This window comes from Helicobacter pylori (genome assembly GCA_008032955.1).
In the GTDB taxonomy this organism is placed as follows: domain Bacteria; phylum Campylobacterota; class Campylobacteria; order Campylobacterales; family Helicobacteraceae; genus Helicobacter; species Helicobacter pylori_DC.
In genome coordinates, this window is sequence record CP032046.1 from 115,344 (window position 1) to 576,716 (window position 461,373).

A 461,373-nucleotide genomic window follows, 5' to 3' on the forward strand; every position below is an offset into this window, starting at 1 on the left:
ATTGCGCCGCTCTTTTAAAACTTTGCTCCATCAAAAAAAGGCGCATTTAGAGCATTTAGCGGCTTCTTTGAAACGATTGAGTTTTGAAAACAAGCACCATTTAAACGCTTTAAAACTAGAGAAACTAACAATCGCTTTAGACAATAAAACCCTAGAATTTTTACGCTTTAAAAAAACGCTTTTAGAAAAAATCTCTATTCAAGCATTAACAAGCCCTTTTTTACAAACTAAAACAGAGCGCTTAAACAGGCTAGAAAACGCCCTCAAACTCGCTTACGCAAATTTGAAATTGCCCCAATTCGGGGCGTTTGTGAGTAAGAATGATCAAGCGATAGAATTAGAGGCATTAAAAATGGGCGATAAAATTGAATTAAACAATGAAAAAGCCAGAGCGAGCGCTGAAATTTTGAGCGTGGATAGGGTGTAGGGGTTTGAAAATCACTATCAAGACTTATGACTTTAAGCGATTAGTGCGGTTAGTGAATATTGGTGTTTGTTTTTAAAAAAATTTGCTTCTTAAAACTTTGTTTTATCGTTTTAGACTTATTCTATGGCAAAACTCTTAAGAGGATAGAGGGTATTTTGAAATAACTCTTCTCTTTAATCCCTTATATAGAGCCAAAGGGATTTTAAAACACCAGCCATTATAAAAAAGTTTTGTATTATAATTTGATGGATTTCTATGGATTAAGGTGTTTGGATTGAGTTTAGCCGATATTAATTTTAGAGCGTTTTAAAGATTTTATGAGAGAATACCCTGAGCCTTACAAGTTTTTGCAGGTTTTTTACGCGCAAGAAAAAGAACGCTTTTTAAACCATAAAATGAACGATTATATGAAGCAAAATAAAAGCAAGGAAGAGGCTAGTATTTTGGTCAGACAAGGCTTTGTCAGCGCGGTTGGAAGGGCGTTAGAAAAAATCATAGAACTTTTATTAAAAGATTTTTGTATTAAAAACAATGTCAAAATGACGAATGATAAAATCTTAAGGGCTAAGCGCATTAATGGCGAGCTGGATAAAGTCAAACGGGCTTTATTGGTGCATTTTGGAGAATATAGCGTTTTGCCAGATATTATTCTTTATCAAACCAACAAGGACAATATCAAAATTCTAGCGATTTTATCGGTAAAAAATTCGTTTAGAGAGCGTTTCACAGAAACGCCTTACTGGAAATTAAAACTTTTACAATCGCCCATAACTTCTCACATTAAAGTTTTCATGATAACACCGGATAACGATGATGAAATCAGTTTTAAAGGCAAGCCTAAAAAAGCTAGGATCGTCATGGAGCATGAATTAGATGGCCTTTATTTAGCCAAAAGCCATTTTGATCAAAGCCCTAAAATTAAGGGCATAGAGAATTTGTTAGAAGATTTAAAAAGGCTTTTATGAAACCTTATTTCAGTTTGGAAAAATTGGATTTATACCATGGTGATGCGAGCGTTTTAGAGACTTTTGAAAAAGGTTTTTATGATTTGTGCGTTACTTCACCGCCCTATAATTTGAGCATTGAATATCAGGGGAGCAATGATTTTAGGGCTTATGATGATTATTTGAGTTGGTGCAAAAATTGGCTTAAAAATTGTTATTTTTGGGTTAAGGAACAGGCGAGATTGTGCTTGAATGTCCCTTTAGATACAAATAAACATGGCAAGCAAAGTTTAGGGGCTGATATTATTATAGTGGCTAAAGAATGCGGTTGGAAATACCAAAATACGATCATTTGGAATGAAAGCAATATTTCAAGACGCACCGCTTGGGGGAGTTGGCTGCAAGCTAGCGCGCCCTATGCGATCGCTCCTGTGGAGTTGATCGTCGTTTTTTATAAAAACGAATACAAACGAAAAAAACAAACTTCTACGATGAGTAGAGAGGAATTTTTGCTCTACACGAACGGGCTTTGGAATTTTAGCGGCGAATCCAAAAAGCGCTTAAAGCACCCAGCCCCATTCCCAAGGGAATTACCCAGGCGTTGCATCCAATTGTTTTCTTTTTTGGAAGACACGATTTTTGATCCTTTTAGCGGATCTGGCACGACTATTTTAGAAGCCAACGCTTTAGGGCGTTTTAGCGTGGGTTTAGAGATTGAAAAAGAATATTGCGAGTTGTCTAAAAAGCGTATTTTGGAGAGTTTGTCGTTAGTGTGAGCGTTTTAAAAACCTTTGAGGGTTAAAATAGTGTAAAATAGTAAAGATTTTAAAACTCAAAAAGGATTGATAATGAATTTATTTGAAAAAATGACTGACCAATTGCATGAGACTTTAGACAGCGCGCTCGCTTTAGCCTTACACCATAAAAACGCTGAAGTAACGCCCTTGCACATGCTTTTTGCCATGCTCAATAACTCCCAAGGCATTCTCATTCAAGCCTTACAAAAAATGCCTGTGGATATTCAAGCTTTAAAACTTAGCGTTCAAAGCGAGTTGCATAAGTTCGCTAAAGTTTCACAAATCAATAAGCAAAATATCCAATTAAACCAAGCTCTAATCCAAAGTTTAGAAAACGCTCAAGGCTTGATGGCTAAAAGGGGCGATTCTTTCATCGCTACCGATGTGTATCTTTTGGCGAATATGAGCCTTTTTGAAAGCGTTTTAAAACCTTATTTAGACACTAAGGAATTGCAAAAAACTTTAGAATCTTTAAGAAAAGGTGCGACTATTCAAGGTAAAAACGATGATTCTAATTTGGAAAGTTTGGAAAAATTTGGCATTGATTTGACGCAAAAAGCCCTAGAAAATAAGCTGGATCCCGTGATCGGGAGGGATGAAGAAATCATTCGCATGATGCAAATTTTGATAAGAAAAACAAAAAATAACCCTATTTTATTGGGTGAGCCTGGAGTGGGGAAAACAGCTGTTGTGGAAGGGTTAGCCCAACGCATTGTGAATAAGGAAGTGCCTAAAACGCTTTTAAACAAACGAGTCGTCGCTTTAGATTTAAGCTTGTTGGTGGCTGGGGCGAAATACAGAGGCGAGTTTGAAGAGCGCTTGAAAAAGGTGATTGAAGAAGTTAAAAAAAGCGCGAATGTGATTTTATTCATTGATGAAATCCACACGATTGTAGGGGCTGGGGCTAGTGAGGGGGGCATGGATGCGGCTAATATTTTAAAACCCGCGCTCGCTAGGGGAGAATTGCACACGATTGGAGCGACCACTCTAAAAGAATACCGCAAGTATTTTGAAAAAGACATGGCGCTACAAAGGCGTTTCCAACCCATTTTACTCAATGAGCCTAGCATCAATGAAGCTTTACAGATTTTAAGGGGGTTGAAAGAAACTTTAGAAACGCACCATAATATCACCATCAATGACTCCGCGCTCATAGCGAGCGCTAAACTCTCTAGCCGTTATATCACCGATAGGTTTTTACCCGATAAAGCGATTGATTTGATTGATGAGGGGGCGGCTCAATTAAAAATGCAAATGGAATCAGAGCCGGCCAAACTCTCTAGCGTTAAGCGCTCCATTCAAAGACTGGAAATGGAAAAACAAGCCCTTGAAATGGAAAAAAAAGAAAGCAATCACAAACGCATGCAAGAAATCCTTAAAGGATTGAGCGATCTGAAAGAAGAAAAAATCCAATTAGAAGCGCAATTTGAAAACGAAAAAGAAGTGTTTAAAGAAATTTCACGCTTGAAAATGGAAATGGAAAGCTTGAAAAAAGAGGCTGAGAGGTTTAAGCGCAATGGGGATTACCAGCAAGCGGGTGAAATTGAATATTCTAAAATCCCTGAAAACAAAAAGAAAGAAGAAGAATTGCAGCACAAATGGGAAGCGATGCAACAAAACGGGGCGTTGTTGCAAAACGCTTTAACCGAAAACAACATCGCTGAGATCGTGAGCCAATGGACGCATATCCCAGTCCAAAAAATGCTCCAAAGCGAAAAAAATAGGGTTTTAAACATTGAAAGCGAATTGCAAAAAAGAGTGGTGGGGCAAGAAAAAGCAATTAAAGCGATCGCTAAAGCGATTAAAAGGAATAAGGCCGGGCTTAGCGATAGCAATAAACCTATAGGGAGTTTCCTCTTTTTAGGGCCAACAGGCGTGGGTAAAACCGAGAGCGCTAAAGCCTTGGCGCAATTCTTATTTGATAGCGATAAAAATCTTATAAGAATTGACATGAGCGAATACATGGAAAAGCACGCCATCAGCCGTCTTATTGGGGCTGCTCCTGGGTATGTGGGCTATGAAGAAGGCGGGCAATTGACCGAAGCGGTGCGCAGAAAGCCTTATAGCGTGGTGCTGTTAGATGAAGTGGAAAAAGCCCATCCGGATGTGTTTAACCTCTTGTTGCAGGTTTTAGATGAAGGGCATTTAACCGATAGTAAGGGCGTGAGGGTGGATTTCAAAAACACGATTTTGATTTTAACCAGCAATGTGGCTAGCGGCGCGCTTTTAGAAGAGGATTTGAGCGAAGCCGATAAACAAAAGGCGATTAAAGAGAGCTTGAGGCAATTTTTCAAGCCGGAATTTTTAAACCGCTTAGATGAAATCATCTCCTTTAACGCCCTAGATAGCCATGCTATCATTAATATCGTGGGGATACTCTTTGAAAACATTCAAAAAAAAGCGCTTGAAAGAGGCATTAATATAACCCTAGACGAAGAGGCAAAAGAATTGATCGCCGAAGCGGGATTTGACAGATTCTATGGCGCTAGACCCCTAAAGCGCGCGCTCTATGAAATGGTAGAAGACAAGCTCGCTGAACTCATTTTAGAGGATAAAATTAAAGAGAATGACAGCGTGGCGTTTGTGGTAGAAAATAACGAAATTGTGCCTAAGATTAAGTGAAGTTTGGTTATCCTAAAAAAATAAGAAATGGTTATTTTGAAAAAAGGATTGAATGATGTTTGATAACACGCTTGTTAATCTCTTTGACACAGCGCCTCTTTTAACTTCGCTTTTAGCCGGGATTTTAACTTTTTTAAGCCCTTGCGTGTTGCCTTTAATCCCGGCGTATATGTCTTATATTTCTCAAATTTCTTTAGAGGATATTAAAGATGGTAAGGCTAAAAGGGTTTCGGTTTTTTTAAAATCCTTGATGTTTGTGGTGGGGTTTTCGCTCGTGTTTTTGGGCGTGGGCATGTCTATGGCCAAGCTCATCCATAGCTTTTCGTTTGCCTGGGTGAATTATATCGCTGGGGGGATTGTGATCCTTTTTGGTTTGCATTTTTTAGGCGTGTTTCGTTTTTCATTTTTGTATAAAACCCAAAGCGTTGGTTTAGCGAGCAAATCTAATAGCATGCAGCGCTTTTACCCCTTTCTTTTGGGCATGAGTTTCGCTTTAGGCTGGACGCCATGCATCGGACCGATATTCACTTCTATTGTGATCATGAGCGCGAGTAAGGACGCTTATGGTCTAATCCTTATGGTGGTGTTTGTAATGGGCTTGGCGATCCCTTTTTTATTGGTGGCTTTAATGCTAGAAAGAGCACTTTTATTTTTGAAATCCTTAAAGAAATACAACCGCGCAATTGAAATCGTTTCAGGGTTGGTGCTTATTTTAATGGGAATATTGATCATGACAAATTCTTTAGAAAGCTTGACTAACTTTTTACAAAATTAGGAGAGTTTGATGCTGTTAAAAAACGCTTCGTTTTATGATGATGAAGTTTTAAAAAGAGCGGATATCCGCTTAAAAGATTCTCTCATTATAGAGATTGAAGAAAACTTAAGCCCTACCAAAAATGAAGAAGTGATTGAGTGCAGGGATTTATTCGTGCTGCCAAGCTTCATTGATTTGAGCGTTACTGGTTTGGAGGGTTATGAAAATTTAAAACAGAAGGCTTTTAAAGGGGGGGTAGGGTTACTCAATGTTTTCAATGGCGATCAAAGCGGCATTAAAAATATTATGGCAATTAAAAACAACCAACTAGCCGACATCGCTACGCTTAAAAATAAAGGAGGGGAAATTTTAATCGCGCCATCTGACGCTTTTTTAGAACTCATCAGCCATTATGCTAAATCTTACAACTTACCCCTTTTAGTCTCTTTAGAAAATTCTTTTGAAGCCCTAAATAGTGGGGAATTAGCCTATGAATTGGGGCAGAATTTTGTAGACAATGCGTTTGAAAACACGCACTTGGTGCGTTTCATGGAAGTTTCTAGAGCGTTACAAATCCCCATGCTTTTAGATAAAGTGAATAGTATCACCACGCTCAAACTCATCAAAGCCTTTAATGATTTAGGAGCGAAATTACAAGCCCAAACGCCCTTAAGCCATTTAATCTTAGATGAGAGCGTGTATGAAGATTATGAGCCACGATTTAAAATCGCCCCTCCTTTAAGGGATAAGGAAGGTCAAAACGCCCTAAAAGAAGCCCTAAAAAATAACGAAATCGCCATGCTCACAAGCCTTCATGTTTTTAAAAATTCTAACGCACAGCTTTTTGAAGAAAGCGCGTTTGGGTGTGAGAGCATAGAGGACGCTTTTAGCGTGGCTTATACTTTTTTAGTTCAAAAAAAGGTTATCAGCTTCCAACAGCTCATTAAAGTCATGGCAATCAATCAAGCGAGGTTTTTAAAACTCAATGCAGGCGAGATTAAAGAAAACCAATTAGCCAATTTGATGATCGTGGATTTAAACGCTCAAACAGGAGTGAGTAATCAAAATTCGCCCTTTTATGGTTTGGAATTGTATGGCGAAGTGCAAAGAATGATCTTAAAAGGGCAAACCACATTTATTAAGGAGAATGCATGCAAATCATAGGAGCGTCTTTAGTTTTTTTATGCAATGAAAAGTGCGAAGTGTTAGAAGATTATGGCGTGGTCTTTGATGAAAAGATTGTTGAAATAGGCGATTATCAAAGTTTAACGCTTAAATACCCCCACTTAAAGGCACAGTTTTTTGAAAATTCCGTTCTGTTGCCCGCTTTTATCAACGCACACACCCATTTTGAATTTTCCAACAACAAGGCGAGTTTTAATTACGGGAGTTTTTCTAGTTGGTTAGGGAGCGTGTTAAACAATGGGGGGGCGATTTTAGAAAATTGCCAAGGGGCTATTCAAAACGCTATCAGCACGCAATTAAAAAGCGGGGTGGGGAGCGTGGGAGCGATTTCTAACCACTTGATAGAAGTTGATTTATTAAAAGAAAGCCCCTTGAGTGCTGTCGTGTTTTTAGAGTTTTTAGGGAGCAGCTATTCTTTAGAAAAATTAAAAGCGTTTGAGGCGAAATTTAAAGAGCTAAAAGATTTGGAAGATGCAAAGCTTAAAGCGGCTCTCGCTGTGCATGCTCCTTATTCGGTCCAAAAAGACATGGCTTTGAGCGTTATCCAATTGGCCAAAGATTCACAAAGCCTGCTTTCTACGCATTTTTTAGAATCGTTTGAAGAGTTAGAATGGGTAGAAAATTCTAAAGGGTGGTTTGAAAATTTTTACCAGCATTTTTTAAAAGAGTCTCATTTTAAATCGCTCTATAAGGGCGCGAACGATTACATTGACATGTTTGAAGACACGCACACTTTATTTGTGCATAACCAGTTCGCTTCTTTAGAAGCGTTAAAAAGGATTAAATCTCAAGTCAAAAACGCTTTTTTAATCACATGCCCCTTTTCTAACCGCTTGTTGAGTGGGAAAGCGTTGGATTTAAAGAGAGCTAAAGAAGCTGGTTTGAGCGTGAGCGTGGCCACTGATGGCTTGAGCTCCAACGTTTCTTTGAGTCTTTTAGACGAATTGAGGGCGTTTTTGCTCACCCATAACATGCCGTTATTAGAATTAGCTAAGATCGCTCTTTTAGGGGCGACTAGGCATGGGGCTAAAGCTTTAGCCTTAAATAATGGCGAGATAGAAGCTAATAAGAGAGCGGATTTGAGCGTGTTTGGTTTTAATGAAAAATTCATTAAAGAGCAAGCGATCTTGCAATTTTTATTGCATGCTAAAGAAGTGGAGCGCTTGTTTTTAGGGGGGAAAAGGGTGATCTAATTTGTTTTAAAGACAGAATGCGTTAAAATGGGAAATCCAAATCAATTAAGGAAAGAGTCAATGAAATTAGTTTTAGCCAAGAATACAAGAAAATCAGACGCTAAGAGCGTGGAATTAGAGGATTTGTATCACAAATTCAGTGAAGACAAGCGTTCTATTTTCTATTTTGCCCCCACAAACGCCCATAAAGACATGCTCAAAGCGGTGGATTTTTTCAAAGAAAAAGGCCATACGGCTTATTTAGATGAGGTGAGGGTCAGCACTGATGAAAAAGATTTTCTTTATGAATTGCACATTATTTAAAGGCTTGTATTGAAAGTTTATATTGAAACCATGGGTTGTGCCATGAATTCTAGGGATAGCGAGCATCTACTAAGCGAACTATCCAAACTAGACTATAAAGAGACCAATGACCCTAAAATAGCGGATTTGATTTTAATCAACACTTGCAGCGTGCGCGAAAAACCTGAACGGAAATTGTTTTCAGAAATCGGGCAATTCGCTAAAATCAAAAAACCCAACGCCAAAATCGGGGTTTGCGGGTGCACCGCAAGCCACATGGGAGCGGATATTTTGAAAAAAGCCCCAAGCGTGAGCTTTGTGTTAGGGGCTAGGAATGTGTCTAAAATCTCTCAAGTGATCCATAAAGAAAAAGCGGTTGAAGTGGCGATTGATTATGATGAAAGCGCGTATGCGTTTGAATTTTTTGAAAAAAAGGCTCAAATTAGATCGTTACTAAACATCTCTATAGGTTGCGATAAAAAATGCGCTTATTGCATTGTCCCGCACACTAGGGGGAAAGAAATTTCTATCCCTATGGATTTGATTTTAAGAGAAGCTGAGAAATTGGCGAATAACGGCACTAAAGAGCTCATGCTTTTAGGGCAGAATGTGAATAATTACGGCGTTCGTTTCAGCAGCGAGCATGTGAAAGTGGATTTTAGCGATTTGTTGGATAAATTGAGCGAAATTCCAGGCATTGAAAGGATACGATTCACTTCGCCTCACCCTTTGCACATGAATGATGTATTTTTAGAACGCTTTGCCAAAAACCCTAAAGTGTGCAAGAGTATCCACATGCCCTTACAGAGTGGATCTAGTGCGGTGTTAAAGATGATGCGAAGGGGTTATAGTAAAGAGTGGTTTTTAAATCGGGTGGAGAGATTAAAGGCTTTAGTGCCTGAAGTGGGTATCAGCACGGATATTATCGTAGGCTTCCCTAATGAGAGCGATAAGGATTTTGAAGACACGATGGAGGTTCTAGAAAAAGTGCGCTTTGACACGCTCTATAGTTTCATTTATTCCCCACGCCCTTTCACTGAGGCGGGAGCTTGGAAGGAGAGAGTGCCGTTAGAAGTTTCATCTTCAAGGTTGGAGAGGTTGCAAAACAGGCACAAAGAAATTTTAGAAGAAAAAGCCAAGCTAGAAGTGGGTAAAACGCATGTGGTGTTGGTGGAAAATAGGCGTGAAGCTGATGGGCAAATTGCGGGTTTTGAGGGGTGCAGCGATACGGGGAAATTCATTGAAGTAGCGTGTAAAGAAAAAAGAAACCCGGGCGAGCTTGTAAAAGTGGAGATTATTTCTCATTCCAAAGGGCGCTTGATAGCGGCCATTAAAGGCAACTAATAAAAATAACCAATGAAGAGCGGGTTTAAAGGCGAGAATTGAGCTTAAAATTTTTCAGGAAAAATATCGTTTTAAAGGTTGTCCCTCGTTTGGCGTTTGGAGTCCTTTGGTTGTTGCATAAAACTTGTAAAAACCGCTATTTTTTAGCTCAAAATTTAAAAGAAAAACCCTTTATTGTAAGCTGTTGGCATGGGGAGCTTGGCATGATCGGGTTTGCGTATTTAAGGCTTGAAAAACCTTCTGTTTATGTGATCGCAAGCCAGCATTTTGACGGCTCTATTGCGGCGGGTTTGTTTGAAAGCTTTGGTTTTAAAAACATTAGAGGTTCTAGCAAAAAAGGAGGGGTTAAGGTTTTGATAGAGGGGCTTAAACGCTTGAAAGAAGGTTGCGATGTCGCTATCACTCCTGATGGCCCCAAAGGCCCACGGCACAGCATAGCGGATGGGGTGATCGCTTTAGCTCAAAAATCAGGCGTGGGGATTAGCGTTTGTCGGGTGGTTTGTAAAAACGCATGGCGGTTGAACACTTGGGATCAATTTGAAATCCCTAAGCCTTTTAGCGAAGTGCATTATTACATGCTAGAATCTGTAATCATCCCTAAAGAATGGGAACTTTCAAGGGCTAAAGAATATTTAAAGACGCGCATGGATTCTGTTGGATTTGAAGAATCTCAAAGGGGTTTGGGTGCTTAAAGGGTTAAAAAAAGCGTTTAAAGAGAGGTTTTGCTCTCAAGTGTATATCTCTTTTAATGTGGATCACAATCTTTTATCCGCTCAAATTTTAAGGGTTAAAAACCACCGCATTAAAGAGAAATTTTTTAAAACTTTTGAGACTAAAGTGGAGACTAAAAATGGTGAAGTCCCTATTCAAGCCTTAAAAATCGCCAGAACTTATAGCCAAAAATACCCCTACACTTATTTCAGCGCGATGAGTAAGGCTAAAGAGGTTTTATGCGAAAAGCAGGCGTTTGAACAAATCAAACAAGAAAATCAAGATTATCATGCTTGCGAAGTCAATCAAAAGTATTGCGTTTATGTGGAATCTAAGGATTTTTTAAAGGATTTTAAGCGTTTTAAAATCCAGGATGTGGATTTTTTGTTTTCGCCTTTTAGCCTTATTTATGATTTTGTGCGTGATAATTTAGAAAATAAGCCGTTGTTGTATTTGCTTTTGGAGCGTTCAAGATTTTATTTTTTGATTGCGGATAAAAAAGAGATTTTTTTAGCCAAATCCGTGTTTTTAGAAGAACAACCTGAAGAGTTTATAGAGAGCAAGGAAGAGGATTCTATGGAAATGGATAATGAGGCTGTGAATTTGTTTTTGAGTGAAATCCAAGAAGATATTGACAGCCTTGAAGAAGCGATAGGCCTAGACAGCAGTAAGGATAGTAAAGAAAAGAATGAGGACGCTTATAGTTTGATTGAAGGCATGACGAATATCCCCTTAATTGCAGATGTTTTGCAAGAGGGATTGCGCAGCGTCTATCATTCTAGAGAGATAGACTTTGTAGAAAAGGTGGTTGTTTTAGACAGTTGTCAAATCCACCACAAAGCGTTAATGCATTTGCAAGAAACTTTGATGATAGAAGTGGATAGGCTTGATTTTTCTTTAGTGGAGCGCTTGAACATTTTAGCGCGCATGGAGAATGAAAAGCATGCGTTTTAGTTACATTGAGCCAAGAGCGAAATACCTTATCAGCAAGCTTTCTAAAATTTGGGTTTTTTACATTTTTTTATCTTTTGTGGTAATAGGGGGGTTAGTGTGGTTTATGCATAACGCTATTAAAAGCACTCAAGACAACGCGTCTAGTTTGATGATCCAAGAAAGGCTCTACCGCCATGAAATCAGCCGCTTACAGGTTAAGACTGATGAAACCTTAAAACTCATTAAAGAAGCCAAAAAGCGTTTGAATTACAACGATGATATACGAGATGTTTTGCAAGGGCTTTTAAATATTGTGCCGGATTCCATCACTATTAATAGCATTGAAATAGACCAGCAAAGCGTGGTGGTTAGCGGTAAAACCCCTTCTAAAGAAGCCTTTTATTTTTTGTTTCAAAACAAACTAAACCCCATGTTTGATTATTCTAGGGCGGAATTTTTCCCTTTAAGCGATGGGTGGTTTAATTTTGTCTCCACTAACTTTTCTAATTCCTTACTGATAAAAAACCCGGAGTCTATTAAATGAAACCATTGCATTTTTCACACCTGGACAGAGAGCAATCAGGCGATGTGGGGTTTATCATTAAAAACCTCGTTTTTTTAGGGGTTTTTTCCTTATTGGGTTGGTTGAACACCGAGTATTTTCTATGGCCTAGCATGCTGGAATTAAAAAAAATCCTTTTAGAAGAAAATCGTAAAAAAAGCGTTTTAGAATACGCACAAAGGCATTTTGAAACAGCCCTAGCAAACTATCGCAATCAAAAAGAAACCAGCGAATCTTTGTTAAAGATTTTTAATGATGAAGAGTCCAGGCGGATTTTAGAAAAGATTTTAAAAAAATGTTTTGATGCCTATAAAATCAAACCCTTGCTCTCTCAAAACCCCCTTCAAAAAACCCAATTTTTTATCATGGCCAGAGCGAGCGAATTGGAAAAGACCTATCTTTTTTTCACCCTAATCAACAAGTATTTACCGAGCGCTCAAAGCCAATTGCCCTTAAAAATTTCAAAAGATGATGAAGGGTTGTTGGTGCAATTTAGCGTGAGTATTGATCTCCAATAGGATAGGGGTAGTTTAATGCAAGATTTTGATTTCAGTTTTAATCCTAAGGCATGCGAGGGTTGTGGGGCAAAGTGTTGCGTGGGAGAAAGCGGGTATATTTTTTTGAATATCCAAGAAATGCAACAAATTAGCGCTTTTTTAAAATTAGAATTAGAAGAATTCAGTCAAAAATACGTTAAAAAGGTGGGGTATAAGTTCTCTTTACTAGAAAAAGACGCTAAAGAGTTGGGTTTGGCGTGCGTGTTTTTGGATTTGGAGACGAAAAAATGCCAGATTTATAGCGTGCGCCCTAAGCAATGCCAAACTTTTCCTTTTTGGGAGAGCGTGAAAACTTTCTCTAAAGAGCAAAAAGAAGCTTTTTGTCAAAGCTGTCCGGGCATCACACAAAAAACCAAAGAAACTAAAGTGCGCTAAAATTCACTTTAGTTACACAAAAAAGGAAATAAAATAATGAATATTCAAACAAAGAAAAGATTTTTAGCAAATATATTGTTTTTTAGTCTGTTTTCTTGCCTTAAGGCTGAAACCCTTTCAGAAGATCATCAAATCCTGTTGAGTTCAGACGCTTTCCATAGAGGGGATTTTGCAGCCGCTCAAAAAGGGTATATGAATCTTTACAAGCAAACCAATAAAGTGGTGTATGCTAAAGAAGCGGCCATTTCAGCGGCGAGTTTAGGGGACATTAAAACCGCTATGCATTTAGCCATGCTCTATCAAAAAATCACCAATAATCGTAACGATGTTTCTATCAATAAGATTTTAGTGGATGGCTATGCGCAAATGGGGCAGATTGATAAGGCGATTGAACTATTACACAAAATCCGTAAAGAAGAAAAGACCATAGCCACAGACAATGTGTTAGGGACTTTGTATTTGACTCAAAAGCGTTTGGATAAGGCTTTCCCGTTGTTGAATAAGTTTTATAACCAAGTGCATGATGAAGACAGCCTAGAAAAACTCATTACAATCTATTTTTTGCAAAACCGCAAAAAAGAAGGCTTGGATTTGTTGCAATCTCATATAGACAGGTATGGTTGCTCAGAGCAATTGTGCCAAAAAGCGCTCAACACCTTCACGCAATTTAACGAGCTTGATTTGGCTAAAACGACTTTCGCTCGTTTGTATGAAAAAAACCCTATTGTTCAAAACGCCCAATTTTACATAGGGGTATTAATCTTGTTAAAAGAGTTTGATAAGGCCCAGCAAATCGCAGAATTATTCCCCTTTGACAGGCGTTTGTTGCTAGACTTATACACCGCGCAAAAAAAATTCGATCAAGCTTCCAAACAGGCTTCTTTAATCTATCAAGAAAGAAAAGACCCTAAATTCTTAGGCTTAGAGGCGATTTATCATTATGAAAGCTTGAGCGCGAATAAGAAAAAACTCACCAAAGAAGAGATGTTGCCCATTATTCAAAAATTAGAGCAAGCCACCAAAGAGCGCCAAGCTTGGCTTGCTAAAACTAAAGATAAAGAAGACGCGCAAGACGCTTTCTTTTATAATTTTTTAGGGTATTCCTTAATAGATTATGACTTAGATATTAAAAGGGGCATGGATTTTGTGAGGAAAGCCTTAGCCTTAGATTCTGGATCAGTGCTTTATTTGGATTCTTTAGCATGGGGTTATTACAAATTAGGGAATTGTTTGGAGGCTAAAAAAATCTTTTCTAGCATCGCTAAAGAGTTTATTCAAGCCGAACCCGAATTAAAAGAACACAATAAGATCATTCAAGAATGCAAGAAATAGGGATTTTAGAAAATTTACAAAAAAGCTTAGCCTTAAAAGAGGGCATGCTCTCTTATGAAATGCTGGGTAAAAGCCTATCGTATAACCCTTACTTGCCTAGAGTCATTCCTCAAACTAAAGATTGTGTTTTTGTAACCCCTGATGAGGTTTTAGAAAAGATTTTGAAAGAAAACACCCGCACCGATTGCGTCATTGTCAATTTCAAAGGATTATACGAAATAGGCGTGCCAAGCGTGTTTGATTTAGAAGTTTTAGGGTTATTGCGCCGCCATGCGAGTTCTTTGATTGTCCATCAGGATCTTTTCATCAGCCACTACCAGCTTTTAGAATCGCTTGTTCAAGGCTCTGATGGGGTCATTTTAGATGAAGAGCTTTTAAAAGAAGATCTAAAAGGCATGGTAGAATTTTCTTGGCGTTTGGGCTTAGGCGTGTTTGTAGAAACCCACAAGCCAGATTACACCCATTTAAAAGATTTAGGGGTTTTAGGCGTGCTAGAAAAAGTCCCCCATTCTTATAATCAAAAAAAAATAGTCTTTTTAGATTGAATTTTAAGCTAATTTAGAGTAAAAATCGTATTCAAACTTTTTAAAAGGAGTTAGTCATGTCATTATTGGTGAATGATGAATGCATTGCATGCGATGCTTGCAGAGAAGAATGCCCTAGTGAGGCGATTGAAGAGGGCGATCCCATTTATAATATTGATCCAGATCGATGCACGGAGTGTTACGGGTATGATGATGAGCCTCGTTGCGTGAGCGTATGCCCTGTAGATGCGATTTTACCGGATCCTAACAACGCAGAGAGCAAAGAGGAATTGAAATACAAATACGAAATCTTAAAAGAGCAAGACTAAAGGCTAGCAATGGCTAAAATCACAACCGTGATTGATATAGGCTCTAATTCAGTGCGTTTGGCTGTCTTTAAAAAGACGAGCCAGTTTGGGTTTTACTTGCTTTTTGAGACCAAGTCTAAGGTTAGGATTTCAGAGGGCTGTTATGCGTTTAATGGAATCTTACAAGAAATCCCCATGCAAAGAGCCGTTAAAGCCTTGAGCGAATTTAAAGAAATCGCCCTCAAATACAAAAGCAAAAAAATCCTGTGCGTGGCGACCTCAGCGGTGCGCGATGCCCCTAATCGGTTAGAGTTTGTAGCGAGGGTGAAAAAGGCTTGCGGTTTGCAAATCAAAATCATTGATGGGCAAAAAGAAGCGCTCTATGGCGGGATCGCATGCGCGAATTTGTTGCATAAAAATTCAGGGATCACGATAGACATTGGAGGGGGTAGCACCGAGTGCGCGTTGATTGAAAAAGGCAAGATTAAAGATCTCATCTCGCTTGATGTTGGCACGATCCGCATTAAAGAAATGTTTTTAGACAAAGACTTAGAGGTCAAACTGGCTAAAGCCTTTATCCAAAAAGAGGTCTCTAAACTGCCCTTTAAGCATAAAAACGCCTTTGGGGTGGGGGGGACGATTAGGGCGTTGAGTAAGGTGCTGATGAAACGCTTTTGTTACCCTATTGATTCTTTGCATGGCTATGAAATAGATGCACATAAAAATTTAGCGTTCATTGAAAAGATTGTTACGCTCAAAGAAGATCAATTACGGCTTTTAGGGGTGAATGAAGAGCGTTTGGATAGCATTAGGAGCGGGGCGTTGATTTTATCAGTCGTTTTGGAGCATTTAAAAACTTCTTTAATGATCACTAGTGGGGTAGGGGTGAGAGAAGGCGTGTTTTTGAGCGATTTATTACGAAACCATTACCATAAATTCCCCCCCAATATCAACCCTTCTCTCATCTCTTTAAAAGATCGCTTTTTGCCCCATGAAAAACACAGCCAAAAGGTCAAAAAAGAATGCGTGAAATTGTTTGAAGCCTTATCGCCTTTGCATAAAATAGATGAAAAATACCTTTTCCATTTAAAGATTGCGGGGGAATTAGCAAGCATGGGTAAGATTTTAAGCGTCTATTTGGCCCACAAGCACAGCGCGTATTTTATTTTAAACGCTTTGAGTTATGGCTTTAGCCACCAAGATAGAGCGATCATTTGCTTATTGGCGCAATTCAGCCATAAAAAAATCCCTAAAGACAATGCTATCGCCCACATGAGCGCGATGATGCCAAGCCTTTTAACCTTACAATGGCTGAGTTTCATCCTTTCTTTAGCCGAAAATTTGTGCCTGACAGACAGCCATCATCTAAAATACACGCTAGAAAAAAACAAGCTTGTGATCCATTCTAATGGTGCGCTTTACTTGGCTAAAGAGATGCTCCCTAAACTCGTTAAGCCCATTCCTTTGATGATAGAGTTTGCTTGAAAATAGCGATTGTCAGGCTTTCAGCGCTTGGGGATATTATCGTGAGCGCGGTGTTTTTAACGCTGATTAAAGAGCGTTTTACTAACGCTCAAATAGAATGGTTCGTGGATGAAAGATTTGGCGCGATTTTAGAGCATTCCCCTTATATTGATAAATTACACCCCATCGCTTTAAAAAGCACTCTTACGACCTTTAACCCTTTGAAGATTTTCAAACTTTTTAAATCTTTAAGGGCTTATGAATACGATATAGTCATTGACATGCAAGGCTTGATCAAATCCGCTCTCATCACTCAAATGTTAAAAGCCCCTAAAAAAGTCGGCTTTGATTGCACTTCGGCTAGAGAGGGTTTGAGCGCGTTTTTTTACTCGCAAAAAGTTTCTATCGCTTATAATGAGCCTGTTTTAAAGCGCAATTTCACGCTCCTTTCTCATGCCCTAAACTTGCCCCAAAAAGAAATTTCAGAAGAAATTTCAGAGGGCTTAAGCTCTCGATCTAAAGTGTTTTCTTACCAAGATTCTCCAAAAGTTGATGCACTAAATTTGAATAAAAACAAGCTAAAAATCCTTTTTGTTTTAGAAACTTCTAAAATCAATAAAACCTACCCCATAGAGCGTTTTAAAGAGCTGGCTTTGATGCTAGAAAATTTTCAAATTTGCTTGCTATGGCATGCTGATGAAGATAAAGCCACTGCACTTTATGGCGCTTTAAAAAACCAATGCGATGTGTTATTGCTCCCCAAACTCACTTTAAACGAGGTTAAGGCGTTGCTCTTTAAAATGGATTTGATCATTGGGGGCGATACGGGTATTACGCATTTAGCATGGGCGTTGCAAAAACCCAGCATCACCCTTTATGGCAACACGCCCATGGAGCGTTTTAAATTAGAAAGCCCGATCAATGTTTCGCTCACCGGTAATTCAAACGCCAACTACCATAAAAAGGATTTTTCTATCCAAAACATAGAGCCTAAAAAAATTAAAGAATGCGTTTTAAACATTTTAAAGGAAAAAGAATGACTTATAAAGAACGACTCATACACGAAAAAATATTAAAACAAGGCGACAAGGGTTTTAAAACAGAACTGCGCATTTTGAGTATTTTTATCGTGGAATCTTTAGTGAATATTTTGGGGTTTATTTTAGCCAAAATGCCTCATTTGTGGTTTTTAAGGTGCATCAAAGCTGTGGCGTGGCTCATGAAAACTTTTGATAGGCGCCGTTATTTTGACGCTAAAGCCAATTTGGATTTTGTGTTTGGGGATTCTAAAAGCGAAGAAGAGAAAAAAAGGATTATTAAAAAGGGTTATGAAAATTTTGCTTTCATTATTTTAGAAACCATTAGAGTGATCTTTATCCCTAAAGATGAATACGACGCTCGCTTCACGCTCATCAATGAAGAAAATGTGTGGAAGTCTTTAAACAAGGAAGGCCAAGCGATCACTTTATGCATGCATTTTGGCTATTGGGAAGCGGTAGGCACGACTTTAGCGCAATATTATAAGGACTATGGTAGGGGGTGTTTGGGGCGTTTGACTAAATTCGCTCCTATCAATCACATGATCATGAGCAGGCGAGAGGCGTTTGGGGTGCGTTTTGTCAATAAAGTGGGAGCGATGAAAGAACTCATTAAAATGTATAATCAAGGCAATGGCCTTGTGGGGATTTTAGTGGATCAAAATGTTGCGCCTAAAGATGGGGTGGTGGTGAAATTCTTCAATAAAGACGCTACGCACACCACGATCGCTTCTATTTTATCGCGCCGTTACAATATAGACATTCAGCCGGTATTCATTGATTTTAATGACGATTATTCGCATTACACAGCGACCTATTACCCGAGTATGCGCTCTAAAATCACCGATAATGCTGAGAACGATGTTTTAGAATGCACGCAAGCCCAAGCGAGTTTGTGCGAAGAAGTGATTAAAAAGCATCCGGAAAGTTATTTTTGGTTCCATAGGCGTTTTAAAAGCACCCACCCTGAGATTTATCAAAGATAGGGTTTTGTTTTAAGTAAAAATTAAAAACTAAAGCCTTATTTTAAGAAAAACTCATTCAATGAGAGCGGGAGTGGTATTTCTCCAAAAACTCTTTTTTAAAACTCAAAAACCGCTTTTCTAAAATGGCGTTTCTGGCGTTTTTAACCAGCTCTAAATAAAAATGCAAATTGTGCAAACTGGCCAAACGAGCGTAAGTGAGTTCTTTAGCCCTAAACAAATGGTGCAAATAGGCTTTAGAATAGCGTTTGCAAGTATAACATGCGCAATTTTCTTCAATAGGGGTATCATCCAATTTATAGGGCGCGTTTTTGATAGAAATCTTGCCAAAATGCGTGAAAAGGGTGGCGTTTCTGGCGTTTCTGGTGGGCATCACGCAATCAAACATATCCACCCCTAAACCGATAGCGTCTAAAATGTTTTCAGGCGTGCCTACGCCCATTAAGTAGCGAGGCTTGTCTTTGGGGAGCAAGGGGGCGGTGTGCGCGATGGTTTCTAGCATTTCATCTGCGCTTTCCCCCACCGCTAAACCGCCTATAGCATAGCCATCAAAACCCTCATGCGTTAATCCCACGCTAAGGCTGCGCATTTTCAAATGCGTCCCACCTTGGATAATGGCAAAAAGGTTGTTGTTGGGGCGGTTTTTTTGCTTGTGGTATTCTAGGCTAAGATTCGCCCATCTAGCGCTTCTTTTAATGGATTCTTCAAGGCGCTTTAAGGGAGCGGGCAAGCCCACTAAATCGTCTAAAACCATCATAATATCGCTATTTAAAGAATATTGAATGTCCAAAACTTTAGCGGGCGTGAATAAATGCTTGCTCCCATCAATATGGGATTTAAAAACAATCCCGTCTTCTTGCAATTTGACATTATCGCTCAAACTAAAGGCTTGAAACCCTCCACTATCGGTTAAAAAACTCCCATGAAATTGAGCGAAACGATGCAAGCCCCCTAATTGTTCAACCACTTTCTCACCCGGCCTTAAATACATGTGATAGGTGTTGGCTAGAATGAGTTTAGCACCTAAAATTTCTTGCATATCCATAGCGTCTAAAGATTTGATACAGCCTTGCGTGCCTACAGGCATAAAAATGGGTGTCTCTACTTGAGAGTGGGCTAAATTTAAAAGACCAGCTCGCGCGTGTTTGTCAGTCGCTTGGAGTTGAAAATCCATCGTTTAAGCCTTAATCTTGGATATAATGGCGTAATCATTTTTTAGGAAGTTTGGAATTGAAAAAAATCGCCCTTATTTTAGATGGCATTGTAGCAAAAAATTTTTTAGACTTGGTGCTAAGGCATTATTCTAATCATAATTTTTATATAGTGGTTGTCAAAAATGAGAGCCTTATCCCTAAAAACTACCCGAGCACTTTCGCTTTTTATTGTTTTGATGCGACTTCTAGTTTCAGGCTTTTGCAAGTGTTAAACGATGAGGTGAGCGATGCGTTTTTAATCATACAAGATTTTAAAGAACAGCGCATCATTCATAAAATCATTCAGACCCATTTCAAACGCATGCGCGTGGTTTTGAGCGTGAAAAAAGATGGTGAAAAAACTTTAGAAAATAATGAAGAAAATAAAGATGAAAAGCTTATTTTGATTGATGAATTTGAAGTTTTAGCCAATAAATTCATTTCTCGTTTGCCTAATATCCCTAGCACCCCTAGAGAGTTTGGGTTAGGCAAGGGCGAGATCATGGAGATTGATGTGCCTTTTGGGAGCATTTTTGCTTACAGGCATATTGGCTCTATCAGGCAAAAAGAATATAGGATTGTGGGGCTTTATCGCAACGATGTTTTGTTGCTTTCCACTAAATCTTTGGTTATCCAGCCGCGAGACATTCTTTTAGTGGCGGGCAATCCGGAAATTTTAAACGCGGTGTATCATCAAGTCAAAAGCAATGTGGGGCAGTTCCCAGCCCCCTTTGGTAAGAGCATTTATTTATACATTGATATGCGTTTGCAGAACAGAAAAGCGATGATGCGCGATGTGTATCAAGCCTTGTTTTTGCACAAACATTTAAAGAGCTACAAGCTCTACATTCAGGTTTTACACCCCACTAGCCCTAAGTTTTACCATAAATTTTTAGCGCTAGAAACCGAAAGCATTGAAGTGAATTTTGATTTTTACGGGAAAAGTTTTATCCAAAAACTCCATGAAGACCACCAAAAAAAAATGGGCCTAATCGTGGTAGGCAGAGAGCTTTTTTTGTCTAAAAAACACCGAAAGGCCTTGCATAAAACAGCCACCCCGGTTTATAAAACCAACACTTCCGGTTTGTCTAAAACCTCTCAAAGCGTGGTGGTTTTGAATGAAAGCTTGGATATTAATGAGGACATGTCTTCAGTGATCTTTGATGTGTCTATGCAAATGGATTTGGGCTTGTTGCTTTATGATTTTGACCCTAACAAGCGCTATAAAAACGAGATTGTCAATCATTATGAAAATTTAGCCAACACGCTCAACCGCAAGATTGAGATTTTCCAAACCGATATTAAAAATCCTATCATGTATCTCAATTCTTTAAGAAATCCCATTTTGCATTTCATGCCTTTTGAAGAGTGCATCACGCACACGCGCTTTTGGTGGTTTTTATCCACTAAAGTGGAAAAATTAGCGTTTTTAAACGATGATAACCCTCAAATTTTTATCCCTGTAGCGGAGTGAAAGAATGCAAGAAATTGTAATCCCTTTAAAAGAAAAAAGCTATAAAGTGTTTTTGGGGGAACTGCCTGAAATAAAATTGAAACAAAAAGCCCTCATCATTAGCGATAGCATCGTGGCCGGGTTGCATTTGCCCTATTTATTAGAACGCTTGAAAGCCTTAGAAGTCAGAGTGTGCGTGATAGAGTCCGGAGAAAAATACAAGAATTTTCATTCATTAGAGTGCATCTTAAACAACGCCTTTGAAATGCAATTAAACCGCCATTCTTTAATGATAGCCCTTGGTGGGGGAGTGATAAGCGATATGGTGGGGTTTGCGAGCAGTATTTATTTCAGGGGGATTGATTTTATTAATATCCCTACGACTTTACTCGCTCAAGTGGATGCGAGCGTGGGAGGGAAAACAGGGATTAATACGCCTTATGGTAAGAACTTAATCGGATCGTTCCACCAGCCTAAAGCGGTTTATATTGATTTAGCTTTTTTAAAAACCCTTGAAAAAAGGGAATTTCAAGCAGGGGTTGCTGAAATCATTAAAATGGCGGTGTGTTTTGATAAAAACTTGGTAGAAATATTAGAAACAAAGGATTTGAAAGATTGTTTAGAAGAGGTGGTTTTTCAAAGCGTCAGTATCAAAGCTCAAGTCGTTGTTCAAGATGAAAAAGAGCGAAACATCAGGGCTGGGTTGAACTATGGGCATACCTTTGGGCATGCGATAGAAAACGAGACCAATTACGAGCGATTTTTGCATGGCGAAGCGATCGCTATTGGCATGCGCATGGCTAATGATTTAGCCCTTTCTTTAGGCATGCTCACTTTAAAAGAATACGAACGCATAGAAAATTTATTGAAAAAATTTGATTTGATATTCCATTACAAAATCACCGATATTCAAAAATTTTACGAACGCTTGTTTTTAGACAAAAAAAGCGAAAATAAGACAATCAAATTCATTCTGCCTAAAGGCATTGGAGCGTTTGAGGTTGCCTCTCATATCCCTAAAGAAGCGATCATAAAGGTGTTAGAAAAATGGCATTAAGGGTATTATTATTCTTTTGTTTTTTGTTTTTACAAGCAGAAGATAAAAGCCAAGAGCTATTGTCCATACAAAAACAAATGGCTTTGGTGGATAAAAAACTCGCCAAAGACGATAACGTGTGGTTGAAAAAATTTGAAAACTACAAGATCTACAACCAAATTTATACCGAAAAAGAGAGCGTGAGGCAGGAATTAAGGCGCTTAAAAAATAAAAAAAGCAAGGATTTATTAAAGATTAGCACCTTAGAGCATACCCTAAAGGCTTTAGAGTCCCAACAAAAAATGTTTGAAAGCTACGGGGTCAATCCTTTTAAGGACTTGATAGAGCGCCCCAATATCCCCAATATCCCTAATATCGCTAACCCTATTGCGATCATTGATGGCATTTCTTTCATTAAAAGCATGCGTTTAAAGCATGAAAGTCTCAAAAGCAATCAGACTGCTTTAGAAGAAGTTTTAAAGCTTTTAGATCAAAAACACCAGCTTTTAAATCAGTGGCACGCTTTGGATAAAAGCGCGAAACTAAGCGATGAGATTTATCAAACTCAAGCCAAACGCTTAGAATTGCAAGGGGCTCAAAACATTCTAAAAACCACGATCGGGATTTTCCAAAAAGACAGCGATGAAGCCGTTAGTATTGTCAAATCTCAAGTTAAAAACCAGCTTTTTAAACTGATTTATGTGTTTTTAGCGGCCCTTTTGAGCGTGGTGTTTGCGTGGATTTTAAAAATCATTTCCAGTAAATACATTGAAAATAATGAGCGCGTCTATACCGTGAATAAAGCCATTAACTTCGTGAATGTGAGCGTGATCATTTTAATTTTTCTTTTTTCTTATTTGGAAAACGTTACTTACTTGGTAACGGTTTTAGGCTTTGCGAGCGCGGGTTTAGCGATTGCGATGAAAGATTTGTTCATGAGCTTGCTCGGGTGGTTTATCATTTTAATTGGGGGGAGCGTGCATGTGGGCGATAGGGTTCGTATCGCTAAGGGGACGGATATTTTTATTGGCGATGTGTTGGATATTTCTATGTTGCACATTACGATTTTAGAAGACGTAACCTTTACCACTTACACGAATAACAGGAGAGCGGGCCGAATTATCTTTGTGCCTAACAATTATATTTTCACCACCATGTTCGCCAATTACAGCCATTTTGGGATGAAAACGGTTTGGGATGGGGTGGATTTTTGCGTTACATTTGATTCTGATTTTAAAAAAGCTTCTAAAATTGCGCTCAACATCGCTACAGAATTGTCTAAAGAATACACGGATATCACCTATAAACAGCTCAATAAAATGCGCGACCGGTATTCTTTAAGGAGTTTGAGCGTGAAACCACGATGCTTTTTGATGCCTGAAAGTAACGGGATAAAAATCTCGGTGTGGTATCAAACCAATTCGTATGCGACCATGTCTTTAAGGAGCAAGATTGTGGCTGAAATCGTTGAAGCTTTTTTGAAAGAAGAAAATATCCATATCGCTTATACGACCAGCAAGCTGCTTAAAGTGGATGCTGATGCTCTAGGCGATGGCTTTGGGAATAAAAGGGAACAAAAATGAAAAAAGTCTATTTCAAAACTTTTGGGTGCAGGACGAATCTTTTTGACACGCAAGTGATGGGCGAGAATTTAAAGGATTTTAGCGCGATTTTAGAAGAACAAGAAGCCGATATTATTGTGATCAATTCTTGCACCGTGACTAATGGGGCTGATAGTGCGGTAAGGAGTTACGCTAAAAAAATGGCGCGATTGAATAAAGAAGTGCTATTTACTGGCTGTGGGGTGAAAACTCAAGGCAAAGAGCTTTTTGAAAAAGGGTTTTTAAAGGGTGTTTTTGGGCATGACAATAAAGAAAAGATTAACGCGCTTTTACAAGAAAAAAAGCGTTTTTTCATAGATGACAATTTAGAAAACAAGCACTTAGACACCACGATGGTGAGCGAGTTTGTGGGCAAGACTAGGGCGTTTATTAAGATTCAAGAAGGCTGTGATTTTGATTGCAATTATTGCATTATCCCAAGCGTGAGAGGGAGGGCTAGGAGCTTTGAAGAAAGGAAAATTTTAGAGCAAGTGGGTCTTTTATGCTCTAAAGGCGTTCAAGAAGTGGTTTTAACCGGCACTAACGTGGGGAGCTATGGGAAAGATAAAGAAAGCAATATTGCAAGGTTGATTAAAAAATTAAGCCAGATTACCGGATTAAAACGCATAAGGATTGGGAGCTTAGAGCCTAATCAAATCAACGATGAATTTTTAGAGCTTTTAGGAGAGGATTTTTTAGAAAAACATTTGCATATCGCTTTACAGCACAGCCATGATTTCATGCTAGAGAGAATGAACCGAAGAAACCGCACTAAAAGCGATAGGGAATTATTAGAAACAATCGCTTCTAAGAATTTTGCTATTGGCACGGATTTTATTGTAGGGCATCCGGGCGAGAGCGGAAGCGTTTTTGAAAAAGCGTTTAAAAATTTAGAAAGCTTGCCTTTAACGCACATCCACCCTTTTATTTACAGCAAACGAAAAGACACCCCCTCTAGCTTGATGCATGATAGCGTGAGTTTGGAAGATTCTAAAAAGCGTTTGAATGCGATTAAAGATTTGATTTTTCATAAAAATAAGGCGTTCAGGCAATTGCAACTCAAACTCAACACGCCCCTAAAAGCCTTAGTGGAAGTGCAAAAAGACGGCGAATTTAAAGCCCTAGATCAATTCTTCAACCCCATTAAAATCAAAAGCGATAAGCCTTTAAGGGCTAGTTTTTTAGAAATCAAAGAGTATGAAATTAAGGATAGGGAAAATCATGCCGTTTTCTAAATTTTTAGAAAACCTCACCGCTCCCTTTAAACGCATCAAAAACCGCTCGCTTGTTTTGGCGTTAGGGTTTTTGATCCTTACTTTTTGCTTGCTTCTTTTTTTAATCTTAAGCGATGTTTCTAGGCTCATATCGGGTAAGGACTTTTTTTATGTGATCCAGTCTCACCCTAAACAAACTCTAATTGAAGATGAAAATTATTTTTATGCTAACAAGGGTCTTTATAAAACCAACAAAGAAGCTTTTTTAAGGGTTTATAAAATCCCAGAAAGCATGCCCGTAGAAAAACGAGAAAATTTAAACAAGGTTTCTAAAATCTTTTTGGCGTTGCTTTTTTTCATTTCTAGCATGCTTTTTGGGATCTTTTGGCGTTTGCCCAAACGACTGGACACTAAAATGAGTTTAGAAAGTGCGACTAAAAACGAATTAGAAAATGCATTCCAACGATACGATGCGCTAGGGGTGCGTTTTGAAGATATTGCAGGAGTGGATGAAGTCAAAGAAGAATTATTAGAAGTGATAGATTATTTAAAAAACCCTAAAAAATACCAGGATTTAGGGATTTTCCTCCCTAAAGGCGTTTTATTAGTGGGGCCTCCTGGAGTGGGCAAAACCATGATCGCTAAAGCCTTAGCGAGTGAAGCCAGAGTGCCGTTTTTTTATGAAAGCGGGAGCGCGTTTTCTCAAATTTATGTGGGGGCTGGGGCTAAAAAAGTGCATGAACTTTTCATGCACGCTAAAAGGCATGCCCCTTCTATTATTTTTATTGATGAAATTGACGCTTTGGGTAAGGCTAGGGGAGGGCATAGGAGCGATGAAAGAGAGGCCACGCTCAATCAGCTTTTAACCGAAATGGATGGGTTTTTGCAAAACGATGAGGTGGTGGTGATAGGAGCGACTAACCAAATGGAAGTGATGGATGAAGCGCTATTAAGGAGCAAACGATTTGATCGGCGCATTTTCATTTCTTTACCGGATTTACTAGAAAGGCAGAGCATTTTAGAAAAGCTGTTAGAAAACAAAAAGCATGTGCTCAATTACCTTAAGATCGCTAAAATTTGCGTGGGTTTTAGCGGGGCGATGTTAGCGACTTTAATCAATGAAAGCGCTCTAAACGCCCTAAAACACCAACGAAACGAAATCACTGAGAGCGACATTTTAGAAGTGAAAGACAAGATCGCTTACGGCAAGAAAAAGCCCCAAACCTTAGACGAAAACCAAAAGGAATTAGTCGCTTTGTATCAAAGCGCGAAAGCCTTGAGCGCGTATTGGCTAGAAATTGAATTTGATAAAGCACCAATATTAGGGGAATTTATCGCCTTTAATGAGAATAAAATCCATAGCGAAAGCGAGATTAAAAATTATATTAAAGTGTATTTGAGCGGGACGATTATTTTAGAGCTGCTTTATAAGGAGCGTTATAGTCTGTCTAAACAAGACTTGCAAAAAGCGAAATTTTTGAACGAATTTATGGCCAGTGAGCTTCTTTTAGCCCCTACAAAAGAGTCTTTAAGCGTTCTTTATGAAGAGCAACTGGAGTTTTTAAAGCCGCAAATTGCAGCTTGCAAGCGATTAAGCGCTCTACTATTAGAGCAAGAATATTTAGAACATTCCAATTTGTATGATTTATTGAACGGGTGAAAATGCGTTTTTTTAGTGGTTTTGGGTTTGTTAATGAAAGCGTTTTGTTTGAAGAGTGGCTTTTAAAAGGGGCTTATGATATCTCAGGCTTTTCTATGGGGGCGATTAAGGCGATAGAATACGCTTATAGTGAAGTCTTACAACAGCGGCGCATCAATTCTTTGTTATTGTTTTCGCCTTGCATGTTAGCGCATAAGAGTTTGGCGTTCAAACGCTTGCAACTTTCTTCGTTTCAAAAAGATCCGCAAAGCTACATGGACAACTTTTATCAGGAAGTGGGATTGAGCGCTCAATTGGAGCGTTTTAAAAAAATGGGTTCTTTAGAAGAATTGGAATTTTTATTGGATTACAAGTATAGTGATTCTATAATTAGACTTTTATTAGAAAAAGGCGTGAAGATTGAAGTGTTTATCGGTTTAAAAGACAGGATCACTGACATTCAAGCCCTTTTAGAATTTTTTATGCCTTTAGTTCAAGTGTGGCAGTTTAAGGATTGTAACCATTTGTTGCAAAAATCTTAAAAAAGGTGGAAGATGAAAAAATTTGGTTTAGGGGTGTATTTGCTTCTTTTAGGTATTTTGGGTGGCTCTTTGATCATTCTAGGAGCGATAGTTGCACCCATTGTTTTCAAAGCTTCAAGCATTTTACCCGAATTGAATCTGACTCCCTTTGAGAGCGGGAAACTCATGGCGCAAATCTTTGTGCGTTTCAATTATGTTTTGGGCGCGATCGGTTTTGTGGTGTTACTTTATGAAATCGTTTCGTTTATTTATTATAAAAGATCGTTAGTGTATTTGATCCTTGGCGTGGCGATAGGGGCGTTGTGTTTTCTCTTTGTTTTTTATTACACGCCTTATATTTTAAACGCTCAAAAAATAGGCGAAGTTGCGCTTCAAAGCACTGAATTTGCCCGCTCGCACGCTCAAAGCGAATGGCTGTTTAAGGAATTGTTTGTGCTGGTGTGCGCTTTGTTTTTTTGGCGTTTGCTTGGAAAAAATGCGCTTTGATGTAAAGGGGAGGATTTTTAGTTACTATTTAGGAAATGAGAGGGTAGCATTTAATGAAAAAGTTTAAAAAGAAACCAAAAAGTATCAAACGATCGCATCAAAATCAAAAAACAATCTTAAAGCGTCCTTTATGGCTTATGCCTTTACTGATTGGCGGGTTTGCTAGTGGGGTGTATGCTGATGGAACGGATATTTTGGGGTTTAGTTGGGGGGAAAAAAGCCAAAAGGTATGCGTGCATCATCCATGGTATGCTCTATGGAGTTGCGACAAATGGGAGGAAAAAACACAACAATACACAGGAAACCAACTCATCACAAAAACTTGGGCAGGGGGTAATGCGGCTAACTACTACCACTCTCAAAACAACCAAGACATCACAGCCAATTTAAAAAATGATAACGGCACTTATTTTTTAAGCGGTCTGTATAACTACACCGGAGGGGAATATAATGGGGGGAATTTAAATATTGAATTAGGCAGTAACGCTACCTTTAATCTAGGTGCGAGTAGTGGGAATAGCTTCACTTCTTGGTATCCTAATGGGCATACTAATATTACTTTTAGCGCTGGGACTATCAATGTGAATAACAGCGTAGAAGTGGGCAATCGTGTGGGATCGGGAGCTGGCACGCACACGGGAATAGCCACTTTAAAATTGAACGCTAATAAGGTCAATATCAATTCCAATATCAGCGCGTTTAAGACTTCGCAAGTGAATATAGGCAACGCTAACAGCGTTATTGCCATCGGTTCGGTTTCTTTAAGTGGGAATACTTGCAGTTCTTTAGCCAGTGTGGGCGTAGGGGCTAATTGCTCTAATTCAGGGCCTAGCTATTCTTTTAAAGGGACGACAAACGCTACTAACACGACTTTTAGCAACGCAAACGGCAGTTTCACTTTTGAAGAGAACGCCACTTTTAGCGGGGCGAAATGGAATGGGGGGGTATTCACTTTCAATAAAGAGTTTAACGCTACCAATAACACCGCTTTTAATAGCGGTAGTTTCACTTTTAAAGATACAAGCTCTTTTAATAACGCTTCGTTTAGTAACGCCACATACACTTTTGACAATCAAGCCACCTTTCAAAACAGCTCCTTTAATGGGGGGACTTTTACTTTTAACAACCAAACTAATCCAACTAACAGAGCTCAGCACCCCCAAATTCAAAACAGCTCTTTTAGTGGTGGCGCTATTACTCTTAAGGGCTTTGTGGATTTCCAGCAAGCTTTTAACAATTCAAACCACCAACTAACAATCCAAAACGCTTCCTTTAATAACGCCACTTTTAACAATACTGGTAAAATCACTATAGAAAAAGATGCGAGTTTTAATAACACGACATTCAACACTTCTGTTAATACAAACAACATGATCATTAGTGGTGGTGTTACTTTAAGCGGTAAAAATGACTTGAACAATGGCTCAACCCTTGATTTTGGGAGTTCTAAAATCACTCTCACTCAAGGGACGACTTTTAACCTTACAAGTTTAGGCAGTGAGAAGAGCGTAACGATTTTAAATTCTAGCGGTGGGATCACTTATAATCATCTTTTAAACCATGCAATCAACGGCCTGACAAACGCCCTAAAAACGAATGAAAGCCCTTCAAAGCCGCAAAGTTTCGCTCAAGGTTTGTGGGATATGATCACTTACAATGGGGTTACCGGACAGCTTTTGAGCGAAAACGCTGCAACACCTAAACCCGCTGACTCTTCGCCCTCTGCACCCACTAAAGACTCCCCACAAGTCTATCAAGTGGGCTACAAAATAGGGGATACTATCTACAAACTGCAAGAAACTTTTAGCCATGATTCTATTATTATCCAGGCTTTAGAGAGCGGGACTTACACGCCACCCCCTGTCATTAACGGCTCCAAATTTGACTTATCCGCTTCAAATTATATTAATGCTGACATGCCTTGGTATGATCATAAATATTACATCCCCAAATCTCAAAACTTTACAGAGAGCGGGACTTATTACTTGCCGAGCGTTCAAATATGGGGGAGCTACACCAACTCGTTTAAACAAACCTTTAGTGCTAGTGGTAGTAATCTGGTGATCGGGTATAACGCAACATGGACTGATCATAATGTTTCTTCTAGCGGCACGGTGTCTTTTGGGGACACTTCAGGGAGCGCTCTTAATGGGCATTGCGGGCCTTGGCCCTATTACCAATGCACAGGCACGACTAACGGCACTTATAGCGCTTATCATGTCTATATCACAGCGAATCTGCGTTCTGGCAATCGTATAGGCACCGGTGGGGCAGCCAATCTGGTCTTTAATGGGGTAGATAGTATCAATATCGCTAACGCTACCATCACGCAACATAACGCCGGGATTTATTCAAGCTCTATGACTTTTTCCACGCAAAACATGGACAATTCGCAGAATTTGAGTGGCCTAAACGCTAACGGCACGCTTTTGGTGTATGGCACAACTTTCACTAACCAAGCCAAAGATGGGAAATTCATTTTCAATGTAGGGCAAGCGGTTTTTGAAAACACCAACTTTAATGGAGGGAGTTACCAATTCAGCGGTGATAGCTTGAATTTTTCAAATAACAACCAGTTCAATAGCGGTTCGTTTGAAATTAGCGCAAAAAACGCTTCGTTTAATAACGCTAACTTTAACAACAGCGCTTCTTTTAATTTCAATAATTCTAACGCAACCACTTCGTTTATGGGGGATTTCACTAACGCTAATTCAAATTTGCAAATCGCCGGGAACGCTGTTTTTGGGAACTCTACTAATGGCTCTCAAAATACCGCTAATTTCAATAATACCGGCTCTGTTAATATTTCCGGGAATGCAACCTTTGATAATGTGGTATTTAACAGCCCCACAAACACGAGCGTGAAAGGGCAAGTTACTTTAAATAACATCACTTTAAAAAACCTGAACGCTCCTTTGTCTTTTGGCGATGGAACGATTGCTTTTAGCGCTCATTCGGTGATTAATATTGGTGAAGCTATCACTAATGGCAACCCTATCACCCTTGTAAGCTCTTCTAAAGAAATTGAATACAACAACGCTTTCAGTAAAAATCTATGGCAGCTCATCAACTACCAAGGGCATGGGGCAAGCAGTGAAAAGCTCGTTTCTAGCGTGGGTAATGGCGTCTATGATGTGGTGTATTCTTTCAATAACCAAACCTACAATTTCCAAGAGATTTTTTCACAAAACAGCATTTCTATCCGGCGTTTGGGTGTTGGCATGGTGTTTGATTATGTGGATATGGAAAAATCGGATCATTTGTATTATCAAAACGCTCTCGGTTTTATGACCTACATGCCTAATAGCTATAACAATAATTTAGGGAATTTAAACAACACCATTTATTATTACGACAACAGCATTGATTTTTATGCGAGTGGGAAAACTCTATTCACTAAAGCGGAATTTTCTCAAACGTTCACCGGGCAAAACAGCGCGATCGTTTTTGGGGCTAAAAATATATGGACGAACGCAAGCGATGCGCCGCAATCTAGTGTGATCATTCGCTTTGGGGACAATAAGGGGGCAGGGAGCAATGATGCGAGCGGGCATTGCTGGAACTTGCAATGCATAGGCTTTATCACAGGGCATTATGAAGCGCAAAAGATTTACATCACCGGCAGCATTGAAAGCGGGAATCGCATTTCTAGCGGTGGGGGCGCGAGCCTTAATTTTAACGGGCTTCAAGGCATTCTTTTAACGAACGCGACTCTGTATAACCGCGCCGCTGGGACGCAAAGCTCTTCTATGAATTTTGTTTCTAACAGTGCGAACATTCAAGCCCAAAACTCCTATTTTATAGACGATACCGCGCAAAATAAAGGCAACCCTAATTTTAGTTTCAACGCTTTGAATCTGGATTTTTCTAACAGCTCTTTTAGAGGCTATGTGGGGACAACGCAATCTGTTTTTCAATTCAATGCCGTTAATGCGATCAGTTTCACTAACAGCTCTAATTTAAGCTCTGGTTTGTATCAAATGCAAGCTAAAAGCGTGTTGTTTGACAATTCCAATTTAAGCGTTTCAGTGGGGACAAGCAGCATTAAAGCCAATGCGATCAATCTTTCTCAAAACGCCTCAATCAATGCGAGCAACCATTCAACCTTAGAACTTTCTGGCGATTTGAATTTGAACGACACCAGTTCGCTCAACCTCAACCAAAGCACTATCAATGTGTCTAACAACGCCACGATCAACGATTATGCGAGCTTGATTGCGAGTAATGGCTCTCACCTTAATTTTAATGGGGCGGTTAATTTCAATTCAGCGAATATTACTACGAGTTTGAATAATTCCTCTATCGTGTTTAAGGGAGCGAGCTCTTTAGGAGGGCAGTTTAATTTAAGCAATAACTCTTCTTTAGATTTTCAAGGCTCTAGCGCTATCACCTCTAACACGGCGTTTAATTTCTATGATAACGCTTTTTCTCAAAGCCCTATCGCTTTCCATCAAGCCCTTGACATTAAAGCGCCCTTGAGTTTGGGAGGCAACCTCTTAAACCCTAACAACAGCAGCGTGCTGAATTTGAAAAACAGCCAGCTTGTTTTTAGCGATCAAGGGAGCTTGAATATCGCTAACATTGATTTACTAAGCGATCTGAACGATAATAAAAATCGTGTGTATAACATCATTCAAGCGGACATGAATAATAATTGGTATGAGCGTATCAGCTTCTTTGGCATGCGCATCAATGACGGGATTTATGATGCTAAAAACCAAACTTATAGTTTCACTAACCCTCTCAATAACGCCCTAAAAATCACCGAGAGCTTTAAAAATAACCAACTGAGCGTTACGCTCTCTCAAATCCCAGGCATTAAAAACGCGCTCTATAACATTGGCTCTGAAATCTTTAACTACCAAAAAGTTTATAACAACGCTAATGGCGTGTATTCTTATAGCGATGACGCAGAAGGCGTGTTTTATCTCACTAGCAGCGTGAAAGGCTATTACAACCCCAACCAATCCTATCAAGCCAGCGGCAGTAATAACACCACGAAAAATAACAATATAACCTCTGAGTCTTCTGTCATTTCGCAAACCTATAACGCGCAAGGCAACCCTATCAGCGCGTTACATGTCTATAACAAGGGCTATAATTTCAACAATATCAAGGCGTTAGGGCAAATGGCGCTCAAACTCTACCCTGAAATCAAAAAGATATTAGGGAATGATTTTTCGCTTTCAAGTTTGAGCGATTTAAAAGGCGATGCGCTAAACCAGCTTACCAAGCTCATCACGCCTAGCGATTGGAAAAACATTAACGAGTTGATTGATAACGCAAACAATTCGGTGGTGCAAAATTTCAATAACGGCACTTTGATTGTAGGAGCGACTAAAATAGGGCAAACAGACACCAATAGTGCGGTGGTTTTTGGGGGCTTGGGCTATCAAAAGCCTTGCGATTACACCGACATTGTGTGCCAAAAATTTAGAGGCACTTATTTGGGGCAGCTTTTGGAGTCCAGCTCGGCTGATTTGGGCTATATTGACACGACTTTTAACGCTAAAGAAATTTATCTTACCGGCACTTTAGGGAGCGGAAACGCATGGGGGACTGGGGGGAGCGCGAGCGTAACTTTTAACAGCCAAACTTCGCTCATTCTCAACCAAGCCAATATCGTAAGCTCGCAAACCGATGGGATTTTTAGCATGCTAGGCCAAGAGGGCATCAATAAGGTTTTCAATCAAGCCGGGCTCGCTAATATTTTGGGCGAAGTGGCGATGCAATCCATTAACAAAGCCGGGGGATTAGGGAATTTGATAGTAAATACGCTAGGGAGTGATAGCGTGATCGGGGGGTATTTAACGCCTGAGCAAAAAAATCAAACCCTAAGCCAGCTTTTAGGGCAGAATAATTTTGATAACCTCATGAACGATAGCGGTTTGAACACGGCGATTAAGGATTTGATCAGACAAAAATTAGGCTTTTGGACCGGGTTAGTGGGGGGATTAGCCGGACTAGGGGGCATTGATTTGCAAAACCCTGAAAAGCTTATAGGGAGCATGTCCATCAATGATTTATTGAGTAAAAAAGGGTTATTCAATCAGATCACTAGCTTTATTTCCGCTAACGATATAGGGCAAGTCATAAGCGTGATGCTGCAAGATATTGTCAAACCGAGCAATGCTTTACAAAACGATATAGTCGCTTTAGGCAAACAAATGATTGGCGAATTTTTAGGGCAAGACACGCTCAATTCTTTAGAAAGCCTGTTGCAAAACCAGCAGATTAAAAGCGTTTTAGACAAAGTCCTAGCGGCTAAAGGTTTAGGGTCTATTTATGAACAAGGCTTGGGGGATTTGATACCTAGTCTTGGTAAAAAAGGGCTTTTCGCTCCTTATGGCTTGAGTCAAGTGTGGCAAAAAGGGGATTTTAGTTTCAACGCGCAAGGCAATGTTTTTGTGCAAAATTCCACTTTCTCTAACGCTAATGGAGGCACGCTCTCTTTTAACGCAGGGAATTCGCTCATTTTTGCCGGCAACAATCATATCGCTTTCACTAACCATTTTGGAACGCTTCAATTATTGTCTAATCAAGTTTCTAACATTAATATCACTACGCTTGATGCCAGCAACGGCCTTAAGATTAATGCCGGTAGTAACAATATTTCTGTGTCTCAAGGCGATCTGTTTATCAACGCTAGTTGCACGCAACAAAGCACTCCAACGACAGCTAGCGCTGCAAACCCTTGTGCATTTAACGCCCAAAGCGCGAATGGCGCTTCTTCTAATAGTGCATCAAATAACGCGCCAATCGCCTTGAATAATAACGATGAGAGCTTGATGGTTACGGCGAATGATTTCAATTTTTCAGGCAATATTTACGCTAACGGGGTGGTTGATTTTTCAAAAATTAAAGGTTCTGCAAACGTTAAAAACCTGTATCTTTACAATAACGCTCAATTCCAAGCCAACAACCTCACGATTTCCAACCAAGCGGTGTTAGAGAACAACGCTAGCTTTGTAACGAATAACTTAAACATTCAAGGGGCGTTTAACAACAACGCCACGCAAAAAATAGAGGTGCTTCAAAATTTAGTGATCGCTTCAAACGCTTCTTTAGGCACTGGGATTTATGGGTTAGAAGTAGGGGGGGCGTTGAATAATTTGGGAACGATCCATTTTAATTTAGAAAACATTCAAACGCCTGTAAATCCGCTCATTCAAGCAGAGGGGATCATTAATCTCAACACCACCCAAACGCCTTTTATCAATGTCAATAACAGCATGGCCAATAACACGACTTACACCTTATTGAAAAGTAGGCGTTACATTGATTACAATATCAACCCTAACAGCTTGCAATCGTATTTGAAGCTCTATACCTTAATCAATATCAACGGAAACCACATAGAGGAAAAAAATGGCGTATTGACTTATTTGGGCCAACGGGTTTTATTACAAGATAAGGGGTTATTATTAAGCGTAGCGTTGCCTAACTCAAATAATGCCTCTCAAAACAACATTTTAAGCCTTTCTGTTCTTTATGACCAGATTAAAATGTCTTATGGCGATAGGATCATGGACTTTACCCCCCCTACTTTACAAGATTACATTGTGGGCATTCAAGGGCAAAGCGCGCTCAATCAAATTGAAGCGATAGGGGGGAATAACGCTATCAAGTGGCTTTCAACATTGATGATGGACACTAAAGAAAACCCGCTTTTTGCACCGATTTATTTAAAAAACCACTCTTTGAATGAAATCTTAGGCGTAACAAAAGATCTTCAAAACACCGCAAGCTTGATTTCTAACCCTAATTTTAGGGATAACGCTACCAACCTTTTAGAATTGGCGAGTTACACCCAACAAACCAGCCGTTTAACGAAACTCTCTGATTTTAGGGCTAGAGAGGGAGAGTCTGATTTTTCTGAGCGCTTATTAGAGCTTAAAAACAAGCGTTTCAGCGATCCTAACCCTGGAGAGGTTTTTGTCAAATACTCTCAACTTAGCAAACACCCCAATAACCTTTGGGTTCAAGGGGTGGGGGGAGCGAGCTTTATTTCTGGGGGCAATGGCACGCTTTATGGCTTGAATGCGGGCTATGACAGGTTGGTTAAAAACATGATCCTTGGGGGTTATGTGGCTTATGGGTATAGCGGTTTTAACGGGAACATCATGCATTCTTTGGCCAATAATGTGGATGTGGGGATGTATGCGAGGGCTTTTTTAAAAAGAAACGAATTCACTTTGAGCGCGAATGAAACTTATGGGGGCAATGCAAATAATATCAATTCTTCTAATCCCTTGCTTTCTGTGTTGAACCAACGCTACAACTACAACACCTGGACAACGAGCGTGAATGGGAATTACGGTTATGATTTCATGTTCAAACAAAAAAGCGTGGTGCTAAAACCTCAAGTGGGCTTGAGCTATCATTTCATAGGCTTGAGCGGGATGAAAGGCAAAATGCAAAATCCAGCCTACCAACAATTCGTCATGCATTCAAACCCTTCTAACGAATCGGTTTTAACGCTCAACATGGGGCTAGAGAGCCGTAAATATTTTGGCAAAAATTCCTATTATTTTGTAACGGCGAGGTTGGGCAGGGATCTTTTGATCAAATCTAAAGGCGGCAATATGGTGCGTTTTGTGGGCGAAAACACTTTATTGTACCGCAAGGGGGAAATTTTTAACACTTTTGCGAGCGTGATCACAGGGGGCGAAATGCATTTGTGGCGTTTGATGTATGTGAATGCGGGGGTGGGGCTTAAAATGGGCTTGCAATACCAAGATCTTAATATCACTGGGAATGTGGGCATGCGAGTGGCGTTTTAGCTTTTTTGCTATAATGCTTCGTTCAAATTTTATGGTTAGGTTTTTCCATGTTTAATTATGAAGAGCTGTTTCAAACTTATAAAACCCCTTTTTACCTCTATGATTTTGACAAGATCAAACAGGCTTTTTTGAATTATAAAGAAGCGTTTAGGGGGCGTAAATCTTTGATTTGCTACGCTTTAAAGGCGAATTCTAATTTGAGTATCCTCTCCTTATTGGCAAATTTAGGGAGTGGGGCAGATTGCGTTTCCATAGGCGAGATACAAAGGGCTTTAAAAGCCGGGATCAAGCCTTATAAAATCGTGTTTAGCGGGGTGGGTAAGAGCGCATTTGAAATAGAGCAAGCCCTAAAACTCAACATTTTATTTTTGAATGTGGAAAGTTTTATGGAATTAAAAACGATTGAAACAATCGCTCAATCTTTAGGGATAAAGGCTAGGATTTCCATTAGAATCAACCCTAACATTGACGCTAAAACGCACCCCTATATTTCTACCGGTTTGAAAGAAAATAAGTTCGGCGTAGGAGAAAAAGAAGCTTTAGAAATGTTTCTTTGGGCTAAAAAAAGCGCGTTTTTAGAGCCTGTCAGCGTGCATTTTCATATCGGATCGCAGCTCTTAGATTTAGAGCCGATTATAGAAGCGAGCCAAAAGGTGGCTAAAATCGCTAAATCTTTGATCGCGCTAGGGATTGATTTGCGCTTTTTTGATGTGGGTGGAGGCATTGGTGTGAGCTATGAAAATGAAGAAACGATTAAGCTTTATGATTATGCGCAAGGGATTTTAAACGCGCTTCAAGGCTTGGATTTGACCATTATTTGTGAGCCGGGTCGATCCATCGTGGCTGAGAGTGGGGAATTGATCACGCAGGTTTTGTATGAAAAAAAGGCTCAAAACAAGCGCTTTGTGGTTGTGGATGCGGGCATGAATGATTTTTTACGCCCCAGTTTGTATCATGCTAAACATGTCATAAGGGTCATAACGCCCTCTAATGGGCGTGAGATCTCGCCTTGCGATGTGGTAGGGCCTGTGTGTGAGAGCAGCGACACTTTTTTAAAAGATGTCCATTTGCCAGAATTAGAGCCAGGCGATAAAATAGCGATTGAGAAGGTTGGGGCTTATGGCTCTAGCATGGCCAGTCAATACAATTCGCGCCCCAAACTTTTAGAATTAGCCCTAGAAGATCACAAAATCAGAGTGATAAGAAAAAGAGAGGCTTTAGAAGATTTATGGCGGCTAGAAGAAGAAGGCTTAAAAGGGGTTTGATTAGATGCAAAAGAATTTGGATAGTCTTTTAGAAAATTTAAGGGCTGAAATTGATGCGTTGGATAATGAATTGAGCGATCTTTTAGACAAACGCTTAGAAATCGCTTTAAAAATCGCTCTCATCAAACAAGAAAGCCCCATTTATTGCCCTAAAAGAGAGCAAGAAATTTTAAAACGACTCAGCCAAAGGGATTTCAAGCATTTGAATGGAGAAATTCTTACGGGTTTTTATACAGAGGTTTTTAAGATTTCTAGAAAATTTCAAGAAAACGCCCTCAAAGAATTAAAAAAATAAAAGAGAGTTGTTATGTTTGAAAAAATTACCCTAGCGCATAAGGACTTGTTTTCAAGGTTTTTAAGCGCTCAAAAAATCGTTTTATCAGATGTGAGTTTTACGAATTGCTTTTTATGGCAGCACGCAAGGCTCATTCAAGTGGCTGTGATTAGGGATTGTTTGGTGATTCAAACCACTTATGAAAATCAAAAACCCTTTTATTTCTATCCTATCGGTAAGAGGCCGCATGAATGCGTAAAAGAGCTTTTGAAATTAGAAAAAAATTTAAGATTCCACTCCCTGACTTTAGAGCAAAAAGACGATTTGAAAGACAATTTTGTAGGGGTGTTTGATTTTACTTACAACAGAGACAGGAGCGATTACGTTTATTCTATTGAAGAATTGATTGCGCTCAAAGGGAAAAAATACCATAAGAAAAAAAACCACTTAAACCAGTTTCTAACCAATTGCGCGAATTTTGTTTATGAAAAAATTTCTCCTCAAAATAAAAAGGAAGTTTTAGAAGCTTCCAAAGAGTGGTTTTTAGAAAGCCAGACTGATGATATAGGGTTAATCAATGAAAATAAGGGCATTCAAAGCGTGTTAGAAAATTATGAAAGCTTGGATGTGAAAGGGGGGCTTATTAGGGTTAATGGAGAAATAGTCTCGTTTAGTTTTGGAGAAGTCTTAAACGAAGAGAGTGCACTCATCCACATTGAAAAAGCCCGCGCAGATATTGCAGGTGCGTATCAAATCATCAACCAGCAATTGCTTTTGAATGAATTTAGCCATTTGACTTACGCTAACAGAGAAGAAGATCTGGGATTAGAGGGCTTAAGAAGGTCTAAAATGAGCTATAATCCGGTGTTTTTGATAGACAAATACGAAGCGGTTGCTAGAAATTAAATGATTTTTGGGGATTTTAAATATCAAAAAAGCGTTAAAAAACTCACCGCCACCAATCTTAATGAGCTTAAAAACGCCCTGGATTTTATCTCTCAAAATAGGGGGAAGGGGTATTTTGTGGGGTATCTTTTGTATGAAGCGCGTTTAGCGTTTTTAGATGAAAATTTTCAAAGCCAAACCCCTTTTTTGTATTTTGAACAATTTTTAGAAAGAAAAAAATATTCTTTAGAGCCTTTAAAAGAGCATGCGTTTTACCCTAAAATCCACAGCCCTTTAGATCAAAAAACTTATTTCAAGCAGTTTAAGGCCGTTAAAGAGCATCTCAAAAACGGCGATACCTATCAAGTGAATTTGACAATGGATTTATTGTTAAACACTAAAGCCAAACCAAAGCGCGTTTTTAAGGAAGTGGTACACAACCAAAACACGCCTTTTAAGGCTTTGATAGAAAATGAGTTTGGGAGCGTTTTAAGCTTTTCGCCGGAATTGTTTTTTGAATTAGAGTTTTTGGACACAGCGATTAAGATTATTGCAAAACCCATGAAAGGCACGATCGCTCGCTCAAATAACCCCTTAATAGATGAAAAAAACCGATTGTTTTTGCAAAATGATGACAAAAACAGAAGTGAAAATGTGATGATTGTGGATTTATTGCGTAACGATTTGAGCCGCTTGGCCTTAAAAAATAGCGTGAAAGTCAATCAATTGTTTGAAATCATCAGCTTGCCGAGCGTGCATCAAATGATAAGCGAGATTGAAGCTCAATTGCCCCTAAAAACCAGTTTGTTTGAAATTTTTAAGGCGTTGTTCCCTTGCGGCTCGGTGACCGGATGCCCTAAAATCAAAACCATGCAAATCATTGAAGAATTAGAAAAACGCCCTAGGGGGGTGTATTGCGGGGCGATAGGCATGGTTGAAGGAAAAAAAGCCCTTTTTAGCGTGCCTATCCGCACTTTAGAAAAAAGAGCATGCGAAGATTTTTTGCATTTGGGGGTAGGGAGTGGGGTAACTTATCAAAGTAAAGCGCTAAAAGAATATGAAGAGAGCTTTTTAAAAAGCTTTTTTGTGATGCCTAAAATAGAATTTGAGATTATAGAGACGATGAAAATTATCAAAAGGGATCAAAAATTAGAGATTAACAATAAAAACGCCCATAAAGAACGCCTTATTAGTAGCGCTCAATATTTTAACTTTAAATACGATGACAATCTTTTAGACTTTGAATTGGAAAAAGAAGGGGTTTTAAGGGTTTTACTCAACAAAAAAGGCAAGCTCATTAAAGAATACAGAACCTTAGAGCCTTTAAAAAGCCTAGAAATCCGTTTGAGTGAAGCCCCCATTGATAAACACAATGATTTTTTATACCATAAGACCACTTACGCCCCTTTTTATCAAAAGGCTCGAGCGCTCATTAAAAAAGGCGTTATGTTTGATGAAATCTTTTATAACCAGGATTTGGAACTCACTGAGGGCGCTAGGAGCAACCTTATTTTAGAAATCCATAATAAGCTTTTAACCCCTTATTTCAGTGCAGGAGCGTTAAACGGGACGGGTGTTGTGGGGTTGTTAAAAAAGGGTCTTGTTGAGCATGCCCCTTTAAAATTACACGATTTGCAAAGAGCGGCTAAAATTTATTGCATTAATGCTTTATATGGCTTAGTGGAAGTGAAAATCAAATAACTATAAAAATAGAGTAACTAAAACCTCATTTTCAGAAATAGGTTACCCAATGGAGTAAAAAAGTTAAAACTCGCCCACAATAATCATAATGATTAAAGTTTTCATATTCATTATAAATCCGTTTACACAATTATTTTATAAATTCAACAGAGGGTTTTTAGGAACTCTCATCAAAAAAAAAATAAGGAACATAACATGAGACATGGAGATATTAGTAGCAGCCCCGATACTGTGGGCGTAGCGGTAGTCAATTATAAGATGCCTAGACTCCACACTAAAGAACAGGTGTTAGAAAATTGTCGCAATATCGCTAAGGTGATTGGTGGGGTCAAACAAGGTTTGCCCGGATTGGATCTGATTATTTTCCCTGAATACAGCACGCATGGGATCATGTATGACAGACAAGAAATGTTTGACACCGCTGCGAGCGTTCCTGGAGAAGAAACTGCAATCCTTGCTGAGGCTTGTAAGAAAAACAAGGTTTGGGGAGTGTTCTCTTTGACTGGTGAAAAACACGAGCAGGCTAAAAAGAATCCTTATAACACTTTGATTCTTGTCAATGATAAGGGTGAGATCGTGCAAAAATACCGCAAAATCTTGCCTTGGTGCCCTATTGAATGCTGGTATCCTGGGGATAAAACCTATGTGGTTGATGGGCCTAAGGGCTTGAAAGTTTCTTTGATCATTTGCGATGATGGGAACTACCCTGAAATTTGGCGCGATTGCGCGATGCGTGGGGCAGAACTCATTGTGCGCTGTCAAGGTTACATGTATCCGGCTAAAGAGCAACAAATTGCGATAGTGAAAGCTATGGCGTGGGCTAATCAATGCTATGTAGCGGTAGCGAATGCGACCGGTTTTGATGGGGTGTATTCCTATTTCGGGCATTCCAGCATTATTGGTTTTGATGGGCATACTTTGGGCGAATGCGGGGAAGAAGAAAATGGCCTTCAATACGCTCAACTTTCTGTGCAACAAATCCGTGATGCGAGGAAATACGACCAAAGCCAAAACCAACTCTTCAAACTCTTGCACAGAGGTTATAGTGGGGTTTTTGCTAGTGGCGATGGGGATAAGGGTGTGGCGGAATGCCCTTTTGAGTTCTATAAAACTTGGGTTAATGACCCCAAAAAAGCTCAAGAAAATGTAGAAAAAATCACTCGCCCAAGCGTGGGTGTGGCCGCTTGTCCTGTGGGCGATTTGCCCACGAAATAAGGGGCGAAAGGAGGGGGGCTTCATAGAAGCTTAAAGCATTTTTAATATCTCTTTTTAGAACGCTTAAAAACCACCAAAAGACTATAAATACTTCGTTAAAGACAGATTATTGATTTTGTTCGTGGAAGCCAGAACGGCGTTATAGTTGTTAGTGAGATTGGAAAACTTGTTATAAGTTTCTGCCATATCCGTGCCGGTCGTTTCCCCACGAATACTTTGAACTTGCGTTTTTAAAACTTCATTACGCCTGATAATGTTTTCAAACGCCTTACCATGAGCGCCGTTTTTAGCGATCATTTTTTCTATGTGATCGCTCAAGTGGTCTATAAGGGTGATGCCGTTTTGAATGCCTAAATTACGCATGTCGCTAGAATAAGTATCCCCTAAAGCGTCCGGGCGATAAATCCCTTTTCTTACAGAAGTGATGATATTTTCTAATTGATCAAAAAAATTCACGCTGGGTTTGTCAATAATGAGAGCGTTATTAGCGTTTAATTTAAGGCTTGGTTTGTCGCTGTGCAAGGCGTTTTGAGAAAAATCATTCGCGTCTTTATCAAAAAGCATGAACTGCATTTTGGTGTTTGAGTGCATGTTATCTTGGATGATGACTTTTCCCTCTTCATTCAAATTGACAGAAAGGTTGTCTTTAGCTTGTTTTAACAATCCAATAAAGCGCTCCTTGCTTTCTTTTGAAGTGGGGTTATCGCTGATTTGTTGGTAGATTGCAGGGTCAGTGTTGCTGTAATTGAGCGCGATACTCATCGCATCCATGAGCTGCCTGTAAGTTACTTCATTGGGTTTAGACGCTTGAATATCAGCGGTTGTGGGGTCATAAAGCGGGATTTTAACGCCATTAGGCAAACTCAAAAAAGCCCCATTAGGATCCAAGATCATTTGCGCTTCTAAAAACGAACCATTCACATCGTTTAATTTCATGTTAAAAACGCTATTTTCTAAACTCCCCCTAGAGACTTCACTCAGTTTAGTAGAGCCATTAGCCGCGCCATTTTGAGCGGTTTGAGCGACATTGCTTTCTAATTTGGCTCCTTCTTTATTGAAGTAGGTTTTTTGGTATTCGCTCGCGTTATTAGTGGGGATACTGGCCACTTCTAACCCTTTTTGATCCAGGGTGCTTAAGGCAAAAGAAATAGGCGATTCTTTAGAAGAATTGTCAATGATCCTCAAACGCCCGTTCGTTTCAATTTCCACATCCACTTCATTATTGAAGCGTTCTTTGATCGCGTCTTTCAAATCTTTAATCGTAGAGTTTTTCACATCTAAAAGAATGGGAATATCCAAAGTAATAGGGAGGTTTGGGATTTTAATAGCGCTTGAATTGTCCAAACGGCTAGCGTTGATTTTTAAAGTTTCCACCTTATCGCCAAAAATCTCGCTCAATTTGGTGTTTTTGTTGGCTAAAACATTGTCTTTAGTCACAAACACGCTAGGGATTTCAAGCACCTTGGGGTTATACATGTTAGGCACCGCTTTAACTTGGCTCAAACTCCTATCCGTTACAAACGCGCTTTTGACATATTCAGTAACCCTTTTGCCGCTCGAACGCAAGGCGTCTAAATCATCAAAATCCCCATCGCTAGAAATCAAATGAAAATCCAAATTTTCACTGCCGGGGGTTAGGTTTTTGATCTCAATTTGCCCCCAATTGTTCAAACTCACATCCACGACTTTATTTTGCGAAGTGTTCCCGTAAGCATGACCGATTTTATCCAATAAATCGCTCACTTTAGTCGCGCTTTCTTGATTTTGATAGGCTTTAGAGAGCGCGAATTTTTCTTTAAAACTAGAGCCATCAGGCCTAACGCCCTGCAAATAAAAAAACTCTTTAGGGTCATTAGTGGGGTCTTTGTCGTTATCGCCGATGAGTTCTCGCAAGGTATCGCTAGGTTTAATGAAAACTTCTTCAGGCAATGAAGAATGCTCTAAAGCGTCCATCACATCAGGGTGGAGCTTGTTTTGATTGAGTAATTTAATGTTGGTGGTAATGAGTTTGTGTTTGTCTTTATCGGTGCCTAAAAACAAATCTTGCCCGCTGATATTATAAGGCACAAGGTTATCAGAGCTAATAAGCGCGTTTAAATCTTCGCCATTGCCATGGTATTTCCCATTACTATCAATGGGGGGTCTATCCACCTTACTGCCCCCAAATAAAAATTCCCCCCCTATGGAGGTGTTAGCAACATTTATCATATGCTCTTTTAAGCGTTCTAAATCGTTAGCGATAGCGGCGCGAGAAGTTTCTGAATGCACATCGTTAGCGGATTGGATGAGTTTGGTTTTAAACGCCTCCATCGTTTTAGAAAATTCTTGCAAGGCTTTGTCGGTATTGAGCGTTGAAGTGTAAGCGTTTTGAGCCACATCAATGCCTTGATCTAAGGTGTTTTCTTCGTATTGGAATTTTAAATTCTGGTTGTTAATGTCGCTGTTTTGATAACCATAACGGATTTTTAGCCCTGAAGCGATCTGCGTGTTAGCGTCGTTGATTTTATTTTGTAAAGCGTTTTGATAATTATTCATTTGGTTGTATTTTGAGCCAAAGGTAACGCGCATGATCAAATCCTTATTGGTTTTTTTAATAAACAAGCTAAAAGTATTCCAAAACAAGTTAATAATGATCATGAATGGTTTGAGTGGGGCAATGTGGAGGAATAATGGCGGGTTAAATGGGGTGTTTTTGAGTAAAAAAATTCGTTTAATATGAATTTAATCTAAATTTAAAGTTAAATTTTAGCAAATACTCACTATAATAAGCGTTTATTTTAAAAAGAGCGTTCAATTTTTAAGGAAATAGAAATGTCATACGCAATATTCAAGCATGGCGGTAAGCAATATAAAGTCGTTGAAGGCGATATTGTTTTACTGGATAAAATGAATAAAGAGCCTAGGGCTTTAGTGGAATTAGTGGAAGTGTTAGCCGTATCCAAAGAGGGCAAGCTCTCTTGTGGGAAACCATTTGTGAATGGGGCTAAAATTGAAGCGGAAGTGATCAATGAAGGGCGCGGCAAAAAAGTCATCACTTTCAAAAAACGCCGCCGAAAAGACAGCAAAACCAAGCGTGGTTTTAGAAGAGATTTCACTCGCGTGAGAATCACTAAAATTGTAGCATAAAGGAGTATTAAACAATGGCACACAAGAAAGGTCAAGGGAGCACGCAGAATAACAGAGATTCTGCAGGAAGACGCTTAGGCGTGAAAAAATTTGGCTCAGAATTTGTGAGAGCAGGGAATATTATCGTGCGCCAAAGAGGCACTAAAATCCATCCCGGTAGTAATGTAGGCATGGGGAAAGACCATACCTTATATGCGCTCATAGATGGCGTTGTGAAGTTTGAGCATAAAGACAGAAGCCGCAAAAAGGTTTCTGTAATTAGTGGGAATTTTGGGGAGTAGGGTAACCTTTAAAGGTTAATTAAACCTTTGGGTGTTTGTTAAACGCCTATAAACACCATAAAATATTTATAATTTAGATCTCTATCCTTTATAGAATTTTGTTGTGGAGACTGGCTTATGAATAATGTTTTTGTTAAGGGTTTGTTTTTTTTTCTTTTATTGTTTGGGTCTTTTTTGAAAGCTTCAGAAAGCCCAAACGCCACTCTTAATCCATCTAAAGAAAATATTTCTGTTGAAGAGCAAAAGCGTTTTGGAGGCGTTTTAGTTTTTGCTAGAGGTGCTGATGGCTCAAGCATGGATCCGGCCTTAGTGACTGATGGCGAAAGCTATGTGGCAACGGGCAATATTTATGACACGCTCGTGCAATTCAAATACGGCACGACAGAAATTGAACCCGCCTTAGCGACAAGTTGGGAAATATCCCCAGATGGTCTTGTATATACCTTTCATTTACGCAAAGGGGTTTATTTCCACCAGACGAAGTATTGGAATAAAAAAGTGGAGTTTAGCGCTAAAGACGTGCTGTTTTCGTTTGAGCGCCAAATGGATAAGGCTAAACGATACTATAGCCCAGGGGCTAAAAGCTATAAGTATTGGGAAGGCATGGGCATGTCTCATATTATTAAGAGCATTGAAGCTTTAGATGACTATACCATTAGATTCACGCTTAATGGGCCAGAAGCCCCGTTTTTAGCCAATTTGGGCATGGACTTTTTGAGCATTTTGAGTAAGGATTACGCTGATTATTTAGAACAAAATAATAAAAAAGACGAGTTGGCTAAAAAGCCTGTTGGGACAGGGCCTTTCAAATTCTTTTTATGGAATAAAGATGAAAAAATCATCCTTTTAAAAAATCAAGATTATTGGGGGCCTAAAGCTTATTTAGACAAAGTGGTGGTGCGCACCATTCCTAATTCTTCCACTCGCGCCTTGGCGTTAAGAACTGGCGAAATCATGCTCATGACTGGGCCTAATCTCAATGAAGTGGAGCAATTGGAAAAAGTCCCTAATATCGTGGTGGATAGAAGCCCTGGGTTAATTGCCAATTGGCTTTCATTGAACACGCAAAAAAAGTATTTTAATAACCCTTTGGTGCGTTTGGCTATCAATCATGCCATCAATGTTGATGATTACATCAAGGTGATTTATGAAGGTTTTGCTCAAAAAATGGTCAATCCCTTCCCGCCCACCATATGGGGTTATAACTATAATATCAAACCCTACGAATACGATTTGAAAAAGGCTAAAGAGTTACTGAAAGAAGCGGGCTATCCTAACGGCTTTAAAACCACTATTTTTACCACTTCCACTCGTAACCCAAAGGGAGCGGTATTCATACAAGCGAGCCTGGCTAAAATTGGCATTGATGTGAAAATTGAAGTGTATGAGTGGGGGGCTTATTTGAAAAGAACGGGCTTAGGCGAACATGAAATGGCGTTTGCAGGCTGGATGGCAGACATTGCGGATCCGGATAATTTCTTATACACCTTATGGAGCAAGCAAGCCGCTTCAGCCATACCCACTCAAAATGGTTCCTTTTATAAGAGCGACGCCTTTTCCGATCTGCTCATAAAGGCTAAACGGGTTTCGGATCAAAAGGAGAGGGAAGCCCTTTATTTAAAGGCACAAGAAATTATCCATAAAGATGCGCCCTATGTGCCTTTAGCTTATCCTTATTCAGTGGTGCCGCATTTGTCTAAAGTCAAAGGCTATAAAACGACCGGAGTGAGCGTGAATCGCTTCTTTAAGGTGTATTTAGAAAAATGAAAGGGGTTGTATGCTGAGTTTTATCATCAAGCGTATTTTGTGGGCGATCCCCACGCTGTTTGGAGTGAGCATTATCGTGTTTATGATGGTGCATTTAGTGCCAGGAGATCCGGCGTTAGTGATTTTAGGCGAAAAGGCCAATCAAGCCGCTATTGACGCTTTAAGGGAGCAATTTGGCTTGAATAAGCCCTTGATAGAGCAGTATTTTTCTTTATCAATAATGTGTTGCATGGCAATTTTGGCACTTCTATCATGACCGGTGAGCCTGTGATGCATGAGTTTTGGCAACGCTTCCCAGCTACGGTGGAATTGGCTTTAATCGCTTTGTTTATGGCTCTTGTTTTGGGTATTAGCGTTGGCGTGTTAGCTGCGATCAAACGCTATAGCGTGTTTGATTATTCTAGCATGACTTTCGCTTTAGCCGGGATTTCTATGCCGGTGTTTTGGCTAGGGCTTATGCTGATTTATATCTTTAGCGTGCAATTGGGGTGGTTGCCTGTTTTTGGGCGTTTGAGCGATGTGTATTATTTAGATGGCCCCACAGGTCTTTATTTGATAGACAGCCTGATTGCAAGGGATTATGGGGCGTTTGTGGATACGATCAAGCACTTGATTTTGCCTAGCATTGTGTTAGCCACGGTTTCTACCGCTGTTATTGCCAGAATGACTCGCGCGAGCATGGCAGAAGTGTCTAAAGAAGATTATGTGCGCACCGCTAAAGCTAAGGGGTGCAGCTCCTTTAGGGTGATTTTTGTGCACACTTTGCGTAACGCTTTAATCCCTGTAACGACTATCGCAGGCTTGATGTTGGCCGGGCTTTTAGGGGGGAGCATGATAACTGAAACGGTTTTCTCATGGCCTGGGATTGGTAAGTGGATCGTTAATGCGCTCAACCAGCGCGATTTCCCGATTATCCAGTCCATGTCTTTGATTATTGCCATGATGTATATTGGGGCTAATCTCTTGGTGGATATTTTATACGCTTTTATTGATCCTAGAATAAGGTTGTCATAATGGAGTCTTTTAGAGAGTTTATCCAACAATTCAAAAAAAATAAGGCGGCAGTGGTTGGGGCATGGATTGTGCTTTTATTGGTAATTTGCGCTGTTTTTGCGCCCCTTTTAGCCCCGCATGATCCTTATGTGCAAAACGCACAAGATCGCCTTTTAAAGCCTATATGGGAGCATGGGGGGAATGCTAAATACCTTTTAGGCACCGATGATTTGGGGCGCGATATTTTGAGTCGCTTGATCTATGGGGCCAGGATTTCTTTAACCATAGGGATTGTTTCTATGGGGATTGCGGTCTTTTTTGGCACGATACTAGGGCTAATAGCGGGGTATTTTGGAGGGAAAACAGATGCAATTATCATGCGTATCATGGACATCATGTTCGCTTTGCCCTCCATTTTATTGATCGTCATTGTGGTCGCGGTGTTAGGGCCTTCACTCACTAACGCCATGCTCGCTATTGGGTTTGTGGGGATTCCTGGGTTTGCACGATTGGTGCGCAGTTCTGTGCTAGGCGAAAAAGAAAAAGAATACGTGATCGCTTCTAAAATCAATGGCTCTTCGCACCTTCGTTTGATGTGTAAGGTGATTTTCCCTAATTGCATTATCCCTTTGATCGTGCAAACGACAATGGGTTTTGCTTCCACGGTTTTAGAAGCGGCCGCACTGAGCTTTTTAGGTCTTGGGGCCCAACCTCCCAAACCTGAATGGGGAGCGATGCTGATGAACTCCATGCAGTATATCGCTACCGCTCCTTGGATGCTCGTTTTCCCTGGGGTGATGATTTTTTTAACGGTCATGAGTTTTAATCTGGTAGGCGATGGCATCATGGATGCTTTAGATCCTAAACGCGCCTCTTAAAAGGAGCTTGCATGATTTTAGAAGTTAAAAATTTAAAAACTTATTTTTTTACCGATAAGGGCGTGAATAAAGCGGTGGATGGCGTGAGTTTTGGCTTGAAAAAGTCTCAAACGCTCTGCATTGTAGGGGAGAGTGGGAGCGGGAAGAGCATCACTTCGCTTTCTATTTTAGGGTTGATTGAAAAACCCGGGAAAATTGTAGGGGGGAGCATTCAATTTTTAGGGCAGGATTTGTTGCAACTCAAAGAAAAGCAAATGCAAAAAGAAATCAGAGGCAAGAAAATTGGCATGATCTTTCAAGAGCCTATGACAAGCCTGAACCCTTCCTACACGGTGGGGTTTCAAATCAATGAAGTGCTAAAAATCCACCACCCAAGCCTTAATAAAAAAGAACGCTTAGAAAGGGTGGTCTATGAATTAGAGCGTGTGGGCATTCCCCATGCAGGGGATAAATACCATGAATACCCTTTCAATCTCAGCGGAGGGCAGCGCCAAAGGGTGATGATCGCTATGGCTATGGTGTGTGAGCCTGAAATCTTGATCGCTGATGAGCCTACGACGGCGTTAGATGTAACCATTCAAGCGCAAATTTTAGAATTGATGAAAGAATTGCAACAAAAAAAAGGCACTTCTATTTTGTTTATCACCCATGATTTAGGCGTGGTGGCACAAATCGCTGATGAAGTGGTGGTGATGTATAAAGGGCATGTGGTGGAGCAAGCGAGCGCCAAAGAGCTTTTTGCTGATCCAAGACACCCTTATACCAAAGCTCTTTTAAGCGCGATCCCTAAACCGGGCAAAGAATACCGCAAAAAACGCTTAGAAACCGTGGATGAAAATGTAGATTATTTGAGTTTTCCAAAGGAGTTACGATGAAGCTCTTAGAAATTAAAGAATTGAAAAAATCCTATGCGATAGACAGGGGGTTATTCAAGCCTAAAAGAGTGATCCATGCGCTCAATGGGATCAGTTTTGAAGTGGAACAAAATGAAGTTTTAAGCATCGTGGGGGAGAGCGGTTGCGGGAAAAGCACGACAGCAAAAATTTTAGCCGGGATTGAAAGGCAAGATAGCGGGGCGATTTATTTCAATGGCAAGCGCCATTTGCATTTTAGCAAACAGGATTGGTTTGATTACCGCAAAAAGGTGCAAATGATTTTTCAAGATCCTTATTCTAGCCTAAACCCTCGGTGGAAAGTGGGCGAAATTATCGCTGAACCCTTGCTGTTAAATTCTCACTTTTCAAAAAAAGAAATCAAAACAAAAGTGCTAGAGATCATGCAGAAAGTGGGCTTGAAATTAGAATGGATCGATCGTTACCCCCACCAATTTTCAGGCGGTCAAAGGCAACGAATCGGCATTGCTAGGGCGCTCATTTTGCATCCTAGCGTGGTGATTTGCGATGAGCCTGTGTCTGCGCTAGATGTGTCCATTCAAGCGCAAGTGTTGAATTTGCTCTTGGATTTGCAAAAAGAAATGGGGCTGACTTATATTTTTATCAGCCATGATTTAGGGGTGGTGGAGCATATTAGCGATAAAATCATCGTAATGAATCAGGGGCAAATCGTAGAAACGGGGGATGTGGATAGCGTGATAAGCGCTCCAAAGCACCCTTATACGCAGAAATTACTCAATGCGGTGCCGCATTTGGAAAAATCCATGCAAAGATTTTCCAAATAAAAGAAAGGGTATTTAAGCTGTGTTTGTAGATAGCGTGGAAATCATTATCGCTTCGGGTAAGGGGGGGCCTGGAATGGTGAGTTTTAGGCGAGAAAAATTTGTCATTAAAGGAGGCCCTGATGGAGGCGATGGAGGCGATGGAGGCGATGTGTATTTTGAAGTGGATAACAATACCGACACTTTAGCGAATTTTAGAGGCACCAAACACCACAAGGCTAAAAACGGGGCTCCAGGAGGCACACGAAATTGCGCAGGCAAAAAGGGCGAAGACAAGATCATTGTTGTGCCGCCAGGAACGCAAGTTTTTGTAGGTGATGAGTTGTGGCTTGATTTGGTGGAACCTAAAGAAAGGGTGTTAGCCTTAAAAGGAGGCAAGGGGGGGTTAGGGAATGCGCATTTTAAAAGCGCGACTAAACAGCAACCCACTTACGCGCAAAAAGGCTTGGAGGGGGTTGAAAAATGCGTGCGTTTGGAATTAAAGCTCATCGCTGATATAGGGTTAGTGGGCTTCCCTAATGCGGGTAAATCCACGCTCATTTCCACCATCTCTAACGCTAGGCCTAAAATCGCTAACTATGAATTTACGACTTTAGTGCCTAACTTAGGGGTTGTGAGCGTGGATGAAAAAAGCGGATTTTTAATGGCGGATATTCCTGGCATTATTGAAGGGGCTAGCGAGGGAAAAGGCTTAGGGATTAGCTTTTTAAAGCACATTGAACGCACCAAAGTTTTAGCCTTTGTTTTAGACGCTTCCAGGCTGGATTTGGGCATTAAAGAGCAATACCAACGCTTGAGATTGGAGTTAGAGAAATTTTCACCCACTCTGGCCAACAAGCCTTTTGGGGTGTTGCTCAATAAATGCGATGTTGTAGAAAACATTGATGAGATGACTAAGAATTTTTGCGCCTTTTTAAATTTAGAAGCGCAAAAATTAGAGGCGTTTGATTTAGAGCCGTATTTAGGGTTTTTACACCCCCATTTAACCAGCGATTTTGAAAATAACCCTAATGAAAAATCAGCGCTCTTTGTCTTACCCCTTTCAGCGGTTAGCGCTCTTAATACGCATGCACTTAAATTTGTGTTGTTGGAAGCGTTACAATGAAGCCCTGTTGTATTTGAAAATAGTTTAATCAAGCCAGATACACTCCACTAAATTATAGCGTGTGGGGTGGGATTATAGAGGGTGTTTCATAAGATGTGCAAAGACACACGCATAGTATAATGGCGTGAAATTTCTGTTGTTAAAAGCGTTGCCATAAAACGCTATTTTTTAATCAATTCAAGCAAAGGCGAGAGATGAAAAGATTTGTTTTATTCTTGTTGTTCATATGTGTTTGCGTTTGCGTTCAAGCTTACGCTGAGCAAGATTACTTTTTTAGGGATTTTAAATCTAGAGATTTGCCTAAAAAACTCCATCTTGATAAAAAGCTCTCCCAAACAATACAGCCATGCGCGCAACTTAACGCATCAAAACACTACACTTCTACCGGGGTTAGAGAGCCTGATAAATGCACAAAGAGTTTTAAAAAATCCGCTGTCATGTCCTATGACTTAGCGCTAGGTTATTTAGTGAGCCAAAATGAACCATACGGCTTAAAAGCTATAGAAATTTTAAACGCTTGGGCTAAAGAGCTTCAAAGCGTGGATACTTATCAGAGCGAGGATGATATCAATTTTTACATGCCTTATATGAACATGGCTTATTGGTTTGTCAAAAAGGCATTTCCTAGCCCAGAATACGAAGATTTCGTTAAGCAGATGCGCCAGTATTCTCAATCAGCTCTTAACACTAACCATGGGGCGTGGGGCATTCTTTTTGATGTGAGTTCTGCGCTAGCGCTAGATGATCATGCCCTTTTGCACAATAGTGCTAATCGGTGGCAGGATTGGATATTTAAAGCCATAGATGAGAGTGGGGTTATTGCTAGCGCGATCACTAGGAGCGATACGAGCGATTATCATGGCGGCCCTACAAAGGGCATTAAGGGGATAGCTTATACCAATTTCGCGCTTCTTGCGCTAACTATATCAGGCGAATTGCTTTTTGAGAACGGGTATGATTTGTGGGGCAGTGGAGCCGGGCAAAGGCTCTCTGTAGCGTATAACAAAGCCGCAACATGGATTTTAAACCCTGAAACTTTCCCTTATTTCCAGCCTAACCTCATTGGGGTGCATAACAACGCCTATTTCATTATTTTAGCCAAGCATTATTCCAGTCCTAGTGCGGATGAGTTGTTAAAACAAGGCGATTTGCATGAAGATGGTTTCAGGTTGAAACTCCGATCGCCATGAATTGTTCTGTATTCAAGATCATAGCGTAGAGGTTGTTCCCTTTTCTTAAGTCATGCGCTTCAATAAAAATATTTTTTTTACTGATTCAGAAAGTTTGGTTCAGTCAGCATTATTTACAAAAAGAGTTTAAAATAAACGCAATTGTATCTCTAGGCTGTATTTAGAGTGCAAATGATTATCAAAATGAATCGTTTTAGTTGTAAGCGTGCTTGTTTACACTAAAATAATAAGCGTTATTGATAAGACCACATTAAAGGATAATGAATGAAAAAAATGGTTTTGGTATCGGTTTTACTAGCAGGGTTTTTGCAAGCGGTGAATTTGGATTTATCTTCGGCTAAGCTAACATGGACAGCCTTTAAAACTAAGGCTAAAACGCCAGTAAATGGGAGTTTTGAAAGCATTACTTATAAACTGGGTAAATCTCAAGATAGTTTGAAAACCCTTTTAGAAGGGGCGAATGCGAGCATGGATAGCTTGAAAGTCAATTTAGGCGATGAATTGAAAAATAAAAATGTTAAAGAAGCTTTTTTCGCTCTTTTTAAAAACACTAACATCAAAGTAACTTTTAGGAATGTGATAGAAGGCGATCATGCAGGTTCTCTCACGGCTTATGTGAGGATGAATGAAAAGCTGGTGAAAGTGCCTATGCAATACACGATTGCTGAGGATAAGCTCGTGGTTAAAGGGGTTTTGGATTTATTGAATTTTGGCTTGAAAAACGAATTAGCGAGCTTGGCCAAACGATGCGAGAGTTTTCATGAGGGCTTGACTTGGTCGCAAGTGGAAATCCAATTTGAAAGCATGATTAAGGGATAATGTAAAATCATGGAGTTGTTGCACAGCATTAATGATTTTAATGAAGCTAAGCAGGTGATCGCTGGGGGGGTCAATTCGCCTGTGAGAGCGTTTAAGAGCGTTAAAGGCACTCCGCCCTTTATCTTAAAAGGTAAAGGGGCGTATCTTTATGATGTGGATAACAATCATTATATAGATTTTGTGCAAAGTTGGGGGCCTTTGATTTTTGGGCATGCTGATGAAGAAATTGAAGAAAATATTATTAATGTATTAAAAAAAGGCACTTCTTTTGGTGCTCCCACAGAGTTAGAAACCACTTTAGCTAAGGAAATCATTTCTTGTTATGAAGGCTTAGATAAGGTGCGTTTAGTGAGTAGCGGCACGGAAGCGACCATGAGTGCAATACGACTCGCTAGAGCTTATAGCCAAAAAGACGATTTGATCAAGTTTGAAGGGTGCTATCATGGGCATAGCGACTCTTTATTGGTGAAAGCGGGTAGCGGGTGTGCTACTTTTGGATCGCCTTCTTCTTTAGGCGTGCCGAACGATTTTAGCAAACACACTTTAGTGGCTCGTTATAACGATTTAAACTCCACAGAAGAATGCTTTAAAAAAGGCGATGTGGGTTGTGTTATCATTGAACCCATTGCCGGGAATATGGGGTTAGTGCCGGCTCAAAAAGAGTTTTTATTGGGCTTAAAGGCTTTGTGTGAAAAATACCAAGCGGTGCTGATTTTAGATGAAGTGATGAGCGGGTTTAGAGCGAGTTTGAGCGGTTCGCAAGAATTTTATGGCGTGGTGCCGGATTTGGTAACCTTTGGTAAGGTGATAGGCGCTGGGCTTCCTTTGGCGTGTTTTGGGGGGCGTGCGGAAATCATGGACTTGCTCTCACCCATTGGAGGCGTGTATCAAGCAGGCACATTGAGCGGTAACCCCCTAGCGGTGTGCGCGGGGTTGAGTGCGCTTTATAAAATCAAAAGAGACAAAACCCTTTATACCCGCTTAAACGCTTTAGCTATTCGTTTGACTCAAGGTTTACAAAAGAGTGCTCAAAGTTATAACATCGCTTTACAGACACTCAACATAGGGAGCATGTTTGGCTTTTTCTTTAACAAAAATGCGGTGCATGATTTTGATGACGCTTTAAAAAGCGATACCGAAATGTTTGCGAAATTCCACCAAAAAATGCTCTTTAAGGGCGTGTATTTGGCGTGTTCAAGCTTTGAAACCGGCTTTATTTGCGAGCCTATGACTGAAGAGATGATTGATTTGGTGGTTGCAAAGGCCGATGAAAGTTTTGATGAAATCATAAAAGGTGTGTGAATTTTTTGAAAAAGCCAAAGTATTATAAATTCATAGAGGGGGCGAATTATTTGAGCTTGGGGCTTTCTATGGTGGTAGCGATCCTTATGGGCGTGGCTATAGGCTATGGGCTTAAAAAACTCACTCACATTTCGTGGCTTTTTTGGCTTGGGGTTATTTGGGGCGTGTTAGCGAGCTTTCTCAATGTCTATAAAGCTTATAAAAACATGCAAAAAGACTATGAAGAACTAGCCAAAGACCCTAAATACACACAAAATAAAACAAAATAAATCCAATCAAATCCCATGTGCCAAATCCAATGCTTGCTTGTTTTACTTTTTATCAATATAGTTAGTGCTACCATCGTTTATTTTTTCCAAGCGTTTCAAGGGGTTTTGAATTTTGAAGGGGGGTTTTTAGGGTTTTTTATTGTGGCGTTGTCTTCGTATTACGGCGTTAAAAAGCGTTTGGATTTAAGGAAACAAAATGGAGAAAAAGAAGAAAAGCAAAAATTCCAAAAATTCGCTCTGGGCTTGGAAATGTCTTTTAATGTGTGGCGTTTAGGGGGGTATGGGGTTTTACTAGGCATTTTAGGAGCGCTTTTATTTTCGCATCTTTTTAACGGATTGTCGTTTCTTATCGGCGTGTTTGTAAGCTCGCTCTCTAGCGCGTTATTACGATTCTTAAACAATAATGGTAAGTTTTGACACAAACGCATAAGGATTTTAACCCCTTTAACCCTCTTTTAATTTTCAATCCTATACAATAAAAAGAAAAATGGGAGTGGATTTTGAAAACAAAAAATTCCGCCAAAAGAATCCTAAAAACCGCCGTGATTCAAATGCAATCCAAACCTTACGCCTTAAATGAAAACCTGCAATTAGCGCTCAACCTAGCCAAAGAAGCCCACGACAAAGGCGCGAATCTCATTGTTTTACCGGAATTGTTTGATAGCGGTTATTTCGTGAATGATAAAGACGCGGATTTTGGGTTGGATTTTAAAGCGATAGAGCATAGCGAGCTAAAAAGCGAGACTTTGAGAGCGTTAAGCGATTTTGCGAAATCTAGCGATACGCATATTGTGGCATGCAGCATTGAAAGAACGAATAAAAAACTCTACGATAGTGCTTATATCATTCCACCAAAGGTCGGGATCGTTGGCAAGCATCGTAAAATCTATTTGTGGGGCGATGAAAAATCGCGCTTCAAAAGGGGCAAAAAATACGAGGTTTTTACGCTGGATTTTGGGGATTTTAGCGCGAAAGTGGGTTTGCAAATTTGCTATGAAATCGGCTTTGGCGTGGGTGCGAATTTGCTTGCGTTACAAGGAGCAGAGGTTTTAATCTATCCTAGCGCGTTTGGCAAAGCCAGGGCTTATAATTGGGATTTATTGAGCAAGGCTAGAGCGTTAGAAAATGGCTGTTTTGTGTGCGCGTGCAATCATAGTGGGGAAGAAACTAACGCTCAATTAAAACAAACGCTAGAGTTTGCCGGCGATTCAAGAATCATCGCACCCAATGGGAAAATCATCGCGCAAGCCACCAAGCTTAATGAAGTCATTTTCGCTGAAATGGATTTAAACGAAGTGGCGTTGCAACGCCAAAAAATCCCTTATTTACAAGATTTTGACACCAAACTCACCAAAAAGGGGTTTGGAAAATTCACTTAAAAAGGAGCGATTATGGCAAAAGAAATTTTAGTGGCTTATGGTGTGGATATTGATGCGGTGGCTGGTTGGTTAGGGAGCTATGGTGGGGAGGATTCGCCTGATGATATTTCGCGCGGACTTTTTGCTGGGGAAGTGGGGATCCCACGGCTTTTGAAATTGTTTAAAAAATACCATCTCCCGGCGACTTGGTTTGCGCCGGGACATTCTATTGAAACTTTCCCTGAACAAATGAAAATGATCGTGGATGCAGGGCATGAAGTGGGTGCACATGGGTATTCGCATGAAAACCCTATCGCTATGACGGCCAAGCAAGAAGAAGATGTTTTGTTAAAAAGCGTTGAATTGATTAAAGATCTCATCGGCAAAGCCCCCACAGGCTATGTGGCGCCGTGGTGGGAGTTTTCTAATATCACTAATGAATTGCTTTTAAAACACGGCTTCAAATACGACCACTCGCTCATGCACAATGATTTTACGCCCTATTATGTGCGCGTGGGGGATAGTTGGAGCAAGATTGATTATAGTTTGGAAGCTAAGGATTGGATGAAGCCTTTAATCCGTGGGGTGGAAACCGATCTGGTGGAAATCCCTGCGAACTGGTATTTGGACGATTTACCGCCGATGATGTTCATCAAAAAGTCCCCCAATAGTTTTGGTTTTGTAAGCCCGCATGATATAGGGCAAATGTGGATCGATCAATTTGATTGGGTTTATCGTGAGATGGATTATGCGGTGTTTAGCATGACAATCCACCCTGATGTGAGCGCCCGTCCGCAAGTGTTGCTCATGCATGAAAAAATCATTGAGCATATCAACAAGCATAAGGGCGTGCGTTGGGTAACATTCAATGAAATCGCTGATGATTTCTTAAAACGAAACCCTAGAAAAAAATAGCGATTGAGATTGTGTATAAGTTGGTGTGAATTTAATGGGATTCATACCAACTGCTACAAATAAACTTTCAATTCATTTTCCATTAGTTTGATTGTTTTATTCAGATTCTCTTCTTCTAAAGGTTTGAAATTTTTGTGTATGGGTTGGTTTATGTCTCTTTCGCCTTTGAGTAAGGTTACTATATTTAGATTCACGCTTTCAAAGTAGCTCATTATAGAATGCGTGGATTTTGATCCCAATAGGGTTTTTGGCAAAGCTGAATAATCCCCTCCTAATTGACTTTCTAGCTGAAATAAATAACAAGATATATTTGGATATAAAGTCTTAAGGAGATGAAAATCCACTAATATTCGCTTTAGCATGGCGTTTTCTGTATAAGCTTTACATTCTATCCCCATAACCAATTGATTATCCACAAATACATGTTTATCAACGCTCAATCCGTAATAATAATCTTTCTTATGCTCTAATATGTATTCCTTTACTTGTTGGTTGGCTATATTTTCTATGTAGCTGTCTTTGATAGGAATCTTTATTTTATTAGAATTTATTTCAAGTCTATCGGCTTTAGCACCAATATTTTGCCACGCTATTTTTACAATCTCTTCGCTGATATCTTCTAGTAATTTGCCTTTAGAACTTCTTATAACTCCGCCATATGCCCTGCTATCTTGCCTGTGAGCATCTTTATCAATATCTTTAATCACGCTATTATAAAGTTCTATAATATCTTTTATAGAAACCACATTAAGCCTCCGCATTAAAGAGATTTGTTGCCTCTTTTAATCTCTCTTTTGCCACTTCACAATACTTTTCGCTAATGTCTATGCCTATGAATCTACGCCCTAATTGTTTGGCGACTTTTGTAGTTGTCCCTGCACCATTAAATGGGTCTAATACAATATCATTTTGATAGGAAAATAGTTTTAAACACCGCTTCACTAATTCTTCTGGGAACATTGCATCATGCCCGTATTGTTTCATGTTGCGTTCTGGGGCAAAGTTCCACTTGCCATAAACCCACTTTTTAAACTCATCATCGGTTATGTCAATGCTGTCTTTATCGCCCTCTTTTTTAAGGCTATTTTTGCAAAAAATTTCAATAAACTCCCATGAATATTTTAAATATGGTGCAGCAGGACTTTTCCAGCTTCCCCAAGTGCAGTATTTGCAGTTGTAGTTATTTTTTCCCATAAAATCTCGCCTTTCCAAATAAGCCCTTCATCAATGAAAAATTTGCTGATAAAATGGTGCGTAGGGATATAATCGCTAAACATAGGCTGGATATTGACAATGATTCGCCCTCCACTTTTTAATACACGAATACACTCTTTAAAAATGGCAAAAAGCGTGTTGAAATACTCTTGCCAAAGATTTGCATCCTTTGTTGCATTGTAATTGATGCCAAAGTTGTAAGGTGGGGAAGTTAGCACTATATCTATGCAATTATTTGGGAGCTTTTTTAGAAACTCCAAACTATCGGCACAATAGATTTGATTAAGGTGGTTTTGGATTTCATTCGTCTCTTTGCTAAAATCTTTTTTGTAAGACTCATAAGCCAATCTTGCTTTTGCGTTTTGCTTTTTGTTGGCGACTTTTTTAGCTTTGTTGAAGCTCTTAAATACGATTTTGCCATTTTGACTAGAAAATGAGCGAATTTTATACAACTCCTCTAATGTCTTTTGAACCAGCGTATTTTGTGTAGTAGATTCAAGCATTTTTAAATCCACAATGTCAAAATTAAGCGTGATATTTGAAGGATTGACAATCGATTCAATACCGCAAGATTGTAACAATGAAAGCGCATCTGTTATTTCATCTGGTGCGTAAATATTTTCTAGCGTAAGAGTTCTATAATCCTGCATTAAATTTCCTATAATAAACAATTAAACAACACTAGATTTATTCTTGTTTTTTTCAGTAAAATTGTAGCATGATTTAGGTTTAAAAGGTTGAAAGATGTGCGTTTTATGCGGGGAGCTTATCAGTTCTTTTCATTGGACCGATGGGACCGATGAAAATTATGGGGGCGATGAAAATTTGAGAGAGCCAAATGCGGTTATTAGTGCGAATGAAAACGCCAGGGAACGCAAAAGAGCGCGGCTCAAGCGAGTGGGATTGCTCAATCAAATTCTAGCGTTTTATGGGCTAAAAATTGGTGATTGGCAAGGCACGAAATTTGTGCTGTGCGATAAAAAAGGGCAGAGCGTGATCGTGAATGATTTAGGCGATTTGTGGGATAAGGCACAAAATTTAGCCAAAAAAAAGATGGACGCGCTAGATTCTAATCTACTAGCGTTTTTAAATCAAAACCCACACGCCACTCGCTGATGCCCAAAATCCCTATCACGCTCATCGCAGGTTTTTTAGGCAGCGGTAAAACGAGTTTTTTAAGCGAATATTTAAACCAAACAGATCACCAAGGCGTTGCCCTTATTATCAATGAAATCGGGCAAGCCGCTTTGGATCAGCGCATCTTAAGCGTTCAATATTGCGGTGAAAAAATGCTCTATCTTAACGCAGGGTGCGTGTGTTGCAACAAACGCATGGATTTAGTGGAGTCTCTAAAAGCCACGCTCAATAACTATGAATGGCGCGGCGAAATTCTAAAGTGCGTCATCATTGAAACCACCGGTTTAGCCAACCCAGCACCGATTTTATGGACGATTTTGAGCGACACTTTTTTAGGGGCGCATTTTGAAATTCAAAGCGTGGTGGTTTGCGTGGATGTTTTGAATGCTAAAACGCATTTAACCAACAACGAAGCTAAAGAGCAAATCGTTTTTGCTGATAGCGTTTTATTGACCAAAACGGATTTGCAAAACGACAGCAGGGCTTTAATCAAATTAAAAGAGCGGATACAAGCCCTTAACCCTAGCGCAGAAATTTTTGACAAGAAAAATATAGATTACGAAAGCTTTTTTTTACGCAACAATAGGGCGCGAAATTTTATGCCAAGAATGCCAAAAGATTCACACTCGCAAGGTTTTGAAACTTTAAGCATTAATTTTGAAGGCGCGATGGAATGGAGCGCGTTTGGGATTTGGCTGAGTTTGTTATTGCATCAATACGGCACACAGATTTTACGCATCAAGGGGATTATTGACATTGGAAGCGGCTTTTTGGTGAGTATTAATGGTGTGATGCATGTCATTTACCCGCCTAAGCATATTTTAAAGGATCAAAACGGCTCTAACCTCGTTTTTATCATGCGCCATTTAGAGCGTGAAAAAATCTTAAATTCCTTAAAGGGTTTTAAGGATTTTCTCGGCATCAAGGGTTTTGAAACCCCATAATTTTTCTATTTATTGGTAGCTGTTTGCATTTTAATGGGGAAAAGAACGATGAAGCTTAAAACCAAACACACCCCACAAATAACAAAAATCAAAACATAGCCCAAATCCCCTAAAAAGATCGTAAAAAGATACGAGAAAAGCGCTTGGAAAATGCCAAAAGAAAACACCACCCACGAAGACGCTTGAGCGAAATGCTTTGCGCCTGCAATTTTTAAAGCCATCATGCTGAATAAATTGATATTGGCGGTTGTGGCCGCTCCCATTATAAAGATGCTTAAATTGAGTAAAGAGATTTGGTGGAAAAAAATAGGCAAAAAGCATGCGATAGATTTTAAAATAAGGATAAAGATGTTGGCGTTTTTAGCCCCTAGTTTTTGAGCCATGGGACCACTGATTAAAGAGCCAAGCGTAGCACCAAAGCCAAAAAACGCCCATGAAGTTCCAGCGATAGTGGGGGAGATATTTAAATGACGGATCAAATAATCCACCCAAAAAAGCGTGTGCGGTAAAAAACCAATCGCATTGAGCGCGCAAGAAATGAGCAATAACCACAAATGAAAGGGGATTTTAAACGCGCTTTCTTCTTTTTTAACGGATTTTTTCCTTAAAGAACGGGTTTTTAACCCCACTAAGGAAAGGATAAAGGCTATCAAACAACTGCCCCCTAAAAAAATCCATGCCCATTTGATATTATAAGAGCTGATCCAAGGCAGAACAAACCCGCTAAAAACAGATCCAATGCCTACAGCGCTAAAAATAAGCCCTCCCACTAAGGCTTTTTTATGTTCTTTGACATAGGGCAAAGAGAGAGGAGCGACTAAAATCATTAACGCGCTGCTGGCCACACCGGCGATAAAACGCCAGATCCAAAGCCAAAAGAAAGGGATACTATCAAAATAACAGACTAAAAAACTCAAAGCGATCAAGCCAAAACTGATTTTAGCGATGCTTTCTAATGACATTAACGGGCTTAAAAATTGGATTAAAAAACTCCCAAAAACATAGCCCATTAGCACCGCAATACCCAGTTGGAAGCTTTGGTGTGGGGTTAAACTCCCTGATAAAATGAGTAGGGGGATTAAAACCACATAGCCAAAACGAGCCAAGCCGTTAGACACAAAAACCCCTAAAAAGCAAACAAACACGCGCATTTTAATCCTTAACAAAGTTATAAAAAAACAAGATCTTATATTATATTGAAACTTGTTAATTGATAGTGCATAATGGGAGCGAGATGAGAATAAATTTAAGGAGCGTTCATGCTATTTAGTGAGCGTGCGTATTATTAAAGAGGCCTCACGATTGAATAAAAAAGAGTTGGTTATTAGTGTTATAGAGCTTGTGTCTAAAGTGCTTCATAAAAACAAGGCTTCTACTAGAATAAGGCTTCTTTGCGGTGGTTTTCATTGCTGAAACAGACGCTAATAACTATGGGCTAGGCTTGAGGAGAGCATCACTGAATAGCATAAAAGCGTTTTTTTGTCATTTGGAGAAAATTTTGTCATTTTTTTGATTTTGATGCTTTTTGTTTGGTGTTAGCCCATAAAAAGGCTTTTAGCATTTTTTAAGGTTAAATAGTAAAGAGCTTGATTTTGCCATAACCTCTTTAAAAAGCGGTCTTTTGGGGCGTTTGCCCCTTATTAGTGAGAAAGTTTATTTCTTGTGAGCGAAATTGTGTGGGTTGCCTTTATCCCCAACATAAGCGATTTTGTCGCCTAAAATGTCATAAGCCTGACCAAAGCCTTTCACAAAACGCCCTTCTTTGAAATCCAATGCGATCAAATGGAAATCTTGCATGGTGCGAATGGTTTTAATGCCCCCAGCGCCACCGGTTTTTTCAATGAAAGAATCAAACGCTTTGTCAAACTCCGCCCCTCTTTCAATAAAACGAGCGTTGGTTTTATAACGCAAGCGTTTTCTCAAAATAGCTGATTTAGCCTTGCTTTCGTCTTCTAAAAACATCACTTCCACATTGTTGGGGTTGTGTTTAAGGCCGGCAAAATGTTCAGCCACTTCGCTCACATAAATGTAGTATTGTTTGCCATCTGTCATTAAAGGCGCATAAGAGCATACCACATGCCCATTAGGGTGTAAGGTCGCTAAACAAACAGAATCAAAGCCTTCTTTAAAGGCTTTAACTTCTTCTCCCACGCCTTTTAAATCATGGGTTTTTTCTACGCTTTGACACAATTCAATGATAGCGTTTTTATAGTCTTTGGGGTCTTTGACTTCGTGGTTAAATTCAATCCTTAAGGTTTGATTGTTGTTATAACCAATCACAACGCCTTGAGAATCCACGCTTTTAAAGGCGACATTTTCAGCGTGATGGACTTGCCCGAATTTTTTCAACAAACCCTTCATGTCTTCTACATGGTGAGCGTTCATGTGTTCTATAATACGATTAAGCAAAATATTCTCCTTAATTTCAAAAAATAAGAGGAATGTTATAACAAAAAATTAAATATTAGCTTAATCTTTAGCGGAAATTTTGGTTTTTATCTCTATGCCTAAAAGTTTGAAAGCGTTGCTCAAACTCAAGCTCACCATTAAACAAATTTTTAAAAGCTCTTTAGCTTTAGGGGTGTTTAAAATCTTGCCAGCGTTATAGAAGCGGTGGAATTCTGAGGCGAGGGTTTTTGTGTATTCGCACATTTTTTGCAAGCCGTATTCTTCAAAAGAAGATTCAATCGCTTTAGGCAAGCTTAAAGCGCTAAAAAGCAGGTATTTTTCTTCAGCGTTTAAATTTTTTAAAGGGGTTTGTAAGATTTCTTCTTTAGAAAAGGGGGATTTTTCTAGCATGGTGTGGATGCGCGAATTAGCGTAATGGATATAGTAAATAGGGTTTGAGCTGTCCTGCTTTTTTAAAGTATTGACATCAAATTCTAAATGGGTGTCAAGCCGTTTGCTCAAAAAAATAAACCTCAAAGCGTCCTTACCCACATCATCAACCACATCTTTAATCAAAATAAAATTACCCGCTCTTTTACTCATCTTGTAAGGCTCGTTATCTTTGAGCAAGCGCACCATTTGAGCGAGCAAGACTTCAAGCTTGTTGGAATCATAGCCCAAAAACTCAAGGCTGGCTTTCACTCTAGCGATATAGCCGTGGTGGTCTGCCCCCCAAATGTTGATATATTTGGTGTAATTTTGTTGGAATTTTTCATCATGATAGACAATATCGCCGGCTAAATAAGTGTAGCTCTTATCTTCTTTAATCAGCACCCGATCGCTTTCATCTTGGTATAGGGAGGATTTGAGCCAGATTTTAGAATCCTTTTCATAAAGGGCGTTCGCTTTTTCTAATCGCTCAAACACCGCATCTTTATGTTTAAAAACTTCTTTTTCGCTCGCATAGGAATCAAAATGAATGCCTAAAGCGTCTAAATTATCTTTAATTTCTAAAAGCATTAAATCTTTAGCGTAGCCACTTAAAACTTCAATGATAGTCTCTTCGTTTTCTTTAAAAAGGCTTGGCTCTAAATCGTTACTCGCCTTTTTGGCGATTTCAATGATGTATTCGCCTTTGTAAAAGACTTCCGGATAAGTTACGCTTTCTTTTAAAACATGCTCTCTGTAAGCGAGCCATACCGAAAGCCCTAACAAGCGGATTTGAGAACCCATGTCATTAACATAATATTCGCACAAAACTTCATGCCCTAAAAAGCGAGCGATTTTAGCCAAACTATCGCCAAAAACCGCCCCTCTAGCATGCCCTATGTGTAAAGGCCCTGTGGGGTTAGCGCTCACAAATTCTAAAAAGATTTTTTGAGAATGTTCGCTTTTAACTTGAGAGCCAAATTGTTCTTTCAATTCCAAAGCCCTTTGGGTGAAACGCTCCAAAAGATCTAAAGAAAGCGTGAAATTAATATAGCCCTTACAAGCCACTACGCTGTCAAAAAACCCTTGAGTTTTTTTGTGCGTGCTGATTTTAAGGGCTAACTCTTCAGCGATAACTAAGGGCGATTTTTTAAAAACTTTGGCGAGATTGAAAGCAATGGGCGTAGCGTAATGCCCATGCTCTCTGTCTTTAGGGTATTCAATAATGACTTCAGTCTCTAAAATCTCTTCTAAAACGCCCTTAATGAGAGTGTGCATGTTCAACTTTCTTGTTTGCTTTTAATCTCGCTACTCTCATGCACTTTGGTTTGCATTGCTTGAGCGTCTAGGGTTTTTGGCTCGTTTTTAGCCTCTTCTTCATCGTCTTTCACGGCTTTTTTGAAATTCTTAATCCCACTGCCTAAACCCTTAGCCAACTCTGGGATCTTTTTAGCCCCAAACAACAACACAATCACTAATAAAACAATGACCCAATGCCATATACTTGTGAATCCGCCCATATTTTACTCCTTAATCTATTGGTTGGTTTTTATTTGAATTATAGCTTTTTTAAAAAATAATTGATAGGTTTTATAAGGATTCGTTTTTCCAGGCCTTGCATATTTTTTCAAAATTAAACGCTTTTAAGCGATAGACTAAAGTTTTTGCGATGCTTAAGATGATTTCTTTGGATTTTTCTAAATCTTCATTGATGATGAGGTAATCAAAGCTTTCCAAGCACTGCATTTCCTTATAAGCGTTGATCAAGCGTTTTTCTATCGTCTCTTTAGAATCCGTTCCCCTTAAAAGCAAGCGCTCTTTTAAAATCTCTTGGTTTTTGGTGCTAATAAAGACTGAGCATGCGTTAGGGTAATGCTTTTTAAGGATCTCATGCCCTTGCACATCAATATCAAAAATAACGATTTTGCCCTCTTTTAAGGCTTTTTCTACAGGGATTTTAGAAGTGCCATAGTAGTGGTTATGCACGATCGCCCATTCTAAAAACTGCCCTTTTTCTATGCCTTGTTTGAATTCTTCTTCGCTGACAAAATTGTAATGCAAGCCATCAACTTCGCCCTCTCTAGGTTTCCTCGTGGTGGTGGAAAGGGAAAAATGGGTTTTTGGGATTTTTTCTTGCAAATACTTTGTAAGGGTGCTTTTACCCGCTCCGCTAGGGCCTGAAAGGATGAGCAAATTAAAATCGTTATGCATTAGGTTTTTTATCCTCTAAAGTGATTTTAATGCTTAAGGTCTTGTTTTCTAAAAGGCTTTTTAAGGACTCTTGATTCAGGCTTTTTAATAAGTCCTGCAAATTCAAGCGCAATTCTAGGGGGCTGGAAGTTTTATCGCTTTCTTCTTTTTCTTGCGGGGTTTCTGTGGCGTTTTCATTCTTGGAGATTTCTGTGGCGTTCTTTTTAGGGGTTTCTGTGGCGTTCTCATTATTAGGGGTTTTTGCAACGGCTTCATTCAAAAAGGGCAATTCTTCCCCCATCGCTTTAGCCATCACCGGCTCAGGAATGTCTTCAATGCTTTCGTAATGGTCTTCTTGGGGTTTTTCATCTTGGGTTTGTGGGGTTTCTTTTTCTTGGGTTTCTTCTTGTGGGGTTTCTTTTTCTTGCGCTTGGAGGATTTCTACATCTTGTGGTGTTTCTGCGATTTCTTGTTTTTCTTTTTCTTGTGGGGTTTCTTTTTCTTGGGTTTCTTCTTGTGGGGTTTCTTTTTCTTGCGCTTGGAGGATTTCTACATCTTGTGGTGTTTCTGCGATTTCTTGTTTTTCTTTTTCTTGTGGGGTTTCTTTTTCTTGCGCTTGGAGGATTTCTACATCTTGTGGTGTTTCTGCGATTTCTTGTTTTTCTTTTTCTTGTGGGGTTTCTTTTTCTTGCACTTGGGTTTTTTCGGTAACAACTTCTTGGATTTTTTGCGTTTCTTCTTTATTCTCTTGGCCGTTAGAGTTTTCTTGGATTTCTTTGACTAATTCTTGCATGGCTTCTAATTCTTGCACGCTTGGGGAATCTTGTGTTTCTTCTTGTTTTTCCTCCTTATTTTCTTGTGTTTCTTCTTTGATTGGCTCTTGTTCTTGCGTTTCTTCTTTGGGGGTTTCTACTTGTTCTTGCGTTTCTAATTCTTTAGAAACTTCTTCATCTTTGGGGGTTTCAACGCTCCCTTGCGTTTCATCATCTTGGGGCTTTTCTTTATCTTGGGGGTTTTCTGCAACTTCTTGTTCTTCTTTTTCTTTAATTTCTTCTTGCATTTCTTTAACTTCTTCTTTTTTAACCTCTTCTTGCGTTTCTTCTTTAAGAGTTTCTACTTCTTGGGCGTTTAAAGTGGGGAGTAGTTGCTCTTCATTGTTAGGCTCTTCTTTGGTTAGGGCCTCTAAATCGCCTAAACTTTCTAACTCGTCCCAATTGGTTTCTAAAACTTCTTGAGTTGGGTCTAAATTCTGGCTAGGCTCTAGCTCGCTTGCGTTAGAACCAAGCTTTTTTTGAAGGACTTTTAACATTTCGGTGGGTAAAAAGGTTTTTTGATTTTCATCTCAAAGCCTTCTAAAAAGGGCTGCGTTTCATTGCCCTTTTTATACATGCACACGCTGTTTTTATTTTGAGAGATGGTTTCTTTTAATTCTAGCCAATCTATTTGGTCTAGTTTTTCCAAACATTCATCATCGGCTATCAAAAGCCATTCCTGATTTTCTTTAAGGCGTGCGGACAGCTCTTGATAGTGGTTAAAATTTTCTATAGATAATTCTAATTTCTTAGAGACACTCTCAAGCAGTTTTGTGATCATGGGGTTTTGGTTGAATAGAATCATTTTCATTTTAGGGACTCCTTATTTTATTAAGAAACGCTTCTTTAAGCCTATCCATTTTTATCGCTTTTTTTAAATCTTTTATTATAATCAAAAATCCACTTGGTTGGTTGTTTTTATCATAGAGTGTAATTTAGAATAAGGATCATTTGATGTTCAACAAATTTAAAAAAATCGTTGGCGTGGGTGTGTTAGTGAGCTGTTTAGGGGTTTTGCAAGCTAAAAGCAGTCTCTTTGTCTTACCTTATGAGCAAAGAGACGCTCTCAATTCTTTAATTTCTGGGATTAGCAGCGCTAGAGAGAGCGTGAAAATCGCTATTTATAGTTTCACGCACAGAGATATTGCAAGAGCGATTAAAAGCGTAGCGAGTAGGGGGATTAAGGTGCAAATCATTTATGATTATGAAAGCAATCACAATAACAAGCAATCCACTATTGGCTATTTAGACAAATACCCTAACACGAAAGTGTGCTTATTAAAAGGGCTTAAGGCTAAAAACGGGAATTATTACGGCATCATGCACCAAAAAGTGGCGATCATTGATGATAAAATCGTGTTTTTAGGCTCAGCGAATTGGAGCAAAAACGCTTTTGAAAACAATTATGAAGTGCTTCTAAAAACCGATGACACAGAGACGATCCTCAAAGCCAAGAGTTATTATCAAAAGATGCTAGAAGGTTGCGTTGGGTTTTAAAAGCCCTTTAGAAGTGGTAATTATACCCCACATAAAAGGCAAAAACCCTACGCATTTGAACCCTAAGTGCGTCGGTGGTGTAGTATTTGTTGTTAAGAGTGGGGAATTTAAACCCGATTTCAAATTCATGTTCATCTACGAATAAAGCTTTGAAACCAAAGTTAAAGAGGAATTGAAAAGAGGTGTTATCAACCCTACTACTATTAGTGATGCCTAATAATTCCTGCCCTTTATTGCCAATATACCAACTATTCCCAGCAATCGCAATCCCCCCAAAAACGCCAATATCCACGCCAATATCATCTTGATAAAAACTCCCTTGGAAGAAATTCCATATCGCATCCACGCCCACGCCATAAGTGATCATGTTGTTGCCCCCATAATAGCCTTTAGGGTATCTCATGCCATAGCCTTGCCAATCTAAAAAAGCAAAATAGCGCAAACCTAAGACTTTATCTGGATGGAAAAAGTGGTTATAGCCCATGACTAAGCCAATCCCATTAGAACCCATGTTAGTGAGTTTTTTAACGCTATTAATGCTAGTCATTACATTGGTGTAACCGGTTTGATAGCTAGTAACTTCTCTAACTTCGTGAATATCAGTCATTAAATTGATAGAACCTGTTTGGTAATTGAATCCCATATACAAATTTTTCGTCCAAGAAGGTGCAGCGCTTTCTTCATCAGCCCCTAAAGCATGTGCTAACAAGCTTGCGCTAACCAACATTTTTAATAAGGTCCTCAAGATTTATACTCCTAGCGTTAAAGTTGGGTTTTTAATTTTTTGTTATCAGCTCTAAATTTTACAACAACTTACTCAAAATTAAGCATTTATTCTTTATAAGAGAGTATAATTCAAGGCTTAAAATAACTCAAAAGTAAGGCTAGTGGATGAAAAAAGCGCTTTATTTAGGGGCTGTTGTGTTTGGCGTTATATTCAGCATGGCATCAGCCAATGAGCCAAAAATTGATTTTAACCCTCCTAATTATGTAGAAGAAACCCCCTCTAAAGAATTTATCCCTGAATTGAACAAGTTAGGGAGTTTGTTTGGGCAGGGTGAGCGCCCCTTATTTGCGGACAGGAGGGCGATGAAGCCTAACGATTTGATCACAATCATTGTCTCTGAAAAAGCGAGCGCGAATTATTCTAGCTCTAAAGATTATAAAAGCGCTTCAGGGGGTAATTCCACGCCCCCAAGACTCACTTATAACGGGCTAGATGAAAGAAAGAAAAAAGAAGCACAGTATTTAGACGATAAGAATAATTACAATTTCACCAAATCTAGCAATAACACGAATTTTAAAGGCGGTGGCTCGCAAAAAAAGAGCGAAGATTTAGAGATCGTGTTGAGCGCTCGCATCATTAAGGTGCTAGAAAACGGGAATTATTTCATCTATGGGAATAAGGAAGTGCTAGTGGATGGGGAAAAGCAAATCCTTAAGGTGAGCGGGGTGATCCGCCCTTATGATATTGAAAGGAATAACACTATCCAATCCAAGTTTTTGGCTGACGCTAAGATTGAATACACGAATTTAGGGCATTTGAGCGATTCCAATAAAAAGAAATTCGCCGCTGATGCGATGGAAACCCAAATGCCTTATTAATAAAGAGCGTTTGAAAGCCTAGCATGAGAGCGATCGCTATTGTTTTAGCCAGAAGTTCCAGTAAAAGGATTAAGAATAAAAATATTATTGATTTTTTCAATAAACCCATGCTCGCTTACCCCATTGAAACAGCGCTAAATTCCAAGCTCTTTGAAAAGGTGTTTATCTCTAGCGATAGCATGGAGTATGTGAGTTTGGCTAAAAATTATGGGGCGAGTTTTTTGAATTTACGCCCTAAAAATTTAGCGGATGACAGAGCCACGACTTTAGAGGTGATGGCCTACCACATGAAAGAATTAGAGTTAAAAGATGAAGATATTGCGTGTTGTTTGTATGGCGCTTCAGTATTTTTACAAGAAAAGCATTTAAAAAACGCTTTTGAAACTTTAAAACAAAATCAAAATGTGGATTATGTTTTCACATGCTCTCCCTTTAGCGCTTCGCCCTATCGTTCTTTTAGCCTTGAAAACGGCGTTCAAATGGCTTTTAAAGAGCATTTAAACACGCGCACGCAAGATTTAAAAACGCTCTATCATGACGCAGGGTTGCTTTATATGGGGAAGGCTCAAGCCTTTAAAGAAATGCGGCCTATTTTTAGCCCAAATTCCATCGCTTTAGAATTATCGCCCCTAGAAGTCCAAGATATTGACACTTTAGAAGATTTAGAATTAGCCAAGCTCAAATACAGCCGTTTGAAAAACGCATGCTAGTAAAAATTTTGTGCGATTCGTTTTTAACAAGCGGTTTAGGGCATGTGAGGCGTTGTGAAAAAATCCTTTCTTTTATAGAAAAATTAGGGGTTGAAGCGAGCCTTTATTTACACAAGCAAAACGATATAGGTGCTTTTTTAGAGGGCGTTGGCAATGATGATTTTTTGATTGCAGACAGCTATTGTTTAAATTCAAAGGATTTTTACCTTTTAAAAGAAAAAGCTAAAAGCCTTATGGTGATAGAAGATGAAGAGCATGTTAAGGGGTTTTACCCTAAAAACACCAAGATCATGAATTTCACGCTGAACGCCTTAAAACACTACCATCATTTATCAAAAGATTATCAGTATTATTTGGGGGTGGGGTTTTACCCTGTTGATGCTCGTTTTATTTATGAGCGCCCTATCAATACAGAAAACAAAGAAGTGCTAATCACTCTAGGGGGGAGCGAGCAAAAAACGCTCAAAGAGATAGTCAAAATTTTAGAAAATAAGAATGTGAATTTGCATATCATTTCATCTTATACGCCCAAAAATCCTCCCAAAAACACGCATTATTACAGCCCTTTAAACCCTTTAGAGTTCAGTTCTTTGATGAAATCTTGCGCTTGCGCTATTGGCGCTGCGGGTCAAACCCTCTATGAATTGGCCCTTTCTCAAACGCCCTCTCTTATCCTTCCCATTGCCTCTAATCAAATCCTTCAAAGCAAAGAATTTGAAAGCTTGGGCATTTTCAAGCAAACGAGCTTAAAAACTCTAGCTAAAGATTTTGAAAAATTACAAATTCAAAAAAATCAAGCCTGGGCAAAAAACCTGGCCTTTGGGAGTGAACTAGAGGGCGCATTAAGGGAGTTTTTAGAAATTTGAAGAAAAATTATTCTTATGGAAATATCCAAGCGATTGATTTTACTAATTTAAACGATGGAGAAAAGCTGTTGGTTTTAGAATTTCGTAACCACCCAAACACTGCCTTATGGATGTATAGCGCTAATATTTCTTTAAAAACGCATTTGCAATTCATAGAAGATCTCAAAAATTCGCCTAGCCACCGCTATTTTTTGTTTAAAGAAGAGGGCGTTTATTTAGGGGTTGGCTCTATCACTAAAATCAATTTTTTTCATAAGCATGGGTATTTGGGGATTTATAAAAACCCTTTTTTGAAAAATGGGGGAGAAACGATTTTAAAAGCTTTAGAATGCATCGCTTTTGAAGAGTTCCAATTGCATTCTTTGCACTTAGAAGTGATGGAAAACAATTTTAAAGCGATCGCTTTTTATGAAAAAAACCATTATGAGTTAGAGGGGCGTTTGAAAGGCTTTATTTCTAAAGATAAGGAGTTTATAGACGTTCTTTTGTATTACAAGGATAAGAAAAAATATAATGGTCAATCTTCTCTAAAACTTTAGGGCAAATTTCTAATCTTAAATCCAATACGCTTAAAGGCAATTTGCAATCTTGTAATTTGACGAGATCTTTTGAAGTAACCAATAAGGAAGTGGCGTTATTTTGATAAAACTCTTTTTCTAAAAGCTCCAAATCAAAAGGGGCATGGTCTCTAAAATACATTTTTTTAACCACTTCTTTGGGTAAAAACGCATCAAGTCTACTGGGATTAGCGATAGCCGTTACTAAAAGCATGCGTTTGGTGGGGTGAGAAATAGAGGTGATTCTTTTATAATCCTTATCCTCTGTAACGACTAAATGGGCTTCTTTATAGCTTTTGATGCTTTCTCTATACAACCCGCTTGGCAAACAAAAGGGGTAGTAGGGGGGACTTTAGGCTTTAAAAGCGCATTGAATTGGTTGAAATTAAACCTAAAACCATCGTCTAAAAACACGATTTTTGCCCCTAATTCAAGGGCTTTTAAAACGCCTAGCTCTCTTTTTTCGCTCACAATCACGCTCGCTTGTTTTAAATTTAAGGCTAAAAGATAGGCTTCATCGCCCGCTGTTTTTTGAGAAACTAAAATGTTTCCCTTAACGCTCACCACCACTAAGCCTTTAGAATCCCGTTGATACCCCCTAGAGACAATAGCCACTTCTTGGTATCTTGGAGCGATTTCTAAAATAAAGGGCGTTTTACCGCTTCCTCCGGCGATGAGGTTGCCTATACTGATAAGGGGGATTTTAAAATCATGTTTTTTAGCGGTTTTTCGTTTAAGGGTGGCGATGCCTTGATAGATTAAAGAAAAAGGATAGAGCGCGAAAATCAACCCCTTTTGCAGGAGAGTTGGGTCATAAAAATAGCACTCTAAAAAGGGTTTATCGCTTTTCATTCAGGGTTAAATCGTTTAGCGATAGTGGGTAATTCCAATTTAAAAGCGTTTTTTTGGATACGGCTTATGATGCTTTTTACTAAAATTTCATCATAGCCTAATTGGGTGAGCGTTTCTAAATGGATGGGCTTTGTTTGGAATAACGCTTCAATATCCTTCAATAAAGGATCGATCACGCTATAAGGATAGCCCAAATCCTTTTCATCGCTTTGCCCTACAAATAAATCCGCACTAGGGGGCTTGTTTAAAATCTTTTTAGGGATATTTAAATGGAGAGCTAGTTCATAAACTTCGGTTTTAAATAATTCCCCAATCGGGTTAATCGCGCACGCCAAATCCCCAAATAAAGTGCCATAGCCTAACATTCTTTCACTTTTATTGCTCGTGCCAATGACTAAAGAATCGCTTTTTAAAGAATAATCGTATAAAAAAGCCATGCGCAACCTTGCACAAAAATTCCCCTTTCTAGTAAGGCTTGCGTCTTTAAAATGAGAGCCAAAGATGGCATCATAGGGAGCGATAGAATATTCTGTATAAGGGATAGAAAACGTTTCGCACAAATCTAGGGCGTCTGTTTTACTTTCTGGCATAGAGACTGAAGAGGGCATTAAAAGGGCATGAGCGTTTTCTTTAAAAACCTTTTGGCACAGCACCCCAACGACCGTGCTATCTAGCCCCCCGCTCAGCCCGTAAACGACTTTTTTAAAGCCGCGTTTTTGAACTTCTTTTTCTAAAAAATCGCATAAATAGACGATGAGTTTTTGGTAATCTTTTTGCATGCCTTAAATTATAATAGAAAAAACGCACCGCTTAAGTGAAAAATTAGCTTTTCTTGCTATAATTATCGTTTCACTCCTTTAAAAGTGCTCGTAGCTCAGCTGAATAGAGCAACAGGTTGCGGTCCTGTAGGTCGGGGGTTTGAATCCCTCCGAGCACACCATTTCTTAATATTCTGTATGTTTTTAAACATTATCGCTCCCATTATGGTAAAATAAATACTTGCTTAAACACGCTAGGAGATTTGATTTTGGCATTACCCATTTATTATGATAAAGACATTGATTTAGGCGTTATCCAATCCTTACAAGTGGGCATTATTGGCTATGGCGCTCAAGGAGAAGCCCAAGCGCTCAATTTGAGGGACTCTAAAGTAAAGGCGCGTATTGGCTTGTATCAAGGGAGTTTGAGCGTTTCAAAAGCAAAAAAAGAGGGTTTTGAGGTGCTAGGAGTCAAGGAATTAGTCCAACAATCGGATGTGATCATGGCGTTACTTCCGGATGAATTGCATAAAGAAGTGTTAGAAAAAGAAGTGATCCCTTTTTTAAAAGAGGGGCAGATTGTGGGCTTTGCTCATGGTTTTAGCGTGCATTTCAATCAAGTTGTTCTTCCAAAAGGCGTGGGCGCAATTTTAGTCGCGCCAAAAGGGCCCGGGAGCGCTTTAAGAGAAGAATACCTTAAAAATAGGGGCTTATACCATTTAATCGCCATAGAGCAAGAAAGCTCAAAAAATAACGCTAAAGCGGTGGCTTTAAGCTATGCTAAAGCGATGGGTGGGGGGAGAATGGGGGTTTTAGAAACGAGCTTTAAAGAAGAATGCGAGAGCGATTTATTCGGCGAGCAAGCGGTTTTGTGCGGAGGGTTAGAAGCGATTGTGAGAATGGGGTTTGAAACTTTACTCAAGGCAGGATACCCTGAAGAATTAGCCTATTTTGAATGCGTGCATGAAGTGAAATTAGTGGCGGATTTATTGCATTATAAGGGGGTAGAGGGCTTAAGGAAGCACATTTCTAACACCGCTGAATTTGGGGCGATTAAAAATAGAGAGCCTATGGGAAAGCTGTTAGAAAAACGCATGCAAAAAATCTTAAAAAAGATTCAAAACGGCTCATTCGCTAAAGATTTTTTACTAGAAAAGAGCTTGAATTACCCCAGGTTAAACACAGAGAGGAAAGCCCTTAAAGAGACTAAAATAGAACAAATTGGGGAAATTTTATGCGCCCCATTCAACCATAAAAAATAAATCATTAAATTAAAAGGAATAAATATGGCAATAGTAGTTACTATCACTTCAGGTAAGGGGGCGTGGGTAAAAGCACCACCACGGCTAATTTGGCGATTGGCTTGGCTGAAAGCGGTAAAAAAGTCGTAGCGGTTGATTTTGACATAGGCCTTAGGAACTTGGATATGATTTTAGGCTTAGAAAATCGTATTGTTTATGATGTGGTGGATGTGATGGAAAAAAATTGCAACCTTTCGCAGGCTTTAATCACGGATAAAAAGACGAAAAACCTTTCTTTTTTAGCGGCCTCACAAAGCAAGGATAAAAATATTTTAGATAAGGAAAAAGTAGCGATTTTAATCAACGCTTTAAGGGCGGATTTTGACTATATTTTGATTGACTCACCGGCTGGGATTGAAAGCGGTTTTGAGCATGCGATTTTGCATGCGGACATGGCGTTAGTGGTGGTAACGCCGGAAGTGAGTTCCTTAAGGGATAGCGACAGAGTGATTGGCATTATTGACGCGAAGTCTAATCGGGCCAAAAGGGGCGAAGAAGTGCATAAGCATTTGATAATCAATCGCTTAAAACCTGAATTAGTGGCAAATGGCGAGATGATTCCCATAGAAGAAGTGCTTAAGATCTTGTGCTTGCCTTTAATTGGGATCATTCCTGAAGACAGCCATATCATTTCAGCGACCAACAAGGGCGAGCCGGTGATTCGCACGGACTGCGAGAGCGCGAAGGCTTACCAACGCATCACCAGACGGATTTTAGGTGAAGAAGTGGAATACGTGGAATTTAAGGCTAAAAGAGGCTTTTTTGGGGCTTTAAAAGGGATATTTTCATGAGTTTGTTTGATTTTTTTAAAAACAAAGGGAGCGCGGCTACCGCAACAGACCGATTGAAATTGATTCTAGCCAAAGAGCGCACCTTAAATTTACCCTACATGGAAGAGATGCGTAAAGAAATCATTGCCGTCATTCAAAAATACACTAAATCTTCAGACATCCATTTCAAAACCCTTGACAGCAACCAGAGCGTGGAAACGATTGAAGTGGAAATTATATTGCCTAAATAGTTTAAAATGAAAAGCCACTTCCAATACAGCGCGCTAGAGAACATCCCTAAAGCCTTTGACATTCTCAAAGACCCTCCTAAAAAGCTCTATTGTGTGGGCGATACCAAGCTTTTGGATACGCCTTTAAAAGTGGCGATCATAGGCACAAGAAGACCCACCCCTTATAGCAAGCAACACACCATCACTCTGGCCAGAGAGCTTGCTAAAAATGGTGCGGTTATTGTGAGCGGGGGAGCGTTAGGCGTGGATATTATCGCTCAAGAAAACGCCTTGCCAAAAACGATCATGCTTTCGCCTTGCAGTTTGGATTTCATCTATCCTACGAACAATCATAAAGTGATCCAAGAAATCGCGCAAAACGGCTTGATTTTAAGCGAATATGAAAAAGACTTCATGCCCATTAAAGGCTCTTTTTTAGCGAGAAACCGCCTGGTGATCGCTTTAAGCGATGCGGTCATTATCCCCCAAGCGGATTTACAAAGCGGCTCTATGAGCAGCGCGAGATTAGCCCAGAAATACCAAAAACCCTTGTTTGTTTTACCCCAACGCTTGAATGAGAGCGATGGCACTAATGAGCTTTTAGAAAAAGGGCAGGCTCAAGGGATATTTAATATTCAAAATTTTATAAACACCCTTTTAAAAGATTACCATTTAAAAGAAATGCCTGGAATGAAAGATGAATTTTTAGAATATTGCGCGAAAAACCCTAGCTATGAAGAAGCGTATCTCAAATTTGGGGATAAGCTTTTAGAATACGAGCTGTTAGGTAAGATCAAGCGCATCAATCATCTCGTGGTGTTAGCATGATTTTAGCGTGCGATGTGGGGTTAAAACGCATTGGCATCGCTATGCTTTTAAACGGCGTTATCTTGCCTTTAGAAGCGATTTTACGCCACAACAGAAATCAGGCCTCTAGGGATTTGAGCGATTTGTTGAGAGAAAAAAACATTCAAGTGCTAGTGGTGGGCAAGCCCAATGAAAGCTATGCGGATACGAACGCACGCATTGAGCATTTCATCAAGCTTGTAGATTTTAAGGGCGAAATCGTTTTTATTAATGAAGATAATTCTAGCATAGAAGCTTATGACAATTTGGAGCATTTGGGTAGGAAAAATAAGCGGCTCGCTATCAAAGACGGCCGGCTAGACTCTTTGAGCGCTTGTAAGATTTTAGAGCGCTATTGCCAGCAGGTTTTAAAAAATCATTAGATCTGATTGTAATTTGATTATAATAAAGTCTAAATTTTTTAATAAAGAGAGAAGCGTCATGCTAGAAAATTTCAAAAAAGCCATTTTTAGGGCTTTGTGCTTGGGTTGTGTGTTGATTGGGGGGGGGTTAATGGCAGAGCCAACCCCTAAAGAGCTTGTTGATTTGGGCGTAAAGAGTATTGAAGCGAAAGATTACATTCAAGCTAAAAAATATTTTGAAAAAGCATGCGATTTGAAATATGGTGGGGGTGTGGTGCTTTAGGGGATCTATATGATGATGGAAAAGGCGTAGAAAAAAACTTAACAAAAGCCGCTTATCTTTATTCTAAAGCATGCGATTTAAAAGAGGGTTTGGGATGTTTTAATTTAGGGGCGTTATATTATAATGGAAAAGGCGTAGAAAAAGACTTAATAAAAGCCGCTTATTTTTATTCTAAAGCATGCGAGTTAAAAGAGAGTTTTGGGTGTGGTGCTTTAGCGGTGCTTTATATTAATGGTCAAGGGGTGGAAAAAAACTTAACAAAAGCCGATCAATATATCTCTAAAGCCTGCAAATTAGGAGATCAAGAAGCATGCGAGGCGCTCAAAGAAAAATAAGGGACAAAAAGCATGCGATAGCCTCACCTAGAAACTATCCCGCAAAAGCCCTATTTTAGGGGGTTAAGAGCATCGCCAAAATGCCACCTATTCTTTTAAGAAGGCATTTTACTAGAGAGTTTTAATCTTTTTTTGGTATCCTTTTAGGGGTCATTAGTCTTAAAAACTCTTTAAAAACGGATAACCATGAAAATTATGCATCAAGTCAAGGATTTTTTAGATTTTTGCAAACAAACGATCCACAAAAATTCTAATGAAGCGTTTCAAAAAACCAAACGAGCGCTTTTTAAAGAAAAATCTCAAAAAATCAGGGAGCAAGCGGTTAAAATCGTGGAAAAACGCTTGGCAAAAGAGGGCATGCAATTGAGCGATTTTAATGAAGAAGAATTAAAAATCATGTTTGAAGCCGAAGAAAAAAGGTTGTTAGAGCAAATCCACGCTAAAGAATTGAAAGAAAAACAAGAAAAAACCACCAAGCATTTTAAAGAAGTTTGGGAAAAGGGCGACAATGAACAAGAAAAATAGCGTAATTTCTGGTTTAATGAATTTTTTTAGCGAAAAGAATGAACGCTGGCTGTTAGCCCACAGGCACACGAGGGGGTTTGTGATAGTGGCGTGGCTTTTTAGGTTTAAAAGCATTGCGTTTTCTATTTTGATCACTCTGTTGGTTATTTTAGTGGATATTTGGGTGTATAGCGATGTGCGCCAGTTTTTATTGGACACTTCTAGCTCTTTTATTTGGCTTTTAATCGCTTTACTAATCAAGTGGGGCGTGATCATTATAAGCGTGCGTAAATGCTACCAATTCAGCCAAAAAATGTTTGCGTTAATCCAAAGAAAAAGGCAAATCAGAGAGAATTTAAAAAACCGCTCCACTCGCAAAGACACTAAAAATTTTGAAAAACTCTCCAACATCGCTGAAGAAATCATTTCAAAAAAACAAGAAGAGTCCCACCACAAAGAAGATTCTAATGATGAAAACCATAAAGACAAGCTTTCTAGTATTACCGAAGAAATGATTCTTAAAAAACAAGAGGAATTGAAAGCTAGAAAGGATAAGGGGGATTAAAAAAAGCGTATAGGAAACCTTAATCAAAAAAAACTCCCCAAAAAATAATCAATAAAAGTAATTAGGGGATAATCAATAAAAAAAGGGTCAATCTTTTAAAAACGGCATGAAGCGTTCGGGTATTTGAGAAGCGATTTGATAGATCGCCCCTTTAAATTCAAACTCTAAACTAGAGGCATGGAGCATGAGTAATGGGGCGTGATTTTCGCGCTTTAATTGAAGGTATCCTCTCGCTTCTTCATCGGCCACCCCATAAAGCCCCTCGCCCACGATCCTGTGATTTATACTGCTTAAATGCAAGCGGATCTGGTGCGTGCGCCCGGTGAGCGGGGTGATTTTGAGTAAGCTTATATCCAAAAAAGGGTTATAGCTTAAAGGCTCAACAAGCGTGATTGAAGGCTTACCCAAGGGAGAAATTTGAGATCGAATGCGCAAATCTTTTTGAATGTTTTCTGGCGTTAGAATGGGCTTATTTATGATGATACTTTTATCCACCAACCCATGCGCTAGCGCCAAATAAGTTTTTTTCACTTTTTTTTGCATAAAAAGCGCTTTTAAATCCTTAGTGCTTTGTAAAGTCTTGCCCGCTAAAACCAACCCGCTCGTTTCATAGTCCAGTCTATGGGCTGGGTGGGCGTTTTTGCTCAAATGCGATTGGATGCAATCTAATAAGCTTTCATGGTAAAAATAGCCTTTAGGGTGGGTATAGACTTGATGGGGTTTGTCAAACACGCCAAAATCCTTAGTCTCAAAAACAAGCTTTTCTTGTTTTTCATTAGGCTTGAAATAAATCAAGCGAACGACCCCTTGAATGATTTGAGATTTACGCACGGCTTGTTGGTTTTGTTTTAGGCGTTGTTTGTCAAGGTGCCGTTGGGCTTCTTTTAGAGAGCATTTTAAAACATCGCGCACCAAAAACAAGGCTTTGGTGGGTTTTAAAATTTCAAATTCTTCTTCAACAAAAGGCACTATAATAAACTTTTAACAAACATTTTAGGCTCATTAGAACACTCATCTAATTCCACGCTAAAAAGCACGCTCACCTTTTCGCCCGCTTTCAAAAACCGCTCAGCGTTAAAATAAATAGCCTCTTTGACGCATTCTTTATCCTTAAAACGCAAAACCTGGTGGCTTTCTTTAATGATTCTTTCTTCTATGACTTCTAAATTTTTTGCTTGAAATAAAGGCTCAGGGTTTTCTTGCCCATAAGGTTCGCCCGTTTCTATAATCTCTAAAAGCTCTCTGTCAATGTCTTTTAAATTGATCGTTAAAGGGGGTTCTTTTTCATAAAAGGGTAAGACTTTAAAATCAAAATTTTCTAAAGTTTCAAAGAGTGAGACGATATTGTTTTTTCCAACGCTCAACCCGCAAGCTTGCGCATGCCCCCCATAGCCAAGCAACAAAGAAGAAACCCCATTCAAAGCGTCAATCAAGTCAATATTTGGAGAGCTGCGAGCGCTCCCTTTATACACCCCTTCTTTAAAAGTGAAAACCAGGCTTGGCTTTTGGGTGGCTTCCACTAATTTTGAAGCCACGATCCCAAGCACGCCTTCATGCCAATTATCCTTAAAAGCGATGATGATTTTTTCTCCAACCATCGCATGCTTAAAGGCTTCTTCAAAAACCTGCTGTTGGATCATTTTGCGCTTCGTATTGCATGCTTTCAAGCGTTCATACAAAGAATAGCCATCTTGAAAATTATTCGCGCTTAAAAAATCTAAAGCCATTTTAGCGTCTTGCATGCGCCCTGCGGAGTTGATTAAAGGGGCGATATTAAAAGAAATATCGCTCGCTTTTAAAGAGCGTTTTCTAAAAACTTCTCTTTGGCGCAAAAACCCCATCGCCCCTAAGGATTCTTTTTGCAAAAAATACAAGGCTTTAGAAACTAAAAAGCGGTTAAAAAAAGTCAAAGGCATCATGTCAGCGATAGTTGCCACGCCCACTAAACACAACAACTCGCTAGAATGGCTTTTTTCTTTTCCTAAAAGTTGGTGGATTCCATAGCACAAATAAAACGCCACTAACGCCCCGCACACTTCCTTTTGGATAAAATCACAATCCGGTTGCTTGGGGTTGATTACCGCATAAGCGTCTGGAATTTTATCATGGTGTAAGCAATGGTGATCGGTGATGATTAGGGTGTAGTTTTTTTCCTTGCAAAATCGTGCGGCCTCAAAGGCGCTGATCCCGTTATCCACCGTGATGATTAAAGGGGCGTGGTGTTTTTCTAAAAATTTTTTAGAAATCCCATAGCCATCCATGAAGCGATTAGGGATTGCAACGCGAACATGTCTATAATTTAAACTTTTAAAGAATTTTGCCATGATAGCAGAGCTAATCACGCCGTCAGCGTCATAATCGCCCACCACTAAAATTTCTGTGTTTGCGCGCATGGCTTCTATGATTTTGAGTGCGGCTTTTTTCAAGTCTTTAAACAAAAGGGGCTAGGAAACCCTTTTTCATTATAGGCGATAGAAGCCACTCGCTCTTTGATTTGAGCTTTAAGCTTTTGTTTCATTCTTTTAGATTAGGATTTATGAAGAGCGCTCTTAATGAAATCCAAAATAATAGGGTTAGGGCTTTGCAACCTGGAGGTGAATTCCGGGTGGAATTGCACCCCCACAAAGAAAGGGTGATCTTCTAACTCAATCGCTTCAATCAAATGATTCGCTCCAAAACCCACCACTTTCAAGCCCTTATTTTCCCACTCTTGGCGGTATTTGGGGTTGATTTCATAACGATGGCGGTGTCTTTCTTTAATATTGGGTTTTTTATAGGCTTTTTCTAGCAAGCTGTTAGGCATGATTTCGCATTCGTATTCGCCTAATCGCATGGTGCCACCCAATGGCGAATTATAGGTGCGCACCTGTTTTTGGTGGTTTTGATCCATAAAATCTTCAATCAAATACACCACAGGGTATTCGCAGCGTTGGTTAAACTCCGTAGAGTTAGCCCCTTTTAAGCCTAAAACATTGCGGCAAAATTCCACGATCGCTAATTGCATGCCCAAACAAATCCCTAAAAAGGGGAGTTTTTCTAACCTAGCCCTTTGAATGGCGCAAATTTTGCCCTCAATCCCCCTTTCTCCAAAGCCCCCCGGCACTAAAATCGCATCAACGCCCTCTAAATCAGTCTTTTCATTAAAATTCTCGCTATCCAGCCATTCAATATTGACTTGCGTATCCAGATGCGCCCCCGCATGGATTAGGGCTTCAATCAAGGATTTATAAGATTCTTTTAAGCTTAAATACTTGCCCACAAAACCAATTTTGACTTTGTGTTTAGGAGCGATAATCTTTTCTACTAAAGTGTTCCAAGCCGCCATTTTGGGGTGTAGTTTATTCAAATTAAAGCGTCTGGCAATGGGGGTCAAAATGCCTTCTTGCAAGAAAAGAATGGGGCATGCGTAAATGCTTTTAGTGTCTGTGGCCACAATCACGCTGTCTTGCTCCACATCGCAACTCAAAGCGATCTTTTTTTTCAATTCTTTATCCAAAGGCTTAGGCGATCGCGCCAAAATGATTTGAGGGGTTACGCCAAGACGCCGTAATTCTTGGACGGAATGCTGCGTGGGTTTGGTTTTTAATTCGTTAGTGGTTTGGATATAGGGGATCAGGGTTACATGCACATTGATGACTTTTTCATTCCCCAATTCCAATTTAAGCTGGCGGATCGCTTCCAAATAAAACATGCCCTCCATATCGCCCACGGTTCCGCCCACTTCCACGATTAAAAAATCCAACCCCTTAGCCGCGCTTTTAATGCGCCTTTTGATTTCATCGGTTACATGGGGGACGATTTGAATGGTTTTGCCTAAATACTCCCCTTTCCTTTCGTTTTCTATTACGCTTGAAAAAATCTGCCCGGTAGTGAAATTATTCAACCTTGTTAAATTCCTGTTCAAAAAGCGTTCATAATGCCCGATGTCTAAATCCGTTTCAGCGCCATCGCTAGTTACAAACACTTCCCCATGCTCTAAAGGACTCATGGTGCCTGGATCAATATTAATATAAGGATCAATCTTCAAAATAGAAACCTGGTAATTGCAATGCTGTAAAAGCGTAGCGATTGAAGAAGATGAAATCCCTTTCCCTAGAGAGCTTAACACGCCCCCTGTAACGAATATAAATTTGGCTCTATCCATTATGTCGTGTTCCTTTGATTTTTACTCCTTACATTGTAGTCTAAAAAGGGTTAAAAAGCTTTAAAAGAGGGCAAAAATTAAAGCGATTTCAAAAAAAAAAAAAAACAATTTCAGTTTCTTATTAGCTAGGTTTGATTAAAATGAAAAGCTTTTATGTGTTTAAACTTCATTGTCTTAAAACTTTTAAGAGCAATTTTAAAATTCGTTGGCGTATAATATAAGTTTTGAATTAACTACTAGAAGGGTTTTAAATAATGGCTGAAAATTCTTTCAAAAATGTTTCTACACAACCCAAAGCATTTTTTTTATTACCAGTTAAAACCCTGTTTCTTTTAGGAGGTGTTTTTAGCGCGTTTTTTATTATGATTGCTGGTTTAGTCCTTTTTGGTTACACCAACTCAATGGATAATGCCATTTTTAGCTTGATGCGTTCAAATTCTTCTAGCCCCATTTTAGATCAAGCACTCCGACGCGTTGTTTTTTTAGGCTCTTCTCAATTCGTGTTGCCTTTGAGCTTGTTAGTGGGGGTGTTTTTAAGCCTTTATCGTAGGAATTTAGCGCTTGGGGTGTGGTTTGTGCTAAGCGTGATCTTATTTGAAGCCCTTTTAGAATCTTTAAAACACCTTTTGGCACACTCCATTCAATGGCTTTCGCACAGCGCTAATTTCCCTAGCGCTATTGCGCTTTCTTTAACGCTATTTTATGGGTTGCTTGTTTTATTAATACCCCATTTGATCGCGCATCAAATATTTCAAAACATTCTTTCTTATAGTTTGCTTGGTTTGATTTTTTTAATAGGCTTAGCGCTGATTGTTTTAGGGGTGTCTTTTAGCAGTGTTTTAGGAGGGTTTTGTTTAGGGGCGTTAGGGGCTTGTTTTTCCATAGGGATTTATTTGAGCGTGTTCCAAAAGATCTAAGCGAACGGCTTAAAAGAATGAAAATTTTATCAAGGTTTTAATATTGGATTTAAAGGTATTATTGCAACGGATTGTTGATTTTTTCATCAAGCTCAATAAAAAGCAAAAAATCGCCCTGATTGCAGCCGGGGTTTTAATCACCGCCTTGCTTGTGTTTTTATTGCTCTACCCCTTTAAAGAAAAAGACTACGCGCAAGGGGGTTATGGGGTTTTATTTGAAAGATTGGACTCTAGCGATAACGCTTTAATCTTACAGCACCTTCAACAAAACCAAATCCCTTATAAAATCTTAAAAGACGACACCATTCTCATCCCTAAAGATAAAGTGTATGAAGAAAGGATTACGCTGGCTTCTCAAGGGATCCCTAAAACGAGTAAAGTGGGCTTTGAAATCTTTGACACTAAAGACTTTGGGGCGACTGATTTTGATCAAAATATCAAACTCATTCGCGCCATTGAGGGCGAATTGTCGCGCACGATTGAAAGTTTAAACCCCATTTTGAAAGCCAATGTGCATATTGCAATCCCTAAAGACAGCGTGTTTGTGGCTAAAGAAGTCCCTCCTAGCGCTTCGGTGATGCTCAAACTCAAGCCTGACATGAAGCTTTCACCCACTCAAATTTTAGGGATTAAAAATTTAATCGCTGCAGCTGTGCCTAAACTCACGATAGAAAACGTGAAAATCGTGAATGAAAATGGCGAATCAATAGGCGAGGGCGATATACTAGAAAACTCCAAAGAATTAGCCCTAGAACAATTGCATTACAAACAAAATTTTGAAAACATTTTAGAAAATAAGATTGTCAATATCTTAGCCCCTATTGTGGGGGGTAAAAACAAGGTGGTCGCAAGGGTCAATGCGGAGTTTGATTTCAGCCAAAAGAAAAGCACTAAAGAGACTTTTGATCCCAATAATGTTGTAAGGAGCGAGCAAAATTTAGAAGAAAAAAAAGAAGGTGCTTCTAAAAAACAAGTCGGTGGCGTGCCTGGGGTTGTGAGCAATATCGGGCCCGTGCAAGGATTGAAAGACAATAAAGAGCCAGAAAAATACGAAAAGTCTCAAAACACGACCAATTATGAAGTGGGTAAAACCATTAGCGAGATTAAGGGCGAGTTTGGCACTTTAGTGCGTTTGAATGCGGCGGTTGTGGTGGATGGCAAGTATAAAATCGCGCTTAAAGATGGGGCAAACGCTTTAGAATATGAGCCTTTGAGCGATGAATCGCTTCAAAAAATCAACGCTCTAGTGAAACAAGCCATTGGCTATAATCAAAATAGAGGCGATGATGTGGCGGTGAGCAATTTTGAGTTTAACCCTATGGCACCCATGCTTGATAACGCTACTTTGAGCGAAAAAATCATGCACAAAACTCAAAAAATCTTAGGCTCATTCACGCCTTTAATCAAGTATATTTTAGTGTTTATAGTGCTATTTATTTTCTATAAAAAAGTGATTGTGCCTTTCAGCGAACGCATGCTGGAAGTAGTGCCTGATGAAGATAAGGAAGTGAAATCCATGTTTGAAGAGATGGATGAAGAAGAAGATGAATTGAACAAACTCGGCGATTTGAGGAAAAAAGTAGAAGATCAATTAGGGCTTAATGCAACCTTTAGCGAAGAAGAAGTAAGATACGAAATCATTTTAGAAAAGATTAGAGGGACCCTTAAAGAGCGCCCTGATGAAATCGCCACGCTCTTTAAACTCCTAATCAAAGATGAAATCTCTTCAGACAGCGCGAAAGGTTAAAAAAGGTTAAAAATGGCAACCAAGCTTACCCCCAAACAAAAGGCTCAATTAGACGAACTTTCCATGAGTGAAAAAATCGCCATTTTACTCATTCAAGTGGGCGAAGACACCACAGGCGAGATTTTAAGGCATTTAGACATTGATTCTATTACAGAGATTTCTAAGCAAATCGTGCAATTAAACGGCACAGACAAGCAAATCGGCGCGGCGGTTTTAGAGGAATTTTTTGCGATTTTTCAGTCTAACCAATACATTAATACCGGCGGTTTAGAATACGCTAGAGAGCTTTTAACCAGGACTTTAGGGAGCGAAGAAGCCAGAAAAGTGATGGATAAACTCACTAAAAGCTTGCAAACGCAAAAAAACTTCGCTTATTTAGGCAAAATCAAGCCCCAACAACTCGCTGATTTCATCATTAACGAACACCCTCAAACCATTGCCTTGATTTTAGCCCACATGGAAGCCCCTAATGCGGCTGAGACTTTGAGTTATTTCCCTGATGAAATGAAAGCCGAGATTTCTATCAGAATGGCGAATTTAGGCGAAATATCGCCCCAAGTGGTTAAAAGGGTTTCCACGGTGTTAGAAAACAAACTAGAATCGCTCACTAGCTATAAAATTGAAGTGGGCGGTTTGAGAGCGGTGGCTGAAATCTTTAACCGATTAGGCCAAAAGAGTGCTAAAACCACGCTCGCTCGCATTGAAAGCGTGGATAACAAGCTCGCCGGTGCGATTAAAGAAATGATGTTCACTTTTGAAGATATAGCCAAACTAGACAATTTCGCTATCAGAGAGATTTTAAAAGTAGCGGATAAAAAAGACTTGTCTTTGGCACTAAAAACCTCTACCCAAGATTTAACCGATAAATTCTTAAACAACATGAGCAGCAGGGCTGCAGAGCAATTTGTAGAAGAAATGCAATATTTAGGGGCGGTTAAAATCAAAGATGTGGATGTGGCCCAAAGAAAAATCATTGAAATCGTGCAGAGCTTGCAAGAAAAAGGCGTGATCCAAACCGGTGAAGAGGAAGATGTCATTGAATAGCCGTAAAAACTTGATCCAAAAAGACCATTTGAATAAGCATGACATTCAAAAATACGAATTTAAGAGCATGGCAAATTTACCCCCTAAAACTAATCCTAATGGCGCGTCTTTAGAAACGCCTAACCACCCCCAAGAGCCTTTGGAAAAAAAAGCGATAGAAAATGATTTGATTGATTGCTTGTTGAAAAAAACCGATGAGCTTTCAAGCCATTTAGTGAAATTGCAAATGCAATTTGAAAAAGCCCAAGAAGAGAGCAAAGCTTTGATTGAAAACGCTAAAAACGATGGCTATAAAATCGGCTTTAAAGAGGGCGAAGAAAAAATGCGTAACGAACTCACCCATAGCGTGAATGAAGAAAAAAACCAGCTTTTGCATGCGATCACGGCTTTAGATGAAAAAATGAAAAAATCACAAGATCATTTAATGGCTTTAGAAAAGGAACTGAGCGCGATTGCGATAGATATAGCTAAAGAAGTGATCCTTAAAGAAGTGGAAAACAACAGCCAAAAAGTAGCCCTTGCTTTGGCTGAAGAGCTTTTAAAAAATGTTTTAGACGCAACGGATATTCATTTAAAAGTCAATCCCTTGGATTACCCTTATTTAAACGAGCGTTTGCAAAACGCTTCCAAAATCAAATTAGAGAGCAATGAGGCCATTTCTAAAGGAGGCGTTATGATCACTAGCTCTAACGGGAGCCTTGATGGGAATTTAATGGAGCGCTTTAAAACGCTCAAAGAAAGCGTGTTGGAAAATTTTAAGGTGTGATTTTGCAAAATAAAACTTTTGATTTAAACCCTAATGATATTGCAGGCTTGGAGTTGGTGTGCCAAACACTAAGGGAGCGTATTTTAGAAGTGGTGAGCGCTAATGGGGGGCATTTAAGCTCTTCTTTAGGGGCTGTGGAGCTGATTGTAAGCATGCATGCCTTATTTGATTGCCAAAAAAACCCTTTCATTTTTGACACTTCGCACCAAGCTTACGCCCATAAGCTTCTAACCGGGCGCTTTGAAAGCTTTAGCACTTTAAGGCAATTCAAGGGTTTGAGTGGCTTTACTAAGCCTAGCGAGAGCGCATACGATTATTTCATCGCTGGGCATAGCTCCACTTCGGTATCCATAGGCGTGGGGGTGGCTAAAGCCTTTCGTTTGAAACAAGCGTTAGGCATGCCTATCGCTTTACTAGGCGATGGCAGTATTAGTGCGGGGATTTTTTATGAAGCCTTAAACGAACTGGGCGATAGGAAATACCCCATGATCATGATTTTGAACGATAATGAAATGAGTATCAGCACGCCTATTGGAGCCTTATCCAAAGCCCTTAGCCAGCTGATGAAAGGCCCGTTTTACCAGTCTTTCCGCTCTAAAGTTAAAAAAATCTTAAGCACCTTACCTGAAAGCGTGAATTACTTAGCGAGCCGTTTTGAAGAATCTTTCAAGCTCATCACCCCGGGCGTGTTTTTTGAAGAATTAGGCATTAACTATATAGGGCCTATTAATGGGCATGATTTGAGCGCGATTATTGAAACCTTAAAATTAGCCAAAGAGCTTAAAGAACCGGTGCTAATCCATGCGCAAACCTTAAAAGGCAAAGGCTATAAAATCGCTGAAGGGCGCTATGAAAAATGGCATGGGGTGGGGCCTTTTGATTTGGATACCGGCTTGTCTAAAAAATCCAAAAGCGCGATTTTATCGCCCACTGAAGCGTATTCTAACACCCTTTTAGAATTGGCCAAGAAAGATGAAAAAATCGTAGGCGTAACCGCGGCGATGCCTAGCGGCACAGGATTAGACAAACTCATTGACGCTTACCCTTTGCGTTTTTTTGATGTCGCTATCGCTGAACAACACGCTTTAACTTCTAGCAGTGCTATGGCTAAAGAGGGGTTTAAACCTTTTGTGAGTATTTATTCTACTTTTTTACAGAGGGCTTATGATTCCATTGTGCATGACGCTTGCATTTCTAGCTTACCGATTAAATTAGCCATTGACAGGGCTGGGATCGTGGGCGAAGATGGCGAGACGCACCAAGGGCTTTTAGACGTGTCGTATTTGCGTTCTATCCCTAACATGGTCATTTTTGCCCCACGAGACAATGAGACTTTAAAAAACGCCGTGTATTTTGCTAATGAACACGATTCAAGCCCTTGCGCGTTCCGCTACCCTAGGGGGTCGTTTGCGTTAAAAGAGGGGGTTTTTGAGCCTAGCGGTTTTGTTTTGGGGCAAAGCGAATTATTGAAAAAAGAGGGCGAAATTTTACTCATAGGCTATGGTAATGGCGTGGGGCGGGCGCATTTAGTCCAACTGGCTTTAAAAGAAAAAAACATAGAGTGCGCGCTTTTGGATTTGAGATTCCTTAAACCTTTAGATCAAAATTTAAGTGCGATCGTTGCCCCTTATCAAAAGCTCTATGTTTTTAGCGATAATTACAAGCTTGGGGGGGTGGCTAGCGCGATTTTAGAGTTTTTGAGCGAACAAAATATTTTAAAGCCTGTTAAAAGCTTTGAAATCATTGATGAATTTATCATGCATGGGAACACCGCTTTAGTGGAAAAATCCTTAGGCTTAGACACAGAGAGTTTGACTGACGCTATTTTAAAAGATTTAGGACAAGAGAGATGAAAGAAAAGACGCCTACGCCAATGAAGAATATCCGCAATTTTTCCATTATCGCTCACATTGACCATGGTAAAAGCACTTTAGCGGATTGCTTGATTTTTGAATGCAACGCTATCAGTAACAGAGAAATGACGAGCCAAGTGATGGACACGATGGATATTGAAAAAGAAAGGGGCATTACAATTAAGGCTCAAAGCGTGCGCTTGAATTACACTTTTAAGGGGGAGGATTATGTTTTAAACCTTATTGACACCCCAGGGCATGTGGATTTTAGCTATGAAGTGTCGCGCTCTTTGTGTTCGTGCGAAGGGGCGTTATTAGTGGTGGATGCCACTCAAGGCGTGGAAGCACAAACCATTGCAAACACTTATATCGCTTTAGATAACAATTTAGAGATTTTACCGGTGATCAATAAAATTGATTTGCCTAATGCGAATGTTTTAGAAGTCAAACAGGATATAGAAGACACGATAGGGATTGATTGCTCCAATGCTAATGAAGTGAGCGCTAAAGCTAAGCTTGGCATTAAAGATTTGTTAGAAAAAATCATTACGACCATTCCTGCCCCTAGCGGTGATCCTAATAACCCCTTAAAAGCGCTCATTTACGATTCATGGTTTGACAATTATTTAGGGGCACTAGCGTTAGTGCGTATCATGGATGGGAGCATCAATACCGAGCAAGAAATTTTAGTGATGGGAACGGGTAAAAAACATGGCGTTTTAGGGCTATACTACCCTAACCCTTTGAAAAAAATCCCCACCAAGAGTTTAGAATGCGGCGAGATTGGCATTGTGAGTTTGGGGCTAAAAAGCGTTACGGATATTGCGGTGGGTGATACGCTCACAGACGCTAAAAACCCTACCCCTAAACCCATTGAGGGCTTTATGCCGGCTAAACCCTTTGTTTTTGCGGGGCTTTACCCTATAGAAACGGACCGGTTTGAAGATTTAAGAGAAGCGTTATTGAAACTCCAGCTTAACGATTGCGCTTTAAATTTTGAGCCTGAAAGCTCTGTGGCGCTTGGCTTTGGCTTTAGGGTGGGCTTTTTAGGGCTATTGCACATGGAAGTGATCAAAGAAAGGCTGGAAAGGGAATTTGGCCTTAACTTAATCGCTACCGCTCCCACGGTGGTGTATGAAGTGCATTTAACGGATAATAGCATCAAATATGTTCAAAACCCTAGCGAATTGCCCCCTGAAAATTATATCGCTTGCATCAAAGAGCCTTTTGTGAGGGCGACAATCATCACGCCGAGTGAATTTTTGGGTAATTTAATGCAGTTATTGAACAATAAAAGAGGCATTCAAGAAAAAATGGAATATTTGAATCAGTCTCGTGTCATGCTCACTTATTCCTTGCCGAGCAATGAAATTGTGATGGATTTTTATGACAAACTCAAATCTTGCACGAAAGGGTATGCGAGCTTTGATTATGAGCCTATAGAAAACAGAGAGGCTCATTTGGTGAAGTTAGATGTGAGGGTGGCAGGCGATGTGGTGGATGCGCTTTCTATCATTATAGATAAAAACAAGGCGTATGAAAAGGGGCGTGCTTTAGTGGAAACGATGAAAGAGCTTATCCCAAGACAGCTTTTTGAAGTCGCTATCCAAGCGAGTGTAGGCAATAAAATCATCGCCAGAGAGACGATTAAATCTGTCGGTAAGAATGTAACGGCTAAGTGCTATGGGGGCGATATTACACGAAAAAGAAAACTCTTAGAAAAGCAAAAAGAGGGCAAGAAACGCATGAAAGCTATCGGTAAGGTGGAACTTCCCCAAGAAGCGTTTTTGGCGATATTAAAGATTGATTAGGGCGTTGCTAAGTCTATGGCAAAACATAGAAATTATGAAATTTTAAATCTCATAGGCTATGCTTTGGCGAAATTTGATAATGATTTTATTAAAGAATTTGGTTTTTCTACTAAAAATACTTTTTTTGAATATTGTGTCCAAATCGGCTTAGCTAACACGACTGGCGTTATCAAAAATCGTATGGATTTATTTGATTATTTTTTTCCTAACAAACGCAAAGGCTGGTGGCAAAAAGGCAATGCCTATATCCATAGAAAATTATGGATTGATAGCTTGTTTAAAGATGAAGACGCTAAAGGTTTTAGCCATATTGTGAAATGGTTTTTGCAAGAACAATATGGCATTCAACTAGACATTACCCCTAACGCTTACCTTAAAACCCGCTATAAAAGCATGCAAGAAACAGGCTTAGAAGCCGAATTGTATTTTTTAAACCACTATAAAAACATTAAAACATTTTCTAGTGGGCATTTAAAAGACATGCGTCTTTTTGGCGATGGGTATGACTTCTATATTCAAACCAACAAGCAGGCGTTTTTAGTGGAAGTTAAGGGGATTAGAGAAAAGCAAGGGACATTGAGATTGACTCAAAAAGAATACGATCAAGCGCAAACTTATAGCCATGATTATGTGCTTGTAGTGGTATTGAATTTGAGTGAGAAACCCTATCTTTTATCTGTTGTTAATCCTTTAGAGCGTTTAGAGTTTAAGGCATGCGAGAGAAAGCAAAAAAGCATTTTAGAATACCACTTAGTAGGGCAAATAAAATAACTTTGAATTTTACAGGAGGCTATAGGAGTGGGGTTCAAATTGATAGGAATGCCCCCAAACGCACTTACAAATACACCAAAAAAGATTGCGATTTGATTTTAGGGATAGACACTCGCACGAGCGAATGCTATATTATCCCTATTGAAGACACACAAGAATGGGGCAACACAAAGAGCTTGTCGCAACTCCAACACTATAAAGAGAATTGGCAAATTTTGATTGACTTGGCGTTGGAGTAAGAATATAAAACTACATTCACAAACAAGAAAAAAGATTTCTTTAGATATAGTGTTGGTTATGCCAAAAAGATAAAATCAAATTGGACTTAAAAAACAAAAGTTTTCGCTCACACACCGCCTATACCAGTGCTTTAAAGAATGACTTGCTCTTAAACCCTAGTTTAGTGGAAGCAGAAAGAAAATTTTTACAAGCTTTTTAAAATGGCTCTATCTTAAAATGAACGCTGATAATCAAGTGGGTAATCAAAAAGCTTGATTGGGGCAATAAAAACATTAAGGGAATTAGAAACCATTGGGACACTCTCTAACCATTACAGAAACGGCACCAACTATAGCACCTCAAACCTTAATGGGAATACCCTATCACAAACGAGCTTAAAACGCAAGAGCCATAACAAGAAAAATGGGGGCGTTGCTTACAGAATACCACAAAAAAGAGCGTTTTAAACAACAAACGAAATAATTAAAATTGAATCATTGTTGAATAGTTAGCGGCTATAAAGAGAAGCTTGCGTTACCGTCTACTTTGCAAGCGATTACAAAAGAAAAGGCATTTAATTCTTTAAACTCTTTTAAAACTAATCCTATATAAAAAAGATTAACAAGGCTTTTAAAAAAGCGTTATTAGGGAGTTAGGTATCGCAAAAACCCTCCTATGGATTTTAAAATCGCCAAAAATTTAAGCTTTTGTAGCGAGTTTGTTGATCGCTTCAGCGTTCATGTCGTCTTGGTGGGTTTTTAGCACTTTAGAATACATGTCCAAAAAGCGGTTGATTTCAATCAAAGCACTCATCTCACGCACTGCATTGACATTGCTTTTTTCTAGCATGTATTGTTTTAACGCACCAGAGTCAGAGACTTGATGAGCGCCTTCGCCTTGATAGGTATAAAGGTTTTGCCCTATTTTTTTAAGGTTTTTTGGTTCGCTAAAACTCACTAAAGCCAACGCGCCCGCTTGAATTTGGGCTTCATTATCCCTAAAAGTGATTCCGCCATTTTGATCCACTTCAATTTCAGCGTCAGGCATGAGCATGATCCCTCCTTTTTCGTTCAAGCCCGAACGAGAAAGCACCCTAAAGCCATTAAGAGTAACTAAAAAGCCGTCTTTATCCACGCTGAAATGCCCATCTCTGGTATAAGCGACGCCCTCATTAGTTTGTATCGCAAAATAGAGGTTAGGGCTTGTTAGGGCAAAATCTAGGGGGTTATTCGTTTCTTCAAACGCACCAAGACTCCTATCGGTATAGATTTCTGATAAAATAGGCACACGATTGAGGTTGCGGTTTAAATACTTCGCGCTCGCTTTGGTTTGATCTTCTAAGGGCAGTTGCTCTCGGTATTGTTGGTAAAGCCTTAAAAAATCGCCTGTAATCGCATCGTCTCTTTTAAAGCCATTAGTGTTTAAATTAGCTAAATTATTAGAGGTTAAATCCAAGCGGTTAAATTGTGTCGCCATAGCTCCTGTGGCCGCATAATACCCATTTTGCATGCGAATAATCCTTTTAAAAGGAAAAATTATAGCAAAAATCAAATAAAAACAGATTCATTCCAAATAGGTTTTTTTAGGGAATATGATAACCATAACCATAAAGATAATAATACTCAACATGACATAGCCCACAAACCCCGCTTCAAAACCATGTTGTTTGAACTCTAACGCTACATAGCTGGCACTCCCTCCAAAAAGCGCATTGGCGATCGCATAGGCCAAACCCACGCCAAGCGCTCGCACATGTTCAGGGAATAATTCCGCCTTAATGACCCCAGCAATGCAAGTGTAAAAACTCATGCTGCTTAATGCGAGTATTTCATAAAATAGGGCTTCATACACGCTAGTGGCATGCTTGATGCCATAAAAGACAACGGGCGTTACAATAAGCCCTGTGATAGCAAAAACCATCAGCATTTGGGTGCGTTTGATTTTATCTGCAAGCATCCCGCATAAGGGCTGTAAGAAGATGAAATAAGAGAGTGCTAAAAGCATGATGAAACTGCTTTCTTTAGGGCTGAATGATGAGCTGTTGGTTAAAAAGATCTTTAAATACACCGTAAAAGTATAAAAACACAAACTCCCTCCCATAGTTAGCCCAAAGACTATCATTAAGGCTTTTTTATGGTGGAGCAATTCCTTTAGGCTGCCTCTTTGGGTTTCTTCTTTAATGGTGGTTTTGGAAGTTGTTTTACTATCCATAGTTTCTTCCATGATATTTCTTAAAAAGAGTGAGAGTAGGGCTAATATGCCCCCTAAAGCGAACAAATAACGCCAAGCAAACGCACTGATTTGATCATGCGTGTAAATATTTTCAACGATAAAGAGTGAAAAAATGGCTAAGAGCTGCCCTCCCACTAAAGTTACATATTGAAAAGAGCCATAAAAACCTTTTTTACCATTCTTGCCTAATTCAGAGAGGTAAGTAGCGACCACGCCATATTCTCCTCCCACGCTAAAGCCCTGTAAAAGCCTGGCTAACAATAAAAACAAGAACGCCCATTCCCCTACGATTTCTTTAGTGGGGAGCAATGCGAGCATGAAAGAGCCTAGCGCCATAAGGATAATGGAATACACCATAGAAGTTTTACGCCCCTTTTTATCCCCCAATTTACCAAAAAACAAACTCCCCAAAGGGCGCATGAAAAACCCTAGCATGAAAACCAAAAAAGCTGAGATGAGCGCTAAAGTGGGGTCGTTAGTGTGGGTAAATTCCTTAGCGAAATAAGGGGCAAGGAACGCATAAGCGTAAAAATCATACCATTCCACTAAATTACCTGAACTAGCAGCTAAAAGGGATTTTAAGGGTTTTTTGGTGGCGGGTTGAATCTGGGGGTTCATGGCTATCCTTGAATATGAAATTTTTAGGTAATTTTACTAGGAGTTAGGGAAACCACAGATAATATTTGATTAATAGATGAAAGGTTGGTGTCGTTTGTATCATTGAGAAAAGTTTTTGTTTTTAATAAAGGATTGGTAATAAAGCCTAAAAAATGTGCAAAGGCATTTTTAAAACCAATCATAAAGGGCTTGCGAAAAGCAAGCGGTAACTTTTTAAAAATTAAAAATAATGTTTTTATTGCCAATATCCAATGAAAACAAAACCTAAAAGTTTTGCAAAATCTCTCTGTTGCCTTTGGCGTTTCTTGGGGATAAAAAGCCTTGAGCTTCTAATTCGTCCGTAATGGTGGCGGCTTGGTTGTAGCCGATTTTTAATTGGCGTTGTAAAAAACTCGTAGAAGTGATCTTTTTTTCTAAAATCACCGCTTTAGCCCTTTCTAAAATGTCATCGCCTTGATAGTTAGGGGTGTCTAAAGGCATGCGCGATTCTTCTAGCAAGAAATCTTTATCGTATTCCACTTCTTTTTGGGCTTTAATAAAATCCACGATTTTTTTGATTTCATCTTCAGTGGCAAAGGGGGCATGCAAGCGCACTAACCCGTTTGTTCCTGGGGGAGTAAAGAGCATATCGCCTCTTCCTAACAAGCTTTGCGCCCCATCGGTGTCTAAAATCACTTTAGAATCAATTTTAGTGCCTACCCTAAAACTCACCCTTGAAGGCAAGTTGGTTTTAATCAAGCCGGTTACGACATCCACGCTTGGGCGTTGGGTCGCTACAATGAGGTGCAAGCCGCTCGCTCGCCCCATTTGAGCGATTCTAGCGATAGGAAACTCCGCTTCTTTGCCCCCTGTCATCATCAAATCCGCTAATTCATCAATCACCACAATCAAATAGGGGAACGCTTCAACGCCGTTATTTGGGGCTTGCTCGTTATAGGAATCAATGGTTTTAACCTTGTATTCGCTCATTAAAGAGTATCGGCGCTCCATTTCTTTAGCCACGCTTTGCAAAGCCCCGATAGCTTTTTTAGGGTCGGTGATAATGGGCGTGAGTAAATGAGGGATGTCCGCATAAATGCTAAATTCTACCATTTTGGGATCTATCATCACTAATTTGAGTTGATCGGGGGGTTTTTATAAAGTAAGGATAAAATCATCGCATTCACGCCCACGCTCTTACCGCTTCCTGTCGTGCCGGCGATGAGCAAGTGGGGGAGCTTTTTTAAATCCGTGATGAAAGGGTTACCCACAATGTCTTTGCCTAAAGCTAGAGTTAGAGGCGAGCTGGATTTTTGAAACAATTCGCTCTCTAGAATTTCTCTTAAATAAATAATTTGGCTTTGGCTGTTAGGGATTTCAATGCCAACGACATCTTTACCTTTAATAGGGGCTTGAATGCGAATGGATTCAGCGCATAAAGTCATCGCTAAATCATCGCTCAAGCCTAAAATACGGCTCACCTTAACGCTAGGGGCTGGGCGGAATTCAAAAGTGGTTACAATAGGGCCTGAATAAGTGCGGATAATATCGCCATCAATTTTAAAGGTGCGCAGTTTGCTCAATAAATCCTGGATTTTTTGGTCAATCTCGTTTTCGTCTAAAGAAGTTTCTTTCAAGCAAACCGCATTCAATAATTGCGTTGTGGGAAGCTCATAATCTTTGGGTTTTTGCACTTCGCCATAATCTAACCCGTCTAATATCTCTTTATTTTCGCTCAATTCTTTAACCATAACGGGTTTTTTAGTGCTTGTGGGGGTTAGTGGGCTAAAGCTTGGAGCGTTTTGTGTTTCTTTTTCTTCTTCTTTGAGATTTTCTTTTTCTTCTATATTTTCTTCTATATTTTCTTTTTGTGGGTTTTCCTGTGGGCTTTCTTGTAAATCATCTTCTTTTATGGGGTGGTTGGGGGTTTTTTGGTTTTCTGTTTTGTTGTCATTTTCTAGGTTGGGTGCAGATGTGGGCATGATGGGTGCTGATATGATAGGTTTGAGTGTGGCAGGTTTGGGCGTGGCGGGCGTAAGAGTTTCTTTTGTGGGCATGGGTTCTCTTTCTTTGGTTTCTTGCTTAGGTTCTTTTAAAGGGGGGTTAGTGGGGTTAGTCAAATCATCAAATCGGTTTCTTTTAGGGTAAATAGTGTAATGGGTAGGGGGGTGAGGGGAAATTTGAACCAAGCCTTCTTGCGGCTCTAGATCGTTTAAAGTCGTGTTATAGGGGGTAGGGATCGCTAAAAACGATTCTTCGTTAGGGGTGTTGTGGTTTTCATCAATAAGGTTTTCTTTAAGGTTTTCTTTTTCTTTGTCGTTGTTGGTTTCTTTTTTTGAATATCTGGTGGGGTGTTTTCAAAATCCTCTTTTTTCAGGCTAAAATTAGGGCTAAAGGCTTGTAGGCATTGTTTATAAATCTCTTTTAAAAGGCTTTGCGTTTTGTTTATATAAGGATAAAAAACGCTTTTAGGGGGTAGTTTGAATAAAATCAAATAAGAAATAACTACCATAAGCGTTATCAGCGCATAAAGCCCAAAGTCCCCTATAAAAGGGCGTAAAAACAAACGCGCGCTGTTGCCGATTTCCCCTTGATTCAACAGGCTAGATTGCAAAAAGAGTAAAGATAAAATACCTAATAGATGCCCTAAAGTTTTTTCTAAAACGATTTCTGTAAAAGGGTTTTTAGCCTTGTATAAAAGGAATAAAACCCACGCCAAATAGGGTAAATTAATGAATGAAAGATACCCAAAATATTTTTTATTGATTGCGGCAAACCACACCCCAAAACGCCCCACTAAACCGCTATTACCCAGCCATGAAGATAGGGTTAAAAACGCTAATAAAACCCCTATGATTAAAGCCAAATAAAGTTTTTTAGATTTCATCGGTTGCACATGTCTTTAAAAGAGCAATACTCACAATCTTTAAGCTCTAAAGTTTTTTCAAAATCAATTTCTTGTTTGAGCTTGGGGATAAGAGAAAATTCCAAATGATCCATTTTAGCCTGTAAAATAAGCTCGTCTTCTTCTAGCAACTCGCCCTTCCTCAAATCATAAAAAAAGGCTTTTATAGGCTCTTTGTAGCCCAAATTTTTAAGAGTGCACGCGTAGATAGCCATTTGATAATCGGTGCTGATTTGAGCGATTTCTATGGGGCTTAAGCCTCCTCTTTGTGTTTTACTCATGTTGTCTAATTTCAAATCGCTTTTGAATTTGTAATCCAATAAAATAATCTCATTGTCAGCCGTTTTGTCAATCCTGTCTATGCACCCTTTAAACGCAACGCCTTGAATGGTTGTTTCAAAGCTTTTTTCAAGATCAAGGATTTTGATTTTTGCCTTAAAGCGTTCTTTTTCTTTAACATAAAAAGCCTGGATTTTTTGAGCGCTACAAGAGTGTCTAAACGCTCTTTAGGGGTAATGTTTTCTCTTGTTTCTAAGAGCCAAATGAGCCTCTCTTCTAACGCATAGGGGTTTTTATCTTTTTCATAAGCCTCTTTTAAAAGTTCATGGAGCAAACTGCCCACAGCACTATTGTTTTCATCTTTAGGGCTTTCTTTGAAGCACTTCATGTAGTGGTAGTAAAAACGGCGCTTGCAAGTTAAAAAAGCGTTTAATGAGCTAGCACTAAAGCTAAAATCTTTAGGGATAGCGGCTTTGATTTCTTCTTCTTGGTAGTCTTTTAAGGGGCTTGGTGCAAAAAGCGTGTAAGCGTCTTTGATAGGCTCTGTGTGTAAATCCAATTCTAAAAGCATGTTAGAGACTTTTGAAGTTTCACTCTCTATATAAGAAAGTGTTATTTCTTTAGAGTTTTTAAAGAGTTGGTAGTAATAGTGTTTTTGCAAATTTTTCTTATCCAATAAAGTGGGGAGGTTGAGCGATTTTCTTAAAGCAGAGTTCAAAAACAAATCGCAATCTTTAAGACTTGGCACACAGGTTTCATTAAAATCCACAATAACCACTTTATCAAATTGCATGCCCCTTGTTTCTAAAGTGTCCATGACTCGTATTTTGCCCCCACTAGAATCGTCTAAGCGGAAGTTGGCTTCAAATTCTTGCAAATACAAATGCAATAAATCTTTAAGGCTGTAGTTTTGAAGCGTGTCTTTTAAAAGATGATACTGGTGCATGATTTGAGAATGCACTTCTTTTAAGGGAGCTTTTTCTTTAGAGCTTTGTTGTTCTAAAAGCGGGAGCGTAATATTTTCTAAATCCAATAACGCAGACTCGCTTAAATTAAAATCGCTTGTTTGTAAATCTTCTAAGATTTTTACAAGCTCTGTATAATAAGGGCTGTTTTTAGCCCCTAAGCCCATAGCGAAATTCAAATTGTTGTTTTTGTCTAAGAGTTTTAAAAAAGGTAAAAAATCCGCATTGGGCGTGATGATTGCCATTTTATTAGGGTCGTTATCTTTTTGCAAATATTCTTCTATGGTTTGTAAAACTAAAGCACTTTGTTTTAAATAACTGGAGTTAGCATAAAGCTTTGGCTCTATTTTTTGGCGCTTGGGTGTCTGGGAGAGAATCTTTTGGGTTTTAAAATCTATAGAATAATCGCAATCCGTCTCCAACTTGAGATTCAAAAATTCCAAGAATTTTTGGTTGTATTTATCGCAAGATAGGTGTAAAGTGATAGGCACTAACTCGGCCACTTCTAACAGGCATTGCCTTTCAAAAACGCTCATAAAGCCGTCTAAATGCCATTCAATGGAGGAAAAATGCTCAAAAAATTCTTTTAAAATGGCGGGCTTTTCTTGCATGATTTTGTCATAAAAGCCTAATTTTTCTAGTTTTTTAATGTAGCGATCATAAATCATTTCTAAGACTTCTAAATGCTTTTCATAATCCAAGTAAATGTCTTTAAAAGAAAGTTCATTGAGCTTGATACAAGCAGAACTTAACTCATCAAACAAATCAAACAAAAAAGAAGTGCTTTCCAAATACCCCAAAAAGCTGTTTTCAAAAAGCAAAAGCCCTTCAAGAATGGATTTTTTTTCCTTAGCGATGGCTTTAATGGTGTCTATCATTAAAATTTGGCGTGCGTTTTTAGGGATTTTCTTTTTATTAGGGATGTAAAAAGCCTGTTCAAAAAAACTCCCCATGCTCATTGCGCTAGGCAAAAACCCTTCGCCTTGCTCTAAATAGAAATGTTTCAAACGCCTGGTGGAGCTAAAAACAAATAGGGGGGTTTTTTCTAAAAAAAGTTTTTCTAAGTTCATGCGTTGAGTAATCTTTTCGCTTGAATGGTAATGTTTTCAACGCTAAAGCCAAATTTTTCAAAGAGTTTATCGCCCTTTGCTGAGCTCCCAAAAGAATCCATGCCAATGATTTTATCCGCAAAACGATACCACTCTATCGCACGGCTCGCTTCAATCACTAAGACTTTACCCTTAAAGAGTTCTTTAAAATAGCTTTCATCTTGCTCTACCAACAAGTCAAAGCATGGTGCGCTCACCACTTGAGTGGGGATATTTTCTCGCTCTAAAATCTTAGCGCTCTCTAAAGCTAAAGAGACCTCGCTCCCGCTCGCAACGAGCGTGATAATGGGATCTTTAGAGTGGTGTTTAACATACGCCCCTTTTAGAACCTGCTCTTTAGAGACTTCATCTAGCACGGGCAAATTCTGGCGCGATAAAATAAGAGCGCTAGGAGCGTTCAAACTTAACGCCACTTGCATGCAAGCCGTATTTTCAAAAGCGTCGCTGGGTCTGAAAGCATAGAAATTGGGCAAAGCTCGTAAATGGCTCAATTGCTCTATGGGCTGGTGCGTCGCCCCGTCTTCGCCCACGCCAATGCTGTCATGCGTAAAGATAAAAAGGGCTTTTAATTTCATTAAAGCGCTCAAACGCATGCTGGGCATTAAATAATCGCTAAACACAAAAAAGGTCGCGCAAAAAGGCAAAAACAAGCCATACGCCGCTAAAGCGTTGGTGATAGCCCCCATGGCATGCTCTCTGATCCCAAAATGCAGGTTTTGCCCTAAAGGGAAATCGCCAGAGTGTTTCAAATGCGTGTTATTGGAGGGGGCTAAATCCGCGCTCCCTCCCAAAAAGCCCTCGCATTCTTTAGCGATAGCGTTTAAAATCATGCCGTTACTCACTCTCGTGGCTAGAGATTCGCCCTTTTTAAAGGTGGGGTAATTAATGGCGTTAAAATCAAAATTCTTTAACGCATGGATTTTTTCTTTTGTTTTAGGGCTTAAGGACTTTTCCCATAAGGCTTCTAAACTAACGCCCCTAACTTTCACTTCTTCAAAATGCATTTTGTTTTTTGGGCTAATGATAAAGCTTTCATCAGGGTTGATTTGAGCGTTTTCTTTGGATTGTTTTAACACTTCTTTATTTAGGGGTGAGCCATGCGTTTTTTCACTCCCTTCTAAGCCAATAGCCCCCTTACCAATAATCGTATGAGCGATTAAAAGCGTGGGTTTGGTGGATTTTTTGGCTTCTTCTAAAGCGTTATGAATCGCTTGATAGTCATGCCCATCGCATTCTAGCACTTCCCAATTTTGCGCCAAAAAACGCATTTTAACCTGTTCGCTAAAACTAATATTAATAGCGCCTTCAATGCTGATCTGGTTGCTGTCATAAATCACAATGAGGTTATCAAGGCGAAGGTGCCCGGCCAAAGAAGCGCTCTCATAACTAATGCCTTCTTGCAAATCCCCATCCCCACACAAGCAATAGACTTTATGAGAAATGGCTTTTTTGTCTAAAAGGTTTTGAGCGTATTGACTCGCCATGCTAAAGCCCACAGCGTTAGCAAAACCTTGCCCTAAAGGGCCTGTCGTGATTTCAATGCCTTCGGTGTGGTGTAATTCAGGGTGTCCTGGGGTTTTAGAGTGTAATTGCCTGAAACGCTTTAAATCGTCTAAACTCAAATCAAAGCCCCACAAATGCAACAAACTATACGCTAACGCGCTCGCATGCCCTCCGCTAAAAACCAACCTGTCCCTATTGAGCCATTTAGGGTTGGTGGGGTTAAGGTTTAGGTGCAAGCTTAAAACCACCATCACATCAGCTAGCCCTAAGCACACGCCCGGATGCCCGCTATTAGCCTTATCTATCATGTCTGCGCATAAAAAACGAAGCGTGTTCGCCATGCTTTTTAATCGTTCTAAGTCAGCGTTACTCAATTGCATCAAATTTTTCCATTTTTAAGGTTTTTGAAAGCCATTTTAACACAAATTATCTCAAAATCTCTTTGGCTCTTAAGATGTCTTGTTGGATCTGATTTTTAAGCTCTTTTAATGAATTAAAACGCATGTTGTCTCGTATTTTTTGAACCCAACGCAAAGCGATTTCTTTAGGCGGGTTTTCTATGATAGTATCAAGGACATGGCATTCTATGGCGAAATTGTGATCCGTGCTTAAGCGATTGCCTATAAAACTCACGCTTTTTTGATAAATCTGATCCTTTATTTTCACCAAACTCGCATACACCCCAAAACTAGGGAGGATAAAATCTTTGGTTTTGATATTTAAAGTAGGCACTAATTCTTTATGCCCTAAGCCTTGATCGCTAATGACTTCCCCGCACACTTCATAAGGCCTGCCTAAGAGCTTGTTAGCTAAAAGTAAGTCGCCATGACTTAGGGCTAGTTTAATCCTTTTAGAATGCACGCTGATGTTTTGGATTTTCACTTCAGGCACAATAATGGTTTTTTCAAAACGCTCTTTTAAAAATAAAGCGTCATTTTGTCTTTCATGCCCAAACCTGAAATCATAGCCCACGACTAGGCGTTCTAAATGGGGAAATTTCTTTTTTAAAAGCTCTAAAAATTCTAGGGCGTTTAATCGCGAAATCTCTTCTAAATACACAAAAAATAAAGGCATGCCCACGAGTTTAGCGCGGTATTTTAGGGGGGTTAAATAGCCTTTAGTGTAATGTTTTTTTTCTATGATTAAAAGGGCTTTGGGATCTTTTAATTCCTTAAAAAGGGCTTGATGCCCTAAATGCAAGCCATCAAATTTACCGATAGCTAGGCTTTTAATCTCAGGTTCGCTTGAAATGGATAAAAAATTCAACATTCCCGTTTTTCCCTTTCACTAAGCTTTCTTGGATCGTTAAGATTTGAAAATCCTTTGTTTCTAAATGGTTTTTAAAGTTTTCTAAAGCGTTCAAAATGGCTTCTTTATCCATCACCACCCCCTTTTTATTGCGTTTTATGGCTCTGCCCACTTCAAATTGCGGTTTGAAAAGTGCTAAAAATTCACCGCTCAAAGGCAAAATCGCTTCCAAAATACAATATAAAGAAATAAAGCTCACATCACAAAGCGCTAAATCAATTTTTTCTGGCGTTTTAAACCCTCTAATATCGCATTCTTCGTAACATTCTATGCGTTGGTCGTTTTTCAAACTTTCATCTAATTGCATTTTCCCCACATCCACGCAAAGCACCTTTTTAGCCCCTTTTAAAAGAGCCACTTGACTAAAGCCCCCCTTACTCGCTCCCACATCTAAAACGACCTTTTCTTTAAAATCTATAAAGTGATCTTCTAAAAAAGCCCCTAATTTTTCCCCAGCCCTGCTAACGAATAGATTGGTAGCGATGAGTTCAATTTGATCACTCTCTTTAACGATAAAAGAGGGTTTAGAAACCACTGTTTTATTGACTAAAACCTGTTTTTTTAAAACCAACGCTTTAGCCTTTTCTCTGCTATTTGCTAAATGCTGGTTGAATAGGGCGTAATCTAGGCGCATTAAAATTGAGGCAAGGGGACTTGGTAAGCGAAATTAAAAACAATCTTGCCTAAACTATAGGCATCAAGCTCTAGTTTGGCTTCTTGCACCGCTAAATAATCCAATTTGTCAAAAGCGATCAAAAAGGCTCGGCTCCACCGGTTCGTGGTTTCTAAAATGCCATCAAATTCGTCTTTTGTGATTTCTCGCACCCATAAAGGCTCTGAGCCTGTAGGTTTTGTGCCAAAAAGTTCATAAGAGATATAACCATCATCTATCCAGTCGTTATTTTGCGTGAAAATCTCCACTAAAAAATACTCATGGTCATAGTAAGTGCCGCTATCCACATCGTTTAAATGCGTAGCGATAGCCGTGATGATAGGCACATTATCTTGGGTGATTTCGCCTTTCCTGCTGGCTTGGATCTTTTTTTCTAAAACTAAGTCTAGCGTGTAAGTGTCTTCATTAAAATTGCTCACACACCCCAAACAAAAGAATAAAAACACCAGAAGTATTGAGAGATTTTTCAAGCCCATTCCTTGCTAAAACCCATGCCATTTTTAGCTAAAATAAAACCGATATTATAACTAAAAGGGGGTTTTATGCCAAAAAAATGCCGACACTTGCTCCAAACCAGCGATTTAAGCTTGGATGAAATCAAGCTTTTATTAAACAAAGCGAGCGTTTATGCGAACGATTTTAACGCCGTGTCTTTAGAGACAAGAGAAAAAATGCACAATAAAATCATCGTGGCGTTATTTTTTGAAAATTCCACCAGAACGGTGTCTAGTTTTGAAATCGCAAGCTTGAGATTGGGGGCAAAAATAGTGAAATTAAACATGCAAACGAGCTCCACTTCAAAGGGTGAAACTCTAACAGACACTTTCAAAAATATCCATGCCATGCAGCCTGACGCTATCATCACACGGCATGCTTTTTCAAGCGCGCCTTTTAAATTAGCCGAATTTTCACAATGCCCCTTGATTAACGCAGGAAGCGGCACAAGCGCTCACCCTACCCAAGCGTTATTAGATTTGCTCACCCTTTATCAGCATTTTGGCAGTTTAGAAAATCTAAAAGGGAAAAAAATCGCTTTTATAGGCGATGTGAAAAATTCCAGAGTGGCTAATAGTAACATTAAATTGCTCCAAAGGCTAGGGCTTGAGATCATGCTGTGCGCTCCAAGCTCCATGCTCCCCAGCACTCCTTTAAAAACGACGCACAATATTGAAGAAGCGATAGGATTTGCAGACATTTTAATGAGCTTGAGGACTCAAACCGAACGGCACAACGCGCCCATTTTTGCGAGCTTGAAAGATTACGGCAACGCTTATTGCATCACCCAACAACGCCTAGAGGCTCATGCTAAAAATAAAGAGATCATTATTTTGCACCCAGGCCCAGTGCATAGGGATATTGATATAGAAAGCGCGGTGTTAGAAGATGAGCGATCTAAAGTCTTAGAGCAAGTCAAAAATGGCGTGGCAATGCGCATGGCGGTGTTGGAGTTTTTGCTATTAGATTGATTGTCAAACTTAAAAATGCTTTTTGGCATTTTTTTAAAAAATGGGTTTGGTTGTAAAACGGTGCAAAAATCCCAATTTGATTAAATTTTGATTTAATTTCTCTCATTTTATGATGAAACTAAAAAAATTTCGTTATAATTTAAAATAGTTGAGTTAATTAAAAGTAAATAAATAGTTTGATTATGCTTCTTTGTTTTTAGATCGGTTAAGAATTGTAGTCTTTAAGATGTATTGGTTATTAAAAGGAAAAAAATGAAAAATAGCACGCTTTTAAAGAATCAAGTTTTTTGTGGGTTATATGTTTTAAGTTTAAGCGCTTCTTTGCAAGCGTTTGATTATAAAATTGAAGTTTTAGCGGAGTCCTTTTCTAAAGTTGGCTTTAATAAGAAAAAGATTGACATAGCTAGGGGGATCTATCCTACAGAGACTTTTGTAACCGCTGTAGGGCAGGGCAATATTTATGCGGATTTTTTATCCAAAAGCCTTAAAGATCAAGGGCATGTTTTAGAGGGAAAAGTCGGCGGCACAATCGGTGGGATCGCTTATGACAGCACGAAATTCAATCAAGGCGGATCGGTTATTTATAACTACATCGGTTATTGGGATGGCTATTTAGGGGGTAAAAGAGCCTTGCTTGATGGCACGAGTATCCATGAATGCGCGCTTGGTTCTGATGGCAAGGTGATTGATTCTATAGCATGCGGGAACGCTAGGGCTAATAAAATCCGCCGTAATTACTTGATGAATAACGCTTTTTTAGAATACCGCTATAAGGATATTTTTACGGCTAAAGGAGGGCGTTATCAATCCAATGCTCCTTATATGAGCTCTTATACGCAAGGCTTTGAAATCAGCGCTAAAGTTAAGGATAAAAATGAGGGGAGTCATAAACTATGGTGGTTTAGCTCATGGGGTAGGGCGTTCGCTTATGGGCAATGGATTTATGATTTTTACTCTCCAAGAACCGTGATTAAAAACGGGCGCACTTTGAATTATGGTATCCATTTAGTGAATTACACTTATGAAAGGAAAGGGGTTAGCGTTAGCCCTTTTTTCCAATTTTCCCCTGGGACTTATTATAGCCCTGGGGTGGCTATAGGCTATGATAGTAACCCTAATTTTGATGGCGTGGGCTTTAGATCCGAAACAAAAGCTTATATTTTACTCCCTGTCCATGCCCCCTTAAGAAGGGATACTTATCGTTACGCTGTGAAAGCTGGCACTGCTGGGCAAAGCTTGCTCATTAGGCAACGATTTGATTACAATGAATTTAATTTTGGAGGAGCGTTTTATAAAGTGTGGAAAAACGCAAACGCTTACATCGGCACGACAGGAAACCCTTTAGGCATTGATTTTTGGACCAATAGCGTTTATGATATAGGGCAAGCCTTAAGCCATGTGGTAACCGCTGATGTCGTCTCTGGTTGGGTTTTTGGTGGGGGCGTGCATAAAAAGTGGCTGTGGGGGACTTTATGGCGTTGGACTAGCGGCACTTTAGCCAATGAAGCGAGTGCGGCTGTTAATGTGGGCTATAAGATCAGTAAGAGTTTGACAGCGAGCGTGAAATTAGAATATTTGGGCGTGATGACGCATGCAGGCTTTACGGTAGGGAGTTACAGACCCACGCCCGGCTCTAAAGTGCTTTATTCAGACAGGAGTCATTTGATGACAACCCTTAGCGCTAAATTCTAACCAATCGCTTTAAGCTGTTTATTAAAGCGTTAAAAATCCCTTAATAAAAACACTATAATACAAGTTTAATCAAATCCAAAGGTTAAGCATTTGAAACTCTTTTTCAAGCGTTATTCTAAATACCTTAAAGAGCATTATAAAAGTTTTATAGTGGTTTTATTTTCTTCTTTAGTGGTGGCTTTAAGCACGGCTTGGGGGACTTATTTAGTCAAGCCCACTTTAGATGAAATTTTTATCAATAAAGACACTCACATGCTCAAAATCCTGCCTTTTTTAGTGATTTTAGCGTATTTGGGCAAGAGTGGGGGCATGTATTTAGGCACTTATTTCACTAACTTTATTGGGCTTGATATTGTCAAAAAAATACGCAACACCATGTTAGAAAGCCTTCTCAAAATGGAAATGGATTTTTTTAACAGGACTAAAAAGGGCGAATTGATCGCAAGGATCACTAATGATATAGGTTTGATCAGAGCGAGTTTGTCCAATTACCTTTCAGAGAGCCTAAGAGAAGGGCTAACGATTGTCGGGTTAGTGGGGGTGGTGATCTATCAAAGCCCTAAATTAGCGTTAGTGGGGCTAGTGATCATGCCACTAGCCGCTATTCCTATCAGTAAAATCATTCGTAAGGTTAAAAAACTCGCTAAATCCCACCAAGAGAGCAACGCCAAAATCACCGCTCGTTTGAGTGAAGTTTTTAACAACGTGGAAGCGATTAAAATCTCTAATGGCGAAAAATTAGAGCATAAGGCTTTTGTGAAAGAAAATGAAGCGTTTTTTAAAATCGGTATCAAAAACATCGCCGTGGCTGAAATTTCTTCGCCTTTAATGGAGTTTTTAGGCTCTATCGCTATAGCGTTAGTGATCTATTTAGGGGGGAATGAAGTCATTAGGGGCCATATTAGCGTGGGGGCGTTTTTTTCTTTCATCACGGCCCTTTTTATGCTCTATACGCCGATCAAACGCCTAACTAGGATTGTTTCTAATTTTCAAGAAGCCTTAGTCGCTAGCGACAGGATCCATGAGATTTTAGAAAGAGAGCCGGCTATTGTTGATGGGGAATTGACGCTAGATGATTCTATACACACCATAGAATTTAAAAAGGTATGGCTCGCTTATGCGCTAGACAATCAAGAGCGTTATGTTTTAAGCGATATTAGTTTGAAATTCCAACAAAATGAAATCATCGCTTTAAAGGGCGAAAGCGGGAGCGGTAAAAGCTCATTAGTGAATCTGATTTTACGCCTTTATGAGCCAAGCCAAGGCGAAATTTTCATCAATGATCAAAAAATAGAAAGCATCACTCAAAAATCCTTAAGAGAAAAGATTAGCGTTGTCACTCAAAGGGTGTTTATTTTTAATGGGAGCGTGGCTGAAAATGTGGCGTATGGTTTAGAAATTGATGAGGTAAAAATCAAAGAATGCCTAAAAAAAGCTCAAGCCTTAGATTTTGTGGAAAAAATGCCTCATGGGATAGAGAGCGTTTTAGATGAATTTGGCGCTAATCTTAGCGGCGGCCAACGCCAAAGAATCGCCATTGCAAGAGCTTTGTATAAAGACGCTCAAGTTTTAATCTTTGATGAAGCCACTTCCGCTTTAGACAATCACACAGAAGAGAGCGTTAAGCAAAGCATTTTAGAATTGAAACAAAACCGCTTGATCATTCTCATCTCGCACAACCCAAGCACGCTTAAATTAGCCACTAAGCATGTGAAATTAGAGCATGGGCGTTTGATAGAATGCTAAGGGTTTTAAGCGTTGGTATTGCTTTTATTTTACTAGGGTGTCAGTTTTTCAACAAAACGACTCTCCATTTAAAATATAAAGATTACCCCAAAAACAGCCCTTTAAAAACCGCTTCCACTTTAAACCCCCCTAAAATCTTTTTTAACGCTCATTTTGTGCCACCCTTTTACCAAAAAGAATTTAAAAAAGCACTCACCCAACAAATCGCTTATTTTTTAAAAGATAAAAGCGCTCTCACTTTCAATGTTTCAGGCAATGTTTTTTTTTCTTTTGAAGAGAGTCCTAAGGATTTAAAAGCCATTAAAGAAAGGCTTAAAAAGACGATTGAGCCTAACGCTGACCCAAAAGCCGTCATGCGTTTTTTAAACCTTCAAGCGAGTTTGATTTTAGAATGCGTCCCGCAAACCGCTTGCCCGTTTGACACCCTTTTAATCCCCACCGCTTTCAGCGTGCCTGTTTATTACGCTAATCGTTTGGGCGATAACCCCTCTCTTTTTCCCCAAGAAGACAAATCCTATCATAACGCTTTAATCAAAGCCCTTAATAAGGCTTACTATTCTCTTATGGAGGGTTTAGAAAAGCGTTTGAACGCTATAGAAAATGCGGCATGGCTTTAGGGCATGAAAAAGGTTTTATTTTTTATTTTTGTCATTTTGTTTTCGGTAGGGATTTATTTAATTTGGCATGTTTTGTTGGAAAAAGCCCTAGAATTGAAGTTGGTTACTTCAGCTAATGATTTGCTTTTAAAATTGTTGGCAATTCTTGGCGTTTTTTCCATGTTAGTGTTATTTCAAGGCGTTATTTCTTCGTATAAGAAGCGCCAACTCAAACGCATTTTGCAAAAAATAGACGCCATGAACGGCTTTGAATTTGAAGAATATTCCAAAATCTTTTTCACTTCAAAGGGTTTTGAAGTTACAATCACGCAAAAAAGCGGCGATTATGGAGCGGATTTGATTATAGAAAAAGACGGCATCAAGTGGGCGGTTCAGGCCAAACGCTACTCGCATAAAGTTTCGCCCAAAGCCATTCAGGAGGTGGTCTCTTCTAAAGCTTACTACGCTTGCGAAAAAGCTTGCGTGATCACCAACAGCTACTTCACACAGGCCGCTCAAAAACTGGCTCAAGCTAACGGAGTGCTTTTGATTGATAGAGACGAATGGATCAAATTTTTGGGTGGGAAAAACTAATCCAAGCAAGATAATTTATATAATGCTTTTATTTTTATGATTTCTTATTTATTTCCTATTAAATTTTTTCGTAATTGCATGCGTTATAATATGAAAATTTAGCATCAATTTTTGTTTGGATAAAGGGGTTCAATGATTCAGTCTGTTCGCATTAAAAACTTTAAGAATTTTAAGAACACTCAAATTGATGGTTTTACCAAACTTAATATTATCACCGGCCAAAACAATGCGGGCAAATCCAATTTGTTAGAAGCATTGTATTGTTTGGTGGGAAAATCCATGCACCCATGCACTAATGTATTAGAAATTTATGACAATATACGCAAAGAGCCTTTAACATCAGAATCAAAAAGCTTAATGTTTTATGGTTTAGACACTGAGAAAAAAATACAAATCACCACAACTTTAGACAACAATCAAACCTTAGACTTACAAATAAAATTCATAGCCAATGAAAAACAAAAGGTAATAGAGTCGCAAATAATACCCACAGCAGAACAAACTCAAATGCCCTCTCAGCTTAATTTCACTCTTAAGAAAAACAATAAAGAAATCTATAACGATCATTTAAATATTACTAAAACTTATAATTTCCTACCAATTCCTAATCAGTCAGGCTACAACAGGCAATTTAAGAATTTTGAGCCTAATCAATTGCAAAAACTTTTACCCTTTGAAAGCGCTACCATAATACCTAGCGATGTTGCTTACAGGCAAGTTCATATGATTCAAGCGGTGAGTAAAATTTGCAGTAACAACCAATTAGAAGAAGAATTAAATAAACATCTTAATCAATTTGATAACAATATCCAATCTATTAGCTTTAATACCAACAACCAACTCAAATTAAAAGTGAAAGGTATAAAAGAAAAAGTCCCATTATCTGTATTTGGCGATGGTTTGAAGAAATATTTGCATATTGTAAGCGCTTTTATGGCTGATAACGCAAAAACGATTTATATTGATGAAGTGGAGAATGGCTTACACTTTTCTCGCATGAAATTATTATTAAGGTGTGTTATTGATTTTATCAACGACAACAAAGATGGTAATTTGCAAGTGTTTATGACTACCCACAGCCAAGAATTTATAGAAATCTTAGATCAAGTTATCAGAGAAAAGGATTTTGCGCATCAAACTAAGTTGTTTTGCTTGGAACAATACGATGATTTAATCGTTGCAGAGCCTTATTATGGAGAAAATTTATCTCTTTATTTCAAGAATAGCACCAATCTTTTTGGAGGTAAAGAAAGGTTTAAAGAAAATAACTATGAGTAAAAAGACACTCATTTATACAGAAGGAAAAAGTGATAAAAATTTTCTAAGTTGGTGTCTTAATGTTTGGGAATATCAAGCTCATTTTGATATATTCCATGTAGAAGGTAAAAATAACTTATTCTCAGATGGATTGTGTAAGGATATTAAGAGTATTTTAAATAATGAATACCACAGATATAAACAAGTGTACATTATTTGTGATGCAGACATAAAAGAAGAGAACCAAGAAAGCGATGCAGGTTTTGATAACAAGCTTAAGCATATTCGTAAAGAATTCAAAGAAAAAGAGATTGATTTTCCAAAAGAACAAATCTTTTTATTCCCTAACAATCAAGATGATGGTGATTTAGAAACCCTATTATTAGAAATTGCTAGACACGATGAATTTCTTAAATGCTTTGAAAGATACTTAGAATGTATTAAAAATAAAGAACATTATAAACCGATTAAAGACATTAAGAAAAAATATGCTGTATGCCTATTTAGAAGCGCTTGGATTAGAGAATTTGACCAAGACCAATATAGATGTTTTTGATAGTAAGGGTAAAATAAAGGAAAAACACAAAGAAGAATATGAAAAACTAAAAGAAGCGATTGATTTTAACTCAAATTCTCTCATTCCCCTTAAAAATTTTCTAGGGCAATTCGCAGAAAATAATCAAAAAACAAATCCTAAGATTTTCTAATTTAACAAAATATATTACAATTATCTAAAAAATATTATTTTTACAAAAAGGCGCGTTGTGAAATTGTGGTTTCCTTATTTTTTAGCGATTGTGTTCTTGCATGCATTGGGTTTAGCACTGCTCTTTATGGCTAATAACGCTTCGTTTTATGCAGCGGCGTCTATGGCTTACATGCTAGGGGCAAAGCATGCCTTTGATGCGGATCACATCGCTTGCATAGACAACACCATTAGAAAGCTCACCCAACAAGGCAAAAACGCCTATGGTGTGGGGTTTTACTTTTCTATGGGGCATTCAAGCGTGGTGATTTTAATGACTATTATCAGCGCGTTTGCGATCGCTTGGGCTAAAGAGCATACGCCGATGCTAGAAGAAATAGGGGGGGTAGTGGGGACTTTAGTTTCTGGGCTTTTTCTGCTCATTATAGGGCTATTGAATGCGATTATTTTAATAGATCTATTAAAAATCTTCAAAAAATCACACTCTAATGAAAGCTTGAGCCGGCAACAAAACGAAGAAATTGAACGGCTTTTAACGAGTAGGGGCTTACTCAACCGCTTTTTTAAGCCTTTGTTTAATTTCGTCTCCAAGTCGTGGCATATTTATCCTGTGGGTTTTCTTTTTGGGCTAGGCTTTGATACCGCTAGTGAAATCGCGCTTTTGGCCCTCTCTAGCAGCGCGATTAAAGTGAGTGTGGTGGGCATGCTCTCTTTACCCATTCTTTTTGCTGCTGGCATGAGTTTGTTTGACACTTTAGATGGGGCGTTCATGCTCAAGGCGTATGATTGGGCGTTCAAAACCCCTTTAAGGAAAATCTACTACAACATCTCCATCACCGCCTTGAGCGTGTTTATCGCGCTTTTTATCGGGTTGATTGAGCTTTTTCAAGTTATTAGCGAGAAACTCCATTTAAAATTTGAAAACCGCCTTTTAAATACTTTACAAGGCTTGGAATTTACAGACTTGGGCTATTACTTGGTGGGCTTATTCGTAATAGCGTTTTTAGGCTCATTCTTTTTATGGAAAATCAAATTTTCTAAATTAGAGGGCTAGATTTTAAGTCCTCAAGTTATCGCTCAACAAATCTTTAGGGCTTTTATTTGAAAAACTTGGCATGAAAGCTTTAGGGTTTGAAAGGCTTTCACTCAAATAACCTAATAATTCCTTAATTTCGTTTAATTTTTCTTCCAAATAAGCTTGAAATCCGCCCACATTTTCCAATAAATTCAAAGGATTATCCACAATAATGGAAAAAACTTCATCATGGATTGCAATGTTGAGCTGGGTGTCAAACAAAGGGGAGGCTAAAAACTGGCAATTTTCTACGATTTCTCGCAATTCTTGTTTAATGATAGAAGCTTGTAAAGCGTCTTTATCTTCTAAACCCATGCTCTTATTGAAAAGCTTTTTGCAAGCGATTTGCAAGACTTGTAACGCTCCAACGCTCTCGTTTGTATTTTTCATGTCCCTACTGAATTTAGCGATTTGTTGGGATTTTTCTATCGCATTGGTTGTAAAATTGCTTGTTTCAACATCGCCCAAATGCTTTTGAAGAGTTTTTAAAATATCCATAAAAAACCTTTTAAATAGAATTGATCATTCACAAGCATTTTTCGTTCCTTTTTTATGGAAACTTTAAAAAACACCCTTAAAAAGGTTTTTAGGTATAATTAGCGATCTTTTAGTTTTAAATAGTAGAGAGATTGGATGAAAAAAATATGGCTTTTGGTGTGGGGTTTGTATTCTTGGGTGTTTTTGCATGCGATAGAAACGATAGAAAAAGCCCCTACAAATGTAGAGGATAGGGACAAAGCCCCCCATTTGTTGCTTTTAGCAGGGATTCAAGGCGATGAGCCTGGGGGGTTTAATGCAACTAATTTGTTTTTAATGCACTATAGCGTTTTAAAAGGCTTGGTTGAAGTGGTTCCGGTATTGAATAAGCCTTCCATGTTAAGAAATCATAGGGGCTTGTATGGGGATATGAACCGCAAATTTGCCGCTTTAGACAAGAATGACCCTGAATACCCCACTATCCAAGAAATCAAATCCTTGATTGCAAAACCCAATATAGACGCCGTCTTGCACTTGCATGATGGTGGTGGGTATTATCGCCCTGTTTATGTTGATGCGATGCTCAATCCCAAGCGTTGGGGGAATTGCTTTATCATTGATCAAGATGAAGTTAAGGGGGCGAAATTCCCTGATTTGCTTTCTTTTGCAAACAATACGATTGAGAGCATCAACGCCCATTTATTGCACCCCATTGAGAAGTATCATTTAAAAAACACGCACACCGCGCAAGGCGATACAGAAATGCAAAAAGCCCTAACTTTTTATGCGATCAATCAAAAAAAGAGCGCTTTTGCCAATGAAGCCAGCAAAGAACTCCCTTTAGCATCAAGGGTGTTCTACCATTTGCAAGCCATTGAGGGCTTACTCAATCAGCTCAATATCCCTTTTAAGCGCGATTTTGAGCTTAACCCTAACAGCGTGCATGCCCTAATCAATGATAAAAACTTATGGGCAAAAATCAGCTCTCTGCCTAAAATGCCCCTTTTTAACTTGCACCCTAAACTCAACCATTTCCCTTTACCTAATAACACTAAAATCCCGCAAATCCCTATAGAGAGCAACGCTTACATTGTGGGGTTAGTCAAAAATAAGCAAGAAGTGTTTTTAAAATACGGCAACAAGCTCATGACACGATTATCGCCCTTTTATATAGAGTTTGATCATTCTTTAGAAGAAGTGAAAATGCAAATTGACAATAAGGATCAAATGGTTAAAATAGGGAGCGTGGTTGAAGTGAAAGAGAGTTTTTATATCCATGCTATGGACAATATCCGTGCGAATGTGATTGGCTTTAGCGTTTCTAATGAGAGTAAGCCTAATGAAGCGGGCTATACGATTAGATTTAAAGATTTTCAAAAACGCTTTTCACTGGACAAGCAAGAAAGGATCTATCGCATAGAATTTTACAAAAACAACGCATTTAGCGGGATGATTCTAGTGAAATTTGTGTAGGAATGGATAAATCTTACCAAAATTTAAGGCAACGCCTAATATAAGATAACTGCCAATAAAGGATAGTCATGCTAGACATTAGAAATCTTTATTTATCATTACCTAACTTAACAGAGAGGCTAAGCAAAATAAGCAATAGACTCTACACCATGCATTCATCTTGTTCTTTTTCAGCAAGGGAATATCGTGTTTTAGAAATAATGCATGAGATAATCCAAAAGGGTCCAAAAGGGTATGGATGGCTTAATACAGCGACTAGACAATGACTTAAAAGATAATCACTCTCGTATTCTTGTCCCTATTGGATGCATAAGGGGCTTAAGTCTCGTTGACAATAAAAAAACCTGATGGAGCTATGCATGTTGTTTGTTAAAATCTGTGAACTTATTCGCTCATCATTCAAAAGCCATTTATCTCGCGACTCCCTTTCTTTGATTGGTGGTGTAATCAGCGGTTTGAACAAGCAGATCCGTATGTATAAAAAATTGGAGTAAGAAAAGGGGAAAATACGATAATTTTCTCTCTTATTGTTATGATAAATCACCATTGAAGGGCGTAAAAACACCCAAACAAAGCATTAAAAGACAACAACCCTTTTGAACGTTGCGGTCTCTAGCTTATTTTATATCAAACCATCTTTATCATTACCCCACTACTTCTATATCACATACCTTTATTATATTACTTCTTGCCCCGCATCTAGTAAGGCTTCCTTAATCAAATCCTGTGTCGCTGGGGCGTCAAATTCTACAACCACGCTCTTTTTTTCCACGCTCGCATCAATAAAGCTCACGCCTTCAATTTCGCCCACAAATTTTTCAATCTTATCCACGCAATGGCTGCAAGTAATGCTTGGCACTTGAAAAGTAACTTTCATTCAATGATCCTTAATTTTAAAATTCCTTAGCCTTTGGGAGTTTAAAACCACACTCACAGAGCTTAAGCTCATCGCTAAACCCGCAATCGCCGGGCTTAACATGATATTAGCCTTATAGAAAACCCCACAAGCTAAAGGGATAAACACGCTATTATAACAAAAAGCCCAAAACAAATTTTCTTTGATATTTTTAATGGTCGCCTGGCTTAATCGGATCGCACTATAAACCGATTTGATGTCGTTATTAAAGCTCACAATATCCGCTGCTTGCACGCTCACATCGCTCCCCTTAGCCATCACCACCGCCACATCGCTCATAGCAAGGCTAGGAGCGTCATTCAAGCCATCGCCCACCATCATAACGATCTGCCCTTTTTCCTTAAGCTCTTTGATCTTGTTGAGCTTGTCTTGTGGTTTAGCGTTACTGATATAACCATCAATCCCTAATTCAAGCGCGCATTTTTGGACATTCTCCCTATTGTCTCCGCTCAAAAGAAAAGTGTTAATGCCTAAATTTTTGATTTGAGCGATATGCTCTTTCACGCCTTTTTTGGGCAAATCCTCTAAAACAAACGCCCCTAAAAGCTCGTCTTCTTTTTCATTGATCGCTCTACCCACAAACACTAAAATCCCGTTTTCTTGAATTTCTAGCGTGTTAATAGGGTTAAAAAATTCGCTGTTGCCCACTTTGATGATTTCTTTAACGCCTTGATAATCTACTTTAGCGCTAATGCCAAAACCCGTTTTCACTTTAATTTCGCTTATTTCTTTTAAGGGGGCGTCATGCTCTTTTGCGTATTCTACAATCCCCTTAGCAATGACATGCTCGCTGCTCTTTTCAATGCTGTTTGCTAAACTTAATAATTCTAATAATTCTATGTTAGAATGAACGCTTTTAACGACAGGCTTGCCGTTAGTGAGCGTGCCGGTTTTATCAAAAACGATCGTATTGACTAGCCTTGCTTTTTCTAAACTTTTAGCGTCTTTAAAAAATAATCCTAAAGAACTCGCTTTTTGGTTCGCCACTAAAATACTCATAGGCGTAGCCAACCCTAAAGCGCAAGGGCAAGAAATCACTAAAACCGATACAAACACTTCTAAAGCGGTGCCAAAATTCCACCAAAAATCAGGCTTAGGTGCGATGATGAGCCACACCACAAACGCTAAAATAGCGATAGCGATCACGCTTGGCACAAACACGCTTGAAACCTTATCCGCTAAGCGAGAAATCTCTGCTTTTGAGCTTTGAGCGTTATGGATCATTTCTATAATTTGAGACAAGGTGCTGTTTTTGTTGTTTTGCGTGGCTTTCATTAAAAAACTCGTGTTACTATTGAGCGTCCCTGAAAAGACTTTATCGCCGACTTTTTTATAAACCGGCAACGCTTCGCCGCTTAACATGCTCTCATCTAATTCCCCTTCGCCTTCTATGATTTCGCCATCTACTGCAATCGCGCTTCCAGGGAGGACTTTTAGAATATCCCCCACCACAATGCTATCCACTAAAACCTCAATCTGTTGGTTGTTTTGCATTTTAAGGGCGGTTTTTGGGGCGTTTTTCATCAAGGCTTGCATAGCGTCTAAGGCTTTGTCTTTAGAAACATTTTCAATGCGTTTGCCCACCATCACAAACGTTAAAATCACGCACACGCTTTCAAAATAATAATGCCCATAAGACCACTGATTCGTATAAACGAAATACAATTGCCACAGGTTTGAAGCTAAAGTAGCGCTTGTGCCTATGGCGATAAGGCTACTCATGTTAGGTTGTCTGTGCCATAAGGCTTTAAACCCTTGAATGTAAAAATCCCTCCCCCAATGCATGACAATGAGCGTGCCTATAAGCTGTAAGCAAGCGTTTAAAAAATTACTATGGTTGTTAATCGTAAGCAAGCTTTCAGGTAAAAGGCTAGGACTAAGCATTGCCCCCATAGAAAGATACACCACAAAAAGCGTGAAAATAACCGCCAACGCTAATTTAACATTAGGGCTAAAAAATTCTTTTTTTTCTTCCGCTAGAGTTTTTTTAGGGCTATAACCCAGTTTTTCAATGAGTTTAAAAATTTCGTCTAAATTGGTTTCATTTTCGTTAAATTCAATGTTAGCGCTCTTATTTAAAAGGCTCACTTCTATTTTTTTCACAAAACTTTTACGTCCTAAAGAGCGTTCAATCCCGCTAGAACACGCCGTGCAAGTCATTCCCTCTATGTAAAAAGATTCTTTCATGCACTTTTATTTTTATTAAAAATAATTTTTACCATTAAAAAGAGCCACCGAATGATGCCATAAATCAAATACAACCCCATAAACACGCTTAAAGCTTCTAAAGGGCGCACAAACACTAACGATAAAAAAATCAACACTAAGATGAAAAGCTTGAGATTCCATTTGACTTTTTTAAAATTAGGGTAGCGGATATTGCTCACCATAAGCACCCCCAATAAGACAATAAAGCTTAAAAATAACTTTTCGGTATTGCCTTCTAAAAAATGGTATTTGTTATCTAATAACACACAAAGCACCACCAATACCGCCGCAGCAGGAATGGGGATACCGATGAAAGAATAGGGGTCGCTTGTGTTGGTGCTGATATTGAATCGCGCTAATCGTATCGCTCCAAAAATCACAAACAACGCGCTCACTGCCATGCCTATGCGCCCAAAGTTATACCCCACATAAAAGTAAGTGATTAAGCTCGGAGCCACTCCAAAAGCGATTACATCAGCTAGGGAGTCAAATTCAATACCAAACTTGCTGGTGGTGTTGGTAAGCCTTGCGACACGCCCATCAAGCCCGTCTAAAATAAGACTCGCTACCACTAACCAGCACGCCATGACAAATTGATAACTGGAAGCGTAAAAAATACTCATCATGCCCAAAAAAATACTGCTAGCGGTGAAAAGATTAGGGAAAAGATAGAGAGGGTTAATAGGCATTAGAAATTCTTTTTAACTTGGCTTTTAGAATGGGAATAAAAACGATTTTAAAGTCCATTATGGGAATAAAAATCTCACAAGCGTTAAAAAACTTACAAGGAAAGAGCGTTAGATCAAACGCTCTATAACGCTGTTTAAAAGCATGAGTTTTAAGAAAACAAAACCTAAAAAAAGGCTTTAAGCAAACAGAATGTTTATAATAGGGCTTTAAACCCTTATCAAAAATCTGTTTGCAAGATCGCACTTTTAACTCGCTTGCTCTTCTAAAGGGATCAAACGGCTTTCTAAATTGTTGGTGGCTTCGTATTCGCTGATGATTTCACGCACCCTTTCGCCTGTAATGACTTCTTTGTCAAACAATTCTTTGACCATGATTTCAATCGCCTCTTTATAGTCGCTTAAGGTTTGTTTGACATGCTCATAGCGCTCTTCTAGCAAGTTTTTAATGAAAAGATCCATTTCTTCTGCAGTTTTTTCGCTAAATTCCCTACTGCTCCCATAACCGCCTCCTAAAAAGGCGTTCCGTTGCTTTTCTAACACCATAAGCCCGCTGACACTGCTCATGCCGTAGTAACTCACCATGCCTTTAATAATATCAGTCGCTCTTTCTAAATCGTTGCTCGCACCGGTAGAAATTTCTTCCAAAAAGACTTCTTCAGCCGCTCTCCCGCCTAAAAGCACATCAATTTCAGCGATGAGTTCATGCTTTTGCATCAAGTATTTGTTTTCCTCAGGCGTGTTAAGGGTGTAACCTAAAGCCGCCATGCCCCTTGGAATGATAGAAACTTTATTCACCCTAGCACTCCCTTTAGTCATTTCAGAAATCACGGCATGCCCGCTTTCATGGTAGGCGACGATTTTCTTTTCTTTGGGACTGATGCGCCTGCTTTTCTTTTCTAGCCCAGCAATCCCTCTTTCAACCGCTTCTTTTAAATGCTGTTGCTTGACTTCTTTTTGGTTGTTTCGTCCCGCTAAAAGCGCGGCTTCATTGATGATATTCGCTAAATCCGCTCCTGCAAGCCCTGCGGTGAGTTTGGCGACTTCTTGCAAATTCACATCATTAGCGAGTTTCACGCCTTTAATATGCACTTTTAAGATTTCTACCCTGCCATTAAAATCAGGCTTATCCACTAAAACCTGCCTGTCAAAGCGCCCTGGACGCATTAAAGCCGGATCCAAGATTTCAGGGCGGTTCGTTGCGGCTAAGACAATCACAGGCGCGTTTTCGCTCCCAAAACCATCCATTTCGGCTAAGAGCTGGTTTAGGGTTTGCTCTCTTTCATCATTCCCACTTATCATGCCTCCAGCCGCTCTGCTCTTGCCTATGGCATCAATTTCATCAATAAAAATGATGCTAGGGGCTTGTTTTTTAGCGGTTTCAAACAAATCCCTAACCCTGCTTGCCCCTAAGCCCACAAACATTTCAATGAAACTGCTCCCTCCCATAGAGAAAAACGGCACATGCGCTTCGCCGGCCACCGCTTTTGCTAAAAGGGTTTTACCCGTTCCTGGAGGCCCTACTAACAGCACGCCTTTAGGGATTTTAGCCCCTAAATTGGCGTATCGTTCGGGGTATTTTAAGAAATCTACGATTTCTACCACCTCTTCTTTGGCTTCTTCATTGCCTGCCATGTCATTAAAACGCACATTGGGTTTTTCAGCGTTAATGAGTTTTTTCGCGCTCCCCATGCCAAAAATACCCCCACCCATATTTTTTTGCATGCGGTTTGCCATAAACATCCATAGCCCTAAAATCACTAAAATAGGCATGAGCCACCCTAACATGTCCGTAAAAAAGTTAGACTCGCTAAAACCAGAATAATTGATTTTTTTCTCGTCTAACAAAGGCACTAAGGTCAAATCAGGCACTCGTTTAGCGATATAGATCACACGATTGTTGCCCTCTTTATGGCTGGCTTTGATCAAAGTTTGACCGATGCTCACATTTTCCACTTCATTATTGCTGATGAGCTGTTTGATCTCATGGTAGCTCACATTTTTAGTGCTAGAAGCTAAGAAATTGTCCGAAAAACTGCCATCAGAATTGAAAGAACGCAGAAAAAAAATGAGTAAAATCCCTCCAAGAACCGCAAGGATAATGGGACTTTGAAAAAAAGGTTTTTTAGGTTCGTTCGTTGGTTTCATTATAATCCTTAATTTATTGGTTGTTTTTTAAGCAATTTTAGAGCGACCCATTCGTTACGCTGCCGCTGTTCTAAAACCTCAAATCCATTATAATAGATCTGTAAAACAGAGTTTAAATGGGTTTCTAAAATCCCTGATAAAATAAGAGTGTGGTTACAAAGCCGCACAAATTCACTATACAAACTCTTAATCACATCAGCGACAAGGTTCGCCACAATAATATCAAAACGCCCTTCAATTTTTTGCGTAGAGCCATGAATGACTTTATCTTGTGCTAATAGGGGTATTTGATTCAAGCTAAAATTTTTTAGGGTTTCTTCAACGGCTAAACTATCCGTATCGCAAGCGATCAATGCGCTAACGCCTTGTTTTTTTAAGGCGATGCTTAAAATCCCGCTCCCACAGCCCACATCTAAAGCGTTTTTGCGTTTTAAATCAAGGTTAGAGAGCAATTCCAAACACATAGAAGTGCTTTCATGATGGCCTGATCCAAAGGCAAGAGCCGGATCAATCATTATGCTATCATCTGTAGCGACATGGCTTGGTTTTTGATGCCAGCTAGGGTGTATGTAAAATTTGGCGCATTGCACCGGTAAAACAGCTTGTTTGTAGGCTTCCAGCCAGTCTTTTGAAGCCAGATTGCGTGAAAGGTAGAAAAAATCAAACTCGCTTTGCAAGCTTTGCTTTAAGTTCAAACAAAACGCTTCTAACGCCGGAAAAAGCGAATCGCTCAAATTTTTTTCAGAGCGTAAAATAACGAAATTTTTGAGGTGTGGGGGTTTTTCTTTTAAATTTTCTTTTAGGGGGTTATGAGTGGCGAAATAACGCCAATTGGATTGGCTTATAAAGTCAATGGTTTCTTCATCATCAAACGCTTTTAAATTTTCTAAGCTTGATTCTTCTAAGGCTAGGTGCGTGGTGTCTAAAAGAAAGCCCTCAAAAAGCTCTCGCTCCTTAGGGAAGATAAAGAAAAACTCATAATACATTGGCTTTAACACTCAATCGTTTGTCCCTAAAACAACCTCTAATTTTTCTTTCAAAACTTGGGGGGTAAAAGGTTTCACAATGTAGTTATTCACGCCCGCTTTTAAAGCCGTAATGACCTCAGCTTTACCGCCCTCTGTGGTGATCATAATGATAGGGATTTCTTTAAATCGGCTGTCCGCACGCACCTTTTTAACGAGATCCAACCCGTTCATTTCAGGCATGTTCCAATCTGTAATAAGCACCTTAGTGTCCGCATTAGCGTCCAATTTTTCCCAAGCTTCCACCCCATGCTCAGCTTCTAAAACATCTTCATAGCCTAAGCGTGAAAGTGTATTTTTAATAATTCTTCTCATAGTTGAGCTATCATCTACTACCAGTAGTTTCAAAGCGCTTCTCCTTTTAAGATTGCATTCAAATTAGATTCTTTTAAACAGCCAAAGCGTCTCTAACGCCTTATAATAATAAATCATTCCAAATAATAGCATGTTTTGATTAAAATTACCTTGACCGACAATAATCATTGGCTAAATGGAGCGTTCAATGAGCGTTCTTATTTGTAAAAAAATTTAGTTTGTTTGCTATGATAATCGTTTAAAAGTAATAAAATAACTCTTTGAGTGCGATAAAGGGTCATTGGATGGTTTGAAAAAAGAAAGACAAGGATTTTGCAAGTAAGTGTATTATTTAAGAATTTTAATACTGAGTATAAGTTTTTTAAATATTTTAAATGCTGAAAATTTGAGTTATATGTCTTCTTCTTATCAAATAGGCACGGTGTTTATGCGCCCTTTAAACACCAACAAGCTTTTACAAGGGGCTTCAATCCTTCAAGGCTATGAAGTGAATCCTAAAAACGATTGGGCTTATTCTAGGTATTATTTCTTTATAGATTATGGTAATGTGCTTTTTAATAATGACTCTACTTTGCAAGCGAACATGTTCACTTATGGGGTGGGAGGGGATTTTATGGTCGCCTACGCTAAAAACCCTATCAACCGCTGGGCTTTTTTCTTTGGCTTGCAACTGGCCGCTAACACATGGATACTCAACAATAAAGTCAAAGATTTGGTGGTGAATACTTGGGATTCATTAAAAGATTTCAATTTTCACAACACTTATTTCAGGGCTATCGGTAAATTTGGGGTGCAGTTTCGCACGATCGTTTTGTATCATAAGGTGGATGTGGAAATTGGCATGAAAATCTTTTTAACCCCTGAAAGGCGCAGCTTGTTTGAAAGGAGCTTTTTGTTTTTTATTTCGCATTCGTGGCATTTTTAAATGGCGGAGAGAGAGGGATTCGAACCCTCGAAGGCTTGCACCTTACACGCGTTCCAGGCGTGCTCCTTCAACCACTCGGACATCTCCCCTTAAAAAGGGCTTATTATAACTAAGATTTGTTTAAAAAGGGCTTATTTTAAAAGGAGTGAATCTTTAGAAATCACGCCATCTATTTGATTTTTAGCGCAAATTTCCCACGACTCTGTATCGTTTAAATCCATAGAAAACAAGATTTTGCTATCTAACAAGTAATTAGTGGCGTGTTGTTGGGCGAGTATGACTTGCTTAATATCCTTAAAAATACAATAGAGCGGTTTGAAAGCGTTGAATAAAAAAAGGTGTCCGTCTCTATCTTGTGCGATAAAAAGATCACGCTAAAATGGACGCTATTTTCACAGCAATATTGGGCTAATTCCAAATTTTTTGGGTTTGCTTCAAAACACACTATATCGTTATTGGCACTGGAATGAATAGCATCGGTGTTTTTAATGAAAACAAAACGAGCGCTAGGGATTAAAGGGTGTCCTAAAATAAGCATATTTACCTCTTATCCTTCAAACAGGTTTCACTGCAATAGGCTACCGCTCCGCTGTAAATAGCGTCTTTGCTAGAGACATAGGTTTGGCATTTAGAGCATACAATCATGTGATCTTCTAATTCTTTGGGGGTTTGTTGCGTGTAAGAGTGGTTGTCTTTGTGGGGTTTTTGCCTTAAAAACAAACGCCATAAAACCCACACGATAATGAGTAGGGGGATTAAAATTCTTAACATAAACTTTCCTTTGATTTGTAAAAATAAACACGCTTTTGATGCATAAAGCATTCAGTGTCTTTACAAGCGATTTCATTCTTTAACTGCTCGCCTTTATAGAATAAAAAATACCCCTTATCTTTTAGGAAGCGTTGGCTTTTTTCTATCAAAAAAGAAGAGCTAGCGACCGCTCTAGAAGTGATTAAATCCACTTGTAAAAGATTTTGATAATCTTCTAAACGCTTTTTAATGATTTCAATATTTTTTAAAGGCAAAACGCTTTTAAGGTAATTTAAAAAAGCCGCTCTTTTTATTCTTGGCTCTAAAAGAATGAATTGTGTTTCCGGTTTTTCAAGGGCTAAAGGGATAGCAGGAAGTCCCGCCCCGCTCCCAATATCCAAGCAGCTTTTAAAATCTTTGACAAATTCTAAGGGCTTTAGAGCGTCTGTGATCTGGGGTTCTAACTCGCTTAAATTTTTCGCGCCGCTCAAATTGTGCGTTTGATTCCATTCTAAAAGGATGCGTGCATAATCTTGCAATAAGGGGTTCATAAAATCAGCATCCCATCGCCATAGGAATAAAAACGATACTTCTTTTCTATGGCTATTTTGTAGATTTCTTTGGTTTTTTCTAAGCCTATCATCGCGCTCACAAGCATTAAAAGGCTAGATTTAGGCAAATGGAAATTAGTGAGCAAATGATTAACATACTGAATAGGGTTAGCAAGATGCAAGAATATGTCGCATTCAAACGATTCTTGATTAGGGTTTTTTAAGCGTTTGAAGTATTCCACGCTCCTTAAAGCGGTCGTGCCGATGCATAAAATCTCTTGGGATTCTTGCAAAATTTCTTGGCTCTTTTTAGGAATATGCAAAACTTCTGTATGGATTTGATGCTCTCTAATATCCTTAGTTTCTACGCCAAGAAAAGTCCCAGCCCCCACATGCAAGGTTAAAAAAGCGTGCTTGAAATCTTTCAATAATTTTTCTAAGCCGTGTTGAGAAAAATGCAATGACGCTGTAGGGGCAGCCACCGCGCCAATGTGTTTAGCGAACACGCTCTGGTATTCATGCGCATCCAAACTTTCATCCGCTCTTTTAATATAAGGGGGTAAGGGCATATGCCCGTATTGCTCTAAAAGCTTTAAGATATTTTCTTGATTTAAGGGGGTTTGATTGTCATAAAAAGCGATCAAGCGTTGGCCGTTATGGAGTAATTCCAAAACTTCAGCGTAATAATTTTCATCAAAAAAGATCTTATCCCCCACTTTGATCTTACCCTTGATTTGAGTTAGGGCGGTATTACCTTTAAAAAAGCGGTGGAAAAACACTTCGGTCGTTTTTGATGGCAAAAAGGCATGTTTAGATCCAAAAAGCCTAGCTTTCATCACTTTAGTGTCGTTCAACACAATAAGGGCGTTTTTAGGGAAAAAGTCTAAAACATGCTCAAAAGTGGTGTGCGTGATTTTTTGCGAACGCCTTTCATAGACGAGTAATTTAGCCTTTTCCTTGGGCAAAACGGGGTAGTTTGCGATCAATTCCTTAGGCAAACAATAATCATAGCTTTCTAAATCAAATTCTCTCAACTAATTCTCTTTGGTGTCATTTTCGTTATCTTTAGGAGCCGGATTGACCATTTTGGCAATCAAAATAGAAAGCCCATAAAGCCCCACTAAGGGCAACGCCATAAAGATTTGACTCACCACATCAGGGGGAGTGATAATGGCTGCTACAATAAAAATCACTATAATAGCGTATTTAAAATACGCTTTCAAGCTCGCATCGGTAATCAAGCCCACTTTAGCCAAAAAATACGCCAAAACAGGCAATTCAAACGCCACGCCAAAGCCTAAAATCAAGCGCGTGAAAAAGCTCACATAACTAGAAGCAGAAATATTAGCCGCAAACACATCGCTCCCAAAAGTGGCTAAGTATTCAATGATGAAGGGAAACACCACATAATAAGAAAACGCCGCCCCAATTAAAAACATGCCGCTCCCAAAAAACACAAAAGGCAAAATCACTTTTTTTTCATTCTTGTAAAGCCCTGGAGCGATAAAGAGCCATAATTGCCAAAAAATAATGGGCATGGAAATGACGATAGCGGCTGAAAAACTGATTTTAACCGCTACCATGACCCCTTCAATAGGGGAGAGCTGAATGAGCGTGCCTTTATAAGAATTTTTAACGAATTCAAAAATACTTTTCCAAAAATGAAAGCACCCCAAAAACGCCACTAGAATCGTCCCTACAGAAACCATCAAACGCTTTCTTAATTCCTGTAAATGCGGTTTTAAATCTTCAAACATGCTCTTTTTCTTTGTCGTGTTCTTTGGTGTTGTTATCGGTTGCTAATTTGACTTCTTTAGGAGATTCATCGCTTGAAACTTCTTTATTTAGGGCTTCTTCATTGGAGACTTTTTCGTTTAAATGGTTAGGGGTTGTGTTGGTTTCTAAACTGCGTTGATAATCTTGCATCAAGTCCTGAATGCTTTTAATCTCATTTTCTGCAGTTATTTTAGCGTCTTCTAATTCTTCAATCTTAACGCCTTTAAGACTCTCCACTTTGTTTTCAAAGAGTTTTTGATACTCTAGGGTTTCTTTTTTGATTTCTTCAATATTGATTTCTTTATCTAAAGTGTCCTTAGCGTCATTGAGCGTTTTTTTAACCGCACGAAAAAACTTCACTATATCCACGACAGCTTGGGGGAATTTTTCTGGCCCTAAAAAAATAATCGCTACAACCAACACCACAAGGATTTCAAAAAAGCCCATGCCAAACATAATGATCTACTTTCACACCCTTTAAAATTTTATCGTTATTGTAGTGTAATTTTCTTTCTAAACAAGATTAAAATAAAGTTTGAGACTTTAAAGTGGGGATTTTTAAAAGCGCATGGGTTTTAGGCGTGGCGATCCTGCCTTTAGCGGTGCGCTCTAAATAACCATTAGCGAGTAAAAAAGGCTCAATCACATCTTCAATCGTGCCTTCATCTTCTCTCATAGATGCTGCAATCGTGTTCAAACCCACCGGTCGTCCTTGAGCGTTAGCCAACAAAGATAAATACGCCAAATCCGCTTCATCAAAGCCTAATTCATTCACGCCCAATTCATTCAAAGCATGCAAAGTGATGTTTAAATCCATCAAGCTTGAATTTTTAACGAGTGCAAAATCGCGCACCCTTTTTAAAAGCCTTAAAGCGATCCTTGGCGTACCTCTACTCCTTTTAGCGATTTCATCAGCGCTTTCTTCTTTGATGTCTTGGTTGAGTTTAACGGCGGCTTTTTTAATGATAAGGGCCAGTTCGCTAGGGCTATAAAATTGCATTCTAAAACTCATGCCAAATCTGTCTCTTAAGGGGTTAGAGAGCATTCCAGCTCTAGTGGTAGCACCAATAAGGGTGAAAGGGGGTAAATCAATTTTAATGGTTTGAGCGGCCGGGCCTGAGCCTATGATAATATCCAGCCTGAAATCTTCCATAGCCGGGTATAAAACCTCTTCAATCGCCGGGCTAAGCCGGTGGATTTCATCAATAAAAAGAATGTCTTTAGCTTGCAAGTTAGTCAAAATGGCGGCTAAATCACCGCTTTTTTCTATCATGGGAGCGGCCGTGATTTTGATATTGGTTTCCATTTCTTTAGCGATGATATGGCTGATTGAAGTTTTACCCAAACCGGGCGGGCCAAAAAAGAGCATGTGATCCAAACTCTCTTGGCGTTTTTTAGCCGCGCAAATAGAAATTTGCAAGTTGCTTTTAATCTTTTCTTGACCGATAAAATCTTCCCAAAGATTGGGGCGCAAACTCACTTCTTGAGAAGTTTCAAAATCCAAAGTTTCTAAATTGACTATCCGTTCTTTCATTTAATGATAACTTTCTAATTCGTTAGGGAAGTTTCCCTTTTTCACATCATCAGCGTATTGTTTGATAGCGTTTTGAATCAATTCTTTCCCCTTAAGGTATTCTCGCACGAATTTAGGCTTAAAGCTATCAAAAAAGCCTAACATATCGCTCCACACTAAAATCTGCCCGTCGCAATCCTTGCCGCTCCCTATGCCGATTGTGGGGATTTTGATTGTTTGCGTGATTTTCTGAGCGATAGGGGTGGTTATACCCTCTAAAACCAACAAACCTACCCCGGCTTCTTCTAAACTCAAGGCGTCTTCTAAAAGCTTTTTTTGTTGCTCTTCATTTTTGCCCTTAATCTTATAGCCTCCATCAAGACGCACGAATTGGGGCATCAAGCCAATATGCCCTACCACAATAATACCCTCATTAGTGAGCGTTTTAACCAGTTTCGCTTTTTCTTTTCCCCCCTCTAGTTTGATCGCGCTCGCTTGGGTTTCTTTATAAACTCTAATGGCGTTTTTTAGGGCTGTTTTTTCATCTTTATAGCTTCCAAAGGGCATGTCTGTGATGATAAAAGGAGTCTTAGCGCCTGCGCACACGGCTTTGGTGTGATAGAGCATCATTCCCACACTTGCGCTTAAAGTGTCGTTTTGATTGAAAAAACTCATATTCAAACTATCGCCCACTAAAATCACATCCACTAGCGGATCAAATATTTGAGCGAATAGTGCATCATAAGCGGTAATGGCGATGATTTTTTCTTGATTTTTTTTAGCTTGGAGGTGGTTGAGAGTGATTTTTTTAATTGGGGCGGTTTGCATGCTCATTAAAAATCCTAAGTGTTGAATATAGTGGCATTGTAGCATGACTTTATTGGGGTGGGTAAAAATTTACTCCATTTTAACCGGTCATTTTAATTATTTTAGTATAATTGAAAGAAACTTTTAACAAACAATTCAAGGGATTTAGCGATTTTGGGTCTTAAAAAACGAGCTATTTTATGGTCTTTAATGGGGTTTTATGCGGGATTGAGTGCGCTTGATTATGACACCCTAGACCCAAAATACTACAAATATATCAAGTATTATAAAGCCTATGAAGACAAAGAAGTTGAAGAATTAATCAGAGATTTAAAGAGGGCGAACGCTAAAAGCGGGCTTATTTTAGGGATCAATACTGGGTTTTTTTATAACCATGAAATCATGGTCAAAACCAATAGCTCTAGTATCACCGGGAATATTTTAAATTATCTGTTCGCTTACGGCTTGCGTTTTGGCTATCAAACTTTCAGGCCGTCGTTTTTTGCACGCTTGGTCAAGCCCAATATTATTGGCAGGCGCATCTATATCCAATATTATGGAGGGGCTCCTAAAAAAGCGGGCTTTGGGAGCGTGGGGTTTCAATCGGTTATGCTGAATGGGGATTTTTTATTGGATTTTCCTTTGCCTTTTGTGAGGAAATACCTTTATATGGGGGGGTATATGGGTTTAGGCTTGGGAGTTGTAGCGCATGGGGTGAATTATACGGCGGAATGGGGGATGTCTTTTAACGCAGGCTTGGCTCTAACGGTATTAGAAAAAAACCGCATTGAATTTGAATTTAAAATTTTAAATAATTTCCCTTTTTTACAATCCAATTCTTCAAAAGAGACTTGGTGGGGAGCTATAGCGAGCATTGGGTATCAATATGTGTTCTAAAAAAATAAGAAATCTCATTTTATGCTTTGGTTTTATTTTAAGCTTGCACGCTGAAGAGAATATCGCCAAAGAAAACATGACCGAAACGAACACGACTGAAGAAAACACCCCTAAAGACGCTCCCATTCTTTTGGAAGAAAAACGCGCCCAAACGCTAGAGTTTGAAGAAAACAAGGAAGTTAAAAAGAATATTGATGAAAAAAGCCTGCTTGAAGAAATCCATAAGAAAAAACGCCAGCTTTACATGCTTAAAGGGGAATTGCATGAAAAGAATGAATCTCTCTTATTCCAACAAATGGCTAAAAATAAGAGCGGTTTTTTTATAGGCGTAATCCTTGGCGATATAGGGGTTAGCGCTCATTCTTATGAGAAGTTTGAACCTTTAAGCAATATTCAAGCTTCTCCTTTGTTGTATGGCTTAAGGAGCGGGTATCAAAAGTATTTTGCTAACGGGATTAGTGCCTTACGCTTTTATGGGGAATATTTAGGGGGGGCGATGAAAGGGTTCAAAAGCGATTCTTTGGCTTCTTATCAAACCGCAAGCTTGAATATTGATCTATTGATGGATAAGCCTATTGACAAAGAAAAAAGGTTTGCGTTAGGGATATTTGGAGGCATTGGAGTGGGGTGGAATGGGATGTATCAAAATTTAAAAGAGATTAGAGGGTATTCACAGCCCAACGCCTTTGGGTTGGTGTTAAATTTAGGGGTGAGCATGACGCTCAACCTCAAACACCGCTTTGAATTAGCCCTAAAAATGCCTCCCTTAAAAGAAACTTCGCAAACCTTTTTATATTATTTTAAAAGCACTAATATTTATTATATTAGTTACAACTATTTATTGTAAAGGCTCAAGGGTTGAAACTCAAATACTGGTTAGTTTATCTGGCGTTCATTATAGGACTTCAAGCGACAGATTATGACAATTTAGAAGAAGAAAACCAACAATTAGACGAAAAAATAAACCATTTAAAGCAACAGCTCACCGAAAAAGGGGTTTCGCCCAAAGAGATGGATAAGGATAAGTTTGAAGAGGAATATTTAGAGCGAACTTACCCAAAGATTTCTTCAAAGAAAAGAAAAAAATTGCTCAAATCTTTTTCCATAGCCGATGATAAGAGCGGGGTTTTTTTGGGGGGTGGGTATGCTTATGGGGGATTTAATCTTTCTTATCAAGGGGAGATGCTAGACAGATATGGCGCGAATGCCTCTAGCGCGTTTAAAAACAATATCAATATTAACGCTCCTGTTTCTATGATTAGCGTTAAATTCGGGTATCAAAAATACTTTGTGCCTTATTTTGGGACACGATTTTATGGGGATTTATTGCTTGGGGGAGGGGTGTTAAAAGAGGATGCAAGCAAGCAATCTGTAGGCTCATTTATTTATGTTTTAGGGGCTATGAATACGGATTTGTTGTTTGATATGCCTTTAGATTTTAAAACTAAAAAGCATTTTTTAGGCGTTTATGCGGGTTTTGGGATAGGGCTTATGCTCTATCAAGACAGGCCTAATCAAAACGGGAGGAATTTAGTAGTGGGGGGCTATTCAAGCCCTAATTTTTTATGGAAATCTTTGATTGAAGTGGATTACACTTTTAATGTGGGCGTGAGTTTAACGCTTTATAGGAAACACCGCTTAGAGATTGGCACTAAATTACCGATTAGCTATTTGAGGATGGGAGTAGAAGAGGGAGCGCTCTATCAAAATAAAGAAGATGATGAGCGTTTGTTGATTTCGGCTAACAACCAGTTCAAGCGATCTAGTTTTTTATTAGTGAATTATGCGTTCATTTTTTAAGGCTTGATTTTGGAGTTAAGGTTTAAAATTTTAGCGTTAGTCGTTTTGATTTTAGGGGGTTATTTGATTTTTAACGCTTTAATCACAAAAACCAAAGCTTTAAGTTTTAGTTTGAATAGCGAAGAGGATGCGCTCAATAACAATGATGAAACGCTTTTTTGGGATTTAAAAAAGCCCATTAAGATTAAAATAGTAGCCCCAAAGGGCATCAAACGCTATAAATTAAAAGTAACCACACAAGACAATTTGATCTTATATGAAAAAGAAAGTCTGGTATTGGATAAACCCAAGTCTTTAGAAGTGCCTTTGATCAAGCCTGAAATCATGGGGCTAGAAGACAAGTGCCTTTGGTATGAAATTAAAGCTAATGATTGGAGTTATGCTAATTTTTTCAATGGCAATAAAGCGTCTTTCAAACAAGAAGTGTGCATTGATACGATAAAACCCTCAATCGTTATTTTATCTCGTTCCCCAAGCATCGCTTATGGGGGGAGCGCGGTAGTTGTCTTTGAAGCTTTGGATAAGAATTTGTCTCAAGCGTTTGTGCGCGTCAAAAAAAAGGATTTTGAAGCTTTCAGGCTTTTAGAATTCAAACAGCGTAATGTTTTTATCGCTCTAGTGCCTTGGCCTTATAAAAATAAGGATTTTAAGGCGTTCATTGTCGCTAAAGATAAAGCCTATAACTCTAATACCGCCCTTTTATTGTTCAAGCGAAAAATCCATCGTTTGAGGGAAAAAGATATAGACTTAAGCGCCTTAAAAGATAAGATTGCAAAGCAAGAAAAATTTCAAAATCACACTGAGCAAACTTTATTAGAAATATTTTCTAACGCGCGCTTAAAAGATTTAGAAAAAATCCAAAAAATCGCTTTAGAGCAAGGGGATTTTTATAAGGATTTTTCTCATTTTCAAGCGCTAAAACCCTTGAATGGGCCTTTTAAAATGGTAAGCAATTTTTTAGAAAATCGGCGGTTTTTAAAGGACAATCAGGTGTTGTTTAAATTCTTGCATTTAGGAGTGGATTTGATACCCAGTAAGGATTTATCTTTAGCGTTTGATCCATCTATGAAGAGGGTTTTTAAGGGGGAGTTGGATTTTTATGGTAATAGTTTAATCAATTGCTATGGGCTGGGTTTGTGCGTTTTTTTGGCGCATTTAAAAGATGATGAAAGCGTGGGGAGTAGTGGTTTGAAATTAGGGATCGGATTGCATTTAGGGATGCTTTTGCAAGGAGTTTTTGTCCGGCCCAATGAATGGCTTAATGAACAATGGATAAAAACCAATATCATTGCCCCCATAGAGCAAGCCAAACGGCTTTTAATGAAAGGATAGTCATGTTAAAAACGAATCAAAAAAATGTGCATGCGTTTGAAATTGAAAAGCAAGAGCCTGAGGCGGTCATGGAATTTTTAGAAAAAAACCATGCCCTTTTGCAATATTTTCTCATTATATTTAAATACGATATTGAACCAGAAGTCAAAGCCATTTTGCACAAACACCAGCTTTTGTTTTTAGAAACGAATCGCGCTTTAAACGGGCGCTATATCAAAACCACAGAAAAAGACGCTAACCTTTTAAAGCAAAATAACCCTAATGCGATAGAACCCAAAACAACGATTTATGAGCGTAATATCAGGAGCGGGGAAGAGATTTATAGCGCTAACCACCTTATTTTTTTGGGTAATATCCACAACGGGGCGAAGATCATTTCAGAAGGTTCTGTGTCAGTTTATGGGGTTTGCGAAGGGGCGATTGTGTGCTTTGGAGAGTATTTGATCTTAAAAGAAGTCAAGAGCGCTCAAATCGTTTTTCAAAATCAAATTTTGTCTCTAAAAGAGGTTGAACGGCTTTTAGTAAATAAAAATATTAAAATAATCACTAAAAATGACGATATACTAGACATAAAGGAAGTATTATGAAACAAACAACCATTAACCACTCTGTAGAATTAGTAGGGATAGGTCTACACAAGGGCGTTCCTGTGAAGCTTGTTTTAGATCCATTAGAAGAAAATCAAGGCATCGTTTTTTACCGCTCTGATTTAGGCGTGAAGCTCCCCTTAAAACCTGAAAACATCGTGGATACCAAAATGGCAACCGTGTTGGGTAAGGATAACGCTAGGATTTCTACGATTGAGCATTTGCTTTCAGCTATCCATGCGTATGGTATTGACAATCTTAAAATCTCTGTGGATAACGAAGAGATCCCTATCATGGATGGGAGTGCTTTGACTTATTGCATGCTTTTAGATGAAGCGGGGATTAAAGAGTTAGACGCTCCTAAAAAGGTGATGGAAATCAAGCGAGCCGTTGAGGTTAGAGAAGGCGATAAATTTGTTAAAATTGAGCCAGACAGCCAACTTTCTTTGAATTTCACGATTGATTTTAACCATCCGGTTATCGCTAAGCAAGCCCATCATTTCATCTTTAGTAAAACCGCTTACAAAGAGCAAGTCGCTAAAGCCCGCACCTTTGGGTTTTTGCAAGAAGTGAATTACTTGCGATCCATTGGTTTGGCTAAAGGGGGGAGCTTGAATAATTGTATCGTGCTGGATGAAAACAGCATCTTGAATAAAGAGGGTTTGAGATGCGAAAAGGAATTCGTGTGCCACAAGATTTTAGACGCTATGGGGGATCTAATGGTTTTAGGCATGCCTGTGATGGGCAAATACACTTCTTTTTCAGGTAGCCACAAGCTCAATTCCATGCTGGTTAAAGCCATTTTAGCAGACGCTAAAAATTACGAAGTTTTGATCGCTACAGATCCGGCTAAAGAATTTGCGTTGCAAAAGGCTTTCGCTTAATCCTAAATTAGGGTTTATTTTTTGGAATTGGATTTAGTGCTTATCTCTTTAGGCGAGAGAGTCTCGCTTGGGGTGTATCAAAACAATTTTTTATGCACTTCTTACACTTCCAAATCAAAAACAAGCGAAGCTTTAGTGGAAGTTTTTTCACAATTATTCAAAGATTTTAAAAACCCTACTTTACCGGCGATTAAGGGAGTTTATTACGCTAAAGGGCCAGGGAGTTTCACTAGCTTAAAACTCACGCATGTTTTCTTACACACTTTGGCTTTAATCCATGACTTTGAACTCTATTCCACCACAGGCTTTGATTTTAACGACAACACGCCCATTTTGGCGTATGCCAATAAATACTTTGTTTCAAAAGAAACAGAAAGCTTGACCGATTTTAAAGATTTGAAAATTGCGCCAAAAGATTTCAAGTTGCCCTCTTTTTTAGAGAAAGACAAATTCACCCAATTGAACACGCCGTTTTACATTTTACCTCCTATTTAGTGTATAATGCTAGTTTTAAAAATGAAAGGGTATCAACAATAGGGGTTTAAAATTTGGTAGTGAGTGTTCCTGCAACGAGTGCGAATTTAGGCCCCGGTTTTGATTGCTTGGGTTTGAGTTTGAATTTACGCAATCGTTTTTTTATTGAGCCTAGCAGTTTTCATGCGGTGAAATTGGTTGGGGAGGGTGAGGGGATTCCTAAATTTTTAACCAACAATATTTTCACTAAAGTGTTTTATGAGATTTTAAAAAAGCATGGGAATGACGGATCGTTTAAATTTTTATTGCATAATAAAGTCCCTATTACAAGGGGCATGGGGTCTAGCTCGGCAATGATTGTGGGGGCGGTCGCTTCAGCGTTTGCGTTTTTAGGGTTTCCTTTTGATAGAGAAAACATTGTCAATGCCGCTTTAATTTATGAAAACCACCCGGATAATATCACCCCGGCGGTGTTTGGGGGGTATAATGCGGCGTTTGTGGAAAAAAAGAAAGTGATAAGTTTAAAAACCAAAATCCCTTCTTTTTTAAAAGCGGTGATGGTGATCCCTAATAGGGCCATTTCTACCAAGCAATCGCGCCACCTCTTGCCCAAGCGTTACAGCGTGCAAGAAAGCGTGTTTAACCTTTCGCATGCGAGTTTGATGACGATGGCGATTGCACAAGGGAAATGGGATTTGTTGCGTTGTTGTTCTAAAGACAGGATGCACCAGTATAAGCGCATGCAAACTTATCCCGTGTTGTTTGCGATCCAAAAGCTCGCTTTAGAAAATAACGCCTTAATGAGCACGCTTTCAGGGAGCGGTTCGTCGTTTTTTAACATGTGTTATGAAGAAGACGCCCCTAAATTAAAGCAGGTTTTGAGCAAGAAATTCCCTAAATTTAGGGTAGCGGTTTTAGATTTTGACAATGATGGAGTTCTTATTGAGAAAGACTGAAATTAAAATCCGCATGTGCGTGGTGTGCAGAATGCGCCAACCTCAAAAGGGTTTGTTGCGCTTGAAAAGTTTTGAAAATCAAATTGTGGAGTTTGACGGGAAGGGTCGTAGTTTTTATGTGTGTGAAAATTGTTTGAAAAATGGAGAAAAAAAGTTGTTGAAAGCGATTTCAAAAATAAAGAACGCCCCAAAAGATACCAAAAATATTATTAATTGGATTAAGGAGAGAAGCATAGCATGAGTGATATGGTTGATTTAAAAAAATTTGTAACCGAGCTTGGCAAGACCCAAAAAGAGCTTAAAAACGTGATCGAGCAAGCCAAAGATATTGGTTTAGAGCTTAAGACAAATTCTAAAATGACCCCAGAGCAAGCCGGCAAGCTATACAAATACATTGTGGATGGCATTAAAGAACAAATACAAGCCAATCAACCCGCTAAGAATCCTGAACAAGACAATAAAGACGATTTGAAGATAGCCGCAACGCCTAAGCCACTTGCTAAAAAGGCTTCCAAAACGCCTAAAAAAGAAGAAAAAAGCCAGCCAAAGCCCAAAAAAACTAAAGAAAAGAAAAAAGAAGCTCCTGCACCCATTGCCAAAAAAAGGGAGGAATAGAGATTGTCAACACTTTTGAAAACCAAACGCCCCCTACAGAAAACACCTCTAAAGCACTAACCCCCTCTCAATCTCAAATAGAAAAAGCCAAACAAAAGCTTCAAGAAATCCAAAAAAGCCGAGAAGCCCTAAACAAGCTCACCCAAAGCAACACTAACAGCACCAATAACGCTAATAACGCTAATAACGCTAAAAAAGAAATCAGCGAAGTTAAAAAGCAAGAGCAAGAGATCAAACGCCATGAAAACATTAAAAGACGCACCGGTTTTAGGGTGATTAAACGCAACGATGAAGTAGAAAATGAAAGTGAAAACAGCGTAACAGAAAGCAAAAAACCCACTCAAAGCGCGGCGGCTATTTTTGAAGACATTAAAAAAGAATGGCAAGAAAAAGACAAGCAAGAGGTTAAAAAAGCCAAAAAACCCAGTAAGCTCAAAGCCACCCCCACCGCCAAAAACAACAAATCCCATAAAATTGATTTTAGCGATGTAAGGGATTTTAAGGGCAATGATATTTACGATGATGAAACCGATGAAATCTTATTGTTTGATTTGCATGAACAAGATAACCTCAATAAGGAAGAAGAAGAAAAAGAAATCCGCCAAAATATCAACGATAGGGTGCGCGTCCAAAGAAAAAACCCTTGGATGAATGAAGGTGGGATCAAACGACAATCCAAGAAAAAGCGCGTATTCCGTAACGATAACAGCCAAAAAGTGATCCAAAGCGCGATTGCAATCCCTGAAGAAGTGCGTGTCTATGAATTCGCGCAAAAAGCGAATTTGAATTTAGCCGATGTGATTAAAACCCTCTTCAATTTAGGACTTATGGTAACTAAAAACGACTTTTTGGATAAGGATAGCATAGAAATTTTAGCCGAAGAGTTCCATTTAGAAATTTCTGTTCAAAACACTTTAGAAGAATTTGAAGTAGAAGAAGTGCTAGAGGGGGTGAAAAAAGAGCGCCCACCTGTGGTTACTATTATGGGGCATGTTGATCATGGCAAAACTTCGCTATTGGATAAAATCCGTGATAAAAGAGTCGCTCACACTGAAGCTGGGGGATCACTCAGCACATTGGTGCTTACATGGTAGAGAAAAATAACAAATGGGTGTCTTTCATTGACACCCCAGGGCATGAAGCCTTTAGCCAGATGCGTAATCGTGGGGCTCAAGTTACAGATATTGCAGTGATTGTGATAGCGGCTGATGATGGCGTGAAGCAACAGACTATTGAAGCTTTAGAGCATGCAAAGGTGGCTAATGTGCCTGTGATTTTTGCGATGAATAAAATGGATAAGCCTAACGTGAATCCGGACAAACTCAAAGCCGAATGCGCTGAGCTTGGTTATAATCCTGTGGATTGGGGCGGAGAGCATGAGTTCATCCCTGTTTCGGCTAAAACGGGCGATGGCATTGACAATTTATTAGAAACCATTCTCATTCAAGCGGATATTATGGAATTAAAAGCCATAGAAGAGGGCAGCGCTAGAGCGGTTGTTTTAGAAGGGAGCGTGGAAAAAGGGCGTGGGGCAGTAGCCACGGTGATTGTCCAAAGCGGGACTTTGAGCGTGGGGGATAGTTTTTTTGCTGAAACAGCGTTTGGTAAAGTAAGAACCATGACTGACGATCAAGGCAAGAGCATTCAAAATTTAAAACCCTCTATGGTGGCTCTCATCACAGGCTTAAGCGAAGTGCCGCCTGCGGGATCTGTTTTAATAGGGGTAGAAAACGATTCCATCGCGCGTTTGCAAGCTCAAAAGAGGGCGACTTATTTACGCCAAAAAGCCTTGAGTAAAAGCACTAAAGTGTCTTTTGATGAGCTTTCAGAAATGGTCGCTAATAAGGAATTGAAAAACATTCCTGTAGTCATTAAAGCGGATACGCAAGGAAGCCTAGAGGCCATCAAGAACAGCCTGTTGGAGCTTAATAACGAAGAAGTAGCGATTCAAGTGATCCACTCAGGGGTGGGGGGCATTACTGAGAATGATTTGAGCCTGGTTTCTAGCAGTGAGCATGCCGTGATTTTAGGCTTTAATATCCGCCCCACTGGTAATGTGAAAAATAAGGCTAAAGAATACAATGTGAGCATTAAAACTTACACGGTGATTTATGCCTTGATTGAAGAAATGCGATCGCTGTTATTAGGCTTGATGAGTCCTATTATTGAAGAAGAGCATACCGGGCAAGCGGAAGTGAGAGAAACCTTTAATATCCCTAAAGTTGGCACGATAGCCGGGTGTGTGGTGAGCGATGGGGTGATCGCTCGTGGCATTAAGGCGCGTTTGATTAGAGATGGCGTGGTGATTCATACCGGCGAAATCCTTTCTTTGAAACGCTTTAAAGACGATGTGAAAGAAGTTTCTAAGGGCTATGAGTGTGGGATCATGCTAGAAAATTATAATGAGATTAAAGTGGGCGATGTGTTTGAAACCTATAAAGAAATCCATAAAAAAAGAACCCTCTAATGAACGCTCATAAAGAACGCTTGGAATCCAATCTTTTAGAATTATTACAAGAAGCTTTAGCGAGTTTGAATGATGGCGAGTTGAATTCTTTAAGCGTTACTAAAGTGGAATGCTCTAAAGGGAAGCACCATGCTCATGTGTTTGTGCTTGCATCAGATTATAAGATCCTTTCTAAATTGAAAAAAGCTGAGGGTTTGATCAGGCAATTTGTTTTGCAAGCGAGCGGGTGGTTTAAATGCCCAAAACTCAGTTTTGTTTTAGACAATAGCTTAGAAAAGCAGCTCCGCCTAGACGCCATATTCAATGAAATCGCTAAAGGGAAAGATAATGACTAAAAGAATAGAAGAGAAAATAGAGGGCGTGATTGAAAGCTTGGGATACTTGCTTTATGATGTGAGCTTGGTTAAAGAAAACGAGCAGCATGTTTTAAGGGTGAGCCTTAAAAACCCTAATGGGGCGGTTAGCTTGGATATTTGCCAGCAAGTGAGCGAGGTGATTTCGCCCTTATTAGATGTGTGCGATTTTATTCAAGACGCTTATATTTTGGAAGTGAGCTCTATGGGGTTAGAAAGAACGCTTAAAACCCCCAAACATTTCAAGCTTTCTTTAGGCGAAAAAGTGGAAGTCAAACTCATCAATAAAGAAAGCTTTCAAGCTACCCTTAAAGACGCTAACGATTTGAGTGCGGATTTTGAATTAGAGAATCACGCTATCAAAAGCGTGGAGTATAAGGATTTAAAGAAAGTTAAAACGCTTTTTGAGTGGTGAAATAATGCGAAGCGGTAGCGTTTCTGCACTCTATAAGAGATGCTTGATTGAAATTAGCTCTTGTTATTTGGCTAAAAAACGCTAAAAAGCATTTTTTAGATTTCACTCCTCCATTTGAGCGATACTCATTATTTCTTTAACTACATTCACATCTTCTAGCGTGCTTAAATCTTGAGTGATAGGCTCTTTTTTGGCGATGGATTTCAAAAGCCTTCTCATGATTTTCCCGCTTCTGGTTTTAGGCAAACCCGGCACATACATGACATTGTCTAATTTCGCGATCTTTCCAATCTCAACGGATAAGATATGATTCATTTCTTTTAACAATTCTAAACTCTCGCCAAGATTGCATTTAGCCCCATCGCACAGCACCACAAACGCAAACAAGCCCTCTCCTTTAATCGCATCAGGGATACCCACTACCGCGCATTCAACCACCATTTCATGTTTAGAAATAGCGCTCTCCACTTCAGCCGTGCCAATCCTATGCCCACTCACATTCACAATATCATCTGTGCGCCCAATAATAGTGATGTATCCGTTTTCATCCACGATAGCGCCATCTCCAGAGAGGTAAACATATTCCCCATTCAACTTGATTTGAGAAAAATAGCTATCAATGTATCGTTTTCCATCGCCCCAAATGTTTCTTATCATAGAAGGCCATGGCTTAGTGATGCATAAAAACCCTTGCTCTCCAGGCTTTGTTTTAGTGCCGTCTTCGTTTAAAACTTCCGCATGGATTCCAGGCAAAGGCAAAGTCGCACAACTGGCTTTTATAGGCGTAGCTCCCGGTAAAGGGCTGATGATGTGCCCGCCTGTTTCTGTCTGCCACCAAGTATCCACGATGCTGCATTTTGAGTTGCCGATTTTTTCATAAAACCATTTCCATGCTGTAGGGTTAATGGGCTCTCCCACCGTTCCTAAAACTTTGAGCGACTCTAAATTATACTTTGAGGGTTCGTTTTCACCTTTGGCATGCAACATTCTTATAGCGGTAGGGGAAGTGTAGAATTTATCCACACGGTATTCTTCTATCATCCTCCACCATCTCCCATAATCCGGATAAGACATCGTGCCTTCTAGTATCAAAGTCGTCGCCCCACAAGCTAAAGGTCCATAAACCACATAAGTGTGCCCTGTGATCCAGCCAATATCGGCGGTGCACCAAAAATTATCGTTATCTCTAATATCAAAAACCCACTCCATCGTCATTTGCGCCCATAACAAATACCCCGCACTGCTGTGTTGAACGCCTTTAGGCTTTCCGGTTGATCCGCTTGTATAGAGCAAGAATAAAGGATCTTCAGAGTCCATCATTTCAGGTTCGCATTTATCGGATTGGTAATTGACCATTTCATTATAGACAAAATCGCGCCCTCTCACATAGTCAATCTCTTTGGCGTTTCGTATCACAATGAGCGCTTTTTCCACGCTAGGGCAGGCGTTATTTTCTAGAGCCTTGTCAAGGGCTGGCTTGAGCATGTAAGGTTTGCCTTTTCTAAAAGTCCCATCCGCTGTGATAACTAATTTGGCTTGAGTGTCGTTGATCCTATCCCTTAAGGCTTCAGGGCTAAACCCAGCAAAAACGATGCTATGGATCGCTCCAATCCTAGTGCATGCGAGCATCATATAAACGCTTTCTACAATCATGGGCATATAGATAATGACTCTGTCGCCTTTTTTGACATTGAATTCGTTTTTTAAAAGGTTGGCTGTTTTATTGACTTCAGAGTGGAGTTTTCTGTAAGTGATGACATTATAATCCCCCATTTCCCCTTCAAAAATGATCGCCACTTTATTTTTTTTGTCTTTTAAATGCCTGTCTATGCAATTGTAAGAAACATTGATTTTGCCGTTTTCAAACCATTTGAAAAAAGGGGCGTTATCGCTGTTTAAAACCTTATCAAAAGGTTTAAACCATGTGAGTTTTTGCTTGGCTAACTCGCCCCAAAAATGTTCATAATCTTCATTGGCTTCATGCACTAAATCTTTATATTCGCACATGTTTTTAATCCTGGCTTGCTTGGCAAACGCTCTGTTAGGGTTAAAGATTTTTTTAGCGAATTCTAAATCATCGTCTAATTGCATCGCATCTCCTTTTTCATGGTTTTAAGCGTATTTTTTATTATTGTATCCAAACTCACACTCTTTTAAAGGGAGGGATACTTTTCTCTTTCTGTGGGGATTGAGACTGATAAAAAAGGAAACAATAGCACGATGAAACCTAAAGGGTGTATTAGCGTTAACATGCTAATATAGTAGAACATTATGGCTACAAAAAGGGTGGTATGCTGATTTCCATAGCGTTTTTATTGGTTTTATGTCTTTTGAATTATAGTTCTTTTAGGATGTTAAAATCGTTTTTAACCCTAAAGAAAATCTCTCGATACGCTTATTTGGGGTTTTTCATCCTTTTGAGCGCGGGCGAGGCGGCTTTTGTTTTTTATAGGAATACCATGCCTAGCCATTTGTTTGTTTTGACTTCGGCGTGTTCGTTTGTATCCTTTATTGTGTTTGTTTTTTCTTTGAGTTTTTACGGGTTTTCTTACTCCATAGAAAAAATAGATTTCTTACCTTCAAGGCGTAAAGGTTTAAAAAATTTTTTAAAATTGGGGTTTTATCTGGCGTTATTAGGGTATTTTTGGCGCGGGTTTTATGAGGGGTTGGCCCGCCCTAAAATCAAAGAAACCCCTATTTATTTGGATAAGCTAGACAAGGAATTAAAGATTATTTTACTCACAGACATGCATGTGGGGAATTTGTTGCAAAAAGATTTTGTTGATTACATTGTAGAAGAAGTCAATCAAAAAGAAGTGGATATGGTGCTGATTGGGGGGGATTTAGTGGATGAAAACATTGAAAAAATCAAATCTTTTTTACTGCCTTTAAACAACCTTAAAAGCACGCATGGCACTTTTTATGTGCCAGGAAATCATGAGTATTATCATGGCATAGAGCCGATTTTATCGTTTCTTGACACGCTTAATTTAACGATTTTAGGGAATGAGTGCGTGAATCTAGGGGGGATCAATTTGTGCGGCGTGTATGATTATTTCGCACGAAAGCATCAAAATTTTGCCCCTGATATTGACAAAGCTTTAAAAAAGCGCAATGAGAGTAAGCCCACGATCCTTTTAGCCCACCAGCCCAAACAAATTAGAAGCCTCAAAGAAAGCCACTCTATAGATTTAGTGCTTTCAGGGCATACCCATGCGGGGCAAATCTTTCCTTTTAGCCTTTTAGTCAAGCTGGCGCAAACCTATTTATATGGTTTATACAAGCACAGCGACACCACTCAAATTTATGTGAGCAGTGGGGCAGGGTATTGGGGTGTTCCTTTAAGGTTTTTAGCCCCTAGCGAGATCGCATACCTTAGGCTTTTACCTAAAAATCAAGCTTAGTTAAACAAAATCTTAAAATCGTAATCAAGCGGTTAAAAATGAGAATTAAAAAACAACCGCCAAGACAAAGGGAAAGGAGGGGGAGGTGACCCTTTAACCTTAGCGGTGCCAACCAAACCATAAGGAATGGTTGGATTGTAATTATACAATAAAATGGTGATTTTTAGCAAATGAATTTAAAAATTATCCATAAAAACGCTCAAAGGCATTTTTTACAACCAATAATCAAGGGCTTGATTTTGATCAAGCGATAACTTTTATTAATATTTTCTTAAACTAATTTAAAATTATGATATAATCAGTGCTTGAATTACTCTTAAATTCAGGAGCCAACAAACCATGCGCGTTCTACTGATTGAAAAAAATTCTGTTTTAGGCGGAGAAATTGAAAAGGGCTTAAATGCTAAAGGCTTTATGGCTGATGTAACAGAGAGTTTAGAGGATGGGGAATATCTTATGGATATTAGGAATTATGACTTGGTTATAGTTAGCGATAAAAATGCTTTAAGTTTTGTTTCTAGAATCAAGGAAAAGCATTCTTCTATTGTTGTTTTAGTTTCTTCGGATAACCCTACAAGCGAGGAAGAAGTCCATGCGTTTGAACAAGGCGCGGACGATTACATCGCTAAACCTTATCGCAGCATTAAGGCTTTAGTCGCAAGGATTGAGGCTCGTTTGAGATTTTGGGGCTCTAATGTGATTGAAATTGGGGATTTGACCATTAGCCCTGATGAAGAAAAGATTATTTACAAGGGGCGTGAAGTTGAAGTTAAAGGGAAGCCTTTTGAAGTGCTTACCCATCTTGCCAGACATAGGGATCAAATCGTCTCCAAAGAACAGCTTTTAGACGCTATTTGGGAAGAGCCTGAAATGGTTACCCCTAATGTCATTGAAGTGGCTATCAATCAAATCCGCCAAAAAATGGATAAACCCTTGGGGATTTCCACGGTTGAAACCGTAAGGCGCAGAGGCTATCGTTTTTGCTACCCAAAACCGGCGTGTGAAGAATAAATTCCGTGGTTTTTGGCTAAAAATAGATTAAAATGAGGGTGTGGCTCTGTCAAATATTGACCATAAAACTTAAAACATGCTAAAAGCATTCTTTACAATCAAATTATTAAAAGAGCTTGATTTTAATCAAGCGATAGTTTTTTAAAAAAGCGGTTTTTTGGGGTTAGGGGACTTAGTTGGAGGTTTGATAGGGGGAGAATTATTTTAAAATATCTTCTATCCTTAAAGAAAAGAGTTTTTGCTATAAAACGATGGGATGAAAATTTTTAAACCTTATCAAAAAGAGCTTTTAAACTCTTTTTAGTTTTTGTTAGCTTTTTCTAAACAGCTTATTTTTAAGCGTTGTTGAAGATTTCTTCAATTTGTTCTTTAATGTCCCTATAATTGAAACTCTCCCTAAAGCCATCAATCTTGCCTCCGCTTGCATTCCTATGCCCGCCCCCATTAAAACACATTTGACTGAGTTCGCACACATCGCAATTCCCATTCGCCCTTAAGCTCACATTCCCTTTAGCGTTCACATCCATATAAAAATCAAAATCCGGATTTTGCGTTAAAAAAAGGTTAGCCAACACGCTAATACCCCCCATAGAATAACTTAAAAACCCTTTCTTATCCTGGTAATAAACGCTGCAATCATGCTTTTTTAAAGAGAGCAAACGCGTTTGCGCGTTTGAAGAGATATTGTCCATCGTTTCTGTATCAGGGTCGCCCCCCAGAGCGATTTTTTTAAGTTTGAACAAATCATTATCATAGGCTACGGGGGCATTTTCTAAAAACAAATAGTTTTTAACTTCTTCTAAAAGCTTTAATTTATAATCGCGGTTCTCATCATCAAACATGAAACGATTCAATTCAGAGCTTTGAGTGATCATGCGCATACACACCTTGCCTAATTCAAAGCCATAACCTTGCGTGTCCCAAATATCCACAGAATTGACCATTTCCACTAAAGGCTCTAGCCATGCTGTGTTTTTTGGCTCTAAAATCGCGTAATGCTTTTTCAAAAACTCATACACGATTTTAGTCGCGCAGCGGTTCGTGTCTAAAAAATACCAATGGAAACTCTCAGCCACTTCCTTACCGCTGATATGGTGATCTAAAAGCTGGATTTGAATGTTTTTATTTTGCAAGCGGTGTTCTTGGATTTTATCTTGCAAATACTGCGCTTCGTTTAAATTCAAATTCAAATCGCTAATCAAAATAAGGGATTTACTCTCTTTAGATTGAGCGATTGCGTTTAAAATCTCATAAATCCTCGCTGAAACTTCACGCCCGTAATTAGCGTTATAGCATTGGATATTTTTAAAAAATTGTTTTGAAACAAGCTGGCATGCATAGCCGTCTAAATCAATGTGTGAAAGGTGATAAACTTGCATCATTCTCCTTTTTTATCCATTATTTATCCATTAAAAGTTAATATGGATCGTGCCTAAGGCTTCAAAATTAGAGTTAGGATCTAATTCGGCATGGCTTAGCACAATCACATCAATCCTGGCCTGCTCCATTTGATTGGAAAGGGCTTTTCTTAAATTAGGCTCTACGATCAAAATCACCGGAGCGATCCCTTTTTGCAAGACTTTCATAGCCTCTTCAGAAACCACTTCAATGAGTTTTTGCAATTCGCCCACATTGAGTAGCAGACTCTTAGAAGTGCCATTTTCTCGCAATTTATTGAGCAAAAATTGTTCGCTATCGGTAGAAAAGGTTAAAAATTTCAAACGCCCGTCTTCAGATTTAAAAGCGTTAGTGATCACCCTAGAAAGCCTCGCCCTCACTTGTTCGGTTAAGATATTCACATCGTTTTGAACCAATGGGGCAATATCGGTAATCGTTTCTAAAATAGTGAGCATGTCTTTAATGGGGATTTTTTCATGCAACAAGGCTTGCAAGACCGATCGGATCGCACCGGTGGGGATCTTTTTACTCTCTTCTACAATCGTAGGATAGTCTTTGGCCAAGCGCTCTAAAAGGGATTTCACTTCATCTTTGGTGATAAAATCTTCAGCGTATTTTTTCACTAATTCGCTGGTGTGTGTCGCAATAACGGTGCTTGGATCAATAATGGTATAGCCTTGAATAATGGCTTCTTCTTTATTTTTAGTTTCAATCCATAAAGCGTCCATTCCAAAAGCCGGCTCTTTAGTAGGAATGCCTTCAATTTCTTTATTCACAAAACCGGTATTCATGGCTAAAAACTTATCTGGCATCACCATGCCCTCACCAATCACAATGCCCTTAAGCTTGATTTCATAATGCGTTGGGGGGAGCTGCAAATTATCTCTGATCCTAATTTGCGGCATCAAAAAGCCATAATCGCTCGCTATCTTTTTTCTAATACCCCTAATCCTTTCTAACAAATCGCCCCCTTGTTTCATGTCCGCTAAGCTGATGAGCTGATAGCCTAAAGCCAATTCTAAAAATTCAATTTTTAACACTTCATCAATCGCTTGCTCTTCTTCTCTTTTAAGCTCTTCTTGGGTTTTAGCCCTTGTGGTTGGGGTGTGGGGTTTGATTTTGGAGCTGTGGGGTTTTTCGCTCAAATCCAAGCCGAATTTTTGACTCAAATAATTTTCTAATTTAGTGAGTAATCCGTCCTTTCCCTCCCTGCTAATCAGCCATGCGATGAATAAAAAGAGTGTCCCTACAAACGCTAAAGAAAAGGTAGGGAGTCCAGGAATGGTGGCAAAAAGCAATAAAATCGCCCCCACAATCACTAAAGTTTTGCTTTTATTGGTGAGCTGTGTGATGAGTTTGGAAGCGAAGTCCTCTTCTTCGTTTTGCGTGGTGCGAGTGGCGACAATACCGGTCGCTGTCGCAATGATTAAAGCAGGGATTTGCCCCACAAGCCCATCGCCAATGGTTAAGATAGTGAAAGTGCTAGCGCTAAAGCTCAAGCTCATATCCCTTTGAAACACGCCCACTAAAAACCCTCCAATGATATTAATAAGCGTGATAATGATAGAAGCAATCGCATCGCCTTTGACGAATTTAGACGCGCCATCCATCGCGCCATAAAAATCCGCTTCTTGGCTTAGAGCGGCGCGCCGTTTTTTGGCTTCCTTATCATCAATAAGCCCTGAGTTTAAATCCGCATCAATCGCCATTTGCTTTCCTGGCATAGCGTCTAGGGCAAATCGCGCCCTCACTTCAGTAACCCTAGTAGAGCCATTAGTAACCACTAATAAATTCACTAGCACTAAAATACTAAAGATAATCGCCCCAATCACATAATTCCCGCTCACGCTAAATTCCCCAAACGCTGTGATAATATCGCTCACCGCGCTAGGCCCTTTATAGCCTTGGGTTAAAATCATTCTAGTGGTGGCGACATTTAAAGCCAAGCGGTATAAGGTTACAATGAGTAATAGAGTGGGGAAAGCGCTAAAATCAGTCGGCTTGTCAATATAAAGCCCGATTAAAATAATCAACACCGATAGCGCGATAGAAATCGTGAGTAAAAAATCCAACACAAAAGGCGGTAACGGCACGATAATGATCGCCAAAATAGCGATCACAAAGACCACAAGGGCTAAGTCTTTGGATTGCAAGAAGCGTTTAAAAACAGGGAAAGTCTTTTTAAAAGCTAATTTGGAGCGTTCGTTTGCCATAATCTAAAATCAATGCCTTAATTTTGGTAGGTGTGTTTGTCTCTTATTATAATATAAAGTTTAAAAGTATGACACAAAAAAGCTTGTTTTACGCTATAATGCGATCTTTATTAAAAATTACCAATTAGGAGGTCGTTATGGCTTTGAATCTGGAGAAAAAACAAGAAATCATTAAGGCGTTTGCCACTAAGGAAAACGATACGGGTTCTTGTGAAGTGCAAGTGGCGTTGTTGAATGAAAGGATCAGGCTTTTAACCGAGCATTTAAAGGCTAACCCCAAAGATCATTCCAGTCGTTTAGGGCTTTTAAAATTAGTCGCTCAAAGACGCAACTTGTTGAAATACATCAAACGCACCAATCATGCACGTTATGTGGTTTTGATTGAAAAGTTAGGCATTAAAGACAGATAATTTTATCGGTTTTAGGGTATGGCGAGTTTGTGTTGAAAGAGCGTTTGAAGGACTTTTTTAGTGCGGACTCTGTTTTCACTCTAATTTTTGCTCTTTTCTTTCTCACTTCGTTTAAAAAACCTTTAACGCAAGTCTTATTGATTGTTTTAATGGTTTTTTTGTTTCTTAGATGTTATTTCCAAGCGTCTTTGAAAGAAACCTTCGCAATTAATCATTTAAAAACCATGCCTTTTAAATGGCTCACTCTGGCTTTTTTGGGCGTGTTTTTAAGCGTCTTCCCTAACATGTTTAACATGTATGATAGCCAAACCTTCCGCTACAACTTATTCGCTCTAAACATGTCCTTAACTTATGCTTGCGGGGCGTTGTGCTTGCTTTTTTCTAGCCGTTTAAGAATCAAATTGAATCAAAAAATCCTTTTTTATAGCATGGCTATTGCAAATTTCATCAACGGCTTGCTTTCATTAGTGCAAAAAATTTATTTTAACATGCCCAGAGCGCAAGGGTTTAGCACGGTTAAGGAGTATGTGGTTTTAGTGAGCGTGTCAATCTTAGGCTGTTATATTTATGCACTTTATTCGCACAATCAAAAAGAAAAACTTTTTTTCACCCTTTCTGTTTTCGTGGGGTTTTTAGTCGTTATTTTAAGCGCTACAAGGAGCGCGACAATCGCTTTTATAGCTACTTTTTTAATCCTGTCTTGCTTTATTTTATACGCCAAAAAATCGCTCAGACCATTGGGTTATATGATCGCTGTGAGTCTTGTTTTGAGCGCTTTGTATGTGGGGAGTAACGCTTTAGAAAAAAGGGGGGCAATAGAGCAATCTAGGGTTCAAAACCAAAGCTTTGAAGAGGATTTGAAACGCTACGCTAAAAAGGACGCTGATAGCAGTATTGGGTGGCGTTTGGAGCGCTGGAAAGAAGCCCTAACGGTTTTGCGTTTAAGGCCCTTTTTTGGTATGGCCGCTAGCGAGAAATGCCAGAGGTTAGAAGAGATTTTGTCTCTGTCGCAGTCTTATAGAGCCAAAGATTTGATTCTCTGTTATGAAAGATACGACAATCAAATCATTCATGTTTTAGCCACTAGGGGGATCATAGGCTTTTTAATCTGGCTCTTTTTTTTACTAGCGGTTGTAAAGATTTTTTGGAGCGGGATAAAGCAAAACTCTTTAATATCACTCTTTATATTAACGACACTCACTTTTTATCTCATTTTTGGCATCGGGTTTGACCCCTTTGATTTCTTCATTACGGGAAGTTTTTTTGTGGGAATGATCATGATGGCTGTTTTTTTAAAAAAGGATAAAAGCGTTTTTTAGCATCAAGGGGTTTGATGTTAGTCAAGCGGTAGTTTCTTGTGATTCGTTCTTAGGGGGATTTAAGGGGTAAGATAAAAACTTATGCTATAATGCGGTTTCATTCCATATTCAACAAGGAGAAATAAATTAATGAAAATTTTAGTGATTCAAGGGCCTAATTTAAACATGTTAGGACACAGAGACCCAAGACTTTATGGCATGGTAACCTTAGACCAAATCCATGAGATCATGCAAACTTTCGTGAAACAAGGCAATTTAGATGTGGAATTAGAGTTTTTTCAAACCAATTTTGAGGGCGAAATCATTGACAAAATCCAAGAGAGCGTGGGCAGCGATTATGAAGGGATTATCATTAACCCTGGAGCGTTTTCGCACACTTCTATTGCGATTGCAGATGCGATCATGCTAGCGGGCAAACCCGTTATTGAAGTGCATCTCACTAACATTCAAGCTAGAGAGGAATTCAGGAAAAATTCTTACACCGGAGCGGCTTGTGGAGGCGTGATCATGGGATTTGGACCGCTTGGTTATAACATGGCTTTAATGGCGATGGTCAATATTTTAGCCGAAATGAAAGCGTTCCAAGAAGCCCAAAAAAACAACCCTAATAACCCCATTAACAATCAAAAATAAAAGGGGGTTACTGATGAGAGGATTAGAAAGAGACTCCCATTTCACGCTCAATGAAAATGCGATGTTTTTTGAGTGCACTTATAGTTGCGATAACGCTTTGTTTTTGCAATTAGACGATCGCTCGTTTTTTATCACTGATTCTCGCTACACTCAAGAAGCTAAAGAAAGCATTCAGCCTAAAAATGGCGTTTTAGCGGAAGTGATAGAATCCAGCGATTTAGTCCAAAGTGCGATTGACTTGATTACAAAGAGTTCGGTTAAAAAGCTCTTTTTTGACCCCAATCAAGTGAATTTGCAAACCTATAAGCGTTTGGATTTAGCGGTTGGGGATAAGGTTATTTTAGAGGGCGTGCCTAGTTACCACCGCCAAAAACGCATCATTAAAAACGAACATGAGATCCAACTTCTCAAAAAATCTCAAGCGTTGAATGTTGAAGCTTTTGAAAATTTTGCCGAGTATGTGAAAAAGATTTTTGATGAAAAAGAGTCCTTGAGCGAGCGGTATTTGCAGCATAAGGTTAAGGACTTTTTGACTAAAGAGGGGGTTTATGATCTGAGTTTTGAGCCTATTTTAGCCTTGAATGCGAACGCGAGCAAGCCCCATGCTTTGCCTAGCGCAAAGGATTTTTTAAAAGCGGAGCATAGCATTCTTTTGGATATGGGGATCAAATACGAACGCTATTGCTCTGACAGGACTCGCACGGCTTTTTTTGACCCTAAAGATTTTGTCTTCAAAAGAGAGCAGAGTTTCAAGGATAAAGAGCATCAAAAGATTTATGACATTGTGAAAGAAGCGCAAGAAAAGGCTATTTCAGGTATTAGAGCGGGCATGACCGGTAAAGAAGCGGACAGCTTGGCTAGGGGAGTGATTAGCGATTATGGTTATGGGCAGTATTTCACTCACAGCACCGGGCATGGCATTGGATTAGACATTCATGAACTTCCCTATATTTCATCGCGCAGTGAAACCATTTTAGAAGAGGGCATGGTGTTTTCTGTAGAGCCTGGGATTTATATCCCTGGGTTTTTTGGGGTGCGCATTGAAGATTTAGTGGTAATCAAAAATTCTAGGGCCGAGCTTTTGTGATGCGAGAGATCCTTACTAACCGCTTTTTCCCAAGCCTTTTTAAAAAAAGGCTTGATTTTTCTAACAGAGTGGTTTTAGGGTTGGGATCTAATCTTAAAAATCCTTTAAAAATATTAAAAAATTGTTTTTTATATTTTAAAAATCATAGTAGAATCGGGAAAATTTTTTCTTCGCCCATTTATATCAATCCGCCTTTTGGTTACACTAAGCAACCTAATTTCTACAACGCTACGATTATCCTTAAAACATCTTTAAGTTTGTGCCATTTTTTTGCTCTGGTTTTTTATATAGAAAGGCGTTTTGGGCGCAAAAGGAAGCGCGATTTTAAAGACGCTCCAAGAACTTTGGATATTGATATTATCGCTTTCAATCAAGTCATTTTGAGGCAGAACGATTTGACTTTACCTCACCCTAAATGGAGTGAAAGAGACTCGGTGTTAGTGCCTTTAACTTTGCAACAAATGCTTTTTAAAAAAGGGGAGTGGTGAAATTCTATACCTATAGTGGAGAGACGGCCGCTGAAGCTTTAAAGATCGCTCAAAGCCACCATGGGGTGGATACGCTGGTGTTTAAAACGCAAGAAATCCGTAAAAAAACGCTCACTTCTTCTGGACTTTATGAAATCGTTGTGGCGGTTGAAGAAGAGAGCGAAAACAAGCCCCCTAAAGCCCCCCTTATTCCAGAAAGTTTGTATGATGAAGAATTGAATGAAGAAGATGTGGTCATGCAGCTTTCAAGCACTGTGGAAGAAATGCGCAAACTCGCCGGGGTTTCATCTAATCAGCGCAACTATAGTTTTTCAAAAAATAAGACTCTTTTAGAAAAAGACGCTCCATTAGAGGATACGCCTTTAGAGACTAATAAGCAAGACGCCTTATTGCAAGCCTTAAAAGATGAAGCCAACCATAAAAAAGAAAGAGAAAAAAGAGAAGTCAAACAAGAAGAAGAAATTAAAGATATTAATGTGCAATTAAGTAAAATCAGAGACAGCCTGAAACTCATTCAAAACATGTTTTGGGATGAGAAAAACCCTAATTCTGTCAATATCCCTCAAGAATTTGCCGAAATTTACAAACTAGCCAAACAAAGCGGGATGAAATCCAGCCATTTAGATGAAATCATGCAATTGAGCTTGGAATTGATGCCTTTACGCATGCGGGAAAATTCCGTAACGATCAAGCGCTATTTTAGAGAAGTGTTGCGCAAAATGATCTTGTGCCGCCCTGAAGATTTGAATTTAAGGCAAAAACGCATTTTAATGCTTGTAGGGCCAACAGGCGTGGGGAAAACGACGACTCTAGCTAAATTAGCCGCACGTTATTCTAGGATGCTAGCTAAAAAATACAAGGTGGGCATTATCACTTTAGACAATTATCGCATTGGGGCTTTGGAGCAATTGAGTTGGTATGCTAATAAAATGAAAATGAGTATAGAAGCGGTGATTGACGCTAAGGATTTTGCTAAAGAAATTGAAGCTTTGGAATACTGCGATTTTATTTTAGTGGATACGACAGGGCATTCGCAATACGATAAGGAAAAAATTGCCGGTTTGAAAGAGTTTATAGATGGGGGTTATAATATTGATGTGTCCTTAGTGCTTTCAGTTACCACTAAGTATGAAGACATGAAAGATATTTATGATTCTTTTGGGGTGTTAGGGATTGACACTTTAATCTTTACGAAATTAGATGAGAGTAGGGGGTTAGGGAATTTGTTTTCTTTAGTGCATGAAAGCCAAAAGCCTATCAGTTATCTTTCTGTCGGGCAGGAAGTGCCTATGGATTTGAAAGTGGCTACTAATGAGTATTTAGTGGATTGCATGCTAGATGGCTTTAGTAACCCCAATAAGGAACAAGCATGAGTAATCAAGCGAGCCATTTGGATAATTTTATGAACGCTAAAAATCCCAAAAGTTTTTTTGATAATAAGGGGAATACCAAATTCATCGCTATCACAAGCGGTAAGGGGGGCGTGGGGAAATCCAACATTAGTGCTAATTTAGCTTACTCTTTATACAAGAAAGGTTATAAGGTGGGGGTGTTTGATGCGGATATTGGTTTAGCGAATTTGGATGTCATTTTTGGGGTGAAAACCCATAAAAATATCTTGCATGCCTTAAAAGGCGAAGCCAAATTGCAAGAAATCATTTGCGAGATTGAACCCGGACTTTGCTTAATCCCTGGGGATAGTGGCGAAGAAATTTTAAAATACATTAGCGGCGCGGAAGCTTTGGATCGATTCGTAGATGAAGAGGGGGTTTTAAGCTCTTTAGATTATATTGTGATTGATACGGGCGCTGGGATTGGAGCCACTACGCAAGCGTTTTTGAATGCGAGCGATTGCGTGGTGATTGTTACCACACCAGATCCTTCAGCGATTACGGATGCGTATGCTTGCATTAAAATCAACTCCAAGAATAAAGATGAATTGTTCCTTATCGCTAACATGGTAGCCCAACCTAAAGAGGGCAGGGCGACTTATGAAAGGCTGTTTAAGGTGGCTAAAAACAATATCGCTTCATTAGAATTGCATTACTTAGGAGCGATTGAAAACAGCTCCTTATTGAAACGCTATGTGAGGGAGCGCAAAATTTTGAGAAAAATAGCCCCTAACGATTTGTTTTCGCAATCCATTGACCAGATAGCGGGTCTTTTAGTTTCTAAACTAGAAACCGGCACTTTAGAAATACCAAAAGAAGGTTTGAAAAGCTTTTTTAAAAGGCTTTTGAAGTATTTGGGGTAGGCTGATGAGAGTTCAAAATTTTATCCATTTTTCTGTTGTGGTAGGGTTTTTTTTAGGGTTAGTGTTTTCGGTGTTGAAATTCAATGAGCCAGAGAGCATTCTATTATGGACGGTGTTATCCACGCTTGGGGGATACTTGATCGCGTTGTTGTTTGCGTCTATTTTTATCGCTTGCACGGATTTAGATATTTGTCTTTTTGACAAAAAAGGCACTGAAGAGAGCTTGCTTCGTTTCAACCATGAGTTTAAGAACAGAGAAAAAGAAGTGGCTAGTATTTTAGAATACATTAGAAGTTATGATTTTGATGATGGAAAATAGAATGCCCAAAGAAATTCAAAAAACTGAAACAAGCGAAAAAAATATAGAAAAGGTTTTGAACGCCTATGACAAGCAGCAACACCACCATCAAGACGATCTCGCTATCCAGTATTTACCGGCCGTGCGCGCCATGGCGTTTCGTTTAAAAGAGCGCTTGCCCAGCTCTATTGATTTTAACGATCTGGTTTCTATTGGCACTGAAGAATTGATTAAATTAGCCAGGCGTTATGAGAGCGCGTTAAACGATTCTTTTTGGGGGTATGCTAAAACTCGTGTCAATGGGGCGATGTTAGATTATTTGCGTTCTTTAGATGTGATTTCTCGCTCTAGCAGGAAACTCATTAAAAGCATTGATATTGAAATTACCAAACACCTTAATGAGCATGGGAAAGAGCCTAGCGATGCGTATTTAGCAGAAGTTTTAGGCGAGAATATTGAAAAAATTAGAGAAGCCAAAACGGCTTCAGATATTTATGCGTTAGTGCCAATAGATGAGCAATTCAATGCGATTGAGCAAGATGAAATCACTAAAAAGATTGAAGCAGAAGAGTTGTTAGAGCATGTCCAAAAAGTATTGAATCAAATGAGCGAAAGAGAGCAAATCCTTATCCAGCTTTATTACTTTGAAGAGTTGAATTTGAGCGAGATTAAAGAGATTTTAGGCATTACTGAATCGCGCATTTCTCAAATCATTAAAGAAGTGATTAAAAAGGTGCGTAAATCCTTAGGAGTGGATCATGGCTGATATTTTAAGCCAAGAAGAAATTGATGCGCTTTTAGAAGTCGTTGATGAGAATGTGGATATTCAAAATGTCCAAAAAAAGGATATTATCCCGCAGCGCAGCGTAACCCTCTATGATTTCAAGCGCCCTAATCGTGTGAGTAAGGAGCAATTGCGTTCTTTTAGGAGTATCCATGATAAAATGGCTAGGAATCTTTCTAGTCAAATTTCTTCTATCATGCGTTCTATTGTAGAGATCCAGCTCCATAGCGTGGATCAAATGACTTATGGCGAATTTTTGATGAGTTTGCCTAGCCCTACAAGTTTTAATGTCTTTTCCATGAAGCCTATGGGAGGAACAGGGGTTTTAGAAATCAATCCTAGCATCGCTTTCCCTATGATTGACAGACTATTAGGGGGTAAGGGGAGCACGTATGATCAAAATAGGGAGTTTAGCGATATTGAATTGAATTTATTGGATACGATTTTACGCCAGGTGATGCAAATTTTAAAAGAAGTGTGGTCGCCTGTGGTGGAGATGTATCCTACCATTGACGCTAAAGAATCTAGCGCGAATGTGGTTCAAATCGTCGCTCAAAATGAAATTTCTATCATGGTGGTTTTAGAGATTATCATCGGTCATAGTCGTGGGATGATGAATATTTGCTACCCGGTGATTTCCATTGAGAGCATTCTTTCTAAAATGGGGAGTAGGGATTTCATGCTTTCAGAAACGAACTCTAAAAAGAGCCGTAATAAGGAATTGCAAGCGCTATTGAGCGGGGTGAGCGTGGATATGATGGTGTTTTTGGGTGCGGTGGAATTGAGTTTGAAAGAAATGTTGGATTTAGATGTGGGGGATACTATCCGGTTGAACAAGATCGCTAATGATGAAGTGAGCGTGTATGTGCATAAAAAAAAGCGTTATTTAGCGAGCGTGGGGTTTCAAGGGTATAGGAAAACCATTCAAATTAAAGAAGTGATCTATAGCGAAAAAGAACGCACTAAAGAAATTTTAGAAATGCTAGAAGAGCAGCGCAGAGGCAAAGTGGGCGATATTATGAAGATAGAAGAAGAGTGAGAAATGCAAGATTTTATTAAGATTTTTATTCAAGAGGTTGTCTCCACTTTAGAAGGGTTAGTGGGTAAGGCTTTAAGCGTGGGATTAGAAAAAGAAGTTTCTAGTAGTGAAGAATCTTTTTTGAAATTAATCAGCGTGCCTTATGCAAGAGTCATGATAAGCGCGATTGAAAAAGAAGAGAGCTCTATTGAATTATTGGCTCCGGTAGTTTTAGTTACCGCTTTAAGCGATTTGATGCTAGGAGGTGAGGGAGCTAGCAAGGAAGAAATGGATAATGACGATTTAGACGCTTTTAAGGAAATGGCTTCTAATATTTTTGGCGCGATCGCTACGAGCTTGAAGTCTCAAGAATTACTCCCTAAACTCAATTTCACTACCACGAACGCTGAAATCGCTAAAGAGCTTCCTAAAAAAGAAGATTACGCTAAAGCGATGGTGTTTTCTTTTAAAATGGAAGCCATCAAAGAAAGCCAAATCATTTTATTGACTACGGAGGCTTTTGAGCGCCAATTTGAAAAAACGCATCAAGAAGAAAAAGAAGAAACGACAGAGGGTGCTGCTGAAGAGGTTAAAACCCATGATGCGTCTTTAGAAAACATAGAAATCCGCAATATCAGCATGCTTTTAGATGTGAAACTGAATGTTAAGGTGCGTATCGGGCAAAAAAAGATGATTTTAAAAGATGTGGTCTCTATGGATATAGGGAGCGTGGTAGAGCTTGATCAATTGGTGAATGACCCTTTGGAAATTCTTGTAGATGACAAGGTGATCGCTAAGGGCGAAGTGGTGATCGTGGATGGGAATTTTGGCATTCAAATCACGGATATTGGCACTAAAAAAGAACGCTTAGAACAATTGAAACATTAAATCTTTTTATCATAAAAAGGAAAGGGATATGGCTATTTTTGGGGAATTAAGCTCGCTTGGGCATTTGTTTAAAAAAACGCAAGAATTAGAAATTTTGCATGCGTATTTAAAAGAAGTCATGCAAAAGGGTAGTAAAGCGAATCAAAGGGTTTTAAACCTCGCTTCTAATACAGAATTTCAAGTGCCTTTAGGGCATGGCATCTTTAGCATAGAGCAGAGTTATTGTTTAGAGCATGCTAAAGAAAGCGAGAAAGGCTTTTTTGAAAGCCACCAACAATATGTGGATTTCCAGCTGATTGTCAAAGGCGTTGAGGGGGCTAAAGTGGTGGGTATTAATCAAGTTGCCATTAAAAACCCTTACGATGAAAAAAAAGACTTGATCGTTTATGAGCCGGTTAGTGAGGCTTCTTTTTTGCGTTTGGATGCGGGCATGCTGGCTATTTTTTTTGAAAGCGATGCGCATGCGTTGAGGTTTTATGGAGAGTCTTTTGAAAAATATAGGGAAGAGCCGATTTTTAAAGCGGTCGTTAAAGCGCCCAAAGGGTTAATCAAATTAAAATTATGAAATTGGTGAGTCTTGTTATAGTTTTTTGTTGTTTTTTAGGGGCTGTAGAGTTGCCTGGAGTTTATCAAACCCAGCCTTTTTTATACATGAAAAGCTCTTTTGTGGAGTTTTTTGAGCATAATGGGAAGTTCTATGCCTATGGTATTTCTGATGCGGATGGCTCTAAAGCCAGAAAAGACAAGCTTAATCCTAACCCAAAGCTAAGGAATCGCAGCGATAAAGGCGTGGTGTTTTTAAGCGATTTGATTAAGGTTGGAAAACGATCTTATAAAGGCGGTAAGGCGTATAATTTTTATGACGGCAAGACCTACTACGTGAGAGTCACTCAAAATTCAAACGGGGATTTAGAATTCACTTCAAGCTATGATAAATGGGGGTATGTGGGCAAGACTTTCACTTGGAAACGCTTGAGCGATGAAGAAATCAAAAATCTAAAACTCAAGCGTTTTAACCTAGACGAAGTCCTTAAAACCATTAAAGATAGCCCTATTTAAGCTTCTTCTTTAAAATTTTTTAACATTCACTCTCTTGGCATTCTTTACACCACACAAACATTTTCATGTCATGGCTGATCAGCTTGGCTTGATATTTTTTAACGACTTCATTCTGGCGGTTTTCAATTTCGGGGTCTGCAAATTCAATGATCTTACCGCAATGCAAACAAATGATGTGATCATGGTGTTCTTTAGCCGCAATTTCATAACGCCGGCCACTTTTTGAAGTCTCTAAAACACAGATAAAATTTTCTTTTTCTAAGAAATTCAAAATGCGATACACAGAAGAAATGCTGGTGTTTTTGTCCTTTTGGCGGATAGAATGCGTGATTTCTTCAGGGCTTAAGTGTGTGCCGCTGCGATACAAAACGCTCACCACTTCTTCTCTTTGTTTTGAATTTTTGAGTCCGTTTTTTTTGATAGACATCCTCAAGCGCTCTAAAATAGATTCTAAAGTTTCTAATCTTTTCATGCTGATATTTCCCTTATCCGTAAAATGATTTTTATAACTAGAATATTATTATACAATAATAATGCGATGAAACATAGATAAAACTCATTATTATTTTAATTTAATCAAAAAATATTGATTTTTTATTACTATTGTCGCACTTTAATGTAACTTATAAGATCAATTTCTTATTTTATCAAGCCATTCTAAAAGGGTTTTTTCAAACCCTATGCCTTGAGAAGAAACCAAATTGAGGGGTTTTTCTAAATAATCTTGTTTGACATAGCCGTTATAATCATGCGGGTAAAGATAGTCTTTAGAATGAGGTAGCAAGTGTTTAGGAATAGGGTAGAGCAAGCCCTTTTGAACGCAATCCAAAGCCTGATTGATCGCTCTATAAGCCGTGTTGGATTTAGGCGAACAAGCCAGATAAATCACGCACTGGCTTAAAATAATGCGCGCTTCAGGGTAGCCGATTTGTTTGACTGAAAACAAGCAAGAAGAGGCTAAATTAAGGGCGTTTGGGTTAGCGTTACCAATATCTTCGCTCGCAAAAATCACCAGCCTTCTGGCGATAAATTCCGGGTTTTCCCCACTAGCAATCAAGCGCGCCAGATAATAGATGGAAGCGTTTTCATCGCTCCCTCTTAAAGACTTGATTAACGCGCTAGTAAGGTTATAATGCGTATCATCGCTATAAGATCCGTCATTTAGGCTATGAGGCCGTAAGGATTGCAGCGTTTCTAAAGTGATAGGATCTTCTATTTTAGCGCTCAAATCTAAAAGGTTTAATAACGCTCTAGCGTCGCCAGCGCTGTTGTTTAAAAGGTAGGTTTTAGCGCTAGGCTCTATTTGTTTTTTGAGCAATGTTAAAGCTTTAGCGCAAAGCTTGTCTAAATCGCTCTTTTTTAGGGGGGTTAATTCAAAAATAAAACTTCTTGAGCGGATCGCATGGCTTAGGCTGTAATTAGGATCTTGCGTGCTAGCCCCTAAGATTAAAGCGTGATCTTTTTCCATAATGGGGAGTAAAAATTCTTGTTGGGTTTTATTCAATCTGTGGGTTTCATCAATAAAAACAACGGGCTTTAAAAGGGTGTTTTGGTAATTTTTAAGCTTAAGGCACAAATCCTCTAGCTTAAAATCCGTCGCATTAAACAAAAGAATGGGGCGCTCTAGCATGTGGGCGATGATTTGAGCCAGGCTTGTTTTACCCACGCTAGGAGGGCCATAGAAAAAGGCATGGGAGAAGTGTTTGGATTGTAAGGCTTTAAATAAGGGGGCGTCTTTCCCTATTAAATGCTCTTGGCCTAAAAAATCTTCTAGGCTTTTTGGGTTTAAAAGCGAAGTCAGGCTCATTTTTTAAATAAAATCAATTCGTAAAAATTCGTAGGGGTGTTTAAATTTTTCGTTGGGGTTTTGGTGTTTTTAGAGTGTTTTTGCAGAGCGTCTTGCAATTCTTTATTGAGATTGTCTAATTCATCAAGCTTTTCTTTTAAGCGCAAGATAATATCCACGCCCGCTAGATTAACCCCCATATCCCTTGTAAGGCGTAAAATCGTTTTGATTTTGTCCATGTCTCGTTGGGAATACAAGCGCATTTTCCCATCAGTCCTGCTAGGCTCTATCAAACCCTCTTTTTCGTATTGGCGCAAGGTTTGAGGGTGCACGCCTAAGATTTTAGCCACGACGCTGATCAAATAAAGCGGTTCATCATAATCGCACACGATTCCTCCTTACAATTCTTTTTCTAATAACGCTTTTAACTCATTAGAAAGCGTTTCAGTTTTAGGCAAAATCAAACGAGCTTGCAAATACAAATCCCCCACATACGAAGTTTTTCTGTTTTTGATCCCTTTTTCTTTAATGCGGAATTTTTGCATCGCTTTGGTGTTGGGGGGAATGGTTAGGGTTAAGGTTTTATGCCAAGTAGCGATTTCAATTTTCCCTCCAAAAAGAGCCGTTTTTAAGGGTAAATCAAAGATTTGGATAATATCGTCTTTCTCGCGCCTATACATTTCATCTTCTTCAATATGGATCTGTAAGAGCAAATCGCCCCTGCCCGTTCGCCCCGTTTTCCCCTTGTTGCGAACCCTAATCTTTTCGCCCTCTTCTACGCCAATAGGGATTTTAAGGCTAAAAGTCTCATTATTGATGCTCACTTGTTTTTTATTGCCTAAAAGGGTGTCTAAAACAGAGACATTTAAAGTGGCGGTTATGTCTAAATTTTCAGGGGCGAAATTAGAAAAATTAGAAAAATTAAAACTAGAAAAGCCTTGCGAATTTTGAGAAAATCTTTGCGAAAAGCCTCCTTTCCCAAAAATAGAGCTTAAAATATCGTCTAAATCTTCACTAGGACCACGGCTTCTGGCAAAATCGCTGAAATTCTGCCCGCCAAACATGTTATCGCCAAACTGATCGTATTGGCGGCGTTTTTCTTCGTCGCTCAAAATTTCATAAGCGGCGTTGATTTCTTTGAATTTTTCTTCGGCTTCTTTGGTTTTATTCAAATCCGGGTGGTATTGTCTGGCTAAACGGCGGTAGGATTTTTTGATTTCATCTTGGCTGGCGTTTTCGCTCACGTTTAAAGTTTGGTATAAACTCTTGCTCATGAATCACCTTTAAAATAGTTTTATTAGAATACTATCATAAATCTTTAGTGTTAGTCAATCAAGTTTATTGATAATGCTTTTAGGTAATGGAGATTTTAAACCCGTTTCAGCGCAATTAAAAGGAATTTTAACTAAAATATTGAGTTTAAATCCACGATGAGTTTTTAATGCAATATAAGAAAAATAAGAAAAAATATTATTATTTAGCGTTAGGGATCCTTTTTTTAAATGGTCTGTCTTTGAAAGCTTTAGAAATCGCAGTCAAACCTTTTGGCTATCTGGGGCTATTGTATAATCAAGGGGCGCAAAAAAACCCTCACAGCTATGTGGGGGCTTTAGCGCGCCTTGGGGTGGATTTTTCTTATAGCAACGGGTGGTCCTTTGGTATTGGAGCGATTGGAGCTTGGAATATTTATAACAAACAGCGTTTGGCTAACCTTTACATCAGTCTAGGGAATTTTTTTGGTAACCCTAACAACGTTAAACCTTATTTGAGCGCTGGCGATGTTTCTGATGCGTATCTTCAATACGCTAACCAGCGTTTTAAAATCGCTTTAGGGCGTTTCAATACCGATTTTGTGGATTTTGATTGGATAGGGGGCAATATTCAAGGGATCTCTGTGGCTTTTAAGCAAAATTCCATGCGTTATTTTGGGATTTTTATGGATAGCATGCTTTATAATGGGCATCAAATCAACAAAGAGCAAGGCAATCGGATCGCTACTTCTCTAAACGCTCTAGCGTCTTATGACCCTGTGTCTAAACGCTTGTATGTGGGAGGGGAAGTGTTTGTTTTAGGCGCAGAATACAGGCATGAAAATCTTAAAGTGCTTCCTTTTATTTTAACGGACACCCGCTTGCCTTTGCCCACTCAAAATGTTTTAGTGCAAGTGGGGGGTAAGTTGGAGTATGAGGCTTCTTTAGCTAAGGGTTTCACTTCGCACACTCTAGTGCATGGCATGTATCAATACGGCAACACTGACGCTACCACCAACGCTAAAAATGCCGGCTTGTTTTTGATCGATCAAACTTTTAAATACAAAATTTTTAATTTTGGAACGGGTTTTTATGTCGTTCCGGCAAGAAACAATAAGGGCTATCTATGGACTTTTAATGACAGGACCAAATTCTATGGCCGTGGGATCAACGCGCCCGGCGTGCTAGCGATTTATTTTGCTAACTCCAGCATTTCAGGCTATGTTTTTTTAGGGCTTAAGACTAAAAGGGTGCGTTTAGACGCAATGGTGGCTTTTGGGGATTATCAAGAATATTCTTTAATGAGCAGTTTTAGGGTTTGGACTTATAGGAGTTTGTCTTTTGATATGGGTGGGGGGTATGTGTATGCTTACAATTCTAAAGCCACGAGAAAAAGCCTTGGAGATAGTTCTTTTGTCTTTTTTGGGAAGTTTTTGTTTTAAAAAAATGCCGTTTTTACAATCAATAGCAAAGGGCTTGCCAAAAGTAAGCGATAATTTCTTTTTTAAAAAATCAATATTAAAAGAGATTTTTGTTTTAAGAAATTCTTTTAAAATCAGGTCTTTGTGTTTTTTTAGGGAAAAAAGCTTTTTTAAACTCAGGCTCCCATAGTTTGATCACGCCATGGTGGGTCATCTGGTGCATATTGACTAAACGCATGTTTAAAAGAGCCTTTTCTTTAGCTTCACTGTCGCTCAAATCTTCTTTAATTTTGAACGCTTGAATAATCTGCTCCCACAATTCATGCTCTTTAGCGTCTTCGTTTAAAAAATCTTTATAGTTGAAGCCACCAATCCCTTTAACCCCTTTAATATTATCCCCCTTATCCCCCACAACGCACTGGTAATAAGCAAAAAAATGAGCCTCTTTTTGACTCACATTAAAAAAAGCGTTGGTTTTGAGATTGAAATGAGAACCTCTATTGGAATACAAAATATCCTTATCCATGCTGGCTATCACATAATTGTTGGGGTCTTTCTTTTTGTAAAAAGAGATAATATCATCGGCTTCATATTCAAAACAATGTTCGCCCTGGATTTTAGCCCCTTTTTTTAGGGGGTATTTTTCCACTAAAGCGATCTTTAGAGCTTTTAAAAGGGATCTAAAATCTTCATCAAATTGGTGGCGTTTTTGTTTGTAATGATCGCACAGCTGGTAGCGGAAACTCTCTCTGCCCCTAGTGATAAAAAAAAGCGTTTTAGAGCAACGGGTTTTACGCATGATGGATAAAATTTGAGTGGTGAGAAAAATAACGCCCACTTCTTGCAAGCTGTAAGCAGCGAATCGTTTAGGGAGCGTTTTATTAGAGAGCAAACGCCTAACAATATTAGGGATCACGCAATCAATGTCTAGTAAAAGGGTTTTTGAATGTGCAAACCTTACCTTGTTAAACGCTTGTCTAATAGTTAATCCTTAAGTTGAATTTCTCTTTTTTAAAATTTAAACTATTATAGTAAATATATAGCAAATAATAAGTTATTTTAACAATAATTAACTCTATTCTCATTAAATACGCTAAATTTTGAGAGGTTATCGCTTGCTTTAGCTCTTTTGATTGTAAAAACGCTTTTGGCATTCTTGCATTTTATGATCAAACGCCCCACAAAAAACAGGGCTTAAGGATTTTCTGTTATTTGCGCGGTAAGTTATATTTCCGGCGTTTTTCCCAAAGGCTTTTGCGGCTAATGCCAAGCTTGTTGGCTAATTCCGTGTCCGTGCAAGTAGAAGAAAAATGCCTAATCGCTTCTTTTTCATACTCTTGAATGGAAAGGAAAGTCGTGTGGTTATTAAACAAAGATAGGGGTTTATTGCCGCATTCAATGCTCACAATTTTAGGAAATTCTAGGGGTTCTTTATGGGTATAGGACAAAACAATAGGGCATGAACGGGCCAATTCTAGCAATTTCAATTGCTCATCTTTTTTAAGCTCTTCTAAATGCATGATGTAAAAAGGGCGTTCTAGTTTGTCTTTATTCTTGTATAGCTCTTTCCAAGTGGTATCCTTTAAAGAGAAAAAAGAAAAATCCATTTGCCTTTCTTTAGCGTATTGCAATAAATAAGCGTTCGCGAGCTCTTGAGAGGGCGTGTGGATGATAAAGGGCGGCCTGTAGGAAAAATCTTTAGGCAAGGGCAATTCCGCATGGATAAAGTCTAAGTAATTTTCATAAAATCCCAAGCGAGCGGTCATTTCTTGGTAGGCTTTGTGGTATTGGATCTTACGCAACAATTCATCCATTTTAAAAGGTTTTAGAATATAATCTCTCGCTCCCGCTTGAATGGGTTTATTCACGCCATCTTCATTGACATGCGAAGCCATCATGATAATGATTTGCTTGGAATTATAACGCACAAAGTGTTCGCAACGCCCTTGAGTGCAAACTTTAGAAGAAACCAAAATCACATCATAAGGCTCTTTATTTTCTTCTGAAATGCCAGAGATGATCTCGCAAAAATGCCCTAAATCATGCAAATTATGAGAGATACTCCTAGCTAGCGCTAAATCGTCTTCAATGATTAAGATTTTCATCCATTCTTCCTTTTATCGCATTTAAAGTTTTTGTTGATAACGCATGCTCACATGCGCTTGGACTAACAGCCCTTCTTGTTTGCCAATGAACCCCATTTTTTCCATTGTGGTGGCTTTCAAGCTGATTTGAGATTTTTCTAAACCCAAAAGTTGGCTCAAATTCTCTAAAATCGCCGGTTTGTAAGGAGTGATTTTAGGGATTTCGCTAAAGATGGTCGCCCCCATTTCAAACAACTCAAACCCAATGCTTTGAGAAAAATCCAACACGATTCTTAAAAGCTCTTTAGAAGAGGCGTTTTTGTATTTGGGGTCATTATCAGGGAACCATTCGCCAATATCCCCCCCTTTAATCGCTCCTAAAATCGCATCAATAACCGCATGCAACAAAGCATCGCCATCGCTATGAGCCTTTAACCCAAACTCGCAATCCAAAACAACCCCCCCTAAAACCATAGGCTTATTTTCAACAAACGCATGCGTATCAAAACCCATGCCGATAAAAGTGTCTTTTGCTGGGTTAAAAAAGAGTGCGAAATGTTTCAAATCATCGCTCGTGGTGAGTTTGTGCAAATTTTTACTGCCTTCAATATAACTCACACGATCAGGGAAAGCTTGTAAAATCGCGCTGCTTTCATCTTTAAAATCCCCTTGATTTAGGGCTGATTGGAGCGTTTTGGTGTGGCTTAATTGCGGGGTTTGAATGAGTTTGATCGCTTCTCTATCTAAAGCCTCGTTATAATAGATTGCTGTGTCATAGCAAGGCAAGTAAGGAGCGATGCAATAATGGCTTGTTTGTTGGAGGGTTAAAAACAAACTTTTGAGCGCTTCAATATTGGCTAAACCCCTAGCCACATCGCTGGTGAGCGTGTAAGTGCTATCAATTATTTTTAAGGCGTTACGCACGGATTCTTGCCTTGATGCCCCGCCTTTTACAAGCTTGATTTCAGGGTAATGGCGTTGGATATAAATATAATCCAATTCGCTTACGACTAAAAGGATTTCTTTAAATTCTAGGGCTTCTTTAAAGCTTTCATAAACGCTGAGCCATAAGGGGGTATGATTAGAGCGCAGCCATTGCTTTTTGATTGTTTGAGAAAAACGCTTAGATTCCCCAGCGGCTAATAAAACAACACTCGTTTGTTTGATAAGCGTTTCTAGCGTTTCTTTAGTTTCAAAAGGGTCTTCTTCTAAACTTTCTAAAGAGAGTTCAAAAGCTTCCCCATTCACTCTAATCAAAGACATGCGACTAACGATCCACCTCTATCATTTCACCAAAATGATCCTATAACCTTGATTCAAGTCTAAAACTAAGAATCGTTTGGGTTTGCCTTTATATTTTTCTAAAGCATGGTTAAAATCCGCAACGCTTTTAACTTCAATCTCTTCAATTTTTGTGATGATGTTGCCTTGCCTAAAGCCGGCTTGCTCTGCTGGGGAATTTTCATTCACTTGAGAGACTAAAACCCCTTGAACATCATCGCTCAAACGCATAGACCTTTTGGTTTTTTGAGTTAAATCTTCTACTTGAAGCCCGTTCAATTGGCCTTGCGCGCCGTTTTGAGCAGAAATGGTTTCTTTTTTGTTAGGGTTTTTCCTTTCAGCTAGAGTGAGAGTGAAGGTGCGTTCTTTTTTGTCTCTAATGACTTTTAAGGTTACTCTTTGATTGGGTAGCATGGAGCCGATTAGATTTCTTAACTCATTCGTGTTTTTAACCTTTTTCCCATTGACTTCGGTGATCAAATCCCACACCAAAATCCCTGCTTTTTTAGCCGGAGAGTCTTTTTCTACGCTAATGACTACTGCCCCTTCTTTATTGTCATAAGAATTTTGCAAATCGCCGCTCAAATCTTGCAAGCCCACGCCCAAGTAACCTCTTTCAATCTTGCCGGTTTTGATGAGTTGGGTTACAATATCTTTAACCATGTTAGAAGGGATGGCAAAGCCAATGCCGTGGTTACCGCCGGTTTTAGAGATAATAGCGGTATTGATCCCCACTAACCCTCCACGGCTATCAATTAAAGCGCCGCCGGAATTTCCAGGATTAATAGAGGCGTCTGTTTGAATGAAATTCTCATAGCTGTTGATCCCAATCCCGCTTTTATTGAGTGCTGAAACAATGCCTTGCGTAACGCTTTCGCCCACGCCAAAAGGGTTGCCAATCGCAAAAACCAAATCGCCCACTGAAATATCGTTAGAATCAGAGAATTTGATCGTGGGTAAGTTGTCTTTAGTGATGCGAATCACCGCTAAATCGCTTTCAGAATCCGTGCCTACTAAAGTAGCGGAATACTCTTTATTGCTCCCTGGAATGGTAACTTTAATCTTATCCGCGCCATCAATCACATGGTTATTAGTTACAATATAGCCATCTTTAGAAATGATGACGCCGCTGCCCAAAGCCCTTTCCATTCTTTCTTTAGGGATCATGCCACCCAAATCCCCAAAAAATTGTTGGAAAAAGGGGTCGTTAAACACACCGCCACCTATAAAGTTGTTTTTAATCTTCTTTTCAGTAGAGATATTCACCACCGCTTTAATAGAATCCTTAATAGAATCGTGGTAAGAATAGATCGTATCCTCTTTAGAGGGGACGCTTATTCGCTCTTTCACTTTGGGCATGTTTTGGATTTGGATATTGCCCGCATTCAAGCTTAACGCTAAAGCCAAAGAGATAAAAAGGGTTTTTTTCATCATGGTTACTTCCTTAAAATTTGCTAAACTTCAAAATTAAAAAAAGATTATATCAAATCTTTTTTGTTATTTTCATTAGCTTTTTGTGTAAAATAGTATCCAATGTAACACACAACAGCAAAAACAATCGTTAAAATCATCCCGATGCGTTGATCCTTATCCATAGCCGAACCAATCACGCCGATAATACACCCAGTGATCCCTATGAGTTGCAAAAAGGGCAGAAAGGGGGCTTTATAAGGCAAATCCTCTAAAGAATGCCCAGCTTTTAAGTATTGCTTGCGGAAAGAATATTGCGAAATGGACACGCTAACCCACACAATAATCACCGTGAAACTGATCACATTAATCAAGGCTTCCACGACATTTTCTTTGGCATAAATTTGGACTAAAAGCCCTATAAGGGAAAAAGAAAGGGAAAAAAACATCGCATAAGTGGGCGTGCCTTGTCGGTTGAGTTGGGAAAAAACTTTAAAAAACATCTTTTGTTTGGATAGCCCATAAATCATGCGGCTCGCTCCATAAAGCCCTGAATTAGCGGTAGAAAACATCGCCGTAATGATAACAGCGTTCATTATATCAGCCACATAAGGGATACCCATGCCAATAAAGGGCAAGTTGATGCGTTCTAAAACGCTCACAAAAGGGCTTTGCGCGATAGACGAATCGCTCATGGGTAAAAAAACAGAAATGACAAACACAGAGCCTAAAAAGAAAAAGACAATCCGCCACAAAGTCGCTTTAATCGCTTTGGGCATCACCTCGCTAGCGTTTTTAGTCTCTCCTACAGCCACCCCAATGACTTCTGTGCCAGTGAAAGCAAAAATAACAGCGAGCATCGCGCTAAAAACCGCTGCGCTCCCGTTAGGGAAAAACCCCTTATCGCCAAAATGGAAGTTATCAAAAATAGAACTAAACCCATGCAAATAGATTTGATAGATGATCCCAATCGCACCAATGCCTATAAAAGCGATCACCGCTAAAACCTTAATCAGGCTGAAGAAAAACTCGCCCTCGGCAAAAATTTTAACCGAAAAAAAGTTCAATAAAAAAACTAACGCAATGCATGAAATAACCCAATAATGGATAGGAATATTTACAAACCAGCGTTGCATGAGCATGCCTATAGCAATATATTCTAACGCAACCGTGATCACCCAGCCAAGCCAATACATCCAAAAAACCATATAGCCCGTGCCAGGGCCTATGAATTTAGCCGCATAATCCCCAAAGCTTCCTGTAGTGGGATAAACGCTAGCCAATTCGCCTAAAGAGAGCATGATGCAATAAACCACAAGCCCTCCAAAACCATAAGCGATCAAGGTCCCTAAAGGGCCAGCGCTCGCAATATTACCTCCAGTGCCTACAAAAAGCCCTGTGCCAATCGCTCCTCCAAATGCAATCATTAAGAGATGGCGCATTTTCATGTCTCTTTTAAGCTCGCCTTGTTTTTGCGTGGTATTTTGATGCGTTATCTCTTGATTGTCCATGCGACACCTCCTTAGATTGAAAATAAAAATAGCTTGAATTATAACAAAAATAAAATAAAATGATTTTTTTTAATTGAATATTGAAAATAAAATTTTAAAAAAACGAAAGAATGCTAAAGTTAATGTTTATCAATATTTGATGAGAGCAGAGTTTTAAGGTATTTTTTAAAGAACGCTAAAAACTTCTTTTAAAACATTAAGATTTATAATATTTAATGGTGTAATCTATCCCCGAATAAAGGGTTAAAAAAACCGCTATAGCCACAAGCACATAGGAGTAAGTTAAATTGGCTAATAAAGCGCCAATCGCCACGACTTGAGACACGGTTTTATACTTGCCTAACGCATTGACAGGAATATCCTTTTTTTCATTAGCGGCTAAAACCCTAAGCCCTGAAATAAAAAATTCGCGCCCTAAAATCACAAACGGGATCCACGCATTCACACGATCCAAATAAACTAGCCCTAAAAACGCACTCAAAATAAGGATTTTATCCGCTAAAGGATCAAAGATTTCCCCAAAGCGCGATTTGGCTTTATAGCTTCTAGCGATGTAGCCGTCCAATAAATCCGTGAGCGCGGCAAATAAAAAAACCAATGAAGAGATCATGTTAATGTGAAAGGGGGTTAAAAAACTAAAATAAGTGCGCGTGTTTAGCAATAAAAATAATAAAAATAAGGATAAGACAATGCGTAAAATCGTTAAAAAATTAGGCAGGAGTTTTAAAACTTTCATGCTTTCAAAAAGACTTGTGAAAAATTCAAAAACGCACGCCCTAAAAAGCTGAGCGCCACACACATTAAAATCACAGCGATCGTTAAAAAGATGATAACTAACGCTTGCGCTAAAACCCCTAAAAGAGCGATCATGAAACTAAAAAGCAACAATCTAAACCCGCTTAAAAAAAACCTTTCTTGAGTGTAAAGGCTCAATTCTCTATAGAGTTTGTGCAAATAAAAAACAGAAACGCCATTACCGATTAATGAAAGGGCGTTATTGGCGTTAGGGATAAGATAGCCTAAAAGAGCGCATAAAATCACCGCCAAAAAACTGAAAGCAAAATTTTCAAAAAAACTCAGATGGCGCGTGATTTTAGAAAGCTTATAAAAACCAATCGCTCCGGCAATGAACCCAATCGCGCACAAAAAAAGAGACAATAACACGATATAAGCCAATTGATTATTGAAGAGGTTAGAAATTTGAAACGATTTTGCCCCGCTTGAAACAAGAAAAAGCACCAACAAAATAGCCCCACACAAAGGGGCGAAAAAATAGCCCAACAAGCATTTTTTAACGAATCGCAACTCTTTATTCTGGTGGATATGGATAATGTTTTTCAAAAAAAATCTTTATTTAAAAGTAGTCCCACCATCCACAACGATCGTTTGCCCTGTAAGCCAACCGCTTTGGGTCTCATCGCATAAAAAATAAGCCGCCCCGGCTAGATCGTTAGGATTGCCCATGCGCTTTAGGGGCGATTGCTCTTCTACTTTTTCTTTAATCTCTACATAATCAGGGAAAGCTTTCAAAGCGTCCGTATCAATAGGCCCGCCGCTAACCGCATTCACTCTAATGTTAAACTCGCCTAAATCCACAGCAGCGTATTTGACTATGGTTTCTACGGCGTTTTTAGAATTGCCATGCCCGGCGTAATTGGGCATATAGACCAGATTCCCGGTAGAGCTTAAGCTCACGATCGCCCCACCGCCTATTTTTTGCATGCGTTTTGCCGCTTCTTGAGCCCCTACGACAAACGCTAACACGGTGGCTGTGTAAATGTTGTTTAACCCCTTAGGTTTTAATCGCATAAACGGCGCAAATCCGCCCACGACAGAGCGCCCATAAATAATGGCGTTAGAAATAAAAAAATCCACTCTGTCAAAATCCGCGTCAATTTGCTTAAAAAGCTCTGTGTATTGCTCAGGCTCTAAAACATTAAGGGGGTAGGCTTTGGCTTTAATGGAATATTTTTGCTCCACATCTTCTATAATTTTATTCGCTTCTTCAACATTTTTATTGTAAGTGAAAGCGATATTCACGCCACTTTGAGCGAAGCGATACAATATCGCCTTGCCAATCCCTCTAGTCGCGCCGCTGATCACTAGGGTTTTATTTTTCATGTGATTGGAACCATTCATGCAATTACCTCATATTGTTGTAAAGTTTTTTCTAAAAGTTGAATCGTTTCTTTGCTTGGGGCCACTAAAGGCAGTCTGTAACTTGGGTTTTCAATCAAGCCGGCTAAATGCATAGCCATTTTAATAGGGATGGGATTTGTTTCTACAAAAAGGGCTTGATGCAAACTAAAAAGCTTATTTTGGATTTCTAGGGCTTGTTGGTATTTTTGTTTGAGCGCGCAATTGACCATTTGTGAAATCAAATTAGGCATTAAATTACCGGTCACTGAAATCACGCCGCACCCTCCTGAAAACATGATAGAGTGGTTGAGTGAATCTTCCCCGCTAAAAATTTTAAAATCTTTTTCATAATAATGCAATTCTGTTACTCTTTTCAAAGAACCAGACGCTTCCTTAATGGCTTTAATGTTAGGGACTTCTCTAAAGAGTTTGAGAGCGGTTGGGACTTCAATAGACACGCCTGTTCGGCTTGGCACATCATAAAGCATGACAGGGATTTCTACCGATTGAGCGATAGTTTTATAATGCTCAAACAGGCCTTGTTGGGTGGGGCGGTTATAATAGGGGCTTACACATAAAATCGCATCCGCACCGATTTTTTGAGCGAACTTTGCCAAAGAAAGGGACTCACTCGTGGCGTTACTGCCCACGCCGGCTAACACTTTCATGCGTGAATTGGAAGGGGTTTTAGTGCTTTTGCAAGTCTCTATGGCGATTTCAATGCAACGCATGTGCTCTTTGTGGGTGAGCGTGGCGGATTCCCCTGTCGTGCCAACAGGCACGCATGCGTCCATGCCCTGAAAAATTTGGCGCTTGATCAAGGTTTCATAAGCGATCTCATCAACGCTCAAATCTTTTTTAAAAGGCGTAATTAACGCACTAGATGAATGAAATTGCATGCGATAAGGCTCTTTTAAGGTTTCAAAAACACGGTGGTTGATTGGGCGTCTTTAAAATATTCATTGGCCACACGCACCAAATCGCTCACTTTTAAATCCAAAAATTGTCGCTGATAATCCGTCAAGCCTTGAATATCGTTTTGCACTAGATAGTCCGCAAAAAGCCCCGCCACATCGCTAGAACTTTCTAAGTTGGAAATAAAGTCAGCTTTTTGATTGATTTTGATTTTGTCTAATTCCGCTTGAGTGACTTCGCCTTTTTTAAGCTTTTCTAAAAGAGCTACGATTTCTTTTTGTAAGGCTTCAGCTTTGATATTAGGATTACCCCCAGCGATGAATAAAAACACGCTTTCGTCTTGTAATTGCATGTTGTGCGAGAAGGCTTGAGAAGCCAGGCGCTTTTTATCCACCAATTCGCTTTGTAACCACGAGCTTTTGCCTTCGCCTAAAAGCTTGCTTAACGCGTCCAAGGCGACTTGATCTTTATGCTTGAAAGCAGGCACTTTATACCCTAACGCTACCCATTCTAAATGGATCCCATCTTTATGCACGACTGCCGTTCTTGCCCCATCTTGTTTAGGCTCTTTCATGTAAGGAGTGGGGATAGCTTTTTCATCAAGGTTTTTTAAGGATTCAAAATGCTTTTTAGCTAATTCAAAAACCTTTTGGGAATTGACATCGCCTACCACTAAAATAATAGCGTTTTTAGGCTGATAATAGAGCGAATGGAATTTTTTAATGTCTTTTAAAGTCCAATTTTGAATATCGTCCATAAAACCAATGGGCGTCCAATGGTAGGGGTGATAGACATAAGCGGTGTTAAAAAAGCGGAAATAAAGCATGCCGATAGGGGAATTATCGGTGCGCCATCGCCTTTCTTCAGCGACCACTTGACGCTCAGGCAAAAACTCATCTTCTTTTAAATTCAAAGAACCCATGGTTTCAGCGAACAATTCTAAAGACTTATCCAAGTTAGCCTGACTGGTTTTAATGAAGTAGCGCGTAATATCAAAGCTTGTAGAAGCGTTACTCACGCCCCCAAAACGCTTAACGATTTTATCAAATTCGCCGGCTTTAAGGTTTTTGGTGCTTTTAAAATTCAAATGCTCTAACATGTGAGCGATCCCGCTCTTGCCCATGACTTCGTTTCTAGAGCCGACTTTATAAAGCACATCCACTTCTATAACCCCAGTTTTATTTTCTAGGGGGACGCTTACGACTTGCAACCCGTTTTTTAAGGTAACGCTCTCATGTTTGGGTAAGTAAGATTGTGCGTGCATGCTCGCTCCTAAAGTGACTAACAAGACAGAACTAAGCCCTAAAAGTCTTTTAACAGAAAAATATCTCATCTTAAATCCGCTCCTATAGCCTCTTTAACGCTCAAAAATCCATCTTTTTGGAGTAATTTTACCAAATCTTTAAGAATATTTTGGCATAAATTTGGCCCGTTGTAAATAAAAGCGCTATAAATTTGTAACAGACTCGCTCCCATTTTAATCCTTTCATAAGCTTCTTTCGCATCGCTAATCCCCCCCACAGAAACAAGAACGCTTTTATTAAAAAAAGCCTTAGCCAATTCTTTAAAGATTTCACGGCTTTTTTTAGTCAAGCATTTCCCGCTCAAGCCCCCCATTTCTTTAGGGGCGAACACCAGGCTTTTATCAATGGTCGTGTTAGTCGCAATAACCCCATGCGCTCCCGCTTCAATAGCGCTATTGACAATTTCTAGCATGCTGTCTGTTTCTAAATCCGGGGCGATTTTTAAAAATAAAGGCTTATGGGTCATTTCTTTAGCCATGCAAAAAAGCTCATTCACAAACGCCTTGTTTTGTAAATCCCTTAAATTAGGGGTGTTGGGCGAAGAAAGGTTGAAAGTGTAATAATCGCCAATATCTAAACATTTATTTAAAACTGCCTTGTAATCTTCTAAGGCATGCGCTTGCTCTATGTGTTTGTTTTTGCCTAAATTGATGCCAATAGGGGTTTTATAAGGGGCGAAGCGCTTAAACGATCTCGCTCCTAAAATCGCCCCGTAATTATTAAACCCCATCGCATTTTGTAAGGATTCTTCTTCAATGTGCCTGAAAAGCCTTGGTTTTTCATTCCCGCTTTGCGCAATATTAGTCAATGTGCCTGCTTCCAAATAGCCAAACCCAAAAGCGGTTAACGCCCTAAGCATGGAAGCGTTTTTATCAAATCCGGCGGCCAAGCCTAAAGGGTTAGGGAAGTTTAAGCCTAAAATTTCGTTTTCAAGCTTTGGGTTTTTATAACCCCATTGAGAATGGATTAAACTACATAAAAAGGGCGATGAAGAAAGCGTTCTTAAAATTTGACAAACCTTTTCATGAGCGATTTCAGCGTCTAGGCTAAAAAGATATTTTTTTACTAATGAATAAAGCATTTTAATCCTTAATATTTGATGATTTGAACGATAGCTTTTTAAAGGGTTTTAAGGGCTTGTTTTTCAAAATAATCCTGTGAATTTAAAGGATCGTTAGGGTTTGAAACTTTAGCGTAACGGCCTTTAGAGTCCAACTCGTAGCGTTTTAGGGTGTCTTTTAGTTGGATTTCTAAAATACGCAACAATTTATTAGCGATCTTTGGGTTTGTGGCGGGAATGAGCAATTCCACGCGCCTTTCTAAATTCCTGGGCATTAAATCCGCGCTAGAAAAATAGATATTCTCATGTTTAAAATAATAAATGCGTGCATGTTCTAAATATTTCCCCACGATAGAATACACCCTGATATTTTCGCTCAAGCCCTTGACTTGGGGCTTTAAACAGCAAATCCCTCTAATAATGAGATCGATTTTAACCCCTTTTTGAGAGGCTTGATAGAGCCATTCAATGATTTCGCTATCCACTAGGGCGTTGGCTTTTAAAATGATATAGCCTTCTTGTTTGTGATTCATTTCATTTTGAATGAGTTCAATGATTTTAGGCTTGATCTGTTTGGGCGCCATAAAAAGCGTTTCTAGGGCGCTATTAGTCGCGCTGCTCGTCAGCAAGGAATGGAAAAGCTTGATAATGTCGTTAGCGATTTCATTTTTAGCGCTAAAAAAACTCACATCGGTATAGATTTTAGCGCTCAAAGGGTTGTAATTGCCCGTGCTTAAATGGGTGAAATGGCGTAATTGGTTGTCTGTTTTTTTAGTGATCACGAGCATTTTAGCATGCACTTTGAGTTTGAAAACGCCATAAACGACTAACGCGCCCGCCCTTTCTAAAGCTTTTGCCCAGTGCAGGTTGCTTTCTTCATCAAAGCGTGCTTTTAATTCCACTAAAACGCTCACTTGAATCTTGCTCGCCGCTTCAATCAAGGCTTTGACAATGGGGGAATGCTTGCCCACACGATAAAGCGTCATTTTGATAGAAAGGGTGGTCGGATCGCTGGCGGCTTGCTCTATGAGATCGATCACAGGCTCAAAACTTTCATAAGGATGAAACAGCAACAGATCTTGTTTTTCTATGGACTTGAAAAGATCGTTTTCATTGAAATGAGGGTGGATTTTGGGCGTGAAATTGGGCGATTTAAGCGCTTTAAAGTCGCTATGATTGACCAATTCCCACAAATCTCCTAAATTGAGCATGATCGCGCTTTTATAGACATGCATGCCGGTGAGTTTGTGCTTTTTGTAAGAGTGGGTTTGAAAACTCCTTAAAGACGCTAAAAGGGTTTTTAAAAGCTCTTGACTCCCTTTTTGGGTTTGCAAGCGCACGATTTCGCCTTGATTGCGTTTCCTTAAACTCTTACTCATCAAATCCGCATAATCATGCGCTTCATCTTCAGTGATGGCAATATCCGCATCGCAAGTTACCCTAAACGCCATGCAATCTAAAATCTCATGCTCTAAAAACAATTCTTCTAAATGCGCTTCTACGATTTCTTCAGCCAGCACAAACAAGCCTTTTTCTAGCTCTACAAAACGGAAGATGAAAGAGGGGAGTTTGATGAGCGCATAGAAGGTGGTTTGGGTTTCTTTGTCTTTAATGCGGGCAAAAAGCGCGAAAGTCAAATTCGCTAAAGGCGGGAAAGTGTGCGAAGAATCCAACTTAAAAGGCAAAACTAACGCATAAAGTTGCTCTTTGAAATAGGTTTTAGCCTTAGCTTTTTGCTCCAAATTCAATTCATTATAGGGGGTGATGCAAAGCCCTTTTTTAAAGAGTAGGGCTTGGATTTTTTGAAATTCCAACTCCCTTTCTTCAATTTCATGCGCTAAATAATGCTTGATTTTTTCTAATTGTTCTTCAGGGCTTGCGCCATCAATGCCTTTAGAGGCGATTTTATGCTCATAGAGTTGTTTAAGCCCTGCCACTCTTATCATGTAAAATTCGTCTAAATTCGTGTCATAAATGGCTAAAAATTTCAAGCGCTCTAATAAAGGCAAGCTCTCATCTTTGGCTTCGTTTAAAACCCTTGTGTTAAAAGCTAACCATGAAAGCTCTCGGTTAAAGAAACGATTCAATAGAAATCCTTTAAATCATCATGTTTAAAAATCAGTTTGTTTGGTGTGATTATATAATGAAATGATAATAGTTGAAGCTTTTTTAAAAAGTCATGGTCGGAGTAGCGGGATTCAAACCCACGACCTCACCCACCCCAAGGGTGCGCGCTAATCAGGCTGCGCCATACTCCGCAATCAAAAAGGGAGATTGTAGCGCGAGTTTGCTTAGTTGTTGTTTAAAAACTCTTTTTTGTAAAACTTCATTTTTTGAATAAAACTTCATTTAACCCTAAAAGATCGCTTAAAATTTTTTTTAGCGTTTTTTGGGTTGATTGTTTCTATAATAAACGAACGCAAGTAGTAATCTCTTGGTTTTCTCTTTGGTTGCGGTATTTGGAGTATGTTAGGGTTTGGGGTAATAGTGGGTGGTTACCCCGAAAGGAGATAACCTAACATGAGATTACTATTAGTAATCATAGTTTTAATGGTGTCCGCAACGCCACTATATTATACTAAAATTTTGGCTCTGGCGCAAGAGCACTTGGGTCAAATCTTACCAGCGGATTTGACTCAAACTTTTAATTTTTTGAAACTTCTTTTTCTTTAAAAAATTTCTTTTGATGATAAAACTTCTCTTTCTTGTAACTAAAGGGTTTTTATCTCTACCCCTTAAAAAAGTTTTGTTCTAAAATTTTTCATTCAGGTTTGACTTGTTGCTTTAGGAGTAGGGGGAGTAGGAAGTCCCTGATTTGTTCTAATTTTTTAGAAGTTCTTGTGTTAATGGATATAAGCGTGAGTAGGGGCATCATAATTTGATTAAATTTTTTAATTTCATGCACGGACGGCATGTAAATAGGATATTTTTTAAGCAAATTTTTTTGCAAGTGTTTAAGGCTAGTTCCTTGAAAAAAGCTTTGATTGATATGGTTTTTTATACTTGAGAGCAGTAAATATAAATAGTCGCTAAATTCGTTAGCGCAAATACACCAAGTATCCGTTGAATAAGAAGCTTTGCCTACATAAAATTTAATACCAGCATTACCGCCAGTGTTTAAAAAGCAATTTCTGCCATCAATGATCGCTTTAGGGTAGGATAGGATATTATCTCCGCTTGTAAAAAAGGGGTATTTATCTTGGGTTTTTTGGGCGTTTTTAACCATAATGTTAGATTTAGGATTTTCAATAATAATTTGTTCTAGCTTTGCATTTTTAGGTTTGTATTTGAAATAATATTCATAGATTTTATAAGCGAGCGTGTGTAAAAGCTCGTTGATTTTATGGTTGTTCTCTATTTTTTGATCTAAAATAGAAAGCGTGCGGGCGATTTTTTGTTGTGTTTCTATATTTGGCAATAAGACTTCTATTTCTTGAAAAATTGTTTTTGGAATAATTGGCACAACTGTAGAGAGAGCTATATTTTTAAAAAGTTCTTTTTTATTAGATAGATAGTAGTATAAGTAGTATGGATTACAAAAATCTTTAATGTCTGTAATAGAATTTATTTGTTGATTTGTTGCGCATTTATCAAAACACATGCGAACCATACCCACATCACCTATACACCCTACAAGAATGCTTGTATTATCTATTGTGTTGTTTTGTATGCTTTTTAAACCACTATCACTAAGCGTTCTTGGTGTTTTGATAATACGATATGTGCCATGCAAATCATTTGGCGTAATAAACATGTATTTGCCATTAAAAAAATCTAAATTAGAAGTTTTAGGGGTTTTTCCTGTTACGATTTTTCCTAAATCTTTTAAACAAAATGTTTGCCACTCACTCAAACCTAATCCCTTTTAAAGTTTCTAAAATTTCTTGTTGCAAGCTCTGGCTTTCATCAAAAAGGCTTGTTAATTCGCTTGAATATTGCTGCATCAAGTGTTCAAACTCTTCTTGGCTTATTTTCTCGCTTGTGTCTTCTATAGTGAAATACTGCCCGGGGTTTAGAGAATAATTTTTTTCTGTAATTTCATCAAAAGAAACCAGGGCGCAAAAATCCGATTTTTTAGTTTTATTTTGAAAAGTTTCTAAAATCAAATCCATATCACTTGTTCTTAAGCGCGTTTTTTTGTTTTTGTTTTCGGTGTATTCTTCGCCGAGTTTGGAAGCGTCAATCAAAATGACTTCCTTTGCACTTGGCGTTTTTTGAAAAAAGATGATGCTCACGTTAGTGCCGGTGTTGGCAAAAACCTGACTGGGCATGCAAACCACCCCATAAACGAGCCTTTCATCTACTAAATGCCGGACGATCTTATTTTCTACCCCGCTTTTAGCGCTAATGAATCCGGTTGGCACGATTATAGCCCCCTTACCCTTATTACTAAGCATGTTCAAGCAATGCTGGAAAAAGAGCGTGTAAATGGGCATTTTGCTTTTATCGTTTTTAGGGATATTAGGCACGCCTAAGAAAAAATCGTTTTTGTTTTGCGAAATCTCGGCATGCTCGTTGGAAAAATCCAGCTTGAAAGGGGGGTTACTCACGATGAAATCCATTTTCCCATGATAATCTTTAGAATGGTAGGGGTTAGTTAAAGTGTTTCCTTCAATGGCGTATCTTAAAGAGTGGGTCAAGTCGTTTAAAATCAGGTTGAGTTTGAGCATTCTTAAGGATTTTTGCGAAATGTCTTGGGCATAAAGGGTGCAAGAATCGGTGCCTATTTGGTGGGCTAGTGCCATTAAAAGCGTTCCTGTGCCAGCGCTTGGATCATAGATTTTGACGCTTTGAGTGGGTTTAATCACTAAAAGCTTAGCGATGATGCTAGCGATGCTTAAAGGGGTGTAGTATTCGGCGTATTTCCCTCCGCCGGCGTTATTGTAATCTTTGAGTAAGTATTCAAAAATGGGGGCGAAAAAATCATAGCCTTGTTGGTTTTGTAAGTTTAAAAAAGCTTGTTTGAAATTAAAATTTTTGAGTTTGTCTAACAAAGCTCTTGTAAAATTAGCCCTTTTAGACTCTTCATTAATGTATTGTGAGACGCTTTCAAATAAAGCGATAGTGGTTTTATCCGTGCTTTTGGTGTTAAAAAGTTCGGCATTATTGCTAGAAATGCGATTGAAAATAGCATCTAGCTTTAGGTGTAAATCGTTATCGTTAAAATGTTTTTCAAAAAGATAGCTTAAAAGCTCATCATAAGCGAGTTTGGGGAGTTTGTTATCGTCTAAGTTAAGGAAAAAATTTTCTTTTTCTTCCTCGTTAAAGTCTTTGTAATCTCGTATCGTTTGGTTGGGGAATTCTTGTTCAAAAAAGAATTCAAACTTATCGCATAAGAATTTATACAAAAAGCATTGCGTGATGATCTTGTATTCGTTGCCATCGTTCCCTAAACCAAAACTCGTGCAAATGACTTTTAAATCATCAATGAGGCTTAGGGTGTCTTGTTTGATTTGCAATAAAGCGTTATTAGGCATTCAAATTTCCTTGATGGTGGTTTTGCGTGAGTTCGTTAAAAAGGGTTTGAGTAATAAATTCTTTTTCTTTTTCTAAATCTTTTAAGGAGGGGTATTCTTTGAAAGCGTCCCTTAATTCTACTTTTATGGCATTTTTTAGGGTGGTTTCTTCGTTTAAGATTTCTTGACGCTTAGAAATGCGCGCATCAAGAGCTTTTTTGAGCGCGCTTAAAAGCGTGAAAATTCCCTTAGAAATGTTTTCTTCCATGAAGCGATTGTGAAGTCGCTTATGCGTGATCACATAAGCTCGATCATTGTTGTATTTATTTAATAAGTGGGTGGTTTGCTCCTTATGTTGTTTTAGTTGTGAAATGATTACGCTGTAGGAATGAGAAATTCCATCAAAATTATCATTGGTTAGGGGTTCTTGGATCAGTTTTGAAAGATCTTTAGAAATCTTTTGGATTTCTTTGTCTTGTTTGTCCGGGATTTTTTCTAACATCTCTTTAGCTTGCTTGTATTTAGCGCTAATCTCTTCTTTTTCTTTAAAGCGTAATTCTTTGCTTTCTTTAAATTCTATTTTAAAGTCTAAAAGAGCGATGAGGTCTTCTAAAATCATTAAATCGTTTGGGTTTTTAGGCTCATTGATATTTTTTAACGCATGGAGTTGTTTGGCTTTTTTACTGAGCATTGAAGAGATTTTGCTGATCTTTTCAATATCAATTTTTTCTTTTAGTGAAAGGATTTTTTCATCGCTAGAAGTGCGGATTAAATTGTAGTTTATTTTAAGCGTGTTAATGGCTTGTGAGACTTTTAAAAGCTCGTTCATTCCGCTGATACTGACAATGGTGCTAGTCATGTCCTCTACATCATCAATGGGGTAATCAAAAAGATCATCATAGGCGTTTTTAATGTCTTTTTCTAAAACCTTGCGATCCGCAAACATGTCTTTGAGATTATCTTTGATATTAAAATCGCTTTGATTGAATTGGTTTAACTCTTTCAAATAATCATCAGTCGTTTTGTCATAATTTTCTTTAATCCCTACAAAATCTATAAGGTAGCCAAAAGACATGTTTTTATAGGGGCGATTCACTCTGGCTAGGGCTTGGAGCAAATTGTGATCTTTTAATTCTCTGTGGATATAAAGGCGTTTGAGATTGGGTAAATCAAAGCCGGTTAAAAGCATGTTAAACACAAAGACTATATCCGTATCTTCATGTTTGAAAGAATAAATCTTTTCTTTGACTTCTTGTTCGTCATGCAAAATAAGACTGGATTGGAGTTGTTTTAAAATTTTTAAGTTAGGGTTTTCTTGTAAGACTTTTTCTTGGATTTCATTAAAAAATAAATTAGCTAACTTGGCTTGGGCGCTTGAAAAACAAATTACCATAGCCTTTAAATTTTCATCATTATTTACACGCCTGAAATTCAATAAATCTCTGATGATATAATAGAGCATTTCTTTAATGTATCTTTCATGATTAAAAATCGTTTCTTTTTTAACCTCTGTATTTTCAATAGTGATGCTTTCTTGTAAAAGGCGATAGATTTCTTGTAGTTTTTCTTTGTAGCTCTTTTCAATGCTTTCTAACTGGAGTTTTAGGGTGTGTTTGTCTTTAATGGATTCTGTATAAGAATAGGTGTGCAAGTAGTTGCCAAAAGTGTTTTTAGTGGCTTTATCTTGCGCGTTGTATTCTAATAGGGGCGTGCCTGTGAGGGCGATTTTGATTGCTGTCTTGTCGCATTCTATCAAATTAGCGTAAAAGCAACCTTTAGGATCATAGCTCCTGTGGGCTTCATCTATGATAAACACCCTTTGTAAATTGCGGCTATCTTTTGTCGCTTCTTGTAATTCTGTTTTAGAAACAATTTCTTTAGGAGTGCTGGAAGGGTCTTCATTGGGGGCTTTTTCTTCATTGGGGGCTTTTTCTTCATTGGGGGCTTTGAATTTTTGGATATTCACAACGATGATTTCATTATTCCCTTGAGGGCCTTCAAAAACGCTAGAGTTTTTTAATTTTTGGCTCAAATCCTCTTTATTTTCTGCCTCATGCACACAAAGGCCTCTTTTTGAAAACTCGTTTTTGGCTTGTTCTAATAAATCTAGTCTGTCCACAATAAAATAAAATTTAGTCTTTTTGTTTAGCGGGCTAAAAAAGTCTCTGATGAGTTTGGTTAAATGGTAGGTTAAGGCGGTTTTACCGCTGCCTTGCGTGTGCCAGATGATGCCTTTTAGGGGATCTTTTGGGTTCGTTTCATAATGCTTTTGCAATTCTTTTAAAACATTCAAGCTCGCAAACATCTGCGCATAACGCCAAATGTGTTTTTTAAACTCTGATTTTTCTTTTAAGAAACTGATGCCGTATTTTAGGATAAAGCAAAGCCTTTTGTGAGAGCAAAACGAAGTTAAAAGGGAGTTTGTGGGGGTGTCTTTGGGGCTTTTTGGGGTGTCGGCGTCTTTAAGGTTGAATTCGTTTAAGACGCGTTTTTGAATTTCTTCAAGCGATCGATGGTTTTGATGGTTTTGATCATTTTCGGGGGGGGGGGGGGTAATATCTAGCTTATTGGCTTCAACAAAGCGTTGGAAAATAGGCGAATAAGAAGCGCTATAAAACGCGCCTTGATCGGGGTTGTTTCCATCATAGGGTGAGTTATCGCTAAAGAGCCAGATTTGTGCGAGGTTATAAAAAACTTTATTTTCAGGGTTTTCGTAGCGTTTGATATGGCGATCTTTTTCCTCTTTAATGCCTTGTCCGGCTAAAGGCTGCTTAACTTCTATATTCACCAAAGGCAAGCCGTTGATAAAAAGGGTGATGTCAGTTCTTAGGGATTTGTAGGGTAATTCAGCCATCATTTCATAAAGATTGTTGTTAGGGTTATCAAAGTCTATGATTTGATGCTCGCTTTTGAGCAAGTATTCATAAAAGCTTTTGCCTAAATCATCGTCATTCAAGCGTTTTTTCATTTCAGCAAGAACATCTTTTGCGTTTTTAGTGGGGTTAGGGTTCAATCGCTCAAAGGCTTGAGTGAAACTATCGGTTAAAATATTGGTGGCGGTGTCTAATTTAGGCTTATTTTTAGTAGGGATAAAATCATAGCCCAACTTGGCTAAATGCATTAAGGCAGGGACTTGAACCCTTGTGATTTCATTGTATGGCATGCACACCCCTTTGATTTAAGGTTGTTATTATAGTGTAAAAATAAAAATCATGGTTGTTTGAGTTGCCTTTGCAATAACAAACAAGCTTTTTTAAGGAATTGTTTTAAGGTGTTTTGAGAGTGGTTGATAAAATGCGTAAGCTCATTTTCTTTGAGGTGCAATGAAACGATTAAGACGCTTTGTAAAATATGAGCGACACTTCCTTCAAATAAAATGCCTATAGTGGGGGTTTTAGCGCTGGCTGTTTGGCAAAACCCGTTCAAATTATCCACCCATTCAAATATTTCTTGCTTGGTTTGACAAGGCGTGTTTAAATATTTTAAAAAATCCTCTTTAAAATTCATCAGATTTTTTTGTAAATTGTTTAAATCCTTAGCATGGTTATTGGGGGGATTAAACATGCTTTTAATGCGAGCGATAGCGTCTTGTTTGTTGGTTTGTTTCAATTTCACTTGAGAGTAATTGAGGCTAACAGCATGCTTGATTTTAGCCCCATAGCTTAAATTATAGACTTTTTTAGGCTGGTAATGATAAAGGGCTTCTTCAATCCTTTCTTTAGAGAGCAAAAAGAGCGAGTCGCTAAAAGTTTCATAACCTTTAAAATTACCCTCTATGCTGATTAAAGATGAGGTGTCAATCTCTTTTTCATCTCCATAATAGGAATTTTTAGCGTGCTTTTTAAACCCTTTAATATAAGCGCAATCTAAAGCGCACAAATAGATTTCATCGCTCATCAAACCCGCTAAAGCCACCCCGGCATTGCCCACAAAAGGCGCTGCGTATTCTATACTTAAAGGGCTTATATACGCGCAAGCGCTCCCCCCACGCATAAACATCAACGCTTCTTTAGCCACATTAAAAGCGTTAGGATTGAGCATGTTAGCCCCCATTAAGGGGGTGTCTTCTAGGGGGGCGTTTTCTAAAACCTCCTTAAGATAGTCTATGCGCTCCACTTCTATTTGAAAATCCACTTTAACGCCATGCGCTTTTAAAGGCTTTAAAGCGGTTCCGCATGAAAAAATAATGAAATTTTTTTCATTTTCTTTTAAAAAATCTAACAATAAATCTAGGCTTGGCCCATTACCCACCACGCAAATGGGGGCGTTGATTTTTTTGGGTTTGGTTTTTAGGGTTTGATATAGAGGTAAATTTTTAAGCGTGTTCTTTAGCCCTAGCAATTCGTCTTCAAAACTCCCCCAACCCCTTAAGGCTTGTTTGTAATAGCTTTGAATATTTTCTCGCATGCGCATATTGAAAGCGCTTTTATAGGGCATGATTTCTAATTTTAAAAAAGAATGCGTAACAGGGCGTTTCAAAAAATCCATTTTCAATTCATTAGGGTTAAAAAACCCTTGAATAAAGAGTTTAGCCCCTTTTTTAATTAAATCTTCATAACGCGCAAAATAGCAACTGATCTTAAACAAGTCTAAATTTTCTTCAAACAAATAAAGCGAATGGAAGCGGTAATTTTGAGCCTGTAAAATCGCTAAAAACAAGCCGTCTAAAACGCCATAAATCATGGTGGGGGGTAAGAATTTCTTTAAAGAGCAAGGCGTTTGATGATTATCTAAAAAATTTAAGATCGCATGCGTGGCTTTAAGGGTTAGGGGGAGTTTGTGGTTGTTTTGAGTTTTTAAATAATGTAAAGAGAGGCGGTTATTGTCTAATGACCATCTGGGGTTATTCAAGGGGTTAGAAGCCATGCTGAAAGCGGTTTCTATCATTTGATGTTTAGGGTAGCTTAAAGCGTTTGTAGGCGTGTGTAAGAGATTGAAATGATTTTTTTCAAAAAGCAATTGGTAATTTTTAAAAGGCGTATTGAGGGCGTTAAACAGATTGGGGTGATAAGATTTGAAAAAAACTAAATTGTCCCTAAAGCGCTTTGAAATTTCTTTTTCTAAAAAGGGCGCATCAAAAGATTCTAGGGCTTTTAAAAAGGGCATTCAATAGCCTTTTTCATCACACCCCTATGAGTCTTTTAAATCTTTTTCTAAGATTTGGGAAGCGAGGGCGATTTTTTTCAAAGAGATAAAATCTTGTTCGCTGTAGCGTTTGTTGTCATTCATTTTATGGTAGTAGGGAGCGCTTAAATCCAAAGCTTTTTCCTCTAAATCTTGCTTGGTGGTGTGGGTTTGGATTTCAAAAAGACTTTTTGCTTCTTCTAAAGACATAGGGATTTCTATTGCATTGAAGCGTTCAAAATTATCATAAAGCTCGTTAAAATCCTGATTGTCTATCTGCAAAAACGCCCCCACATCTAAAAACAATTCTTTTTCTTTGCTATCCAAAATCCCATCAGCATAGGCTAATAACATGAGAAATTCCACTAATTTCAGGCGTTTGGTGTATTCCCCATGCGTGTGGTCGGCGATTTCTTGGCATAAGGATTCAAAATTTTCTTTTTTATCCACAGGCTCATTGAGAAGCTCTTTGGCTAAATTTTGCTGTTCGCTATTTAAGGGCTGCTCTAATTCATTGATAAAAAGCGTCCTTAAGGCGTTATCCAAAGCGTTTTTTTGAATGTCTAAAAACTTTAAAAGACGCATATACGCGCCTATTTGGGTTTGCTTGAATTTGTCTAGGGGGCTAGATTGCACCAACAAATAGGGGTCATTTTTCAAGTCGTATTCTTCGGTTTTGGTTTTAGGGTTTAGGGGGTTTTTCAAATATTCTTTGAGGGTGTTGTAAAAATAAAACAACACAACCGCCGCAACAATTAATAAAATGATTTCCATTTTTTTCCTTTATGAGTATTTTTTCATTTGTTCTTTAAGGTCTTGTTTTTGCCTGCTCTCTCGCTCTTTTTTGGCTTGATAAAGACGCATTTGCTCTTCTTTTTGCTTGTCTTGTAAGATCATTTTCCTCTCATGGTTTTTTTTAAGCCGTTCTATGTATTCTTCTCGTTTTTCTGGGTCTTGGAAACTCACAGGGCGGATGAAAAAAACAAACAAAATCAACACAAAAATCCCTATGGCGACAACCTCAGAGCCTTCGCCATTGAAAGCATACCAAAGCCCTCCCATGAAAGAAGCAAAAGCGAGTTTTAAAAAAGCGTTCATTTTAAATGAAAGTAACTTTATGATAATGCGTATCAAGCCCTAGAGCTTGCTTATCTTTTTCCCCCATAGCCATCAATGCGATTTGGGGCAGTAATAAAGTGGGGGTGTTGTCATTATCTCTTTTATAAATTTTTGAAGCTTTTAAGCTTAAATTTTCAAAAGCGTGAAAAAGCCCTAAAGAATGCGCGATTAAAAAATCCGCCCCCAAATCAATCCCCAAATAGCGTAAATGCGCGCACTGGAGTAAGCCGCTTACTTCATTGACTTCTAAAAGGGGGGCGTAATTTTGAAAAGATTCTAAAAAATGGGGGGCTTTTAAATGGATTTTATGGAAAAAATGATCGCTTTGTTTAACGCGAGAAAATTCAGCCCCTAAAAACGCATCAAACGGGCTTTTCAATTCCCATGCCAAAAATTCATTAACCCACTCATTGAGATAGGCCATCTCAATATCTTTTTCATAAACGAGTTGGTATTTTTTTAATTTTTCATTGACAGAGTCGATGATTTCAGGGTTGTTGTCTAAAACTTCTTTAGCATGCAAGATATTCAAATACGAATCTTCTTCGCAAAAAATGAGCGAAACGCCATTGGCTTTAGCCAAAGCCAGATTATACGCGCAAGCCGTGAGAAAATCATGCGTGCTGATGATCTTCCCATAATAGCCCCCATCATAACAAAAAGGCAGATCAATGACTTTTTGCCCCATTTTTTCTAAATAGAGCTTAGCGCTTTTTAGAAGCGCTTGGGCGTTTAAATGCTTCGCATAAGCGTTAAAGAGCGCGCAAGTTTTAGGGGGGTTGGGCGTTTTAGGGGGGTTAGAAAGGTATTGAAAAAGGCTTAAAAGGTTTTTAGAAAAATCTTTCCATGGCTTGATTTTAGAGTTAGTGAGCATTTCTTGCAATTCATAGATTTCATGGTCAATGTTGTCATCGTTTTTATAGAGATAATGCGCCACGCTTAAGAAATTCATCACGCCGCTTTCAGGCTTGGAAATCATCTCTAATAACCGATTCCGCTCTGTGGGGTAGCGTTTCATCAGCCATTTAACATACAAGAAAAAGCCATCGCCCAGATATTTAGGGTTGGTTTGGGGGTTGATAAAATTGATTTGGATAAACTTTTCTAATTCTTCTTTTTCGCCTTTAGTGATGTAGGGGACTTGTTTGAAAAAATCTTCATAGTCTTTTAAAACCGCCTTTTCATCAATCATCAAGTCTTTTAAAGCGTACCGTTTGGATAGGGGATCTAGCACCCATTCTTTAGAAAAAAACGCCACCAAATCGCTCACTTTAGCGTCTTCAAACACCGCAATTTGATTGATTTTAAGTGCGATATTTTCATTATAGCTCACGCCTTTGAGTTGTTTTAAAAGATCCAAAAGGTATTGATCTTCTTGGTATTCTAAAAAATAAGACTCATAAGCAGGGTTATAGTCCTTGTTGGTTTCAAAACGAAAGACTTTTACATGCAATTTCAAAACGCTCATCAATGATTCCTTTAGCTTTTGTGCAGATTTTCTAAAATCGCGCGGTTTTTGGAATTGGAAAAAAGAGCCTCTTTAGAATCTAACCATTCTTTAGACTCTCGTTCGTCTTTCTTTGGCTCTTGGAGAGGTGGCTCTTCTTTTTGGAACAATTCAAGCGAATCGCAACGATTGAATAAAACGATATTTTCATTTTTTTCTTTGATAAGGATTTGAATGATGCCAGGAAGTTCCACTTGAACCACGCTGCCAATATTATTAGGGCCAAACCCAGCCTCAAACTGCACGCTTTGCGCATCAATCATCAAGCTTTCTAAGGTGTATCCGGCTAAAATAAACAACACCAACGAGCCGAATTTTTCATGGATTTCTTTAGGGAGCTTGGGGGAAAAATCAATCGCATCCCTTTCGCACAAAAGGTTAAAACTCAAATGGTTTTTGGACAGAAATTGCAAGTATTCAATGCAATGCTTGTTGTTTAAAAGCCTTAATTCTCTTCGCATGCGAGCAACCTTTCAAATTCTTCTAACAAATGACGCACCTCTTGCATGCCAATTTCCCAAAATTCCTTACTATCAATGTCAAAGCCAAACATGGACACTAATTCTTTAGGGCTTTTTGACCCTCCTAAACTCAAAAATTCCGTGTAAGTTTTAACAAATTCTTTAGCGTCGCTTTTTTTATAAAGCCCATAAAGCGCTAAAGTCAAAAGCTGCCCGTAACTATAAGCGTAGCAATAAAAAGGCGAATGGATAAAATGGGGGATATAGCTCCACCACAAATGGTAGTTTTTAGTGAGTTTCACGCTCTTTTCAAACATTCTTTGATTTTCTTCAAACCAAATTCGATCAAAATCTTTGGTGTCTAATTCTTCATCCATTTCATGGATTCTTCTTTCAAAATTCGTCATCACCACTTGCCTAAAAAGGGTAGAAAAAATATCTTCTAACTTGCCTGCCAGCATGAAAAGGAGTTCATCAGATTTTAAACCCTTTTTCAAATGCTCAAAAAACAGCATTTCAGAAAAGACAGAAGCGGTTTCTGCGGTGGTTAAGGGTGTATCCATGTTCAATACGCCTTGTTTTTTGGACAATTCTTGGTGGATCATATGCCCAAATTCATGAGCGATAGTGAAAGCGTCTCGGCGGTTTCCTGTGTAGTTTAACAGCACATAAGGGTGAGCGCTAGGCACCGCGCCATGGCTAAAAGCCCCGCCTTGCTTAAAGTCTTTGGGGTGTGAATCCACCCACCCCTCTTTGATCGCTTTAGAAGCGATTTTATGAAATTCAGGGCTAAAGGCTTTAAGGGTTTTAAGCACTTCTTCTAAAGCTTGAGAGTAAGTCATGGTGATGCTCTCATCGTTTAAAGGGGCGTAGCGATCGTAATCTTTGAGTTTATGCCCTAAAATTTGCGCTTTTTTATGGTAGTAACGATGCACTAAAGAAAAATTAGCGTTCACGATCTCTATCATGCTATCCACGCTCTCTTGCGAGATCTGGTTGTCAATGTGGCGGAAACTCTCTTTTTTGTCGTATTTTCTCAGTTTGGTTTCAATGAGCAAATCTTTACGCACCATGTTTAAAATGTAAGTGAGTAAAGGGCGGGATTTTTCTAACGCTTTACTGAAAGCTTTTTGAGATTTTTTACGGATCTTGCGTTTGGGGTTGTGCAAGAGGGCTAAAATTTCTTCTTCGCTTAAATTTTGCTCTTCAAAAGGGATTTTCAAAGAAGAAAAATGCCCATCAAAAAGACGGCTAAACGCACCCACTCCTACAGGCGAAAGGGCTAGGGCGATCTTTTCTTCATCTAAATTCAAGGTGTGTTTTTTCTTTTCTATGAGGTTGTTTAGATAAAAAGCATGGTCTTTGCATTTTTTAATGAAAGCGAGTTGTTTTTTGGCGTCCAAATTCTTAAATTCAATTTCAAAGAATAAAAGGTGTTGTTGGATATTTGCGCAAGCCATTTCGCATTGCGAATAAAACTTCGCTTCTTTAGTGTTCTTAGCAAAGAGTAATTGAGCGTAAGTCATCGCTCTAGAAATTTTTTCTAACAAATTTTCGTAATGTTTAAGGGCGTCGGCAAATTTTGTGGCGTCTAAATCCTTAAGGTTATTTTGATAAGCGCTCTCAAATTCTTGCGCTTCTGTTTGTAAGGTTTTTAAAAATTCTTCTGCGCTTTCTTTATTTTCAAATAAAGCGCTTAAATCCCATTCTTGTTCTTTCATGAAATCCCCTTTTTATACCAATTTGAAGTTAAAATATGCTTGTATTTTAACATAACACTGACAATACAAGCAAACTTATCATTTGGTTTTTGCGTCATTATTTTTTAGCCGGCTCATTTTCTTGGCTCTTTTGGTGCAAAATAAATTGAGCAATAGATTCCAGGTATTTTAAAATAAAAGGGGTTGCTAACATGGAAAAGACGACCATGAGAATAAGGAGTTGATGGATGTCATTTTGAGCGATATTTAAGATATTTTTTTGGTGCAAAAAACCAAGAATCCCTTTTTTTTCTTGCAAATTAAAGAGCTGGTGCGAGCCTGAATTTAAAAAGATCACGAAAGAAAACTCCCCGATTTGCGCCAAAGAAAGAGCGGTTTTGATGGCGGTTTTAGCGTCTCTAAAAAAACGCAATAGCGCATAAATGATAAAAGTCTTAAAACTCATCACTAAAATGAGTAAAAAGATGACAACAAAGAATTTCTCCATGAAGAAACTCACATTAATCTGCATCCCTATCGTAATGAAAAAAAGGGCTAAAAAGAGGTTTTTTAATTGCGCGAATTCTTCTTGGACATTGATTTTATAGCGCGATTTAGAAATCGCCATGCCCACAATGAACGCCCCCAAAGACATAGAAAACCCAAAAAAATGGCTCAACCCCGCCGCGCTGCAAACGATCACTAAAATCGTGCCTATAAAAATTTCAGGCAAGCGCGTGTCTTTCGCTTGCTCTAAGATGAGATTAGCCCCTTTTTTTCCAGGCAATAACAAAAGAACTAAAATAATCCCTGCTGAAATAAGGGTTTTAAGAATGAGTAAATTGACATTAGAATCTTTACTGCCTAGAATAGTGAGAATTAAAAGCATGGGAATGGCGGCAATATCTTGGAAAATCAAAATCCCCACCGCGCTCTTTCCCATGGGCGTGCTAAGCTGTTTGGAATCTTCAAAGAATTTCAGCACAATAGCGGTTGAAGAGAGCGAAAGCCCCATGCCTAAAACAAGGGAAAAAATGGGTGAAAGACCCAAAACAAAATACCCCAATAAAAAAGCGATTAAAGCGCATAAAACAACCTGTAAAAGCCCAAAAACTAGCACTTCTTGTTTGATGGACTTGAGCTTGTCAAAATTAAACTCAATGCCTATCATAAACATTAAAAAGACGATACCAAATTCACCAATATCAGACAACAAATTAAAATCATTAATTTTAAAAAAAGCCGCTAAAACCGTTCCTGTGCAAATGTAACCAATGATAACGGGCATGTCTAATTTCTTTAAAAAGATTCCAAAGCCTACAGCAAGCCATAAGCCAGCAATAACAATATAAAGCGTGCTATTTTCCATAAAAACCTTTCCCCAGCAGGATCGATTCGCTCTAAAGAAATAAAAGCGAGACTATCCTCTTAAAATTAATCCATTAAACAACACCATTAAATAATGTATAATAAATATTTATAAGTAATTTATTATTTAAACCTCACTAAACCCGCCTTCAAATGCCAACGCCAAACACTATATTTAGTAAGATAAAAATTGAAACACCAAGATTATACTGCACTAAAACAAACTTTCTATTTATAAAAAAGATTTTTTGAACCCCAACCTTTTAAGAGTTGGCTAAGGTTTGATTTGATGAAGAAGAGTGGATGAAAGAACAAATTAGAAAGTAAAGACATAATCCACATACCAAGAATAGTAGCGGATAAGCCCTACATCCTTGCTGCCCTGATTAACCATAGGGAATTTCACGCCCGCTTCAAACGCACTGCGATCCCCAACGCGCATTCTTCCGCCTAAATTCCATAAGAACTGGAATCTGGTTTGATTGACATCATAAGGGAACATCCAAGTGTTTCCGGCTAATTGAACGCCACCAATGAGACCTAGAGCGAATTTATCCAAAGGAATGAGATTGACAATCAAATCGCCACCGCCACCATAGGTGAGCAAATTGGTTTTGGTGTGTTCAGTCCCTGAAGTGTTAAACCAATCTAAAAAGCCATACACCCTAGCCCCAAACCATTTATTGGCAAAGCCTACAAAACCCAATTTGAAATTCAAACCATAAAGATCATTGCCATGACGCCAATCAGAGTAATTGCTGTTATAAGGGCCATAACGACCTTGTTGATAACCCGCACCCATGAAAAACCCATTCACTTCGCCAGCCAACGCTAAACTCGTGCTCAAGCTTAAAATACAAGCAATTCTTTTAATCATAATAAATCCTTCTTGTTGAATTAAAGTTACACCCTAAAATCGGTTATTTTTCTAAAAGATTTAATTTTTTATCAAAGATGAGGGTTTTAGAGTGAAAATATTGATTAAATCATGGATAAGTGGGATACACCTACAAAACCACCTCAAACTTTTAAAATACAAATTTTTAAGATACAAATAGGTATAATCACCAACTTCAATTTAATAAAAGGGAGTTCTATGAAAAATACTTTCAAAGCGTTTGCCTTTTTAATCGTATTTTTTTCAAGCGTTCTGTTGGCACAGGATTTAAAAATCGCTGCTGCTGCTAACCTCACACGCGCTTTAAAAGCCCTTGTTAAAGAATTTCAAAAAGAACACCCCAAAGACGCTGTTAAGATTAGCTTTAATTCTTCAGGCAAACTCTACGCTCAAATCGCTCAAAACGCCCCTTTTGATTTATTCATTTCAGCAGATATTACTAGACCTAAAAAGCTTTATGATGAAAAAATAACCCCTTTTAAAGAAGAAGTCTATGCTAAAGGCGTGTTGGTTTTGTGGAGTGAAAATCTAAAAATGGATTCTTTAGAGATTCTTAAAGACCCTAAAATTAAATATATCGCTATGGCTAATCCTAAACTAGCCCCCTATGGAAAAGCCAGTATGGAAGTCTTAGAGAATTTAAAACTCACTTCTAGTCTTAAATCTAAAATCATTTATGGCGCTTCTATTTCTCAAGCCCATCAATTTGTCGCTACTAAAAACGCTCAAATAGGCTTTGGAGCGTTATCCTTGATGGATAAAAAAGATAAAAACCTCTCTTATTTCATCATTGATAAAGCCCTTTATAACCCTATTGAACAAGCCTTGATCATCACTAAAAATGGGGCTAATAACCCTTTAGCCAAAGTTTTTAAAGATTTTTTATTCAGCCCTAAAGCTAGAGCTGTCTTTAAAGAATACGGCTATATTGTGGATTAAAACGCATAAAAAAGGCGAGCAATGGATCATGAGTTTTTGATTACCATGCGTTTGAGCTTTTCTTTAGCTTTGATTACCACCCTTATTTTACTCCCTATAGGGATTTTTTTGGGCTATTTTTTAAGCCTTAAACGCAATCTTTTAACGAGCTTAACAGAAACGCTTGTGTATATGCCTTTAGTTTTACCCCCAAGCGTGCTAGGGTTTTATCTCCTTTTAATCTTTTCGCCTTCTTCTTTTTTGGGAGCGTTTTTACAAGATGTATTAAATGTGAAACTTGTTTTTAGTTTCCAAGGGCTTATTTTAGGGAGCGTGATTTTTTCCTTACCCTTTATGGTAAGCCCCATTAAAAGTGCGTTAATTTCCTTGCCCACTTCTTTAAAAGAAGCCAGTTATAGCTTGGGTAAGGGGGAATATTACACCCTTTTTTTTGTCCTACTCCCTAACATCAAACCCAGTGTGTTGATGGCTATCATTACAACTTTTACGCACACTATAGGTGAATTTGGCGTGGTGATGATGCTTGGGGGTGATATATTAGGGGAAACAAGAGTGGCTAGCATTGCGATTTTTAACGAAACTGAAGCGCTCAATTACCCTAAAGCCCATCAATACGCCTTAACGCTCACGCTTATCAGTTTTAGCCTCTTATTTGTTACCCTATTTTTGAATAAAAAACAAAGCTCGTTTTTATGATAAAAGCGCGGTTTAAAAAACGCCTTTTAGGATCTAGGGGCGCGTTTGATTTGAATATAGACTTAGAAATTAAAGAAGCAGAAGTTGTCGCTTTATTAGGAGAATCGGGAGCGGGTAAAAGCACGATTTTACGCATTTTAGCAGGGCTTGAAGCGGTGAGTAGCGGCTATATTGAAGTCAATCGTTCAGTGTGGCTAGACACTCAAAAAAAGATTTTTTTAAAACCACAACAACGAAAAATCGGCTTTGTGTTTCAAGATTACGCCCTATTTCCGCATTTAAATGTGTATCAAAACATCGCCTTTGCTCACCCTAAAGATAAAAATAAAATCCACGAAGTGTTACGCTTAATGCGTTTAGAAAACCTAAGCCAGCAAAAAATTCTTCAACTCTCTGGCGGGCAAGCCCAACGAGTCGCTTTAGCAAGAGCTTTAATCGCAGCCAAGAATTTATTGCTTTTAGATGAGCCTTTAAACGCCCTAGATAACGCCTTAAAAAACGAAGTGCAACAAGGTTTGCTTGATTTTATCAAGCGTGAAAATTTAAGCGTGTTATTGGTGAGTCATGATCCAAACGAAATAATCAAACTCGCGCAAACTTTCCTCTTTTTAAACAATGGCGTTATTGATCCTAATCAAGAAAATCGGCTTTTTTCAAACCGCTTGTTGGTAAAACCTCTCTTTGAAGATGAAAATTATTGCCATTATGAGGTCATTCCTCAAACGATCAGTTTGCCAAAAGATTGTCTGAACCCAACTTTTAAGCTTGATTTCAATCAAAACAAAAAATTTTAGAAATATTTTTTTTCATTTTCTCTTGAAACCCTCTTATTTTTCAAAAGGAGTTGTTTAGAACAACCGCTAAAATCAAACTCTTTTATGATTAGCGTTCAATGAAAACAGAGCCAATTTTTTAGTTTTTCAAAAACTTTTCTATTCTTTTGACGCTCTCTGTTTTGCCTAAAATAAAAAGCGCTTCTTTAAGGCCTATCCCGCCTCCCTTACCCAAAAGGGCCAATCTTAAAGGCTGCATGAAACTACCCGCTTTAATCTTTTCTTCTTCAATGATTTGGTGCATGGCGTTTTCTAGCGTGCTTTCATCGTTGAAATCAGCTTTATCTAACGCCAATTTAAATTTTTCTAACAAAGGCATGATGAGCGCTTGATTGAGTTTTTTAAAAACCTTTTCTTCATACTCTATAGGAGCGGTTAAAACCTCATCTATTTTAAGGGCTAATTCTTTTAGGGTTTGAGATCTTTCTTTGAGAGCGTCCAACAAGCGATCCAATTGAGCGGGGTTTAAATGAGAAAGATCGCTAAAACTAAAAGGCTTTAAAAGTTCTAACAATTCCTGCGTGCTTTGGTTTTTTAAATAATGAGCGTTGAGCCAATTAAGTTTGTGCCAGCTAAAGCAACTAGGCGAAGAATTTAAATCTTTAGGGTCAAAACATTCCAATAATTCTTGCATGCTAAAAATTTCTTTATCTTGATAGCTCCACCCCAAACGCGCTAAAAAATTCACTAAAGCTTCCTTAAGATAGCCCCTTTCTTGATAGTCCATCACATTAGTGGCCCCATGGCGTTTGCTTAATTTTTGCCCTTCTTCATTCAAAATCATCGGCACATGGAAAAAATTAGGGATTTTAAAATTCAAAGCCTTATAGAGAACGATTTGTTTAGGGGTGTTAGAAAGGTGATCATCGCCTCTAATCACATCAGTAATCCCCATTAAAGCGTCATCAATGGTAACCACAAAGTTATAAGTGGGCGTCCCATCGCTCCTGGCGATAATAAAATCGTCTAATTCGTTAGTGTTCACTCTCACTTCGCCTTTAATCCCGTCATTAAAACTAATGATCTCATTTTGAGGGACTTTAATCCTTACAACAGGCTCTATGCCTTTAGGGGGCGTGCCTTTAAAATCACGATAACGATTGTCATAGCGTGGGGTTTCTTTCCTGGCCTTTTGTTCTTCTCTCAAAGCGTCCAACTCATCTTTGCTCATATAACAATAATAGGCTTTGTCTTCGTCTAAGAGTTTTTGGATGTATTCTTTATAAATTTCAAAGCGTTTGGATTGGTAGAGAATTTCGCCATCGTATTCTAGCCCTACCCATTTGAAAGCTTCTACAATGGCGTTAGCCGCTTCTATGGAGTTACGGCTCAAATCCGTGTCTTCAATGCGTAAAAAAAATTTTCCTTGATTGGCTCGTGCAAAAAGATAATTAAAAATGGCTGTCCTTAAGCCTCCTATGTGGAGATAGCCAGTGGGCGATGGGGCGAAGCGCGTAACGATCAAACTCATTATTCTAACCTTAATAATAAAATGCTCTTATTGTATTCAAAAATGGCTTAAAAATTGTTTCACTTTTTTCTATTAAAATTAGTGTATCATTGAGATTATTTTTAATTAGGATCACCCATGCAATTTCAAAAACCTTATTTCCTTTATCTTTACCCTTATCTTTATCTTTATTTTTATCTTATTGTATCGCTGAAGAAAATGGGGCGTATGCGAGCGTGGGTTTTGAATATTCCATTAGTCATGCTGTTGAGCATAATAACCCCTTTTTGAATCAAGAACGCATCCAAACGATTTCTAACGCTCAAAATAAAATCTATAAACTCAATCAAGTCAAAAATGAAATCACAAACATGCAAAACACCTTTAATTACATCAACAACGCTTTAAAAAACCATGCTAAATTAACCCCCACTGAAATGCAAGCCGAGCAATACTACCTCCAATCCACCCTTCAAAATATTGGAAAAATAATGATGCTTAGCGGGGGCGTTGCGTCTAACCTTAAACTAGCCCAAGCGTTAGAAAAAATGCAAGAACCCGTTACTAACCCTTTAGAATTAGCAGAAAACTTAAAAAATTTAGAATTACAATTCGCTCAATCTCAAAACAACATGCTTTCTTCTTTGTCTTCTCAAATCGCTCAAATTTCAAATTCTTTGAATGCGCTTGATCCCAGCTCTTATTCTAAAAATGTTTCAAGCATGTATGGGGTAGGTTTGAGCGTAGGGTATAAGCATTTCTTTACCAAGAAAAAAAATCAAGGGTTTCGTTATTACTTGTTCTATGACTATGGTTACACTAACTTTGGTTTTGTGGGTAATGGCTTTGATGGTTTGGGCAAAATGAATAACCATCTCTATGGGCTTGGAATAGACTATCTGTATAATTTCATTGATAATTCACAAAAACATTCTAGCGTGGGTTTTTATGCAGGCTTTGCTTTAGCGGGGAGTTCGTGGGTGGGGAGTGGTTTGAGCATGTGGGTGAGTGAAACGGATTTTATCAACAATTATTTGACCAATTATCAAGCTAAAATGCACACGAGTTTTTTCCAGATCCCTTTGAATTTTGGGGTTCGTGTGAATGTGGATAGGCATAACGGCTTTGAAATGGGCTTAAAAATCCCTTTAGCGATCAACTCCTTTTATGAAACGCATGGCAAAGGGTTAAATACCTCTCTCTTTTTTAAACGCCTTGTGGTGTTTAATGTGAGTTATGTTTATAGTTTTTAGGGGGGAAAATGCCTTCAAACGCTCTTTCTGTTAAAGAAATCGCTCATTTAATCAATGTTTCTCATAGCAGCGTGCGTAATTGGATCAAAACCAATCTTTTGGAGAAACTAGAAATTGATCATAAAATTTATGTGAAAACGAGTTCTTTTTTAAATTTTTGCCGCAACCATTTAGGGAAAAACAAGCTTAACAAATACGCTAACAAATCCTTAAAAAGCGCGCACAACCATCAAGAATTGATTTTAAAATACCTAGAAATGTTAGAAAATAGCTCTGATTTAGAAAAGTTGGGTTCTTATTATGAAAAAGAGCTTTCCAATACCACTAGAAATTTAGAAGGCATTTACTACACTCCTAATAGGATAGTAGAACAACTTTTCACTCTCCCTAAAGATTTTGATGCCACTCAAGCGATTTTTTGCGATCCGGCTGTGGGGAGTGGGAATTTTGTCATGCATGCTTTAAAACTGGGCTTTAAGGTTGAAAATATCTATGGCTATGATACAGACGCTTTTGCTGTCGCTTTGACTAAAAAGCGTATTAAAGAGCGTTATCGTTTAGATTGCCCTAATATCATGCAAAAAGATTTTTTGAGTTTAAAACATGCTCCGCAATTTGATTGCATTTTCACTAACCCGCCATGGGGTAAGAAATGCAATCAAAACCAAAAAGAAAATTTCAAACAGCAATTCAACCTCCCTCAAAGTCTAGATAGCGCGTCGCTCTTTTTTATGGCGAGTTTGAATTGCTTAAAAGAAAACGCTCATTTGGGGCTATTATTACCCGAAAGTTGTTTGAATATTGATTCGTTCAGCAAAATGCGAGAAATGGCTTTAAAGTTTCAAATGAGAAGCCTGATTGATTTTGACAAACCCTTTAAAAATCTAATGACTAAGGCTGTGGGTTTGGCGCTTAAAAAAACCCCTAACAAGAATCAAAAAATCTCATGTTTTTATCAAAATAGTGAGTTCAAACGATCGCCTTCTTCTTTTTTCAACAACCCTAAAAAGATTTTTAATATCCATTGCTCTAGCAAAGAAAATAAAATTTTGGACCACCTTTTTTCCATTCCCCACACCACTTTAAAAAATAACGCTCATTTTGCTTTAGGGATTGTTACAGGTAACAATGAAGAAAAGTTACACCCCAAACAAGAAAAAAATACCATTCCTATTTTTAGGGGTTCAGATATTTTAAAAGACGGATTAAAAGCCCCTAGCCAATTCATTAACGCTGATTTAAAAGACTGCCAGCAAGTCGCTCCCTTAAGCCTTTATCAGGCTAGAGAAAAAATCGTGTATAAATTCATTTCTTCAAAACTGGTCTTTTTTTATGACAATAAGCAACGCCTTTTTTTAAATAGCGCGAACATGTTTGTTTTAAAAGAAAATTTTCCTATCAACGCTCATGCGTTAAAAGAATTGTTAAACAGCGATTTAATGCAATTCATTTTTGAATCGCTTTTTAAAACGCATAAAATTTTAAGAAAAGATTTGGAATGTTTGCTCCTATTTGCGCAATTTATTAACAATGGTTTTGATGAAAAATTTTATTTAAAAAATTTAGGGATAGAAAAAAAAGACCCTAAACATTTCACAATCAGGAAAAACCATGCGCATCGCTTGTTTTTTGGCTTTAGGGGATAACCTTATCACGCTTAGCCTTTTAAAAGAAATCGCTCTCAAGCAGCAACAACCCCTTAAAATCCTAGGTACTCGTTTGACTTTAAAGATCGCCAAGCTTTTAGAATGCGAAAAACATTTTGGAATCATTCCTGTTTTTGAAAATGTCCCCGCTTTTTATGACCTTAAAAAACAAGGCGTTTTTGGGGCGATAAAGGATTTTTTGCGTTTATTAAAAGTGCTTAAGAAGCACAAAATCAAACATTTGATTTTAGAAAAACAAGATTTTAGAAGTTTTCTTTTATCCCAATTCATTCCCATAACCACTCCAAATAAAGAAATTAAAAACGTTTATCAAAACCGCAAAGAGTTGTTTTCTCAAATTTATGGGCATGTTTTTGATAATAGTCAATATTCCATGAGTGTAAAAAACCCCAAAAAGATTTTAATCAACCCTTTCACAAGAGAAAATGATAGAAATATTTCTTTAGAGCATTTAAAAATCGTTTTAAAACTCTTAAAACCCTTTTGTGTTACGCTTTTAGATTTTGAAGAACGATACGCTTTTTTAAAAGATGAAGTTACTCATTATCGCGCTAAAACCAGTTTAGAAGAAGTTAAAAACCTGATTTTAGAAAGCGATTTGTATATAGGGGGGATTCGTTTTTAATCCATTTGGCTTACTATTTAAAGAAAAATTATTTTATCTTTTTTTATAGGGATAATGACGATTTCATGCCACCTAATAGTGGGAATGAAAATTTTCTAAAAGCCTATAAAAGCCATTTGATAGAACAGGATTTAGCCAAAAAATTCCGCCATTTGGGGCTATTATAATATTGTGTTATACTTCTAATTTCAATTTTGCTTGTTAGGACATTCATGAAAAATATTAGAAATATCGCTGTAATCGCGCATGTTGATCATGGGAAAACCACTTTAGTGGATGGCTTACTTTCTCAATCTGGCACATTTAGTGAGAGGGAAAAAGTGGATGAAAGGGTGATGGATAGCAACGATTTAGAAAGAGAAAGAGGGATCACTATCCTGTCTAAAAACACCGCTATTTATTACAAAGACACTAAAATCAATATCATTGACACTCCCGGGCATGCTGATTTTGGGGGCGAAGTGGAGCGCGTTTTAAAAATGGTGGATGGGGTGTTGCTTTTAGTGGATGCACAAGAAGGGGTCATGCCTCAAACTAAATTCGTGGTTAAAAAGGCTTTGAGTTTTGGGATTTGCCCTATTGTGGTGGTGAATAAAATTGATAAGCCTGCCGCTGAACCGGACAGAGTGGTGGATGAAGTTTTTGACTTGTTCGTAGCGATGGGGGCTAGCGATAAACAATTGGATTTCCCTGTCGTCTATGCTGCTGCTAGAGATGGCTATGCGATAAAAAGTTTAGACGATGAAAAGAAAAATTTAGAGCCTTTATTTGAAACGATTTTAGAGCATGTGCCAAGCCCTAGCGGGAGCGTGGATGAGCCTTTACAAATGCAAATTTTCACGCTTGATTATGACAATTATGTGGGTAAAATCGGTATCGCTAGAGTGTTTAATGGCTCGGTTAAAAAGAATGAAAGCGTGCTGTTGATGAAAAGCGATGGGAGTAAAGAAAATGGCCGTATCACTAAACTTATAGGCTTTTTAGGGCTGGCTAGGACTGAGATTGAAAACGCTTATGCGGGCGATATTGTAGCGCTTGCTGGGTTTAATGCAATGGATGTGGGCGATAGCGTCGTTGATCCCACTAACCCCATGCCTTTAGATCCCATGCATTTAGAAGAGCCTACAATGAGCGTGTATTTTGCTGTCAATGATTCGCCCTTAGCCGGGTTAGAAGGAAAGCATGTTACTGCCAATAAATTGAAAGACAGGCTCTTAAAAGAAATGCAAACCAATATCGCTATGAAATGCGAAGAAATGGGCGAAGGCAAGTTTAAAGTGAGCGGGCGTGGGGAATTGCAAATCACTATTTTAGCTGAAAATTTACGCCGTGAAGGGTTTGAGTTTAGCATTTCACGCCCTGAAGTCATCATTAAAGAAGAAAATGGCGTTAAATGCGAGCCTTTTGAGCATTTAGTGATTGACACGCCCCAAGATTTTAGCGGGGCTATCATTGAGAGATTAGGCAAAAGAAAAGCCGAAATGAAAGCGATGAATCCCATGAGCGATGGCTATACAAGATTAGAATTTGAAATTCCTGCAAGAGGGCTTATCGGTTATAGGAGCGAGTTTTTAACCGACACTAAAGGTGAAGGCGTGATGAATCATAGCTTTTTGGAATTCCGCCCTTTTAGCGGGAGCGTGGAATCGCGCAAAAATGGGGCGCTCATTAGCATGGAAAATGGCGAAGCGACCGCTTTTTCCCTTTTCAATATCCAAGAAAGAGGTGCGCTTTTTATCAACCCCCAAACTAAGGTTTATGTGGGCATGGTCATTGGCGAACACAGCCGGGATAATGATTTAGATGTCAATCCTATCAAATCCAAGCACTTAACCAACATGAGAGCGAGCGGGAGCGATGATGCGATCAAACTCACCCCGCCTAGGACTATGGTGTTAGAAAGGGCGTTAGAATGGATTGAAGAAGATGAGATTTTAGAAGTTACCCCCTTGAATTTAAGGATTAGAAAAAAGATTTTAGACCCTAACATGAGGAAAAGGGCGAAAAAATAAATAAAACTTTTTGGAATGCATGCGAATTTATTCAACCAAAACGCTAGCAAAAAAGATGTTTTTTTGCACAATTTACGCTCTAATAATGGGCGTTACAAACGCTATGTAAAAGCCCCTTTAAGATATGGTGGGGGCAAGTCTTTAGCTGTAGGGTTAATAGTGGAGTGTATACCTAATGGTGTGCGTAGGATGATTAGCCCTTTTATAGGTGGGGGGAGCGTGGAAATTGCATGCGCGGCAGAGTTGGGTTTAGAAGTGTTGGGCTTTGATATTTTTGACATTTTAGTGAATTTTTATCAAGTGTTACTCAAAGACAAACAAGCTCTTTATAGTAGCTTGCTTTCTTTAGAACCTAATCAAGAAACTTACAACACCATCAAACAAGAGTTAAAAGCCCATTATAAAAAAGAATGTGTTTTAGACCCTTTAATTTTGGCTAGAGATTATTACTTTAACTTTAATTTAAGCTATGGGCCAGGATTTTTAGGGTGGATAAGTAAAATTTATACCGATAAACAACGCTATCTAAACACCCTTTTAAAAATTAAAGATTTTAACGCCCCTAGTTTAAAGGTGGAATGCTCTGGTTTTGAAGAAGTGTTGCTCGCTTATCCTAATGATTTTTTCTATCTTGACCCCCCTTATGTGTTAGAAAATTCTAAAATGTTTAAGGGGATTTATCCTATGCGTAATTTCCCTATCCACCACAATGGTTTTAAACATGAAGTATTGGCTCACATGCTAAAAAGGCATAAAGGGCCATTTATTTTAAGCTATAATGACTGCGAATTGGTAAGGAATGCTTATAAGGATTTTAAAATTTTAGAACCATCTTGGCAATACACTATGGGACAAGGCGAAACCAGAATGGGTAAAAACCGCTTAGAAAGAGGCGATAATAACCATGTCAAACAATCTCATGAGCTATTGATCATCAAGGAGTAAAAATGCATATTAGCGGAGTCAAAACTGCCTTTAAAATCGCTGATGTAGAATACGTGAAAGACAGCACAAAGTTGAATTTCAACTATCTTAAGGATTTAAAAGATGAAAACAATCAATCTTTATCTCAAAATATTTTGACTCAAAATGTGGCTAGAGTGTATTTAATTGTAGTGGATGGTGAGATTAAAAAAATTGGTGGCTCTCAAGCAGATGGTGGGATTAAAAGCACGCTCAATATTTATAAAGATGGGGGAATTAAAGGGAGGCCCAGTATTAGAAGTTTTGGCGTGTGGTATTTTCTTTACCATACGATACTTACAGGGGCTAAAATAGAATTTTACATGATTTATCAGCCTAATTTTGAAACTCAAGTGAAAGGCTTGTTTGGTTTTTGTGCAATCAAAGACGCAAGCATCAGCTATAAACTTTTAGAGCAAGCTTGCCTGACGGATTATAGAAACAATAATAATGACGCATTCCCCGAATGGAATGCGCAAGAGCAAGGCAAAGATTGGCCAAACGATATTAAAGATGAGCATGCCAATACCACTCAAAAAGCTCAAAACAGAGAAAAAGCTGTTCATAGAAAAGCGATTGACAAACCTAGCAAAACTTAAAAGATTGAATAAATGGTTTTAACCCAATTTCAAAAAAAGGCTTTAAGTTTTACTCCATTTAAAAAGTGTGGGTTTAGATGAAAGGAAGAAATAAAATTTGTATAAAGTAGCTGATATTTTTTGTGGTGCTGGAGGATTGAGCTATGGCTTTTCCACACACCATTATTTTGAATTGATATGGGCTAACGATATAGACCAAGACGCTATTTTAAGCTATCAAGCTAACCATAAAGAGGCACAAACCATTTTATGCGATATTGCGCAACTTCATTGCCACAACTTGCCATGCGTTCCAATTGACATTCTACTAGGCGGACCACCATGCCAGAGCTACTCCACGCTTGGCAAAAGAAAAATGGATGAAAAAGCGAATCTGTTTAAAGAATATTTGCGGCTCTTAGACTTAGTGAAACCAAAAATATTTGTTTTTGAAAATGTGGTGGGTTTAATGTCTATGCAAAAAGGGCAATTGTTCCAACGAATTTGTAACGCTTTTAAAGAGAGAGGTTATATTTTAGAGCATGCCATTTTAAACGCCCTAGATTATGGTGCGCCTCAAGTAAGAGAGCGAGTGTTTTGAGTAGGCACGCATAAAAGTTTTAAACAAAAATTTTACTTCCCTAAACCCATAAAAACGCATTTTTCTCAACCAATTTATATTGATCCACCCTATCTTTTTTATTGCCTTCTGCTAAAAGTGATCCCATAAACTTCATTCCTGATTTGAAACAAGGGATCAGTAGGGGCTTCTACGCCTTTAGGGAGATCAGCTGGGAAATACACATCTTTATTACAACCCATTCCTTCGTATTTTTCAACTTTCAAAGTCCCCACCAATAATTCCTTATGCTTGCCTTTCCAAAGCGCGGTCGTGTCGTTGGTGGCATCATTTTTGTTCGCAAACACCAAATACATTTGGTATTCTATGGGTTTAGTTTTAAGGTGTTGTTGGAATGAAGAGAGCAGATAATTTGAATCTTTTTGCTTTAATTCTTGAGAATTTAAGTATTTAACGCCATCTTTAGGCACAAATTTCCACCTTGCAGGCAATAATTTCTCTTCCTTATCTTTAAACTTGAACGCATGCACGCTATAATAAGGCGTGTTAGCCACGCTTGAGCTAATCCCTATCGTTTTCATATAGGCGGCAAAATTCCTATAAGAGGGGACTTCTTCATAAAGCTTTTTGATTCTTGCTTCATCTACCTTGCCATTTTTAGGAATTCTCATTTCAAAAAATTGGGCGAATTCTTCAGGGTTTTTGGCAAAATTGATTTCTGTATTGAGCATCACCATTGTCCAACTAGCGTTTTGATTTTCCAATTTTAACGCCATTCCCCTAACCTTGCTTTTATCGTCCATCGCTACGCCCCCTAAAGAATACCTTACAGACGCAGGGATTTCTTTTTCATTGAGTAGTGGCACATCTAAATCCTTTTTTGCTTGCAAGTTAGGGAGGAACACGCCTTTAGCGCAAAACCCCTTAGTGTGGTTGATTTTCATTTTAGGCTCTTTGGCGTTGAGTTTGTAGAAAATATCCGCAATCTCTTCAGCGCTCACTTCATGGGCTTTTAAAAAACCCAAACTCAAAACCAAACACAAGCTCAAACCAATTTTTTTCATTCTTGATCCTTATTGTTATTTTTATTTTTATATAAAACAATGCTTTTTATTGTATCAGTAAATTCCCTGTTGAGCCTTTAAAAAGCCTTTTTTAATATCTTATTAGAATATAAAAGGTTATCTTATCCATTTAAATGCTCATGAGCAAGCTTTTAAGGATAAACTTGTGTTTTAAATTTTGTGATTTTTAAGAAAAATTAGCTTGATTTTAAACTAATTCTATATTCTTTTATGCTACAATTATTTTTACAGAGTAATTTATCTATTCTCAGGTAAAGTAAGGAAGAGGAATGAAATTAAAGAAACGAAAAGTTGCGGCTACATTGCTAAAGCGTTTTACCTTACCACTATTGTTCACTACGGGTTCATTAGGGGCGGTTACTTATGAAGTGCATGGGGATTTTATCAACTTCTCCAAAGTGGGTTTTAACCATTCGCCTATTAACCCTGTTAAAGGTATCTATCCCACAGAAACTTTTGTTAACCTTACGGGTAAGCTAGAGGGGTCTGTGCATTTAGGTAGGGGATGGACCGTGAATTTAGGCGGTGTTTTGGGCGGACAAGTTTATGATAGCACTAGGTATGATAGGTGGGCAAAGGATTTTACTCCCCCAAGCTATTGGGATAAAACTTCTTGCGGCACGGATTCTATGAGCCTTTGTATGAATGCGACTAAAATGTGGGAGCAGCAAGGACCAGGCGGTATTGTTGACCCTAGAGGTATTGGCTATATGTATATGGGTGAGTGGAACGGCTTGTTCCCTAACTACTATCCGGCTAACGCCTACTTGCCTGGTGCCTCAAGGCGCTATGAAGTTTATAAAGCGAATCTTACCTATGACAGCGACAGAGTCCATATGGTCATGGGGCGTTTTGATGTTACGGAGCAGGAGCAAATGGATTGGGTTTACCAATTGTTCCAAGGTTTTTATGGGACTTTCAAGCTTACGAATAAGATGAAATTCTTGCTCTTTAGCTCTTGGGGTCGTGGTATCGCTGATGGTCAATGGTTATTCCCCATCTATCGTGAAAAGCCTTGGGGTATTCATAAGGCGGGTATTATTTATCGCCCTACAAAGAATCTAATGATCCACCCTTATGTGTATCTTATCCCACAAGTAGGCACATTGCCCGGTGTTAAAGTAGAGTATGATACCAATCCGGAATTTAGCGGTAGGGGCATTAGGAATAAAACAACTTTCTATGCGTTGTATGACTATCGTTGGAATAACGCTGAATATGGTCGTTACGCGCCCGCTCGTTATAACACTTGGGATCCATTCTTGGATAATGGTAAGTGGCGTGGCTTGCAAGGTCCTGGTGGTGCGACGCTTCTTTTGCGCCACCACATAGATATTAACAACTACTTTGTGGTTGGTGGTGCTTATCTCAACATTGGTAACCCTAACATGAACTTAGGTACTTGGGGTAACCCTGTGGCTCTTGATGGTATCGAACAATGGGTCGGTGGCATCTATAGCTTAGGGTTTGCGGGGATTGACAACATTACCGATGCTGACGCGTTCACCGAGTATGTTAAAGGTGGAGGCAAGCATGGTAAGTTTAGTTGGAGCGTTTATCAACGCTTCACTACCGCTCCAAGGGCTTTGGAATATGGTATCGGTATGTATCTAGACTATCAGTTCAGCAAGCATGTTAAAGCGGGTCTTAAACTCGTATGGTTAGAGTTCCAAATTCGTGCGGGTTACAACCCTGGAACCGGTTTCCTTGGGCCAAACGGTCAGCCGCTTAACTTGAATAATGGTTTGTTTGAATCTTCTGCATTCGCGCAAGGTCCTCAAAATATAGGCGGTATCGCAAAAAGCGTCACTCAAGACAGAAGCCATTTGATGACACACATCAGTTATAGTTTCTAAGGGAGTTCCCCTATTCTCTTAGATATGCCTTTTTTTGTATTTTTATTTTAATATCTTTGGGAGTTAGGGTTTTGGAAGTTAAGAAATATTTTTCTTACGCTCTATTTTTTTTGCTTTTTTCTGGTCTTTTTTTATCCAAACTTCAAGCTTATAAATTCAACATGAGCATTGTTGGAAAGGTGAGCAGCTATACCAAGTTTGGCTTTAACAACCAAAGATACCAGCCTTCTAAAGACATTTATCCTACAGGTAGCTACACTTCTTTACTCGGCGAATTGAATTTGAGCATGGGTTTATACAAGGGTTTGAGAGCGGAAGTGGGGGCGATGATGGCAGCGCTCCCCTATGACTCTACCGCCTATCAAGGCAACAATATCCCTAATGGCCAGCCTGGCTCTAGGACCGATCCTTTTGGGGCGGGTATCTTTTGGCAATATATTGGTTGGTATGCAGGGCATAGTGGTTTAAACGTGCAAAAACCTCGTTTAGCCATGGTGCATAACGCTTTTTTGAGCTACAACTACAAAAAAGACAAATTCAGTTTTGGCGTGAAAGGGGGTCGCTATGATGCTGAAGAGTATGATTGGTTCACTTCTTACACTCAAGGGGTTGAAGGCTTTGTCAAATACAAAGACACCAGATTCAGAGTGATGTATTCAGACGCTAGGGCTTCAGCGTCAAGCGACTGGTTTTGGTATTTTGGGCGTTACTATACAAGCGGTAAGGCTCTAATGGTAGCGGATTTGAAATATGAAAAAGACAACCTAAAAATCAACCCTTATTTTTATGCGATCTTTCAAAGAATGTATGCGCCAGGCATTAATATCACTTATGACACCAACCCTAATTTCAACAATAAGGGTTTTCGTTTTGTAGGCACTTTCGTGGGGTTTTTCCCCATTTTTGCCACTCCAGCTAATCAAAATGATATTATCCTATTCCAACAAGTGCCGTTAGGAAAGAGCGGGCAAACTTATTTTTTCCGCACTCGTTTTTATTATAACGAGTGGCAATTTGGGGGTAGCGTCTATAAAAATATCGGTAACGCTAATGGCGATATAGGTATTTATGGGGACCCTCTAGGGTATAACATTTGGACGAATAGTATTTATGACGCAGAAATTAATAATATCGTTGGCGCTGATGTTATTAACGGGTTTTTGTATGTAGGCTCGCAGTATAGGGGGTTTAGTTGGAAAATTTTAGGCCGTTGGACGGATAGCCCAAGGGCTGATGAAAGGAGTCTCGCGCTCTTTTTGAGCTATTTTTCTAATAAGTATAATATTAGAATGGATTTAAAACTAGAATATTATGGCAATATCACCAAAAAAGGCTATTGTATTGGGTATTGTGGCATGTATGTTCCAGTTGATCCTAACGGGCCTGGCACGCAGCCTTTAACGCACAATGTGTATTCTGACAGGAGTCATATAATGTTTAACATTACTTATGGTTTTAGGATTTACTAGCCTTTTATCCTTATATTTTTGATTGGCCTTTTTAAAATATTGAAAGGCTTCGCTCCAATCAAATACTAATACTCAAAAAGTTTTATTTAACTTTATTATTAAATATTTAATATACTAGAACAAAACACCACACTCCGCGCAGTTTTTCAACAAGCTAAACGAGTTTAAAGATGATGTTTTTACCACGCCTAAGGCTAAAGAATACATTGACATAGCGAGCGGTTTTCATAAGCTTTTCAAAAACGACGCTAAGATCGCCGAAAGCCTAAAGCCCGCTATTACGAAGAACTTAAGCCAAGGTTTAGCGACCACTTTAAGCGGAGCGTTAAAATACCAATGGACTAAATTCACTTTAGGAACGCTATACCGCAACGCGCCGGATCGCATTTTAGGAGTGAAATTACCCAAAGCTTTAAACGAAGCCACCGCAGGAGCGGCCTTAAAGTATCACCTAAAAAGAGCACTTGAGAGAAGCCACTCCATAAGCGAGTTTAGCAAGCAATTAGAATTAAGCGCACAAAATTCTAAATTCACTAACAACACGCTTAAAATCATTGAAGAGCTTACTAACGGCGTTAAACAAGCCAGCGAAGAAATCAAAGAGAAAGCCACTAAATACGAAAAAGCCTTACAAGAATTACAAAAGATTGATGAAAGCAAGCTGACTAAAGAACAGCAACAAGTTTTAAAGGTTTTTAAGGGAGAGTTAGACAATGGCGAGATTAAAAAGATAGATTTAAACGATCTTTATATTTTAGAGCAAGGCACAAGGCATGCGGGAGCTAAAAAGATACTAGTTAAACAGAACGGAGAAGAGAGCACAGGCGGACTAACTAATGAAGAGCTAATTAACATGAGCGAAGTTATCAAAAACGGGAGCGTGTTATTAGAGAGTTTTGAAAGGCTTAAAAACGGATTTAGATACGGCTATGAATGGGATAATAACGGCGTAAAGCTTAGGTTAGTTGTAGATGATTTAAATAATGGGAATAAGATTTTTGATTTTCATAGGAATTTTAAAGATTTTAGAGATGCCAGGCCACAACCTAGCACCTCAAAGGATAGCGGGACACAACCCATTACCCTTGATGAACCTAATCCTGCACCAAAACCGCTAAATAGTCAAGAGGATTTATTAAAAAATACAGAAAATTTAAACGAAACCACCCAAGAAGCTAAAAATTTAAGCCCACTAGAGCAAGCCAACGCCGAAAAGCTTCTTAAAGAACAACACGCTATAACCCCACTCAAAGAGTTTGGCACTAATTACCCCGAGTTTGCCTTAAAGCCTAAGGAAGCGTTAGAGAAGCTATTACAAGAGCGAAACGGACAAGTCGCAGGAGCGGCTTATAGGGAGGATTTAGGAGGGATTGATTTTGTTTGGGGTAATAAAGATTACGGGTTAGAACACATCTTAGAAAAGAGAAAAAAACAATACAAAAGGTTAGGGCTAACACCAGAACAAGCCAAAGAAAGGACTAATGAACTAATTAAAGAAATCCCTAATATCATACAAAAAGGCTTGAAAGAAGAAGACAAACCAGGTTATGCGGTTATTATTTAAATAATTCAAAGGTAGTTTTAAGTAAGTTTAAGGGAGATAACGAACTAAAAAACCATTATATGATTACAAGTTTTGAAGTGGATGATAAGGTTTTAAGGGAGTTAGAGACCATTGCGACACTCTCTAACGATTACAGAGATGGCATCAACTATAGCATCTCAAACCTTATTGAACCTAATCCTACCACAAACGCGCTTAAAACGCAAGAGCCTTTATCCCCCCTTGAACAAGCCAACGCAAAAAATCTTCTTAAAGAACAACACGCTATAACCCCACTCAAAGAGTTTGGCACTAATTACCCCGAGTTTGCCTTAAAGCCTAAGGAAGCGTTAGAGAAATTATTACAAGAGAAAAACGGGCAAGTCGCAGGCGCAGCTTATAGGGATGATTTAGGAGGGATTGATTTTGTTTGGGGGAATAAAGATTACGGGTTAGAGCACATCTTAAAACGCCGAGAAGAGCAAGCGCTTAACAATGGACTAAACGAAACAGAAGCTAAAGAATACGCCTTAAGCGTGATTAAAACGATACCGGAAGTTATTGACAAAGGCATTAAGGTTGAACGAAACGGAAGAGTAGCTATTGAATACCAAAATATAAGAGTAGGTTTAAAAGATAATTGGAAAGGAGAAAAATTACCTAATCATTGGATTATAACAGGATATGAGAAGTTGGAGAATAGTGAAAGTTTATATACATCTCCACTAATCACAAAGAGCGAGATTCTGCCCTTAAACTCCGTAGAACCTAATCCTACCCAAAAACCGCTAACAGATCAAGAGGATTTATTAAAAACAAGCGAAAATTTAAACGAAACCACCAAAGACGCTACAAAATTAAGCCCACTAGAACAAGCAGAAGCCGAAAAGCTTGCCAAGTTACAAAGAGAGCAAGAACAAAGCGAACAGGAATTTTTAAAAGCTAAAGATCAAGAAAATAAGCGTAAAGAAGCGTTAAAAAAGAAATTAGAACACGAGCGAGGCAATGCAGGCAACATTGAAAGCCAGACTAAAATAGAAGTAGGAGAGGATATCCCTACAGAAATCCAAGTGCAGATCCCCAAAAGTAGAGTAAGGCTAAACGAACGAGAGATTTACGATCTGGACTATGCGATCGTCAAAGCCAAAGATTTAAAACCAAGTTTTAGTACAGGCGGGACGCAAAAACGCACCGACATGAACGAAGAACAGATTAAAAGCATTGCTGAAAATTTTGATCCTAAAAAGATATTTGGGAGCGGAGGGTTTGAAGATTTACCGATCATTCTACATGACGGACAAGTGATCGCAGGGAACCACAGAGTCCAAGGCATGCTAAACTTCACGCCTAAAAGCCGTTACATTTACCACAAAGCGATCCAGGAATACTATCACATAGACTTAAAGCCTGACGAATTGTTAGTGAGAGTGCCACACAACCGACTAAATAATACCGAGATCAACAATTTAGCGGCTTCATCTAATCAAGGAAGATTCAACAGCGAAAGCGATCATGCGATAGTGGTTTTAAGCCACTATGAAGCGAAATTAAAAGAATTAGACAACAAATTAGACGCTGATAGCATTTATTCGTTAAAAAATATCGTTGCTAAAAACCTTAATTTTGACAAAGCCACTCATCCTAATGTGGGAGATAGTAATTTAGCGTTGCTTATGTATAACATGCCAAGGACCAAAACGCAAGGGATAGAATTATTAAACCGTTGGCAGAAAGAATTTTCTAACGACATTAAAAGCTATGAAAAGGTTAAAAAAATGTTTGTAGATAACGCTGGGAGTTTTCACAATCTAATCCATGACATGAATTTTCCTAAGGTGAGTTTAAACGCTTATCTAAGCGATATCATGGATCGCAGTTTTGCTAATTTAAAGAATTACCAAAGCACGAGCGAAAGCCTGAAAGATTTGAGCGAGAAATTCTATAAAACGAGTTCTTTAGAGATGTTTGAAAAGAGCGAACAAAGCACAAGCGACATCAGCGAGATTTTAGGAGGTGCGATCGCCAGGTTCGCGAGGTTTGATGATCCGAGCAAAGCGTTATTTGAAGCCTTAAGAAGCGATAACATTAAAAAAGGCTTGAAAGAATTTAAGATCGCAGACGTTACTAAGGACATGTTTAACCCTGATAGTAAAGAGTTTAAAGATATTGATATTTACGACTTTGCACATTACCTTTTAATGGTCAATAGAGAATCGAACGAAAATAACCCTACCTTAAAGCGCTTGATAGAAGCTATAAAGGACATGCAAAAAGAGAGCGAGAAAGGGATTAAAAAACAAAAACTTGAAACGCCTAGCGAGTGGGGACACAATTATAGCGAGTTTAAGGGCGATGGCTTAGGAGCGATTAGCAAGCTATTAGAAACTAAAAAAGGTTTTGTAGCGGGAGCGTTTTATAAGGAAGGTTTAGGGGATATTGATTTAGTTTGGGGTAATAAAGATTACGGGTTAGAACACATTTTGAAACGCCGAGAGAAACAAGCCAAAAACCAAGGATTAAACGAACAACAAGCCAAAGAATACGCCCTAAATATAGCTAAAACGATACCGGAAGTTATAGAGAAAGGCGTTAAGGTTGATAATAACGGCAGAATGGCTATTGAATACAACGGCATGCGAGTAGGACTTAATGATAAGTGGGATAATCAAAAGCTAGAGAATAAGTGGGTGATAAGCAGTTATGAAATTTATAATAGTGAGGGTGAGCCACCGATCCTCCTTATGGCTCAATTACAAGGGGTAGGTTTGGGAACCCCTAAACTCACAGAACCTAATCCTACCACAAACACGATTAAAAAAGGAATAAAATGATCAATTACCCTAATTTGCCTAATAGCGCTTTAGAAATCACCGAGCAGCCTGAAGTGAAAGAAATCACTAACGAGCTTTTAAAGCAACTACAAAACGCTTTAAATTCTAATAGTCTTTTTACTGATCAAGTGGAATTAAGCCTTAAAGGGATCGTTAGGATTTTAGAGGTGCTTTTGAGTTTGGATTTTTTCAAGAATACGAACGAAATTGATAGCAGTTTGAGAAACTCTATTGAATGGCTGAGTAACGCCGGCGAGAGCTTAAAAAACAAAATGAAAGAATACGAGGGCTTTTTTAGCGAGTTTAATACGAGCATGCGAGCCAACGAGCAAGAAGTAACGGCTACCTTAAACGCTAATACTGAAAACATCAAAAGCGAGATTAAAAAGCTAGAAAATCAAATCATAGAAACCACTACAAAGCTTTTAACGAGTTATCAAATCTTTTTAAACCAGGCTAGAGATAGCGCTACAAATCAAATTAACACGAACAAAACCGAAAGCCTTGAAGCAATAAACCAAGCTAAAACGATCGCTAACAATGAAATCAATACCAACAAAACGCAAGCGATAACTAACATTAACGAAGCTAAAACGAACGCTAACAATGAAATAAACACCAATAAGCAAGAAGTTTTAAACAACATCACGCAACAAAAGCAACAAGCCACAAGCGAGATCACCGAAGCGAAAAAAACCGCTTTTAACGAACTTTTAGAAACACTAAAGCCGAAGTTTAGCGGCTTATTCATAGGAGCTTACTATATTCGCAATGTGATTTATATTCAAGGCGGATGGGAGCAAAAAGTCAAGGATTTGAGCGATTACACGCTAGAGAAAAGCAAAAAATACGAGATAGAAGTATTTTTGAATTATGTTACTTCTCAAAGAACAATAGAAAATAACATGTTTTTTGGACTGAAAGTGCAAGAAGGCTTTTTGAAAGAAAGCATCCAAAAGATCACACATAAGTATGTATCGCAAATTTACTATACAAAGCTTTTAATAGAGAATGTGAGCGGTGTTTTAAGCTTGTATCATGGGTATTTTTTTGGCAATATCAATTATTTCAATGAAGCGATTATAACGATTATATCAACAAAGAGGGCTTTAAAAAGGTTATAATTAACTCTCATTGAGAGCGTATGGGTGTGAGAAAAATAAGCGTCAAATCCATTCAAATTTTGGCTCTGTTCTCATCAAGCATGGATAATTAAAACCTTTTTGACTAAATTCAAGCCCTTTACTATTGATTGTAAAAAATGTTTTTAGCATTTTTTAGATTTTATTACCCGTATTTGATGAGAGCCAAGCTTTTTTTATTTTATAAAAAGGCTGTATCAATCACAATGAAATGTAATCCACTTCTTTGGGTTTTTGATGGTTAGCGATGAGTTGCTTACAGGTCGCAACGCCTTCTGAAGTGCCAACCATTAATAGTTTGGATTCGCTTGCAATAATCGTTTCTCCATCAGGCATGGGGATGTATTTGCCATCTTTTTGAGTGATACCAATCACAAACGCTTTAGCGATCTCTCTAAAATGGGCTTCTTTTAATTTCCTTAACACAAGCCAGCTGGTTTTGGGGACAATCACTTCCTCTAAGTCTAAAAGCGTGTCTTTTTTATTAATAAAACGCTCTAAGATATTTTCCATATCCGGACGCACCGCCATAGCACTCACTCTCTGCGCCATAAGTTTTGTAGGGGAAACCACCATATCAGCCCCTAATTTTTTTAATTTTTCTAAGCCTTCATCGCTATGCGCGCTTGCAATGATGTGATAAGGTTTGCGCTTTAATTCCTTTTCAAACAAGCGCACGCTCACCATTAACGCCACATTCACCGGTAAAATCTTAGACAAAGCCACAACGCCCCTAGCACTGCTTAAGTGGGTTTTTAGCATGGCTAAATTGGTGTGCGGATCGCCTATGATATAGTAGGGGTATTTGTGCTTAATGGCTTCTTCTTCAAAACTAGGGTCATTATCCACGACCACAAAGGGGATTTGAGCGGAGCGGAACTGCTTGCTCAATTCAATGGTGTATTCGTTGTGGTAACAAATCACATAATGATCCTTAAGGCGCGCGATTTTATAAATCATACCTTTCTCCTTAATCAATCTGGTAAGCGTGCCTTTATTGACCACGCTAACTAAAATAGCCACGCTAAAGGCAATGATTCCTGCCCCAAAAAACATTAAAATGGAAGTTAAAAAAATACTTATAGGCCCGAACTGGCTTTCATTTAAAGCGCCAAACCCTGTAGCTGTCATGGTGTAAGTCGTTTGGAAGAAAGCTTGCATAAGGCTATAATTTTCTAGGGTGAAGTATCCTAGAGTGCCTAAAAGCACAAGCAATTGGATTAAAATAAGCGGGAGTCTAAAGACCTTAAATTGCTCATAGATTTCAGAATTTAAATTGACTTCTGGCTGAATTTCATCGTCTTTTTTGATTTTAAAAAATTTCAACTTTTCAAACAAAACCAATTCCTAGATCAAAATAAATTCTTTTGAAAGCGTTTACCTCTAAATTTAATCAAAACGCTAAACCTAAGCTGTGTTTTAATCTCAAAAAGAAGTTTAGTTTTAAGGGGAGTTTTAAAAAGGTTATCAAAAACACCAAAACCACCCCTACAATCAAAACGGACAGAAATTCTAAAAACTAAGCCCCTTTACGCATGGTTCTTAAAGTGGAAGCAGCCACCTTAATGCGTTTAGTCGTGCCATCGTCTAATTGGATCTTAATCGATCGCAAGTTAGGGAGTAAGCGGCGTTTGTTTTTGTTGTTCGCATGACTGACATGATTGCCTATCATAGGCCCTTTGAAAGTTAAAGCGCATCTTCTTGCCATTGTGTATCCTTAATTATTGAAATAAACTTTGCATTATACTTAAAATAGCCTTTAAAAAGACTGATTTTAAGGCTAATTTTTAAATGGTTCGTTTAAGAACTACTTTTTTTGAGGCATAGAACTTTTAAAGCCTTTCATTCTATCAATAGCGTCTCTGTATTTGGCGATATTTTCTTCTGTAAGTTCTGTTACAGCTTTTCTCATGACAACCGCATACATTCTGTTTAAAATCTTGTGTATCGCATCTTCTTTATTCTTTTCCAAACCTTCATGGATAATGCTGTTTGAAGAATCAAACCCTCCAGAATTACTGTGTTTGTAAGTATAGGTCATTGCCTGAAAAGTTCCTACTTCCACAGCAAAATCATGGACGACACGATTGCTTTCTGGCTCATAAAAATTAAACCACACAGAGCCTGAGCTTTGATCCACTAGCGTGTCTAAATTAGGATTATTGGGATCTTTTAAATTCATTTTCAAATCTTCTAAGATCCCTACCCACCCTTTCAAATCCAAAACGGAAAAAATCTTTCTCTTATCTTGCGCATTCAAAGCTTTTTCATCTTGAAAACGCAACACTTGATAGCCTCTTTTTTCAAAAATAGTTTGGATTTGATTGGCTAAAGCGTCTTGAAACTTATCAATATAGGGTTTTAGATTATCGCTCACTTGAATGCGTGGCATTAAAATACCTACAACATGATGGTTTTGTGGGGCTTGAGCAATATGTATCGGATAATTAAAATCTAGCGGCGTAACATGTTCAGAGCTTGTTTGTATTCTTTCATGAGTTTGAACTTGATTTTTGGCGTCATTTGGTGTTTTTGTTTCAGCGCTTGGATTCATCGCACAACCGATCAACACGCTTGAAAGCCCTAAAGCCACTAACATTTTAGAATAAATTCTAACTTTTTTAAAAATAAGCGAACGCTCCACAAAAGACTCCTAAAAATAAAAATTGAAACCATGATTATACTATTTTTAAGTAAATCAATTTGCGCTACAATTTTCTTTTTTCTAAATTTCAAGCATGGCGATTTTAGGGGATTTTATGCTCTATTCTTTACTATATGGCTATTTTAATATCAATCTTTTCCAGTATTTGACTTTTAGAGCAGGGTTAGGGTTTTTCATAGCCTTTTTCCTCACGCTTTTTTTAATGCCTAAATTCATTCTATGGGCCAAGGCTAAAAAGGCTAACCAGCCCATTTCTAGCTTCGTGCCAAGCCACCAGAATAAAAAGGATACCCCTACGATGGGGGGATTGTGTTTGTTTTTGCAACCATTGTTGCGAGCGTGTTGTGCGCGTCTTTGGGTAATCTTTATGTGTTGTTAGGGATAATCGTGTTAGTGGGCTTTAGTTTTGTGGGTTTTAGAGACGATTACACTAAAATCAACCAGCAAAATAATGCCGGAATGAGCGCGAAAATGAAATTTGGCATGCTTTTTGTCCTTTCGCTTGTAGTGTCTGTTTTATTGAGCCTTAAGGGGTTAGACACTTTTTTATACGCGCCTTTTTTGAAAAACCCCTTGTTTGAAATGCCCACGATGTTAGCGGTTGGTTTTTGGGTGTTGGTTTTTTTATCCACGAGCAATGCGGTGAATTTAACCGACGGCTTAGACGGCTTAGCGAGCGTGCCTAGCATTTTCACCCTCTTAAGCCTTTCTATCTTTGTGTATGTGGCAGGGAATGCGGAATTTTCTAAATACTTGCTCTATCCTAAAGTCATAGATGTGGGGGAATTGTTTGTTGTCTCGTTGGCGTTAGTGGGATCGCTCTTTGGCTTTTTGTGGTATAACTGCAACCCGGCAAGCGTGTTTATGGGCGATAGCGGGAGTTTGGCTTTGGGGGGGTTTATCGCTTATAACGCTATTGTTTCGCACAATGAAATCTTACTCGTTTTAATGGGATCTATTTTTGTGGTAGAAACTTTGTCTGTGATCTTGCAAGTAGGGAGTTATAAAACCCGTAAAAAACGCCTTTTTTTAATGGCGCCCATCCATCATCATTTTGAGCAAAAGGGCTGGGCAGAAAACAAGGTGATCGTGCGTTTTTGGATCATTTCAATGTTGAGTAATTTAGTCGCTCTTTTAAGCTTGAAGGTGCGTTAAAATGAAAATCTCTTTATTGGGGCATGGCAAAACCACTCTAGCCCTAGGGCGTTTTTTTAAAAAAAACCATAACGAAGTCAAATTTTTTGATGATCAATTCACTTCATTTTTTAAAGATAGAGAGGGTTTTCTTTGCTATCCCAGTAAGGATTTTAACCCTAATGATTCCCAACTAGAGATAGTCAGTCCGGGCATTAGTTTCACGCACCCTTTAGTCATAAAAGCCAAGCATTTAATGAGCGAATACGATTATATTGATAGCTTGTTTAATTCTGTTTTCACGCCTACTATAATCAGTATTAGCGGCACTAACGGGAAAACCACCACGACCGAAATGCTCACCATGCTTTTAGAAGATTTTAAGGCTGTGAGTGGGGGGAATATCGGCACGCCCCTGATTGAATTGTTTGAAAAACAATCGCCCTTGTGGGTGCTAGAAACAAGCTCCTTTTCTTTGCATTACACCAATAAGGCTTACCCTTTAATCTACTTGCTCATCAATGTCAAAGCCGATCACTTGACTTGGCATTGCAATTTTGAAAATTATTTGAACGCTAAACTCAAGGTTTTATCGTTGATGCCTAAAACTTCGCTCGCTATCCTCCCTTTAAAATTCAAAGAACACCCTATTATTCAAAACTCGCAAGCGCAAAAAATCTTTTTTGATCACAGCGAAGAGGTTTTAGAGCGTTTAGAAATCCCTTCTAACGCCCTTTTTTTTAAGGGAGCGTTTTTATTAGACGCTGCTTTAGCCCTTTTAGTCTATGAGCAATTTTTAAAAATAAAGAATCTAAAATGGCAAGATTATAGAGAAAACGCCCTTAAAAGACTGAACGCTTTTAAAATCGGCTCGCATAAAATGGAGGAATTTAGGGATAAAGAAGGGCGTTTGTGGGTAGATGACAGCAAGGCCACGAATATTGATGCCACCTTACAAGCCCTAAAAACCTTTAAAAACCAAAAAATCCATTTGATTGTAGGGGGCGATATTAAAGGGGTCAATTTAACCCCCCTTTTTGAAGAGTTTAAAAACTATAAAATAAGCCTTTATGCCATAGGATCAAGCGCTTCTATCATCCAAGCCTTAGCGTTAGAATTTAATGTTTCTTGTCAAGTTTGTTTAAAGTTAGAAAAAGCGGTTCAAGAAATTAAAAGCGTTTTATTACAAAATGAAGTCGCTTTGCTTTCACCCAGTGCGGCCAGTTTGGATCAATTTTCTTCGTATAAAGAAAGGGGTGAAAAATTTAAGGCGTTTGTTTTAAAAGATTAAAGTGCATGCACCACGACTTCTAATTGTGAAATTTTTTGAAAAATCTCATTCCGTTCTACTTCGCTTGAAACTTCCATAGAAACATTAAAGCTATAAAATTTAGCGTTTTTAGAAGTGTTTTTGAATTCCAATTTAAAGGGGCGTTGGTAGGTTTCTAAAAGCTCTTTTAACATGCTTGTATTGTTAGTGGTCATAATCACTCTATAATCCCAAAGACAAGGGTAAATAATGGTGGGTTTTTCTAAATCAGACGGCACTAAGAAGCTCCTTAAACAATTTAGGAATGGCAATAGGGCTGTATGTAGAGCGGTTGACAAAGCCAAACTTGATTTCTGAAGCAAAGACTTTAAAGGGCTTCATAGGCTCTAAAGAAGCGTTTTGGATGCAATAAATTTCTTGAAAAAGCACCACAAAAACCTTTCTTAATTCTTTAATTTGCGTTCTTATCTCTAAGACTTGTCCTAAACTCGCAGGGGTAAAAAAATCCGCTTTGATAGAGCGGATGACAAACACGCCTTCTTCATTTTCTGGCAAAACATTTTTTTTAAAAAAAAACTCGCTCCTAGCCCTTTCGCAATATTTCAAATAATTCGCATGATAGACCACGCCTTCAGAGTCGGTATCTTCGTAATATACCCTACAGCGCATTAATTCCCCTTACTTAAATAATGAAACTTTCTCAAAATTATACAATATGTAACTTAACTATAGTATAATCTAGGGGCGTTGCTTTATAATTTTTAGGTATTTTTGAAAGTGGGTTTTTTCTTAAATCTTAAGATCTTTAGAGATTTCAAAAAACTAATACAGCAATAGTTGGGCGATTAAGGACATAGCTCCTTAATTTTAATCATTGACAAGGAGTTTGGTAGTTAGGATATGGGTAATCATTTTTCTAAATTAGGATTTGTTTTAGCGGCTTTAGGGAGTGCGATAGGTTTAGGGCATATTTGGCGTTTCCCCTATATGACTGGGGTGAGCGGTGGGGGTGCTTTTGTTTTATTGTTTTTATTTTTATCTTTAAGCGTTGGCGCGGCGATGTTTATCGCTGAAATGCTATTAGGACAAAGCACGCAAAAAAATGTAATAGAAGCTTTTAAAGAGCTTGACCTTAACCCTAAAAAACGCTGGAAATACGCAGGGCTTTTGCTTATTTCTGGACCTTTAATACTGACTTTTTATGGCACCATTTTAGGTTGGGTGCTTTATTATTTAGTGAGTATTAGTTTTAATTTGCCTAATAGTATCCAAGAATCTGAACAAATCTTTAATGATACCTTACAATCCATTAGGTTACAATCTATAGGGCTTTTTAGCGTTTTATTGATAACCGGATGGATTGTTTCTAGGGGGATTAAAGAAGGCATTGAAAAACTCAATTTGGTTTTAATGCCCTTACTCTTTGCTACTTTTTTTGGTTTGCTTTTCTATGCGATGAGCATGGATTCTTTTTCTAAAGCTTTTCATTTCATGTTTGATTTCAAACCAAAAGATTTGACTTCTCAAGTGTTCACTTATTCCTTGGGGCAGGTTTTCTTTTCTTTAAGCATAGGTTTAGGGATCAATATCACTTACGCTGCGGTTACGGATAAAACGCAGAATTTGCTTAAAAGCACTATTTGGGTGGTTTTATCAGGGATTTTGATTTCTCTTGTGGCAGGGCTTATGATTTTCACTTTTGTGTTTGAATATGGGGCGAATGTCTCACAAGGCACAGGGTTAATCTTCACTTCTTTACCGGTGGTTTTTGGCCAAATGGGAGCGATAGGTATTCTTGTTTCAGTTCTTTTCTTGCTCGCGCTCGCTTTTGCTGGCATCACTTCTACGGTGGCTTTATTAGAGCCAAGCGTGATGTATCTTACCGAAAGGTATCAATACTCTCGTTTTAAGGTTACTTGGGGTCTTGTAGCACTAATTTTTATTGTAGGCGTGGTGTTGATTTTTTCGCTCCACAAGGATTATAAAGACTATCTCACTTTCTTTGAAAAAAGTCTTTTTGATTGGTTGGATTTTGCCTCAAGCACCATTATCATGCCTTTAGGCGGGATGGCAACCTTTATTTTTATGGGCTGGGTTTTGAAAAAAGAAAAATTGCGTCTTTTGAGCACGCACTTTTTAGGCCCTAAATTGTTTGCAACTTGGTATTTCTTGCTTAAATATATCACCCCTTTAATTGTGTTTTCTATTTGGTTGAGCAAGATTTATTAAAATATTTAGCATGGGAAAATTTTCTAAATTAGGCTTTATTTTAGCCACTTTGGGTAGCTCTATCGGTTTAGGGCATATTTGGCGCTTTCCTTATATGGTAGGTCATAATGGGGGGAGTGCGTTTGTGCTTTTATATCTAGCGCTAACCTTGAGTTTAGGCATTGCTATGCTTTTAGTAGAAATGCTGATTGGGAATTTGGGTAAAAAAGATGTTGTTTCTAATTATCAAATACTAGATCCTAAAAGGAAAAAATACTACCCTTTCACTTCTTTTTTTATTTTAGGCGGTCCTCTCATTTTATCTTTTTATGCGGTGGTGTTAGGCTGGGTGCTTTACTATCTTTTTGTAGTAACTTTTGATTTGCCTAAAGATTTAGAGCAAGCCAAAATGCAATTTAGCATGCTCCAAAATGGCAGTTTGATCTGGCCTGTTATTGGCTTTAGCGCATGCTTATTGCCGACAATATGGTTTGTTTCTAGGGGGATTGAAGAGGGGATTGAAAAATTAAATGTCGTGCTGATGCCGTTATTGTTTGTGATTTTCATAGGGCTTTTAATCTATGCGATGACTTTAGAAAGCATGCCTAAAGCTTTGCGCTTTTTATTTAATTTTGAGATTCAAAAGATTGATTTTAAGGTTGTTATGGACGCTTTAGGGCAGATGTTCTTTTCTTTGAGTTTGGGGGTAGGCACGATTATTACTTATTCAGCTTTCACGCCCAAAAGAGAAAACCTATTCAAAAGCTCTCTATTTATTGTATTACCGGGTATTTTAATCTCTCTCATTGCCGGGGTGATGATTTTTACCTTTGTGTTTGAATACCATGCGGATGTGTCTCAAGGGCCAGGGCTTGTTTTTATTTCCTTACCTTTAACTTTCGCTAAAATGGGCATGAGTGGGCAGATCGTTTCGCTCTTTTTCTTTATAGCCCTTGTTTTTGCCGGGATCACTTCCACGGTTTCTTTGGTAGAGCCTTTAGCGCTTTATCTTATCAATCGTTTTAATTTTTCGCGCACTCAAGCGTCGCTATGGATAGGGATTGTTGTGTATGTTTTGGGCGTTTTAGTCATTCTTTCTATGAATGAACGATACGCTAAGTTTTTGAGCTTTGCTCATAAGAGCGTGTTTGGGTGGCTGGATTTCATCACTTCTTCATTTTTAATGCCTTTGGGAGGCTTGTTTTCAGTCTTGTTTGTGGGGTGGGTTTTAAATAAAAAGCGCTCTTTTTTAGCCACGAAGCATTTCTTTAATATAAACGCTTTTAAAGCGTGGCATTTTAGCGTTCGTTTTATCGCGCCTGTAGTGATTTTAGCGATTTTCATCTTGCAATTTAAGTGAAATAAGGATGCTTGATGAAAAGCGTTTTGCTCTTTATGATTTTTGTAGTTTGTCAGTTAGAAAGCAAAAAATTTTCACAAGATAATTTTAAGGTGGATTATAACTACTATTTGCGCAAACAGGATTTGCATATCATTAAAACGCAAAACGATTTGTCCAATGCTTGGTATCTCGCTCCACAAAAAGCCCCTAAAGAACATTCTTGGGTGGATTTTGCTAAAAAATATTTAAACATGATGGATTATCTAGGCACTTATTTTTTGCCTTTTTATCATAGTTTCACCCCCATTTTTCAATGGTACCACCCCAATATCAACCCGTATCAACGCAATGAGTTTAAGTTCCAAATCAGTTTTAGAGTGCCTGTATTTAGGCATATTCTTTGGACTAAAGGCACGCTTTATTTGGCTTATACCCAAACTAATTGGTTTCAAATTTATAATGACCCCCAATCCGCTCCCATGCGAATGATCAATTTCATGCCTGAACTCATCTATGTTTATCCTATTAATTTTAAACCTTTTGGGGGGAAAATAGGGAATTTTTCTGAGATTTGGATAGGTTGGCAACACATTTCTAATGGCGTGGGGGGGCGCAATGCTATCAGCCTTTTAATAAAGAAGGCAATCCTGAAAACCAGTTTCCAGGAGGGCCTGTAATCGTTAAAGATTATAACGGGCAAAAAGACGTGCGCTGGGGGGTTTCCGCTCTGTGAGCGCGGGGCAACGCCCTGTGTTTCGTTTGGTGTGGGAAAAGGGAGGCTTGAAAATCATGGTCGCTTATTGGCCCTATGTCCCTTATGATCAGTCCAACCCTAATTTGATTGATTACATGGGGTATGGTAACGCTAAAGTTGATTACAGGAGAGGGCGCCATCATTTTGAATTGCAACTTTATGATATTTTCACGCAATACTGGCGTTATGATCGCTGGCATGGGGCTTTCCGCTTAGGCTATACCTACCGCATTAACCCTTTTGTGGGGATTTATGCGCAATGGTTTAACGGCTATGGCGATGGCTTGTATGAATACGATGTTTTTTCCAATCGTATAGGGGTAGGAATACGCTTAAACCCTTAAAAAAACGCTCTTTTATGCTATAATAAGACTAAAAATTCAAGGGGATTATTCAATTATGAAAATCAGTGTTAGTAAAAACGATTTGGAAAACACTTTGCGCTACTTGCAAGCTTTTTTGGATAAAAAGGACGCTTCTTCTATCGCTTCACACATCCATTTGGAAGTCATTAAAGAAAAGCTTTTTTTAAAAGCCAGCGATTCCGATATTGGGCTAAAAAGCTATATTTCTACGCAATCCACCGATAAAGAGGGCGTAGGCACGATCAACGGGAAAAAGTTTTTGGATATTATCTCATGTTTAAAAGACTCTAATATTGTTTTAGAGACTAAAGATGATAGCTTGGTGATCAAACAAAATAAAAGCTCTTTCAAACTCCCCATGTTTGACGCTGATGAATTCCCTGAATTCCCTGTTATTGAGCCAAAAGTGAGTTTAGGAATCAATGCCCCCTTTTTAGTAGATGCGTTTAAAAAGATCGCTCCTGTGATTGAGCAAACCAGCCATAAAAGGGAATTAGCCGGTATTTTAATGCAATTCAATCAAAAACATCAAACCCTTTCGGTGGTAGGCACGGATACCAAGCGGCTTTCTTATACGCAGTTAGAAAAAGTCTCTATCCATTCCACCGAAGAAGACATCTCTTGTATTTTACCTAAAAGGGCTTTATTAGAAATCCTTAAACTTTTTATGAAAATTTCAGTTTTAAAAGCGACGGCATATTAGCGGTGGTTGAAAACGAAACGCACACTTTTTTCACCAAGCTCATTGATGGGAATTACCCTGATTATCAAAAAATCCTCCCTAAAGAATACATTTCTTCTTTCACTTTAGGCAAGGAAGAATTTAAAGAGAGCATTAAATTGTGCAGTTCTTTAAGCTCCACCATTAAACTCACTTTAGAAAAAAACAACGCTTTGTTCGAATCTTTGGATTCTGAGCATAGCGAAACGGCTAAAACCTCTGTTGAGATTGAAAAAGGTTTGGATATTGAAAAAGCCTTTCATTTGGGCGTGAACGCAAAATTTTTCCTTGAAGCCTTAAACGCTTTAGGGACAACGCAATTTGTTTTAAAATGCAATGAGCCTTCATCGCCTTTTTTGATCCAAGAACCCCTTGATGAAAAGCAAAGCCACTTGAACGCTAAAATTTCCACTTTAATGATGCCAATCACATTATAAAGGCTTGATTGAATGCAAAATTACCAGAGCCATAGTATTAAGGTTTTAAAGGGCTTAGAGGGGGTTAGGAAACGCCCTGGAATGTATATTGGCGATACCAATATAGGTGGGTTACACCACATGGTGTATGAAGTCGTGGATAACGCTGTAGATGAGAGCATGGCGGGTTTTTGCGATACGATCAATATCACTTTGACTGAGGAGGGGTCATGCATTGTAGAAGATAACGGGCGAGGCATTCCTGTAGACATTCACCCTACGGAAAAAATCCCCGCTTGCACCGTGGTTTTAACGATTTTGCATGCAGGGGGCAAGTTTGATAATGATACTTATAAAGTTTCAGGCGGTTTGCATGGCGTGGGCGTTTCGGTTGTGAATGCCTTGAGCAAACGCTTGATCATGACCATTAAAAAAGAGGGTCAAATCTATCGCCAAGAGTTTGAAAAGGGTATTCCCATTAGCGAGCTTGAAGTCATTGGCAAGACTAAAAGCGCTAAAGAAAGCGGCACGACTATTGAATTTTTCCCTGATGAAAGCGTCATGGAAGTCGTTGAATTTCAAGCGGGTATTTTGCAGAAACGCTTCAAAGAAATGGCGTATCTTAATGATGGCTTAAAAATTTCTTTCAAAGAAGAAAAAACCCAACTGCAAGAAACTTATTTCTATAAAGACGGCTTGAAACAATTCGTGAAAGATAGCGCTAAAAAAGAATTGCTCACCCCCATTATTGCGTTTAAAAGCATGGATGAAGAAACGCGCACTTCTATAGAGGTCGCTTTAGCGTATGCTGACGATTACAATGAAAACACCTTAAGCTTTGTGAATAACATTAAAACTTCTGAGGGCGGCACGCATGAGGCGGGCTTTAAAATGGGCTTGTCTAAGGCGATTTTGCAATACATTGACAATAACATTAAAACCAAAGAGTCGCGCCCCATCTCTGAAGACATTAAAGAGGGCTTGATCGCTGTTGTGAGCTTGAAAATGAGCGAGCCTTTGTTTGAAGGGCAGACCAAATCCAAACTCGGCAGTTCGTATGCGCGCGCGTTGGTTTCAAAATTAGTCTATGATAAAATCCACCAATTTTTAGAAGAAAACCCTAACGAAGCCAAAATCATCGCCAATAAAGCCCTACTAGCCGCAAAGGCTAGAGAAGCCAGTAAGAAAGCCAGAGAGCTTACAAGGAAAAAAGACAATTTGAGTGTCGGCACTTTGCCTGGAAAATTAGCCGATTGCCAGAGCAAAGACCCCTTAGAGAGTGAAATCTTTTTAGTGGAGGGCGATAGTGCGGGCGGGAGCGCTAAACAAGGGCGCGATAGGGTTTTTCAAGCGATCTTGCCTTTAAAAGGTAAGATTTTAAATGTGGAAAAAAGCCATTTGTCAAAGATTCTAAAATCAGAGGAAATTAAAAACATGATCACGGCTTTTGGGTGCGGCATTCAAGAGAGTTTTGATATAGAAAGATTGCGCTATCATAAAATCATTATCATGACCGATGCTGATGTGGATGGGAGCCATATCCAAACCTTGCTGATGACTTTTTTCTATCGTTATTTACGCCCGCTGATTGAACAAGGGCATGTTTATATCGCTCAAGCCCCTCTTTACAAATACAAGAAAGGCAAGACAGAAATTTATCTTAAAGACGGCGTCGCTTTGGATCATTTTTTAATTGAGCATGGCATCAATTCGGTGGATATTGAAGGGATTGGCAAGAACGATTTGATGAATTTGTTAAAAGTGGCGCGCCATTACCGCTATACGCTTTTGGAATTAGAAAAACGCTACAATTTGCTAGAAGTTTTACGCTTTTTGATTGAGACTAAGGACGCCTTAAGCCTTGATATGAAAGTTTTAGAAAAAAGCATTTTGGAAAAATTAGAGGGCTTGAATTATCAGATCTTACGCTCTTTTGCTACTGAAGAAAGCTTGCATTTGCATGCGCAAACCCCTAAAGGCTTGGTGGAATTTAACCTAGATGACAACCTCTTTAAAGAAGTGTTGTTTGAAGAAGCGAATTACACTTACCAAAAGCTTATGGAGTATAATTTAGATTTCTTAGAAAATAAGGATATTTTGGCGTTCTTAGAAGAAGTGGAAAATTACGCTAAAAAGGGAGCGAATATCCAGCGCTATAAGGGGTTAGGCGAGATGAACCCTAATGATTTGTGGGAAACGACCATGCATAAAGAAAACCGCAGTCTCATCAAACTCAAAATTGAAGATTTAGAAAAAACCGATGCGATCTTTTCGCTTTGCATGGGCGATGAAGTAGAGCCTAGAAGAGCCTTTATCCAAGCGCATGCTAAAGATGTGAAACAACTAGATGTGTAAGGGGTTTTAATCGCCACTCCTAAACATTTAACCAAGCAAGAGAGCGTGAATTTAGGGGCTTACTACACGCCCCCTTATTTAGTGGATTATGCTTACAAGCTTTTAAAAAAGCATGTTGGTATTGAAAACTACACGCTTTTAGACACTGCATGTGGTAATAAAGAGTTTTTAAAACTCCACCACCCTAAAAAAATAGGAGCGGATATTGACCCTGAGTGTGGTGCTTTAATAATAAACGCTCTAGCCAATCCTAAAAGAGAAAATTATGGCATTAGCCAAGATTAACCTTTAATCATCGTGGGCAATCCCCCCTATAACGATAGAACTTCCTTTATCAAACAAAATATTAAGAATAAAGATTTCATTTTTAAAATAGACAACGATTTGAAATCCAGGGATTTAGGGATAAGTTTTTTAAAATCTTTTGCAATTTTAAAGCCGGCGTTTATTTGCGTGTTACACCCTTTATCTTATCTCATCAAAGAAGCTAATTTTAAGCAATTAAAGCTATTTAAGGATCATTACAGGCTTTTAGACGCTTTGGTTGTTTCTTCTAAATCTTTCACTAAAAGTAACGAATTTCCTATTGTGATAGCTTTATATGAGCGAGGGCGAATGGACTATGCAGATATTAAGCGTTTTATTTTTCCAACTGATTGTGGCACAACGCTATGCTTAAACGATTTTGACTATATAGCCAATTATGTGGATAAATACCCTAACGCTAAAAAGGTTGGTGCATGCGTGGGCTATTTTTTCCCTATGCGAGACATCAACGCCCTTAAACGCAACAAAACTTTTTTAAACGCGCCAAGCGAAAATGCGGTGCGTATCAGTCAAGATAAATTGATTTATTACCAATATATCCATTATTTTAAGGAAATCGCCCCTAAAATCCCTTATTATTTTGGCAATTTGGATATTATTATTGATCGTTTTGCTTTTTTAGAAATTAAAGACGCTTTTTTAAAAGACAAAAGAGCGCGTTTAGAATATTTTAAAAAATTGTTTCAAGGACACCCTTGTGAGTTTGATTAAGATTGATAATAATAAAAAAGTAATTGAGGTTTCTATTCCTTTAACTTCCATTTCAGGCAAAGCGCGTGTGAAAATCAGACATGCCTTTAGCGATTATGGCATTTCAACAGCGACTAGAAAAATCCCTTTCAGTTTAAAACATTATGTAGAGTGGCAAATCGGTTATGATGTCCCCATTAAAGATAAAGAAAAATTTGAACTCACTACCCTAAAAGATGAAAAATATCATTTTTTAGGGGCTAATAATAAAATAAAAACCCTTTATGAATTGAGCGAAATAATTGATTACGCTAAGCGATTGGGTTTAATCAGTTTAGAAAATTTAGAAAATACTTTAAAATATTTAGAAAAACAAAAACAATTCATAGGAGATAATTTTATGATCACAAGAGAAAGATTTAGATCGCATCAATTTGGTGGCATGGATTTTGAACTTTCACGCATTTCTTATCCCTTACTCATTCATTCTTTTAATGATAATCAATTGAGCGAAATCGTTATTAGAGAGCAACAATACGGCTCTAAAACCCAAGCCATGCTATATTCTGGAATTAAAAACCGCTACCCCCTTATTAAATAGAACGGCTGCACTCAAAGGACATGCCCTTTTAACTATCCATAAAACCAACGCTCTTGTGTTTTTAGAAATGCTTAAAATTTTTGGACTTTTAAGCCAAGCGCACCATAACGATGTGTTAAAGATTTTAGAAAAAATACTTCAAAATTAACGATACGAATTGTTAGAAAGGGAATGAATATCTAACGCTATAAGGTCTAGGCAACCCATATTATTATAGGGAATAACCATGCATCAATAAAAACGCGCTTCGTAAAGCCATAAAAACAAGACTAGGTTTTAAACTTGTATCAATTTTCTTTAATGGCTTATGTTATACTAATAAAATACAGATTTGATTGAAGGCATTAAACGACTGCATGGTATTTTTTCATAAGAAAGTTATTTTAAATTTTACCTATTCTTTAATGATTGCTTTTTTATTCCATTTATCCTATGGGGTTCTTTTAAAAGCCGATGAAATGGCTAAAAAGCAAACTTTATTGGTGGGCGAAAGGCTTGTGTGGGATAAGCTCACGCTGTTAGGGTTTTTAGAAAAAAATCGTATCCCTCAAAAACTCTACTACAATTTGAGCTCTCAAGATAAAGAATTGAGCGCTGAAATTCAAAGCAATGTGACCTACTACACTTTAAGAGATGAAAACAACACGCTCATTCAAGCCCTTATCCCTATAAGCCAGGATTTGCAAATCCATATTTATAAAAAAGGGGAGGATTATTTTTTAGACTTTATCCCTATTATTTTCACTCGTAAAGAAAGAACCCTCCTTCTTTCCTTACAAACTTCGCCCTATCAAGATATTGTCAAAGCCACCAATGACCCCCTTTTAGCCAACCAATTGATGAACGCGTATAAAAAAAGCGTGCCTTTTAAACGCCTAGCAAAAAACGATAAAATCGCTATCGTCTATACAAGAGATTATCGTGTGGGGCAAGCGTTTGGCCAGCCAACCATTAAAATAGCCATGATTAGCTCTCGTTTGCACCAATACTATCTTTTTTCCCATTCAAACGGGCGCTATTACGATTCAAAGGCGCAAGAAGTGGCAGGGTTTTTATTAGAAACCCCGGTGAAATACACCCGCATTTCTTCGCCTTTTTCGTATGGGAGATTCCATCCTGTCTTAAAAGTCAGACGGCCTCATTACGGCGTGGATTATGCGGCTAAACATGGCAGTTTGATCCATTCTGCATCAGATGGTCGTGTGGGTTTTATAGGGGTTAAGGTGGGGTATGGGAATGTGGTTGAAATCCATTTGAATGAATTGCGTTTGGTGTATGCTCACATGAGCATGTTTGCTAAGGGGTTGAAAAAAGGCTCGTTTGTTAGAAAAGGGCAAATTATAGGAAGAGTGGGAAGCACCGGTTTAAGCACCGGGCCGCATTTGCATTTTGGCGTGTATAAAAACTCCCGCCCCATTAATCCTTTAGGCTATATCCGCACCGCTAAAAGCAAATTACACGGCAAACAAAGAGAGGTTTTTTTAGAAAAAGCTCAGCATTCTAAGCAAAAATTAGAAGAACTTCTTAAAACCCATTCCTTTGAAAAAAATTCATTTTATCTTTTAGAGGGTTTTTAATGTCTTATTTTAAGAATGCTTTCAATCAAAAATCTTTAATAGATGATTCCAGTGTGTATTTAGAGCCTTGTTCTAGCTCTAATTTCATAGAATTAAAACGCATGCATTATAATGAAGAGAATACTAAGAAAACATGGGATATTATTAAGTCTTTAGACAGCGTGGCGGTTTTACTCTATGAAAAAGAATCCGATTGCTTTGTGATTGTGAAACAATTCCGCCCAGCCATTTATGCACGCCATTTTCATTTTAAGCGCGATCAAGATCAAAATATTGACGGATACACTTATGAATTGTGCGCAGGGCTTGTGGATAAGGCTAATAAGAGTTTAGAAGAAATCGCTTGCGAAGAAGCGTTAGAAGAATGCGGTTATCAAATTAGCCCTAAAAATTTAGAAACCATAGGCCAATTTTATAGCGCGACCGGGTTGAGCGGGAGTTTGCAAACGCTCTATTACGCTGAAGTGTGCGCGCATTTGAAAGTTTCAAAGGGTGGGGGGATTGATACAGAAAAGATTGAAGTGCTGTTTTTAGAGCGATCAAAAGCTTTTGATTTTATAATGGATTTTCAATACGCTAAAACCACCGGATTGTCTTTAGCCATTTTATGGCATTTAAAAAAGTTTAAAAATGTTTAAAAGGAATTTTATGTTAAGGCTTTTGATAGGACTTCTTCTAATGAGTTTTATAAGCTTGCAATCAGCCTCTTGGCAAGAACCCTTAAGAGTGAGTATAGAATTTGTGGATTTGCCTAAAAAAATCATTCGTTTTCCTGCTCATGATTTGCAAGTGGGGGAGTTTGGTTTTGTCGTTACTAAACTTTCAGATTATGAAATCGTTAATTCTGAAGTGGTCATTATTGCCGTTGAAAATGGCGTCGCAACGGCTAAATTCAGAGCGTTTGAATCTATGAAACAAAGGCATTTACCCACTCCAAGAATGGTCGCTAGAAAGGGCGATTTAGTCTATTTTAGGCAATTCAACAACCAAGCGTTTTTAATCGCTCCTAATGATGAACTCTATGAGCAAATCAGAGCGACTAACACCGATATTAATTTTATTAGCTCTGATTTGTTGGTTACTTTTTTGAATGGGTTTGACCCAAAAATCGCTAATTTAAGGAAAGCGTGCAATGTTTATAGTGTGGGGGTGATTTATATTGTAACCACGAACACGCTCAATATTTTAAGCTGTGAGAGTTTTGAAATTTTAGAAAAAAGAGAGCTGAATACAAGCGGTGTTACTAAAACTTCTACGCCGTTTTTTTCTAGGGTTGAGGGCATTGATGCAGGCACGCTAGGGAAACTTTTTTCAGGCAGTCAGTCTAAAAATTACTTCGCTTACTATGACGCTTTAGTGAAAAAAGAAAAACGCAAAGAAGTGAGGATTGAAAAGAAAGAAGTAAGGATTGATGCTAGAGAAATTAAACGAGAAATCAAGCAAGAAGCCATTAAAGAGTCTAAAAAAGCCAATCAAGGCACAGAAAACGCTCCTACTTTAGAAGAGAAAAACTACCAAAAAGCAGAGCGAAAACTTGATTCTAAAGAAGAAAGGCGCTATTTAAGAGATGAAAAGAAAAAAGCCAAAGCCACCAAAAAGGCTATGGAATTGGAAGAAAGAGAAAAAGAGCATGATGAAAGAGACGATAGGGAGACTGAAGAAAGAAGAAAAGCTTTAGAAATGGATAAAAGCGATAAAAAAGAAGAAAGAGTCAAACCCAAAGAAAATGAGCAAGAAATCAAGCAAGAAGCCATTAAAGAGCTAGATAATGGAAATAACGCCACCCAACAAGGCGAAAAACAAAACGCTCCTAAAGAGAACAACGCTCCAAAAGAAGAGCCAAAACTCAGTCCTAAAGAAGAAAAACGCCGCTTGAAAGAAGAAAAGAAAAAAGCCAAAGCCGAACAAAGAGCGAGAGAATTTGAACAAAGAGCGAAAGAGCATCAAGAAAGAGATGAAAAAGAGCTTGAAGAGCGAAGAAAGGCGCTAGAAGCGGGTAAAAAATAACATGTTAGACCAACAACACATTAAATATTTTAAAAACCTAGTAGGGGGAGAGGATTTTTTCACTGATTTAGCGCATTTGAACGCTTATTGCTATGACGCTACCAAAGAAAGGCATTTGCCTAGCGGCGTGATTTTTCCTAGAAACGAGCGAGAAATCAGCCAGATTTTAAAATACTGCAACGAACATCGCATCATCGTTGTGCCTAGGGGGCTGGGAGCGGTTTTACGGGGGGGGCGTTGAGCGTGAGTGGGGGGCTAGTTTTAAGCGTAGAAAAGCATTTGGATAAGATTTTAGAGATTGACACTAAAAATTTGATCGCTAGAGTAGAACCGGGCGTGATTAACAAGCATTTCCAAAACGAAGTGGAAAAATTGGATTTATTCTACCCTCCAGACCCAGCGAGTGAGAGTCAAAGCACTTTAGGGGGGAATGTCGCCGAAAATGCCGGTGGCATGCGCGCGGCTAAATACGGGATCACTAAAGATTATGTCATGGCTTTAAGGGTGGTTTTAGCGAATGGCGAAATCATAAGGGCGGGCAAAAAAACGATCAAAGATGTCGCCGGCTTTAATATCGCAGGGCTGATGATCGCTAGTGAGGGGTGTTTGGGCGTGATTTCTGAAATCACTTTAAAGCTTTTAGCCAAACCGCCCCTAAAACAGAGCACGATGGGGGTTTTTAATCATATTGAAGACGCCATGAACGCCGTTTATAAGACGATGAGCAGCGGCGTTACGCCTGTAGCGATGGAATTTTTGGATAATTTGAGTATAAGGGCTGTGGAAGAACGATTTTCTAAAGGCTTACCCAAAGACGCTGGAGCGATACTCATCACTCAAGTGGATGGCGTGGTGAAAGGGCAGATTGCATGGCAACTCAATGAAATAGAAAAGCATTTTAAAGCCAATGGTTGCGTGGGTTTTAAGATCGCTCAAAATGAACAAGAAGAGCAGGATTTATGGTTTTCAAGGCGTAACGCTTCTCAAAGTATTAGCGTTTATGGTAAAAAGAAATTGAATGAAGACGTGACCGTTCCTAGGGCGAGTTTGCCGAGTTTGTTGCAAGAAGTCGCCAAAATCAGCCAGAAATACGGCTTTAAAATCCCTTGCTTTGGGCATACGGGCGATGGCAATGTGCATGTGAATATCATGCTAGAAGATCCTAAAAGGGATTTAGAAAAAGGCCATAAGGCTATGGAAGAGATTTTTCAGGCCGCTATTAGTTTGGAGGGGACTTTAAGCGGGGAGCATGGCATAGGCTTGTCTAAAGCCAAATTCATGCCTTTAGCGTTTAATGCTAGTGAAATGGAGCTTTTTAGGAACATTAAAAAAGCCCTTGATCCTAATAATATTTTAAACCCTTTTAAAATGGGGCTATAAAGCTTAAAAGCAAGGAAAGCGCATGAAAGTCGGTGTTTATGGGGCGAGCGGTCGTATAGGGAAATTACTTTTAGAAGAATTAAAAGGGGGTATAAGGGATTAGAGTTATCTAGCGTGTTTGTCAGGCAAAAATGCGAAACGGATTTTAGCTCTTTTTCGCACGCCCCTTTAGTAACCAATGATTTAAAAGCGTTTGTGAGAGCTTGCGAATGCGTGATTGATTTTTCTTTACCTAAAGGCGTGGATCATTTGCTAGACGCTCTTTTAGAATGCCCTAGAATTTTAGTTTCTGGCACGACCGGTTTAGAAAAAGAAGCACTAGAAAAAATGCAAAAATTAGCCTTAAAAGTGCCGCTTTTACACGCGCACAACATGTCTATAGGGATTATGATGCTCAATCAATTAGCCTTTTTAGCTTCTTTGAAATTGAAAGATGCGGATATTGAAATTGTAGAAACGCACCACAATCTCAAAAAAGACGCCCCGAGCGGCACGGCGTTGAGTTTGTATGAAACTTGCGCTAAGGCTAGGGGGTATGATGAAAAAAGCACCCTCATCACTCACAGAGAAGGTTTGCGCTCTAAAGAAAGCATTGGTATAGCCGCTTTAAGGGGGGCGATGTCGCCGGGAAGCACACGATAGGGTTTTATTTGGAAGGCGAATACATAGAGCTTAGCCATACGGCGACTAACCGCTCTATTTTTGCTAAAGGGGCTTTAGAAGTGGCTCTGTGGCTTAAAGATAAAGCCGCTAAAAAATATGAAATCAGCGAAATGTTTGGTTGAACGCTTGAACCTTTTTTGTATAGATGATTCACGCTTCTATAACAAATCACCCACATTTGGATTTTGTCTTTGTTGTGGCTGTGGGGTTATTTGTTTAATCTAACAAGAGGAGCATTAACTGTTAGGCTTATATTTTAGCGAATTTAGTTTAACTTGTCAAGTCCTAGCCCACTCTTATAGCAAGGCTACAATAAATGGAGGCAGGGGCGCTAAAGCTAGAATTGGTGTTACCTTTTGGGTCGTAGGCGAATACATTAGGATTGACTGACCATACATTAAAATTGCCATAATTAGGGTAATTAACTGAATTTAGATTTCCATATTGGGTGTTGTTGTTTGAAGTAGCCAATCCTGATGGGTTTGTTATTGCCCCGCCATTACTTATATTGGTATCAAAGTAATTATTCATTCCGATTTTAATAAAGTTTAGCGTGCCATATTTAGTTGTGGTTGGGAGTGTTCCTACTAGGCCTGGCTTACCACTGAAATCTTGCATTTGGAATGGTTCGTTAAAAGTTAGCTGTGGTGTGCTTACATTACTAGGGTCTAATGCGTTATTCATGCTCATTAAACCTATCGCTGTCAATCCTTCTTGCGCTAAAGCTTTAAAGCATTGATAAATGTTGCTTTGGTCGGTTAAGATGCTTTGATTTAAATAGCTTGGTAATAATAGCCATTTATAGATATTGCTCGCATTATTGACAGGATTAAAAGGGACTGTTGACCCATCTGTGTTAAGTGTTTGTGCCATAGACTGACCATTAGGTTGAGTAAAAAAGCTGTTCGCATTAGTGTTTGGTAAGTATCCATTACACAAGAATTGTTCTATTTGAGTAAGGATAGCTAAATCATACCAGCCGTCCTCTTGGTAAATCGTTTGCTGATTAGTGTATTTAAATTCGCCTATTTTCTTTAAAGTTTTAGTGCCAAGCCCTATTCCTATTAACATTTTCATGCTAAATAATCTAATCTATAAAACACTAGATGAGTGTAATATTAGAATGGACAGATTAGAAGCCTTGTCTTTTAATTTTAGCGTAGGGGGAAAGTCAGTCAATATCAACAGCGCTAACCAAGAATTAGAATGTGTAGCATTTGATACGCAATTACAACTAGGGGCACTTAATGTTACTAAAGCAACCAACTAATCCTTGCTATCTTTACTAGCAGTATGTCTAAAAAACTCTTTAATCTTATTAAAAGTATTTAAAAAGTTATTTTTTGTAAATTTTCCCATCGTGTTTAAAACGCCAACGAGATTTTTACTGGAGTAAACACTACTCCGCTATCCCTTAGAGTTTTCACTGCATCAGGGAATACTTTTCTTAAAATGCCGATTGCACCGTTAATATCGGCGTTTAGGGATTTGCCTATGCTAGATTTAAATAGCCCTCGTTTAACTCTTTTACCTAAATATTGCTCGTGGTGCTGCATGGGTTCGTTAGCCAAGTGGTCGCACTTGCTCGTAAATCTCTCTTCTGTTGTGTGCAAAGTTATCCCCACTAAAGCACTCTTGTAGGCTAGTTTTTCAATAAAAGATTCATAAGGGATATTAGTAAAGTTCTGATTGGTTCTCTTGCCTAGCTTTAGCTCTTGTTTCCAGCCATCATTTTTACCGATGACAATTGTAGAAATGCCCTTTTTTAAGCAATGCCCCACCACATAGGCGCTCGCCTTGTGCATAAAATCATTGACTTTACACTCCCGCCATAGAGCTAATTTGCCTAAGCGTTTTGTTCAAAAGCGCTTATTTGAAGTCTTGGCTTTGGCTTGATAATGGGCTTTGAGTTTGTTAAACCACTGATTGACAGACTTCACCCCTCCGCCTTTGATAATAAAAGAACTACTTTGATTATCTATTGCAGTTACGAAGTTGTTCAAGCCTAGATCAATACCCATAATGCCAATGCCATGAGTTTGTGGAAGTTTGTGCGTGGTTTGCTCATAGACAACTTCCACGATAAAACAAGTGGTTTTAGGGATTAAGCGTCCTTGCTTTAGCCTAGAAGTTTGAGGGTTTATTTTAGTGATAAGTCTTTTTAAATTAGCTTTTTTTGGGAATTTAATTTTTGCCATGCGTCCTTTCGTAAAGCTAGTTTGCTGGTTTGTTAAAACCCCTATAGATACGCCATCTTTTGGTTTGAATTTAGGGATTTTTGGACGCGTTAGAAAGCTAGAAGGCTTGAGTTTTTAAGCTTTAAGGGCTTTTAAATAGCTTTTCCAATTTTGAGATAAAAGCATTAATACCTGTTGTGCGCTTTGGGCAGGCAAAGCTTTGTAATCTCTTTGGCTTTCTTTGACAAAGCGATTCGATTGATTAAATCGTAGGCTGTAGGCAACTTAAAACCCGCAAAGTAATGCTCTCTTAAAATAAAATTAGCGTAGTTGTAAAGGTTTTTAGACAGATGACAAAAGTCCTTAATGCGTTTAAAAATGGGGTGCGTGGGTCTAATAATATGACGTTCAGTCAAGGTCATCTGTTTCCCCATTAAGAGATTTTAGAAAGGCTGGATTAACCTTACTCTCTAAAAGCAACTTTTTAGCAATGCGGCGCTTAGAATACATCTTCATAGAAAAAGAATGGATTGTTTGCATGATGTCCTCAAACAGTTCTTGCTCTAAACTGATTGATTCACACTGATTGATAATAACGATTTTAGTGCCATAATCGCTAAATAGCTTTTCTACTAACTCATAGCTCAATCTAGCTAATCGGTCTTTATAGGAAATATAAACCGCCTTAATTTTAAACGCCATTACCGCATTAAGAAGTTCCATAAAACCCTTTCTGTCCAAAGACATGCCGCTTTTAATATCAGAATAGATACTATCTACAGATATTCCTTTAGCATTTATAAAAGAGATACAGTTTTCTATTTGATTGTGCAAGTCTTGTTTCTGCTTTTGAGTGCTTACCCTAGCATAAACTACATTCAGCCTACCATCTTCAATTCCTGCTAAAGAATAGACATCAGAATCGTTGTATATATAGTAACCATTGGGTTCTTGTTTAACTCGTATCTTTCCACTTTTAACATACTTCCAAAGAGTAACACGGGATATTTTTAAGATCTTTAAGACTTCTTTAGATTTCATTTAAGGATATTTTCCATGATTTCTTTCACTATTTTAGGGTGCAAGATTTCGCCAGAATGAAAAGGCAAAACCTGCCTGATTTTATCTTTCACATAAATTCTATGGCTGCCTTTTTGCCTAGAGAAAACAAATCCATTCTGCAATAATAGCTTCTCTGCTTCTTTAGCTGTGAGTCGTGGCAATTCAGGCAAAAGCTATCTCAATGGGTGCTATTACAGAATTTTTCTTAGAAAGAAAAGCTAACTCATCGGCTTCTAAATCTCCCAAATAAAGCTCTATGGCTTCTTTAATGTTTCTTAGGGCTTCTTCATAACTTTTCCCTTGTGATACACAGCCTTTTAGAAAGGGGACAAAAGCAAAATACCCATTCTCATCTTTTTCTATGACAGCGTTTATAAGCATGGCACTACCTTTGATTAAATTTCTTATGATTATACACATAATATATTTTAAACAAAATTAAATTGAAAGTTTAATAATAGAAATGGAATACCGCTCTCTGTTAGCCTTACTAAAGGGCTTTTACTATACTATAAGGGATATTGCTAACGATTAAGCTGTATTGGAAGAGTTTATTTTGCAAGAATTAATCTTGCCTTGTGTGATTAGTAACACAAGGCAAGTGTGGTAAACCCTACTACAATTTCAATTCAAGGAGCCTAACTAAAATAAAATGATAAATTTTAGTTAGGGCTTTATTATAGCAAAAATTATCAAGGATTACAAAGGGTAGCGTTTCTGGTTGGGATTTAGAGTGCTATTTTAGTTGCTTTGAGTTCCATTTACTTTTTTTTCATAATAAATCTTAACTATCCATAAATACATGATTAAAGTATTTGAGTTATTAAAAATTTTAAAACAAAAGGATATAAAATGAAAACCATTAGAAATAGCGTGTTCATTGGATCTTCTTTACTCGGCGGTTGTGCTAGCGTTGAGACTTATTTTGACACTTTGCGTGTTGCTTGCGTTAAAGACGCTTGTTTGTAGAGAAAGAAGCGCACCACACGCCCAAAGACTTTGATAGCCCTTACCACACTGACTAAACCGGCACTGGGTTTTAGGCGGGTTTAGTTGGGGGTTTTAGGGGTGTTATTTCAAATGCTCTCTGTCCCCTTAAAAAATGAGTTTTGCATAAAAAATAAAGTTAAAAACCCCATTGTTAAAGATCAAAGAGCCTTAAGTAAGGCTTATCCAAAAAGCAAAGAAAATCAATTTTTCCAACCACTTTTTAAGAACAAGGCATTTTTGCCCTATTCTAAATTGTTAAAATGGGATTATTGATTTGCTCATTGTTTTAGCATGAATAAGTGGTGATAAATTCAAAAGGATGGGGTTTGCTCTCCCATGGGAACACTTCAGAATGGAATTTAAGAGACTGATAGGCCTGGATAAATTCTTCGCTAAAGACCTGACCTTCTTTTAAATACTGCTTATCGGCTAGCATTTCTTCTAACGATCTCCTTAAAGTGTGGGGCATTTGTTTGATGCCTTTTTCTCTAATTTCATCTAAAGTCAATTTGAAAAGGTTAATGTCCATCGCTTCGCCGGGATCCATTTTATTTTTAATGCCATCAATGCCCGCCATTAAAATAGCCCCAAAAGCCAGGTAGGGGTTTGATGAGCTGTCAGGAAACCTAAATTCAAACCTAGCACTATTTTTAGAAATCCCATAAGGGATACGCACGCTAGCGCTCCTATTGCTGGCTGAATAAGTTAAAATGGATGGGGCTTCATATCCCGGAATCAGGCGTTTGTAAGAATTGGTGGAAGCGTTAGTGAAAGCGGCTAACCCTCTAGCGTGGCGCAACACGCCCCCTAAAAAATGCAACGCAAACTCGCTCAAGCCCTTGTAAGTTTCGCCACCAAAAAGGTTTTCGTTATTTTTCCAAACGCTCACATGGGTGTGCATCCCGCTCCCATTATCCCCATATAGGGGTTTTGGCATGAAAGTAGCCGTTTTCCCATTTAAATGAGCGACCATTTTAACCACATATTTGAGTTTTTGGACATTGTCAGCGGCTTCCACTAAATCCCCAAATTTCACGCCCACTTCGCCTTGCGCTTGCGCGACTTCATGATGGACGACAAAAGTTTCTAACCCCACTTGGTTTAAGACTTTCACGATTTCTGTGCGAATATCCATCATCGTATCCGTTGGCGGCACAGGCATATAACCTCCTTGCTTGCCCGGTCTATGCCCAAAATTGACGCCATTTTCAAAGCTTTTATCCCTATTCCATTCGCCCTCTTCGCTATCCACTTCGTAGTATTGGGAATTGGAAGCGTCTTTAATCTTAATGGAATCAAAGATAAAAAATTCATTCTCCGCGCCAAAATAAGCCACATCGCCTAAGCCCAAATCTCTTAAATGTTTTAGGGCTTTTTTAGCGATACTTCTAGGGCATTTTTCATAAGGCTGATTTTTATACACATCATACACATCGCAAAACACGACCGCGCTCACATCCGCGCTAAAAGGGTCAATGAAATAACGCACCAAATCGGGGGTTAAAATCATATCCGAATGTTCAATGCCTTGCCAGCCTTTAAAAGAGCTCGCATCAAAAGGGATCCCTTCTTTAAACAAGTCATGCGTTAAAGCCCCAAAAGAATAAGCGATATGGTTCCAAGTGCCTTTAATATCGCTGAATCTAAAATCCACAAATTCCACTTCATTTTCTTTGCAAAATTCAAAAAATTCTTTGATCTTGCTTTCGCTATTTTGAGTTCTTACTACCATTAACCACCTTTAATTGTTATGAATTGAGTTTGATTGATAGGGGTGATTATAGCATTTATGGGGTAAAAAAGTAAAATTTGTATCAAGTTTGATTAAGACGCATGCGGTAAAATCCGCTAAATCAAGGAGTGTATTATGAACGCAGGTGCAACTACATTATTAGGATTTTTTGAAGAAAATCAAAACAATCAATTTGTCATCCCCATCTATCAGAGGTTGTATAGTTGGGGAAAGGAACAATGCAAACAATTATGGGATGATATTATAAAGATTGGTGGGAATGATAAAATGAATGGGCATTTTATCGGTTCTATTTTGTATGTGCTAGATGGTAATACGTCCTCTAGCCCATTACTCATCATTGACGGCCAACAAAGGCTCACCACTATCACGCTTTTACTTATCGCTTTAAGGAGTCATCTAAGCGATGAAGTTAAAATTTTGGAAAAATTTTCGCGTAAAGAAATAGAGAGCTATCTTATTAACAGCAATAAGGATGGCGATAAGAAATTCAAACTCATTTTATCAGAGTCTGATAAAGACACTTTGCTGTCTTTGATTGATGAAAACAAAAGAAAGCCGAGTGAGACTTCGGTAAAAATAATGGAAAATTTTAAATTATTTGAAGAATGGATCAGTAAAAACACCGGCAAGCTAGAAACGATTTTTAAAGGATTAAAAAAACTCATGATAGTTTGGATTGCTTTAGAAAAAGGGAAAGATGATCCTCAACTTATTTTTGAGAGCATGAACTCAAAAGGTATCGAACTCACGCAAACGGATTTGATCAGAAACTATATCGTAATGGAAACAGAGGTTGAAAACCAAGAAAACTTTTATAATCAATATTGGAGGGCTATGGAGGAGGATTTTAAACAAAATGAAACATTGTTTAATCGGTTTGTCCGGCATTATCTCACGATCAAAACAGGAAAGATTCCAAATATTAAAAAAGTTTATGAAGCTTTCAAGGATTACCAGCAAAAAGAGGGGATAGAAATAGAGAATTTACTAAAAGATTTGCAAAAATATTGCGGGTATTTTTGCCAGATTGCATTCAAAAAAGAAGCCGATGAGAGAGATAAGAGATTGAATGAGGCTTTAGGTTTTTTGGTGGATTTAGAGATGGATGTGGTGTATCCGCTATTGCTAGAGCTTTATAGCGATTATAAGGATGGCGTTTTATCCAATCAGGATTTTATCTCTATTATCGATTTAACAGAGAGCTATCTTTGCAGAAGGGCGGTGTGTGGGCTTGGCGCAAATGGTCTCAATAAAATCTTTCCCTCTTTTACAAAAAAAATCAATAAAGATCAATATCTTGAAAGTATAGAAGCACATTTTTTATCATTGGAAAAGACGACAGGAAAATTTCCTAAAGATTCTGAATTTAAAGATTCTTTTATTACGATAGATTTTTATCATTTTAAAAAAAATAAATACTTTCTTGAAAGGCTAGAAAAATTTAACACAAATGAGCCGGTCAATACTCAAAAATGCAGCATAGAACATATAATGCCTCAAACCCTTACTCCAGAATGGCAAAAGGATTTGGGTGAAAATTTTAAAGCGATACACGAGAAATACCTCCACACAATAGGGAATCTCACTCTAACCGGTTATAACTCTGAGTATAGCAACAATTCTTTCCAAGAAAAAAGAAATATGGAAAACGGCTTTGAACAAAGCCCATTGAGACTCAATCAAAGTTTAAAAAATTCAGAATCTTTTGGCGAAAAAGAGATTGAAGAAAGAGCTAATGATTTGGCGGATTGGGCTTTAAAGATTTGGACTTACCCAATTCTAGAGGCAGAAACATTAGAGGAGTATAAACTCAAGAAAGAAAAAAAGGTTTATGATTTAAGCTCTTATAAGTTTAGCCCCCATTCAAGGGAGTTATTTGATATTTTAAGAAAAGAGATTAAAGCTCTTGATGAAAGGGTAACTGAAAAATTTAATCAACAATATATAGTTTATAAGTTTTTTAAAATAAGTTTTGTGGATATTGTTGTGCAAGAAAAAGGCTTAAAATTGTATTTAAAAATGAACTTGAATGAATTGCAAAATGAAATAAAGGAAAAACTAAAAATCAGAGATGTTTCTAATATCGGTCGTCCATGCGTTGGAAACATGGAAGTAGAGCTAGAAACAAAAGAAAATATCCCTTATTGTTTGGGATTGATCAAGCAGGCTTTAGAAAAACAGATGGGTGGTAGGAATAGGCAATAAAAACCCAACTTATTAAAATAAAGAGTATAATTACAAATTACTTACAACTTAAAGGGGATATGATGAAAGTTCTATTATTAGAAGATGTGAAAAATTTAGGCAAAGCGGGTGAAGTGTGCGAAGTTAAAGATGGCTATGGGAATAACTTTTTAATCGCTAACCAAAAAGCCAAACTCGCCACTAACGAAGTGATCAACAAATACAAAGCCGAAGTCAAAAAGAAAGCGGAAAAAGAAGCCCTAGAAAAGGCGCAAAAACTGCAAATGGTAGAAACCTTACAAACCATCACGCTGACTATCCATAAAAAAGTCGGTGCGAACGGCTCTTTATTTGGAGCGATCACTAAAGAAGAGATCACGGAGCGTTTGAAAGAACAGCATGCGAGTTTAAATTTAGATAAAAAAGACATCGAGCTCAAACACCCGATTAAAAGCACAGGGATTTATGAGATTGAAGTCAAGCTTGGATCGGGGATTGCGGGCGTGTTTAAAATTGATGTGGTGGCTGAGTAGAAAATGTTTGAAGCGACGACGATTTTGGGCTATAGAGGGGAATTTGACAATAAGAAGTTCGCGCTCATTGGAGGCGATGGGCAGGTAACTTTGGGTAATTGCGTAGTCAAAGCCAATGCGACAAAAATCAGAAGCTTGTATCACAACCAGGTTTTAAGCGGGTTTGCCGGAAGCACGGCGGACGCTTTTAGTTTGTTTGATATGTTTGAACGCATATTAGAGAGCAAAAAAGGGGATTTGTTTAAAAGCGTGGTGGATTTCAGCAAAGAATGGCGCAAAGACAAGTATTTACGCCGATTGGAAGCGATGATGATCGTTTTAAACTTCGATCATGTTTTTATTTTGAGCGGCACGGGCGATGTTTTAGAAGCTGAAGACAATAAGATCGCTGCTATTGGGAGTGGGGGGAATTTTGCTTTGAGCGCGGCTAGGGCTTTGGATCATTTCGCTCATTTAGAGCCTAGAAAACTCGTAGAAGAGTCCTTAAAAATCGCAGGGGATCTTTGCATTTACACCAACACGAATATTAAAATTTTGGAGCTTTAATGTCTAAATTGAATATGACCCCAAGAGAAATTGTCGCTTATTTAGATGAATACATCATTGAGCAAAAGGAGGCTAAAAAGTTTATCGCTATCGCTTTAAGGAATCGTTACAGGCGTTTGCAACTGGAAAAATCCTTACAAGAAGAAATCACGCCTAAAAACATTTTAATGATTGGCTCTACTGGCGTGGGTAAAACTGAAATCGCAAGAAGAATGGCAAAAATCATGAAACTCCCCTTTGTGAAAGTGGAAGCGAGCAAATACACAGAAGTGGGTTTTGTGGGGCGCGATGTGGAGTCTATGGTAAGGGATTTAGTCAATAACAGCGTGCTTTTAGTGGAAAATGAGCATAAAGAAAAATTAAAAGACAAGATTGAGGAGGCGGTTATAGAAAAAATCGCTAAAAAACTCCTGCCCCCTTTGCCTAGTGGTGTGAGTGAAGAAAAAAAACAAGAATACGCTAACAGCCTTTTAAAGATGCAACAAAGAATCGCGCAAGGCGAGTTGGATAGTAGAGAAATTGAAATTGAAGTGCGTAAAAAAAGCATAGAGATTGATTCTAATGTGCCGCCTGAAATTTTAAGGGTTCAAGAAAATTTGATTAAGGTTTTCCATAAAGAACAGGATAAAGTCAAAAAAACCTTAAGCGTTAAAGAGGCTAAAGAAGCCCTAAAAGCAGAAATTAGCGACACGCTTTTAGATGGCGAAGCCATTAAAATGGAGGGTTTGAAGCGCGCGGAAAGTTCAGGGGTGATTTTTATTGATGAAATTGATAAGATTGCTGTCAGTTCTAAAGAAGGAAGCCGTCAAGATCCCAGTAAAGAGGGGGTTCAAAGGGATTTGTTGCCGATTGTAGAGGGGAGTGTGGTGAATACGAAGTATGGCTCTATTAAAACAGAGCATATTTTATTCATTGCGGCAGGGGCGTTTCATCTTTCTAAACCAAGCGATTTGATCCCTGAATTGCAGGGGCGTTTCCCTTTAAGGGTGGAGTTAGAAAATTTAACCGAAGAAATCATGTATATGATTTTAACCCAAACTAAAACCTCTATCATCAAGCAATACCAAGCCCTTTTAAAAGTGGAGGGCGTAGAAATTGCGTTTGAAGACGATGCGATCAAAGAGTTAGCCAAACTTTCTTATAACGCCAATCAAAAAAGCGAAGACATAGGCGCTAGAAGGTTGCACACCACCATTGAAAAAGTGCTAGAAGACATTAGTTTTGAAGCGGAGGATTATTCTGGGCAACGTATCACTATCACTAAAGAATTGGTTCAATCCAAGCTAGGGGATTTAGTGGCTGATGAAAATTTAGTGAAGTATATTTTATAATGAAAACTAAGGCGGGCTTTGTAGCTCTTATAGGCAAACCAAACGCTGGAAAAAGCACTCTTTTAAACACTCTCTTAAACGCTCATTTAGCCCTTGTTTCGCATAAGGCTAACGCGACTAGAAAATTGATGAAATGCATCGTGCCTTTTAAAGACAAAGAAGGGTATGAGAGCCAAATCATTTTTTTAGACACACCAGGGCTTCATCATCAAGAAAAATTACTCAACCAGTGCATGCTCTCACAGGCTTTAAAAGCGATGGGCGATGCTGAATTGTGTGTTTTTTTAGCTTCTGTGCATGATGATTTAAAAGGCTATGAAGAGTTTTTAAATTTGTGCCAAAAACCCCATATCTTGGCTTTGAGTAAGATTGATACAGCCACGCATAAGCAGGTTTTACAAAAATTACAAGAGTATCAAAAATATTCATCGCAATTTTTAGATCTAGTGCCTTTGAGCGCGAAAAAATCTCAAAATTTAAACACGCTTTTAGAATGCATCAGTAAGCATTTAAGCCCTAGCGCATGGCTTTTTGAAAAGGATTTAATGAGCGATGAAAAAATGCGCGATATTTATAAGGAAATCATTAGGGAGAGTTTGTTTGATTTTTTGAGCGATGAAATCCCTTATGAAAGCGATGTGATGATTGATAAATTTATAGAAGAAGAACGCATAGACAAGGTGTATGCGCGCATTATCGTAGAAAAAGAAAGCCAAAAAAAAATCGTGATAGGCAAAAACGGGGTGAATATCAAACGCATCGGGACTAACGCACGATTAAAAATGCAAGAAGTGGGCGAAAAAAAGGTTTTTTTAAACTTGCAAGTGATCGCTCAAAAATCATGGAGCAAGGAAGAAAAGAGCTTGCAAAAACTGGGCTATATCTATCAAAGGAATAGGGATTGAAAAAAATATTACCGGCTCTGTTAATGGGGTTTGTGGGATTGAATGCTGATGAGCGTTTGTTAGAAATCATGCGCCTTTATCAAAAACAAGGCTTGGAAGTGGTGGGTCAAAAATTGGATTCTTATTTAGCGGATAAGTCTTTTTGGGCAGAAGAGCTTCAAAACAAGGACACGGATTTTGGCTATTATCAAAACAAGCAGTTTTTATTTGTGGCGGATAAATCCAAGCCCAGTTTGGAGTTTTATGAAATAGAAAACAACATGCTTAAAAAAATCAACAGCTCTAAAGCCCTTGTAGGCTCTAAAAAGGGCGATAAAACTTTAGAGGGCGATTTGGCCACGCCTATTGGAGTGTATCGTATCACGCAGAAATTAGAGCGCTTGGATCAATATTATGGCGTTTTGGCTTTTGTAACGAATTACCCTAATTTGTATGACACTTTGAAAAAGCGCACCGGGCATGGCATTTGGGTGCATGGAATGCCTTTAAATGGCGATCGGAATGAATTGAACACTAAGGGTTGCATTGCGATTGAAAACCCTATTCTAAGCTCTTATGATAAGGTATTAAAAGGCGAAAAAGCGTTCCTTATCACTTATGAAGACAAGTTTTCCCCTAGCACTAAAGAGGAATTGAGCATGATTTTAAGCTCCCTTTTCCAATGGAAAGAAGCTTGGGCTAGGGGCGATTTTGAACGCTACATGCGTTTTTATAACCCCGATTTCACTCGCTATGACGGCATGAAATTCAACGCTTTTAAAGAGTATAAAAAAAGGGTGTTTGCAAAAAATGAAAAAAAGAATATCGCTTTTTCCTCTATCAATGTGATCCCTTACCCCAACTCTCAAAACAAACGCTTGTTTTATGTGGTGTTTGACCAAGATTATAAGGCCTATCAGCATAACAAACTCTCTTATAGCTCCAATTCTCAAAAAGAACTCTATATAGAGATTGAAAACAATCAAGTGTCTATTATAATGGAAAAATAAGGCTCTGTTTTAATTAGGGTAATCTAAGCGGATTTTTCTAACCCATTCAGTCAAGCCTAAACAAGTTTGATGAAAAACTACAGAGCTTCCATGGCTTTTTCATAGCCAAATTCTGCGGATTTTTGCAAGAATTTTTTAGCCCTGTCCTTTTTCTTTCTAGTGCCAAGTCCTTCTTTATAAGCGATCCCAATCCTATAAAGAATTTCCCCCATTTGTTGTTTGAGTAAAATAATATTGCTTGAAATTTCAGCAATGTCTTCCCAAGAAAGTGTCTTATCTTTGATTTGAAGGGCTTTCTTAACAAGTATTTCAAATTTCTTTCCAAATTTTATAGGATTCGCGCTCAAACCTGAAAGATCAATGAATCGCGATCCAATAAGCATACTAGTGAACGCAAGGTTTGGTAATCTAAAATTGTTAGCAAAATAATTTGTGCTTTTATTAGAAAACATGCGAACCACATGCCTGTAAGTCTTGAGCGCTTGTTTCAAATCCTTTTTCATCCATAAGCCTTCTGCTTGCATGCGTCCTAAAATAAGAGCGCCCCCTAATAACCCACTCCCATACCCTTTGATAGCGTTTTGTGCATAGAATTGCGCTTTTTTGTAATCCACTTTCACGCCCTTTCCCTCCAAATACATTTTGGCTAAATAAACATTGCCAAGCCCAATGCTGTATTCTTGCGCCAATTTAAAATCTTTAAAGGCTTGTTTGTATTGGCCTTGATTAAAATGGTCTAAACCATTTTCAAAATAATATGTCTTATGATTTCGTGCAATTTCATCCCACTGATTTCGCGCCCTTTCATCCCAATCATCACTTATGCTAATATATTCATCAGCTATACAAAGTGAAAACGGCAACAATAAACCCAATAAAAGCAATAAAGGCTTTAAAAAAGAGAGGGTGGTGCGATAAAAATCTTTAAACATGTCAAGTCCTTTTACAATTTGAGCCATTCTTTAGCCTGTTTTTCTAGCCAGATCACAAGCGAACTTTCAAAGCAATTTAAATGGATAGCAGCAAGCTTAATCGATCTAACTTAAACGCTTCATTCTATCAAATCATCTCTTTTTAGACTACAAACAACAGCATAATGGCGACAAGCAATAGGGAGATGGTTTCATATTTTTTGCTATAATAACATGAATTTGTTTCATAGTAACAAATTGAGAATATACCTTATGGAGGTAACACTATGGCTGACATAATCAATACAACTGAAACAACCCATGAAACAAAGAAACCAAACGCTTTTGTAAATTTTTTCAAAAACAGTCTGGCTGATAAGCGTTATGATGCATTAGGTCTCATTGGAGCAGGGGTTTTATGTTGTGTCTTGAGCGGTGCTATGGGGATTGTTGGGATAATTTTTGTCGCAATAGGAATCTTTTTGTCTTTTTCTAATATCAACTTAGTGAAATTAGTTGAAAAATTGTCCAAAAAACAACCTAAAGCGGCAACAACTGTCAATAACGAAACCCAAAAATCTCAAGCAACAAGCGTTACTAACGGACCAACTGAAGCTAAAGAGACTAAAGATTGAGGCAAAACAACGATTTTGACTGAAGAAAGAATGAGAGAAAATTTCAAAAATTTAGGTGTTCTAGTGGTTTATTACTCACTGCATGACCCACACAAGCGACCTATAAATTCTTTTTCTCTAAAGACTTCTAATATCATAGGATTCTCTATTTTTATCTGCGAACACGCACAAAAAGAAATCATGCAAAAAGTGGCTTCAAGATACACTGACGATTCAAATAAGTTCAACATCAAACCCAAAGAAAAGATTGATGAGAATGTCATTAACGCATTAGAGACAAGTTTGAAATCTAAAGGGGTCGTTTCAGAAACTCTAGAAAGTATCAAAGAAGCTAAAAACAACAAAGAGTATGAGAATTTGTCCAATAGGGGGTTTTTAAGGGCTAAATTGGATCAAGGGGTATGGATCAACTTTCAGGAGTCTCTAGGCTACAACTTGAGTACCCTACAAAAAAAGGCAATCTCTCTGTTAAAAATCAGCCCCAATCAGATATTAGAATTAGTCCAAAAACTATACATGAAAGGGCATATAAGCTATCCTACTGAATATTTGTTTGAAGAGACTTTCAAAAAAAACTTATATAAGATTTACAAAGACTCAGAAAATGATTGCTTCAACAAGAATGTGGCTGATGAAGAAAAAGTTCTTTTAGAGTTTCCTAGCAGAAAATTCACTCCCAATGAGCTTTTTACAGCTGCATTACTTACCTTAAATGCAATGGAATTTTGTCTCTATATCAATTCTGAAAAAAAAGGAAACTAATGTTTAGAAAACTAGCAACCGCTGTATCGCTCATAGGCTTACTAACCTCTAACACTCTTTATGCTAAAGAAATAAGTGAAGCCGATAAGGTCATTAAGGCCACTAAAGAAACTAAAGAGACCAAGAAAGAAGCTAAACGACTCAAAAAAGAAGCTAAACAGCGCCAACAGATCCCTGATCATAAGAAACCTCAATATGCCTCTGTTGATGACACAAAAACTCAAGCGCTGTTTGATATATACGACACCTTGAATGTGAATGACAAAAGCTTTGGGGATTGGTTTGGTAATAGCGCTTTGAAAGACAAAACCTATCTCTACGCTATGGATCTATTGGATTACAACAACTATTTATCCATAGAAAACCCCATTATCAAAACAAGAGCAATGGGGACTTATGCGGATCTCATCATCATCACAGGTTCGTTAGAACAGGTCAATGGGTATTACAACATTCTAAAAGCGCTCAACAAACGAAACGCTAAGTTTGTGTTAAAAATCAATGAGAACATGCCTTATGCCCAAGCGACTTTTTTAAGAGTGCCAAAAAGAAGCGATCCCAATGCCCACACGCTTGATAAGGGAGCGTCAATTGATGAGAATAAGCTTTTTGAACAACAAAAACGCGCGTATTTCAACTACGCCAACGATGTGATCTGCAGACCTAATGATGAAGTGTGTTCGCCCCTAAGAGATGAGATGGTAGCTATGCCTAGTAACGATAGCGTTATTCAAAAACCCAATATCGTTGCTCCTTATAGCTTGTATAGACTCAAAGAGACAAATAACGCCAATGAGGCCCAACCATCACCTTATGCCACCCAAACCGCTCCTGAAAACAGCAAAGAGAAGCTCATAGAAGAGCTAATCGCTAACTCCCAACTCATAGCCAATGAGGAAGAGAGGGAAAAGAAACTCTTAGCAGAAAAAGAAAAACAAGAGGCTGAATTGGCTAAATACAAGCTCAAAGACTTAGAAAATCAAAAGAAACTAAAAGCTTTAGAAGCAGAGTTGAAAAAGAAAAACGCTAAGAAACCTAGAGTAGTGGAAGTGCCTGTTTCTCCTCAAACAAGTAATTCTGATGAAACAATGAGAGTTGTCAAAGAAAAAGAGAACTATAATGGGTTATTAGTGGATAAGGAGACCACGATCAAAAGAAGCTATGAGGGGACTTTGATCAGTGAAAATTCTTACAGCAAAAAAACGCCTCTCAACCCTAATGACTTGAGGAACTTAGAAGAAGAAATCAAAAGCTACTACATCAAGTCTAACGGCTTGTGTTACGCTAATGGCATTAGCCTCTATGCAAAAATCAAAAACGACCCCTATAAAGAGGGAATGCTGTGTGGTTATGAGAGTGTTCAAAATCTGCTCTCACCTCTAAAGGACAAGCTCAAATACGACAAGCAGAAGTTACAAAAAGCGTTACTGAAAGATTCAAAGTAAGTTAAAGTTTTGTTTGAGAAATGGATTGGTCTGACTTTGCTTCTTAATTCCTTAGCCTATCCATGCCAAAAGGTAACCATTAGTTTCAAGCAGTATGAAAATCTTATCCATATCCATCAAAAAGGTTGCAACAATGAAGTGGTGTGCAGAACGCTTATTTCTATCGCTTTGTTAGAAAGCTCTCTAGGGTTGAATAACAAGCGCGAAATTTCCACAAAAGACACTTCTTATTCCATGTTTCATATCACTTTAAACACCGCTAAAAAATTCTATCCTACCTACTCTAAAACGCTCCTCAAAACCAAATTGTTAAACGATGTGGATTTTGCGATCCAATTAGCCAAACAAATTTTAAAAGAAAATTTTGATTATTACCGCCAAAAACACCCCAACAAAAGCGTGTACCAATTAGTAGAAATGGCCATAGGCGCTTACAATGGGGGAATGAAACACAACCCTAATGGCGCTTACGTGAAGAAGTTTCGTTGCATTTATTCTCAAGTACATTACAACGAATAAAGCATGCTAGAATTAACTTATTTTGAATCTTTATAATTTTTATAAGCAATCTTGGTGGTATACTCCTACTATCTTACAAATTTATAATAATATTATTTGCATCATTATCTTTTAATCTTTTTAAAATATATTTTGATTCTTTTTGTTAAGATATTCTGTCTTTTTATTTTTTGGAATAGGCTTTTTGCCTTCCTTATAAGAACATATAGCGTAAGAACTCTTCCAATTCGCACCATTTTCTCTGAGCATGGGTGCTGTAAGAATGACTTGATGAATTTTAACCTAGTGCATGCAACAATCCACTAAGAGCGATGGCTGGCAAATCAAAGAACACACAAGCTTTTAGTGAGTGAAAATTCCATTAAAGATATAGGAAAACCCAAACGCTTCATGCAAGACAAAGACCATATTTTTTAGCAAAAATTAGCAAAGAAGCGCCTGATCTGATCTTGAAAGACTTCCAAAACGAAACTAATGATTAGAAACTAAAATCACAGTTCGCTTGAACCCACAGGCACTAAAGACTTGTCATAGCTCAATTCGCCTCTGGTTTTAGCGGCTTGCAAGTCATCATAAAATGTTGCTTGATTAGGCACTTTCCCCAATTTGTATTTCTTGCTCAAACTCGGACTCACCTTAATGAGTTCATCAGTGAAAAATGGATCATCGTAGTAAAGCGCCTTGTGGCATTTGATGGGTTTGAGCGTATTTTCTAAAATGATAAGCTCATCGCCCATAGTCATCAATTCATCAGGGGTCATCAAAAACCGCTCCTTGTTGCTGATAGAAGTGTTGGTCTTACCCGTATTATCATCAATGCTCCTACTCACATCTTGCCTTGTGTATTTCCCTAACACTTTAGAAAGCTTTTCAAAATGTTCATAGTAGTTATCGTTGTTAATCCCATAATACATATTCAAAGAAAGGTTGTCTAAAATAGTCTTAGCGCCATTCCTACCATAACCAAGTGGGGGGTCATTCTCTAGTTGCGCCTTACTTTGAAACACAAAAGCGGGGCGCATGTTGTATTCTGCCATAATCCCTACCGCTTTAACAAAGGTCTCTAAATAGCCACACAAAGTGAATTCGTCCATGAGCATCAAGCAACTTCTTTTGCATTGTGGATCATGGATTGGCAGAATCAAATTGCTATAAATCATCACGTTGAAAAACAGCTCTAATATCGGTCCAACAATAGTGCTTTCTTTAGGATTAGCGATCACACCAATACTCACTGCATCGATCCTTAAACGCCTGAAATCAAAATCATTAGCGCTCGTGAAATTTCTAATCATTGCGTTATTATAAGGAGCAAAGGCTGAAGTATATACCCCTTGAACAGAGCTATAAGTTTCTTTAGCGCCACCCATTGTCTTAAAGTTATTCCACATGTTTCTAGTGGCAGGACTAAGTGCTCTTAGATTATCGCCACTCTTATCTTCTTCACCTCCAAAAAATTCCATTAAAGACACGACTTTTTCCATGTTTGTGTCTTCATCAATCAGGTTGATCCCGCTTGCCATAGAACCTATGAAAAACATCGTAGGGGTTTCAGGCATGATGATTTTTTTTCTTTTAACAAACTCTAATCCCTTTTTAGTCCACATGAGATCCCTGTAAATATTGCAATTGATGACAAAAAGGTTTCGCGCCTGGTTGCTAAAAAAAGGATCTTTTTCATTAGGTCTTTCAGGGAACACCAACTTAGCCAATCCAAAGATTTGAGTGGAAAAATCCCCTCCACTAGCCACCATGCCATGCCCTTTTAAGCGTGTGTCAATTTGAGAGAGTATGTCTTCAGTCAAAACCACATCATTACCAAAATCCACATACGCGAAAGGATTAAATCGGTGTGTTTTTAAGGAGAAAGGTTCATAGATGAACACTTTTTGGTTGAAGCGTTTCTCTCTGATTTTCCCGCAAGTTTCCATAGTGTCAGCCTTAGGATCAAACACAACGATATTTTGAGGATAATTGATCATATTGGGCATGATGAAACCCACCCCCTTACCGCTCCTAGTAGGGGCAATGAGTCCAATGAACGCCTGTCCTGCGTAAGCGATAAAATCCCCCAAACCTCGCCTGCCTACAATCACCTCTCGTTTGTCAAAGGCGCGTTTTTTATTGTTGGGTGTGATAAGCTTGGCTTTGATCATTTTTTCTTCAGTTTCCCAACTCGCGCTGCCAAAGAGATCATCAACTTTTTTATTCGCTCCTATGTCTCTAGTCCGAGTTAAGTATTTTAAGAACCATACAAAAAAGGTGATAAAGATATAAGAGCATAAAATAGAACTATATACAACTAAGGATATATTGAACCCATAAATCTTGAGCGAGCTAAAAGTGAGCGCCTTAAAATAGTATGCAGGAAAATCTTGTATCGCATAGACCCATATATCAAAAAGATCATCATCGCTCTCAGGCAATTGATTATCATCATAAAAATTACCTAAGAGAATCAAGAAAAATAACCCTGATGTGATAAAAGAATAGGATAGTAATAGTATCGCTTGCAACCAAAAGCCAAAGGTTTTAACCCTTTCTTTCAGCCCATCTATAATGATCTCTTTAAAGCTTTTTTTCTTTTGAGGCTGGTTAGCTTTATCTTTAAAAACCTTTTTTTGAGTTTTTATGAATTTGTAGAGGAAAAATAACGCTATTAACCCTATGAAACTAAAAATAACAACCAACTTATAATCCTCTATGAAGTATAAGGCGTTATACAAAAAGTCTTCCATTGTGCCTACTACCTATGTTTGATATAAAACTCATCACACTGTTTGTGGTGGTTGATATGAACAATTATATCAATCAAATCTTTAAAGCCTTCAATGAGACTTTCAAACTTGATATTCCTTGCTGCGCTATTAGATGAACTCATGTTAGCTAAACGAATAAACGCTTCTTCACTGCTCCCTGCATGTAGAGTGGTTAGCGTGCCTTTATGGCCGCTACAAAGCACATTATAAAAATCGTATGCCTCACTGCTTCTGAGTTCCCCTAAAATGATTCTATCAGGCCGCATTCTCAAACATGACTTTAAGCAATCAGCAGAGGTGATATTCCCACCAAAAAAAAGCTGTGTGTAGTTCTTGTGGTGTTTGAATACGATCTCTTCGGTGTCTTCAATGGATATGATTCTTTCTTCTTTGGGGATAAACTCCATGATGCTTTTGATATAAGTCGTTTTACCGCTTCCTGTGCCACCACAAACAATCACATTCTTGCCAATAGCAATACCATCTTTAATCGCGCTGATCGCTTGTTCTTTGTTGTCTAGTAGATTATAAAAACCTTGTTCTTCAAAAAAGCTATGAGGATAGGTTGTTTTGCTAGGTATCCTTATGGATATGGAAATGGTTTCATCATTAACTGTAACAGGGGAAAGGACAATCTGCACCCTTTCACCATTCGCTAAATTGCTACTCAAAATAGGATTTTCATAGTTGTCTATTGTTTTTTTCTTAAAACTTGCACAACACCGAGCGAAATGCATTAAACGAGATAAGCTAAAGGCTTTCTTGTTTCTCACATCAAACGGTTGCCATTCGCCATTATTTTTTAAAACCCATACAACCTTGTCCCCATTGTAACAAATCTCAGTGATATTTTCCATTTTTAAAAAATCACCAAAAAGTTCTTCAGTAGCATGCCTTAGAGGATTTAATGCCGCTTCTTTTAAGGCTCTTTCTACTTCTAGAAATTTTTTATCTTCTGCACTCAATCTGTCTTCAGTCATGTTCTTATTCCAAATTTAATTTTAACTGGGTTATCAATTTAGCCCTTTCTAAAGAAGTGAGATAAGTCTTATTTTTGCTCAAAATAATATATTTAGTCCCTATATCTTGGACAATCTCATTGAGCTTCCTCCCAAAATCATCTATCCCTAGAATCTGAAACGCCACGCCCATCATATTGCCATCTATGAATGGCGGTAAATACTCTCTTGGCAGATAAGAAGCCACTAGGTCTGAAATTCTTGCCACTTCATCACACATGAAATTATTGAAGTTGTCAGAAATTTCTGCAACAAACTCTCCAAGCGTTAGTTCATTTTTGATCGTGCTTTCTGCAAAAGTCTTTTCTTGTTTGCAACGATTGTAACTGGCTAACACAAGGTTGTTTAAATAGTTGTAATAAGTATCAAAACTAATAAAATTCTTTTGCATATTGATTCTTAACTCTTGAACCCTTCTCAAAAAATCTTGCGGATCGTTGCTATCTTTTAAAGAAATGGCGTAATTTTGAATAAACTTATCCCTTACTTCATTCGCATTTCTTATAAGAGAACTGTTGCTGTCTAAGATCTTTTGTCTTTCTGTTTCATTGAAACCTAGTTCCATTGCTGTTTCCTTTCATTGTTTTTGCTTGGTTTTTTCCGCCACTATATCCTCTAGAAGAGCCTAGTTGGTTTTGTCTTTTATTTTGTAAAGAACCGAGTTTAAATAACATGAATACATTTTATCCTTTCTCTTGAATCAATTGCCACCTTTGGGGCTTGTGGTGATTTCTTCATGTTCTCTAGACAAAGTTTTGGTGCTTTGTTTGATGATTTCATCTACCACAGATTTGTTGGTAATTTTAACATCATACACACCACTAAAATCAATATCGTCCATTGTGAGAATCTTAATGCTATCGCCCTCATTTTTGTAAAAACTTGGGGGGATATTCATCAGTTGCCCTAGAATTTGATTAGACATCTGAGCTGAACTTTGCATACTGCCATTGATAGCTTGACCCAAAGCGTAATTAAATTCAGGTGTCCTTTCACTTCTACCTTTGCCAAGACCTATGAGTTTATCTAGGGCTATGATAGGCGCGGTTTGCAAGAAGCTATTAACCACGCTTGCTATCACAGCAAAGCCTATGCGCTTCATGAAGTGATTATTCACATAGCCATCTACCCCTGCTTCACCCAACATGCCTGCTGCTTGAGCGTTTGCTAGAGGTATAATCACCCCATCAGGCGTAATGGCTTTAGTAAAGACTATCATCAAACGAGTCATAATAGGCGTGCCACCTTTCACGCTTTGATAATTCCCATACACCTTAGTGCCTTTGTCTAATAAGATCATAGTGCCGTTCATGTTCCATACATCTTTGGCTACAACCCCACTCACTATACCCGTGAGAGTGGCATCTACTTTAGAAGTCAGAGTGATTTCAATGGGGGTGTATTGCGCTAAAACAAATGTGGGATCACTCTTGCCTATAAAGGCCTGTTTGACAGGGCTTGTTTCATCTTGTTTTTCTTCTTTCTTTTTATCATCAACGGGATTACCATTTTCATCTACAAAATCCCCACTCTTTTCTTTTTTGTTCTTAAGAGCGATTTCGCTGATATTTTTGGCAGTTTCTGCGACATCTTTGTCTATCTTATTGCTTTCTGCTTTAGTTTCTGCTGTGGGTTTTTTACTTTTTTCTTTATCATCATCTTTTTTATCGCCACCTAAAGCCTTAGCTAATTTAGCTTCTAAACTCTTATCCTTAATGGTTTTCTCTGTTTCGTATTGCTTAGTAATATCAGGCTCTATGGAAGCATAAATAGGATTATCGCTAGCTATTTTGTCCGCATCAACATTAGTGGCGTTAATAGTGGCAATATCGCCACCATTTTTAAAATCCATTGGCAACAATGGATAACCTTTAGCCGCCATGTTATCAAAGGTTTTGCGGCTTCTTAGATCGCTATAGATCCGATCCACTTCATCAGCTTGTCGTTTGATTCCTAGAATTAGCGCCCTTTCGCTATCGCTCAATCCCTCTAAACATTGCTCTATGGCTTCTTGATCAGTAGGGTCATCTAAGTTATCCAAGCACTCGCTTGCTTGATGCAACCTTTCTGTTTTACTCAATTGATTTTGTTGGTTCTGTGCCTTTTTATTTTGGATTTCTTGGATCAAATCGCTATAAAGGTTTTGGCATTTCCTTTTTTCTTCATCGGTCCTAGCCGTTTTCAAACAATCCAAGACAGCCTTTTCTCTGGCTTCTTGCAGGTATTTGAGCTTCTCTTCATCGCTCAAACCATCCAAACACTTCATGATAGCCGCTCTGTCGTTAGGATTGGCGTTTTTCAAGCAATCCTTTATCGCTTTATCTTTTTGTTGGCGCTGTTTCTCTAAAAATTTCCTCGCTTCAGGCGTGAGTAATTTCTCGCATTCTTGTTTCTCTTTTTCATTTCTAGCTCTTGATACGCAGTCTTTGTAAGCCTTAACACTCTCTTTAGCTTCTTCTAATAGTTTCCTCGCTTCAGGCGTGAGCAATTTCTCGCATTCTTTTCTTTCAGCTTCGTTTTTGGCTTTTGATACGCAATCCAAATAAGCCTTAACGCTTTTTTTAGATTCTTCTAATAGTTTTTTCGCTTCAGGCGTGAGCAATTTCTCGCATTCTTGTTTCTCTTTTTCATTTCTAGCTCTTGATACGCAGTCTTTGTAAGCCTTAACACTCTCTTTAGCTTCTTCTAATAGTTTCCTCGCTTCAGGCGTGAGCAATTTCTCGCATTCTTTTCTTTCAGCTTCGTTTTTGGCTTTTGATACGCAATCCAAATAAGCCTTAACGCTTTTTTTAGATTCTTCTAATAGTTTCCTCGCTTCGGGCGTGAGCAATTTCTCGCATTCTTTTCTTTCAGCTTCGTTTTTGGCTTTTGATACGCAATCCAAATAAGCCTTAACGCTTTTTTTAGATTCTTCTAATAGTTTCCTCGCTTCGGGCGTGAGCAATTTCTCGCACTCTTTTTTCTCAGCTTCGTTTTTGGCTTTTGATACGCAATCCAAATAAACCCTAACACTCTCTTTGGCTAAAACCTTTTTCTGTAAGTCTTTAGGGAGATCTTTGACACACCTTTTTTTCTCAGCTTCGGTTTTAGCGTTTTTCAAACAATCTAGCGCTTGATTCTCTAATAGTTTCCTCGCTTCAGGCGTGAGTAATTTCTCGCATTCTTGTTTCTCTTTTTCATTCCTAGCTCTTGAAACGCAATCCAAATAAGCCTTAACGCTTTTTTTAACTTCTTGCTCTAATAGTTTCCTCGCTTCAGGCGTGAGTAATTTCTCGCATTCTTGTTTCTCTTTTTCATTTCTAGCTCTTGATACGCAGTCTTTGTAAGCCTTAACACTCTCTTTAGCTTCTTCTAATAGTTTCCTCGCTTCAGGCGTGAGCAATTTCTCACACTCTTTTTTCTCAGCTTCAGTTTTGGCTTTTGATACGCAATCCAAATAAACCCTAACACTCTCTTTGGCTAAAACCTTTTTCTGTAAGTCTTTAGGGAGATCTTTGACACACCTTTTTTTCTCAGCTTCGGTTTTAGCGTTTTTCAAACAATCTAGCGCTTGATTCTCTAATAGTTTCCTCGCTTCAGGCGTGAGCAATTTCTCGCATTCTTGTTTCTCTTTTTCATTTCTAGCTCTTGATACGCAGTCTTTGTAAGCCTTAACACTCTCTTTAGCTTCTTCTAATAGTTTCCTCGCTTCGGGCGTGAGCAATTTCTCGCATTCTTTTCTTTCAGCTTCGTTTTTGGCTTTTGATACGCAATCCAAATAAGCCTTAACGCTTTTTTTAGATTCTTCTAATAGTTTTTTCGCTTCAGGCGTGAGTAATTTCTCGCATTCTTGTTTCTCTTTTTCATTTCTAGCTCTTGATACGCAGTCTTTGTAAGCCTTAACACTCTCTTTAGCTTCTTCTAATAGTTTCCTCGCTTCAGGCGTGAGCAATTTCTCACACTCTTTTTTCTCAGCTTCAGTTTTGGCTTTTGATACGCAATCCAAATAAACCCTAACACTCTCTTTGGCTAAAACCTTTTTCTGTAAGTCTTTAGGGAGATCTTTCAAGCACTCTTTCCGTTCTTCATCGGTTTTAGCGTTTTTCAAACAATCTAGCGCTTGATTCTCTAATAGTTTCCTCGCTTCAGGCGTGAGTAATTTCTCGCATTCTTGTTTCTCAGCTTCAGTTTTGGCTTGAGATACGCAATCCAAATAAGCTCTAACGCTCTTTTTAGCTTCTTCTAACTTTTTTTTCGCTTCAGGCGTGAGCAATTTCTCGCATTCTTGTTTCTCAGCTTCAGTTTTGGCTTGAGATACGCAATCCAAATAAGCCTTAACGCTCTCTTTGGCTTCTTCTTCTAAAAGTTTTTTCGCTTCGGGCGTGAGCAATTTCTCGCATTCTTGTTTCTCAGCTTCAGTTTTGGCTTGAGATGCACAGTCTTTATAAGCTTTCAGGCTCTCTTTAGCTAAAATATCGCTTTGTAAGTCTTTAGGGAGATTTTTCAAACACTTTTTTCGTTCTTCATCGGTTTTAGCGTTTTTCAAACAATCTAGAACCTGTTGTTCTAACTTTTTTTTCGCTTCAGGGGTGAGCAATTTCTCACACTCTTTTTTCTCTTTTTCATTCCTAGCTCTTGAAACGCAGTCCTTGTAAGCCTTGACGCTCATATCAGCTAGTAGTTCTTTTTGCAAGTCTTGGGGAATATTTTTCAAGCACTCGTTTCGTTCTTCATCGGTTTTAGCGTTTTTCAAACAATCTAGCGCTTGTTGTTTCAATCTTTCTATAGCTTCTTTAGACAAGCCTTTCAAGCATTCGTTTTTCTCAGCTTCTGTTTTGGCGTTTTTGATACAATCCTTATACTCTTGAAGCTCTTTTTGAAGCTCTAATTCCTTACGGAATTTCTCTCTAATCTCAGGGTCATTTATGAGTTTTAGGCACTCTTTCCGTTCTTCATCGGTTTTAGCGTTTTTCAAACAATCTAGAGCCACTTGAACTTTTTGTTGGTTTAGTAAGCTTTTTTTTAGGTTTTCATCTTTGATTAAATCTAAACACTTGATCCTTTCTTCTTCAGTTTTGGCATTTTTGATGCAATCATTATAAGCCTCTAGAGTCTTTTTCATTTGATCTTGAAGTTTTTTGTCTTTGATAAGCTTCAAACATTCTTCATAGTTGCCACCATTACTAATACACTCATAAAAGGCTCTCAATGGGTTTTTGTCCTCAATTTCTGCAATATTCAAATAGTTGTATAAGGTTCTATTGGGATCGTCATTGAAGAAAAGATTCTTATCGATCATATTGCCTTTTTCATTCCGTTCTTTCAGCAATCGGTTATACTCTTGCCTTATTTGGATTTCATCATTAACATAAAGATTCCTGTCTTTGCTAAAACGAGAGCTTTTATCTTCCAAAGGTACAAAGTAGTGAAAAATGCTTCTAGAAAATAAAATAATCACGATAAGAACGGCGACTACAATGCCACCAATAATGTATTTCTTTTTGCTTCCTTTGATAATCTCTTGATCGTTAGAGTCGTCAGTTATTTCTTCTAGCTTGTCTTCATCAAAATGGGTTTTAGTTTCTGTGGGGTTGTCAAGATGATTGTCTGAGCTTTCTGTGGGGTTGTCAAGATGATTGTCTGAGCTTTCTTCTTTTAAAAGATCTTCAAAATGATTGGCTTCTGTTGCTTCTTCATTAGATAGATCTTGGGGTGAATCTTGTTGGGTTTTTTCAGAAGTTTCATCATCAATCAAGTCCGTTTGAGTTTCTTCTTGATGCTCATTATTTTCTCGATCATCTTCTTCGTTCAGTTTTTGGGTTTCTTCATCTAAACTCTTTTGCTGAGTGAAAGGTCTTTTATCATCAACTAATTTTCTGGCTTTCTTGAATAACTTGTCTGCTAGACTGCCATTGCTAGATTCTGAAGTTTCATTACCTCCAGAATCCATTTGAGTTTGGGTTTCTTCTGGCTTGTCTTCATCAAAATGGGTTTTAGTTTCTGTGGAATTGTCAAGATGATTGTCTGAACTTTCTTCTTTTAAAAGATCTTCAAAATGATTGGCTTCCGTTGCTTCTTCATTAGATAGATCTTGGGGTGAATCTTGTTGGGCTTTTTTAGAAGTTTCAAGTTTATCGTTTTCTTCATTCATGTCTTAACGCCTTTTTATTTATCTCTGACAAGAGGGAGCTTTTTAATCACACGCTCCAATTCACCATAGTTTTTGATATTGTAATTTTTTGTCAATGGATTTTTCCCATAGCCTTTATTAATCACTGTTACAAGGGCTTTGTCTTTAATGAGCTTAAACTTCTCTGCAATTTCATTAACTCTATACCATCTCAATCCTGAATTAGTCATGTTAGGATCAATGGCGGCATCAGTCATGCTCAATTTCCCATCAGGTTGAACCACAAAAATAGCAGGTTGGAGAGTGATGTTTTTGAAACCAAAATAAGTGAATGTGCCATCATCAAAAATTTCAGAGGGCATAATATGTTTAGAGCGTTTTTCAGGTGCTTGGTAGTAATTGTAGTTTCTAGGCACAGGGTTTCTTTTTAACGCATTATGCACATATTGGGTCTCTAGCGCCTTTGCTTGATCTAAGATAATTTTTTGTTTTTCTTCTCTTATTTTTTCTTTGTTGATAATCTGTTCATTGCTCGCCATCATTACTCTATTGATGTAGGCTGTGGTGTTGAGATTTTCTTGCTTGATCAATTCTCTCTGCCTCTTTGCTTCTTCTCTCTTTTTTAATTCCTCTTCAATAACGCTAGAGACTTCGTGTCTTTGTGGGTATTCTAATTTGACCGTTAGATACGCTGAAGCAAAATTGTCTTTTTGAGCTATCCTCAAAATGAATTGATACAAGGCTTTATTGGTCCGCACAACAAGATTAGTCCTCCAAGCGCTATCGCTAGGAGATAATTCTACGGAGTTATCCTCGGGGCTTTTTTGAGATTTATCTGTCTTAATACTGATTTTATCCTTGGCTCTTTGCCTGACTGCCTCTTCAGCTTGTTTCTTGTTGAGTTCTTCAATTTGTTTGAGCGCGTTAGCTTGAGCCTGCTCTTGCATGTCCTCTAGTCGTTCCATTTGGTCTAATTCATTTTCTCTCTGTTGCTTGATCAATTCGCTAAGATTTTTGTTATTGCTCAAATTTTGTGGGTTACTCATAGCGTTAGTGAGATTTTCTAAATTGGCTCTATTTTTTGCACGCTCCTCCTTTCTTTTTTCTCTTTTATCTTTTTGCGCTTTTTGTGCTTGTTCTTTAGCTTCTTTTTCTTTTTCTAGAGCTTTTTTTTGTTCTTCTAATTCTTTAGGGTCAGGCGCATCTACGATAAGTTTTTTTGTTTTTAAAAATTCTTGGTAATCTCTTGTCATTAGGGCAAAATTCACTGCTTCTTTTTCAAACATGAGATTACTTTTTACCGATTTAGGTTGAATGAATATGTGATTAGAATTAGGCACAATATTCCAACCTTTATTGAAACCTGTTGTGATGTAAGAAATAGTTTCATCTTTTTCAAGTTGGATCACAGTAACATTGTCTAATGAAGTCCAAATCGTGATGGGTTTTTCATCTCCCAAATAAGCAATCTTCTTATTCACCACTTTCACCCTACCACGATTAAAATTTTTAATGTCAGGTGCTGCTGCTTCTATTACGCTAGATAAAAATAAATAACCAAGACAGAAACAGCCAACAATTTTTTTAAAAAATGCCTGCTCCATCAACAATTCCTCTTAAAAAATATTTGTAATTGTAACACAAGAATAAAGTGGCTTATCCTTTAAACATAGATCCACCAACTCTTCCTACCATTAAGGCATCTCTTTCTCTATCCATTCTGCTACCATCCATAGAGACAGAGCTGAAAATGGTATTAACGATCGCATTGACACTCTCAATAATCGTCTCTATGAAACCTTTTAAAATAAATAGAGTGATCAAACTCGCAATAGTTGAATCGATACCCAGTCCCCCTTGATTGATGTTTTGTATAGCAACAGAGGGCGTTATGGTCAAATTGAATGCCAATAATGCCAAAACACCAAAGAGTAAAATAGGAATAGCTAGAACCAAGATAAACAAATTATTAATAAACCATATCAATATGTTTTTCATAGAATCTTTGAACCAATCTAGCACGATCAAACATACCGCAATAGGGAACACAATACCGCTAAAAGCCCCAGCTATCAAAGGTTTCACAACCACAGTGCTTATTCTCATAATAATAGTTACTTGCATAAAAATGGCGAATAAAGAAATACCTGCCACTTGCAAGCCTTGTAACAAACTAGGAGCGTTGTTGCCAACATTAGAAAAAACAGCTCTTACTGCAGGTAAAATTGAATTAACAGTGTAATTCAGCACTAAATCTAAAGCCCAAAAAAGAACTTGATTCAGCCCAAAAGCGCCTGCTAAACCAAAATAAATGGAATAAGAGATTTTATAAAGATAACCAAAACCTGCATAGGCGATAAAAGAGACCATCGCCATTTTGAATAATGTCCCCCCAACAAATCGCATGTATTCAAAACCTATGTTAATCTGAATGTTACTTGAAATATCTCTCAATTTCATAAAAGAAATGAAAACAAAAATCCCAAAAACAATATAAATCAGGTAAGAAACAAAATCAAGATATGACCCTTGCCCTATGATAATATCAGGCAGATTGACTACACCATATGCAGGAAGAACAGCAGCGTCCGCTCCTTTGACAACAGATTCTAATGCGGCAAAAGCAAGCATGGCTGTAGTGTTGTTTTGCAGTTTATTTGCAGTGAATTCTTTGCCAATCAGCCAAATTAAACCATCAGCTGTAATATTCGTAGAAGCTTGAGCGGTTATTGAGCCAATTATTTGCAAAAGAATATTGCCTTTCACATTGTCCTCAACACCGCCTTTGGTAAAATTCTGAATCTTGTTGCTCAAATTGTCTAGCACGCTATCCATGGATACGTCTATGTTTTTATTTATCAATGCGTTCCAACCAAAATTACAGCCACTTGATGGCGTTAGAGCAAAACCTTGTATAGCTGTAGCAACACTTGCCCACGCCGATCCCCATAAAGGACCTAAAGTATTCAAATATTTCACCAGATTGCTAGCGGCTAAACTTGTGGCTAATGGTGTGCTAAGCGCTTCAATCACACCCTGTCCTGAACTCTTTCCACTCCCTGATGCACCAATAGATGTATAGCCTGTCAAAATATCTGCAAAACTCTTGTTGGTTAAAACATAACTCGGTATCAGCATGCAATAAACTGTTTGGTAAATTTTGAGATTTGAAACAATGGGCAAATCAATAGCTTTCAACCAATTGGGAACAATGAGAAAAAAACTCATGATCGTTATTAAAAAAGTCCTTTTAAGATTAAACATGCTCTTATTTCTCTAATGTCTTATTTTTCGCTTCCACTTCTTTAATCTTTCTCAAAATTTCGCTTACTGTCTGTTCGTTTTGTAAATCCGTGATTTGAATGTCAAACACTTTGAAGCCAAAAGGATTGATGATAAGATTTTCTTGAGAAGAGTTACCTCTAGCAAAATCATAATAAATAGTTACTTGTTTTTTAGTAATATATTCATAATTTTCCATCGTATCAGGTGTGATTTTGATGGTAATGAAAAATGTTAATCTCGTTAAGGGACTATTTTTGACTTTTTCTCTTTGTATGTTAGAGCTAATGATAGCTTCTGCTCGGACTTTATCCACGAATTGTCTGATATTTTCATTGAACATTCTCATTGCTTGGGTTTGGAAACTCACATCGCAATATTGCATCAGTTGATCCTTACGATCCCTCAAAGAATTTTTACTATAACCAAACAGCAATGAGACAAATTTTGAAGTTGCGCTATCCACAACAGCTTCAGAATTGACAATTTGCCTAGCATCGGAGCGTTTGACAATTTTAAATTCTCCTGTGTATCGATCAATGCCATAAACAAATATATCCGTTTTCTTCAAAGGCATCATCATCACAATACTCGTTACAGCGACGACATTGAGTGCCATAGAGAGATAAAAAGCCCTTTTGAAAGTCCTATTGGCCTTATTGAGTTTTGCCAATCTATCAAGGGCTATCACACCCCCAACCAAATTTTCATCAATCAAGACTTCTTCGTTTTTTTTCCCTAACATGCGACAGCTTTATTGTTTAATTATTGGTTTGTTGGTTGTAAAACTTGAGAGATTTTTCATTAAAAACTCCTTAAAATAACCCTAATTATAGCAAAATTTCTGTAAAAACTATGTATTTGAAAAACCTTTAACAAAAACCTTTTTGGACAAGGCGTTGAGCAAAGATTCCTTATAATTAATGTAAGCAGCGAATTGTTTCAAACAAGAAGCAAGATAAAACACGATGCAACTCAAAAAGTAAGAGCGATGAGTAAGCAGTCGTAACTCAATAATGAAATTTTAGAAGCGCTTAATTCAAAGAGATGAGACAATCACAACTCATAGAGAGAATGGTATAATATCAAAATAAGTTCTCAATTTAATTCTTGAAAGGAGTTTCATGAACGATACAACAGAACATCATGGATCCAATCCGCTAAACGCCCCACCACCTAGCAACTCACAGAGCAACGATCTCTTAAATTTGCTAGACTCGTTATATCCTAAAGGGAGTTTAGGGGAACAAAGATTTCACGAAGCTTTAAAGAATCAAGAAGAGTTGAAAAATATCCTAATAGAAATAGAAAAGCTACCGCAAGAAAAAAGGTATGAACTTCTGATGCAGATAGGACAAGCCAAACAAAGAATAATGGAAGCATACGCTCATTCATTCTTAGGATATATAGGGGGACTAGAGCATCTGTTAGGATTGTGTATGGGTGGGATATTTGTTTTGTTTGCAGTCTATTTTGTATTTTTAAGAACTAGCAAAAACACAGAGCTAGTGGAAAGTCTAAAAACAAAATTAAAACTTCAGTATTTTTACTATGCCTTTGGTGTGGGTGCGGTTTTGTTTTTTGGATTAGAAACAATTAGATCGATTTATGAACTATATATCTTAGGAATTGGTAGCACTAACGACAAGGTGCTCTTTGTTTTAAAAAACATTTGCTTCATAGGTATGGGCTATTTGATCTATAAAGTTATTAAAGTTATTGGTATAAAAATTTTATCAATGGTCTTTTCACTTCAAAGAAACAAGAGCGATAAGGAGAAACAACAATGAAACTGAGAGCAAGTGTTTTAATCGGTGCGACAATTCTGTGCTTAACTTTAAGCGCGTGCAGTAACTATGCGAAAAAAGTGGTGAAACAAAAGAACCATGTTTATACGCCTGTGTATAATGAACTGATAGAGAAGTATAGTGAGATCCCCTTAAATGACAAACTCAAAGACACACCATTCATGGTGCAAGTGAAGTTGCCAAATTACAAGGATTATTTGCTGGATAATAAACAAGTTGTACTAACTTTCAAACTTGTCCATCATTCTAAAAAGATTACGCTCATAGGCGATGCCAATAAGATCCTTCAATACAAGAATTACTTCCAAGCTAACGGGGCAAGATCTGACATTGATTTTTACTTGCAGCCTACTTTGAATCAAAAGGGTGTGGTGATGATAGCGAGTAACTACAATGATAATCCTAACAACAAAGAACAACCACAGACCTTTGATGTGTTGCAAGGGAGTCAGCCAATGCTAGGAGCTAACACAAAAAACTTGCATGGCTATGATGTGAGTGGAGCAAACAACAAGCAAGTGATCAATGAAGTGGCAAGAGAAAAAGCCCAGCTAGAAAAAATCAATCAGTATTACAAAACTCTCTTGCAAGACAAGGAACAAGAATATACCACTAGGAAAAATAACCAACGAGAAATTTTAGAAACCTTGAGTAATCGTGCAGGTTATCAAATGAGGCAGAATGTGATTAGTTCTGAGATTTTTAAGAATGGCAACTTGAACATGCAAGCCAGAGAGGAAGAAGTTAGGGAGAAGTTGCAAGAAGAAAGAGAGAATGAATACTTACGCAATCAAATCAGAAGTTTGCTCAGTGGTAAGTGATTGGAAGAAAAAAGGGAGAGAGTATAAGGGTAGAGAGAAACGCCAACGGGCGTTAGCTTTACTTGATAAGTAAGGCGATCAAGTAAGTTGAAGCACTCATCATTTTTTAATCCTGTCTCTGCCTGAGACGAATACTTTTCAAACTGAATTTTGTTAGTTACACCGAGATTTTTTGTTCGTTTTCCACATCAAGCATTTTGCACTCCTTTTTCTTTCATGTATTTTTCAAGATCAAATTTCATCAGCAAATCCCTAACATAGTCGTTATATTGTTCAATGGTTTTTAGATTAGCATAGAAATTCACTTCTTCATCTGTCATCACAAACAATTTCAATAGTGGGAGCTTAGTGCCATACAATTCTATTTGCGAGTCCATTTCTCTAATACTCATCTTAAACATGATGGGCTTGCTGAAGAAAGGCAGAAATATTCCAAGAATTGATCGATCAAATTTGGAGAATAAGAAATTAGGATTCTCCGTAATCGCATGCAACAGTTCCATAGTCTCACTCTCAAGCAAACGATAAACCTTTTTAAATTTATCAATACCAATGCTTTTGATAACAGCGCGATAATCTTTCATGTAATTTCTTAGAACCTTATCTAACGCTCCCTTGTTTGTATGCATCTGTTTGAAAAAATCATGCATGGTTTTTATTTGATCCATGATTTTCTTTTTTTCATCAGTGCTTAAAAGTTCGTTCTCTTGCAAGCTCTTAATAAGTTTTTCTTTCTTATCTTTTGAGTTGGCAATCATTAAGAAGAGTTTTCGCATGTTATTACTCATATCGCTCTTGGTCCCTTCAATGGATTTGGTTTCTCTTTAGATTGTTCAGATCGTAAAGGTTTATATTGAAATTATACAATATCTGTTGTGTGAAAATTTCAGAGCGGTCATAATTCAAAGAGCAAGAAACCATTTTTTAACCATAAAATATTGTTTCAATCACTCTTATATCTATTTTTCAAAACCTACAAAAAACGCTTTCACAAATAGCCCTAAAAACCGATTTAAAAAAGTTTTAATATTATATATTATTTTTAAAAAGCAAAATCAGTCGTAAAAATGCGTTACAACTAAAATAAAGGGTCAAGATAACTCAATTTTCAAAAAGGAGTCTTAAGTAATAAAATCATAATGTTCAGCTAGTAATCTATTGCCTTGTTGATCAAACAAAGCTTTGCATGAAAGATGAAAAAATTTCATCTTTAGATAGTTAATACACCACTAGAGTCTTACTTGAGAGACACTCATTTTATTAGTGGTTTTGTCTGATTTGCTGCTACCAAAACCATTACCAACCAAAGCAGATCCCATGTTTTTGATACTATCGAATCCATTATTCAGCACTTCTGCCATAAAATTCTTGATATTGTCCATAGGCAAGTTGAATTTTTTCCCTAATATTTCATTAAGTCCCATCATTAACATCAGAAAGAACAAAAAATTTAATATCATAGAAAACAAATCATTGGATAAACCTGTAAAAAGATTTATTCCGCCACCCAACAAAGAAGCTAAAATTTTTCCCATACTCAGTCCTTTTATTTTCGGTTGTGTAAGTTATTGCTTGTTCGGATCTCTAATGCGTGTTTTAGTAGGAAGCATTTCACAATAGCATACCTAAAACTACTAAGAAAATTCTTGAATCCACTGGTAAGATTACTCATGAAATCAAGCGGTAAGCAACCACCAATCGCAAACAAATCAAATATTTTGCCACCAAACAAGCCGTATCCTTTTTGTTTCTATCTCCTAATTATAGCAAATTTTTCTCAATATTAATTTGGAAAACCACCACCATATCAAAAACAAATTGCTAACACACTAGATGCAGAATTATTTTTAAAAAACGCTCATTTAAATTTAAAATCATGGGGTTTTAGGATTTGAATACCAAAAATCGATTGGTTTTTTCAAATAAGCTAGCTTTGTGCATGCGCTTAAAAAGATTTTAGTTTTTAGTCAGTAAGGTTTTATGCTAATGTGTGGAAATAAAGAAATTTCTCTAAATCAAGTCTTGAGAAATTTTTGAACGAATCATAAGAACCAATTTTGCCATTGAGTCATAAGCATGATTAGCTTCATTGTGAAATTTGCGTGGCTTAGGAGATAGTATTTGCTTATTATGCTGAGAGAAACGAGTAGCAAAAGATAAGTAGTGTAATAAAAAAAGCTAGGTTTTATTATAAGAGCAAACAAGAATAATATTGGATAAACTAAAATCACCCCTGCCCCATAAGAAAAAAGCGCTATTAAAAAACCTATAACGATAGAGCTGATATTGAACAGCCTATAATAAAGGCTGTACTTATCTAAATGTTTGTTGAAAGAATGTTTGAATTGTAAAAAGTTTTGTTTTAATTTGCTAATCGGTCGTTTCATTTTGGTTTTGAAAGAACTAGTTCAAGGCGGTGAACCTATAAAGGAGCAAAGGAGCATAGGAAACAATAAGTCTTTTACAAAACCACCTTAATCTAGCTCAGAATCCCAAAGAATACCCTAATATGCTGATACTAACATGTGATATAACACAAACCAACGATTTGTTTATTTAATGTCAAACAAAGAATAGAAAACACCTATCAAGGAATAAAGGAGTTTCTATCCAAAAAACACCAATCCATTGTATAAAAATAACCTTAAGAGAAACTTAAAAAATACCAACAAGCCGCATACAAGCAAGAAAAACATAACACTATATTAAGAAAGGTAATGTTATTGTTATACCAAAAAATGGAAAAAAGCCCTTTTGAATTTTTATGATTCCAATAATCCCTAATCTGATCCAATCAAAAACTTTTTTGAATACTAGCTAAACACGCTCAGATGTGATCTATTATTTTTCAAAAATGAGCTATTATTTTATTAACTTGATACTCAAAGACCTAGATTTTACTTACCTTTTTGACATGGAAAAGTTTTGATCCATAGTTTTGTGGAAATTGTGGTAGAATGTGTTGGTATTTTTTGAAAATTTAAGGTTACAAAAACTATAAGATGCTTGCAAAAATCGTTTTTAGCTCATTGGTTGCGTTTGGAGTTTTGTCGGCTAATGTGGAGCAGTTTGGTTCGTTTTTCAACGAGATAAAAAAAGAACAAGAAGAAGTGGCCGCAAAAGAAGACGCTCTTAAAGCTCGCAAGAAGCTCTTAAACAATACGCATGATTTCTTAGAAGACTTGGTTTTTAGAAAACAAAAAATCAAAGAGCTTGTGGATTACAGAGCTAAAGTCCTTTTAGATTTAGAAAACAAATACAAAAAAGAAAAAGAGGCTCTAGAGAAAGAGACAAGAGGTAAAATCCTTACTGCTAAGTCAAAGGCTTATGGTGATCTAGAGCAAGCCTTAAAAGATAACCCTCTTTACAAGAAACTTCTTCCTAACCCTTATGCCTATGTTTTAAACCAAGAAACATTCACCAAAGAAGATAAGGAGCGTTTGAGTTATTACTACCCCCAAGTGAAAACGAGCAGTATTTTTAAAAAAACTACCGCTACCACTAAAGATAAGGCTCAGGCTTTGCTTCAAATGGGTGTGTTTTCTTTAGATGAAGAGCAAAACAAAAAAGCGAGCCGATTAGCTTTATCTTACAAGCAAGCGATTGAAGAATATTCCAATAACATTTCTAATTTATTGAGCAGAAAAGAATTGGATAATATAGATTATTACTTGCAGCTTGAAAGAAACAAATTTGACTCCAAAGCAAAAGATATTGCTCAAAAAGCCACCAACACGCTTATTTTTAACTCGGAACGCTTGGCGTTTAGCATGGCGATTGATAAGATCAATGAGAAATACTTAAGGGGCTATGAAGCTTTTTCTAACTTGTTGAAAAATGTCAAAGATGATGTGGAATTGAATACTTTGACTAAAAACTTCACCAACCAAAAATTGAGTTTCGCTCAAAAACAAAAATTGTGTTTGTTGGTTTTAGACAGCTTCAATTTTGATACCCAATCCAAAAAATCTATATTAAAAAAGACTAATGAATATAATATCTTCGTAGATAGCGATCCTATGATGAGCGACAAAACAACTATGCAAAAAGAACACTACAAGATATTTAATTTCTTCAAAACAGTGGTTTCTGCATACCGGAACAATGTTGCCAAGAATAACCCCTTTGAATAGGAAAGGAGACGCTCTTGAAAAGTATCTTCAAAAAATTAGGTTCTGTCGCTCTTTATTCTTTAGTTATTTATGGGGGCTTAAACGCTATCAATACAGCATTATTACCGAGTGAATACAAAGAATTAGTGGCTTTAGGTTTTAAAAAAATCAAAACACTCTATCAAAGACATGACGACAAAGAAATTACAAAAGAGGAAAAAGAATTCGCCACTAACGCTTTGAGAGAAAAATTACGGAATGATAGGGCGAGGGTAGAGCAAATTCAAAAGAATATTGAAGCGTTTGAAAAAAAGAATAACTCTTCTGTTCAAAAAAAAGCGGCTAAGCACAGAGGATTGCAAGAATTAAACGAAACTAACGCTAACCCTTTGAATGACAACCCTAATGGCAATTCTTCCACTGAAACCAAATCTAATAAAGATGATAATTTTGATGAGATGATCAATAAGGTGAATGAAGCTTTTGTGAAACCTGCTGCTCCGCTTGTGCCTGATGAGTGGAGAACGCCTGAAATTGAAATCGTTATCAATAAATGTATTATTTCAAGCAACGATTATGATGGGTTAAGAAAGTGTTTGATCAAAGACATCAAGGATCAAAAAATTCTTGCCCCCTTATTAGAAAAAATTCAAGAAATAGAGACAGAAAATAACAAGTTTTCTAGACAACACCTGAGTGGTTTAAAACTCGCTCTTAATAACAACAATAGAACCTTTCTTATAGCTTCGTGTGCTATTTGTGAGAAGAGAAAAAAAGAAATGGAGCAAGAAAATAACTACCAAGATACTACAAATGCAAGCGAGTTTGGAGCTACTGATGCAAAAGAAAATGAAACAAAAGATGCAACATTCTCAAACAATCGCTCTAAATCCGAACTGCCCAATAGCGTCATTAATCAAATAGAACAAAGCATCGCTCATGGAAAAAAATAGCGATCCAAATTATTAGCTCAAAAAACAACTTAGAGAAACAAATCCCAAAAATGAGAAATCATAGCTTGTCATCTCAGAAAATCATTTGACAATGATCTTACTTGATTGCCTTTCTTGTAGGTATTGTCGCTTGCTTTGTTCTAGGGATCTTTCTAATGCGTCCAACTCCTCTAAATAATTTAAAAAGACCTTGTTATGAGCTAACATAAGCTTTCTGATTCCTTTGATGAAATTTTTATTCTTTAGGCTTTCTACAAGCGTCTGTGAAGCAGTGATTAAAGAAGCTGTACCTCCAATGTTGCTCTGATACGCCTTTAGAGAAGTTTCTAAACGCTCTCTTATATTTTGTTTTTCTTGCTCGATTTTCAGCTTCCCCTCACAATAAAGAACTAAAATTTTATCGGATATTCCGCATTGCTGCTCAGCAGTCTTTTGGTCTAAGGGATTGATTTTCATATAGGTCAATAAAAGTTCAGGGCTAGACATATAAGTCTTAAAAATCACATCTTCTGAGATGAAAAATAACTCATTCGCTTCAAAATTGGCTTTCAATAACGCTAAATCTCCTCTCAAAGCCATGGCCGCTTTTTTGATGTTTAGAGCATCTTCTTCACCCATTTTATCATTAGCGCTAGGGCTAGTGGTTGAAAAAATCTCATCTAAGTTTTTGAGCGCTTGTTGGTTGGTCTCTTGGTAGGTGCTATCCAGTTGCTTTAAGCCGCTTGTTATATCTTCTGCCATCAAAACAGACAATAGCAAAAAAGAAAATATGGTATTTTTCACGAGTGTTTTCATTTGACAATAACTTTAGAGTTAGCAATGTTTCTTGCTGTCGTTTCTCTCTCTAATTTCAGTTGTTCTTCCCAAAGGTCGGCTTTTTTTTCAAGATTTTCTATATAGTTTAAATGATTTTCTGCGTTTAAGATAGCAGCTTCTATGAGCGCGTTCAAATCTACTGATCCTTTTAAGGTTTTGATTTCTTCATTAATCCCATTCAAATAAGCGATATTTTGAAAATCTGCATCACTCAGTTTATTTTGAATAAGGGCTACAATCATTCTGTAATTCTGAATAACCTGCCCCATAAGGCATGCTGAAATTTTTAGCCCATCAAGATAGGGGCATTTTGTGGGCGCTAGAGTGAATGTTTCAATGATTCCAAATGGTGTGCCCATGCTTGAAAAAAAACTAAGAGCAGGCGCATAGATGGCGCTTTGAAACAAAGCCTGACCTGTTAGGGAATTATAGTCAATAAGGGTCGCTTTTTTCATAGCCTCTTTCAACCATGTTTCAAAACCTTCTAAGGTTTCTTCAAACGCCTTGATGCCGATCGTATTGTAAGCGATGTATTTAGCGTTATCAGAAGAACTTCCTAGAGCTTGAGAAAGCATTTCCATTTGTGTTTTTAGAGTAACGCTCGGTTCAAAGCTGTTTTTTAACGCTTCTAAGAGAGCGTTTTGCTGATTCATTTTGAGCTTGATTATTTCGTTATTTTTTTGGAGCGCGATTTGCATGTTTTGGATTTCTGTTTGGGTATTAATTTTTTGTTTTTCCACGATTATTTTGACATTCCCCCCCAATGCGCTAAGCGCGCTTGAATACCCTTGCATGACGCCAAGCAAGATGTCTGAACCTGCAAAAAAACCCCCTGTCATGCCATTGACACCATTAATAACGCCATTAGCTCCTTTTAACATAGCGCTCATGGTTGCAAGCTGAGTCCTCAATTCTCCCTCTATCTGCGCTTGAATGGCTTTTTCTTTGGCACTAGACTGAGCCTCTATGGCTTTCAATTCGGCTTGAGCGGTTTTTTGTTTGGCTTGTGCGTCCGCCTGAATGGCTTTTAAGGCAGGTTCAAGCGTTATTACTGCCCCTGCACCATTCAAGGGCAAGCCACAAAAAGTCAAGAAAGAAAATATGCTTAAAAAACATTTCACATCTCTTTCCTCACTTCACGATTATTTTAGTTTGCACCCTTTCTGTTAAGTAGCTATCTTTTTGCCCCTTAAGCTTGTCTTTGATGTAATCAAGGTAAGTCAAATGCGATTTCAAAAAAGATTTATTCGCCACTATATTGTAATTATATAGCGAACTTATGTTAGAAATCGCTTGAGTGTCATAGGTGCTAGTAGCTAATCCTGATTGACCGAGTATCATTTGAGAAGCGTTCTGCAACAAATTGGTATTGTTTTTCACAAATTCTATATAGTATTCTCTCAAAATTTCTGCTACTTTTTCAGCATAGCAATAAACGGCAAGAACTTTGTCCCCAATAGGGCATGCAGGGGTGGTCATAGGATTAACGCCTGAAGTTAGGGCATTAGTGGCTAACGCTTGGTATTTGGCATAAACAGTGGGCATAGAAACACTCATAGGAGTCATAGAAATTTGCATGCAACTGAAAAACACTTTTGATGAGCCAACAAGCGCGCCTAAAGCGGTACAGCTATCAAGGGAATCGGCTGTATCATTCATTGAGCTGTTGCTTGCTTGAGAACGCAGTTGCTCTTGTAGAGCTAGGGCGTATTTTGGTGCTGCGCTTGTAATATTGCCTAATATACCGCTCATTATTTCAACCGTTGTTGGCACGCTAGGAACAGCGATTTGATTCGTCGCATAAGCTTCAATAGCGCTAGGATTTTTAGGGGTAGTGTTACTCGCTAAAATGCTTGCAATCTGACTATTGACAGCACTAATTTGCGCGCTTTGCGTGTTGCCTTGCGCGTTAAATTCCCCTGTTAATTTGCTGATATTTAAGATATTGTTCCCCACAGCCATGCTTTGATCGTTAAAACCTTGATACAATTGGTTGTATTGTTGGTTAGCGGCTTTCATAGGCACGCTTACAGCTTCAGCGATGCTTTGATTGTATTGGGTCATGATAGCGGTCATTTGCGGATTAGTAAATCCCACAACAATAGGAATAATCGCTGCTGTCATAGCGCCCGCTACTATTCCTGCAAATGGCCCTGCGACACCACTTGTGCTTGAGATGATTGAGGAGACTTGCGATAAGAATCCTGCAGAAGATGATTCATATATAGCTTGTGTACCTGCCATGTTAATACCCTCCTAAGCTTGGTGGTAAAAACGATGAATCTGAATATGTTGGTGCATAACCATACATGAAAGGATTGTTTGGACCGTAATCGCCCATCATTTGGCTCATGAGAAGATTTTGAATACCCCACATCGCATTGATACCTAGATTATCATTAGGTTGGAAACTCCCTAAACTTATGTCGTCAAACTTGATATTAACATTCTTATCATTATAGTCATTGAGTATGGCCACTTTTTGCTCTAGGGTTTCTTTAGGGATCTCTATTTTTAGCTGATCTCTAGAAACAAGCCCCACGCTATTTAGCGCCATATCTTCAGGACTAATATCTTTTATATCCGTGTTTTGGTCAGCACTAAGCGGAGCGTTAAACATGCCAATGATAAGACACCAAGCAAATAGTGATTTAATTTTATAAAAATTCGTTTTCATACTTTTGACTCCTTTATTCTTATTTTTAGCATTATTCTAGCGCATTAACACGACTCAATCGCTGTTTTTGTTTTGATTTTCTTGATCGAGCATTTTGTTTGTTACTTCATCAATGTTTTGAAAATATTTTTCAAAAAGCTCTTTCTTTTTAGCTTCAACGCTCATATCAGTTTGAATCCAATTAGGAATAATGGAGTCCATGATCAAATGCGTGAAGTCATAGGCATGATTGGTTGGGTATATTTTGTTCTGAACATAGTATTCTAAAAAATTCGCTTGAACAAAAAATTCTCTATATCGCTCTGCATGTCCTCGCTTATGTTGTTATTGATAGGTTTTTCTAGTAATCTGAGAATCCTATACGACTGCCTGATAGTTTCTAGCATGAAGTAAGCATAAACATAAACTAATGAGACAAAAGAATTATTGGCTTTAAACGAGCTTGCATCATTTTTCCCACTTTGAAGAGGAATTAATCTTGATAATGTTTTTTGGGGATCTTGCCCTTCGTTTATTTCTTTAAAAAAGCGGAAGTCTAAATCCTGATTACTGAGAAATGACTTGACAAAGTGAAGATTAGCGTTAAGACTATCTATGAGACCTGAATAAAGGTGTTCTGTTTTGACATCATCTATATTCAAAACATTCTCATAAAACACATTGACATGGTCTTCTAAGAAATTAGAAAAATCATAAAGAGCGGTAAGGTTTTGTTCAGTGATTTCACCTTCCATTTCTTCTTCTATGAAGTCCAATTCTTCTCTCAGTTCAAAAAGGTAATTAGAAAAACTATCCAAAATCGTCAAGACATCATTTTCCAAAATTTTCAATAATTTTTGTTCGCGCAAACTTTGTTTCATTTTAATACTCCTTTATTTGTTGATACATTTGCCTCAAGGCCTGATATTTATCTATGATACTATGGTTTTGGACAATCTTGTCAATTTCTTTGACAAATACAGTATCTGTGGATAAAATTTTCAAATATTCTTTAGGAATGCCTCTCAAATTAAAACTAGCGATAACGCTAGGGCTTCCATCCTGTTTGTAGAGAATTTTCCTATCCAGCCCCTTAGTGATGATTTCAAATTCTTTTTCTGTAACATTAGCTAATCTTTGGTAATCAGAAAGATTGCCCCCATCGTTTCTCAAAAAAATCTTTGTAGGGCATTGTTCTCTAATCGTATCAGCAATAGGGCAAGCCAAAAGATCAGTGATGCTTTGAGTCGCAAGTCTAACAATAGCGTTTCTTTTCCTTGCAGTTTTTAGCATGTCTCTCACAAAATAAGCGACCTTTGGATCGCTTAAATATTTCCACGCTTCATCAATATCTAAGACAAATCTACGCCCATCCATTGCTTCTTGGATACGAGCGAAAAGGTAAAAACAAATAAAGGGTGAAACATCATTATTATCTAAGAAACTTGACCCATCAACGCCAATAATCGTTTTTGAAAAATCTAAGCGATCTGTTGCTTTATTATCAAAAAGCCATTGAAATTCACCATTGGTTGATTTGCAAAAAGGCGCTAATCGCGCGACAAGCCCATTAGGATCGTTGTGGTCTTTCCCGAAAGCATTAATAAGTTGAGTGATGGGATAATCTAGGTTCATATCTCCTGTGATAAGGTTGGTTACTGCCGCTGCAAGCGTATTAGAATCTGCTAGGCTAAAAGAGATGCTGTTGCCATTTTCATCTTTTTCATCGCTTTTGGTTGCTAGGTTTTTCACAAGCTCTTTGACAACAGAAATAGCCGTTTGTTTTTGCTCCATTGTTGCATCTGTTTTTTGCACGCAAGCCGCCCAAGCAAAAGGATTTAATCCTGTATCTGTCCCTAGCTCAATCTTGACATACTCCCCACCCATTGCGACAATATTCCCATAAGCGCCATAATCTTTATCCATATAGACCATAGTGAGCTTTTGCTTGTCTTTACTGACATTAGCAGGAAAATTATAGGCAAATTGCCCCATAGCGTTTAGAGTCATGGACATAAACACTGTCTTACCTGAACCGGTTGAGCCAAGTATCAAAGTGTGTCCTGCTGACGCTGAACCAAAATCAGTGGGCATGTGGAAGTTCAAATAAAAAGGCGAATTGATCTCGCTTTTTAGCGTTATCACGCTATTACCCCAAGCGTTATTCTCTTCTTTGCCATCAAAACTCATCGCTCTCATCGCTATGAAATCAGCAAAATTATTAGAAGTTACATCAAAAATAAAAGGAAGCGTGATAAAAGAGCAATGTTTGGCAAAAAAGTAATTTTCCATAGAGAAAGTCGCTGCGTTGGCTAAAAAACCTTTAGCGTTAAGACTAGAGACGCATTCTTTAACGCTTTGTTTCATTTTTTCAAAGCTATCAGCAAACAGCACTAAAGAATTACCATAACTGCCTAGCGTAATATCACCATTACCCACTAATTCGCTCAAACAACCCAAAGTCATGCCTTGCTCTTTGGAGCCTCCACTAATAATAATTCTTCTAGAGGTGAAAGCTAGTTTGTCCTTTAAAACCTGTGAGTTTTTAGGCGAATAAGCATGCATAAAGATAAATTCGCTGTCTAGAGCGTTGATTTTATCAAACAAATCGCTCTGTGATTTAGGGGCGTATTCACTAATTTCAATAGCGCTAAAATATTTTTCACTCAAGTCATCATTCAAGATTTTTCCATGCTTATTAGCAAAATAAACTTCTTTCACCCCACCATGCATTTTTTCTTTGAGATACAAGTCTTTTCGGTTGCAAATAAAAGGGGCTTCATTCATTCCCACAAGGAAATTGTAAAATTCGCATTGTTTGGAGTAAATAATGCCATCTTTGGTGTATTCTTTTAATCTAATGGGGTGGTATTTACTCAGTAGCTCTTCTATGAGCTCTATCCTATCCTTGAAGTTTTCAAGCTTGGCTCTAATAATCCTTTGAAACTCTTCAAAATTATTGTCTGCAAAATGCTTTTTATTCATCACGGGTTCATTGAGAGTGTCTAATAAATCTTGCTCTATGGTGAGATAAAAACTAATATCATAAAAACTTTCTCTCTTTTGCTTCTCATTATAGGCTCGCATGAAATCATTAGAAAAAATAAGACCATAATCCCTATTGGTTTCATCAATAACGATTTTCTTTTTAATAGTGTGAAAATAAAATTTGAATTCAGGGGTAACAAAATTCCTAAAAACGCTATAAATAGAAGCGTGTAACTCTATGAGATCTTTTTTGGAAGTGGTTAAAAAATCAATGCCCCCCAATTTGATTGTGCCTAAAAGAGAATAGTTGTTAGTAAGGATCACCCCATCATCTAAAAAACATTCATAGTTATTCGCTAGATAGGAATTTGCAGCGCTCACAAGTCTGTCTTCTCTGTTTGGATTTAAGTGGATGTCATTCGCCATTTCTTTACTAGGCTTCATGGAAAAAATGCTCATGAATGCTTTGTTTTTCACGCCCTTAAACAAAAAAGGTTTTTTAAATTTCATCGCTCGCTCCATTCTTTGATAAAGCCTATAATCTTTCTTGAATCCAAGAGCTACAAGCACAATAACAATCGCCACAATCAAAACAGGTTCATAGGCTTGAAAAAGAATAACAGATAATACAACTGTTACAAACAATATAAATATAGAGGAATAAATAAAAGTTTCAGGGAAACCAAACAACCTATTCCCCCATCAAACAAGACTTTAAAAAAGGGATTGACACCCTTTTGCATGTCTGCTTTAAGCTCTTCTATTTTTTGAAACTGCCGCTTTTGAACCTCTTGCTCTATGATTAGCTTTTTTTGTTCGTCAGCTTGTTTGCTTGCCACAAACACCCCTCTATTTATAGATATACCGCTTCACATGTAATCGTATAAAAGATTTTTTTGAGAGACTCTATGGTGCTAATATGTTTCAAAAGATCATTAGGATCATAAGAATTGAATACGGCCAATAAAACATTATATAGCTTATCATCGCATAAAATTTCTCTTGTTTCTCCGTGCAATGATAGAAAGCAGCGTTGTTTGTTGGTCGTGCTGATGCTTTTGAAAGTAAAAAAGTCTTTCACTTCAGGATTGATCTGTAATTCTACATTCAATCCCATTTCTTTACCCTTTTCATCAAAGATTTTTTCAATAACTGGATCGTAATGCTTCAAATCCTTTATTTTTTTAAGGACTCTATTGACAATCACGAAGTCAAAAACTTCATCTTTGATAATATCGGGATTGACTTCTTTGAAAGTTACTTTCTTGTCTTTCAAATTTTTGATAGTCGCTTTAAAACTATCAAAATCTAAATTCGTATAAACACGCCCACTAGGAGTGTTTTTTTCTTTTTCTAGCGCTTCTTTTTTGGCTTCTTTGTCATCATTGGCTGACCCATACGAACTGAAAACAACGAGACTTAAGAGAACTTTCAAAAAAAAGCCTCTCAGTTTTTTATTACTATTATTATTGATCAATTTAGCTAGCTCCTCCGCCTTCGCCAATATTGAAGCCAAACTTAGTGCTCAAATAGATAATGCCACCCGCCACCGCTAACATAGCTATGGGCTGCGCGTAAGCAAAAACAGTCGCTTGACCTCTTTTGATGTCATCAGAGATTTTCCAAATATCTGCTATGCCTTTGACCCCTAGAGCGCAACCACCTACGATCGCTAAAACAGAAATGATCTGAACAACCAAAGATTTAGTCTCAGTAATGCCTGTTGTAGGATTGCTGACCGCCATTAAAGGATTGGTCGTTATCGCTAGCCCTAAAGTTACTACAACTTTCTTGTAGCTGTCAGTGATTCTTGTAAAAAATTTCATGCGTTTCCTTTCAGATTAGATTGAAATAATGGTGTTATTATACCATACCAAAAAAATATTTTTACACTTTCACGCAAGCACCACTAGATTAACTGGTCTTGCGTGTATCCTTTTTGATTCAAATAAAAACCGACACTTTTGTTTGACAATTGACACAATTTAGAAACAATAAACCTACTTGTCCCAACCTTTTTTCTTTCTCAAGTCGTTGTAGAATTGTAGATCTTTAGGATCTTTGATGTATTTTTTAATCGTCTCAGGTTGAAACCTAAAAACAAGCAAAAACAAACCCAAGCTGATCAGGGTGAGAATAAAGCTCCATTTTAAGCAACTCCATAGACCACTAAAGAAACTTTTTTTGAGACTCTCTTTGAAAATCTGTCCTATTGATTTGTTTTCCATTTTATTTCCCAATGTGGATCACAAACGCTTAATTGCAAATAATACTTAATGGTAAGTATGACACACACAAACCAAACTATTTTTAGAACGCTTCATGCGCCCACCTTGTCCAACCATTTCTCCAACCATCTTTAGCGTTGCATTTGATTTCTTCAAAAAGGCTCATTTCTTAGTTTTTTTTCTTCTTAAAATTTCTCCATTCTAGCAAATTTTTGTTAATTGTGGGTAAAAATGTGAATCGTCCTAGCCTTTAGACGCCTGCAACGATCGGACTTTTTTCAATATTAATGAAAAAATGCCAAATATTCTAAATATTATGGTATAGTGATAATGTTCAAAGACATGAATTGACTACTCAAAGTGTGTAGCGCTTTTTAGCAGTCTTTGATACCATACCGATAGGTATGAAACTAGGTTAGAAGGAGAAACAATGACTAACGAAACTATTGATCAACAACCACAAACCGAAGCGGCTTTTAACCCGCAGCAATTTATCAATAATCTTCAAGTAGCTTTTCTTAAAGTTGATAACGCTGTCGCTTCATACGATCCTGATCAAAAACCAATCGTTGATAAGAACGATAGGGATAACAGGCAGGCTTTTGATGGAATCTCGCAATTAAGGGAAGAATACTCCAATAAAGCGATCAAAAATCCTACCAAAAAGAATCAGTATTTTTCAGACTTTATCAATAAGAGCAATGAACTAATCAACAAAGACAATCTCATTGATGTAGAATCTTCCACAAAGAGCTTTCAGAAATTTGGGGATCAGCGTTACCGAATTTTCACAAGTTGGGTGTCCCATCAAAACGATCCGTCTAAAATCAACACCCGATCGATCCGAAATTTTATGGAAAATATCATACAACCCCCTATCCCTGATGATAAAGAAAAAGCAGAGTTTTTGAAATCTGCCAAACAATCTTTTGCAGGAATCATCATAGGGCATCAAATCCGAACGGATCAAAAGTTCATGGGCATGTTTGATGAATCCTTGAAAGAAAGGCAAGAAGCAGAAAAAAATGGAGGGCCTAGTGGTGGGGATTGGTTGGATATTTTTTTATCATTTATATTTGACAAAAAACAATCTTCTGATGTCAAAGAAGCAATCAATCAAGAACCAGTTCCCCATGTCCAACCAGATATAGCCACTACCACCACCGACATACAAGGCTTACCGCCTGAATCTAGGGATTTGCTTGATGAAAGGGGTAATTTTTCTAAATTCACTCTTGGCGATATGGAAATGTTAGATGTTGAGGGCGTCGCCGACATTGATCCCAATTACAAGTTCAATCAATTATTGATTCACAATAACGCTCTGTCTTCTGTGTTAATGGGGAGTCATAATGGCATAGAACCTGAAAAAGTTTCATTATTGTATGCGGGCAATGGTGGTTTTGGAGACAGACACGATTGGAACGCCACCGTTGGTTATAAAGACCAACAAGGTAACAATGTGGCTACAATAATTAATGTGCATATGAAAAACGGCAGTGGCTTAGTCATAGCAGGTGGTGAGAAAGGGATTAACAACCCTAGTTTTTATCTCTACAAAGAAGACCAACGCACAGGCTCACAACGAGCATTGAGTCAAGAAGAGATCCTAAACAAAATAGATTTCATGGAATTTCTTGCACAAAACAATGCTAAATTAGACAACTTGAGCGAGAAAGAGAAAGAAAAATTCCAAACTGAGATTAAGGATTTCCAAAAAGACTCTAAGCCTTATTTAGACGCCCTAGGGAATGATCGTATTGCTTTTGTTTCTAAAAAAGACCCAAAACATTCAGCTTTAATTACTGAGTTTGGTAAGGGGGATTTGAGCTACACTCTCAAAGATTATGGGAAAAAAGCAGATAAAGCTTTAGATAGGGAGAAAAATGTCACTCTTCAAGGTAACCTAAAACATGATGGCGTGATGTTTGTTAATTATTCTAATTTCAAATACACCAACGCCTCCAAGAGTCCCAATAAGGGTGTAGGCGTTACGAATGGCGTTTCCCATTTAGAAGCAGGCTTTAGCAAGGTAGCTGTCTTTAATTTGCCTAATTTAAATAATCTCGTTATCAATAGTGTCGTAAGGCGGGATTTAGAGGATAAACTAATCGCTAAAGGATTGTCCCCACAAGAAGCTAATAAGCTTGTCAAAGATTTTTTGAGCAGCAACAAAGAATTGGTTGGAAAAGCTTTAAACTTCAATAAAGCTGTAGCTGAAGCTAAAAACACAGGCAACTATGACGAGGTGAAACAAGCTCAGAAAGATCTTGAAAAATCTCTAAAGAAACGAGAGCGTTTGGAGAAAGATGTAGCGAAAAATTTGGAGAGCAAAAGCGGCAACAAAAATAAAATGGAAGCAAAAGCTCAAGCTAACAGCCAAAAAGATGAGATTTTTGCGTTGATCAATAAAGAGGCTAATAGGGATGCAAGAGCAATCACTTACGCTCAAGATCTTAAAGGCATCAAAAGGGAATTGTCTGATAAACTTGAAAATATCAACAAGGATTTGAAAGACTTTAGTAAATCTTTTGATGACTTCAAAAATGGCAAAAATAAGGATTTCAGCAAGGCAGAAGAAACACTAAAAGCCCTTAAAGGCTCGGTGAAAGATTTAGGTATCAATCCAGAATGGATTTCAAAAGTTGAAAACCTTAATGCAGCTTTGAATGACTTCAAAAATGGCAAAAATAAGGATTTCAGCAAGGTAACGCAAGCAAAAAGCGACCTTGAAAATTCCATTAAAGATGTGATCATCAATCAAAAGATAACGGATAAAGTTGACAATCTCAATCAAGCGGTATCAGTGGCTAAAGCAACGGGTGATTTCAGTGGGGTAGAGCAAGCGTTAGCCGATCTCAAAAACTTCTCAAAGGAGCAATTGGCTCAACAAGCTCAAAAAAATGAAAGTCTCAATGCTGGAAAAAAATCTGAAATATACCAATCCGTTAAGAATGGTGTGAACGGAACCCTAGTCGGTAATGGATTATCTGGAATAGAGGCCACAGCTCTCGCCAAAAATTTTTCGGATATCAAGAAAGAATTGAATGAGAAATTTAAAAATTTCAATAACAATAATAATGGTCTCAAAAACAGCACAGAACCCATTTATGCTAAAGTTAATAAAAAGAAAACAGGACAAGTAGCTAGCCCTGAAGAACCCATTTATACTCAAGTTGCTAAAAAGGTAACTCAAAAAATTGACCAACTCAATCAAGCAGCAAGTGGTTTGGGTGGTGTAGGGCAAGCGGGCTTCCCTTTGAAAAGGCATGATAAAGTTGATGATCTCAGTAAGGTAGGGCGATCAGTTAGCCCTGAACCCATTTATGCTACGATTGATGATCTCGGCGGACCTTTCCCTTTGAAAAGGCATGATAAAGTTGATGATCTCAGTAAGGTAGGGCTTTCAAGGAATCAAAAATTGGCTCAGAAAATTGACAATCTCAGTCAAGCGGTGTCAGAAGCTAAAGCAGGTTTCTTTGGCAATCTAGAGCAAACGATAGACAAGCTCAAAGATTCTACAAAACACAATCCCATGAATCTATGGGCTGAAAGTGCAAAAAAAGTGCCTGCTAGTTTGTCAGCGAAACTAGACAATTACGCTACTAACAGCCACATACGCATTAATAGCAATATCCAAAATGGAGCAATCAATGAAAAAGCGACCGGCATGCTAACGCAAAAAAACCCTGAGTGGCTCAAGCTCGTGAATGATAAGATAGTTGCACATAATGTGGGAAGCGTTCCTTTGTCAGAGTATGATAAAATTGGCTTCAACCAGAAGAATATGAAAGATTATTCTGATTCGTTCAAGTTTTCCACCAAGTTGAACAATGCTGTAAAAGACGTTAAGTCTGGCTTTACGCAATTTTTAGCCAATGCATTTTCTACAGGATATTACTGCTTGGCGGGGGAAAATGCGGAGCATGGAATCAAAAATGTTAATACAAAAGGTGGTTTCCAAAAATCTTAAAGGATTAAGGAATACCAAAAACGCAAAAACCACCCCTTGCTAAAAGCAAGGGGTTTTTTAACTTAAAATATCCCGACAGACATTAACGAAAAGCTTTGTTCTTTAAAGTCTGCATGGATATTTCCTACCCCAAAAAAACTTAACCCTTTGCTTAAAATTAAATTTGATTGTGCTAGTGGGTTCGTGCTATAATGCGGAATTAATTAGGGGTTATAAAGAGAGCATCAACTAGAAAAAACAAGTAGCTATAACAAAGATCAAGTTCAAAAAATCATAGAGTTTTTAGAGCAAATCAATCGTGCTCTTAATCAAAGAAAAATCAGAAAAACCATAGGAATTATCACACCTTATAATGCCCAAAAAAGATGCTTGCGATCAGAAGTGGAAAAATACGGCTTCAAGAATTTTGATGAGCTCAAAATAGACACTGTGGATGCCTTTCAAGGCGAGGAGGCAGATATTATTATTTATTCCACCGTGAAAACTTGTGGTAATCTTTCTTTCTTGCTAGATTCTAAACGCTTGAATGTAGCTATTTCTAGGGCAAAAGAAAATCTTATTTTTATGGGTAAAAAGTCTTTCTTTGAGAATTTGCGAAGCGATAAGAACAATATCTTTAGCGCTATTTTGCAAGTCTATAGATAGGCAATTCATTTCCAAAGATAACCATCAGACATTTCGCTTCAAAACGCTTTTTCAAAACGCTTCCATAAATCTCTCTAAAGCGCTTTTTATAACCAACACAATACCCTTTATAATGTGAGCTATAGCCCCTTTTTGGAATTGAGTTATTTTATTAGCGTTACAATTTGAGCCATTCTTTAGCTTGTTTTTCTAGCCAGATCACATCGCCGCTCGCATGAAATTCCACTTTAGGGAATGCGCACGCATTGTTTTTAAGGGCGTATTTTTGTTGCAAATATTCTACAATAGCATCGCCCGAATGGATGAGTAGGGGGGGCGTTGGAAGGGCAAAATGCCCCATGAAATAGCCCTCAATTTGGTGAGCGATTAAGGGAAAATGCGTGCAGCCTAAAATGATCACTTCAGGTAAAATCTTTAAGGGAGTGAAATAATAACGCATGCAAGTTTCTAACAATTCGCCCTCTAAAATACTTTCTTCAATCAAAGGCACAAAAAGAGAAGTGGCTAAATGCGAAACGTTCAAATAGCCTTGTTGTTTCAGGGCGTTATCATAGGCGTTGGATTGAATCGTCGCTTTTGTCCCTAGCACCAAAATAGGGGCGTTTTTATCTTTTACTTGTTGCTTGATCGCTAAAATGCTTGGCTCAATCACGCCCACAATAGGGATTTTGGAATGCTTTTGCATCTCTTCTAAAGCCAGAGCGCTCGCTGTGTTGCATGCCACAATCAATAATTCAATCTCATGCGGTTTGAAAAAATCCAAAGCCTCTAAGCCAAATTGCTTGATCGTGGTGGGGTCTTTAGTGCCATAAGGCACTCTAGCGCTATCGCCATAATAGATGATCTCATCAAACAATCGCGCTTTTAAAAGGCTTTTTAAAACGCTAAACCCTCCCACACCGCTATCAAAAACGCCTATTTTCATGACACTATTTTTAATTTAATGGGTTTTTAATGAGGGATTTTATTTTTCATTCATTAAATTTAAAAATTCTTCATTGTCCTTAGTTTGTTGCATTTTAGAATACACAAAGCTTAAGGCTTCTATGTCGTCCATTTGTTGCATCACATTCCTTAAAACCCACACTTTAGTCAAGCGGTCTTTGCCAAGCAAGATATTGTCTTTTCGTGTGCCGGATTTTAAAATATCAAAGGCCGGGTAAATGCGCCTGTCTGCAATATTTCTCGCTAAAACGATTTCGCTATTCCCGGTGCCTTTAAATTCTTCAAAAATCACCTCATCCATTCTAGATCCCGTTTCAATCAACGCCGTAGCGATAATCGTCAAGCTCCCGCCTTCTTCAATATTCCTTGCGGCCCCAAAAAAGCGTTTGGGCCTGTGCAAGGCGTTCGCATCCACGCCCCCACTTAAAACCTTACCGCTTGAGGGCGTTACGGCGTTATACGCTCTGGCTAAACGGGTGATAGAATCCAATAAAACCACCACATCTTTGCCCATTTCCACTCGCCTTTTAGCCCTTTCTAAGACTAATTCAGCGATCCTTATGTGGTTATTGGCGGGCAAATCAAAAGTGGAGCTAAAAACTTGACCCTTAACGCTTCGTTGCATATCCGTAACTTCTTCAGGGCGCTCATCCACTAAAAGGATGATCAGCTCCACTTCAGGGTGGTTAGAAGTGATGCCTTGGGCGAGCTCTTTCATCAGCTCCGTTTTCCCAGTCCTTGGTGGCGCAACGATCAAAGCCCTTTGACCTTTCCCCACAGGGCTGAATAAATCCAGCATCCTACCGGTAACTTTAGTGGATTCGTATTCTAATTTGATCTGTTCATCGGGGAATAGGGGGGTTAGATTGTCAAACAAAGGGCGGTTTCTGATTTCATCTGAAGGCGAGTAATTGATAGCCTCCACTTTTAAAAGGGCGTAGTATTTTTCCTGGTCTTTGGGGGATCGCACTTGACCGGTAACAATATCGCCATTCCTTAAAGCAAAACGCCTGATTTGAGAAGGGCTGACATAAGTGTCGTTATGCCCGTCTGAAAAACTCCCGTCAAACCCTCTTAAAAAGCCATAGCCATCAGGCATGATTTCTAAAATCCCGGTAAAAAGAATGTATCCGCCTTGCGTAACTTGGGTTTTTAAAATTTCAAACATCAAGTCTTGTCGTTTGAATTCTTGGGGGTTTTCCACTTTGAGCTTGTTAGCGATTTCTAAAAGCTTTTCAGTAGGGTAGGTGCGTAAATCTTCAATGTGATAACCGCTCACTGGCGTGTGGGTTTTGACCTTGTGCGAACTTTTGTGCGTAGGCGCGTTTTCGTTCATTAAATTTCCTTTTAATTAAAAAGAGGTTTCTAGTTGTTTCAATTAAGATAAAAGTACAAAAAGCTAAAGCATTCTTAAAGAATTAGTGTAATCAAAAGATGCTAATAAGTGGCACATGCCACAAGCGTTGAATTTCGTAATGCTTCGTTATGCTATCATAATTTTTTTAACAAAGTCAAATTTTATTTTAACTTTAGAGAGAGTGGTTTTAATTTATTGTTACTTATGCTATAATTTTAAGTTTAAATTTAAAAATAAAGGATACTTGATGAAAAAAGGCATTCACCCCGAATATATCCCATGCAAAGTTACTTGCGTAACGAGCGGGAAAGAAATTGAGGTTTTAAGCACCAAACCTGAAATGCGTATTGATATTTCTAGCTTTTGCCACCCTTTCTATACCGGTAGCGATAAAATCGCTGACACTGCAGGGAGAGTAGAGAAATTCAAGCAACGCTACAATTTGAAGTAACTTTTTTAAAAAGCGTGGCTTTTTGTGTTGTATTTTTTGCCCACACCAATAGGTAATCTCGCTGACATCACGCTACGCACCTTAGAAGTTTTAGAGCGTTGCGAGGTTTTTTTATGCGAGGATACAAGGGTGAGTAAGAGGTTGTTGCACTTGCTTGCACAAAACCCTATTATCAGCCATTCTTTCCCTAATATCGCTACTAAAAAAAGGGAGTTTATCGCCTTCCATTCACACAACGATCAGGAATTTTTAAACCAAATAAAGCCTTCTTTTTTTGACAAAGAAATCGCTGTGATGAGCGATGCAGGCATGCCAAGTTTGAGCGATCCAGGCATGAGTTTAGCCGCTTACGCTTTAAAACACAACCTCCAATACGATGTTTTGCCCGGGGCTAACGCGCTCACTACGGCGTTTTGCGCGAGCGGGTTTTTAGAAGGGCGGTTTTTTTACGCCGGCTTTTTACCCCATAAGAGCAAGGAAAGGCGTTTGAGGATCATTAAAATTTTAAACGCTTTAGCGTATTTGGAAGAAAAGACTCCGGTGGTTTTTTATGAAAGCCCGCACCGATTGTTAGAGACTTTAAAGGATTTAAACGATTTGGCTCAAGGCATGCATTTATTTGCGGCTAAGGAGCTTACCAAACTCCACCAGCAGTATTATTTAGGAGAAATTTCTCAAATCACAGAGCGGTTGCAACAAAGCACTATCCAAGGGGAGTGGGTTTTAGTGCTTTTGAATGAAAAAAAAATAGAGCCTTGCATGGGGCTATCGGCGTTATTGGAGTTGGATTTGCCTCCTAAAATTAAGGCTAAAATTGAAGCCACTATGACACAAAAAAACGCTAAAGAGCTTTATTTCCAGCGTTTGTCAGAAGAAAAAGATCAATAAAAGGGGTTTAGCATGCAAGCAGTGATTTATGGCAAGCAGGTGGTTATGCACCTTCTAAACTCTCACAAAGAAAAATTGCAAGAAATCTATCTTTCTAAAGAAATAGACAAAAAGCTTTTTTTCGTGCTCAAAAAAGCATGCCCAAATATCATCAAAGTGGACAATAAAAAAGCACAAAGCTTGGCTAAAGGGGGGAATCATCAAGGGGTTTTAGCTAAAGTGGAACTGCCCTTAGCGGTTTCTTTAAAAGAAATTAAAAAAGCTCAAAAACTTTTGGTTCTTTGTGGCATTACGGATGTGGGGAATATTGGGGGTATTTTTAGGAGCGCGTATTGCTTAGGAATGGATGGCGTTATTTTAGATTTTGCTAAAGAATTGGCTTATGAGGGGATTGTGCGATCCAGCTTGGGGCTTATGTATGATTTGCCTTTTAGCATTATGCCTAACACGCTGGATTTAATCAATGAATTGAAAACGAGCGGGTTTTTATGTTTGGGCGCGAGCATGCAAGGCTCTAGCCAAGCAGGAAATCTGTCCTTAAAAAAATGCGCTCTTTTTTTGGGGAGCGAGCATGAGGGGTTGTCTAAAAAAATCCTTGCTAAAATGGATACTATATTGAGCGTAAAAATGCGAAGAGATTTTGATTCGCTCAATGTGAGCGTGGCAGCAGGGATCTTAATGGATAAAATCAACTAGGTGGTCAATTGAATGGAACAGAATAAAAAAAGTTTAGAAAATTTAGATCTTTCTGATGTTCAAAACATTTCTAAAGATATTTCTGGTGCAGCTTTAGAAGAATTATCGCTTAAAAATTTAGATAAAAATTTGCAGATTTTAAAAGAAGTTGGAGTGGCAGAAATTTGCAAAGCGACTAAAATCGCTTCTAAAAATATCCATTCTATCTTGGAAAAGCGCTATGAGTCTTTATCAAGGGTGCATGCTAGGGGTTTTATACAGATTTTAGAGCGCGAGTATAAAATTGATTTGAGCGCATGGGTGAAAGAATTTGACAAAGTGTGTGTTTTTAAAGAGGGCGTGGGAGAAGAGCAAAAACAAGAAACAAGCCCTGAAGAAACAGCAAAAAAACCCCTTAAGGTTGAATTGGATTACAGCATCAATCAAGCCAATACTTCATTATCCAAAAAGTCTTCCAAATGGAAACCCTTTGTTATCGTTTTAGGGGTGGTTGTCATTATTTTAGTGGTCGTTATCATTCAAAACAGCTCTTCTTTAAAAGAAGAGAGAGAGCAAGAAAGCGCTATTAAATCCGGCACTAAAAAGAATTCTTTCAATAAAGCTAATCCTACAGAAGAAAACAAGCCAGAGCCAACGCCTAAATTAGAAGAAAAACCAAAAGAACAAGACAAGCAAGGAAAAGAAGCGATCAAAGAAAATCCTAATACCATTTACATTATCCCTAAACGAGATATTTGGGTAGAAGTGATTGACTTAGATGAGAAGAAAAACTCTTTTCAAAAGGTTTTTAAAAAAAGTTATCCTTTAGAGGCTAAAAACCACCGCTTGTTGTTACGCTTTGGGCATGGGCATCTTATTCTTAAAAACAACCATCAAGAACAAGATTATAACGACAGCAAAACTAGGCGGTTTTTATACGAGCCAAATAAAGGCTTAATGCTCATCAATGAGGCCCAATACAAAGAACTCCAGCAATGAAAAACCTTTTTTTAGCTTTTATTGTTGGGGGAATGCTTTTAAGTGCTGATGCTTTAAACGATAAGATTGAGAATTTAATGGGGGAGCGAGCTTACCATACGAACAAGCTTTTTTTAGAGCGTTTGTTTAAAAATCGTAAGGATTTCTATGTAATGGGGCGTTTGGATTCCTTGAAACTACTCAACACTCTCAAAGAAAACGGGCTTTTATCGTTTAATTTTGACAAACCAAGCGTGTTAAAAATCACTTTCAAGGCTTCAAGCAATCCCATAGCGTTTGCCAAAAGCATCAACAATTCTTTGAACATGATGGGGTATTCGTATGTTTTGCCTATTAAAATGCAAAGCTCTTCAGGCGAGAATGTTTTTTCATACGAGCTTAAAACGGAATACGTTTTAGACCCTAACATTTTGATAGAGACGATGAAAAGGCATGGTTTTGATTTTGTGGATATTAGGCGCATATCCTTGAAAGAGTGGGAATACGATTTTTCTTTACAAGAAGTCAAGCTCCCTAATGCGAGAGCTTTAGTTTTGAGCAGCGATCCTGTGGAGTTTAAGGAAGCGAGTGGGAAATACTGGCTGAGCGTGAATCAAAACGCGTATTTAAAAATAAGCTCTAATAACCCTTTGTGGCAACCCAAAATCATTTTTTATGATGAAAACTTAAAGATCATTCAAATCATTGCTAAAGAAAACAGACAACAAGAAATCGCTCTTAACTTGCTTGATGGCGTGCGTTTTATCCATATCACTGACGCAAAAAACCCTATCATTTTAAAAAATGGGATCAGCGTGGTTTTTGATGCGATGCCTTAAGTAGGGGTAACCCTTATTTAATTGATTGGAATATGAGAAAATCCGCTTTTAAATTTGAAAAAAGAGAGCCTTAATAATAGCGATCCACCCAATATTTACCAAAAAAAATCTTTTGTATCACACAGCCCACCAATAGATCAGCTCCCGCTTCTATAAAAAGGACAGCCCACCAATTAATGAAACCAAACCATACAAAAAATAAATGCGCTGGTAAAGCGCCAAGCAATAGTGAAACGCCGCTCACAATAGAAATTCCAAAGCGGGTTTTAAGGATTTTACTTTTTTTGCCAAACGCCATGTCTGCTACAAATTCCCCACTAAAAGAAATCAAAAACCACCCAATCAAATGTTCAGGCATCAATAACCAAGCAACTGCACTACTTCTATTAACCGCTGTAATGACAAAAAGTGAGAAAAAATACACGCTTGAAGATGCAAAATGCCTGCCCCTATTCCTTAAAGACCAATTCCTAGAAAAGCGGCTTTTGATTTTTTCATATATAACCATGGGATTTCTTTCTTTTTTAAAATACCATTAGACCTAACTTTTGTATTGTAAAATAAGAATGCTTTCATTCAATACGCTGAGCATGATGATTATCTTTTTATATTCAAACAAAAGGATAGATATAGCAGATTAGTAACACAATGATGTTTTTTATATTATTATACAAACTATGTAAAATATTCGCTTTTTTCTAAAATAATAACAAGTAGTGAAAAATTTGGCTTTGTTTTTATTGAGCGTTGGTTATAAAAAAATATTGCATTTTTTAAGATTGGATAGTAAAGAGATTGATTTTAGAAGCGGTATTTTTTAAAGCGGTCTTTAGGGAGGATTTTAGTTGGAGAATTATTTCAAAACACCCCTTATTTCTTTAAGAGAATGGGTTTAAAATAAAGTTTAAAAACACAATTTTAAAAGTTAAAGAACCAGTTATCAAGTTTTCATTAAGGCAAAGTTTTTTATAGATTTAGTTCATGCCCTCCACAAACGAACCAAGCGACATCAATTTTTGATAGCGGTTGTCAAGGAAATGAGGGTCTTGTTGGATAGTCCTTAGAGCGTCTAAAAAATACTCTTTGATCGTGTTAGCCGCTGAAAATTTGTCTCTATGAGCCCCTTTGCTAGGCTCTAAAATAATATCATCAATAAGCCCCGCCTCCTTTAAGTCTCTAGGCGTGATTTTCATCGCTTTAATAGCCACTTCAGTCTTGCTAGGGTCATCCCAAAGAATCGCCGCACAGCCTTCTGGGGATATAACGCTAAAAATGGAATATTCCATCATAGCCAATTTATCAGCCACCGCAATCGCTAACGCACCACCACTGCCCCCTTCACCGATAATTACAGAAATAGTAGGGACTTTTAAGGAAGCGAACTCTTGAAGATTTTTAGCGATCGCTTCACTCTGACCTCTTTCCTCTGCACCAATCCCCGGATACGCCCCGGCTGTATCCACAAGCATTAAAATAGGCAAATTAAATTTTTCAGCAAACTTTGCCATTTTCAAAGCCTTACGATAGCCACAAGGGTTAGGCATGCCGAAATTTCTTAAAAGCTTGTTTTTAGTCCCTCTGCCTTTTTCTTCTCCGATCACCACAACCGGGACATTATCAATTTTCCCTATAAAGCACACGATTGCTTTATCATCGTTATAGTGCCTATCGCCAAAGACTTCATATTTATCTTTTAAGATGAGATCAATGTAATCCATAGCGTAGGGTCTGTCAGGGTGTCTTGCTAATTGGAGTTTTTGAAAATCAGTGAGATTGGAGTAAATGCTTTTAACTTCCTTATCCAATCTTTTTTCTAAGATTTCTTTAGCGTCCTCATCGCCTCTAATAAGGGCTAATTCAATTTCATTTTGAATCTCTTTAATATGATTTTCAAAATCTAAATAAATGGCCATTCAAAATCCTAACTTCGTAAAACTAGGCTTTTTTGAAAATCACAACACCATTAGTGCCACCAAAACCAAATGAGTTACTCATCACTGCATCCACTTGTTTTTCTCTGGCCGCATTAGAGATATAATCCAGATCGCATTCTGGGTCAGGCGTTTCTTGATTGATGGTAGGAGGTAAGATCCCTTGATTCATGGCCATGATAGAAATAACGGCTTCTAGTGCACCCGCAGCGCCCAAACAATGCCCAATTTGCCCTTTAGTGGAGCTAACAGGAGGGACTTTTTCTTTAGAACCAAACACATTTTTTAAAGCGATGCTTTCATACCAATCGTTATAATGCGTGCTTGTCCCATGAGCGTTCACATAGCCTACTTCCACTTTCGCCATTTCTAAAGCCATTTTCATGGCTCTAAAAGCCCCTTCACCCTCAGGGGCCGGGGCTGTGATATGGTTAGCATCGCCGCTCTCGCCATATCCGGCAAATTCTGCATAAATTTTTGCCCCTCTTTTTTTCGCGCTCTCGTATTCTTCAAGCACCAAAGCCCCAGCGCCTTCGCCCATCACAAAACCATTGCGATCCTTATCAAAAGGTCTTGAAGCTTTTTTGGGCTCATCATTCCTTGTAGAAAGGGCTTTAATGCTCGCAAACCCTCCAATCCCTACAGGACAAATGGTGGATTCCGCTCCCACGACTAGCATTTTATCAGCCCCATTGAGCAAAATGGTCTTAACCGCTTCAATAATCGCATGAGTGCCTGCTGCACAAGCCGTTACGCTAGAGAGGTTAGGCCCTTTAATGCCAAACTCAATGGAAGTGAAACCTCCAATCATATTCACTAACGCAGAAGTGATAAAAAAGGGATTGACTTTTCTAGGGCCTTTTTCAAAACAAAAAATGGAATTCGCTTCAATATTGCCTAACCCGCCAATCCCAGAGCCAGAGCTTACGCCCATGCGGTTTGCCAATTCTTCAGGGCATTTGTTGTGAGCGTCTAAAATCCCACTATCTTTCATCGCCTCTTTTGTGGCTTTCAAGGCTAATTGAATGAAACGACCTGCCTTTTTAACATCTTTGGGATTCATCACCTCTGTAGGGTCAAAGTCAGTGATTTCTCCAGCAATACGCACAGGAAACGCGCTCGCATCAAAACTTTCTATGTGTTTGATACCGCATTCTCCCTTAGCGATCGCTAAAAAAGAATCTTCTTTATTTAAACCTAGCGAATTGATCATTCCCATTCCAGTTACTACAATCCGACGCACCAATAGCTCCTCATTTCAAAACTTTAATTCAGTGAAAGCACCCCTTGCTAAAGCAAGGAGCTTCCTAACTAAAGCATTCCATTGAATGCTAACACGAAAGGCTTTGTTCTTTAAAGTCTGCATGGATATTTCCTACCCCAAAAAGACTAGCGGTATTTTAACCTCTTTTAGCTTGAATATAGCCTAACAGCTATGCACTTATATCTCTGACCTAAAGGATGGAGTTTTTCGTGCTGTTGGGATAAAACTAGATTTTAGCTAAAGCTAAATTTTTGACTAAAACCTGGAGACAAACCGCTCCAAGTTAAAAAGATTAAGCTAGTTTATTGTCCTCAATATACTTCACCACATCGCCCACATTGACGATTTTTTCCGCTTGCTCATCAGGAATTTCAATGTTAAACTTTTCTTCTAACGCCATGATTAATTCCACGACATCTAAAGAGTCCGCACCCAAATCCTTCACAAATTCCGCCTCTGGCGTAACTTGAGCCGTATCCACATTCAACTGCTCAGCAATAACTGCCTGAATATCTTCAAATAAAGCCATAATTAAAACTCCCTTGTTTTGTAAAAATTAAATCAACCATTCATTGGAGCGTTTATTTTTGCTCCAAAACATCTAAAATCCTATACAACAAATAAATTACAATGAGAAACAATATTAAGTAAATAATCCCCATTTGATAATAACCTCTTTGTTTTAGAATAACCTCATAATGTTAGCATGATTTTTGCTACTTACAAACTTTTATCGCTAAAAGAATCCTTTGTTTAGGACTACATATAAAGTCCGCCATTGACTTTGAGAGTCTCCCCAGTGATGTAACTAGAGTGATCACTCAAAAGAAACGCTACCGCTTCTGCCACTTCCTTAGCAGACCCTAGCCTGTTTAAAGGAATGTTTTTAACATAATCCGCTTTGAGTTCGTCTTTCAAATTAGCGTTCATGTCGGTTTCTATAAAGCCTGGCGTTACAGAGTTGAAACGAATATTCCTTAAAGCTCCCTCATAAGCAAAGGACTTGCTCATCGCAATCATCCCCCCTTACTCGCTGAGTAGTTTGTCTGCCCCATATTGCCTCTTTCACCAATGATAGAAGCGATATTAACCACGCTCCCAAAACGACTTTTACTCATCACCTTTAAAGCCTCTCTGCAACCTATAAAGGCTGAAGTGAGGTTATTGTCTATGACATGGTGAAAATCTTCTGTTTTCATTTTGATCGCTAATTTATCGCGCACCACACCGGCGTTATTCACCAAGTAAGACAAACCCCCATCGCTTTGGACAATGGTTTGTATCGCTTCAACAAAATCGCTTTCAGAAGTCGCATCAAATTTAATGACAGCCGCTTTATAACCTTTTTCTTCAAGCTCATTTTTCAAAGCGTCAGCCACTTCAGCATTACTGCGGTAATTGATCCAAACTTTCAGCCCCATAGAAGCGAGAGTCTTGGCGATTTCGGCCCCAATGCCTTTAGAAGCCCCAGTAATGAGAACATTTTTCCCTGTGAATTGCATTATTCAATAATCCTTAAATTTTAAATTTGTTCAAGTTCTTATAGTCTTGATTCATAACGCCTTAACATGTAAAGACGCTTTAAGACCTTCTTTTTAGCGCTGATTTTTTGTTTTTTGCGTTTTTCAGTTTTAGACTCAAAGAACCTTCTAGCGCGGCATTCTGTTACCACTAGATTGCGATCGGTTTGCTTTTTGAATCTCCTGTAAGCTTCATCAAACGCATCGCTTTCTCTAACCTTAATCCCTGGCATACTGCTATCACCTCTTTTCCATAGCTTAAAATCATTGCTTAACAATGGCTACAAACGAAATAATATTATATAAGACAGATTAACCGATTGTCAAGAATTTTCACTTTTTTCTAGCGATTTTGTTAATAAGGTTATAAGGATCAAAGGCAACCGTCATATACACTTGGTAAGATTCTGACCAAGGCAAGCTCCTATCAAAGCCTCCACGCATCGCATTAAGCACGAAATTGATCCGAACAGACGCAAAGTCGTTTTTCCAATTGTAATAAAAATCAAAACGATTGTATAAATTGGCTTGAAAGAATGGCACGCCACGATAAATAGGCGTGGGGCAGTAAGAAGGCGTGCAATACATTTCAACATACTGGTATTGGTTATAAAAAGGCATTTCTGGGGTTTTGGCAAAATAAAATAAATTGTGTATGCCAAAACCTTTGTATTGGATCTCCACATCAAATTGCCCCCCACGCTATTCATAAAAGGCACATTTTTGTGGATTTGCCTTAATCGGCTTAATTCAGAAACCATGCCAAAACTGGCATTGAGCTTTTCCATAAAGGGGGCGATGTCTAAAAGGCTTGTCCCTATGTAAGCGTTAAAATAAAGGCGATCCATAAGATAAATATTATTATTGTCAATCGCTTTTTTTTCATTAAACTGCATGCCATCAGCCCCATTCAAAAGGTATTTGTCTTCGTTATGGAATAAGACAAAATACCCTCCAATACCCAATAAATCCTTAAAGAAATTATAAGCGACAGAGCCGTTCATTTGAAACCTATCCATTGCATTCCCATAAGGGTTTCTCCCGAATTTACAAGTGTTATAACAATTGCCTCCAAACCAATCTAACATGAATTCCGCATGCCCATAATAGGGTTTTGAAGGCGAATAATGGTTTTGAAACTGCAATAAAAACCCTCTAGCGTTGGGATCTATAAACCAATAATAAGGGGCAAAAATATTCAAACCATACCTCCCTAAGAGGTTTTTTCTAGGAAAGATGCCGCCATAAAAAGTAAAACGCTTCCCTCTAGCCTTATAATACATAGTAGGCCCCCAACGGTAGGGAAAATTAGTGCTGTAGTTATGGAAGTTTTGAAAAAAATACGCCCCCACAGTCAAGCTTTGCTCCACACCTCTTGTATAAAATTGGATCCCAAAATTTGGAGTCAAACGGGTTTTAAGATTGGTGTTAGTATTGACCCAATAAGGCGTTGAGCCTTCATGATCCATGATAAACATATTAAAACCCAGATTATATTTAAAAATATTCCAATCAAAAGCATGCGAATTAACGGCTAGCAAACAGACTAGAGAAGAACGTTTTAAAAAGGTGTTTATTGCCACTTGTTACCCCTATGTCATCATTTTTTTGATAAAAAAGCTTATCTTGTAACAAATGGGTATTCTAGCACATCTAAAAATATTTTTCTTTAGATTTAATATTAAAATAGCGCTTATTTCATGTTAGAATAGCCGTTATGATGTTACAACATACTAACTAAAAAAGGAAATTTTAATGGAATTAGGAAATAAAAATATAAAACCCGGTCGTAAGCGTGTCGCTGTAGATGAGTTGAAACGCAATTTTTCAGTGACTTTTTATCTCTCTAAAGAAGAGCATGATGTTTTGAGACGCTTGGCTGACGAAGAAGTAGAAAGCGTCAATTCTTTTGTCAAACGCCACATTTTAAAAACGATCATTTACAAAAAAGGCACTAACCAAGATTCTTCTATCAATTGTGATTCTTCTAGTAGGCTTTAAGCCTACTTTAAGGTATTCGCTCTTTAAGAGCAACACCCGCTAGAGCATTTAGTTTTAATCCCTACCGATGAGCGATCCATTAAGCAAAGCCCTTTACCCTCCAAATAGCGTTTCGCATCAAATCCGGCCACAAACAAGCCTCCAGCAAACAACGCCAAGTCTTTAACCACTAGCCTTCCAGCCCCAGAAAGCCATGGGAAATGCTGATTGACAAACACTTCTGGCGTTGTGAATAAAAAAGATAGGGTGGTGATCGTCATTCCGGCGACAAGTAAGCCCCCAATCACGCCCATTAAAGGCATCCAAAGCCCCAAAAGCACCAAAATGCCTAGGATCATGATCGTAATCCCTAAACCTTCAGCCACTAAATAAGTGCGGTTTTCTTTATGCCATTCTTTGTTTTCAATGATTTTAGGGTTATCTTGCATTTCTTCTTGCATGGATTGGGATTCAGACATTTTGTGTTGTTTGTATGCGGGCTTTTCAAATTTATACATGAAAGAAAAGAAAGGGGAATTAGCCACAAAAGGAGCGATCCCTTCGGCTTCATACGGCACAAACTTAAGCCCTCCAATCCAAATAAAAATGATGAAAATAGCTATATGCATCAAATAGCCGCCTAGATTCTGGAGTTTTGTAATCACTTCAAGCAATGATTTTAACGCTTGCATGGTTTTATTCCTTTAGGATATTTTTTATATTGCTAAAAACAGCTCGCAAATGATAGCGCATTATGTTTAATTACGACAAAATCATTACCATTATAAGAAATAATGATCAAAAACACCCATTTTCAAAAACCCTCATGCCTAAAACACTCATGCCAATATAACGAACCGCGCCTTTATAAAAAATTCCATCATTTTTTAAAGAAAGCTCTAAAGATTCGTTACTTTTAGGGATGAGAGTGGCTTTTTTAGGCGTGTTATAAAAAATGCGTGCGGCGATAAAAACCGCTGCCATGCCTGTCCCGCAAGCTAGCGTGAAATCTTCAACCCCTCTTTCATAAGTTTGTAAAAAAATCGTCTCTTTATTTTCTATAAAAGCGATATTAATGTTAGCGTTAAATTCATGCCTTAAAGCCCTTAATTCCAGCGTGTTAAGGGAATTTAACCACTCTTTATTTTTCACAAACCCCACTAAATGCGGCACTCCTGTATTGATGAGATAGAACATAGGGATATTTTCTAAAACGCTGTTATTAGTAAAAAATTTTTTGCATCTTAAATTGGGTATGGTGTCTAGGATTTCGTAGTTACCGAGATTGCTCTCTACGATGTTGGGTTCTTCTATACGGATAGAAATCTCTCTTTTTCCGGCTAAAAAAACATGCTCTTTAGGGGCTATATTATGCTGGTAGGCAAATAACCCCACGCAACGGCTCGCATTCCCACACATGCCAGCTTTAGAGCCGTCTGAATTGTAAAAATCCCATTCGTAGTCATAATCTTTACTTGGTAAGACGACCACAAGCCCATCAGCCCCAAAACCCTCATGCCTATGGCACACCTGTTGGGCTAAATTGGAAAAATCTTTTTTTTTGAAACTTTGAGCGATTAAAAAATCATTCCCGCTCCCTGAATATTTGTAAAACACCATTAATGCAAGCCTTTTTGATTTTAATTATAAGTTAAAAGAGGTTTTTTATCCTTAAAAGAGCGTTTTTTAGCTAACATTTGATAATTTTTGGTTCAGTTTAATGGGGATAATTTCATGAAAGCTCAGTATTTCTTTTGGATTCTTTTTTTGATTGGTTTTTATTGGATGATCTATTTGTATCAAGATTTTTTAATGGATGCATTGATCGCTGGGCTTTTGTGCGTGGGGTTTTTTCAAGTGAAAGTTTTTTTAGATAAGCGTTTTTTCAATGTTGTCAGTTCGTTTTTATGCGTTTTAATTTTAGCGAGCGTTTTGATCGTGCCGTTATATTTTATTGTTTATAAAAGTTCTAATATCATTTTTGAAATCAATTTTGAAAAATTTTCAGCCCTAATCAAATGGCTTAAGGGGACAATCACCGAAAATTTGTCGCATTTTCCTGCCATTCATGATGGAGTGAGCAAGTTTTTAGAAAATTTTAGCGCCGCTTCCATCACGGGTTATTTGTTGAAAATAAGCAGCTATGTGGGAAGATACAGCTTGAAACTCATTACAGACGCTTTGTTTATCTTGGGGCTGTTGTTTTTCTTTTTTTATTACGGGGAGAGATTTTATCGTTATTTTTTAGGGGTCTTGCCTCTTGGAATGAATCAAAGCAAAAAGATTTTTGAAGAAGTGGCTGGGATTTTACGCATCGTGCTTTTAACTTCTCTCATCACGGTTATTTTAGAGGGCGTGGCGTTTGGGGTGATGATCGTATGGTTTGGGCATGACGGCTGGTCTTTAGGGATTTTATACGGCCTAGCGTCTTTGGTGCCGGCTGTTGGGGGGGCTTTGATTTGGATCCCTATAGCGATTTATGAGCTTTATCATGGGAATGTGAATGAGGCTATTTTTATCGCTTTGTATTCCATTTTATTGATTAGCGTGTTGATTGATAGCGTGATCAAGCCAATTTTAATCGTCTTCATCAAAAAAAGAATCTTTAAAACCACCCTTAAAATCAATGAAATGTTGATTTTCTTTTCTATGATTGCTGGGATTTCACAATTTGGTTTTTGGGGGATCATTGTAGGGCCTACTATCACGGCGTTTTTTATTGCGTTATTGCGATTGTATGAAAATTACTTTATCCAAAACGATCAAAAAGCATGCGAATGATATAAGCCCTATGGCTCAAAACGAAATTTTTAAAAATGATATATAAGAGTGAGTTATAGAAATAACCATTCTTATGAAGAATTTTCAAACACCTCATTCAATGCGAACGCAAATTTAAACCCATATCTTAATAGATACAAATTTTATTTTTTATAACGAATGAGAGGGTAGGAACAGTTTTTGCATAAAAGTTCTAGTGTTTCGCCCTTTAAAAAATGGGTTTTGATGGCCATAGCTTTTTGACTCTTTAAAACATCTTTTAAGGGCGTATGGTTTAAATCGCCAAGGTTGATATGAGCTTGCGTGTCCATGCAGCACGGCACGACAACGCCATTAGATAAAATAGCGACTTGCTTGATCAAGCCGTAACAATAGGGGATTTTTGATTCTTGGTTTAAAGGATTTGGGGCGTTCAAATTCGGCCATTTAAAGGTCTTTTGGATATTCAAAAAACTTTTTTTAAACAAACGAACGCGGCCTTGCGATTTTAAACCCTCTAAAGAAACGCATTCAAAGCTTTCTAAAAAAGGCTTGATCAAATTCTGGTGTTTGTCAAGGGTGCTGTCTTGAATGCGTAAATTCAAAAACACTTCGCTATTTTTTTCAAATTTATAGTGGCAAAATTCTAAAATTTTTTGGATATAGCGGTGCTGGTTGATTTTGTTATGATTGTCTAGCCCCGCGTCTAAAGAAATAGAGATTTGATAGATCACATCTTGTAAAAGCGTCTCAAAATCGTGCAAATACACCCCGCTAGTAACCAAATCCACTTTCAAAGAAAAGCGTTTAGCGGTGCTTAAATAGCGGTTTAAATTTTTGAGCTTGCAAGGATCGCCTAAGACATGCAAGGTGATCATTTGGGTTAAGGGGGCCACTTCTTTACAAACTTTTTCAAATAATTCTAAAGGCATCACGCCTCTGATATTTTTAGGGTTAGGGCAAAAACTGCATTGCAACCCGCAAATATCGCTTAACTCTATATAGATTTTTTTAAAAAGTTTCTTGTTGGGTGTCAATTCTTATGAGAAACTAGCAATAAGACAGACTAGACATTGAAGCGAAAATGCAACACATCGCCATCTTGAACGATATAATCCTTACCTTCAATGCGTAACGCTCCCTTTTCTTTCGCGCCGGCTTCGCCATTATAAGCGATAAAGTCATCATAACTGATGGTTTCAGCTCTGATAAAGCCTTTTTCAAAATCCTTATGGATCACCCCAGCAGCCATAGGCGCACTAGAGCCTTTTTTAATCGTCCATGATCGCACTTCCTTGACTCCAGCGGTAAAATAATTGATCAAGCCTAATTCCTTAAAACTCAAACGAATGGTTTTTTCTAGCCCGCTTTCTTCTACGCCCAAACTTTGCAAAAATTCTTTGACTTCATCTCCACTCATAGAAACCATTTCTTCTTCCAATTTAGCGCACAAGGCAACAAACTCGCTATTTTGGGCTTTCGCATGGTTTTTGACTTTTTTGGCATGCTCATTGAGAGCACTTAAATCTTCTTCGCCCACATTAGCGACATAGATCATTTTTTTATGAGATAAAAAACGCAATTCCTTGTCCAATTCTAAAAAAGCCTCGCTTGTATTCAAGGGAAAAGTTTTCGCCGGCTTTAATTCTTCTAAATGCGTTTTTAAACTCAAAGCACATTCTAAAAGATTTTTAGCGTCTTTTGAGCTTTTTAGGGCTTTTTGCAAGCGATCGATCCTTTTGTCTAAAGTGGCAATATCCGCTAAAATCAACTCCAATTCAATGGTCTCTATATCATTTAGGGGATCAATTTTATCGTTCACATGCGTGATATTGTCATCTTCAAAACAGCGCACCACTTGCAAGATCACTTCGCATTCCTTGATATTGGCTAAAAACTGATTGCCTAAACCCTCCCCCTTGCTCGCTCCCTTAATCAATCCGGCAATATCCACAAATTCCACCACAGAATGCAAAATGCGTTCAGGCTTTACGATTTGAGCCAACGCATCAAGCCGCCTATCAGGCACATTCACAATGGCTTTATTGGGTTCAATGGTGCAAAAAGGGTAGTTCGCGCTCTCTGCGTTTTGGGTTTTAGTGAGCGCGTTAAAGGTGCTGGATTTGCCCACATTAGGCAAACCCACAATGCCTACAGACAAGCCCATTTCAAGCCTTTTTCAAAAGCTCTTCCACAAAAGCTGTGCATGCTCTCACGCCGGCCCCACTCGCTCCAAAGCTATTCACATCCCATTCTTTTTCCACATAAGCAGGACCTGCAATGTCAATGTGCAGCCATTTGTCTTTAAATTCATCTCTAATAAATTCATTTAAAAACAAGCCCGCTGTGATCGCACCGCCATAGCGTGAAGAAGAAATATTGCACACATCAGCGATTTTAGATTCAATCAATTTCTTTAAATGGCGGTTAAAGGGGAGTTTGGCTAATAATTCGCCGGATTCTAACCCTGAAGTTTCAAAGAGGTTTTTTAACTCTTCATTATGCCCCATGATCGCTGAAGTGAATTCGCCTAAGCCTACAACGCATGCCCCAGTAAGGGTCGCAAAATCCACGATCACATCAGGGCTTAAATCTTGAGCGTAGCTCAAACAATCCGCTAAAACCAAACGCCCTTCAGCGTCGGTATTACGCACTTCTATGCTCTTGCCTTCTTTAGAGATTAAAATATCATCTGGTTTATAGGCAGCTGGGCCTATCATGTTTTCTGTAGCCCCAATAATACCATGCACTTCAGCTTCCACGCCTAGTTTGGCTAACGCATTTAAAAGCCCGATCACCGCAGAGCCACCGCCTTTATCCGCTTTCATGGTAACCATGTAATCGGCCGGTTTCAAGCTCAAACCCCCACAATCATAAGTCAAGCCCTTACCCACTAAAGCGATTTTTTTCTTCGCTTTTTTGGGTTTATAGACTAAATGGATCAATCGAGGAGGATTGACGCCAAGAGAGGCTTTATTGACCGCTAAAAAGGCGTTCATTTTCTTTTCTTCTAAAAATTTTTCATCATGGACATGGATTTCTAAATGGTTTTCTTTAGCCACTTTTTGCGCCACTTCAGCCATATAAACCGGGGTGCCAATCATAGGGGGGGTATTGACTAAATCTTTAACGATATTCAAGCTTTCTGTCATGATTTCAGCGTATTTTAAAGCTTCTTTAGCGCTCTTTTCTAAAGAATTCGTGCAAGTTTTTTCGCATGGTTTGTGCAATTCTAAAGCGACAATGGCTTCTTTTAAAACGCTTTCTTTTTTGTTGGATTTAAAAGTGTCGTATTCATACAAGCCTAATTTCAAGCCCAAAAACAACGCTTTCAAATTTTCTAAAAGCGCATTATCTTTAGAATGCGTGCCACAAGTATAAACGCCCACTTTAACGCTTTTAAAAGCGAGTTTTTTAAGGGTGCGAACGGCTAAACATGCACTCTCTCTCAATAAATGCACATCATCTTCTTTAACGCCCGCATACAGGATTTTATTTTCTTGGTCTAAAAACGCGCCTTCGCCTTCGTATTTAAAGGTTTCTAGCAATTCTTTATTTTTGACCCAAACATGATCAAAATCCTTATTGACAATAAAAACTAAACTGCATTCAGCTTTTGCGTTTTCAAAAGTGGTTTTTTCTAATTTGATTTTTAACATAAAGTCTCCTTTTTTAATTTCATATCTTTCAAGAATTGTATTGCGCTCTAGCGGTTTTTCTTGCTATAGTATTGGAAATACCATAGAACCAACGCTAAGAAAGATACTAATAGTAATATTAGCGCATAAGGGTGTTTTTTAAGCCACTCTAACGCATGCAATAACTCTTCTCCTAAATACCACGCTAGAATAATGGTAATGCTCGCCCACACCATCGCGCTAATGAGATTGATGATAGCGAATTTTAAAGCGCTATAACGCGTGAGCCCTATGCTAATGGGAATGATAGTGCGCATGCCATACATGTAGCGTTGGATAAAAATGATAAACCAGCCATGTTTTTGCAACAATAAATGGGCTAGGGCTAGTTTTCGGCGTTGTTTTTCTAGCTTTTTTTGGATGTAAGCTTTATTGGTACGGCCGATGTAAAAATAGATCTGATCCCCCACAAAACCCCCAATCCCTGCGACTAAAATGGCTAACCCTAAATGCATATGACCGGTATAGCTGGCAATCCCTGCTAAAATCAACCCGATTTCGCCTTCTAAAATGCTCCACCCGAATAAAATGAGATACCCCCAAGTCGCTGCATGCTGATTCCACAAATCAATGATGTATTCTTCCAAAACTCACCCTTATCCTAGCACTCTAACAAACAAAAAGTCTTCACTCGTTCTTCTAAAAGTTGGATACCCGGTAATTCTTTTAACCCTATCAAAAAGCATGCTTCTACGCATTCAGCTTGTAGGGCTTTGATAAGCTCAAGGCTCGCTAAAGCTGTGCCTCCAGTGGCTAATAAATCATCAATCAACACCACCCTTACCCCCTTAATTCCCCTAAAAGCGTCAGAGTGGATTTCTATGCTATCGCTCCCGTATTCTAGACTGTAGCTTTGAGACAAGGTGTGCGCGGGGAGTTTGCCCTTTTTCCTAACAGGCACAAAACCCACCCCAAGCGCATAAGCTAAAGCAGAGCCTAAAATAAACCCTCTCGCTTCAATGCCCACGATAAAGTCTATATTGAGAGCGAGATAGCGTTTTTTGAGCGCGTCAATGAGTTTGTTAAAAAGTTTAGGGTAGTTGAGTAGCGTGGTAATGTCTTTGAATAAAATCCCTTTTTTAGGGTAATCTTTCACTTCTCTGATGCTTTGTAAAAGTTCTTCTTTGAGCGTTTCATTCATTTTAATATCCTCTAATATAACGGATTGGTTGTAGAATTTTGATTTATTATAGCGTTTTTAAAGGAGAGCTTCTATTTTTTGCTCCAATTCTTTAATACGATTTTTATATTTATCCGATTCGCCTTTGTATTCAGAATTGCGCTGTTTAAGGGCTTTCAGTTCTGTTTTTAACGAGCTCATTTCTTGGGTAAGAATATCAATATTACCCAAAGCTCTTTGGAGTTGCAATTGGTGTTTTTGGATCAAAATTTCAGCTTCTTGTAGGGTGAGCTTCATGGACGCGTTGGCGCGTTCTTGCCGTTTAGCCACGGTTTTAAAAAAGAAGGTGCGCACGCCCATATAAAGGATAAAAACAACAGCGATAGTGATGATAAACCATTGGGTAAACATTCTATTAAAATATCCTTTTAGCGAAACGATGCAATTATACTATATTAGCCCTATGATTTCAGCGATTCATCTAGCTTTTGGATGCGCAACACATGGCGGCCTTGTTCAAATTCTGTAGAGAAAAACGCTTCCAAAATGCTTTCTGTTACGCCAATACCGCTAATCTTTTCACCCAAGCACAAGACATTGGCGTTATTGTGCAAGCGAGTCATTTTAGCCATGTAAGCATCAAGGCATAAAGCGGCTCTAATACCCTTAAAGCGATTAGCGCCCATGCTCATGCCTATCCCTGTGGCGCACACCAAAATACCATAGCTTTGCGCATTTTCTAAAACCTTTTGGCACACTAATTTGGCGTAATCAGGGTAATCCACCCTTGTAGTGGGTAAGAAAGCTTGGATCTTAAAACGCTTGTCTTCTAAAAAATGTTTAACAAATTCTGCGAGATGCAACCCTGCATGATCGCTTCCTATAAAAACTTGAGCGGTATTTAAGGGCTTATTCATAAGCTCTCCTTGATAAAAGATTAAGAAAGGAGTAAGGAAAATAAAAATCTTGTGGGCGCATGGATAAAAAACTCCGATAAAGGGGGGATAAATAAGAATATTAACACAATCAACAAGCCATAGCGTTCCATTTTAGAAAACCATTCCAATAAAAACGCGCTTTTAAAATGCAACGCTAAAAAGCCTAACGCTTTGGAGCCGTCTAAGGGCGGGATAGGGAGACTATTGAAAACGCCTAAGACAAGATTATAGAGAATGCCTTGAATGAGAAAGGTTACTAACGCAAGCTGATAAAGATTCAGTTCATCAACGCTTAAAGCGTTGATCCCTAGTTTTTGAAAGCTCCAATGCGTGATGAAAGCGAGCAGAACGGCCAGAGTGAAATTATAAATCACCCCGGCTAAACTCACCACTACGCATGCCAGAGAGCCTTTTTGAGAGACAATGTAGCGCATATCCACAGGCACGGGTTTGGCCCACCCAAATAAAAAGGGGGCTTGAAAAATGAGTAATAAAGCCGGTAAAAGCACCGAACCCATCATGTCTAAATGTCTGATAGGGTTTAAACTCAAACGCCTGGCGTCTTTAGCGCTCCTGTCCCCAAATAAAAACGCGCTCAAGCCATGCATGATCTCATGCCCTATGATAGCGATTAAAAGGGCTAAGATTTTCATTAAGGTGGTAATAACACTTTCTAAAGAGAAATCAAAAAATTGCACAAAAAACCTTAATGCGTTGCTTTTTCTTTTTTAATGATTTTTTCTAAGCCTTCAACGCTTTTAAACATGCGTTCCCAACGCACCAGATAGCGTTTTTTAGGGTTATTTTCCGCATCCATTTCCAGGCTATTTTTTAAACTCAAACTGAAATAAACAAACCATGGCGAACCCACGATGTTTTTATAAGCCACACTCCCCCAAAAGCGCGAGTCGCTAGAATTGTCTCTGTTATCTCCGATCATGAAAAATTCATCGTTATTGATCTTCTTATAAAACACCTTTTCGCCCTCCATTTGAATGAGTTGCATGCTGATATTAGCTTCTGCACCTTGAGTGGCTAACTGCTCCATTAAGTGGAAGGTTTCATTGTCTTTTTGGTAATGGATACCCGGATGCTCACTTTTATAAGGGTTTAAAACAAAAATTTTACCCATAAATTCTTTTGTCATGGCGTTAGGGTAATGTTTAGCGATGTAATTTTTGTCTGTGTCGCTCTCAAAAGGGTGCAAATAAAACCCCTCATTAGTGAATAACACCTCATCGCCTCCAATGGCAAAATTCCTTTTGACATAGTAAGATTTTTTTTCATGGGGAGGGATAAACACCACCACTTCGCCGCGCTTAGGGCGATCCCCCTCTATCAAATGCCCGTTATTTTTAAAATCAGGCATAACAGGAAGCTCAATCCATGGGATTTTAGGAATGGGTATGCCGTAAGAAAATTTTTTGACAAAGAGCATATCGCCTTCATAGAGCGTGCCCACCATAGATCGAGAGGGAATGATAAAGGCTTGCGCGATAAAAAAGATAACCAACAGCACGATAATAATCGTCCCTACCCAACTGGAGCAAAATGCATAAACAGAGCGCAAAAATTTCATTTAAAATCCCTTCCTTTGTTGTTTTTCAAAAGCGATTAAAGTGTTTTCTAAAAGCGAAACGATTGTCATAGGCCCCACGCCTTTAGGCACAGGAGTGATAAAACCGGCAACTTTTTGCGCGTTGGTGAAATCCACATCGCCCACGATACGCCCATCGTTCAAATGATTGATCCCAATATCCACCACTACAGCCCCTTTTTTTAACATACTCGCTTTAATCAAATCAGGCTTACCCACGCCCACGCAAACAATATCAGCGTTTTGGGTGTAAAAGCTAATGTCTTTAGTCAAAATATGGCACACGCTCACGCTAGCCCCAGCGTTTAGCATGAGCATGCTTAAAGGTTTGCCAATGATATTGCTCGCCCCGATAATCGCCACATCCTTGCCCTTGATTTCAATGTGATAATGCTCTAAAAGACGCATCACGCCCATAGGGGTGGCTGGCAGAAACGATTCTTTTTGGGTGCAGAGTTTGCCGATATTAAGGGGGTGGAAACCATCCACATCTTTACTGGGGTCAATGGCTTCTAAAATCATTTTAGTATCAATGTGTCTGGGCAAAGGGAGCTGGACTAAAACGCCTGAAATGTTTTGATCGGTATTGTAATCTTTAATCAAGGACAGCAATTCAGCTTCAGTAATATCCTCTTGGAGGGTTTTTAAGTCAAAATCCATGCCCACCCTTTGGCATGCTTTGATCTTCATATTAACATAAGTGATACTAGCGGGATCTTTCCCTACTAAAATCACGGCTAGTTTGGGGCGTTTATGCGTTTGTGCGGTTATTGTTTGGATTTTATTTTTCAAATCTTTTTCTATATCATAAGCTAACGCTTGCCCATCTAATAAAACAACGCCCCTATTTGGCATGCCCATTTATCCTTTATATAATTAAAATCCTATTATTGTAGCAAAAATCATGCGTTTAAGGGAATTAAAAACTCCCTTTAGCTTGTCAATCTTTAAGATTAGCCCCATGATAGAGCAAGTAATAACTGAGGGCTTTCAAAGATTCTAATTGCTGGTAAAACTTAGAAGCTTCTATTTTGTCGTTTTGTTTCTTGTCGTTTTGTTTATCCTCTGGCTCTTTAGGGTTTTCATTCAAATACCTTAACCCTGAACTTGGGTTATAAAAGTAATCTTTAGTAGCGATCGCTTCATAGCCTAGCGCGTAATTGGGGTGGCTTGGGGGGTTTGTTGTGTTGTTAGAAAATAAAGGCTTCCCAAAACTCACGAATTGAAAGCCTTTGGGGGCGACTAATTCAATAATCGTAGGGGCGATGTCTAAATGCGAGCCGACTTGACTGATTTTTTTAGGCTTTAAAGTGGGGGCATATAAAATAAGCGGCACGGATTTAATGATATACAAATCGTTTTTAGCGTATTCATAGCTCCTGTCAAAGTGATCCCCTGTGATGATAAAAAGCGAGTTAGGGAATTTTTGGCTGGCTTTTTTGATGAAATCAACCACCACTTTGTCATACCAGTAAATATGCCCTAAAGAATTAGCGTCCGGTAGATTTTCTGATTTAGGGGTTTTTTCCACAAATTTTTGGATTTTTTCTAAAGGCACGCCAAAGGCTTTGAGATTCACGTTTTTGATCGCGTGGTTGCTTAAAGTCATGACCATGCTGAAAGTTTTTTCATGGGGGTTGGTGTTTTCTAAAATGTAGTCAAATAAAATATTATCATGCACTCCCCAGTTGCTCTCTATGGGTTTGGGGTAGGGCTTGTTTTTAACAAATTCTAAGAGATGGTTATTGAAATAAAGGGCGTGAAAACCTTGTTTTTTGGTGAAACTGGTGAGTTTATTCCAAATCCCGCTGCCTCCATAATAAAAGTTGTTTCTATACCCTAGAGTCTTCATGATATTGCCAATCGCCATAGGAAAGCTAGGGAGGATCACCCCTGAATTGACTAAATTATTATCATTAATATAGGGTAAGCCTGTGATTTGGACATCCAGGCTTTTAACGGTCCGTGGGGCACCTTCAATAAAAGCAGAGAGCATGTGAGCATGTTCTTTTTTAACCAAATCTTGTAAAGCGCTCGTTAGCCCTATGGAATCAAATTTTTTATCAAAATGCCATGAACTCAAGGACTCTGAAACGATATAGAAAACATGATCAACTTTTTGATTGGAATGGTTATGGCTTGTTTGAGAAAGCAATTCATAGAGGTTGTTTGAGAGATTTTCTTTAAGATGGAAATAATTTTTCGCTACTTCTAAAGGCGTTTCTTTAGCAAAATCGCTGAATTTAAGGTTATGGCTTTGTCTGTAATTGCGCACCAAAAGATAAAGGTTACGAAACGCCCCGGGGGTAATTTTCATTAAAAAAGGATCTTTGGCTGGCTCTATGCTGAGATCTAAAGACGCACCCACAAAACTCAATTGCGCGTTAATGTAAAACATTTGCGTGAGCGAAAAAAGTGCAAATAAAATGAAAGTTTTAAGGGGTTTGGTGGTTTGATAAACATTTGCAGGCTTAAAAAGGGCGTTTTGGAGTTTGAAATAGATAAAAGAAATCAAAACGCTAAGGATTATAAAGAGTGAAAAACTAGAAAAAATAGGGTATTCCCCGCTCATTTTTAAAATCGTGAGCGTGTCTTCATGCAAAAATTCTAATAAATTTTCATCAAACACATTCCCATAAATGCCATAATAAACAATGTTAGCAATATTTAAAAACAGGATAATAGCGATAGAAAAACACGCCATAATATTAAGCATTTTGGTTTGGTGTTTGGGGGCCAATAACCCTAATAACCCGATGATGATAAAAAGAATCGCTAAGCTTGAGACCACACGATTATCGTATCTGGCTCCATTGAATAGGGTTTTGATGATTTCATCAAAAATAGGGTTTTTTAAGGCATGCTTATAATAGCCTGTATAAAGGATAAAGCCGATACGATTAAACACAAACAACAAGCTCATAAAAAAGGTGAAATAAAAACCTTTTAAAAAGAGCGAAAAAAGGGCATGAGATAGGGATTTCATAAGCGTTAATACAACCTTTTTTGAACAAGATATAAAGTCTTAAAAAAGACAAAAAGAAACAAGGGGAAATCCAATAAAGAATCTAAGATTTGAAAATGAGAATGCATTAAAAGCGAACTGGATAACGCTACTAAAGCGATCACACCTAATAAAGGGCTGCTCAAAAACAAACTGCTGCAAAAAAGCGCGCTAAAAATAAGAGAAGCCATGAAATGATGGTAGATTGAAAAAGGCAAGAACCCTAAAATATCTGTCAAAAGCAACAGATTGAAAAACAGCATGACGCTATAAGATTGCAAGGTTTCTAAAGGGGGCTTTTTGAGCATGTGACAAGAAAAGCTTGCATACGCAAGGATTAAAAGACAACTAAAGGGGCTTAAGGGGGCTGTAAAACTGCTTAAAAATTCATTGAGCGATAGAGAATCTTTAAAAGCGATATTGCTTAAAATCACGCTTATCAAAGAGAGCGAAAACCTCAAACCCAATGGCTTATTTTTGAAAAAAAAGAAAATTAAAAAAAGCCATGCAAAACTCAGCGTGTAAGAAGAAGGTATAAACATGACTGATTACTTGAGAAGGGATTTTAAATAAGCCATATTGAAACGGATGTGTTTGATGTGAGAGCGGTTATGGGTATAGACAATATCTATAAAATGAGGATTAAGGCTATAGCTTGGGTAACTCACTTCATTGGCTTTGTCTAAAACTTTTAAGGTTTTAAAAGAGTTTGAGTTTTCTAATTTAGAAAGCCAGAGTTCTTTACGACGCAAAGATAAATCGCTAGGGTTGTGGATCAAATACAATATTCCATTTAAATTGAGTAAATTCAAAGAATCATCTAAGTTTTTAAGATTTGTAGAAATGGGTTTTTGCCAAGCGGTGGGGGTCTTGCAGGTTTCTAGCATGAGGCTATCTTTAAAAGAATGGTTTCTAAACGCCATGACAGCGCAGTCTTTAAAGGGGGTTAGGCTTGGCTGGAGCTGGTGGTTTAGGGTATTAGGCCTTAAAAGTTCTCTTGGGTTATTTTGTTGGTCAAATTTCAACAACAAGGGGTATTGGGTGGCTAATTCGTGATAGAGCGGTAGCATAAAACCGCCATCAGTGGTGTTTAAAGGTTTATTTTTTATCAAATGGCTTAAGTTTAAAAAAGGGCTTAAAGAGAGTTTTCGCGCAAATTTAAAATGAATCGGCTCTAAAGCACTTTCAAATTGATAGATTTTAGAAGTGGCCCACCCGCCCATGCTCACCCCTACGACAAATAACAAAATTTTATTATCATGCAAAAAAAGCAAGGGGTTACCTAATTTTTTGATGTATTCATGCGAATGATGAGAAAGCTCTTCTTTGGTTAAAAGAATGAAGGCTTCGCTCCAGCGATTAGTCTTGCTGTCAAAAAGATTCGCGCTGATTTTCACATCCCTTGCCCCTTCTTTAGTGCCGCTAAAATAAGCACTCAAAAGATTATCATTAGGCAAATTGATTAAAGAGCTCGCATGCACGCTTAAAGCGTCATTTGGTTTAGGGATAGTGAGTTGCATGAAATAGGGGGGGTTTTGAGTAACAAGGGTTTGATTATGCGTGAAAGCATAGGGGGGGGTTTGGCGCTTCATTATAATTAAAAATAAAACGATAAAAAGCCCCACGAAAAAGGCGGTGTTTTTTAGGCGATTTCTTGAAGGTTCCAAGATAGCGTTTCGCCCCCTCTTAAGATAGCAATTTTTTCATTCAAACAAAGCGTGTGTGTAGGGACTATAAAAGGTTTTTTAGACAAATGCGCTTTTTTACTGGGTAGATTGTCTAGCGCGTAGATTTTTTTAGCGTTATCACTGATAAAGGCTTGCAAATTTTCTAAAGCGTTGTGTTTTTCAAAAAGTTCGCACAACGCAGGCAACAAAATAGGGGCAGAAAAGATGCCTGCCGGGATGTTAGCACTATGCTTTTTAGAAATGAAATGCGGGGCGCTATCAGAGCCAAAAGAGATTTTAGGGTGGGCTTTTAAAGCAAGGGATAAAAGCCTTTCTTGGTCTTTTTTGGTTTTGATTAAGGGTTTGCAAAAACAATGCGGGTCCAAATTCCCCCCTAATAAATCATCTAAAGTCATGCTGATATGGTGTAAGGTCAAAGTCGCATAGAGGTTGTCATGCTTTTCAATCAAAGCGATACTGCGCCAATCGCTCAAATGCTCTATAATGATTTTGAGTTTAGGGAATGAAAGGGCGAAAGTTTCTAAAACGCTATGGCATAAAAATTCTTTATCCAAACAAAACCCAGCCTGTTCTGCATGGACGCATAAAATAAAGCCTAATTTTTGGGCGTTTTCTAAAATCTCCAAAGTCTTTTCACCCAACAAATCCGAAGTGCCGTTTTGCGCGTTTGTGGTCATGCCTTTAGGGTAGAGTTTTAAAAATTTAATGCCTTTGTTTTTAGCTCGTTGCAATTCTTCTAAAGTCAAACCATCGTTAAAATACAAGCTCATTAAAGGCTTGAAGTTTGAAGAATTTTTTAAAATTTCTTCTTCATATTCTAGGGTGATTGGAGTGTCAATCAAGGGCTTACTGAGGTTTGGCATGATCACTGCGGCGCTAAAAGGCTCGCTAGAATATTCCAATACCGCTCTTAAAAGCGCGTTTTCTCGCACATGCAAGTGGGCGTCTATGGGGTCAAAAAGCGTGATTTCCATGCTGTTAATTGCCTCCCAAGTAATAACGCACTCTAATGCGAATGAGGGTTTTGGTTTTGGGGCGTGGGTAATCCTTATAAGCGATCTGAATGGTCTTTAAGGTGTTGTCATCAAGCATTTTGTATTCAGAGCCAATGATGATTTTAAGATCGGTAATATCGCCATTAGGGTGCAAGTAAAATTCTACTGCATTCGTCCCGTCTTGCCCTAAATAAGCCGCTACTTGAGGGTATTCTAAATATTTTTGCGTGATGCGCCCAATATCCCTTAAATTATTCCTGATGAAATCTTTTTCGGCTGTGCCTAAATCCCCAAATTCTTCGCCATACAATTCATCAATATCCCTTCTGGTTTGGTTATCCAAGCCTTTATTATTTTCTTTTCTGGGTGGTGCAACTTCTTTAGGCAAGAAAGAAAGCTGGTTAGGGTCAAATTCTTTTTTGACAGGTTTTTTCTCTTCTATTTTTTTCTGCTCTACTTTTTGTTCTACTACTTTTTTCTCTTCTTTTTTCTCCTCTACTACTTTTTTTTCTTCCACTTTTTCCACTTTTTTAAGAGCCTTATGTTTGTGGCTGGGCTTTTTGGGTTCTGGTTTGGGCTTTGGTTTAGGCTCAGGCTTAGGCTTTTCTATAGGTTTTGGCGGGGTTGGCGGAGTGGGGGGTGTGGGTGGAGTGGGGGGTGTTGGGGGTTTTTGAGGGCCAGCTAGCGTGGGTTTAGGAGCGCCCGGGTTGTTTTTACTGGGATCTTGTGAATGGCCTCTTTTTAAAACCAATAAATTTTCAGGATTTAATTTAACGAGCTTGGGTTTTGAAGGAAAAAAATCTTCTCTGTGTTCAAATAAAAAATAAATCAACCAATGCAACAATGCAGACAGAATGAGAGAAAAGAAAAAATTCCTGTTAGAATGATCCACAGGGTCAAAATTTTTCCCTAACTTAGCAGGTTGTAGTTTAGAATTTTCCGGCATATAAATTTCCTAATTTTGAATTCTTTATCTTATTTTCAGCTTCTTTAATCAGTTCTTCTTTAGATGTTTTTGGGCTTATTTTGTCTAAAAGCAGGCCGTATTTGTCGCTTAGTAAGACCAAGTAACGCTCCTTATTAGTCTCTATGGAAATGATTTTATGGTTCGCATCAACACGACCCAAAACATTAATTTCTAACTTAAAATCTTTTGCAGAAAAAGGCCCTTGTGTGGGAACAATTTTTTTTTTGATTACATACAATACTAAGAGTAAGGCAGCAATAACCGCTAACCCCTTGTAAGCATGGCTTAAATCCAGTGGGGGTTTTAACTCTAGAGCGTTTGAGGGGCTTTTGGCTCGCTCTTTTTCATCTTGGCTTGCGAGATTGGCATGCTGAGATTTTTCTTTCAGGCTAGGCGGTGGGGCTAAATGAAAACCTTTAGGTAAAAAAAGAAAGCGGAGTTGCTTTTTATCCTTGCTGTTTGAAGCTTGGATTTCTAATTCCATTTTAGCTTTTTTAGACAAGAGGTAGATGTCATTTTGGTAGGAAAACATTTCTAAGGCATTCAAAGAGGCTTCTTTAAAATCCATCGTTTTTTTAGAATCCAATTGAGCGTTTTTTAAAACGATCACTTTTTGGCCTTCAACTTCCATGATTTTAGGCGTTTTATTAAAAGGCGTTTCAAAAGTGAGCGTGGTTTGCACGGCCTTTATAGGTGGCGTTGCCGGAGCGTTTGAATCAGGTTGGACTTCTTTTAGCGCATTTTGCCAATGAACCAATTTAATGGGGGCATCATCGCTTAAAGGTATTTTTTCTTCAGCCAGTAACATCAAAGTAGCACTCAGCAACAAGAATAACAATCTCATGAATTTTTAGCGAGATAATACACAATGGCGTTAGAATCAAGGATTTCATTCAAACGAATGGCTAAATTCCTTTCAAAAACCATCACCTCACCCTTACCAATAACCCGCCCGTTCACAAAAGTATCCACGCTTTCTCCGGCGGGTTTTTGCAAATCAATCACAGAGCCTTTTTCAAAACGCAAGATTTGCAATAAAGGGATTTGCGTAGAGCCAAGTTCCGCACTAAAAACAATCTCCATGTCCAAAAGGTTTTTATAATCGCAAATGAGTTCTTCTAAATAAGTGGAAAGCTCTAGTTCTCTTTCTTTATTCGCTTTCTCTTTTTCTTTTTCGGCTATTTTTAACTGATTAGATTCTGTTTCTGGCATAAAACTCTACTCTTTCAAGAATGATTTGACTTTGATTATAAAATCTTAATTTTACTATAAATTTTATAACAAATAAAGCCACTACGCCTTAAAGCTAGCTTTAGAAACGCAAAATTCTTTTAAAAAACACGCGCCGCATAAGGGGTTTTTAGCCTTGCAGGTGTAGCGGCCAAACAAGATTAAGGCATGGTGGAGTTTGGATAGATTGTCTTTAAACAGATCACTCAATTCCTTTTCGGTTTTAATGGGCGTGTTAGCGTTGCTTAAACCTAAGCGGTGCGTCGTGCGGAACACATGGGTATCTACGGCTATGTAATTTGCATCAAAGCACACTGAAAGCACCACATTAGCGGTTTTTTGCCCCACGCCATCTAAACTCATCAATTCTTTTTGCGTAGAGGGGATAACGCCCTTAAAATCCTTAACCACTTTTTGCGCCATATTGATTAAATGCTTGCTTTTGTTGTTGGAATACGAAACGGATTGGATGATCTCTTTAACCTCTTCTAAAGAAGCTAAGGCTAAATCGTTCACGCTGGGGTATTTTTCAAATAACTTGGGCGTTATTTGATTCACTCTAGCGTCCGTGCATTGAGCGCTTAAAATGGTAGCCACTAATAATTCATAGGGGTTTTTATGGTGCAATTCGGTGGTTTGGTTGGGGTAATGTTTTAAAAGCAGCTCTTTGATTTGTTGGGCTTTTGTTTTAGCGCGTTTTAAGCTCATTCTTGCACGCTTTCTTTGATGACAAGGTATTGCGCTTCGTGGGATCTTAAAGCCACTTGAATGCGGTTGATTTTAATTGAAAGCGTGGCCTTTTTCATAGAAGAATGCAAAAGGGTGCATTGAACCCCTTCATGGATACCAAAAGAGAGGAAGCGTTTTTTAAGGGCTTCATCGCAGTTAGCGATTTCTACAATTTCATAAGTTTTGTCTTTAATGGCTTCATTGAGCGTCATTTTAATTTCCTTTTTGAATCAATGTTTTTTTTGACTTCATCCACGATGATGTCAATAGGCGTGAAAATACGGCGCAAGATTTTAAAAGGCGCTTGGATAATATCTGACGCTAAAGTTACTTGGGTTTTAGGTTTATCCAGCGTGCCTTTGACATTCACATTAGTGGTGATTTTACCTCCTTTTCCTAAAACGAGATAGCCCACGATAGGGATTTTATTTAAGACATTACTCAAAGCCTTGATAGTGGAAACTTCTAAATTCAAATCTAATTTGTTTTTGTCCAATTCAATGATCCCATTGCCAGCAATATCAAGCGTTTTGCCGACAAGATCAATTTTTTCTAACCCTAAATATTCTTTAGTGATCCCAAAAACAACAGATCCTTTTTTGATTTGATAGCCATTAGCCCCTAAATGAGGGTTCCTAAAGACAATGAGGGAGGGAATGGTGTTGATGAGATTGACCATGTTTTGCATGAGGGCGAAATTCTTTAAGCTTGTGTTTTGGAATTTCAATTCGCCGTTGAAAACTTGATCTTCAAGAGCCCCAATAAGCGTGAATAAGCCTCCTTCTACGAAATCTTTTTGGAGGATGGTGTTGATATAATCCCCGCTAAAATTATGAGCCTTAAGATACAAAGCCCCATGCACTAAATCCGCCATGATCATGGCGTTTTTATAATTGCCATCAATTTTCACCCTATCGTCTTGAGCGACAATATCAAGATTTTCTAAAGGAAAAGGCATTTTTTTATAGATCAGCACGACATCTTTAGCATGGATGCGTGTAGAGATAGGGATAATTTTGTGGGCTTTTTCATAGCGTTGTTTGGCGCTAATGAAAACATCTTCATCTTGGATTTCTTTAGAGCTAGGCTTTTCTTTTCGTTCTTTGGAGAATAATTCCGCAATAGCTGGCATTTTACTATCTAAGAAATCATCAATACTCAAATCAATGTTATTAAGGGTAATATCCTTTTGATCCCCCTTAACTTTTATGGATATGCTTTTGCTTGGAGTATAGACAGAAATTTCATCTTTATTGATAGAACCAAATAAAGAGAGGGAATCAAATTGCTTGCCGTTGCTATGATAAATGGGTAAAGTGATTTTCAAATCTTTAGCAAAAAAATCAATATTGACAAAATCGCTCGTAGAAACTTCTAAAGAGCCATCTTCTAAGGCGAAATACTTCATAATAGGGGAATAGGGCTTGATTTTTTTCAAATCTTTGATCCTAAAAACATAGGCGTTATCCTTAATTTCGCCCTCTAATAAGAGTTGTGGCACGCTCCATTGCATGTGGTTGGGGTTAGAAAAATCAAAATTCAAAGAAAGGTTTTTAAGAGTGTCTCCTGTAGCGTAGAAAACATCTTTAGTGAATTTATCTTCGCTTTGGGCTTTAATGGTGTCTATGATTTTTCTTCTAAAAACCTCTGAGTTTTCGCCCTCTTGAATGATAGAATGCAAGCTTTTTAAATCTAAAGAAAATTTAGCAGGCTGTGGGTTATCTTGGGCGTTATTCAAGCCATAAGAACGCATGTTGATATTATTGTTAGTGTTGAATTGTATTTTATGGACTAAAGAATCTAAAGAAAGGATTTTTTATTCAAGTCTAAAGCGATTTTAGCGTCTAAATCCAGCATGTTTTCATAGCGGGTGTGGGTAGTTTCTATGTAAATGTATTGGTATTCTTGGGTAATATCTAGGCTTATATTAGCGTTTTGCGTATAAAGGGGGATATTATAGAGCGAGAGGGTGCCTTCTTGCAAATTAACGCTACCTTGAACGCTAAATAAGGGGGCGGTGTTTTTCAAGAATTGTAAGGTGAGTTTCAAATCCGCGCTAGATGGCGTGCTGATTTTATCCAAAGGTAAAACGACTTTATAAGCGCTCAATAAATCCTTAATGCTATCACCATAATAATTAGGGGTCGTTTTTAAAAAAACCTCCAACTTAGGGGCTTCTAACAAATTGGAAAAAGTGGCGTAAGAGCCGGTTAATTCCATGGTTTCATAAGTGATTTTTTGGGGTTGTATGAGGAGCTGTTTGTTTTTGAAAATCAATTCGGTTTTATCCATTTTAATGGGCGATAAGCCATCATTAAAAACGACTGAAGGCTTAATCAAAGTGGCTTTAACTACAGAATTTTCCAAAAGCGATGGGATAAACTCGCTAGGAGTGAAATTAGCCTTGATTAAAGCGCTATCAATCTTAAAGCTAGCAAATTGGATCTTGTCAAAAATCCATGTTTTTAAATTTTTTTGCGATTGGCGTTGGAAAAGGGGCTTTAAAAACGCTAGGCTTTTCATTGGAGAAGTGTTGATTTTTAATTCTATGGTTTTTAAATCGGTTAGCCCTTGCAAATAAATTGCAGCACTGGGTTCAATTAAAGGCTTGACAATCAAATTGAACGCCATTTTCCTAGCTTTGGGTGAATAGTGGGCGTTGCCATCCACTTGGACTTTAATATCTTTAAAAAGCAGATTGATGATTTTAAGCTTGATGTTTTTATCGTCTTCTAGGGAAAATTCCCCTTTGACTCCTGGAAATTCTAACTCGTATTTATTCCCATCAAAAAAGATATTGGCTTTATTTTTATCGTCTAAAATGATTTCTTTGACTTTAAGTTTTTCAAAATAAGACACCGCCCAAATGCCATAACGGATATTTTTAATCAAATCAGAAACTTCTAAATGCTTTTTAGTGGGTTTTTGATGGAAGAAAGAAGAGAGATCAATGCGTTCAATTTCTAAAGAAAGCTTGTTATTGAGTTTTAAGTATAATTCAGAAATGCCAAGCTTTCCGATTTTTAAATTTTGTATGTGAATGCCGTTTGAAAGGGTTTTGTGAATGACAACTAAAAGAGTGAATACTGCCACAAACAAGATAATGACATTAAACACTTTCTTGGATACATGTTTTCTTTTATTCATCAGTATTCTTTTTTATTTAAGTATACCAATTTATCCTAACAAAGTGGTGGTTGTCCCGCAAGGTTCGCTCAAAAAAGTGTTTTTTTCTTTGAAAGAGCAAGGCGTGGATATTAACGCTTTGGATTTGTTTTTTTTACGCTTAATGGGCATGCCTAAAAAAGGCTATATTGATATGGGCGATGGGGCTTTAAGAAAGGGGGATTTTTTAGTCCGTTTGATTAAAGCGAAAGCGGCGCAAAAAAGCGTTACTTTAATCCCTGGAGAAACCCGCTATTTTTTCACGCAAATTTTGAGCGAGACTTACCAACTAGGAGTTGGCGATCTCAATGAAGCTTATAAAAGCATCGCGCCACGATTGAATGGTGCTGTGATAGAAGATGGGGTGATATGGCCAGACACTTATCATTTGCCTTTAGGGGAGGACGCTTTTAAAATCATGCAAGCTTTAATCGGTCAATCCATGAAAAAACACGAAGCTTTAAGCAAACAATGGCTTGGATACTACCATAAAGAAGAGTGGTTTGAAAAAATCATTCTCGCTTCCATTGTGCAAAAAGAAGCCGCTAATATTGAAGAAATGCCCCTGATTGCGAGCGTGATTTTTAACCGCTTGAAAAAAGGCATGCCTTTACAAATGGATGGGGCTTTGAATTACCAGGAATTTTCACACGCTAAAGTGACCAAAGAGCGCATTAAAACCGATAACACCCCCTACAATACTTATAAATTTAAGGGCTTGCCTAAAAATCCTGTGGGGAGCGTGAGCCTAGAAGCGATTAGGGCGGTGGTATTCCCTAAAAAAACTAACTTTTTGTATTTTGTGAAAATGCCGGATAAAAAACATGCTTTCAGCGCGACTTATAAGGAGCATTTAAAAAATATCAATCTTTCTAATAATCATTTTTAAAATTAGGGTTAATGGGGCGTTTTTTCTTTTAAATTGGTTAAAAAGTGTTTAGTATTTTCTCATTTTAATTTTAAGTTCTTACTATTAAAGCATTTTAGATTTTATTAAAAAAGGCTTGCTACAATTTTAGGCAAATTTTGATTGCTTAGGGCTTAAAATACAGCTTTTAGCACAAAGGAGAATGAATGGCTAAAATGAACGCTCCAGATGGGGTTGCCGTTTGGGTGAATGAAGACAGGTGTAAGGGTTGTGATATTTGTGTGTCGGTATGCCCGGCTGGGGTTCTTGGCATGGGGATTGAAAAAGAAAGGGTGCTTGGAAAAGTGGCCAAAGTAGCCTATCCAGAGAGCTGTATCGGTTGCGTGCAATGCGAGTTACACTGCCCGGATTTTGCGATTTATGTGGCTGACAGGAAGGATTTCAAATTCGCTAAAGTTTCTAAAGAAGCCCAAGAAAGAAGCGAAAAGGTTAAGGCCAATCACTACATGCTTTTAGAAGAGACTATTTTAGAAGGGAGAGGCAAATAATGCGTGAGATTATTTCTGATGGGAATGAATTAGTCGCTAAAGCGGCGATTGAAGTGGGGTGTCGGTTTTTTGGGGGCTATCCTATCACGCCAAGCTCGGATATTATGCATGCAATGAGCGTGGCTTTGCCCAAATGCGGTGGCCATTTTATCCAAATGGAAGATGAAATCAGCGGGATTAGCGTGTCTTTAGGGGCGAGCATGAGCGGGACGAAGTCTATGACAGCGAGTTCTGGTCCTGGTATTTCATTGAAAGTGGAGCAAATCGGTTATTCTTTCATGGCAGAAATCCCTTTGGTGATCGCTGATGTGATGCGTTCAGGCCCATCAACCGGGATGCCCACTCGTGTGGCTCAAGGCGATGTGAATTTTTTAAGACACCCCATACATGGGGATTTTAAAGCCGTCGCGCTCGCTCCTGCTAGTTTGGAAGAAGCTTACACAGAAACCGTTCGCGCGTTTAACCTGGCTGAAATGCTCATGACTCCTGTATTCTTGCTCATGGATGAAACCGTGGGGCATATGTATGGCAAGGTGCAAATCCCGGATTTAGAAGAAGTGCAAAAGATAACCATTAATCGTAAGGAATTTGTGGGCGATAAAAAAGACTACAAGCCTTATGGGGTTGCACAAGATGAGCCGGCTGTTTTAAACCCTTTCTTTAAAGGCTATCGCTACCATGTTTCAGGCTTGCACCATGGGCCTATTGGCTTTCCTACTGAAGACGCCAAAATCGGGGGGGATTTGATTGACAGATTATTCCATAAGATTGAATCCAAGCAAGACATTATCAATGAAAATGAGGAAATGGATCTAGAAGGTGCTGAAATTATTATCATCGCTTATGGTTCGGTTTCTCTAGCGGTTAAAGAAGCCTTGAAAGATTACAACAAAGAGAGCAAGCAAAAAGTCGGCTTTTTCAGGCCTAAAACCTTATGGCCAAGCCCGGCTAAACGCTTGAAAGAAATAGGGGACAAATACGAAAAAATCCTTGTGATTGAATTGAATAAGGGGCAGTATTTAGAAGAAATTGAAAGGGCTATGCAAAGAAAGGTGCATTTCTTTGGGCAAGCCAATGGGCGCACGATTTCGCCCAAACAAATCATCGCAAAGTTGAAGGAGTTTTAAAATGGCGTTTAATTATGATGAATATTTGCGTGTGGATAAAATACCCACTTTGTGGTGCTGGGGCTGTGGCGATGGCGTGATTTTGAAATCCATTATCCGCACGATTGACGCCTTAGGTTGGAAAATGGATGATGTGTGTTTGGTGAGCGGGATTGGTTGCAGCGGGCGCATGAGTTCGTATGTGAATTGCAACACCGTTCACACCACGCATGGTAGGGCTGTAGCGTATGCGACAGGGATTAAATTGGCTAACCCTAGTAAGCATGTGATCGTGGTTTCTGGCGATGGCGATGGCTTTGCGATTGGAGGCAATCACACCATGCACGCATGCAGAAGAAACATTGATTTGAATTTTATTTTAGTGAATAATTTCATTTATGGTTTGACCAACTCTCAAACTTCGCCCACCACGCCTAATGGCATGTGGACGGTTACGGCTCAATGGGGGAATATTGATAACCAGTTTGACCCATGCGCTTTAACCACCGCTGCAGGGGCGAGTTTTGTGGCTAGAGAGAGCGTTTTAGACCCTCAAAAATTAGAAAAAGTGCTTAAAGAAGGCTTCACGCATAAGGGCTTTAGCTTCTTTGATGTCCATAGCAATTGTCATATCAATTTAGGGCGTAAGAATAAAATGGGCGAGGCGTCTCAAATGTTAAAATGGATGGAAAGTCGGTTAGTGAGCAAACGCCAGTTTGAAGCCATGAGTCCTGAAGAAAGGGTGGATAAATTCCCTACAGGCGTTTTAAAGCATGACACGGACCGGAAAGAATATTGCGAAGCGTATCAAGAAATCATTGAAAAAGCACAAGGAAAACAATAATGGAAGCGCAGTTACGATTTACAGGCGTTGGAGGGCAAGGCGTGTTGTTAGCGGGAGAGATTTTAGCTGAAGCTAAGATTGTGAGCGGGGGCTATGGCACTAAGACTTCCACCTACACTTCGCAAGTGCGTGGAGGGCCCACTAAAGTGGATATTTTGCTAGATAAAGATGAAATCATTTTCCCTTATGCTAAAGAGGGCGAGATTGATTTCATGCTTTCAGTCGCTCAAATCAGCTACAACCAGTTTAAAAGCGACATTAAAAAAGGCGGTATCGTTGTCATTGATCCCAATCTGGTAACCCCCACTAAAGAAGATGAAGAAAAGTATCAGCTTTATAAAATCCCTATCATCAGTATCGCTAAAGATGAAGTGGGTAACATTATCACGCAATCTGTGGTGGCGCTAGCCATTACCGTGGAGCTGACTAAATGCGTGGAAGAAAATATCGTGCTAGACACCATGCTTAAAAAAGTCCCTGCAAAAGTCGCTGAAACGAACAAAAAAGCCTTTGAAATTGGCAAAAAACATGCTTTAGAAGCTTTGAAAAAATAAGGGGGTAACTCCTTATCTTATTTCTTTAGTCATAGCTTTTTCCCCTTTTTTTGTATTTTTGAAAAAAAAAAAATGATATAATGCTCAAATTTTACAAAGGATTCTTGTATGCGCAAATTTTTGGATGGGGCAAAAAGTGAGATTTTAAAATATGATGTGATTTCTTTTGATATTTTTGATACCCTTCTTCTAAGACCTTTCATTAAACCCACAGATTTATTTTTGTATATTGAGACTAAATACAATATTAAAGGTTTTCATCAAGCAAGGATTCTGGCAGAAATGCAATCTAGAAAATTAAGCAAAGAACAAGACATCACTCTAGATGAAATTTATCATCAAATCCCAAAAGAGTTTCATTCATATAAGGGAGTGGAAATCGCCACTGAAAAAGAGATGCTTATTCCAAACTTGGAGATGTTAGAACTCTATCGTTTCGCTAAAGAGAACAATAAGAGAGTGGTTATTGTATCAGATATGTATTTACCTTTAGAAGTCCTTGAAGATATTTTAATTTCTAAGGGTTTTGGTGGTTATACAAATTTCTATCTTAGTAACCATATAATGCTCACTAAACATTCAAAGGATTTGTTTAAGCATGTTTTAAAACAAGAAAATATTACTCACACGCAGATGTTGCATATCGGTGATAATTCTTGGGCAGATGACGCTATGCCTAAAAGTTTAGGTATAGCAACGCTATTTAGAAAAAGCGTGTTGAAACAATTAGAAGAAGTTTTTCCTAAATACAAAACATTTAATCCAACCAGTGTTGCGCAAAGTTTTATTTTAGGATCTTTATGCGTTTTTTATAAAAATTATATTCAAAAACATGAAAAATTTGATTATTGGTTTCTCTTGGGAGCGATGCAGGCAGGAATTGTAGCCGTTGCTTATTGCCAGTTTATCTATAAAGAGATTCACAAAAGAAATATTGATACTTTAGTGTTTGTTGCACGAGATGGTTATTTATTGCAAAAAATTTTTAATATTTTATATCCAAATTCATATAAAACTACTTATGTCTATGCTCCCAGAATTTTAAAAAAAGCGGTATTTTTAGAAGTCGTAGAGGGCGAGAGTTTGGAGATTTTGCGTATTTTAGAAGGCGAAGAAGAAATTAAAAAGAAGCAAATCACCACCAACCAACAGGCGTATGTATATCTCTATAGCAATTTTGAACATTGCCGCCATTTAGCGTTAAAATGTTTAGATAATTACAGAAGATATTTGTATTCACAAAATTTAGAGGGAAATATCGCTATTGTAGATACGATTACTTTAGGCTATTCTTCGCAAGGGTTAATCCAAAAAGCTTTAAACAAAGAAGTTTTTGGGTGCTATGTGGATCTCCTAAGAATTTTAAATCATGATTGCGTGAGTTTCTTACCTTTTTCACACCCTAAATCCATTTATTTTCATAATTGGGATTTTATGGAGTTTTTGCTAACAAGCCCTGAATACCCCATTTTAAATGTAGAAAATGGCGTTCCAATTTATCAAAAAAATGTTTCATCTTGCGAAAAACACCGCTCTAAAGCTTATGAAAAAATAGTAGAAGGGGCTGTTGGATATGCTTCATATTTTAAAGAAAGTCAAATTTCTTTAGACATTCATGATGTGATAAAGTGGGTCAATTTCTTCATTGATCATCCTAGTATTCAAGATCAAGAGCAATTTAAACAAATTTATTTTCTTCCAGATGCAACGCATAAAAACGCTCTGCCCTTGTTTTGCAACGATGTTTCTTTATTGTCTTGTATTTTAAAACCTTCACAAAGTTATGGTATATTAAAAAGAAGCCTTAGGACAAACAAGCAAGAGAGATTGTTTAAAATATTATCTCTAATTAAAAAAATCTATGAGAAGTTAAAAAAGAAATCATAAAATTGGCTCTGTTTCAATCAAATATGGATAACTAGGGCTTTCTCCCTTAAAATTCTCTCAAAAGTTATCCACTAGATATTTTTTATTTATCCAATAGTTTACTTTTTAGTTTGTTTTTGAGTATAATCCTACGAAAATTTTATTTTAAGGAATGGCATGGAGTTTTTAGGACTGCTTTTAAGTCTAGCCGCTGTTTTGATAGCGTTTAAAAAGCCTGAAAAAGAAAATTGGGCGTTTGGGATTTTGATTGTGGTGTGGTTGGTGGAGCTTATTATTTTTATAGCCCACAGCTCTAGCGTTTTGCCTAATATGAATTTATAGGAGGATACATGAATAAAGAAACCCGATTTTATAATCTTTTTTCTTTGGCGATTTTAGGGATTTTAATCTTTCCTGTGGGTTTGGCGAATTTTTATTTTGGCTATGTTTTGAAAGATTCGCCTTGCATTTTTTGCTGGGCGCTACGCATCAAAATGATTTTAATAGGGGCTGTGGCGCTTTTGGTGGTGCGTTTTGGGTTTAAGCCTAAATACATCGCCTTGCTATTACTCATGGCTGGTAGCGGGTTATATGAGGGCTTTTATTATACTGGTAGCCATGCATTAGAAGATGTAGGGCAAGGCTTTGCACTCCCTATTTTGGGATTGCACACGCAGTTTTGGGCGCTTTTTGTCTTTTTTAGCGTGGTGGTGCTTTTAGCGGTTTTGCTCTTTTTTGCCCCTAATACCCAACTTTTTAAAGATTATCCATTAAATACGCTCCAAAAAAGCGCTTTTTATGTTTTCTTTATTGTGGTGGGGTCTAACGCCGTGCAAGCGTTTTTCTCTACCGGGCCTTTCCCTTACATAGGGCAAAGCAGTCCGGTGCGTTTTTCTTGGAATTTGAAAGAATCTGTCTGGTCTATGGAAAATTGGAATGATTTTAAATCCCCATTCCCAAGAAGCGTTTTGGGCAGAAGAGATGTGGGTGAGCCTTTGAAATTGAGCGCTTTGCCTAAAGATAATGATTATGAGCATTCGCCTTTAGAAATTACAAAAGCGTTGGAGATTGGAAAAAAAGAAGAGCTTTTTTTAAAACTGAACGGAGCGATCACGGATTTGAGTTTCAATGAAGATGGGGCGATCCTTACCACAGAAAACCAAGGCCTTTATCTTGTGGGTAACGATTTAAAAACCATTCATAGCCATATGGTGCTAGATAGCTATTATAGCGCGACGGTAGGGTCGTTCGTGGGGGCGGATTTTAACGAAGATGAAAACATTGTGATCATGGGCAATAATAAAACGAGCGTAGAAATCACTCCTAACAAAAACGCTAACGCGCTTAAAAACTTCCCTTATTTTTTAGAAGGGGCTAACTCTTTTGATGAAGTGGAACGCAGCCGCTTGAAAACTTCTAGGGCGAAAAATTATTATGTTAGCGCTGCAAGAAGAGGGGCTAAATTCACTTATTTAATCAGCGCTCCTAACAAGCGTTATAAGGATTTGATTATCATCTCCATGCTTAATAGCGACAAACAGGTGCATGCGGAGTTTTTACTGGAATTAGGCAATGCCAAACTTAAAGAAAAAAGGAAACTGGGCGAGTTAGTTATCAGCGCGTTAGCTTTAAAGGATAATAAGCTTTATGCGTTCAGTAAGGAATTTAACACGCTTTTAGTCATAGACCCTACAAAAGAAGAGATTCTTGAAGTTTATGGCTTGCCTAAAGAGATTAAAAATATCAGCGCTTGTGGGTTTAGGGATAATGAGCTTATCCTTGTGAGCTATGAGAATCATAAAAATATTCTCTATACTCTTAATTTTTAAACTCTTTTAAAGCTACTTTTTTCTAATATACTAACGCATTAGAAGATGGTCGCTATTTTAGAATAGAGGAAAGTCCGGGCTACATTAGACAAAATTCCATCTAACGGATGGCTAGCGTAAGCTAAGGGAAAGTGCCACAGAAAGCAAACCGCCTTTTTAAGGTAAGGGTGAAAGGGTGGGGTAAGAGCCCACCAGAGCTAAAGCAATTTAGCTTGTTTGGGCAAACCCAATTTGTAGCAAGAAGCGCATGGTAAGTCTAAATTGATACACGCTTCGCTTGAGGAATATTGCAAAATATTTCCCAGATAAATGGCCATCCATTGACAGAACCCGGCTTATTCTAATGCTTAAAAGTTTTAATCATTTTATTTTTTTTATTTTTTACCCAATTATTGCTTAAAACCTTAAAGATTTATGTTACACTCTGTGAAATCAAAATCAAAGGGGATAAGCGTGTTAGAAAAACCTTTTTTAAAAAGCAAGCAATTGTTTTTATGCGGATTGGGTGTTTTGATGTTGCAAGCTTGCACTTGCCCAAACACTTCACAAAGAAATTCTTTTTTACAAGATGTGCCTTATTGGATGTTGCAAAATCGCAGCCAGTATATCACGCAAGGGGTGGATAGCTCGCACATTGTAGATGGTAAGAAAACAGAAGAGATAGAAAAAATCGCTACCAAAAGAGCGACAATAAGAGTGGCGCAAAATATCGTGCATAAACTCAAAGAGGCTTACCTTTCCAAATCCAACCGCATCAAGCAAAAGATCACTAATGAGATGTTCATCCAAATGACACAGCCCATTTTTGACAGCTTGATGAATGTGGATCGTTTAGGGATTTATATCAATCCTAACAATGAGGAAGTGTTTGCGTTAGTGCGTGCTCGTTCTTTTGATAAGGACGCTTTGAGCGAAGGGTTGCATAAAATGTCCTTAGACGATCAAGCGGTGAGTATCCTTGTTGCTAAAGTGGAAGAAATCTTTAAAGATTCTATCAATTACGGAGATGTTAAAGTCCCTATAGCCATGTAGGCTTAGAACAATAAGGGTTCTTCGCCATCGTCTGTTTTTTGGGGGGTGGGGGTGATGGAATTAGGGGTTGAATAGTAGGGGATTTTATCCACGATTTCTTTACGCAAGCCTTTGGGGACATCAAACTTTCTTTTTAAAGAAGGTTCAATGCTTAAAATGTTACGCATGAAATACGAATACACAGGTGCACTCACAACGCCTCCTGTCGCTCCTTTGCCAATAGGCGTGTTGTCATCTCTCCCAAACCAGATCACGCTTTGTAAGGTGGGGGTAAAGCCAATGAACCAAGCATCAATATTGTTGTTAGAACTTCCGGTTTTACCGGCGATTTCTAAACCTTTAATGCGAGCCAAACTCCCTGTGCCGTTTTCTACCGCATTCATCAGCACTGAAAGGGTTAAAAACGCCTGCTCTTTAGAGGTGATCTTTTTGGTTTCAATGGGCGTGAAAGTTTTGACATCGTTTTGTTGGTTAGTGATGCTTTCAATGAGCATGGGTTTGAGCATGGTGCCGTAATTAGAAAATAAAGAATACTTTTCGGCCGCTTCAATCGGTGAGATAGCAAAGCTCCCTAACACAATAGACAAGTCTTTAGGGAGGTTTTTAAACCCCATATCGCTTAAAGATTGATAAATTTTTTCAAAGCCAAGCTGATCGCTTAAATTGATCGTGGCTAGATTTAACGAATGGCTTAAGGCTTCTTGCAAGGTTACAAGCCCTAAAAACTTGCGAGAATAATTGCTAGGGTGCCATGCGTGGTTTTGTTCGCTGTTTTTACTATAATTGCCATTTTCAAAGTTTCGCGCGGTATCAGGGATTTTAGAAGTCGTGGAATAGCCATTATCAAAAGCGATTTGATACACAAAGGGCTTTATCGCACTCCCAAACTGCCGTTTAGCTTGCGTGGCACGATTGAAAGCGCTTTTTTTATAATCAATCCCCCCCACTAAAGCTAAAATCTTACCGGTGCTTGTGTCTGTAACTATCATGCTAGCGTTCAAGTTGTCTTCATCTTCATTAGAGGCGTTAGTTTTTGGCTTTTCTTTAGCGATTTTTTCTAAGATTTTTTGATGCCCAAAACGCAAGGACTCTAACGCTAAGCGTTGGTAATCCAAATCTATCGTGAGCTTTATGGTATAGCCTTGAGTTTTTAACCCATCTAATTGATCCAATTGTTTCAACACTTCGTCCACGACATAGGGAGCGATATTTTGCGTGGAAGTCTGGTTATAGACGATTGGCACTTCATTGAGAGCGGATTTGAGCTCGTTAGAAGAAATCCAGCCTAAAGAATACAACCGCCTTAAAATATCATTAGCCCTAGAGAGTGAAAATTCTAAATTTTTGGTAGGGTCATAAAAACTCGGAGCTCTGGGCAAGGCGACTAACATGGTGATTTCTTTAAGCGTGAGTTTGTCAAGGGGTTTTTTAAAATACCCTAAACTTGCGGTTTTCACGCCATAATACCCATGTCCAAAAAAAGTTTGGTTCAAATAACGCTCTAAAATTTCTTCTTTGCTTAAGACTTTTTCAATGCGTATGGAGATGATAGCTTCTTTGAGCTTTCTGGTCAGAGTTTTTTCTCGTGTGAGCACCATGTTTTTAACGAGTTGTTGGGTTAGGGTGCTACCCCCTTCAGTGTAACGACCGCTTTTAGCGTTTTTAATCATAGCGCGCATGATAGCGTCCAAATTGATCCCCCCATGCTCAAAAAAGAGGGTGTCTTCTACCGCTAAAAGGCTTTCAACAAATCGTGGGGGGATTTCTTCAAAACGCGCATAAAAACGAAATTCCTTATCATAAATATTAGCGATCAAACGCCCTTTTCGGTCTAAAATCTGTGAAGCGACGCCCGGGCGATAATCTTTGATTTTAGCAATATCCTTATCCGTAGTTACCCAAACTTGAGCGATAAGAATGGCCAATAACCCTATGATAATCAAAAATAAAACGATAAAACCATAAAAAATCTTTTTTAGCATTAACCACTCTTAAAAGAAGATTGTATTTTAGAATAATCTAAAAGGGTGTTTGCAAGCTCTTTAGTGTCTTCTAAGCTGTTTTTGAGGGACAAAGAGACTCGTAAAAGCGGTTTAGAAACCGTAGGAGGGCGGATAGCTCCCACTAAAAACCCTTTTTCTTTCAAAAAATGATGAGCGTTTAAAAGAGCGGGATTGTTTTCAAATTCTAGAGTAAAAAATCCTGCGAGCGTTCTAATACCTAAGGTTTCAAAAATAATCTGTTGGTGTTTGCTAAGCTCATTTTTTAATTCTTGTTTTTGCGCGATAAAGTATTCTAAATGGGCTAAAGTTAAAGCGGTGTCTAACAGGCTTAAAGCGGTGGTGTAAATCACGCTTTTAGCGCGATTGGTTAAAAACTCTATGACTTGTAAAGGGGCTAAAATACACGCCCCATAGCTCGCAAGGGCTTTAGAAAAAGTGCTGAGCTTAATGATTTTATCTTTTTCTTTGATGCGATGATATTCTAAAAAACCCAATAAATTCTCGCCGATAGTCCCAAAACTATGGGCTTCATCTACGATTAAAAAAGCGTTAGGAATCTCTTGAATAATTTCATAAAAATCATAGGGAGCGACGCTCGCATCCATAGAATAAACCCCTTCAATGGCTATGAATTTGAGCTTGTTTTTAGGGGCGTTAAAGAGTTTTTGTTGTAAATCCTTAGCGTCATTGTGCGAGAAAAAAACCACTTGATTAGGCTTAGTTTTGGTGCTAAAAATCCCGCTTGCATGGTAGTGTGCGTCCATGAATAAGAGGGCGTTTTTGACTAAAAGGGTGTCTATTAAAGCCAGATTGCCCAAAAAACCACTCCCCACTAAAAGAGCGCTTTCAAATTCTAACAAATCCGCTAATCGTTCTTCTAACTCTGCATGCAAAGAGTGGTAGCCATTCACTAGCATGGAAGCCTTGGGGGAATGAGCGTTAAAGGATTGGAGCTTATTAAAAGCGTTTTCAAGCAAGTCTTTTTTAACGCTCAAACCCAAATAATCATTAGAAGCGTAATCCTTTAATAAAGGGTCAAACAATTCTCTTTTGCGGTATCGTTTGGCATGGTGTAGGGCTTCTAAAGATTTAGAAAACATCAAAACACTTCATTGAATAAAATCATTCGCCTTTTTGAATTTTTTCAATGATTTTATTGAGTTCGTCTTGTTTTTCGTAAAACATCTTATCAATATTTTCTTTAACATGTTTAGCGCTATCTTCCATTAAATGCACTTTATGCTCTAGGTATTTTGAATCGGTAATGTGATCTTCTTGAACGGCTTTAACCAAATCATTAGCTTCAGCATGCACGCTCGCATGGTGGCTTTCTAAATCTCTATAGCCTGAAGTGTTAGCAAAGTTTTCTTTGCCCGCACCCTCATAATACCATTTGCCTAAACGGCAATTCTTATGGCTAGTAATATCAAAGGAATTGAGGCCAAAAACCATGCCATAAAGATTGTTTTTAAAGACCACATGATCGAGTTTGGCTAGACCGCAAAACACCCGGTTATTGATATTGTAGATGGTGTATTTTGCGGCTTGCGCGACAATCATGTTATTTTTTACGGTGGATTTAAGCTCTTCTACATCACCCTTAATAGAGCCTACAATAGAATTAATATCGTGGGTGTTGGTTTGAATATCGTTGGCTTCTTGTTGCATGCTTTTAACGACGACAGCGATTTCTTTAGTGGCTTTTTGGGTTTTTTCAGCGAGCTTTCTCACCTCATCAGCCACCACCGCAAACCCTCTCCCATGCTCGCCCGCTCGTGCGGCCTCAATAGCGGCGTTTAGGGCTAAGAGATTGGTTTGTTCTGCAATATCATCAATCAAAGAAATGACTTGAGTGATTTCATTGCTCCGTTGGTTGAGGGAGTCCGCTAACGAAGTGGCGTTTTGCATCTTTTCATAAAGCGATTCAATGTCTTGACCCGTTTTATTAACGGTTATTAACCCTTCATTAGAATGCTCTTCACCATTTTTAGCCGCATTCAAGAGCAAGCCTGTTTCTTGATGGAAATACTGCATGCTTTCTTGCGCGTTCTCTAAGCCTTCTTTTAAGCTCGTGCAAAAAGTCTTAAACAAATCATTTTTATGGTATTCCCCCACACCCCCTGTTTTTTTAGCTAGGGAAAAATACTGCACGCCATCAATATTTTGGCTTTTTAAAGAATAAGAAACCCCTTGTAAATTAACGCTCTCTGCGTTTTCTTTAAAATGAACGCTTTGTTCTTCTAAATTGTTTAAACTTGCAAGATTCCCGCTTTTAAAAACGACTTTATTGTTTTTAATACCTACAAAACCCTCATGCAAGCACAAATTTAAAAGGCTTTGATAGAGATTGACTTCCTTTTTTAACTCCGTAATTTCAGAATCTTTTTGACTGATTTGAAGCTGTAACTGCTTATTCCCAAACATGGTGGCATTCCTTATTTAAATTTGAATCTTTTGAGATTATACCCAAAATTACCAAACATTTTAAGCGCTCGCTAGTATTGTTGTTTCAAAAACAATTCGTAAAATAATCCCTGTTTTTTCATAAGGGTTTCAAAGTTGCCCTGTTCTATTAGTTTGCCTTGATCTAACACGATAATTTCATCAGCTTGCTTGACACTATTCATGCGGTGTGTAATAATTAAAGCCATCTTAGATTGCGATTTTTTAAAAATAAAATCTAAAAACTCTTTTTCCATAATAGGATCGATGGCGCTGCTTGGCTCATCTAAAACAATGCAATTACTTGGTTTTAAAAAGGCTCTTATGGTAGCTATGCGTTGCTTTTGACCTAAAGAAAAATCTACCCCATTATATTGCGCTCCAAATAGTGTGTTGTTGCAATCATTAAGACAATTTTGAAAATTCTCATCAAAAGATTTTAGTATTTCTCTTTTTTGCTTTAATTGCTCTTTAGTGATATTGTTTTGCATAAAAAGATTATCATCAATGCTATACCCAGCATAAAGAGAAAAATCTTGAAATATGGCGCTCATTTGTTGATGGTAGCTATTTAGTTCCAAGTCTTGCAATGGGTATTTGTTATTAATGATAATTTGACCTGAATTTGGGGTATAAAAACCTAACATAACAATAAATTAATCAGCGTGCTTTTCCCGCTAGCATTCCTACCGACTAATGCATAAAATTCAAACTCTAAGGATCTATCTTTTCGTTAGGGTTTAGAGCGATTTGGTTCATCGCATTCAAATGAAAAATTTTTTCCGTCAAACTTTCTGAGAACAAGACCTGATTGTTTGCACAATTCCAATGCTTTATTAAGCTTTTGATTTTTTATCTCTTCCAATTGTTTAATATTCGCATCAAGATAGGCTTCATAGGTTTCTTCTGTCATTATAGTTACTCCAAATGTTAAAATTATATAGCCTTTATCTTGATGATAGGCTTTAAGCATAACAAAGATCACTAAAGCATAAACACCTAAAAGCGCTAATAACCAAAGAGTTATTTTGCTTGTTATGTATAATGCTTTTTTCACTTCAATACCTATTTGGGTGTAAATTTTCTCTATTATATCTCAATTTTGCGCCTCTTTAAATTTCGCTTTTAAAATAAAGCCCTTTAAAATTTCAAACTTTAACCGATTATAGTTCCAACCAAAAGCAAGGATGCCTTTGGGTTTTTTATAACAAGGAGTTACAACAATGGCTTTTCAGGTCAATACAAATATCAATGCGATGAATGCGCATGTGCAATCCGCACTCACTCAAAATGCGCTTAAAACTTCATTGGAGAGATTGAGTTCAGGTTTAAGGATTAATAAGGCGGCTGATGACGCATCAGGCATGACGGTGGCGGATTCTTTGCGTTCACAAGCGAGCAGTTTGGGTCAAGCGATTGCCAACACGAATGACGGCATGGGGATTATCCAAGTTGCGGATAAGGCTATGGATGAGCAGTTAAAGATCTTAGACACCGTTAAGGTTAAAGCGACTCAAGCGGCTCAAGACGGGCAAACTACAGAATCTCGTAAAGCGATTCAATCTGACATCGTTCGTTTGATTCAAGGTTTAGACAATATCGGTAACACGACTACTTATAACGGGCAAGCGTTATTGTCTGGCCAATTCACTAACAAAGAATTCCAAGTAGGGGCTTATTCTAACCAAAGCATTAAAGCTTCTATCGGCTCTACCACTTCAGATAAAATCGGTCAAGTTCGTATCGCTACGGGTGCGTTAATCACGGCTTCTGGGGATATTAGCTTGACTTTTAAACAAGTGGATGGCGTGAATGATGTAACTTTAGAGAGCGTAAAAATCTCTAGTTCAGCAGGCACGGGGATCGGCGTGTTAGCGGAAGTGATTAACAAGAACTCTAACCAAACAGGGGTTAGAGCTCATGCGAGCGTTATCACCACGAGCGATGTGGCGGTCCAGTCAGGAAGTTTGAGTAATTTAACCTTAAACGGGATTCGTTTGGGCAATATCGCAGACATTAAGAAAAACGACTCAGACGGAAGGTTAGTTGCAGCGATCAATGCGGTTACTTCAGAAACCGGCGTGGAAGCTTATACGGATCAAAACGGGCGCTTGAATTTGCGCAGTTTAGATGGTCGTGGGATTGAAATCAAAACCGATAGCGTCAGTAATGGGCCTAGCGCTTTAACGATGGTTAATGGTGGTCAGGATTTAACAAAAGGCTCTACTAACTACGGAAGGCTTTCTCTCACACGATTAGACGCTAAGAGCATCAATGTCGTTTCGGCTTCTGACTCACAGCATTTAGGTTTTAGTGCGATTGGTTTTGGGGAATCTCAAGTGGCAGAAACCACGGTGAATTTGCGCGATGTTACTGGGAATTTTAACGCTAATGTCAAATCAGCTAGTGGCGCGAACTATAACGCCGTGATCGCTAGCGGTAATCAAAGCTTGGGATCTGGGGTTACAACCTTAAGAGGCGCGATGGTGGTGATTGATATTGCCGAATCAGCGATGAAAATGTTGGATAAAGTCCGCTCTGATTTAGGTTCTGTGCAAAATCAAATGATTAGCACCGTGAATAACATCAGCATCACTCAAGTGAATGTTAAAGCGGCTGAATCTCAAATCAGGGATGTGGATTTTGCTGAAGAGAGTGCGAATTTCAACAAAAACAACATTTTGGCGCAATCAGGCAGCTATGCGATGAGTCAAGCCAACACCGTCCAACAAAATATCTTAAGGCTTTTAACTTAGTTTTAAGAAAGGTGTTTGTATGGGGCTAACGCTTTAAGCGTTGGCTTTTCGCTTTAATTTTTACTTCTTTTTCAATAAAATACTCTTTTTTTATTTCTTTTTATTACAGGCGGTTATTGTGTTGGATAGTTTTGAGATTTTAAAGGCTTTAAAGAGTTTGGATTTATTGAAAAACGCCCCTGCTTGGTGGTGGCCTAACGCTTTGAAATTTGAAGCTCTACTAGGGGCGGTTTTAACGCAAAATACTAAATTTGAAGCCGTTTTGAAATCTTTAGAAAATTTAAAAAACGCTTTCATTTTAGAAAATGATGATGAAATCAATCTTAGAAAAATCGCTTATATAGAGTTTTCAAAGCTTGCAGAGTGTGTCCGCCCTAGCGGGTTTTATAACCAAAAAGCCAAACGACTGATTGATTTGAGTAAGAATATTTTAAAAGACTTTCAAAGTTTTGAAAATTTTAAACAAGAAGTAACCAGAGAGTGGCTTTTAGACCAAAAGGGCGTTGGCAAAGAAAGTGCGGATGCGATTTTATGCTATGCGTGCGCTAAAGAAGTGATGGTGGTGGATAAATATAGCTATCTTTTTTTAAAAAAAATAGGCATAGAGATAGAAGATTATGACGAATTGCAGCATTTTTTTGAAAAAGGCGTTCAAGAGAATTTAAATGCCGCCTTAGCGCTTTATGAAAATAGCATTTCTTTAGCGCAACTTTATGCGAGATTCCATGGAAAGATTGTGGAATTTTCCAAACAAAAATTGGAATTAAAACTTTGATTTTTAGATTTTTTTTAATTTTAAGCCTTTTAAAAGGCGTTTTACTGGCCAAAAAGGATTGGAATTTTTTCAAACCTTTAGAGCCTACTAAAAAATATTTTGGCTCTTTTAAAATCGGCTATCTTTACCAGCATGCAGAAACGACTAAAAGATCCCCCATCCGCCCTAAAAACCGCTCTCCTATTTTAATGGATAAAACTTACCATGACGCTTCTTTAGGCTTTCAGGTAGGGTATGTTTTAAAAAAGAATGCTTTATTAGGGGGGTATTTGGATGCAGGAATGGGCGATTCGTATTTCATGAGCGCTGGGTTTATGGCTGGGGTTAGGCTTTTTAGGGGGTGGGTTATCCCTAAAATCGCCTTAGGCTATCAGCTTCAAATTTTAGGGGCTAAGATTGATAAGTATCAATTCAATATCCAATCAGCAGTGGGGAGCGTGGGCTTGTTTTTCAATGCGGCTAAAAATTTTGGCTTGAGTATAGAAGCAAGGGGCGGTATTCCCTTTTATTTTATCCAAAGTAAATTCTCTAAAGCCTTTGGCACGCCACGATTGAACATCTATTCTATCGGTATCACTTTCACCTTTTATGACTTTACGAGATTTTTAGGGTAAAATATTCATTTTAAAAAACAATTATAGAGTATAAAAACCATAATCAGACAAACCTTTAAGGATTTATGATGATTTTCATTGACGCATGTTTTAGAAAGGAAACACCTTACACGCCCATTTGGATGATGAGGCAAGCGGGGCGTTACCTTAGCGAATACCAAGAGAGCCGTAAAAAAGCGGGGAGCTTCTTGGAATTGTGTAAAAATAGCGATTTAGCCACAGAAGTTACCCTACAGCCGGTAGAGATTTTGGGCGTGGATGCGGCTATTTTGTTTAGCGATATTTTAGTAGTGCCTTTGGAAATGGGCTTGAATTTGGAGTTTATCCCCAAAAAGGGGCCGCATTTTTTAGAGACGATTACGGATTTAAAAAGCGTGGAAAGCCTAAAAGTAGGGGCTTATAAACAGCTAAACTATGTCTATGATACGATTTCTCAAACGCGCCAAAAGCTTTCTAAAGAGAAAGCGTTAATCGGTTTTTGCGGATCGCCTTGGACTTTAGCGACTTACATGATAGAAGGCGAGGGGAGCAAATCGTATGCCAAAAGCAAGAAAATGCTTTATAGCGAGCCTGAAGTTTTAAAAGCGCTTTTAGAAAAATTAAGCCTTGAATTGATAGAGTATTTGAGCCTTCAAATCCAAGCAGGGGTCAATGCGGTGATGATCTTTGACTCATGGGCTAGCGCTTTAGAAAAAGAAGCGTATTTGAAATTCAGTTGGGATTATTTGAAAAAAATCTCTAAAGAGCTTAAAAAACGCTACCCCCATATTCCGGTTATCCTTTTCCCTAAAGGGATTGGCGCTTATTTGGATAGCATAGATGGGGAATTTGATGTGTTTGGCGTGGATTGGGGCACGCCTTTAGAAGCGGCAAAAAAGATTTTAGGCGGTAAGTATGTTTTGCAAGGGAATTTAGAGCCAACGCGCCTCTATGATAAAAACGCTTTAGAAGAAGGCGTTGAAAGGATTTTAAAAATCATGGGCAATCGAGGGCATATTTTCAATTTAGGGCATGGGATGCTGCCGGATTTGCCCAGAGAAAACGCGAAGTATTTAGTGCAATTAGTGCATGCTAAAACCAGGCGATAGGGGGACTTATGAATACTATTATAAGATGCATGAGCTTATTAGGCTTATGTGTTACTCTCACTCTAGCGCAAACCCCCTCTAAAACCCCCGATGAAATCAAGCAAATCCTTAACAATTATAGCCATAAGAATTTAAGACTCATTGATCCGCCGACAAGTTCTTTAGAAGCGACACCGGGTTTTTTACCCTCGCCCAAAGAAACAGCGACTACGATCAATCAAGAGATCGCTAAATACCATGAAAAAAGCGATAAGGCCGCTTTGGGGCTTTATGAATTGCTTAAGGGGGCTACCACCAATCTCAGTTTGCAAGCGCAAGAACTCAGTGTCAAGCAAGCGATGAAAAACCACACCATCGCCAAAGCGATGTTTTTGCCCACTTTGAACGCGAGTTATAACTTTAAAAATGAAAACAGGGATACCCCAAACTTTAAGCATTATAACACGCAACAACTCCAAGCTCAAGTTACATTGAATGTGTTTAATGGCTTTAGCGATGTGAATAATGTCAAAGAAAAGTCTGCGACTTACCGATCCACTGTGGCTAATTTAGAGTATAGCCGCCAGAGCGTGTATTTGCAAGTGGTGCAACAATACTATGAGTATTTTAATAACCTCGCTCGCATGATCGCTTTACAAAAGAAATTGGAGCAAATCCAAACGGACATTAAAAGGGTTACCAAACTCTATGACAAAGGGCTAACGACGATTGATGATTTGCAAAGCTTAAAAGCGCAAGGGAATTTGAGCGAATACGATATTTTGGACATGCAATTCGCTTTGGAGCAAAACCGCTTGACTTTGGAGTATCTTACTAATCTCAATGTGAAAAATTTAAAAAAGACCACGATTGATGCGCCTAATTTGCAATTGAGAGAAAGGCAAGACTTGGTTTCTTTAAGGGAGCAAATTTCTGCGCTCAAATACCAAAACAAGCAACTCAATTATTACCCCAAGATAGATGTGTTTGACTCATGGCTTTTTTGGATCCAAAAACCCGCTTACGCTTTGGGGGGTTTTGGGAACTTCTTCCCGGGTCAGCAAAACACGGCTGGGGTTACTGCGACTTTGAATATTTTTGATGATATAGGCTTGAGCTTGCAAAAACAATCCATCATGTTAGGCCAATTAGCGAATGAAAAGAATTTAGCGTATAAAAAGCTAGAGCAAGAAAAAGACGAACAGCTTTACAGAAAGTCGCTTGATATTGCTAGAGCCAAGATTGAATCTTCAAAGGCTAGTTTGGATGCGGCTAATCTTTCTTTTGCCAATATTAAAAGGAAATACGACGCTAATTTAGTGGATTTCACCACTTATTTAAGGGGCTTAACCACGCGCTTTGATGCAGAAGTGGCTTACAATTTAGCGCTCAACAATTATGAAGTGCAAAAAGCCAATTACATTTTCAACAGCGGGCATAAAATAGACGACTATGTGCATTAAGGGATAAAAATGATACGAAAAATTTTAATAGGACTTTTTTTGAGTTTTTTGAGCATGGAAGCTGGCGAAAAAGTGTATGCGATTTTCAACGTGAAAGCGGTGCAAGATTCCAAGCTCACCTTAGACAGCACAGGGATTGTGGATAGCATTAAGGTTACTGAGGGGAGCGTGGTCAAAAAGGGCGATGTTTTGTTGCTTTTGTATAATCAAGACAAACAGGCTCAAAGCGATTCCACCGAGCAACAACTCATTTTCGCTAAAAAGCAATACCAACGATACAGCAAAATTGGGGGTGCTGTGGATAAAAACACTCTAGAGGGTTATGAGTTCACTTACAGGCGTTTGGAATCGGATTACGCTTATTCTATTGCGGTATTGAATAAAACCATTTTAAGAGCCCCTTTTGATGGCGTGATAGCGAGTAAAAACATTCAAGTGGGCGAAGGGGTGAGCGCGAATAACACGGTGTTATTGAGACTAGTCAGCCATGCTAGGAAATTGGTTATTGAATTTGATTCTAAATATATTAATGCAGTCAAAGTGGGGGATACTTACACTTATTCTATAGATGGGGATTCCAATCAGCATGAAGCTAAAATCACTAAGATTTACCCCACGGTTGATGAAAACACCAGGAAAGTGAGCGCTGAAGCCCTTTTATCTAAGCCTATGGCAGTGGGGCTTTTTGGCGATGGGTTTATCCAAACGAAATAATAGGATATTTTGATGTATAAAACAGCGATTAATCGTCCTATTACGACCTTGATGTTTGCTTTGGCGATTGTCTTTTTTGGGACTATGGGGTTTAAAAAATTGAGCGTGGCGCTTTTCCCTAAAATTGACTTGCCTACGGTGGTGGTTACTACGACTTATCCTGGGGCTAGTGCTGAAATCATAGAAAGTAAGGTAACCGATAAGATTGAAGAAGCGGTGATGGGGATTGATGGGATCAAAAAGGTTACTTCCACGAGTTCTAAAAATGTGAGTATCGTCGTCATTGAATTTGAATTAGAAAAACCTAATGAAGAAGCCCTAAACGATGTGATGAATAAAATTTCTTCGGTGCGTTTTGATGACTCCAACATTAAAAAACCCTCTATCAATAAATTTGATACCGACAGCCAAGCCATTATTTCATTGTTTGTGAGCAGTTCAAGCGTGCCAGCTACAACCCTTAATGACTACGCTAAAAACACCATTAAACCCATGCTCCAAAAAATCAATGGGGTAGGGGGCGTGCAGCTCAACGGCTTTAGGGAGCGCCAGATTAGGATTTATGCGGATCCCACTTTGATGAATAAATACAATCTCACTTATGCTGATCTTTTCAGCACGCTTAAAGCGGAGAATGTGGAAATTGATGGGGGGCGCATTGTCAATAGCCAAAGGGAATTGTCTATTTTAGTGAATGCGAATAGTTATAGCGTTGCGGATGTGGAAAAGATCCAAGTGGGTAACCATGTGCGTCTTGGCGATATTGCAAAAATTGAAATCGGTTTGGAAGAAGACAACACTTTTGCGAGCTTTAAAGACAAACCCGGTGTGATTTTAGAAATCCAAAAGATTGCCGGAGCGAATGAAATTGAAATCGTGGATAGGGTGTATGAAGCGTTAAAACACATTCAAGCCATTAGCCCTAGCTATGAAATCAGACCCTTTTTAGACACCACGAGCTATATCCGCACCTCTATTGAAGACGTGAAATTTGATCTAATCTTAGGGGCGATTTTAGCGGTTTTAGTGGTGTTTGCGTTCTTGCGTAACGGCACGATCACCCTCGTTTCAGCGATCTCTATCCCTATTTCTATCATGGGGACTTTTGCGCTCATCCAATGGATGGGCTTTTCATTAAACATGCTCACCATGGTGGCTTTAACGCTAGCGATAGGGATTATCATTGATGATGCGATTGTGGTGATTGAAAACATCCATAAAAAGCTAGAAATGGGCATGAGCAAACGCAAAGCGAGCTATGAGGGGGTGAGGGAAATTGGCTTTGCTCTAGTGGCGATTTCAGCGATGCTGCTCTCTGTGTTTGTGCCTATAGGGAACATGAAAGGCATTATCGGGCGCTTTTTCCAAAGTTTTGGGATCACGGTGGCTTTAGCGATCGCTCTATCGTATGTGGTGGTCGTTACGATTATCCCTATGGTAAGCTCAGTGGTGGTCAATCCCAGGCATTCTCGTTTTTACGTGTGGAGTGAGCCTTTTTTTAAGGCTTTAGAGTCTCGTTATACCAGATTGCTCCAATGGGTATTAAACCACAAGCTCATTATCTTTATAGCGGTGGTTTTGGTGTTTGTGGGTTCGCTTTTTGTGGCTTCTAAATTGGGTATGGAGTTCATGCTGAAAGAAGATAGGGGGAGGTTTTTAGTGTGGCTTAAGGCTAAACCGGGCGTGAGCATAGATTACATGACGCAAAAGAGTAAGATCTTTCAAAAAGCGATTGAAAAACATGATGAAGTGGAATTCACCACCTTGCAAGTGGGTTATGGCACCACACAAAACCCTTTTAAGGCTAAGATTTTTGTGCAGCTCAAGCCTTTAAAAGAGCGCAAAAAAGAGGGTGAATTGGGGCAATTTGAGTTGATGAGCGTTTTAAGGAAAGAGTTGAGAAGCTTGCCTGAAGCTAAAGGTTTAGATACTATTAATCTTTCTGAAGTCTCGCTTTTAGGTGGCGGTGGGGATAGTTCGCCTTTTCAAACTTTTGTGTTTTCCCATTCTCAAGAAGCGGTGGATAAAAGCGTGGCGAATTTGAAAAAATTCTTATTGGAAAGCCCTGAGTTAAAAGGCAAGATTGAAGGCTATCATACGAGCACGAGCGAATCGCAACCGCAACTGCAACTCAAAATCTTAAGACAAAACGCCAACAAATACGGCGTGAGTGCTCAAACCATTGGAGCAGTGGTGAGCTCTGCTTTCTCTGGGACTTCTCAAGCGAGCGTGTTCAAAGAAGATGGTAAAGAATACGACATGATCATTAGAGTGCCTGATGACAAGCGCGTTTCTGTAGAAGACATCAAACGCTTGCAAGTGCGTAATAAATACGATAAATTGATGTTTTTAGACGCTTTAGTGGAAATCGCAGAAACTAAAAGCCCGTCCAGTATTTCTCGTTATAACCGCCAACGCAGCGTTACGGTGCTCGCTCAACCTAAAGCGGGTATCTCTTTAGGGGAAATTTTAACGCAAGTGAGTAAAAACACTAAAGAATGGCTGGTTGAAGGGGCGAATTACAGATTTACCGGTGAAGCGGATAACGCTAAAGAGACTAATGGGGAGTTTTTGATCGCTTTAGCGACAGCGTTTGTGTTGATCTATATGATTTTAGCGGCGTTGTATGAGTCTATTTTAGAGCCTTTTATCATCATGGTTACCATGCCTTTAAGCTTTTCAGGGGCATTTTTCGCTCTAGGTTTAGTGCATCAGCCTTTGAGCATGTTCTCTATGATAGGCTTGATCTTGCTCATTGGTATGGTGGGTAAAAACGCCACGCTTTTAATTGATGTGGCGAATGAAGAGCGTAAAAAAGGTTTGAATATCCAAGAAGCTATTTTATTTGCCGGCAAAACCCGTCTAAGACCGATTTTAATGACGACCATTGCGATGGTTTGCGGCATGCTGCCTTTAGCGTTGGCGAGCGGGGATGGAGCGGCGATGAAATCCCCTATAGGGATTGCGATGAGTGGGGGCTTAATGATTTCTATGGTGTTAAGCTTACTCATTGTGCCGGTGTTTTATCGTTTGCTCGCTCCCATAGATGATAAAATCAAGCGGTTTTATCAAAACCAAAAAGCTTTAGAATGAAAAAGATTGTTTTCATTTTGGCTCTATGGGTGGGTTTGTTAGGGGCGTTTGAGCCTAAAAAAAGTCATATTTATTTTGGGGCTATGGTGGGTTTAGCCCCCATTAAAATAACCCCAAAACCGGCTAGTGATTCTTCCTATACGGCTTTTTTATGGGGGGCTAAAGGGGGGTATCAATTCGCTTTTTTTAAAGCTTTAGCGTTAAGGGGTGAATTTTCCTACCTTATGGCAATCAAACCCACCGCATTGCACACGATTAACACTTCTTTATTGAGCTTAAATATGGACGTGTTAAGCGATTTTTACACTTATAAAAAATATAGCTTTGGGGTGTATGGGGGGCTTGGGATAGGGTATTTTTATCAAAGCAACCATTTAGGCATGAAAAATAGTTCGTTTATGGGTTATAACGGGCTAATTAATGTAGGGCTTGGCAGCACGATCGATCGCCACCACCGCATAGAGCTTGGGGCTAAAATCCCTTTTTCAAAGACTAGAAATTCTTTTAAAAATTCTTATTTTTTAGAGAGCGTTTTTATCCATGCGGCTTATAGTTATATGTTTTAAGAGAGAATAAAAAATAGCCTATTGGTGGTCGTTATCAATAAGATAAGATCCTTATGATATAAGGAGATTGTGCCGTTTTTAATTAAATTGTATAATTGATAGCATCAAAAAATATAACAACGAGTATGATCACATGAAAGGGTTCAAAATATGACTTATAGAAGTAGCAAAATAGATTTAAAGAATGAACGCTTTAGTAAAAACCGCTCGTTTAAGGGCGTTAAAAAGAAAATCGCTAAAAAATATACAATCAAAAACTCGCCTTTGACAATTTACTCCTTAAAAACGCATTCAAATTCTTCTCTATCCTTTAATAAAAAAATCTTCTTAGGGCTTGGGTTTGTTTCAGCTTTGAGCGCTGAAGATTATAATAGTTCGGTGTATTGGCTCAATAGCGTGAATGAAAATAACAGCAACAAATCCTACTATATCAGCCCTTTACGCACTTGGGCTAGGGGGAATAGGAATTTCACGCAAAATTATAACAATAGTAAATTATACATAGGGACAAAAAACGCTTCCGCAACGCCCAATCATTCTTCTATATGGTTTGGGGAAAAGGGCTATATCGGTTTTATTACAGGGGTTTTTAAGGCAAAAGACATTTTTATCACAGGGGCTGTTGGCTCAGGTAATGAGTGGAAAACCGGTGGGGGGGCGATACTGGTTTTTGAAAGCTCAAACGAATTAAACACTAATGGGGCTTATTTTCAAAATAACAGAGCTGGGACACAAACTTCTTGGATCAATTTGATTTCCAATAACAGCGTGAATTTGACAAACACGAATTTTGGCAACCAAACCCCTAATGGGGGCTTTAATGCTATGGGGCGAAAGATCACTTATAATGGCGGAACAATCAATGGTGGGAATTTTGGCTTTGATAACGTGGATAGCAATGGCACAACCACCATTAGCGGAGTAACTTTCAACAATAACGGCGCGCTCACTTATAAGGGTGGGAATGGTATCGGGGGGAGCATCACCTTTACTAACTCTAATATCAATCATTACAAACTCAATCTTAACGCCAATAGCGTTACCTTTAATAACAGCACTCTGGGGAGCATGCCTAATGGCAACACTAATACTATAGGGAATGCCTATATTCTTAATGCAAATAATATTACTTTTAATAATTTGACCTTCAATGGGGGTTGGTTCGTTTTTAATAGATCTGATGCTCATGTTAATTTTCAAGGCACAACCACGATCAATAACCCCACTTCGCCTTTTGTCAATATGACCGGTAAAGTTACTATTAATCCTAATGCGATTTTTAATATTCAAAATTACACGCCTAGTATAGGGAGCGCTTACACGCTCTTTAGCATGAAAAATGGCAACATCACTTATAATGATGTGGATAATTTATGGAATATCATCAGGCTTAAAAACACGCAAGCCACAAAAGACGCTGATAAAAATCATACAAGCTCAAATAACAACACCCACACTTACTATGTAACCTACAATTTAGGCGGCACGCTCTATAATTTTAGGCAAATTTTTAGCCCTGATTCCATTGTTTTACAATCTATCTATTATGGTGCGAACAATATTTATTACACCAATAGCGTGAATATCCATGACAATGTCTTTAATTTAAAAAATATTAACGATGATAGGGCTGATACGATTTTTTATCTCAACGGCTTGAACACTTGGAATTACACTAATGCGAAATTCACTCAAACCTATGGCGGGAAAAATAGTGCTTTAGTCTTTAACGCTACGACCCCTTGGGCTAATGGCACGATCCCTAAATCTAACAGCACGGTGCGTTTTGGGGGGTATGAGGGAGTCAATTGGGGGAAAACGGGCTATATCACCGGCACTTTCACAGCCGATAGGGTTTATATCACCGGTAACATGATGTCTGGTAATGGTGCTCAAACCGGTGGGGGGGCGACTTTGAATTTTGTGGGCGCAACTGAAATCAATATCGCTGGGGCTGATTTTAAAAACCTAAAAACCACTTCGCAAAACTCTTACATGACTTTTATCGCCTTAGGGGATAGCTCTGGTAGCGGTAAAATTAATGTTTCTCAGTCTGATTTTTACGATTGGACGGGTGGAGGGTATGATTTTACCGGTAATGGCGTTTTTGATAGCGTGAATTTCAACAAGGCTTATTACAAATTTCAAGGCGCTGAAAATTCTTACCATTTTAAAAACACGAATTTTTTAGCAGGGAATTTCAAATTCCAGGGCAAGACCACCATTGAAAAATCCGTTTTAAGCGACGCTTCCTACACTTTTGATGGCGCGAATAACACCTTTAATGAAGACAAATTTAATGGCGGTTCGTTTAATTTCAACCATGCAGAGCAGACAAACGCTTTTAATAACAACTCGTTTAATGGCGGTTCGTTTAATTTCAACGCCAAGCAAGTGGATTTTAATGGGAATGTTTTTAATGGGGGCGTGTTTAATTTCAATAATACCCCTAAAGCCAGTTTTACTAACGACACTTTTAATGTGAATAACCAATTCAAAATAAATGGCGCTCAAACGGATTTTACTTTCAATAAGGGCGTTGTTTTTAACATGCAAGGGCTTTTGAGTAGCCTAAGCGTAGGCACGACTTATCAATTGCTTAACGCTAAAAGCGTGGATTATAAGGATAATAACGCTTTGTATCAAATATTGCGTTGGATTAGTGGGGAAAACCCTAGCGGCACGCTAGTAAATAAGGATCAATCCACGCCAAACAGCACTAAAATTTATAATGTCCAATTCACCGATAACGGCTTGACTTACTACATCAAAGAAAATTTTAATAACGGGATCACGCTCACTCGTTTATGCACTCTAGGGTATACGCATTGCGTGAATATCCATAATGAGGTATTTCATCTTAAAAATATCAATAATAACGCCAGTAACACCGTGTTCTACCTCAACGGCATGACGACTTGGAAGATTGCTGGCACAGGCGTTTTCACGCAAGATTATAGCGGCGCTAACAGCGTTTTAGTGTTCAATCAGACCACCCCTTTCCTTGCTGGGGCGAATCCTACTTCTAATAGCGTGGTGGGTTTTGGGAAAACTTCAGGGGCTGAATGGGGGCTAGTGGGCTATATTCAAGGCGTTTTTAAAGCGAGTCAAATTGATATTACCGGCACGATTCGCTCTGGTAATGGGGCCAAAACCGGTGGGGGTGCGACTTTAGTGTTTAACGCTCAAAAGCGTTTGAATATCGCTAACGCTCATTTGAATAACGATAAAGCCGGTTTGCAAAATTCATGGATGAATTTCATTGTTAATAATGGCAACTTGAATGCAACAAACGCAAATTTTAGCAACCAAACCCCGCATGGAGGCTTTAACCTTAAAGCGAATGATATTACTTTTAATGGGGGGTCTGTGAGTGGAGAGGGGAATTTTGGCGTGGATAACGCCAATAGCAATGGCACAACCACCATTAGCGGAGTAACTTTCAATAATAATGGCACTTTGATTTATAAAGGGGGCGAAAACAGCGCCGGGAATTCTTTAACCCTAGAAAACAACACCTTCAATTCTTATAATATCAACGCCAGAGTGCAAAACCTTATTTTTAACAACAACTCGTTTAATGGCGGGAGCTATTCGTTTAATGACACTAAAAACACCACTTTTAAAGGCACAAACACGCTTATTAATAGCGATCCTTTCAGCCGCCTTAAAGGATCAGTCTCTATTGAAAATGATAGTATTTTTAACATTGAAAGGAATTTGACCGATAAAACCACTTACACGCTTTTAAGCGGGGATAGCATCAAATACAATAACCAAGCTTTAGCGGACAATGCTTTCTCGCAAAATTTATGGAATTTGATCCATTATGGTGGCGAGAGAGGGACTTTATTAAGAACGGAGAAAAACACTTATTTTGTGCAATTCACCCAAAGCAACGGCCAAAAATTTGTTTTTGAAGAAACTTTTAATTCTAGCTCTATCACCTATAAATATTTCACTATCCATTCTTCGTCTTTCCACACAGATAATGATTCTAAGGATATTTGGAGTCAGGTGAGGAAGCAATTTGACTTCATTCCAGGAAAAACCCCTGTGTGCGTTGGCGTGTGCTATATCGCGCCTTATAAAAATCAAGACCTTATTGGCTCTAGCGCTTTTGCATGGTCGCTGAACTTTGGGGCTACGGTGGTGGGGACTTTGCTGTTAGGGAGTGCTCAAGAAAAGGCTAATGACAATGGCGGATCGATCTGGTTTGGTAAGAATAATTTGTTGTATTTGCATGGCAATTTTAACGCGACTAATATCTTTTTAACGAATAACTTTAATGTCGGCAACCCTAACGCCGGCGGTGGGGCGACAATCAATTTTAACGCTGATGAAACCTTGAACGCTGACGGGTTAAATTACACGAATTTCCAAACCGTGGCTTTAGGCTTACAAACCAGCGCGAGCCAGCATTCCTGGGCGAATTTTAATTCCAGGCTTTCTATGGAGATTAAAAATTCTAACTTTAGGGATTTCACATGGGGAGGCTTTAATTTTAACTCAGGGCGTATCGCTTTTGAAAACACCACTTTTAGCGGCTGGACTAATATTAACGGAGCGACTGAGAGCGGCTCATCGTATGTGAATATGGTTGCGAATACGGATTTGGTATTTTCTAATTCCATTTTAGGGGGGGCATCCGTTATGATTTGAAAGCTAATAACATTATTTTCAATAACTCTCAAATAGTCATTGATGTGTCTAAGAACGTGAATCAGTCATCATTGAATGGGAATGTTACTTTCAATCATTCCAGGCTTTCAGTCAAGCCCAACGCTGCTATTAATATTGGGGATAGCCAAACCCAAACGACTTTAGAAAACGCTTCAAGCCTTTCTTTTTACAACAACAGCGTGGCGAATTTTAACGGCACAACCGCTTTTAACGGGGTGTCTTATTTGAACTTGAACCCTAACGCTCAAGTAAGCTTCAATCAAGCGAATTTCAATAACGCTAATGTAACCTTTTATGGCATTCCTTTATTTGGTAAGACGCCTGATTTTGGCAACTCTGCACGCCTGATTAATTTCAAAGGGAATACGAATTTTAATCAAGCGACGCTCAATTTAAGGGCTAAAAATATCCATATCAATTTCCAAGGGGCTTCCACTTTTGAAAATAACTCTACGATGAATTTGGCTGAAAGTTCTCAAGCGAGTTTTAATACGCTTAGCGTAGAGGGGGAAACAAATTTCAATCTCAATAACTCAAGCTTGTTGAATTTCAATGGCGATAGCGTTTTTAACGCTCCTGTGAGTTTTTATGCCAATAATTCTCAAATTTCTTTCACTAAATTAGCGACCTTTAATTCTAATGCCTTGTTTGATTTAGAAAACAACAGCACCCTGAATTTTCAAAGCGTTCTTTTAAATGGTGCTTTAAATCTATTAGGCAATGGCAGTAACGCTCTATCTATTAATGCAAGCGGGAATTTCAGCTTTGGATCTCAAGGCGTTTTGAATCTGTCTAATGTGAATTTGTTTGATGCAAAAAACAAGCCCTTAGTTTATAATATTTTACAAGCTCAAAACATTCAGGGTTTGATGGGGAATAACGGCTATGAGAAGATCCGTTTTTATGGCATACAGATTGACAAGGCTGACTACTCGTTTAATAACGGCGTTCATTCGTGGAGATTCACTAACCCGCTCAATACGACTGAAACGATTACAGAAACCTTGCATAACAACCGCTTGAAAGTGCAGATTTCTCAAAACGGCGTTTCTAATAATGAGATGTTCAATCTCGCTCCTAGCTTGTATTTTTACCAAAAAAACCCTTATAATGAAACCGAGAATTCCTATAATTACACAAGCGATAAGGCCGGCACTTATTATTTGAGTAGCAATATCAAAGGCTTTAATCAAAACAATGAAACACCCGGGACTTATAACGCGCAAAACCAGCCATTACAAGCCTTACACATTTATAATCAGACTATCACTAAGCAAGATTTGAACATGATCGCCAGCTTGGGTAAGGAGTTTTTGCCTAAAATAGCCAATCTTTTATCTTCAGGGGCTTTAGATCATCTCAATCTCAATAGCCCGAATGGTTTTGAAACTCTTTTTGATATTTTAAAGAAATATGGTATTGCTTTAAACCAAGCAAATTGGAAGAGCTTATTAAAGATTATCAATAATTTTTCTAACACGGCTAATTATCATTTCTCTCAAGGCAATCTCGTTGTAGGAGCGATCAAAGAAGGGCAAACGAACACGAATAGCGTGGTGTGGTTTGGAGGCGATGGCTATAAAGAGCCATGCGCGGTTGGGGATAACACTTGCCAGATGTTTAGGCAGACTAATTTAGGGCAGTTGCTCCATTCTAGCACGCCTTATTTAGGCTACATTAACGCTAATTTTAAGGCTAAAAACATTTACATTACTGGAACCATCGGTAGCGGGAACGCTTGGGGGAGCGGTGGGAGTGCGAATGTGTCTTTTGAAAGCGGCACTAATTTAGTGCTTAATCAAGCCAATATTGACGCTCAAGGGACCGATAAAATCTTTTCTTACTTGGGGCAAGGGGGCATTGAAAAGCTTTTTGGAGAAAAAGGTTTAGGGAATGCGCTTTCTAATATCATTTATGAAGAGAGCTTGAATGATAACGCTATCCCCAAAGATTTAGCCAACATGATCCCTAAAGATTTTGGATCTAAGACTTTAAGCTCTTTGCTTAGCCCTACTGAAGTGAATGATCTCTTAGGCGTGAGCACTTTTAAAAACGCGATCATGGAAATTTTAAATTCTAAAACGGTGGGCGATGTTTTTGGTGAAAACGGGCTTTTAAACGCGCTAGATCCTATAAAAAGAAAAGAAATCGATCAAATGCTTTTAGAGCAAATCCAAGCCCATTCTTCAGGGTTTGAAAAATTCATCGTGAAAACTTTAGGGATTCAAAATGTAGAGAATTTCATCAATACTTGGTACGGAAAACAAAGCTTGAGTTCTTTTGCCAATAATTTTGTGCCTGGAGGGTTGAATCAAACCCTTGATAAAATAGGCTCTAGCGCTGATTCCAAAGACTTACAGAGTTTCTTGGATAAAACGACCTTTGGGGATATTCTCAATCAAATGATCAATCAAGCCCCCTTAATCAATAAGCTCATTTCTTGGCTGGGCCCACAGGATTTAAGCGTGTTAGTCAATATCGCTTTAAATAGCATCACTAACCCCAGTAAGGAATTATTGGGCGCGATTTCTGGAATGGGTCAAAAAGTGCTAAACGATTTATTAGGCGAAGGCGTAGTGAATAAAATCATGAGCAATCAAGTCTTAGGGCAAATGATTAATAAAATCATCGCCGATAAGGGCTTTGGCGGCGTTTATCATCAAGGTTTAGGCTCCATACTCCCTAAATCTTTACAAGATGAGTTAAAACAATTGGGCTTTGGATCTTTACTAGGCTCTAGGGGCTTGCACAATCTTTGGCAAAAAGGGAATTTCAATTTTGTGGCTAAAAACCATGTGTTTGTGAATAACAGCTCGTTTAGTAACGCCACAGGGGGGGAATTGAATTTTGTGGCGGGCAAGTCCATTATTTTTAACGGGAAAAATACGATCAATTTCACGCAATATCAAGGCAGGCTTTCTTTTGTATCTAAAGATTTTTCTAATATTCCATTAGACACCTTAAACGCTACCAATGGTTTAATTCTTAACGCGCCACGAAACGATATTAGCGTTCAAAAAGGTCAAATTTGCGTGAATGTTTTAAATTGCATGGGCGAGAAAAAAGCTCATTCTTCAAGCGCAACAGCCCCAACCGATGAAACTCTAGAAGTGAATGCGAATAATTTCGCTTTCTTAGGAACAATTAAGGCTAATGGGTTAGTGGATTTTTCAAAAGTCTTGCAAAATACGACTATCGGGACTTTAAATTTAGAGCCAAACGCTACTTTTAAAGCGAATAATTTGATCGTGAATAACGCTTTTAACAATAATTCTAATCATAGGGCTGACATTAGCGGTAATCTCAATGTGGTTAAAGGAGCGGCTCTCAGCACGAATGAAAATGGTTTGAATGTTGGGGGGAATTTTAACAGCGAAGGGTCATTAATCTTTAATCTTAACAATAAAACCAATCAAACGATTATTAATGTGGCTGGCAATTCTACGATCATGTCTTATAACAATCAAGCTTTAATCCATTTTGATACCCAACTCAAGCAAGGCGCTTACACGCTTATAGACGCTAAACGCATGGTTTATGGCTATGATAATCAAACGATTCTTGGAGGGAGCTTGAGCGATTACCTCAAGCTTTACACCCTCATTGATTTTAACGGCAAACGTATGCAATTAAAGGGCGATTCACTAAGCTATGACAACCAACCGGTCAATATTAAAGATGGGGGTCTTGTGGTGAGCTTTAAAGACAATCAAGGGCAAATGGTGTATTCATCTATCCTTTATGATAAAGTTCAAGTTACCGTCTCTGATAAGCCCATGGATATTCATGCCCCTAGTTTGGAGTATTATGTTAAACGCATTCAAGGCAGCACTGGTTTGAATGCGATCAAATCTGCGGGCAATAATTCTATCATGTGGCTGAATGAGCTTTTTGTGGCTAAGGGGGGTAATCCCTTGTTCGCTCCTTATTATTTGCAAGACAATCCCACTGAACACATTGTTACTTTAATGAAAGATATTACCAGCGCTTTAGGCATGCTTTCTAAACCCAATCTTAAAAACAATTCCACCGATGCTTTACAGCTCAACACTTACACGCAACAAATGAGCCGTTTAGCCAAGCTTTCTAATTTCGCTTCCTTTGATTCAACGGATTTTAGCGAACGCTTGAGCAGCCTTAAAAACCAAAGATTTGCTGATGCAATCCCTAACGCGATGGATGTGATTTTAAAATACTCTCAAAGGGATAAATTAAAAAACAACCTTTGGGCAACCGGCGTTGGGGGCGTGAGCTTTGTGGAAAATGGCACAGGAACGCTCTATGGTGTCAATGTGGGCTATGACAGATTCATTAAGGGGGTGATTGTTGGAGGGTATGCGGCTTATGGGTATAGCGGGTTTTATGAACGCATCACTAATTCTAAATCCGATAATGTAGATGTGGGCTTGTATGCGAGGGCTTTCATTAAAAAGAGCGAGCTGACCTTTAGCGTTAATGAAACTTGGGGGGCTAATAAAACCCAAATCAACTCCAACGACACTTTGCTTTCTATGATTAATCAGTCTTATAAATACAGCACATGGACGACGAACGCGAGAGTTAATTACGGGTATGATTTCATGTTTAAAAACAAAAGCATCATTTTAAAACCTCAAATTGGTTTAAGGTATTACTATATTGGCATGACCGGTTTAGAAGGGGTTATGAATAATGCGCTTTATAACCAGTTTAAAGCGAATGCCGATCCGTCTAAAAAATCCGTTTTAACGATTGATCTTGCTTTGGAGAACCGCCATTATTTCAACACAAACTCTTATTTTTATGCGATTGGCGGCTTTGGTAGGGATTTGCTTGTGAGGTCTATGGGGGATAAGTTGGTGCGTTTTATTGGTAACAACACTTTGAGTTACAGGAAAGGCGAGCTTTATAACACTTTTGCGAGCATCACTACGGGCGGTGAAGTGAGGTTGTTTAAAAGCTTTTATGCGAATGCTGGGGTGGGGGCTAGGTTTGGATTGGATTACAAAATGATCAATATCACCGGAAACATTGGAATGCGTTTAGCGTTTTAAAAGGTGGGGGCTTACCCCTTTTTGAGCCATTAAATCAATCAATGGTGGGACTAAGTGTTTAACGCATGCGTTCTCTCGGTATTAATAGCATGCGATTAGTGCTTAGTAAAAAGAGAGTAATGCCACAAACAATAAAAAGTGTTGAAGTTATCAGTATTAGTATAGGGTCAATTCCTTGAAAGGACTTTAGTAAAAGTTGGTTAAGTTGGTAAAAAACAGATGTTTTAATGAATAACTGACCAATACTAGGTAGATAGTCTAGAGAAACAAACACATTACAAGACATTACTGCGTAGAGATTGATAATGTTGGCAAATCCTAAGATACTTTGTTCATTTTGAAAGGTTTTAGCGACAAAAATGGCTAAACAAAAGCAAAATAATGAGCTTGAAAAAATACTAATAAATCCAAAAATGAGTGTTTTAAAATTCAGGAGAGCAATGATATTGAATGCATAAAAAGAAGTGCAAATAAAGACAAAAGCGTATGTGATTACAACGATTAATCTTGAAGCAATGAGTGCAAGAGTTATTTGTTTGAAAGTTGCTGGTGATAGCGTATAGAATAAGAAAACATTATGTGATCTAGAGCTTGCTATAGCTTGTGTAAGACCAAAGATTGCACTAGAAATAATGAGTAGTCCCATTAGACCTATGATGCTATTAAAGTAAAAAATTTCAGTAGTATTTTTTGAAAAGATAAAAACTAACAATAAGAGCATCAAAATAGGATAGATAAAAGTCCAAAATAGCGCGCTTGTATTAGTAAAATAAGATTTAATTTCAAGTTTTAAAATAGATAAAATTGCACCCATTAAATATCCTTTAACAATGCCAACAAGTCTTTTGCACTCAGTTTTTCTTTAAGATCAAAAGTTATAGCTACAGATTTTAATATGGAATCTAAAGGTTCGTATTTGGCAATGTTGCCATTTTTAAGGAATAAGACCCATTTACAACTTTCTAAAACAATCAGATCATGAGTGGCAATAACGCTCGTAAGTTGCTAGGTATTGCGTAGCTTAATAAGGTTTGATAACTTTATAAGAGCGTTTTGCTCCAAACTAGTTTCTGGTTCATCCATAATAACTAATTGTGGGTGATGGCTAAGAGCTAAGTCAATTTTTAAGCGCTGTTTTTGTCCGTCGCTTAGGTGTTCGTAGGTTTTATTTAAAAGATTTTTTTCAAACAAATCTAGAGTGCAGTTTTTATAAAAAAACTGATAGAACTTGAATAAGTCGTTTGCGTTTAGTCCAGGTGGATAGTTGAACAAATTGGATACGACCCCCAATTGTTTGCGTTGTGGAATAATATTGTTGTGGTATGGGATGTTGTTATTTTGTGCTTTGACATTGTAGTCTTCTCTAATGCCTAGAATAGTATTGATAAGCGTTGATTTTCCTGATCCATTTGCACCAATAATAGCTGTGCTAGTATGACTCTTAAATGAAAAATTATGGATATTTAAAGCGTTTTTGAGCGTGTTTTTTATGGGCGTGATACTGATATTAGAAATCATAAAATCCCCTTTGCATAAAATCCCCTTTGACAGAAATGATTTAAAATCCCATCTAGTGTTATTATATTCAAACGATGGTTTTATTTAGCGTAGTGTTACTAAAAAATTAACTGATCTTTATTTAAATGAGCCAAAAGCGTTACTGATAGACACGATTTAAGCGAGTGAAACGATTTTTCAACTAAAAGATAAATAAAACAACGGACAAAGTCAAGGCTTTAAATAAGAAATCAACGACCTCAAGAAAGCTAGAGAAACGGAGTTTTTGATTTTCCATTCTCAAAACCCTAAATACCCTTTCGTTTTTTGTCCGTTATTGGTTTTATGGGTGTTTTAACATGTAAAATTCCAACGCTTTTTCAAAGAGGAGCGAGCGGTTAGAAAAACCTTTCTCTTTCATGTATTCATCCACTTTAGCCATAAAACTGGGCGAAAGTAAAACGCTGTGATTGATTCTTCGCTCTTTGCTTGTTTTTTCTTCGTATTCTATCTCTTCTATTTCGGCTAACAAACTGGGCGAAAGCGAAATATTAAAACTGCTCCTTCGTTCGCTGCTCACCTTTATTTCTGCTTCTAACTCAGCTAATTCGGTTAGCAACTTTTTGCGTTTGGCTTGTAAAGCCTGAATGGTTGTGTGCACTTTATGGTGTTCCATCATTGCTCCTTAAAATATCTTTATTTTTCGCATTCTACTATAAAATAGGATTTTGTGAGTAAATTCATTAAGAATGAAAATTGGAATTTTTCTTTAGAATTTAAATGGGTATTAAATATAAAATCTTAAAACAAATGGTAAAGGAGCTTGATTTTAATAAGCGATGATTTTTAATCCAATTCCTTAAGGCGTTTTAACAATTCTTCTTCATTCAAAACGCTCACGCCATGTTTTTTTGCCAGAGCGAGTTTTGAGCCGGGGTTCTCTCCAGCGATTAAAAAATCGGTTTTAGCGCTCACGCTTGAAGCAATTTTTGCCCCTAAATTTTCTAACATTTGAGCGTATTCTTGCCGTGGTTTAGAAAGCGTGCCGGTTAGAACAATCGTTTTATCACTGAAAACAGAAGAGCTTTTTTGCTTTTCTTCAGCCGTATCGCTACTTTTAGGGTTTAACAAATCAAATAACGATCGGATAAATTCCTGATTGCTCGCATAAAAATTGACTAAAGAGCGCGCCATTTCCACCCCAAAGCCTTCCATTTCTAAAAACTCGGCTTCGCTTTTTTCTAACACATTTAAGCCGTATTTGGCTAGCGTTTTACTCGCTCCCTTACCGATATGCTCAATCCCTAAAGCGTTGATCAAACGCCATAAAGGAGGGTTTTTGCTCTTTTGAATAGCGTCTAACAGATTTTGAGCTTTTTTGATTTTGAATTTGTCTAGCCGCATTAAATCTTCTAACTTTAAAGCATACAAATCCAGGGCGTTAACAATGAGTTTTTCTTCAAAAAGTTGCTCTATGACTTTATCGCCCAAGCCTTGAATGTTTAAAGCGTCTTTAGAAGCAAAATGAATCAAGCTTTCTTTCAACCTTGCTGGGCAATTAAGGTTTTGACAATAAGTAAAAATCTCTTCGCATAAAAGCTCATGCGAGCATATGGGGCAAACTTTGGGGCGCATGATTTTTTGTTGCGAGCCGTCTCTGTAAGTTTCTAAAGGTTTGATGATTTTAGGGATCACATCGCCGCTTCTAATGACAACGACCCTATCATTGAGCATGATATTCTTTTTTTCAATTTCAGAATAATTGTGCAAGGTCGCTCTATTAATCATAGCTCCAGCAATTTCTACAGGCTCTAAGAGAGCGACCGGCGTGATTGCCCCGCTGCGCCCCACTTGGTTGATGACTCCTATGATTTTGGTGTGTTTTTCTAGAGCCGGGAATTTATAAGCGCAAGCGAATTTAGGGGATTTTTGCGTGTAGCCTAGCTCCTTTTGAATATTCAATTCATTCACAACGATCACCATGCCGTCTAAAAGGGCAAAAAAGCCCTCCCTTTCTCTAATCAGGGTGTGGTAATTTTCTTCTATTTCTTGGTGGTTTTTGTTTAGGCTTAAGTATTGAATAGCGCTAAAACCTAACGAGACAATAAAATCCAAACACTCCTTAAAGCTTAAAAAATTTAAAGAATGCTTGCCCACGCCCCAAGGAATGAATTGCAATTTACGCTTTTTAGTGATTTTGCTATCAAGCTGCCTCAAACTCCCTGATGCGGCGTTTCTAGGGTTAGCGAATAGGGGTTCATTAGCGTCTAGGCGCTCTTTGTTTAAGGCGTCAAAATCCTCTTTAGCAATGATCACTTCGCCCCTGATTTCTATTTCTCCATTATAAGCGATAGAATGAGGGATATTAGCGATGTGTTTAGCGTTGTTAGTAACAAGCTCCCCTTCTAAGCCATTACCCCTAGTGGTTGCGCTCACTAACTTGCCATGTTGATACAAAAGATTGAGTGAAACCCCATCAAGTTTGGGCGAACACACGAATGAAGCGTTAGGATAAACTTTTAAAATGCGTTGCAACCACGCTTGCAATTCGCTTTGATTGAACACATCATCTAAGCTCCACATCCGCATTAAATGGGGGTTTTTACTGAACTCATTGGTGGCAGTAGCCCCCACTTTTTGGGTAGGGGAGTTAGCCTGAATGCGATTAGGGTTTTCTTCTTCATAAGCTTTTAATTCTTGGTAAAGTTCATCATAGACCGCATCGCTTACGATGGATTCATCAAGGTTGTAATAATGGTGCGATAGGGTGTTTAAATATTCAATTCTTTCTAAATATTCTTTTTGGCTTTTTATCATTAAAAACCTTTTAAACTAAATTAGGGTAGTATTATAACATTTAATCTTTGATAGGGCTTTAGGGGAAATTAGGTGGTAAGAGACATTGACAAAACGACTTCGTTGCACTTGAACAACGAAGCACAGTTTCTATGCTTTAGATTAGATGCAGAAAAAGACGCCCAACTTTATGGCATGAATATTTTTAAGATCCGAGAAATTATCCATTATGACGGGGAAGTTACAGAGATTCTTGGGGGGAGCGATGGCGTGATGCTCGGGTTTCTTAGCGTTAGGGGCGAGTCTATCCCTTTAGTGGATGTGAAAAGGTGGTTGCATTATAGTGCTAATGATCCGAGCCGTGATCTAAAAGAATGCAGCGTTAAAGATGACCATAATTTAGTGATCGTGTGCCATTTTTCTAACCATTCCATCGCTCTAAAGGTTTTAAAAATTGAAAGGATCATCCATAAAAATTGGACTGAGATTAGCGCTAGGGACAAACAAGGCATTAATGAAGAGGGTAAGCTTAGTGCTATCACCCGTTTTGATAAAGAACGAGTGGTGCAGATCTTAGATGTGGAAAAGATGATTAGCGATGTTTTCCCTAGCTTGAAAGATTTGGACGATTTGACTTTGCGTTGCATAGAAGCCATTCAAAGCCAAAAACTCATTTTAATCGCTGAAGATTCCTTAAGCGCTCTTAAAACCCTAGAAAAAATCGTTCAAACTTTAGAATTGCGTTATTTAGCCTTTCCAAATGGGAGGGAATTGTTGGATTATTTGTATGAAAAAGAACATTACCAACAAGTCGGCGTGGTTATTACGGATTTAGAAATGCCTAACGTTTCAGGGTTTGAAGTGCTAAAAACCATTAAAGCTGATCACAGGACTGAGCATCTTCCTGTGATTATCAATTCGTCCATGAGCAGCGATTCTAACCGCCAGTTAGCCCAATCTTTAGAAGCGGATGGTTTTGTGGTAAAATCTAACATTCTTGAAATCCATGAAATGCTTAAAAAAACGCTTTCATAAATTTAATTTTTGTTTTAATTTAAAGGGATAAAACATGCGAAGTCATTTTTGCACAGAAATTAGTGAAAAAGATGTGGGTAAAATCATCAAAGTGGCCGGGTGGTGTAACACTTATAGAGACCATGGAGGCGTGGTTTTTATTGATTTAAGGGATAAAAGCGGTTTGGTGCAACTAGTCTGTGATCCTAGCTCTAAGGCTTATGAAAAGGCTTTAGAAGTCAGGAGTGAATTTGTGCTAGTGGCTAAAGGAAGAGTGCGTTTGAGAGGCGCTGGGTTAGAAAACCCTAAACTAAAAACGGGTAAAATTGAAATTGTTTTAGAAGAGTTAGTCATTGAAAATAAAAGCGCTACCCCACCGATTGAAATCGGCAATAAAAGCGTGAATGAAGATTTGCGCTTGAAATACCGCTATTTGGATTTGCGCTCTCCTAATTCTTATGAAATCTTTAAATTGCGCAGCGAAGTGGCTTTAATCACTCGTAACGCTTTAGCTCAAAAGGGTTTTTTAGAGATTGAAACCCCCATTTTGTCTAAAACCACGCCTGAGGGGGCTAGGGATTATTTAGTGCCAAGCAGGGTGCATGAGGGCGAATTTTTCGCACTTCCCCAAAGCCCGCAATTATTCAAACAGCTTTTAATGGTGGGGGAATGGATAGGTATTTTCAAATCGCTCGTTGCTTTAGAGATGAAGATTTGAGGGCGGACAGGCAGCCAGAATTCACGCAAATTGATGCGGAAATGAGTTTTTGTGATGAAAATGATGTGATGGGCGTGGTGGAAGATTTGTTGCAAGCGATTTTTAAAGCGATCGGGCATACTATTTCCAAACCTTTTAAACGCATGCCTTATAAGGAAGCGATGGAAAATTACGGGAGCGATAAGCCGGATTTACGCTTTGAATTGCCTTTAATAGAAGTGGGGGATTGCTTTATGGACAGCTCAAACGCTATTTTTTCTAATATCGCAAAAGATCCTAAACACAAACGCATTAAAGCTTTGAACGTTAAGGGGGCTGATGTCATTTTTAGCCGCAGCGTTTTAAAAGAATTAGAAGAATTTGTGCGCCAGTTTGGGGCTCAAGGCTTGGCGTATTTGCAGATTAAAGAAAATGAGGTTAAAGGGCCTTTAGTTAAATTTTTAAGTGAAAAGGGGCTTAAGAGTATTTTAGAAAGGACTGATGCGCAAGTTGGGGATATTGTCTTTTTTGGAGCTGGGGATAAAAAAATCGTGTTAGATTACATGGGGCGCTTGCGCTTAAAAGTGGCTGAAACGCTTGATTTGATTGATAAAGACGCTTTGAATTTTTTATGGGTAGTCAATTTCCCCATGTTTGAAAAAACCGAAAACGGCTATCATGCTGCACACCACCCCTTTACGATGCCTAAAAATATAGAATGCGAAGATATAGAAGAAATTGAAGCGCATGCGTATGATGTGGTGCTTAATGGTGTGGAGCTTGGTGGGGGAAGCATTAGGATTCATAAAGAAGAAGTGCAAAAAAAAGTCTTTGAAAAGATCAATATCCATGAAGAAGAAGCACAAAAGAAATTTGGCTTTTTATTAGAAGCACTAAAATTTGGCACTCCTCCTCATGGAGGCTTTGCGATAGGCTTTGATCGCTTGATCATGCTAATGACCAAATCCAATAGCATTAGAGACGTGATCGCTTTCCCTAAAACGCAAAAAGCTTCATGCTTATTGACTGATGCGCCTAGCCCCATTAATGAAGAGCAGCTAAGAGAATTACACATTCGCTTGAGAAAACCAATTTAAAAGGATACGATTTGAAACAACTATTTTTGATCATTGGAGCCCCAGGGAGTGGTAAAACCACTGACGCAGAGCTTATCGCTAAGAATAACAGCGAAACAATCGCTCATTTTTCTACTGGGGATTTATTGAGAGCTGAGAGCGCTAAAAAGACCGAGCGAGGCTTATTGATTGAGAAATTCACTTCTCAAGGCGAATTAGTGCCTTTAGAAATTGTGGTAGAAACGATCCTTTCAGCGATTAAAAGCTCTAGTAAAGGGATCATTTTAATTGATGGCTATCCCAGGAGCGTGGAACAAATGCAAGCTTTAGATAAGGAATTGAACGCTCAAAATGAAGTGATCTTAAAAAGCGTGATTGAAGTAGAAGTGAGTGAAAATACCGCTAAAGAAAGGGTTTTAGGGCGCTCTAGGGGGGCTGATGATAATGAAAAGGTGTTTCATAACCGCATGCGGGTGTTTTTAGACCCCTTAGCTGAAATCCAAAACTTCTACAAGGCTAAACGTTTGCATAAAATCATCAATGGTGAAAGGAGCATTGAAGAAATCGTGAATGAAATACAAAAATATATTTTGTCTTTTGGGAATTAAAATGCGTTCCAAAGAGAATGAGCTGTGATTGGTGTCTATATCATTTCTTTAAAAGAAAGTCAAAGGCGTTTGGATACTGAAAAACTCATTTTAGAATCCAATGAAAAGTTTAAAGGCCGTTGCGTTTTTCAAATCTTTGACGCCATTAGCCCTAAACATCAAGATTTTGAAAAATTACTTCAAGAGCTTTATGACGCTCAAAGTTTATTGCAATCTGATTGGTATCATTCTTATGTTGGCGCTGGTTTGACTTTGCCTGAATTGGGGTGTTATTTAAGCCATTATCTTTTATGGAAAGAATGCGTCAAATTAGATCAACCGGTCGTTATTTTAGAAGATGATGCAATGCTAGAGTCTAATTTCATGCAAGCTTTAGAAGATTGCTTGAAAAGCCCTTTTGATTTTGTGAGACTCTATGGGTGCTATTGGTATTACCACGAGACAAAATTCCATGTTTTACCCAAAGAATTTGTATTTCCTCCCTTTGATTATCCTTTTAAAAATAACCCTATTTTAGAAAAATTTAAAAAATTTTTTGATGTTTCTAGATTTTTGAATCTTTCTACCCATAAAGTCATCCACTATATTCTCAAAAAAATACAAAAAAGCTATTACGCAACGCATGAAAAAGAAGCCTTTTTCTTAGAGCATTTTTATCTCACCAGCGTGTATGTGGCTTCTACAGCCAGTTATTATTTAACCCCTAAGGGTGCTAAAACTTTTATAGAAGCCACGGAGCGTTTTAAAATCATAGAGCCGGTGGATATGTTTATGGATAATTCTGCTTATCATGATATAGCGAATCTGACTTATGTGCCTTGCCCTGTTTCTTTAAGCGAGCATTCTTTAGACAGCACCATTCAAAAGCCCCAAAAAAAGAGCTTGAAATCTTACCCATTTCCGCCTAAAAAATCAACTTTTAAGAATCTTTTCTACTACAGCATTAACGCTAAAAAGCGTTTAAAAGCTTTTTACAAGTACAGCAGACGATACGCTCCTTTAAAAACCCCTAAAGAGGTTTAAAAAGAATGAAAAAACTTTATGCTAAAATCAATGCTATATTATTTAGGAGTTCATTTGACACAAGTTTATATCATTTCTTTAAAAGAAAGTCAAAGGCGTTTGGATACTGAAAAACTCGTTTTGGAATCCAATGAAACATTTAAAGGTCGTTGTGTTTTTCAAATTTTTGACGCTATTGGCCCTAAACACGAAGATTTTGAAAAATTTATTCAAGAGCTTTATGATTCTTCAAGTTTATTAAAATCCGATTGGTTCCATTCTGATTATTGTTATCAAGAATTATTGCCCCAAGAATTTGGGTGCTATTTAAGCCATTATCTTTTGTGGAAAGAATGCGTCAAAACAAACCAACCGGTCGTTATTTTAGAAGATGATGTAGCACTAGAGTCTAATTTCATGCAAGCCTTAGAAGATTGCTTGAAAAGCCCTTTTGATTTTGTGAGACTCTACGGGCATTATTGGGGAGGCCATAAAACCAATTTGTGCGCTCTCCCTATCTATACAGAAACTGAAGAGGCTGAAGCGTCTATTGAAAAAACGCCTATTGAAAACCATGAAGTTACCCCCCCCAATCCCACACAAGATGCACAACAAGATTGTATTATTGAAACGCAACAAGACCCCAAAGAACTATCTGAGCCTTGCAAAATAGTGCCCCAAAAAACCTCTTTTAATCCAGTGGTTTTTAGAAAAATTAAAAGAAAACTCAACCACTTCATTGGAAATATTTTAGCTCGGACAGAAGTGTATAAAAATCTCGATGATCTCACAGGAAAATACGATGATCTCACAGGAAAATACGATGATCTCACAGGAAAATACGATGATCTCACAGGAAAATACGATGATCTCACCACAAAATACGAATCCTTATTGGCAAAAGAGGTAAACATCAAAGAGACTTTTTGGGAATCTCGCGCTGATAGCGAAAAAGAAGCCTTTTTTTTAGAGCATTTCTACCTTACTAGCGTGTATGTAGCCACTACAGCAGGCTACTACCTCACGCCTAAGGGTGCTAAAACTTTTATAGAAGCCACGGAGCGTTTTAAAATCATAGAGCCGGTGGATATGTTTATGAACAACCCCACTTACCATGATGTGGCTAATTTTACTTATTTGCCTTGCCCTGTTTCTTTAAACAAACATGCTTTCAATAGCACCATTCAAAATGCAAAAAAACCTGATATTTCATTAAAACCCCCTAGAAAATCCTATTTTGATAATCTTTTTTATCATAAATTCAACGCCAGAAAGTGCTTAAAAGCCTTTAATAAATACAGCAGACGATACGCTCCTTTAAAAACCCCTAAAGAGGTTTAAAAAGAGCGGGCTTTATGTTAGAATAAGTCTTTTTATTCAAAGGAGATTGCAATGAATTTAGACCAATTAGAAGTGAGCCATGACGCTGATTCTTTGTGCGTGGTGATTGAAATATCCAAGCATTCTAATATCAAGTATGAATTGGATAAAGAAAGCGGGGCTTTAATGGTGGATAGGGTGCTTTATGGGGCGCAAAATTACCCCGCAAATTACGGCTTTGTGCCTAACACTTTAGGATCTGATGGCGACCCTGTAGATGCGCTTGTTTTAAGCGATGTGGCTTTTCAAGCCGGAAGCGTAGTGAAAGCGCGCTTGGTTGGGGTGTTGAACATGGAAGATGAAAGCGGAATGGATGAAAAACTGCTCGCTCTACCCATAGATAAGATCGATCCCACGCATTCCTATGTCAAGGATATTGATGATTTGTCCAAACACACTTTAGATAAAATCAAACATTTTTTTGAAACTTACAAGGATTTAGAGCCTAATAAATGGGTGAAAGTCAAGGGGTTTGAAAACAAAGAGAGCGCGATTAAGGTTTTAGAGAAAGCGATAAAAGCCTATCAAGGCTAAAGATTTTTAAGGGTTTTGGCTCAATTAAGCGATAAAAACCCTTTTTAACGCTCTTTTAAAAGGCTTTGTCCTCATTGGGCGTTGGTGTAAAATCGCTTTATAGTTTAAAGCGGATTTTTGTATTCCCCATAAAAAGCACCAAAAACTACAATTTAACGATTTTAACCCCACTGCCGCCTAAATTAATGGGAGCGTCGCTAAAACTCACTACTTTAGAGTGGTTTTTTAGAAATTCTTTCACAAACTTTTCTAAAATCCCGCTCCCCTTACCATGGCAAATAAGCACTTCTTCAAAGCCCCCTAAAAGCGCGTCGTTTAAAAAAGCGTCTAGTAAATCCAGGGCTTCTTCGCTGCGTTGCCCCCTTAAATCAAGGCGCAAGCTCGCTTCTTTAGGTTTAGGAATGATGGTTTTAGGGGGTTTGAATTTGTTTTTAGGGGGTTTTTGGATTTGTTTCAACCAACTCCCATGCGCTTTTAAGCGCATGCCAAGCTCGGTTTCTACCAAGTAATAGCCCTTGTCTAAAATTTGTATAATCAGCACGCTTTCATTTTTATAACGCGCTTTTTCGTTAATTTGAAAGCTTGTTATCGTTTGGGGGATCTCTTGGTCTGTTTTATGCCTGTTTAAAATCTCACTCGCTTTATGGATTTCTTTATGCATGGAGCTGGTATCTTTTGAAGCGACTTCGCTTTTTAAGATGTTTAAGGCTTGTTGGTAGGATTTTTCCAATTCCAATTTTTTATGGTGAAAGATTTCTTTTTGTTTTTCCACTTCTAAAAGCCATGCGTTTTTTAAATCTTCTTGCTCTTTTAAAGCGTTCTCTAAGCTTTCATTTTTTTGTTTTAATTCCCTTTCTAACGCGCTGGAATTTTCAATCAAAGCGTTCAATTTTTCCTTATCTTCGCCATAAAAGGCTTTCGCTTTTTCAATCAAAAAATGCGGCACGCCATAGCGTAAAGCGGTTTCAAACGCATAGCTTTTGCCAATAACCCCTTTTAAAAAAGTGTAAGTGGGCCGTTCTTTTTCTTCGTCATAAAGAGCGGCTAGTAATTCCACTTCTTTGTTTTCTGCCATTAAAACGCTCAGGCGTTTGTGGTGCGTGGTGATAATGATTTGGTTGTTTTGTTTAAGCAATTTTTCTAACAGGGTTTTATACAAACTGCTCGCTTCATCAGCGTCAGTCCCTAGCTCAATTTCATCAACGCCTAAAAGCATGTTTTCTTTGGATAAAAGAGCGCTAAATTGCTTCATTCTGCCGGCAAAAGTAGAAATATTGTTCGCGCTGTTTTGGGGGTCGTTGATAATGGCGTGGATTTCTTTAAAATAGGGGATAGTGGAATGATGGGCGTTGATTTTCATGGGAATAAGATTCTTACTCAAAAACGCCGCGCTTAAAAGCGATTTTAAGAGCATGGTTTTCCCGCCCGCATTCACGCCGGTAACAGCGAGCATGGATTTTTCAAACTTCAAATTTAAGGGCTTTGGCTCTTTTAAAATGGGGTGCGAAAAGTTTTCTAAAACCATTTTTTTTTGCGTAAAGCTTGGCATGACAAATTCTAAATTGTAGGCTTTAGCGAAATTAAGTCGGGCTTGCAAGCTGTCTAAAAAATCAAATTCTTTGAAAAGGAATTTTAAAAATAAAAGGTGTTTTTGCAAGCTACGGCTTAGAGTTTGACACATTTCAACGATACAGCAATCTATTTCATTATCAATTTGGGCGATTTTTTGTGCGATTTTTTGGGCGCTTTCAGGCAAAAGATAGAAATAACCATTAGCGCTTCTTTCTAGCACAACGCCTTTAATCGTGCTAGAAAACCCGCTCTTTAATAAAAGGCATTCATAACCATGCTTAAGGTGGCTTTGCGTATCCACTAAATAAGGGGCAAGCTCTTTAGAGTGGGCGTAATGATGAATAACTTTGGCGTTCTCTTTTTTAAGGCGGTTCAAGCTTTCATTCAAAGCGTCTAGGGTAGCGTTCGCCCCTTGTTTGATTTGCCCTTCATCATCCAATAAAAGGATTAGATCATTAAAAAAGGGGGGTAAAATAATAGCGTTAAGGCGTTCATGAAATTTTAAATGCGTGAAAGGTTTAAAAGCGTTTTGTAAAACGACAATGTAGCGCAATCGTTTGACAATCTCATAGATTTCATCTAAATGGAGCGTCCCTAATTTGGTGAGTTTGATAAGAATAAGATCGCTTTCTTTCACGCTTTTAGGGGCGATCAAACCGATCGAATCCACTTCAGTTAGATAAGTGAAAGCCTGTTTGAGATCGTTTTCTAAAGCGATAGTGTCTCTTTCTTTTGCGAAAAAGGTTTTAAAAAGAGCGATAAACTCTTTTAAATCCAGGCTTTCTTCTAGGGGTTTGGGTGGGGTATTATTATTATTCATCATTAGGGTTGGATTAAGGGATCTTTTTGGAGCGTCTGACAAGAATCCAAATCCACAAGAACGTCTTTCATAGGGGTTTGTTTTTTGCCTAAAAAGCTTAAAGTCCCGCTCACTAAATTAAAGGTTTGGTTATTGACTTTAATGCCTTTACACAACAGGGTTTCCCCCCTTAAAAACGCTCTTTGCAAAGCGATTTCTTGCTGGTTTTGTTGGTTTTGTTGATAAGTATAAACGCTGATGCTCGCTCCTATAATCCCTACGATTAAAAAAGCTAAAATCTTTTGTTTGGGGCTTGCTAAACCAAAATCCCTTAAAACTAAAAACAATAAAACTAGCGTTAAAAATAAAACAACCGCTGCGCCCATTACATTTCGCCTCTCAATTGATAGGTAATATCCCCCGCTCCAAAGCCTATCACAAAGCCTTTTTCAATCGTTTCTACCACATCATCATTGACTAACAGCTCTAAAAAATCCCCTTTTTTACGCACTCTGTCTATAAAGGTGGGGTTATAATGCTTAAAATGGGTTTTCAAATCAATGTCTCTTTTAACTTCACTCGCGCTATAAACGGGTAAGATGATCAATCTGTCGCAATGCTCTAAAAAACATTTTTTAAACTCTTCTAAATTATCCATTAAGCGAGAGTATTTGTGCGCTTGCCAGATCACAATAATTTTTTCTTGCGTGTTCAATAAGTTAGCATAAATCCTAGCACTTTTTAAAGTGGCATTGATTTCAGTGGGGTGGTGGGCGTAATCATCAATGAGGATGAGCGCGTTTTTTTGCAAAATATCAAAGCGTTTTTTAATGCCTTTGAAATTCAATAAATTATTTCTAATTTCTTCTAAATTCAATTCATCTAAAGCACTTAAAATCGCCAAACTCGCATTCGTGGCGTTATGTTCGCCTAACCCCCACACCAAAAAAGCCCCTAAGTCTTTTAATTCAAATGAAGTGTAAGGCTCGCCGTCTTTTAAAATATATTGAATATTATAAATGTCTTTTTTTTCTAAAACAATAGCGTCTTTAGAATAGTTTTGTAAAAAAGGATCTTCTTTATAAATCACTCTTTTTTGAGCATGGTCTAAAAAATATTTATAAGCGGAGAAAAAGCGCTCTAAATCGTGGTCATAATGCTCCAAATGTTCTGGCTCGGTGTTAGGCACAATCGCGCAAAAAGGGTTGGAAAATAAAAAACTTGAATCGCTTTCATCGGCTTCAAAAACCAAGCTCATATCCGCGCTCTCTCGCACATTGGAATCAAACTCTTTAGAATGCGCCCCAATAATCGCTCCAAAAAAGGGGCAAATCGCGCTCAACATGGCCGTGATACTGCTCTTTCCATGAGCCCCGCACACGCTAAAAACGCGCTTGTCTTTAAGGATAGAATACAAAGCGTCTTTACGAGACAAAATAGGGATTTCTAATTCCTTAGCCCTTTGTATTTCGGTATTGTTTTCTTTGATAATGGCTGAATGGATAATAACATCTTGATTATTGATCGCTTTTGGATCATGCGGGATATTAATTTCTACGCCTAAAGCTTTCAAATACTTAACGCTAGGGCTTATGGCAATATCAGATCCGCTGATTGTAGCCCCTTGCGCTTTAAGGTATTTGGCTAAGCCTGAAATGCCAATCCCCCTATACCGATAAAATGGATCTTGCAATCTTGTAAGTTTTTGAGTAAAACTTTTGGGGTTTCAAGCATTATTTTCTCGATAAGTTTCTATGATTTCTAAAGGCTTTTCTAAAAGGGGGTGTCATAGACAAGGGCTAAACGCACGCAGTCAGCGCCGATACGATTACGCCCTAAATACAAAGCCGGTAAAGTAGTAATGCCTTCATTTTGATAAAGTCTTTTAGCAAAATTTTCGCCGTTTTGAACGGGCAGATACACATAAAAACTATAAGGATAAATGAGCGTGTCTTTAAAGATTTTTCGCGCCAGTTTCAAATTATTCGCATAAATATTGCGGAAAAATTCTGCATGCGCATCATCTAGCCAAGCGATTTCACTAGCCTTTTGGATCGCATTAGCACTCGTATAACCTAAATAAGCGCGAAACGCTTTGTATTTTTCTAAAATACGGCTATCCCCAGCGATAAAACCACTCCTTAGCCCTGGAGCGCTAGATCGTTTGGAGAGCGAGTGGATCACTAAAACATTTTTAAACGCTTCATTACCAGCCAGCATGCAAGCTTCTAAAAGCGAAGGGGGAGGCGTGTTTTCATAAATTTCACTATAACATTCATCATTGATTAAAATAAAATCATGCTTTAAAGCGAGTTTGACCCAAGCGATCAATTCTTCTAAAGAAAGGGTTCTTCCGGTGGGGTTGTTAGGGGAATTTAAGATCACTAAATCCACTTCTTGCAACTCTTTTTCATTCAAGCTTGGAGTGAAATCATTTTCTTTAGTTAAAGGCATTAAAAGGCTTTTAGCTTTGATAAATTTGGCCGCCCCTTCATAGATTTGATAAAAAGGGTTAGGGTAGGCGATAGTAGGGTTTGGATAATCAAATAAAACAAAACTGGGGAAATTGAACAACACTTCCCTAGATCCTAGCGTGGAAATTAATTCGTTTTCTTTCAATTCTACCTTAAAACGGCGTTTAAAAAAACCCCTTTGAGCCTCTCTCAAACCCTCTTCAAACGCGCTTTTAGGGTAGATATTGAGCGAATGGGTGTGGCTTTTAAGAGCGTCTTGAATGAATTTGGGCGTTTCAAATCGCGGCTCGCCGATGCCTAGATCCAACCCCTTTTTTTTAGGGGTGATTTCTTTAAACAAGGCTCTTAATCGTTCAAAAGGATAAGGCTCAAAGGTCATAGGGCTACTTTAATTTAAAATGGAATGGTTAATCTTACCTAAAATTTAAGCGTTTATCATTGAAAGCGCCAAAAAAGAGCAAAAGAGAGCCAAAGAGAACATAAAAGAGAGCGCATAAAAGAGTATAATAGCGCGTAAGAATTTAACTGATGAAGGGGTTTGATGCTAGAAAATAGAGTTAAGACCAAGCAAATTTTTATCGGTGGCGTCGCTATAGGGGGTGATGCTCCTATTAGCACGCAAAGCATGACCTTTAGTAAAACCGCTGATATTGAAAGCACTAAAAATCAAATTGACCGACTCAAACTCGCCGGGGCTGATTTAGTGAGGGTGGCGGTGAGTAATGAAAAGGACGCTCTAGCCTTAAAAGAATTGAAAAAAGTGTCTTCCTTGCCCTTAATCGCTGATATTCATTTCCATTATAAATTCGCTCTCATCGCCGCTCAAAGCGTGGATGCGATCAGAATCAATCCCGGAAACATCGGCTCTAAAGACAAAATTAAAGCGGTGGTTGATGCTTGTAAAGAAAAAAACATTCCTATAAGAATTGGCGTGAATGCCGGGAGTTTAGAAAAGCAGTTTGATCAAAAATACGGGCCGACCCCAAAAGGCATGGTAGAAAGCGCTTTGTATAACGCCAAACTTTTAGAAGATTTGGATTTTACCAATTTTAAGATTTCTTTGAAAGCGAGCGATGTGATTCGCACCATAGAAGCTTATAGGATGCTACGACCTCTTGTGATCTATCCTTTCCATTTGGGGGTTACTGAGGCGGGGAATCTTTTTAGCTCCAGTATCAAATCCGCCATGGCTTTAGGGGGGCTTTTAATGGAGGGCATTGGGGATACGATGCGCGTATCCATCACAGGGGAATTAGAAAATGAAATCAAAGTGGCTAGAGCGATTTTACGCCATAGCGGGCGTTTGAAAGAGGGGATTAATTGGATTTCTTGCCCCACTTGCGGGCGCATTGAAGCCAATTTAGTGGATATGGCGAGCAAGGTAGAAAAACGCTTAAGCCACATTAAAACCCCTTTAGACATTAGCGTGATGGGTTGCGTGGTGAACGCTTTAGGTGAAGCCAAGCATGCAGACATGGCGATCGCTTTTGGGAATCGCAGCGGTTTGATCATTAAAGAGGGTAAAGTCATTCACAAACTGGCTGAAAAGGATTTGTTTGAAACTTTTGTCATAGAAGTGGAAAATTTAGCTAAAGAAAGAGAAAAAAGTTTAAAGGATTAGGCATGATGAATAAATTTAAAAATTTTGTGAGCAACTACCAGCAATCTAATAGCTATAAAGAGCCTTTAGGCTTTGGCATTGCCAGAGTGGATATTGCCCCTATTTCCAAAAAGATTTTATGCACCACTTACCCCGTTTTGAATTGGAAAGAGGAAAATCTAGGCTCTTATGCGGTGTTTTGCAACTCGCTTTCTAAAGAAAAAGTCCTAAAAGAGAGCGCGAGCGAGTGCGTCGTTGAGATTGATGAAAGTTTTGTGTTAAAAGCACTAGAGTTTTACACGCCCTTTTTGAATGAAGCCTACTCTAATAAAATGGCTCATAAAAACATCCAAGTGGTTTTAGAGCTTTTAAAGGCTTTAGAAGAAAATCGTTTGAAAAATAGCGATGGGGAGTCTCTTTATCGCTTGGTGATCTTGTATGAAGACAAGCCTTGCGAGAGCGTGGAGAGCGCGTATATGAAACTTTTAGCGCTTTCTTTAGGGAAAGCCCCTTTGAGGAGTTTGAATTTAGAGGGTATTTTTAACCAGCTTTCTAATGCGGCCTGGAGCGGTAACAAGCCTTATGAATTAGAATGGCTCAGAATGAACGAAGTGGCTTTAAAAATGCGAGGCCATTTCCCTAGCATTGATTTTATAGATAAATTCCCGCGCTATTTGATGCAATTAATCCCTGAATTTGATAATATCCGCTTACTGGATAGCTCAAAAACGCGCTTTGGGGCGTATTTAGGGACTGGAGGTTATACCCAAATGCCCGGGGCTAGTTACGTGAATTTTAACGCAGGGGCTATGGGAGTGTGCATGAATGAGGGGCGTATTTCTTCATCGGTGGTGGTGGGAGAAGGCACTGATATTGGTGGGGGAGCGAGCGTTTTAGGCGTTTTAAGCGGAGGGAATAACAACCCCATTAGCATTGGGAAAAATTGTTTGCTAGGGGCTAATAGCGTTACCGGGATTAGTTTAGGCGATGGCTGTATTGTGGATGCAGGCGTTGTGATATTAGCCGGGAGCGTGGTAGAAATTGAACAAAATGAGTTTAAAAAACTTTTAGAAGTGAATAGCGCTTTAGAAAAGCATGCGAACAACCTTTACAAAGGCAAAGAGCTTTCCGGAAAAAATGGCATGCATTTTCGTTCCAATAGCCAAAATGGCAAGCTGATCGCTTTTAGGAGCGTGAAAAAAATTGAGTTGAATCAAAACCTGCATTAAGGATTAAAAGAATGCTCAAACAAAGTTTGTTATTGCTTGTTTTTTTAGTCTTACAGCTTAGCGGCGCTGAAGAAAACAATCAAGCCCCAAAAAACACGCCCCCCGAATTAAACCCCGCTAACGCTAAGGGCGCGCCAAACCCTAACACCCAGATCACTCCTAAAAACGATAACTCTAACCTGTTAGACAAATTAGGATCGCCTGAAAACGCTCAAACCGAGCTTTCTGCCGGTATTGATTTGGCTAAAAAGGGCGATTATCAAGGGGCTTTCAAGCTTTTTTCCCAATCGTGCGATAACGGCAATGCGGCCGGGTGTTTTGCGGTGGGGGCGATGTATGCTAATGGGGTAGGGATCCAAACCAACAGATTAAAAGCCGCTCGCTATTATGAAATGGGTTGCAGTGGGGGCGATGCGACCGCTTGCGCGAATCTGGCTCAAATGTATGAAAACAAGAAGAATGCGGATACGAACGATAAAGAAAACGCTTTGCAATTGTATGCGGTGGCTTGCCAAGGGGGGGACATGCTCGCATGCAATAATTTGGGGTGGATGTTTGCTAATGGGAGTGGGGTCCCAAAAGATTATTACAAAGCGATGAGTTATTATAAATTTTCATGCGAAAATGGGAATGATATGGGGTGTTATAATCTGGGCTTGATGTCTAATGTGAATAATATTTATGGCATTGATAAGGCCAAGCTCAGTCAAGTGGATTTGAATTATTTGGCTTGTAACGCTGGGGATATGATGGGGTGCGCGAATTTAGGCTGGATTTATGCGAATGGGGATTTAGGGGCTCCGTTAAATAACCACTACGCGGCGAAGTATTTTCAAATGGCATGCGATGGGGGGATTTTGGGGAGTTGTAACAATTTAGGCGTGCTGTATCAAAAGGGCTTAGGCGTGCCTCAAGACGATCAAAGGGCTTTGGATTTATTCTCGTATGCGTGCGATAATGGTTTTGAGTCAAGCTGTCGTAATTACGGGAATTTTAAAGAGCATTTATTGCGCATGAACCCTAATTACGGGCGCTTGTTCATGCCATATAATTCTTATGAGATACCCTAGTAGGGGTATTTTGAAATCATTTTCGCCCCATAACTAAACCCTCCTAAAGATCGCATTTTTAAGAGATTAGCACTTGCTTTGCGCAAAGCTCTTTTATCTTTTTTAGATAAATTCAGCCACAAATTGCGGTTTTTTCACAAATTTAAGCTATCTTTTTTTTTTTTTGATTTAATACTCGGTGCAATGATAATTTGACTCAAAAAGGAAAAGCGATGAAAGCGACACAAAGCACCATTAACGACTTTTTTGCCTTAACAGGCACGATATTTTCTATCCCTGTATACCAGAGGAACTACACTTGGGCAGAAGAAAATTGTGAAAAGTTACTGCAAGATATTATCAGTATCTCTCAAAATAAGAAAACGCATTTCATGGGTTCTATCACTTATATTTTGCATTGGATTGACGATGAAAAGAGCTTGAGACAACTCCAAGAATTTGTCATCATTGACGGGCAGCAAAGGGTTACTACCATCATGCTTTTGCTTAAAGCCATAGAAACAAAGATACCAAATGAAGGGATAAAAAAAGAGATTGACGGGCTACTCAATCTTTCGGGACAAAAGCTGCGTCTCAAGCCCATTAAAAGCGACAAAGAAGCCTTTGATCTGGTCATGCAAAATCGATCGCATGAAATACAAGGCGTATCACACATCAGTAATAATTATAAATTTTTCACCAAAGAGCTTGAAAATTATCTCAGCAAGGGGTATCGCATAGAAGAGATTTATGGAGCGTTTTTGCGGCTTAAAATCGTAGCCATAGGCTTAGAGTTAGGCGAAGACGATCCGCAAGTGGTGTTTGAAAGCATTAACGCTACAGGCGTGCAATTAAAAGGGCTGGATCTCATCCGCAACTACCTGATGATGGGGGAAAATTCTGACAACCAGAATCGTCTTTATAACACTTATTGGGTTCCTTTGGAAGATTGGCTTGGCGAAAAGGATTTGAATGAATTTATTCTAACCTATTTGAGAATCTATTTTGAAGATAAATTAAAAAAAGAAGAGCGTGAAGTGTATTACGCGCTAAAAGACCATCACAGAGACAATTTCCCTGATAATATACAAGGTCTTATGAGCGATATGCGTGAATATGGCAGAATCTATCAAATCTTTTTAGACAGAGATCATTATTTTTTACATCGTGGAGACCCGCAACAGTTAGCGAATTTACGCCTGCGCATCAAAGATCTCTTAAAAATCAAATTTGGCGTGGCAAAGCCTTTTATTTTGCGTTGCGCTAGAGATTTTGAAGAAGGCAAATTGGATTATGAAAACTTCTGCGAAATTTTGCAAATCCTTACCAGCTACTTCGTGCGCCGGAGCGTGTGCGGGGATTCTACCGGTGTACTTACCAGAGTTCTTTATTCTTTATACAGACAGCTAGAAAATGTTTCAGCCGATGTGCTCAAGCGCTATCTAGGCAAGAGCGTTTGTCAAGCGGCGTTCCCTAATGACGATAAAATTAAAGTGGCGTTTCTTGTGCGTAACGCTTATGCAGCAAATCAAGTGTGCAAATTCATTTTGCTTGAGATTGAAAAATTAAGCAACGCCGAACCGCCAAGAGAAGAAAATCTAGAAGTGGAGCATTTCTACCCCAAAACCCCCATCCAAGAATGGCGCGATAGGGTGGGGGACTATTTCACTTTTGAGCAAGACTACCTCAATAATTTTGGGAATCTGACCTTATCAGGGCAAAATCAAAGGCTTGGCAACAAATCTTACGAGGCAAAAATTGCGCTTATGAAAGAATACAGCTCCTTGCATTTAAACGACTATTTCATCAATAACACCCATTCTTGGGGGATAGAGGAAGTGAGGAATAGGAGCGGATATTTAGCGGATCAATTCTGTCAAGTGGGATTGTTTAAAGATTTGCCTAAAGAATACCGCACAAGAGAGCTTCACAAAACCCTTGATGATGACTTAACTAACCATAAGTTTCAAAGCGTTAGGCTCCCCAATGGCCAAAGGTGCATGGCAAGAAACGCTAAGGAATTGGCTAGAGCTGTCATAGACTACTTGCTAGAAAACGCCAGAGAAGCCTTTGAAAGCTACACAGATGAAGAGCTAAGATATATTTGTTGGGATAAAGCAAAAGCGCAATTAAGGGATAGAGATGGCACTTGTTTTGTGCCTTTTGAAAAAGACGGATTCTACTTTGTCAGCAATGCGAGTTATCAAACGGTGGGCAATAACCTTAGGGATCTTATCTTAGGCTGTGATCTCAATCCTAGAGATTTTATTGTGGAATAAACAAGCCCCCCAAAGAAATGAAAGAAATGGGGGGTTAAAAAAACCCTTATTATCACTTGCCAAAAGCCTGGTGCAAATGCGTGGTGAGAGAATTAAGATACTGCTCTACTTGGGGGTTTTTATGTACATCGTAGCACATAAAAGTGGGCAACGCTGAAAGCCCTAAAAATTGGAACGCTTTATGCAAATGCAAATACACAACATCCACACCCACCCCTTCAAAAAATTCCTTAGGATCATTAAAGGCTTCAATGGGAGCGTTCCAGGTCAAGCTCAACATGTATTTTTTGCCTTGCATCAAGCCCCCTTCCCCGTAGTTTTTAGTGGGGTTTTTCGAGCTTCTGCCATCGTTAACCCAAAACTTCCCATACCCTGCACTAAAGACTTCATCAATGTATTTTTTCACAATCCAAGGCTCTCCCATCCACCAGCCAGGCATTTGCCAAATCGTCGCATCAGCGCTAAAGATTTTTTCCACTTCTTGACTATGATTATAGCCCTTATCCACGATTGTAGTATCCACTTCTAGCCCCAAAGATTCTAGAGTCTTTTTTGCATGATCGCTCAAGGTTTCATTGAGTTTCCCCCCAGAGTGCAAAAACGCTTTAGCCCCATTAATGATGAGTACTTTTTTCATTTTGTTCCTTTTTTTGATAATTATGAATGCGGTTGCGATTATATCTCAAAATTTTTAAAAAGCGATCAAATTGCGATTGTATTATTTTTATTATGTTAAGATAATGAAAATTTCTATTTAAGGAGTGGCGATGTTCTACGATGAAAAAAAGACTTATCAAAAGATTGAAGAACGCCTTGATATAATTCGTTCGTTTAACGCTCATAACGAGCATAAAAACTTGCAAGACGAGTTTAAGGGGGCGGGCATTTCTAGGCGTGATTTATTGAAGTGGGCGGGCATGATGAGCACAGCGTTAGCCTTGCCGGCTAGTTTTACTCCCTTGACTTTAAAAGCGGTAGAAGTGGCTAACAGATTGCCCGTGATTTGGTTGCACATGGCAGAATGCACCGGCTGTAGCGAGAGCTTGTTAAGGAGTGCAGACCCCACCATTGATAGTATTATCTTTGATTACATCAACCTAGAATACCATGAAACCATCATGGTAGCGAGCGGTTTTCAAGCCGAAAAAAGCTTGCATGACGCCATAGAAAAGCATAAAAACAATTACATTTTAATGGTAGAAGGCGGTATCCCCCAAGGCACAGAATACTTTCTCACTCAAGGCCCAAACGCTGAAACGGGGGCCAAAGAGTGCAGGAAAGCCGCCCAACACGCAGCCGCTATTTTTGCCATAGGCACATGCTCAAGTTTTGGGGGCGTGCAAGCGGCTTACCCTAACCCCTCTAACGCGCAACCCTTGCATAAAATCATTGATAAACCCGTGATCAATGTTCCCGGTTGTCCGCCTAGTGAAAAAAATATCGTGGGCAATGTGCTTTATTACTTGATGTTTGGGGCTCTCCCTAAACTTGATGCCTATAACCGCCCCTCTTGGGCTTATGGGAACAGAATCCATGATTTGTGCGAAAGGAGAGGGCATTTTGATGCGGGCGAATTTGTGGAACATTTTGGCGATGAAAACGCTAAAAGGGGCTTTTGCTTGTATAAAATGGGCTGTAAAGGGCCTTACACTTTCAACAATTGCTCCAAACTCCGCTTCAATTCACACACTTCTTGGCCCATAGGCGCAGGGCATGGGTGCATAGGGTGTTCTGAGCCTAATTTTTGGGATACGATGAGTCCTTTTGAAGAGCCTTTAGCGAATCGTTCCATTAAAACCGCCTTTGACGGCTTAGGGGCGGATAAAGTAGCGGATAAAGTAGGCACGACTCTACTCAGTGCAACCGCTATTGGCATTGTTGCGCATGCACTCCTTTCTAAAGCGATCAAAAACAAAGAGTAATGAGTAAGGGATTAACATGTCAAAAAAAATAGTAGTCGATCCTATCACTAGGATTGAGGGGCATTTAAGGATTGAAGTGATCGTAGATGATGATAATGTGATCACCGATGCGTTTTCTTCTTCTACGCTTTTTAGAGGGCTAGAAACGATCATTAAAGGCAGAGATCCACGAGATGCAGGCTTCATCGCTCAAAGGATTTGCGGGGTATGCACTTATTCGCATTATAAAGCCGGTATCACGGCGGTAGAAAACGCTCTAGGCATCACCCCCCATTAAACGCGCAATTGGTGCGATCTTTGATGAACATGGCGTTACTTTTTCACGATCATGTGGTGCATTTCTATACTTTGCATGGGCTTGATTGGTGCGATATTATGAGCGCTTTAAAAGCCGATCCCATTCAAGCGTCAAAACTTTCTTTCAAATACAGCCCTTATCCTATCAATACCGGTGCCGGCGAATTAAAAGCGGTTCAAAAACGCTTGAGCGATTTCGCTAAAAATGGATCGTTAGGGCCTTTTAATAACGGCTACTATGGGCATAAAACCTATCGTTTAAGCCCAGAACAAAATTTAATCGTCTTAAGCCACTACCTCAAGCTTTTAGAAATCCAAAGGGAAGCGGCGAAAATGACCGCTATTTTTGGGGCCAAACAGCCTCACCCACAAAGCCTAACGGTGGGGGGTGTTACGAGCGTTATGGATATATTGGATCCGACGAGATTGGCTGAATGGAAGAGCAAGTTTGAAGTGGTGGCTCATTTCATCAACCATGCTTACTACCCAGATTTAGTGATGGCGGGCGAAATGTTCGCTAATGAGCCGTCCGTTATTAAAGGCTGTGGCTTAAGGAATTTTATCGCTTATGAAGAAGTGTTGCTTGGGAGGGATAAATACCTTTTGAGTAGTGGGGTGGTGCTTGATGGGGATATTTCTAAACTGCACCCCATTGATGAGAGTTTGATTAAAGAAGAAGTTACGCATTCTTGGTATCAATACGAAGACACTAAAGAAGTGCAACTCCACCCTTATGACGGGCAAACTAACCCGCATTATACCGGTTTAAAAGACGGCGAGAGCGTGGGGATTGAAAATAAAATCATTCCTGCTAAAGTGCTTGACACTCAAAATAAATATTCTTGGATAAAATCGCCCAGATACGATAGTAAGCCCATGGAAGTAGGCCCTTTAAGTTCCGTAGTGGTAGGTTTAGCGGCGAAAAACCCTTATGTTACTGAAGTGGCTACTAAGTTTTTAAAAGACACTAAACTGCCTTTAGAAGCGTTGTTTTCAACGCTTGGGCGCACGGCTGCAAGGTGTATTGAAGCTAAAACTATCGCTGATAATGGCCTTTTGGCGTTTGATGCGTTAGTGGAAAATCTAAAAAGCGATCAAAGCACTTGCGCTCCTTATCACATTGATAAAAATCAAGAATATAAAGGGCGCTACATTGGTCAAGTGCCAAGGGGCATGCTAAGCCATTGGGTGCGTATCAAAAACGGTGTGGTGGAAAATTATCAAGCGGTGGTGCCTTCTACTTGGAATGCAGGGCCTAGAGATTCTAAAAATCAAAGGGGGGCTTATGAAATGAGCTTGATTGGCACTAAAATCGCTGATTTAACCCAGCCTTTAGAAATCATTAGGACTATCCATTCTTTTGACCCATGCATCGCATGCTCGGTGCATGTGATGGATTTTAAAGGGCAGTCTTTAAACGAGTTTAAAGTAGAGCCTAATTTCGCTAAATTCTAAAAAGGGTTACGCATGGATAAAATGAATAAGGTCGTTTTACACAAAGAATATTCAGGTTTTGTGCGCTTTTTCCATTGGGTTAGGGCTTTGAGTATTTTTGTTTTAATCGCTACAGGGTTTTACATCGCTTACCCTTTTTTGCAACCTAATTCCAGCTTTTATAAAGGGGTGTATCTTTTACAAGCTTATGTGCGCTCTTTTCATGTCATGTTTGGGTTTTTGCTCATTAGTGCATTAATCTTTAGAACCTATCTTTTTTTCACTAAAGAAAGCTTGATGGAGCGCAGGAGTTTTAGCCAACTTTTAAGCCCAAAAGCCTGGATTGATCAGATGAAAGCGTATTTTCTTATCAGCGGCAAGCCTCACACTAAAGGAGCGTATAACCCTATCCAGCTCGTGGCTTATTCTACTTTGGTTGTTTTGATAGCGTTGATGAGTTTGAGCGGGGTGGTGCTCTATTATAATGTCTATCATGCGGGGCTTGGAGCGTTTTTAGCGAGCGCTTTTAAGTGGTTTGAAGCGCTTTGTGGGGGGTTAGCGAATGTTCGTTTTATCCACCACTTAGCGACTTGGGGGTTTATTTTGTTTGTCCCTGTGCATGTTTATATGGTGTTTTTCCATTCTATCAGGTATGAAAGTTCGGGGGCGGATTCTATGATTAATGGCTATGGTTATACCAAAGAATGAGTCAAAAAATCCTAATTCTAGGCATTGGCAATATCCTTTTTGGCGATGAAGGCATTGGGGTGCATTTAGCCCACTACCTCAAAAAAAATTTTTCTTTTTTCCCTAGCGTGGATATTGTGGATGGGGGGACTATGGCACAACAACTCATTCCTTTAATCACTTCGTATGAAAAGGTTTTGATTTTAGACTGCGTGAGTGCTAAAGGCGTTGAGATAGGATCAGTCTATGCCTTTGATTTTAAGGACGCTCCTAAAGAAATCACATGGGCTGGGAGCGCGCATGAAGTGGAAATGCTACACACTTTAAGGCTCACGGAGTTTTTAGGGGATTTGCCTAAAACTTTTATCGTGGGGCTTGTGCCTTTTGTGATAGGGAGCGAGACCACTTTCAAGCTTTCAAGCGAAATGTTAAACGCTTTAGAAACAGCCTTAAAAGCCATAGAAACCCAACTCAACGCATGGGGAGTTAAAATGCAACGCACCGATCATATCGCTTTAGAGTGTATCGCTGAACTCTCTTATAAGGGTTTTTGAATTGGCGTTTGTTTTTCTTTTTAAATGCGTTAATGAAGAAACAAGCCTGAATTTTACGCCCCTTTTAGAGCGAATGGCATGCAATTTGCAAGCGCGTTTTTATAGCGTTTATAAGGATAATACCACTTCTTTCTACCTCCAAGCGAGCGCTGAAACCACTTTAGAATTCGCGCAAAAATTAAGCGAGATCTTACCCTTTTCTTTAGATTTTAGCTTTTTGTCTTTAAAGGAAATCACAGAGCCTTTAGATGAAAATCTTTTCCAAACAGCAAGCCTTTCAAAGCCCCTTTTTATGAACGCTAAAGAGCATCAAGATTTTTTAGATAAAAACGCATCTTTGTATGCCGATACTCTGGGCTTGATTGAAAACACCGCTTTTAAAGAGAAAATGATTTATGGCCCTAAAGAGCTTATAGATTGTTTAACCCAATTAAAAGAGGCGCTCAAAACACAAGATTTTATCCCTGTTCACACTTCTAGGGGGGCATTATCCCTTTCTTTAAAAAGTCCCTCTCCAAGCGTTATTTTTAGCGATCTTTCTAGCGTTTTAAGCTGCACTAAATTGCCTTTAGAAGACGCTAAATATTTGGCTAGTTTGGAAAAACCCTCCATCAAAGCCTCTTTAAAAAGCGTGTTTAAAGACACTTTTAAAAACGATGAAATCATAGCCCAACTACCCTTTGACCCCATATTGAATTTATTGTGCCATATTTTACAAGATGAGGGGATAGAATTTGTTTTTACGCATGAAAGCCGTTCTTGTGAAGCACTGTTACATTATGAAGCGCTTTTTAAAACCCCTAAACGCTTGATCACACCCACTAAAAAATTCGTGTTAGAAAACCATCTTTCTACCTTTCCTTTTAAAGATGAATTAGAGTTTTTAAGAGAAACCCCCAATTCTATCGTTTTGTATTTTAGTTTCAAGCACCCTACAAGGTTGTTATTGCATGCTAATGGTTCTTTAAAAACGCTTTTAAGCGTTAAATTTGATTTCAATCAAATATTTAACCTCCTCAAACAAGATGAAAAAGCCTCCAGAATGCTACAAAACTACGCGGCTAAATTCCCTAATTTTTACGCGCGCGTTTTAGAGCTTTCTCAATACAATCTAGGGGGCGCGAATTTATTGGATTTTTTCCGCATTTTAGGCTTTATTTTGGGGTATAGCGAGGATTTTCATTCGCATAGCGTTATTTCTTTGGCTAAAGAATGCTTACGCCCTAAAGGCCCTAGGATTGATTATAAAATCCTTAAAGACGATTCTTTGAAAATGGATTTAAACTTTTCAAAGATCATGCACAGCGCGATGAGTTTCAGGCTCGCGGGCGTGGAAAATGAAATTTTGAGTTTGGGGATTTTGGATTCTTTAGCGGAGTTTTTAGGGAATTTCATTTGGGATAACGCACAAAATTTTAGCGTCCAAGAAGTAACGATCGCTGGGGATTTCTTTGGCGAAAAAGTGTTTTTGGATTTGTTTGTGCGGTATTTCCCTAAAACCCTAGCCCTTAAAACGCATGCATTTTTGGATTATGAATAAGGGCTTAAAAGCGGATGTGCATCATCAACCCGCCGTCCATGTATTGGGTTTTTTTGCTTTTAGTTCTTTCAAAATAAGGCCCAAAAGACAGGGCTTTATTGAAATTAACAATCGGCACGCTCACCCCTTCGGCGATATTGTTTTTAGCGAGTTGTTTGTAAAACTTTTTGTCGCTTTTTTTATGGCTTTTAAGGTTAGGGCTTTTTTCTAAATCTATGCCTTCTAAAGCGCTATTTTTAGTGAAATCATAAAGCTTTTTGTCGTTTTTAGCCTCGGTTTCTAATCCATGGTTTTTATGGAGTTTGTAAAACTTTTTACCGCTCTTTTTGTCGCTTTTAGTCTCGGTCTCTAAATCCGCTGCGAACGCGCTACTATACGCCACAAACGATACGAGAAATAAATTTCTAACTATACGCATAAGAATATCTCCTCTTAAATATAGTCTTTTTCTATCACACCACCCTAGCATGTTAGAAATAACCATTAGAAAACACAAGCGTGTTTGAGCAAAAACGCCAACACGCTTATTGTTTAGCACAAGCTGTTTTAAGCTAATCAATAAAAAACGTAAGGGAAGTATCCAGGCGCTCCATACCCATAAGGCCCATAAGGCATAAGGCCAGACCCATAAGGCATGAAACCATAGGGCATGTAATAATAAGGCATGTAATAGCCTCCATACATCCCGTTTTGCATGGGCGAATTGAGATTATCCACTGAATTGTAAAAGCCGTTTAAAGACCCATAAGCGTTATAATTAGTGAAACGATTGATTAAAGGCGTGGTGCGTGCATCAATAGTGGCGTTTTCTTGCTGGATGGCTTTTTCTTCTCTGGCGACTTCTTGGGCTTTGGTCTCTTTGGGATCTTTAACTAGCACTTCTTCTATAGGCACATTCGCCCCACAAGCGCTTAACAGATAGGCTAAAAAGCCTGTGTTTAAAAAAAGAACGATTTTAGAGAGATGAGCGGATTGGTGGGGTAAAAAAGTTTTATTGTTTTGATGCATGGGATTTCCTAAATTTTAAAAATAACTAAAGACTAACATGTTTTTAATTTAATATTCATTAAGCGGTGGTTTTGTGGCTATTTCATTTTAATTGTGTTTTTCATTAAAACCCAATCACTAAAATCTTATTTTTATGATAAAATACCTAATCATAATATCAAATCTTAAACCAAAGAAAAACCATGAAAAAGGCCCTCTTACTAACTCTCTCTCTCTCGTTTTGGCTCCACGCTGAAAGGAATGGATTTTATTTAGGTTTAAATTTTGCAGAAGGAAGCTATATTCAAGGACAAGGTAGCATCGGCGAAAAAGCTTCAGCAGAAAACGCCTTAAATCAAGCGATCAATAACGCAAAAAATTCATTATTCCCTAACACAAAAGCCATAAAAGATGCGCAAAACGCCTTAAATGCAGTGAAAGATTCAAACAAAATCGCTAGCCGATTCGCAGGAAATGGCGGATCGGGCGGTATTTTCAATGAACTCAGCTTGGGGTATAAATATTTTTTGGGTAAAAAAAGGATTATAGGGTTTAGGCACTCTCTTTTTTTCGGTTACCAACTTGGTGGCGTTGGTTCTGTTCCTGGTAGCGGTTTAATCGTTTTTTTACCCTATGGTTTCAATACGGATTTGCTCATTAATTGGACTAACGATAAGCGAGCGTCCCAAAAATATGTTGAACGAAGGGTAAAAGGGCTTTCTATATTTTACAAAGACATGACCGGCAGAACGCTAGACGCTGATACATTAAAAAAAGCATCAAGGCATGTATTTAGAAAATCTTCAGGGCTTGTGATTGGCATGGAACTAGGGGGTAGCACTTGGTTTGCGAGTAACAATCTCACCCCTTTCAATCAAGTCAAGAGCCGCACAATTTTTCAGTTACAAGGGAAATTTGGCGTTCGTTTTAGTAGTGATGAATACGATATTGATCGCTATGGCGATGAAATCTATCTTGGAGGTTCTAGTGTTGAGTTAGGGGTTAAAGTGCCTGCTTTCAAAGTCAATTACTATAGCGATAATTATGGGGATAAATTGGATTATAAAAGAGTGGTGAGCGTTTATCTTAACTATACATATAACTTTAAAAACAAACATTAAAACACGCTTTTTACCGCTCTTTGATTGTTTTGTAAAAACGCTCAAAGGCATTTTTTAAACAAAAATATAAAACAGCTTGATCTTAATCAAGCGACAAACTCTTAAAAAAACGCTCTTTTTGGGTTAGGGGTTTTAGTTGGGGTTGTAGGGGAATTATTTCAAAATCCCCTGTTCTCTTAAGAAATTTATTATAAAAACAAAGTTTTAAAAACCCTATTCTTTAAAAAATTATTTTTTATAGCATGGCTTGAAACTCTTCAAAGCCTTTTTTCCTCAATTGGCATGCCGGGCATTTATCGCAGCCATAGCCATAAGCATGCAAAATCTTTCGCTCTCCTTGGTAGCAGGTGTGCGTTTCTTTGATGACTAAATCTAAGACGCCCAAATCTTTAGCCATATGAAATTCTTGCGCTTTATTCAAAAACATTAAAGGCGTTAGGATTTTAATCGCTGTGTTTGATCCTAAATTTAGGGCATGCTCGATGCTTTTAATAAAATCTTCTTTACAATCCGGATAGCCGCTAAAATCCGCTTGCGAAACCCCTAAAGCGATGTTGCTAGCCCCTATTTTTTGCGCGTAAGAATGCAAAAGGGTGATAAAAATAGCGTTACGATTAGGCACAAAAGAGTTGGGTAAATCTTTATTTTGCACATGCGAATGCCCTATTAAATCGTTAGAGTTTTTAAAAAGCGCGGAGCGGGTGATATTCTCTAAAAAATCTAACGAGATGATTTCATAAGGGAGTTGCAAAAGAGAAGCGATTTTTTGAGCGCATTCTAATTCCACAGAGTGTTTTTGCGCATAATCAAACCCCACTAAACAGACTTTTTTAAAACGCTTTTTCGCCCACACGGCTAAAGTGGTGCTATCTTGCCCGCCGCTAAAACCGATCACGCAAATTTCTTGTTCCATCAAAATTCCTTAAAATTCTAAAAAGATATAATAACACAAAGAAATTTTAAGAGTAAAAAGCGTGTTTGAGTTAAAAGCAGAATTAAAAGAATTGTTTGACATTTATGAAAAATCCCCCTATGAGCTTTACTTGGTGGGAGGGTGCGTACGCGATTGTTTGATGGGCATTACCCCCAAAGATTACGATTTGACCTCAAACGCTTTAGTCAATGAAAGCAAAGAGCTTCTTTTAAAGCACGATTTTAGAGTGCTAGAAACCGGTATCAAACATGGCACGATCACGGCTCTTAAAAACCATCAAAGCTATGAAATCACAACTTTTAGAATGGAAAAGGGGCATATCAAACACCGAAAGCCTAAAGAATTGGTTTTTAGCGCTCATTTGACAGACGATTTAAAGCGGCGCGATTTTAGCATGAATGCGATCGCTTATAGCCCTACAAAAGGGCTGATTGATCCTTTTAAAGGGCAGAATGCGATTGAAAATCAAACGATTGAATGCGTGGGGGAAGCGCGATTGAGGTTTTTTGAAGACGCTTTAAGGATTTTAAGAGCGCTGCGATTCAGCGCGACTTTAGGTTTTAAGATAGCAGCAAGCACCAAAAGAGCGGTTTTTGCGTGTAAGGATTTGTTAAAACACCTTTCTAAAGAGCGCTTACAAAGCGAATTGAATAAGCTTCTTATGGGGAAAAACGCCTATGAAGTGGCTAAAGAATATCAAGAAATTTTAGAGTTGGTTACTCAAGAAAAAATAGAAAATTTAGGGTTTTTAAAAAACGCGCCTTTGAATTTGGAATTAAGATTATTAGGGTTTTTCAAGCATCAAAAAAGTTTAGAAAATTTACGCTATCCTAAAAAAACTTGTGTTTTATTCGCTCAAGCTAAAGAATGCCATAAAGCTTTTTTAAATATTCATAACAAAACAGAGTTAAAATTTTTATTAAAGGATTACGATTTAGAGCCTTTTAATTTGGCTTTAGATTTTTATGTGCTAGAAAACCCCAAACACGCTTTAAAAATCAAAGGCTTGTTAAAAGAAATATTTGATTCTAACGAGCCTTTTAAAAAAGAACACCTAGCCCTTAAGGGTGGCGAGCTTCAAAACTTGGGTTATCAGCACCAAAAAATCGGCGAAATTTTAAACGCATGCTTAAATTCAGTCATTGAAAATCCTAAAAACAACGCTTTAGAATGGCTGATTGAGTGGGTTAAGGGTCATTATTTACCTAATGATGCTATAAATCTTTCGCCAATAGGCAAAAAATTAAAAATTAAAAATGGAAAAAACATGACAACGATGAATGCGATTCAATGGCCTAAGAAATGGATTCCAGGAGAGACTGATAATTTCGTGTCCAATGAAGTTATTGTCAAAGGTTTGGATTTTAATAAAGTGGTGCAGCATTTAAGAGATGCGTCCCATTGGGAAAAGTATTACAAAAATTCAGGGAATATCCACATGTATCATCAAGACAATACCATTCTTAAAGACAAGACTCGTTTCCGCTTTGAAACTTTTGGCTTTTTGGTGGAAGCAGAAGTGGAAGAGTTTGAATTGAAAGACGCTATTTTGCGTTTGGCTTGGAGAGGCTGGAATGAAGCTAAAGGCGATGAGTATCTTGAAGTGTATCACGCATGGCTAGTTGAAAAATTAGATAATGATCGTGTGCGTATTTTAACCCAAGAAAGCCAATCAGGAGTCCCTGCTAAAGCTTTAGCGAAATCTGTGCCTAATGCGATGTTGAATGGCCATCAAGCTTGGTTAGATGGTTTAGTGGCGTATTCACGCTAATAAGTGAGGATTGAATGAAAATTGGATGGATTGGACTAGGGGCTATGGGGACTCCTATGGCGACTCGTTTGTGCGATGCAAATTTAGAAGTGTCGGTTTATAACCGAACAGAGAGCAAAGCAGCCCCTTTAAAAGAAAAAGGCGTAGCGGTTTATACTAGCCCTATAGATTTGGCCGCTAAAGTTGATCTGGTTTTTATCATGCTTTCGGATAAAGCGGCGATTGATGCCGTTTTAGCGCTAGAATTTTGGGAACAGATGTCTGAAAAAATCGTGGTGAATATGAGCACCATCGCCCCTTTGGAAAGCTTATCTTTAGAAAAAATCGCTCAAAAGCATCAAGCAACTTACCTTGAAGCGCCCGTTTCAGGATCGGTTGGCGCGGCTAAAGCTGGGGCGTTATTGATTTTAGCAGCCGGTAATGAAGAAGTGATCACTCAACTCAAACCTGTTTTGGCGCATTTGGGGAGTCAGATTTTTTATTTGGGTAAGATTGGTCAAGGGACAGGGGCTAAATTATCCATTAATAGCCTTTTGGCTCAAATGGGGATTGCTTATTCAGAAGCTTTGCTATTAGCCAAACATTTAGGGGTTGATGCAGAGTCATTTTTGCAAATTATTGGCCAATCTAGCATGAATTCGCCTCTCTTTCAAGCTAAAAAAGGCATGTGGCTACAAGACAATTATCCGGCCGCTTTCAGTTTGAAACTTATGGCTAAGGATATTCGTTTAGCTAAAAATGAAGCAGGAGAGGCGATTGAATTGCCATTCTTATTCAAGGCGCAAGAGCTTTATTCTCAAGCGGAAAAATCCGGTTTAGGCGAATTGGATATGGCAGCCGTTTATCATTATTTAGAAAAAGGAGAACATTAAAATGGACAGAGAACAAGTGGTTGCTTTACAGCACCAACGATTCGCTACGAAAAAATACGATCCCAATCGCCGTATTTCACAAAAGGATTGGGAAGCTTTGGTTGAAGTGGGGAGGTTAGCCCCTTCTTCAATCGGGCTTGAGCCATGGAAAATGCTTTTATTAAAAAATGAACGCATGAAAGAAGATTTAAAACCGATGGCATGGGGGGCGATCTCTAGTTTGGAGGGAGCGAGCCATTTTGTCATTTATCTTGCGTGAAAGGGCGTTACTTATGACAGCGATTACGTTAAAAAAGTGATGCATGAGGTTAAGAAAAGGGATTATGATTCTAATTCAAGGTTCGCTCAAATCATCAAAAATTTCCAAGAGAACGATATAAAACTCAATAGCGAACGATCCTTGTTTGATTGGGCTAGCAAGCAGACTTATATCCAAATGGCGAACATGATGATGGCAGCGGCCATGTTAGGGATTGATTCTTGCCCGATTGAAGGGTATGATCAAGAAAAAGTGGAAGCTTATTTAGAGGAAAAGGGCTATCTGAACACGGCGGAATTTGGCGTGTCGGTAATGGCTTGTTTTGGTTATCGCAACCAAGAAATCACCCCTAAAACCCGTTGGAAGACAGAAGTTATTTATGAAGTGATTGAATAAAAACGCTTCTGGCTTTTTGATAATTAATCATAAAAAGCTTGGCGTTAGCCAAGCGCTAATCTCTTGAATAATGCCTATTCATGTTTGATAAAAACAGAACCACCACAATATAATTAAGTATTCTTTAGGTATAATCAAAAACTATTTTCAAATAAAGGGTTTTTATGCTTCGTTTTGCGCCTTCGCCTACAGGGGATATGCACATAGGGAATTTAAGGGCAGCCATTTTTAACTACATTGTGGCCAAACAGCAACATAAACCCTTTCTCATCCGCATTGAAGACACGGACAAAGAGCGCAACATTGAAGGCAAAGACCAAGAGATTTTAGAGATTTTAAAGCTTATGGGGATAAGCTGGGACAAGCTCGTGTATCAAAGCCATAATATAGAGTATCACAGAGAAATGGCAGAAAAATTACTGAAGGAAAATAAAGCGTTTTATTGTTATGCGAGCGCGGAGTTTTTAGAAAGAGAAAAAGAAAAAGCCAAAAATGAAAAACGCCCTTTTAGGTATTTAGACGAGTGGGCCACTTTAGAAAAAGACAAAAACCATGCCCCTGTGGTGCGTTTGAAAGCCCCAAATCATGCGGTGTCTTTCAATGATGCGATTAAAAAAGAAGTGAAATTTGAACCTTATGAATTGGATTCTTTTGTGCTTTTAAGGAAAGATAAAAGCCCGACTTATAATTTCGCTTGCGCATGCGATGATTTGCTCTATGAAATCAGTCTGATTATTAGAGGCGAAGATCATGTGAGTAACACCCCTAAACAAATCTTAATCCAAGAAGCTTTAGGCTCAAACGATCCGATTGTTTATGCGCATTTGCCCATTATTTTAGATGAAGTAAGCGGTAAAAAGATGAGCAAAAGAGACGAAGCGTCCAGCGTGAAATGGCTTTTGAATCAAGGGTTTTTGCCGGTTGCGATCGTGAATTACCTCATCACTATCGGTAACAAAGTGCCTAAGGAAGTTTTTAGCCTTGATGAAGCGATAGAATGGTTTAGTTTAGAAAACCTTTCCAGCTCCCCAGCTCATTTTAATTTGAAATATTTAAAACACTTAAACCACGAGCATTTAAAGCTTTTAGACGATGAAACATTATTAGAATGCGCTCACATAAAAGATAAAAACCTCCTAGGGCTTTTAAGATTGTTTGTAGAAGAATGCGGCACGCTTTTAGAATTGAAAGAAAAAATTTCGTTGTTTTTAGAGCCAAAGGATATTGTTAAAACTTATGAAAACGAAGATTTTAAAGAGCGTTGTTTAGCGCTTTTTAACGCTCTAAAAAGCATGGATTTTCAAGCCTATAAGGATTTTGAAAGTTTTAAAAAAGAAGCCATGCGATTGAGCCAGCTTAAGGGTAAGGATTTTTTCAAACCTTTGCGCATTCTTTTGACCGGGAACTCGCATGGCATTGAATTGCCTTTGATTTTCCCCTATATCCAAAGCCATCATCAAGAAGTTTTAAGGCTCAAAGCATGATATTTTCTACCCTTATTAATGCGATAGCGGTGATTTTAAGCTCGCTCATTACGATTTATATGTGGGTGGTGATCATTTATTCGCTTATCAGCTTCGTGCAGCCTAACCCCAATAACCCCATCATGCAAATCCTCGCTCGCTTGTGTGAGCCGGTGTTTTATTTTTTACGCTCTAGATTCAAGCTGGTGTTTAACGGGTTGGATTTCGCTCCTTTAGTGGTGGTCATCGTTTTGAAATTTTTGGATTTAACTCTCATCCAATGGCTTTTTATGCTCGCCAAAAGTCTTTAAAGGAAATCATGCGTTTTTTTATTTTATTTTTTATCGGTGCGCTTGGCGTTAGTTTTTCTCAAACTGAGTTCAATTTAAAAGATTTAGAAAAAAAGCCCGCCGGGATCGTTAGGGATTATTATTTGTGGCGTTATATTAGCGATAAAAAAACCACTTTAGAAAACGCTAAAAAAGCCTATGAATTGACTCAAAACAAAAACAACGCCCTACAAAAGGCCATGCAAGAAAAAGGCTCAGACAATGCAGAAAAAAACCCTGATGTTAAATTGCCTGAAGATATTTATTGCAAGCAAACGGCTTTAGAAAGCATGCTAGAAGAAACAGACACTTTCCAAGCAAGCTGTATCGCTATCGCTTTAAAATCAAAAATCAGAGATTTTGATAAAATCCCCCTTCAAACCCTTAAGCCCTTACAAGAAAAAATCAAAGAGGCTTACCCCGTTCTTTATGAAGAATTAGAAATTTTGCAAAGTAAGCATGTGAGCGCTTCTTTGTTTAAGGCTAACGCGCAAGTGTTTAGCGCGCTTTTCAATCATTTGAGTTATGAAAAAAAGCTCCAAATTTTTGAAAAGCATATCCCTATTAAAGAGTTAAACCGCCTTTTAGACGAAGATTACCCGGCGTTTAACCGCTTGATCTATCAGGTTATCTTAGATCCTAAATTGGATCATTTTAAAGACGCTCTCACTAAAAGTAACGCTACCCACAGCAACGCGCAAACCTTTTTTATTCTAGGGATCAATGAAATCTTGCGCAAAAAAACTTCTAAAGCACTCAAGTATTTTGAACGCTCAGAAGCGGTTATCAAGGACGATGATTTTTCAAAAGACAGAGCGATTTTTTGGCAGTATTTAGTCTCTAAAAAGAAAAAAACTTTAGAACATCTTTCACAAAGCCCTGCCTTAAACCTCTATAGTCTTTATGCGAGCCGCAAACTCCAAACCACGCCCAGTTATCGCATCATTTCTCACATCCAGAATTTAAGCCAAGAAGACCCTCCTTTTAACACTTATGACCCTTTTTCGTGGCAAATTTTTAAGGAAAAAACCTTGAGTTTGAAAGATGAGGGCGCGTTTAATGCGATGCTAAAAAGCTTGTATTATGAAAAAAGCGCCCCTGAATTAACCTATCTTTTAAGCCAACGCAATAAAGACAAGATTTATTATTATTTATCCCCTTATGAGGGCATTATTGAATGGCAAAATACAGATGAAAGGGCTATGGCGTATGCGATCGCTAGGCAAGAAAGCTTCTTGCTCCCGGCCTTAATCTCTCGCTCCTTTGCTCTAGGGCTTATGCAAATCATGCCCTTTAATGTAGAGCCTTTCGCTAAAAGCCTTGGCATGGATAATGTTGATCTAAACGACATGTTTAACCCCAATATCGCCCTCAAATTTGGTAATTATTACTTGAACCATTTGAAAAAAGAATTCAACCACCCCCTTTTTGTCGCCTACGCCTATAACGCTGGGCCTGGGTTTTTAAGGAGGTGGTTAGAAAGCTCCAAACGATTTAAAGAAAAAAATCATTTTGAGCCATGGCTTAGCATGGAGCTTATGCCTTATAGCGAGACTCGCATGTATGGCTTTAGGGTCATGCTCAATTACTTGATTTATCAAGAAATTTTTGGGAATTTCATCCCTATTGATGCGTTTTTAGAACAAACTCTTAACTCAAAGGACAAACCATGATTAAAAAATGCCTTTTTCCTGCCGCTGGCTATGGCACGCGTTTTTTGCCGATCACTAAAACCATTCCTAAAGAAATGCTGCCCATTGTGGATAAGCCTTTAATCCAATACGCTGTAGAAGAAGCGATGGACGCGGGTTGTGAAGTGATGGCGATCGTTACGGGTAGAAACAAGCGTAGCTTAGAAGATTATTTTGACACGAGCTATGAAATAGAGCATCAAATCCAAGGCACTAACAAAGAAAACGCCCTAAAAAGCATTCGTAACATTATAGAAAAATGCTGTTTTTCCTATGTGCGCCAAAAGCAAATGAAAGGCTTAGGGCATGCGATTTTAACCGGAGAAGCCCTCATAGGCAATGAGCCTTTTGCGGTGATTTTATCCGATGACTTATGCATAAGCCATGATCACCCAAGCGTGTTAAAGCAAATGACTTCGTTGTATCAAAAATACCAATGCCCCATTGTCGCCATTGAAGAAGTAGCGTTAGAAGAAGTTTCAAAATACGGCGTGATCAGGGGCGAATGGTTAGAAGAGGGGGTGTATGAGATTAAAGACATGGTGGAAAAACCAAGCCAAGAAGACGCCCCAAGCAATCTAGCCGTGATAGGGCGCTACATTCTAACCCCAGATATTTTTGAAATTTTAAGCGAGACGAAACCGGGTAAAAACAATGAAATCCAAATCACAGACGCCTTACGCACTCAAGCCAAAAGAAAGCGCATCATCGCTTACCAATTCAAAGGCAAACGATACGATTGCGGGAGCGTGGAAGGCTATATTGAAGCGAGTAACGCTTATTATAAAAAACGCTTATAAATCTTATCAACATGGGCAATTTGACTTATTACGCTTACATGTATTTGATCCTCTTTGTATGCCTGCTGCCTGTGTTATTGGTGGGGCTTGTTTGGAGGCTTACTCGCCCCCCTTTAGAGCAAAATATTCCTAATAAAAGCCTTTCTTTAGAAAATTTAAACGAACAAATCAAAAACCTTAAAAGCGCACCAGCTTTAGAAAAACTTAAAAGCAACTTCAATGAGCGTTTTAAAATTTGCCCCAAAGACAAAGAAACTCTGTGGTTAGAAACGATCCAAAAATTAGTCGCTTCAGAATTTTTTGAATTAGAAGACGCTATTAATTTTGGGCAAGAATTAGAAAATGCTAACCCTAGTCATGCGCAAAAAATCGCTAACGCTACCGGCTTAGCCCTTAAGAATAAAAAAGAAAAAGGATAGAATTGGATTTTTTAGAGATTGTAGGACAAGTCCCTTTAAAAGGGGGGGTAGAAATTTCTGGGGCGAAAAACTCCGCGCTCCCCATTTTAGCCGCCACGCTTTTAAGCCGCCAAGAAGTCAAAATCAAATCTTTGCCCCAAGTAGTGGATATAAAGGCGATGGCGTTATTGTTGCAAAATTTAGGCGCAAGCTTAGAATGGCTTAATCCTAACACGCTTCAAATCAGTGCTAAATCCTTGAGCCACACCGAAGCCACTTACGATTTGGTGCGTAAAATGCGTGCTTCCATTTTGGTTTTAGGCCCACTATTGGCGCGTTTTAAAGAATGCTTAGTGAGTTTGCCCGGTGGGTGCGCTATAGGAGCTAGGCCTGTGGATTTGCACTTAAAAGCGATGCAACAATTAGGGGCTGAAATCAAAATTGAGCAAGGCTATATCCATGCAAAAGCCCCTAAAGGCTTGAAAGGGAATGATATTTTATTTGATAAAATCAGCGTTACAGGCACAGAAAACGCCCTCATGGCAGCCAGTTTGGCTAAAGGGATCACGCGCATCATTAATGCGGCTAAAGAGCCAGAAATCACTCAATTGTGCGCGTTTTTGCAGAGTGGGGGGGTAGAAATTGAGGGCGTTAGCAGCAGCGAGTTACAGATTAGGGGGGTAGAAAGCGACGCTTTAAATTTAAAAGACATTCAAATCATACCCGATAGGATTGAAGCAGGCACTTATTTGTGCGTGGGGGCTATCACTAACAGCCAGCTTAAAATCAATCGTATCATCCCTAACCATCTTCAAGCGATCACCGACAAGCTCATAGAAATTGGTTTTTCGCTAGACATTCAAGAAAATTCTATAGAAATTTATCCGGCCAAAAAACGACAAGCCTTTGAAATCACCACGAAAGAATACCCGGGCTTTCCCACAGACATGCAAGCGCAATTCATGGCGTTAGCCACGCAGTGTTTGGGGACGAGCGTGATTGAAGAAACGCTTTTTGAAAACCGCTTCATGCATGCGAGTGAGTTGCAACGCTTGGGGGCTAATATCAGCCTAAAAACCAATATCGCTACCATTAGCGGATCCACAGAGCTTACCGGAAGCGATGTGATGGCGACCGATTTAAGGGCTTCTTCGGCTCTCATTTTAGCCGCTTTAGTGGCTAAGGGCGTGAGTAGGGTGCATAGGATTTACCACTTGGATAGGGGTTATGAGAGATTAGAGGATAAAATCAACGCCTTAGGGGCAAAAGTTGCGCGCTTGAAAGAAAAATAATCCAAGATTTGGTTACAATAGCTAGAACATTTTTCAATTATTACATAAGGAGCTTTTATGCGTATTGAGCATGATTTCATTGGGCAAATGGAAATTAGCGATGAAGTTTATTATGGGATCCAAACTTTAAGAGCGAGTGAAAATTTTTTCATCACCAACGACAAGCTTTGCAGTTATCCTGTTTTTATCAAATCTTTTGCTCAAGTCAAAAAAGCGGCTGCTTTAGCGAACGCGCAATTAGGCTTGATTGATGAAAAGCTTAAGATTGCGATTTGCCATGCGTGCGATTTGCTGATTGATGGCAAATATCATGATCAATTCATTGTGGATATGATTCAAGGGGGGCTGGCACAAGCACGAACATGAACATGAATGAAGTGATTGCTAATTTAGCTTTAGAATACATGGGGCATAAAAAGGGCGAGTATCAATTTTGCCACCCCAACGACCATGTCAATCGCTCTCAATCCACCAATGATGCCTATCCTAGCGCGTTAAAAATCGCTATTTATGAGCGCTTGAGTAATTTAGTCGCTCCCATGAAGGCTTTAAGGGACGCTTTCGCTCAAAAAGCTAAGGAATTCGCTCATGTGATTAAAATGGGGCGCACCCAGCTTCAAGACGCTGTGCCTATGACTTTAGGCCAAGAGTTTGAAACTTACGCTTTGATGGTTGATAGGGATATTGAGCAGGTTTTAGACGCTAGGAATTGGGTAAGAGAGCTTAATTTAGGCGGCACGGCTATTGGCACAGGGATCAATTCGCACCCGGATTATCGCGGTTTGATTGAAAAGAAAATCCAAGAAGTAACGGGCCGTCCCTTTGTCATGGCTAATAACTTGATAGAAGCCACTCAAAGCACGGGGGCGTATGTGCAAGTGAGTGGGGTGTTAAAGCGTATTGCGGTGAAACTTTCTAAGGTTTGTAACGATCTCAGGCTACTCAGTTCAGGCCCTAGAGCCGGGTTGAATGAAATCAATTTGCCTAAAATGCAACCGGGTAGCTCTATCATGCCCGGTAAAGTCAATCCGGTGATCCCTGAAGTGGTCAATCAGGTGTGCTTTGCGGTGATTGGGAATGATTTGAGCGTGGCGTTAGCCGCAGAAGGAGGGCAATTGCAACTCAATGTGTTTGAGCCGGTTATTGCTTACAAGCTATTCCATTCCTTTGTGATTTTAGGGCGTGCGATTGAAACTTTGACGACTAAATGCGTGGAAGGCATCACGGCTAATGAAAAGATTTGCCACGATTATGTCTTCAACAGCATTGGCATTGTTACCGCGCTAAACCCTCATATCGGCTATGAAAAATCCGCTATGATCGCCAAAGAAGCCTTAAAAAGCGATCGTTCTATCTATGACATCGCTTTAGAAAAGAAAATCTTAACTAAAGAGCAACTGGACGATATTTTCAAGCCAGAAAACATGCTAAGCCCTCACGCTTTCAAAAAGCATAAAGACTGAACGCTTTGCAACACTCACGCTTTCAAACTTTACGCTCCCTTTATATGGAGCGTCTTTTGGGCGAAACTTATACGGATATTAGCCTTATAAAGCCCCAAAATAAGCCCCTTAACAAACAAGTTCATGAGGGTATAGAAAATTGTAATTTGTGCAAACGCTACCAACATTCAAAACCGGTGATCGGGCTTTTTAACCCCACTTCCAAGCTCGCTTTCATCACGCTAACCCCCATGCTGGATAGCCAATTACATTTCTTAAACAATTTAAAAGCGGCCATGTTAGAGAGCATTATCCAAAAGGTTTTTAACTACCCCTTAAAAGATTGCAGTATTTTATCGCTCCTTAAATGCGACTCTAACAGCCTCAATTTAGAAGAAGAAATCAACGCATGCCTGCCCCATTTAATCTGGCAATTAGACAACAGTGCTTCAAAAGTCATTATCGTATTTGGCGAGATTTTGCCCAAACGCCTTTTAAACCTTTCTAAAGAAGAATCCTTTGGGCGCATCGTGTCTTTAAAAACCAAACATTTTTTAAGCACCCATGCTTTAGAGGACATGCTCAAAAACCCCACGCTCAAAAAAGAAGCGTTAGCGCATTTTAAAATAGCGCTCCAATTTCTCAATCAGTCTTAAAATGCACCTTATTTTTTAACCCATCTCCTTATGGCGCGCAACAAAGGTAAGGATTTTTGATAAATTTTGCGATAGATTTTAAAAGTGGTGTTTTGAGACAATTCCAATAAAGGTGAAGCGTTTTGTAAAAGGCGCTCATAATTAACCCTCAAATCATCATAATTAACCCTCAAATCATCATAATTAACCCTCAAATCATCATAATTAACCCTCAAATCATCATAATTAACCCTCAAATCATCATAATTAACCCTCAAATCATCATAATTAACCCTCAAATCATCATAATTAACCCTCAAATCATCAATAGTCGCTAAAGGCTCATTCAAATCACGATAGAAAACAAAAGGGTTATCGTGATAAATCGTGTCGTTTTCTAAAATCGTTTTAAAAAAATCCAGGATTTTTTTAAAACTCAAATTTTGGTAAAAGTAAGCTTTCCCATCAAGGGTGTTTAAAGGGTTTTCATAGAGCATGTCTAAATAAGCGTTTGGGTGCGTGTGCAAGTATCTCACATAATCAATCGCTTCATCAAAATCTTTAAAATCATGCACATTCACAAAACTTTTAGGGTTAAAATCTTTCGCCACGCTAGGACTCCCCCAATAAATAGGAATAGTATGGCTGAAATAAGCGTCAATGATTTTTTCAGTAACATAGCCATAGCCTTGAGTGTTTTCAAAACACAGATTGAATTTGTATTGGCTTAAAAACTCGCTCTTGTTTTTGACATTATAGCCTAAAGTGTTTTTCACGCTCCCTCCCCCAATAACTGGCTCAATAGCGTTTAAAGCGTCATAGAAGGCGTTCCTTATAGGAGCGTTAGGGTTGCTTGCGACAAAACTCGCAAACCCTCTTTTCAAAGGATCGCTCTCATTATTCACTACTGCGCATAAATGAGGGTGGTTTTCTTTAAAATGATGGGAGGGTTTTTTTAAAGCATAAAGGCTGTCAGATTTGATCTTGTAGGGCGCGGTGGTGTCATTCACGCTCTCGGCTTTATGGTGTAGTCTATCATAATATAAAGGCATTCTCAAATAACGGTCTCTAAAATCCAATTCATCAAAGCCTATGGCGTAATCAAAGAGATTGAAATTAGGCGATTCGTTTTCACCGGTGTAAAACACCCTTTTAGCGTTTTGATAGGATAAGATTTTTCTGGCTGAGCCAAGGGGGTTACCAAAAACGATGTCCGCAGGTTTATCAGGGTTTCGGTGTAAAGTGATTGTGTAATGCTGGCTTAAAATGAAATGTAAAATAAATTTTTTTCTAAACCCTTTGCTTTCTCTTTTATCCAAAGGCCACCAATTGGCTAGGGCTGCATTTAATGGGGGCTTATGGGCTGTCTCTTCTATTTGGGTGCTGTCTATATAAGCGTCTAATAAGGGCTGGAACATGGTTATCCTTTTAAAGGAATTTTACAAAAAAAATTTTTTAAATCAAAGGCTTGATTAGGGCTAAATTAGGCTCATTGATGCAATGCGTGGCGTGCTGTTTTAAAACCTCTTTAGCATTGAAAGCGATTTTGATATGGGCATGTTTGAACATGCTCAAATCATTCGCTCCATCGCCCACGACTAGAGTGCGATCTTTACTGATATTTAATAAGCGTTGTAAAGCGAGCAACATTTCGCCCTTAGAGTGTGAAAACATCATATGCCCGGTAACCAAGCCGTTTAAGGCGTTATTTTCCACGATCAGCGTGTTACTGAAAGCCGCATCTAAATGCAATAAATCCTTGTAATGATTGGTCGCTAGATCAAAACCCCCGCTGAAGCAAACCACCTTGTAATTTTTCTCTTTTAAGGCGTTAATGAGTTCAAACGCCCCCTCAAATAAAGGCAGACTTTCACAAACTTCTTTGGCTAGTTTTAAGGGCATGTTTTTGAGTTTAGAAACCCTTAAAATAAGACTTTTATGAAAATCTGTTTCGCCATTCATAGCTTTCAAAGTGATTGTTTTCACTTCATCAAACACCCCCCACGCCCTCGCTAAAGACTCAATCGTCTCAGCATTCACTAGCGTGGAGTCAAAATCAAAAACGGCTAGTTTTTGCACCCAATACCCTAAAATTAAGATTTCCTGCTTTTAGCGATCCCTTTGACATACTGATCAGCCAAATACAAGCCATGGTTTTCATTACCAATCAACTCAATTTTATCCAAAATATCCTTGAAAAGTACTTCTTCTTCATGCTGTTCAGACACATACCATTGCAAGAAATTGAAAGTCGCATGATCTTTGCTTTTTATGGCGTGATCGACGATATTATTAATAGACTCGCTGATGTGTTGCTCATGTTCATAGGCTTTTTGGAAAATTTGAGTCAAGCTTTCAAACTTATGCTCAGGCGCACTGATGCTAGTCAATTGCACAGGCACATTGTTTTCATTCAAGAAGATGATGAGCTTTTTAGCATGCTCGTATTCTTCAGCCGCATGGTCAAACAAGAAAAGCCCCGAGCCATCTAAGCTATGGGTATAGCACCAAGAACTCATGCTCATATACAAGTTGGAAGAGTTCATTTCCTTATTCACTTGTTCGTTTAGCAACTTAATGATGTCTTTTGATAACATAGTATCTCCTTTGTGTTGGTTTAAGTTGTCCCATAATTATAGCATAAATGATAATGAAAAAGTAAACAAGAGTATGAAAATTTTTAAAAATTTATAAAAATGAGAAAGAACGCCAGCTAATGGCTTGATAAAGCTTAGATTTTATCATAAAAATCTATTTAATGAGAATTAGGTAAAAAAAGGGGTTGGTATCAATAGGGAGAGATTAAAAGGGATATTTTTATATAATATATAAAAAGCATTCTTCAATCCAAAAATGCTACAATGTTTATCTTTAAAATGAAAGGCGATTTAACCATGGACTTTTTAGAAAAAGTATTAGACAATCAAGTTACTGAAAGTAAAGAGTTAGTGAAGCTTTATGATTATGATTTATACACGCTAGGGGAAGCAGCGGATCAAATGCGCCAAAACATGCACCAAAAAATCGTGTATTTCAACGTGAATAGGCATTTAAACCCTAGCAATATTTGCACGGACGCTTGCAAATTTTGCGCCTTTTCAGCCCACAGAAAAAACCCTAACCCTTATGAAATGAGCTTAGAAGAAATCCTAGAAAAGGTTAAAAACTCCTACAACAAGGGGATTAAAGAAGTCCATATCGTGAGCGCTCATAACCCTAATTACTCTTATGAGTGGTATTTAAAGGTGTTTGAAACCATCAAACAAGAAATGCCTAATTTGCATTTAAAGGCCATGACCGCTGCAGAAGTGCATTTTTTAAGCGCCAAATTCAACAAACCTTTTGAATTGGTGCTAGAAGACATGCTCAAAGCCGGGGTGGATTCTATGCCTGGTGGAGGAGCGGAGATTTTTGATGAAGAGATCAGGCGTAAAATCTGTAATGGTAAGGTGGGATCTTCTCGGTGGTTAGAAATCCATGCTTATTGGCACAAATTAGGCAAAATGAGTAACGCTACCATGCTTTTTGGGCATATTGAAAATAAAATCCATCGCATCGATCACATGCTAAGAATCAAAAAAATCCAAAGCCCTAAAGATAAAGTAGAAAATAAAGAAGGGGGCTTTAACGCATTCATTCCCTTACTGTATCAAAAAGAAAACAATTATTTGAAAGTGGGAAAATCCCCTAGCGCGATAGAAATCCTAAAAACCATCGCTATATCCCGCATTCTTTTGAACAATATCCCCCACATTAAAGCCTATTGGGCGACTTTGGGCTTGAATTTGGCTTTAGTGGCTCAAGAATTTGGCGCTAACGATTTAGACGGCACGATAGAAATAGAGAGCATTCAAAGCGCGGCAGGCGCGAAGAGCCGGCATGGTTTAGAAAAAGAAGATTTGGTATTTAAAATCAAGGACGCTGGTTTTGTTGCGGTAGAAAGGGATAGTTTGTATAATTTCATACAAAAATTTTAATAATTTTTAGCGTTTTTAAGAATGATTAGTTATAATAACGATACTAACAACACTCAAGCTAAAATCTATTAAGGAAATCAGTATTAAAAAATTTATTCTATCCTCTCTTGTTTTCGCATGTATCAATACCAGCGTTGAAGCTTTAGAAAATGACGGCTCTAAACCAAACGATTTGGTTCCGCCAAAAGAAGCCTCTCAAGAAGCTCAAAGAAATGAGGCTCAAAACGAAACTTCTCAATCCAATCAAACGCCTAAAGAAATGAAAGTCAAGTCCATTTCATATATCGGGCTTTCTTACATGTCTGACATGCTCGCTAATGAGATTGTAAAAATTCGTGTGGGCGATATTGTGGATTCTAAAAAAATAGACACCGCTGTTTTAGCTTTGTTCAATCAAGGGTATTTTAAAGACGTTTATGCCACTTTTGAAGGCGGCATATTAGAGTTTCATTTTGATGAAAAAGCCAGGATTGCCGGCGTAGAAATCAAGGGTTATGGGACTGAAAAGGAAAAAGACGGCTTAAAATCCCAAATGGGGATCAAAAAGGGCGACACCTTTGATGAGCAAAAATTAGAGCATGCTAAAACGGCTTTAAAAACAGCTTTAGAGGGTCAGGGCTATTATGGGAGCGTGGTGGAGGTGCGCACCCAAAAGGTCAGTGAGGGCGCGTTATTGATCGTGTTTGATGTGAATAGGGGGGATAGTATTTATATCAAACAATCCATTTATGAGGGAAGCGCGAAATTAAAACGCCGCATGATTGAGTCTTTAAGCGCGAACAAGCAAAGAGATTTCATGGGCTGGATGTGGGGCTTGAATGACGGGAAATTGCGTTTAGATCAATTAGAATACGATTCTTTGCGTATCCAAGATGTGTATATGCGTAGGGGTTATTTAGACGCTCACATTTCTTCGCCTTTTTTGAAAACGGATTTTTCCACCCATGACGCTAAGCTCCATTATAAGGTCAAAGAGGGGATCCAATACAGGATTTCAGACATTTTAATAGAAATTGACAACCCGGTAGTCCCCTTAAAAACCTTAGAAAAAGCCCTTAAAGTTAAAAGGAAAGATGTCTTTAATATTGAGCATTTAAGAGCGGATGCGCAAATTTTAAAAACCGAAATTGCCGATAAGGGTTATGCGTTTGCGGTGGTGAAGCCAGACTTGGATAAAGATGAAAAAAACGGGCTTGTGAAAGTCATTTATCGTATTGAAGTGGGCGATATGGTGTATATCAATGATGTCATCATTTCAGGGAACCAGCGCACGAGCGATAGGATCATTAGGAGGGAATTGTTACTAGGACCTAAGGATAAATACAACTTGACCAAACTGAGAAATTCTGAAAATTCTTTAAGGCGTTTAGGATTCTTCTCTAAAGTCAAAATTGAAGAAAAAAGGGTGAATAGCTCACTTATGGATTTGTTAGTGAGCGTAGAAGAGGGGCGCACTGGGCAGTTGCAATTTGGGTTAGGCTATGGCTCTTATGGAGGGCTCATGCTTAATGGGAGCGTGAGCGAAAGGAATCTTTTTGGCACCGGGCAAAGCATGAGCTTGTATGCTAACATCGCTACAGGGGGGGGCAGATCTTATCCGGGCATGCCAAGAGGAGCGGGGCGTATGTTTGCCGGGAATTTGAGTTTGACTAATCCAAGGATTTTTGACAGCTGGTATAGCTCTACGATCAATCTTTATGCGGATTATAGGATAAGCTATCAATATATCCAACAAGGCGGAGGCTTTGGGGTGAATGTCGGGCGCATGCTGGGTAACAGAACCCATGTGAGCTTAGGGTATAACTTGAATGTTACCAAACTCCTTGGTTTCAGCAGCCCTTTATACAACCGCTATTATTCCTCTGTTAATGAAGTGGTTTCTCCAAGACAATGTTCTACCCCCGCATCGGTGATTATCAACCGCTTATCAGGCGGTAGAACTCCATTGGTCCCTGAAAGCTGTTCTAATCCTGGAGCGATCACCACTTCACCAGAAATAAAAGGTATTTGGGATAGGGATTACCACACGCCTATCACCAGCTCTTTCACTCTTGATGTGAGCTATGACAACACCGATGATTATTATTTCCCTAGAAATGGGGTTATCTTTAGCTCTTATGCGACGATGTCTGGTTTGCCAAGCTCTGGAACGCTCAATTCGTGGAACGGGTTAGGCGGGAATGTCCGTAACACTAAAGTCTATGGTAAATTCGCCGCTTACCACCATTTGCAAAAATATTTATTGATAGATTTGATCGCTCGCTTTAAAACGCAAGGAGGCTATATCTTTAGGTATAACACCGATGATTACTTGCCTTTAAACTCCACTTTCTATATGGGGGGCGTAACCACGGTGAGAGGCTTTAGAAACGGATCGGTTACGCCTAAAGATGAGTTTGGCTTGTGGCTTGGAGGCGATGGGATTTTCACCGCTTCTACTGAATTGAGCTATGGGGTGTTAAAAGCGGCTAAAATGCGTTTAGCGTGGTTTTTTGACTTTGGTTTCTTAACCTTTAAAACCCCAACTAGGGGGAGTTTCTTCTATAACGCTCCTTTCACGACGGCGAATTTTAAAGATTATGGCGTGATAGGGGCTGGGTTTGAAAGAGCGACTTGGAGGGCTTCTACAGGCTTACAGATTGAATGGATTTCGCCCATGGGGCCTTTGGTGTTGATTTTCCCTATAGCGTTTTTCAACCAATGGGGCGATGGCAATGGCAAAAAATGTAAAGGGCTGTGCTTTAACCCTAATATGGACGATTACACGCAACATTTTGAATTTTCTATGGGAACAAGGTTTTAAAATGCGCATCAACAGAGAAGAAATTTTGGATTTAATGAAAAACGCGCCCTTGAAAGAATTAGGGCAAAGGGCTTTGAGAGTGAAGCAACGCTTGCACCCTGAAAACTTGACGACTTTTATTGTGGATAGGAATATCAATTACACCAATATTTGTTTTGTGGATTGCAAGTTTTGCGCGTTCAAACGCACCTTAAAAGAAAAAGACGCCTATGTGTTGAGCTATGAGGAAATTGATCAAAAGATTGAAGAATTGCTCGCTATTGGCGGCACGCAGATCCTTTTTCAAGGGGGGGTGCACCCGCAACTAAAGATTGATTATTATGAGAATCTAGTCAGCCATATCGCTCAAAAATTCCCCACCATTACCATTCATGGTTTTAGCGCGGTTGAAATTGATTACATTTCTAAAATCTCTAAATTGTCTTTAAAAGAAGTTTTAGAAAGGTTGAAAAACGCCGGGTTAAGCTCCATTCCAGGAGCGGGTGCAGAAATATTAAGCGATAGGGTGCGCGATGTCATTGCTCCTAAAAAATTGAGCAGTGATCGGTGGATTGAAGTGCATAGAATGGCGCATCTTTGCGGGATTAAAAGCACGGCTACCATGATGTTTGGAAGCGTGGATAATGAAGAAGATGTAATAGAGCATTTACAAAGAGTGCGCGATTTGCAAGATGAAACCGGCGGCTTTAGGGCTTTTATTTTATGGAGCTTTCAGCCCAACAACACCCCTTTAAAAGAAGAAATCCCTAGCATTAAAAAAGCGAGTTCCAATCGGTATTTACGCTATTTGGCATGCAGTAGGATTTTTTTGGATAACATTCAAAACATCCAAAGCTCATGGGTTACTCAAGGCTCTATGATAGGGCAGTTAGCCTTATTGTTTGGAGCGAATGATTTAGGGAGTGTGATGATGGAAGAAAATGTAGTGAAAGCGGCCGGAACGAGTTTTTGCATGAATGAAGCGGAAATGATAGAGCTTATTGAAGACATTGGGAGCGTGGCGGCTAAACGAAACACCGCCTATGAAATCTTAAAGCGTTATCCGGCTAAAGCAAAGGTATAAAGAGCATGAAAAAATTTTTAATCACTTTATTATTAGGAGTTTTTATGGGGTTACAAGCGAGCGCTTTGACACACCAAGAAATCAATCAAGCTAAAGTCCCTGTGATTTATGAAGAAAACCATTTATTGCCTATGGGGTTTATCCATTTAGCTTTTAGAGGGGGTGGGAGCTTAAGCGATAAAAACCAGTTGGGTTTGGCGAAATTATTCGCGCAAGTTTTAAACGAAGGCACTAAGGAGCTTGGTGCGGTGGGGTTTGCGCAACTTTTAGAGCAAAAAGCGATCAGTTTGAATGTGGATACCAGCGCAGAAGATTTGCAAATCACTTTAGAATTTTTAAAAGAATACGAAGATGAAGCCATCATGCGCTTAAAAGAGCTTTTAAAATCCCCTAATTTCACGCAAAACGCTTTAGAAAAAGTCAAAACCCAAATGTTAGCCGCGCTTTTACAAAAAGAAAGCGATTTTGATTATTTGGCTAAACTGACTTTAAAACAAGAACTTTTTGCTAACACCCCTTTAGCTAACGCAGCTTTAGGCACTAAAGAGAGTCTCCAAAAAATCAAGCTAGAGGATTTGAAACAGCAATTTTCTAAGGTCTTTGAACTCAATAAGCTCGTGGTGGTGCTTGGGGGCGATTTGAAAATCGATCAAACCCTTAAGCGTTTAGATAACGCTCTTAATTTCTTGCCGCAAGGTAAAGCGTATGAAGAGCCTTATTTTGAAACGAACGATAAAAAAAGCGAAAAAGTCCTCTATAAAGACACTGAGCAGGCTTTCGTGTATTTTGGCGCGCCCTTTAAAATCAAGGATTTAAAACAGGATTTAGCGAAATCTAAAGTCATGATGTTTGTGCTTGGGGGAGGGTTTGGCTCTCGTTTAATGGAAAAAATCAGGGTTCAAGAGGGCTTGGCTTATAGCGTGTATATCCGCTCCAATTTTTCTAAAGTGGCGCATTTTGCTAGCGGGTATTTGCAAACCAAGCTCAGCACTCAAGCTAAAAGCGTTGCATTAGTTAAAAAAATAGTCAAAGAATTTATAGAAAAAGGCATGACGCAACAAGAATTAGACGACGCTAAAAAGTTTTTACTAGGCTCTGAGCCTTTAAGGAATGAAACGATCTCTAGCCGCTTGAACACCACTTACAATTATTTTTATTTAGGTTTGCCTTTAAATTTCAACCAAACGCTCTTGGATCAAATCCAAAAAATGAGTTTGAAAGAAATCAATGATTTCATTAAAGCGCACACCGAAATCAATGATTTGACTTTTGCCATTGTGAGCAATAAAAAGAGCAAGGACAAATAATGCCATTTGAAGCTGTAATCGGGCTAGAAGTCCATGTCCAACTCAACACCAAAACCAAAATCTTTTGCTCTTGCTCTACAAGCTTTGGGGAAACCCCTAATTCTAACACCTGCCCTGTGTGTTTGGGCTTACCGGGAGCTTTGCCGGTATTGAATAAAGAAGTGGTTAAAAAAGCCATCCAGTTAGGTACAGCCATTGAAGCCAATATCAACCAAAACTCCATTTTTGCGAGGAAAAATTACTTTTACCCTGATTTGCCTAAGGCTTATCAGATTTCGCAGTTTGAAGTCCCTATTGTGAGCGACGGGAAATTAGAGATTGACACCAAAGAGGGCGCAAAAATCGTGCGTATTGAAAGAGCCCACATGGAAGAAGACGCCGGTAAAAATATCCATGAGGGCAGTTATTCTTTGGTGGATTTGAATCGCGCTTGCACCCCTTTATTAGAAATTGTCAGCAAGCCGGACATGCAAAATAGTGAAGAAGCCATAGCGTATTTGAAAAAGCTCCATGCTATCGTGCGTTTTATAGGGATTTCTGATGCGAACATGCAAGAGGGGAATTTCAGGTGCGATGCGAACGTATCCATAAGGCCTAAAGGCGATGAAAAGCTTTACACGAGGGTGGAGATTAAAAATTTAAATAGCTTTAGATTCATCGCTAAAGCGATTGAATACGAAATAGAGCGCCAAAGCGCGGCGTGGGAAAGCGGGCGTTATAATGAAGAGGTAGTTCAAGAAACGCGCCTTTTTGACACCGCCAAAGGGATCACCCTTTCTATGCGCAATAAAGAAGAGTCAGCGGATTACCGCTATTTTAAAGATCCGGATTTGTATCCTGTTTTTATTGATGAGAAACTTTTAAAAGAAGCTCAAAAGATCAATGAATTGCCCAGCGCGAAAAAAATCCGCTATGTGAGGGATTTTAACCTTAAAGAAGACGATGCGAATTTATTGGTGAGCGATCCTTTATTGGCGGAGTATTTTGAAAGCATGCTCAATCTTGGGGTTAAGGCTAAAACGAGCGTGACATGGCTTTGCGTGGAATTATTAGGGCGCTTGAAGGCTGAAATCACTTTAGAAAATTGTGGGATTAGCGCTCATGCGCTAGGCGCTTTAGCCAAACGCATTGATGAGGGCAAGATTTCGGGTAAGAGCGCTAAAGATGTGTTAGACAGGCTTTTAGAAGAGCAAGGGGGCGATGTGGATGCGCTCATTGAACAAATGGGCTTGTCTCAAGTCAATGACACGGAAGCGATTGTTAAAGTTATAGAAGAAGTGTTAAAAAACAACGCCGACAAGGTGCTTGAATACAAAAGCGGTAAGGACAAGCTTTTTGGGTTTTTTGTAGGGCAAGCGATGAAGAATCTAAAAGGGGCTAATCCTAGCGTGGTGAATGCTATTTTGAAAGAGAAATTGGGTTGATGAGGAAAATTTTTTCTTATATTTCTAAGGTTCTATTATTTATTGGGGTGGTTTATGCAGAGCCTGATTCTAAAGTGGAAGCCTTAGAAGGGAGGAAGCAAGAGTCTTCTTTGGATAAAAAAATCCGCCAAGAATTAAAGAATAAGGATTTGAAGAATAAAGAAGAAAAGAAAAACACCGAAGAAAAGAAAGAAACAAAAGCCAAGAGAAAACCCAGAGCAGAAGTCCATCATGGGGACGCCAAAAATCCTACTCAAAAAATAACGCCTCCTAAAATCAAAGGGAGCGCTAAAGGAGTTCAAAATCAAGGCATGCAAAATCAAGGCGTTCAAAGCAACGCGCCAAAACCTGAAAAAAAAGATACAACCCCTCAAGCTACTGAAAAAAATAAGGAAACAAGCCCTAGCTCTCAATTCAATTCCATTTTTGGTAATCCTAATGACGCTGCTAATAGCACCCTTGAAGATAAGGTCGTAGGGGGCATTTCTTTGCTTGTTAATGGTTCGCCTATCACGCTGTATCAAATCCAAGAAGAGCAAAAAAAATCCAAAGTGAGCAAAGCTCAAGCCAGGGATCGTTTGATCGCTGAACGCATTAAAAACCAAGAAATTGAACGCTTAAAAATCCATGTAGATGACGACAAGCTAGACCAAGAAATGGCGATGATGGCGCAACAACAAGGCATGGATTTAGACCATTTCAAACAAATGCTTATGGCTGAGGGGCATTATAAACTCTATAGAGATCAGCTTAAGGAGCATTTAGAAATGCAAGAATTGTTGCGTAATATCTTACTCACGAATGTGGATACCAGCTCTGAAACTAAAATGCGCGAATATTACAACAAGCACAAGGAGCAATTCAGTATCCCCACTGAAATAGAAACCGTGCGCTACACTTCAACGAGTCAAGAAGATTTAGAAAGGGCTATGGCAGACCCTAATTTGGAAATTCCAGGGGTGAGTAAGGCTAATGAAAAAATAGAGATGAAAGCCTTAAACCCTCAAATCGCTCAAGTCTTTATTTCACATGAGCAAGGCTCTTTTACGCCCGTTATGAATGGGGGTGGGGGGCAGTTTATCACCTTTTATATCAAGGAAAAAAAAGGTAAAAATGAAGTGAGTTTCAGCCAGGCCAAGCAATTCATCGCCCAAAAATTAGTGGAAGAATCTAAAGATAAGATTTTAGAAGAGCATTTTGAAAAATTGCGCGTTAAGTCTAGGATTGTGATGATTAGAGAGTGATTTTTAGATTGTGCAACATTTCAATTTTCTCTATAAAGATTCTTTATTTTCTATCGCTTTATTCACTTTCATTATCGCTCTTGTGATTTTATTAGAACAGGCTAGGGCGTATTTCACCCAAAAGAAAAACAAAAAATTTTTACAAAAATTCGCCCAAAATCAAAACGCCTATGCGAGCAATGAGAATTTAGACGAGCTTTTAAAGCATGCTAAAATTTCTAGTTTGATGTTTTTAGCCAGAGCGTATTCTAAAGCTGACATAGAAATGAGTATTGAAATCTTAAAAGGGCTTTTGAATCGCTCCTTAAAAGATGAAGAAAAAATCGCTGTTTTAGATTTATTAGCTGAAAATTATTTTAGTGTGGGGTATTTGCAAAAAACAAAAGACACCGTGAAAGAAATTTTGCGCTTTTCCCCAAGGAATGTGGAAGCGTTATTGAAACTTTTGCATGCGTATGAATTAGAAAAAGATTATTCAAAGGCTTTAGAGACTTTGGAATGTTTGGAAGAATTAGAAGTGGTTGAAATTGAAACGATTAAAAATTACCTTTATCTCATGCATTTAATAGAGAATAAGGAAGATGCGGCTAAAATCTTGCATGTTTCAAAAGCGTCGTTAGATTTGAAAAAAATCGCTTTAAATTATTTAAAATCTTATGATGAAAAGCTTTTTTGGCAAGAGATTGATACAACCGAACGGCTAGAAAATGTGATCGATCTTTTATGGGATATGAATATCCCTGCTTTTATTTTAGAAAAACATGCCGTTTTACAAGACATCGCGCGATCTCAAGGGTTGCTTTTGGACAACAAACCTTGCCAAGTTTTTGAATTAGAGGTTTTACGCGCTTTATTGAATAGCCCTATAAAAGCGAGTCTGACTTTTGAATACCGCTGCAAGCATTGCAAACAAATCTTTCCTTTTGAAAGCCATAGGTGTCCTGTGTGTTACCAGTTAGCGTTTATGGATATAGTGCTTAAAATTTCTAAAGAAAGCTATGGGAGTGGATTGGATGCAAGAGATTGAAATTTTTTGCGATGGATCTTCTTTAGGCAATCCTGGGCCAGGCGGTTATGCGGCGATTTTACGCTATAAAGATAAAGAAAAAATCATCAGTGGAGGCGAATCATTCACCACGAATAACCGCATGGAATTAAAAGCGCTCAATGAAGCGTTAAAAATCTTGAAACGCCCATGCCATATCACGCTTTATAGCGATTCGCAATACGTGTGCCAAGCGATCAATGTGTGGCTAGCTAACTGGCAAAAAAAGAATTTTTCTAAAGTTAAAAATGTGGATTTATGGAAAGAATTTTTAGAAGTCTCTAAAGGGCATTTGATTGTGGCTGTTTGGATCAAGGGGCATAATGGGCATGCCGAGAATGAACGATGCGATAGTCTCGCTAAATTAGAGGCGCAAAAACGCACTAAAACGACCACTTAAGGGGAAAAACGATGAAAAACAAACGCTCTCAAAATAGCCCTTATATAACGAATAGCTCTTATGCAACGCTAGAAAAAGCTTTGGGGTATTCTTTCAAAGACAAGCGTTTATTGGAGCAAGCCTTAACGCATAAATCATGCAAGCTCGCTTTAAACAATGAGCGCTTGGAATTTTTGGGCGATGCGGTGTTGGGTTTGGTGATAGGGGAGTTGCTATACCATAAATTCTATCAATACGATGAGGGAAAACTCTCTAAATTAAGGGCTTCTATTGTGAGCGCGCATGGTTTTACTAAATTAGCGAAAGCGATTGCTTTGCAGGATTATTTGCGCATCTCTTCTTCTGAAGAAATTTCTAATGGGAGAGAAAAACCCTCTATTTTATCAAGCGCTTTTGAGGCTTTAATGGCTGGGGTGTATTTAGAAGCGGGGTTAGCTAAGGTGCAAAAAATCATACAAAATTTACTCAATCGCGCTTACAAGCGTTTGGATTTGGAGCATTTGTTTATGGACTATAAAACCGCTTTACAGGAATTAACCCAAGCGCAATTTTGCGTGATCCCCACTTACCAATTGCTCAAAGAAAAAGGCCCCGATCACCATAAAGAATTTGAAATGGCTCTATACATTCAAGATAAAATATACGCGACCGCTAAAGGCAAAAGCAAAAAAGAAGCCGAACAGCAATGCGCTTATCAAGCGCTTCAAAAACTTAAGGAAGCAAAATGAACACTTTGGGGCGTTTTTTAAGACTCACGACTTTTGGGGAATCGCATGGGGATGTGATAGGGGGGTATTAGACGGCATGCCTAGCGGGATTAAAATAGACTATGCACTATTAGAAAATGAAATGAAGCGCCGCCAAGGGGGGAGGAATGTTTTCATTACACCACGAAAAGAAGACGATAAAGTGGAAATAACAAGCGGGGTTTTTGAAGGTTTTAGCACAGGGACGCCCATAGGGTTTTTAATCCACAACCAAAGGGCTAGGAGCAAGGATTATGATAATATTAAAAACCTTTTTAGGCCTAGCCATGCGGATTTCACTTATTTTCATAAATACGGCATCAGAGATTTTAGGGGTGGGGGGAGGAGTTCGGCCAGAGAGAGCGCTATAAGAGTGGCTGCTGGGGCGTTTGCTAAAATGCTTTTAAGAGAAATCGGTATTGTTTGTGAAAGCGGGATTATTAAAATTGGGGGTATTGAAGCCAAAAATTACGATTTTAATCACGCCTTAAAAAGCGAGATTTTTGCCCTAGATGAAAAACAAGAAGAAGCGCAAAAAACAGCCATTCAAAACGCTATCAAAAACCACGACAGCATAGGGGGCGTGGCTTTGATTAGAGCAAGAAGCGTGAAAAGAAATCAAAAACTCCCCATTGGCTTAGGTCAAGGGCTATACGCTAAATTAGACGCTAAAATCGCTGAAGCGATGATGGGGCTTAACGGGGTGAAAGCGGTTGAAATAGGCAAGGGGGTAGAAAGCTCTTTACTAAAAGGCTCAGAGTATAACGATTTAATGAATCAAAAAGGGTTTTTGAGCAATCATAGCGGGGGGTTTTAGGGGGCATGAGCAATGGGGAAGAGATCATTGTTAGAGTGCATTTCAAACCCACGCCAAGCATTTTCCAACCTCAACAAACCATAGACATTAATAATAACGAATGCGAATGCTTGTTGAAAGGCAGGCATGATCCTTGCATTGCGATTAGAGGGAGTGTGGTGTGCGAGAGTTTGCTTTCATTGGTGTTAGCCGATATGGTATTACTCAATTTGACTTCAAAAATAGAGTATTTAAAAACGATTTATAATGAGAATTAAACGAAATTGGATACAATCAGCTTAAAAAGGATATAAATGGAAAAATTACCTAAAAAACGAGTTTCTAAAACCAAATCACAAAAACTTATCCATAGCCTAACTACCCAAAAAAACAGAGCCTTCCTTAAAAAAATCAGCGCTAATGAAATGCTTTTAGAATTAGAAAAAGGGGCGTTCAAAAAAAATGAAGCTTACTTTATTTCTGATGAAGAAGATAAAAATTATGTTTTGGTGCCGGACAATGTGATCTCTCTTTTGGCAGAAAACGCCAGAAAGGCTTTTGAAGCTAGGCTCAGGGCGGAATTAGAAAGGGATATTATCACCCAAGCGCCGATTGATTTTGAAGACGTGCGCGAAGTTTCTTTGCAATTATTGGAAAATTTACGCCAAAAAGATGGGAATTTGCCCAATATCAACACCTTAAATTTTGTCAAACAAATCAAAAAAGAACACCCGAATTTATTCTTTAATTTTGACAACATGTTCAAACAGCCCCCTTTTAATGAAAATAATTTTGAAAATTTTGACAATAGCGATGAGGAAAATTTTTAATGCAAACCATTGATTTTGAAAAATTTTCACAATATTCCAAGCCCGGCCCACGATACACCAGCTACCCCACAGCGGTGGAGTTTAAAGAAAATTTTAATGAAGAGAGCTTGAAAACAGCATTTTTTAACCATGACAATCTCAAAAACCCCATGCCTTTATCGCTTTATACGCATTTACCCTTTTGTAGGAGCGCATGTTATTTTTGCGCATGTTCAGTCATTTACACCAGCTTAGAAGAGAAAAAAGTCCGCTATATCAGCTACCTTAAAAAAGAACTCGCCCTTTTAAAAAACGCGATGGACACTAACAGAGAAGTGGCGCAATTCCACTATGGAGGCGGCACGCCGACCTTTTTTTCGCCCATTCAATTAGATGAGATCACGCAAAGCATTCAAGAAGTTTTCCCCAATTTCAGCCAAGATATTGAAATGAGTTGTGAGATTGACCCTAGGCATTTCACTAAAGAACACATGCAAACCTTGTTTGATAGGGGGTTCAACCGCTTGAGTTTTGGGGTGCAGGATTTTGATTTTGAAGTCCAAAAAGCCATTCACAGGATCCAACCTTTTGAAATGGTTCAAGAATCCGTGAAGCTCGCTAGAGATTACGGCATCAAATCCATTAATTTTGATTTGATTTATGGCTTACCCAACCAGACTAAAGAGGGTTTTTTAAAAACTTTGGAATGGGTTTTGAAACTGGATCCGGACCGATTAGCGGTGTTTAATTACGCGCATGTGCCTTGGGTGAAAAAAACGATGCGTAAAATTGATGAAACCTTATTGCCAAGCCCTAGAGACAAACTAGAGATTTTAGAGGCTCTTATTAGTTTTTTAGAAAAAGCCAACTACCAAATGATAGGCATGGATCATTTCGCTAAAAGCGATAATGAATTGTATCTAGCCCTTCAAAAAGCAGAATTGCGGCGTAATTTTCAAGGCTATACCACGAAAAAATTCACTCAAACCATTGGCATTGGCGTTACGAGCATTGGCGAAGGGAGCGATTATTACACGCAAAATTATAAAGATTTGCACCAGTATGAAAAAGCCCTTGATTTGGGGCATTTACCGGTAGAAAGGGGTGTAGCGCTCAGTCAAGAAGATGTGTTGAGAAAAGAAGTGATCATGCAAATGATGAGTAATTTAAAATTGGATTACTCTAAGATTGAAGAAAAATTTTCTGTTGATTTTAAAGCGCATTTTAAAAAAGAATTAGAAAAATTAAAGCCTTATGAAGAAGCGGGCTTGCTTGTTTTTAACCCTAATGGCTTTGAGATGACTAGAACGGGGGGCATGCTCGTAAGAAACATGGCTATGGAGTTTGACGCGTATTTGCGTGGGGGCGAAAAACATTTCAGTAAAACGCTATGAATGAAAATATTAATGAAAATATTTTTGAAGAAGTAGGGGACGCTTGCGTTAAATGCGCTAAATGCGTGCCAGGTTGCACCATATACCGCATTCATAAAGACGAGACGACTTCGCCTAGAGGTTTTTTAGATTTGATGCGCCTAAACGCTCAAAACAAGCTCCAATTAGACGCAAATTTAAAACACCTTTTAGAAACTTGTTTTTTATGCACCGCTTGCGTTGAAACCTGCCCCTTTCATTTGCCCATAGACACTTTAATAGAAAAAGCCAGAGAAAAAATCGCTCAAAAGCATGGCATCGCTTGGTATAAAAAATCCTATTTTTCCCTTTTAAAAAACCGCAAAAAAATGGATAGGGTGTTTTCGGTGGCGCATTTTTTAGCCCCTTGCGTTTTCAAGCAAGTGGGGGATAATTTAGAGCCTAGGGCGGTGTTTAAAGGCTTGTTCAAACGCTTCAAAAAAAGCGCTCTGCCTCCCTTAAATCAAAAAAGTTTTTTACAAAAGCATGCAGAGGTTAAGCCTTTAGAAAACCCCATTCAAAAAGTGGCGATTTTTATAGGGTGCTTGAGCAATTACCATTACCAGCAAGTGGGGGAAAGCTTGTTGTATATTTTAGAAAAACTCAACATTCAAGCGATCATCCCTAAGCAAGAATGCTGCTCAGCGCCTGCGTATTTTACCGGCGATAAAGACACCACGCTTTTTTTAGTGAAAAAAAACATAGAATGGTTTGAAAGCTATTTAGATAAAGTGGATGCGATCATTGTGCCTGAAGCCACATGCGCTAGCATGCTCATCAACGATTATTACAAGGTGTTTTTGGGCGAAAAAGATAAGGATTTGTATGTGAAGCGCTTGGAAAAAATCACGCCTAAAATCTATCTGGCGAGCGTGTTTTTAGAGAAACACACCCCTTTAAAAAGTCTTTTAGAAAAAATCCATAAGGGAAAAAAAGAGACTATCACCTATCATAACCCTTGCCATGCCAAAAAAACCCTAAACGCTCATAAAGAAGTGCATAGCTTGCTCAATGTGCATTATGAAATTAAAGAAATGCCGGACAATTGCTGCGGTTTTGGGGGGATTACGATGCAAACCGAAAAGGCGGAGTTTTCTTTAAAAGTGGGGCTTCTTAGGGCTAAAGAAATCATAAACACTCAAGCTAGAATTTTGAGCGCAGAATGTGGGGCATGCCACATGCAATTAAACAACGCTCTAAAGTCTTTAGATGACCCTAACACCCCACCATTTTCACACCCTTTAGAACTCATCGCTAAAGCTTTAAAAAGCGCTGAATAAAAAGCCTTTTTAACCCCACTTTCCAACATCTTTTTATATAATGTAAAACTTTATAACGCCACTATAAGGAATGAAAAATGCAAGAAATCAGCACCTACGAACTCATCAAAGAAAAACTTCATGCCATACCCAACCAACGCCATAAAGGGAGCTTGTTTGAAAAAATTTCTAAGCAATTTTTACAAGAGCATGACAGCGCTAACGAATACGAGTCTATTGATCTTTGGTATGATTGGGAATTAAGGGGGAAGGAGTGCGATAAGGGGATTGATATAGTCATTACGACCTCAAACAAAGAACACATCGCCGTGCAATGCAAATTCCATCAAAACAGTATCTCATATAACGACATTTCACCTTTTTTAACTCAATTGCTAAGCGGGGTGGGGGAGGTCAGGTTTAAAAAAGGGATCATCATCTCTACTTCTAATTTAACCTCTGAAGCCCTTAAAGCAATTGAGCAAATCAGAAGCACAGGAATGGGGATTGACATTGATGAAATCACTGAAGAGGATTTCATTTATTCTCGCATTGATTGGGAAAAGTTTGATCCCACAAAAACCGAAGACGAAATCCCCTTATGCGATAAGAAAAGGCCGCGCCCTCACCAAACAGAAGCGATAAACGCCACCAAAAAGTATTTTTCTGACCCTAAAAACGCTAGAGGCAAGCTCATTATGGCATGCGGGACCGGCAAAACCTACACTTCTTTAAAAATCATGGAAGCTTTAGATCCCAAGATCACGCTTTTTCTAGCGCCCAGCATCGCCTTGCTTTCTCAAACTTTTAGAGAATACGCGCAAGAAAAAAGCGAGCCTTTTTACGCTTCTATCGTGTGCAGCGATGATAAAACCGGGCAAAGTAAGAAAAATAAGAGTAAGAATGAAGACAATGACGATATTAAATTTTCTGAGCTCCCTATAAAGCCCTCCACTCGCCTGGAAGACATTTTAAGCACTTATGAAAAAGCGCAAAAAGAAAACAAGCGCTTCATTATCTTTTCCACTTACCAAAGCGCGTTGCGTATTAAAGAAGCGCAAGAAGCGGGTTTGAATGGAATCGATCTCATCATTTGCGATGAAGCCCACAGAACGGTAGGGGCTATGTATTCCACGAATGAAAGGGACGATAAAAACGCTTTCACGCTTTGCCATAGCGATGAAAATATCAAAGCTACAAAACGCCTTTACATGACCGCCACGCCTAAAGTGTATAGCGAAAGTTCTAAAGCTAAAGCCAAAGAGAAAGATAATGTTATCTATTCCATGGACGATGCGGAGGTTTTTGGCGAAGAAATTTATACGCTCAATTTTGAAAGAGCGATCGCTTTAGATCTCTTAACCGATTACAAAGTCATCATTTTAGCGGTGCGTTCAGAAAATTTAAGCGGCGTTACTAACAGCGTGAATAAAAAGATCAGCCAGCTTGAAGCCAAAGGCACTAAATTGGATAAAAAGCTCATCAATAACGAATTTGTGTGTAAGATCGTTGGCACGCATAAAGGGTTAGCCAAGCAGGATGTGATCGCTTTAGACGATGAAAACAAAGAAGACAACGACTTGAAAAACAAAGCAGACACCTTTGTTTCTCAAAGAGCCATAAGCTTTTGTAAAAGCATACAAACGAGTAAAAATATCAAAGACTCCTTTGAAACGATCATGGAATGCTATGATGAAGAGCTGAAGAAAAAGAGTTTTAAAAACCTACAAATCACAATCGATCATGTTGATGGCACCATGAATTGTAAGGAGAGGCTTGACAAATTAGAAAACTTGAACCAATTTAAACCCAACACTTGTAAGGTTTTGAGTAACCTAGGTGTTTGAGCGAAGGGGTGGATGTCCCAGTGCTTGATAGCGTTATCTTTTTTGATGGCAAGAGCGCTATGGTGGATATTATCCAAGCGGTGGGTAGGGTGATGCGAAAAGCCAAAAACAAGAAAAGAGGCTATATCATTTTGCCTATCGCTTTAAGAGAGAGTGAAATTAAAAACTTAGATGAAGCCGTCAAAAACACCAATTTCCAAAACATTTGGAAAGTGCTAAAAGCCTTAAGAAGCCATGATTCTAGTTTGGTTGATGAAGCCACTTTCAAAGAAAAAATCAAAATCTTTGGGAGCGATGATGCAAGCAATCCAGACGATGAGGAAGAGTTACAAAAAGATAAAACCCAACATCAAAACGATCCCAAACAAGCCCAAAAAACCCTTTTTGACGCTATCTTGCTGCAAGATCTAGCGAACGCCGTGTATAACATCATGCCCACTAAATTAGGGGACAGGAATTATTGGGAAAATTTCGCCAAAAAAACGGGCAATATCGCAAAAACCTTGAATAACCGCCTGAAAGAACTTTTTGGCAAAAACCCTGAAATTTTTGACAACTTTTTAACTTCGTTAAGAGGCAATATCCACCAAAACATCAAAGAAGAGGAAGCCTTGGACATGATCATTTCTCACGTCATCACTAAGCCCATTTTTGATGCGATTTTTGGGGACAATATTCAAAACCCTATCGCAAAAGCCCTGGATAAAATGGTTTTAAAACTCTCCGATCTAGGGCTAGAAGGAGAAACTAAAGATCTTAAAAACCTCTATGAAAGCGTGAAAACAGAAGCGGCGTGCGCCAAAAGCCAAAAAACCCAACAAGAACTCATTAAAAACCTCTACAACACTTTCTTTAAAGAAGCCTTTAGAAAGCAAAGCGAAAAACTAGGGATCGTTTATACGCCTATAGAGGTGGTGGATTTCATTTTAAGGGCCACTAACGGCATTTTGAAAAAGCATTTCAACACGGATTTTAACGATAAAAACATCACGATCTTTGACCCCTTCACCGGCACCGGGAGTTTTATCGCTCGGTTGCTTTCTAAAGAAAATGATCTCATTAGCGATGAAGCCTTGAAAGAGAAATTTCAAAAAGGTTTGTTCGCTTTTGACATCGTGCTTTTATCTTATTATATCGCTTTAATCAATATCACCCAAGCCGCGCAAAATAGGGACAGCTCGTTAAAAAATTTCAAAAACATCGCGCTCACGGACAGCTTGGATTATTTAGAAGAGAAAAGCGCTAAGGGGGTAATCCCTGGCTTTGAAGATTTGAAAGAAAACCAAGAAATCAAAAACACTATGGAAAAGCAAAACATTAGAGTCATCATCGGCAACCCGCCTTATTCAGCCGGCGCCAAAAGCGAAAACGACAACAACCAAAACCTAACCCACCCTAAGCTGGAAAAAAGGGTTTATGAAACTTACGGCAAAAATTCCACCGCTAAAGTGGGGAAAACCACACGAGATGTGCTCATTCAAAGTATGCGCATGGCGAGCGATCTTTTAAAAGATAAAGGGGTGCTAGGCTTTGTGGTGAACGGGAGTTTCATTGACTCTAAAAGCGCGGACGGGTTTAGGAAATGCGTGGCCAAAGAATTTTCGCATCTTTATGTGTTGAATTTAAGGGGGAATGCGAGGACTTCAGGGGAGACTTTTAAAAAAGAGGGAGGGAAAATCTTTGATAGCGGATCCAGGGCGACGATAGCGATTATCTTTTTTGTGAAAGATAAGGACGCCCCTAATCATACGATTTTTTACTATGAAGTGGAGGACTATTTGAAAAGAGAAGCCAAACTCAACTCGCTCGCTAATTTTGAAAATCTGGATTCGGTGCCTTTTAAGGAAATTGTCCCCAACGATAAAGGCGATTGGATCAACCAAAGGAATGACGATTTTGAAAAGCTCATCCCTTTGAAAAGAGATAAAACGCTCAAAAATGATAGTATTTTTGATCTCAATTCTAATGGAGTGGCGAGCGGTCGTGATCCTTGGGTGTATAATTTTTCGCCAAACGCTTTAAAGCAATCGGTGCAAAACTGCATTGACACTTATAACGCTGATTTGAAGCGCTTCAATGAGCGTTTCAGGGAAGCCTTCAAACAACGCACGGCTGGCGTCAAAAAACCAGCCGATCGCTACAAGCACCTTAATTCTCAAGAAATCACCACCGATAAAACGAAAATCGCTTGGGTTCGAAATCTTAAAACGCAACTGATAAAAGGGAAAAAGCTTGATGATTTCTCGCAAGAAAAAATCTCTGTTAGTTTGTATCGCCCTTTTAACAAACAATATTTTTACTACGAGCGAGAGTTTGCTTGGAGTTTTTATTCAATGAAAAAAATTTTCCCGGACAAAAGCGCGCGCAATGTGGTGATCAATACTGGTGTGGGTAAGGCATTTTCAGCGTTAATTTCATCAGAAATCCCTTGTCTTGATTTATTGCACCACAATCAAGCTTACCCCTTGTATTATTACGACGATTTGGGGAATCGCCATGACGCTATCAGCGGTTATGCACTCAACCTCTTCAGGAGGCATTATAAAGATGACTCTATCGTTGAAGAAGAGATTTTTTACTACATTTATGCGATTTTCCACCATAAAGGCTATTTGGAAAAATACAAAAATTCCCTCGCCAAAGAAGCGCCGCGCATCGCTTTGAGTGAAGACTTTAAGGAACTCTCTATCCTTGGCAAAGAATTAGCCGAATTGCATTTGAACTATGAGAATGGGGAAATGCACGATAGCGTTAAACATAACCTGCTAGAGAACGCCGAAGTGGAGGGCTATTATGATGTGGTTCAAATGAAAAAAGATAAAAAAGGGGATCGCATCACATACAACCACCATATCACCATCACTCAAATCCCCAAAAAAGCCTTTGACTACGTGGTGAATGGCAAAAGCGCGATTGATTGGGTGATCGAACGCTATTCAATCACTAAAGATAAAGACAGCTTGATTGAAAACAACCCGAATCATTACGCCGGCGGCAAATATATTTTTGAACTCCTTTGTAGGGTCATCACCCTTTCGGTAAAAAGCGTGGATCTGATAGAAAAGATTAGCGAAAAGAGGTTTGAGTGATGGATACTAAAAATTGCGCAACAAGCGCTTGAAAGTTATAAAGAAAGAAGGATTACCCTTTTTTCTTAAAGTTTATCCCAAAATCCCCCCAAAAACAGAAAAAATCGCAGAGCCAAACCGCTAAAACCCCTTAGAAAATTTAAAATTTTAAGTTTTAGGGGTGTTTTTCTTAAGAATTTAGGTTTTTTATAGATTATTATGTTATTATTATACGAAATGTAGACTTTTAGAAGGAAAAATGTTGTATGAAAAAGTTTGTAGTGTTTAAAACGCTCTGTTTATCGGTAGTGTTAGGTAATAGTCTTTTGGCAGCAGAAGGTAGCACAGAAGTGCAAAAGCAATTGGAAAAGCCAAAAGAGTATAAAGTAGTGAAAGGCGAGAAAAACGCTTGGTATTTGGGGATTAGCTATCAAGTCGGTCAGGCTTCGCAAAGCGTTAAAAACCCCCCAAAGAGCAGTGAATTTAACTATCCTAAGTTCCCTGTGGGTAAAACCGACTATCTCGCCGTTATGCAAGGCTTAGGGCTTACTGTGGGTTATAAGCAGTTTTTCGGGGAGAAAAGATGGTTTGGTGCGCGCTATTACGGCTTTATGGATTATGGGCATGCCGTGTTTGGAGCGAACGCTTTGACATCAGATAATGGTGGGGTGTGCAAACTCAATGAGCCATGCGCGACCAAAGTAGGGACTATGGGCAATCTGTCTGACATGTTCACTTATGGTGTGGGTATTGACACTTTATACAATGTCATTAATAAAGAAGATGCGAGTTTTGGTTTCTTTTTTGGGGCTCAAATCGCGGGTAACTCTTGGGGTAATACGACAGGGGCCTTTTTGGAAACTAAAAGCCCTTATAAGCACACCTCCTATAGCCTTGATCCGGCGATTTTCCAGTTCCTTTTTAATTTAGGGATTCGCACCCATATTGGTCAGCATCAAGAATTTGACTTTGGCGTGAAGATTCCTACTATCAATGTTTATTATTTTAACCATGGGAACTTGAGCTTCACTTACCGCCGTCAATACAGCCTTTATGTAGGGTATCGTTACAATTTCTGATTTAAAACGCTTGTTTTTCTCTAATTGGATTTTCAATTAGAGTTTTCTTACACAATCTGTCGCTTTCTTTTGAAACATTTTTAAAAGTTTTTTGAAAATTAGAATTAAAATCTTTTTGATCATGTTATGATAATCCAAAAATTTAACAAGGATTAAGCATGCCCTATTCTTCTAAAGTCCAATCCCTTTCAGAATCCGCAACGATCGCTATCAGCACACTCGCTAAAGAATTGAAATCGCAAGGAAAAGATATTTTAAGTTTTTCAGCGGGCGAGCCTGATTTTGACACCCCACAAGCGATTAAAGATGCGGCTATAAAAGCCCTAAATGACGGCTTTACAAAATACACTCCAGTGGCTGGGATTCCTGAATTACTCAAAGCGATCGCTTTTAAATTGAAAAAAGAAAACAACTTGGATTATGAGCTGAGTGAAATTTTAGTGAGCAATGGCGCTAAGCAAAGCCTATTTAATGCGATTCAAGCCTTAATAGAAAAGGGCGATGAGGTGATTATCCCTGTGCCTTTTTGGGTAACTTACCCTGAGCTTGTGAAATACAGCGGAGGGGTGAGTCAATTCATTCAAACCGATGAAAAAAGCCATTTTAAAATCACCCCCAAGCAGCTTAAAGACGCCTTAAGCCCCAAAACAAAAATGCTCATTCTCACCACCCCATCAAACCCTACCGGCATGCTTTATAGTAAGGCGGAATTAGAGGCTTTGGGCGAAGTTTTAAAAGACACTCCAATTTGGGTGCTTAGCGATGAAATTTATGAAAAGCTTGTCTATAAGGGGGAGTTTGTTTCTTGCGCGGCGGTGAGTGAAGAGATGAACAAACGCACCATTACCATTAATGGCTTGAGCAAGTCAGTGGCGATGACAGGCTGGCGTATGGGCTATGCGGCGAGCAAGGATAAAAAGTTAGTCAAATTGATGAACAACTTGCAAAGCCAATGCACTTCCAATATCAATTCTATCACGCAAATGGCTTCTATTGTGGCGCTTGAGGGGTTAGTGGATAAGGAAATTGAAACGATGCGTCAGGCTTTTGAAAAGCGCTGTAATTTGGCCCACGCAAAAATCAATGCGATTGAAGGGCTGAACGCTTTAAAACCTGATGGGGCGTTTTATCTGTTTATTAATATTGGCAGTCTTTGTGGGGGGGATTCGATGCGATTTTGCCATGAATTATTAGAAAAAGAAGGCGTGGCGTTAGTGCCTGGAAAGGCTTTTGGATTGGAAGGCTATGTCCGTTTGTCTTTTGCATGCTCAGAAGAGCAGATTGAAAAGGGGATTGAACGCATCGCTCGCTTTGTCAAATCAAAGGGATAAAAAAATTGGTATTTAAAAAAAGGGGGGGTTAATCTTGTTTAGGATTTTATTTTGGGATTTTGTATTGTAGTTTAGTGGCGTAGCGTGGTATAATGGTTTGATTTAAAAGTTTGAAAAGTGCAGTTTTCATAACTAAAATAGATTTTTGAGAAAGGAATAATAAAGGGATTAAACTATAGAAAACACAGATAATTGGAATGAGTGTTTCATGCCTGTTGTTAGCAGTGAAAACAATAACGAATCGTTTTTTTCTAAATTAAAATTAGTAGGTAGTATTGAACTTTTAATGATATATTTAAAGAATGAAAGCTATATTGTCTCATCTGATCCTAAAAAAAATAATAATACTGATTTATTTGCACCTAAAATTTTTTACTATGAAAGTATCGCACCAAAAACAAAAAAAATTTTTATTGTCAAAAACTCTCTTTTAGATAGTGGTTTGTTATCTATATTTTTTAACAAAGACAGCTCTTATAATATCAATCCTAACCTAAAGAATTATCTCAAAGACAGTAGGTATCCCAAAAATTTTTCTTATGCTTTTCATCTTTTTTTACTAGTAATGATAATAATTTGTCTGTTCATATAGGTTGCGAGTGTGTTAATATAGATTTTAAATTAACAGAATTTGATCGTGATGATAAAAAATATTACAATCGTATTGTTTTTGAATTTAAATATGATTTAAATGAAGAAGACAAACAATATTTGATTGAATTTGTTCCCATAAAATACAACAATAATCTATTTTATTCCCCAAAAGAAGAAAATCAATTTAAAAAAAAGGTTTAACACCACTAATTCTTAAAGCCTTTGAGCATAACCATATAAAAGTGAAACATAGGGAAAAAGAATTAGAAATTCTATTTTTTGAAAATAAACAAGAGCTTTATAACTCTATTAATAAACCCTAAATGAAGCACCCCCTAGAAAAGTTAAAAGACCCTGTAGAAAATCTTTTGCTATGGATTGGGTGCTTTTTGAGGACGACTAAAATCATTTTTTCATCATTTGGGAATGGTTTTAGTTTTGGTGCTAAAATTAGCCTTTAAGGGTTTTGTTTTTACAAATAAATTAAAAGAGGTGTTGGATGTTATTAAATTATGATTTTTTAGAATTTGAAAATGATAAAAAAGTTAGAGTGATAGACGATAAGTTGTGTGTAAATATTTCAGATTTTTTTGGCATTGGCGATGAGGACGATAAGATTTTTCTTGGCGATGAAATCTCTAATATTAAGGACAGCCCTACTGAAGCTTATGCTGCTGAAGTTTATGCAATTGAGGGCGCTAAACTTAATAGAGTGTATGAGAAAATTAGGAGCGGACTACCTTTTGGGATTATCTCAGCGTTTAGACCTTTTAAAGGAGTTTTTACAAAGGATTTTACTGATGAAGAGCAGAAAGCGCTTATAAAAGCAGCTAGAAGCGATTCTTTAACTAGGGATTTCCTTAAAGAAAATGATGGCATTTATAGAAAACTCTGTAATTGTAAAACGTTCAATAAAGCTTTTGTGGATAAATTCACAACAGATAAGAGCAAAGCAACAATGAAAGATTTCATGTCTACTCAAGGATTTATCACTAGATACAAATACTCCTATAGCGACTATGCGCAAGAAACGCAACGCCTAAAATCTTTTTTAGATGGAAAGCGTGATTTTCTTGGTTATATTCAAGCGATTGATTATTGGAAAGAAGAGATAGAAAACGATATTTTGCCTAACAAAGAAATAAGTTTTTTTGTATTTCAAAACGAGCCAAGCAAGACATTCAATTTAAGAAATTATTTGTTGTTATTGGCAAGATTGTTTGATCAAGAGGCGATCTGTTATTGTAAAAACGCTATTCATGATAAAGAAAACACTTATAAGGTAGAATTGGTGAGCGCTTTATCTGGTGGTTTTAATGAGGTGTGGGCTGAGTTCGCAGATGTTACATTCTCAGTGCCTAGTCAATTACCGCAATCTCTCACACGCTTAAAAAATAAGGCAGCTGCATTCTTTTCAAAACAGCCTAGTGGCAATTGTGGTATGAGTTTTAAGGAAATTGATAAGGTTCAAATAAAAGCGACATGCATGCCTAATATTGTTACTGGGGCATTTGAAGATGACATAAAATTATCTATTAAGCATAGTCAGTGGCGCGGTTATCCTAAAGTTTTTGATATTGAAAAGATAGAGAGCATAGAAAGAGAAGTTATTGAAGAGAGAGAACAACATAAAATAGGTTCGGCACAGAACCTTAAAATCAATCAAATTGCTGATGATTTAAAACAAGGTGAGGTAGTTAGTCATAAACTTATTGCGAACGCGCTTATAACGCAAAAAGCGCCCAATGATACGCCGCATGATGACGATTTAGATCAGTTTAAAAACCCTAAATGAAGCACCCCCTAGAAGAATTAAAAGACCCTGTAGAAAATCTTTTGCTATGGATTGGGCGCTTTTTGCGTTACAAATGCACGAGCCTGTCTAATTCCCAAGTGAAAGACCAAAACAAGGTTTTTGAATGCTTGAACGAATTCAATCATGCGTCCATCAGTTCAAGCCAATTAGAAAAAGTTTGCAAAAAAGCTCGTAATGCTGGATTGCTAGGGATTAACACCTACGCACTGCCCCTACTCAAATTTTACGAATACGCTCAAAAACTTTCTTTAAAATCGCTCAAAAGCATAGACGAAGTCATGTTGGCTGAATTTTTAAGTATTTATACCGGGGGTTTGAGTTTAGCCACCAAGAAAAATTACCGGATCGCCCTACTCGGGCTTTTTAGCTATATAGACAAGCAAAATCAAGATAAAAATGAAAAATCTTATATCTATAATATCACGCTTAAAAACATCAGCGGAGTGAATCAAAGCGCAGGCAACAAGCTCCCTACTCATTTAAACAATGAAGAATTAGAAAAATTTTTAGAGAGCATTGATAAAATAGAAATGTCCGCTAAAGTGCGCGCACGAAACCGCCTGCTCATTAAAATCATCGTTTTTACAGGCATGCGTTCTAATGAAGCCTTGCAGCTTAAAATAAAGGATTTCACTTTAGAAAATGGCTGTTATACGATTTTGATTAAAGGCAAGGGCGATAAATACAGGGCGGTGATGCTCAAAGCTTTCCACATTGAGAGCCTTTTAAAAGAATGGCTCATAGAAAGGGAATTGTATCCTGTTAAAAACGATTTATTGTTTTGCAACCAAAAAGGCATGGCTTTAACGCAAGCTTATTTGTATAAGCAAGTGGAGCGTATCATCAATTTTGCAGGACTCAGGCGAGAGAAAAATGGGGCACACATGTTAAGGCACTCTTTTGCGACCTTGCTTTATCAAAAACGCCATGATTTGATTTTAGTTCAAGAAGCTCTAGGGCATGCGAGCTTGAACACGAGCAGGATTTACACGCATTTTGACAAAGAGCGTTTAAAAGAAGCGGCGAGCATTTGGGAAGAAAATTAAAATACACCCCCTACTCCCTTAAGAAAATGATTTTTACCATAAAATCACTTAAACCCCCATTTTTCAAGAAATCAAAAAATTTTTAGCTCGCTCATTTAAAATTTTGCTTTCAAATTCTAACAGCCACTTTTTGACTTCTATGCCCCCATTATACCCCCCTAAAGCGCCATTTTTACGCACCACTCTATGACAAGGCACGATCAAAGAAATGGGGTTATTATAATTAGCGTTGCCAATAGCTCTGCAAGATTTAGGGTTATTAATGAGTTTTGCGATTTCATCGTAACTTTTTGTCTTGCCATAAGGGATAGTCATTAACGCAGACCAAACTTGTTTTTGAAAAAAAGTCCCTATCAAATCTAAAGGCGCATCAAATTCAAAAAGTTGTCCCAAAAAATAGCGCTCTAAGGCTTGAACGCTGAGTTTTAATGGGGCATTCATAGGGGTGTTATGAGAAAAATTGGTCGTATCAAAATCCAATCTCAATAAATGGCTCTCATTAGTGCACAAATGCAAATACTCTAAAGGGAAACTCTTAGGGGTCTTAAAATAGTAGTGGTATAAAGTCATCAAAAAAAGATCTTGTATAAAACAATCAATAGCGACAAACCATACACCCCTAAAATCAAAATTTTATGCATCTTTTCGTTCAAAAGCCCCATGATCCATTTAATCCCAATGCTCACGCCCATAACTGATCCTAAGCCCACAATCGCCCCTGCTAAAAGCACTTCTTTATTGATGATGTGGTGATACATTAAAGAAAAAGCTCCTGAAATGGAAGAAAACAAGATGAAAAATAGCCCTAACGCCACGCATTTTTTAGAATCATACCCTAAAAAATAATGCATCAAAGGCACCATGAGCATCCCCCCGCCAATCCCTAAAGTGATGGCAAAAAATCCTGTGAGCGCGCCAATTAAAAATAATTTCAAACCTTGTAAATGGTAGCGTTTGGTATCCGTTATCAAATCTTTTTTTTTAGGTTTTAGAACAAATTGGATCATAGAATACACGACTAAAAGCGCGAAAATAACCATTAAAATTTTACTGGAAACGATTTTTAAAACGAATCCGCTAAAACTCGCCCCTATCAGTCCCCCTGCCCCTATCAACAAGCCTAAAGAAAAATCAAGCGATTTTTTTTTGAAATTCAAAACAGATCCCACGAACGATGAAAGCGCCATTTGCAAAATGGAAATCCCAATGGATTCTTCAAAAGAATGCCCGGTTGCGAGCATGATAGGGACAATGATCAACCCCCCACCAATGCCAAAAATCCCTGATAGAATGCCAGTAAAAAGCCCTATCGCTATGTATAACACATAAATATCCATAAAAACCCTTAAAAAGTAAAACCCCCTCTTAAAAGAAAATTAAAAATAACCCTATTCTAATCAAACGCTAATACCAAACCCCCTAAACAACGCTTTTAAAAGTCATGCTTTTATTGGTCTGTTTTGTTTTTGCAACACAAAGCATGCGAATCATCATTGGGTTCGCTAATAGAGAGGTTTCTTAATTCATAAGCCAGTTTGATAGACGTCATAGCGTCATCCAAACCAAACCCCCCTTGAGCTAAAATCTGTTTGTAGCTTTCTATATACAGGTTATCAAAGCTCTGCGTGAGATTGACTTCTTCGCCCTCTAGGATCATTTTATGATAAACTTTTTCTTTAGCCACTCCCATGTGTTCTGGATTGATGGAAAAAAACCATCTTATTTTGGCATGCTCTAAAAAGAGTATCCCGCACACGCAGTCAGGCTCTTCTCTGTTGATAACCTTGTCTTTAACGCCTCCAAACAAATACAATAAAGTGTCAAAGATATTCACTCCCATTTGAGTGGCTAGCCCCCCACTCCTATTCACATCCGCTCGCCATGAAGAAAAATACCATTTCCCTTGAACGCTGATATAAGTGAGCGTGATGTCAAACACTTTTTCAGGGTTTTTGTCTAATTCGCTCTTGATTTTTTCTTTCAAAGCCAGCGTGTCGCAATGCAAGCGCAAGGGCAAAAGACTGAACACCCTTTTTTGGTGTTTCACCTCCAAATCTTTCAATTCTTGTATTTCGCCAGGGTCTAAAACTAAGGGTTTTTCACAAATCACATGCATGCCGTTTCTTAACCCGAAACGGATGTGATCAAAATGCGTGTGCGTGGGCGTGCAAACGCTCAAATAGTTGATTTCTTTACCCATAGCCCTAGATTGCTCTAAATGCTTTTCAAAATCTTCAATATTGGTAAAAAACTCTGATTGCGGGAAATACTCATCTAAAACCCCCACGCTATCGTGAATATCAAAAGAGCAATCCAAAAAATGCCCTGTATCTCTAATCGCTTGCAAGTGCTTGGGAGCGATAAACCCCCTGAACCAATCATCGCAAAAAGCATTCATCTTCCTTAAATAATTTTAAATCTCATTTTAGCAAAGATTAGCTTATTTAAGCTTATATTATTGGCAATTAAAACACTCCACCGATCGATCCAACACGCTTTTTTCATCTATGCTAGGGCTTTCGCTGCGCAAATAATAAGTGGATTTGAGTCCTAATTTCCAAGCGAGCGTGTAGATTTCATGCAAGGTTTTACCGCTAGCGTTTTCTATGCGTAAAAACACATTAATGCTTTGGCCTTGATCGATCCACTTTTGGCGCACGGCCGCTGCTTTAATCAAATCTTTAGCGTCAATATCATAGGCTGATGTGTAAAAATTCCAGGTTTCTACATTCAAATTAGGCACTACAACTGGAATTAGCCCGCTCAAATTTTCTTCAAACCATTTTTTCTTATAAATGGGTTCAATCGTTTGGGTTGTGCCTACTAAAATAGAAATGGAGCTTGTAGGAGCGATCGCCATTAAATAGCCATTACGCATGCCATTGGCTTTGACTTTTTCCCTCAAACCTTGCCAATCGCAAGCGTGGTTAAAAAGCCCTTTTTCGGTGAGCTTTAAGGCTTCATTATTGGCTTTATCAATGGGGAAAATCCCCTTACTCCATTCTGAATTTTCAAAATCCTTATACACCCCTTTTTCTTTCGCTAAATTCGCGCTCGTGTCAATCGCATGGTAGCTGATTTGCTCCATTAAAGCATCAATTTTTTCTAAATGCTCTTTAGATCCCCAGGCGATTTGGTGTTCTGCGAGCATTTGCGCTTCACCCATAACCCCTAACCCTATAGCTCTATTTTGTAAATTAGTGGCTTTGACTTTGCGGTTAGGGTAGAAATTCAAATCAATCACATTGTCTAAGAGCCTGATAATGATCGGCACGACCCTTTTAATGTCTTCTTCGGTGTTGATCTTGCTTAAATTGATGCTCGCTAGATTGCACACCGCCGTTTGCCCGTCTTTAGCGACCTTAGTAGCGATATAGATTTTTTTGCCTTTTAGAATATCCGTGCTAGTGAGCTTGTTAGCGCATTTAGTGATGTTACTATCTGTCGTTACCAACTCTTTTTCTTCAAAAAACTCTATGGTGCCGTCGGTGTATTCTATTTGCATGTAGTAGTGGTTGGGCGCGGTATTTTGAAAAATCTCTGTGCATAAATTAGACGATCGAATGATTCCTGCATGAGCGTTTGGATTGCACCGATTGGCGTTGTCTTTAAAGGCCAAGAAAGGCAAACCGGCTTCAAAATAATTCATTAAGATTTTTTTCCATAAATCTTTAGCGTTAATGTATTCTTTAATGATTTTAGGATCTTTTTCATACTCTAAATAGCGTTTTTCAAAATCCTGCCCATAAAGTTCAGTCAAATCCTTACACTCATAAGGGTCAAACAAAGTCCACATGGCGTCTTCTAAAACCCTTTTCATGAACAAATCGCACACCCAAAGAGCCGGGAACAAATCATGCGCTCTTCGCCTTTCATCGCCGCTATTTTTCCTTAAATCAATGAACTCCATCACATCAATGTGCCAGATTTCCAAATACACCGCAATCGCACCCTTTCGTGTGCCTAATTGATCCACCGCAATTGCCACATCGTTAGCGATTTTTAAAAAAGGGATCGTGCCAGCGCTCGCATTTTTATGCCCATCAATATAACTCCCAATAGATCGCACCAAAGAAAAATCCCAGCCGATCCCTCCGCCGTATTTGGACAATAGCGCCATTTCCTTATAGCTGTCAAAAATCCCCTCAATATTATCCGGCGTGCTACCAATGTAGCATGAGCTTAATTGGTGCTTGGTGGTGCGCGCGTTCGCTAGAGTGGGGGTTGCGCACATCGCTTCAAACTTGCTTAAAACTTCATAAAATTCTAAAGCGATTTTATTGGGTTCTTGTTCGTTTTGCGCTAAAAACATCGCAATGCTCATAAACATGTGCTGGGGCAGTTCAATAGGGTTATTGTTAGTGTCTTTTAACAAATAGCGATCATACAAGGTTTTAATCCCTAAATAATTGAATTGGAAATCCCTTTCAGGCTTGATCTGGCTATTTAAAAACTCTAAATCAAATTTTTCCTTAAAGCCCTTAAGGATGCGGCCCTTTTCTTCAGCGTTTTCAAAATACTCTTTCAAATGCCTATACCCTGTAAAACCACTCACTTTATGGTATAAATCATACAAAAAAAGCCTTGAGGCGACAAAGCTCCAATTAGGCGTGTCAATATCTATTTTATCCACAGCGGTTTTAATCAAAGTTTGTTGGATTTCTTCAGTAGTGATCTTGTCCCTGAATTGCAACCTCGCATCCACTTCCAGCTCACTTTGGCTCACGCCCTCTAAATTGTCCGTAGCGTCCTTAGTGTATTTTTGGATTTTTGTAATGTCCAAAGGCTCAATGCGCCCGTTTCGTTTAACCACCGTAATCAAAATTTTTCCTTTAAATCAAATCGTTTTCTTTTAAATTTGGCATTGTATCAATAAAAAACTTAAGAAAAAGAAAAGTTCAAGTTGGATCTGTTTTGTTAATGAGAATGAGTTTTAAAGTTTTTTAATTTTTTATACCCCCTCCATTTAATGCTATTTGGGTTAAATCACCACCCTAATTTAGCGCAAAGCCTAACACAAATCCCAAAACACACAAGAAAGCCAAGCATAACCAAACCCTCTATAAGGAGATTGCTAGGATGCCCACAATACGCCGAGATCTCATGGATAGCGGCAATAAAGGGCATCGTTAAAAGCATCACATAAAAATCCCTTAGTCTTGATCCTAACACAGCGTTATAAAACGCGCCAAAAAACCTAGCCTTAAAAATGGCTTTGAGAAACCTAGGGTATCTTACTTGGAAAGACTTATAACAATCCCTACCTCGAGGGTCAAATAAAAGGTTAGACAACAAAGCCGCTATTAAGATTGTTAGCCACGCGTAATAGCTGTCTTTAGGGTTAAAAAGTGGATCGCTAGCGCCTTGGCTATAACGCAATGTGGATATGCATCCCGCATAGACTATAGCCACTGCCCATTGATATTCCCAGTCGCTCAAACGCTTTTTTGAGCCATTCAAATTCTCTTTTGTGGTATCCATGTTATTTCCTTCCCCCCATCACCTTGGCTCATTTAAGATCACCAAGCATGCCCAAAACTATAGCCGTAATCATAAAAATCACGGATAGGTTCTCTTGGGGCTTGTGGTTCTCTAGTCTGAGGCTCTCTAGTTTGAGGCTCTCTATCAACGCCACGGATAAAATCTTCTACCCTATCGCCTACTTCAGACCCAATATATCCTCCTACTGTGCTACCAAGAAATCTCCCTAATCCAATACCCACTGGACCTCCAGGAACCCCAATTGCTCCTCCAATTTTATCACCAACAAAACCCCCAACACCACCCCCTATAAGTTTGCCTAATTCACCCCTTGCCTCTATTTTAGGACTAGCTACAGCTACATTAGCCATTGCACCGCATAAAACCACTACACAACTAAATGTTTTTAATCCACTCATAACAAATCCTTTCATAAAATGGAGATTCAAGGCATGTTTGGGCATACCTTATGAGAATATTTATACCACAACCCTATTAAAAGCGTTGTTACAGATCAGCCAAATATCACAAAAATCTCAATAAGCGTTTTGTTTCTACTCAAATTACAGGATTAAGGTAAATCATTATTTAAAAATACGCTCAATGAAGTTTTAAAACATTGCAATTCTTTTCAAGCTCCTTAAGGCTTCTTAAAAAACTTAAAATACCCGTTTTCAATAATAAAGAATGAGTTTTAAAGTTTCTTTAATTTTTTACTCCCCCCTCCATTTAATGCCATTTGGGTTAAATCACCACCCTAATTTAGCACAAAGCTTAAGAAAACATTGAAACCCTACAATAATCAAACCCTCTACAAGAAAGTTGCTAGGATGCCCGCAATACGCTGAAATTTCATGCATAGCGATACCAAAAGGTATCGTTAAGAGCACCATATAAAAATCCCTTAGTCTTGCCCCTAACACAGCGTCATAAAACGCGCCAAAAAACCTAGCCTTAAAAATGGCTTTAAAAAACTTGGGGAATCCTTGCCAAGTTTCAATAATGAAATAACCTGCCGACCTGCCTTTTGGGTTGAACAAGAGGTTAGACAACAAAGCCGCTATTAGAGTCGTTAGCCACACATAGTAACTATCTTTAGGGTTGAAAATCGGATCACCAACATCTGAGCGATAAAGAGCTGTTCTAAAAACTATGGAGTAACAAATTATAGCAACTAAACCCATTGCTATACTATATTCAGTATAATTCAAACGCTCTTTTGAGCCATTCAAATTCTCTTTTGTAGTATCCATGTTATTTCCTTCCCCCCATCACCTTGGCTCATTTAAGATCACCAAGCATGCCCAAAACTATAGCCGTAATCATAAAAATCACGGATAGGTTCTCTTGGGGCTTGTGGTTCTCTAGTCTGAGGCTCTCTAGTTTGAGGCTCTCTGTCTATGAAATCACGAATAAAATCTTCTACCTTATCGCCTATTTCCCGACCAAGCTGACCCCCAATCGCAGCCCCTAACGGCCCTCTGACCGCTCCCATTGTTGAACCAATGTCTCCTCCTATATCTCTGCCAAGCTGACCCCTTGCCTCTATTTTAGGACTAGCTACAGCTACATTAGCCATTGCACCGCATAAAACCACTACACAACTAAATGTTTTTAATCCACTCATAACAAATCCTTTCATAAAATGGAGATTCAAGGCATGTTTGGGCATACCTTATGAGAATATTTATACCACAACCCTATTAAAAGCGTTGTTACAGATCAGCCAAATATCACAAAAATCTCAATAAGCGTTTTGTTTCTACTCAAATTACAGGATTAAGGTAAATGATTATAATATTTTAGGATTTTTCATTATTTAAACAAATTAAGGTTTCTTAAAAAACTTAAAATACCCGTTTTCAATGTTAATTTGAGGGGCGCGTGAAAGGCTTAACGAACCGCTAGGAATGTCTTTAGTGATGGTGGTGCCGCTGCCGATTAAGACATTAGAGCCGATATTTATGGGGGCGACTAGCTGGCTATCGCTCCCTATAAAGACATTTTCACCGATGATCGTTTGGTGTTTCTTTTTACCATCATAATTGCAAGTGATCACGCCAGCCCCCACATTTGTGTTTTTCCCTATCTCGCAATCCCCTAAATAGCTCAAATGCCCTGCTTTAGCGCCTTGAAGTTTAGCGTTTTTAGTCTCTACAAAATTCCCCACATGGCTATTACAAATCACGCTTTTAGGGCGCGCATGGGCAAATGGCCCCACACTGCTATTAACAATCTGGCTCTCTTCTATCACGCTATAAGCCTTAATACGTGCGTTTTCTATCAAACAATTCCCAATCAAACGCACCCCTTGCTCTAAAACGCACTCCCCCTTAAAACTCACGCCTTTTTCTAAATAAATGCTATTAGGCAATTGCATCACTACCCCCAAGTCCATGGCGTTTTTCCGCAGTCTTTCTAGCATGATTTCTTCAGCCTTCGCCCTTTCTGTTTGGCTATTCACCCCTAAAAAACACTCTTCTTCTAAAAAAATAGCGTCAATTTTTTCGTTCCCCTTAATACCCAAAGCGATTAAATCCGTGAGGTAGTATTCTTTTTGGGCGTTTTGGTCATTAAGCTGGGGCAAGTATTTTTCTAAAAACTTTCTTTCAAAAAAATACACGCCAGCATTCACGCTTTTAATGGTTTTTTCTTCATCATTAGCGTCCTTTTCTTCTACAATCTTTTTAACCTGATGGTTTTCTAAAACAACGCGCCCATAACCTTTAGGATCAGCTAAATGGAGTAAGCCTATAGCGTTATTCTTGCTTTCTAATAAGGGGGTAAGAGCGTCTTTAGTGATTAAGGGCATGTCCGCATTCAAAATCAAAACCCGATCGTGTTTCGTAGGGATAGGCGATTTATCTTCTTGCATGATAGCCCCACCTGTCCCTGAATATTTTTCCACGATTTGAGCGTGAAAAATCACGCCCTTAAAACACTCCAACACCGCTTCTTTAATGCGTTCTTGTTGGTGGTGTAAGACAAGATGCACATCATTACTGATTGAAAAAGCCACTTCTAAAATGTAAAACAGCATAGGCTCTCCGCAAATCGTGTGTAAAGTCTTAGGCAGGCTAGAACGCATGCGAGTGCCTTTACCAGCGGCCAGTATGATTACAGAAAGCATTAAAATCCTTCAATTTATGGGGTTATTTTAGGGAATTTTAACATGCCTTATCTTATAATTTGACCTTGTTTTTATTAAAGATTTAAGGCTAGAATTGTGCGTTTTTTCATTTTTTTAATGCTTGCTCTCATTTGCCCTTTAATATGCCCCTTAATGAGCGCTGATAGCGCTTTACCTAGCGTCAATCTCTCTTTAAACGCTCCTAGTGATCCTAAACAACTCGTAACCACCCTTAATGTTATCGCCCTGCTCACGCTTTTGGTTTTAGCCCCATCGTTGATTTTAGTGATGACGAGTTTCACCCGTTTGATCGTGGTGTTTTCTTTTTTAAGGACCGCTTTAGGCACGCAACAAACCCCACCCACTCAAATTTTAGTTTCGCTCTCTTTGATATTGACTTTTTTTATCATGGAACCTAGTTTGAAAAAGGCTTATGATACAGGGATTAAGCCTTATATGGATAAAAAGATTTCTTACACCGAAGCGTTTGAAAAAAGCGCTCTGCCTTTCAAGGAATTCATGCTTAAAAACACACGAGAAAAGGATCTAGCGCTTTTTTTTAGGATCAGAAACCTGCCTAACCCTAAAACCCCTGATGAGGTGAGTTTGAGCGTTTTGATCCCGGCGTTTATGATAAGCGAGTTGAAAACAGCGTTTCAAATCGGCTTTTTACTCTACTTGCCTTTTTTGGTGATTGATATGGTGATCAGCTCTATTTTAATGGCGATGGGCATGATGATGCTCCCGCCTGTAATGATTTCTCTGCCTTTTAAAATTTTGGTGTTTATTCTGGTGGATGGGTTTAATTTATTGACCGAAAATTTAGTAGCGAGTTTTAAAATGGTTTAATATCAAACATTCAAGCTATAAAAGCTTGAAACCAATTTAAAACTCATAATTCAAATACGCTGTAATGGATCTCCCTGGTGCGGGCTCTCTCCCTGTAGGGCTTGTGCCAATCCCCCTAAAATAATATTTCATGTTAAAAAGGTTATTGATTTGCAAACTCCCTGTGATTTTATGCCTACCGCTTTGCCATAAAACGGAGCTTACTTGAACGTTCAACACAAAATACAAGGGCAATAACCCCACTGAATTACAACCATACTCTAGCCCCCCTGTGTATTCTGGGTTTAAGGGCAAGCACACGGTTTGGCTTTTGGCCTGATTGAGCATGGAGCTATAAGCGCGGCTATAAAAATAACTACTGATTCCAAAAGTCGTGTGCTTGTAAGTATACATCATGTCAAATATGAATTGGTTAGGACTCACATAAGGCAAACGCTTCCCTTTAATGTCAAATGGTTTATTGACAATGCCTGTAAAATAATAAGCAATATCATCAGCGTTAGAAGTGATGCGTGCATCAATATAAGTGTAAGCCACATGGAATTGCAAACCCCTAATCGGCGCGTAATACAATTCTAATTCCACCCCTTGGCTCCTAGCATTCACAGGCTGTGGACTATAGCCTCCCGCATAGTAACGATTGGCAAAAATCACAAAATAATTGGTATTAAAGCTCAATAGATTTTTATAACTATAGCGTTGCCCCACTTCAATTTCATTAAAAATTTGGTTGTAATTAGTCCTAGTAATGCCTACCATTGTGTGTTGTGGGGGGATAAAACTGCGGCGGTAGTTCGCATACCATATCCAATTTTCCATAGGTTTATAGCCAATGTTAAGGGCGGGACTCCATTCGTTTTGACGCTGTTTTTTACTGGTCCATACGGAAAAATCGTGCTTTTCTGGCTCTTTGTTGTTATAGTTCAAAAAAGTGTATCTAATCCCTGGAGTTATCACCAATTTAGAATCAAAAAGCTCTATTTTATCGCTCAACCATACCGCTGTATAGTTGTTAAACATTTCTTGATTGTTACTAGGCTTTTTAGAAAGAACATATGGGGGCATATGGCACACCCCATCAATAATATCTGATTTTTCGCATGTGCTTTGATCGGATCTAATGAACATGTCCATCGTCATAAAACGCATGCCCACATTAAAAGTTTGCTTAACTTTATTGGTATTGACAACTAAGTTCAAATTAGGCTCAAAAGCGTTCATCACATAACGCCTTAAATGATCAAAAATAAAAAATCCTGGATAATTTTGATCGGTATAAACAGGGCCTAATTTAGGATTGGTATTGACATTTAAATAGTTAGAATCAAATTTAAAATCCCTTGACATGTCATGCCCATAGTAACTGAAAGTGAAATCCCCCCTATTTTATCCGTATCCCCAAAAAAGTTTTGATACACAGCTCCCCATCGCTTCGCTCTCCCGCTTTTATCGTTGTTAGGGCGGTTATTTTGAAAACGATTTTCATTATAGGCAGCTATACCTAAAGACCCAGGGTCTGTTAAAAAATAGCTGTAATATTGAAAAAAAGCAGTGATCTTGTTGCTATCATTGATTTGATACAACGAATCTAGCAAGTAGTTTTGAATGTTGGTAGGGCTGTTGTATCTAAACCCTTGCCCTTTGAGCCAATTGACTTGAGCTTGGATTCCAAAATGCTTATTCATCATACCCCCCGTTCTTAAATAGGTGTTAAAAAGCATGTTATTAACTAAGCTTTTATCAATGTTTTTAGAATTCTGATTGAAAAACCCCCCATTTTCAGACTTGCCCCAAAAAGTGGTCCTCTCGCTCACCTGACTTTCCCACTTGGTAGGAATGCCTTTGGTGATAATGTTGATCACACCGCCAAAAGCGTTAGGGCCATAACGCACGCTCTCCCCACCCTTAGTTACACTGATTCTATCCACAGATTGAAAGGTTACGGGAAAAATAACCGTGCCAATTTCAACATAGGGCGCGACATAAATAGGAATCCCATTGACTAGAATCATTCCCGTATTAGAGTGCCCTGGGCCTCCCGCACCAAACCCCCTAATGGAAATGCTAGGCACAGCTCCAATACCTGTGGAGTTTCTAATATGCACGCCTGGCACATTTTGCAAAGCTTCTTCAATGCTTTGATTGGCGCTTTTAGTGAGTTGTTTGTTAGAAATCACCGTGCGAGAACCCATATAATTTCTAACCTCCTTGCTCCTCCAGCTTAAAGGCACTTCTTTATCGTTAGCCACCCCTGAAGCTTCTACCCTTTCCAAATTATGAGTTTTGACAGCATGCGCACTATGACTCAAAACAGCTAGAGAGACTAAAATTCTTTTCATTTACCACCTTTTATGAAAAATGTTCTCTTTTACAACAAGGTGAAATTTATAATAACTATTATTAATTTTAGCTTAAATTTTTAAAAAATTATTATTTAGATAATATTAATGACTTTTTTATCAAAAATGCCGATTAATGCGAATGTTTATAGAAAAGATTAGGATATAAAGAAAAATAAAAATTTTTAATATTTCTAATGGGGGAATTTTAAACAAATAAAGGGTTTTTTTAAACCCTTTTATGGCTAGCCTTTAAACCAAAATTTGAGTCGCATAAAAAGCTATCAAGGAAAACGCATACGCTACAGCGGTTGTAAAGATAAATAAATACGCCACAAACTTTATCCCTCCAGCTTCCCTACCAAAAGTAATGGTCGCTGCAAAACAAGGGATATAAAACATCACAAACACGATAAAAGCGATCCCACTAGGCACGCTGACTTCTTTTCTTAAAATCTCTCTAAAAGCGTCAGATTTTTCATTTTGATCCCCTAAAGAAAACAACACGCCCAAAGTAGAAACCACCACCTCTTTAGCCATAAACCCGGTTACAAGTGAGACACTCAAACGCCAATCAAAATCCATAGGGCTAAAGACTTTTTCTAAATACGCCCCACCTTTTCCTACAATGCTATTTTTTAAGTTCTTTTTATCTAATTCTGTTTTTAATTCTTTTAATTTTTCTTCTTTGGCTTCGCTTGAAAGAGTGGTGTTTTTATCCACTAACAAGCTTTCTTGTTTATAAGTTTTCATAGCCGCATCGCTTTTAGGGTATTGAGACATAAACCAGATTAAAATCGCTCCCACTAAAATGTAAGTCCCGGCCTTTTTTAGGTAGGAAAGCGATTTGGTGTAGATACTGAAATAGACCATTCTCCAACTGGGAAAGCGGTATTTGGGCATTTCCATGATAAAAGATTCGGTTTGTCCTTTAAACACGCTTAATTTGAGTAATTTGGCCATCACTAACGCCACAACCGCCCCCAAAATATAAATGCAAAACAGCACAAAACCAGCACTTGAAGAAGGGAAAAACGAGCCTACAAACAGCACATAAATAGGCAGCCTTGCCGAGCAGCTCATAAACCCGATCACAAAAAGCGTGATCAGTCGTTCGTTATAGTTTTGTAAGGTTCTTGTCGCCATGTAAGCGGGCACTGAGCAGCCAAAACCGGTGATTAAAGGGATAAAGCTCTTCCCATGCAAGCCAAATTTATGCAAGATTCCATCCAATAAAAACGCCACCCTACTCATATAACCTGTCGTCTCTAGTAAAGAAATCCCAAAATACAACACCACAATTAAAGGCAAGAATGAAACCGTCGCTCCCACTCCCCCAATAATGCCATCGCCCACCAAAGACGCTAAATCTTCATTAGCCACATTTTCTTTAATACTATCGCTCAAAAACTTAAACCCTATTTCAAGCGCTTTTTGCACTCCCCCTCCTATTAAAAAGCTCAAGGAAAAAATGATAAACATAAACCCTAAAAAAATGAAAATCCCATAACGCGGGTGCATTAAAATCTTATCAATCTTATAAGTGTGTTCAAAACTCGCGTTTTGCTTGTTTTCACTGATCACCAATTTAGCGATTCTTTGAGCGCTCTGGCTGTATTTTAAAGACTCTTTAAAGCTTTGAGATGGGACTTTTATGCTTTCATTATTTGTAGTGTTTTGAGAATAAAGCCTGACAATTTCATCTAATAAAAGCTCGGTATTCAAGCGATCTTCTTTGGATCTTGCGCTTGTTGGCACGCACACAACCCCTAATTCTTTAGAAAGCTTTTCTGTATTGATTTTAATGCCTTCTTTTTGCGCCTCATCCCACATATTAAGCACGAGAAGCATTTTTTTATTCGTGTCTAATAGCTGCGCGCTTAAGGCTAAATTACGCTCTAAATTGGTGGAATCCACCACATTAAGAATGAGATCGTATTGCCCTTTTTCTAAAAAATCTTTAGTAACCTTTTCTTCAGTGGTGAAGTCATTGAGTGCGTAAGTGCCAGGTAAATCAATGATAGTGATTTGATGCTCTTTGTGGATCAAGCCCACTTCCATTTTATCCACGGTAACCCCGGCAAAATTCCCCACTTTCAAATGGGCGTTACTCAAAGCGTTGATGAGGGATGATTTCCCCACATTAGGCTGGCCCACAAGGGCGATAGTGATTTCTTTCATTGGGTTTGAATGCTCCACATTAAAGCCTTTTAATTTTTAGTTATATCGTTTTTAGATTAAAAGTCAACACTATAGCGCTATAAGACTAATTGTTATATAATAAAAGCGAGACAAGAATATTAAAATGCGAAAGAGGCGTGTGATGTTGTGCGTGTTTGATATAGAAACCATTCCTAGCGTGAGCTTGTGTAAAGAGCATTTTCAATTAAAAGAAGACGATGCGCTAAAAATCTGTGAATGGAGTTTTGAAAAGCAAAAAGAAAAAAGCGGGAGCGAGTTTTTGCCTCTTTATTTGCATGAAATCATCTCTATTGCAGCAGTCATTGGCGATGATTACGGGCAATTTATCAAAGTGGGGAATTTTGGTCAAAAACACGAGAATAAAGAGGATTTTACAAGCGAAAAAGAGCTTTTAGAAGACTTTTTTAGATACTTTAACGAAAAGCAACCGCGCTTGATAAGCTTTAATGGCAGAGGTTTTGATATTCCCCTACTCACGCTCAAAGCCCTTAAATACAATTTAACCTTGGACGCTTTTTACAACCAAGAAAACAAATGGGAAAATTACCGCGCGCGTTATAGCGAGCAGTTTCATTTGGATTTAATGGATAGCTTGAGCCATTATGGATCCGTTAGGGGGTTGAATTTGAATGGCATTTGCTCTATGACGAATATTCCTGGTAAATTTGATGTGAGTGGGGATTTAGTGCATGCGATTTATTACAACCCTAAGATAAGCCAAAAGGAGAAAAAAGAGATTATTGATAGCTATTGTCAGAGCGATGTGCTTAATACTTACTGGCTTTTTTTAAAATACGAAGTGCTGAAAGGGGCTTTAAATAAGGAGCAATACCTTGGGCTATTGAATGATTTTTTAGCCAAATTCCCTAAAGAAAAATCCTATTCAAGCGTTTTTATTAACGCTTTAGAGAAAGAAATTAGGGAGTTTGCTTGAAGCTTATTGGATAATCAAAACCAATTAGTATAAAAAGGTATCAGCAAAGCCATCATTATTTATTAGTAGAAGATAAAGATGAAAATATAGGTATTTATACTAACTTATGTGCTAATAAAACTTTTAGTTTTTAATAAATAATATAGTCTATCATTAAGACAGGCTATAGCTTAAAAGCTAATAATTATGGTTTTAAACTAATCTGTGTTGAATATCAAAAATTATACAATAATCATTGAACGCTAAAATAATATTTTTGTGAAAAAAATAAACGGATTGCCCTCAATCTCAAACAAAACCTAAAACAAAATCAAACCTGTTAGGGCGTCAATTATCTAAAAGTGATACTATGACTAATAAATCAACTTAAAGGCAAAGACATGAATGAAGTGGTTGTAGTGGCGGCAAAACGAAGCGCGGTAGGGAGTTTTCTAGGCTCTTTAAAGAATGTGGGCGCTAGAGAAATGGGTGTTAGCGTGCTTAAAGACGCTTTGAATGCGAGCGGACTTGAACCTAGCGATGTGGATTCTGTCATTTTGGGCAATGTTTTAGGTGCTGGTTTGGGTCAAAATATCGCCAGGCAGATCCAACTAGACGCTGGCATCCCTAATGATAAAAACGCTTTTAGCGTCAATATGGTTTGTGGATCGTCTATGAAAGCTATCCAGTTAGCGCATGACAGCATCATGCTTGGGCACGATGAAGTGGTGGTGTGCGGTGGCGTGGAAAACATGAGCATGGCACCTTATTTGTCGTTTGACATGCGAGATGGGAAAAGAATGGGGAATGCGAACATGATAGACTCCATGATCCATGATGGATTGTGGGATGCTTTCAATGATTACCACATGGGGATCACCGCTGATAATGTCGCTCAAGCATACCACATAAGCCGAGAAGAGCAAGATAATTTCGCGCTCCAATCGCAACTCAAAGCAAGAGCCGCCATTAATGCAAAGAAATTCCAAGAAGAAATCACGCCCATTGAAATAGCGAATAAAAAAGGCGTGGTGGTTTTTAAAGAAGACGAATACCCTAGAGACACGACGCTAGAATCCCTTGCAAAGCTCAAACCCGCCTTTAAAAAAGACGGATCGGTAACGGCAGGGAATTCATCAGGAATCAATGATGGCGCGAGTATTATCATTTTATGCAGTGCTAAAAAAGCGCAAGCATTGGGGTTAAAAACCATGGCCACTATCAAGGGGTTTGGTTTGGGTGGTTGCAGTCCGGATATTATGGGCATATGCCCAAGCATCGCTATTAAAAACAATCTTAAAAATGTCAAAATGAATCTCAACGACATCAATCTTTTTGAACTCAATGAAGCCTTTGCCGCACAGAGTATCGCCGTGCTAAAAGAGCTTGAATTAAACCACAATATCGTGAATGTGAATGGAGGCGCGATAGCGATTGGCCACCCTATTGGCGCGAGCGGCGCTAGGATATTAGTCACTTTATTGCATGAAATGAAAAGGAGCGGGCATGGCGTGGGTTGCGCGTCATTGTGCGTGGGTGGCGGTCAAGGGCTATCAGTGGTAGTTGAACAAAAATAAGGAGAATGAGATGAATAAGGTTATAACCGATTTAGACAAAGCGTTGAGCGGATTAAAAAATGGGGACACTATTTTAGTGGGCGGTTTTGGACTGTGCGGGATACCCGAATACGCCATTGATTATATTTATAAGAAAGGCATTAAGGATTTGATTGTCGTGAGCAATAATTGCGGCGTTGATGACTTTGGGCTTGGTATTCTTTTAGAAAAAAAGCAGATTAAAAAGATTATCGCTTCGTATGTGGGGGAAAATAAGATTTTTGAATCGCAAATGCTGAATGGAGAAATTGAAGTCGTTTTGACACCGCAAGGCACGCTGGCTGAAAACTTGCGCGCTGGAGGGGCTGGGATACCCGCTTATTACACCCCAACAGGAGTTGGGACTTTGATCGCTCAAGGCAAGGAATCAAGGGAGTTTAACGGCAAGGAGTATATTTTAGAAAGAGCGATAACGGGCGATTATGGGCTTATTAAAGCCTACAAAAGCGATACTTTAGGGAATTTGGTGTTTAGAAAAACGGCCCGAAATTTCAATCCCTTGTGCGCGATGGCGGCAAAAATATGCGTCGCTGAAGTGGAAGAAATTGTCCCGGCCGGGGAATTAGACCCAGATGAAATACACTTGCCAGGAATCTATGTGCAGCACATCTATAAGGGCGAGAAATTTGAAAAACGGATAGAAAAAACCACCACAAGGAGTGCGAAATGAGAGAGGCTATCATTAAAAGAGCGGCAAAGGAATTAAAAGAGGGCATGTATGTGAATTTAGGGATAGGCTTGCCCACGCTGGTGGCTAATGAAGTGAGCGGGATGAATATCGTTTTCCAAAGCGAGAACGGGCTATTAGGGATTGGCGCTTACCCTTTAGAAGGGGGCGTTGATGCGGATCTTATCAACGCAGGAAAGGAAACCATAACCGTGGTGCCGGGCGCTTCGTTTTTCAATAGCGCGGATTCGTTTGCGATGATTCGTGGGGGGCATATTGATTTAGCGATTTTAGGGGGGATGGAAGTCTCACAAAATGGGGATTTGGCTAATTGGATGATCCCTAAAAAGCTCATAAAAGGCATGGGAGGGGCTATGGATCTGGTGCATGGCGCTAAAAAAGTGATTGTCATCATGGAACATTGCAACAAATACGGGGAGTCTAAAGTGAAAAAAGAATGCTCCTTACCCTTAACAGGAAAAGGCGTGGTGCATCAATTGATAACGGACTTAGCGGTGTTTGAATTTTCCAATAACGCCATGAGATTAGTGGAATTGCAAGAGGGGGTCAGCCTTGATCAAGTGAAAGAAAAAACAGAAGCTGAATTTGAAGTGCATCTATAGCTTATAAAGGGGGTGTTTATGTTTTTATTAAGGCATTTGACTTCAGCGTGCGTGTTTTTAGCGTCTAAATGTTTGCCGGACTCCTTTGTCTTGGTCGCTCTTTTATCGTTTGTCGTGTTTGTTCTTGTTTATTGCTTAACAGGGCAAGACGCTTCGTCTGTCATTTCTAGTTGGGGGAATGGTGCTTGGACGCTTTTAGGTTTTTCTATGCAAATGGCCCTTATTTTGGTGCTAGGTCAGGCTCTAGCTAGCGCTAAATTAGTCCAAAAACTTTTAAAATACTTAGCGTCTTTGCCTAAAGGGTATTATACGGCTTTATGGTTGGTTACTTTTTTATCGTTAATCGCTAATTGGATCAACTGGGGTTTTGGCTTGGTGATCAGCGCGATTTTTGCAAAAGAGATCGCCAAAAATGTTAAAGGGGTGGATTACAGGTTGCTCATTGCTAGCGCTTATTCGGGTTTTGTCATCTGGCATGGGGGTTTATCAGGCTCTATCCCTTTAAGCGTTGCCACCCAAAATGAAAATCTGTCCAAAATAAGCACCGGGGTGATTGAAAAAGCTATTCCTATCAGTCAGACGATTTTTTCTTCTTATAATTTAATCATTATAGGAATCATTCTTGTAGGGTTACCCTTTTTAATGGCAATGATCCACCCTAAAAAAGAAGAAATCGTTGAGATTGATTCAAAGCTTCTAAAAGACGAATACAAAGAAACAGAACTCATTAGCCACCAACAAGATAAAACGATCGCGCATTTTTTGGAAAACAGCGCTTTGCTTTCTTATCTTTTGGTTTTTTTGGGTTTTGGGTATCTTGGTATTTATTTTTTTAAAGGGGGAGGGATTAGTTTAAACATTGTCAATACGATTTTCCTTTTTTTAGGGATTTTGCTCCATAAAACCCCTTTAGCTTATGTGAAAGCGATCAATCATTCCGCTAGGAGCGTGGCTGGGATTTTACTCCAATTCCCTTTTTACGCTGGGATTATGGGGATGATGGCAAGCCATAGCGTGGGGGGGCATTCTTTAGCGCAAATGCTCTCTTTAGCTTTCACGCACATCGCTAATGAAAAAACTTTCGCGCTCATGACTTTTTTGAGCGCTGGGATTGTCAATATTTTCATCCCGTCTGGTGGGGGGCAATGGGCGATTCAAGCTCCTATCATGCTCCCAGCTGGGCAAAGCTTAGGCGTGGATCCAGGAGTGGTTTCTATGGCTATCGCTTGGGGAGACGCTTGGACGAATATGATACAGCCTTTTTGGGCTTTGCCTGCTTTAGCCATTGCGGGTTTGGGCGCTAAAGATATTATGGGCTATTGCGTTTTGACTTTAATTTTTGTAGGCTTAGTCGTGTGTGGGGTGTTTTATTTTTTAGTGTGAGTTTTTTATGCCTAAAACCACGCTCTTTTCAATGGGGTAAAGTTTTCTCTTTTTACCCCTTAAACGCTCTTGCAATTAAGCCTTATTTCGTTACAATAACCCCCATAATAACCTAAGGAAGTGTTTTGTTTTTCAAATTTATTTTATGTTTATTATTAGGAATGTTTGCATGGGCAAAAGAGATTATTCCTACCCCATTAACGCCCTCTAAACGCTATTCTATCAATTTGATGACTGAAAACGATGGCTATATCAACCCTTACATTGATGAGTATTACACGGCAGGCAATCAAATAGGCTTTTCTACTAAAGAGTTTGATTTTTCTAAAAATAAAGCGATGAAATGGACTTCGTATTTAGGGTTTTTCAATAAAAGCCCTAGGGTTACTCGTTTTGGCATTTCTCTCGCCCAAGACATGTATACCCCTTCACTTGAAAACAGAAAACTGGTGCATTTGCATGACAACCACCCTTATGGGGGGTATTTACGGGTGAATTTGAATGTGTATAACCGCCATCAAACTTTTATGGAGCTATTCACGCTTTCTTTAGGCACGACAGGGCAAGATTCTTTGGCCGCTCAAACACAGCGTCTCATTCATAAATGGGGTCATGATCCCCAATTTTATGGCTGGAACACGCAGCTCAAAAACGAATTTATCTTTGAATTGCACTACCAATTGCTTAAAAAAGTCCCCCTTTTAAAGACTCGTTTTTTTTCTATGGAATTAATGCCTGGGTTTAATGTGGAATTGGGTAATGCGAGGGATTATTTCCAACTCGGCTCGCTCTTTAGGGCTGGGTATAACCTGGACGCTGATTATGGGGTCAATAAGGTCAATACCGCTTTTGATGGAGGCATGCCTTATAGCGATAAATTTTCCATCTATTTTTTTGTAGGGGCTTTTGGGCGCTTCCAACCCCTTAACATCTTCATTCAAGGCAATAGCCCTGAAACTAGGGGCATTGCTAATTTGGAATACTTTGTTTATGCCAGTGAAATAGGAGCGGCGATGATGTGGCGCAGCTTTAGGGTGGCTTTTACGATCACCGATATTAGTAAAACCTTTCAATCCCAGCCTAAACACCATCAAATCGGCACTTTAGAATTGAATTTTGCTTTTTGATTTAATATTAGGTTTAATATTTTTCTTCTTATATGGTATTTTTTGAATGAACTTATTATTATTCTTCGCTTTATACACCAAATTTTCACATTGTTATTGATTGGCTTTAAAAAAAATGATTTCCGTTTTAAAATTTGTCCTATAATTCAAACAGGTTACCTTGATAGGTTACCTCGAGCAACACTTTAATACTAAGGAGTCTAAAAAATGAAAGACGCAAAAGTTCAGGTGATGGGTATTGATGCCGGTGGCACCATGACGGACACATTTTTTGTGAAAGAAAATGGCAGTTTCGTAGTTGGTAAAGCCCAAAGCAACCCAGAAGATGAGAGCCTAGCTATTTACAATAGCTCACAAGACGCTTTATCGCACTGGCAATCGGATGTGAATAAGGTTTATCCAGAGTTGATCACTTGCGTGTATTCAGGCACGGCGATGCTCAATCGGGTCGTCCAAAGGCGCGGGATGGAAGTGGGCCTGATTTGCAATAAGGGTTTTGAGCAAATGCATTCTATGGGTAGGGCGTTACAATCCTACTTGGGGTATGCGCTAGAAAAAGATTGCATATCAACACGCATAAATATGACGATCCACTGATTCCTTTAAAAAGGATTAGAGGCATTACAGAAAGAACCGATGTCAAGGGGCAAGTGGTTATCCCAGTTCGCCAAGAAGAGGTTAAAATCGCTGTTAAGGAGCTTTTAGAAGCGGGTGCAAAGGCCATTGTGATTTGTTTGTTGCAATCTCATAAAAACGCTGAAAGCGAGCGGATCGTTAGAGATATAGCGTTAAAAGAACTGGAAAAATTGGGTAAAAGCATTCCCGTATTCGCTTCTGTGGATTACTACCCTCAAAGAAAAGAAAGCCACAGAATGAACACCACTATTTTAGAAGCTTATGCGGCTGAGCCAAGCAGGCAAACGCTCTCTAAAGTCAGTAACCGCTTCAAAGAGCATGGCGCTAAATTTGATCTTCGTGTGATGGCAACGCATGGAGGCACCATTAGCTGGAAAGCTAAAGAGCTCGCCAGGACTATTGTGAGCGGTCCTATTGGGGGCGTGATTGGATCTAAATTGCTAGGCGAAACGCTGGGTTATGACAATATTGCATGCAGCGATATTGGCGGCACGAGCTTTGATATGGCGCTTATCGTTAAGAGCAATTTCAATATCGCTTCTGACCCTGATATGGCGCGTCTTGTTTTATCTCTACCGCTTGTGGCTATGGATTCTGTTGGCGCGGGCGCTGGGAGTTTTGTACGCATTGATCCGCACAGCCGATCGGTCAAACTAGGGCCTGACAGCGCGGGGTATAGAGTTGGCACTTGTTGGAAAGACAGCGGTTTAGACACGGTTTCAGTAACCGATTGCCACATTGTTTTGGGCTATTTGAATCCGGATAATTTCTTGGGCGGTTTGATCAAATTAGATGCCAACAGGGCTAAAAAACACATTAAAGAGCAAATCGCTGATCCGCTAGGCATTAGCGTGGAAGATGCGGCTGCGGGTGTGATTGAATTGCTTGATTTGGAGCTTAAAGAATACTTGCGATCCAATATTAGCGCTAAAGGGTATAGCCCATCTGACTTTGCGTGCTTTTCGTATGGTGGCGCGGGACCTGTGCACACTTATGGCTATACAGAAGGCTTAGGGTTTAAGGATGTGGTAGTGCCTGCATGGGCGGCTGGGTTTAGCGCTTTTGGTTGCGCTTGCGCTGATTTTGAATACAGATACGACAAGAGCGTTGATATAGCTATTCCGCAGTATTCTTCAGACGAGTCCAAAATAGAGGCATGCAAGATCATTCAAGACGCATGGGATGAATTGACTCTCAAAGTGATTGAAGAGTTTAAGATTAATGGATTCTCTGAAAAAGATGTGATCTTAAGACCTGGATACAGGATGCAGTATATGGGGCAATTGAATGACTTAGAGATCACTTCTCCTATATCAAAAGCCAAAAGCGTAGCCGATTGGGAAGAGATTGTCAAAGAATATGAAAAAACCTACGCTCGTGTTTATTCTGAATCAGCGTGTTCGCCAGAGCTTGGCTTTAGCGTGACTGGCGTGATCATGCGTGGTGTTGTGGCTACGCAAAAACCTGTGATTCCGGTTGAAAAAGAACATGGTGCTACGCCCCCAAAAGAGGCCAAAGTAGGCGTTAGAAAATTCTATCGTCATAAGCAATGGGTGGATGCAGATGTGTGGCACATGGAAAAGTTACTGCCTGGAAATGAAGTCATAGGGCCTGCGATCGTGGAAGCGGATTCAACCACCTTTGTGATACCCAAAGGCTTTGCGACAAGACTAGACAAACACCGATTGTTCCACTTAAAAGAAATTAAATAAAGGAGTTCAAAATGGCAAATTTATTGAAAAACGGCAAAACTTTAAAACAAGCTAGAGATGAAATCCTAGCTAGGACAGAAAAGACAGGTCACTATAATGGCCTTAAAAAACTAGAGTTTAAAGAAAGAGATCCGATCGGCTATGAGAAGATGTTCTCTAAATTAAGAGGCGGTATCGTGCATGCCAGAGAAACAGCTAAAAGGATTGCTGCAAGCCCTATTGTTGAGCAAGAGGGGGAATTGTGCTTCACGCTTTATAACGCTGTGGGCGATAGCGTGCTGACTTCTACGGGTATCATTATCCATGTAGGGACTATGGGATCAGCTATCAAATACATGGTAGAGAATAATTGGGAAGATAACCCAGGCATCAATGACAAGGATATTTTCACCAATAACGACTGCGCGATTGGGAATGTGCACCCATGCGATATTATGACTCTTGTGCCTATTTTTCACGATGAAAAATTGATTGGTTGGGTAGGCGGTGTTACGCATGTGATTGATACGGGATCAGTTACTCCAGGATCGATGAGCACCGGGCAGGTTCAAAGATTTGGGGATGGATACATGATCACTTGCCGTAAGACAGGGGCGAATGATGAAAGCTTTAAGGATTGGTTGCATGAATCTCAAAGATCAGTTCGCACGCCTAAATATTGGATTTTGGATGAAAGGACTAGGATTGCAGGATGCCATATGATTAGGGATTTAGTGATGGAAGTCATTAAAGAAGATGGCATTGATTCTTACATGCGATTTATTGATGAGGTGATTGAAGAGGGGAGGAGAGGCCTTATCTCTAGGATCAAATCCATGACCATACCCGGCAAGTATAGAAAGGTCGCTTTTGTGGATGTGCCTTATGCGCATAAGGATATTGGCGTGTGCTCTGAATTTGCTAAGCTAGATACGATCATGCACTCTCCAGTGGAAATCACAATCAATAAAGACGCTACATGGAAATTGGATTTTGATGGCGCGTCCAGGTGGGGATGGCACTCTTTCAATTGCAACCAAGTGTCCTTTACTAGCGGTATTTGGGTGATGATGACTCAAACATTGATACCCACTTCTCGCATCAACGATGGCGCTTATTTTGCGACTCAATTCAGACTCAAAAAAGGGACTTGGATGAATCCAGATGACAGGCGCACCGGGCATGCTTATGCATGGCATTTCTTGGTATCAGGCTGGAGCGCTTTGTGGAGAGGTTTGTCTCAAGCGTATTACAGCCGAGGGTATTTAGAAGAGGTCAATTCTGGGAACGCTAACACTTCCAATTGGTTGCAAGGCGGTGGTATCAACCAAGATGGAGAAATCCATGCGGTGAATAGCTTTGAGACGAGTTCTTGTGGGACTGGAGCTTGCGCGATAAAAGACGGCTTGAATCACGCAGCAGCTATTTGGAATCCAGAGGGCGATATGGGCGATGTTGAAATTTGGGAAATGGCAGAGCCTCTTCTTTATCTAGGCAGGAATGTCAAAGCCAATACCGGTGGGTATGGGAAATATCGAGGCGGTAACGGGTTTGAAACCTTAAGAATGGTGTGGGGAGCACATGATTGGACCATGTTCTTTATGGGTAATGGCTATATGAATAGCGATTGGGGTATGATGGGGGGCTATCCAGCGGCCAGTGGTTATAGGTTTGAAGCGCACAACACCGATTTAAAAAACAGGATTAAAAATAACGCCAGCTTGCCTTTGGGGGGCGATTTTAACCCAACGGATAGAGATTATGAAAAGCACATTTCTCATGCGTCTCAAGTCAAAAGGGATAAGCAATGCATCACCACAGAAAATTGCTTTGACAATTACGACTTGTATTTGAACTACATCAAAGGCGGTCCTGGATTTGGCGATCCGATTGAAAGGGATTTGAATGCGATTTTAGAAGATCTCAACAGCAAACAGCTATTGCCAGAATACGCTTACAAGGTTTATGGTGCGATTGTGAGCCAGAATAAAGACGGCGTGTGGGTCGGCGATGAAGCCAAAACGAAGGCTAGAAGAAAAGAAATTCTTGAAAACAGAAAGGCTAGATCCATACCGGTAAAACAATGGATGGAGCAAGAAAGAAACGCTATCCTTGAAAAAGAAGCTTCCAAACAGGTTAAGCACATGTATGCGACTAGCTTTGATCTCTCGCCCAAGTTTTTAAACGATTTTAAAACATTCTGGAACTTGCCAAAGAGCTGGAGCGTGAAAGAAGATGAGCTTGGCGTATTCACCTATGGATCTAAATATAGGATGGATTTGAGCAAATTGCCTGATGTGCGCACAGTTCTGTTGGTTGATGAGAAATAAAGAAAGGAGAATGGTCATGTCAAAATACACACAAGAACAAATTAAAAATTTGGTAGAGGGGAACTTGGATTGGAACACTGTCTTAAAAATGCTGAGCATGCCTAAAGATCATGAGAGGTTTCAAATGTATTTGAAGGTATTGCAAGATAAGGTGGATTTTGATGACAAAATCGTCTTACCCTTGGGGCCGCATTTGTTTGTGGTGCAAGATCCTCAAAAGAAATGGGTCATTAAGTGTTCATGCGGTCATGCATTCTGCGCTCCGGAAGAAAACTGGAAATTGCATGCAAACATCTATGTGCGTGATACAGCAGAAAAAATGGAAGAGGTGTATCCTAAACTCTTAGCCAGTGATACTCATTGGCAAGTGTATCGGGAGTATATTTGCCCGGATTGCGGCATCCTTTTAGATGTTGAAGCCCCAACTCCTTGGTATCCTGTGATCCATGATTTTGAGCCTGATATAGAGGTGTTTTATAAAGATTGGCTAGGCATACAGCCCCCAGAAAGACGCTAAAATCGCTCAATCCTTTTTATGAAGAGGCTTTATGCCTCTTGGTGCTAAAAGCTTGGGTTAATTCAACTCAAGCAAATTTTCTTCAATCCTAACAAATTTAGCTACAAATTAAAAAATTTAAGCTTTTTTCTTTTTTTTTGATTTAATACTCGGTATAATCTTAATCCACCTAAAAGGAAAAGCTATGAAAGTAACACAAGGCACCATTAACGACTTTTTTGCCCTAACAAACACGATATTTTCTATCTTTATACACCAGCGAAACCACACTCGGGAAGAAGAAAATTGTGGAAAATTACTGCAAGATATTGTCAATATCTCTAAAAATAAGAAAACGCATTTTATGGGTTCTATCACTATACTTTCAATAAAATAAAGGGTTTTTTTGACTAAAAAATTCATGTCTTGGATGGTGGTTATTGGGGCTTTAATTTGCGTGCTTTTAGGGGTGTTTATCTTCTTTACTAGCATGTCGGTTAAAAAATCTTTAAGCGCTTATCTTAACGCTTATTTGGATCAACGCCCCCATATTAAAGGCATGGGGATTGCAGGCGCTCCCTTTGAATGCGAAGGGTTTTTTAAAATTGCATGCGTTTCTAAAGAGCTCAGTTTTTTAGACTCTCAAAACTCCCCTATTGTGGATTTTAAAAATTTAAATATCAAGCTCCATTCTTTAGATAAAAGCTCTCTTGTCCTTTCTATCAGCTCTCAAATCAAATCCCCTATTTTAGAACAAGATATTCAGCAAAAAATCAGCCAAATCCCCCTAAAAGATTTGAATATCTTATTAGAAAAAATGAAACCCACGCGCTTGAATTGCTCTTTAACATTCAACGCTTTAGATGAAAAAACTTTAAACGACAATTTAAAATGCGATTTGACTAATGCGGAAAATATCCTTGCTTACACTTTTTTTCAAGAGGGTTTAATGGAGGCGCAAGAAAATCTCTCCCTTAAAAATATTTTTAAAACCTTGAGTTCTAAAGACGCTAAAGCCATAGAAGAGTTGCAAGACAAACTGCGTTTTTCAGCGCCAAAGTTGGGCGTTTCTATCCAAGCACGCCATCTTAAAAATGTTTTAGAGTCCTTTTACCACCAAAATAAAGAGAGTTTGGGCTTTTTTTCTCCTTATTTTAGTTTGCGATCTCAAACCCCTAGCGTCTCTTATGAAAGCGCATTGGCTTCTTTAGAAAACTATTTTATGGCCTTATTCCAATCCCATTTTAAAGACGATACCGCGCTCCAACAGAATTTTAAAGGGTTGTTGCAAGCCTTTGTTTCTATGGCTAAAGACAAACGATCCCAAATCGCTCTTAACGCCCAAGCTAAAGACAACACCAAGCTTACTTTTAATGCCTTGTTAGATAGCCTTAGCGTGAATTTCTTTCAATCTTACAAAATAAGCCATGAGTGATTTCAAAGTCCCCCCCAAAGCTAAAGGGTTTAAACGCCTTTTTAAAGCCCTTTTTTATTCTAAAGACGGGCTTAAATGCGCATGGGCTGAAGAAAGCGCGTTCAGGCAAATTGTTATCTTGGCTCTTTTTTGCATCACTCTAGCGAGCTATTTAGCCAAAGATTTTTTAGAATGGGGGCTATTGATTGCACCTTGTTTTTTATCGGTGGTGATTGAACTCATCAATAGCTCTATTGAAAAGGCTGTGGATTTTACCAGCACAGAGTTCCACCCCTTAGCCAAAAAAGCTAAAGACATGGCCAGTGCAGCCCAACTGATAGGGCTTATTTTTTGGGCTTTGATTTGGGGGCGTTATCTTTTAACGCTTTATTTTAATTAAATTTTAGGGAGACACATGCAAGATAATTCAGTCCAAGATAATTCAGTCAATGAAACAAAAAATATTGTAGAAGTGGGGATTGATTCTTCTATTGAAGAGAGCTATTTAGCTTATTCCATGAGCGTGATCATAGGGCGCGCTTTACCGGACGCTAGAGACGGCTTAAAGCCTGTGCATAGGCGTATTTTGTATGCGATGCATGAATTAGGCCTTACTTCCAAAGTCGCTTACAAAAAAAGCGCTAGAATCGTGGGTGATGTGATTGGTAAATACCACCCCCATGGCGATAACGCGGTTTATGATGCGCTAGTGAGAATGGCGCAAGATTTTTCTATGCGTTTGGAATTAGTGGATGGGCAGGGCAACTTTGGCTCCATTGATGGCGATAACGCTGCAGCGATGCGTTACACTGAAGCCAGAATGACCAAGGCGAGTGAAGAAATTTTAAGGGATATTGATAAAGACACCATTGATTTTGTGCCTAATTATGATGACACCTTAAAAGAGCCAGATATTTTACCAAGCCGTCTGCCTAACCTTTTAGTCAATGGGGCTAATGGGATCGCTGTAGGGATGGCGACTTCTATCCCCCCCCACAGGATTGATGAAACCATAGACGCTTTAGCGCATGTCTTAGAAAACCCTAACGCTGAATTAGATGAAATTTTGGAATTTGTCAAAGGGCCTGACTTTCCCACCGGTGGGATCATCTATGGCAAGGCGGGCATTGTTGAAGCCTATAAAACGGGGCGAGGGCGCGTGAAAGTGCGGGCCAAAGTGCATGTGGAAAAGACAAAAAATAAAGAAATCATCGTTTTAGATGAAATGCCTTTCCAAACCAATAAAGCCAAATTAGTGGAACAAATCAGCGATTTAGCGCGAGAAAAACAAATTGAAGGCATTAGCGAAGTGCGCGATGAGAGCGATAGAGAGGGCATTAGAGTGGTGATTGAATTAAAAAGAGACGCAATGAGTGAAATTGTCTTAAACCACCTTTACAAACTCACCACCATGGAGACCACTTTTAGCATCATTTTACTCGCCATTTACAATAAAGAGCCTAAGATTTTCACGCTTTTAGAGTTGTTGCACCTTTTCTTAAACCACAGAAAGACCATTATTATAAGACGCACGATTTTTGAATTGGAAAAGGCTAAGGCCAGAGTGCATATTTTAGAGGGCTATTTGATCGCCTTGGACAATATTGATGAAATCGTGCGACTCATTAAAACAAGCCCAAGCCCAGAAGCGGCTAAAAACGCCTTAATGGAGCGTTTCACTTTGAGCGAAATCCAAAGCAAAGCCATTTTAGAAATGCGTTTGCAACGCTTAACAGGCCTTGAAAGGGATAAGATCAAAGAAGAATACCAAAACTTGCTAGAACTTATTGATGATCTCAATGGCATTTTAAAGAGCGAAGAACGCTTGAATGAGGTCGTCAAAACAGAGCTTTTAGAAGTCAAAGAGCAATTTTCTTCTCCAAGGCGCACTGAAATTCAAGAATCTTATGAAAATATTGACATAGAAGATTTGATCGCTAATGAGCCTATGGTGGTGAGCATGAGCTATAAAGGCTATGTGAAAAGAGTGGATTTAAAAGTTTATGAAAAGCAAAATCGTGGCGGTAAGGGCAAGCTTTCAGGCAGCACTTATGAAGACGATTTCATTGAAAACTTTTTTGTGGCTAACACGCATGATATTTTGCTCTTTATCACCAATAAGGGGCAATTGTATCATTTGAAAGTCTATAAAATCCCAGAAGCGAGCCGGATCGCTATGGGTAAAGCCGTTGTGAATTTAATCTCGCTCGCTCCGGATGAAAAGATCATGGCAACCCTAAGCACTAAAGACTTTAGCGATGAGCACTCTTTAGCTTTCTTCACAAAAAATGGGGTGGTGAAGCGCACCAATTTGAGCGAATTTGGGAGCAATAGGAGTTATAGCGGTATCAGAGCGATTGTTTTAGATGAAGGCGATGAATTAGTGAGCGCAAAAGTTGTGGATAAAAACGCTAAGCATTTGCTCATCGCATCGCATTTGGGCATTTTCATTAAATTCCCTTTAGAAGATGTGCGCGAGATCGGAAGAACTACTCGTGGGGTTAAGGGTATTAGATTGGCTGAAAACGATTTTGTTGTCGGTGCGGTCGTTATTAGCGATGATGGCAACAAGCTTTTGAGCGTGAGCGAGAACGGGCTTGGCAAGCAAACTTTAGCCGAAGCGTATAGAGAGCAATCTCGTGGAGGTAAGGGGGTCATTGGCATGAGGCTCACTCAAAAAACCGGCAATCTAGTGAGCGTTATCAGCGTGGATGATGAAAACTTGGATTTGATGATCCTTACTGCAAGCGCGAAAATGATCAGAGTTTCTATTAAAGATATTAGAGAAACCGGAAGAAACGCTAGTGGGGTAAAGCTCATAAACACCGCCGATAAAGTCATGTATGTCAATTCTTGCCCCAAAGAAGAAGAGCCAGAAAATTTAGAAAACCCTCCTACACAATTATTTGAGTGATGCGTTTCTTTTCATTCTTTTATTTTTTATTGTATTTTTTAGGGGTTTCTTTGCATGCCCTTAGCCCCCTAGAAGATCAAGAATTTTTAATTTCGTACCGCTTGAAAATCGTTGATTCTAGAGTGATGGGCGAAGAGTATTCTGTCTCTAAGCCTATCGTTAGCCGCATTAAAACAGCCCCCTATGTCTTAGACTATCATTGCTCTATTATTACTAGCAACTTACCCGATTTGAAAAACCCCTTGCTCCAAACCAAACTAGAACGCTTCCTTTTAGAAATAGCGTTAAAAAAAGAAAAAGAGCGAGTCATAGACTGCATTTTAAAAAGTCAAGTCGCTATCACGCATTATGATCACAGCTATAAAAACGGCACCACTACCACAAGCATTCTTGACCTCAAAGCCTTAAGCGTTAGAGCGAGTTTAGTGGGAGATGCGTTGTTTTTAGATATTTTTAGAAAGGAAGAAGAATGAAAATCGCCATTGTAGAAGATGATATTAACATGCGTAAAAGCCTGGAGCTTTTTTTTGAGCTTCAAGACGATTTAGAGATTGTGAGTTTTAAAAACCCTAAAGACGCTTTAGCCAAGTTAGATGAAAGCTTTGATTTAGTCATCACGGATATTAACATGCCCCATATGGACGGCTTGGAATTTTTACGCCTTTTAGAGGGCAAATATGAATCCATTGTGATTACCGGTAATGCGACCTTGAATAAAGCCATTGATTCCATTCGTTTGGGCGTGAAAGACTTTTTCCAAAAACCTTTTAAACCAGAATTGCTTTTAGAGTCCATCTATCGCACTAAAAAAGTTTTAGAATTTCAAAAAAAACACCCTCTAGAAAAACCTTTAAAAAAAGCCCCCAAACACAGCTTTTTAGCCACTTCAAAAGCTTTAGAAGAAACCAAACGACAGGCCTTAAAAGTCGCAAGCACGGACGCTAATGTCATGCTATTAGGCGAAAGCGGGGTGGGCAAGGAAGTTTTTGCTCATTTCATCCACCAGCATTCTCATCGATCCAAACACCCTTTTATCGCAATCAACATGTCCGCAATCCCAGAGCATCTATTAGAAAGCGAGCTTTTTGGGTATCAAAAAGGGGCGTTCACGGACGCCACAGTGCCTAAAATGGGGCTTTTTGAGAGCGCTAATAAAGGCACGATCTTTTTAGATGAAATCGCTGAAATGCCCCTTCAATTGCAAAGCAAACTTTTAAGAGTGGTTCAAGAAAAAGAAATCACGCGCCTTGGGGATAATAAGAGCGTTAAAATTGATGTTCGTTTCATTTCCGCTACCAACGCTAACATGAAAGAAAAAATCGCTTCAAAAGAATTTAGAGAAGATTTGTTTTTCCGCTTGCAAATCGTGCCTATAACTATCGCGCCTTTAAGAGAGAGGGTAGAAGAGATTTTGCCCATTGCTGAAATCAAGCTTAAAGAAGTGTGCGAGGCGTATCATTTGGGACCAAAATCTTTTTCAAAAAACGCCGCAAAACGCCTTTTAGAATATTCTTGGCATGGGAATGTGCGAGAGCTTTTAGGCGTCGTGGAAAGAGCGGCGATTTTAAGCGAAGGAGCAGAAATCCAAGAGAAAGATTTGTTTTTGGAAAGGTAGTTTGTAAGGCTTCTTTATAAATCATCTGCAACCAGATAAGTTTAATAAGTTTGAGTGATCACGCTATAATTTCATGGAGTTATTAAGAAAAAGCATTTATTAGAAACGCTTAATTTGGGATTTTTGCTTAAAGGGATTTAAAGATTGGGGTTCAATTAATGGGGAGTTTTTATGTTGGCGAATGATTTTATGGTTAAGAAATCAAAAAACAAGGAATTACATGGTTTGTTGTGTAACAAATTGAGTAAAAGAGTGGATAGATTTGGTTATAGAGCGATTGGTGTTGGAGCGGATAAAGAGACTAACGGAGTTGTTGTTCAATTGAATAAGGGAACGATGGCTAGATTGAGTAGCAAGACCGCTTTAGCAAATGATGATGATTTCATGGCGGGTATTTTTGATGAATTTAATGGATTAAAGGCTAATAAGGAACCACAAAAACCTAACTCGTTCTATTATGGGTATGGTAGATCTTATAAAATCATTGATGTTCTTAATGATAAGGATGGTGATTTTATCAATTGCAGATTGCTTATCGTTAAGGAATTAGGGGTTGAAATGAGTGTTTAGGGTTTTATGCACCACCTGTGATTGATAATGACAACACCACTCTTGCTGATTTGCTTGAGAATGGCGAACCTACAATATATTATGAAGCTAATTCTGCAAATATCAGGCGTTTTTTGGACAAAGGGCCTTACAACATTGAGTGGTTGGTGAGAAAGTATTTGGGGGTTGGGTTTAGGAGTTGTAAGGTAGAGCGGATACAAGGAACGGAATTTGCGATCAAATTCCGCTATAAAAAGTGGGGGTCTATGATTGATAGAGAAGTTAAAAGGCAATTCCCTAAATACCTTAAAGACTCAAAGAGAACAGCCGTTAAAATAACAAGCAAGGTGTTTTACGAGTTGTTGAGGGGGCCTTTGTTTGGCAACCTCCTTGGCAAAGATCCCATTAAGCGATTATAATGCGGACGGAAAACAATAATAAATAAAATCTTGTTGGGTCTTAATTAGTTTTTTAAATTAAAAGTCATTTTTTAACCCCTAAGACTGTGCTACAAAAATTATCGTGCAATTAAAATCAAGCTCTTTACTATTGACTATAAAAAATGTTTTTTAGCATTTTTTATAATTTATGATTAACACTTAATGATAATAAAGCCTTATTAGTAGTTTTTGTGTGGGACTAAAAATAGTGAGTTTAGGGGGTTTTTAACCCTACCCCTTGTAATTTGGGTTACATGACGAAAATAATAGCGTCCACTCTCACGATTTTTAATGGTTGATAACCTGCTTATTTCAAGCTTTTTATAATCTTTAGCATGGATTTAACTATGGCGCATTTTTCTTGCTTCATTCGTTGTGGCTCTTGTGTTTTAAACTCGTTTGTGGTAGGATTATTCCCATTAAGGTTTGAGACGCTATTGCCGTTTCTGTAATGGTTAGAGAGTGTCGGCTTGGTCTCTATTTTCCTTAATATTTTCTCAAACTCTCATGCGATGGATTTCAAAAGCATGGCTTCCTTGCTAACTCTTGCATGATCAAGTGACTATTATTGCCTCTAGCCTTGTAATTTTTCTGCTCTCCAATATTTGGCTGTCTGTTATTTTATTCAGCCCTACTTTAACAAACAAACCCCATGCAAGCTATTTCAATTCCAAAGCTAAAAATTTTCCCGTATAGCTTTGGGTTTTTTCGCAATTTTGTGCCACCTCTAAAGGCGTGCCGCTCGCAATGACTTTCCCACCTTTATCCCCCCCATCAGGCCCCATGTCTATAATGTAGTCAGCGTTTTTGATAATGTCTAAATTATGCTCAATCACTAGCATGGAATTGCCTAACACCACCAAAGAATGCAAAACTTGTAAAAGGTGATTCACGTCTTCAAAGTGCAAACCGGTAGTGGGTTCATCTAAAATATAAAGGGTTTTGCCTGTATCTTTTTTACTCAATTCTTTAGCCAATTTGATCCTTTGAGCCTCCCCCCGCTTAAAGTGGTAGCGTTTTGCCCTAAAGTGATATAGCCCAAGCCCACATCTATAAGCGTTTTTAACTTCACGGCGATTTTAGGGAATTTAGCAAAAAATTCATAAGCTTCTTCTACGCTCATGTTTAACACATCGGCAATGGATTTACCCTTAACCTTGATTTCTAAAGTTTGGGGGTTGTATTTAGCGCCCTTACAGCTATCGCATTGGACTAACACATCAGGCAAAAAGTGCATTTCTATTTTAATATCCCCATCGCCTTGGCATTTCTCGCACCGCCCCCCTTTAACATTAAAGCTAAAACGGCTCGCGCTATAGCCTAAAATTTTAGCTTCTTTTTGCTCGGCAAATAAAATCCTGATTTCATCCATCACCCCCGTATAAGTGGCAGGGTTGCTCCGTGGGGTTTTGCCTATGGGGGCTTGATCTAAATAAATCACTTTATCCAAATATTCCAACCCTACAATCTCCACCCCATTCAAGCTTTGAGCTTTTTTAGCATGGTTTAAAAGGGTTTGAGCGGTGGGTAAAAGGGTTTGTAAGATCAGCGAGCTTTTACCGCTCCCGCTCACCCCAGTAATGCACACCAATTGTTTTAAAGGGATTTGAACGCTCAAATTCTTAATGTTATTGATATTGACATTTTTAATTTCTAAAAAATGCTTTTCTTTAGGGAGTTCAAATTTAGGGCGCTCAATCTTTTTAGTGCCGTTGAGATACAAGGCGGTAGAATGGTTATTTTGCAATAACTCTTTCACGCTCCCGCTAAAAACCACTTCACCCCCATGCCTTCCAGCCTTTGGCCCAATATCCACAACAAAATCCGCATGCTTAATCGTCTCTTTATCATGCTCTACGACAATGAGCGTGTTCCCTTTTTTTTGTAAATTCCTAAGGGTGTTGATGAGTTTGAGCGTGTCTTTTTCATGCAAGCCAATGCTAGGCTCATCTAAAACATACAAAACCCCTGTCAAGCCACTCCCAATTTGACTGGCGATTCGTATCCTTTGACTCTCCCCTCCGCTAATCGTTCGTGCATCCCTCCCTAAAGTCAAATACCCTAGCCCCACATCGTATAAAAAAAACACCCTTTCTAAAATCTCTTTTAAAATGGGTTCAGCGATCTTTTTTTCTTGCTCGTTAAGATAGCTAAAATGCGTGGGATCATTAAAAAAATGATAAACCTCTTCAATGGGCTTAGTTAAAAAATCCGCCATTTTCAAGCCGGCGACTTGGACGCTCAAACTGGAAGCTTTCAAACGATGCCCCTTGCATGAAGAACAGGTTTTTTCGCTCATGTAATCGCTCAAATCCTTTTGCTCTTTAAACATGTCATAAGCGATTTGGATAATGCCTTTCCAAGGGCGTTTCAAGGAGCTGTTTTTAAAATGAAAGCTGATTTCAGTGCCATTCCCATACAAAAGAGCGTCTTGTTGTTCTTTATCCAATTCATTAAAACAAAGTGCAGTGTCAATGCCATTATAAGTGCAAAAGCCTTCAAACATTTGAGCGTAATAACTGCGGTTATACCCAAAAATCACTTTAATCGCTCCTTGATTTAAAGGCGTGTTAGGATCTAAAATCTTACTAATATCTAAGCTAAATTTTGTCCCCAAACCCAAACAGCTCTCGCACGCCCCTTTAGGCGAATTGAATGAAAAACTCAAAGGCTCTAATTCTTCAAAACTCATCTTACACTTAAAACATGCCTTATGCTCGCTGTAATGCTTTCTGATACTTGGCGCATTCTCTTGCAAAATTTCCACTTCTAATTCCCCATAGCTTTCTTTAAGGGCTTTTTCTACCGCGCTAGCGATCCGTGAAGCGTTTTCATTATTAACTACCACCCTATCCACCACCGCTTCAATGGTGTGTTTTTTGGTTTTGTGCAAATAGATTTCTTCATCTAAACGCACCATCACCCCATCAACAAAAGCCCTCACATACCCCTTCAAACGCAAGCTCTCTAATTTATCGTTAAACGAACCTTTTTTATCTTTAATAATGGGGGCTAGAATAATGATTTTAGAATTTTCTTCTAAATGACAGATTTGAGAAATAATATCGCTCGCGCTCATAGAACTAATAGACTCTAAACATGTGGGGCAAAATTGCTCCCCAATCCTTGCAAACAACAACCTTAAATAATCATAAATCTCAGTGATCGTCCCCACAGTGGATCTAGGGTTTTTAGAAGTGGTCTTTTGATCAATAGCGATCGCTGGGGTTAGCCCTTCAATCTTATCCACATTAGGCTTACCCACTTTGTCTAAAAATTGCCTCGCATAGCTAGACAAACTCTCTAAATAGCGCCTTTGGCCTTCAGCGTATAAAGTGTCAAACGCCAGAGTGGATTTACCCGAACCGCTCAATCCGGTAAAAACAACAAACTGGTTTTTAGGGATTTCTAAAAAAATATTTTTGAGATTGTTTTCCCTAGCCCCTTGAATAATGATCTTATCCATAATGGTTTTATGTTGCAAGAGTTTCCTTAAAATAAGAAAGTGGATTAAAAGGAGCTATTATACTTCAAAAAAGAATGGTTTTATTATCATTTCTTATTCATAAGAGTTAAAAATATTTGCTTGATTAAGGATAAACATGCTATTATTTTATGAGACAATTTTAAAGATAGGAATGTAAAGGAATGGAATTTATGAAAAAGTTTGTAGCTTTAGGGCTTCTATCCGCAGTTTTAAGCTCTTCGTTGTTAGCCGAAGGTGATGGTGTTTATATAGGGACTAATTATCAGCTTGGACAAGCCCGTTTGAATAGCAATATTTATAATACAGGGGATTGCACAGGGAGTGTTGTAGGTTGCCCCCCAGGTCTTACCGCTAATAAGTATAATCCAGGACATACCAATATCAATTGGCATGCTAAATACGCTAATGGGGCTTTGAATGGTTTTGGGTTGAATGTGGGTTATAAGAAATTTTTCCAATTCAAGTCGTTAGATATGACAAGCAAGTGGTTTGGTTTTAGAGTGTATGGGCTTTTTGATTACGGGCATGCCGATTTAGGTAAACAAGTTTATGCACCTAATAAAATCCAGTTGGATATGGTCTCTTGGGGTGTGGGGAGCGATTTGTTAGCTGATATTATTGATAAAGACAACGCTTCTTTTGGTATTTTTGGTGGGGTCGCTATCGGCGGTAACACTTGGAAAAGCTCCGCAGCAAACTATTGGAAAGAGCAAATCATTGAAGCCAAAGGTCCTGATGTTTGTACCCCTACTTATTGTAACCCTAACGCCCCTTATAGCACCAACACTTCAACCGTCGCTTTTCAAGTGTGGTTGAATTTTGGGGTGAGAGCCAATATCTACAAGCATAATGGCGTGGAATTTGGCGTGAGAGTGCCACTACTCATCAATAAATTTTTGAGCGCGGGTCCTAACGCTACTAACCTTTATTACCATTTGAAACGGGATTATTCGCTTTATTTAGGGTATAACTACACTTTTTAAACCTTTAAAAGGGTATCTTTAAGCCCTTTTTAGTCTTCATGAAAAGGGTTTTAGTTTGAGTTTTCACACCTTAAAAAGCTAAGATCAATTAAAAAAACTTTTGAGCGTAACCAACAAAACCAATACCATTGAGTAGGCATTTGGAAAATTCATCTAAGGGTTTTAAGGGGATTGTTTGCAAGAAATAGAAAATCTGCACCAAAGCGTTTTGTTGCAAGAAGTCTTGCAAGCGTTCGCACCTTTAGAAAAAGGGGTTTTGATAGATTGCACTTTAGGGTTAGGGGGGCATTCTAAAGCCCTTTTATCCCAAAAACCGCACCTGAAACTCATTGGCATTGATAAAGATAAGTTCGCTCAAGAAATCGCTAAAGAACGATTGAAAGAATTTGAAGGGCGTTACAACCTCTTAAGCGGGGGTTTTGCCAAACGCTTTAAAGAAGCCCTAGAAATTCATGGCGAGCGAATCAAGGGGGTTTTAGTGGATTTAGGGGTGAGCTCCTTACAGCTTGATGATGATAACAGAGGGTTTAATTTCCGCTCGCATGCTTTGGATATGCGCATGGATTTGGAAAGCGAATTGAACGCTCAAAAAGTCATCAACTCTTATCCTGTAGTGGCGTTAGAAAAAATCTTTAGAGACTATGGCGAAATCAAAGAATACAAAAAAA

General features: G+C 38.6%; 375 protein-coding genes, 3 tRNA genes, 1 other RNA gene and 54 pseudogenes (2 of these 433 running past the window's edge). 255 read left to right on the forward strand and 178 right to left on the reverse strand.

All coding sequences use genetic code 11. The annotated features are described in order from the left end of the window. From D2C72_00580 to D2C72_00675, 20 genes are all read left to right on the forward strand, one after another. A protein-coding gene (locus tag D2C72_00580; protein ID QEF42976.1) for an exodeoxyribonuclease VII large subunit crosses the window boundary here: on the forward strand, window positions 1-427 show its 3' end. 836 nt of this gene lie to the left of the window's left edge; the window shows 427 of its 1,263 coding nt (coding positions 837-1,263); the start codon falls outside the window, past its left edge; the stop codon is at window positions 425-427. A 317-nt stretch (window positions 428-744) separates the two neighbouring features. Further along, window positions 745-1,392: an endonuclease gene (locus D2C72_00585; protein QEF44147.1), complete on the forward strand. Its 648-nt coding sequence runs from the start codon at window positions 745-747 to the stop codon at window positions 1,390-1,392. Next, window positions 1,389-2,147 carry a site-specific DNA-methyltransferase gene (locus D2C72_00590; GenBank protein ID QEF42977.1) on the forward strand — a complete coding sequence of 253 codons (759 nt, stop codon included), beginning with the start codon at window positions 1,389-1,391 and terminating at the stop codon, window positions 2,145-2,147. The genes D2C72_00585 and D2C72_00590 overlap by 4 nt, the downstream gene beginning before the upstream one ends. A gap of 72 nt (window positions 2,148-2,219) precedes the next feature. Continuing rightward, complete coding sequence (locus tag D2C72_00595; GenBank protein ID QEF42978.1) at window positions 2,220-4,790, forward strand: AAA family ATPase; 2,571 nt, start codon at window positions 2,220-2,222, stop codon at window positions 4,788-4,790. A 52-nt stretch (window positions 4,791-4,842) separates the two neighbouring features. Beyond that, window positions 4,843-5,565 carry a cytochrome c biogenesis protein CcdA gene (locus tag D2C72_00600; GenBank protein ID QEF42979.1) on the forward strand — a complete coding sequence of 241 codons (723 nt, stop codon included), beginning with the start codon at window positions 4,843-4,845 and terminating at the stop codon, window positions 5,563-5,565. A gap of 9 nt (window positions 5,566-5,574) precedes the next feature. Further along, window positions 5,575-6,708 (forward strand): dihydroorotase, encoded by a 1,134-nt coding sequence (locus D2C72_00605; GenBank protein ID QEF42980.1) that lies wholly within the window; start codon window positions 5,575-5,577, stop codon window positions 6,706-6,708. Continuing rightward, window positions 6,696-7,922, forward strand: coding sequence for a metal-dependent hydrolase (locus D2C72_00610; protein ID QEF42981.1), 1,227 nt, complete (start codon window positions 6,696-6,698; stop codon window positions 7,920-7,922). The genes D2C72_00605 and D2C72_00610 overlap by 13 nt, the downstream gene beginning before the upstream one ends. A 60-nt stretch (window positions 7,923-7,982) precedes the next feature. Next, complete coding sequence (locus D2C72_00615; GenBank protein QEF42982.1) at window positions 7,983-8,225, forward strand: hypothetical protein; 243 nt, start codon at window positions 7,983-7,985, stop codon at window positions 8,223-8,225. A 9-nt stretch (window positions 8,226-8,234) separates the two neighbouring features. Next, the gene (gene miaB / locus D2C72_00620; GenBank protein ID QEF42983.1) at window positions 8,235-9,548 is read left to right on the forward strand and encodes a tRNA (N6-isopentenyl adenosine(37)-C2)-methylthiotransferase MiaB; all 1,314 of its coding nucleotides are present in this window, start codon (window positions 8,235-8,237) and stop codon (window positions 9,546-9,548) included. A 38-nt stretch (window positions 9,549-9,586) separates the two neighbouring features. Further along, on the forward strand, window positions 9,587-10,240 hold the full coding sequence (locus D2C72_00625) for a DUF374 domain-containing protein (GenBank protein QEF42984.1): 654 nt from the start codon (window positions 9,587-9,589) through the stop codon (window positions 10,238-10,240). Continuing rightward, window positions 10,233-11,213 (forward strand): hypothetical protein, encoded by a 981-nt coding sequence (locus tag D2C72_00630; protein ID QEF42985.1) that lies wholly within the window; start codon window positions 10,233-10,235, stop codon window positions 11,211-11,213. The genes D2C72_00625 and D2C72_00630 overlap by 8 nt, the downstream gene beginning before the upstream one ends. Next, on the forward strand, window positions 11,203-11,736 hold the full coding sequence (locus tag D2C72_00635) for a hypothetical protein (GenBank protein QEF44148.1): 534 nt from the start codon (window positions 11,203-11,205) through the stop codon (window positions 11,734-11,736). Before D2C72_00630 ends, D2C72_00635 begins: the two co-directional genes overlap by 11 nt. After that, window positions 11,733-12,272: a hypothetical protein gene (locus D2C72_00640; protein QEF42986.1), complete on the forward strand. Its 540-nt coding sequence runs from the start codon at window positions 11,733-11,735 to the stop codon at window positions 12,270-12,272. Before D2C72_00635 ends, D2C72_00640 begins: the two co-directional genes overlap by 4 nt. A gap of 15 nt (window positions 12,273-12,287) precedes the next feature. Further along, window positions 12,288-12,686: a YkgJ family cysteine cluster protein gene (locus D2C72_00645; protein QEF42987.1), complete on the forward strand. Its 399-nt coding sequence runs from the start codon at window positions 12,288-12,290 to the stop codon at window positions 12,684-12,686. Window positions 12,687-12,722: 36 nt separating this feature from the next. Then, window positions 12,723-14,018, forward strand: a complete 1,296-nt coding sequence (locus tag D2C72_00650; protein ID QEF42988.1) for an ATP-dependent nuclease subunit B — start codon at window positions 12,723-12,725, stop codon at window positions 14,016-14,018. After that, entirely contained in the window at window positions 14,006-14,563 is a 558-nt protein-coding gene (locus tag D2C72_00655; GenBank protein QEF42989.1) for an indole-3-glycerol phosphate synthase, read from the forward strand. The genes D2C72_00650 and D2C72_00655 overlap by 13 nt, the downstream gene beginning before the upstream one ends. 56 nt (window positions 14,564-14,619) lie before the next feature. Continuing rightward, the gene (locus D2C72_00660) at window positions 14,620-14,871 is read left to right on the forward strand and encodes a 4Fe-4S dicluster domain-containing protein (protein QEF42990.1); all 252 of its coding nucleotides are present in this window, start codon (window positions 14,620-14,622) and stop codon (window positions 14,869-14,871) included. Window positions 14,872-14,880: 9 nt separating this feature from the next. Further along, window positions 14,881-16,335 carry a Ppx/GppA family phosphatase gene (locus tag D2C72_00665; protein QEF42991.1) on the forward strand — a complete coding sequence of 485 codons (1,455 nt, stop codon included), beginning with the start codon at window positions 14,881-14,883 and terminating at the stop codon, window positions 16,333-16,335. After that, a complete protein-coding gene (gene waaC, locus D2C72_00670) occupies window positions 16,332-17,354 on the forward strand; it encodes a lipopolysaccharide heptosyltransferase I (GenBank protein ID QEF42992.1) in 1,023 nt (340 codons plus the stop codon). Before D2C72_00665 ends, waaC begins: the two co-directional genes overlap by 4 nt. Further along, window positions 17,351-18,337 (forward strand): lipid A biosynthesis lauroyl acyltransferase, encoded by a 987-nt coding sequence (locus tag D2C72_00675; protein ID QEF42993.1) that lies wholly within the window; start codon window positions 17,351-17,353, stop codon window positions 18,335-18,337. The genes waaC and D2C72_00675 overlap by 4 nt, the downstream gene beginning before the upstream one ends. A gap of 55 nt (window positions 18,338-18,392) precedes the next feature. Here the strand turns inward: D2C72_00675 and tgt are convergent, their stop codons facing one another. Further along, window positions 18,393-19,508 carry a tRNA guanosine(34) transglycosylase Tgt gene (gene tgt, locus D2C72_00680; GenBank protein ID QEF42994.1) on the reverse strand — a complete coding sequence of 372 codons (1,116 nt, stop codon included), beginning with the start codon at window positions 19,506-19,508 and terminating at the stop codon, window positions 18,393-18,395. A gap of 50 nt (window positions 19,509-19,558) precedes the next feature. Here tgt and D2C72_00685 point away from each other — a divergent pair, with 50 nt between their 5' ends. The 13 genes from D2C72_00685 (at window position 19,559) to D2C72_00745 (ending at window position 41,621) form a co-directional block, all read left to right on the forward strand. After that, window positions 19,559-21,001, forward strand: a complete 1,443-nt coding sequence (locus D2C72_00685; protein ID QEF42995.1) for a potassium transporter TrkA — start codon at window positions 19,559-19,561, stop codon at window positions 20,999-21,001. A gap of 4 nt (window positions 21,002-21,005) precedes the next feature. Next, complete coding sequence (locus D2C72_00690; protein ID QEF42996.1) at window positions 21,006-22,037, forward strand: 3-dehydroquinate synthase; 1,032 nt, start codon at window positions 21,006-21,008, stop codon at window positions 22,035-22,037. Beyond that, window positions 22,028-23,599, forward strand: coding sequence for a mechanosensitive ion channel family protein (locus D2C72_00695; GenBank protein QEF42997.1), 1,572 nt, complete (start codon window positions 22,028-22,030; stop codon window positions 23,597-23,599). Before D2C72_00690 ends, D2C72_00695 begins: the two co-directional genes overlap by 10 nt. Continuing rightward, the gene (gene mtaB, locus D2C72_00700; GenBank protein QEF42998.1) at window positions 23,596-24,852 is read left to right on the forward strand and encodes a tRNA (N(6)-L-threonylcarbamoyladenosine(37)-C(2))-methylthiotransferase MtaB; all 1,257 of its coding nucleotides are present in this window, start codon (window positions 23,596-23,598) and stop codon (window positions 24,850-24,852) included. The genes D2C72_00695 and mtaB overlap by 4 nt, the downstream gene beginning before the upstream one ends. Next, the gene (locus D2C72_00705) at window positions 24,839-26,491 is read left to right on the forward strand and encodes an ATP-dependent metallopeptidase FtsH/Yme1/Tma family protein (protein ID QEF44149.1); all 1,653 of its coding nucleotides are present in this window, start codon (window positions 24,839-24,841) and stop codon (window positions 26,489-26,491) included. Before mtaB ends, D2C72_00705 begins: the two co-directional genes overlap by 14 nt. Window positions 26,492-26,493: 2 nt before the next feature. Continuing rightward, on the forward strand, window positions 26,494-27,012 hold the full coding sequence (locus tag D2C72_00710; GenBank protein QEF42999.1) for a hypothetical protein: 519 nt from the start codon (window positions 26,494-26,496) through the stop codon (window positions 27,010-27,012). A gap of 12 nt (window positions 27,013-27,024) precedes the next feature. Next, window positions 27,025-27,498 (forward strand): DUF4149 domain-containing protein, encoded by a 474-nt coding sequence (locus D2C72_00715; GenBank protein ID QEF43000.1) that lies wholly within the window; start codon window positions 27,025-27,027, stop codon window positions 27,496-27,498. A 53-nt stretch (window positions 27,499-27,551) separates the two neighbouring features. Beyond that, the gene (locus D2C72_00720; protein ID QEF43001.1) at window positions 27,552-36,281 is read left to right on the forward strand and encodes a toxin; all 8,730 of its coding nucleotides are present in this window, start codon (window positions 27,552-27,554) and stop codon (window positions 36,279-36,281) included. Window positions 36,282-36,328: 47 nt separating this feature from the next. Then, on the forward strand, window positions 36,329-37,546 hold the full coding sequence (gene lysA / locus D2C72_00725) for a diaminopimelate decarboxylase (protein ID QEF43002.1): 1,218 nt from the start codon (window positions 36,329-36,331) through the stop codon (window positions 37,544-37,546). Window positions 37,547-37,550: 4 nt separating this feature from the next. After that, complete coding sequence (locus D2C72_00730; protein ID QEF43003.1) at window positions 37,551-37,841, forward strand: chorismate mutase; 291 nt, start codon at window positions 37,551-37,553, stop codon at window positions 37,839-37,841. A 12-nt stretch (window positions 37,842-37,853) separates the two neighbouring features. Beyond that, a complete protein-coding gene (locus D2C72_00735; protein ID QEF43004.1) occupies window positions 37,854-38,726 on the forward strand; it encodes a DUF2156 domain-containing protein in 873 nt (290 codons plus the stop codon). Continuing rightward, window positions 38,727-40,406 (forward strand): bifunctional aminodeoxychorismate synthase component I/aminotransferase, encoded by a 1,680-nt coding sequence (locus D2C72_00740; GenBank protein QEF43005.1) that lies wholly within the window; start codon window positions 38,727-38,729, stop codon window positions 40,404-40,406. Window positions 40,407-40,601: 195 nt separating this feature from the next. After that, on the forward strand, window positions 40,602-41,621 hold the full coding sequence (locus D2C72_00745; GenBank protein QEF43006.1) for an aliphatic amidase: 1,020 nt from the start codon (window positions 40,602-40,604) through the stop codon (window positions 41,619-41,621). A gap of 81 nt (window positions 41,622-41,702) precedes the next feature. Here the strand turns inward: D2C72_00745 and flgL are convergent, their stop codons facing one another. Further along, complete coding sequence (gene flgL / locus D2C72_00750) at window positions 41,703-44,189, reverse strand: flagellar hook-associated protein FlgL (GenBank protein ID QEF43007.1); 2,487 nt, start codon at window positions 44,187-44,189, stop codon at window positions 41,703-41,705. A 243-nt stretch (window positions 44,190-44,432) separates the two neighbouring features. Between flgL and rplU the strand changes: the two genes are divergently transcribed. From rplU to D2C72_00825, 15 genes and pseudogenes are all read left to right on the forward strand, one after another. Next, window positions 44,433-44,747, forward strand: coding sequence for a 50S ribosomal protein L21 (gene rplU / locus D2C72_00755; GenBank protein ID QEF43008.1), 315 nt, complete (start codon window positions 44,433-44,435; stop codon window positions 44,745-44,747). A gap of 14 nt (window positions 44,748-44,761) precedes the next feature. After that, window positions 44,762-45,028: a 50S ribosomal protein L27 gene (locus D2C72_00760; GenBank protein ID QEF43009.1), complete on the forward strand. Its 267-nt coding sequence runs from the start codon at window positions 44,762-44,764 to the stop codon at window positions 45,026-45,028. A gap of 117 nt (window positions 45,029-45,145) precedes the next feature. Continuing rightward, window positions 45,146-46,795 carry an ABC transporter substrate-binding protein gene (locus D2C72_00765; protein ID QEF43010.1) on the forward strand — a complete coding sequence of 550 codons (1,650 nt, stop codon included), beginning with the start codon at window positions 45,146-45,148 and terminating at the stop codon, window positions 46,793-46,795. A 10-nt stretch (window positions 46,796-46,805) separates the two neighbouring features. Then, window positions 46,806-47,809, forward strand: a pseudogene (locus D2C72_00770) (ABC transporter permease). Then, window positions 47,809-48,666: an ABC transporter permease gene (locus D2C72_00775; protein ID QEF43011.1), complete on the forward strand. Its 858-nt coding sequence runs from the start codon at window positions 47,809-47,811 to the stop codon at window positions 48,664-48,666. Before D2C72_00770 ends, D2C72_00775 begins: the two are co-directional and overlap by 1 nt. 11 nt (window positions 48,667-48,677) lie before the next feature. Then, a complete protein-coding gene (locus D2C72_00780) occupies window positions 48,678-49,541 on the forward strand; it encodes an ABC transporter ATP-binding protein (protein ID QEF43012.1) in 864 nt (287 codons plus the stop codon). Next, window positions 49,538-50,344 carry an ATP-binding cassette domain-containing protein gene (locus D2C72_00785; protein QEF43013.1) on the forward strand — a complete coding sequence of 269 codons (807 nt, stop codon included), beginning with the start codon at window positions 49,538-49,540 and terminating at the stop codon, window positions 50,342-50,344. The genes D2C72_00780 and D2C72_00785 overlap by 4 nt, the downstream gene beginning before the upstream one ends. A gap of 19 nt (window positions 50,345-50,363) precedes the next feature. Then, entirely contained in the window at window positions 50,364-51,446 is a 1,083-nt protein-coding gene (gene obgE / locus D2C72_00790; GenBank protein QEF43014.1) for a GTPase ObgE, read from the forward strand. Window positions 51,447-51,640: 194 nt separating this feature from the next. Next, the gene (locus D2C72_00795) at window positions 51,641-52,636 is read left to right on the forward strand and encodes a hypothetical protein (protein ID QEF43015.1); all 996 of its coding nucleotides are present in this window, start codon (window positions 51,641-51,643) and stop codon (window positions 52,634-52,636) included. A 264-nt stretch (window positions 52,637-52,900) separates the two neighbouring features. Further along, window positions 52,901-53,455: a polyisoprenoid-binding protein gene (locus tag D2C72_00800; protein QEF43016.1), complete on the forward strand. Its 555-nt coding sequence runs from the start codon at window positions 52,901-52,903 to the stop codon at window positions 53,453-53,455. A 9-nt stretch (window positions 53,456-53,464) separates the two neighbouring features. Beyond that, window positions 53,465-54,757 carry a glutamate-1-semialdehyde-2,1-aminomutase gene (hemL, locus tag D2C72_00805; protein ID QEF43017.1) on the forward strand — a complete coding sequence of 431 codons (1,293 nt, stop codon included), beginning with the start codon at window positions 53,465-53,467 and terminating at the stop codon, window positions 54,755-54,757. Beyond that, window positions 54,754-55,026 carry an AtpZ/AtpI family protein gene (locus D2C72_00810; GenBank protein QEF43018.1) on the forward strand — a complete coding sequence of 91 codons (273 nt, stop codon included), beginning with the start codon at window positions 54,754-54,756 and terminating at the stop codon, window positions 55,024-55,026. Before hemL ends, D2C72_00810 begins: the two co-directional genes overlap by 4 nt. Window positions 55,027-55,041: 15 nt before the next feature. Further along, on the forward strand, window positions 55,042-55,443 hold the full coding sequence (locus D2C72_00815) for a hypothetical protein (GenBank protein QEF43019.1): 402 nt from the start codon (window positions 55,042-55,044) through the stop codon (window positions 55,441-55,443). A gap of 83 nt (window positions 55,444-55,526) precedes the next feature. Then, window positions 55,527-56,405: a carbon-nitrogen hydrolase family protein gene (locus D2C72_00820; protein ID QEF43020.1), complete on the forward strand. Its 879-nt coding sequence runs from the start codon at window positions 55,527-55,529 to the stop codon at window positions 56,403-56,405. A gap of 12 nt (window positions 56,406-56,417) precedes the next feature. Continuing rightward, window positions 56,418-57,299 carry a polysaccharide deacetylase gene (locus tag D2C72_00825; GenBank protein QEF43021.1) on the forward strand — a complete coding sequence of 294 codons (882 nt, stop codon included), beginning with the start codon at window positions 56,418-56,420 and terminating at the stop codon, window positions 57,297-57,299. Window positions 57,300-57,352: 53 nt separating this feature from the next. On the opposite strand, the gene D2C72_00830 is transcribed toward D2C72_00825, so the two are convergent. Continuing rightward, on the reverse strand, window positions 57,353-58,045 hold the full coding sequence (locus D2C72_00830) for a restriction endonuclease (GenBank protein QEF44150.1): 693 nt from the start codon (window positions 58,043-58,045) through the stop codon (window positions 57,353-57,355). Between the two features lies 1 nt (window position 58,046). Continuing rightward, window positions 58,047-59,164 (reverse strand): annotated as a pseudogene (locus tag D2C72_00835) (site-specific DNA-methyltransferase). 94 nt (window positions 59,165-59,258) lie between these two features. On the opposite strand from D2C72_00835, the gene D2C72_00840 reads away from it, so the two are divergent. Together D2C72_00840 and D2C72_00845 are read left to right on the forward strand one after the other, a co-directional pair. Then, complete coding sequence (locus tag D2C72_00840) at window positions 59,259-59,630, forward strand: hypothetical protein (GenBank protein QEF43022.1); 372 nt, start codon at window positions 59,259-59,261, stop codon at window positions 59,628-59,630. Continuing rightward, window positions 59,630-60,595, forward strand: a complete 966-nt coding sequence (locus D2C72_00845) for a GTP-binding protein (GenBank protein ID QEF43023.1) — start codon at window positions 59,630-59,632, stop codon at window positions 60,593-60,595. The genes D2C72_00840 and D2C72_00845 overlap by 1 nt, the downstream gene beginning before the upstream one ends. A gap of 5 nt (window positions 60,596-60,600) precedes the next feature. On the opposite strand, the gene D2C72_00850 is transcribed toward D2C72_00845, so the two are convergent. The 6 genes and pseudogenes from D2C72_00850 to D2C72_00875 all read right to left on the reverse strand — a co-directional run bounded on the left by D2C72_00850 (window position 60,601) and on the right by D2C72_00875 (window position 67,225). Further along, the gene (locus D2C72_00850; GenBank protein ID QEF43024.1) at window positions 60,601-61,746 is read right to left on the reverse strand and encodes a YbfB/YjiJ family MFS transporter; all 1,146 of its coding nucleotides are present in this window, start codon (window positions 61,744-61,746) and stop codon (window positions 60,601-60,603) included. Between the two features lie 502 nt (window positions 61,747-62,248). Beyond that, a complete protein-coding gene (gene hugZ, locus D2C72_00855) occupies window positions 62,249-63,004 on the reverse strand; it encodes a HugZ family heme oxygenase (GenBank protein ID QEF43025.1) in 756 nt (251 codons plus the stop codon). A gap of 60 nt (window positions 63,005-63,064) precedes the next feature. Beyond that, window positions 63,065-64,690, reverse strand: coding sequence for an arginine--tRNA ligase (locus D2C72_00860; protein QEF44151.1), 1,626 nt, complete (start codon window positions 64,688-64,690; stop codon window positions 63,065-63,067). A gap of 2 nt (window positions 64,691-64,692) precedes the next feature. Further along, a complete protein-coding gene (gene tatA, locus D2C72_00865; GenBank protein ID QEF43026.1) occupies window positions 64,693-64,932 on the reverse strand; it encodes a twin-arginine translocase TatA/TatE family subunit in 240 nt (79 codons plus the stop codon). Between the two features lie 70 nt (window positions 64,933-65,002). Continuing rightward, window positions 65,003-65,623 (reverse strand): guanylate kinase, encoded by a 621-nt coding sequence (locus tag D2C72_00870; GenBank protein ID QEF43027.1) that lies wholly within the window; start codon window positions 65,621-65,623, stop codon window positions 65,003-65,005. Then, window positions 65,616-67,225: pseudogene (locus tag D2C72_00875) on the reverse strand (hypothetical protein). Before D2C72_00875 ends, D2C72_00870 begins: the two are co-directional and overlap by 8 nt. Window positions 67,226-67,368: 143 nt before the next feature. Between D2C72_00875 and D2C72_00880 the strand changes: the two are divergent. Further along, window positions 67,369-67,911 (forward strand): nuclease NucT, encoded by a 543-nt coding sequence (locus D2C72_00880; protein QEF43028.1) that lies wholly within the window; start codon window positions 67,369-67,371, stop codon window positions 67,909-67,911. A 7-nt stretch (window positions 67,912-67,918) separates the two neighbouring features. On the opposite strand, the gene D2C72_00885 is transcribed toward D2C72_00880, so the two are convergent. Continuing rightward, window positions 67,919-68,638, reverse strand: a complete 720-nt coding sequence (locus tag D2C72_00885) for an outer membrane protein (GenBank protein ID QEF43029.1) — start codon at window positions 68,636-68,638, stop codon at window positions 67,919-67,921. A 164-nt stretch (window positions 68,639-68,802) separates the two neighbouring features. On the opposite strand from D2C72_00885, the gene flgH reads away from it, so the two are divergent. Genes flgH through pseH form a run of 4 tightly spaced genes read left to right on the forward strand, consistent with a single transcriptional unit; the run spans window position 68,803 to window position 71,631 of the window. After that, on the forward strand, window positions 68,803-69,516 hold the full coding sequence (gene flgH, locus D2C72_00890) for a flagellar basal body L-ring protein FlgH (GenBank protein ID QEF43030.1): 714 nt from the start codon (window positions 68,803-68,805) through the stop codon (window positions 69,514-69,516). A gap of 23 nt (window positions 69,517-69,539) precedes the next feature. Further along, complete coding sequence (pseF, locus tag D2C72_00895) at window positions 69,540-70,226, forward strand: pseudaminic acid cytidylyltransferase (protein QEF43031.1); 687 nt, start codon at window positions 69,540-69,542, stop codon at window positions 70,224-70,226. Beyond that, window positions 70,199-71,092: a CMP-N-acetylneuraminic acid synthetase gene (locus D2C72_00900; protein ID QEF43032.1), complete on the forward strand. Its 894-nt coding sequence runs from the start codon at window positions 70,199-70,201 to the stop codon at window positions 71,090-71,092. The genes pseF and D2C72_00900 overlap by 28 nt, the downstream gene beginning before the upstream one ends. Further along, a complete protein-coding gene (gene pseH, locus D2C72_00905) occupies window positions 71,089-71,631 on the forward strand; it encodes a UDP-4-amino-4,6-dideoxy-N-acetyl-beta-L-altrosamine N-acetyltransferase (GenBank protein ID QEF43033.1) in 543 nt (180 codons plus the stop codon). Before D2C72_00900 ends, pseH begins: the two co-directional genes overlap by 4 nt. Here pseH and D2C72_00910 read toward each other — a convergent pair. Then, window positions 71,564-72,501, reverse strand: a pseudogene (locus tag D2C72_00910) (tetraacyldisaccharide 4'-kinase). The gene pseH and the pseudogene D2C72_00910 overlap by 68 nt on opposite strands. Continuing rightward, complete coding sequence (locus tag D2C72_00915; protein QEF43034.1) at window positions 72,498-73,280, reverse strand: NAD+ synthase; 783 nt, start codon at window positions 73,278-73,280, stop codon at window positions 72,498-72,500. Before D2C72_00915 ends, D2C72_00910 begins: the two are co-directional and overlap by 4 nt. 84 nt (window positions 73,281-73,364) lie before the next feature. Here D2C72_00915 and D2C72_00920 point away from each other — a divergent pair. From D2C72_00920 to D2C72_00960, 9 genes and pseudogenes are all read left to right on the forward strand, one after another. Beyond that, window positions 73,365-73,441, forward strand: a tRNA-Arg gene (locus tag D2C72_00920). Between the two features lie 87 nt (window positions 73,442-73,528). Continuing rightward, window positions 73,529-74,521, forward strand: coding sequence for a ketol-acid reductoisomerase (ilvC, locus tag D2C72_00925; protein QEF43035.1), 993 nt, complete (start codon window positions 73,529-73,531; stop codon window positions 74,519-74,521). A 24-nt stretch (window positions 74,522-74,545) separates the two neighbouring features. Then, a pseudogene (minD, locus tag D2C72_00930) lies at window positions 74,546-75,351 on the forward strand (septum site-determining protein MinD). Further along, window positions 75,348-75,581 carry a cell division topological specificity factor MinE gene (gene minE, locus D2C72_00935; GenBank protein QEF43036.1) on the forward strand — a complete coding sequence of 78 codons (234 nt, stop codon included), beginning with the start codon at window positions 75,348-75,350 and terminating at the stop codon, window positions 75,579-75,581. Before minD ends, minE begins: the two are co-directional and overlap by 4 nt. 6 nt (window positions 75,582-75,587) lie before the next feature. Beyond that, a complete protein-coding gene (dprA, locus tag D2C72_00940) occupies window positions 75,588-76,388 on the forward strand; it encodes a DNA-protecting protein DprA (GenBank protein QEF43037.1) in 801 nt (266 codons plus the stop codon). After that, the gene (gene ruvX / locus D2C72_00945) at window positions 76,385-76,789 is read left to right on the forward strand and encodes a Holliday junction resolvase RuvX (protein QEF43038.1); all 405 of its coding nucleotides are present in this window, start codon (window positions 76,385-76,387) and stop codon (window positions 76,787-76,789) included. The genes dprA and ruvX overlap by 4 nt, the downstream gene beginning before the upstream one ends. Window positions 76,790-76,847: 58 nt before the next feature. Beyond that, a pseudogene (locus D2C72_00950) lies at window positions 76,848-77,386 on the forward strand (sel1 repeat family protein). A gap of 186 nt (window positions 77,387-77,572) precedes the next feature. Then, a complete protein-coding gene (locus D2C72_00955) occupies window positions 77,573-77,911 on the forward strand; it encodes a hypothetical protein (protein QEF43039.1) in 339 nt (112 codons plus the stop codon). Beyond that, the gene (locus D2C72_00960) at window positions 77,895-78,455 is read left to right on the forward strand and encodes a hypothetical protein (protein QEF43040.1); all 561 of its coding nucleotides are present in this window, start codon (window positions 77,895-77,897) and stop codon (window positions 78,453-78,455) included. Before D2C72_00955 ends, D2C72_00960 begins: the two co-directional genes overlap by 17 nt. Window positions 78,456-78,542: 87 nt before the next feature. Here D2C72_00960 and D2C72_00965 read toward each other — a convergent pair whose 3' ends face one another. From D2C72_00965 to D2C72_00975, 3 genes and pseudogenes are all read right to left on the reverse strand, one after another. Then, window positions 78,543-79,424 carry an RluA family pseudouridine synthase gene (locus D2C72_00965; GenBank protein QEF43041.1) on the reverse strand — a complete coding sequence of 294 codons (882 nt, stop codon included), beginning with the start codon at window positions 79,422-79,424 and terminating at the stop codon, window positions 78,543-78,545. Further along, a pseudogene (gene recJ / locus D2C72_00970) lies at window positions 79,424-80,973 on the reverse strand (single-stranded-DNA-specific exonuclease RecJ). Before recJ ends, D2C72_00965 begins: the two are co-directional and overlap by 1 nt. A 9-nt stretch (window positions 80,974-80,982) precedes the next feature. Continuing rightward, complete coding sequence (locus D2C72_00975; GenBank protein ID QEF43042.1) at window positions 80,983-82,599, reverse strand: CTP synthetase; 1,617 nt, start codon at window positions 82,597-82,599, stop codon at window positions 80,983-80,985. A gap of 254 nt (window positions 82,600-82,853) precedes the next feature. Between D2C72_00975 and D2C72_00980 the strand changes: the two genes are divergently transcribed. The 9 genes from D2C72_00980 (at window position 82,854) to D2C72_01020 (ending at window position 92,194) form a co-directional block, all read left to right on the forward strand. Beyond that, complete coding sequence (locus tag D2C72_00980; GenBank protein QEF43043.1) at window positions 82,854-83,516, forward strand: PAP2 family protein; 663 nt, start codon at window positions 82,854-82,856, stop codon at window positions 83,514-83,516. Window positions 83,517-83,559: 43 nt separating this feature from the next. Next, window positions 83,560-85,263 carry a flagellar basal body M-ring protein FliF gene (gene fliF, locus D2C72_00985; GenBank protein ID QEF43044.1) on the forward strand — a complete coding sequence of 568 codons (1,704 nt, stop codon included), beginning with the start codon at window positions 83,560-83,562 and terminating at the stop codon, window positions 85,261-85,263. A 12-nt stretch (window positions 85,264-85,275) separates the two neighbouring features. Next, complete coding sequence (gene fliG / locus D2C72_00990; GenBank protein QEF43045.1) at window positions 85,276-86,307, forward strand: flagellar motor switch protein FliG; 1,032 nt, start codon at window positions 85,276-85,278, stop codon at window positions 86,305-86,307. Further along, the gene (gene fliH / locus D2C72_00995; protein ID QEF43046.1) at window positions 86,294-87,073 is read left to right on the forward strand and encodes a flagellar assembly protein FliH; all 780 of its coding nucleotides are present in this window, start codon (window positions 86,294-86,296) and stop codon (window positions 87,071-87,073) included. Before fliG ends, fliH begins: the two co-directional genes overlap by 14 nt. Beyond that, window positions 87,070-88,926: a 1-deoxy-D-xylulose-5-phosphate synthase gene (locus tag D2C72_01000; protein QEF43047.1), complete on the forward strand. Its 1,857-nt coding sequence runs from the start codon at window positions 87,070-87,072 to the stop codon at window positions 88,924-88,926. Before fliH ends, D2C72_01000 begins: the two co-directional genes overlap by 4 nt. Window positions 88,927-88,946: 20 nt before the next feature. After that, a complete protein-coding gene (locus tag D2C72_01005) occupies window positions 88,947-90,737 on the forward strand; it encodes an elongation factor 4 (protein QEF44152.1) in 1,791 nt (596 codons plus the stop codon). A 15-nt stretch (window positions 90,738-90,752) separates the two neighbouring features. Then, entirely contained in the window at window positions 90,753-91,508 is a 756-nt protein-coding gene (locus D2C72_01010; protein QEF43048.1) for a DUF3883 domain-containing protein, read from the forward strand. 2 nt (window positions 91,509-91,510) lie between these two features. Then, window positions 91,511-91,747, forward strand: coding sequence for a hypothetical protein (locus D2C72_01015; GenBank protein QEF43049.1), 237 nt, complete (start codon window positions 91,511-91,513; stop codon window positions 91,745-91,747). Between the two features lie 252 nt (window positions 91,748-91,999). After that, complete coding sequence (locus D2C72_01020) at window positions 92,000-92,194, forward strand: hypothetical protein (protein QEF43050.1); 195 nt, start codon at window positions 92,000-92,002, stop codon at window positions 92,192-92,194. Window positions 92,195-92,242: 48 nt separating this feature from the next. Here the strand turns inward: D2C72_01020 and D2C72_01025 are convergent. The 9 genes and pseudogenes from D2C72_01025 to D2C72_01065 form a co-directional block, all read right to left on the reverse strand. Further along, a pseudogene (locus D2C72_01025) lies at window positions 92,243-92,422 on the reverse strand (hypothetical protein). 4 nt (window positions 92,423-92,426) lie between these two features. Next, window positions 92,427-93,236, reverse strand: coding sequence for a flagellar hook-basal body protein (locus D2C72_01030; protein QEF43051.1), 810 nt, complete (start codon window positions 93,234-93,236; stop codon window positions 92,427-92,429). 54 nt (window positions 93,237-93,290) lie between these two features. Continuing rightward, window positions 93,291-94,577, reverse strand: a complete 1,287-nt coding sequence (locus tag D2C72_01035) for an MFS transporter (GenBank protein QEF43052.1) — start codon at window positions 94,575-94,577, stop codon at window positions 93,291-93,293. 264 nt (window positions 94,578-94,841) lie between these two features. After that, window positions 94,842-97,443, reverse strand: a pseudogene (locus D2C72_01040) (DNA translocase FtsK). Next, a pseudogene (locus D2C72_01045) lies at window positions 97,440-99,775 on the reverse strand (exonuclease). The pseudogenes D2C72_01040 and D2C72_01045 overlap by 4 nt, the downstream one beginning before the upstream one ends. Beyond that, window positions 99,772-101,697, reverse strand: coding sequence for a transketolase (tkt, locus tag D2C72_01050; protein ID QEF43053.1), 1,926 nt, complete (start codon window positions 101,695-101,697; stop codon window positions 99,772-99,774). Before tkt ends, D2C72_01045 begins: the two are co-directional and overlap by 4 nt. A gap of 46 nt (window positions 101,698-101,743) precedes the next feature. Then, window positions 101,744-102,586 carry a bifunctional riboflavin kinase/FAD synthetase gene (locus D2C72_01055; protein ID QEF43054.1) on the reverse strand — a complete coding sequence of 281 codons (843 nt, stop codon included), beginning with the start codon at window positions 102,584-102,586 and terminating at the stop codon, window positions 101,744-101,746. After that, window positions 102,552-103,259 carry a TlyA family RNA methyltransferase gene (locus tag D2C72_01060; GenBank protein ID QEF43055.1) on the reverse strand — a complete coding sequence of 236 codons (708 nt, stop codon included), beginning with the start codon at window positions 103,257-103,259 and terminating at the stop codon, window positions 102,552-102,554. The genes D2C72_01055 and D2C72_01060 overlap by 35 nt, the downstream gene beginning before the upstream one ends. Then, complete coding sequence (locus D2C72_01065) at window positions 103,259-103,774, reverse strand: hypothetical protein (protein QEF43056.1); 516 nt, start codon at window positions 103,772-103,774, stop codon at window positions 103,259-103,261. The genes D2C72_01060 and D2C72_01065 overlap by 1 nt, the downstream gene beginning before the upstream one ends. 66 nt (window positions 103,775-103,840) lie before the next feature. On the opposite strand from D2C72_01065, the gene pyrB reads away from it, so the two are divergent. From pyrB to D2C72_01105, 8 genes and pseudogenes are all read left to right on the forward strand, one after another. After that, window positions 103,841-104,764 carry an aspartate carbamoyltransferase gene (gene pyrB, locus D2C72_01070; protein QEF43057.1) on the forward strand — a complete coding sequence of 308 codons (924 nt, stop codon included), beginning with the start codon at window positions 103,841-103,843 and terminating at the stop codon, window positions 104,762-104,764. Between the two features lie 252 nt (window positions 104,765-105,016). Beyond that, window positions 105,017-106,456, forward strand: a complete 1,440-nt coding sequence (gene hofB / locus D2C72_01075; GenBank protein ID QEF43058.1) for an outer membrane beta-barrel protein HofB — start codon at window positions 105,017-105,019, stop codon at window positions 106,454-106,456. A 90-nt stretch (window positions 106,457-106,546) separates the two neighbouring features. Continuing rightward, the gene (locus D2C72_01080) at window positions 106,547-108,202 is read left to right on the forward strand and encodes an ABC transporter ATP-binding protein (GenBank protein ID QEF43059.1); all 1,656 of its coding nucleotides are present in this window, start codon (window positions 106,547-106,549) and stop codon (window positions 108,200-108,202) included. Then, the gene (locus D2C72_01085; GenBank protein ID QEF43060.1) at window positions 108,196-108,819 is read left to right on the forward strand and encodes a neuraminyllactose-binding hemagglutinin family protein; all 624 of its coding nucleotides are present in this window, start codon (window positions 108,196-108,198) and stop codon (window positions 108,817-108,819) included. Before D2C72_01080 ends, D2C72_01085 begins: the two co-directional genes overlap by 7 nt. A gap of 3 nt (window positions 108,820-108,822) precedes the next feature. Then, window positions 108,823-109,392 carry a restriction endonuclease gene (locus D2C72_01090; protein QEF43061.1) on the forward strand — a complete coding sequence of 190 codons (570 nt, stop codon included), beginning with the start codon at window positions 108,823-108,825 and terminating at the stop codon, window positions 109,390-109,392. A gap of 132 nt (window positions 109,393-109,524) precedes the next feature. Further along, complete coding sequence (locus tag D2C72_01095; protein QEF43062.1) at window positions 109,525-110,670, forward strand: AAA family ATPase; 1,146 nt, start codon at window positions 109,525-109,527, stop codon at window positions 110,668-110,670. After that, window positions 110,663-111,356, forward strand: a pseudogene (locus tag D2C72_01100) (hypothetical protein). The gene D2C72_01095 and the pseudogene D2C72_01100 overlap by 8 nt, the downstream one beginning before the upstream one ends. 57 nt (window positions 111,357-111,413) lie before the next feature. Then, a complete protein-coding gene (locus D2C72_01105) occupies window positions 111,414-112,409 on the forward strand; it encodes a HoxN/HupN/NixA family nickel/cobalt transporter (protein ID QEF43063.1) in 996 nt (331 codons plus the stop codon). A gap of 3 nt (window positions 112,410-112,412) precedes the next feature. On the opposite strand, the gene D2C72_01110 is transcribed toward D2C72_01105, so the two are convergent. Beyond that, window positions 112,413-112,928, reverse strand: coding sequence for a hypothetical protein (locus D2C72_01110; protein QEF43064.1), 516 nt, complete (start codon window positions 112,926-112,928; stop codon window positions 112,413-112,415). A gap of 135 nt (window positions 112,929-113,063) precedes the next feature. On the opposite strand from D2C72_01110, the gene D2C72_01115 reads away from it, so the two are divergent. Beyond that, entirely contained in the window at window positions 113,064-114,380 is a 1,317-nt protein-coding gene (locus tag D2C72_01115) for a purine-nucleoside phosphorylase (GenBank protein QEF43065.1), read from the forward strand. Between the two features lie 68 nt (window positions 114,381-114,448). Continuing rightward, window positions 114,449-114,646, forward strand: coding sequence for a hypothetical protein (locus tag D2C72_01120; protein QEF43066.1), 198 nt, complete (start codon window positions 114,449-114,451; stop codon window positions 114,644-114,646). Between the two features lie 410 nt (window positions 114,647-115,056). On the opposite strand, the gene D2C72_01125 is transcribed toward D2C72_01120, so the two are convergent. Genes D2C72_01125 through D2C72_01155 form a run of 7 tightly spaced genes read right to left on the reverse strand, consistent with a single transcriptional unit; the run spans window position 115,057 to window position 121,711 of the window. Further along, on the reverse strand, window positions 115,057-115,257 hold the full coding sequence (locus D2C72_01125; GenBank protein QEF43067.1) for a hypothetical protein: 201 nt from the start codon (window positions 115,255-115,257) through the stop codon (window positions 115,057-115,059). Beyond that, window positions 115,258-117,483 carry a Cu(2+)-exporting ATPase gene (locus D2C72_01130; GenBank protein ID QEF43068.1) on the reverse strand — a complete coding sequence of 742 codons (2,226 nt, stop codon included), beginning with the start codon at window positions 117,481-117,483 and terminating at the stop codon, window positions 115,258-115,260. Further along, entirely contained in the window at window positions 117,480-118,193 is a 714-nt protein-coding gene (gene pssA / locus D2C72_01135; GenBank protein ID QEF43069.1) for a CDP-diacylglycerol--serine O-phosphatidyltransferase, read from the reverse strand. The genes D2C72_01130 and pssA overlap by 4 nt, the downstream gene beginning before the upstream one ends. Next, window positions 118,183-118,437, reverse strand: a complete 255-nt coding sequence (locus D2C72_01140) for a hypothetical protein (GenBank protein ID QEF43070.1) — start codon at window positions 118,435-118,437, stop codon at window positions 118,183-118,185. Before D2C72_01140 ends, pssA begins: the two co-directional genes overlap by 11 nt. A 2-nt stretch (window positions 118,438-118,439) precedes the next feature. Further along, window positions 118,440-120,338, reverse strand: coding sequence for an ATP-dependent metallopeptidase FtsH/Yme1/Tma family protein (locus tag D2C72_01145; GenBank protein ID QEF43071.1), 1,899 nt, complete (start codon window positions 120,336-120,338; stop codon window positions 118,440-118,442). An 8-nt stretch (window positions 120,339-120,346) separates the two neighbouring features. Then, window positions 120,347-121,336: a 50S ribosomal protein L11 methyltransferase gene (locus D2C72_01150; protein ID QEF43072.1), complete on the reverse strand. Its 990-nt coding sequence runs from the start codon at window positions 121,334-121,336 to the stop codon at window positions 120,347-120,349. Next, the gene (locus D2C72_01155) at window positions 121,337-121,711 is read right to left on the reverse strand and encodes a two-component system response regulator (GenBank protein QEF43073.1); all 375 of its coding nucleotides are present in this window, start codon (window positions 121,709-121,711) and stop codon (window positions 121,337-121,339) included. Between the two features lie 289 nt (window positions 121,712-122,000). On the opposite strand from D2C72_01155, the gene D2C72_01160 reads away from it, so the two are divergent. After that, window positions 122,001-122,603 (forward strand): outer membrane protein, encoded by a 603-nt coding sequence (locus D2C72_01160; GenBank protein QEF43074.1) that lies wholly within the window; start codon window positions 122,001-122,003, stop codon window positions 122,601-122,603. A gap of 1 nt (window position 122,604) precedes the next feature. Here the strand turns inward: D2C72_01160 and D2C72_01165 are convergent. The 9 genes and pseudogenes from D2C72_01165 to panB all read right to left on the reverse strand — a co-directional run bounded on the left by D2C72_01165 (window position 122,605) and on the right by panB (window position 128,027). Continuing rightward, window positions 122,605-122,692, reverse strand: a tRNA-Ser gene (locus D2C72_01165). A 42-nt stretch (window positions 122,693-122,734) separates the two neighbouring features. Next, window positions 122,735-123,141 (reverse strand): annotated as a pseudogene (locus D2C72_01170) (hypothetical protein). A 2-nt stretch (window positions 123,142-123,143) separates the two neighbouring features. Then, window positions 123,144-123,425: a prokaryotic metallothionein family protein gene (locus D2C72_01175; GenBank protein QEF43075.1), complete on the reverse strand. Its 282-nt coding sequence runs from the start codon at window positions 123,423-123,425 to the stop codon at window positions 123,144-123,146. Continuing rightward, complete coding sequence (rsmG, locus tag D2C72_01180) at window positions 123,368-123,904, reverse strand: 16S rRNA (guanine(527)-N(7))-methyltransferase RsmG (protein ID QEF43076.1); 537 nt, start codon at window positions 123,902-123,904, stop codon at window positions 123,368-123,370. Before rsmG ends, D2C72_01175 begins: the two co-directional genes overlap by 58 nt. Then, complete coding sequence (gene queA, locus D2C72_01185) at window positions 123,901-124,938, reverse strand: tRNA preQ1(34) S-adenosylmethionine ribosyltransferase-isomerase QueA (protein QEF43077.1); 1,038 nt, start codon at window positions 124,936-124,938, stop codon at window positions 123,901-123,903. Before queA ends, rsmG begins: the two co-directional genes overlap by 4 nt. Then, window positions 124,939-125,661, reverse strand: a complete 723-nt coding sequence (tatC, locus tag D2C72_01190) for a twin-arginine translocase subunit TatC (GenBank protein QEF43078.1) — start codon at window positions 125,659-125,661, stop codon at window positions 124,939-124,941. Continuing rightward, window positions 125,654-126,136 (reverse strand): Sec-independent protein translocase subunit TatB, encoded by a 483-nt coding sequence (tatB, locus tag D2C72_01195; GenBank protein QEF43079.1) that lies wholly within the window; start codon window positions 126,134-126,136, stop codon window positions 125,654-125,656. The genes tatC and tatB overlap by 8 nt, the downstream gene beginning before the upstream one ends. 67 nt (window positions 126,137-126,203) lie before the next feature. Beyond that, window positions 126,204-127,214: a Holliday junction branch migration DNA helicase RuvB gene (gene ruvB, locus D2C72_01200; protein ID QEF43080.1), complete on the reverse strand. Its 1,011-nt coding sequence runs from the start codon at window positions 127,212-127,214 to the stop codon at window positions 126,204-126,206. Then, window positions 127,215-128,027 (reverse strand): 3-methyl-2-oxobutanoate hydroxymethyltransferase, encoded by an 813-nt coding sequence (panB, locus tag D2C72_01205; protein QEF43081.1) that lies wholly within the window; start codon window positions 128,025-128,027, stop codon window positions 127,215-127,217. A gap of 147 nt (window positions 128,028-128,174) precedes the next feature. On the opposite strand from panB, the gene D2C72_01210 reads away from it, so the two are divergent. The 12 genes and pseudogenes from D2C72_01210 (at window position 128,175) to D2C72_01265 (ending at window position 138,780) form a co-directional block, all read left to right on the forward strand. Beyond that, a complete protein-coding gene (locus tag D2C72_01210) occupies window positions 128,175-128,897 on the forward strand; it encodes a hypothetical protein (GenBank protein QEF43082.1) in 723 nt (240 codons plus the stop codon). After that, on the forward strand, window positions 128,887-129,744 hold the full coding sequence (locus D2C72_01215) for an outer membrane beta-barrel protein (GenBank protein ID QEF44153.1): 858 nt from the start codon (window positions 128,887-128,889) through the stop codon (window positions 129,742-129,744). Before D2C72_01210 ends, D2C72_01215 begins: the two co-directional genes overlap by 11 nt. Before the next feature lie 11 nt (window positions 129,745-129,755). Further along, entirely contained in the window at window positions 129,756-130,697 is a 942-nt protein-coding gene (locus D2C72_01220) for an outer membrane beta-barrel protein (protein ID QEF43083.1), read from the forward strand. A 63-nt stretch (window positions 130,698-130,760) separates the two neighbouring features. Continuing rightward, window positions 130,761-132,029 carry a M23 family peptidase gene (locus tag D2C72_01225; GenBank protein ID QEF44155.1) on the forward strand — a complete coding sequence of 423 codons (1,269 nt, stop codon included), beginning with the start codon at window positions 130,761-130,763 and terminating at the stop codon, window positions 132,027-132,029. Then, window positions 131,966-132,616 carry a septum site-determining protein MinC gene (gene minC, locus D2C72_01230; GenBank protein ID QEF43084.1) on the forward strand — a complete coding sequence of 217 codons (651 nt, stop codon included), beginning with the start codon at window positions 131,966-131,968 and terminating at the stop codon, window positions 132,614-132,616. The genes D2C72_01225 and minC overlap by 64 nt, the downstream gene beginning before the upstream one ends. Beyond that, complete coding sequence (gene lpxC, locus D2C72_01235; GenBank protein ID QEF43085.1) at window positions 132,613-133,500, forward strand: UDP-3-O-[3-hydroxymyristoyl] N-acetylglucosamine deacetylase; 888 nt, start codon at window positions 132,613-132,615, stop codon at window positions 133,498-133,500. Before minC ends, lpxC begins: the two co-directional genes overlap by 4 nt. A gap of 72 nt (window positions 133,501-133,572) precedes the next feature. Next, window positions 133,573-133,995: a tRNA threonylcarbamoyladenosine biosynthesis protein TsaB gene (locus D2C72_01240; GenBank protein QEF44154.1), complete on the forward strand. Its 423-nt coding sequence runs from the start codon at window positions 133,573-133,575 to the stop codon at window positions 133,993-133,995. Window positions 133,996-134,048: 53 nt separating this feature from the next. Then, complete coding sequence (locus D2C72_01245) at window positions 134,049-134,930, forward strand: homoserine kinase (GenBank protein ID QEF43086.1); 882 nt, start codon at window positions 134,049-134,051, stop codon at window positions 134,928-134,930. Beyond that, window positions 134,902-135,171 carry a DUF448 domain-containing protein gene (locus D2C72_01250; GenBank protein QEF43087.1) on the forward strand — a complete coding sequence of 90 codons (270 nt, stop codon included), beginning with the start codon at window positions 134,902-134,904 and terminating at the stop codon, window positions 135,169-135,171. The genes D2C72_01245 and D2C72_01250 overlap by 29 nt, the downstream gene beginning before the upstream one ends. After that, window positions 135,168-138,012, forward strand: a pseudogene (locus D2C72_01255) (translation initiation factor IF-2). The gene D2C72_01250 and the pseudogene D2C72_01255 overlap by 4 nt, the downstream one beginning before the upstream one ends. Next, complete coding sequence (gene rbfA / locus D2C72_01260) at window positions 138,012-138,347, forward strand: 30S ribosome-binding factor RbfA (GenBank protein QEF43088.1); 336 nt, start codon at window positions 138,012-138,014, stop codon at window positions 138,345-138,347. The pseudogene D2C72_01255 and the gene rbfA overlap by 1 nt, the downstream one beginning before the upstream one ends. Next, complete coding sequence (locus D2C72_01265) at window positions 138,340-138,780, forward strand: ribosome maturation factor RimP (GenBank protein QEF43089.1); 441 nt, start codon at window positions 138,340-138,342, stop codon at window positions 138,778-138,780. Before rbfA ends, D2C72_01265 begins: the two co-directional genes overlap by 8 nt. Window positions 138,781-138,882: 102 nt before the next feature. Here D2C72_01265 and acs read toward each other — a convergent pair whose 3' ends face one another. Continuing rightward, window positions 138,883-140,871, reverse strand: a complete 1,989-nt coding sequence (acs, locus tag D2C72_01270) for an acetate--CoA ligase (GenBank protein ID QEF43090.1) — start codon at window positions 140,869-140,871, stop codon at window positions 138,883-138,885. A 200-nt stretch (window positions 140,872-141,071) separates the two neighbouring features. Between acs and D2C72_01275 the strand changes: the two genes are divergently transcribed. Continuing rightward, window positions 141,072-142,184: a metallophosphoesterase gene (locus D2C72_01275; GenBank protein ID QEF43091.1), complete on the forward strand. Its 1,113-nt coding sequence runs from the start codon at window positions 141,072-141,074 to the stop codon at window positions 142,182-142,184. On the opposite strand, the pseudogene D2C72_01280 reads toward D2C72_01275, so the two are convergent. Then, window positions 142,168-142,354 (reverse strand): annotated as a pseudogene (locus D2C72_01280) (hypothetical protein). The gene D2C72_01275 and the pseudogene D2C72_01280 sit on opposite strands and share 17 nt — an antisense overlap. A gap of 169 nt (window positions 142,355-142,523) precedes the next feature. Between D2C72_01280 and D2C72_01285 the strand changes: the two are divergent. Next, window positions 142,524-143,195: a DNA-binding response regulator gene (locus D2C72_01285; protein ID QEF43092.1), complete on the forward strand. Its 672-nt coding sequence runs from the start codon at window positions 142,524-142,526 to the stop codon at window positions 143,193-143,195. 335 nt (window positions 143,196-143,530) lie between these two features. On the opposite strand, the gene D2C72_01290 is transcribed toward D2C72_01285, so the two are convergent. Together D2C72_01290 and flhA are read right to left on the reverse strand one after the other, a co-directional pair. After that, window positions 143,531-144,577 (reverse strand): 3',5'-cyclic-nucleotide phosphodiesterase, encoded by a 1,047-nt coding sequence (locus D2C72_01290; GenBank protein ID QEF43093.1) that lies wholly within the window; start codon window positions 144,575-144,577, stop codon window positions 143,531-143,533. 27 nt (window positions 144,578-144,604) lie between these two features. Continuing rightward, entirely contained in the window at window positions 144,605-146,806 is a 2,202-nt protein-coding gene (flhA, locus tag D2C72_01295; GenBank protein ID QEF43094.1) for a flagellar biosynthesis protein FlhA, read from the reverse strand. A 137-nt stretch (window positions 146,807-146,943) separates the two neighbouring features. On the opposite strand from flhA, the gene rpsO reads away from it, so the two are divergent. The 13 genes from rpsO (at window position 146,944) to D2C72_01360 (ending at window position 157,044) form a co-directional block, all read left to right on the forward strand. After that, the gene (gene rpsO, locus D2C72_01300; protein ID QEF43095.1) at window positions 146,944-147,216 is read left to right on the forward strand and encodes a 30S ribosomal protein S15; all 273 of its coding nucleotides are present in this window, start codon (window positions 146,944-146,946) and stop codon (window positions 147,214-147,216) included. 29 nt (window positions 147,217-147,245) lie between these two features. Then, window positions 147,246-148,535, forward strand: a complete 1,290-nt coding sequence (locus D2C72_01305; protein ID QEF43096.1) for an O-antigen ligase family protein — start codon at window positions 147,246-147,248, stop codon at window positions 148,533-148,535. 129 nt (window positions 148,536-148,664) lie between these two features. Then, complete coding sequence (gene aroQ, locus D2C72_01310; protein QEF43097.1) at window positions 148,665-149,168, forward strand: type II 3-dehydroquinate dehydratase; 504 nt, start codon at window positions 148,665-148,667, stop codon at window positions 149,166-149,168. 13 nt (window positions 149,169-149,181) lie between these two features. Next, window positions 149,182-150,255, forward strand: a complete 1,074-nt coding sequence (locus D2C72_01315; GenBank protein QEF43098.1) for a peptidase M24 family protein — start codon at window positions 149,182-149,184, stop codon at window positions 150,253-150,255. Continuing rightward, the gene (gene folK, locus D2C72_01320; GenBank protein ID QEF43099.1) at window positions 150,252-150,743 is read left to right on the forward strand and encodes a 2-amino-4-hydroxy-6-hydroxymethyldihydropteridine diphosphokinase; all 492 of its coding nucleotides are present in this window, start codon (window positions 150,252-150,254) and stop codon (window positions 150,741-150,743) included. Before D2C72_01315 ends, folK begins: the two co-directional genes overlap by 4 nt. Then, window positions 150,737-152,116, forward strand: coding sequence for a flagellar biosynthesis protein FlhF (flhF, locus tag D2C72_01325; protein ID QEF43100.1), 1,380 nt, complete (start codon window positions 150,737-150,739; stop codon window positions 152,114-152,116). The genes folK and flhF overlap by 7 nt, the downstream gene beginning before the upstream one ends. Further along, window positions 152,113-152,997, forward strand: coding sequence for a MinD/ParA family protein (locus tag D2C72_01330; protein ID QEF43101.1), 885 nt, complete (start codon window positions 152,113-152,115; stop codon window positions 152,995-152,997). The genes flhF and D2C72_01330 overlap by 4 nt, the downstream gene beginning before the upstream one ends. Window positions 152,998-153,001: 4 nt before the next feature. Continuing rightward, the gene (locus tag D2C72_01335; GenBank protein QEF43102.1) at window positions 153,002-153,316 is read left to right on the forward strand and encodes a hypothetical protein; all 315 of its coding nucleotides are present in this window, start codon (window positions 153,002-153,004) and stop codon (window positions 153,314-153,316) included. Beyond that, the gene (locus tag D2C72_01340; GenBank protein QEF43103.1) at window positions 153,294-154,061 is read left to right on the forward strand and encodes an RNA polymerase sigma factor FliA; all 768 of its coding nucleotides are present in this window, start codon (window positions 153,294-153,296) and stop codon (window positions 154,059-154,061) included. Before D2C72_01335 ends, D2C72_01340 begins: the two co-directional genes overlap by 23 nt. Next, entirely contained in the window at window positions 154,054-155,118 is a 1,065-nt protein-coding gene (fliM, locus tag D2C72_01345; GenBank protein ID QEF43104.1) for a flagellar motor switch protein FliM, read from the forward strand. The genes D2C72_01340 and fliM overlap by 8 nt, the downstream gene beginning before the upstream one ends. A gap of 3 nt (window positions 155,119-155,121) precedes the next feature. Next, a complete protein-coding gene (fliY, locus tag D2C72_01350; GenBank protein ID QEF43105.1) occupies window positions 155,122-155,985 on the forward strand; it encodes a flagellar motor switch protein FliY in 864 nt (287 codons plus the stop codon). A 28-nt stretch (window positions 155,986-156,013) separates the two neighbouring features. After that, on the forward strand, window positions 156,014-156,550 hold the full coding sequence (locus D2C72_01355; GenBank protein QEF43106.1) for a DUF386 family protein: 537 nt from the start codon (window positions 156,014-156,016) through the stop codon (window positions 156,548-156,550). After that, window positions 156,547-157,044, forward strand: a complete 498-nt coding sequence (locus tag D2C72_01360) for a DUF2147 domain-containing protein (GenBank protein ID QEF43107.1) — start codon at window positions 156,547-156,549, stop codon at window positions 157,042-157,044. Before D2C72_01355 ends, D2C72_01360 begins: the two co-directional genes overlap by 4 nt. A gap of 19 nt (window positions 157,045-157,063) precedes the next feature. On the opposite strand, the gene D2C72_01365 is transcribed toward D2C72_01360, so the two are convergent. The 4 genes from D2C72_01365 to D2C72_01380 form a co-directional block, all read right to left on the reverse strand. Next, window positions 157,064-157,516, reverse strand: coding sequence for a transcriptional repressor (locus D2C72_01365; protein ID QEF43108.1), 453 nt, complete (start codon window positions 157,514-157,516; stop codon window positions 157,064-157,066). Window positions 157,517-157,675: 159 nt separating this feature from the next. Further along, complete coding sequence (locus D2C72_01370) at window positions 157,676-158,851, reverse strand: AAA family ATPase (GenBank protein QEF43109.1); 1,176 nt, start codon at window positions 158,849-158,851, stop codon at window positions 157,676-157,678. Next, window positions 158,848-159,219 carry a MerR family transcriptional regulator gene (locus D2C72_01375; GenBank protein QEF43110.1) on the reverse strand — a complete coding sequence of 124 codons (372 nt, stop codon included), beginning with the start codon at window positions 159,217-159,219 and terminating at the stop codon, window positions 158,848-158,850. The genes D2C72_01370 and D2C72_01375 overlap by 4 nt, the downstream gene beginning before the upstream one ends. A 9-nt stretch (window positions 159,220-159,228) precedes the next feature. After that, a complete protein-coding gene (locus tag D2C72_01380) occupies window positions 159,229-160,104 on the reverse strand; it encodes a J domain-containing protein (GenBank protein QEF43111.1) in 876 nt (291 codons plus the stop codon). 167 nt (window positions 160,105-160,271) lie between these two features. Between D2C72_01380 and D2C72_01385 the strand changes: the two genes are divergently transcribed. Continuing rightward, a complete protein-coding gene (locus D2C72_01385; GenBank protein ID QEF43112.1) occupies window positions 160,272-161,522 on the forward strand; it encodes a hypothetical protein in 1,251 nt (416 codons plus the stop codon). After that, window positions 161,494-161,691: a hypothetical protein gene (locus D2C72_01390; GenBank protein QEF43113.1), complete on the forward strand. Its 198-nt coding sequence runs from the start codon at window positions 161,494-161,496 to the stop codon at window positions 161,689-161,691. Before D2C72_01385 ends, D2C72_01390 begins: the two co-directional genes overlap by 29 nt. Here the strand turns inward: D2C72_01390 and D2C72_01395 are convergent. From D2C72_01395 to D2C72_01525, 27 genes and pseudogenes are all read right to left on the reverse strand, one after another. Then, window positions 161,617-162,483 carry a 5'-3' exonuclease gene (locus D2C72_01395; protein QEF43114.1) on the reverse strand — a complete coding sequence of 289 codons (867 nt, stop codon included), beginning with the start codon at window positions 162,481-162,483 and terminating at the stop codon, window positions 161,617-161,619. The two genes, D2C72_01390 and D2C72_01395, sit on opposite strands and share 75 nt — an antisense overlap. Next, entirely contained in the window at window positions 162,479-162,655 is a 177-nt protein-coding gene (locus tag D2C72_01400; GenBank protein ID QEF43115.1) for a hypothetical protein, read from the reverse strand. Before D2C72_01400 ends, D2C72_01395 begins: the two co-directional genes overlap by 5 nt. Before the next feature lie 54 nt (window positions 162,656-162,709). Further along, a complete protein-coding gene (locus D2C72_01405; GenBank protein ID QEF43116.1) occupies window positions 162,710-163,606 on the reverse strand; it encodes a response regulator in 897 nt (298 codons plus the stop codon). A 21-nt stretch (window positions 163,607-163,627) separates the two neighbouring features. Next, a complete protein-coding gene (locus D2C72_01410) occupies window positions 163,628-164,848 on the reverse strand; it encodes a bifunctional 2-C-methyl-D-erythritol 4-phosphate cytidylyltransferase/2-C-methyl-D-erythritol 2,4-cyclodiphosphate synthase (protein ID QEF43117.1) in 1,221 nt (406 codons plus the stop codon). A gap of 21 nt (window positions 164,849-164,869) precedes the next feature. Continuing rightward, on the reverse strand, window positions 164,870-166,300 hold the full coding sequence (locus D2C72_01415) for a Do family serine endopeptidase (GenBank protein QEF43118.1): 1,431 nt from the start codon (window positions 166,298-166,300) through the stop codon (window positions 164,870-164,872). A 44-nt stretch (window positions 166,301-166,344) separates the two neighbouring features. Then, window positions 166,345-167,787: an amino acid permease gene (locus tag D2C72_01420; GenBank protein ID QEF43119.1), complete on the reverse strand. Its 1,443-nt coding sequence runs from the start codon at window positions 167,785-167,787 to the stop codon at window positions 166,345-166,347. 196 nt (window positions 167,788-167,983) lie between these two features. Beyond that, complete coding sequence (pgsA, locus tag D2C72_01425) at window positions 167,984-168,586, reverse strand: CDP-diacylglycerol--glycerol-3-phosphate 3-phosphatidyltransferase (protein ID QEF43120.1); 603 nt, start codon at window positions 168,584-168,586, stop codon at window positions 167,984-167,986. After that, window positions 168,520-169,128, reverse strand: coding sequence for a hypothetical protein (locus D2C72_01430; GenBank protein QEF43121.1), 609 nt, complete (start codon window positions 169,126-169,128; stop codon window positions 168,520-168,522). Before D2C72_01430 ends, pgsA begins: the two co-directional genes overlap by 67 nt. Window positions 169,129-169,137: 9 nt before the next feature. Beyond that, on the reverse strand, window positions 169,138-169,926 hold the full coding sequence (locus D2C72_01435) for an enoyl-ACP reductase (protein ID QEF43122.1): 789 nt from the start codon (window positions 169,924-169,926) through the stop codon (window positions 169,138-169,140). After that, window positions 169,923-170,825, reverse strand: a complete 903-nt coding sequence (locus D2C72_01440) for a 4-hydroxy-tetrahydrodipicolinate synthase (GenBank protein ID QEF43123.1) — start codon at window positions 170,823-170,825, stop codon at window positions 169,923-169,925. Before D2C72_01440 ends, D2C72_01435 begins: the two co-directional genes overlap by 4 nt. A gap of 14 nt (window positions 170,826-170,839) precedes the next feature. After that, on the reverse strand, window positions 170,840-172,174 hold the full coding sequence (locus D2C72_01445; protein QEF43124.1) for an insulinase family protein: 1,335 nt from the start codon (window positions 172,172-172,174) through the stop codon (window positions 170,840-170,842). Continuing rightward, complete coding sequence (locus D2C72_01450) at window positions 172,171-173,226, reverse strand: quinone-dependent dihydroorotate dehydrogenase (protein QEF43125.1); 1,056 nt, start codon at window positions 173,224-173,226, stop codon at window positions 172,171-172,173. The genes D2C72_01445 and D2C72_01450 overlap by 4 nt, the downstream gene beginning before the upstream one ends. Before the next feature lie 38 nt (window positions 173,227-173,264). After that, window positions 173,265-175,292, reverse strand: a complete 2,028-nt coding sequence (locus D2C72_01455) for an RNA degradosome polyphosphate kinase (GenBank protein ID QEF43126.1) — start codon at window positions 175,290-175,292, stop codon at window positions 173,265-173,267. 93 nt (window positions 175,293-175,385) lie between these two features. Beyond that, window positions 175,386-175,463 (reverse strand) — tRNA-Pro (locus D2C72_01460). A gap of 503 nt (window positions 175,464-175,966) precedes the next feature. Further along, the gene (locus D2C72_01465; protein QEF43127.1) at window positions 175,967-177,058 is read right to left on the reverse strand and encodes a restriction endonuclease subunit S; all 1,092 of its coding nucleotides are present in this window, start codon (window positions 177,056-177,058) and stop codon (window positions 175,967-175,969) included. Beyond that, on the reverse strand, window positions 177,051-178,682 hold the full coding sequence (locus D2C72_01470) for an SAM-dependent DNA methyltransferase (GenBank protein QEF43128.1): 1,632 nt from the start codon (window positions 178,680-178,682) through the stop codon (window positions 177,051-177,053). Before D2C72_01470 ends, D2C72_01465 begins: the two co-directional genes overlap by 8 nt. After that, window positions 178,675-181,824 (reverse strand): type I restriction endonuclease subunit R, encoded by a 3,150-nt coding sequence (locus D2C72_01475; GenBank protein ID QEF43129.1) that lies wholly within the window; start codon window positions 181,822-181,824, stop codon window positions 178,675-178,677. Before D2C72_01475 ends, D2C72_01470 begins: the two co-directional genes overlap by 8 nt. Window positions 181,825-181,871: 47 nt before the next feature. After that, window positions 181,872-183,767, reverse strand: a complete 1,896-nt coding sequence (locus tag D2C72_01480) for a DUF115 domain-containing protein (GenBank protein QEF43130.1) — start codon at window positions 183,765-183,767, stop codon at window positions 181,872-181,874. A 24-nt stretch (window positions 183,768-183,791) separates the two neighbouring features. Then, window positions 183,792-184,559, reverse strand: coding sequence for a tellurite resistance TerB family protein (locus tag D2C72_01485; GenBank protein ID QEF43131.1), 768 nt, complete (start codon window positions 184,557-184,559; stop codon window positions 183,792-183,794). Window positions 184,560-184,568: 9 nt separating this feature from the next. Next, window positions 184,569-184,916, reverse strand: a complete 348-nt coding sequence (locus D2C72_01490; protein QEF44156.1) for a hypothetical protein — start codon at window positions 184,914-184,916, stop codon at window positions 184,569-184,571. Beyond that, window positions 184,885-186,372 carry a hypothetical protein gene (locus D2C72_01495; protein ID QEF43132.1) on the reverse strand — a complete coding sequence of 496 codons (1,488 nt, stop codon included), beginning with the start codon at window positions 186,370-186,372 and terminating at the stop codon, window positions 184,885-184,887. The genes D2C72_01490 and D2C72_01495 overlap by 32 nt, the downstream gene beginning before the upstream one ends. Window positions 186,373-186,383: 11 nt before the next feature. Then, window positions 186,384-186,872 (reverse strand): hypothetical protein, encoded by a 489-nt coding sequence (locus tag D2C72_01500; GenBank protein QEF43133.1) that lies wholly within the window; start codon window positions 186,870-186,872, stop codon window positions 186,384-186,386. Further along, window positions 186,857-188,593 carry a M3 family oligoendopeptidase gene (locus D2C72_01505; protein ID QEF43134.1) on the reverse strand — a complete coding sequence of 579 codons (1,737 nt, stop codon included), beginning with the start codon at window positions 188,591-188,593 and terminating at the stop codon, window positions 186,857-186,859. Before D2C72_01505 ends, D2C72_01500 begins: the two co-directional genes overlap by 16 nt. A 97-nt stretch (window positions 188,594-188,690) precedes the next feature. Further along, window positions 188,691-189,941, reverse strand: a complete 1,251-nt coding sequence (locus D2C72_01510) for a cation:proton antiporter (GenBank protein QEF43135.1) — start codon at window positions 189,939-189,941, stop codon at window positions 188,691-188,693. A gap of 148 nt (window positions 189,942-190,089) precedes the next feature. Then, a pseudogene (locus D2C72_01515) lies at window positions 190,090-190,273 on the reverse strand (hypothetical protein). Further along, the gene (locus D2C72_01520; protein ID QEF43136.1) at window positions 190,257-190,817 is read right to left on the reverse strand and encodes an outer membrane beta-barrel protein; all 561 of its coding nucleotides are present in this window, start codon (window positions 190,815-190,817) and stop codon (window positions 190,257-190,259) included. Before D2C72_01520 ends, D2C72_01515 begins: the two are co-directional and overlap by 17 nt. A gap of 43 nt (window positions 190,818-190,860) precedes the next feature. Further along, window positions 190,861-190,994: pseudogene (locus tag D2C72_01525) on the reverse strand (orotate phosphoribosyltransferase). A gap of 42 nt (window positions 190,995-191,036) precedes the next feature. On the opposite strand from D2C72_01525, the gene modA reads away from it, so the two are divergent. Genes modA through D2C72_01540 form a run of 3 tightly spaced genes read left to right on the forward strand, consistent with a single transcriptional unit; the run spans window position 191,037 to window position 193,267 of the window. After that, window positions 191,037-191,777 carry a molybdate ABC transporter substrate-binding protein gene (modA, locus tag D2C72_01530; GenBank protein QEF43137.1) on the forward strand — a complete coding sequence of 247 codons (741 nt, stop codon included), beginning with the start codon at window positions 191,037-191,039 and terminating at the stop codon, window positions 191,775-191,777. A 21-nt stretch (window positions 191,778-191,798) separates the two neighbouring features. Further along, window positions 191,799-192,473 carry a molybdate ABC transporter permease subunit gene (gene modB / locus D2C72_01535; GenBank protein ID QEF43138.1) on the forward strand — a complete coding sequence of 225 codons (675 nt, stop codon included), beginning with the start codon at window positions 191,799-191,801 and terminating at the stop codon, window positions 192,471-192,473. Next, entirely contained in the window at window positions 192,470-193,267 is a 798-nt protein-coding gene (locus D2C72_01540) for an ATP-binding cassette domain-containing protein (GenBank protein ID QEF43139.1), read from the forward strand. The genes modB and D2C72_01540 overlap by 4 nt, the downstream gene beginning before the upstream one ends. A 118-nt stretch (window positions 193,268-193,385) precedes the next feature. Here D2C72_01540 and D2C72_01545 read toward each other — a convergent pair whose 3' ends face one another. Then, window positions 193,386-194,777 (reverse strand): glutamate--tRNA ligase, encoded by a 1,392-nt coding sequence (locus D2C72_01545; GenBank protein QEF43140.1) that lies wholly within the window; start codon window positions 194,775-194,777, stop codon window positions 193,386-193,388. A gap of 122 nt (window positions 194,778-194,899) precedes the next feature. Between D2C72_01545 and D2C72_01550 the strand changes: the two genes are divergently transcribed. The 7 genes and pseudogenes from D2C72_01550 to D2C72_01580 all read left to right on the forward strand — a co-directional run bounded on the left by D2C72_01550 (window position 194,900) and on the right by D2C72_01580 (window position 202,455). Next, complete coding sequence (locus tag D2C72_01550; protein ID QEF44157.1) at window positions 194,900-196,009, forward strand: outer membrane beta-barrel protein; 1,110 nt, start codon at window positions 194,900-194,902, stop codon at window positions 196,007-196,009. Between the two features lie 8 nt (window positions 196,010-196,017). Continuing rightward, complete coding sequence (locus D2C72_01555; protein ID QEF43141.1) at window positions 196,018-197,655, forward strand: class I SAM-dependent methyltransferase; 1,638 nt, start codon at window positions 196,018-196,020, stop codon at window positions 197,653-197,655. Further along, a pseudogene (locus D2C72_01560) lies at window positions 197,621-198,468 on the forward strand (lipopolysaccharide heptosyltransferase family protein). Before D2C72_01555 ends, D2C72_01560 begins: the two are co-directional and overlap by 35 nt. Before the next feature lie 45 nt (window positions 198,469-198,513). Then, window positions 198,514-200,313, forward strand: a complete 1,800-nt coding sequence (gene typA / locus D2C72_01565) for a translational GTPase TypA (protein ID QEF43142.1) — start codon at window positions 198,514-198,516, stop codon at window positions 200,311-200,313. Window positions 200,314-200,328: 15 nt separating this feature from the next. After that, window positions 200,329-201,258 (forward strand): DNA adenine methylase, encoded by a 930-nt coding sequence (locus tag D2C72_01570; GenBank protein ID QEF43143.1) that lies wholly within the window; start codon window positions 200,329-200,331, stop codon window positions 201,256-201,258. Window positions 201,259-201,260: 2 nt separating this feature from the next. Continuing rightward, window positions 201,261-201,875 carry a GIY-YIG nuclease family protein gene (locus D2C72_01575; GenBank protein QEF43144.1) on the forward strand — a complete coding sequence of 205 codons (615 nt, stop codon included), beginning with the start codon at window positions 201,261-201,263 and terminating at the stop codon, window positions 201,873-201,875. Window positions 201,876-201,972: 97 nt separating this feature from the next. Beyond that, window positions 201,973-202,455: a DNA cytosine methyltransferase gene (locus tag D2C72_01580; protein ID QEF43145.1), complete on the forward strand. Its 483-nt coding sequence runs from the start codon at window positions 201,973-201,975 to the stop codon at window positions 202,453-202,455. Between the two features lie 98 nt (window positions 202,456-202,553). Here the strand turns inward: D2C72_01580 and D2C72_01585 are convergent, their stop codons facing one another. Continuing rightward, complete coding sequence (locus tag D2C72_01585; GenBank protein ID QEF43146.1) at window positions 202,554-203,498, reverse strand: catalase; 945 nt, start codon at window positions 203,496-203,498, stop codon at window positions 202,554-202,556. A 290-nt stretch (window positions 203,499-203,788) separates the two neighbouring features. Between D2C72_01585 and hofC the strand changes: the two genes are divergently transcribed. Together hofC and hofD are read left to right on the forward strand one after the other, a co-directional pair. Continuing rightward, the gene (hofC, locus tag D2C72_01590) at window positions 203,789-205,375 is read left to right on the forward strand and encodes an outer membrane beta-barrel protein HofC (protein ID QEF43147.1); all 1,587 of its coding nucleotides are present in this window, start codon (window positions 203,789-203,791) and stop codon (window positions 205,373-205,375) included. Between the two features lie 71 nt (window positions 205,376-205,446). Next, entirely contained in the window at window positions 205,447-206,844 is a 1,398-nt protein-coding gene (hofD, locus tag D2C72_01595) for an outer membrane beta-barrel protein HofD (GenBank protein ID QEF43148.1), read from the forward strand. A gap of 225 nt (window positions 206,845-207,069) precedes the next feature. Here hofD and D2C72_01600 read toward each other — a convergent pair whose 3' ends face one another. After that, a complete protein-coding gene (locus D2C72_01600) occupies window positions 207,070-207,270 on the reverse strand; it encodes a hypothetical protein (protein ID QEF43149.1) in 201 nt (66 codons plus the stop codon). Between the two features lie 1,197 nt (window positions 207,271-208,467). On the opposite strand from D2C72_01600, the gene D2C72_01605 reads away from it, so the two are divergent. The 3 genes and pseudogenes from D2C72_01605 to D2C72_01615 all read left to right on the forward strand — a co-directional run bounded on the left by D2C72_01605 (window position 208,468) and on the right by D2C72_01615 (window position 212,342). Then, window positions 208,468-211,218: a DUF3519 domain-containing protein gene (locus D2C72_01605; GenBank protein QEF44158.1), complete on the forward strand. Its 2,751-nt coding sequence runs from the start codon at window positions 208,468-208,470 to the stop codon at window positions 211,216-211,218. Further along, window positions 211,215-212,037: pseudogene (locus tag D2C72_01610) on the forward strand (ATPase). Before D2C72_01605 ends, D2C72_01610 begins: the two are co-directional and overlap by 4 nt. Next, the gene (locus D2C72_01615) at window positions 212,034-212,342 is read left to right on the forward strand and encodes a hypothetical protein (protein QEF43150.1); all 309 of its coding nucleotides are present in this window, start codon (window positions 212,034-212,036) and stop codon (window positions 212,340-212,342) included. Before D2C72_01610 ends, D2C72_01615 begins: the two are co-directional and overlap by 4 nt. 219 nt (window positions 212,343-212,561) lie before the next feature. Here the strand turns inward: D2C72_01615 and D2C72_01620 are convergent, their stop codons facing one another. Next, entirely contained in the window at window positions 212,562-213,698 is a 1,137-nt protein-coding gene (locus D2C72_01620) for a potassium channel protein (GenBank protein QEF43151.1), read from the reverse strand. Between the two features lie 29 nt (window positions 213,699-213,727). On the opposite strand from D2C72_01620, the pseudogene D2C72_01625 reads away from it, so the two are divergent. Then, window positions 213,728-213,926, forward strand: a pseudogene (locus D2C72_01625) (hypothetical protein). Here D2C72_01625 and rpmB read toward each other — a convergent pair. Together rpmB and D2C72_01635 are read right to left on the reverse strand one after the other, a co-directional pair. Beyond that, window positions 213,880-214,068, reverse strand: coding sequence for a 50S ribosomal protein L28 (gene rpmB / locus D2C72_01630; GenBank protein QEF43152.1), 189 nt, complete (start codon window positions 214,066-214,068; stop codon window positions 213,880-213,882). The pseudogene D2C72_01625 and the gene rpmB sit on opposite strands and share 47 nt — an antisense overlap. Window positions 214,069-214,167: 99 nt before the next feature. Beyond that, on the reverse strand, window positions 214,168-215,004 hold the full coding sequence (locus D2C72_01635) for a neuraminyllactose-binding hemagglutinin (GenBank protein QEF43153.1): 837 nt from the start codon (window positions 215,002-215,004) through the stop codon (window positions 214,168-214,170). Between the two features lie 115 nt (window positions 215,005-215,119). Between D2C72_01635 and D2C72_01640 the strand changes: the two are divergent. After that, window positions 215,120-216,180, forward strand: a pseudogene (locus D2C72_01640) (phospho-N-acetylmuramoyl-pentapeptide-transferase). A gap of 1 nt (window position 216,181) precedes the next feature. Next, window positions 216,182-217,450 carry a UDP-N-acetylmuramoyl-L-alanine--D-glutamate ligase gene (locus D2C72_01645; protein QEF43154.1) on the forward strand — a complete coding sequence of 423 codons (1,269 nt, stop codon included), beginning with the start codon at window positions 216,182-216,184 and terminating at the stop codon, window positions 217,448-217,450. Here the strand turns inward: D2C72_01645 and D2C72_01650 are convergent. Further along, the gene (locus tag D2C72_01650; GenBank protein QEF43155.1) at window positions 217,447-217,707 is read right to left on the reverse strand and encodes a DUF493 domain-containing protein; all 261 of its coding nucleotides are present in this window, start codon (window positions 217,705-217,707) and stop codon (window positions 217,447-217,449) included. The genes D2C72_01645 and D2C72_01650 overlap by 4 nt on opposite strands. Next, on the reverse strand, window positions 217,697-218,098 hold the full coding sequence (locus D2C72_01655) for an acyl-CoA thioesterase YbgC (protein QEF43156.1): 402 nt from the start codon (window positions 218,096-218,098) through the stop codon (window positions 217,697-217,699). The genes D2C72_01650 and D2C72_01655 overlap by 11 nt, the downstream gene beginning before the upstream one ends. 231 nt (window positions 218,099-218,329) lie before the next feature. Between D2C72_01655 and D2C72_01660 the strand changes: the two genes are divergently transcribed. The 12 genes and pseudogenes from D2C72_01660 to D2C72_01715 all read left to right on the forward strand — a co-directional run bounded on the left by D2C72_01660 (window position 218,330) and on the right by D2C72_01715 (window position 232,957). Then, the gene (locus D2C72_01660; protein ID QEF43157.1) at window positions 218,330-219,658 is read left to right on the forward strand and encodes a sodium-dependent transporter; all 1,329 of its coding nucleotides are present in this window, start codon (window positions 218,330-218,332) and stop codon (window positions 219,656-219,658) included. A gap of 10 nt (window positions 219,659-219,668) precedes the next feature. Continuing rightward, window positions 219,669-220,997 carry a sodium-dependent transporter gene (locus tag D2C72_01665; GenBank protein QEF43158.1) on the forward strand — a complete coding sequence of 443 codons (1,329 nt, stop codon included), beginning with the start codon at window positions 219,669-219,671 and terminating at the stop codon, window positions 220,995-220,997. Between the two features lie 14 nt (window positions 220,998-221,011). After that, a pseudogene (locus D2C72_01670) lies at window positions 221,012-222,077 on the forward strand (phospholipase). 55 nt (window positions 222,078-222,132) lie between these two features. Continuing rightward, window positions 222,133-223,256, forward strand: a pseudogene (locus D2C72_01675) (DNA polymerase III subunit beta). 12 nt (window positions 223,257-223,268) lie between these two features. Then, window positions 223,269-225,590 (forward strand): DNA topoisomerase (ATP-hydrolyzing) subunit B, encoded by a 2,322-nt coding sequence (gene gyrB, locus D2C72_01680; GenBank protein QEF43159.1) that lies wholly within the window; start codon window positions 223,269-223,271, stop codon window positions 225,588-225,590. A gap of 45 nt (window positions 225,591-225,635) precedes the next feature. Then, a pseudogene (locus tag D2C72_01685) lies at window positions 225,636-226,628 on the forward strand (adenine methyltransferase). After that, a pseudogene (locus D2C72_01690) lies at window positions 226,615-227,356 on the forward strand (R.Pab1 family restriction endonuclease). The pseudogenes D2C72_01685 and D2C72_01690 overlap by 14 nt, the downstream one beginning before the upstream one ends. A 208-nt stretch (window positions 227,357-227,564) precedes the next feature. Then, a complete protein-coding gene (locus D2C72_01695; GenBank protein QEF43160.1) occupies window positions 227,565-228,785 on the forward strand; it encodes a M23 family peptidase in 1,221 nt (406 codons plus the stop codon). Next, the gene (locus tag D2C72_01700; GenBank protein ID QEF43161.1) at window positions 228,785-229,423 is read left to right on the forward strand and encodes an NUDIX hydrolase; all 639 of its coding nucleotides are present in this window, start codon (window positions 228,785-228,787) and stop codon (window positions 229,421-229,423) included. Before D2C72_01695 ends, D2C72_01700 begins: the two co-directional genes overlap by 1 nt. A gap of 10 nt (window positions 229,424-229,433) precedes the next feature. Continuing rightward, window positions 229,434-230,792 carry a plasmid stabilization protein gene (locus D2C72_01705; protein QEF43162.1) on the forward strand — a complete coding sequence of 453 codons (1,359 nt, stop codon included), beginning with the start codon at window positions 229,434-229,436 and terminating at the stop codon, window positions 230,790-230,792. Window position 230,793: 1 nt separating this feature from the next. After that, window positions 230,794-232,172, forward strand: a pseudogene (gene glcD, locus D2C72_01710) (glycolate oxidase subunit GlcD). Window positions 232,173-232,194: 22 nt separating this feature from the next. Continuing rightward, a pseudogene (locus tag D2C72_01715) lies at window positions 232,195-232,957 on the forward strand (4-hydroxy-tetrahydrodipicolinate reductase). Window positions 232,958-233,327: 370 nt separating this feature from the next. Here D2C72_01715 and D2C72_01720 read toward each other — a convergent pair. Further along, window positions 233,328-233,519 (reverse strand): annotated as a pseudogene (locus D2C72_01720) (hypothetical protein). Window positions 233,520-233,910: 391 nt separating this feature from the next. On the opposite strand from D2C72_01720, the gene D2C72_01725 reads away from it, so the two are divergent. After that, entirely contained in the window at window positions 233,911-234,105 is a 195-nt protein-coding gene (locus tag D2C72_01725; protein QEF43163.1) for a hypothetical protein, read from the forward strand. A 94-nt stretch (window positions 234,106-234,199) separates the two neighbouring features. On the opposite strand, the pseudogene D2C72_01730 reads toward D2C72_01725, so the two are convergent. The 5 genes and pseudogenes from D2C72_01730 to D2C72_01750 all read right to left on the reverse strand — a co-directional run bounded on the left by D2C72_01730 (window position 234,200) and on the right by D2C72_01750 (window position 236,878). Next, window positions 234,200-235,434 (reverse strand): annotated as a pseudogene (locus D2C72_01730) (transposase). After that, window positions 235,421-236,053: an IS607 family transposase gene (locus D2C72_01735; GenBank protein ID QEF43164.1), complete on the reverse strand. Its 633-nt coding sequence runs from the start codon at window positions 236,051-236,053 to the stop codon at window positions 235,421-235,423. The pseudogene D2C72_01730 and the gene D2C72_01735 overlap by 14 nt, the downstream one beginning before the upstream one ends. Then, window positions 236,050-236,244, reverse strand: a complete 195-nt coding sequence (locus D2C72_01740) for a type II toxin-antitoxin system HicA family toxin (GenBank protein ID QEF43165.1) — start codon at window positions 236,242-236,244, stop codon at window positions 236,050-236,052. The genes D2C72_01735 and D2C72_01740 overlap by 4 nt, the downstream gene beginning before the upstream one ends. Then, window positions 236,237-236,455 (reverse strand): type II toxin-antitoxin system HicB family antitoxin, encoded by a 219-nt coding sequence (locus D2C72_01745; protein QEF43166.1) that lies wholly within the window; start codon window positions 236,453-236,455, stop codon window positions 236,237-236,239. Before D2C72_01745 ends, D2C72_01740 begins: the two co-directional genes overlap by 8 nt. Before the next feature lie 235 nt (window positions 236,456-236,690). Further along, window positions 236,691-236,878: pseudogene (locus D2C72_01750) on the reverse strand (hypothetical protein). 48 nt (window positions 236,879-236,926) lie between these two features. Here D2C72_01750 and D2C72_01755 point away from each other — a divergent pair. Both D2C72_01755 and D2C72_01760 read left to right on the forward strand, forming a co-directional pair. Continuing rightward, on the forward strand, window positions 236,927-237,043 hold the full coding sequence (locus D2C72_01755) for an urease-enhancing factor (protein ID QEF43167.1): 117 nt from the start codon (window positions 236,927-236,929) through the stop codon (window positions 237,041-237,043). 111 nt (window positions 237,044-237,154) lie between these two features. Continuing rightward, complete coding sequence (locus D2C72_01760; protein QEF44159.1) at window positions 237,155-237,337, forward strand: hypothetical protein; 183 nt, start codon at window positions 237,155-237,157, stop codon at window positions 237,335-237,337. A 13-nt stretch (window positions 237,338-237,350) separates the two neighbouring features. On the opposite strand, the gene glnA is transcribed toward D2C72_01760, so the two are convergent. Beyond that, window positions 237,351-238,796, reverse strand: a complete 1,446-nt coding sequence (glnA, locus tag D2C72_01765; GenBank protein ID QEF43168.1) for a type I glutamate--ammonia ligase — start codon at window positions 238,794-238,796, stop codon at window positions 237,351-237,353. 135 nt (window positions 238,797-238,931) lie between these two features. On the opposite strand from glnA, the gene D2C72_01770 reads away from it, so the two are divergent. The 6 genes from D2C72_01770 to D2C72_01795 are packed head-to-tail and all read left to right on the forward strand — an operon-like array spanning window position 238,932 to window position 245,308. Continuing rightward, on the forward strand, window positions 238,932-241,025 hold the full coding sequence (locus D2C72_01770; GenBank protein QEF43169.1) for a DUF262 domain-containing protein: 2,094 nt from the start codon (window positions 238,932-238,934) through the stop codon (window positions 241,023-241,025). Window positions 241,026-241,084: 59 nt separating this feature from the next. Further along, window positions 241,085-241,537: a 50S ribosomal protein L9 gene (locus D2C72_01775; GenBank protein QEF43170.1), complete on the forward strand. Its 453-nt coding sequence runs from the start codon at window positions 241,085-241,087 to the stop codon at window positions 241,535-241,537. A 3-nt stretch (window positions 241,538-241,540) separates the two neighbouring features. Next, window positions 241,541-242,083 carry an ATP-dependent protease subunit HslV gene (gene hslV, locus D2C72_01780; GenBank protein ID QEF43171.1) on the forward strand — a complete coding sequence of 181 codons (543 nt, stop codon included), beginning with the start codon at window positions 241,541-241,543 and terminating at the stop codon, window positions 242,081-242,083. Beyond that, complete coding sequence (hslU, locus tag D2C72_01785; protein QEF43172.1) at window positions 242,083-243,414, forward strand: HslU--HslV peptidase ATPase subunit; 1,332 nt, start codon at window positions 242,083-242,085, stop codon at window positions 243,412-243,414. Before hslV ends, hslU begins: the two co-directional genes overlap by 1 nt. Continuing rightward, the gene (locus D2C72_01790) at window positions 243,411-244,319 is read left to right on the forward strand and encodes a GTPase Era (protein ID QEF43173.1); all 909 of its coding nucleotides are present in this window, start codon (window positions 243,411-243,413) and stop codon (window positions 244,317-244,319) included. Before hslU ends, D2C72_01790 begins: the two co-directional genes overlap by 4 nt. Beyond that, on the forward strand, window positions 244,316-245,308 hold the full coding sequence (locus tag D2C72_01795) for a peptidase (protein QEF43174.1): 993 nt from the start codon (window positions 244,316-244,318) through the stop codon (window positions 245,306-245,308). The genes D2C72_01790 and D2C72_01795 overlap by 4 nt, the downstream gene beginning before the upstream one ends. Before the next feature lie 77 nt (window positions 245,309-245,385). Here the strand turns inward: D2C72_01795 and D2C72_01800 are convergent, their stop codons facing one another. Next, window positions 245,386-246,240 (reverse strand): sel1 repeat family protein, encoded by an 855-nt coding sequence (locus D2C72_01800; GenBank protein ID QEF43175.1) that lies wholly within the window; start codon window positions 246,238-246,240, stop codon window positions 245,386-245,388. Between the two features lie 266 nt (window positions 246,241-246,506). On the opposite strand from D2C72_01800, the gene D2C72_01805 reads away from it, so the two are divergent. Genes D2C72_01805 through D2C72_01820 form a run of 4 tightly spaced genes read left to right on the forward strand, consistent with a single transcriptional unit; the run spans window position 246,507 to window position 249,580 of the window. Next, complete coding sequence (locus tag D2C72_01805) at window positions 246,507-246,854, forward strand: cag pathogenicity island protein Cag1 (protein QEF43176.1); 348 nt, start codon at window positions 246,507-246,509, stop codon at window positions 246,852-246,854. A gap of 15 nt (window positions 246,855-246,869) precedes the next feature. Then, window positions 246,870-247,616 (forward strand): hypothetical protein, encoded by a 747-nt coding sequence (locus D2C72_01810; protein QEF43177.1) that lies wholly within the window; start codon window positions 246,870-246,872, stop codon window positions 247,614-247,616. Next, a complete protein-coding gene (locus D2C72_01815; GenBank protein QEF43178.1) occupies window positions 247,616-249,061 on the forward strand; it encodes a type IV secretion system apparatus protein Cag3 in 1,446 nt (481 codons plus the stop codon). The genes D2C72_01810 and D2C72_01815 overlap by 1 nt, the downstream gene beginning before the upstream one ends. A 9-nt stretch (window positions 249,062-249,070) precedes the next feature. Next, window positions 249,071-249,580 carry a sodium:calcium antiporter gene (locus D2C72_01820; GenBank protein QEF43179.1) on the forward strand — a complete coding sequence of 170 codons (510 nt, stop codon included), beginning with the start codon at window positions 249,071-249,073 and terminating at the stop codon, window positions 249,578-249,580. A gap of 491 nt (window positions 249,581-250,071) precedes the next feature. Here D2C72_01820 and D2C72_01825 read toward each other — a convergent pair whose 3' ends face one another. The 7 genes from D2C72_01825 to D2C72_01855 form a co-directional block, all read right to left on the reverse strand. Beyond that, window positions 250,072-252,318: a type IV secretory system conjugative DNA transfer family protein gene (locus tag D2C72_01825; protein QEF43180.1), complete on the reverse strand. Its 2,247-nt coding sequence runs from the start codon at window positions 252,316-252,318 to the stop codon at window positions 250,072-250,074. Window positions 252,319-252,326: 8 nt separating this feature from the next. After that, the gene (virB11, locus tag D2C72_01830) at window positions 252,327-253,319 is read right to left on the reverse strand and encodes a P-type DNA transfer ATPase VirB11 (GenBank protein QEF43181.1); all 993 of its coding nucleotides are present in this window, start codon (window positions 253,317-253,319) and stop codon (window positions 252,327-252,329) included. Between the two features lie 4 nt (window positions 253,320-253,323). Continuing rightward, on the reverse strand, window positions 253,324-253,923 hold the full coding sequence (locus tag D2C72_01835) for a sodium:calcium antiporter (GenBank protein QEF43182.1): 600 nt from the start codon (window positions 253,921-253,923) through the stop codon (window positions 253,324-253,326). 135 nt (window positions 253,924-254,058) lie between these two features. Beyond that, window positions 254,059-259,488 (reverse strand): cag pathogenicity island protein, encoded by a 5,430-nt coding sequence (locus tag D2C72_01840; GenBank protein ID QEF43183.1) that lies wholly within the window; start codon window positions 259,486-259,488, stop codon window positions 254,059-254,061. A gap of 14 nt (window positions 259,489-259,502) precedes the next feature. Continuing rightward, complete coding sequence (cagX, locus tag D2C72_01845; GenBank protein QEF43184.1) at window positions 259,503-261,071, reverse strand: type IV secretion system apparatus protein CagX; 1,569 nt, start codon at window positions 261,069-261,071, stop codon at window positions 259,503-259,505. Window positions 261,072-261,123: 52 nt separating this feature from the next. Continuing rightward, a complete protein-coding gene (locus tag D2C72_01850) occupies window positions 261,124-262,731 on the reverse strand; it encodes a cag pathogenicity island protein (GenBank protein QEF43185.1) in 1,608 nt (535 codons plus the stop codon). 4 nt (window positions 262,732-262,735) lie between these two features. Beyond that, on the reverse strand, window positions 262,736-263,494 hold the full coding sequence (locus D2C72_01855) for a virB8 family protein (GenBank protein ID QEF43186.1): 759 nt from the start codon (window positions 263,492-263,494) through the stop codon (window positions 262,736-262,738). A gap of 379 nt (window positions 263,495-263,873) precedes the next feature. Between D2C72_01855 and D2C72_01860 the strand changes: the two are divergent. Both D2C72_01860 and D2C72_01865 read left to right on the forward strand, forming a co-directional pair. Next, a pseudogene (locus D2C72_01860) lies at window positions 263,874-264,523 on the forward strand (cag pathogenicity island protein). A 12-nt stretch (window positions 264,524-264,535) separates the two neighbouring features. Then, a complete protein-coding gene (locus D2C72_01865; protein ID QEF43187.1) occupies window positions 264,536-265,378 on the forward strand; it encodes a type IV secretion system apparatus protein CagT in 843 nt (280 codons plus the stop codon). Between the two features lie 188 nt (window positions 265,379-265,566). On the opposite strand, the gene D2C72_01870 is transcribed toward D2C72_01865, so the two are convergent. The 4 genes from D2C72_01870 to D2C72_01885 form a co-directional block, all read right to left on the reverse strand. Beyond that, window positions 265,567-266,166, reverse strand: a complete 600-nt coding sequence (locus D2C72_01870; GenBank protein QEF43188.1) for a cag pathogenicity island protein — start codon at window positions 266,164-266,166, stop codon at window positions 265,567-265,569. A gap of 441 nt (window positions 266,167-266,607) precedes the next feature. After that, entirely contained in the window at window positions 266,608-266,913 is a 306-nt protein-coding gene (locus D2C72_01875) for a cag pathogenicity island protein (protein ID QEF43189.1), read from the reverse strand. Between the two features lie 11 nt (window positions 266,914-266,924). Continuing rightward, window positions 266,925-267,110, reverse strand: a complete 186-nt coding sequence (locus D2C72_01880; GenBank protein ID QEF43190.1) for a hypothetical protein — start codon at window positions 267,108-267,110, stop codon at window positions 266,925-266,927. A 310-nt stretch (window positions 267,111-267,420) separates the two neighbouring features. Continuing rightward, window positions 267,421-267,765 (reverse strand): cag pathogenicity island protein, encoded by a 345-nt coding sequence (locus D2C72_01885; protein QEF43191.1) that lies wholly within the window; start codon window positions 267,763-267,765, stop codon window positions 267,421-267,423. On the opposite strand from D2C72_01885, the pseudogene D2C72_01890 reads away from it, so the two are divergent. The 3 genes and pseudogenes from D2C72_01890 (at window position 267,704) to D2C72_01900 (ending at window position 270,443) form a co-directional block, all read left to right on the forward strand. Continuing rightward, window positions 267,704-267,884: pseudogene (locus D2C72_01890) on the forward strand (hypothetical protein). The gene D2C72_01885 and the pseudogene D2C72_01890 overlap by 62 nt on opposite strands. Before the next feature lie 496 nt (window positions 267,885-268,380). After that, window positions 268,381-269,511, forward strand: coding sequence for a type IV secretion system apparatus protein CagM (locus D2C72_01895; GenBank protein ID QEF43192.1), 1,131 nt, complete (start codon window positions 268,381-268,383; stop codon window positions 269,509-269,511). A 14-nt stretch (window positions 269,512-269,525) separates the two neighbouring features. Continuing rightward, window positions 269,526-270,443 carry a sodium:calcium antiporter gene (locus D2C72_01900; GenBank protein ID QEF43193.1) on the forward strand — a complete coding sequence of 306 codons (918 nt, stop codon included), beginning with the start codon at window positions 269,526-269,528 and terminating at the stop codon, window positions 270,441-270,443. 81 nt (window positions 270,444-270,524) lie between these two features. Here the strand turns inward: D2C72_01900 and D2C72_01905 are convergent, their stop codons facing one another. The 9 genes and pseudogenes from D2C72_01905 to D2C72_01945 all read right to left on the reverse strand — a co-directional run bounded on the left by D2C72_01905 (window position 270,525) and on the right by D2C72_01945 (window position 279,131). Continuing rightward, entirely contained in the window at window positions 270,525-271,238 is a 714-nt protein-coding gene (locus D2C72_01905; GenBank protein QEF43194.1) for a sodium:calcium antiporter, read from the reverse strand. Further along, window positions 271,235-272,380, reverse strand: coding sequence for a sodium:calcium antiporter (locus tag D2C72_01910; protein ID QEF43195.1), 1,146 nt, complete (start codon window positions 272,378-272,380; stop codon window positions 271,235-271,237). Before D2C72_01910 ends, D2C72_01905 begins: the two co-directional genes overlap by 4 nt. Before the next feature lie 10 nt (window positions 272,381-272,390). Further along, the gene (locus tag D2C72_01915) at window positions 272,391-273,503 is read right to left on the reverse strand and encodes a sodium:calcium antiporter (protein QEF43196.1); all 1,113 of its coding nucleotides are present in this window, start codon (window positions 273,501-273,503) and stop codon (window positions 272,391-272,393) included. 1 nt (window position 273,504) lies between these two features. Beyond that, the gene (locus tag D2C72_01920) at window positions 273,505-273,936 is read right to left on the reverse strand and encodes a sodium:calcium antiporter (GenBank protein ID QEF43197.1); all 432 of its coding nucleotides are present in this window, start codon (window positions 273,934-273,936) and stop codon (window positions 273,505-273,507) included. A 54-nt stretch (window positions 273,937-273,990) separates the two neighbouring features. After that, window positions 273,991-274,796, reverse strand: a pseudogene (gene cagF / locus D2C72_01925) (type IV secretion system chaperone CagF). A 1-nt stretch (window position 274,797) separates the two neighbouring features. Next, window positions 274,798-277,748, reverse strand: a pseudogene (locus D2C72_01930) (VirB4 family type IV secretion/conjugal transfer ATPase). An 8-nt stretch (window positions 277,749-277,756) separates the two neighbouring features. Beyond that, window positions 277,757-278,380, reverse strand: a complete 624-nt coding sequence (locus D2C72_01935; GenBank protein QEF43198.1) for a sodium:calcium antiporter — start codon at window positions 278,378-278,380, stop codon at window positions 277,757-277,759. A gap of 1 nt (window position 278,381) precedes the next feature. Beyond that, entirely contained in the window at window positions 278,382-278,729 is a 348-nt protein-coding gene (locus D2C72_01940; protein QEF43199.1) for a sodium:calcium antiporter, read from the reverse strand. A 174-nt stretch (window positions 278,730-278,903) separates the two neighbouring features. Next, window positions 278,904-279,131, reverse strand: a complete 228-nt coding sequence (locus D2C72_01945) for a cag pathogenicity island protein (GenBank protein ID QEF43200.1) — start codon at window positions 279,129-279,131, stop codon at window positions 278,904-278,906. A gap of 430 nt (window positions 279,132-279,561) precedes the next feature. Here D2C72_01945 and cagA point away from each other — a divergent pair, with 430 nt between their 5' ends. Continuing rightward, a complete protein-coding gene (gene cagA / locus D2C72_01950; protein ID QEF43201.1) occupies window positions 279,562-283,104 on the forward strand; it encodes a type IV secretion system oncogenic effector CagA in 3,543 nt (1,180 codons plus the stop codon). A gap of 62 nt (window positions 283,105-283,166) precedes the next feature. Here the strand turns inward: cagA and D2C72_01955 are convergent. Further along, window positions 283,167-283,271 (reverse strand): annotated as a pseudogene (locus D2C72_01955) (transposase). Between the two features lie 103 nt (window positions 283,272-283,374). Between D2C72_01955 and D2C72_01960 the strand changes: the two are divergent. After that, entirely contained in the window at window positions 283,375-283,749 is a 375-nt protein-coding gene (locus tag D2C72_01960; protein ID QEF43202.1) for a hypothetical protein, read from the forward strand. Window positions 283,750-283,906: 157 nt separating this feature from the next. Here the strand turns inward: D2C72_01960 and D2C72_01965 are convergent, their stop codons facing one another. Together D2C72_01965 and rho are read right to left on the reverse strand one after the other, a co-directional pair. Further along, window positions 283,907-284,674 (reverse strand): glutamate racemase, encoded by a 768-nt coding sequence (locus tag D2C72_01965; protein QEF43203.1) that lies wholly within the window; start codon window positions 284,672-284,674, stop codon window positions 283,907-283,909. Window positions 284,675-284,713: 39 nt separating this feature from the next. After that, a complete protein-coding gene (gene rho / locus D2C72_01970) occupies window positions 284,714-286,030 on the reverse strand; it encodes a transcription termination factor Rho (GenBank protein QEF43204.1) in 1,317 nt (438 codons plus the stop codon). Between the two features lie 268 nt (window positions 286,031-286,298). On the opposite strand from rho, the gene rpmE reads away from it, so the two are divergent. From rpmE to D2C72_01995, 5 genes are read left to right on the forward strand one after another with little or no spacing between them, the layout of a single operon-like run. After that, window positions 286,299-286,502 (forward strand): 50S ribosomal protein L31, encoded by a 204-nt coding sequence (rpmE, locus tag D2C72_01975; protein QEF44160.1) that lies wholly within the window; start codon window positions 286,299-286,301, stop codon window positions 286,500-286,502. A gap of 24 nt (window positions 286,503-286,526) precedes the next feature. Then, on the forward strand, window positions 286,527-287,390 hold the full coding sequence (gene rsmI, locus D2C72_01980; protein ID QEF43205.1) for a 16S rRNA (cytidine(1402)-2'-O)-methyltransferase: 864 nt from the start codon (window positions 286,527-286,529) through the stop codon (window positions 287,388-287,390). A gap of 12 nt (window positions 287,391-287,402) precedes the next feature. Then, on the forward strand, window positions 287,403-288,086 hold the full coding sequence (gene rlmB / locus D2C72_01985; protein QEF43206.1) for a 23S rRNA (guanosine(2251)-2'-O)-methyltransferase RlmB: 684 nt from the start codon (window positions 287,403-287,405) through the stop codon (window positions 288,084-288,086). 12 nt (window positions 288,087-288,098) lie between these two features. Then, a complete protein-coding gene (locus D2C72_01990; protein QEF43207.1) occupies window positions 288,099-289,064 on the forward strand; it encodes a sialidase in 966 nt (321 codons plus the stop codon). Further along, complete coding sequence (locus tag D2C72_01995; GenBank protein ID QEF43208.1) at window positions 289,061-289,882, forward strand: hypothetical protein; 822 nt, start codon at window positions 289,061-289,063, stop codon at window positions 289,880-289,882. The genes D2C72_01990 and D2C72_01995 overlap by 4 nt, the downstream gene beginning before the upstream one ends. A 70-nt stretch (window positions 289,883-289,952) precedes the next feature. Here D2C72_01995 and D2C72_02000 read toward each other — a convergent pair whose 3' ends face one another. The 7 genes and pseudogenes from D2C72_02000 to D2C72_02030 all read right to left on the reverse strand — a co-directional run bounded on the left by D2C72_02000 (window position 289,953) and on the right by D2C72_02030 (window position 296,180). Then, a complete protein-coding gene (locus D2C72_02000; protein ID QEF43209.1) occupies window positions 289,953-290,390 on the reverse strand; it encodes a hypothetical protein in 438 nt (145 codons plus the stop codon). Window positions 290,391-290,856: 466 nt separating this feature from the next. Beyond that, window positions 290,857-291,795 carry an acetyl-CoA carboxylase carboxyl transferase subunit alpha gene (gene accA / locus D2C72_02005; GenBank protein ID QEF43210.1) on the reverse strand — a complete coding sequence of 313 codons (939 nt, stop codon included), beginning with the start codon at window positions 291,793-291,795 and terminating at the stop codon, window positions 290,857-290,859. 22 nt (window positions 291,796-291,817) lie between these two features. Further along, window positions 291,818-293,056, reverse strand: a complete 1,239-nt coding sequence (locus D2C72_02010) for a beta-ketoacyl-ACP synthase II (protein ID QEF44161.1) — start codon at window positions 293,054-293,056, stop codon at window positions 291,818-291,820. Window positions 293,057-293,369: 313 nt separating this feature from the next. Next, window positions 293,370-293,606, reverse strand: a complete 237-nt coding sequence (gene acpP, locus D2C72_02015) for an acyl carrier protein (GenBank protein QEF43211.1) — start codon at window positions 293,604-293,606, stop codon at window positions 293,370-293,372. A 230-nt stretch (window positions 293,607-293,836) separates the two neighbouring features. Further along, window positions 293,837-294,579, reverse strand: a pseudogene (fabG, locus tag D2C72_02020) (3-oxoacyl-ACP reductase FabG). A gap of 38 nt (window positions 294,580-294,617) precedes the next feature. Then, window positions 294,618-294,830, reverse strand: a complete 213-nt coding sequence (gene rpsU, locus D2C72_02025) for a 30S ribosomal protein S21 (protein QEF43212.1) — start codon at window positions 294,828-294,830, stop codon at window positions 294,618-294,620. 100 nt (window positions 294,831-294,930) lie between these two features. Beyond that, window positions 294,931-296,180, reverse strand: a pseudogene (locus tag D2C72_02030) (hypothetical protein). A gap of 172 nt (window positions 296,181-296,352) precedes the next feature. Here D2C72_02030 and D2C72_02035 point away from each other — a divergent pair. Next, a complete protein-coding gene (locus tag D2C72_02035; GenBank protein QEF43213.1) occupies window positions 296,353-296,598 on the forward strand; it encodes a hypothetical protein in 246 nt (81 codons plus the stop codon). 23 nt (window positions 296,599-296,621) lie between these two features. On the opposite strand, the gene D2C72_02040 is transcribed toward D2C72_02035, so the two are convergent. Continuing rightward, window positions 296,622-297,269, reverse strand: a complete 648-nt coding sequence (locus D2C72_02040) for a DUF417 domain-containing protein (GenBank protein ID QEF43214.1) — start codon at window positions 297,267-297,269, stop codon at window positions 296,622-296,624. Between the two features lie 106 nt (window positions 297,270-297,375). After that, a complete protein-coding gene (locus D2C72_02045; protein QEF43215.1) occupies window positions 297,376-298,197 on the reverse strand; it encodes a diaminopimelate epimerase in 822 nt (273 codons plus the stop codon). A 114-nt stretch (window positions 298,198-298,311) separates the two neighbouring features. Between D2C72_02045 and D2C72_02050 the strand changes: the two genes are divergently transcribed. Beyond that, complete coding sequence (locus tag D2C72_02050) at window positions 298,312-299,358, forward strand: AI-2E family transporter (protein ID QEF43216.1); 1,047 nt, start codon at window positions 298,312-298,314, stop codon at window positions 299,356-299,358. A 143-nt stretch (window positions 299,359-299,501) separates the two neighbouring features. On the opposite strand, the gene D2C72_02055 is transcribed toward D2C72_02050, so the two are convergent. The 20 genes and pseudogenes from D2C72_02055 to D2C72_02150 all read right to left on the reverse strand — a co-directional run bounded on the left by D2C72_02055 (window position 299,502) and on the right by D2C72_02150 (window position 318,450). Then, a complete protein-coding gene (locus D2C72_02055) occupies window positions 299,502-300,269 on the reverse strand; it encodes a radical SAM/SPASM domain-containing protein (protein QEF44162.1) in 768 nt (255 codons plus the stop codon). Window positions 300,270-300,403: 134 nt separating this feature from the next. Further along, window positions 300,404-301,504: a redox-regulated ATPase YchF gene (gene ychF, locus D2C72_02060; protein QEF43217.1), complete on the reverse strand. Its 1,101-nt coding sequence runs from the start codon at window positions 301,502-301,504 to the stop codon at window positions 300,404-300,406. Between the two features lies 1 nt (window position 301,505). Next, a complete protein-coding gene (locus tag D2C72_02065; protein QEF43218.1) occupies window positions 301,506-302,996 on the reverse strand; it encodes a leucyl aminopeptidase in 1,491 nt (496 codons plus the stop codon). Window positions 302,997-303,043: 47 nt separating this feature from the next. Then, entirely contained in the window at window positions 303,044-303,622 is a 579-nt protein-coding gene (locus D2C72_02070) for a DedA family protein (GenBank protein ID QEF43219.1), read from the reverse strand. A 14-nt stretch (window positions 303,623-303,636) separates the two neighbouring features. After that, on the reverse strand, window positions 303,637-304,176 hold the full coding sequence (apt, locus tag D2C72_02075; protein ID QEF43220.1) for an adenine phosphoribosyltransferase: 540 nt from the start codon (window positions 304,174-304,176) through the stop codon (window positions 303,637-303,639). A 57-nt stretch (window positions 304,177-304,233) separates the two neighbouring features. After that, window positions 304,234-304,566, reverse strand: coding sequence for a hypothetical protein (locus tag D2C72_02080; GenBank protein ID QEF43221.1), 333 nt, complete (start codon window positions 304,564-304,566; stop codon window positions 304,234-304,236). Window positions 304,567-304,616: 50 nt separating this feature from the next. Then, window positions 304,617-305,072 (reverse strand): ribose 5-phosphate isomerase B, encoded by a 456-nt coding sequence (gene rpiB, locus D2C72_02085; protein ID QEF43222.1) that lies wholly within the window; start codon window positions 305,070-305,072, stop codon window positions 304,617-304,619. A gap of 20 nt (window positions 305,073-305,092) precedes the next feature. Next, window positions 305,093-305,791, reverse strand: coding sequence for a site-2 protease family protein (locus tag D2C72_02090; GenBank protein ID QEF43223.1), 699 nt, complete (start codon window positions 305,789-305,791; stop codon window positions 305,093-305,095). A gap of 8 nt (window positions 305,792-305,799) precedes the next feature. Then, window positions 305,800-306,672: a signal peptidase I gene (gene lepB / locus D2C72_02095; protein QEF43224.1), complete on the reverse strand. Its 873-nt coding sequence runs from the start codon at window positions 306,670-306,672 to the stop codon at window positions 305,800-305,802. Next, on the reverse strand, window positions 306,673-307,551 hold the full coding sequence (gene folD, locus D2C72_02100) for a bifunctional methylenetetrahydrofolate dehydrogenase/methenyltetrahydrofolate cyclohydrolase FolD (GenBank protein QEF43225.1): 879 nt from the start codon (window positions 307,549-307,551) through the stop codon (window positions 306,673-306,675). A 79-nt stretch (window positions 307,552-307,630) separates the two neighbouring features. Further along, window positions 307,631-309,676: an LTA synthase family protein gene (locus D2C72_02105; protein QEF43226.1), complete on the reverse strand. Its 2,046-nt coding sequence runs from the start codon at window positions 309,674-309,676 to the stop codon at window positions 307,631-307,633. Between the two features lie 5 nt (window positions 309,677-309,681). Continuing rightward, the gene (locus D2C72_02110; GenBank protein QEF43227.1) at window positions 309,682-310,236 is read right to left on the reverse strand and encodes a hypothetical protein; all 555 of its coding nucleotides are present in this window, start codon (window positions 310,234-310,236) and stop codon (window positions 309,682-309,684) included. A 6-nt stretch (window positions 310,237-310,242) separates the two neighbouring features. Continuing rightward, complete coding sequence (locus D2C72_02115) at window positions 310,243-311,361, reverse strand: hypothetical protein (GenBank protein ID QEF43228.1); 1,119 nt, start codon at window positions 311,359-311,361, stop codon at window positions 310,243-310,245. Further along, window positions 311,337-312,356: a dihydroorotase gene (pyrC, locus tag D2C72_02120; GenBank protein ID QEF43229.1), complete on the reverse strand. Its 1,020-nt coding sequence runs from the start codon at window positions 312,354-312,356 to the stop codon at window positions 311,337-311,339. Before pyrC ends, D2C72_02115 begins: the two co-directional genes overlap by 25 nt. A gap of 4 nt (window positions 312,357-312,360) precedes the next feature. Further along, the gene (locus tag D2C72_02125) at window positions 312,361-313,323 is read right to left on the reverse strand and encodes an energy transducer TonB (GenBank protein ID QEF43230.1); all 963 of its coding nucleotides are present in this window, start codon (window positions 313,321-313,323) and stop codon (window positions 312,361-312,363) included. Next, the gene (locus D2C72_02130; protein QEF43231.1) at window positions 313,307-314,188 is read right to left on the reverse strand and encodes a hypothetical protein; all 882 of its coding nucleotides are present in this window, start codon (window positions 314,186-314,188) and stop codon (window positions 313,307-313,309) included. The genes D2C72_02125 and D2C72_02130 overlap by 17 nt, the downstream gene beginning before the upstream one ends. Further along, window positions 314,185-314,556 (reverse strand): flagellar motor switch protein FliN, encoded by a 372-nt coding sequence (gene fliN / locus D2C72_02135; protein QEF43232.1) that lies wholly within the window; start codon window positions 314,554-314,556, stop codon window positions 314,185-314,187. The genes D2C72_02130 and fliN overlap by 4 nt, the downstream gene beginning before the upstream one ends. A gap of 81 nt (window positions 314,557-314,637) precedes the next feature. Beyond that, window positions 314,638-315,282 (reverse strand): endonuclease III, encoded by a 645-nt coding sequence (nth, locus tag D2C72_02140; protein QEF43233.1) that lies wholly within the window; start codon window positions 315,280-315,282, stop codon window positions 314,638-314,640. Further along, window positions 315,279-315,515: a hypothetical protein gene (locus D2C72_02145; protein QEF43234.1), complete on the reverse strand. Its 237-nt coding sequence runs from the start codon at window positions 315,513-315,515 to the stop codon at window positions 315,279-315,281. The genes nth and D2C72_02145 overlap by 4 nt, the downstream gene beginning before the upstream one ends. Continuing rightward, window positions 315,512-318,450, reverse strand: a pseudogene (locus D2C72_02150) (DUF3971 domain-containing protein). The gene D2C72_02145 and the pseudogene D2C72_02150 overlap by 4 nt, the downstream one beginning before the upstream one ends. Here D2C72_02150 and mltG point away from each other — a divergent pair. The 9 genes from mltG to rnpB all read left to right on the forward strand — a co-directional run bounded on the left by mltG (window position 318,368) and on the right by rnpB (window position 326,434). Then, a complete protein-coding gene (mltG, locus tag D2C72_02155; protein ID QEF43235.1) occupies window positions 318,368-319,357 on the forward strand; it encodes an endolytic transglycosylase MltG in 990 nt (329 codons plus the stop codon). The pseudogene D2C72_02150 and the gene mltG overlap by 83 nt on opposite strands. Window positions 319,358-319,542: 185 nt before the next feature. Beyond that, window positions 319,543-319,884 (forward strand): 4Fe-4S dicluster domain-containing protein, encoded by a 342-nt coding sequence (locus D2C72_02160; GenBank protein QEF43236.1) that lies wholly within the window; start codon window positions 319,543-319,545, stop codon window positions 319,882-319,884. Continuing rightward, on the forward strand, window positions 319,884-321,011 hold the full coding sequence (locus D2C72_02165) for a 2-oxoglutarate synthase subunit alpha (protein QEF43237.1): 1,128 nt from the start codon (window positions 319,884-319,886) through the stop codon (window positions 321,009-321,011). The genes D2C72_02160 and D2C72_02165 overlap by 1 nt, the downstream gene beginning before the upstream one ends. Window position 321,012: 1 nt before the next feature. Next, window positions 321,013-321,834 carry a 2-oxoglutarate ferredoxin oxidoreductase subunit beta gene (locus D2C72_02170; protein ID QEF43238.1) on the forward strand — a complete coding sequence of 274 codons (822 nt, stop codon included), beginning with the start codon at window positions 321,013-321,015 and terminating at the stop codon, window positions 321,832-321,834. Continuing rightward, window positions 321,834-322,388 (forward strand): 2-oxoglutarate:acceptor oxidoreductase, encoded by a 555-nt coding sequence (gene oorC / locus D2C72_02175; GenBank protein QEF43239.1) that lies wholly within the window; start codon window positions 321,834-321,836, stop codon window positions 322,386-322,388. Before D2C72_02170 ends, oorC begins: the two co-directional genes overlap by 1 nt. A 108-nt stretch (window positions 322,389-322,496) precedes the next feature. Beyond that, window positions 322,497-324,275: an HAD family hydrolase gene (locus D2C72_02180; GenBank protein ID QEF43240.1), complete on the forward strand. Its 1,779-nt coding sequence runs from the start codon at window positions 322,497-322,499 to the stop codon at window positions 324,273-324,275. Window positions 324,276-324,431: 156 nt separating this feature from the next. Beyond that, window positions 324,432-324,596: a hypothetical protein gene (locus tag D2C72_02185; protein QEF43241.1), complete on the forward strand. Its 165-nt coding sequence runs from the start codon at window positions 324,432-324,434 to the stop codon at window positions 324,594-324,596. Window positions 324,597-324,604: 8 nt separating this feature from the next. Next, window positions 324,605-326,083: a disulfide bond formation protein B gene (locus D2C72_02190; protein QEF43242.1), complete on the forward strand. Its 1,479-nt coding sequence runs from the start codon at window positions 324,605-324,607 to the stop codon at window positions 326,081-326,083. Between the two features lie 35 nt (window positions 326,084-326,118). Continuing rightward, window positions 326,119-326,434: RNase P RNA component class A (gene rnpB / locus D2C72_02195), an RNA gene on the forward strand. Here rnpB and D2C72_02200 read toward each other — a convergent pair. Further along, window positions 326,424-326,625, reverse strand: a pseudogene (locus D2C72_02200) (hypothetical protein). The gene rnpB and the pseudogene D2C72_02200 sit on opposite strands and share 11 nt — an antisense overlap. Here D2C72_02200 and D2C72_02205 point away from each other — a divergent pair. Next, window positions 326,537-327,115, forward strand: coding sequence for a tumor necrosis factor alpha-inducing protein (locus tag D2C72_02205; protein QEF44163.1), 579 nt, complete (start codon window positions 326,537-326,539; stop codon window positions 327,113-327,115). The pseudogene D2C72_02200 and the gene D2C72_02205 overlap by 89 nt on opposite strands. A 2-nt stretch (window positions 327,116-327,117) precedes the next feature. On the opposite strand, the gene D2C72_02210 is transcribed toward D2C72_02205, so the two are convergent. The 4 genes and pseudogenes from D2C72_02210 to D2C72_02225 all read right to left on the reverse strand — a co-directional run bounded on the left by D2C72_02210 (window position 327,118) and on the right by D2C72_02225 (window position 332,692). Beyond that, entirely contained in the window at window positions 327,118-329,097 is a 1,980-nt protein-coding gene (locus D2C72_02210) for a PBP1A family penicillin-binding protein (GenBank protein ID QEF43243.1), read from the reverse strand. Continuing rightward, a complete protein-coding gene (locus D2C72_02215) occupies window positions 329,097-330,218 on the reverse strand; it encodes a pyridoxal phosphate-dependent aminotransferase family protein (GenBank protein ID QEF43244.1) in 1,122 nt (373 codons plus the stop codon). The genes D2C72_02210 and D2C72_02215 overlap by 1 nt, the downstream gene beginning before the upstream one ends. A 22-nt stretch (window positions 330,219-330,240) precedes the next feature. After that, window positions 330,241-331,542: a hemolysin gene (locus D2C72_02220; GenBank protein QEF43245.1), complete on the reverse strand. Its 1,302-nt coding sequence runs from the start codon at window positions 331,540-331,542 to the stop codon at window positions 330,241-330,243. Window positions 331,543-331,613: 71 nt separating this feature from the next. After that, a pseudogene (locus D2C72_02225) lies at window positions 331,614-332,692 on the reverse strand (ABC transporter ATP-binding protein). A 91-nt stretch (window positions 332,693-332,783) separates the two neighbouring features. Here D2C72_02225 and D2C72_02230 point away from each other — a divergent pair. The 9 genes and pseudogenes from D2C72_02230 to D2C72_02270 all read left to right on the forward strand — a co-directional run bounded on the left by D2C72_02230 (window position 332,784) and on the right by D2C72_02270 (window position 352,324). Then, window positions 332,784-334,316, forward strand: a complete 1,533-nt coding sequence (locus D2C72_02230; protein ID QEF43246.1) for a flagellin A — start codon at window positions 332,784-332,786, stop codon at window positions 334,314-334,316. Window positions 334,317-334,434: 118 nt separating this feature from the next. After that, a complete protein-coding gene (locus D2C72_02235; GenBank protein ID QEF44164.1) occupies window positions 334,435-335,091 on the forward strand; it encodes a 3-methyladenine DNA glycosylase in 657 nt (218 codons plus the stop codon). Between the two features lie 44 nt (window positions 335,092-335,135). Further along, the gene (locus D2C72_02240) at window positions 335,136-335,705 is read left to right on the forward strand and encodes a hypothetical protein (protein QEF44165.1); all 570 of its coding nucleotides are present in this window, start codon (window positions 335,136-335,138) and stop codon (window positions 335,703-335,705) included. Window positions 335,706-335,770: 65 nt separating this feature from the next. Then, window positions 335,771-336,793 carry a uroporphyrinogen decarboxylase gene (locus tag D2C72_02245; GenBank protein QEF43247.1) on the forward strand — a complete coding sequence of 341 codons (1,023 nt, stop codon included), beginning with the start codon at window positions 335,771-335,773 and terminating at the stop codon, window positions 336,791-336,793. Between the two features lie 8 nt (window positions 336,794-336,801). Continuing rightward, window positions 336,802-338,235 (forward strand): TolC family protein, encoded by a 1,434-nt coding sequence (locus D2C72_02250; protein QEF43248.1) that lies wholly within the window; start codon window positions 336,802-336,804, stop codon window positions 338,233-338,235. Window positions 338,236-338,244: 9 nt separating this feature from the next. Further along, the gene (locus tag D2C72_02255; protein ID QEF43249.1) at window positions 338,245-338,949 is read left to right on the forward strand and encodes an efflux RND transporter periplasmic adaptor subunit; all 705 of its coding nucleotides are present in this window, start codon (window positions 338,245-338,247) and stop codon (window positions 338,947-338,949) included. A 12-nt stretch (window positions 338,950-338,961) separates the two neighbouring features. Beyond that, window positions 338,962-342,042, forward strand: coding sequence for an efflux RND transporter permease subunit (locus D2C72_02260; protein ID QEF43250.1), 3,081 nt, complete (start codon window positions 338,962-338,964; stop codon window positions 342,040-342,042). Further along, a complete protein-coding gene (locus D2C72_02265; protein QEF43251.1) occupies window positions 342,039-342,608 on the forward strand; it encodes an outer membrane beta-barrel protein in 570 nt (189 codons plus the stop codon). Before D2C72_02260 ends, D2C72_02265 begins: the two co-directional genes overlap by 4 nt. A gap of 150 nt (window positions 342,609-342,758) precedes the next feature. Next, a pseudogene (locus D2C72_02270) lies at window positions 342,759-352,324 on the forward strand (toxin). 58 nt (window positions 352,325-352,382) lie between these two features. Here the strand turns inward: D2C72_02270 and D2C72_02275 are convergent. The 4 genes from D2C72_02275 to ligA form a co-directional block, all read right to left on the reverse strand. Beyond that, on the reverse strand, window positions 352,383-353,138 hold the full coding sequence (locus D2C72_02275; protein QEF43252.1) for an ABC transporter permease: 756 nt from the start codon (window positions 353,136-353,138) through the stop codon (window positions 352,383-352,385). Between the two features lie 191 nt (window positions 353,139-353,329). Then, the gene (locus tag D2C72_02280) at window positions 353,330-353,842 is read right to left on the reverse strand and encodes an ATP-binding cassette domain-containing protein (GenBank protein ID QEF43253.1); all 513 of its coding nucleotides are present in this window, start codon (window positions 353,840-353,842) and stop codon (window positions 353,330-353,332) included. A gap of 322 nt (window positions 353,843-354,164) precedes the next feature. Beyond that, window positions 354,165-354,500, reverse strand: a complete 336-nt coding sequence (locus tag D2C72_02285; protein ID QEF43254.1) for a hypothetical protein — start codon at window positions 354,498-354,500, stop codon at window positions 354,165-354,167. Between the two features lie 167 nt (window positions 354,501-354,667). After that, window positions 354,668-356,638 (reverse strand): DNA ligase (NAD(+)) LigA, encoded by a 1,971-nt coding sequence (ligA, locus tag D2C72_02290; protein ID QEF43255.1) that lies wholly within the window; start codon window positions 356,636-356,638, stop codon window positions 354,668-354,670. 72 nt (window positions 356,639-356,710) lie between these two features. Between ligA and D2C72_02295 the strand changes: the two genes are divergently transcribed. From D2C72_02295 to D2C72_02320, 6 genes and pseudogenes are all read left to right on the forward strand, one after another. Then, the gene (locus D2C72_02295) at window positions 356,711-357,652 is read left to right on the forward strand and encodes a chemotaxis signal transduction protein CheV (protein ID QEF43256.1); all 942 of its coding nucleotides are present in this window, start codon (window positions 356,711-356,713) and stop codon (window positions 357,650-357,652) included. A 34-nt stretch (window positions 357,653-357,686) separates the two neighbouring features. Then, a pseudogene (aspS, locus tag D2C72_02300) lies at window positions 357,687-359,425 on the forward strand (aspartate--tRNA ligase). Between the two features lie 11 nt (window positions 359,426-359,436). Further along, window positions 359,437-360,012, forward strand: a complete 576-nt coding sequence (locus tag D2C72_02305) for an adenylate kinase (protein ID QEF43257.1) — start codon at window positions 359,437-359,439, stop codon at window positions 360,010-360,012. 24 nt (window positions 360,013-360,036) lie between these two features. After that, on the forward strand, window positions 360,037-361,035 hold the full coding sequence (locus tag D2C72_02310) for a glycosyltransferase family 25 protein (protein QEF43258.1): 999 nt from the start codon (window positions 360,037-360,039) through the stop codon (window positions 361,033-361,035). A 54-nt stretch (window positions 361,036-361,089) separates the two neighbouring features. After that, on the forward strand, window positions 361,090-362,355 hold the full coding sequence (locus D2C72_02315; protein ID QEF43259.1) for a glycosyltransferase family 25 protein: 1,266 nt from the start codon (window positions 361,090-361,092) through the stop codon (window positions 362,353-362,355). A 51-nt stretch (window positions 362,356-362,406) separates the two neighbouring features. After that, on the forward strand, window positions 362,407-362,928 hold the full coding sequence (locus tag D2C72_02320) for an inorganic pyrophosphatase (protein QEF43260.1): 522 nt from the start codon (window positions 362,407-362,409) through the stop codon (window positions 362,926-362,928). 145 nt (window positions 362,929-363,073) lie between these two features. Here the strand turns inward: D2C72_02320 and D2C72_02325 are convergent, their stop codons facing one another. The 4 genes and pseudogenes from D2C72_02325 to D2C72_02340 form a co-directional block, all read right to left on the reverse strand. Continuing rightward, window positions 363,074-365,362 (reverse strand): endonuclease MutS2, encoded by a 2,289-nt coding sequence (locus tag D2C72_02325; GenBank protein ID QEF43261.1) that lies wholly within the window; start codon window positions 365,360-365,362, stop codon window positions 363,074-363,076. Further along, the gene (locus tag D2C72_02330) at window positions 365,323-365,685 is read right to left on the reverse strand and encodes a hypothetical protein (protein ID QEF43262.1); all 363 of its coding nucleotides are present in this window, start codon (window positions 365,683-365,685) and stop codon (window positions 365,323-365,325) included. Before D2C72_02330 ends, D2C72_02325 begins: the two co-directional genes overlap by 40 nt. Beyond that, the gene (locus tag D2C72_02335; protein QEF43263.1) at window positions 365,685-366,992 is read right to left on the reverse strand and encodes a UDP-N-acetylmuramate--L-alanine ligase; all 1,308 of its coding nucleotides are present in this window, start codon (window positions 366,990-366,992) and stop codon (window positions 365,685-365,687) included. The genes D2C72_02330 and D2C72_02335 overlap by 1 nt, the downstream gene beginning before the upstream one ends. A gap of 33 nt (window positions 366,993-367,025) precedes the next feature. Next, window positions 367,026-368,152 (reverse strand): annotated as a pseudogene (locus D2C72_02340) (succinyldiaminopimelate transaminase). Between the two features lie 162 nt (window positions 368,153-368,314). Between D2C72_02340 and D2C72_02345 the strand changes: the two are divergent. The 4 genes from D2C72_02345 to D2C72_02360 all read left to right on the forward strand — a co-directional run bounded on the left by D2C72_02345 (window position 368,315) and on the right by D2C72_02360 (window position 373,930). Then, a complete protein-coding gene (locus D2C72_02345) occupies window positions 368,315-369,394 on the forward strand; it encodes a flavodoxin-dependent (E)-4-hydroxy-3-methylbut-2-enyl-diphosphate synthase (protein QEF43264.1) in 1,080 nt (359 codons plus the stop codon). Between the two features lie 2 nt (window positions 369,395-369,396). Further along, window positions 369,397-370,602 carry a 2,3,4,5-tetrahydropyridine-2,6-carboxylate N-succinyltransferase gene (locus D2C72_02350; protein QEF43265.1) on the forward strand — a complete coding sequence of 402 codons (1,206 nt, stop codon included), beginning with the start codon at window positions 369,397-369,399 and terminating at the stop codon, window positions 370,600-370,602. An 11-nt stretch (window positions 370,603-370,613) separates the two neighbouring features. Beyond that, window positions 370,614-371,672: a sel1 repeat family protein gene (locus tag D2C72_02355; GenBank protein ID QEF43266.1), complete on the forward strand. Its 1,059-nt coding sequence runs from the start codon at window positions 370,614-370,616 to the stop codon at window positions 371,670-371,672. Window positions 371,673-371,884: 212 nt separating this feature from the next. Beyond that, window positions 371,885-373,930, forward strand: coding sequence for a DUF262 domain-containing protein (locus D2C72_02360; protein ID QEF43267.1), 2,046 nt, complete (start codon window positions 371,885-371,887; stop codon window positions 373,928-373,930). A 52-nt stretch (window positions 373,931-373,982) separates the two neighbouring features. On the opposite strand, the gene D2C72_02365 is transcribed toward D2C72_02360, so the two are convergent. After that, window positions 373,983-374,567, reverse strand: coding sequence for a flavodoxin family protein (locus tag D2C72_02365; protein QEF43268.1), 585 nt, complete (start codon window positions 374,565-374,567; stop codon window positions 373,983-373,985). A gap of 130 nt (window positions 374,568-374,697) precedes the next feature. Between D2C72_02365 and D2C72_02370 the strand changes: the two genes are divergently transcribed. The 5 genes and pseudogenes from D2C72_02370 to D2C72_02390 all read left to right on the forward strand — a co-directional run bounded on the left by D2C72_02370 (window position 374,698) and on the right by D2C72_02390 (window position 380,364). After that, window positions 374,698-375,852: a Ni/Fe hydrogenase gene (locus D2C72_02370; protein ID QEF43269.1), complete on the forward strand. Its 1,155-nt coding sequence runs from the start codon at window positions 374,698-374,700 to the stop codon at window positions 375,850-375,852. A 16-nt stretch (window positions 375,853-375,868) separates the two neighbouring features. Then, window positions 375,869-377,604, forward strand: a pseudogene (locus D2C72_02375) (nickel-dependent hydrogenase large subunit). A 12-nt stretch (window positions 377,605-377,616) separates the two neighbouring features. Next, window positions 377,617-378,291: a Ni/Fe-hydrogenase, b-type cytochrome subunit gene (cybH, locus tag D2C72_02380; protein QEF43270.1), complete on the forward strand. Its 675-nt coding sequence runs from the start codon at window positions 377,617-377,619 to the stop codon at window positions 378,289-378,291. Next, complete coding sequence (gene hybD / locus D2C72_02385; protein QEF43271.1) at window positions 378,288-378,824, forward strand: HyaD/HybD family hydrogenase maturation endopeptidase; 537 nt, start codon at window positions 378,288-378,290, stop codon at window positions 378,822-378,824. The genes cybH and hybD overlap by 4 nt, the downstream gene beginning before the upstream one ends. A 1-nt stretch (window position 378,825) precedes the next feature. After that, complete coding sequence (locus tag D2C72_02390) at window positions 378,826-380,364, forward strand: protein hydE (GenBank protein QEF43272.1); 1,539 nt, start codon at window positions 378,826-378,828, stop codon at window positions 380,362-380,364. 4 nt (window positions 380,365-380,368) lie between these two features. On the opposite strand, the gene D2C72_02395 is transcribed toward D2C72_02390, so the two are convergent. Together D2C72_02395 and D2C72_02400 are read right to left on the reverse strand one after the other, a co-directional pair. Continuing rightward, window positions 380,369-380,782: a hypothetical protein gene (locus D2C72_02395; protein QEF43273.1), complete on the reverse strand. Its 414-nt coding sequence runs from the start codon at window positions 380,780-380,782 to the stop codon at window positions 380,369-380,371. A 137-nt stretch (window positions 380,783-380,919) separates the two neighbouring features. Further along, entirely contained in the window at window positions 380,920-381,372 is a 453-nt protein-coding gene (locus D2C72_02400; protein ID QEF43274.1) for a hypothetical protein, read from the reverse strand. Between the two features lie 182 nt (window positions 381,373-381,554). Between D2C72_02400 and oipA the strand changes: the two genes are divergently transcribed. Further along, window positions 381,555-382,472: an outer inflammatory protein OipA gene (gene oipA, locus D2C72_02405; protein ID QEF43275.1), complete on the forward strand. Its 918-nt coding sequence runs from the start codon at window positions 381,555-381,557 to the stop codon at window positions 382,470-382,472. 235 nt (window positions 382,473-382,707) lie between these two features. On the opposite strand, the gene queC is transcribed toward oipA, so the two are convergent. After that, complete coding sequence (gene queC, locus D2C72_02410) at window positions 382,708-383,385, reverse strand: 7-cyano-7-deazaguanine synthase QueC (GenBank protein ID QEF43276.1); 678 nt, start codon at window positions 383,383-383,385, stop codon at window positions 382,708-382,710. 61 nt (window positions 383,386-383,446) lie between these two features. Between queC and D2C72_02415 the strand changes: the two genes are divergently transcribed. From D2C72_02415 to D2C72_02465, 11 genes and pseudogenes are all read left to right on the forward strand, one after another. Next, window positions 383,447-385,177, forward strand: a complete 1,731-nt coding sequence (locus D2C72_02415; protein ID QEF43277.1) for a polynucleotide adenylyltransferase — start codon at window positions 383,447-383,449, stop codon at window positions 385,175-385,177. 14 nt (window positions 385,178-385,191) lie between these two features. Continuing rightward, a complete protein-coding gene (locus tag D2C72_02420) occupies window positions 385,192-386,049 on the forward strand; it encodes an NAD(P)-dependent oxidoreductase (GenBank protein QEF43278.1) in 858 nt (285 codons plus the stop codon). Window position 386,050: 1 nt separating this feature from the next. Beyond that, window positions 386,051-386,704: pseudogene (locus tag D2C72_02425) on the forward strand (NAD(P)H-dependent oxidoreductase). A gap of 164 nt (window positions 386,705-386,868) precedes the next feature. Beyond that, entirely contained in the window at window positions 386,869-388,188 is a 1,320-nt protein-coding gene (locus tag D2C72_02430) for a glutamate--tRNA ligase (GenBank protein ID QEF43279.1), read from the forward strand. Further along, window positions 388,185-388,478 (forward strand): YggT family protein, encoded by a 294-nt coding sequence (locus D2C72_02435; GenBank protein QEF43280.1) that lies wholly within the window; start codon window positions 388,185-388,187, stop codon window positions 388,476-388,478. Before D2C72_02430 ends, D2C72_02435 begins: the two co-directional genes overlap by 4 nt. A gap of 8 nt (window positions 388,479-388,486) precedes the next feature. After that, complete coding sequence (locus D2C72_02440) at window positions 388,487-390,169, forward strand: lytic transglycosylase domain-containing protein (protein QEF43281.1); 1,683 nt, start codon at window positions 388,487-388,489, stop codon at window positions 390,167-390,169. Further along, complete coding sequence (galU, locus tag D2C72_02445; GenBank protein ID QEF43282.1) at window positions 390,166-390,987, forward strand: UTP--glucose-1-phosphate uridylyltransferase; 822 nt, start codon at window positions 390,166-390,168, stop codon at window positions 390,985-390,987. Before D2C72_02440 ends, galU begins: the two co-directional genes overlap by 4 nt. 11 nt (window positions 390,988-390,998) lie before the next feature. Beyond that, window positions 390,999-391,406, forward strand: a complete 408-nt coding sequence (locus tag D2C72_02450) for a hypothetical protein (protein QEF43283.1) — start codon at window positions 390,999-391,001, stop codon at window positions 391,404-391,406. 2 nt (window positions 391,407-391,408) lie between these two features. Next, on the forward strand, window positions 391,409-392,677 hold the full coding sequence (gene murA / locus D2C72_02455; protein ID QEF43284.1) for a UDP-N-acetylglucosamine 1-carboxyvinyltransferase: 1,269 nt from the start codon (window positions 391,409-391,411) through the stop codon (window positions 392,675-392,677). A 57-nt stretch (window positions 392,678-392,734) separates the two neighbouring features. After that, window positions 392,735-394,140, forward strand: a pseudogene (gene aspA / locus D2C72_02460) (aspartate ammonia-lyase). Window positions 394,141-394,184: 44 nt separating this feature from the next. Then, window positions 394,185-394,775 carry a uracil-DNA glycosylase gene (locus D2C72_02465; GenBank protein ID QEF44166.1) on the forward strand — a complete coding sequence of 197 codons (591 nt, stop codon included), beginning with the start codon at window positions 394,185-394,187 and terminating at the stop codon, window positions 394,773-394,775. Between the two features lie 8 nt (window positions 394,776-394,783). Here the strand turns inward: D2C72_02465 and D2C72_02470 are convergent, their stop codons facing one another. From D2C72_02470 to D2C72_02480, 3 genes are read right to left on the reverse strand one after another with little or no spacing between them, the layout of a single operon-like run. Further along, window positions 394,784-396,172 carry a fucosyltransferase gene (locus tag D2C72_02470; GenBank protein ID QEF43285.1) on the reverse strand — a complete coding sequence of 463 codons (1,389 nt, stop codon included), beginning with the start codon at window positions 396,170-396,172 and terminating at the stop codon, window positions 394,784-394,786. A 37-nt stretch (window positions 396,173-396,209) separates the two neighbouring features. Beyond that, window positions 396,210-396,833 (reverse strand): phosphoserine phosphatase SerB, encoded by a 624-nt coding sequence (gene serB / locus D2C72_02475; GenBank protein QEF43286.1) that lies wholly within the window; start codon window positions 396,831-396,833, stop codon window positions 396,210-396,212. Window positions 396,834-396,847: 14 nt separating this feature from the next. Beyond that, the gene (locus D2C72_02480) at window positions 396,848-397,351 is read right to left on the reverse strand and encodes a ferritin (GenBank protein ID QEF43287.1); all 504 of its coding nucleotides are present in this window, start codon (window positions 397,349-397,351) and stop codon (window positions 396,848-396,850) included. Window positions 397,352-397,648: 297 nt separating this feature from the next. On the opposite strand from D2C72_02480, the gene mqnE reads away from it, so the two are divergent. The 19 genes and pseudogenes from mqnE (at window position 397,649) to D2C72_02575 (ending at window position 423,820) form a co-directional block, all read left to right on the forward strand. Further along, window positions 397,649-398,731, forward strand: a complete 1,083-nt coding sequence (gene mqnE / locus D2C72_02485) for an aminofutalosine synthase MqnE (protein QEF44167.1) — start codon at window positions 397,649-397,651, stop codon at window positions 398,729-398,731. Window positions 398,732-398,813: 82 nt separating this feature from the next. Continuing rightward, the gene (bamA, locus tag D2C72_02490; GenBank protein ID QEF43288.1) at window positions 398,814-401,534 is read left to right on the forward strand and encodes an outer membrane protein assembly factor BamA; all 2,721 of its coding nucleotides are present in this window, start codon (window positions 398,814-398,816) and stop codon (window positions 401,532-401,534) included. After that, complete coding sequence (locus D2C72_02495; GenBank protein ID QEF44168.1) at window positions 401,446-402,597, forward strand: dehypoxanthine futalosine cyclase; 1,152 nt, start codon at window positions 401,446-401,448, stop codon at window positions 402,595-402,597. The genes bamA and D2C72_02495 overlap by 89 nt, the downstream gene beginning before the upstream one ends. A 5-nt stretch (window positions 402,598-402,602) precedes the next feature. After that, complete coding sequence (locus tag D2C72_02500) at window positions 402,603-403,904, forward strand: insulinase family protein (protein QEF43289.1); 1,302 nt, start codon at window positions 402,603-402,605, stop codon at window positions 403,902-403,904. Then, window positions 403,901-405,328 carry an Asp-tRNA(Asn)/Glu-tRNA(Gln) amidotransferase subunit GatB gene (gene gatB / locus D2C72_02505; GenBank protein QEF43290.1) on the forward strand — a complete coding sequence of 476 codons (1,428 nt, stop codon included), beginning with the start codon at window positions 403,901-403,903 and terminating at the stop codon, window positions 405,326-405,328. Before D2C72_02500 ends, gatB begins: the two co-directional genes overlap by 4 nt. Further along, window positions 405,328-406,572, forward strand: coding sequence for a SurA protein (locus tag D2C72_02510; GenBank protein QEF43291.1), 1,245 nt, complete (start codon window positions 405,328-405,330; stop codon window positions 406,570-406,572). Before gatB ends, D2C72_02510 begins: the two co-directional genes overlap by 1 nt. A 10-nt stretch (window positions 406,573-406,582) precedes the next feature. Further along, entirely contained in the window at window positions 406,583-407,599 is a 1,017-nt protein-coding gene (locus tag D2C72_02515) for a hypothetical protein (GenBank protein ID QEF43292.1), read from the forward strand. Then, window positions 407,586-408,017 carry a ribonuclease HI gene (locus tag D2C72_02520; GenBank protein ID QEF44169.1) on the forward strand — a complete coding sequence of 144 codons (432 nt, stop codon included), beginning with the start codon at window positions 407,586-407,588 and terminating at the stop codon, window positions 408,015-408,017. Before D2C72_02515 ends, D2C72_02520 begins: the two co-directional genes overlap by 14 nt. Before the next feature lie 11 nt (window positions 408,018-408,028). After that, window positions 408,029-408,745 (forward strand): ribonuclease III, encoded by a 717-nt coding sequence (locus tag D2C72_02525; GenBank protein ID QEF43293.1) that lies wholly within the window; start codon window positions 408,029-408,031, stop codon window positions 408,743-408,745. Then, window positions 408,742-409,837: pseudogene (locus tag D2C72_02530) on the forward strand (chorismate synthase). The gene D2C72_02525 and the pseudogene D2C72_02530 overlap by 4 nt, the downstream one beginning before the upstream one ends. Window positions 409,838-409,873: 36 nt before the next feature. After that, complete coding sequence (locus D2C72_02535; GenBank protein QEF43294.1) at window positions 409,874-410,389, forward strand: DUF2603 domain-containing protein; 516 nt, start codon at window positions 409,874-409,876, stop codon at window positions 410,387-410,389. After that, entirely contained in the window at window positions 410,389-411,762 is a 1,374-nt protein-coding gene (hemN, locus tag D2C72_02540; GenBank protein ID QEF43295.1) for an oxygen-independent coproporphyrinogen III oxidase, read from the forward strand. The genes D2C72_02535 and hemN overlap by 1 nt, the downstream gene beginning before the upstream one ends. After that, window positions 411,759-413,060, forward strand: a complete 1,302-nt coding sequence (locus tag D2C72_02545) for a (Fe-S)-binding protein (protein QEF43296.1) — start codon at window positions 411,759-411,761, stop codon at window positions 413,058-413,060. Before hemN ends, D2C72_02545 begins: the two co-directional genes overlap by 4 nt. A gap of 77 nt (window positions 413,061-413,137) precedes the next feature. Then, window positions 413,138-417,975 (forward strand): annotated as a pseudogene (locus D2C72_02550) (restriction endonuclease). Between the two features lie 245 nt (window positions 417,976-418,220). Beyond that, a complete protein-coding gene (locus tag D2C72_02555; protein ID QEF43297.1) occupies window positions 418,221-419,033 on the forward strand; it encodes an outer membrane protein in 813 nt (270 codons plus the stop codon). A 158-nt stretch (window positions 419,034-419,191) separates the two neighbouring features. Then, window positions 419,192-420,364 carry a pyridoxal phosphate-dependent aminotransferase gene (locus D2C72_02560; GenBank protein QEF43298.1) on the forward strand — a complete coding sequence of 391 codons (1,173 nt, stop codon included), beginning with the start codon at window positions 419,192-419,194 and terminating at the stop codon, window positions 420,362-420,364. Between the two features lie 175 nt (window positions 420,365-420,539). Further along, a pseudogene (locus tag D2C72_02565) lies at window positions 420,540-421,281 on the forward strand (hypothetical protein). A 176-nt stretch (window positions 421,282-421,457) separates the two neighbouring features. Next, window positions 421,458-422,753 (forward strand): hypothetical protein, encoded by a 1,296-nt coding sequence (locus D2C72_02570; GenBank protein ID QEF43299.1) that lies wholly within the window; start codon window positions 421,458-421,460, stop codon window positions 422,751-422,753. Then, the gene (locus tag D2C72_02575) at window positions 422,750-423,820 is read left to right on the forward strand and encodes an integrase (GenBank protein ID QEF43300.1); all 1,071 of its coding nucleotides are present in this window, start codon (window positions 422,750-422,752) and stop codon (window positions 423,818-423,820) included. Before D2C72_02570 ends, D2C72_02575 begins: the two co-directional genes overlap by 4 nt. Before the next feature lie 63 nt (window positions 423,821-423,883). Here the strand turns inward: D2C72_02575 and D2C72_02580 are convergent, their stop codons facing one another. The 9 genes and pseudogenes from D2C72_02580 to glmU all read right to left on the reverse strand — a co-directional run bounded on the left by D2C72_02580 (window position 423,884) and on the right by glmU (window position 432,431). Continuing rightward, window positions 423,884-424,390, reverse strand: coding sequence for a methylated-DNA--[protein]-cysteine S-methyltransferase (locus tag D2C72_02580; protein QEF43301.1), 507 nt, complete (start codon window positions 424,388-424,390; stop codon window positions 423,884-423,886). Then, window positions 424,390-425,157, reverse strand: coding sequence for a sulfite exporter TauE/SafE family protein (locus D2C72_02585; GenBank protein ID QEF43302.1), 768 nt, complete (start codon window positions 425,155-425,157; stop codon window positions 424,390-424,392). Before D2C72_02585 ends, D2C72_02580 begins: the two co-directional genes overlap by 1 nt. Before the next feature lie 110 nt (window positions 425,158-425,267). Next, window positions 425,268-426,214, reverse strand: a pseudogene (locus D2C72_02590) (gfo/Idh/MocA family oxidoreductase). A gap of 61 nt (window positions 426,215-426,275) precedes the next feature. Continuing rightward, entirely contained in the window at window positions 426,276-428,642 is a 2,367-nt protein-coding gene (locus D2C72_02595) for a ribonucleoside-diphosphate reductase subunit alpha (GenBank protein ID QEF43303.1), read from the reverse strand. 164 nt (window positions 428,643-428,806) lie between these two features. Next, window positions 428,807-429,301: a hypothetical protein gene (locus D2C72_02600; protein QEF43304.1), complete on the reverse strand. Its 495-nt coding sequence runs from the start codon at window positions 429,299-429,301 to the stop codon at window positions 428,807-428,809. 38 nt (window positions 429,302-429,339) lie between these two features. Continuing rightward, the gene (locus D2C72_02605) at window positions 429,340-429,765 is read right to left on the reverse strand and encodes a pantothenate kinase (GenBank protein ID QEF43305.1); all 426 of its coding nucleotides are present in this window, start codon (window positions 429,763-429,765) and stop codon (window positions 429,340-429,342) included. A 285-nt stretch (window positions 429,766-430,050) separates the two neighbouring features. Continuing rightward, entirely contained in the window at window positions 430,051-430,554 is a 504-nt protein-coding gene (locus D2C72_02610) for a hypothetical protein (protein QEF43306.1), read from the reverse strand. A gap of 38 nt (window positions 430,555-430,592) precedes the next feature. Then, the gene (locus D2C72_02615) at window positions 430,593-430,928 is read right to left on the reverse strand and encodes a pantothenate kinase (GenBank protein QEF43307.1); all 336 of its coding nucleotides are present in this window, start codon (window positions 430,926-430,928) and stop codon (window positions 430,593-430,595) included. A gap of 201 nt (window positions 430,929-431,129) precedes the next feature. After that, window positions 431,130-432,431, reverse strand: a complete 1,302-nt coding sequence (gene glmU, locus D2C72_02620) for a bifunctional UDP-N-acetylglucosamine diphosphorylase/glucosamine-1-phosphate N-acetyltransferase GlmU (GenBank protein QEF43308.1) — start codon at window positions 432,429-432,431, stop codon at window positions 431,130-431,132. Between glmU and D2C72_02625 the strand changes: the two are divergent. Together D2C72_02625 and fliP are read left to right on the forward strand one after the other, a co-directional pair. After that, a pseudogene (locus D2C72_02625) lies at window positions 432,388-432,494 on the forward strand (flagellar biosynthesis protein flip). The gene glmU and the pseudogene D2C72_02625 overlap by 44 nt on opposite strands. A 33-nt stretch (window positions 432,495-432,527) precedes the next feature. Next, the gene (fliP, locus tag D2C72_02630; GenBank protein ID QEF43309.1) at window positions 432,528-433,280 is read left to right on the forward strand and encodes a flagellar biosynthetic protein FliP; all 753 of its coding nucleotides are present in this window, start codon (window positions 432,528-432,530) and stop codon (window positions 433,278-433,280) included. Window positions 433,281-433,316: 36 nt separating this feature from the next. Here fliP and D2C72_02635 read toward each other — a convergent pair. Then, window positions 433,317-435,619: pseudogene (locus D2C72_02635) on the reverse strand (ligand-gated channel). A 252-nt stretch (window positions 435,620-435,871) separates the two neighbouring features. Continuing rightward, complete coding sequence (gene feoB, locus D2C72_02640) at window positions 435,872-437,800, reverse strand: ferrous iron transport protein B (GenBank protein QEF44170.1); 1,929 nt, start codon at window positions 437,798-437,800, stop codon at window positions 435,872-435,874. Window positions 437,801-437,942: 142 nt separating this feature from the next. On the opposite strand from feoB, the gene D2C72_02645 reads away from it, so the two are divergent. The 16 genes and pseudogenes from D2C72_02645 (at window position 437,943) to D2C72_02720 (ending at window position 456,214) form a co-directional block, all read left to right on the forward strand. Then, window positions 437,943-438,755: a 3'-5' exonuclease gene (locus D2C72_02645; protein QEF43310.1), complete on the forward strand. Its 813-nt coding sequence runs from the start codon at window positions 437,943-437,945 to the stop codon at window positions 438,753-438,755. Window positions 438,756-439,135: 380 nt separating this feature from the next. Further along, the gene (locus tag D2C72_02650) at window positions 439,136-440,311 is read left to right on the forward strand and encodes an acetyl-CoA C-acetyltransferase (protein QEF43311.1); all 1,176 of its coding nucleotides are present in this window, start codon (window positions 439,136-439,138) and stop codon (window positions 440,309-440,311) included. Window positions 440,312-440,321: 10 nt separating this feature from the next. Beyond that, window positions 440,322-441,020, forward strand: coding sequence for a succinyl-CoA--3-ketoacid CoA transferase subunit A (locus D2C72_02655; protein ID QEF43312.1), 699 nt, complete (start codon window positions 440,322-440,324; stop codon window positions 441,018-441,020). Continuing rightward, window positions 441,017-441,640, forward strand: a complete 624-nt coding sequence (locus D2C72_02660) for a CoA transferase subunit B (GenBank protein ID QEF43313.1) — start codon at window positions 441,017-441,019, stop codon at window positions 441,638-441,640. Before D2C72_02655 ends, D2C72_02660 begins: the two co-directional genes overlap by 4 nt. 18 nt (window positions 441,641-441,658) lie before the next feature. Then, window positions 441,659-443,023, forward strand: coding sequence for a TIGR00366 family protein (locus D2C72_02665; protein ID QEF43314.1), 1,365 nt, complete (start codon window positions 441,659-441,661; stop codon window positions 443,021-443,023). A gap of 125 nt (window positions 443,024-443,148) precedes the next feature. After that, window positions 443,149-444,150: a lipid A deacylase LpxR family protein gene (locus D2C72_02670; GenBank protein ID QEF43315.1), complete on the forward strand. Its 1,002-nt coding sequence runs from the start codon at window positions 443,149-443,151 to the stop codon at window positions 444,148-444,150. Window positions 444,151-444,357: 207 nt separating this feature from the next. Further along, window positions 444,358-446,498 (forward strand): annotated as a pseudogene (locus D2C72_02675) (hydantoinase/oxoprolinase family protein). A gap of 11 nt (window positions 446,499-446,509) precedes the next feature. Beyond that, window positions 446,510-448,807 carry an acetone carboxylase subunit alpha gene (locus tag D2C72_02680; protein ID QEF43316.1) on the forward strand — a complete coding sequence of 766 codons (2,298 nt, stop codon included), beginning with the start codon at window positions 446,510-446,512 and terminating at the stop codon, window positions 448,805-448,807. 10 nt (window positions 448,808-448,817) lie between these two features. Next, complete coding sequence (locus D2C72_02685; protein ID QEF43317.1) at window positions 448,818-449,324, forward strand: acetone carboxylase subunit gamma; 507 nt, start codon at window positions 448,818-448,820, stop codon at window positions 449,322-449,324. Window positions 449,325-449,508: 184 nt separating this feature from the next. Further along, window positions 449,509-449,700 (forward strand): DUF262 domain-containing protein, encoded by a 192-nt coding sequence (locus D2C72_02690; protein QEF43318.1) that lies wholly within the window; start codon window positions 449,509-449,511, stop codon window positions 449,698-449,700. A gap of 9 nt (window positions 449,701-449,709) precedes the next feature. Continuing rightward, complete coding sequence (locus D2C72_02695) at window positions 449,710-450,738, forward strand: hypothetical protein (GenBank protein QEF43319.1); 1,029 nt, start codon at window positions 449,710-449,712, stop codon at window positions 450,736-450,738. Continuing rightward, window positions 450,731-451,117 (forward strand): diacylglycerol kinase, encoded by a 387-nt coding sequence (locus D2C72_02700; protein QEF43320.1) that lies wholly within the window; start codon window positions 450,731-450,733, stop codon window positions 451,115-451,117. The genes D2C72_02695 and D2C72_02700 overlap by 8 nt, the downstream gene beginning before the upstream one ends. Before the next feature lie 15 nt (window positions 451,118-451,132). Further along, window positions 451,133-453,631 (forward strand): DNA topoisomerase (ATP-hydrolyzing) subunit A, encoded by a 2,499-nt coding sequence (gene gyrA, locus D2C72_02705; protein ID QEF43321.1) that lies wholly within the window; start codon window positions 451,133-451,135, stop codon window positions 453,629-453,631. Next, the gene (locus D2C72_02710; protein ID QEF43322.1) at window positions 453,628-454,104 is read left to right on the forward strand and encodes a hypothetical protein; all 477 of its coding nucleotides are present in this window, start codon (window positions 453,628-453,630) and stop codon (window positions 454,102-454,104) included. Before gyrA ends, D2C72_02710 begins: the two co-directional genes overlap by 4 nt. Continuing rightward, a complete protein-coding gene (locus tag D2C72_02715; protein ID QEF43323.1) occupies window positions 454,101-455,246 on the forward strand; it encodes a sigma-54-dependent Fis family transcriptional regulator in 1,146 nt (381 codons plus the stop codon). Before D2C72_02710 ends, D2C72_02715 begins: the two co-directional genes overlap by 4 nt. Window positions 455,247-455,417: 171 nt before the next feature. Continuing rightward, window positions 455,418-456,214 (forward strand): annotated as a pseudogene (locus D2C72_02720) (hypothetical protein). 328 nt (window positions 456,215-456,542) lie between these two features. Here the strand turns inward: D2C72_02720 and D2C72_02725 are convergent. Together D2C72_02725 and uvrA are read right to left on the reverse strand one after the other, a co-directional pair. Next, on the reverse strand, window positions 456,543-456,728 hold the full coding sequence (locus tag D2C72_02725; GenBank protein QEF44171.1) for a hypothetical protein: 186 nt from the start codon (window positions 456,726-456,728) through the stop codon (window positions 456,543-456,545). 166 nt (window positions 456,729-456,894) lie between these two features. Continuing rightward, window positions 456,895-459,701: pseudogene (gene uvrA / locus D2C72_02730) on the reverse strand (excinuclease ABC subunit A). 191 nt (window positions 459,702-459,892) lie between these two features. On the opposite strand from uvrA, the gene D2C72_02735 reads away from it, so the two are divergent. Together D2C72_02735 and rsmH are read left to right on the forward strand one after the other, a co-directional pair. Next, a complete protein-coding gene (locus D2C72_02735) occupies window positions 459,893-460,705 on the forward strand; it encodes an outer membrane beta-barrel protein (GenBank protein ID QEF43324.1) in 813 nt (270 codons plus the stop codon). Window positions 460,706-460,880: 175 nt separating this feature from the next. Beyond that, window positions 460,881-461,373, forward strand: partial view of a 16S rRNA (cytosine(1402)-N(4))-methyltransferase gene (rsmH, locus tag D2C72_02740; protein ID QEF43325.1) — the 5' portion only. It continues 434 nt past the right edge of the window; the window shows 493 of its 927 coding nt (coding positions 1-493); it begins with the start codon at window positions 460,881-460,883; its stop codon lies beyond the right edge, outside the window.

What these genes read in the sequence shown, in the direction of transcription:
- D2C72_02680 (QEF43316.1), top strand. Translation starts at nt 446,510, where the DNA reads ATGGCAAATTTATTGAAAAACGGCAAAACTTTAAAACAAGCTAGAGAT.
- oorC (QEF43239.1), top strand. Translation starts at nt 321,834, where the DNA reads ATGGAAGCGCAGTTACGATTTACAGGCGTTGGAGGGCAAGGCGTGTTG.
- D2C72_01500 (QEF43133.1), bottom strand. Translation starts at nt 186,872, where the DNA reads ATGCGAAGAGAATTAAGGCTTTTAAACAACAAGCATTGCATTGAATAC.
- D2C72_02190 (QEF43242.1), top strand. Translation starts at nt 324,605, where the DNA reads ATGAATAAAGAAACCCGATTTTATAATCTTTTTTCTTTGGCGATTTTA.
- D2C72_00785 (QEF43013.1), top strand. Translation starts at nt 49,538, where the DNA reads ATGAAGCTCTTAGAAATTAAAGAATTGAAAAAATCCTATGCGATAGAC.
- D2C72_02465 (QEF44166.1), top strand. Translation starts at nt 394,185, where the DNA reads ATGGAGCGTCTTTTGGGCGAAACTTATACGGATATTAGCCTTATAAAG.
- D2C72_00880 (QEF43028.1), top strand. Translation starts at nt 67,369, where the DNA reads ATGTTCAACAAATTTAAAAAAATCGTTGGCGTGGGTGTGTTAGTGAGC.
- tgt (QEF42994.1), bottom strand. Translation starts at nt 19,508, where the DNA reads ATGGATTTTCAACTCCAAGCGACTGACAAACACGCGCGAGCTGGTCTT.
- D2C72_01510 (QEF43135.1), bottom strand. Translation starts at nt 189,941, where the DNA reads ATGGAAAATAGCACGCTTTATATTGTTATTGCTGGCTTATGGCTTGCT.
- D2C72_02160 (QEF43236.1), top strand. Translation starts at nt 319,543, where the DNA reads ATGGCTAAAATGAACGCTCCAGATGGGGTTGCCGTTTGGGTGAATGAA.
- D2C72_02510 (QEF43291.1), top strand. Translation starts at nt 405,328, where the DNA reads ATGAGGAAAATTTTTTCTTATATTTCTAAGGTTCTATTATTTATTGGG.
- D2C72_01725 (QEF43163.1), top strand. Translation starts at nt 233,911, where the DNA reads ATGCTAAATAATCTAATCTATAAAACACTAGATGAGTGTAATATTAGA.
- D2C72_02045 (QEF43215.1), bottom strand. Translation starts at nt 298,197, where the DNA reads ATGGTGTTTTACAAATATTCAGGGAGCGGGAATGATTTTTTAATCGCT.
- D2C72_01760 (QEF44159.1), top strand. Translation starts at nt 237,155, where the DNA reads ATGCTCTCTGTCCCCTTAAAAAATGAGTTTTGCATAAAAAATAAAGTT.
- D2C72_02650 (QEF43311.1), top strand. Translation starts at nt 439,136, where the DNA reads ATGAATGAAGTGGTTGTAGTGGCGGCAAAACGAAGCGCGGTAGGGAGT.
- D2C72_01130 (QEF43068.1), bottom strand. Translation starts at nt 117,483, where the DNA reads ATGAAAGAATCTTTTTACATAGAGGGAATGACTTGCACGGCGTGTTCT.
- D2C72_00845 (QEF43023.1), top strand. Translation starts at nt 59,630, where the DNA reads ATGCCCAAAATCCCTATCACGCTCATCGCAGGTTTTTTAGGCAGCGGT.
- D2C72_02685 (QEF43317.1), top strand. Translation starts at nt 448,818, where the DNA reads ATGGTCATGTCAAAATACACACAAGAACAAATTAAAAATTTGGTAGAG.
- D2C72_01540 (QEF43139.1), top strand. Translation starts at nt 192,470, where the DNA reads ATGATAAAAGCGCGGTTTAAAAAACGCCTTTTAGGATCTAGGGGCGCG.
- hemL (QEF43017.1), top strand. Translation starts at nt 53,465, where the DNA reads ATGGAGTTGTTGCACAGCATTAATGATTTTAATGAAGCTAAGCAGGTG.
- D2C72_00730 (QEF43003.1), top strand. Translation starts at nt 37,551, where the DNA reads ATGCAAAAGAATTTGGATAGTCTTTTAGAAAATTTAAGGGCTGAAATT.
- D2C72_02265 (QEF43251.1), top strand. Translation starts at nt 342,039, where the DNA reads ATGAAAAAGATTGTTTTCATTTTGGCTCTATGGGTGGGTTTGTTAGGG.
- D2C72_01420 (QEF43119.1), bottom strand. Translation starts at nt 167,787, where the DNA reads ATGGACAATCAAGAGATAACGCATCAAAATACCACGCAAAAACAAGGC.
- D2C72_02715 (QEF43323.1), top strand. Translation starts at nt 454,101, where the DNA reads ATGAAAATCGCCATTGTAGAAGATGATATTAACATGCGTAAAAGCCTG.
- D2C72_01175 (QEF43075.1), bottom strand. Translation starts at nt 123,425, where the DNA reads ATGCTTTATGCATCAAAAGCGTGTTTATTTTTACAAATCAAAGGAAAG.
- D2C72_02105 (QEF43226.1), bottom strand. Translation starts at nt 309,676, where the DNA reads ATGAAATCCCTATCTCATGCCCTTTTTTCGCTCTTTTTAAAAGGTTTT.
- D2C72_01435 (QEF43122.1), bottom strand. Translation starts at nt 169,926, where the DNA reads ATGAATGGTTCCAATCACATGAAAAATAAAACCCTAGTGATCAGCGGC.
- typA (QEF43142.1), top strand. Translation starts at nt 198,514, where the DNA reads ATGAAAAATATTAGAAATATCGCTGTAATCGCGCATGTTGATCATGGG.
- D2C72_02665 (QEF43314.1), top strand. Translation starts at nt 441,659, where the DNA reads ATGTTTTTATTAAGGCATTTGACTTCAGCGTGCGTGTTTTTAGCGTCT.
- D2C72_02350 (QEF43265.1), top strand. Translation starts at nt 369,397, where the DNA reads ATGATGAATAAATTTAAAAATTTTGTGAGCAACTACCAGCAATCTAAT.
- virB11 (QEF43181.1), bottom strand. Translation starts at nt 253,319, where the DNA reads ATGACTGAAGACAGATTGAGTGCAGAAGATAAAAAATTTCTAGAAGTA.
- D2C72_01410 (QEF43117.1), bottom strand. Translation starts at nt 164,848, where the DNA reads ATGTCTTTGATTAGAGTGAATGGGGAAGCTTTTGAACTCTCTTTAGAA.
- hslU (QEF43172.1), top strand. Translation starts at nt 242,083, where the DNA reads ATGTCTAAATTGAATATGACCCCAAGAGAAATTGTCGCTTATTTAGAT.
- D2C72_01835 (QEF43182.1), bottom strand. Translation starts at nt 253,923, where the DNA reads ATGGAACTAGGTTTCAATGAAACAGAAAGACAAAAGATCTTAGACAGC.
- D2C72_01115 (QEF43065.1), top strand. Translation starts at nt 113,064, where the DNA reads ATGAAAAAAATATGGCTTTTGGTGTGGGGTTTGTATTCTTGGGTGTTT.
- D2C72_01470 (QEF43128.1), bottom strand. Translation starts at nt 178,682, where the DNA reads ATGCCTAATAACGCTTTATTGCAAATCAAACAAGACACCCTAAGCCTC.
- D2C72_02040 (QEF43214.1), bottom strand. Translation starts at nt 297,269, where the DNA reads ATGCAAGCGTTAAAATCATTGCTTGAAGTGATTACAAAACTCCAGAAT.
- D2C72_01965 (QEF43203.1), bottom strand. Translation starts at nt 284,674, where the DNA reads ATGAAAATAGGCGTTTTTGATAGCGGTGTGGGAGGGTTTAGCGTTTTA.
- D2C72_01265 (QEF43089.1), top strand. Translation starts at nt 138,340, where the DNA reads ATGACTAAAAGAATAGAAGAGAAAATAGAGGGCGTGATTGAAAGCTTG.
- hemN (QEF43295.1), top strand. Translation starts at nt 410,389, where the DNA reads ATGCAAACCATTGATTTTGAAAAATTTTCACAATATTCCAAGCCCGGC.
- D2C72_02050 (QEF43216.1), top strand. Translation starts at nt 298,312, where the DNA reads ATGAAAGCTCAGTATTTCTTTTGGATTCTTTTTTTGATTGGTTTTTAT.
- D2C72_01340 (QEF43103.1), top strand. Translation starts at nt 153,294, where the DNA reads ATGATTTTGATGATGGAAAATAGAATGCCCAAAGAAATTCAAAAAACT.
- panB (QEF43081.1), bottom strand. Translation starts at nt 128,027, where the DNA reads ATGAGCATGCAAACCGCCCCAATTAAAAAAATCACTCTCAACCACCTC.
- D2C72_01840 (QEF43183.1), bottom strand. Translation starts at nt 259,488, where the DNA reads ATGAATGAAGAAAACGATAAACTTGAAACTTCTAAAAAAGCCCAACAA.
- D2C72_00640 (QEF42986.1), top strand. Translation starts at nt 11,733, where the DNA reads ATGAAACCATTGCATTTTTCACACCTGGACAGAGAGCAATCAGGCGAT.
- D2C72_02615 (QEF43307.1), bottom strand. Translation starts at nt 430,928, where the DNA reads ATGAGTGGATTAAAAACATTTAGTTGTGTAGTGGTTTTATGCGGTGCA.
- D2C72_02480 (QEF43287.1), bottom strand. Translation starts at nt 397,351, where the DNA reads ATGTTATCAAAAGACATCATTAAGTTGCTAAACGAACAAGTGAATAAG.
- D2C72_01940 (QEF43199.1), bottom strand. Translation starts at nt 278,729, where the DNA reads ATGAAATTTTTTACAAGAATCACTGACAGCTACAAGAAAGTTGTAGTA.
- D2C72_02570 (QEF43299.1), top strand. Translation starts at nt 421,458, where the DNA reads ATGTTATTAAATTATGATTTTTTAGAATTTGAAAATGATAAAAAAGTT.
- D2C72_00815 (QEF43019.1), top strand. Translation starts at nt 55,042, where the DNA reads ATGTGCCAAATCCAATGCTTGCTTGTTTTACTTTTTATCAATATAGTT.
- D2C72_02435 (QEF43280.1), top strand. Translation starts at nt 388,185, where the DNA reads ATGATATTTTCTACCCTTATTAATGCGATAGCGGTGATTTTAAGCTCG.
- dprA (QEF43037.1), top strand. Translation starts at nt 75,588, where the DNA reads ATGAAAAGCCACTTCCAATACAGCGCGCTAGAGAACATCCCTAAAGCC.
- pssA (QEF43069.1), bottom strand. Translation starts at nt 118,193, where the DNA reads ATGCCTATTAACCCTCTCTATCTTTTCCCTAATCTTTTCACCGCTAGC.
- D2C72_02395 (QEF43273.1), bottom strand. Translation starts at nt 380,782, where the DNA reads ATGCGTATAGTTAGAAATTTATTTCTCGTATCGTTTGTGGCGTATAGT.
- D2C72_01380 (QEF43111.1), bottom strand. Translation starts at nt 160,104, where the DNA reads ATGAGCAAGAGTTTATACCAAACTTTAAACGTGAGCGAAAACGCCAGC.
- D2C72_01485 (QEF43131.1), bottom strand. Translation starts at nt 184,559, where the DNA reads ATGGAAATCATTTTATTAATTGTTGCGGCGGTTGTGTTGTTTTATTTT.
- D2C72_02645 (QEF43310.1), top strand. Translation starts at nt 437,943, where the DNA reads ATGTTGTGCGTGTTTGATATAGAAACCATTCCTAGCGTGAGCTTGTGT.
- D2C72_02690 (QEF43318.1), top strand. Translation starts at nt 449,509, where the DNA reads ATGAAAGTAACACAAGGCACCATTAACGACTTTTTTGCCCTAACAAAC.
- D2C72_02605 (QEF43305.1), bottom strand. Translation starts at nt 429,765, where the DNA reads ATGCCCAAACATGCCTTGAATCTCCATTTTATGAAAGGATTTGTTATG.
- D2C72_00975 (QEF43042.1), bottom strand. Translation starts at nt 82,599, where the DNA reads ATGGATAGAGCCAAATTTATATTCGTTACAGGGGGCGTGTTAAGCTCT.
- D2C72_01330 (QEF43101.1), top strand. Translation starts at nt 152,113, where the DNA reads ATGAGTAATCAAGCGAGCCATTTGGATAATTTTATGAACGCTAAAAAT.
- D2C72_01450 (QEF43125.1), bottom strand. Translation starts at nt 173,226, where the DNA reads ATGCTTTATTCATTAGTAAAAAAATATCTTTTTAGCCTAGACGCTGAA.
- D2C72_01400 (QEF43115.1), bottom strand. Translation starts at nt 162,655, where the DNA reads ATGCCAAAAGCGTTTTTACAATCAAAAGAGCTAAAGCAAGCGATAACC.
- D2C72_02210 (QEF43243.1), bottom strand. Translation starts at nt 329,097, where the DNA reads ATGCTAAAAAAGATTTTTTATGGTTTTATCGTTTTATTTTTGATTATC.
- D2C72_01990 (QEF43207.1), top strand. Translation starts at nt 288,099, where the DNA reads ATGGAACAGAATAAAAAAAGTTTAGAAAATTTAGATCTTTCTGATGTT.
- D2C72_00660 (QEF42990.1), top strand. Translation starts at nt 14,620, where the DNA reads ATGTCATTATTGGTGAATGATGAATGCATTGCATGCGATGCTTGCAGA.
- D2C72_01440 (QEF43123.1), bottom strand. Translation starts at nt 170,825, where the DNA reads ATGCAATTTCATTCATCTAGTGCGTTAATTACGCCTTTTAAAAAAGAT.
- D2C72_01895 (QEF43192.1), top strand. Translation starts at nt 268,381, where the DNA reads ATGCTTGCAAAAATCGTTTTTAGCTCATTGGTTGCGTTTGGAGTTTTG.
- D2C72_00635 (QEF44148.1), top strand. Translation starts at nt 11,203, where the DNA reads ATGCGTTTTAGTTACATTGAGCCAAGAGCGAAATACCTTATCAGCAAG.
- D2C72_00870 (QEF43027.1), bottom strand. Translation starts at nt 65,623, where the DNA reads ATGCATAACGATTTTAATTTGCTCATCCTTTCAGGCCCTAGCGGAGCG.
- fliM (QEF43104.1), top strand. Translation starts at nt 154,054, where the DNA reads ATGGCTGATATTTTAAGCCAAGAAGAAATTGATGCGCTTTTAGAAGTC.
- D2C72_00645 (QEF42987.1), top strand. Translation starts at nt 12,288, where the DNA reads ATGCAAGATTTTGATTTCAGTTTTAATCCTAAGGCATGCGAGGGTTGT.
- minC (QEF43084.1), top strand. Translation starts at nt 131,966, where the DNA reads ATGGATAAAAACCAATATCATTGCCCCCATAGAGCAAGCCAAACGGCT.
- oipA (QEF43275.1), top strand. Translation starts at nt 381,555, where the DNA reads ATGAAAAAGGCCCTCTTACTAACTCTCTCTCTCTCGTTTTGGCTCCAC.
- nth (QEF43233.1), bottom strand. Translation starts at nt 315,282, where the DNA reads ATGAGCTTAAAACGCGCTAAAACAAAAGCCCAACAAATCAAAGAGCTG.
- D2C72_01085 (QEF43060.1), top strand. Translation starts at nt 108,196, where the DNA reads ATGCTAAGGGTTTTAAGCGTTGGTATTGCTTTTATTTTACTAGGGTGT.
- D2C72_00735 (QEF43004.1), top strand. Translation starts at nt 37,854, where the DNA reads ATGTTTGAAAAAATTACCCTAGCGCATAAGGACTTGTTTTCAAGGTTT.
- ligA (QEF43255.1), bottom strand. Translation starts at nt 356,638, where the DNA reads ATGATAAAAAGCCAAAAAGAATATTTAGAAAGAATTGAATATTTAAAC.
- D2C72_02365 (QEF43268.1), bottom strand. Translation starts at nt 374,567, where the DNA reads ATGAAAAAAGTACTCATCATTAATGGGGCTAAAGCGTTTTTGCACTCT.
- fliH (QEF43046.1), top strand. Translation starts at nt 86,294, where the DNA reads ATGTCATTGAATAGCCGTAAAAACTTGATCCAAAAAGACCATTTGAAT.
- D2C72_00795 (QEF43015.1), top strand. Translation starts at nt 51,641, where the DNA reads ATGAAAAGATTTGTTTTATTCTTGTTGTTCATATGTGTTTGCGTTTGC.
- D2C72_02230 (QEF43246.1), top strand. Translation starts at nt 332,784, where the DNA reads ATGGCTTTTCAGGTCAATACAAATATCAATGCGATGAATGCGCATGTG.
- D2C72_00590 (QEF42977.1), top strand. Translation starts at nt 1,389, where the DNA reads ATGAAACCTTATTTCAGTTTGGAAAAATTGGATTTATACCATGGTGAT.
- D2C72_01825 (QEF43180.1), bottom strand. Translation starts at nt 252,318, where the DNA reads ATGGAAGACTTTTTGTATAACGCCTTATACTTCATAGAGGATTATAAG.
- D2C72_02700 (QEF43320.1), top strand. Translation starts at nt 450,731, where the DNA reads ATGAGTGATTTCAAAGTCCCCCCCAAAGCTAAAGGGTTTAAACGCCTT.
- D2C72_01815 (QEF43178.1), top strand. Translation starts at nt 247,616, where the DNA reads ATGTTTAGAAAACTAGCAACCGCTGTATCGCTCATAGGCTTACTAACC.
- flhA (QEF43094.1), bottom strand. Translation starts at nt 146,806, where the DNA reads ATGGCAAACGAACGCTCCAAATTAGCTTTTAAAAAGACTTTCCCTGTT.
- D2C72_00885 (QEF43029.1), bottom strand. Translation starts at nt 68,638, where the DNA reads ATGTTGGTTAGCGCAAGCTTGTTAGCACATGCTTTAGGGGCTGATGAA.
- D2C72_00980 (QEF43043.1), top strand. Translation starts at nt 82,854, where the DNA reads ATGGCTGAAAATTCTTTCAAAAATGTTTCTACACAACCCAAAGCATTT.
- D2C72_02575 (QEF43300.1), top strand. Translation starts at nt 422,750, where the DNA reads ATGAAGCACCCCCTAGAAGAATTAAAAGACCCTGTAGAAAATCTTTTG.
- D2C72_00715 (QEF43000.1), top strand. Translation starts at nt 27,025, where the DNA reads ATGAAAAAATTTGGTTTAGGGGTGTATTTGCTTCTTTTAGGTATTTTG.
- ruvX (QEF43038.1), top strand. Translation starts at nt 76,385, where the DNA reads ATGATTTTAGCGTGCGATGTGGGGTTAAAACGCATTGGCATCGCTATG.
- D2C72_00825 (QEF43021.1), top strand. Translation starts at nt 56,418, where the DNA reads ATGGCAAAAGAAATTTTAGTGGCTTATGGTGTGGATATTGATGCGGTG.
- D2C72_02585 (QEF43302.1), bottom strand. Translation starts at nt 425,157, where the DNA reads ATGGATATTTATGTGTTATACATAGCGATAGGGCTTTTTACTGGCATT.
- rho (QEF43204.1), bottom strand. Translation starts at nt 286,030, where the DNA reads ATGAACGAAAACGCGCCTACGCACAAAAGTTCGCACAAGGTCAAAACC.
- D2C72_02420 (QEF43278.1), top strand. Translation starts at nt 385,192, where the DNA reads ATGAAAATTGGATGGATTGGACTAGGGGCTATGGGGACTCCTATGGCG.
- D2C72_02125 (QEF43230.1), bottom strand. Translation starts at nt 313,323, where the DNA reads ATGCCGGAAAATTCTAAACTACAACCTGCTAAGTTAGGGAAAAATTTT.
- D2C72_02110 (QEF43227.1), bottom strand. Translation starts at nt 310,236, where the DNA reads ATGTTTATACCTTCTTCTTACACGCTGAGTTTTGCATGGCTTTTTTTA.
- D2C72_02065 (QEF43218.1), bottom strand. Translation starts at nt 302,996, where the DNA reads ATGTTAAAAATCAAATTAGAAAAAACCACTTTTGAAAACGCAAAAGCT.
- D2C72_02055 (QEF44162.1), bottom strand. Translation starts at nt 300,269, where the DNA reads ATGCCTTTAGAATTATTTGAAAAAGTTTGTAAAGAAGTGGCCCCCTTA.
- D2C72_00955 (QEF43039.1), top strand. Translation starts at nt 77,573, where the DNA reads ATGAAAATTATGCATCAAGTCAAGGATTTTTTAGATTTTTGCAAACAA.
- D2C72_01275 (QEF43091.1), top strand. Translation starts at nt 141,072, where the DNA reads ATGCTGATTTCCATAGCGTTTTTATTGGTTTTATGTCTTTTGAATTAT.
- rpiB (QEF43222.1), bottom strand. Translation starts at nt 305,072, where the DNA reads ATGAATAAGCCCTTAAATACCGCTCAAGTTTTTATAGGAAGCGATCAT.
- D2C72_02360 (QEF43267.1), top strand. Translation starts at nt 371,885, where the DNA reads ATGAAAGCGACACAAAGCACCATTAACGACTTTTTTGCCTTAACAGGC.
- D2C72_02500 (QEF43289.1), top strand. Translation starts at nt 402,603, where the DNA reads ATGAAAAAATTTTTAATCACTTTATTATTAGGAGTTTTTATGGGGTTA.
- accA (QEF43210.1), bottom strand. Translation starts at nt 291,795, where the DNA reads ATGGCCATTTATTTAGATTTTGAAAATCATATTAAAGAGATTCAAAAT.
- D2C72_00585 (QEF44147.1), top strand. Translation starts at nt 745, where the DNA reads ATGAGAGAATACCCTGAGCCTTACAAGTTTTTGCAGGTTTTTTACGCG.
- lysA (QEF43002.1), top strand. Translation starts at nt 36,329, where the DNA reads ATGTTTAATTATGAAGAGCTGTTTCAAACTTATAAAACCCCTTTTTAC.
- D2C72_01110 (QEF43064.1), bottom strand. Translation starts at nt 112,928, where the DNA reads ATGGATATTTTAAAAACTCTTCAAAAGCATTTGGGCGATGTTGAAACA.
- D2C72_00605 (QEF42980.1), top strand. Translation starts at nt 5,575, where the DNA reads ATGCTGTTAAAAAACGCTTCGTTTTATGATGATGAAGTTTTAAAAAGA.
- D2C72_01355 (QEF43106.1), top strand. Translation starts at nt 156,014, where the DNA reads ATGGCTATTTTTGGGGAATTAAGCTCGCTTGGGCATTTGTTTAAAAAA.
- D2C72_01250 (QEF43087.1), top strand. Translation starts at nt 134,902, where the DNA reads ATGATGGAGTTCTTATTGAGAAAGACTGAAATTAAAATCCGCATGTGC.
- D2C72_01335 (QEF43102.1), top strand. Translation starts at nt 153,002, where the DNA reads ATGAGAGTTCAAAATTTTATCCATTTTTCTGTTGTGGTAGGGTTTTTT.
- cagA (QEF43201.1), top strand. Translation starts at nt 279,562, where the DNA reads ATGACTAACGAAACTATTGATCAACAACCACAAACCGAAGCGGCTTTT.
- D2C72_01850 (QEF43185.1), bottom strand. Translation starts at nt 262,731, where the DNA reads ATGTTTAATCTTAAAAGGACTTTTTTAATAACGATCATGAGTTTTTTT.
- D2C72_00960 (QEF43040.1), top strand. Translation starts at nt 77,895, where the DNA reads ATGAACAAGAAAAATAGCGTAATTTCTGGTTTAATGAATTTTTTTAGC.
- rpsU (QEF43212.1), bottom strand. Translation starts at nt 294,830, where the DNA reads ATGCCAGGGATTAAGGTTAGAGAAAGCGATGCGTTTGATGAAGCTTAC.
- D2C72_01010 (QEF43048.1), top strand. Translation starts at nt 90,753, where the DNA reads ATGGCAAAACATAGAAATTATGAAATTTTAAATCTCATAGGCTATGCT.
- D2C72_01090 (QEF43061.1), top strand. Translation starts at nt 108,823, where the DNA reads ATGAAAAAGGTTTTATTTTTTATTTTTGTCATTTTGTTTTCGGTAGGG.
- aroQ (QEF43097.1), top strand. Translation starts at nt 148,665, where the DNA reads ATGAAAATTTTAGTGATTCAAGGGCCTAATTTAAACATGTTAGGACAC.
- D2C72_01875 (QEF43189.1), bottom strand. Translation starts at nt 266,913, where the DNA reads ATGGGAAAAATTTTAGCTTCTTTGTTGGGTGGCGGAATAAATCTTTTT.
- D2C72_02580 (QEF43301.1), bottom strand. Translation starts at nt 424,390, where the DNA reads ATGACTTTATACCACTACTATTTTAAGACCCCTAAGAGTTTCCCTTTA.
- acs (QEF43090.1), bottom strand. Translation starts at nt 140,871, where the DNA reads ATGCAATTAGACGATGATTTAGAATTCGCTAAAAAAATCTTTAACCCT.
- D2C72_01645 (QEF43154.1), top strand. Translation starts at nt 216,182, where the DNA reads ATGAAAATCTCTTTATTGGGGCATGGCAAAACCACTCTAGCCCTAGGG.
- D2C72_02165 (QEF43237.1), top strand. Translation starts at nt 319,884, where the DNA reads ATGCGTGAGATTATTTCTGATGGGAATGAATTAGTCGCTAAAGCGGCG.
- D2C72_01125 (QEF43067.1), bottom strand. Translation starts at nt 115,257, where the DNA reads ATGAAAGTTACTTTTCAAGTGCCAAGCATTACTTGCAGCCATTGCGTG.
- D2C72_01570 (QEF43143.1), top strand. Translation starts at nt 200,329, where the DNA reads ATGCATGCGAATTTATTCAACCAAAACGCTAGCAAAAAAGATGTTTTT.
- D2C72_01385 (QEF43112.1), top strand. Translation starts at nt 160,272, where the DNA reads ATGCAATATAAGAAAAATAAGAAAAAATATTATTATTTAGCGTTAGGG.
- D2C72_01855 (QEF43186.1), bottom strand. Translation starts at nt 263,494, where the DNA reads ATGTTAGGGAAAAAAAACGAAGAAGTCTTGATTGATGAAAATTTGGTT.
- D2C72_01055 (QEF43054.1), bottom strand. Translation starts at nt 102,586, where the DNA reads ATGTTGAATTTTTTATCCATTTCAAGCGAACCTGAGATTAAAAGCCTA.
- D2C72_00610 (QEF42981.1), top strand. Translation starts at nt 6,696, where the DNA reads ATGCAAATCATAGGAGCGTCTTTAGTTTTTTTATGCAATGAAAAGTGC.
- D2C72_01060 (QEF43055.1), bottom strand. Translation starts at nt 103,259, where the DNA reads ATGCGCCTAGATTACGCCCTATTCAACCAGCATTTAGCAAATAGCAGA.
- acpP (QEF43211.1), bottom strand. Translation starts at nt 293,606, where the DNA reads ATGGCTTTATTTGAAGATATTCAGGCAGTTATTGCTGAGCAGTTGAAT.
- D2C72_02655 (QEF43312.1), top strand. Translation starts at nt 440,322, where the DNA reads ATGAATAAGGTTATAACCGATTTAGACAAAGCGTTGAGCGGATTAAAA.
- D2C72_02080 (QEF43221.1), bottom strand. Translation starts at nt 304,566, where the DNA reads ATGTTTACCCAATGGTTTATCATCACTATCGCTGTTGTTTTTATCCTT.
- rpmE (QEF44160.1), top strand. Translation starts at nt 286,299, where the DNA reads ATGAAAAAAGGCATTCACCCCGAATATATCCCATGCAAAGTTACTTGC.
- D2C72_00760 (QEF43009.1), top strand. Translation starts at nt 44,762, where the DNA reads ATGGCACACAAGAAAGGTCAAGGGAGCACGCAGAATAACAGAGATTCT.
- fliY (QEF43105.1), top strand. Translation starts at nt 155,122, where the DNA reads ATGCAAGATTTTATTAAGATTTTTATTCAAGAGGTTGTCTCCACTTTA.
- D2C72_01215 (QEF44153.1), top strand. Translation starts at nt 128,887, where the DNA reads ATGTGTTCTAAAAAAATAAGAAATCTCATTTTATGCTTTGGTTTTATT.
- D2C72_00595 (QEF42978.1), top strand. Translation starts at nt 2,220, where the DNA reads ATGAATTTATTTGAAAAAATGACTGACCAATTGCATGAGACTTTAGAC.
- D2C72_01800 (QEF43175.1), bottom strand. Translation starts at nt 246,240, where the DNA reads ATGTTTAAAGATTTTTATCGCACCACCCTCTCTTTTTTAAAGCCTTTA.
- D2C72_02000 (QEF43209.1), bottom strand. Translation starts at nt 290,390, where the DNA reads ATGGTTATATATGAAAAAATCAAAAGCCGCTTTTCTAGGAATTGGTCT.
- D2C72_01885 (QEF43191.1), bottom strand. Translation starts at nt 267,765, where the DNA reads ATGAAACGACCGATTAGCAAATTAAAACAAAACTTTTTACAATTCAAA.
- feoB (QEF44170.1), bottom strand. Translation starts at nt 437,800, where the DNA reads ATGAAAGAAATCACTATCGCCCTTGTGGGCCAGCCTAATGTGGGGAAA.
- D2C72_00780 (QEF43012.1), top strand. Translation starts at nt 48,678, where the DNA reads ATGATTTTAGAAGTTAAAAATTTAAAAACTTATTTTTTTACCGATAAG.
- glnA (QEF43168.1), bottom strand. Translation starts at nt 238,796, where the DNA reads ATGGTAGTAAGAACTCAAAATAGCGAAAGCAAGATCAAAGAATTTTTT.
- pyrB (QEF43057.1), top strand. Translation starts at nt 103,841, where the DNA reads ATGCCAAAAAAATGCCGACACTTGCTCCAAACCAGCGATTTAAGCTTG.
- D2C72_01735 (QEF43164.1), bottom strand. Translation starts at nt 236,053, where the DNA reads ATGAAATCTAAAGAAGTCTTAAAGATCTTAAAAATATCCCGTGTTACT.
- pyrC (QEF43229.1), bottom strand. Translation starts at nt 312,356, where the DNA reads ATGGAAATCACGCTTTTTGACCCCATAGACGCCCACTTGCATGTGCGA.
- D2C72_01585 (QEF43146.1), bottom strand. Translation starts at nt 203,498, where the DNA reads ATGAAAAAAATTGGTTTGAGCTTGTGTTTGGTTTTGAGTTTGGGTTTT.
- folD (QEF43225.1), bottom strand. Translation starts at nt 307,551, where the DNA reads ATGGGCATGCCAAATAGGGGCGTTGTTTTATTAGATGGGCAAGCGTTA.
- D2C72_02555 (QEF43297.1), top strand. Translation starts at nt 418,221, where the DNA reads ATGAAAAAGTTTGTAGTGTTTAAAACGCTCTGTTTATCGGTAGTGTTA.
- D2C72_01495 (QEF43132.1), bottom strand. Translation starts at nt 186,372, where the DNA reads ATGAGCGTTTTGAAATTGCATGTAAAAGTCTTTCGTTTTGAAACCAAC.
- D2C72_02185 (QEF43241.1), top strand. Translation starts at nt 324,432, where the DNA reads ATGGAGTTTTTAGGACTGCTTTTAAGTCTAGCCGCTGTTTTGATAGCG.
- D2C72_02470 (QEF43285.1), bottom strand. Translation starts at nt 396,172, where the DNA reads ATGTTCCAGCCCTTATTAGACGCTTATATAGACAGCACCCAAATAGAA.
- mtaB (QEF42998.1), top strand. Translation starts at nt 23,596, where the DNA reads ATGAAAAAAGTCTATTTCAAAACTTTTGGGTGCAGGACGAATCTTTTT.
- apt (QEF43220.1), bottom strand. Translation starts at nt 304,176, where the DNA reads ATGAATGAAACGCTCAAAGAAGAACTTTTACAAAGCATCAGAGAAGTG.
- D2C72_01660 (QEF43157.1), top strand. Translation starts at nt 218,330, where the DNA reads ATGGGTAATCATTTTTCTAAATTAGGATTTGTTTTAGCGGCTTTAGGG.
- D2C72_02250 (QEF43248.1), top strand. Translation starts at nt 336,802, where the DNA reads ATGAATACTATTATAAGATGCATGAGCTTATTAGGCTTATGTGTTACT.
- hofC (QEF43147.1), top strand. Translation starts at nt 203,789, where the DNA reads ATGAAATTAAAGAAACGAAAAGTTGCGGCTACATTGCTAAAGCGTTTT.
- D2C72_01870 (QEF43188.1), bottom strand. Translation starts at nt 266,166, where the DNA reads ATGAGTAATAACATGCGAAAACTCTTCTTAATGATTGCCAACTCAAAA.
- flgL (QEF43007.1), bottom strand. Translation starts at nt 44,189, where the DNA reads ATGCGCGTTACCTTTGGCTCAAAATACAACCAAATGAATAATTATCAA.
- D2C72_01705 (QEF43162.1), top strand. Translation starts at nt 229,434, where the DNA reads ATGTTAAGGCTTTTGATAGGACTTCTTCTAATGAGTTTTATAAGCTTG.
- D2C72_01415 (QEF43118.1), bottom strand. Translation starts at nt 166,300, where the DNA reads ATGATGAAAAAAACCCTTTTTATCTCTTTGGCTTTAGCGTTAAGCTTG.
- lepB (QEF43224.1), bottom strand. Translation starts at nt 306,672, where the DNA reads ATGAAATTTTTGCGCTCTGTTTATGCATTTTGCTCCAGTTGGGTAGGG.
- gyrA (QEF43321.1), top strand. Translation starts at nt 451,133, where the DNA reads ATGCAAGATAATTCAGTCCAAGATAATTCAGTCAATGAAACAAAAAAT.
- D2C72_01805 (QEF43176.1), top strand. Translation starts at nt 246,507, where the DNA reads ATGGCTGACATAATCAATACAACTGAAACAACCCATGAAACAAAGAAA.
- D2C72_01655 (QEF43156.1), bottom strand. Translation starts at nt 218,098, where the DNA reads ATGCGCTGTAGGGTATATTACGAAGATACCGACTCTGAAGGCGTGGTC.
- D2C72_00650 (QEF42988.1), top strand. Translation starts at nt 12,723, where the DNA reads ATGAATATTCAAACAAAGAAAAGATTTTTAGCAAATATATTGTTTTTT.
- D2C72_02215 (QEF43244.1), bottom strand. Translation starts at nt 330,218, where the DNA reads ATGTTTTCTAAATCTTTAGAAGCCCTACACCATGCCAAACGATACCGC.
- D2C72_01755 (QEF43167.1), top strand. Translation starts at nt 236,927, where the DNA reads ATGAAAACCATTAGAAATAGCGTGTTCATTGGATCTTCTTTACTCGGC.
- D2C72_00695 (QEF42997.1), top strand. Translation starts at nt 22,028, where the DNA reads ATGGCATTAAGGGTATTATTATTCTTTTGTTTTTTGTTTTTACAAGCA.
- D2C72_00850 (QEF43024.1), bottom strand. Translation starts at nt 61,746, where the DNA reads ATGCGCGTGTTTGTTTGCTTTTTAGGGGTTTTTGTGTCTAACGGCTTG.
- D2C72_02545 (QEF43296.1), top strand. Translation starts at nt 411,759, where the DNA reads ATGAATGAAAATATTAATGAAAATATTTTTGAAGAAGTAGGGGACGCT.
- D2C72_01315 (QEF43098.1), top strand. Translation starts at nt 149,182, where the DNA reads ATGAGAGGATTAGAAAGAGACTCCCATTTCACGCTCAATGAAAATGCG.
- rpmB (QEF43152.1), bottom strand. Translation starts at nt 214,068, where the DNA reads ATGGCAAGAAGATGCGCTTTAACTTTCAAAGGGCCTATGATAGGCAAT.
- D2C72_01475 (QEF43129.1), bottom strand. Translation starts at nt 181,824, where the DNA reads ATGCCATACAATGAAATCACAAGGGTTCAAGTCCCTGCCTTAATGCAT.
- D2C72_02610 (QEF43306.1), bottom strand. Translation starts at nt 430,554, where the DNA reads ATGGATACTACAAAAGAGAATTTGAATGGCTCAAAAGAGCGTTTGAAT.
- modA (QEF43137.1), top strand. Translation starts at nt 191,037, where the DNA reads ATGAAAAATACTTTCAAAGCGTTTGCCTTTTTAATCGTATTTTTTTCA.
- D2C72_01445 (QEF43124.1), bottom strand. Translation starts at nt 172,174, where the DNA reads ATGAGATATTTTTCTGTTAAAAGACTTTTAGGGCTTAGTTCTGTCTTG.
- D2C72_00720 (QEF43001.1), top strand. Translation starts at nt 27,552, where the DNA reads ATGAAAAAGTTTAAAAAGAAACCAAAAAGTATCAAACGATCGCATCAA.
- tatA (QEF43026.1), bottom strand. Translation starts at nt 64,932, where the DNA reads ATGGGCGGATTCACAAGTATATGGCATTGGGTCATTGTTTTATTAGTG.
- D2C72_01555 (QEF43141.1), top strand. Translation starts at nt 196,018, where the DNA reads ATGCCTTCAAACGCTCTTTCTGTTAAAGAAATCGCTCATTTAATCAAT.
- rpsO (QEF43095.1), top strand. Translation starts at nt 146,944, where the DNA reads ATGGCTTTGAATCTGGAGAAAAAACAAGAAATCATTAAGGCGTTTGCC.
- D2C72_01865 (QEF43187.1), top strand. Translation starts at nt 264,536, where the DNA reads ATGAAACTGAGAGCAAGTGTTTTAATCGGTGCGACAATTCTGTGCTTA.
- D2C72_00740 (QEF43005.1), top strand. Translation starts at nt 38,727, where the DNA reads ATGATTTTTGGGGATTTTAAATATCAAAAAAGCGTTAAAAAACTCACC.
- D2C72_00600 (QEF42979.1), top strand. Translation starts at nt 4,843, where the DNA reads ATGATGTTTGATAACACGCTTGTTAATCTCTTTGACACAGCGCCTCTT.
- lpxC (QEF43085.1), top strand. Translation starts at nt 132,613, where the DNA reads ATGAAACAAACAACCATTAACCACTCTGTAGAATTAGTAGGGATAGGT.
- D2C72_02735 (QEF43324.1), top strand. Translation starts at nt 459,893, where the DNA reads ATGAAAAAGTTTGTAGCTTTAGGGCTTCTATCCGCAGTTTTAAGCTCT.
- D2C72_01480 (QEF43130.1), bottom strand. Translation starts at nt 183,767, where the DNA reads ATGCCCTTTTTAAAAGCCCTAGAATCTTTTGATGCGCCCTTTTTAGAA.
- cagX (QEF43184.1), bottom strand. Translation starts at nt 261,071, where the DNA reads ATGGAGCAGGCATTTTTTAAAAAAATTGTTGGCTGTTTCTGTCTTGGT.
- D2C72_01920 (QEF43197.1), bottom strand. Translation starts at nt 273,936, where the DNA reads ATGAAAACGAATTTTTATAAAATTAAATCACTATTTGCTTGGTGTCTT.
- D2C72_01520 (QEF43136.1), bottom strand. Translation starts at nt 190,817, where the DNA reads ATGATTAAAAGAATTGCTTGTATTTTAAGCTTGAGCACGAGTTTAGCG.
- D2C72_02180 (QEF43240.1), top strand. Translation starts at nt 322,497, where the DNA reads ATGCGCAAATTTTTGGATGGGGCAAAAAGTGAGATTTTAAAATATGAT.
- rbfA (QEF43088.1), top strand. Translation starts at nt 138,012, where the DNA reads ATGAACGCTCATAAAGAACGCTTGGAATCCAATCTTTTAGAATTATTA.
- D2C72_01775 (QEF43170.1), top strand. Translation starts at nt 241,085, where the DNA reads ATGATGAAAGTTCTATTATTAGAAGATGTGAAAAATTTAGGCAAAGCG.
- D2C72_02535 (QEF43294.1), top strand. Translation starts at nt 409,874, where the DNA reads ATGGAAAAATTACCTAAAAAACGAGTTTCTAAAACCAAATCACAAAAA.
- ruvB (QEF43080.1), bottom strand. Translation starts at nt 127,214, where the DNA reads ATGAAAGAACGGATAGTCAATTTAGAAACTTTGGATTTTGAAACTTCT.
- D2C72_01905 (QEF43194.1), bottom strand. Translation starts at nt 271,238, where the DNA reads ATGAAAACACTCGTGAAAAATACCATATTTTCTTTTTTGCTATTGTCT.
- D2C72_02520 (QEF44169.1), top strand. Translation starts at nt 407,586, where the DNA reads ATGCAAGAGATTGAAATTTTTTGCGATGGATCTTCTTTAGGCAATCCT.
- D2C72_01575 (QEF43144.1), top strand. Translation starts at nt 201,261, where the DNA reads ATGCATATTAGCGGAGTCAAAACTGCCTTTAAAATCGCTGATGTAGAA.
- D2C72_02400 (QEF43274.1), bottom strand. Translation starts at nt 381,372, where the DNA reads ATGCATCAAAACAATAAAACTTTTTTACCCCACCAATCCGCTCATCTC.
- D2C72_00690 (QEF42996.1), top strand. Translation starts at nt 21,006, where the DNA reads ATGCAAGAAATTGTAATCCCTTTAAAAGAAAAAAGCTATAAAGTGTTT.
- tatB (QEF43079.1), bottom strand. Translation starts at nt 126,136, where the DNA reads ATGTTTGGCATGGGCTTTTTTGAAATCCTTGTGGTGTTGGTTGTAGCG.
- D2C72_02220 (QEF43245.1), bottom strand. Translation starts at nt 331,542, where the DNA reads ATGTTTGGGAATAAGCAGTTACAGCTTCAAATCAGTCAAAAAGATTCT.
- D2C72_00915 (QEF43034.1), bottom strand. Translation starts at nt 73,280, where the DNA reads ATGCAAAAAGATTACCAAAAACTCATCGTCTATTTATGCGATTTTTTA.
- D2C72_00705 (QEF44149.1), top strand. Translation starts at nt 24,839, where the DNA reads ATGCCGTTTTCTAAATTTTTAGAAAACCTCACCGCTCCCTTTAAACGC.
- gyrB (QEF43159.1), top strand. Translation starts at nt 223,269, where the DNA reads ATGCAAAATTACCAGAGCCATAGTATTAAGGTTTTAAAGGGCTTAGAG.
- D2C72_01005 (QEF44152.1), top strand. Translation starts at nt 88,947, where the DNA reads ATGAAGAATATCCGCAATTTTTCCATTATCGCTCACATTGACCATGGT.
- D2C72_02370 (QEF43269.1), top strand. Translation starts at nt 374,698, where the DNA reads ATGTTCTACGATGAAAAAAAGACTTATCAAAAGATTGAAGAACGCCTT.
- rsmG (QEF43076.1), bottom strand. Translation starts at nt 123,904, where the DNA reads ATGAACCCCTTATTGCAAGATTATGCACGCATCCTTTTAGAATGGAAT.
- D2C72_00775 (QEF43011.1), top strand. Translation starts at nt 47,809, where the DNA reads ATGGAGTCTTTTAGAGAGTTTATCCAACAATTCAAAAAAAATAAGGCG.
- D2C72_02345 (QEF43264.1), top strand. Translation starts at nt 368,315, where the DNA reads ATGCTAGAAAATAGAGTTAAGACCAAGCAAATTTTTATCGGTGGCGTC.
- cybH (QEF43270.1), top strand. Translation starts at nt 377,617, where the DNA reads ATGGATAAAATGAATAAGGTCGTTTTACACAAAGAATATTCAGGTTTT.
- flgH (QEF43030.1), top strand. Translation starts at nt 68,803, where the DNA reads ATGAAAAAAGCGCTTTATTTAGGGGCTGTTGTGTTTGGCGTTATATTC.
- modB (QEF43138.1), top strand. Translation starts at nt 191,799, where the DNA reads ATGGATCATGAGTTTTTGATTACCATGCGTTTGAGCTTTTCTTTAGCT.
- minE (QEF43036.1), top strand. Translation starts at nt 75,348, where the DNA reads ATGAGTTTGTTTGATTTTTTTAAAAACAAAGGGAGCGCGGCTACCGCA.
- D2C72_02145 (QEF43234.1), bottom strand. Translation starts at nt 315,515, where the DNA reads ATGACGCTCAATGAAGCCATTAAAGACAAAACTTATGAAATTGTAGAA.
- pseF (QEF43031.1), top strand. Translation starts at nt 69,540, where the DNA reads ATGAGAGCGATCGCTATTGTTTTAGCCAGAAGTTCCAGTAAAAGGATT.
- D2C72_01505 (QEF43134.1), bottom strand. Translation starts at nt 188,593, where the DNA reads ATGAAAGAACAAGAATGGGATTTAAGCGCTTTATTTGAAAATAAAGAA.
- D2C72_02495 (QEF44168.1), top strand. Translation starts at nt 401,446, where the DNA reads ATGGCAAAAAATGTAAAGGGCTGTGCTTTAACCCTAATATGGACGATT.
- mltG (QEF43235.1), top strand. Translation starts at nt 318,368, where the DNA reads ATGACAACTAAAAGAGTGAATACTGCCACAAACAAGATAATGACATTA.
- D2C72_01290 (QEF43093.1), bottom strand. Translation starts at nt 144,577, where the DNA reads ATGATGCAAGTTTATCACCTTTCACACATTGATTTAGACGGCTATGCA.
- D2C72_02275 (QEF43252.1), bottom strand. Translation starts at nt 353,138, where the DNA reads ATGGGTGCAATTTTATCTATTTTAAAACTTGAAATTAAATCTTATTTT.
- D2C72_02430 (QEF43279.1), top strand. Translation starts at nt 386,869, where the DNA reads ATGCTTCGTTTTGCGCCTTCGCCTACAGGGGATATGCACATAGGGAAT.
- D2C72_01605 (QEF44158.1), top strand. Translation starts at nt 208,468, where the DNA reads ATGATTACAAGTTTTGAAGTGGATGATAAGGTTTTAAGGGAGTTAGAG.
- ychF (QEF43217.1), bottom strand. Translation starts at nt 301,504, where the DNA reads ATGGGCTTGTCTGTAGGCATTGTGGGTTTGCCTAATGTGGGCAAATCC.
- D2C72_00745 (QEF43006.1), top strand. Translation starts at nt 40,602, where the DNA reads ATGAGACATGGAGATATTAGTAGCAGCCCCGATACTGTGGGCGTAGCG.
- D2C72_01700 (QEF43161.1), top strand. Translation starts at nt 228,785, where the DNA reads ATGTCTTATTTTAAGAATGCTTTCAATCAAAAATCTTTAATAGATGAT.
- D2C72_02660 (QEF43313.1), top strand. Translation starts at nt 441,017, where the DNA reads ATGAGAGAGGCTATCATTAAAAGAGCGGCAAAGGAATTAAAAGAGGGC.
- fliN (QEF43232.1), bottom strand. Translation starts at nt 314,556, where the DNA reads ATGCCAGAAACAGAATCTAATCAGTTAAAAATAGCCGAAAAAGAAAAA.
- D2C72_02525 (QEF43293.1), top strand. Translation starts at nt 408,029, where the DNA reads ATGAAAAACAAACGCTCTCAAAATAGCCCTTATATAACGAATAGCTCT.
- D2C72_01545 (QEF43140.1), bottom strand. Translation starts at nt 194,777, where the DNA reads ATGAGTTTGATCGTTACGCGCTTCGCCCCATCGCCCACTGGCTATCTC.
- D2C72_02245 (QEF43247.1), top strand. Translation starts at nt 335,771, where the DNA reads ATGATGATTTTCATTGACGCATGTTTTAGAAAGGAAACACCTTACACG.
- D2C72_01945 (QEF43200.1), bottom strand. Translation starts at nt 279,131, where the DNA reads ATGGAAAACAAATCAATAGGACAGATTTTCAAAGAGAGTCTCAAAAAA.
- mqnE (QEF44167.1), top strand. Translation starts at nt 397,649, where the DNA reads ATGGACTTTTTAGAAAAAGTATTAGACAATCAAGTTACTGAAAGTAAA.
- D2C72_01745 (QEF43166.1), bottom strand. Translation starts at nt 236,455, where the DNA reads ATGCTTATAAACGCTGTCATAGAAAAAGATGAGAATGGGTATTTTGCT.
- D2C72_01915 (QEF43196.1), bottom strand. Translation starts at nt 273,503, where the DNA reads ATGGCAGGTACACAAGCTATATATGAATCATCTTCTGCAGGATTCTTA.
- hslV (QEF43171.1), top strand. Translation starts at nt 241,541, where the DNA reads ATGTTTGAAGCGACGACGATTTTGGGCTATAGAGGGGAATTTGACAAT.
- D2C72_00675 (QEF42993.1), top strand. Translation starts at nt 17,351, where the DNA reads ATGACTTATAAAGAACGACTCATACACGAAAAAATATTAAAACAAGGC.
- D2C72_01095 (QEF43062.1), top strand. Translation starts at nt 109,525, where the DNA reads ATGATTCAGTCTGTTCGCATTAAAAACTTTAAGAATTTTAAGAACACT.
- D2C72_01405 (QEF43116.1), bottom strand. Translation starts at nt 163,606, where the DNA reads ATGAAAATCTTAATCATTGAAGACGATTTAGCGCTAGCTAGGAGTATC.
- D2C72_01995 (QEF43208.1), top strand. Translation starts at nt 289,061, where the DNA reads ATGAAAAACCTTTTTTTAGCTTTTATTGTTGGGGGAATGCTTTTAAGT.
- D2C72_01665 (QEF43158.1), top strand. Translation starts at nt 219,669, where the DNA reads ATGGGAAAATTTTCTAAATTAGGCTTTATTTTAGCCACTTTGGGTAGC.
- galU (QEF43282.1), top strand. Translation starts at nt 390,166, where the DNA reads ATGATTAAAAAATGCCTTTTTCCTGCCGCTGGCTATGGCACGCGTTTT.
- D2C72_02440 (QEF43281.1), top strand. Translation starts at nt 388,487, where the DNA reads ATGCGTTTTTTTATTTTATTTTTTATCGGTGCGCTTGGCGTTAGTTTT.
- D2C72_02280 (QEF43253.1), bottom strand. Translation starts at nt 353,842, where the DNA reads ATGATTTCTAATATCAGTATCACGCCCATAAAAAACACGCTCAAAAAC.
- D2C72_02560 (QEF43298.1), top strand. Translation starts at nt 419,192, where the DNA reads ATGCCCTATTCTTCTAAAGTCCAATCCCTTTCAGAATCCGCAACGATC.
- D2C72_02170 (QEF43238.1), top strand. Translation starts at nt 321,013, where the DNA reads ATGGCGTTTAATTATGATGAATATTTGCGTGTGGATAAAATACCCACT.
- D2C72_01695 (QEF43160.1), top strand. Translation starts at nt 227,565, where the DNA reads ATGGTATTTTTTCATAAGAAAGTTATTTTAAATTTTACCTATTCTTTA.
- rlmB (QEF43206.1), top strand. Translation starts at nt 287,403, where the DNA reads ATGCAAGCAGTGATTTATGGCAAGCAGGTGGTTATGCACCTTCTAAAC.
- D2C72_01120 (QEF43066.1), top strand. Translation starts at nt 114,449, where the DNA reads ATGCTAGACATTAGAAATCTTTATTTATCATTACCTAACTTAACAGAG.
- D2C72_01370 (QEF43109.1), bottom strand. Translation starts at nt 158,851, where the DNA reads ATGAGCCTGACTTCGCTTTTAAACCCAAAAAGCCTAGAAGATTTTTTA.
- D2C72_01035 (QEF43052.1), bottom strand. Translation starts at nt 94,577, where the DNA reads ATGAACCCCCAGATTCAACCCGCCACCAAAAAACCCTTAAAATCCCTT.
- D2C72_00800 (QEF43016.1), top strand. Translation starts at nt 52,901, where the DNA reads ATGAAAAAAATGGTTTTGGTATCGGTTTTACTAGCAGGGTTTTTGCAA.
- D2C72_02255 (QEF43249.1), top strand. Translation starts at nt 338,245, where the DNA reads ATGATACGAAAAATTTTAATAGGACTTTTTTTGAGTTTTTTGAGCATG.
- D2C72_01770 (QEF43169.1), top strand. Translation starts at nt 238,932, where the DNA reads ATGAACGCAGGTGCAACTACATTATTAGGATTTTTTGAAGAAAATCAA.
- fliG (QEF43045.1), top strand. Translation starts at nt 85,276, where the DNA reads ATGGCAACCAAGCTTACCCCCAAACAAAAGGCTCAATTAGACGAACTT.
- D2C72_02260 (QEF43250.1), top strand. Translation starts at nt 338,962, where the DNA reads ATGTATAAAACAGCGATTAATCGTCCTATTACGACCTTGATGTTTGCT.
- hofB (QEF43058.1), top strand. Translation starts at nt 105,017, where the DNA reads ATGAAAAATAGCACGCTTTTAAAGAATCAAGTTTTTTGTGGGTTATAT.
- D2C72_00840 (QEF43022.1), top strand. Translation starts at nt 59,259, where the DNA reads ATGTGCGTTTTATGCGGGGAGCTTATCAGTTCTTTTCATTGGACCGAT.
- D2C72_01030 (QEF43051.1), bottom strand. Translation starts at nt 93,236, where the DNA reads ATGCAAAATGGGTATTATGCGGCCACAGGAGCTATGGCGACACAATTT.
- D2C72_01365 (QEF43108.1), bottom strand. Translation starts at nt 157,516, where the DNA reads ATGAAAAGATTAGAAACTTTAGAATCTATTTTAGAGCGCTTGAGGATG.
- D2C72_02035 (QEF43213.1), top strand. Translation starts at nt 296,353, where the DNA reads ATGGAATTAGGAAATAAAAATATAAAACCCGGTCGTAAGCGTGTCGCT.
- D2C72_00615 (QEF42982.1), top strand. Translation starts at nt 7,983, where the DNA reads ATGAAATTAGTTTTAGCCAAGAATACAAGAAAATCAGACGCTAAGAGC.
- D2C72_01360 (QEF43107.1), top strand. Translation starts at nt 156,547, where the DNA reads ATGAAATTGGTGAGTCTTGTTATAGTTTTTTGTTGTTTTTTAGGGGCT.
- D2C72_00765 (QEF43010.1), top strand. Translation starts at nt 45,146, where the DNA reads ATGAATAATGTTTTTGTTAAGGGTTTGTTTTTTTTTCTTTTATTGTTT.
- hybD (QEF43271.1), top strand. Translation starts at nt 378,288, where the DNA reads ATGAGTCAAAAAATCCTAATTCTAGGCATTGGCAATATCCTTTTTGGC.
- rplU (QEF43008.1), top strand. Translation starts at nt 44,433, where the DNA reads ATGTCATACGCAATATTCAAGCATGGCGGTAAGCAATATAAAGTCGTT.
- D2C72_01285 (QEF43092.1), top strand. Translation starts at nt 142,524, where the DNA reads ATGCGCGTTCTACTGATTGAAAAAAATTCTGTTTTAGGCGGAGAAATT.
- D2C72_00860 (QEF44151.1), bottom strand. Translation starts at nt 64,690, where the DNA reads ATGCACACTCTCATTAAGGGCGTTTTAGAAGAGATTTTAGAGACTGAA.
- D2C72_02330 (QEF43262.1), bottom strand. Translation starts at nt 365,685, where the DNA reads ATGGGCGCAGCGGTTGTTTTATTTTTAACGCTAGTTTTATTGTTTTTA.
- D2C72_01065 (QEF43056.1), bottom strand. Translation starts at nt 103,774, where the DNA reads ATGGGCTTGAAAAATCTCTCAATACTTCTGGTGTTTTTATTCTTTTGT.
- D2C72_02320 (QEF43260.1), top strand. Translation starts at nt 362,407, where the DNA reads ATGAATTTAGACCAATTAGAAGTGAGCCATGACGCTGATTCTTTGTGC.
- D2C72_01145 (QEF43071.1), bottom strand. Translation starts at nt 120,338, where the DNA reads ATGAAACCAACGAACGAACCTAAAAAACCTTTTTTTCAAAGTCCCATT.
- D2C72_02355 (QEF43266.1), top strand. Translation starts at nt 370,614, where the DNA reads ATGCTCAAACAAAGTTTGTTATTGCTTGTTTTTTTAGTCTTACAGCTT.
- D2C72_00655 (QEF42989.1), top strand. Translation starts at nt 14,006, where the DNA reads ATGCAAGAAATAGGGATTTTAGAAAATTTACAAAAAAGCTTAGCCTTA.
- D2C72_02600 (QEF43304.1), bottom strand. Translation starts at nt 429,301, where the DNA reads ATGGATACCACAAAAGAGAATTTGAATGGCTCAAAAAAGCGTTTGAGC.
- tkt (QEF43053.1), bottom strand. Translation starts at nt 101,697, where the DNA reads ATGCAATTGAGTAACGCTGACTTAGAACGATTAAAAAGCATGGCGAAC.
- D2C72_00710 (QEF42999.1), top strand. Translation starts at nt 26,494, where the DNA reads ATGCGTTTTTTTAGTGGTTTTGGGTTTGTTAATGAAAGCGTTTTGTTT.
- glmU (QEF43308.1), bottom strand. Translation starts at nt 432,431, where the DNA reads ATGCTTTCTGTAATCATACTGGCCGCTGGTAAAGGCACTCGCATGCGT.
- D2C72_02130 (QEF43231.1), bottom strand. Translation starts at nt 314,188, where the DNA reads ATGAGATTGTTATTCTTGTTGCTGAGTGCTACTTTGATGTTACTGGCT.
- D2C72_00665 (QEF42991.1), top strand. Translation starts at nt 14,881, where the DNA reads ATGGCTAAAATCACAACCGTGATTGATATAGGCTCTAATTCAGTGCGT.
- D2C72_02450 (QEF43283.1), top strand. Translation starts at nt 390,999, where the DNA reads ATGGGCAATTTGACTTATTACGCTTACATGTATTTGATCCTCTTTGTA.
- queC (QEF43276.1), bottom strand. Translation starts at nt 383,385, where the DNA reads ATGGAACAAGAAATTTGCGTGATCGGTTTTAGCGGCGGGCAAGATAGC.
- D2C72_02285 (QEF43254.1), bottom strand. Translation starts at nt 354,500, where the DNA reads ATGATGGAACACCATAAAGTGCACACAACCATTCAGGCTTTACAAGCC.
- tatC (QEF43078.1), bottom strand. Translation starts at nt 125,661, where the DNA reads ATGTTTGAAGATTTAAAACCGCATTTACAGGAATTAAGAAAGCGTTTG.